The organism is Cryobacterium sp. TMT1-3 (assembly GCF_004402315.1).
Lineage (GTDB): Bacteria > Actinomycetota > Actinomycetes > Actinomycetales > Microbacteriaceae > Cryobacterium > Cryobacterium luteum.
In genome coordinates this window covers 57672-474925 of record NZ_SOFW01000040.1, presented here as the reverse complement: position 1 = coordinate 474925, position 417254 = coordinate 57672, and the positions used below count along the sequence as shown (strand labels likewise).

Annotated in this window: 405 protein-coding genes, 8 tRNA genes, 4 pseudogenes and 3 riboswitches (1 of these 420 only partly in view); of the genes and pseudogenes, 248 read left to right on the top strand and 169 right to left on the bottom strand. The window is 66.2% G+C overall.

Annotated elements, in window-relative coordinates:
* Nucleotides 1-143: 143 nt before the first annotated feature.
* From pknB to E3O25_RS16780, 7 genes are all read right to left on the bottom strand, one after another.
* Nucleotides 144-1838, bottom strand: a complete 1695-nt coding sequence (pknB, locus tag E3O25_RS16810) for a Stk1 family PASTA domain-containing Ser/Thr kinase (RefSeq protein WP_092110646.1) — start codon at nucleotides 1836-1838, stop codon at nucleotides 144-146.
* 78 nt (nucleotides 1839-1916) lie between these two features.
* On the bottom strand, nucleotides 1917-3623 hold the full coding sequence (locus tag E3O25_RS16805; RefSeq protein WP_092110648.1) for a protein kinase: 1707 nt from the start codon (nucleotides 3621-3623) through the stop codon (nucleotides 1917-1919).
* The gene (locus E3O25_RS16800) at nucleotides 3620-5071 is read right to left on the bottom strand and encodes a penicillin-binding protein 2 (protein WP_092110650.1); all 1452 of its coding nucleotides are present in this window, start codon (nucleotides 5069-5071) and stop codon (nucleotides 3620-3622) included. The genes E3O25_RS16805 and E3O25_RS16800 overlap by 4 nt, the downstream gene beginning before the upstream one ends.
* Nucleotides 5071-6465: an FtsW/RodA/SpoVE family cell cycle protein gene (locus E3O25_RS16795; RefSeq protein ID WP_370448778.1), complete on the bottom strand. Its 1395-nt coding sequence runs from the start codon at nucleotides 6463-6465 to the stop codon at nucleotides 5071-5073. Before E3O25_RS16795 ends, E3O25_RS16800 begins: the two co-directional genes overlap by 1 nt.
* Nucleotides 6449-7678, bottom strand: a complete 1230-nt coding sequence (locus E3O25_RS16790; RefSeq protein WP_134361681.1) for a PP2C family serine/threonine-protein phosphatase — start codon at nucleotides 7676-7678, stop codon at nucleotides 6449-6451. Before E3O25_RS16790 ends, E3O25_RS16795 begins: the two co-directional genes overlap by 17 nt.
* Nucleotides 7679-7681: 3 nt before the next feature.
* On the bottom strand, nucleotides 7682-8263 hold the full coding sequence (locus tag E3O25_RS16785; RefSeq protein ID WP_092110654.1) for an FHA domain-containing protein: 582 nt from the start codon (nucleotides 8261-8263) through the stop codon (nucleotides 7682-7684).
* On the bottom strand, nucleotides 8260-9009 hold the full coding sequence (locus E3O25_RS16780; protein ID WP_092110658.1) for a DUF3662 and FHA domain-containing protein: 750 nt from the start codon (nucleotides 9007-9009) through the stop codon (nucleotides 8260-8262). The genes E3O25_RS16785 and E3O25_RS16780 overlap by 4 nt, the downstream gene beginning before the upstream one ends.
* A 372-nt stretch (nucleotides 9010-9381) precedes the next feature.
* Here E3O25_RS16780 and E3O25_RS16775 point away from each other — a divergent pair.
* Both E3O25_RS16775 and E3O25_RS16770 read left to right on the top strand, forming a co-directional pair.
* Nucleotides 9382-9465: transfer RNA gene (locus E3O25_RS16775), tRNA-Leu, on the top strand.
* A gap of 231 nt (nucleotides 9466-9696) precedes the next feature.
* The gene (locus tag E3O25_RS16770) at nucleotides 9697-10659 is read left to right on the top strand and encodes a cytochrome b/b6 domain-containing protein (RefSeq protein ID WP_092110660.1); all 963 of its coding nucleotides are present in this window, start codon (nucleotides 9697-9699) and stop codon (nucleotides 10657-10659) included.
* Here E3O25_RS16770 and E3O25_RS16765 read toward each other — a convergent pair.
* Together E3O25_RS16765 and E3O25_RS16760 are read right to left on the bottom strand one after the other, a co-directional pair.
* Nucleotides 10561-11424 carry an EI24 domain-containing protein gene (locus tag E3O25_RS16765; protein WP_198411010.1) on the bottom strand — a complete coding sequence of 288 codons (864 nt, stop codon included), beginning with the start codon at nucleotides 11422-11424 and terminating at the stop codon, nucleotides 10561-10563. The genes E3O25_RS16770 and E3O25_RS16765 overlap by 99 nt on opposite strands.
* Before the next feature lie 51 nt (nucleotides 11425-11475).
* Nucleotides 11476-12762, bottom strand: coding sequence for a hypothetical protein (locus E3O25_RS16760; protein WP_134361680.1), 1287 nt, complete (start codon nucleotides 12760-12762; stop codon nucleotides 11476-11478).
* A 122-nt stretch (nucleotides 12763-12884) separates the two neighbouring features.
* On the opposite strand from E3O25_RS16760, the gene E3O25_RS16755 reads away from it, so the two are divergent.
* Nucleotides 12885-13520 (top strand): hypothetical protein, encoded by a 636-nt coding sequence (locus tag E3O25_RS16755; RefSeq protein WP_092110664.1) that lies wholly within the window; start codon nucleotides 12885-12887, stop codon nucleotides 13518-13520.
* A gap of 19 nt (nucleotides 13521-13539) precedes the next feature.
* Here the strand turns inward: E3O25_RS16755 and E3O25_RS16750 are convergent, their stop codons facing one another.
* The 6 genes and pseudogenes from E3O25_RS16750 to E3O25_RS16725 all read right to left on the bottom strand — a co-directional run bounded on the left by E3O25_RS16750 (nucleotide 13540) and on the right by E3O25_RS16725 (nucleotide 22008).
* Entirely contained in the window at nucleotides 13540-14991 is a 1452-nt protein-coding gene (locus tag E3O25_RS16750) for an MDR family MFS transporter (RefSeq protein ID WP_092110666.1), read from the bottom strand.
* Between the two features lie 289 nt (nucleotides 14992-15280).
* Nucleotides 15281-17755, bottom strand: a complete 2475-nt coding sequence (locus E3O25_RS16745; RefSeq protein WP_134361679.1) for an excinuclease ABC subunit UvrA — start codon at nucleotides 17753-17755, stop codon at nucleotides 15281-15283.
* Nucleotides 17756-17866: 111 nt separating this feature from the next.
* Nucleotides 17867-18111, bottom strand: a pseudogene (locus tag E3O25_RS16740) (CNNM domain-containing protein); the annotation flags it as partial.
* A gap of 209 nt (nucleotides 18112-18320) precedes the next feature.
* On the bottom strand, nucleotides 18321-19970 hold the full coding sequence (locus tag E3O25_RS16735) for an AMP-binding protein (RefSeq protein ID WP_370448777.1): 1650 nt from the start codon (nucleotides 19968-19970) through the stop codon (nucleotides 18321-18323).
* 41 nt (nucleotides 19971-20011) lie between these two features.
* Complete coding sequence (locus E3O25_RS16730; RefSeq protein ID WP_092110673.1) at nucleotides 20012-21193, bottom strand: acyl-CoA dehydrogenase family protein; 1182 nt, start codon at nucleotides 21191-21193, stop codon at nucleotides 20012-20014.
* 74 nt (nucleotides 21194-21267) lie between these two features.
* Complete coding sequence (locus E3O25_RS16725) at nucleotides 21268-22008, bottom strand: TetR/AcrR family transcriptional regulator (RefSeq protein WP_092110675.1); 741 nt, start codon at nucleotides 22006-22008, stop codon at nucleotides 21268-21270.
* Between the two features lie 343 nt (nucleotides 22009-22351).
* On the opposite strand from E3O25_RS16725, the gene E3O25_RS16720 reads away from it, so the two are divergent.
* From E3O25_RS16720 to E3O25_RS16710, 3 genes are all read left to right on the top strand, one after another.
* Nucleotides 22352-28126 (top strand): peroxidase family protein, encoded by a 5775-nt coding sequence (locus tag E3O25_RS16720; RefSeq protein WP_166806046.1) that lies wholly within the window; start codon nucleotides 22352-22354, stop codon nucleotides 28124-28126.
* Between the two features lie 99 nt (nucleotides 28127-28225).
* Nucleotides 28226-29914 carry a multicopper oxidase family protein gene (locus E3O25_RS16715; RefSeq protein ID WP_092110676.1) on the top strand — a complete coding sequence of 563 codons (1689 nt, stop codon included), beginning with the start codon at nucleotides 28226-28228 and terminating at the stop codon, nucleotides 29912-29914.
* Nucleotides 29914-30894: a hypothetical protein gene (locus E3O25_RS16710; RefSeq protein ID WP_134361677.1), complete on the top strand. Its 981-nt coding sequence runs from the start codon at nucleotides 29914-29916 to the stop codon at nucleotides 30892-30894. Before E3O25_RS16715 ends, E3O25_RS16710 begins: the two co-directional genes overlap by 1 nt.
* Here E3O25_RS16710 and E3O25_RS16705 read toward each other — a convergent pair.
* The 7 genes from E3O25_RS16705 to E3O25_RS16675 form a co-directional block, all read right to left on the bottom strand.
* Nucleotides 30851-32197, bottom strand: a complete 1347-nt coding sequence (locus E3O25_RS16705; protein ID WP_134361676.1) for a sensor histidine kinase — start codon at nucleotides 32195-32197, stop codon at nucleotides 30851-30853. The two genes, E3O25_RS16710 and E3O25_RS16705, sit on opposite strands and share 44 nt — an antisense overlap.
* A complete protein-coding gene (locus E3O25_RS16700; RefSeq protein WP_134361675.1) occupies nucleotides 32190-32915 on the bottom strand; it encodes a response regulator transcription factor in 726 nt (241 codons plus the stop codon). Before E3O25_RS16700 ends, E3O25_RS16705 begins: the two co-directional genes overlap by 8 nt.
* 159 nt (nucleotides 32916-33074) lie before the next feature.
* Nucleotides 33075-34064, bottom strand: coding sequence for a BTAD domain-containing putative transcriptional regulator (locus tag E3O25_RS16695; protein ID WP_134361674.1), 990 nt, complete (start codon nucleotides 34062-34064; stop codon nucleotides 33075-33077).
* A gap of 101 nt (nucleotides 34065-34165) precedes the next feature.
* Nucleotides 34166-34759: a hypothetical protein gene (locus E3O25_RS16690; RefSeq protein ID WP_134361673.1), complete on the bottom strand. Its 594-nt coding sequence runs from the start codon at nucleotides 34757-34759 to the stop codon at nucleotides 34166-34168.
* 78 nt (nucleotides 34760-34837) lie between these two features.
* Entirely contained in the window at nucleotides 34838-35272 is a 435-nt protein-coding gene (locus E3O25_RS16685; protein WP_134361672.1) for a hypothetical protein, read from the bottom strand.
* 32 nt (nucleotides 35273-35304) lie between these two features.
* Nucleotides 35305-36975 (bottom strand): phosphomethylpyrimidine synthase ThiC, encoded by a 1671-nt coding sequence (gene thiC / locus E3O25_RS16680; RefSeq protein WP_092110689.1) that lies wholly within the window; start codon nucleotides 36973-36975, stop codon nucleotides 35305-35307.
* Nucleotides 36970-37077, bottom strand: a riboswitch (TPP riboswitch). It overlaps the preceding gene by 6 nt.
* A gap of 157 nt (nucleotides 37078-37234) precedes the next feature.
* The gene (locus E3O25_RS16675; protein ID WP_092110691.1) at nucleotides 37235-38080 is read right to left on the bottom strand and encodes a LuxR C-terminal-related transcriptional regulator; all 846 of its coding nucleotides are present in this window, start codon (nucleotides 38078-38080) and stop codon (nucleotides 37235-37237) included.
* A gap of 113 nt (nucleotides 38081-38193) precedes the next feature.
* Between E3O25_RS16675 and hxlB the strand changes: the two genes are divergently transcribed.
* The 3 genes from hxlB to E3O25_RS16660 all read left to right on the top strand — a co-directional run bounded on the left by hxlB (nucleotide 38194) and on the right by E3O25_RS16660 (nucleotide 41163).
* The gene (gene hxlB, locus E3O25_RS16670) at nucleotides 38194-38775 is read left to right on the top strand and encodes a 6-phospho-3-hexuloisomerase (RefSeq protein WP_134361671.1); all 582 of its coding nucleotides are present in this window, start codon (nucleotides 38194-38196) and stop codon (nucleotides 38773-38775) included.
* Between the two features lie 60 nt (nucleotides 38776-38835).
* Nucleotides 38836-39459, top strand: a complete 624-nt coding sequence (gene hxlA / locus E3O25_RS16665; protein WP_092110696.1) for a 3-hexulose-6-phosphate synthase — start codon at nucleotides 38836-38838, stop codon at nucleotides 39457-39459.
* Between the two features lie 273 nt (nucleotides 39460-39732).
* Entirely contained in the window at nucleotides 39733-41163 is a 1431-nt protein-coding gene (locus tag E3O25_RS16660; RefSeq protein WP_092110698.1) for an FAD-binding oxidoreductase, read from the top strand.
* A gap of 4 nt (nucleotides 41164-41167) precedes the next feature.
* Here the strand turns inward: E3O25_RS16660 and E3O25_RS16655 are convergent, their stop codons facing one another.
* The gene (locus E3O25_RS16655; RefSeq protein WP_092110700.1) at nucleotides 41168-41836 is read right to left on the bottom strand and encodes an HAD hydrolase-like protein; all 669 of its coding nucleotides are present in this window, start codon (nucleotides 41834-41836) and stop codon (nucleotides 41168-41170) included.
* A gap of 39 nt (nucleotides 41837-41875) precedes the next feature.
* On the opposite strand from E3O25_RS16655, the gene E3O25_RS16650 reads away from it, so the two are divergent.
* The 3 genes from E3O25_RS16650 (at nucleotide 41876) to E3O25_RS16640 (ending at nucleotide 43798) form a co-directional block, all read left to right on the top strand.
* Complete coding sequence (locus E3O25_RS16650) at nucleotides 41876-42415, top strand: extracellular solute-binding protein (protein WP_134361670.1); 540 nt, start codon at nucleotides 41876-41878, stop codon at nucleotides 42413-42415.
* A gap of 171 nt (nucleotides 42416-42586) precedes the next feature.
* On the top strand, nucleotides 42587-42823 hold the full coding sequence (locus E3O25_RS16645) for a glucose transporter permease (RefSeq protein ID WP_134361669.1): 237 nt from the start codon (nucleotides 42587-42589) through the stop codon (nucleotides 42821-42823).
* 36 nt (nucleotides 42824-42859) lie between these two features.
* A complete protein-coding gene (locus E3O25_RS16640) occupies nucleotides 42860-43798 on the top strand; it encodes an aldo/keto reductase family oxidoreductase (protein ID WP_241988633.1) in 939 nt (312 codons plus the stop codon).
* 15 nt (nucleotides 43799-43813) lie between these two features.
* On the opposite strand, the gene E3O25_RS16635 is transcribed toward E3O25_RS16640, so the two are convergent.
* From E3O25_RS16635 to E3O25_RS16620, 4 genes are read right to left on the bottom strand one after another with little or no spacing between them, the layout of a single operon-like run.
* A complete protein-coding gene (locus E3O25_RS16635; RefSeq protein ID WP_134361668.1) occupies nucleotides 43814-45094 on the bottom strand; it encodes a Y-family DNA polymerase in 1281 nt (426 codons plus the stop codon).
* The gene (locus E3O25_RS16630; protein WP_134361667.1) at nucleotides 45087-45521 is read right to left on the bottom strand and encodes a LexA family transcriptional regulator; all 435 of its coding nucleotides are present in this window, start codon (nucleotides 45519-45521) and stop codon (nucleotides 45087-45089) included. Before E3O25_RS16630 ends, E3O25_RS16635 begins: the two co-directional genes overlap by 8 nt.
* A complete protein-coding gene (gene nucS / locus E3O25_RS16625) occupies nucleotides 45522-46217 on the bottom strand; it encodes an endonuclease NucS (RefSeq protein WP_092110711.1) in 696 nt (231 codons plus the stop codon).
* 9 nt (nucleotides 46218-46226) lie between these two features.
* Nucleotides 46227-47459: an MFS transporter gene (locus E3O25_RS16620; RefSeq protein ID WP_166787650.1), complete on the bottom strand. Its 1233-nt coding sequence runs from the start codon at nucleotides 47457-47459 to the stop codon at nucleotides 46227-46229.
* Nucleotides 47460-47875: 416 nt separating this feature from the next.
* Here E3O25_RS16620 and E3O25_RS16615 point away from each other — a divergent pair, with 416 nt between their 5' ends.
* The 7 genes from E3O25_RS16615 (at nucleotide 47876) to E3O25_RS16585 (ending at nucleotide 55659) form a co-directional block, all read left to right on the top strand.
* Nucleotides 47876-48913 (top strand): extracellular solute-binding protein, encoded by a 1038-nt coding sequence (locus E3O25_RS16615; protein ID WP_092110713.1) that lies wholly within the window; start codon nucleotides 47876-47878, stop codon nucleotides 48911-48913.
* A 72-nt stretch (nucleotides 48914-48985) separates the two neighbouring features.
* The gene (locus E3O25_RS17235; protein ID WP_134361666.1) at nucleotides 48986-50566 is read left to right on the top strand and encodes an iron ABC transporter permease; all 1581 of its coding nucleotides are present in this window, start codon (nucleotides 48986-48988) and stop codon (nucleotides 50564-50566) included.
* Nucleotides 50566-51822, top strand: a complete 1257-nt coding sequence (locus E3O25_RS17645) for an ABC transporter ATP-binding protein (protein ID WP_092110716.1) — start codon at nucleotides 50566-50568, stop codon at nucleotides 51820-51822. The genes E3O25_RS17235 and E3O25_RS17645 overlap by 1 nt, the downstream gene beginning before the upstream one ends.
* Before the next feature lie 475 nt (nucleotides 51823-52297).
* A complete protein-coding gene (locus E3O25_RS17640; RefSeq protein ID WP_241988632.1) occupies nucleotides 52298-53332 on the top strand; it encodes an HNH endonuclease signature motif containing protein in 1035 nt (344 codons plus the stop codon).
* A gap of 55 nt (nucleotides 53333-53387) precedes the next feature.
* Nucleotides 53388-54182 carry a DUF4393 domain-containing protein gene (locus tag E3O25_RS16595; protein ID WP_166806043.1) on the top strand — a complete coding sequence of 265 codons (795 nt, stop codon included), beginning with the start codon at nucleotides 53388-53390 and terminating at the stop codon, nucleotides 54180-54182.
* 223 nt (nucleotides 54183-54405) lie between these two features.
* Nucleotides 54406-54834 carry a hypothetical protein gene (locus tag E3O25_RS16590; protein ID WP_134361662.1) on the top strand — a complete coding sequence of 143 codons (429 nt, stop codon included), beginning with the start codon at nucleotides 54406-54408 and terminating at the stop codon, nucleotides 54832-54834.
* Nucleotides 54835-54993: 159 nt separating this feature from the next.
* Nucleotides 54994-55659 (top strand): hypothetical protein, encoded by a 666-nt coding sequence (locus E3O25_RS16585; RefSeq protein WP_241988631.1) that lies wholly within the window; start codon nucleotides 54994-54996, stop codon nucleotides 55657-55659.
* 165 nt (nucleotides 55660-55824) lie between these two features.
* Here E3O25_RS16585 and E3O25_RS16575 read toward each other — a convergent pair whose 3' ends face one another.
* Nucleotides 55825-57228 (bottom strand): recombinase family protein, encoded by a 1404-nt coding sequence (locus tag E3O25_RS16575; RefSeq protein ID WP_134361659.1) that lies wholly within the window; start codon nucleotides 57226-57228, stop codon nucleotides 55825-55827.
* A gap of 16 nt (nucleotides 57229-57244) precedes the next feature.
* On the opposite strand from E3O25_RS16575, the gene E3O25_RS16570 reads away from it, so the two are divergent.
* The 10 genes from E3O25_RS16570 (at nucleotide 57245) to E3O25_RS16525 (ending at nucleotide 67541) form a co-directional block, all read left to right on the top strand.
* On the top strand, nucleotides 57245-57436 hold the full coding sequence (locus E3O25_RS16570; RefSeq protein ID WP_134361658.1) for a hypothetical protein: 192 nt from the start codon (nucleotides 57245-57247) through the stop codon (nucleotides 57434-57436).
* A 261-nt stretch (nucleotides 57437-57697) separates the two neighbouring features.
* On the top strand, nucleotides 57698-58504 hold the full coding sequence (locus E3O25_RS16565) for an IclR family transcriptional regulator (protein WP_092106765.1): 807 nt from the start codon (nucleotides 57698-57700) through the stop codon (nucleotides 58502-58504).
* A gap of 104 nt (nucleotides 58505-58608) precedes the next feature.
* The gene (locus E3O25_RS16560) at nucleotides 58609-59943 is read left to right on the top strand and encodes a cytochrome P450 (RefSeq protein ID WP_241983985.1); all 1335 of its coding nucleotides are present in this window, start codon (nucleotides 58609-58611) and stop codon (nucleotides 59941-59943) included.
* Complete coding sequence (locus E3O25_RS16555) at nucleotides 59940-61031, top strand: PEP/pyruvate-binding domain-containing protein (RefSeq protein ID WP_092106761.1); 1092 nt, start codon at nucleotides 59940-59942, stop codon at nucleotides 61029-61031. The genes E3O25_RS16560 and E3O25_RS16555 overlap by 4 nt, the downstream gene beginning before the upstream one ends.
* A 67-nt stretch (nucleotides 61032-61098) precedes the next feature.
* Complete coding sequence (locus E3O25_RS16550) at nucleotides 61099-63000, top strand: PEP-utilizing enzyme (RefSeq protein ID WP_134361657.1); 1902 nt, start codon at nucleotides 61099-61101, stop codon at nucleotides 62998-63000.
* Nucleotides 62993-63784: an SDR family NAD(P)-dependent oxidoreductase gene (locus E3O25_RS16545; RefSeq protein WP_134361656.1), complete on the top strand. Its 792-nt coding sequence runs from the start codon at nucleotides 62993-62995 to the stop codon at nucleotides 63782-63784. The genes E3O25_RS16550 and E3O25_RS16545 overlap by 8 nt, the downstream gene beginning before the upstream one ends.
* Before the next feature lie 12 nt (nucleotides 63785-63796).
* Complete coding sequence (locus E3O25_RS16540; protein WP_092106851.1) at nucleotides 63797-64108, top strand: 2Fe-2S iron-sulfur cluster-binding protein; 312 nt, start codon at nucleotides 63797-63799, stop codon at nucleotides 64106-64108.
* A 3-nt stretch (nucleotides 64109-64111) separates the two neighbouring features.
* Nucleotides 64112-65380: an NAD(P)/FAD-dependent oxidoreductase gene (locus E3O25_RS16535; RefSeq protein ID WP_134361655.1), complete on the top strand. Its 1269-nt coding sequence runs from the start codon at nucleotides 64112-64114 to the stop codon at nucleotides 65378-65380.
* Between the two features lie 2 nt (nucleotides 65381-65382).
* Entirely contained in the window at nucleotides 65383-66066 is a 684-nt protein-coding gene (locus tag E3O25_RS16530) for an HD domain-containing protein (protein ID WP_134361654.1), read from the top strand.
* Entirely contained in the window at nucleotides 66063-67541 is a 1479-nt protein-coding gene (locus E3O25_RS16525) for an aldehyde dehydrogenase family protein (protein ID WP_092106753.1), read from the top strand. Before E3O25_RS16530 ends, E3O25_RS16525 begins: the two co-directional genes overlap by 4 nt.
* Nucleotides 67542-67564: 23 nt before the next feature.
* Here E3O25_RS16525 and E3O25_RS16520 read toward each other — a convergent pair whose 3' ends face one another.
* Nucleotides 67565-68887, bottom strand: coding sequence for an MATE family efflux transporter (locus E3O25_RS16520; RefSeq protein ID WP_134361653.1), 1323 nt, complete (start codon nucleotides 68885-68887; stop codon nucleotides 67565-67567).
* Between the two features lie 514 nt (nucleotides 68888-69401).
* Between E3O25_RS16520 and E3O25_RS16515 the strand changes: the two genes are divergently transcribed.
* The 8 genes and pseudogenes from E3O25_RS16515 to mmsB (E3O25_RS16480) all read left to right on the top strand — a co-directional run bounded on the left by E3O25_RS16515 (nucleotide 69402) and on the right by mmsB (E3O25_RS16480) (nucleotide 79021).
* Nucleotides 69402-70517 carry an NAD(P) transhydrogenase subunit alpha gene (locus E3O25_RS16515; RefSeq protein WP_092106749.1) on the top strand — a complete coding sequence of 372 codons (1116 nt, stop codon included), beginning with the start codon at nucleotides 69402-69404 and terminating at the stop codon, nucleotides 70515-70517.
* Nucleotides 70518-70520: 3 nt separating this feature from the next.
* Nucleotides 70521-70838 carry an NAD(P) transhydrogenase subunit alpha gene (locus tag E3O25_RS16510; protein ID WP_092106747.1) on the top strand — a complete coding sequence of 106 codons (318 nt, stop codon included), beginning with the start codon at nucleotides 70521-70523 and terminating at the stop codon, nucleotides 70836-70838.
* 2 nt (nucleotides 70839-70840) lie between these two features.
* Entirely contained in the window at nucleotides 70841-72256 is a 1416-nt protein-coding gene (locus E3O25_RS16505; RefSeq protein WP_092106745.1) for an NAD(P)(+) transhydrogenase (Re/Si-specific) subunit beta, read from the top strand.
* Nucleotides 72257-72425: 169 nt separating this feature from the next.
* On the top strand, nucleotides 72426-74168 hold the full coding sequence (locus E3O25_RS16500) for an RNA-binding domain-containing protein (RefSeq protein WP_134361652.1): 1743 nt from the start codon (nucleotides 72426-72428) through the stop codon (nucleotides 74166-74168).
* Nucleotides 74169-74261: 93 nt separating this feature from the next.
* Nucleotides 74262-74872, top strand: a pseudogene (locus tag E3O25_RS16495) (flap endonuclease); the annotation flags it as partial.
* A gap of 49 nt (nucleotides 74873-74921) precedes the next feature.
* Nucleotides 74922-76886 carry a M13 family metallopeptidase gene (locus tag E3O25_RS16490; RefSeq protein WP_134361651.1) on the top strand — a complete coding sequence of 655 codons (1965 nt, stop codon included), beginning with the start codon at nucleotides 74922-74924 and terminating at the stop codon, nucleotides 76884-76886.
* 75 nt (nucleotides 76887-76961) lie between these two features.
* On the top strand, nucleotides 76962-77945 hold the full coding sequence (locus E3O25_RS16485; RefSeq protein ID WP_134361650.1) for a serine hydrolase: 984 nt from the start codon (nucleotides 76962-76964) through the stop codon (nucleotides 77943-77945).
* A 182-nt stretch (nucleotides 77946-78127) separates the two neighbouring features.
* A complete protein-coding gene (gene mmsB, locus E3O25_RS16480) occupies nucleotides 78128-79021 on the top strand; it encodes a 3-hydroxyisobutyrate dehydrogenase (RefSeq protein ID WP_092106737.1) in 894 nt (297 codons plus the stop codon).
* 29 nt (nucleotides 79022-79050) lie between these two features.
* Here the strand turns inward: mmsB (E3O25_RS16480) and E3O25_RS16475 are convergent, their stop codons facing one another.
* Both E3O25_RS16475 and E3O25_RS16470 read right to left on the bottom strand, forming a co-directional pair.
* Nucleotides 79051-79662, bottom strand: coding sequence for a YdeI family protein (locus tag E3O25_RS16475; protein WP_134361649.1), 612 nt, complete (start codon nucleotides 79660-79662; stop codon nucleotides 79051-79053).
* Nucleotides 79663-79703: 41 nt separating this feature from the next.
* Complete coding sequence (locus tag E3O25_RS16470; protein WP_092106733.1) at nucleotides 79704-80468, bottom strand: DeoR/GlpR family DNA-binding transcription regulator; 765 nt, start codon at nucleotides 80466-80468, stop codon at nucleotides 79704-79706.
* 259 nt (nucleotides 80469-80727) lie between these two features.
* Here E3O25_RS16470 and E3O25_RS16465 point away from each other — a divergent pair, with 259 nt between their 5' ends.
* The 7 genes from E3O25_RS16465 to xylB all read left to right on the top strand — a co-directional run bounded on the left by E3O25_RS16465 (nucleotide 80728) and on the right by xylB (nucleotide 88530).
* Nucleotides 80728-82068, top strand: a complete 1341-nt coding sequence (locus E3O25_RS16465) for an ABC transporter substrate-binding protein (protein WP_198411009.1) — start codon at nucleotides 80728-80730, stop codon at nucleotides 82066-82068.
* A gap of 83 nt (nucleotides 82069-82151) precedes the next feature.
* On the top strand, nucleotides 82152-83129 hold the full coding sequence (locus tag E3O25_RS16460; RefSeq protein WP_134361648.1) for a carbohydrate ABC transporter permease: 978 nt from the start codon (nucleotides 82152-82154) through the stop codon (nucleotides 83127-83129).
* Nucleotides 83126-84022: a carbohydrate ABC transporter permease gene (locus tag E3O25_RS16455; RefSeq protein WP_092106727.1), complete on the top strand. Its 897-nt coding sequence runs from the start codon at nucleotides 83126-83128 to the stop codon at nucleotides 84020-84022. Before E3O25_RS16460 ends, E3O25_RS16455 begins: the two co-directional genes overlap by 4 nt.
* Before the next feature lie 26 nt (nucleotides 84023-84048).
* The gene (locus E3O25_RS16450; RefSeq protein WP_134361647.1) at nucleotides 84049-84849 is read left to right on the top strand and encodes a DeoR/GlpR family DNA-binding transcription regulator; all 801 of its coding nucleotides are present in this window, start codon (nucleotides 84049-84051) and stop codon (nucleotides 84847-84849) included.
* Nucleotides 84846-85550 (top strand): HAD-IA family hydrolase, encoded by a 705-nt coding sequence (locus tag E3O25_RS16445; protein WP_166806042.1) that lies wholly within the window; start codon nucleotides 84846-84848, stop codon nucleotides 85548-85550. Before E3O25_RS16450 ends, E3O25_RS16445 begins: the two co-directional genes overlap by 4 nt.
* Nucleotides 85551-85576: 26 nt before the next feature.
* Nucleotides 85577-87082, top strand: a complete 1506-nt coding sequence (locus tag E3O25_RS16440; RefSeq protein WP_092106723.1) for a mannitol dehydrogenase family protein — start codon at nucleotides 85577-85579, stop codon at nucleotides 87080-87082.
* Between the two features lie 38 nt (nucleotides 87083-87120).
* The gene (gene xylB, locus E3O25_RS16435; RefSeq protein WP_241988630.1) at nucleotides 87121-88530 is read left to right on the top strand and encodes a xylulokinase; all 1410 of its coding nucleotides are present in this window, start codon (nucleotides 87121-87123) and stop codon (nucleotides 88528-88530) included.
* 182 nt (nucleotides 88531-88712) lie between these two features.
* On the opposite strand, the gene E3O25_RS16430 is transcribed toward xylB, so the two are convergent.
* Nucleotides 88713-88928 carry a YbdD/YjiX family protein gene (locus tag E3O25_RS16430; protein ID WP_092106719.1) on the bottom strand — a complete coding sequence of 72 codons (216 nt, stop codon included), beginning with the start codon at nucleotides 88926-88928 and terminating at the stop codon, nucleotides 88713-88715.
* Complete coding sequence (locus E3O25_RS16425; RefSeq protein WP_092106717.1) at nucleotides 88928-91213, bottom strand: carbon starvation CstA family protein; 2286 nt, start codon at nucleotides 91211-91213, stop codon at nucleotides 88928-88930. Before E3O25_RS16425 ends, E3O25_RS16430 begins: the two co-directional genes overlap by 1 nt.
* Nucleotides 91214-91376: 163 nt before the next feature.
* On the opposite strand from E3O25_RS16425, the gene E3O25_RS16420 reads away from it, so the two are divergent.
* Complete coding sequence (locus E3O25_RS16420) at nucleotides 91377-92762, top strand: glycine--tRNA ligase (protein WP_092106715.1); 1386 nt, start codon at nucleotides 91377-91379, stop codon at nucleotides 92760-92762.
* A gap of 285 nt (nucleotides 92763-93047) precedes the next feature.
* Here E3O25_RS16420 and E3O25_RS16415 read toward each other — a convergent pair whose 3' ends face one another.
* Entirely contained in the window at nucleotides 93048-94415 is a 1368-nt protein-coding gene (locus tag E3O25_RS16415; protein WP_092106713.1) for a glutamyl-tRNA reductase, read from the bottom strand.
* A gap of 71 nt (nucleotides 94416-94486) precedes the next feature.
* On the opposite strand from E3O25_RS16415, the gene hemE reads away from it, so the two are divergent.
* From hemE to E3O25_RS16355, 12 genes are all read left to right on the top strand, one after another.
* Nucleotides 94487-95608 carry a uroporphyrinogen decarboxylase gene (hemE, locus tag E3O25_RS16410; RefSeq protein WP_092106711.1) on the top strand — a complete coding sequence of 374 codons (1122 nt, stop codon included), beginning with the start codon at nucleotides 94487-94489 and terminating at the stop codon, nucleotides 95606-95608.
* Nucleotides 95609-95618: 10 nt separating this feature from the next.
* Nucleotides 95619-97118, top strand: coding sequence for an NAD(P)/FAD-dependent oxidoreductase (locus E3O25_RS16405; RefSeq protein ID WP_092106709.1), 1500 nt, complete (start codon nucleotides 95619-95621; stop codon nucleotides 97116-97118).
* 125 nt (nucleotides 97119-97243) lie between these two features.
* Nucleotides 97244-97636, top strand: a complete 393-nt coding sequence (locus E3O25_RS16400; protein WP_092106707.1) for a hypothetical protein — start codon at nucleotides 97244-97246, stop codon at nucleotides 97634-97636.
* 61 nt (nucleotides 97637-97697) lie between these two features.
* Nucleotides 97698-98117: a phage holin family protein gene (locus tag E3O25_RS16395; protein WP_134361645.1), complete on the top strand. Its 420-nt coding sequence runs from the start codon at nucleotides 97698-97700 to the stop codon at nucleotides 98115-98117.
* Entirely contained in the window at nucleotides 98104-98385 is a 282-nt protein-coding gene (locus E3O25_RS16390) for a hypothetical protein (RefSeq protein WP_241983982.1), read from the top strand. Before E3O25_RS16395 ends, E3O25_RS16390 begins: the two co-directional genes overlap by 14 nt.
* A 70-nt stretch (nucleotides 98386-98455) precedes the next feature.
* Nucleotides 98456-99208, top strand: a complete 753-nt coding sequence (gene hemQ / locus E3O25_RS16385) for a hydrogen peroxide-dependent heme synthase (protein ID WP_092106703.1) — start codon at nucleotides 98456-98458, stop codon at nucleotides 99206-99208.
* Nucleotides 99208-100332: a ferrochelatase gene (locus E3O25_RS16380; RefSeq protein ID WP_092106701.1), complete on the top strand. Its 1125-nt coding sequence runs from the start codon at nucleotides 99208-99210 to the stop codon at nucleotides 100330-100332. Before hemQ ends, E3O25_RS16380 begins: the two co-directional genes overlap by 1 nt.
* Nucleotides 100329-101282, top strand: coding sequence for a hydroxymethylbilane synthase (gene hemC / locus E3O25_RS16375; RefSeq protein ID WP_092106700.1), 954 nt, complete (start codon nucleotides 100329-100331; stop codon nucleotides 101280-101282). Before E3O25_RS16380 ends, hemC begins: the two co-directional genes overlap by 4 nt.
* 4 nt (nucleotides 101283-101286) lie before the next feature.
* Nucleotides 101287-102075, top strand: a complete 789-nt coding sequence (locus E3O25_RS16370) for a uroporphyrinogen-III synthase (protein WP_092106698.1) — start codon at nucleotides 101287-101289, stop codon at nucleotides 102073-102075.
* A gap of 57 nt (nucleotides 102076-102132) precedes the next feature.
* Complete coding sequence (gene hemB / locus E3O25_RS16365) at nucleotides 102133-103116, top strand: porphobilinogen synthase (protein ID WP_092106696.1); 984 nt, start codon at nucleotides 102133-102135, stop codon at nucleotides 103114-103116.
* Nucleotides 103113-104501, top strand: a complete 1389-nt coding sequence (gene hemL / locus E3O25_RS16360; protein WP_092106694.1) for a glutamate-1-semialdehyde 2,1-aminomutase — start codon at nucleotides 103113-103115, stop codon at nucleotides 104499-104501. The genes hemB and hemL overlap by 4 nt, the downstream gene beginning before the upstream one ends.
* 149 nt (nucleotides 104502-104650) lie before the next feature.
* Nucleotides 104651-105043, top strand: a complete 393-nt coding sequence (locus tag E3O25_RS16355; protein ID WP_134361644.1) for a hypothetical protein — start codon at nucleotides 104651-104653, stop codon at nucleotides 105041-105043.
* On the opposite strand, the gene E3O25_RS16350 is transcribed toward E3O25_RS16355, so the two are convergent.
* The 3 genes from E3O25_RS16350 to E3O25_RS16340 are packed head-to-tail and all read right to left on the bottom strand — an operon-like array spanning nucleotide 105040 to nucleotide 107742.
* Complete coding sequence (locus E3O25_RS16350) at nucleotides 105040-105867, bottom strand: ABC transporter permease (RefSeq protein ID WP_092106690.1); 828 nt, start codon at nucleotides 105865-105867, stop codon at nucleotides 105040-105042. The two genes, E3O25_RS16355 and E3O25_RS16350, sit on opposite strands and share 4 nt — an antisense overlap.
* 2 nt (nucleotides 105868-105869) lie before the next feature.
* Nucleotides 105870-106772 carry an ATP-binding cassette domain-containing protein gene (locus tag E3O25_RS16345; RefSeq protein ID WP_134361643.1) on the bottom strand — a complete coding sequence of 301 codons (903 nt, stop codon included), beginning with the start codon at nucleotides 106770-106772 and terminating at the stop codon, nucleotides 105870-105872.
* Between the two features lie 46 nt (nucleotides 106773-106818).
* Nucleotides 106819-107742: a rhodanese-related sulfurtransferase gene (locus E3O25_RS16340; RefSeq protein ID WP_134361642.1), complete on the bottom strand. Its 924-nt coding sequence runs from the start codon at nucleotides 107740-107742 to the stop codon at nucleotides 106819-106821.
* Nucleotides 107743-107907: 165 nt separating this feature from the next.
* Here E3O25_RS16340 and E3O25_RS16335 point away from each other — a divergent pair, with 165 nt between their 5' ends.
* The 5 genes from E3O25_RS16335 (at nucleotide 107908) to E3O25_RS16315 (ending at nucleotide 112217) form a co-directional block, all read left to right on the top strand.
* The gene (locus tag E3O25_RS16335; RefSeq protein ID WP_198411008.1) at nucleotides 107908-108894 is read left to right on the top strand and encodes an ABC transporter substrate-binding protein; all 987 of its coding nucleotides are present in this window, start codon (nucleotides 107908-107910) and stop codon (nucleotides 108892-108894) included.
* Nucleotides 108895-108998: 104 nt separating this feature from the next.
* On the top strand, nucleotides 108999-109709 hold the full coding sequence (locus E3O25_RS16330; RefSeq protein ID WP_241983981.1) for an ABC transporter permease: 711 nt from the start codon (nucleotides 108999-109001) through the stop codon (nucleotides 109707-109709).
* Nucleotides 109706-110458 (top strand): ABC transporter ATP-binding protein, encoded by a 753-nt coding sequence (locus E3O25_RS16325; protein WP_092106680.1) that lies wholly within the window; start codon nucleotides 109706-109708, stop codon nucleotides 110456-110458. The genes E3O25_RS16330 and E3O25_RS16325 overlap by 4 nt, the downstream gene beginning before the upstream one ends.
* A 97-nt stretch (nucleotides 110459-110555) precedes the next feature.
* Nucleotides 110556-111014: a YbhB/YbcL family Raf kinase inhibitor-like protein gene (locus E3O25_RS16320; RefSeq protein ID WP_174721755.1), complete on the top strand. Its 459-nt coding sequence runs from the start codon at nucleotides 110556-110558 to the stop codon at nucleotides 111012-111014.
* Between the two features lie 93 nt (nucleotides 111015-111107).
* Nucleotides 111108-112217: an alpha/beta hydrolase gene (locus E3O25_RS16315; RefSeq protein ID WP_241988629.1), complete on the top strand. Its 1110-nt coding sequence runs from the start codon at nucleotides 111108-111110 to the stop codon at nucleotides 112215-112217.
* A 24-nt stretch (nucleotides 112218-112241) separates the two neighbouring features.
* Here E3O25_RS16315 and E3O25_RS16310 read toward each other — a convergent pair whose 3' ends face one another.
* A complete protein-coding gene (locus tag E3O25_RS16310; RefSeq protein ID WP_134361640.1) occupies nucleotides 112242-112880 on the bottom strand; it encodes a LysE family translocator in 639 nt (212 codons plus the stop codon).
* Nucleotides 112881-113001: 121 nt separating this feature from the next.
* Between E3O25_RS16310 and E3O25_RS16305 the strand changes: the two genes are divergently transcribed.
* The gene (locus E3O25_RS16305; RefSeq protein WP_092106674.1) at nucleotides 113002-113559 is read left to right on the top strand and encodes a thioesterase family protein; all 558 of its coding nucleotides are present in this window, start codon (nucleotides 113002-113004) and stop codon (nucleotides 113557-113559) included.
* Nucleotides 113560-113600: 41 nt separating this feature from the next.
* Here E3O25_RS16305 and E3O25_RS17225 read toward each other — a convergent pair whose 3' ends face one another.
* Nucleotides 113601-114281, bottom strand: a complete 681-nt coding sequence (locus E3O25_RS17225) for an HNH endonuclease signature motif containing protein (protein WP_198411007.1) — start codon at nucleotides 114279-114281, stop codon at nucleotides 113601-113603.
* A gap of 214 nt (nucleotides 114282-114495) precedes the next feature.
* Here E3O25_RS17225 and E3O25_RS16290 point away from each other — a divergent pair, with 214 nt between their 5' ends.
* Nucleotides 114496-115416, top strand: a complete 921-nt coding sequence (locus tag E3O25_RS16290; RefSeq protein ID WP_166787775.1) for an NAD-dependent epimerase/dehydratase family protein — start codon at nucleotides 114496-114498, stop codon at nucleotides 115414-115416.
* A 4-nt stretch (nucleotides 115417-115420) separates the two neighbouring features.
* Here E3O25_RS16290 and E3O25_RS16285 read toward each other — a convergent pair whose 3' ends face one another.
* The 3 genes from E3O25_RS16285 to E3O25_RS16275 form a co-directional block, all read right to left on the bottom strand.
* Complete coding sequence (locus E3O25_RS16285; RefSeq protein WP_092106668.1) at nucleotides 115421-115927, bottom strand: SRPBCC domain-containing protein; 507 nt, start codon at nucleotides 115925-115927, stop codon at nucleotides 115421-115423.
* 71 nt (nucleotides 115928-115998) lie between these two features.
* On the bottom strand, nucleotides 115999-117573 hold the full coding sequence (locus tag E3O25_RS16280; protein ID WP_134361639.1) for an NAD(P)/FAD-dependent oxidoreductase: 1575 nt from the start codon (nucleotides 117571-117573) through the stop codon (nucleotides 115999-116001).
* 208 nt (nucleotides 117574-117781) lie between these two features.
* Nucleotides 117782-118741: a LysR substrate-binding domain-containing protein gene (locus E3O25_RS16275; protein WP_134361638.1), complete on the bottom strand. Its 960-nt coding sequence runs from the start codon at nucleotides 118739-118741 to the stop codon at nucleotides 117782-117784.
* Between the two features lie 157 nt (nucleotides 118742-118898).
* Between E3O25_RS16275 and E3O25_RS16270 the strand changes: the two genes are divergently transcribed.
* The 4 genes from E3O25_RS16270 (at nucleotide 118899) to E3O25_RS16255 (ending at nucleotide 127723) form a co-directional block, all read left to right on the top strand.
* Entirely contained in the window at nucleotides 118899-122480 is a 3582-nt protein-coding gene (locus E3O25_RS16270; RefSeq protein ID WP_092106662.1) for a bifunctional proline dehydrogenase/L-glutamate gamma-semialdehyde dehydrogenase, read from the top strand.
* Nucleotides 122481-122669: 189 nt separating this feature from the next.
* Nucleotides 122670-123692 (top strand): 3-oxoacyl-ACP synthase III, encoded by a 1023-nt coding sequence (locus E3O25_RS16265; protein WP_092106660.1) that lies wholly within the window; start codon nucleotides 122670-122672, stop codon nucleotides 123690-123692.
* Between the two features lie 217 nt (nucleotides 123693-123909).
* Nucleotides 123910-126729: an alpha/beta fold hydrolase gene (locus E3O25_RS16260; RefSeq protein ID WP_092106843.1), complete on the top strand. Its 2820-nt coding sequence runs from the start codon at nucleotides 123910-123912 to the stop codon at nucleotides 126727-126729.
* Between the two features lie 10 nt (nucleotides 126730-126739).
* Nucleotides 126740-127723 carry an NAD(P)-dependent oxidoreductase gene (locus E3O25_RS16255; protein WP_092106658.1) on the top strand — a complete coding sequence of 328 codons (984 nt, stop codon included), beginning with the start codon at nucleotides 126740-126742 and terminating at the stop codon, nucleotides 127721-127723.
* A 112-nt stretch (nucleotides 127724-127835) separates the two neighbouring features.
* Here E3O25_RS16255 and E3O25_RS16250 read toward each other — a convergent pair whose 3' ends face one another.
* From E3O25_RS16250 to E3O25_RS16240, 3 genes are all read right to left on the bottom strand, one after another.
* Nucleotides 127836-128189: a GntR family transcriptional regulator gene (locus tag E3O25_RS16250; RefSeq protein ID WP_241988628.1), complete on the bottom strand. Its 354-nt coding sequence runs from the start codon at nucleotides 128187-128189 to the stop codon at nucleotides 127836-127838.
* Between the two features lie 5 nt (nucleotides 128190-128194).
* Nucleotides 128195-129202: a hypothetical protein gene (locus E3O25_RS16245; RefSeq protein ID WP_092106654.1), complete on the bottom strand. Its 1008-nt coding sequence runs from the start codon at nucleotides 129200-129202 to the stop codon at nucleotides 128195-128197.
* A gap of 68 nt (nucleotides 129203-129270) precedes the next feature.
* On the bottom strand, nucleotides 129271-129648 hold the full coding sequence (locus E3O25_RS16240; RefSeq protein WP_206750224.1) for a GntR family transcriptional regulator: 378 nt from the start codon (nucleotides 129646-129648) through the stop codon (nucleotides 129271-129273).
* Nucleotides 129649-129819: 171 nt separating this feature from the next.
* Between E3O25_RS16240 and E3O25_RS16235 the strand changes: the two genes are divergently transcribed.
* Nucleotides 129820-130572, top strand: a complete 753-nt coding sequence (locus tag E3O25_RS16235) for an ABC transporter permease (protein ID WP_134361637.1) — start codon at nucleotides 129820-129822, stop codon at nucleotides 130570-130572.
* Nucleotides 130573-130575: 3 nt separating this feature from the next.
* Here the strand turns inward: E3O25_RS16235 and E3O25_RS16230 are convergent, their stop codons facing one another.
* Nucleotides 130576-131013, bottom strand: coding sequence for an Lrp/AsnC family transcriptional regulator (locus E3O25_RS16230; protein WP_092106650.1), 438 nt, complete (start codon nucleotides 131011-131013; stop codon nucleotides 130576-130578).
* A gap of 224 nt (nucleotides 131014-131237) precedes the next feature.
* Here E3O25_RS16230 and ddaH point away from each other — a divergent pair, with 224 nt between their 5' ends.
* From ddaH to E3O25_RS16210, 4 genes are all read left to right on the top strand, one after another.
* Nucleotides 131238-132086 (top strand): dimethylargininase, encoded by an 849-nt coding sequence (ddaH, locus tag E3O25_RS16225; protein ID WP_092106647.1) that lies wholly within the window; start codon nucleotides 131238-131240, stop codon nucleotides 132084-132086.
* Nucleotides 132083-133396 (top strand): ornithine--oxo-acid transaminase, encoded by a 1314-nt coding sequence (rocD, locus tag E3O25_RS16220; protein WP_241988627.1) that lies wholly within the window; start codon nucleotides 132083-132085, stop codon nucleotides 133394-133396. Before ddaH ends, rocD begins: the two co-directional genes overlap by 4 nt.
* A 239-nt stretch (nucleotides 133397-133635) precedes the next feature.
* Complete coding sequence (locus E3O25_RS16215) at nucleotides 133636-133842, top strand: ribbon-helix-helix protein, CopG family (RefSeq protein ID WP_092106645.1); 207 nt, start codon at nucleotides 133636-133638, stop codon at nucleotides 133840-133842.
* Between the two features lie 16 nt (nucleotides 133843-133858).
* Nucleotides 133859-134233, top strand: a complete 375-nt coding sequence (locus E3O25_RS16210; RefSeq protein WP_134361636.1) for a type II toxin-antitoxin system death-on-curing family toxin — start codon at nucleotides 133859-133861, stop codon at nucleotides 134231-134233.
* A 14-nt stretch (nucleotides 134234-134247) separates the two neighbouring features.
* Here the strand turns inward: E3O25_RS16210 and E3O25_RS16205 are convergent, their stop codons facing one another.
* A complete protein-coding gene (locus tag E3O25_RS16205) occupies nucleotides 134248-135624 on the bottom strand; it encodes an alpha-hydroxy acid oxidase (RefSeq protein WP_092106641.1) in 1377 nt (458 codons plus the stop codon).
* Nucleotides 135625-135631: 7 nt separating this feature from the next.
* Entirely contained in the window at nucleotides 135632-136372 is a 741-nt protein-coding gene (locus E3O25_RS16200) for a FadR/GntR family transcriptional regulator (RefSeq protein ID WP_134361635.1), read from the bottom strand.
* Nucleotides 136373-136567: 195 nt separating this feature from the next.
* Here E3O25_RS16200 and E3O25_RS16195 point away from each other — a divergent pair, with 195 nt between their 5' ends.
* Nucleotides 136568-137836: a sugar ABC transporter substrate-binding protein gene (locus E3O25_RS16195; RefSeq protein ID WP_241983979.1), complete on the top strand. Its 1269-nt coding sequence runs from the start codon at nucleotides 136568-136570 to the stop codon at nucleotides 137834-137836.
* A gap of 31 nt (nucleotides 137837-137867) precedes the next feature.
* Here E3O25_RS16195 and E3O25_RS16190 read toward each other — a convergent pair whose 3' ends face one another.
* Nucleotides 137868-138788: a 2-hydroxyacid dehydrogenase gene (locus E3O25_RS16190; protein ID WP_092106638.1), complete on the bottom strand. Its 921-nt coding sequence runs from the start codon at nucleotides 138786-138788 to the stop codon at nucleotides 137868-137870.
* Between the two features lie 454 nt (nucleotides 138789-139242).
* Between E3O25_RS16190 and E3O25_RS16185 the strand changes: the two genes are divergently transcribed.
* Entirely contained in the window at nucleotides 139243-140097 is an 855-nt protein-coding gene (locus E3O25_RS16185) for a hypothetical protein (protein WP_134361634.1), read from the top strand.
* Between the two features lie 391 nt (nucleotides 140098-140488).
* On the opposite strand, the gene E3O25_RS16180 is transcribed toward E3O25_RS16185, so the two are convergent.
* The 3 genes from E3O25_RS16180 to E3O25_RS16170 all read right to left on the bottom strand — a co-directional run bounded on the left by E3O25_RS16180 (nucleotide 140489) and on the right by E3O25_RS16170 (nucleotide 143294).
* Nucleotides 140489-141394, bottom strand: coding sequence for a DMT family transporter (locus tag E3O25_RS16180; protein WP_134361633.1), 906 nt, complete (start codon nucleotides 141392-141394; stop codon nucleotides 140489-140491).
* Nucleotides 141395-141525: 131 nt separating this feature from the next.
* Nucleotides 141526-142956, bottom strand: a complete 1431-nt coding sequence (locus E3O25_RS16175; protein ID WP_092106632.1) for an MFS transporter — start codon at nucleotides 142954-142956, stop codon at nucleotides 141526-141528.
* Nucleotides 142957-142961: 5 nt separating this feature from the next.
* A complete protein-coding gene (locus tag E3O25_RS16170; protein ID WP_241988626.1) occupies nucleotides 142962-143294 on the bottom strand; it encodes a MarR family winged helix-turn-helix transcriptional regulator in 333 nt (110 codons plus the stop codon).
* 249 nt (nucleotides 143295-143543) lie between these two features.
* On the opposite strand from E3O25_RS16170, the gene E3O25_RS16165 reads away from it, so the two are divergent.
* Nucleotides 143544-144392 carry an alpha/beta fold hydrolase gene (locus E3O25_RS16165; RefSeq protein ID WP_092106628.1) on the top strand — a complete coding sequence of 283 codons (849 nt, stop codon included), beginning with the start codon at nucleotides 143544-143546 and terminating at the stop codon, nucleotides 144390-144392.
* A gap of 4 nt (nucleotides 144393-144396) precedes the next feature.
* Entirely contained in the window at nucleotides 144397-145449 is a 1053-nt protein-coding gene (locus tag E3O25_RS16160; RefSeq protein ID WP_134361631.1) for a biotin/lipoate A/B protein ligase family protein, read from the top strand.
* Nucleotides 145450-145496: 47 nt separating this feature from the next.
* Here the strand turns inward: E3O25_RS16160 and E3O25_RS16155 are convergent, their stop codons facing one another.
* Nucleotides 145497-145835, bottom strand: a complete 339-nt coding sequence (locus E3O25_RS16155; protein ID WP_092106624.1) for a GNAT family N-acetyltransferase — start codon at nucleotides 145833-145835, stop codon at nucleotides 145497-145499.
* A 49-nt stretch (nucleotides 145836-145884) separates the two neighbouring features.
* Between E3O25_RS16155 and E3O25_RS16150 the strand changes: the two genes are divergently transcribed.
* Nucleotides 145885-146775, top strand: coding sequence for a site-specific DNA-methyltransferase (locus tag E3O25_RS16150; protein ID WP_134361630.1), 891 nt, complete (start codon nucleotides 145885-145887; stop codon nucleotides 146773-146775).
* A gap of 123 nt (nucleotides 146776-146898) precedes the next feature.
* Here the strand turns inward: E3O25_RS16150 and E3O25_RS16145 are convergent, their stop codons facing one another.
* Nucleotides 146899-148314, bottom strand: coding sequence for a GH1 family beta-glucosidase (locus tag E3O25_RS16145; protein ID WP_092106620.1), 1416 nt, complete (start codon nucleotides 148312-148314; stop codon nucleotides 146899-146901).
* Between the two features lie 194 nt (nucleotides 148315-148508).
* Between E3O25_RS16145 and E3O25_RS17055 the strand changes: the two genes are divergently transcribed.
* Nucleotides 148509-148646, top strand: coding sequence for a hypothetical protein (locus tag E3O25_RS17055; RefSeq protein ID WP_166787774.1), 138 nt, complete (start codon nucleotides 148509-148511; stop codon nucleotides 148644-148646).
* 35 nt (nucleotides 148647-148681) lie between these two features.
* Nucleotides 148682-149401 (top strand): amidase domain-containing protein, encoded by a 720-nt coding sequence (locus tag E3O25_RS16140; protein ID WP_134361629.1) that lies wholly within the window; start codon nucleotides 148682-148684, stop codon nucleotides 149399-149401.
* On the opposite strand, the gene pgm is transcribed toward E3O25_RS16140, so the two are convergent.
* Nucleotides 149398-151014, bottom strand: coding sequence for a phosphoglucomutase (alpha-D-glucose-1,6-bisphosphate-dependent) (gene pgm, locus E3O25_RS16135; RefSeq protein WP_134361628.1), 1617 nt, complete (start codon nucleotides 151012-151014; stop codon nucleotides 149398-149400). The genes E3O25_RS16140 and pgm overlap by 4 nt on opposite strands.
* 35 nt (nucleotides 151015-151049) lie before the next feature.
* Between pgm and pheA the strand changes: the two genes are divergently transcribed.
* Nucleotides 151050-152021, top strand: coding sequence for a prephenate dehydratase (gene pheA, locus E3O25_RS16130; RefSeq protein WP_134361627.1), 972 nt, complete (start codon nucleotides 151050-151052; stop codon nucleotides 152019-152021).
* Between the two features lie 30 nt (nucleotides 152022-152051).
* On the opposite strand, the gene E3O25_RS16125 is transcribed toward pheA, so the two are convergent.
* Nucleotides 152052-153038: a diacylglycerol kinase family protein gene (locus tag E3O25_RS16125; RefSeq protein WP_134361626.1), complete on the bottom strand. Its 987-nt coding sequence runs from the start codon at nucleotides 153036-153038 to the stop codon at nucleotides 152052-152054.
* A 63-nt stretch (nucleotides 153039-153101) separates the two neighbouring features.
* Between E3O25_RS16125 and serS the strand changes: the two genes are divergently transcribed.
* The 5 genes from serS to E3O25_RS16100 all read left to right on the top strand — a co-directional run bounded on the left by serS (nucleotide 153102) and on the right by E3O25_RS16100 (nucleotide 156974).
* Nucleotides 153102-154382: a serine--tRNA ligase gene (gene serS, locus E3O25_RS16120; protein WP_134361625.1), complete on the top strand. Its 1281-nt coding sequence runs from the start codon at nucleotides 153102-153104 to the stop codon at nucleotides 154380-154382.
* Nucleotides 154379-155194 carry an HAD family hydrolase gene (locus E3O25_RS16115; protein WP_198411006.1) on the top strand — a complete coding sequence of 272 codons (816 nt, stop codon included), beginning with the start codon at nucleotides 154379-154381 and terminating at the stop codon, nucleotides 155192-155194. The genes serS and E3O25_RS16115 overlap by 4 nt, the downstream gene beginning before the upstream one ends.
* A gap of 119 nt (nucleotides 155195-155313) precedes the next feature.
* Nucleotides 155314-155398 (top strand) — tRNA-Ser (locus E3O25_RS16110).
* An 83-nt stretch (nucleotides 155399-155481) separates the two neighbouring features.
* Nucleotides 155482-156780: an LCP family protein gene (locus E3O25_RS16105; RefSeq protein ID WP_241988625.1), complete on the top strand. Its 1299-nt coding sequence runs from the start codon at nucleotides 155482-155484 to the stop codon at nucleotides 156778-156780.
* A gap of 103 nt (nucleotides 156781-156883) precedes the next feature.
* Nucleotides 156884-156974: transfer RNA gene (locus E3O25_RS16100), tRNA-Ser, on the top strand.
* 230 nt (nucleotides 156975-157204) lie between these two features.
* Here E3O25_RS16100 and E3O25_RS16095 read toward each other — a convergent pair.
* The 3 genes from E3O25_RS16095 to E3O25_RS16085 all read right to left on the bottom strand — a co-directional run bounded on the left by E3O25_RS16095 (nucleotide 157205) and on the right by E3O25_RS16085 (nucleotide 160859).
* On the bottom strand, nucleotides 157205-157780 hold the full coding sequence (locus tag E3O25_RS16095; RefSeq protein ID WP_134361624.1) for a hypothetical protein: 576 nt from the start codon (nucleotides 157778-157780) through the stop codon (nucleotides 157205-157207).
* A 434-nt stretch (nucleotides 157781-158214) separates the two neighbouring features.
* Nucleotides 158215-159402, bottom strand: a complete 1188-nt coding sequence (locus tag E3O25_RS16090) for an MFS transporter (RefSeq protein WP_092106833.1) — start codon at nucleotides 159400-159402, stop codon at nucleotides 158215-158217.
* Between the two features lie 83 nt (nucleotides 159403-159485).
* Nucleotides 159486-160859, bottom strand: a complete 1374-nt coding sequence (locus E3O25_RS16085) for an MBL fold metallo-hydrolase (protein ID WP_134361623.1) — start codon at nucleotides 160857-160859, stop codon at nucleotides 159486-159488.
* A gap of 108 nt (nucleotides 160860-160967) precedes the next feature.
* Here E3O25_RS16085 and E3O25_RS16080 point away from each other — a divergent pair, with 108 nt between their 5' ends.
* The 5 genes from E3O25_RS16080 (at nucleotide 160968) to E3O25_RS16060 (ending at nucleotide 164605) form a co-directional block, all read left to right on the top strand.
* Nucleotides 160968-161657: a metalloregulator ArsR/SmtB family transcription factor gene (locus E3O25_RS16080; RefSeq protein WP_092106602.1), complete on the top strand. Its 690-nt coding sequence runs from the start codon at nucleotides 160968-160970 to the stop codon at nucleotides 161655-161657.
* The gene (locus tag E3O25_RS17630; protein WP_241988638.1) at nucleotides 161657-161869 is read left to right on the top strand and encodes a hypothetical protein; all 213 of its coding nucleotides are present in this window, start codon (nucleotides 161657-161659) and stop codon (nucleotides 161867-161869) included. The genes E3O25_RS16080 and E3O25_RS17630 overlap by 1 nt, the downstream gene beginning before the upstream one ends.
* A complete protein-coding gene (locus tag E3O25_RS16075) occupies nucleotides 161799-162005 on the top strand; it encodes a DsrE family protein (RefSeq protein ID WP_241983995.1) in 207 nt (68 codons plus the stop codon). The genes E3O25_RS17630 and E3O25_RS16075 overlap by 71 nt, the downstream gene beginning before the upstream one ends.
* 605 nt (nucleotides 162006-162610) lie before the next feature.
* Complete coding sequence (locus E3O25_RS16065; RefSeq protein WP_092106600.1) at nucleotides 162611-164137, top strand: multicopper oxidase family protein; 1527 nt, start codon at nucleotides 162611-162613, stop codon at nucleotides 164135-164137.
* Between the two features lie 45 nt (nucleotides 164138-164182).
* Entirely contained in the window at nucleotides 164183-164605 is a 423-nt protein-coding gene (locus tag E3O25_RS16060) for a DUF302 domain-containing protein (RefSeq protein WP_134361622.1), read from the top strand.
* Nucleotides 164606-165126: 521 nt separating this feature from the next.
* On the opposite strand, the gene E3O25_RS16055 is transcribed toward E3O25_RS16060, so the two are convergent.
* Entirely contained in the window at nucleotides 165127-165483 is a 357-nt protein-coding gene (locus E3O25_RS16055) for a co-chaperone YbbN (RefSeq protein WP_092106594.1), read from the bottom strand.
* 125 nt (nucleotides 165484-165608) lie between these two features.
* Between E3O25_RS16055 and E3O25_RS16050 the strand changes: the two genes are divergently transcribed.
* From E3O25_RS16050 to E3O25_RS16040, 3 genes are all read left to right on the top strand, one after another.
* Nucleotides 165609-166985, top strand: coding sequence for a rhodanese-like domain-containing protein (locus E3O25_RS16050; RefSeq protein WP_092106592.1), 1377 nt, complete (start codon nucleotides 165609-165611; stop codon nucleotides 166983-166985).
* A gap of 138 nt (nucleotides 166986-167123) precedes the next feature.
* The gene (locus tag E3O25_RS16045) at nucleotides 167124-167729 is read left to right on the top strand and encodes a rhodanese-like domain-containing protein (protein WP_370448781.1); all 606 of its coding nucleotides are present in this window, start codon (nucleotides 167124-167126) and stop codon (nucleotides 167727-167729) included.
* Nucleotides 167726-168490, top strand: a complete 765-nt coding sequence (locus tag E3O25_RS16040; protein ID WP_092106588.1) for a sulfite exporter TauE/SafE family protein — start codon at nucleotides 167726-167728, stop codon at nucleotides 168488-168490. Before E3O25_RS16045 ends, E3O25_RS16040 begins: the two co-directional genes overlap by 4 nt.
* Before the next feature lie 15 nt (nucleotides 168491-168505).
* Here E3O25_RS16040 and E3O25_RS16035 read toward each other — a convergent pair whose 3' ends face one another.
* Nucleotides 168506-168796 (bottom strand): metal-sensitive transcriptional regulator, encoded by a 291-nt coding sequence (locus tag E3O25_RS16035; protein WP_092106829.1) that lies wholly within the window; start codon nucleotides 168794-168796, stop codon nucleotides 168506-168508.
* A gap of 131 nt (nucleotides 168797-168927) precedes the next feature.
* On the opposite strand from E3O25_RS16035, the gene E3O25_RS16030 reads away from it, so the two are divergent.
* The 3 genes from E3O25_RS16030 to E3O25_RS16020 are packed head-to-tail and all read left to right on the top strand — an operon-like array spanning nucleotide 168928 to nucleotide 170382.
* Nucleotides 168928-169488 carry a hypothetical protein gene (locus E3O25_RS16030; RefSeq protein WP_241988624.1) on the top strand — a complete coding sequence of 187 codons (561 nt, stop codon included), beginning with the start codon at nucleotides 168928-168930 and terminating at the stop codon, nucleotides 169486-169488.
* Nucleotides 169489-169516: 28 nt separating this feature from the next.
* On the top strand, nucleotides 169517-170011 hold the full coding sequence (locus E3O25_RS16025; RefSeq protein WP_092106586.1) for a hypothetical protein: 495 nt from the start codon (nucleotides 169517-169519) through the stop codon (nucleotides 170009-170011).
* Complete coding sequence (locus tag E3O25_RS16020) at nucleotides 170008-170382, top strand: rhodanese-like domain-containing protein (RefSeq protein ID WP_092106584.1); 375 nt, start codon at nucleotides 170008-170010, stop codon at nucleotides 170380-170382. The genes E3O25_RS16025 and E3O25_RS16020 overlap by 4 nt, the downstream gene beginning before the upstream one ends.
* A 65-nt stretch (nucleotides 170383-170447) precedes the next feature.
* Here the strand turns inward: E3O25_RS16020 and E3O25_RS16015 are convergent, their stop codons facing one another.
* A complete protein-coding gene (locus E3O25_RS16015; RefSeq protein WP_092106582.1) occupies nucleotides 170448-170738 on the bottom strand; it encodes a hypothetical protein in 291 nt (96 codons plus the stop codon).
* Nucleotides 170735-171010, bottom strand: a complete 276-nt coding sequence (locus E3O25_RS16010; RefSeq protein ID WP_092106580.1) for a hypothetical protein — start codon at nucleotides 171008-171010, stop codon at nucleotides 170735-170737. Before E3O25_RS16010 ends, E3O25_RS16015 begins: the two co-directional genes overlap by 4 nt.
* 102 nt (nucleotides 171011-171112) lie before the next feature.
* On the opposite strand from E3O25_RS16010, the gene E3O25_RS16005 reads away from it, so the two are divergent.
* The 4 genes from E3O25_RS16005 (at nucleotide 171113) to E3O25_RS15990 (ending at nucleotide 173504) form a co-directional block, all read left to right on the top strand.
* A complete protein-coding gene (locus E3O25_RS16005) occupies nucleotides 171113-171862 on the top strand; it encodes a DsbA family protein (RefSeq protein WP_241988623.1) in 750 nt (249 codons plus the stop codon).
* A gap of 2 nt (nucleotides 171863-171864) precedes the next feature.
* A complete protein-coding gene (locus E3O25_RS16000; protein ID WP_092106576.1) occupies nucleotides 171865-172704 on the top strand; it encodes a cytochrome c biogenesis CcdA family protein in 840 nt (279 codons plus the stop codon).
* On the top strand, nucleotides 172701-172892 hold the full coding sequence (locus E3O25_RS15995; protein WP_134361620.1) for a hypothetical protein: 192 nt from the start codon (nucleotides 172701-172703) through the stop codon (nucleotides 172890-172892). Before E3O25_RS16000 ends, E3O25_RS15995 begins: the two co-directional genes overlap by 4 nt.
* A 201-nt stretch (nucleotides 172893-173093) precedes the next feature.
* Nucleotides 173094-173504, top strand: a complete 411-nt coding sequence (locus tag E3O25_RS15990) for a hypothetical protein (RefSeq protein ID WP_134361619.1) — start codon at nucleotides 173094-173096, stop codon at nucleotides 173502-173504.
* Between the two features lie 10 nt (nucleotides 173505-173514).
* Here E3O25_RS15990 and E3O25_RS15985 read toward each other — a convergent pair whose 3' ends face one another.
* On the bottom strand, nucleotides 173515-174264 hold the full coding sequence (locus E3O25_RS15985; protein ID WP_092106572.1) for a GntR family transcriptional regulator: 750 nt from the start codon (nucleotides 174262-174264) through the stop codon (nucleotides 173515-173517).
* 665 nt (nucleotides 174265-174929) lie between these two features.
* On the opposite strand from E3O25_RS15985, the gene E3O25_RS15980 reads away from it, so the two are divergent.
* Nucleotides 174930-175394, top strand: coding sequence for a hypothetical protein (locus tag E3O25_RS15980; RefSeq protein ID WP_092106570.1), 465 nt, complete (start codon nucleotides 174930-174932; stop codon nucleotides 175392-175394).
* 19 nt (nucleotides 175395-175413) lie between these two features.
* Here the strand turns inward: E3O25_RS15980 and E3O25_RS17960 are convergent, their stop codons facing one another.
* Together E3O25_RS17960 and E3O25_RS15970 are read right to left on the bottom strand one after the other, a co-directional pair.
* Nucleotides 175414-175773 (bottom strand): type II toxin-antitoxin system RelE/ParE family toxin, encoded by a 360-nt coding sequence (locus tag E3O25_RS17960; protein ID WP_092106568.1) that lies wholly within the window; start codon nucleotides 175771-175773, stop codon nucleotides 175414-175416.
* Complete coding sequence (locus E3O25_RS15970; protein WP_092106825.1) at nucleotides 175773-176060, bottom strand: type II toxin-antitoxin system ParD family antitoxin; 288 nt, start codon at nucleotides 176058-176060, stop codon at nucleotides 175773-175775. Before E3O25_RS15970 ends, E3O25_RS17960 begins: the two co-directional genes overlap by 1 nt.
* 225 nt (nucleotides 176061-176285) lie before the next feature.
* On the opposite strand from E3O25_RS15970, the gene E3O25_RS15965 reads away from it, so the two are divergent.
* The 5 genes from E3O25_RS15965 to E3O25_RS17220 all read left to right on the top strand — a co-directional run bounded on the left by E3O25_RS15965 (nucleotide 176286) and on the right by E3O25_RS17220 (nucleotide 182259).
* Nucleotides 176286-176930 (top strand): TetR/AcrR family transcriptional regulator, encoded by a 645-nt coding sequence (locus E3O25_RS15965; protein WP_134361618.1) that lies wholly within the window; start codon nucleotides 176286-176288, stop codon nucleotides 176928-176930.
* Between the two features lie 103 nt (nucleotides 176931-177033).
* The gene (locus tag E3O25_RS15960; RefSeq protein WP_134361617.1) at nucleotides 177034-179553 is read left to right on the top strand and encodes an MMPL family transporter; all 2520 of its coding nucleotides are present in this window, start codon (nucleotides 177034-177036) and stop codon (nucleotides 179551-179553) included.
* A gap of 256 nt (nucleotides 179554-179809) precedes the next feature.
* The gene (locus tag E3O25_RS15955; RefSeq protein ID WP_092106562.1) at nucleotides 179810-180379 is read left to right on the top strand and encodes a hypothetical protein; all 570 of its coding nucleotides are present in this window, start codon (nucleotides 179810-179812) and stop codon (nucleotides 180377-180379) included.
* A gap of 159 nt (nucleotides 180380-180538) precedes the next feature.
* Nucleotides 180539-181948 carry a glycosyltransferase family 2 protein gene (locus E3O25_RS15950; RefSeq protein ID WP_241983976.1) on the top strand — a complete coding sequence of 470 codons (1410 nt, stop codon included), beginning with the start codon at nucleotides 180539-180541 and terminating at the stop codon, nucleotides 181946-181948.
* Nucleotides 181945-182259 (top strand): hypothetical protein, encoded by a 315-nt coding sequence (locus E3O25_RS17220; protein WP_198411003.1) that lies wholly within the window; start codon nucleotides 181945-181947, stop codon nucleotides 182257-182259. The genes E3O25_RS15950 and E3O25_RS17220 overlap by 4 nt, the downstream gene beginning before the upstream one ends.
* Here the strand turns inward: E3O25_RS17220 and E3O25_RS15940 are convergent.
* The 3 genes from E3O25_RS15940 to E3O25_RS15930 all read right to left on the bottom strand — a co-directional run bounded on the left by E3O25_RS15940 (nucleotide 182203) and on the right by E3O25_RS15930 (nucleotide 184191).
* Nucleotides 182203-182625 carry a DUF1294 domain-containing protein gene (locus E3O25_RS15940; protein WP_134361616.1) on the bottom strand — a complete coding sequence of 141 codons (423 nt, stop codon included), beginning with the start codon at nucleotides 182623-182625 and terminating at the stop codon, nucleotides 182203-182205. The genes E3O25_RS17220 and E3O25_RS15940 overlap by 57 nt on opposite strands.
* Nucleotides 182625-183317 (bottom strand): carboxylesterase family protein, encoded by a 693-nt coding sequence (locus E3O25_RS15935; protein WP_092106556.1) that lies wholly within the window; start codon nucleotides 183315-183317, stop codon nucleotides 182625-182627. Before E3O25_RS15935 ends, E3O25_RS15940 begins: the two co-directional genes overlap by 1 nt.
* A gap of 136 nt (nucleotides 183318-183453) precedes the next feature.
* Complete coding sequence (locus tag E3O25_RS15930; RefSeq protein ID WP_092106554.1) at nucleotides 183454-184191, bottom strand: flavodoxin family protein; 738 nt, start codon at nucleotides 184189-184191, stop codon at nucleotides 183454-183456.
* Between the two features lie 150 nt (nucleotides 184192-184341).
* Between E3O25_RS15930 and E3O25_RS15925 the strand changes: the two genes are divergently transcribed.
* Nucleotides 184342-184414, top strand: a tRNA-Arg gene (locus E3O25_RS15925).
* Nucleotides 184415-184516: 102 nt separating this feature from the next.
* On the top strand, nucleotides 184517-185980 hold the full coding sequence (locus E3O25_RS15920) for a cryptochrome/photolyase family protein (RefSeq protein ID WP_092106507.1): 1464 nt from the start codon (nucleotides 184517-184519) through the stop codon (nucleotides 185978-185980).
* 6 nt (nucleotides 185981-185986) lie between these two features.
* Here E3O25_RS15920 and E3O25_RS15915 read toward each other — a convergent pair whose 3' ends face one another.
* The 4 genes from E3O25_RS15915 to upp form a co-directional block, all read right to left on the bottom strand.
* A complete protein-coding gene (locus E3O25_RS15915) occupies nucleotides 185987-186685 on the bottom strand; it encodes an SDR family oxidoreductase (RefSeq protein WP_092106505.1) in 699 nt (232 codons plus the stop codon).
* Nucleotides 186686-186938: 253 nt separating this feature from the next.
* Nucleotides 186939-187337, bottom strand: coding sequence for a MarR family winged helix-turn-helix transcriptional regulator (locus E3O25_RS15910; protein ID WP_092106823.1), 399 nt, complete (start codon nucleotides 187335-187337; stop codon nucleotides 186939-186941).
* 404 nt (nucleotides 187338-187741) lie between these two features.
* Nucleotides 187742-188446 carry a winged helix-turn-helix domain-containing protein gene (locus tag E3O25_RS15905; protein WP_092106503.1) on the bottom strand — a complete coding sequence of 235 codons (705 nt, stop codon included), beginning with the start codon at nucleotides 188444-188446 and terminating at the stop codon, nucleotides 187742-187744.
* A 524-nt stretch (nucleotides 188447-188970) separates the two neighbouring features.
* Nucleotides 188971-189603 carry a uracil phosphoribosyltransferase gene (gene upp, locus E3O25_RS15900; RefSeq protein ID WP_092106501.1) on the bottom strand — a complete coding sequence of 211 codons (633 nt, stop codon included), beginning with the start codon at nucleotides 189601-189603 and terminating at the stop codon, nucleotides 188971-188973.
* Nucleotides 189604-189647: 44 nt separating this feature from the next.
* Between upp and tadA the strand changes: the two genes are divergently transcribed.
* On the top strand, nucleotides 189648-190115 hold the full coding sequence (gene tadA, locus E3O25_RS15895) for a tRNA adenosine(34) deaminase TadA (protein WP_206750223.1): 468 nt from the start codon (nucleotides 189648-189650) through the stop codon (nucleotides 190113-190115).
* A gap of 3 nt (nucleotides 190116-190118) precedes the next feature.
* Here the strand turns inward: tadA and E3O25_RS15890 are convergent, their stop codons facing one another.
* Nucleotides 190119-191081: a cation diffusion facilitator family transporter gene (locus tag E3O25_RS15890; protein WP_092106497.1), complete on the bottom strand. Its 963-nt coding sequence runs from the start codon at nucleotides 191079-191081 to the stop codon at nucleotides 190119-190121.
* Between the two features lie 92 nt (nucleotides 191082-191173).
* On the opposite strand from E3O25_RS15890, the gene proC reads away from it, so the two are divergent.
* Nucleotides 191174-192022 carry a pyrroline-5-carboxylate reductase gene (proC, locus tag E3O25_RS15885; RefSeq protein WP_092106495.1) on the top strand — a complete coding sequence of 283 codons (849 nt, stop codon included), beginning with the start codon at nucleotides 191174-191176 and terminating at the stop codon, nucleotides 192020-192022.
* A 24-nt stretch (nucleotides 192023-192046) separates the two neighbouring features.
* Here proC and E3O25_RS15880 read toward each other — a convergent pair whose 3' ends face one another.
* From E3O25_RS15880 to E3O25_RS15870, 3 genes are all read right to left on the bottom strand, one after another.
* Nucleotides 192047-193423, bottom strand: coding sequence for a cobalamin biosynthesis protein CobQ (locus tag E3O25_RS15880; protein ID WP_134361615.1), 1377 nt, complete (start codon nucleotides 193421-193423; stop codon nucleotides 192047-192049).
* A 114-nt stretch (nucleotides 193424-193537) separates the two neighbouring features.
* A complete protein-coding gene (locus tag E3O25_RS15875) occupies nucleotides 193538-194209 on the bottom strand; it encodes a TrkA family potassium uptake protein (RefSeq protein WP_092106491.1) in 672 nt (223 codons plus the stop codon).
* Nucleotides 194202-195686 (bottom strand): TrkH family potassium uptake protein, encoded by a 1485-nt coding sequence (locus E3O25_RS15870; protein WP_092106489.1) that lies wholly within the window; start codon nucleotides 195684-195686, stop codon nucleotides 194202-194204. The genes E3O25_RS15875 and E3O25_RS15870 overlap by 8 nt, the downstream gene beginning before the upstream one ends.
* A 50-nt stretch (nucleotides 195687-195736) precedes the next feature.
* On the opposite strand from E3O25_RS15870, the gene E3O25_RS15865 reads away from it, so the two are divergent.
* The 4 genes from E3O25_RS15865 (at nucleotide 195737) to E3O25_RS15850 (ending at nucleotide 197050) form a co-directional block, all read left to right on the top strand.
* Nucleotides 195737-196183, top strand: a complete 447-nt coding sequence (locus tag E3O25_RS15865) for a helix-turn-helix transcriptional regulator (RefSeq protein WP_092106487.1) — start codon at nucleotides 195737-195739, stop codon at nucleotides 196181-196183.
* A 109-nt stretch (nucleotides 196184-196292) separates the two neighbouring features.
* Nucleotides 196293-196391, top strand: coding sequence for a 30S ribosomal protein bS22 (locus E3O25_RS15860; protein ID WP_003792170.1), 99 nt, complete (start codon nucleotides 196293-196295; stop codon nucleotides 196389-196391).
* Between the two features lie 93 nt (nucleotides 196392-196484).
* Nucleotides 196485-196754 (top strand): glutaredoxin family protein, encoded by a 270-nt coding sequence (locus E3O25_RS15855; RefSeq protein WP_092106485.1) that lies wholly within the window; start codon nucleotides 196485-196487, stop codon nucleotides 196752-196754.
* On the top strand, nucleotides 196751-197050 hold the full coding sequence (locus E3O25_RS15850) for a Dabb family protein (protein ID WP_092106483.1): 300 nt from the start codon (nucleotides 196751-196753) through the stop codon (nucleotides 197048-197050). The genes E3O25_RS15855 and E3O25_RS15850 overlap by 4 nt, the downstream gene beginning before the upstream one ends.
* 80 nt (nucleotides 197051-197130) lie before the next feature.
* On the opposite strand, the gene E3O25_RS17050 is transcribed toward E3O25_RS15850, so the two are convergent.
* Nucleotides 197131-197268 (bottom strand): hypothetical protein, encoded by a 138-nt coding sequence (locus E3O25_RS17050; protein ID WP_166787771.1) that lies wholly within the window; start codon nucleotides 197266-197268, stop codon nucleotides 197131-197133.
* A 364-nt stretch (nucleotides 197269-197632) separates the two neighbouring features.
* On the opposite strand from E3O25_RS17050, the gene E3O25_RS15845 reads away from it, so the two are divergent.
* The gene (locus tag E3O25_RS15845; protein WP_092106481.1) at nucleotides 197633-198127 is read left to right on the top strand and encodes a nitroreductase/quinone reductase family protein; all 495 of its coding nucleotides are present in this window, start codon (nucleotides 197633-197635) and stop codon (nucleotides 198125-198127) included.
* Nucleotides 198128-198191: 64 nt separating this feature from the next.
* Here the strand turns inward: E3O25_RS15845 and aspS are convergent, their stop codons facing one another.
* The gene (gene aspS / locus E3O25_RS15840; RefSeq protein ID WP_166787770.1) at nucleotides 198192-199520 is read right to left on the bottom strand and encodes an aspartate--tRNA(Asn) ligase; all 1329 of its coding nucleotides are present in this window, start codon (nucleotides 199518-199520) and stop codon (nucleotides 198192-198194) included.
* A gap of 76 nt (nucleotides 199521-199596) precedes the next feature.
* On the opposite strand from aspS, the gene E3O25_RS15835 reads away from it, so the two are divergent.
* The 5 genes from E3O25_RS15835 to ccsB are packed head-to-tail and all read left to right on the top strand — an operon-like array spanning nucleotide 199597 to nucleotide 204369.
* The gene (locus E3O25_RS15835) at nucleotides 199597-200241 is read left to right on the top strand and encodes a histidine phosphatase family protein (RefSeq protein ID WP_092106477.1); all 645 of its coding nucleotides are present in this window, start codon (nucleotides 199597-199599) and stop codon (nucleotides 200239-200241) included.
* Nucleotides 200238-200852 (top strand): TlpA disulfide reductase family protein, encoded by a 615-nt coding sequence (locus tag E3O25_RS15830; RefSeq protein WP_134361614.1) that lies wholly within the window; start codon nucleotides 200238-200240, stop codon nucleotides 200850-200852. The genes E3O25_RS15835 and E3O25_RS15830 overlap by 4 nt, the downstream gene beginning before the upstream one ends.
* Nucleotides 200849-201610: a cytochrome c biogenesis CcdA family protein gene (locus E3O25_RS15825; RefSeq protein WP_134361613.1), complete on the top strand. Its 762-nt coding sequence runs from the start codon at nucleotides 200849-200851 to the stop codon at nucleotides 201608-201610. The genes E3O25_RS15830 and E3O25_RS15825 overlap by 4 nt, the downstream gene beginning before the upstream one ends.
* The gene (locus tag E3O25_RS15820) at nucleotides 201594-203306 is read left to right on the top strand and encodes a cytochrome c biogenesis protein ResB (RefSeq protein ID WP_092106471.1); all 1713 of its coding nucleotides are present in this window, start codon (nucleotides 201594-201596) and stop codon (nucleotides 203304-203306) included. The genes E3O25_RS15825 and E3O25_RS15820 overlap by 17 nt, the downstream gene beginning before the upstream one ends.
* Nucleotides 203307-203352: 46 nt before the next feature.
* Entirely contained in the window at nucleotides 203353-204369 is a 1017-nt protein-coding gene (ccsB, locus tag E3O25_RS15815) for a c-type cytochrome biogenesis protein CcsB (RefSeq protein ID WP_134361696.1), read from the top strand.
* A gap of 78 nt (nucleotides 204370-204447) precedes the next feature.
* Here the strand turns inward: ccsB and E3O25_RS15810 are convergent, their stop codons facing one another.
* From E3O25_RS15810 to E3O25_RS15795, 4 genes are all read right to left on the bottom strand, one after another.
* Nucleotides 204448-205452: an o-succinylbenzoate synthase gene (locus E3O25_RS15810; RefSeq protein ID WP_241983974.1), complete on the bottom strand. Its 1005-nt coding sequence runs from the start codon at nucleotides 205450-205452 to the stop codon at nucleotides 204448-204450.
* Between the two features lie 61 nt (nucleotides 205453-205513).
* Nucleotides 205514-205768: a hypothetical protein gene (locus E3O25_RS15805; protein WP_092106469.1), complete on the bottom strand. Its 255-nt coding sequence runs from the start codon at nucleotides 205766-205768 to the stop codon at nucleotides 205514-205516.
* Complete coding sequence (locus E3O25_RS15800; protein ID WP_092106467.1) at nucleotides 205765-206100, bottom strand: ATP-dependent DNA ligase; 336 nt, start codon at nucleotides 206098-206100, stop codon at nucleotides 205765-205767. Before E3O25_RS15800 ends, E3O25_RS15805 begins: the two co-directional genes overlap by 4 nt.
* A 39-nt stretch (nucleotides 206101-206139) precedes the next feature.
* Nucleotides 206140-207117 (bottom strand): RNA polymerase sigma factor RpoD/SigA, encoded by a 978-nt coding sequence (locus E3O25_RS15795; RefSeq protein WP_134361612.1) that lies wholly within the window; start codon nucleotides 207115-207117, stop codon nucleotides 206140-206142.
* A 211-nt stretch (nucleotides 207118-207328) separates the two neighbouring features.
* On the opposite strand from E3O25_RS15795, the gene E3O25_RS15790 reads away from it, so the two are divergent.
* Genes E3O25_RS15790 through E3O25_RS15780 form a run of 3 tightly spaced genes read left to right on the top strand, consistent with a single transcriptional unit; the run spans nucleotide 207329 to nucleotide 210471 of the window.
* Complete coding sequence (locus E3O25_RS15790) at nucleotides 207329-208240, top strand: 1,4-dihydroxy-2-naphthoyl-CoA synthase (protein WP_134361611.1); 912 nt, start codon at nucleotides 207329-207331, stop codon at nucleotides 208238-208240.
* Nucleotides 208241-208255: 15 nt separating this feature from the next.
* Complete coding sequence (locus E3O25_RS15785; protein WP_174721750.1) at nucleotides 208256-209482, top strand: AMP-binding protein; 1227 nt, start codon at nucleotides 208256-208258, stop codon at nucleotides 209480-209482.
* Nucleotides 209479-210471 carry a 1,4-dihydroxy-2-naphthoate polyprenyltransferase gene (locus tag E3O25_RS15780; protein ID WP_370448775.1) on the top strand — a complete coding sequence of 331 codons (993 nt, stop codon included), beginning with the start codon at nucleotides 209479-209481 and terminating at the stop codon, nucleotides 210469-210471. Before E3O25_RS15785 ends, E3O25_RS15780 begins: the two co-directional genes overlap by 4 nt.
* On the opposite strand, the gene E3O25_RS15775 is transcribed toward E3O25_RS15780, so the two are convergent.
* Nucleotides 210445-210744 (bottom strand): DUF4229 domain-containing protein, encoded by a 300-nt coding sequence (locus E3O25_RS15775; protein WP_092106461.1) that lies wholly within the window; start codon nucleotides 210742-210744, stop codon nucleotides 210445-210447. The genes E3O25_RS15780 and E3O25_RS15775 overlap by 27 nt on opposite strands.
* A 72-nt stretch (nucleotides 210745-210816) precedes the next feature.
* On the opposite strand from E3O25_RS15775, the gene E3O25_RS15770 reads away from it, so the two are divergent.
* From E3O25_RS15770 to E3O25_RS15760, 3 genes are all read left to right on the top strand, one after another.
* Entirely contained in the window at nucleotides 210817-211299 is a 483-nt protein-coding gene (locus E3O25_RS15770; protein ID WP_092106459.1) for a PLD nuclease N-terminal domain-containing protein, read from the top strand.
* Nucleotides 211292-213007: a 2-succinyl-5-enolpyruvyl-6-hydroxy-3-cyclohexene-1-carboxylic-acid synthase gene (gene menD, locus E3O25_RS15765; RefSeq protein ID WP_174721749.1), complete on the top strand. Its 1716-nt coding sequence runs from the start codon at nucleotides 211292-211294 to the stop codon at nucleotides 213005-213007. Before E3O25_RS15770 ends, menD begins: the two co-directional genes overlap by 8 nt.
* A gap of 100 nt (nucleotides 213008-213107) precedes the next feature.
* Nucleotides 213108-213968, top strand: coding sequence for a DUF4190 domain-containing protein (locus E3O25_RS15760; RefSeq protein ID WP_134361609.1), 861 nt, complete (start codon nucleotides 213108-213110; stop codon nucleotides 213966-213968).
* Nucleotides 213969-213983: 15 nt separating this feature from the next.
* Here the strand turns inward: E3O25_RS15760 and E3O25_RS15755 are convergent, their stop codons facing one another.
* Both E3O25_RS15755 and E3O25_RS15750 read right to left on the bottom strand, forming a co-directional pair.
* Nucleotides 213984-215441 carry an ATP-binding protein gene (locus tag E3O25_RS15755; RefSeq protein ID WP_134361608.1) on the bottom strand — a complete coding sequence of 486 codons (1458 nt, stop codon included), beginning with the start codon at nucleotides 215439-215441 and terminating at the stop codon, nucleotides 213984-213986.
* On the bottom strand, nucleotides 215438-216127 hold the full coding sequence (locus E3O25_RS15750) for a response regulator transcription factor (protein ID WP_092106451.1): 690 nt from the start codon (nucleotides 216125-216127) through the stop codon (nucleotides 215438-215440). Before E3O25_RS15750 ends, E3O25_RS15755 begins: the two co-directional genes overlap by 4 nt.
* Before the next feature lie 121 nt (nucleotides 216128-216248).
* Between E3O25_RS15750 and E3O25_RS15745 the strand changes: the two genes are divergently transcribed.
* The 4 genes from E3O25_RS15745 to E3O25_RS17620 are packed head-to-tail and all read left to right on the top strand — an operon-like array spanning nucleotide 216249 to nucleotide 219609.
* Entirely contained in the window at nucleotides 216249-216716 is a 468-nt protein-coding gene (locus E3O25_RS15745; RefSeq protein ID WP_134361607.1) for a hypothetical protein, read from the top strand.
* Nucleotides 216706-217125, top strand: coding sequence for a hypothetical protein (locus E3O25_RS17795; protein ID WP_194085953.1), 420 nt, complete (start codon nucleotides 216706-216708; stop codon nucleotides 217123-217125). The genes E3O25_RS15745 and E3O25_RS17795 overlap by 11 nt, the downstream gene beginning before the upstream one ends.
* Before the next feature lies 1 nt (nucleotide 217126).
* Nucleotides 217127-218107, top strand: a complete 981-nt coding sequence (locus tag E3O25_RS15735; protein WP_134361606.1) for an FAD:protein FMN transferase — start codon at nucleotides 217127-217129, stop codon at nucleotides 218105-218107.
* Nucleotides 218104-219609: a 2Fe-2S iron-sulfur cluster-binding protein gene (locus tag E3O25_RS17620; protein ID WP_092106445.1), complete on the top strand. Its 1506-nt coding sequence runs from the start codon at nucleotides 218104-218106 to the stop codon at nucleotides 219607-219609. Before E3O25_RS15735 ends, E3O25_RS17620 begins: the two co-directional genes overlap by 4 nt.
* A gap of 487 nt (nucleotides 219610-220096) precedes the next feature.
* On the opposite strand, the gene E3O25_RS15715 is transcribed toward E3O25_RS17620, so the two are convergent.
* The 7 genes from E3O25_RS15715 to E3O25_RS15685 all read right to left on the bottom strand — a co-directional run bounded on the left by E3O25_RS15715 (nucleotide 220097) and on the right by E3O25_RS15685 (nucleotide 225625).
* On the bottom strand, nucleotides 220097-221128 hold the full coding sequence (locus tag E3O25_RS15715; RefSeq protein WP_134361605.1) for a medium chain dehydrogenase/reductase family protein: 1032 nt from the start codon (nucleotides 221126-221128) through the stop codon (nucleotides 220097-220099).
* A gap of 142 nt (nucleotides 221129-221270) precedes the next feature.
* Nucleotides 221271-221495 (bottom strand): hypothetical protein, encoded by a 225-nt coding sequence (locus E3O25_RS15710; protein WP_198411002.1) that lies wholly within the window; start codon nucleotides 221493-221495, stop codon nucleotides 221271-221273.
* A gap of 74 nt (nucleotides 221496-221569) precedes the next feature.
* The gene (locus E3O25_RS15705; RefSeq protein WP_134361604.1) at nucleotides 221570-222121 is read right to left on the bottom strand and encodes a TetR/AcrR family transcriptional regulator; all 552 of its coding nucleotides are present in this window, start codon (nucleotides 222119-222121) and stop codon (nucleotides 221570-221572) included.
* Nucleotides 222122-222569: 448 nt separating this feature from the next.
* A complete protein-coding gene (locus E3O25_RS15700) occupies nucleotides 222570-223721 on the bottom strand; it encodes an SGNH/GDSL hydrolase family protein (protein WP_134361603.1) in 1152 nt (383 codons plus the stop codon).
* Nucleotides 223718-224305: a TetR/AcrR family transcriptional regulator gene (locus E3O25_RS15695; RefSeq protein WP_092106437.1), complete on the bottom strand. Its 588-nt coding sequence runs from the start codon at nucleotides 224303-224305 to the stop codon at nucleotides 223718-223720. Before E3O25_RS15695 ends, E3O25_RS15700 begins: the two co-directional genes overlap by 4 nt.
* A 637-nt stretch (nucleotides 224306-224942) precedes the next feature.
* Nucleotides 224943-225161, bottom strand: coding sequence for a hypothetical protein (locus tag E3O25_RS15690; RefSeq protein WP_134361602.1), 219 nt, complete (start codon nucleotides 225159-225161; stop codon nucleotides 224943-224945).
* Between the two features lie 71 nt (nucleotides 225162-225232).
* Nucleotides 225233-225625: a hypothetical protein gene (locus tag E3O25_RS15685; protein WP_092106433.1), complete on the bottom strand. Its 393-nt coding sequence runs from the start codon at nucleotides 225623-225625 to the stop codon at nucleotides 225233-225235.
* A gap of 364 nt (nucleotides 225626-225989) precedes the next feature.
* Here E3O25_RS15685 and E3O25_RS15680 point away from each other — a divergent pair, with 364 nt between their 5' ends.
* The gene (locus E3O25_RS15680; protein WP_134361601.1) at nucleotides 225990-226517 is read left to right on the top strand and encodes an IS630 family transposase; all 528 of its coding nucleotides are present in this window, start codon (nucleotides 225990-225992) and stop codon (nucleotides 226515-226517) included.
* 4 nt (nucleotides 226518-226521) lie between these two features.
* Here the strand turns inward: E3O25_RS15680 and E3O25_RS15675 are convergent, their stop codons facing one another.
* Nucleotides 226522-227763, bottom strand: coding sequence for an isochorismate synthase MenF (locus E3O25_RS15675; RefSeq protein ID WP_370448780.1), 1242 nt, complete (start codon nucleotides 227761-227763; stop codon nucleotides 226522-226524).
* A 100-nt stretch (nucleotides 227764-227863) separates the two neighbouring features.
* On the opposite strand from E3O25_RS15675, the gene ubiE reads away from it, so the two are divergent.
* The 3 genes from ubiE to E3O25_RS15660 are packed head-to-tail and all read left to right on the top strand — an operon-like array spanning nucleotide 227864 to nucleotide 231101.
* Entirely contained in the window at nucleotides 227864-228565 is a 702-nt protein-coding gene (ubiE, locus tag E3O25_RS15670; RefSeq protein WP_092106427.1) for a bifunctional demethylmenaquinone methyltransferase/2-methoxy-6-polyprenyl-1,4-benzoquinol methylase UbiE, read from the top strand.
* A 22-nt stretch (nucleotides 228566-228587) separates the two neighbouring features.
* Complete coding sequence (locus E3O25_RS15665) at nucleotides 228588-229658, top strand: polyprenyl synthetase family protein (protein WP_241983971.1); 1071 nt, start codon at nucleotides 228588-228590, stop codon at nucleotides 229656-229658.
* 60 nt (nucleotides 229659-229718) lie between these two features.
* Nucleotides 229719-231101: an FAD-dependent oxidoreductase gene (locus E3O25_RS15660; protein WP_092106425.1), complete on the top strand. Its 1383-nt coding sequence runs from the start codon at nucleotides 229719-229721 to the stop codon at nucleotides 231099-231101.
* A 212-nt stretch (nucleotides 231102-231313) separates the two neighbouring features.
* Here E3O25_RS15660 and E3O25_RS15655 read toward each other — a convergent pair whose 3' ends face one another.
* A complete protein-coding gene (locus E3O25_RS15655; protein WP_092106423.1) occupies nucleotides 231314-231802 on the bottom strand; it encodes a YajQ family cyclic di-GMP-binding protein in 489 nt (162 codons plus the stop codon).
* Nucleotides 231803-231928: 126 nt separating this feature from the next.
* Here E3O25_RS15655 and E3O25_RS15650 point away from each other — a divergent pair, with 126 nt between their 5' ends.
* The 8 genes from E3O25_RS15650 (at nucleotide 231929) to E3O25_RS17790 (ending at nucleotide 240393) form a co-directional block, all read left to right on the top strand.
* Nucleotides 231929-233158 (top strand): efflux RND transporter periplasmic adaptor subunit, encoded by a 1230-nt coding sequence (locus E3O25_RS15650; protein WP_134361600.1) that lies wholly within the window; start codon nucleotides 231929-231931, stop codon nucleotides 233156-233158.
* Nucleotides 233151-233870, top strand: a complete 720-nt coding sequence (locus E3O25_RS15645) for an ABC transporter ATP-binding protein (protein ID WP_092106419.1) — start codon at nucleotides 233151-233153, stop codon at nucleotides 233868-233870. The genes E3O25_RS15650 and E3O25_RS15645 overlap by 8 nt, the downstream gene beginning before the upstream one ends.
* Nucleotides 233867-235099: an ABC transporter permease gene (locus E3O25_RS15640; protein WP_092106417.1), complete on the top strand. Its 1233-nt coding sequence runs from the start codon at nucleotides 233867-233869 to the stop codon at nucleotides 235097-235099. The genes E3O25_RS15645 and E3O25_RS15640 overlap by 4 nt, the downstream gene beginning before the upstream one ends.
* Nucleotides 235100-235159: 60 nt before the next feature.
* Entirely contained in the window at nucleotides 235160-236008 is an 849-nt protein-coding gene (locus tag E3O25_RS15635) for a hypothetical protein (protein ID WP_134361599.1), read from the top strand.
* Nucleotides 236001-237920 (top strand): HlyD family efflux transporter periplasmic adaptor subunit, encoded by a 1920-nt coding sequence (locus E3O25_RS15630; RefSeq protein WP_166806041.1) that lies wholly within the window; start codon nucleotides 236001-236003, stop codon nucleotides 237918-237920. The genes E3O25_RS15635 and E3O25_RS15630 overlap by 8 nt, the downstream gene beginning before the upstream one ends.
* A gap of 114 nt (nucleotides 237921-238034) precedes the next feature.
* Nucleotides 238035-238119 (top strand) — tRNA-Tyr (locus E3O25_RS15625).
* Nucleotides 238120-238198: 79 nt separating this feature from the next.
* Entirely contained in the window at nucleotides 238199-239035 is an 837-nt protein-coding gene (locus tag E3O25_RS15620; RefSeq protein WP_134361597.1) for an inositol monophosphatase family protein, read from the top strand.
* Between the two features lie 182 nt (nucleotides 239036-239217).
* Nucleotides 239218-240393, top strand: a complete 1176-nt coding sequence (locus E3O25_RS17790) for a M23 family metallopeptidase (RefSeq protein ID WP_134361596.1) — start codon at nucleotides 239218-239220, stop codon at nucleotides 240391-240393.
* Between the two features lie 227 nt (nucleotides 240394-240620).
* On the opposite strand, the gene E3O25_RS17730 is transcribed toward E3O25_RS17790, so the two are convergent.
* On the bottom strand, nucleotides 240621-241403 hold the full coding sequence (locus E3O25_RS17730; protein WP_166787767.1) for a GTP pyrophosphokinase family protein: 783 nt from the start codon (nucleotides 241401-241403) through the stop codon (nucleotides 240621-240623).
* Complete coding sequence (locus E3O25_RS15605) at nucleotides 241400-243100, bottom strand: glycoside hydrolase family 13 protein (RefSeq protein WP_134361595.1); 1701 nt, start codon at nucleotides 243098-243100, stop codon at nucleotides 241400-241402. The genes E3O25_RS17730 and E3O25_RS15605 overlap by 4 nt, the downstream gene beginning before the upstream one ends.
* Before the next feature lie 128 nt (nucleotides 243101-243228).
* Here E3O25_RS15605 and E3O25_RS15600 point away from each other — a divergent pair.
* The 3 genes from E3O25_RS15600 (at nucleotide 243229) to E3O25_RS15590 (ending at nucleotide 243924) form a co-directional block, all read left to right on the top strand.
* Nucleotides 243229-243300, top strand: a tRNA-Thr gene (locus E3O25_RS15600).
* Nucleotides 243301-243331: 31 nt separating this feature from the next.
* Nucleotides 243332-243405: transfer RNA gene (locus tag E3O25_RS15595), tRNA-Met, on the top strand.
* A gap of 234 nt (nucleotides 243406-243639) precedes the next feature.
* Nucleotides 243640-243924 carry a hypothetical protein gene (locus tag E3O25_RS15590; protein WP_092106405.1) on the top strand — a complete coding sequence of 95 codons (285 nt, stop codon included), beginning with the start codon at nucleotides 243640-243642 and terminating at the stop codon, nucleotides 243922-243924.
* A gap of 23 nt (nucleotides 243925-243947) precedes the next feature.
* On the opposite strand, the gene E3O25_RS17725 is transcribed toward E3O25_RS15590, so the two are convergent.
* Nucleotides 243948-244562, bottom strand: a complete 615-nt coding sequence (locus tag E3O25_RS17725; RefSeq protein WP_166806040.1) for a DUF4232 domain-containing protein — start codon at nucleotides 244560-244562, stop codon at nucleotides 243948-243950.
* Between the two features lie 545 nt (nucleotides 244563-245107).
* On the opposite strand from E3O25_RS17725, the pseudogene E3O25_RS15580 reads away from it, so the two are divergent.
* The 7 genes and pseudogenes from E3O25_RS15580 to thiD form a co-directional block, all read left to right on the top strand.
* Nucleotides 245108-245764: pseudogene (locus E3O25_RS15580) on the top strand (PDDEXK nuclease domain-containing protein).
* A gap of 531 nt (nucleotides 245765-246295) precedes the next feature.
* A complete protein-coding gene (locus E3O25_RS15575) occupies nucleotides 246296-246991 on the top strand; it encodes a hypothetical protein (RefSeq protein ID WP_092106401.1) in 696 nt (231 codons plus the stop codon).
* A 516-nt stretch (nucleotides 246992-247507) separates the two neighbouring features.
* Nucleotides 247508-247993, top strand: coding sequence for a histidine kinase (locus E3O25_RS15570; protein ID WP_134361593.1), 486 nt, complete (start codon nucleotides 247508-247510; stop codon nucleotides 247991-247993).
* Nucleotides 247994-248068: 75 nt separating this feature from the next.
* Nucleotides 248069-248926 carry a DUF4097 family beta strand repeat-containing protein gene (locus E3O25_RS15565; protein WP_092106397.1) on the top strand — a complete coding sequence of 286 codons (858 nt, stop codon included), beginning with the start codon at nucleotides 248069-248071 and terminating at the stop codon, nucleotides 248924-248926.
* 66 nt (nucleotides 248927-248992) lie between these two features.
* Nucleotides 248993-249955, top strand: coding sequence for an ATP-binding cassette domain-containing protein (locus E3O25_RS15560; protein ID WP_134361592.1), 963 nt, complete (start codon nucleotides 248993-248995; stop codon nucleotides 249953-249955).
* A complete protein-coding gene (locus tag E3O25_RS15555; RefSeq protein WP_134361591.1) occupies nucleotides 249952-250788 on the top strand; it encodes an ABC transporter permease in 837 nt (278 codons plus the stop codon). The genes E3O25_RS15560 and E3O25_RS15555 overlap by 4 nt, the downstream gene beginning before the upstream one ends.
* Nucleotides 250789-250851: 63 nt before the next feature.
* A riboswitch (TPP riboswitch) is annotated at nucleotides 250852-250951 on the top strand.
* Nucleotides 250934-251779 (top strand): annotated as a pseudogene (thiD, locus tag E3O25_RS15550) (bifunctional hydroxymethylpyrimidine kinase/phosphomethylpyrimidine kinase); the annotation flags it as partial. It overlaps the preceding riboswitch by 18 nt.
* A 53-nt stretch (nucleotides 251780-251832) precedes the next feature.
* Here the strand turns inward: thiD and thiE are convergent.
* Nucleotides 251833-252477 carry a thiamine phosphate synthase gene (gene thiE, locus E3O25_RS15545; RefSeq protein WP_092106389.1) on the bottom strand — a complete coding sequence of 215 codons (645 nt, stop codon included), beginning with the start codon at nucleotides 252475-252477 and terminating at the stop codon, nucleotides 251833-251835.
* A gap of 74 nt (nucleotides 252478-252551) precedes the next feature.
* Nucleotides 252552-252651: riboswitch (TPP riboswitch) on the top strand.
* A gap of 36 nt (nucleotides 252652-252687) precedes the next feature.
* Between thiE and thiO the strand changes: the two genes are divergently transcribed.
* From thiO to moeB, 4 genes are read left to right on the top strand one after another with little or no spacing between them, the layout of a single operon-like run.
* Nucleotides 252688-253923, top strand: coding sequence for a glycine oxidase ThiO (gene thiO, locus E3O25_RS15540; RefSeq protein WP_092106387.1), 1236 nt, complete (start codon nucleotides 252688-252690; stop codon nucleotides 253921-253923).
* Nucleotides 253920-254162, top strand: coding sequence for a sulfur carrier protein ThiS (gene thiS / locus E3O25_RS15535; RefSeq protein ID WP_166787764.1), 243 nt, complete (start codon nucleotides 253920-253922; stop codon nucleotides 254160-254162). Before thiO ends, thiS begins: the two co-directional genes overlap by 4 nt.
* A 26-nt stretch (nucleotides 254163-254188) precedes the next feature.
* The gene (locus E3O25_RS15530; RefSeq protein ID WP_134361692.1) at nucleotides 254189-254944 is read left to right on the top strand and encodes a thiazole synthase; all 756 of its coding nucleotides are present in this window, start codon (nucleotides 254189-254191) and stop codon (nucleotides 254942-254944) included.
* A gap of 5 nt (nucleotides 254945-254949) precedes the next feature.
* Entirely contained in the window at nucleotides 254950-256110 is a 1161-nt protein-coding gene (gene moeB, locus E3O25_RS15525) for a molybdopterin-synthase adenylyltransferase MoeB (RefSeq protein ID WP_134361691.1), read from the top strand.
* A gap of 83 nt (nucleotides 256111-256193) precedes the next feature.
* Here moeB and E3O25_RS15520 read toward each other — a convergent pair whose 3' ends face one another.
* The 4 genes from E3O25_RS15520 to E3O25_RS15505 all read right to left on the bottom strand — a co-directional run bounded on the left by E3O25_RS15520 (nucleotide 256194) and on the right by E3O25_RS15505 (nucleotide 261494).
* Nucleotides 256194-257630 carry an amidase gene (locus E3O25_RS15520; RefSeq protein WP_134361590.1) on the bottom strand — a complete coding sequence of 479 codons (1437 nt, stop codon included), beginning with the start codon at nucleotides 257628-257630 and terminating at the stop codon, nucleotides 256194-256196.
* A gap of 2 nt (nucleotides 257631-257632) precedes the next feature.
* Nucleotides 257633-258907 (bottom strand): M20 family metallo-hydrolase, encoded by a 1275-nt coding sequence (locus tag E3O25_RS15515; RefSeq protein ID WP_134361589.1) that lies wholly within the window; start codon nucleotides 258905-258907, stop codon nucleotides 257633-257635.
* Between the two features lie 48 nt (nucleotides 258908-258955).
* Nucleotides 258956-260287: an MFS transporter gene (locus tag E3O25_RS15510; protein ID WP_134361588.1), complete on the bottom strand. Its 1332-nt coding sequence runs from the start codon at nucleotides 260285-260287 to the stop codon at nucleotides 258956-258958.
* A gap of 292 nt (nucleotides 260288-260579) precedes the next feature.
* Entirely contained in the window at nucleotides 260580-261494 is a 915-nt protein-coding gene (locus tag E3O25_RS15505; RefSeq protein WP_134361587.1) for a LysR family transcriptional regulator, read from the bottom strand.
* A 212-nt stretch (nucleotides 261495-261706) separates the two neighbouring features.
* Here E3O25_RS15505 and E3O25_RS17045 point away from each other — a divergent pair, with 212 nt between their 5' ends.
* Nucleotides 261707-261871, top strand: coding sequence for a hypothetical protein (locus E3O25_RS17045; protein ID WP_166787763.1), 165 nt, complete (start codon nucleotides 261707-261709; stop codon nucleotides 261869-261871).
* A gap of 107 nt (nucleotides 261872-261978) precedes the next feature.
* On the opposite strand, the gene E3O25_RS15500 is transcribed toward E3O25_RS17045, so the two are convergent.
* The 4 genes from E3O25_RS15500 to E3O25_RS15485 all read right to left on the bottom strand — a co-directional run bounded on the left by E3O25_RS15500 (nucleotide 261979) and on the right by E3O25_RS15485 (nucleotide 265299).
* Nucleotides 261979-262281: a putative quinol monooxygenase gene (locus E3O25_RS15500; RefSeq protein WP_134361586.1), complete on the bottom strand. Its 303-nt coding sequence runs from the start codon at nucleotides 262279-262281 to the stop codon at nucleotides 261979-261981.
* Nucleotides 262278-263078 (bottom strand): ATP-binding cassette domain-containing protein, encoded by an 801-nt coding sequence (locus tag E3O25_RS15495; protein WP_134361585.1) that lies wholly within the window; start codon nucleotides 263076-263078, stop codon nucleotides 262278-262280. Before E3O25_RS15495 ends, E3O25_RS15500 begins: the two co-directional genes overlap by 4 nt.
* On the bottom strand, nucleotides 263075-264121 hold the full coding sequence (locus E3O25_RS15490; RefSeq protein WP_241983969.1) for an ABC transporter permease: 1047 nt from the start codon (nucleotides 264119-264121) through the stop codon (nucleotides 263075-263077). Before E3O25_RS15490 ends, E3O25_RS15495 begins: the two co-directional genes overlap by 4 nt.
* A 77-nt stretch (nucleotides 264122-264198) precedes the next feature.
* Nucleotides 264199-265299 (bottom strand): substrate-binding domain-containing protein, encoded by a 1101-nt coding sequence (locus E3O25_RS15485; RefSeq protein ID WP_134361584.1) that lies wholly within the window; start codon nucleotides 265297-265299, stop codon nucleotides 264199-264201.
* A gap of 168 nt (nucleotides 265300-265467) precedes the next feature.
* Between E3O25_RS15485 and E3O25_RS15480 the strand changes: the two genes are divergently transcribed.
* Both E3O25_RS15480 and E3O25_RS15475 read left to right on the top strand, forming a co-directional pair.
* A complete protein-coding gene (locus E3O25_RS15480; protein ID WP_092106370.1) occupies nucleotides 265468-266466 on the top strand; it encodes a LacI family DNA-binding transcriptional regulator in 999 nt (332 codons plus the stop codon).
* Entirely contained in the window at nucleotides 266459-267355 is an 897-nt protein-coding gene (locus tag E3O25_RS15475) for a carbohydrate kinase family protein (RefSeq protein WP_092106368.1), read from the top strand. Before E3O25_RS15480 ends, E3O25_RS15475 begins: the two co-directional genes overlap by 8 nt.
* 21 nt (nucleotides 267356-267376) lie before the next feature.
* Here the strand turns inward: E3O25_RS15475 and E3O25_RS15470 are convergent, their stop codons facing one another.
* Nucleotides 267377-267949, bottom strand: a complete 573-nt coding sequence (locus E3O25_RS15470; protein ID WP_092106365.1) for a HEAT repeat domain-containing protein — start codon at nucleotides 267947-267949, stop codon at nucleotides 267377-267379.
* Between the two features lie 215 nt (nucleotides 267950-268164).
* Here E3O25_RS15470 and E3O25_RS15465 point away from each other — a divergent pair, with 215 nt between their 5' ends.
* The 3 genes from E3O25_RS15465 to E3O25_RS15455 are packed head-to-tail and all read left to right on the top strand — an operon-like array spanning nucleotide 268165 to nucleotide 270774.
* Nucleotides 268165-269178 carry a methionine ABC transporter ATP-binding protein gene (locus E3O25_RS15465; RefSeq protein ID WP_092106363.1) on the top strand — a complete coding sequence of 338 codons (1014 nt, stop codon included), beginning with the start codon at nucleotides 268165-268167 and terminating at the stop codon, nucleotides 269176-269178.
* A complete protein-coding gene (locus tag E3O25_RS15460; protein ID WP_092106361.1) occupies nucleotides 269175-269918 on the top strand; it encodes a methionine ABC transporter permease in 744 nt (247 codons plus the stop codon). Before E3O25_RS15465 ends, E3O25_RS15460 begins: the two co-directional genes overlap by 4 nt.
* Nucleotides 269919-269943: 25 nt before the next feature.
* Nucleotides 269944-270774 (top strand): MetQ/NlpA family ABC transporter substrate-binding protein, encoded by an 831-nt coding sequence (locus E3O25_RS15455; protein ID WP_134361583.1) that lies wholly within the window; start codon nucleotides 269944-269946, stop codon nucleotides 270772-270774.
* A 48-nt stretch (nucleotides 270775-270822) separates the two neighbouring features.
* Here E3O25_RS15455 and E3O25_RS15450 read toward each other — a convergent pair whose 3' ends face one another.
* Entirely contained in the window at nucleotides 270823-271272 is a 450-nt protein-coding gene (locus E3O25_RS15450) for a GNAT family N-acetyltransferase (protein ID WP_166787762.1), read from the bottom strand.
* A gap of 71 nt (nucleotides 271273-271343) precedes the next feature.
* Here E3O25_RS15450 and E3O25_RS15445 point away from each other — a divergent pair, with 71 nt between their 5' ends.
* Genes E3O25_RS15445 through E3O25_RS15435 form a run of 3 tightly spaced genes read left to right on the top strand, consistent with a single transcriptional unit; the run spans nucleotide 271344 to nucleotide 273412 of the window.
* On the top strand, nucleotides 271344-271790 hold the full coding sequence (locus tag E3O25_RS15445) for a MaoC family dehydratase N-terminal domain-containing protein (protein WP_092106356.1): 447 nt from the start codon (nucleotides 271344-271346) through the stop codon (nucleotides 271788-271790).
* Nucleotides 271787-272224: a MaoC family dehydratase gene (locus E3O25_RS15440; RefSeq protein WP_092106353.1), complete on the top strand. Its 438-nt coding sequence runs from the start codon at nucleotides 271787-271789 to the stop codon at nucleotides 272222-272224. The genes E3O25_RS15445 and E3O25_RS15440 overlap by 4 nt, the downstream gene beginning before the upstream one ends.
* Before the next feature lie 3 nt (nucleotides 272225-272227).
* Nucleotides 272228-273412, top strand: coding sequence for a UDP-N-acetylmuramate dehydrogenase (locus tag E3O25_RS15435; protein WP_134361582.1), 1185 nt, complete (start codon nucleotides 272228-272230; stop codon nucleotides 273410-273412).
* A gap of 92 nt (nucleotides 273413-273504) precedes the next feature.
* Here E3O25_RS15435 and E3O25_RS15430 read toward each other — a convergent pair whose 3' ends face one another.
* On the bottom strand, nucleotides 273505-273930 hold the full coding sequence (locus tag E3O25_RS15430; protein WP_092106349.1) for a hypothetical protein: 426 nt from the start codon (nucleotides 273928-273930) through the stop codon (nucleotides 273505-273507).
* An 8-nt stretch (nucleotides 273931-273938) separates the two neighbouring features.
* The gene (locus E3O25_RS15425; RefSeq protein ID WP_166806039.1) at nucleotides 273939-275573 is read right to left on the bottom strand and encodes a PspC domain-containing protein; all 1635 of its coding nucleotides are present in this window, start codon (nucleotides 275571-275573) and stop codon (nucleotides 273939-273941) included.
* Between the two features lie 113 nt (nucleotides 275574-275686).
* Between E3O25_RS15425 and E3O25_RS15420 the strand changes: the two genes are divergently transcribed.
* Together E3O25_RS15420 and E3O25_RS15415 are read left to right on the top strand one after the other, a co-directional pair.
* Nucleotides 275687-277117: an ATP-binding protein gene (locus tag E3O25_RS15420; protein WP_134361580.1), complete on the top strand. Its 1431-nt coding sequence runs from the start codon at nucleotides 275687-275689 to the stop codon at nucleotides 277115-277117.
* The gene (locus tag E3O25_RS15415) at nucleotides 277114-277845 is read left to right on the top strand and encodes a response regulator transcription factor (protein ID WP_092106343.1); all 732 of its coding nucleotides are present in this window, start codon (nucleotides 277114-277116) and stop codon (nucleotides 277843-277845) included. Before E3O25_RS15420 ends, E3O25_RS15415 begins: the two co-directional genes overlap by 4 nt.
* A gap of 5 nt (nucleotides 277846-277850) precedes the next feature.
* Here E3O25_RS15415 and E3O25_RS15410 read toward each other — a convergent pair whose 3' ends face one another.
* The 5 genes from E3O25_RS15410 to E3O25_RS15390 form a co-directional block, all read right to left on the bottom strand.
* The gene (locus tag E3O25_RS15410; RefSeq protein ID WP_134361579.1) at nucleotides 277851-278471 is read right to left on the bottom strand and encodes a response regulator transcription factor; all 621 of its coding nucleotides are present in this window, start codon (nucleotides 278469-278471) and stop codon (nucleotides 277851-277853) included.
* Nucleotides 278468-279673 carry a sensor histidine kinase gene (locus tag E3O25_RS15405; RefSeq protein WP_134361578.1) on the bottom strand — a complete coding sequence of 402 codons (1206 nt, stop codon included), beginning with the start codon at nucleotides 279671-279673 and terminating at the stop codon, nucleotides 278468-278470. The genes E3O25_RS15410 and E3O25_RS15405 overlap by 4 nt, the downstream gene beginning before the upstream one ends.
* 34 nt (nucleotides 279674-279707) lie before the next feature.
* Nucleotides 279708-280562 carry an ABC transporter permease gene (locus E3O25_RS15400; RefSeq protein ID WP_092106337.1) on the bottom strand — a complete coding sequence of 285 codons (855 nt, stop codon included), beginning with the start codon at nucleotides 280560-280562 and terminating at the stop codon, nucleotides 279708-279710.
* Nucleotides 280559-281488 (bottom strand): ABC transporter ATP-binding protein, encoded by a 930-nt coding sequence (locus tag E3O25_RS15395; RefSeq protein ID WP_092106335.1) that lies wholly within the window; start codon nucleotides 281486-281488, stop codon nucleotides 280559-280561. Before E3O25_RS15395 ends, E3O25_RS15400 begins: the two co-directional genes overlap by 4 nt.
* Before the next feature lie 116 nt (nucleotides 281489-281604).
* Nucleotides 281605-282807, bottom strand: coding sequence for a pyridoxal phosphate-dependent aminotransferase (locus tag E3O25_RS15390; protein ID WP_134361577.1), 1203 nt, complete (start codon nucleotides 282805-282807; stop codon nucleotides 281605-281607).
* 278 nt (nucleotides 282808-283085) lie between these two features.
* On the opposite strand from E3O25_RS15390, the gene E3O25_RS15385 reads away from it, so the two are divergent.
* From E3O25_RS15385 to rplA, 5 genes are all read left to right on the top strand, one after another.
* Nucleotides 283086-283158: transfer RNA gene (locus E3O25_RS15385), tRNA-Trp, on the top strand.
* Nucleotides 283159-283198: 40 nt separating this feature from the next.
* Nucleotides 283199-283471 (top strand): preprotein translocase subunit SecE, encoded by a 273-nt coding sequence (gene secE / locus E3O25_RS15380; RefSeq protein WP_092106331.1) that lies wholly within the window; start codon nucleotides 283199-283201, stop codon nucleotides 283469-283471.
* Between the two features lie 116 nt (nucleotides 283472-283587).
* Nucleotides 283588-284559: a transcription termination/antitermination protein NusG gene (gene nusG, locus E3O25_RS15375; protein WP_092106329.1), complete on the top strand. Its 972-nt coding sequence runs from the start codon at nucleotides 283588-283590 to the stop codon at nucleotides 284557-284559.
* Nucleotides 284560-284691: 132 nt separating this feature from the next.
* Nucleotides 284692-285123 carry a 50S ribosomal protein L11 gene (rplK, locus tag E3O25_RS15370; RefSeq protein WP_092106326.1) on the top strand — a complete coding sequence of 144 codons (432 nt, stop codon included), beginning with the start codon at nucleotides 284692-284694 and terminating at the stop codon, nucleotides 285121-285123.
* A 139-nt stretch (nucleotides 285124-285262) separates the two neighbouring features.
* Entirely contained in the window at nucleotides 285263-285952 is a 690-nt protein-coding gene (gene rplA / locus E3O25_RS15365) for a 50S ribosomal protein L1 (protein WP_092106323.1), read from the top strand.
* A 249-nt stretch (nucleotides 285953-286201) separates the two neighbouring features.
* Here rplA and E3O25_RS15360 read toward each other — a convergent pair whose 3' ends face one another.
* The 3 genes from E3O25_RS15360 to E3O25_RS15350 form a co-directional block, all read right to left on the bottom strand.
* Complete coding sequence (locus tag E3O25_RS15360) at nucleotides 286202-287566, bottom strand: NAD-dependent succinate-semialdehyde dehydrogenase (RefSeq protein ID WP_134361576.1); 1365 nt, start codon at nucleotides 287564-287566, stop codon at nucleotides 286202-286204.
* A gap of 180 nt (nucleotides 287567-287746) precedes the next feature.
* Nucleotides 287747-288631 carry an ATP-binding cassette domain-containing protein gene (locus E3O25_RS15355; protein WP_166806038.1) on the bottom strand — a complete coding sequence of 295 codons (885 nt, stop codon included), beginning with the start codon at nucleotides 288629-288631 and terminating at the stop codon, nucleotides 287747-287749.
* Between the two features lie 287 nt (nucleotides 288632-288918).
* The gene (locus E3O25_RS15350; protein WP_092106315.1) at nucleotides 288919-290400 is read right to left on the bottom strand and encodes a helix-turn-helix transcriptional regulator; all 1482 of its coding nucleotides are present in this window, start codon (nucleotides 290398-290400) and stop codon (nucleotides 288919-288921) included.
* 265 nt (nucleotides 290401-290665) lie between these two features.
* Here E3O25_RS15350 and aceB point away from each other — a divergent pair, with 265 nt between their 5' ends.
* From aceB to E3O25_RS15335, 3 genes are all read left to right on the top strand, one after another.
* Nucleotides 290666-292339 (top strand): malate synthase A, encoded by a 1674-nt coding sequence (aceB, locus tag E3O25_RS15345; RefSeq protein ID WP_092106313.1) that lies wholly within the window; start codon nucleotides 290666-290668, stop codon nucleotides 292337-292339.
* Between the two features lie 294 nt (nucleotides 292340-292633).
* Nucleotides 292634-293317: a hypothetical protein gene (locus E3O25_RS15340; protein ID WP_134361575.1), complete on the top strand. Its 684-nt coding sequence runs from the start codon at nucleotides 292634-292636 to the stop codon at nucleotides 293315-293317.
* Between the two features lie 76 nt (nucleotides 293318-293393).
* Nucleotides 293394-293891 carry a signal peptidase I gene (locus tag E3O25_RS15335; protein ID WP_166787760.1) on the top strand — a complete coding sequence of 166 codons (498 nt, stop codon included), beginning with the start codon at nucleotides 293394-293396 and terminating at the stop codon, nucleotides 293889-293891.
* Here the strand turns inward: E3O25_RS15335 and E3O25_RS15330 are convergent.
* Entirely contained in the window at nucleotides 293888-295309 is a 1422-nt protein-coding gene (locus tag E3O25_RS15330; RefSeq protein WP_134361573.1) for a deoxyribodipyrimidine photo-lyase, read from the bottom strand. The genes E3O25_RS15335 and E3O25_RS15330 overlap by 4 nt on opposite strands.
* Nucleotides 295310-295615: 306 nt before the next feature.
* On the opposite strand from E3O25_RS15330, the gene E3O25_RS15325 reads away from it, so the two are divergent.
* The 5 genes from E3O25_RS15325 (at nucleotide 295616) to E3O25_RS15305 (ending at nucleotide 299627) form a co-directional block, all read left to right on the top strand.
* Entirely contained in the window at nucleotides 295616-296188 is a 573-nt protein-coding gene (locus E3O25_RS15325) for an alternate-type signal peptide domain-containing protein (protein ID WP_092106305.1), read from the top strand.
* A 113-nt stretch (nucleotides 296189-296301) separates the two neighbouring features.
* Nucleotides 296302-296910: a hypothetical protein gene (locus E3O25_RS15320; RefSeq protein ID WP_092106303.1), complete on the top strand. Its 609-nt coding sequence runs from the start codon at nucleotides 296302-296304 to the stop codon at nucleotides 296908-296910.
* 3 nt (nucleotides 296911-296913) lie between these two features.
* A complete protein-coding gene (locus E3O25_RS15315) occupies nucleotides 296914-298218 on the top strand; it encodes an RICIN domain-containing protein (RefSeq protein WP_134361572.1) in 1305 nt (434 codons plus the stop codon).
* Nucleotides 298215-298799, top strand: coding sequence for a signal peptidase I (locus E3O25_RS15310; protein WP_092106299.1), 585 nt, complete (start codon nucleotides 298215-298217; stop codon nucleotides 298797-298799). The genes E3O25_RS15315 and E3O25_RS15310 overlap by 4 nt, the downstream gene beginning before the upstream one ends.
* A gap of 3 nt (nucleotides 298800-298802) precedes the next feature.
* Nucleotides 298803-299627, top strand: coding sequence for a hypothetical protein (locus E3O25_RS15305; RefSeq protein WP_134361571.1), 825 nt, complete (start codon nucleotides 298803-298805; stop codon nucleotides 299625-299627).
* A gap of 78 nt (nucleotides 299628-299705) precedes the next feature.
* Here the strand turns inward: E3O25_RS15305 and E3O25_RS15300 are convergent, their stop codons facing one another.
* Nucleotides 299706-300683, bottom strand: coding sequence for an NADP-dependent oxidoreductase (locus E3O25_RS15300; protein ID WP_241983968.1), 978 nt, complete (start codon nucleotides 300681-300683; stop codon nucleotides 299706-299708).
* Between the two features lie 120 nt (nucleotides 300684-300803).
* Nucleotides 300804-301331, bottom strand: coding sequence for a YqaJ viral recombinase family protein (locus E3O25_RS15295; RefSeq protein ID WP_092106798.1), 528 nt, complete (start codon nucleotides 301329-301331; stop codon nucleotides 300804-300806).
* A gap of 324 nt (nucleotides 301332-301655) precedes the next feature.
* On the opposite strand from E3O25_RS15295, the gene E3O25_RS15290 reads away from it, so the two are divergent.
* The 3 genes from E3O25_RS15290 (at nucleotide 301656) to E3O25_RS15280 (ending at nucleotide 305097) form a co-directional block, all read left to right on the top strand.
* On the top strand, nucleotides 301656-302750 hold the full coding sequence (locus E3O25_RS15290) for a hypothetical protein (RefSeq protein WP_134361570.1): 1095 nt from the start codon (nucleotides 301656-301658) through the stop codon (nucleotides 302748-302750).
* A 68-nt stretch (nucleotides 302751-302818) separates the two neighbouring features.
* Complete coding sequence (locus E3O25_RS15285) at nucleotides 302819-303565, top strand: response regulator transcription factor (protein WP_092106293.1); 747 nt, start codon at nucleotides 302819-302821, stop codon at nucleotides 303563-303565.
* Complete coding sequence (locus E3O25_RS15280; RefSeq protein ID WP_241988620.1) at nucleotides 303565-305097, top strand: HAMP domain-containing sensor histidine kinase; 1533 nt, start codon at nucleotides 303565-303567, stop codon at nucleotides 305095-305097. The genes E3O25_RS15285 and E3O25_RS15280 overlap by 1 nt, the downstream gene beginning before the upstream one ends.
* Here the strand turns inward: E3O25_RS15280 and E3O25_RS15275 are convergent.
* Both E3O25_RS15275 and E3O25_RS15270 read right to left on the bottom strand, forming a co-directional pair.
* Nucleotides 305094-305555 (bottom strand): MarR family winged helix-turn-helix transcriptional regulator, encoded by a 462-nt coding sequence (locus E3O25_RS15275; protein ID WP_092106289.1) that lies wholly within the window; start codon nucleotides 305553-305555, stop codon nucleotides 305094-305096. The genes E3O25_RS15280 and E3O25_RS15275 overlap by 4 nt on opposite strands.
* Nucleotides 305552-307153, bottom strand: coding sequence for an MDR family MFS transporter (locus E3O25_RS15270; RefSeq protein ID WP_134361569.1), 1602 nt, complete (start codon nucleotides 307151-307153; stop codon nucleotides 305552-305554). Before E3O25_RS15270 ends, E3O25_RS15275 begins: the two co-directional genes overlap by 4 nt.
* A 327-nt stretch (nucleotides 307154-307480) precedes the next feature.
* Between E3O25_RS15270 and rplJ the strand changes: the two genes are divergently transcribed.
* From rplJ to E3O25_RS15240, 6 genes are all read left to right on the top strand, one after another.
* Entirely contained in the window at nucleotides 307481-307996 is a 516-nt protein-coding gene (rplJ, locus tag E3O25_RS15265) for a 50S ribosomal protein L10 (RefSeq protein WP_092106287.1), read from the top strand.
* Nucleotides 307997-308048: 52 nt separating this feature from the next.
* Nucleotides 308049-308432: a 50S ribosomal protein L7/L12 gene (rplL, locus tag E3O25_RS15260; protein ID WP_092106285.1), complete on the top strand. Its 384-nt coding sequence runs from the start codon at nucleotides 308049-308051 to the stop codon at nucleotides 308430-308432.
* A 261-nt stretch (nucleotides 308433-308693) separates the two neighbouring features.
* Nucleotides 308694-310001 carry an ABC transporter substrate-binding protein gene (locus E3O25_RS15255; RefSeq protein ID WP_134361568.1) on the top strand — a complete coding sequence of 436 codons (1308 nt, stop codon included), beginning with the start codon at nucleotides 308694-308696 and terminating at the stop codon, nucleotides 309999-310001.
* A 23-nt stretch (nucleotides 310002-310024) separates the two neighbouring features.
* Nucleotides 310025-311386, top strand: a complete 1362-nt coding sequence (locus E3O25_RS15250) for an ABC transporter permease subunit (RefSeq protein ID WP_134361567.1) — start codon at nucleotides 310025-310027, stop codon at nucleotides 311384-311386.
* Nucleotides 311383-312261 (top strand): carbohydrate ABC transporter permease, encoded by an 879-nt coding sequence (locus tag E3O25_RS15245; RefSeq protein ID WP_134361566.1) that lies wholly within the window; start codon nucleotides 311383-311385, stop codon nucleotides 312259-312261. The genes E3O25_RS15250 and E3O25_RS15245 overlap by 4 nt, the downstream gene beginning before the upstream one ends.
* A 78-nt stretch (nucleotides 312262-312339) precedes the next feature.
* Entirely contained in the window at nucleotides 312340-314247 is a 1908-nt protein-coding gene (locus tag E3O25_RS15240) for an ABC transporter ATP-binding protein (protein WP_370448772.1), read from the top strand.
* Between the two features lie 86 nt (nucleotides 314248-314333).
* Here E3O25_RS15240 and E3O25_RS15235 read toward each other — a convergent pair whose 3' ends face one another.
* Together E3O25_RS15235 and E3O25_RS15230 are read right to left on the bottom strand one after the other, a co-directional pair.
* Complete coding sequence (locus E3O25_RS15235) at nucleotides 314334-315038, bottom strand: DUF305 domain-containing protein (protein ID WP_134361565.1); 705 nt, start codon at nucleotides 315036-315038, stop codon at nucleotides 314334-314336.
* Between the two features lie 11 nt (nucleotides 315039-315049).
* Nucleotides 315050-315730: a DUF3105 domain-containing protein gene (locus E3O25_RS15230; protein ID WP_134361564.1), complete on the bottom strand. Its 681-nt coding sequence runs from the start codon at nucleotides 315728-315730 to the stop codon at nucleotides 315050-315052.
* Between the two features lie 275 nt (nucleotides 315731-316005).
* Here E3O25_RS15230 and E3O25_RS15225 point away from each other — a divergent pair, with 275 nt between their 5' ends.
* Entirely contained in the window at nucleotides 316006-317370 is a 1365-nt protein-coding gene (locus E3O25_RS15225) for a cystathionine beta-synthase (protein WP_134361563.1), read from the top strand.
* A 26-nt stretch (nucleotides 317371-317396) separates the two neighbouring features.
* Nucleotides 317397-318548: a cystathionine gamma-synthase gene (locus tag E3O25_RS15220; RefSeq protein ID WP_134361562.1), complete on the top strand. Its 1152-nt coding sequence runs from the start codon at nucleotides 317397-317399 to the stop codon at nucleotides 318546-318548.
* A gap of 168 nt (nucleotides 318549-318716) precedes the next feature.
* Here E3O25_RS15220 and E3O25_RS15215 read toward each other — a convergent pair whose 3' ends face one another.
* Complete coding sequence (locus E3O25_RS15215) at nucleotides 318717-319535, bottom strand: shikimate 5-dehydrogenase (RefSeq protein WP_092106267.1); 819 nt, start codon at nucleotides 319533-319535, stop codon at nucleotides 318717-318719.
* A 161-nt stretch (nucleotides 319536-319696) separates the two neighbouring features.
* On the opposite strand from E3O25_RS15215, the gene E3O25_RS15210 reads away from it, so the two are divergent.
* The 9 genes from E3O25_RS15210 to E3O25_RS15170 all read left to right on the top strand — a co-directional run bounded on the left by E3O25_RS15210 (nucleotide 319697) and on the right by E3O25_RS15170 (nucleotide 329838).
* Nucleotides 319697-320743 carry a LacI family DNA-binding transcriptional regulator gene (locus E3O25_RS15210; RefSeq protein ID WP_134361561.1) on the top strand — a complete coding sequence of 349 codons (1047 nt, stop codon included), beginning with the start codon at nucleotides 319697-319699 and terminating at the stop codon, nucleotides 320741-320743.
* A gap of 84 nt (nucleotides 320744-320827) precedes the next feature.
* Nucleotides 320828-322378, top strand: coding sequence for a multiple monosaccharide ABC transporter ATP-binding protein (gene mmsA, locus E3O25_RS15205; protein ID WP_092106263.1), 1551 nt, complete (start codon nucleotides 320828-320830; stop codon nucleotides 322376-322378).
* Entirely contained in the window at nucleotides 322375-323712 is a 1338-nt protein-coding gene (mmsB, locus tag E3O25_RS15200) for a multiple monosaccharide ABC transporter permease (protein ID WP_092106261.1), read from the top strand. The genes mmsA and mmsB (E3O25_RS15200) overlap by 4 nt, the downstream gene beginning before the upstream one ends.
* Before the next feature lie 80 nt (nucleotides 323713-323792).
* On the top strand, nucleotides 323793-324884 hold the full coding sequence (locus tag E3O25_RS15195) for a sugar-binding protein (protein ID WP_134361560.1): 1092 nt from the start codon (nucleotides 323793-323795) through the stop codon (nucleotides 324882-324884).
* Nucleotides 324885-325378: 494 nt separating this feature from the next.
* Nucleotides 325379-325612, top strand: a complete 234-nt coding sequence (gene nrdH / locus E3O25_RS15190) for a glutaredoxin-like protein NrdH (RefSeq protein WP_035880942.1) — start codon at nucleotides 325379-325381, stop codon at nucleotides 325610-325612.
* 60 nt (nucleotides 325613-325672) lie between these two features.
* On the top strand, nucleotides 325673-326077 hold the full coding sequence (gene nrdI / locus E3O25_RS15185; RefSeq protein WP_092106257.1) for a class Ib ribonucleoside-diphosphate reductase assembly flavoprotein NrdI: 405 nt from the start codon (nucleotides 325673-325675) through the stop codon (nucleotides 326075-326077).
* 29 nt (nucleotides 326078-326106) lie between these two features.
* Nucleotides 326107-328212: a class 1b ribonucleoside-diphosphate reductase subunit alpha gene (gene nrdE / locus E3O25_RS15180; protein ID WP_092106794.1), complete on the top strand. Its 2106-nt coding sequence runs from the start codon at nucleotides 326107-326109 to the stop codon at nucleotides 328210-328212.
* 48 nt (nucleotides 328213-328260) lie between these two features.
* On the top strand, nucleotides 328261-329235 hold the full coding sequence (gene nrdF / locus E3O25_RS15175; RefSeq protein WP_092106255.1) for a class 1b ribonucleoside-diphosphate reductase subunit beta: 975 nt from the start codon (nucleotides 328261-328263) through the stop codon (nucleotides 329233-329235).
* Between the two features lie 87 nt (nucleotides 329236-329322).
* Nucleotides 329323-329838 (top strand): bifunctional nuclease family protein, encoded by a 516-nt coding sequence (locus tag E3O25_RS15170; RefSeq protein ID WP_134361559.1) that lies wholly within the window; start codon nucleotides 329323-329325, stop codon nucleotides 329836-329838.
* Nucleotides 329839-329873: 35 nt separating this feature from the next.
* Here the strand turns inward: E3O25_RS15170 and E3O25_RS15165 are convergent, their stop codons facing one another.
* Nucleotides 329874-330542, bottom strand: coding sequence for a YdeI family protein (locus E3O25_RS15165; RefSeq protein WP_134361558.1), 669 nt, complete (start codon nucleotides 330540-330542; stop codon nucleotides 329874-329876).
* A gap of 106 nt (nucleotides 330543-330648) precedes the next feature.
* Between E3O25_RS15165 and E3O25_RS15160 the strand changes: the two genes are divergently transcribed.
* The 5 genes from E3O25_RS15160 to E3O25_RS17040 all read left to right on the top strand — a co-directional run bounded on the left by E3O25_RS15160 (nucleotide 330649) and on the right by E3O25_RS17040 (nucleotide 334517).
* Complete coding sequence (locus tag E3O25_RS15160) at nucleotides 330649-332028, top strand: FAD-binding oxidoreductase (protein ID WP_092106249.1); 1380 nt, start codon at nucleotides 330649-330651, stop codon at nucleotides 332026-332028.
* Nucleotides 332025-333356: a class I SAM-dependent methyltransferase gene (locus E3O25_RS15155; RefSeq protein ID WP_092106247.1), complete on the top strand. Its 1332-nt coding sequence runs from the start codon at nucleotides 332025-332027 to the stop codon at nucleotides 333354-333356. The genes E3O25_RS15160 and E3O25_RS15155 overlap by 4 nt, the downstream gene beginning before the upstream one ends.
* A gap of 146 nt (nucleotides 333357-333502) precedes the next feature.
* The gene (locus tag E3O25_RS15150) at nucleotides 333503-334189 is read left to right on the top strand and encodes a hypothetical protein (protein ID WP_134361557.1); all 687 of its coding nucleotides are present in this window, start codon (nucleotides 333503-333505) and stop codon (nucleotides 334187-334189) included.
* Nucleotides 334189-334368, top strand: coding sequence for a hypothetical protein (locus tag E3O25_RS15145; protein WP_092106243.1), 180 nt, complete (start codon nucleotides 334189-334191; stop codon nucleotides 334366-334368). Before E3O25_RS15150 ends, E3O25_RS15145 begins: the two co-directional genes overlap by 1 nt.
* Entirely contained in the window at nucleotides 334365-334517 is a 153-nt protein-coding gene (locus E3O25_RS17040; RefSeq protein WP_166806036.1) for a hypothetical protein, read from the top strand. The genes E3O25_RS15145 and E3O25_RS17040 overlap by 4 nt, the downstream gene beginning before the upstream one ends.
* A gap of 6 nt (nucleotides 334518-334523) precedes the next feature.
* On the opposite strand, the gene E3O25_RS15140 is transcribed toward E3O25_RS17040, so the two are convergent.
* On the bottom strand, nucleotides 334524-334910 hold the full coding sequence (locus tag E3O25_RS15140; protein WP_134361556.1) for a hypothetical protein: 387 nt from the start codon (nucleotides 334908-334910) through the stop codon (nucleotides 334524-334526).
* A 291-nt stretch (nucleotides 334911-335201) separates the two neighbouring features.
* Between E3O25_RS15140 and E3O25_RS15135 the strand changes: the two genes are divergently transcribed.
* A complete protein-coding gene (locus tag E3O25_RS15135; RefSeq protein WP_134361555.1) occupies nucleotides 335202-335684 on the top strand; it encodes a hypothetical protein in 483 nt (160 codons plus the stop codon).
* A 279-nt stretch (nucleotides 335685-335963) separates the two neighbouring features.
* Complete coding sequence (locus E3O25_RS15130; RefSeq protein ID WP_241988636.1) at nucleotides 335964-336464, top strand: Imm61 family immunity protein; 501 nt, start codon at nucleotides 335964-335966, stop codon at nucleotides 336462-336464.
* Nucleotides 336465-336709: 245 nt separating this feature from the next.
* On the opposite strand, the gene E3O25_RS15125 is transcribed toward E3O25_RS15130, so the two are convergent.
* The 7 genes from E3O25_RS15125 to E3O25_RS15095 all read right to left on the bottom strand — a co-directional run bounded on the left by E3O25_RS15125 (nucleotide 336710) and on the right by E3O25_RS15095 (nucleotide 343788).
* Entirely contained in the window at nucleotides 336710-338044 is a 1335-nt protein-coding gene (locus tag E3O25_RS15125) for an ABC transporter permease (protein WP_241983966.1), read from the bottom strand.
* The gene (locus tag E3O25_RS15120) at nucleotides 338041-338721 is read right to left on the bottom strand and encodes an ABC transporter ATP-binding protein (RefSeq protein ID WP_134361553.1); all 681 of its coding nucleotides are present in this window, start codon (nucleotides 338719-338721) and stop codon (nucleotides 338041-338043) included. Before E3O25_RS15120 ends, E3O25_RS15125 begins: the two co-directional genes overlap by 4 nt.
* Entirely contained in the window at nucleotides 338718-340295 is a 1578-nt protein-coding gene (locus E3O25_RS15115; RefSeq protein ID WP_241988619.1) for a hypothetical protein, read from the bottom strand. Before E3O25_RS15115 ends, E3O25_RS15120 begins: the two co-directional genes overlap by 4 nt.
* A complete protein-coding gene (locus E3O25_RS15110) occupies nucleotides 340296-341255 on the bottom strand; it encodes a hypothetical protein (protein WP_092106227.1) in 960 nt (319 codons plus the stop codon).
* A 166-nt stretch (nucleotides 341256-341421) separates the two neighbouring features.
* Nucleotides 341422-341850, bottom strand: coding sequence for a DUF1801 domain-containing protein (locus tag E3O25_RS15105; RefSeq protein ID WP_134361552.1), 429 nt, complete (start codon nucleotides 341848-341850; stop codon nucleotides 341422-341424).
* A 53-nt stretch (nucleotides 341851-341903) separates the two neighbouring features.
* Nucleotides 341904-342671 carry an MBL fold metallo-hydrolase gene (locus E3O25_RS15100; RefSeq protein ID WP_092106790.1) on the bottom strand — a complete coding sequence of 256 codons (768 nt, stop codon included), beginning with the start codon at nucleotides 342669-342671 and terminating at the stop codon, nucleotides 341904-341906.
* Nucleotides 342672-342732: 61 nt separating this feature from the next.
* Nucleotides 342733-343788 carry a 2,3-butanediol dehydrogenase gene (locus E3O25_RS15095; RefSeq protein ID WP_092106223.1) on the bottom strand — a complete coding sequence of 352 codons (1056 nt, stop codon included), beginning with the start codon at nucleotides 343786-343788 and terminating at the stop codon, nucleotides 342733-342735.
* A gap of 161 nt (nucleotides 343789-343949) precedes the next feature.
* Here E3O25_RS15095 and E3O25_RS15090 point away from each other — a divergent pair, with 161 nt between their 5' ends.
* On the top strand, nucleotides 343950-344762 hold the full coding sequence (locus tag E3O25_RS15090) for an NUDIX hydrolase (protein WP_134361551.1): 813 nt from the start codon (nucleotides 343950-343952) through the stop codon (nucleotides 344760-344762).
* Here E3O25_RS15090 and E3O25_RS15085 read toward each other — a convergent pair.
* The 5 genes from E3O25_RS15085 to E3O25_RS15065 all read right to left on the bottom strand — a co-directional run bounded on the left by E3O25_RS15085 (nucleotide 344759) and on the right by E3O25_RS15065 (nucleotide 349378).
* On the bottom strand, nucleotides 344759-345718 hold the full coding sequence (locus E3O25_RS15085) for a hypothetical protein (protein ID WP_092106221.1): 960 nt from the start codon (nucleotides 345716-345718) through the stop codon (nucleotides 344759-344761). The genes E3O25_RS15090 and E3O25_RS15085 overlap by 4 nt on opposite strands.
* A 110-nt stretch (nucleotides 345719-345828) precedes the next feature.
* Nucleotides 345829-346377 (bottom strand): hypothetical protein, encoded by a 549-nt coding sequence (locus E3O25_RS15080; RefSeq protein WP_134361550.1) that lies wholly within the window; start codon nucleotides 346375-346377, stop codon nucleotides 345829-345831.
* A gap of 348 nt (nucleotides 346378-346725) precedes the next feature.
* Nucleotides 346726-347589, bottom strand: a complete 864-nt coding sequence (locus E3O25_RS15075; RefSeq protein ID WP_092106217.1) for a universal stress protein — start codon at nucleotides 347587-347589, stop codon at nucleotides 346726-346728.
* 142 nt (nucleotides 347590-347731) lie between these two features.
* A complete protein-coding gene (locus E3O25_RS15070) occupies nucleotides 347732-348298 on the bottom strand; it encodes a flavodoxin domain-containing protein (protein WP_134361549.1) in 567 nt (188 codons plus the stop codon).
* Nucleotides 348299-348322: 24 nt separating this feature from the next.
* The gene (locus tag E3O25_RS15065; protein ID WP_092106212.1) at nucleotides 348323-349378 is read right to left on the bottom strand and encodes a zinc-dependent alcohol dehydrogenase family protein; all 1056 of its coding nucleotides are present in this window, start codon (nucleotides 349376-349378) and stop codon (nucleotides 348323-348325) included.
* Between the two features lie 231 nt (nucleotides 349379-349609).
* Here E3O25_RS15065 and E3O25_RS15060 point away from each other — a divergent pair, with 231 nt between their 5' ends.
* Together E3O25_RS15060 and E3O25_RS15055 are read left to right on the top strand one after the other, a co-directional pair.
* Complete coding sequence (locus tag E3O25_RS15060) at nucleotides 349610-350464, top strand: universal stress protein (RefSeq protein ID WP_092106210.1); 855 nt, start codon at nucleotides 349610-349612, stop codon at nucleotides 350462-350464.
* Nucleotides 350465-350532: 68 nt separating this feature from the next.
* The gene (locus E3O25_RS15055; RefSeq protein WP_134361548.1) at nucleotides 350533-352311 is read left to right on the top strand and encodes a GAF domain-containing sensor histidine kinase; all 1779 of its coding nucleotides are present in this window, start codon (nucleotides 350533-350535) and stop codon (nucleotides 352309-352311) included.
* On the opposite strand, the gene E3O25_RS15050 is transcribed toward E3O25_RS15055, so the two are convergent.
* A complete protein-coding gene (locus tag E3O25_RS15050; RefSeq protein WP_092106207.1) occupies nucleotides 352211-352870 on the bottom strand; it encodes a response regulator transcription factor in 660 nt (219 codons plus the stop codon). The genes E3O25_RS15055 and E3O25_RS15050 overlap by 101 nt on opposite strands.
* Nucleotides 352871-352972: 102 nt before the next feature.
* Nucleotides 352973-353281 (bottom strand): metal-sensitive transcriptional regulator, encoded by a 309-nt coding sequence (locus E3O25_RS15045; protein ID WP_134361547.1) that lies wholly within the window; start codon nucleotides 353279-353281, stop codon nucleotides 352973-352975.
* 118 nt (nucleotides 353282-353399) lie between these two features.
* Here E3O25_RS15045 and E3O25_RS15040 point away from each other — a divergent pair, with 118 nt between their 5' ends.
* The 5 genes from E3O25_RS15040 (at nucleotide 353400) to E3O25_RS15020 (ending at nucleotide 358284) form a co-directional block, all read left to right on the top strand.
* On the top strand, nucleotides 353400-353621 hold the full coding sequence (locus E3O25_RS15040; RefSeq protein ID WP_092106203.1) for a heavy-metal-associated domain-containing protein: 222 nt from the start codon (nucleotides 353400-353402) through the stop codon (nucleotides 353619-353621).
* Nucleotides 353621-355840, top strand: a complete 2220-nt coding sequence (locus E3O25_RS15035; RefSeq protein ID WP_134361546.1) for a cation-translocating P-type ATPase — start codon at nucleotides 353621-353623, stop codon at nucleotides 355838-355840. Before E3O25_RS15040 ends, E3O25_RS15035 begins: the two co-directional genes overlap by 1 nt.
* Nucleotides 355841-356019: 179 nt before the next feature.
* Nucleotides 356020-357684 (top strand): FAD-dependent oxidoreductase, encoded by a 1665-nt coding sequence (locus tag E3O25_RS15030; RefSeq protein WP_134361545.1) that lies wholly within the window; start codon nucleotides 356020-356022, stop codon nucleotides 357682-357684.
* Nucleotides 357681-357983, top strand: a complete 303-nt coding sequence (locus E3O25_RS15025; protein ID WP_092106197.1) for a rhodanese-like domain-containing protein — start codon at nucleotides 357681-357683, stop codon at nucleotides 357981-357983. Before E3O25_RS15030 ends, E3O25_RS15025 begins: the two co-directional genes overlap by 4 nt.
* A 1-nt stretch (nucleotide 357984) precedes the next feature.
* Nucleotides 357985-358284 (top strand): metal-sensitive transcriptional regulator, encoded by a 300-nt coding sequence (locus tag E3O25_RS15020; protein WP_134361544.1) that lies wholly within the window; start codon nucleotides 357985-357987, stop codon nucleotides 358282-358284.
* Between the two features lie 126 nt (nucleotides 358285-358410).
* Here E3O25_RS15020 and E3O25_RS15015 read toward each other — a convergent pair whose 3' ends face one another.
* Genes E3O25_RS15015 through arsB form a run of 3 tightly spaced genes read right to left on the bottom strand, consistent with a single transcriptional unit; the run spans nucleotide 358411 to nucleotide 360602 of the window.
* Nucleotides 358411-359046, bottom strand: a complete 636-nt coding sequence (locus E3O25_RS15015; protein ID WP_092106193.1) for an arsenate reductase ArsC — start codon at nucleotides 359044-359046, stop codon at nucleotides 358411-358413.
* Entirely contained in the window at nucleotides 359046-359444 is a 399-nt protein-coding gene (locus E3O25_RS15010; protein ID WP_134361543.1) for an arsenate reductase ArsC, read from the bottom strand. Before E3O25_RS15010 ends, E3O25_RS15015 begins: the two co-directional genes overlap by 1 nt.
* Before the next feature lie 15 nt (nucleotides 359445-359459).
* Nucleotides 359460-360602, bottom strand: coding sequence for an ACR3 family arsenite efflux transporter (arsB, locus tag E3O25_RS15005; protein ID WP_134361542.1), 1143 nt, complete (start codon nucleotides 360600-360602; stop codon nucleotides 359460-359462).
* 68 nt (nucleotides 360603-360670) lie between these two features.
* Here arsB and E3O25_RS15000 point away from each other — a divergent pair, with 68 nt between their 5' ends.
* From E3O25_RS15000 to crcB, 4 genes are all read left to right on the top strand, one after another.
* Nucleotides 360671-361024, top strand: coding sequence for a helix-turn-helix transcriptional regulator (locus E3O25_RS15000; protein WP_092106187.1), 354 nt, complete (start codon nucleotides 360671-360673; stop codon nucleotides 361022-361024).
* 89 nt (nucleotides 361025-361113) lie between these two features.
* Nucleotides 361114-361614: a universal stress protein gene (locus tag E3O25_RS14995; RefSeq protein ID WP_092106185.1), complete on the top strand. Its 501-nt coding sequence runs from the start codon at nucleotides 361114-361116 to the stop codon at nucleotides 361612-361614.
* Between the two features lie 82 nt (nucleotides 361615-361696).
* Nucleotides 361697-362140, top strand: coding sequence for a CrcB family protein (locus E3O25_RS14990; RefSeq protein ID WP_174721753.1), 444 nt, complete (start codon nucleotides 361697-361699; stop codon nucleotides 362138-362140).
* Nucleotides 362137-362517 (top strand): fluoride efflux transporter CrcB, encoded by a 381-nt coding sequence (gene crcB, locus E3O25_RS14985; RefSeq protein WP_134361540.1) that lies wholly within the window; start codon nucleotides 362137-362139, stop codon nucleotides 362515-362517. Before E3O25_RS14990 ends, crcB begins: the two co-directional genes overlap by 4 nt.
* A gap of 161 nt (nucleotides 362518-362678) precedes the next feature.
* Here crcB and E3O25_RS14980 read toward each other — a convergent pair whose 3' ends face one another.
* The 4 genes from E3O25_RS14980 to E3O25_RS14965 all read right to left on the bottom strand — a co-directional run bounded on the left by E3O25_RS14980 (nucleotide 362679) and on the right by E3O25_RS14965 (nucleotide 367065).
* Complete coding sequence (locus E3O25_RS14980; protein WP_134361539.1) at nucleotides 362679-363557, bottom strand: thioredoxin domain-containing protein; 879 nt, start codon at nucleotides 363555-363557, stop codon at nucleotides 362679-362681.
* Nucleotides 363558-363729: 172 nt separating this feature from the next.
* Entirely contained in the window at nucleotides 363730-364734 is a 1005-nt protein-coding gene (locus E3O25_RS14975; RefSeq protein ID WP_134361538.1) for a sugar phosphate isomerase/epimerase, read from the bottom strand.
* Nucleotides 364735-364760: 26 nt separating this feature from the next.
* On the bottom strand, nucleotides 364761-365951 hold the full coding sequence (locus tag E3O25_RS14970; protein WP_166787758.1) for a Gfo/Idh/MocA family protein: 1191 nt from the start codon (nucleotides 365949-365951) through the stop codon (nucleotides 364761-364763).
* 70 nt (nucleotides 365952-366021) lie between these two features.
* Nucleotides 366022-367065: a substrate-binding domain-containing protein gene (locus tag E3O25_RS14965; protein ID WP_092106175.1), complete on the bottom strand. Its 1044-nt coding sequence runs from the start codon at nucleotides 367063-367065 to the stop codon at nucleotides 366022-366024.
* A 192-nt stretch (nucleotides 367066-367257) separates the two neighbouring features.
* On the opposite strand from E3O25_RS14965, the gene E3O25_RS14960 reads away from it, so the two are divergent.
* The 7 genes from E3O25_RS14960 to E3O25_RS14930 are packed head-to-tail and all read left to right on the top strand — an operon-like array spanning nucleotide 367258 to nucleotide 375573.
* A complete protein-coding gene (locus E3O25_RS14960; protein WP_092106173.1) occupies nucleotides 367258-368778 on the top strand; it encodes a sugar ABC transporter ATP-binding protein in 1521 nt (506 codons plus the stop codon).
* Nucleotides 368775-369809, top strand: coding sequence for an ABC transporter permease (locus tag E3O25_RS14955; RefSeq protein WP_092106171.1), 1035 nt, complete (start codon nucleotides 368775-368777; stop codon nucleotides 369807-369809). Before E3O25_RS14960 ends, E3O25_RS14955 begins: the two co-directional genes overlap by 4 nt.
* The gene (locus tag E3O25_RS14950) at nucleotides 369806-371734 is read left to right on the top strand and encodes an FAD-dependent monooxygenase (protein WP_241988617.1); all 1929 of its coding nucleotides are present in this window, start codon (nucleotides 369806-369808) and stop codon (nucleotides 371732-371734) included. The genes E3O25_RS14955 and E3O25_RS14950 overlap by 4 nt, the downstream gene beginning before the upstream one ends.
* The gene (locus E3O25_RS14945) at nucleotides 371731-372603 is read left to right on the top strand and encodes an SCO3242 family prenyltransferase (protein WP_241983964.1); all 873 of its coding nucleotides are present in this window, start codon (nucleotides 371731-371733) and stop codon (nucleotides 372601-372603) included. Before E3O25_RS14950 ends, E3O25_RS14945 begins: the two co-directional genes overlap by 4 nt.
* Entirely contained in the window at nucleotides 372600-373352 is a 753-nt protein-coding gene (locus E3O25_RS14940; RefSeq protein ID WP_134361537.1) for an EboA domain-containing protein, read from the top strand. The genes E3O25_RS14945 and E3O25_RS14940 overlap by 4 nt, the downstream gene beginning before the upstream one ends.
* Nucleotides 373322-374188 (top strand): TatD family hydrolase, encoded by an 867-nt coding sequence (locus tag E3O25_RS14935; RefSeq protein ID WP_134361536.1) that lies wholly within the window; start codon nucleotides 373322-373324, stop codon nucleotides 374186-374188. Before E3O25_RS14940 ends, E3O25_RS14935 begins: the two co-directional genes overlap by 31 nt.
* Nucleotides 374185-375573 carry an alkaline phosphatase family protein gene (locus tag E3O25_RS14930; protein ID WP_134361535.1) on the top strand — a complete coding sequence of 463 codons (1389 nt, stop codon included), beginning with the start codon at nucleotides 374185-374187 and terminating at the stop codon, nucleotides 375571-375573. Before E3O25_RS14935 ends, E3O25_RS14930 begins: the two co-directional genes overlap by 4 nt.
* Before the next feature lie 148 nt (nucleotides 375574-375721).
* On the opposite strand, the gene E3O25_RS14925 is transcribed toward E3O25_RS14930, so the two are convergent.
* Both E3O25_RS14925 and E3O25_RS14920 read right to left on the bottom strand, forming a co-directional pair.
* Complete coding sequence (locus E3O25_RS14925; RefSeq protein WP_092106161.1) at nucleotides 375722-376693, bottom strand: sugar phosphate isomerase/epimerase; 972 nt, start codon at nucleotides 376691-376693, stop codon at nucleotides 375722-375724.
* Between the two features lie 38 nt (nucleotides 376694-376731).
* The gene (locus E3O25_RS14920) at nucleotides 376732-378894 is read right to left on the bottom strand and encodes a PQQ-dependent sugar dehydrogenase (RefSeq protein ID WP_198411001.1); all 2163 of its coding nucleotides are present in this window, start codon (nucleotides 378892-378894) and stop codon (nucleotides 376732-376734) included.
* 249 nt (nucleotides 378895-379143) lie between these two features.
* Here E3O25_RS14920 and E3O25_RS14915 point away from each other — a divergent pair, with 249 nt between their 5' ends.
* Both E3O25_RS14915 and E3O25_RS14910 read left to right on the top strand, forming a co-directional pair.
* The gene (locus E3O25_RS14915) at nucleotides 379144-380154 is read left to right on the top strand and encodes an IS1595 family transposase (protein WP_134361534.1); all 1011 of its coding nucleotides are present in this window, start codon (nucleotides 379144-379146) and stop codon (nucleotides 380152-380154) included.
* A gap of 87 nt (nucleotides 380155-380241) precedes the next feature.
* Entirely contained in the window at nucleotides 380242-381438 is a 1197-nt protein-coding gene (locus tag E3O25_RS14910) for an ROK family transcriptional regulator (RefSeq protein ID WP_174721748.1), read from the top strand.
* Between the two features lie 72 nt (nucleotides 381439-381510).
* Here the strand turns inward: E3O25_RS14910 and E3O25_RS14905 are convergent, their stop codons facing one another.
* The 3 genes from E3O25_RS14905 to E3O25_RS14895 form a co-directional block, all read right to left on the bottom strand.
* A complete protein-coding gene (locus E3O25_RS14905; RefSeq protein WP_092106157.1) occupies nucleotides 381511-381741 on the bottom strand; it encodes a hypothetical protein in 231 nt (76 codons plus the stop codon).
* Between the two features lie 301 nt (nucleotides 381742-382042).
* On the bottom strand, nucleotides 382043-383248 hold the full coding sequence (xylA, locus tag E3O25_RS14900) for a xylose isomerase (RefSeq protein ID WP_134361533.1): 1206 nt from the start codon (nucleotides 383246-383248) through the stop codon (nucleotides 382043-382045).
* A 91-nt stretch (nucleotides 383249-383339) separates the two neighbouring features.
* A complete protein-coding gene (locus E3O25_RS14895) occupies nucleotides 383340-384185 on the bottom strand; it encodes an NAD(P)-dependent oxidoreductase (protein ID WP_092106153.1) in 846 nt (281 codons plus the stop codon).
* Between the two features lie 107 nt (nucleotides 384186-384292).
* Between E3O25_RS14895 and E3O25_RS14890 the strand changes: the two genes are divergently transcribed.
* From E3O25_RS14890 to E3O25_RS14875, 3 genes are all read left to right on the top strand, one after another.
* Nucleotides 384293-385678 (top strand): ROK family transcriptional regulator, encoded by a 1386-nt coding sequence (locus E3O25_RS14890; RefSeq protein ID WP_194085952.1) that lies wholly within the window; start codon nucleotides 384293-384295, stop codon nucleotides 385676-385678.
* Nucleotides 385675-386952: a multidrug effflux MFS transporter gene (locus tag E3O25_RS14880; RefSeq protein ID WP_174721747.1), complete on the top strand. Its 1278-nt coding sequence runs from the start codon at nucleotides 385675-385677 to the stop codon at nucleotides 386950-386952. The genes E3O25_RS14890 and E3O25_RS14880 overlap by 4 nt, the downstream gene beginning before the upstream one ends.
* 245 nt (nucleotides 386953-387197) lie before the next feature.
* Nucleotides 387198-387902 (top strand): phosphatase PAP2 family protein, encoded by a 705-nt coding sequence (locus E3O25_RS14875; RefSeq protein ID WP_134361532.1) that lies wholly within the window; start codon nucleotides 387198-387200, stop codon nucleotides 387900-387902.
* Between the two features lie 75 nt (nucleotides 387903-387977).
* On the opposite strand, the gene E3O25_RS14870 is transcribed toward E3O25_RS14875, so the two are convergent.
* A complete protein-coding gene (locus E3O25_RS14870; RefSeq protein WP_092106147.1) occupies nucleotides 387978-388538 on the bottom strand; it encodes a hypothetical protein in 561 nt (186 codons plus the stop codon).
* A 153-nt stretch (nucleotides 388539-388691) separates the two neighbouring features.
* Between E3O25_RS14870 and E3O25_RS14865 the strand changes: the two genes are divergently transcribed.
* Genes E3O25_RS14865 through E3O25_RS14855 form a run of 3 tightly spaced genes read left to right on the top strand, consistent with a single transcriptional unit; the run spans nucleotide 388692 to nucleotide 390992 of the window.
* Entirely contained in the window at nucleotides 388692-390077 is a 1386-nt protein-coding gene (locus E3O25_RS14865; RefSeq protein ID WP_092106145.1) for a TrkH family potassium uptake protein, read from the top strand.
* Complete coding sequence (locus E3O25_RS14860) at nucleotides 390070-390768, top strand: TrkA family potassium uptake protein (protein WP_092106143.1); 699 nt, start codon at nucleotides 390070-390072, stop codon at nucleotides 390766-390768. The genes E3O25_RS14865 and E3O25_RS14860 overlap by 8 nt, the downstream gene beginning before the upstream one ends.
* Nucleotides 390765-390992 carry a ferrous iron transport protein A gene (locus E3O25_RS14855; RefSeq protein WP_092106141.1) on the top strand — a complete coding sequence of 76 codons (228 nt, stop codon included), beginning with the start codon at nucleotides 390765-390767 and terminating at the stop codon, nucleotides 390990-390992. Before E3O25_RS14860 ends, E3O25_RS14855 begins: the two co-directional genes overlap by 4 nt.
* Here the strand turns inward: E3O25_RS14855 and E3O25_RS14850 are convergent.
* The 4 genes from E3O25_RS14850 to pdhA are packed head-to-tail and all read right to left on the bottom strand — an operon-like array spanning nucleotide 390989 to nucleotide 395221.
* On the bottom strand, nucleotides 390989-391705 hold the full coding sequence (locus tag E3O25_RS14850; RefSeq protein ID WP_092106139.1) for a metalloregulator ArsR/SmtB family transcription factor: 717 nt from the start codon (nucleotides 391703-391705) through the stop codon (nucleotides 390989-390991). The two genes, E3O25_RS14855 and E3O25_RS14850, sit on opposite strands and share 4 nt — an antisense overlap.
* A gap of 55 nt (nucleotides 391706-391760) precedes the next feature.
* A complete protein-coding gene (locus E3O25_RS14845; RefSeq protein WP_166806035.1) occupies nucleotides 391761-393116 on the bottom strand; it encodes a dihydrolipoamide acetyltransferase family protein in 1356 nt (451 codons plus the stop codon).
* Nucleotides 393117-393125: 9 nt separating this feature from the next.
* Nucleotides 393126-394148, bottom strand: a complete 1023-nt coding sequence (locus tag E3O25_RS14840; protein WP_241988616.1) for an alpha-ketoacid dehydrogenase subunit beta — start codon at nucleotides 394146-394148, stop codon at nucleotides 393126-393128.
* Nucleotides 394145-395221: a pyruvate dehydrogenase (acetyl-transferring) E1 component subunit alpha gene (gene pdhA / locus E3O25_RS14835; RefSeq protein WP_134361531.1), complete on the bottom strand. Its 1077-nt coding sequence runs from the start codon at nucleotides 395219-395221 to the stop codon at nucleotides 394145-394147. Before pdhA ends, E3O25_RS14840 begins: the two co-directional genes overlap by 4 nt.
* Before the next feature lie 142 nt (nucleotides 395222-395363).
* Here pdhA and E3O25_RS14830 point away from each other — a divergent pair, with 142 nt between their 5' ends.
* From E3O25_RS14830 to E3O25_RS14805, 6 genes are all read left to right on the top strand, one after another.
* Nucleotides 395364-396083 (top strand): metalloregulator ArsR/SmtB family transcription factor, encoded by a 720-nt coding sequence (locus tag E3O25_RS14830; RefSeq protein WP_134361530.1) that lies wholly within the window; start codon nucleotides 395364-395366, stop codon nucleotides 396081-396083.
* Between the two features lie 222 nt (nucleotides 396084-396305).
* Entirely contained in the window at nucleotides 396306-400088 is a 3783-nt protein-coding gene (locus tag E3O25_RS14825) for a nitrate reductase subunit alpha (protein WP_241988615.1), read from the top strand.
* Nucleotides 400088-401788 (top strand): nitrate reductase subunit beta, encoded by a 1701-nt coding sequence (narH, locus tag E3O25_RS14820; RefSeq protein WP_092106131.1) that lies wholly within the window; start codon nucleotides 400088-400090, stop codon nucleotides 401786-401788. Before E3O25_RS14825 ends, narH begins: the two co-directional genes overlap by 1 nt.
* Nucleotides 401785-402510, top strand: coding sequence for a nitrate reductase molybdenum cofactor assembly chaperone (narJ, locus tag E3O25_RS14815; RefSeq protein WP_241983961.1), 726 nt, complete (start codon nucleotides 401785-401787; stop codon nucleotides 402508-402510). The genes narH and narJ overlap by 4 nt, the downstream gene beginning before the upstream one ends.
* The gene (narI, locus tag E3O25_RS14810; protein ID WP_092106129.1) at nucleotides 402507-403265 is read left to right on the top strand and encodes a respiratory nitrate reductase subunit gamma; all 759 of its coding nucleotides are present in this window, start codon (nucleotides 402507-402509) and stop codon (nucleotides 403263-403265) included. The genes narJ and narI overlap by 4 nt, the downstream gene beginning before the upstream one ends.
* A 9-nt stretch (nucleotides 403266-403274) precedes the next feature.
* Nucleotides 403275-403625: a DUF488 domain-containing protein gene (locus E3O25_RS14805; RefSeq protein ID WP_134361528.1), complete on the top strand. Its 351-nt coding sequence runs from the start codon at nucleotides 403275-403277 to the stop codon at nucleotides 403623-403625.
* Between the two features lie 95 nt (nucleotides 403626-403720).
* On the opposite strand, the gene E3O25_RS14800 is transcribed toward E3O25_RS14805, so the two are convergent.
* The 3 genes from E3O25_RS14800 to E3O25_RS14795 all read right to left on the bottom strand — a co-directional run bounded on the left by E3O25_RS14800 (nucleotide 403721) and on the right by E3O25_RS14795 (nucleotide 406626).
* Nucleotides 403721-404950 carry an NAD(P)/FAD-dependent oxidoreductase gene (locus E3O25_RS14800; RefSeq protein WP_134361527.1) on the bottom strand — a complete coding sequence of 410 codons (1230 nt, stop codon included), beginning with the start codon at nucleotides 404948-404950 and terminating at the stop codon, nucleotides 403721-403723.
* A 141-nt stretch (nucleotides 404951-405091) separates the two neighbouring features.
* Entirely contained in the window at nucleotides 405092-405217 is a 126-nt protein-coding gene (locus tag E3O25_RS17720; RefSeq protein WP_255576223.1) for a hypothetical protein, read from the bottom strand.
* Between the two features lie 83 nt (nucleotides 405218-405300).
* Nucleotides 405301-406626 carry an MFS transporter gene (locus tag E3O25_RS14795; RefSeq protein ID WP_092106123.1) on the bottom strand — a complete coding sequence of 442 codons (1326 nt, stop codon included), beginning with the start codon at nucleotides 406624-406626 and terminating at the stop codon, nucleotides 405301-405303.
* Nucleotides 406627-406903: 277 nt separating this feature from the next.
* On the opposite strand from E3O25_RS14795, the gene E3O25_RS17600 reads away from it, so the two are divergent.
* Nucleotides 406904-407419, top strand: coding sequence for a molybdenum cofactor biosynthesis protein B (locus E3O25_RS17600; protein WP_241988614.1), 516 nt, complete (start codon nucleotides 406904-406906; stop codon nucleotides 407417-407419).
* The gene (locus tag E3O25_RS14785; RefSeq protein ID WP_134361525.1) at nucleotides 407419-407841 is read left to right on the top strand and encodes a molybdenum cofactor biosynthesis protein MoaE; all 423 of its coding nucleotides are present in this window, start codon (nucleotides 407419-407421) and stop codon (nucleotides 407839-407841) included. The genes E3O25_RS17600 and E3O25_RS14785 overlap by 1 nt, the downstream gene beginning before the upstream one ends.
* A gap of 107 nt (nucleotides 407842-407948) precedes the next feature.
* Here the strand turns inward: E3O25_RS14785 and E3O25_RS14780 are convergent, their stop codons facing one another.
* From E3O25_RS14780 to E3O25_RS14755, 6 genes are all read right to left on the bottom strand, one after another.
* On the bottom strand, nucleotides 407949-408188 hold the full coding sequence (locus E3O25_RS14780) for a MoaD/ThiS family protein (protein ID WP_134361524.1): 240 nt from the start codon (nucleotides 408186-408188) through the stop codon (nucleotides 407949-407951).
* A complete protein-coding gene (locus E3O25_RS14775) occupies nucleotides 408188-408460 on the bottom strand; it encodes a DUF6457 domain-containing protein (protein WP_092106117.1) in 273 nt (90 codons plus the stop codon). Before E3O25_RS14775 ends, E3O25_RS14780 begins: the two co-directional genes overlap by 1 nt.
* Before the next feature lie 6 nt (nucleotides 408461-408466).
* A complete protein-coding gene (locus tag E3O25_RS14770) occupies nucleotides 408467-409189 on the bottom strand; it encodes a molybdenum cofactor guanylyltransferase (protein WP_134361523.1) in 723 nt (240 codons plus the stop codon).
* A gap of 163 nt (nucleotides 409190-409352) precedes the next feature.
* Complete coding sequence (moaC, locus tag E3O25_RS14765) at nucleotides 409353-409862, bottom strand: cyclic pyranopterin monophosphate synthase MoaC (protein ID WP_092106111.1); 510 nt, start codon at nucleotides 409860-409862, stop codon at nucleotides 409353-409355.
* The gene (gene glp, locus E3O25_RS14760) at nucleotides 409859-411493 is read right to left on the bottom strand and encodes a gephyrin-like molybdotransferase Glp (RefSeq protein ID WP_241988613.1); all 1635 of its coding nucleotides are present in this window, start codon (nucleotides 411491-411493) and stop codon (nucleotides 409859-409861) included. Before glp ends, moaC begins: the two co-directional genes overlap by 4 nt.
* Nucleotides 411494-411495: 2 nt before the next feature.
* Nucleotides 411496-412785, bottom strand: a complete 1290-nt coding sequence (locus E3O25_RS14755) for a ThiF family adenylyltransferase (protein WP_092106109.1) — start codon at nucleotides 412783-412785, stop codon at nucleotides 411496-411498.
* 388 nt (nucleotides 412786-413173) lie between these two features.
* On the opposite strand from E3O25_RS14755, the gene E3O25_RS14750 reads away from it, so the two are divergent.
* The 5 genes from E3O25_RS14750 to E3O25_RS14730 all read left to right on the top strand — a co-directional run.
* Nucleotides 413174-413578 carry a molybdopterin-binding protein gene (locus tag E3O25_RS14750; RefSeq protein ID WP_092106107.1) on the top strand — a complete coding sequence of 135 codons (405 nt, stop codon included), beginning with the start codon at nucleotides 413174-413176 and terminating at the stop codon, nucleotides 413576-413578.
* The gene (gene modA, locus E3O25_RS14745) at nucleotides 413575-414351 is read left to right on the top strand and encodes a molybdate ABC transporter substrate-binding protein (protein WP_092106105.1); all 777 of its coding nucleotides are present in this window, start codon (nucleotides 413575-413577) and stop codon (nucleotides 414349-414351) included. Before E3O25_RS14750 ends, modA begins: the two co-directional genes overlap by 4 nt.
* A gap of 68 nt (nucleotides 414352-414419) precedes the next feature.
* The gene (locus E3O25_RS14740; RefSeq protein WP_134361522.1) at nucleotides 414420-415202 is read left to right on the top strand and encodes an ABC transporter permease; all 783 of its coding nucleotides are present in this window, start codon (nucleotides 414420-414422) and stop codon (nucleotides 415200-415202) included.
* Between the two features lie 256 nt (nucleotides 415203-415458).
* Nucleotides 415459-416688, top strand: a complete 1230-nt coding sequence (locus E3O25_RS14735) for a sulfate/molybdate ABC transporter ATP-binding protein (RefSeq protein WP_092106101.1) — start codon at nucleotides 415459-415461, stop codon at nucleotides 416686-416688.
* Nucleotides 416689-416886: 198 nt separating this feature from the next.
* On the top strand, nucleotides 416887-417254 hold the 5' portion of the coding sequence (locus tag E3O25_RS14730) for a DinB family protein (RefSeq protein WP_134361521.1). It continues 145 nt past the right edge of the window; only the first 368 of its 513 coding nucleotides appear in the window; the start codon lies at nucleotides 416887-416889; the stop codon falls past the right edge of the window.

The following is a 417254-nucleotide window of genomic DNA, read 5'->3' as shown; positions in this document are numbered from 1 at the left end:
CGGAAGACGCTCGACTGGGACACCCCCGCCGAGCGCTTCGCTAAACTGCTGACTACTGAATAGACCACCCGGTGTTGCAACGACCCCCAGAAACCGCCTTTATCATGGTCCCATTTTCCGGGCCCGGGCCCGGAAAATGGGAGCTAGATACCGGCGCAGTAGGTCAGGATGATTTCGGAGCGCTGGGGAACGTCGCCGGGTGCCAGTGACTGCGCCTTGATCGGTGAACCCGACTCCTGGGCGCAGGTGAAATCAGCCTTCGAGACCGGCACGAGGCCCTCGTTGCTGACCAGATCGATCGCGGCGACCAGCGATTGCCCGGTCAGGTCCGTCAGCGTGACCAGACCGTTCGACACGACATAGTTGATCGTGTCCCCCGCGAACTGTGAGGCTGCGGCTGCCGGATCTGTGCGCATGACGACGTCGGCCGCCACCGTGGCCGAGTTCTCGCTGGTGACCGACCCGGAAACGAATCCGAGCGCTTCGATCGCGACCTGGGCATCCGCTATGGGCTGGTTGGTGACGTCGGGAACCGTGACCGGTACGGGACCGGTCGAGACGAAGACCTTGATCACGTCGGACGGGTTGACGATGGTGCCGGCCGGCGGGTCGGTGCGAATGACCTGGTCGGCGGGCACGGTCGTGCTCGACTCCTCGGCGCGGGTGGCGGCGAGATCAAGGTCGAGGAGCGCATTCTGGGCGTCGTCGTAGGTTTGGCCGGTGAGAGAGGGCACCTGTCGAGAGCTGTCGGGCAGTTCCACCGACGGCTGCAGGTTCGCGACCCAGATCATGACCGCCACGACGATGACGATCACGCAGACGATTCCTGCCCACACCCAGATCACCGGGGGGCGCCGCTGAGTACGCACCATCGTGTGGTCTTCGGAGAGCTGCTTGAGAGCCAGTGCCGAACCGGTGATGGCCGTCGGTGCAGCACCGAACAAGCCCGCTCCCACTTCGTCGCCCGCGTGGTGGATCGGAATCTGGCCGGAGCCGGCGGTCTCGACGTCATTGCGAAACTCCACGGCGCTCTGGTATCGGGCAAACCGGTCCTTGGCCAGGGCGTGCAGCACGACCGAATCGAGGGCCGGCGATACCCGGGGGTTGAGCGATGACGGTTTGACGGGCATTTCGCTGACGTGCTGGTAGGCGACGGCCACGGGGGTGTCGCCGCGGAACGGCGCGCGCCCGGTGAGCATCTCGAACAGCACCACGCCCGTGGAGTACAGGTCGGTGCGCGCATCAACGGATTCCCCCTTGGCCTGTTCGGGGGAGAAATAGGCGGCGGTGCCGAGAATGGCCGTGGTCTGGGCCACGGTGGTGGCGGAGTCGGAGATGGCGCGGGCGATGCCGAAGTCCATCACCTTGACCTGGCCGGACTTGGTGATCATGATATTGCCGGGCTTGATGTCGCGGTGCACGACGCCGGCCCTGTGCGAGTACTCGAGCGCGGTCAGCACGCCGTCGATGATGCGCACGGCCTCGGCGGCCTCGATCGGACCTTCACGGATGATGTCCTTGAGCAGCCGACCGTCGACGTGTTCCATGACGATGAACGGAATCTGCGAGTCGTGGCCGGCGTCGTCGGTGACGGTCTCCTCGCCGGCATCAAACACCCGCACGATCGTCGGGTGGGCCATGCGTGCGGCGGCCTGAGCCTCCTGGCGAAAGCGGGTGCGGAACGCCGGGTCGGCCGCGAGAGTCGACTTGAGTAGCTTGATCGCCACCGTGCGCCCGAGCCGGGAATCGGTGCCGATGTGCACGTCGGACATGCCGCCACGGCCGAGCAGGGCTCCAACGCGATAACGACCCGCGATCAAACGGCCAGAGTCAGGCACGAACGCACTCCCCCACAATCAGACACTGCGTTCGGGTTGGACACAGTGAGCGCTACTTTACCCCACGGCATTGGGGAGTTACTCTGCGACAGCAGTGTCGCCAGTAACGAGCACTTCGGCATTCGGGGAGAATTCAGAACTGATCTGGCCGCAAAAATAGCGGAACTTCACGGTGAAATTTTCGGTCCCGGCGGTGATCGTAGCCGTGGTGGTCTCAGCGTTGGTCGGATTTGCTGAGGTGATCACGGCGGCACCGCCCTCCGTGGCGATTTCATATCCGGCCAGTGTCTGGCCGGTCGGGCAGGTCTGTGCGCCCCACTTCACCGTTACGGTACCCGCAGCGGCGACCGGTGAGGGCGTCGCGGTCGGGGCCGACGTCGGCGCGCTCGGCGTTGCTACCGCTCCATAAACCGTGAGTGTGATCGTCGAGCCGGCCGGAACGGGGCCCCTGGGGTTGACCTGATACACCCGGTCGACATCCTCCTCGGTTGCCGCCGCATTGCCGGGTTCAACGTCGGCTACGAAGCCCATTTCGACGAGCAGGGCGGCTGCCTCGGCGCTCGGCTTACCGATGAAGTCGTCGGGATTGACCGACGTATTGGTTGGTGTCGGTGTTGGTGTCGGGCTGGGCGTCGGTGTGGGCGTCGGCGTCGGTGTGGCAGACGGGGTCGCCGACGTCACGGCGGGGGCCGGTGTCTCGTTGTTCTGGGTGACCAGGGCGATGAGTGTTCCGGTGAGCACGATCGCGAGCAGTACGACCAGGGCGATGAGCGGCCAGAACCACGGGCTGCGCTTCTTCTTCTCCGCCTCGGCGGCCGCAGCAGCGGATGCCCGCGTGATGGGCGCGCCGGTCGCGGGCAGGATGGTCGTGGCCTGGTCGCTGCCGGCGCCCGGCATGAGCATGGTCGCGCTGGTGGCGGTGAGACCACCCAGAACCGACGGTACGGCCACTGCAGCCGCGGCCACGTCACCACGGCGCAGAGCGGATGCCGCGCGTGCCAGGTGGGCAGCCGACGCGGGTCGGTCGGCCGGGTTCTTGGCCAGGCAGGCGAAGACCAGGTTGCGCACCGGCTCCGACACTGTTACCGGAAGGTCGGGCGCGATCTCGTTGATCTGGGCCATGGCAATGGCGACCTGCGACTCGCCCGTGAATGGGCGTCGGCCGGCGAGGGACTCGTACGCGACGATGCCGATCGAGTAGATGTCGGTGGTTGGTGAAGCCGGGTGGCCGCTGGCCTGTTCCGGCGACAGGTACTGCACGGTGCCCATGACCTGACCGGTCGCGGTGAGCGGAACCTGGTCGGCGATGCGGGCGATGCCGAAGTCGGTGATCTTGACCCGACCCTCCGGCGTGATGAGCAGGTTGCCGGGCTTGATGTCGCGGTGCACGAGACCGGCGGCGTGGGCGGCGTGCAGCGCTGCGGAGGTCTGCGCGACAATGTCGAGCACCTTGTCGGTCGGCAGCACGTGCTCCCGCTCAAGAATGGTCGATAAGGCTTCGCCGGGAACGAGTTCCATGACCAGGAAGGCGCTGCCGTCTTCTTCGCCGTAGTCGAAGACATTCGCGATTCCCTCGTGGTTGACGAGTGCCGCGTGGCGGGCTTCGGCGCGGAAGCGCTCGAGAAAGCCCGGGTCGCCGAGGTACTCGTCCTTCAAAATCTTGATGGCGACACTGCGCCCGATGACGAGGTCGGTGGACTTCCACACCTCGCCCATGCCGCCAATCGCAATGCGCGACTGCAGCTCGTATCGTCCCCCGAAGGTGAGGCCTGCTGTGGGTCTCATTTGTTAAGCACCGCCTCTAGAACTTTCTGTGCGACAGGTGCGGCAAGAAGGTTGCCGAACCCGGTTTGTCCCATTCCCCCGCCGTTCTCAACGAGAACGGTGATGGCGTACTGCGGGTCGTTCGCCGGCGCGAAACCGGTGAACCACAATGTGAACGGATCGGTTGACCCGTTCTGCGCCGTGCCTGTTTTTCCCGCCACGTCAACCCCGTCTATTCTTGCATTGCTTGCCGCGCCATCCTGAACGCCGTTGATCATCATCGCGGTGAGCGTCGCTGCGGTTTCTTCGCTCATCACCCGCCCCAGCTCTACCGGTTTAAAGGTTTCAATGGCGCTCAGATTCGGGGCGAGAATCTCCTGCACCAGGTTGGGTGCCATCGAAACGCCGCCATTGGCGATGGCACCGCTGACCATGGCCATCTGCAGCGGGGTCGCTTGCACGTCGTACTGACCGAATGCCGACTGCGCGGTCTGCGGGTCGTCGAGACCCCGCGGGTACACACTCTCGGAGACGGTCATCGGAATGTTGAAGCTGCTGTTGAATCCGAACTTCTCCGCGGTCTCGCGAATGGCCGTGTCACCGAGTTCGACGCCCAGCTCGGCAAAGGGAATATTGCAGGACAACCGCAGCGCGGTGGCGAGCGTGACCGTCTCGCCGGCGCCGCAGGTGCCGCCGCTCGAGTTCTCGATCCGGCTCGTGGTGCCCGGCGCGGTGTACACGGTCGGGTTCGGGAAAGTGCTCTCTGGCGTGTAGCTGCCCGATTCCAGAGCGGCCGTCGTCACGACGAGTTTGAACACCGACCCTGGCGGGTTGAGTGAGCGGATGGCCCGGTTGATCAGCGGGTCGTTCTCGTCGGCCAGCAGGGCCTCATAGCTCGTGGTGACTTCGGCATTGTTGTGCACCGTCAGTAGGTTCGGATTGAAGCTCGGCTTGGACACCATAGCCAGGACACGACCGGTCGCGGGTTCGGTGACGACCACCGACCCGGTGTAGTCGCCGAGGGCATCCCAGGCAGCCTGCTGGGCCACGGGATCGATGGTGACCTCCACTGCGGCGCCCTTCGGGTCCTGACCGGTGACGAGGGCACTGACCTTGTCGAAGAACTGCGAGTTGGACGTTCCGGTGAGCTCGGCGTTGAGAGCGAATTCGAGGCCGGTCGGTTCGCCGTTGAGCGGGATGAACCCCGTGATCGGGGCATACAGTTCGGGGTTGGTATAGGTGCGCAGAAATTTGAAGTCGTCGTCGGCCGGCATTGACTGGGCGATCGGTTCACCGGCCACGAGGATGGCGCCCCGCTCGACCTGATAGCTGTCGTACAGCGTGCGGGTGTTTCGCGGGTCGGCCGAGAGATTGTCGGCCTGGAAGGCCTGCACGATCGAGGTCGAGCTGAGCAGGGCGGCGAACATCAGCATCACAACGATGCTGACGCGCTTGAGTTCGCGGTTCACTAGACCACCAGCCGGGGTTGATTGCGCACGGTGTCGGAGAGTCGCAGCAACAGGGCCGCGATGATCCAGTTGGCCACGAGCGATGAACCGCCGGCGGCCAGGAACGGAGTGGTCAGACCGGTCAGCGGGATGACCCGGGTGACGCCGCCGATGACGATGAAGCACTGCAGGGCCACGACGAAGGCGAGGCCGACGGCGAGCAGCTTGCCGAAGTCGTCCTGGCCGGCGAAACCGATGCGGAAGCCGCGGGCCACGAACAGAAGGTACAGGGCGAGAATGGCGAAGATTCCGGCGAGCCCGAGCTCTTCGCCGAGGCTCGCGATGATGTAGTCACTCTGCGGCACCGGGGTGATCTCCGGGCGTCCCTGGCCCCAGCCGGTGCCGAGGAGGCCGCCCTTGGCCAGGCCGAACAATCCCTGCACAAGCTGGAAGCTGCCGCCGTCGGCGTCATAGACAGCCGGGTTGAGGGCGTCTAGCCAGTTGGTGAAACGACCGTTGACGTAGTCGAGCGTCTGGCTGGCTATCAGGGCTCCGCCGAGGAACAGGCCCATGCCCAGGATGACCCAGCTCAGTCGACCGGTGGCCAGGTAGAGCATGACCAGGAACAAGCCGAAGTAAAGCAGAGCCGTGCCGAGGTCGCGCTGAAAGATGATGACCGACATCGACAGGGCCCAGACCACGAGAATGGGGCCGAGGTCCCGAAACCGGGGAAAGCGGGCGCCGAGAATCTTCTTGCCGACCATGGAGAGGCTGTCGCGGTTGCGCACGAGGTAGCCGGCGAAGAACACGGCGAGGGCGATCTTGGCGATCTCACCGGGTTGGAAGGTGCCGAAACTGCCGACGCTGATCCAGACCCTGGCGCCGCTGACCTCCTTGCCGAGGCCCGGCACGAGCGGCAGAAAGAGCAGGAGAACACCGATGAGACCGGCGATGTATGTGTAACGGAACAGCACGCGATGGTTCCGGATGACCAGCAGCACAACGATGGCGCAGAAGATGGCCAGGGCGCTCCACACCGTCTGACGTACGGCAGCGCTCTGCCACCCCGACTCCTGATCGGCGATGTCGATGCGGTAGATCATGGCGATGCCGATGCCGTTGAGCACCGAGGCAATCGGCAGAATGAACGGGTCGGCGTCGCGAGCGACGAACCGCAGCACGACGTGCAGGCTGATCACCAGCACCGACAGGCCGGCGCCGAGCAGAACGAGGGTGGGGTCGAGTTCACCGAGGGCGCCCAATTGCACGAGCACGACCGAGCTGGCGTTGATGAAACAGGCGATCAGCAGCAGGAACAGCTCGAGGTTGCGCAGTTTCTGCGGCAGGTGCAGACGCCGCACCGGCTCGGTGGCCGGGCGTGCCCTGAGAGCGGATGCCTTACTCAACGATTGCACCCTTCAGTCGCTCGACAATGGCCACAGCATCGGCGAGTGACCCGGCGTTGATGGTCTGCTCGACCTGCTGGCGGTCGTAAACGCGCAGATCGTCGAGCACGAGGTCGGTGTCTTCGTAGACGCTGGAAAGCTTGATGGGGCCGATGTCCTGCTGCACGCCCTGGTAGATGGCCACGGTGGAACCGTCGACGCCAACGAAATAGCGGGTCTGGGTCCACTGATAGCCGAGAATCGTGGTCGTGACGATGCTGAGCACGAGCAGAATCACACCGACCAGCCAGGTGGCCTTGCGGCGGCGCGCGCGGCGGGCATCCTCTTCGATCAGTTCGGACAGGTAGTCCTGTGAGTCGGGCTCGAAGTGCGTTTCGCGCACCGGATGCAGGCGCAGGGCCGGGATGCGCAGGGCTCGGTTGCGGCCGGGTTCCTCACCGAAGGCGAGCGGGTTCGCGGCCGCGCCGACGATGACCGGGCTGTCGGTGCGGGCGACGCCCTCGTCGATGTCGACGATGACCACGGTCACGTTGTCGGGGGCGCCGCCGTCGAGGCTCTCTTTTACCAGCAGGTCGGCGACATCCTGCGCGTTCGCACCACTGGCGAGGGCGGAGGCGATGGCGGTGTGTGAGACGACGCCGGTGAGGCCATCGGAGCAGAGCAACCAACGGTCACCGGCAAGGGTGGCCAGGATCGAGGTGTCGATTTCGGGGCTCGCCTCGACGTCGCCGAGCACGCGCATGAGCACCGAGCGGCGCGGGTGCACCATGGCCTCGGCCTCGGTGATGCGCCCGCTGTCGACCAGCCGCTGCACGAAGGTGTGGTCGATGGTGATCTGGGAGAGTTCGCGCTCGCGCAGCAGGTAGATGCGCGAGTCGCCGATGTGGGCGATCGCGACCTCGTTCTCGAGCACGATTATGGCGCTGACGGTGGTGCCCATGCCGGTCAGTTCGGCGTGTTCGAACACCGTCTCGGCGAGCTGGGCGTTGGCGCCGATCAGGGCGGCCTGCAGGGCGAACTCGGCGTCCTGGGCGCTCTCATAGGGCTTGTCGGCCTCGATGATGCGCTTGGTGGCGATCGACGAGGCAACGTCGCCGCCGGCATGCCCGCCCATGCCGTCGGCGACCACGAACAGGTTACGTCCGGCGTAACCGGAATCCTGGTTGTTGGAGCGAATCTTGCCGACGTGGGACGCGGCTGCGCTATGACTGACCGTCGCCATGACCTACCGCCGAAGCTCGAAGCTGGTAGCGCCGATCTTCACGGTGGCGTTCAGGGGAATCTTGGTCGGCACGGTGACGCGCGAGCCGGCCAGAAAGGTGCCGTTGGTGGAATCGAGGTCCTGCAGCATCCACTCGTCGTGCCAGAGCATGAGGCGAGCGTGGTGGGTGGAGGTGTAGTCGTCGCGGATGACCAGGCTGGAGTCGCTCGAACGGCCGATGGTGATGGTGTCGGCGCCCAGCGGAAATTCGGTGCCGGCCTTCGGGCCGCTCGTGATGACCAGGCGGGTGGTGTTCTGGCTGGTGGCCGTTCCGGCCTGCGCGGCCGGGGTGTCCTGGCCGGCCGGGCTGGCGCGGGCGACCGGCGCTGTGAACGCCTCGGCGGCGGCTGCGACCGGAACCGCCGCGGGAACAGCGGATGCGGGGAAGGCGGCGGCCGCCACGGGCGCGGCATCCGTTTGCATCTTGCGCACACGCTGGCCGAACAGGTCGCTGCGCAGGGCATAGACGATGCCGAAAATGAACATCCAGAGCAGAAGCAGAAAGCCGATGCGCAGCACGAGCAGGGTCAGTTCGCTGACGTTCATGCGTTTGGCCCCCAGAATCCGCCCATGTCGTGGCGTTCGGTAGCCGGGTCGGTTGGCGCCGCCGCGCGGGGAGCCTCGCTGGAGGCCTGGGCGATCACGCGGAAGACGATGCGGGTGCGGCCGATGGTGACGGTGGAGTCGGGCTCGAGGATGGCCTGGCTGACCGGGGCGCCGTTGAGCTGGGAGCCGTTGGTGGAGCCGAGGTCGCGCACCTGGGCGCGAGCGCCGTCCCAGAGGATTTCGACGTGGCGGCGGGAGGTTCCGGTGTCGTCGACGGTGATGTCGGCGTCGGAGCCGCGGCCGATCACGGTGCGGGCCTTGACCAGCGGGTGCCGGGTGCCGTTGATGTCGAGAACCGGGGTCCAGGCGACGGTGCTTTTGACCGAACTCGAGTCGATCTGCACCATGCCCTCGCTGAGACTGCGGTCGTCCTGCAGGGTGATGACGATGCTGCCGGTGAACTGGTAACGCTGCTCCGTGCCGTGTTTTTGCACGAGGGCGGTGAGTTCGTCGATGAGAGTGACGCCGAGGGCGCTCATGCGGGCGTAGTCGGTGTGGGACATGCGCACCGTGAAGCGATTGGGCGCGAGGATGCGATCCCGCGCGACAACAGCGGCCTTGGTATCGAGCTCACGACGCAGCGCGGAGGTAATTTCCACCGGCTGCAAGCCCGATCGAAAGGTCTTGGCGAACGCTCCGTTGACGGCGCGTTCCAAGCCTTTTTCAAAGTTATCCAGTATGCCCACAGGTCTCCCGATCCGGTCCGTTTGGCTATGAGCATGTTACTTGTCTCGGGTGACAACCCACCTTGAGGGCGCAAACGGCACGAACAGTCATACTACCCGCGGTGAGTCCGGGACCGAACTCCACGCCCATTATGGGCATTAGCTGAGACTTTTTTGGTGGGTACCGGTAAGCGGATGCGACGCGGCCGGGCCGGGCCGGGGCATCCGTTGGTCACCGCGCCCGTTAGCGGTGACCGCGCCCGCCGGAGCTGGCGCGGCGATCGGTAGCTGGCGCGGTCATGCCCGATGCCGCCATCGATGCGGCCCGCCCGGACGCGCGACGCGCCGACGAATGGCGCTGACCCCCCTCGCAGTGTTAGCATTCCTAAGTTCGCGCGAGTGGCGGAATTGGCAGACGCGCTGGCTTCAGGTGCCAGTGTTCGAAAGGACGTAGGGGTTCAAGTCCCCTCTCGCGCACAGTGGATGGGTGCGGACAGCCGCACCATCCAAGCGAACAGTCAGGGCCTTCGAGAAATCGGGGGCCCTGTGTCGTTTGAGAGCCCGGAGTCGGAAATCCGCGCAGCACGGACATTGGTCGGCACCCGCGGTAATGTGACCTACCGCGTCATTGCGTGCCACCCCGAGGCGAGGGGCAAGTAGCCTTAAGAAAGACGCGCCCGCGATTCGCCCGGGCGGGAACGGATCGCGATGACGACGGGTACCTCCCGGCTGAACTTGTTTCGGCCGAGCCGGCCGAGCCGGCCGAGCCGATGGTTTCGGCTGGCCTGGATCGTGCCTGCCCTGGTCGTGGCTTCGACCCTTGTCGTGTTCGCGGCGAACGGATTGAGCGCCCTTCCCGCGGTCGAGTCGTTCATGCGCACCTACCCCGGTGTGTCGACCCAGCCGGCCGCCGTTCCGCTCGGAATACCGACCTGGCTGGCCTGGCAGCACGGGCTCAACGCCTTCTTCATTTTGTTCGTCCTTCGCACCGGCTGGCAGGTGCGCACGACCAAACGCCCGTCCATTTTCTGGACGCGTACCAATACCGGCTGGTTGCGCACCAAGAATCCGCCGATTCGTATCACCCTCGACCTCTGGCAGCACATCGTCTTCGACAGCCTGTGGGCGGTCAACGGCATTGTGTTCTACGTTCTGCTGTTTGCGACCGGGCAGTGGCTGCGCATCGTTCCGACGAACTGGGACGTTTTCCCCAATGCGGTGTCGGCCGGCCTGCAGTACGCCTCACTGAACTGGCCGACCGACGCCGGCTGGGTGCACTACAACGCCCTGCAGCTGCTCAGCTACTTCGCGGTCGTGTTCCTGGCGGCGCCGATCGCGCTCGTGACGGGCCTGCGCATGTCGCCGGGGCTGTCGGCGCGGCTGCGTCGCTTCGACCGGGTCTTTCCCCTGCCGGTTGCGCGCAGACTGCACTTCGCGACGCTCATTTTCTTCGTGGTCTTCATCATCGTGCACGTTTTACTCGTGCTCACGACCGGCGCCCGCGCCAATTTGAACCATATGTATGCGGCCCGAAACGACGACGGCTGGCTGGGCGTCTGGATCTTCGCCGGGTCACTCGTGCTCGCTGCCGCCGTCTGGCTGGGCGCGCGTCCGGCCGTCGTTCGCGCCGTCGCGGCTCGGAGCGGGCGCATCATCCACCGCACGCGGTAGCCCAGGCATAGCCGCGATCAGGTCACGGCTGAGCAGGGCGGCCCCGGCGACCGCCGCTGGCATCACGATGACGGCCGCGCCCGGAATGAGGAACAAGACGTAGGTGAGCACCCCGAAACCGAGGCTGCGGGGGCGGCGGGCGCGCAGCATCCGTCGACGCTGGGTGAGGGTGAAGCCGCGGGCGTCGAAGGCGAAGCCGGTGAGTTCGAGGGCGAGGATCCACCCGCCGAACAGCGCGCCGAGAATGAGCGCGATCAGCTGGCCGAGCCCGGGAATCAGGCCGCAGAGCAGCAGCACGAGCGCGACCAGAACGGCGACGCCGACCAGTCGCAGGGCGTCGGCGACGGAACGCAGAATGCCGCGCTGCGTTTCGACCGGCGCGTCGCCGAGCCTGGCCTCAACCGCCCGCCAGATGCGCTCATAGAAGGGGTCACCGACCAATAGCGTCACCGCCACAAAGGTGTAGGCCAACACGAGGATGCCCGCGATCGCGACCGCGACGCCCGCCACGGCCCGCAGGCCCGTGCGCCACGGCTCGGCCCAGTCGGTCGCGAACGGGGTGAGCCAGGCGGCGAGGGTCTCGAGGTTGATGAGCAAGAGAATAATGCCGGCAAGGTAGACGATGCCGACGATGAACGCGGGGAGGGCGCCGAGCAGCATGAGGCGCGGCGAGGTGCCCCACATCCTGAGTCCGCGGCCGAGAAAGCCGGCCCCGGCGAGAAACTCGCGGGTGGCGGTGGGGCGGTCGGGTGTCGAGGCGTGCACCTCAAAACCCTAACGCGTGGTCGTGGGGCGGCAACTCCCTTCGCGCGGCCGCTACGGCGCGGCGTTCCAAGCGGCGATGAAGGCGGCCTCGGTGAGCGGGTCGGTGGTCTCGTCGTCGAAATAGGGCGGCACGACTATCAAAGGCGTGACGGCCGTGAATTCCAGCTGGAATTCGCGGTCCACGGTTTGCACGGTTATGCCGCTGCCAGCTGCGAAAGCCCGTTTGACGCTCGGCGCGAACTCGACCAGACCGGCGGTATTCGCCACCACCACCCAACCTCCGCTGGGGTTCAGCACGATCGACTCCACGAAGTCGTCGGTCAGGAGCAGGGCCGCGGTCGCCAGCGAGCTCTGACGAACGGCGTAGTCAGTGCCGATGACGACGAATTCGGGGTCGTCACCCTCGAATTGATAACGGAGTGACTCCAGAGTCGCCGCGTCGACGGCATCGCCGATCAGGGCGTCGACCCGCTGGGCGGCCGTGACCGAATCGACGGTGAGAGTGAGCTGGGTGGGAGTGGACTCGACTTCGAGCAGGCCGGTCACGGCACCAATGCGGTCGACGATGCCGTTCACCTGAGTGAAATCTCCTTCGCCGGTCTGGGTCACCAGCCCCGAAGTCACGGTGATGGGGCCGAGACTGGCGGCGTAGGGAAGGGCGGCGATGAAGGCGGTCGCGGCGGCGACATCCGTTTGGCGTTGCAGTTTGAGACCGAAGGCGTGGGGGTTGAGGGCGGCGCCGACGAGGTCGAAGGTGGCGGCGGCAGCGGTGAAGGCATCGATGGCGGCGTCGGGCCGAATGCCCGTTTCGCCGCCGGACACGACGAAGCCGCGTGCCGTGGCGGTCAGTGGGGTGTCTGCCCGGTGCGTGTCGCCGAGCAGAGCCGCGGCCGCGTCGTAGACCCCGACCAGTTCGGCCGCGCTCGACGCGTCGACGAGCGTGCGGTCGTCTATCGTGGCACCGACGACCCCATCGGTGGCCTTGAGCTGGGAGTACAGGCTGAGCATCTCGTCGTTGTGGGCCGGAACGCCGTCGACGGAAAGGGCGAAATCCCCGATTTCAAGCCGGACGGGCGACCAGCTCAGAAAGGTCGAGTCGTGCTTATTGATGTACCCGGCGATGAGATCGGCCAGTTCTCCGACGCGTTTTTCGGAAGCGTCGTCGGTGACGGTGACGCTTCCGCCCACGGATCCGTAGAACGGGAGGTTGTTGGTGCCCGCCGTGCGTACGTCGACGACGTCTGGTTCGTCGGCGAGGAATTTCTCGAATTTTTCGCCGCCCGAGCTGCCCGCGTTGGCGGAGCACGCGCTGAGCCCGGTGATTGTGACGATGAGCACGGCGAAGGCAGCCAGGCGACGGCGGGATGGAGCGAAGATGGCGTTCCGATCTGCCGGTGGGTTCCTCGGTTCTGTGCCCCGCACCGGTATTCTCGAGGGTACAACAGCGAGAAGGGGCAACCGTGGCGCACGCGCATCCGCTGCACGTCGACCTCGAAGTGGCCTGCCTGTGCTGCTTCGCGCCGCAGCCGTTTCACTTCACCTCCCTGAGCGACCAGGTGGTCTGCTCGAAGTGCCTGCACCACATCGGAGCCGAGAAATCCGAGCGCCGCGACCTGGAACACGTGAAGATGTGGGCGGCGCGCTGGGCAGCCAACGAGACCGCCCACGGCGAGTATCTTGCAGAAACGGATGCCTTACTCGTCGCCCGAGATACTGACCTGACCGCGCTGCGTGACCAGGTCGCCGAGCTGACCGCCCTCGTTGCCGGGCAGTTCTCCGCCGGGATCGACGGGGTGCGCAGCCTGCTGCAGAACGACCTGGTCAAGCGGGCCGAACGCAATACCGAACTGGCCCGGCGTCAGATCGACTGGGCCATGGCCGGTATTTGGCGCATTGAGGCCCTGCACCACGACTCGGCGGGATCGAAGTGCTCCTGCGGCCGCACCGCCGGCAGCTGCCCTGAGAGCGCCGCGATCGACCCCCTGCGTCAGGCCCTGCGCGACTGGGAGAAGAAGAACGTGGCGCTGCTGCAGAACGGTCGGCGGCACGGGCTGCCGGGCGAGCATCCTGCGGTGCTGGGCCAGCGCATCCGCTGAACTCGCTTAGCGCAGCCGGCTAGTGACCGACCGCGACCGGCTCGCCGAGCGGCGGGCGCCGCACGAGGAACGCGGCCGGAATCGCGAACAGCGAGATGATCGCGCCGCACAGGAATGCGCCGCGAATACCCGAGGCCGTCGCTGAGATCTCGTTGACGCCCTGCGCCATCAGCGCGGCCGACTGGGAGGTCATGACGGCGATGAACAGTGCCGTTCCGACCGCGCCGGCGAGCTGCTGAATGGTGCCGACGACCGCGCTGCCGTGGGAGTACAGGCTCGGCTTGAGTGAGCCGAGGCCCGAGGTGAACAGCGGTGTGAACAACAGCGAGAGGCCGGCGCTCATGCCGATGTGGGCGATCAGCAGCATCCACGGCGGGGTGGTCTCGCCCATCATGGTCATTGCCCAGAACGCGGCGCTGACGATGATCGATCCGGGAACCAGCAGGATGGTCGGGCCGCGGCGGTCGTAGATGCGGCCGACGAACGGTGCGAGCAGACCCATGGTGAGCCCGCCCGGAAGCAACAGCAGCCCGGTCTCGAGGGCCGTCAGGCCGAGCACGTTCTGCATATACAGCGGCAGCAGGATGATGGTGCCGAACAGGGCGAGCATGCTGATGCTGAGCATCGAGATCGACACGGTGAAGGTGCGCGAGCTGAACACGCGCAGGTCCAGCAGCGCGCGATCGGTGCGCTGCAGCCGCAGCTGGCGCAGCACGAACAGGCCGAGGGCGACCAGGCCGATGCCGAGCGGCACCCAGCCGGCAGCGGATGCCCCGCCCAGGTTGCTCAGGCCGTAGACGAATCCGCCGAAACCGAACGCCGAGAGGACGACGGAGAGCACATCGAGCGGAACCTTGCGCGGTGTCGTCACGTTCTGGATGCGCGAGGCGCCGAGGATGAGCGCGCCGATCGCGATGGGAAGCACGAGGATGAACATCCAGCGCCAGTCGAGCACGCTGAGGATAACGCCGGAGATGGTCGGGCCGATCGCCGGGGCGACCGAGATGACGATGGAGATGTTTCCCATGGTCTTGCCTCGCGAGGCCGGTGCGACGAGCGTCATGACGGTCGTCATGAGCAGCGGCATCATGATGGCCGTTCCGCTGGCCTGCACGATGCGGCCCAGAAGCAGCACCTCGAAGCCGGGCGCGAGCGCGGCGATCAGGGTTCCGGTGCTGAACAGCGTCATCGCGGCGATGAAGACCGGCCGGGTGTGAAAACGCTGGATCAGAAAACCGGTGATCGGAATGACCACGGCCATCGTGAGCATGAAGGCCGTGGTCAGCCACTGCGCGGCGGTCGCGGTAATGCTGAGGTCGTCCATGAGGTGCGGCAGGGCCACACCCATGATGGTCTCGTTCAAAATGACGACGAAGGCGGAGACCAGCAGCAGCCGAATCACCAACTGATTGCGTTTGGCGTCGGGGTGCGCCTCGGCCGCGGTCGTGGGCGCGCTGGTTGTTGCGGTCATAGCTGGTCCTGACGATCATGCGAAAAAGGGATGGCTCAAAAAGCGGCCTGCGAAAGTGAGCGGCCGTGCGAACCCCGGGCCGGTTCGCTCTGTGCGCCAACAGGTGCAGCGCTGTGCAGGGTGTGAAATATTCCTGCGCGTGCAAATTGACCGCAAGAGGCGATCGGTGCCCGGGGCTGATTCAGGAAGATCGGCGGCTCACCGGGCTGCTGCCGCGCGATTCCGGGTCTGGGCTGGCTGCAGGTGCCGGATTTCCTGAATTAGCCACCAAAAACGGGCGGGCAAATGGCTACGGCAGGCGGAGCCTGAGGTAGGGCGCGGTGCGGCTGGTCGGGTGCGCGGCGACCGTGGCGGGAGTGCCGGCGGCGATGATCCGGCCGCCGGCGTCTCCGCCGCCGGGGCCGAGGTCGATCACCCAGTCGGCGGCGGCGACCACATCCATCTCGTGTTCGACCACGACCACGGTGTTGCCGGCATCGACGAGGCGCCCGAGCTGCAGCAGGAGCAGCTCGACGTCGGCCGGGTGCAGCCCGGTCGTAGGTTCGTCGAGCAGGTAGAGCGTGTGGCCGCGGCGGGCGCGCTGCAGTTCGGTCGCGAGCTTGATGCGCTGCGCCTCGCCGCCGGACAGCTCGGTGGCCGGCTGCCCGAGCCGCAGATAGCCCAGGCCCACCTCGCGCAGGGTTTCGAGGCTGCGCGCGGCGGAGGCGACGTCGCTGAGAAAAACGAGCGCGGCATCCACTGTGAGGCCGAGTACCTCGGCCACGTTCTTGCCGTGGTAGGTCACCTCGAGGGTGTCGGGGTTGTAGCGCGACCCGCCGCAGTCCGGGCAGGGCGCATAGCTGCCCGGCAAAAAGAGCAGCCCAACGGCCACGAAACCCTCGCCGAGACAGGTCTCGCAGCGGCCGCCGGCCACGTTGAACGAGAATCGGGAGGCGGTGAAGCCGCGCGCGCTGGCCTCGTCGGTGGCAGCGAAGGTGGCCCGCACGGCGTCGAACAGGCCGGTGTAGGTGGCGAGGTTGGAGCGCGGCGTGCGCCCGATCGGCTTTTGGTCCACCTGCACCAGCCGGTCGACGGCCTCGAGCCCGGTCACTGCGCCTACTTTCGGGCGCTCGGCGAGCTCGATCTCAGCGTCGGGGTCGGCGAGATCGAGCACCGGCACATCGTCGGGGTCTGGGTGCAGGTGCTGCCCCACGGCCTCGGCCAGCACCTGGCTGACCAGGGTGGACTTGCCCGAACCGCTCACTCCGGTCACCGCCGTCAATACTCCGAGCGGAATCTGCGCGTCGAGGCCTCGCAGGTTGTGCCGGGTCACGTCGGTCAACCCCAACCAGCCGAGCGGATGCCGCAGCTCGCCCGCCACCACCGGCTCGCGGTCCTCGGCGAACAGGTACTGCCGGGTCACCGACGACTCGACCTGGGCGAGTCCGGCCGTCGGCCCGCTGTAGAGAACCTCGCCGCCGCCCTCACCGGCACGGGGGCCGACGTCGACGACCCAGTCGGCGCTTCTCACGACGTCCATATTGTGTTCGACTACGAAGACCGAGTTGCCCGACTGCTTGAGCTGCTCGAGCACGAGCAGCAGCGGTTCGGCGTCGGCTGGGTGCAGACCGGCCGAGGGCTCGTCGAGCACATAGATCACACCGAACAGGCCGGAGCGCAGCTGGGTGGCGATGCGCAGCCGCTGCATCTCCCCCGGAGAGAGGGTGGGGGTCGAGCGGCCGAGGGCCAGATAGCCGAGACCCAGTTCGAGCAGCACGTCGATGCGGCGCAGCAGATCGCCGGCCAGGGTGACGGCCACTTCCGTTGAAGCGGAGTCGCCCGACACGATCGGCCGCAGGATCTCGGCCAGCGCTGTCATCGGCAGCGCGTTGAGGGCGGCGATCGACTGGCCGGCTACGGTCACGGCGAGGGCTTCCGGCTTCAGCCCGCTGCCGCCGCAATCGGGGCAGGGGCCGGTGTCGACGTAGCGCAGCACTCGCTGCCGTACGTTCGGGCTCTTGCTGTCGGCCAGGGTATGCAGCACGAAACTCTTCGCGCTCCAGAATCGGCCCTGGTAGGGCTTGGCGATGCGGTCGCGTTGCGGCACAACCTCGACCACCGGTTGCTCCTCAGTGAACAAAATCCAGTCGCGGTCGGCGCGGGAGAGGCTGTGCCAGGGCGCGTCGATGTCGTAGCCGAGCACGGCGACGATGTCGCGCAGGTTCTTGCCCTGCCAGGCGCCCGGCCAGGCCGCGATCGCGCCGTCGCGGATGCTGAGCGTGGGATCGAGCACCATCGATTCCTCGCTGACGGTGTGCGCCAGTCCGAGGCCGTGACAGCGCGGGCAGGCGCCCATCGCGGTGTTCGGCGAGAAGGAGTCGGATTCGAGGCGACCGGCGGCATCCGCTGGGTATATGCCGGCACGGGAATACATCATGCGGAGCGAGTTGGAGAGGGTGGTGACCGTGCCGACGCTCGAGCGCGAGCTCGGTGTACCGCGGCGTTGTTGCAGAGCGACGGCCGGTGGCAGCCCGGTGATCTCATCGACGTGCGGGGTGTGCCCCTGTTGAATGAGGCGGCGCGCGTAGGGCGCGACCGACTCGAAGAAGCGCCGCTGCGCCTCGGCGAAAATGGTGCCGAAGGCGAGCGACGACTTGCCGGAGCCCGAGACACCGGTGAACGCCACAATGGCATCCCTCGGCACGTCGACGTTCACATTGCGCAGGTTGTTTTCGCGGGCGCCGCGCACCCGCACGAAACCCTCTGGCCGATTTTCGCTAAGCATCCGAACAATATAGGTGCTGCGGTTGTGTATGCCGTCAGATCGACGTGGCGTCCTCGACCTGACCGACGAGCTCCTCGATGATGTCCTCCAGAAAGAGCACACCGGTCACGCATTCTTCGGTTCGACCTTGCACAGACGGAGCACGCCGTTGGCGAGCCAGTTGAGGCTGAAGATGATCGGGTTGAAGGCGCGGGCTACGAACACGAGCGGCGGTGCGAGAATGAGCGCGGTCTTTCAGGAATGGAGAACGAGATGTTCTTGGGGATCATCTCGCCGAAGACCACGTGCAAAAAGGTCACCAAAATGAGCGCGAAGGTGAAGGCGATCATTCCTTCGGAGAGCCCGGTGCCGGCGAGTTCTTCGACGAGGTCTTCCAGGGTGACGGTGCCCCGCTCGCTGAGAACGACGCCTACGCCCACCATGATCCACTCATACATGGTGTGGTCCTCTCAGCGAAAGAGGCATGTCGGTGGTGGTGGGCGAGGGTCTATGCGAGGGAGGGTCTTCCATTGTGCTTATAACGCTGCAGACGGATGCTGGCAAACCGCCGGTCTGCGCCCTGCAGTTATGAGACCGCCGGCACGGTGACCTCCTCGGGCAGCTCGCGCAGCACGACCTTCATGATCTTGCCGGTGGCGGTGCGCGGCAGGGCGTCGACGAAGGTCACATAGTCGGGCACCTTGAACGCCGCGATCAGGTAGCGGGTGTGGGTGAGCAGGTCGACCTCGGTCACCATTGCGTCGGGCCGCAGCACGACGTAGGCCTTGGGCCGTTCGCCCCATTTCGGGTGCGGCATGCCGACCACGGCGACGTCGAGCACGGTGGGGTGGGTGAGCATCGCGTTCTCGACCTCGATGGTGGAGATGTTCTCGCCACCCGAGATGATGATGTCCTTGGCCCGGTCCTTGATCTCGATGTACCCGTCTGGGTGCATGACGCCGAGGTCGCCGGTGTGGAACCAGCCGCCGCGGAAGGCATCCGCTGTGGCCTGCCGGTCTTTGAAATAGCCGAGCATGACGTTGTTGCCGCGCAGCACGACCTCGCCGATGGTTGTTGCGTCGGCCGGAACATCGGCCATGACGGAGTCGACGATGCGCGCCGATTCGGCCTGCACCATGCCCACGCCCTGGCGGGAGATCTTGCGGGCACGTTCGTCGGCGGGCAGGTCGTCCCACTCGCGCTGGTATTCACAGATTGTGTACGGGCCGTAGACCTCGGTGAGGCCGTAGACGTGCACGACCGTGATGCCGAGTGCGTCGAGCTGCTCGATCACGCTCGGCGACGGCGGGGCACCGGCCGTGGTGATGGACAGCGGAGTATCGAGCACGTGCTTCATCGGTGCGTTGGCGATGACGCCGCACACCGTGGGAGCGCCGCACAGGTTGGTCACGCCGAGGGTGTCGATGGCCGACCAGACCGCTTCGGCCCGCACCGTGCGGAGGCAAACGTGGGTGGCGCCGGCGGCCGTGACCGCCCACGGCGTGCACCAGCCATTGCAGTGGAACATCGGCAGTGTCCACAGGTAGACCGAGTCGCTCGTGAATTTATTGTGGAAAACCTCGCCGAAGGAGTTGAGGTAGGCGCCCCGGTGGGAGTACATGACGCCCTTGGGCTTGCCGGTCGTGCCCGAGGTGTAGTTGATCGAGATCACCGCGCGTTCGTCGGTGACCTCCCAGGCTAGAGGATCGGTTCCATCATTGTCGGCCTCGGCCAGGAAGGACGTGAGGGTCTGCTGGCCGATCTCGAGGCCGCTTTCGGTGAGCCCGAACTCGCCGTCGGCGATTTCGATGACGCCCTTCAGGGCAGCGGATGCCGCGAACACGTCCCCCACACCGGCAACGAGTTCGGCGTCGATGAACAACAGGGTGGCTTCGGAGTGCTCGAGAACGTAGTGCACCTCCGGTGCGGCGAGCCGCGAATTCAGGGCGACGAGTACTCCGCCGGCCAAAGGAACGGCGTAGTGGGCGATGAGCATCTCGGGTATATTCGGCGCGAGGAATATGACCCGATCGCCCGGGGAGATGCGCGCACGGATGGCGTGCGCGAGCTTTTCGGCCGCCTGAGCGAATTGCCGGTAGGTGTAGCTCCTGGCGCCGTAGATGATCGCATTCTTGCCCGGGAATACTTCGGCGCTGCGCTGCAGAAATCGCATCGGTGTGAGGGGCGAGTCGTTGGGTGTGCCGGTGCTGCTCAGTAATGTCGTCAGGTCAATCACGTGGGACTCCTTTGTCCAAAAAGATCTAGCGCAGTGCGGGCTTAGTGAAAGGCGCTGACCCCGGTCAGGTCGCGTCCGATGAGCAGGGACTGGATGCTTTCGGTCCCCTCGTAGGTATGAATGGATTCGATGTCGGCAAGGTGCCGGATCACGTGATTCTCGAGCAGGATTCCGTTGCCGCCGAGCATGTCGCGGGCGAGCGAGGCGAGGGAGCGGGCTGCGCGGGTGTTGTGGAACTTGGCGAGGCTGGCCTGGATCGGTCGGAGGGTGCCGGCGGCGTCGAGCTCGGCCAGGCGGATGCAGTGCAGCTGCATCGAGGTGAGTTCGGAGAGCATGAGGGTGAGCCGCTCCTGCACGATTTGAAAACCGGCGATCGGTTTGCCGAACTGCACCCGCTGCTGGGCGTAGTTGAGGGCGGCCTCGAAGACGGCGGTGGCGTGTCCGAGCGCCGACCAGGCCACGCCGAGCCGGGTGGCGAACAGAACGACCGCAGTGTCCTTGAAGGTGTGCGTGCCGGGCAGTACGGCGTCGAGCGGGATGCGCACGTCGGTCAGGGTGATGCGGGCCTGGTGCACCGCCCGCAGCGAGCCCTTGCCGAGCATCGTCTCGCCGACATACCCGGGCAGGGACTGGTCCACCAGAAAGCCGCGTACGTTGCCGTCGTCGTCACGGGCCCAGACCACGGTCACGTCGCCGACCGATCCGTTGCCGATCCACTTCTTCTCGCCGTTGATGACCCATTCGTCGCCGTCACGGTGCGCGGTGGTCTCCAGGGCCACCGAGTCCGAGCCGTGGTCAGGTTCGGTCAGGGCGAAGGCACCGAGCTTCTCGGCCCGGGCGAGCGGAACCAGCCAGGTGGCCTTTTGCTCGTCACTGCCGAACATGGCGATGCTGCGCAGGGCGAGTCCGCCCTGCACGGCCACGACGGTGCCCATTGAGCCGTCGCCGCGGGAGATTTCCATGTTCACGAGCCCGGCGGCGAGCGGCGACATCGGGGTGAGTCCCGGTCCTTCGACTCCGTCGGTGAGCAGGTCGAGCTCGCCCAGGCGGCGGGCGAGGTGTAGCGGGTACTCCGCTTTGTCCCAGGCCTCGCTCAGCTCGTCGAGCGTTTCCACCGCGAAGGTGCGTGCCCGGTTCCAGAACGCCCGATCGGCGTCGGGAACATTGGCGAAGACGCCGTAGTAGTCAGTGTCGAGCGGGGCGGAGACATCGTAATCGGGCATCAGTGCCTTTCGCGGTAGCAAGCGTGACTACAGTTCTACCTGACACCGAGTCTCAGGTCAAGTGACACTTGGTGTCAACGTGTCACCGAACGAAGCCTGTTCTCGATCGCCTGAGCAACATCGTGAGGCAGCGCCGAGGCGGGGAACACCGCCACGATCAGCTCGTTGGCGGGCGTTTCAGCGCCGGAGCGTCGGGCGCCCACGGGGGCGAAGCGGTCGCGAATCGTTCGAAGCTCGGCGGCGAGGCCAGCCGAGTCGGGCATCCGTTCTGCGTCGACGGCGCGAATCAGGCGGCGCAGCTCGAAATTGTGCGTCGCGGTCACGGCGGCCGCGAATTGAATGGCGATCACCGGGTCGACGCCCGGCAGCGCGCGCCGCAGAAAGGCCGAGAAGGTCTTCTCATAGCGCGAAACCATCACGGTTTCCCGGTCACGCAGAACGGATGTCTGGCGCACCAGCAGGTCGCGCACCCGCACGATCTCGAGGCGCTCCCGAAACCGGTCGAAGACGAGGGCTGCTGCCGTACAGACGGCCAGCCAGGGGTCCTCGTGTTCGGCGGCGAAATAGTCGCCGATCTGCTCGAGCAGCTCGTCGTGGTCGGCGAAGATCACGTCGTCCTTCGACCGGAACTGGCGAAAGAAGGTGCTGCGGGACACGCCGGCGGCGGCGGCGATCTGCGCGGTGCTGGTGGCCTCGTAGCCCTGAGCCTGGAACAGGCCAACGGCGATGTCGGCGACGGCCACGCGACCGCGGGCATCCGCTTGCCGAGCAGCTGGTGGAAGGGCGGAATCGGCGGGGGCAGACGGATCAGACATGGTCTGGCGAAATTAGCACGGAACGGTGGCCGACCGTCGCGAGCACCCGGCAAAAGCGGACGGGGCCCGGGCCCCCTCCGTGGGCCCAGTTTATAACCTGGGCCCGTGGACGGGGCCCGGGCCCCGTCCAGAGTGGAGGGGGCAGACGGGCCGGCGAACGCACAAGGTTTCCATAAGGCCCACATCGCACTCTTGCAGCATTCGCTCACCCTGAAGAGATAGGTGCGTCATGAGCAGGTTCGAAGGTAAAGGAATCGTTCGCAGCACGAGAAACACCACGGGAATGCGAGGTAGTCCACCTTCCCCGGACAGTGGAAGACCACGAAAGGTCTTCGGAAAGCCCATGCGCATACTTGCGGCCGGCATGGCCGCCGTGCTCTATACCGGGCTGGGCCTGTCGGCCGCGCTCCCGGCGCAGGCCGCGGTCGCGCCGGCCGGCCAGGGGTTCGCGGTCACGGCATCCGACCTCGCCTACATTCTCAAGCAGATCAAGATTGCGGAAACGCACGTAGCCAACACCACTCTGGCGACCGGCCCCTGCGGCGCTCTCGTCGGCACCGGCCCCAACAAGATCGCCAGCCCGCTGCTGTCGCTCGGACTGCGCACGGTCGACGGTTCCTGCAACAACCTGCAGCCCGGCCAGGACCAGTTCGGCGCCGCTGACCAGGTCTTCCCGCGCCTTACGGGGTCGGTTTTCTCTCCAGCAGAAGTCACTCCCTCCGGCTTTGGACCGCCGAACCCGACCTCCTACGCCCAGAAGAAGGGCCTGGTCTTTGACAGCGAACCACGCACGGTCAGCAACCTGATCGTCGACCAGACTTCGACCAACCCGGCCGCGATCGCCGCCGCCGGAAACCCGGTGCGCACCCAGGGCAATGAGGGCGTCGTGGCCTGCACGACCGATCCGAGCCCGGCCGTGCCGTTCGGCATTCCGGGCGGCTGTATCCCGTCCCGTGAGACGCTCTTCATGCCGAACGTGACGACCGACGTGGGCCTCTCGCCGCCGTACAACTCAATGTTCACCCTGTTCGGCCAGTTCTTCGACCACGGTGTCGACCAGACCGTCAAGGGCGGTGGCACGGTCTTCATGCCCCTGAAGGCCGATGACCCGCTCGTCGCTGGTGCCGACCACGTGTTCGGCAACGGTGACGACCTCGACCCCAACCTGCGATTCATGGTGCTCACCCGCGGGCAGAACCAGCCCGGCCCCGACGGTGTCACCGGCGACGACCCCGCCACGGCAGTTGACGAGAGTGCTGACGATGTACAGGATGCGCTCAACACCGACTCGCCCTGGGTCGACCAGAGCCAAACTTACGCCTCGCACGCCTCGCACCAGGTCTTTCTGCGCGAGTACGTGACCGTGGGTGGTCGCCCGGTTGCTACCGGCAAGCTCCTCGGCGGCCCGGCCGGACCGACCGCCGGCGGCATGGCCACCTGGGCCACCACCAAGGCCCAGGCCGCGAACGTGCTCGGGCTGCTTCTGGCCGACAAGGACGCGCTCAACGTTCCGATGCTCGCAGCGGATGCCTACGGCAAGTTCATCCCCGGACCCGCGCGCGGAATGGCACAATATGTCACCGCGACCGGCCTGGTCGAGGGCGACACGGCCAGCCCCGTGCCCGTTCCAAGCAACGTGCTGTATTTCAACACGCCGTTCCTGACCGACATCGCACACAACGCGGAGCCGAAGCCCGGGCTGACCCCGGACGGTGACAACACGGCATCCGCTGACTTTGCCAGCCAGCCGGCCGGAACGTATGACGATGAGATGCTCAATGCTCACTTCATCGCCGGAGACGGTCGCGTCAACGAGAACATCGGCCTGACCGCCATCCACCAGGTGTTCCACTCGGAGCACGACCGCCTGATCGCTGATATCGAGAACACCCTGACCAACGACACTTCAGCTAAGGGCGTTGCTGCCCTGGCCGAGTGGAAGCTGGCCAGCGGAGCTGCCGGCTGGAACGGCGATCGACTGTTCCAGGCTGCCCGCTTCGTCACCGAGATGGAGTACCAGCACCTCGTGTTCGAGGAATTCGCGCGCAAGGTGCAGCCCGGTATCAACCCGTTCGAACCGTTCGCGTTCACCCAGACCGAGATCAACCCGGCGGTCAAAGCAGAATTCGCCCACGCCGTGTACCGCTTCGGCCACTCCATGCTGACCGAGACGATCTCGCGTACCAACGAGGGCAAGCCCGGGGCTGACGGCGTGTTCGGCACGAGTGACGACATTCAGGGCACCCGGAATGACATCTCCCTGCTCGACGGATTCCTCAACCCGCCCGCGTACACCGACGGTGGACCGGACGGGCAGCTGACCTCGGAGGAAGCTGCGGGCAGCGTCATCATGGGCATGAGCGACCAGGTCGGCAACGAACTCGACGAGTTCGTTACCGATACCCTGCGCAACAACCTGCTCGGCCTGCCGCTCGACCTGGCATCGGTCAACATGGCTCGTGCGCGTTCGGAAGGTGTGCCGCGGCTCAACGTGTTCCGTCGCGACCTGTTCAACAAGACAAACGACGGAGCGCTCAGGCCATACACGAACTGGATCGATTTCGGTGAGAACCTCAAGCACCCGGAATCGCTCATCAACTTCGTGGCCGCCTACGGTCAGTTCCCCACCATCACGGGGGCGACCACGCTCGACGGCAAGCGCGATGCAGCACGACTGATCGTGAGCCCCGACACCCTGGCCTTGGAAGTTCCTCCGGACGGTGCCATGGACTTCATGAACAGCACAGGAGCGTGGGCTAACACGGGCACGCACTCGATCACAGGTCTCGACGAGGTCGACCTCTGGGTCGGCGGTCTCGCCGAGATGACCACACCGTTCGGTGGCCTGCTCGGCACGACGTTCAACTACGTGTTCGAGAACCAGATGACCGACCTGCAAAACGGTGACCGGCTGTACTACCTGGCCCGCACGCCCGGCATGAACCTCCGCACCCAGCTGGAGGGCAACTCCTTTGCCGAGCTCATGATGCGCAACACGAACGCGCACACCCTGAAGGCCGACCCCTTCGCCACGGCGGACTGCAAGTTCGAGCTGAAGAACCTGGCTGGAACCGTCGCAGGCTTCGCGGCTTCGGGCAACACCGTTGCCAACGACCCCCAATCCGAGTGCAACGAAACAGCCCTACTGATTCGCATGCCCGATGGCACCATCAAGTACCGTGCCCGCAACACGGTCGACCCCGCCGGTATCAACGGCCAGGCCGTCTACAACGGCACCGGAAACGTGGACCGGATGTACGGCGGAAACGACAATGACACCTACTGGGGTGGCCTCGGCAACGACGTCATCGAAGGCGGTGGCGGCGCCGACGTAGCTCTCGGCGGTGAAGGCGACGACATCATCACCGACCTTGCCGGAGACGACGTTCCCAAGGGTGGCCCTGGCAACGACGCGATCGATGCCGGGCCCGGACTCGACATCCTCATGGGCGGCGAAGGCAAAGACTTCACGAACGGTGGAGCCAACGCCAACGAAACCTTTGGTGGCGCCGACGATGACTTCATCATTATGGGTGAAAGCCTCGACGCAGCTTTTGGTGACGGTGGCGACGACTGGGAAGAGGGCGGCAACCAGCCCGACCTCATGATTGGAGACAGCAGCAACCTGTTCTTCCTGGACGACTCCCAGAAGCCCGGAAGCGACTTCATGATCGGCCAGGGCGGTGACGACGACTACGACATGGAGGGCGGCGACGACGTTGGCGTCGGTGGACCTGGCATTGAAAAGGTCGCCGGCGGTTCCGGCTACGACTGGTCCACTGGCCAGGGTGACCCCCAGGCTCAGGACTCCGATCTGGCTCTGCCGATTGCTCCGCTCGATATCCTGCAGGTCGGTGTACGCGACAAGTACAACGAGGTCGAGGCACTCTCCGGTTGGAAGCTGAATGACATCCTCCGCGGCGACGACGTGGTTCCCAGCGCCGTCGGCGGTGGCGGCTTCATCGGCTGTGACGTGGTGGACCAGGCCGGAGTAGACCGCATCGCGGGCTTCGACGCGCTGATTCCGGAATTCACGACCACGCTCGCATCCGTTGTCGCACAGTCGGCACAGGGTGATTGCCCGATCCTGACCGGTCCGAACGTCTGGGGTGCCGGCAACGTGCTCCTCGGCGGCGGCGGCAGTGACCTGATTGAGGGACGAGGAGCCGACGACATCATCGACGGTGATGCCTACCTCAGCCTTCGTCTGAGTGTTCGGACCAACCCGAGCGACCCGGCGACGGAAATCGGCAGCGCCAGCATCAACGGCGCGAACCAGAGTGCGATGACCAGCCAGTACCTGTCCGACGGCAACGGTGGACTCACCGGACCGACACTGCAGGAAGCTGTCTTCGCCGGCACGGTCAACCCGGGAAGCATTGTGGCGGTTCGCGAGATCCTCAACGGATCTGGCGGAATTGACTCGGCGCAGTTCTCCGGTCTGACCAGCGATTACACGGTCACTACCACCGGTGGTGACGGCACGCTCGGCTCGGCCGGATCGACCACCACGGTGCTCGACAACCGCGGTACCGACGGAACCGACACCCTGCGCAACGTCGAACGCCTGCAGTTCAGCGACACCGTGGCACCGGCAACCCCGACCAACGTCGCTGCAGTTGCCGGCAACGGTCAGGCGACCGTCGACTGGGTAGCTTCGCTGACCGGCATCCCCACCAGCTTCACGGTGAAGGTGCTCGACTCGGCTGGAGCCCAGGTGGGCGCACTGCGCACCGCACCGGGAACCGCATTCAACCTGGTTGTCACCGGGCTGACCAACGGGTCCAGCTACACCTTCCAGGTGTCGGCGACCAACGCGGAAGGAACGAGCGCATTCTCGGCATCGTCCAACGCGGTGACTCCGTCGGCACCGGTGGTGCAGGTGGTCGCTGGCGCTCCAACGATCGGAACCCCGGTCGCCGGTAACGCTCAGGTGACCGTCAACTGGACGGCCCCCGCACCGGTGGCCAACCAGGCGCCGATCACCGGCTACCGCGTTCGCACCTACGAGGGCACCGGCGCTGCCGTGTTCCGCACTTCGAACGTCGCCCCCGGGTCGTCCGTGACCATCACGGTACTGACCAACGGCACCGGGTACTCCTTCGATGTCGCCGCGATCAACTCGGTCGGCACCGGAGTGGCCTCGGCTCGATCGGTAGTGGTCACCCCGACCGCGCCGGTGGTGCAGGTGGTCGCCGGAGCTCCGGTGATCGGTACCCCGGTCGCCGGTAACGCCTCGGCGACCGTCAACTGGGCTGCACCGGCACCGGTGGCCAACCAGGCACCGATCACCGGCTACCGGGTTCGCACCTTTATCGGAGCGGGAGCGACGGCCACGGGTACCACGACGGTGGCCAACGTCACCAGTGCGGTGATCGGGTCGCTCACGAACGGCACCGGGTACACGTTCGATGTCGCCGCGATCAATGCGGTCGGCACCGGAGCGGCATCCGCTCGGTCGGTGGTCATCTCACCGCGCACGGAATTCGTGCTCCCCACGGTGACCGCACGCACGCCCGCCGCCGATGCTCGCTCGATCAGCCAGACCGGCAACCTGACGGCAACGTTCAGCGAACCGGTCACCGGGGTCAGCGGCACGACGTTCGTGCTCCGGCGTGGTGCCACGGTGATTGCCGCGGTGGTCTCGTACAACGCCACGACGCGAGTCGCGACGCTGAACCCGAGCGTGACGCTGCTCACCGACCGCACCTACACGGCCACCCTCTCGGGCATCCGTGACGCGGCCGGCAACACGATGGCGACGAGCACCTGGTCGTTCATCACCGGTCCGGCTCCGACGATCACCACGAGGACTCCCGCCGCGGGAGCCACCGCGGTGCGCCGGAACGCCAATGTGACCGCGACATTCAGTGAAGACATCACCGGAGTGGCCGCGGGCACGGTTCAGATCACCCGGGTTTCCACCGGGGCGGTTGTCGCATCGGCGGCGGCGTTCAACGCCACCAACAATGTGTTGACCATCAACCCCGGGGTGACCCTGACCTCGAACGTGCAGTACCGGGTGACCATCACCGGTGGCAACACGAGTGTTCGAGATCTGATCGGAAACCCACTGGTGACGAGTACGTGGACCTTCACGACCGGCACCGTTCTCTAAGAAACAGCTGATCCGCTTCACCCGGCCGGCGACTGGATTTCAGTCGCCGGCCGGTCCCACCAGCACCACCACACACGCATAAAGCCTTGAGGAGAGGTCATGACATCACGCAGGGAAGTTCTCCAGTTGGGCGCCTTCGGAGCGCTGGGACTGGTCGGCATGGAGGGCAACGACAACGTCATTCCCCCAGTGCCGCTACTCACCCAGAGCCTGCTCGCTCCCGCGAACATGCCGGTGCCGTATGCCGGCGTCTTTCGCCGCCCGCCCGTGCTGGCCCCGTACCAGACCGGTTTCGACGACGGTGACCCTGACCGACCGTTCGCCAAGTACGCGCTAACCCAAAAACTTGGCCAGGCGCAGTTCGTGCCTGGCCTGTCCACCGCCGTTGCCGGGTATAACGGCATTTATCCCGGGCCGACCATTCGGGCCGAGCACGGCACCCGGTTCGAGGTGCGCATTCGCAACGCGCTACCGAGCCAGGGTCTGCTGCACTCCGATGCGTTCAACACGGTCACCCACCTGCACGGCTCGGCGTCACTGCCGCAGTACGACGGCTATGCCAACGATGTCACGGCCCCCGGCAACGTTAAGACTTACCGATACCCGAACTGGCAGAATGCCCGCACTTTGTGGTACCACGACCATAACCACCACCTCACTGCACAAAACGTCTATTCGGGACTTGCCGGATTTTATCCGTTGTCGGACAGCTATGAGCGTGCTCAACTTCCTCAGGGCGAGTTCGACGTGCCGCTGATGATCTCCGATGCCCTGTTTAACGCCGACGGATCGCTCGGCTACAACGACCGACTGCGCAGCAGTTTGTTCGGGGACATCATCATGGTCAACGGGGTGCCGTGGCCGACCATGAAGGTGAAGCCCCGTATCTATCGCTTTCGCGTGCTGGTTGCCTCCATTTCGCGCTCCTATCGCCCGACTTTGTCGACCGGCGACCCGGTCTATATCGTGGCTACCGATTCCGGGATGGTCCCGACCGTGCAGCCGGTCGCTTCCTGGCGGCACAGCACAGCCGAGCGCTATGAGATTCTGATCGACTTTCGCAAATATAGGGTCGGGCAGAAAATTAGCCTGAACAACCTGAGCAACAAGAACAATGTCAACTTCATCAACACCAACAAGATCATGCGGTTCGAGGTTGTTGCCGATTTTGGGTCGAACGCGGGCAGCATCTCGTCGATTCCGACGACGCTGGATGACGGCGGCTCGGTCAACCCGCACCAGGGCGGGATCGCCACGATGAGCCTGACCCCCGCCATGGCGAAGATCAAGCGAAACCTCAAGGTTGAGAAAATAAACGGCGTCTGGAAGATCAACGGTACGACCTGGGCCGATGTCGCGGCCTCCCGCTTCACCAAGCTGTTCGCCAATCCACAGCCCTACGACGTGGAGCAGTGGACCATCACGAACGCGTCCGGTGGCTGGTTCCACCCCGTGCACATTCACCTGATCGACGCTAAAATCATCGGCCGCAATACCAACGGCGGCAAACCATTCGCCTGGGAGAACGGTCCGAAGGATGTCTTCTACGTCGGGGAAAACGAGTCCATCACCGCGCTCATGCAGTTCGACACCGGGCCGGAGTTGGGCGGCCGCTACATGATCCACTGCCACAACCTCGTGCACGAAGACCACGACATGATGACCCAGTTCGCGGTTGGCGATTATCGGGTGAACGATCCGATCAATTCCGACCCCGCCGTGATTGACACCCGGCCGGCGGACTTCTACCCCCCGGTGTACCTGCCGGGCCTGCCAGCCGGTACCTGATGTTCCACGCCACCCGCCCAGCCCCGCCGGTGCGGCTGCTCGCCCTGCTCAGCGCCGGACTGCTGGGCTGTGCTCTTCTGAGCGGCTGCACCGCCGGGGCTTCGGCCCCCACTGCGGCAACTCCCGCGAGCGTGAGCCCGGTCGCATCGGAAGACAGCGCCGGCGATATCGGCAATGGCCGACCGACCGTCAGCTACGACGGACTCCTTGTGCAGCGACGGGTCGTGCTCGCTGTGCAGACAGCAGCGGATGCCGATGCGCCCGCCATGCGCTTCGAGCTGGAGGAACGCGCTCACGACGCCGGGGTGAGTCTGACCGACATCTCTCCCGATGTGCTGCCAGCCGGTGTGCTCGAACAAGCCGTTCCACAGCTGACCCTGCTCCTTCCTGCGAATGTTTCGGAGGGACAGGCGCGCGCCCTCATCGAGGAAATGGTGTCCAACTCGCCCGCGCAATATTACGTTCTGACCGTTTTGGTACACGACCTCATCTTCGAAGTGCCGTCGACCGACTCGCCAACATTGGCCGAGGCGATTGCCCGGGAAGGCATCCTCTCTGATGCCTTGGGCAATTACGACACCACCCTCGGGGCCAACACTTTGGACGTGGCCTACCTGGGAACGTTGTTGGGCGACGAGGTGGTCGACTCGGTGCGCAGCGCCATCGCGCGACCGGCCGGTATTACTCCCAAGCGGGTATCGGTGAGAGCCGGCACACCCGGGGGGCCAGGTGTTGATGTCGCGGCAGAACCGATTCCGAAGCCGGTGGTGCTGGCGGACGGGGTCTCGCACGAGGCGGCGGGCGCTTCGCCGATCGCCACTGACTCGTTACCGTTCAGACCCTGGGTCGCTTACGGGATCGGCCTCGCGACGGTGCTGAGCGTGACCATGGCGTTCGCCGGGTGGAGCCTGTTCCAACGGCGGCGTCGTCTTTCGGCTAGCGCACTCGAGCAGGAGCAACCCGATCGAGAGTGGCCATGACCGAGGTGCCGCCGCCCATCCAGGAGCGCACCTCGAGCGAGCCCCCGGCGACCTGGATCGTATCGCGCATGATGCGCAGCCCGAGATGATTGTCGGGGGCCTCCGCGGACAGATCGAAGCCGCAGCCGTTGTCGTGAATCAGCAGGATGGTGCGGTCGTCGTCCTGCATGAGAGTGAGCTCCAGGACGCCGGCCTTGGCATGCTTCATGGTGTTGGCGAGCACCTCGCGGGCCACCCGGTAGAACATGGCGGCACGATCACGGTCGATGTCGCAGTCAGCCGGAATGTGGAGTTTCACGTCGATGCCCTGTTCGATCAGCGGTGCGGTCAGCCGGGCCAGAGCGGCGGGCAGGCCGAGTTCTTCGAGGTCGGGAGGATACAGCTCGGTGGTCATAGCGCGCAGGGTTTGCACGTTCTTCTGCAGGATGGCCGTGGCTTGGCTGAACAGCGCCCGATTCTCGGGGGCAGAATGCCGTTCTTCGGCCTCGAGGGCATAAGACAGCCCGGCGAGATCCTGGATGACATCGTCGTGCAGGTCGCGGGCGATGCGCTGCCGCTCCAGGTCTGACGCGTCGATGGCGTGCTGCAGCAGTTGGCGCTTGGTTGATTGGTGGCCTTGAATGCGCCGGGCCAATTGCACCGCCGGAAACAGCTGGGCCAGTTGCAGGGCCCCAAGGGACAGCAGGAACGCCGGGATGAGGCCGACCACGAGAGCACTCTGTTCGTCTCGGACGGCGTCGTCATTGAAGTAGGCCTCGAAGATGAGCGGGTCACCGCTCGCCGAGGTGGCACGAACGTATACCTCCACCAGCTCGCCGGCCTCGGTCTCGTTCTCGTCGCCGGGATCGTTCTGCAGCCCCAGGGTCGCCCGCCCCTTACCACCGGCGAGCAGTTCGGGCGTCCAGGTCGGGAGCGTGAAGACCTGGCCGACCAGATCCGGGAGGTCGGAGTACACAATGCGGCCTGAGGGATCCCATACCTTGACGCGCACTATGGATCCGTCGGAGATGCGGGGGGCTAATCGGTCGTCGAGCCGCCGGGTCGAGCCGGGGTCACCCGCGAGGACGGCATCGGAGAGGAGGGGACCGACGGAGTAGTCGGCAAGGCGTTGGGCGTGTTGGATGGCATTGTCCATGGCGTTACGCTCGGAGAGTTCGCGCACCCAGAGGGCGGCCGGTACAGCCACGAAGACCATCGCGACGATGCCCACTGCCAGGAACCGGCCCACCGCCGCGCGCACCTCTGAGCGCTCGGTGGAACGCGTTTTCTCCAGGCTGCTGGGCTTCGCCGCGGGTCTAGACATGAGGGGCCGGCACCAGACCGAGTCGGGTCGCAATCACGACCGCTTCGAGTTGCGAGTGCGCGCCGAGCTTGCCGAGGATTGCCTTGACGTAGCCGCGACAGGTGTTCTCAGAAATGCCGAGAACCTTGGCGTTGGCTCGCACATCGGAGCCCTCGCCCATGAGCCGGAGCACGGCAAGCTCACGCTTCGTCAGGTCGGGAAATGGGATTTCTTCACTACGCTGCCGTCGCCGTGCGCTCAGTAGACTCACCAATGACGGATGCACGATGAAACCGCCGATGCGCGCATGCCGCAGCGTGTCGAGCACCGTTGCGAGGGAGCCGTCCTTCGGGAGGAACGCGCAGACCCCGATGGCAGCGGCCTGCTCCAGGGCTTCCAGTGCCGGGTCGCCGGTAAGAATGACAATGCGGGTGTGCGGCGCTCGGGCGAGAATCGCGGTGGCGGCGACGAGGCCGCTGCCGTCGGGCAGGTGGTAGTCCATGACCACGACATCGGGGACCAGGTTCAAACACGCGGCGATGCCGCTGGCCACGCTGTTGGCCGAGCCGACGCTGCACAGGTCGGGTTCTCGATTGAGGGAACCGGTGAGCAGTTCGGCGAAGGTGGTGTGATCGTCGACGATGAGAATGCGAATCTGCCCGGCCGTGGACCCGGGCAAGGAAGCGGTCGCAGTTGTTCCCTGCACGCTGGGTTCACTCGGGGACATCTGGGTGGTCATTTGCGGTGACCTCTCTGCCCGTTCGCAAGCCTCGAAGTGGACGGACAGCACGGCACTGTTCCGGTTGGCGAGACCAGTATCAGTACAAGATGAGTTTCTGTCGAGTACTGTCTCTTTTGCCCCCCATATGGTAGGGAGGCCAGCGGGCGGGTAGCCCGCTCAGGCGCGAGCGACGGCGCGTCGCAAGAATGACGTGACAACATCAGTAGCCTCCCGGAGGGAATCCGCGACCGGCTCTGGTCGTGGAGTAGTAGGGGCGGGTCGCGAAGTTGGCCCGTTCGTCGGCGACACGCTGAGCTGCTCGTGCAGCATGAGCAGGGCGGAGAGCACGTCGGCCAGGTCGCCATCGCCGTCGGCCGTCGCGCGCAGCAGGCGCAGCTGGGCGGCCCGCAGAATCGGGCCAGGAGCGCAGCCCAATTCATTTTGCATGGCGTGCCGGCACCGGTCGTAGGCTTGCAGGCCCTCGGCGTGGCGTCCACTCATCTCGAGTCCGAGAATAAGGGCCGTCCATGCTCGTTCATTGAGCGGTTCGTCGGCCAGTGCCAGATTCGCGAACTCGAGGGCATCATCGATGCGGTGTAGCGCCGCGGCGGTCTCCGACGCGAGGATGCGGGCGCTGGTGAGGCGGGCGGCGTGCAAGTCACGGGCTTCCGCCGCCCAGCCGGGCACGAGTTCGTCGCCAAGTAGCGGCGCATTGGCGAGGTCCAGAGCGCGCAGCAGCAGGGGGTAGGCGAGGCCGGAAATGGTCTTCTGGGCTCGGAGCAGCAGAACATCGAACTGGTCGAGGTCGACGTCGACCAGGTCGCGGTCGAGAACGTAGCCGCCCGTCGTGGTCTGCAGTGGGCCGAATTTTCCCGCTCCGGGCTGCAGGTGGCGGCGTAGCACACTCACATAGCTTTCGAGGGTGGGCAGTGCTTCGACTGGGGCGCTTGCGCCCCAGAGCAGTTCGATCAGGCGGTCCTTGGAAACCGGCAGCCCGAGATTCACGAGGAGAATCTCGAAGATCTGACGGGGTTTGGGGCCGCCGAGCTGGTGAGCGCGCAACACGACCGGCCCGCGTCGAATGGTCAGGTTGCCAAAGACGTGCACGGTCAGGTGGCCCTTGGCCGCGGTCGTTGGCTGTTCTCGAGTGTCGAATCCGGTTGTCATAACGACCTCCACTGTTGGAATGCGACCATCGTGCCCGGTTGCTCCGAACCGGGGAAGCCGCGTGTGGAGTAGCCAAATACCCCCAATCTCGGGGGGACGGATCAGGGAGCGGTGTGGTGGCTGGTGCCGAGGGACCAGCGTGCTCCCTGCGGGCCGTCGAGAACGAGGGCGATCGCCTGATTTGGGATCTCGAAAATCAGCGTTGCCAGAACGGATGCCCGGACCGGCACCTCCAGCCGGTCTGGTTCAACCCAGAGCGCTGTGGCACGAGAGCCGAGGCCGGACAAAGAGTAGTCGCTGGCGTCGAAAGTGAGGCTGGCGGCATCCGTTCTGGTGAGCTCGAGCAGGACGCGCACACGGTGGGCTCCCGGGGCTACGGTGCTGGCGAGGCTGTCGCCCCCGCTGGGCGGCACCCAGCCATCGGAGTCGAGCGGGATGACCGCGCTGATGCGAGCGAGCCCGCCGGGCACGGCGGCGGTGTCACCGAGCGGCGTGCTCGGCTTCGTGCCGGTGACGAGCAGCACGGCAGCCAGGGCCGCCATCACGAGCCAAACGATGACAAGCACAATCAGGATTCTGCGGCGGCCCTGAAGCGGTGTGCGCGTGGTGCCGGGCCGCGTGTGCCGGGTGGTCTCTGGGTGCTTCTCGCCATCGTCGGGGCGCACCAGGCGCAGCGTGGAGTTTGCGGGGGTCATGGCGGAATCCTGGACTCGGCACCATGGGAAAACCCTGATGCCCGCCGCCTGCCGGGTGGTGCCTGGTCGAGGCGGCGGCTAGAACTCGACGTCGCTGACCCGGCGCGCGGCAGCGACCTTCCGGCGACGCCGAAAGGTGGGCTGCGGCGGGGCGGGGATGCGTCGACGCTCGGCCTCGGTGCGGGCGCGACTCCGGCGGAGTTCTAGCTTGAGGCTCTGCTCCCCGGTGCGCATCGCCCAGCGATGATTCGCCGCGAACAGGGGCTTCAGCAGCGGCACGAACCGGCGCAGCCCGCGCTTGGCGAGGTTCACCCGCCAGTCATAGCGAATCTCGACCTCCGGGCCGTCCTGCGAGAAGGACCAGCGCCCGGTACCGACGAGGTCGCCCTCTGCGCCGATCGAGAACCCGGTCGCGCTGCCGCCCAGTATCGTCCTGCTTGCCCAAGTTCGACAGGGCAGCGCTCGCCGAACCGTGAACCCTGGCCCGTTTTTGCGTTGCGGGCCCGCAGTCACGGTTCGGCGAGCGGATGCGCCGGCTCGCGCAATCAGCGCTCGTCGGCCCTGACCACGCGGAGCGGCAGGTAGACCGAGCTGCCCAGCCGGGTGAACTCGGCCGACTTCTCGGCCATCCCGGCCTCGATCGCCTCGAGGCTGGTGAGGCCGTTCTCTGCGGCGTACACCCGCACATCCGCTGAAATGCGCATGGAACAGAACTTGGGACCGCACATGCTGCAGAAATGGGCGGCCTTGGCCGGACCGGCCGGCAGCGTCTCGTCGTGGAAGCTTTGCGCTGTATCCGGGTCGAGGGAGAGCGCGAACTGGTCGGCCCAGCGAAATTCGAAGCGGGCCCGGCTGAGGGCGTCGTCGCGTTCCTGCGCGCGCGGATGCTGCTTGGCCAGGTCGGCGGCGTGGGCGGCGATCTTGTAGGTGATCACCCCGGTTTTCACGTCGTCGCGATTGGGCAGCCCGAGGTGTTCCTTGGGCGTGACGTAGCAGAGCATGGCGGTTCCGGCCTGGGCGATGATGGCCGCGCCGATCGCGCTCGTGATGTGATCGTAGGCCGGCGCGATGTCGGTCGCGAGCGGGCCGAGGGTGTAGAACGGGGCCTCCTCGCACAGCTCTTCTTCAAGGCGCACGTTCTCAACGATCTTGTGCATCGGCACGTGGCCCGGCCCCTCGATCATCACCTGCACACCATAGGATTTCGCGACCTTTGTCAATTCCCCGAGGGTGCGCAGCTCGGCGAACTGCGCTTCGTCGTTGGCGTCGGCGATCGAGCCGGGGCGCAGGCCGTCGCCGAGGGAGAAGGTCACGTCGTAGCGGCGCAGAATCTCACAGAGCTCCACGAAGTGGGTGTACAGAAAGCTCTCCTCGTGGTGGGCGAGGCACCAGGCAGCCATGATCGAGCCGCCCCGCGAGACGATGCCGGTGACCCGGTTCGCAGTGAGCGGAACGTAGCGCAACAGAACGCCGGCGTGCACGGTCATATAGTCGACACCCTGCTCGCACTGCTCGATCACGGTGTCGCGGTAGATCTCCCAGGTGAGCAGGGCCGGGTCGCCATTGACCTTCTCGACCGCCTGGTAGAGCGGAACGGTGCCCACCGGAATCGGCGAGTTACGCATGATCCACTCCCGCGTGAGGTGGATATCCTGGCCGGTGGAGAGATCCATCAGGGTGTCGGCGCCCCAGCGGGCAGCCCAGACCATTTTCTCGACCTCCTCGGCGACCCCGGAGGTCACGGCGGAATTGCCGATGTTCGCGTTGATTTTCACGGTGAAGGCCTTGCCGATGATCATCGGCTCGCTCTCGGGGTGTTTGTGGTTGGCGGGAATGACAGCCCGGCCGCGCGCCACCTCGTCACGCACGAGTTCGGCCGAGACGCCTTCGCGCGCCGCGATGTAGGCCATCTCGGGGGTGACCCGGCCCGCCCGCGCCCAGACCAGCTGAGTCGCGGCACCGTCGATGGGCAGCGGATGCTCCCACCCGGCCCGCGTCTTCGGCAGCCCCTTCTCGAGGTCGATCGTTGCCGTGTCGTCGGTGTACGGGCCCGACGTGTCGTACAGGTCGAAGTGTTCGCCATTGCTGAGGTTCACCCGGCGCACCGGAATCTCCAGGCCGGGCCAGGCCGGCACCGGTTCGTAGCGTTTGCTGCTGCCCAGGATCGGGCCGGTGGTGACGGTTTCGGACATGATTGTTTCGTCAATTGTGCGCATGGGACTCGAACTTCCTACGCCGGCATTACCCGGACAGGTTCAACGGTCGACGGCCCTGGCCGTCCTCTCAGCTCGCTGGTGCGCGCTCCCGTGGTGTGTGTGTCTTCTGACCCCCTCACCCTAGCGCGCGTCACGCGCTCGGGCACGCTCGGCGGTCACCGCGCCCGTTGTGGGCCGCCGCGCCAGGCATGGGTGGCGTGACCGCCGGGAGCTGGCGCCCGAGCCTGCGCGAGGGCGAGAGCTGGCGGGGGGCATCCGCTCAGCGGGAGAGAGCGGCGAGCTCGGCCCGGGTTGAGGCACCGACCTTGCGCAGCAGGTTGGCTACGTGGAACTTCACCGTGTTCTCGCTGATGGTCAGCGCTTCGGCGATGGCCTTGTTCCGGGCGCCCGAGGCGACGAGCTCGAGTACGCCGCGTTCCCGGGGGCTCAGGCCCCAGGCAGCAGCGGTTGTGACGGATGCTGTGGGCGCGTCGAGCGGCAGCGACACCGCCATCTCGGATCCCCAGCCCGCGGTCGCCTCGACATTGAGCGAGCCGCTGAGCGCGACGACCCGCGCGGCCAGCTGGCGCACGCTCGGCACCTCGGCATCGAGGTCGCCCGGTCCGTCGTCGCGAATGCGAATGAGCAGGTTGCTGCCGTCGCAGTCCCACTGCACGCGCACCCGGCCGACGCCGGCCTGTTCGACCAGGGCGAGCACGGCGCCGCGCACGATGGCCCTGGCTTCGTGAGCGACTTCGCCCGGAAGCGCGCGCCCGTTGACCGGCGGCTCGATGAACTGCACGTCGAGGTCGCCGAAACGCACGAGTGGGCGCAGATCGTTCTTGAGGCGTTCGAAGGCGCGGGCGACCGGTTCCTCGGTGAGGCTGCGATCGAGGTCGCTCACCGCGCGCAGGGCGACCATCGCGCTCGCGGCGAGTTCGATGGCCTTCTGCCGGGCGGCCGTGTCGCTCGTGCTGCTTGAGCGGAGCACGGCCAGCAGGGATTCCAGCGTCGTCGCGTGCGCATCAGTGAGGTCAGCGATGAGCTTGGAGCGTTCGGCGGCCATGCTGCGCGCGGACTGGGCTGTCTGGGTGGACTGCAGGGTGGAGTCGTCAGGGAAGGTCATGCCTCCAGCCTATCCAAACCATCCTCTGGGCCCGCCCAAGACCATTCGTTCGGGTAGTTTAACCGTTCATTTGGCGGGCCGCGCACCCGCTCGAAAGAGTGGAGCATTGACCTATGACCAAAACAATGACCACCCCGAGAACAGCGGATGCCCTCGGCCTCATTTTCGCCGAAAACAGCCGCGTGGTCGACGTGCTGCGGGCATCCGCTTCGTCACTCGACGTTGCGGCGAGTCTGCTCGCTGCGGCGCCGCGAGTGTTCGTGCTCGGCGCCGGCCGCTCCGGACTGGCGCTCAAGATGACCGCGATGCGCCTCATGCACCTCGGGCTGGACGTGCACGTGGTCGGCGAGGTGACCAGCCCGGCCATAGCTGCCGGCGACGTGCTGTTGGTGGCAAGCGGATCAGGCACGACGGGCGCCATCGTGCGTGCCGCCGAGACGGCTGACGGTGTGGGCGCGAGCATTCTCGCGCTGACCACAGCGGCCGCGTCACCGCTCGGGCAGCTTGCCGCGGTGACCGTGCTCATTCCCGCGGCCGCCAAGCAGGACCACGACGGACAGGCGTCGGCCCAGTATTCGGGCGGCTTGTTCGAACAGTCCGTGCTGCTGGTCGGTGACGCTCTCTTTCACACGCTCTGGCAGTTGAGCGGCCGCACGGCCGAAGAGCTCTGGCCGCGTCACGCCAACCTCGAGTAAGACCGACCGGGCCCGGGCCCGGGCACACACACCACTGAAACCAACAGAAAGAAGAACCCCATGAAGCTTCAGGTAGCAATGGACGTACTGACCACCGACGCCGCACTCGCGCTCGCCGCCCAGGTCGCCCCGCACGTCGACATCATCGAGCTCGGCACCCCGCTGATCAAGGCCGAGGGCCTGCGCGCCGTCACCGCGATCAAGGCTGCGCACCCCGACAAGATCGTCTTCGCCGACCTCAAGACGATGGATGCCGGCGAGCTCGAAGCCGACATCGCCTTCGCCGCCGGCGCCGACCTCGTGACCGTGCTCGGCACGGCCGGGGACAGCACCATCATCGGTGCCGTCGCCGCCGCGACCAAGCACGGCAAGGGCATCGTTGTCGACCTCATCGGCGTCGCCGACAAGGTCACCCGCGCCCGCGAAGTCACCGCCCTCGGCGCCAAGTTCGTCGAGATGCACGCCGGTCTCGACGAACAGGCCGAGCCCGGCTTCTCGCTCGAGAAGTTGCTGAACCAGGGCGAGACCGCCAGGGTTCCGTTCTCGCTCGCCGGTGGCGTGAGCCTGGCGACCATCGCCTCGGTGCAGCGCGCCGGGGCATCCGTTGCCGTCGCCGGCGGAGCCATCTATGGCGCCGAGGACCCGGCTGCCGCTGCCGCTGCCCTGCGCGCCGCGATCATCTAAGATCCGGCTTCATCTGGTGCCGTCCCGCTTCGCGCGGGGCGGCACTTTCGCGTTAAGCGGATGCCCGCGCCACAGTCCCGCAGAGACCGCTCGGTCCTGGCCACCGCCAGCAGAAATTCGGTCGGGGCCGGGCCCCGTCCCCGGGCCCAGTTTATAGACTCGGCCCACCTCCCGGGCCCCGTGCAGAAAAGGGAACCTCGTCGGAGGGCCCCGCTAGGCTGGTGGCGCCCGAGACAGTCGGCGGCATCGTCGCCGCGAGAGGATGCGCCCCGCATGAGCAGCACCATTTTCGACCGAGCCAGGCCCGCCCAATCCGTCGTGACCGCCGCGCTGGCCGGCACGCGGCAGAGCTCCTTCTGGCTCGACGATCTCGCGCCGCGCGCGAGCTATCCCCGGCTCACCAGCAACCTCGATTGTGACCTTGCGGTCGTCGGGGGCGGCTACCTCGGCCTGTGGACCGCCGTGCTGGCCAAGCAGCAGAATCCGGCAGCGCGGGTGGTGCTGTTGGAGGCGCGCACGGTGGGCTGGGCGGCATCCGGGCGCAACGGCGGCTTCTGCGAGGCGAGCCTCACCCATGGTGAGGAGAACGGCCGCACGCGTTGGCCGCACGAGATCGACCGCCTGACCGAGCTCGGCTACGAGAATCTCGATGAGATCGAGCGCACGGTGGCCGCACTCGGCCTCGACTGCGATTTCGAGCGCACCGGGGCCATCGACCTCGCGGTCGAAGAGCACCAGGTGGAGTGGCTGCGCGCGGAGTCGACCGACGAGAACACGGTCTTTCTCGATGCGGAGGCCGTGCAGGCCGAGGTGAAATCGCCGACCTATCTGGCCGGGGTCTGGTATCGGCGCAGTAATGCCCTCGTGCATCCCGGCAAGCTCTCTGCCGAACTCGCGCGGGTAGCAACCGATCTCGGCGTCGAGATCTTCGAGCATTCGCTCGTGCAGAACCTCAACACGACCGGGCTCAGCGCCGCCCAGGGCACCCGGGTCGTGACCCGCGGCGGCATCGTGACCGCAAAGAAGACAGCCCTCGCCACCAACGTGTTCCCGTCGCTGCTCAAGCGCAACAGGCTCGCCACCGTGCCGGTTTACGACTACGTGCTCATGACCGAACCGCTCGATGCGAGCCAGCTCGCCGCGATCGGCTGGCAGAACCGGCAGGGCCTCGCCGACCTGGCCAACCAATTTCATTACTATCGGCTGAGTGTCGATAACCGCATTCTGTTCGGCGGCTACGACGCCGTGTACCACTACGGCCGCAGGGTGCGCAGCAGCTACGAGAACCGCCCCGAGAGCTTCGAAAAGCTCGCGAACCACTTCTTCACGACGTTTCCGCAGCTGGCTGGGGTGCGCTTCAGCCACAAGTGGGCCGGCGCCATCGACACCTCCACGCAGTTCTGCGCCTTCTTCGGCCAGGCTCGCCAGGAGCGGATCAGCTACGCGGCCGGGTTCACCGGCCTCGGCGTGGGCGCAACGCATTTCGCAGCCCAGGTCATGCTCGACCAACTGGCCGGCCGCAGCACGGAACGCACCGAACTGGCCATGGTGCGGGGCCGGCCGCTGCCGTTTCCGCCGGAACCCATCGCATCCGCTGGAATTCAGGCAACCCGCTGGGCGCTCAACCGCGCCGACCGAAACGGCGGCAAGCGCAACGCCCTGCTCAAAACCCTCGATGCCCTCGGGCTCGGCTTCGACTCCTGAACGATCAGCCGAGCAGCAGTTTGCTGAGCTGGTCGGTCGAGTGCACGACAGCGGTCGCGGCGGCCGCTTCGGCGGGAGAGCCGTAGCCCCACTCCACCAGGATGGCCGGAATGCCGTTTGCTTCAGCGCCGATGGCATCGTAGCTGCGGTCGCCGACCATGACGGCTCCGCTGGTGTCGACGCCGGTCGCGGCCAGGCGGGCCAGGGCCTCGGCCACGATCTCAGCCTTGTGGCTGCGGGTGTCGTCGGCAGATGCCCCGACCGTTGCCGTGAAGTATTTAGCGAGATCGAAGTGCGTGAGAATGGCGATCGCGCTCAGTTCCGGCTTGCTCGTGGCGAGGGCGAGGGGAATTCCCGCAGCGTGGATGCGCTCGAGCAGGCCGGCTACGCCGGGATAGACGGCCGTATCGAGCGCGGCGGCGCCGTGATAATCGGCCCGGTAAACCGCGGTGGCCGATGCGGCCTCGTCGGGGGTCATGCCCGCGTACTCCTGGAAGGCGTCGAGCATCGGCGGGCCGACGTAGGCGAGCAGGTCGGCAGCGCTGGGAACGGGGCGGCCCATCCGGGTGAAGGTGCGGGCCAACGAGGCGGTGATCGCCGGGGCGGAATCGGTGATGGTTCCGTCGAGGTCGAAGAGGATGGCGCTCCAGGTGCGCGTCAATGTTGCGTTCATTCGGCATAGCCTAAACGGTTCGCCGCCCATCTACCCCATTTGCCCATTTTCCTCAGCTTTTATCCGGCTTCGTCAAAGGCTCAGCGCACCTCGATCGGGGCACCAGCCGCCGACGCAATCTTTCCGTCGTCATTGCCCTGGATCAAGGGCATCGCGGCCGACTTTCCGGACACCAACTACGCCGCCTACGAGTTGCCCGCCGGCCCCGGAGGCCAGTCGACCTTCAGCTTCATCAACTGCTGGGGAATCCCGCAGAACTCCGACACAGCGGATGCCGCCAGCTCCGTGGTCGAGTTCCTCACCAGCGACCAGGCGCAACTCGCCGCGGCCGCTGCCTTCGGAGTGATCCCCTCGACCGAGTCCGCCGCGGCGACCTACGCCGAAACCTTTCCCGAGAACGCGTCGTTCGTCGCGAGTGCCGACTACGCGGTCAGCCCGGTGAATTTCGCCGGATCGGCCTCGGCCATCACGGACTTCAACTCGAAGCTCGAGGGCTTCATCGGCGGCGTGCCGAAGGCAATCCTCGAATCGCTCCAGACCAGGCTGCAGGCCACCCTCGACGAGGCCAACGGCCAATAGCGTCTGCGGGCCCGGCCCTACGGGCCGGGCCCGCACATCATCAGGTATCAAGGGAGACACCATGGCACGCAGACTGACGGCGGGCGCGCGCAAGCCGCGGGCCGGCATCCGCTCGGGCGAAACAAGATTCGGCTGGCTGTTCATCGGCCCGCCGTCGTGACACTGTTCTTTTTGAGTTTGCAAGGCATGTGGAACGAGTACGCGCACTTCGTTGTCTCGCGGCAGGACGCCGACCTGAATACCCTGACGACCGGTGTCGCCTCGCTCGTGTCGGGGCAGCTCGGCTCGGGCAACCAGTATCCGCTGGTGCTGGCTTCGGCGCTGCTGATGACGATCCCGGTCGCCATCATGATCGTCATCTTTCAGAAGCGCATCATGAATACCACCGAGGGCGGCGAAAAGGGTTAGCCTGTTCGTTCGCCTCGACCGGCAAAGGAACCCTGCATGACACCGACTTCGCCCGCCCGACTCGTCTATGGCTGCATGGGACTGGGCGGTGACTGGACGCCAGGGCCGGTCACCCCCGCCGCGATCGACCAGGCGGCCGCGGCGGTCGAGGCCGCGCTATCCATCGGCGTGGGCGTGTTCGACCACGCCGACATCTACCGTTTCGGTAAGGCCGAGACGGTGTTCGGCGAGGTGCTGAAACGCACGCCGGGACTGCGCGAGCGCATCGAGATCCAGACCAAGTGCGGTATCCGCCTGGATGCGGACCACGCTCCCTACGACCTGTCCACGATCGTGGCGCGCGTCGACGACAGCCTCGCGCGGCTCGGCGTGGACTACGTCGACACCCTGCTGCTGCACCGACCCGACCCGCTGCTCGAGCCCGCCGATGTGGCCGTGGCGGTGGCCCAGCTGCACGCGGCCGGCAAGATTCGCGCGCTCGGCGTCTCGAACATGTCGGGGGCGCAGATCGCGTTTCTGCAGCGCGAGAGTCCGCTGCCGATCGTGGTGAACCAGCTGGAGATGAGCCTGGGCCGCCGCGACTGGGTCGACAGTACCGTGCTGGTCAACCACCCGGATGGCGCCAGCAACACCTTTCCGCACGGCACGCTCGAGTACTGCGCGAGCAACGGCGTGCGGCTCCAGGCCTGGGGCGCCCTCGCCCAGGGCCGCTATTCCGGGGCGCCGACGCGCACGGCGGCCGAGGAGGCGGCATCCGCTGTGGTCACGACGCTGGCCGAAGCCAAGAACACGACCCGCGAGGCCATCGTGCTCGGCTGGCTGATGCGGCACCCGGCGCGCATCGACCCGGTGCTCGGATCGAGCGATCCTACGCGCATTCGGGCCTGCGCCGATGCCGCGGTGCAGGCAGCGGCGATGACGCGCGACGAATGGTTCGCGCTGTACATTGCGGCCCGCGGTCGGCCGCTGCCGTAGGTGCGCTCAACGGCCCTAGCGGGCGGCGACGGTGATCAATTCGTCCCAGTGCGTCGTGGCGCGGGGCGAGACCATCTCGCGGCGCATGGTCCAGGCCCGGTTGTTCTTGAGCCCGGCCAAGCCGAGGCCGAGGTTCTCCTGCCCGTACTTGGCCGTGATCGAGTCGAGCACGGCGCCGGCCTTGAACGGTGCAGGCTCGGTGCCGAAGATATCGAGGCTGGCGTGCGAAGCCTGCGGCGAGAAATCGTGCAGGCTGACGCCCACCCGCACGTAGTGCTGGTCGCCCTGCAGCTGCGGGCCGAGGGCGGTGATCGCCGCCCGGTACATCTGCACCGGATCATCGGTCGGGTCGGGAAAAGTGAGGGATACCGCGTGCGTCACGTGGTTGTCTCTGAACGGCGAGGTCGAGGCGTAGCAACGCATGAGGCGTGCCAGCGAGCCTTGCGCACGCAGCCGTGCGGCGGCGCGCTGGGTGTACACGGAGAGCACTTCTTCGAGCTCGGCCACGGTGCTGATGGGCACGGCGAACGAGCGGGAAAACTGGATCTGTTCCCGGTCGGCCCGCAGTTCCTCGAGCGGCAGGCAGTCGTTGCCGCGCAGTTCCTGCACGGTGCGCTCCATCGTCACCCCGAACCGGCGGCGGATGCGCACGGCGTCGCTGTCGCGCAGGTCGCCCGCCGTGTGGATGCCGATGCCGGTCAATTTCGCGGCGCTGCGTGAGCCGACGCCCCACACCTGGCCCGCATCCACCGACCGCAGAATCCTCGTCAGCTGGTCAGGCGAATACGCGGCGAGGTTGCAGACACCCTGCAGGGAAGCGGAGGACTTCGAGCCCCGGTTGGCGAGTTTAGCCAGCGTCTTGCTCGGCGCTATTCCCACGCTGACCGGCAGGCCGATGAGCTTCTGGGTCGCCGCGCGAATCTCCCGGGCGATCGCGGTGACCTGCGCGGGGGTGCCGGTGAGGCGGATGAAGCTCTCGTCGATCGAATACACCTCCTGGCTCGAGGTGAAGCGGCTGAGCAGCTCGACGGCGCGAGCGGAAATGTCGCCGTAAAGCTCGTAATTGCTGGAACGGGCGATGACGCCCTTGGCTACGGCCTCGGCGGCGATGTTCTGCCAGGGCGCGGCCATGTCGATGCCGAGCGTCTTGGCTTCGGCGGAGCGGGCGATCACACAGCCGTCATTGTTGGAGAGTACGACGACGGGCCGGCCCTCGAGGCGGGGGTCGAAGATGCGCTCACACGAAACGTAGAAGTTGTTCGCGTCGACGAGGGCGATCGAGGTGGACTCAGACACGGTGCAGGCACCGGGTGACGACGCCCCAGACCGTCAATTCGCTCAGTTCGCTGAGCACGATGTCGGGGTAGGCCGGGTTTTCGGGAACCAGCCGGATGGACTCACCGTCGATGCGCAGCCGCTTGATGGTCAGTTCGTTGTCCACGACGGCCACGATGACACTGCCGTCGCGGGCGTCGAGGGAACGGTCGACGATGATCTCATCGCCGTCGAAGATGCCCGCGCCGATCATGCTGTCGCCGCTGACCCGCACGATGAACGTCGCTGTGGGGTCGGTGATGAGGTGGCGATTCAGGTCGACGGGTCCGGTGTAATAGCCCTGCGCCGGCGAGGGGAATCCGGCGTGAACGGCCTCGGGCGCCTCGCGGGCGAACTGGCTGGTGTTCGCTGTGTCAGCCTGTACCGGGGTGATCTCAGGTCTGTGCATTCAGAACAACTTCGAGGCCGTGTCGTCCAGCCCGCGCATGGCGTCGTAGTCGAGCAGCAGGCAGCGGATGCCGCGATCCTCGGCCAGCTTGCGGGCCTGCGGTTTGATGGTCTGCGCGGCGAAAACCCCGCTCACCGGTGCGAGGTGCGGGTCGCGGTTCATTAGCTCGAGGTAGCGGGTGAGCTGCTCGACGCCGTCGATGTCGCCGTTGCGCTTGAGTTCGACCGCGACGGAAGCCCCGCTCGCGTCCTGCGCGAGGATGTCGACCGGCCCGATGGCCGTCATGTATTCGCGGCGCACAAAGGTGAAGCCCTCACCGAGCAGGTGGATGTGCTCGGCCAGCAGCTTCTGCAGGTGCGACTCGGCGCCGTCCTTGATCAGGCCGGGGTCGATGCCGAGTTCGTGCGCCGAATCGTGCTGCACCTCGTAAACGCTGACCACGAGCTGGTCGGCGGTCTTAGCGTGGGTGACGGTCCAGAGGGCGGTGATGCCGGCATCCGCTTGATCGCTGTCGGGTTCGGAGATGGCGACCGAGCACGGCGGGCTCATCCAGTTGAGCGGCTTATACGAGCCGCCGTCGGAGTGCACGAGCACACTGCCGTCGGACTTGATCATGAGCAGGCGGGTGGCCATCGGCAGGTGGGCGCTGAGACGCCCGGCATAGTCAACGGAGCATTTCGCAATTACAAGGCGCACTGGTCGAGTTTACGGCTTCGCGCCTGTGAAAGCGGATGCCGCCGGCCGCGCCGCCGGGGCCGCCAGCCCGGCCAGCACCATCAGCACCAGAATCAGGTACAGGGCGTTGAGAATGCCCCAGGCCTCGCCGAGCAGCCCGAGCACCGGCGGCCCGACCAGGAAGGCGAAGTAGCCGATGATGGCCACGGCGCTCACTCGCGCGGCCGCGTTTTTGGTGTCGTCGGCGGCGGCCGACATGCCCACCGGAAACCCGAGCGAGGCGCCGATACCCCAGAGAATGGTGCCGACATAAACGAGCGGGGTGTTCGGCGCGAGGATGAACAGCACGAGCCCCACGATGCCGATGCCGGCGCAGGCGCGCAGCACGAGCACCCGACCGAACCGGTCGAGCACCGGCCCGCCGATCACGCGACCCACGGTCATCGCGGCCACGAACACGCCAAACACGATCGCGCCGTCGGTGTTGCTCAGGCCGTGCCCATCGACCGAGGCGAGGGCGAGCCAGTCGTTCGCTGAGCCCTCGGCAAAGGTCATGCCGAGCACGATGAGGCCGATCAGCAGCAGTTTGCGATCCTGCCAGACGGCGAGACTCTCACGCAGGCGGGCGGGCCAGGTGAGGTGCGGGGCATCCGTTGTGGGGTCGATCTCGATGGCGGCCGGCAAAAATCGAACGGCCACAACGATCGTGCCGAGAACCAGCGTCGCCATCACCAGCAGGTGCCAGAACACCGAGACCTGCAGAGCGGATGCGGCGGCGCCGCCGAGCGCCCCGACCACCGTGCCGAGGCTGAAGCAGGCGTGCATGAGCGGCATCAGCGTGCGGCCGATAGCGCGCTCGGCAGCGGCGCCCTCGACGTTCATCATGACGTCGAGGGATCCCATGCCGATTCCGAACACGGCGAGGGCGGCGAACACGAACGGGGCTGAGGGGACGAGGCTGACGCCCGCCCCCATGAGCACGAGCCCGGTCGCCGACATCGTCGTGCTGAGCAGCATGGCCCGGCGGGCGCCGAGGCGAGCGAGCAGGCCCGCGGCGATCAGCAGCCCGAGGACCGAGCCGGCCGAGAGCCCGAAGATGAGCAGGCCGACCTGGGCCGTGTCGAGCCCGAGGCCGTCGCGCACCGAAGGAATCCGCGCCATCCAGCTGGCCAGGCCCAGCCCCGCCACGAAGAACGCGGCGAACACGGCATTACGCCAGCCCAGCAGGGCCGGGCGCGTGGTGGTCATGGGGGAGTCGGTCATCGGGCTCCTCAAGCAGCGGGCGGGAGGCCTCGGCAACGAACGGGGGTGTCTTTACGCTACAACGCTTTGCGCGCACAAACGAAGGCGCAACTCGCTATATCTGGCCTCTTGCCGCTCGCGAGATGACACATTCGGCCCCATGATCGTGGCCGCCCCTACGCGAGACGACGCAATCGGCCCCTTGAATCGCGCTCAAGGGGCCGAAGATGGCAGCTCGCAGGAATGAAGGGGCCGAGAGTGGCATCGCGCGCGCGATTCTTTCCGGTGCGCGTGGGATGCCTGACTTCCCATTGCGCTGCAGCCTGAGCATCCCGCCCGCCGATCCATGACGCGGGATGACGCCCAGAACCTCGCCGATTCGCACCCCCGACCGGGTTAGCGTAGCCTTACCTTGGTCGTTCTAGCCTTGGAGAAAAATGCGCATTCCCCTTTCTGTTGCCGCGTTCGTTGCCGGCGCCTCCGTTCTCGCCCTCGCCGGGTGCACGCCAGCCGCCGAGCCGGCAGCCACAGCGGAAACCAGCGACGGCGCATTCACCCTCTACTCCGGGCGCGACGAAGCGCTCATCCAGCCGCTCATCGACCAGTTCGAGGAAGAAAGCGGCATCACTGTTGAGGTGCGCTACGGCAACACCGCCGAGCTCGGTGCCCTGCTTCTCGAAGAGGGTGACGCCACTCCCGCCCAGGTATTTCTCGCGCAAGACGCCGGCGCGCTCGGCGCCCTCGCCAACGCCGACCTGTTCGCCACCCTGCCGGCCGCGACGACCGACGCCGTTCCGGCCGGATTCACCTCGACCGACGACACCTGGGTCGGCGTCACCGGCCGGGCCCGCGTGATCGCCTACGACAGTGAGGCGATGAGCGCGGCCGACGTGCCGGCATCCGTCGACGCCTTCACCGACCCGGCCTGGGCCGGAAAGTTCGGCATCGCGCCCACCAACGCGAGCTTTCAGGCCTTCGTCACCGCGTACCGGGTGCTGAACGGCGAGGAAGCCGCTGACGAGTGGGTCAAGGCCGTCGCCGCGAACAGCCCGGTCATCTTCGACAACAACCGCGCCATTCTCGCCGCCGTCAACGACGGGGTCATCGAGGCCGGACTCATCAACCACTACTACTGGTTCGCCCAGGCCGCCGAAACTGGTGAGGCCAACATGCGTGCCCAGCTCTCCTACCCCGAAGCCGGCGACGCCGGTTCCATCGTGAACGTCACCGGGGCCGGCCTGCTGGCCGGTGCCGAAGCGGATGCCGACGCGCTCGAGTTCATCGACTACCTCGTAGGCGCCGAGGCGCAGCAGTACTTCGTCGACGAGACCTTTGAGTACCCGCTGATTGCCGGCATCGACGCCCCGGCCGGCTTGCCCGAACTCGACTCGCTGATCAACCCCGAGCTCGACCTGGCCGACCTCGACACCCTCGCCGACACCCAGGCGCTGCTCGGCAAGCACGGCCTGATCTAACATTGAGGCAGTGAAGGCGCGGGTGCGGGCTCAGGTCGGCAGCCGCGCCCTACCCTGCACCGGGAGCCCCTCATGACCGAGTTGCTCATTCCACCGCTCGAAACGGATGCCCCGCCACCGCCCCGCGCGCCCGGCCGGTACCGCTTCGGCGCGCCAGCCTGGCTTTTGGTGCTCGCCGCGCTGTGTGCGGCGACCGCCGCCATTCCGCTGGTCTACCTCGTGGTGCGCACGACCGAGGCCGGCCTCACCGAACTGCTCGACACGCTCGTGCGCCCGCGGGTGCTGCAGCTCACGGTCAATACGGTTTTGCTCGCCGGGGCCGTGACGCTGTCGTGCCTCGTGCTCGGCACAATCTGCGCCTGGATCCTCACCCGCATCCGCCTGCCGTTCCAGCGCACGCTGTTGCTGGTCTCGGCGCTGCCCCTCGCGGTGCCGAGCTACCTGGCCGCCTACGGCTGGCTGGTCTGGTTTCCGCAGCTCCATGGCTTCTGGGCCAGCTGGTTCGTCATGACCATGGTCTGCGCCCCGTACGTGACGCTGCCGGTGGCGGCGGCGCTGCGTGGGGCATCCGCTGATCTGGAATCGGTGGCCCGCACCCTCGGTCGTGGCCCGCTGCGGGCGTTCGCTGCGGCGACCTGGCCGCAGATTCGCCCGGCCGCTATTGCCGGAGCACTTCTCGTGTGCCTGTACTCCCTGAGCGATTTCGGACTCGTCTCGATGCTGCGTTTTCAGACGCTCACCTGGGGAATCAATGCCGCCTACGGGGCGAGCTTCGACCGCAACCAGGCCGCGCTGCTCGCCCTCGTACTCGTCGTGCTCGCCCTCGTGGTCGTGGCCGGCGAACGGCGCAGCCGCCGACAGGTCGGGAGCGTTCCGGGTCGCAGCACCATGCCGGCCCGCCCGCCCGGACGGTACGGCGCCATCTACATGGCGGTGCTGCTCGCCGCGCCGCTCGCCGGGGTCGTGGTTCCGGTGGTCGGGTTGCTCAGCCGCCTGCTCGAGGCCGAAACACTGCGCGCCATCGACGTTCCGCGTCTGATCGAAGCCATCGGCGCGACCCTCGGGCTCGCCCTGGCTGCAGCCGTGGTCGCCGTGCTCGTGGCCCTGCCGATCGCTGCGCTCGCCGCCCGGTACCGCGGTCGCCTGGTCGCCGTGATCGAGGCCGTCGGGTTTCTGGGCCATGCCCTGCCCGGCATCGTCGTGGGGCTCTCGCTCGTGTTCTTCGCGCTCGCCGCCGTTCCGATGGTCTACCAGACGTCGGTCGTGCTGGTCTTCGCCTATGTCGTGCTGTTCATGCCACGGGCGATCGGCAGCGTGCGCAGCGGCATCGCGGCGGTGCCGCCGAGCCTCGGGGACGTCTCCCGCATGCTCGGCCTCTCGCCGTTCCAGGCCTGGTGGCGGGTCACCGCGCGCCTCGCGCTGCCGGGGATCGCGATCGGCGCACTGCTCGTGGCCATCTCGGCCATGAAAGAATTACCAGCGACGCTGCTGCTGCGGCCGACGGGTGTCTCCACGCTCGCGACCGAGTTGTGGAGTCGCACGGCCCTGTTCGAGTTCGGCGCTGCGGCGCCCTACGCGGCGGCGCTCGTGCTCGTGGCGATGGTGCCCGCGGTGCTGCTGTCCGGCATCCGCGGCACGGCAAGGGAGAACTAGTGGGCTGGGTATCGATCGAGGCGCTGAACGTCGCCTACGGTGAACGTCGGGTGCTCGACGACGTCAGCCTGCGCATTCCGCGCGGCTCCCTCGTTGCCGTTCTCGGCCCGAGCGGATGCGGCAAGACCACCCTCCTGCGCGCGGTCGCCGGTCTGCTGCCGGTCACCTCCGGCACGATCACGGTTGGCGGGCGCCTCGTCACCGGCCCCGGCGTGCAGCGAGCTCCGGAAAAGCGCGGCATGGGCTGGGTTCCGCAAGACGCCTCGCTGTTTCCGCATCTGTCGGTCGGCGAGAACATCGGGTTTGGGCTGCCCCGCACCAGACAGAGCGACGATCTCTACTGCGAGCCCGGCGAGACTGCCGGGGGGCTGTTCGCCGGCGTCACTCGGCGCAGGCGAGCGGCTCGCTCCCGACTTACCGCCCCGCTGCCCGCTAGCCCTCGGGCCGGTGCACGGCGCGACGAGTCTGGCACTACTGGGACTGACCACCTTACGCCGGTACCCATCACGCCCGATCGCAGCCGCCAGACCAGCCGCGCGGCCCGCATCGCGGAGCTCGCCACCCTGGTGGGCCTGGCCGAACTCGTCGATCGCGCCCCCTCTCAGCTCTCCGGCGGCCAGGCCCAGCGCGTGTCGCTGGCGCGGGCGCTCGCCCCACGGCCCGACCTTATGCTGCTCGATGAACCCTTCGCGGCCCTCGACCCGCTGCTGAGGGCAGCACTGCGCACCGAAGTCGCCGCGCTGCTGCGCGGCCAGCACAACACCAGCCTGCTCGTGACCCACGACCAGGAAGAGGCGCTCTCCCTGGCCGACTTCGTGGCCGTTATGCGTGGCGGCGAGATTTTGCAGTTCGGCACCCCCGCCGACGTTTACGAACGCCCGGTCGACCCGTGGGTCGCCGGTTTCGTCGGCGATACCGTCGAGCTCAACGGAGTCTGGCAGGGCGGCCGCGTCGACTGCGGCCTCGGGTCGCTCCCGGCGGACTGGATGGGCGCGGCATCAGCTCCTGCCGACGGAACGCCGGTGCTCGTGCTCCTCCGCCCGGAATGGCTGACCCTCGCCGCCCCGTCAACCGAGCGACAGACGGATGCCGTCACCACCGCCATCGCCTACGCCGGCCACGACGCTCTGGTGAGCTTCACCCTCGCTGGCGGTCTCGTCGTGCGGGCCCGCGTCGCGGCCCCCGACCTGCCCCGTCTCGGCGATCGGCTGACCCTCGGGGTGCGCCAGAACGCCCTCGCCTACCCGGTCGCCTGACCCGCTCGCAAGTATCGCGCCGGTATCTGGTACCTGTAATTTGTGATAGAAAATCATTTATTACTTCGAAACCACGTAGGCAGCAGGCAGGATCGGCGGGGATACCCAATGAGGTTTGGTGCCGCAGCGGGGTCGAGCTGGTCTGCACCCTGGCCAGGCTCTCCCGCGCCGAGGTGCGCCAGCGTGCCGCGCTCGGCGAGAAAGCCGGCCAGCGCATGCTGCTCGGCCGGCCCCTCGCCCCCACCTACCCCGTGCTCGGCGCCGCCCTGCAGGGCGGGGCGCTCGGGCTGGAGCAGGCCCGGGTGATCGTGACGGTGCTCGACGGCCTGCGTTCCTCCGTGCTGGTGGAGGATCTCGATCGGGTCGAGCGTTCCCTCGTCGCCAGCGGATCCGGTGCGATCACCCCCGAAACCGAGGGGCTTCCCGGGGCGGGCATCGCGTTCGCGCCGGCGTTACTGCGGCAGCAGGGCATCCAGTGGCAGGCACGCCTCGCCCCCGACGGATCCGCGCCCGGCGACACCCCACGGAGCGGCGCAGCTGGCTCACCTTCGGCGGCCTCAGCAACGGCGGCTACAGCCTCAACGGCTGGTTCACCACCCTCGACCGTGCCATCATCGGCAACGTCTTCGATGCCTACCTCTCGGCTGCGGCGGTCAATCCCGTGCCCGGCGCGGCCGGCACGACCCAATCCGATATCACCCCACTCCCCGATGCCGCCCCGGTACCCGAGGCCACCCCCAGATTTGCGCCCGACACCACCCCGCGTGCCAGGGTCGCATTCCATGAAACCGAACCGACCGACGCCGATCAAGCTGACGGCAACGACGGCAACGAGAGCAACGACGATGACAATGCCAACGAGGGGCCTGCCACTGGCGAGAACGAGAACAAGGCGGCGGCCGAGGAGGTGACTCAGGCGGAGACCGAGACTGACCTCGGAGTCGGAGTCGGAGCTGATGGTGAAGCCAAAGCGGAAGCCAGACCCGGAGCTGGAGCCGGAGCTGGAGCTGGAGCTGGAGCTGACGAGAGTATCCCACCCGACCCGGGCGGTCCCTGTCCGCAGCACCCCGATGACTCCCGCTCGATCAGCGAGAAACGAGCCGACATCCTCCGCGCCGTGTTCGAAGCCGCCGCACGACACCCCAGCACCCCGACCATGGGCGGCGCCGCCCCCACGGTGCTCGTGCACATCAATATCAACGATCTCCTCGCCGGGCGCGGAGCCGGCTGGATCGACGGTATCGACGGGCCCCTCACCCCGCAGCAGGTCGACGAGTTGATCTGCGCCGGCGGCTACCAACCCATCCTGTTCGGCCACACCGGCACCATCCTCAACCTCGGCACCAGCAACCGGTTCTTCACCACCCAACAACGAAGAGCCCTCGCCGCCCGCGACGGCGGCTGTGTCATCCCCGGCTGCACCGTGCCACCCCAATACACCCAGGCCCACCACGTCATCCCGTGGAACCAAGGCGGCCCCACCGACATCGGAAACGGCACAAGTTGCTAAAACGACCCCCTCTCGACGTGGATGACGATCTGAGCTAATGCGCTACGGTAAAACCATGAGTGACGGAACAACTGAAGCGGCGGCGTTTAATGCCGCTATCACGCTCGTCGGGATGGGGAGCAAGAATACCAACTTGCAGCGCGCAGGTGACAATGTCGCTTATGTTGGAGAAGTTTTGACTGGCCTTGTCAAGACGGCACTGATGCCCCTCGCAGTTGTAAACGCTCGTGCCCAGAAATACTTTGATTCAAAGTTTCCTGAGGATCTAGCTGACAAGATGAAGGAAGTTCCCCCCGAGTTTATTGCCTCACCAAAACCATCAGTAGCTGGTCCGGTATTGCAGGGCCTCGGCTATTCGCACGAGGAAGATAGCCTCCGTGACTTGTACATAGGCTTGCTGGCAACCTCGATGGACAGCCGCGTAGCGGCGAAGGCTCATCCGGGTTTTGCCGAGATAATCGGTGCGCTCTCAGCGAGTGAGGTGGGGTTCTTAGAACCAGTGCTGCAGATCGAAACGATGGCCGCCGCCGAACTTCGGAGCAGCATTGAAGGTGAACAGAGTTGGAACGTTGTATACAGCCACTTGGTCGGATTAAGGAATGCCGTTGAGCCGCTATTAGATGAAATGCTGCCTGCCTATATCGATAACTGGGTGCGCTTGGGACTCGTTCGCGTCAATTATGATACCTATCTGACAGATGAGACCGCTTACGACTGGGTCGATGCTCGCCCAGAATACCAAGAGCGTGTTCGAGGCCTCCAGGACGGCCAAAGCATCACATTCGCGAAGGGAGTAATTCAACGAACCGCGTTCGGATTCGCCTTCGCAAAGGCGGTCGGAATTCTATAGGCCGGGACAATCTCGACCAACGGTCGGATATTGCTTGCGGGCGCAGCCCGGTACCTTTACTTGAATAAGCAACGTAACTCGGGAGCCCGGCAGGGCGACCGAGGGCAAGGTTTTGGTCGTCCGTAGGACGGCCAAAACCGCGGCAGCACCGTCGTGCTTTTTGATTCGTTGGCGTTCGTCGTGTCGCATCCTGTAGTCTCGATTTCTGGGACTAGGAGTGTTCATGACTGACTTTCGATCACAGCGGATGCCGTCGCCGGACGGACTCGGCATTGCCAAGGGACGGTTAGAGAAGGCGTGGGATTCCTACGTCAAGGCCGTGCGCCCGGTCACTGACCCGATAGTGAAGCACCTCGCCCCGGTGCTGATGCCCTTGGCGCGTGGTGCGACATTTGACCTGCTTGGGTTCTGGATCTCTTGGCACCTGCTCGGCGGCTTCGAAGGCCTCCAGTCTCAGCTGGGGATGAGCCGGTCGGCGATCTATCGCCGGGTTGCGCTCTTTCGGAAGGTGTTTGGTGCGCATCCGGACGTGTATCGGTTTCCCGGTATCGACCTCAACGTCGAGGGCTTCATCCGCGGCGGATTTGCTCCCGACACCACGGCCGAGACCACTGCCGAGACTGCTGCCGCTAAAGTTGAACACTCCGAGTAGTCCCAGATTGCGGGACTAGCACCTAAATCTGTACTAGAGTCCCAGGATATGGGACTACAACTTCAACGGGCACTCGCTCCGTTGGGGCGCCCAGACGCGGGCTGGACCTTCACTCTGTACCCGGATGCGGGCGAGGGTGGCGGGTCTTTCCATTCGTCGGTGCGGCGGCTGCCCAGTTATGTCTCACGCGGGTTCGCGAAGGACCCGGAGCGGTCGGCGGCTGAAGCGGGACGTCGTGCGCGGGCCACGCTGCGGCGGTACTGCTCCGCGAACCGGCTGAATCGGCTCGGCACGCTCACCTTCCGCGGTGAGGGATGCCACGACCCAGAAATGCTGCGGCTGCACCTGGGCGAGTTCTTCCGGACGCTGCGCTCCTCCCTCGGCGGGAAGGCATTCCCGTATGCGTGGGTGGCGGAGTGGCACAAGTCCGGCCACGGCCTGCATGCGCACTTCGCGGTCGGCCGGTTCATCAAGCGGTCATTGATCGAGGCGGCGTGGGGCCGCGGCTTCGTGCACATCAAGCTGCTCGGCGACCTCCCGGTCGGATCCACGAACCTGTCGGAAGCGCGCATCGCCGCGGGCTACCTGTCGAAGTATGTTGCGAAGTCCTTCGCGGACCCCACCGTTCGGGTGCTGGGTCTGCATCGGTATGACGTGGCCCAGAACTTCCGGCCTCGGCCGGTTGCTTTGTCGGGAATCTCGCCGGAGGACGTGCTTCAGCAGGCATCCACGGTGCTGCATTCCGCGCCATTGGTGGAGTGGGCGTCGTCCTCGGTCGAGGACTGGCAAGGGCCGCCCTGCATCTGGGCGCAGTGGGGCCGATGAACGCCGATCGGGAAGGCGTCAGGGCCTGGTTGGAGGCGTCATGCCTGGCTCAGGGAGTGCCGCTGCTGGTCACCGACGCGGGAGTTATTGCGCAAGTTGGCGCGCTGATGAGCGGGCGGGATGCTGCGGGAGCGCCGCGGAGCGGCGACCGCAGCGCCCGGGTGCTCACAGCCGCCACGTTGCAATGATCCGGTTCGGGTCCACCGAGACGCGTCCTGCGCTGGTCTTGGGTGTGATGGTGGCGTAATCGAGGACCGCGGCGATGATCGCGGCCTGCCGGGAGAGGTTCAACGAATCCCAGCTCGCGCGCACCGCCTCGCCGTTACCGATGATTCCGGCCAGCGTGGAAGTCCCGGTCAATTGGCCGATCTGCCGGTCGAGGTTGAAAATGCGTGCTTCGATCGGCTCGCGTGCGGCCTTCCACTCTGCCAGCGAGATTCCCTTGTCCGCCCAGAGTTCGGCCAGTTCCTTCATCTGCGCCTGATCGGATTGCAGATCGGCGGCGAGGGCTGCATGACGTTCATCGGCAATAGCGCGCCCGACCAAAGCATCGGCCATTGCAGAGCTGTCCAAACGCATGAGCACGGCCTCCGCGAGCCATTCCTCGACCGGCGCTGCGACGATGGTCAACCTGCCGCATCCGCCGTGGTCCGGTCCGGACATGCACACGTAGCGGCGGGTGTCTTTCCGTGAGGAGCTGAACAGCTTGTTCCCACATCGACCACAGCGCAGCAGCCCAGACAGCAGGTAGCGGCGGGGCGCGCGTCGGCCCGTGACCTTCTTTCGGGCGAACATTGCCACCAACTGCTCATGGGTAGCCTTCGTTATGATCGCTGGCCATATCGCGACGGCGACGACCACTCCGTTGTGAGCGCGTAAGCCCGCAATTCGAGGATTGGTCAGCGTCTGCCTGAGCGTGGTCGTTCGCCACGGCATCCCTGCCACGGACGACACGCCTTCCTCCTGTAACCAATTCGCGAGCGACATCAGCGACTCGCCCGCCAGATAGCGCTCCGCAAGGACGCGCAGCACGATAGCTTCGGACTCCACGACCGTCACCTGGTCACGCTCGTACCCGAACGGGCGAAGATTGCCCCCGTTGGGCTTGCCCGCCTCAGCAATTTCGCGGGCCTTACGCTTCTGCCGTTCCGACTTCCGGCCCGACTCCTTCGCCGCGACAGCCGCCAAAATCCGGGCCATAAACATGCCATCGTCATTGCCAAGATTGATATCCGCGGTCACCGTCGCGAACTCCTCGACCCCGGCCAATTGGCAAATCTGCACAAACTCCTCGAGTTCGATCGGCCGTCGGGTTAACCGGTCAGTGTTGTACACGATCACGGCGTCACGCTGCCCCGCACTGATATCCTCGAGCATCCGCTCATAGGACGGACGCCGCTTGCCTTTGTAGGCGGAAATGTCGTTATCCACGTACTCCTCCGCGACTATCCAGCCACGGTCCGCGGCCAGCTTTCGACAGTCCGCGAGCTGCCGTTCAACACCCAAACCCTCGCCTGTAACGTCACGGGAGATGCGGGCGTAGATCGCTGCGTTCGTGCTCTTGGTCATGAGGTCACATTAGCAATTGACCGACAACGCCGTGCTGGTCTGCAACGCCGCCCACTCCAGCATCGACACCTCCGGCTGGAACATCCAAATGCGAAACGGCCGACCCTGGATCCGCGGCCCTCTCCTCTTCGACCCCACCCAAACCTGGCGCCCGGCCGGCCAGAACCGCGCCGCCACCCCCGCAGAGAAACCCAACTGGAACACATAAGTCCCACGGCGTGCTGGCACAGAATCAACGCACCCGCTTCAAAGCGCCCCGCCTCAACGCAGCCAAGTCAACCCGGAGGCGGGAGATCCCTGCCTTACGCGCACGCAGGGCCGGGGGCGCGAGCAGCAATCCGCAGGGCCGAACCCAGTGGTCTCCTCGCGGCCCCGAACGGGGGACCTTCGGCCCTCACACCGCCGGGCCGCCGCTGGCTAGAGTGATCCTGCCCTCTGACAGGCGGGCGACAACTCGAGACGAGGCAGCATGGCCGGCCACACCAACGCCCCGGGGCAGTCGGTGACCAGCCGGGTGCTGAGCATTCTGGCGGCGTTCGAGCACAGCGCATCCGCTCGGTCGCTGTCGGAGATCAGCCAGGAGAGCGGGCTGCCGCAAAGCACCGCGCATCGGCTGCTCGGCGAGCTCGAGGTCTGGGGCGCCGTGCAGCGGGACGCCCAGGGTCGCTACCAAATTGGGCTGCGCCTCTGGGAACTCGGCCAGCACGCCGGCCGCAAGTTGCGCGACCTGGCGCGACCCTACCTGCAGGACCTGTTCGGGCTCACCCAGGAGACCGTGCACCTGGCCATCCGTGACGGCGCCGAGGTGCTCTACATCGACCGGGTCTACGGCAGTCGGCGGGTTCCGCAGGCCAGCCGGGTTGGCGGTCGCCTGCCGCTGCACGCCACCGCGGTCGGCCGCGCCATTCTCGCCTTTGAAGACGAATGGGTGCAGAATGCGGTGCTCGACGGTGAACTCGTGCGCCGCACTCCGCTGACCAAGACCGACCCGGCCGAGCTGCGCCGGGAGATCGGCAAGATCAAGGAACTCGGGTTCGCCCTCGCCTCCGAAGAGGTGCGACAGGGCTCCTGTTCGCTCGCGGTGCCGGTGTTCCAGGCGTCGGGGCAGATCTTCGGCGCGCTCGGCATCGTGCTGCCGACCTCGCGCGCGCACCAGCTGGGCCGTTACTTGCCCGTGCTGCAGGGGACGGCGCAGCGCATTCAGGCCGGAATCGCGCACCTGCCGCCTGCCACCCTGCGGCTGCCGAACATCGGGGAGAAACCCTCCCAGCCGTGAAGCCACTTCCATCCAGTGGGACAGCGCGGCAGCTTCGACTACCGACGCGCCTTAGATTGACCTCGTCGACCTCAACGTTGAGAACTGCAGACCAAGGAGCCATCGTGACCGCTCAACCCGCCCTCGCCCGCCCGGCCGCCGCAACCGGCCACTGCCCGGTCGCCCACGCTGTCAGCGCCAAAATCGCCGAGACCGCGCCGACCGCACACCACGGCTACGCCCCCTTCGCGATGACCGACCCGTTCCCGTCCTACGCCGCCCTGCGCGAGAACGAACCGATCATGTTCGATGAGGAGATCGGCTACTTCGTCGTCTCCCGCTACGTCGACGTCAAGGCGGCCTTCGACAACTGGCAGGTCTTCAGCAGTGAGAACGCCCAGGCCCCGGTGCGAGCCCGTGGCGCGGCCGCCACGAAGATCATGAACGACGGCGGCTTCACCGCCTACTCTGGTCTTTCCGCCCGCATTCCCCCTGAGCACACCCGCATGCGCGCCATCGTGCAGAAGGAATTCACGCCCCGCCGCTATAAGAAGCTTGAACCCACCATTCGGGAGAACACCGTGCGGCTGCTGCAGCAGATGTTGGCTCATCCGGATGCCCGCGGCGACTTTCTGAAAGATGTCGCGGTGGACATCCCCACGATCACCATCCTCGGCCTGCTCGGCGTCGGCCCCGACATGGTCTCGACCTACAAGAAATGGTCGGATTCCCGCGCCGCGATGACCTGGGGCGACCTAAGCGACGACGAGCAGATTCCGCACGCGCACAACCTCGTCGAGTACTGGACTGAGTGCCTGCGCCTGGTCTCCAACGCCCACGAACAACTCGCTAACGGTGAGAACGGCGACAACCTCGTCTTCGACCTGGTGCAGGCGCAGTCGACCGGCTCCGAGATCTCCGACCACGAGATCGCCTCGGTCTGCTACAGCCTGCTCTTCGCCGGCCACGAGACCACGACCACGCTCATCTCCAACACCATTCGCGAACTGCTCGCCCACCCGACCGAATGGCAGAAACTAATCGAGGATCCGAGCCGCATCCCGGCCGCGATCGATGAGACCCTGCGTTTCTCCCCGAGCATCGTCGGTTGGCGGCGCAAGGCACTCGTCGACACCGAGATCGGCGGAGTGCAGATTCCGGCCGGCTCCAACATTCTGCTGCTGATGGGCTCGGCCAACCGTGACGGCGACACCTTCGAGCAACCCGAAACCTTCGACATCAACCGGGTCAACGCCCGCAACCACCTGTCGTTCGGCTTCGGCATCCACTACTGCCTCGGCAACATGCTCGCCAAGATGCAAGACAGAATCGTCGTCGAAGAGACCCTGAAGGCGGCCCCCGGCCTGCGCCTGATCGACGCGGAGAAGGTCGTATTCGGAGACAACCTGTCATTCAGGGCGCCCACCTCGGTGCCCGTTACCTGGGGAGAAGCGAAATGACCCCCGCACCCTTCATTCAGTTCTTCGACGGTACCGAGCAGCCCCGCCACGATCTGCTCGGCGGCAAGTGCGCCTCGCTCGTCGCTCTCACTCAGGCCGGCATGCCGGTGCCACCCGGATTCGCCATCACCACCGCCTCCTACGACGCCTTCATCGCGGCCGCCGGGATCGAACAGGACATCCACGCCCTGCTGGCCAACCTCGATGCCGACGACGTGGCCGAGGTCGACCGGGTGTCGGCCCAGCTGCGCTTCGAGATCGAGAGCCGCCCGGTGCCCACGGACGTGCGCGCCGACTTCGTGACCGCTTACCACGCGCTGCAGGCCAGGTTCAGCGAGCCGGTCCCGGTCGCCGTGCGCTCCTCGGCGACCGCCGAAGACCTGCCCGACGCGAGCTTCGCCGGCCAGCAGGATACCTACCTCTGGCTCAACGGCATCGACGACGTCACCGAGCACATCCGCCGCTGCTGGGCCTCGCTGTTCACCTCCCGCGCCATCACCTACCGGCTTAAGAACAACATCCCCAACGAGGGCCTCTCCATGGCCGTCGCCGTGCAGAAGATGGTCAATGCCCGAGCCGCCGGCGTCGCCATCACCATGGATCCCACCACCGGCGACCGCTCCAAGATCGTGATGGAGGCCTCCTACGGCCTCGGTGAGCTCGTCGTCTCCGGCCTCGTCACCCCCGACAACGTCACCGTCGACAAGATCATGCTCATGGTGGTCAAGCGGGTGATCGGTGACAAACACGCCGAACTGGTTCCCGACCCGGCCAACGCCGGCCTGGTCGAACTCGAGGTCTCACCACAACGCCGCGCCGTGCTCTCGATCAGCGAGACCGAGATCACCGCCATCGCGACCATCGCCAAGAAGGCCGAGAAGCACTTCAAATGTCCGCAGGACATTGAGTGGGCCCTGGACCGTGACCTGCCAGACGGCCTGAACCTGTTGCTGCTGCAGTCCCGCCCCGAGACCGTGCACTCGTCCGGCACGAAAACGGATGCCGCCGATTCGACCCCGACCGCCGGCTTCGGCATCGAAAGCATCACCCGATCACTTTTGGTGCAGGCCGGCAAGGCAACGACATAAACCCGACCCGCATCATCCGCTGTGACAGTCATTCCACCCGCGCACCATCTTCGAGAACGGTTTTCTTATGACAGAGAAGTCATTTCCCAGCCCCTATGACCAGGCTCCCGCCGCGGGCGCCGAGGGCTGGAAAGATCTGTACGCCTATAACCTCGTCTTTCAACAGAACCGCCGCGAGGTCGAAGAGGGCAAGTTCTGGTTCTGCGACAGTCAGCACTGGCCCACGGTGACCAAGCCATTCGAGACGATCGGTTTCGAGTTTGCAGTCAGTTGCCTCGGTCAGTACAACACCCGGCACCTGCTCATTCCGCCGGCCAATGGCATCGAGTTCCGCATTCACAACGGCTACGTCTTCATGTCGCCGGTGGGCGTGCCCGAAGCGGAGATCGCTCCCCGCGTGCCCGAATTCATGGCGCGCGCCGGACACTACTTTCAGAACTGGGAGACCCTGCTCGAGCAGTGGCAGGGCAAGATTCGCGGCACGATCGACGAACTGGGCGCACTGAATTTCGACGCACTGCCCAACAAGGTCGATATCAACGACGTCACGAGCGGCAAGGGCACCGGCCCGAACAACGATCTGCTCGCCCAGTACGACGCGCTGATCGCGCTCACCTACCGTGCGTGGCAGTACCACTTCGAATTTCTCAACCTCGGCTACGTGGCTTACCTCGACTTCTTCAGCTTCTGCAAGGAGGTCTTTCCGGGAATTCCCGACCAGGCCGTCGCCAAGATGGTGCAGGGCGTCGACATGGAGCTGTTCCGACCCGATGACGAGCTCAAGAAGCTCGCCAAGCTCGCCATCGAACTGGGCCTGACCGGCCTGTTCGGCCAAACCGCGAACCCGGAGCAGACCCTGGCCGGCATTGAGGCCGCCCCCGGCGGCGCCGAGTGGATCGCCGCCTTCAACGACGCCAAGGACCCGTGGTTCAACTTCACCGTCGGCAACGGTTTCTACGCCCACGACAAGTACTGGCTCGACCACCTCGAACTGCCGCTCGGCTACATCAGCGACTACATCGGGCGGCTCCAGGCCGGCCAGACCATCGACCGCCCGGTCGCCGAACTCGTCGTCGAACGCGACCGCATCACCGAGGAGTACTCGGAACTGCTCAGCCCCGAACAGCTCGCCGCCTTCGAGGGTAAGCTCGGCCTGGCCCGCCAGGTCTACCCCTACGTCGAGAACCACAACTTCTACATCGAGCACTGGACCATGGGCGTCTTCTGGCGCAAAGCCCGCCAGCTCTCGGCGATGCTGCAGGAACAGGGCTTCTGGCCCGACGCCGACGGCATGTTTTTTCTGCGCCGCGACGAGGTGCGCGAGGCCCTGTTCGACTACGTCACCGGCTGGGCGGTCGGCGCTCCGGCGATCGGCCCGTCGTACTGGCCGGAGGAGGTCGAGCGCCGTCGCGTCATAGTGGATGCCCTGCAGCAGCAGCGCCCGCAGCCCGCCCTCAACACGCCGCCGGCCGTCATCACGGAACCGTTCACCCTCATGCTCTGGGGCATCACGAGCGACCAGATCAAGAACTGGCTCGGCGACTCCGATGCGCCGGAGGGAGAATTCCGCGGTATGGCGGCGTCGAGTGGCGTGGCCGAAGGACCGGCCCGCGTCATCAGCAGCTCGGACCAGCTGTCCGAGGTGCGGGAGGGTGACATCCTCGTCGCCCCCGTGACGGCGCCATCGTGGGGACCGATCTTCGGCAAGATCCGCGCCACGGTCACCGACATCGGCGGCATGATGAGCCACGCGGCCATCGTCTGCCGGGAGTACGGCATGCCGGCCGTCACCGGAACCGGCACCGCCTCGTCGCAGATCGTGACGGGCCAGTGGCTGCGCGTCGACGGCAACAACGGCACGGTAACCATCGTCGAGGGGCACGCCCACGACCTCAGCCTGGCCGGCGAGGCCGTTGTCCAGCTGGAACAGGCGCTTGACGGCCCGGTTCTCGAAGGCAGCCATGCCTGATCCGCGCACGGACCAGCCCGTCAGCCCTGTCGCTGTTGCGACGGGCAGGACGGTGCTGATCACCGGCGCCGCCGGCGGGCTGGGCCGTGCCTTCGCCCTGGGTTTCGCGGCCCAGGGCGACCGGGTGGTCGTCGCCGACACCAACCTCGAGGGTGCGCAGCAGACCGTGGCGCTCGCCCGGGCGGCCGGCGGCAGCGCCCTCGCCCTCGCGGCCAACGTGACCCAGCTCGATTCGGTCACCCAGCTGGCAGCGGATGCCGCGGCGTTCGCTAACGACGGCAAGATCGACGTGATCATCAACAACGCGGCGATCTACGCCACCATCACCCGGTCGCCATTCGAGGAGATCGATGTCGACGAGTGGGACCGTGTGATGGCCGTCAACCTCAAGGGTCCCTGGCTGGTCACCCGCGCCTGCTCGCCCTATCTCGCGAACAATGCCGCGGTGATCAACCTGTCGAGCGCGACCGTGCTCAGCGGCTCAGCCCAGTGGGCACACTACGTGGCCTCGAAGGGCGGCGTGATCGCCCTCACCCGGGTGCTGGCGAAGGAACTCGGCGACCGCAATATCACCGTGAACGCGATCGCCCCCGGCTTCACCCTCACCGAGGCCAGCTACGGCCTTATCGAGGGTGCCGCCGAGTACGGCGTGGACCGCGGCTCGATCAAACGGGCCAGCGAGCCCGACGACATCGTCGGGGCTGCTCTGTTTCTGGCCGGCCCCGGCTCCCGCTACATCACCGGCCAGACCCTCGTGGTCGACGGTGGCCGACAGTTTCTGTAAGGAGATATGCACATGCCATACGTAACCTACATATCCGCCACCGGCAGTGAAACGGCCGTCGCGGGATTCGCCGGCGATTCCGTCATGGAGACCGCCGTGCGTAACGGCGTTCCCGGTATCGTCGCCGAGTGCGGCGGCAGCCTCTCCTGCGCCACCTGCCATGTCTTCGTCTGCGCCGACAGCGTCTTCGACCCGATGCAAGAGCTCGAGGACGACATGCTCGACGGCACCGCGATCGACCGCGAGGCCAACTCCCGGCTGTCCTGCCAGCTCAAGCTGAGCGACGCCGACATTCGCGTGACCACACCCGAAACGCAGGTGTAGACCATGCGAACCGGAACCGTCATCATCGGCGCCTGCCAGGCCGGCGTGCAGCTCGCCAGCAGCCTGCGCGAACTCGGCGACACCGAGCCGATCGTGCTGGTCGGCGAAGAGCCGCACGCTCCGTACCAGCGGCCGCCGCTGTCGAAGGCGTTCCTCAAGGGCGAGGCCACGGCCGATTCGCTCACCTTTCGCACCCACGAGTTCTATTCCGAGCACAGAATCGAGCTCGTCACCCGGGAGCGCATCGTCTCGATCGAGCGCGATGCCAGCGGCGGCGTGGCGACCGCCGAATCCGGCCGGCGCTTCGAATTCGCCCGGCTCGCCCTCACCACCGGCGCCGTTCCGCGCCAGATTCCGTTCGACGGCAGCGAACTCGAGGGGGTCAGCTACCTGCGCACCGCAACGGATGCCGCCCTCCTGGAACAGAGACTGGCCAGCGCCACCGACGTGGTCGTCGTGGGCGGAGGGTTCATCGGACTGGAAGTGGCCGCCGGAGCCCGCGCCGCGGGCAAGACCGTGACCGTGCTCGAAGCAGCGCCGCGATTGGTCGGTCGAGCCGTCTCCGAAGCTACGAGCGCGTTTTACCTGGCCGCGCACCGCCGTCGCGGAACACGGGTGGTTTTGAACGCCCAGGTCACCCGTTTTCTCGGGCAGCACGACCGCGTCACCGGGGTTCAACTGGCCAGCGGTGATGTGATCCCGGCCGACGTCGTTCTGATCGGCGTCGGTGTGATCGCCCGCACCGAACTGGCCGAGCAGCTCGGCCTCATGGTCGACAACGGCATCGTCGTCGACGCGAGCGCACTGTGCTCCGACGGGCTCACCGTCGCCGCTGGCGACTGCGCCAACCTGCCGAACCCCTCGCTCACACCCGGCGGTATCGACCGGCTGCGCCTGGAAAGCGTGCAGAACGCGGTCGAACAGGCCAAGGTCGCCGCCGCAACCCTGCTCGGCCTGCCCGCCGTATACTCCACGGTTCCATGGTTCTGGAGCGACCAGGCTGACCTCAAACTGCAGATCGCCGGCCTCAGCGGAGGACACGACCAGATCGTGCTGCGCGGCGACCCCGAGACCGAGAAATTCTCGGTGCTCTACTACCGCGCGGGGCAGCTCATCGCCGCCGACTGCGTGAACCGCCCGCTCGACTTCATTGCGGTGCGCGCCATTCTGCACTCGGGACAGCACCTGCCCAGTGACCGCGCCGCCGATCTGACCGTGCCACTGAAGAAGCTCGCCCTGCCCGCCGCTCTTGCCGTCTTGATCGGAAAGTAACCATGACACTGCAGACCGAAGAACTCGTCGACACCTCACCGATCGCGGCCGGCGTCGTCTCGATCGACCTCAACCCGCTCTGGCGGGCCGTGCGACTCGAGATGCGCTCGCGCTCCAACGACATCCACATTCCTATCTCGTTCGCTTTCGCCGAGCGGCTCTGCCAGGCCTATCCGGAGGCCGACGCCCTCGTGGTGCGGGTGGCCATTCTGCTGCACGACACCGGCTGGGCCAGGGTCGACGAGACCAAGATCATCTCGGAAGGTTTCGGCGCCAACTGGCGCCAGGCCGACATCCGCTACGAACACGAGGTGCGGGGGTGCGAAATCGCCCGCGAGGTGCTGCCAGCCCTCGGCTACGCCCACGAATTCGTCAGCCGGGTCACCGACATCATCGACGGGCACGACACCCGCTCCGAGAGTTACTCGATCGAGGACTCCCTCGTGCGCGACGCCGATCGCCTGTGGCGTTTCACGACCACCGGCATCGCGCTCGCCTCCGGCTGGTTCGGCCAGGAGCCCTCGGCCTACTGTCGGCGTCTGCGCACCGACATCGTTCCCGAGCTCATCACCGCGGCCGCCCACGAGATGGCGCTCGCCGAACTCGAACGCGCCGAGGCCCTGCTGCAAACGGATGTCCTTGCCACTGGCATCGACGCGTCCGCCCTCGACGGCAGCGGCGCATGACCAGCCTGCTGTCGATTCCCCTGACCGCGAACCTGCCATACCGCCACATTGACGATGTGTTCATCGACGGGCAGTGGCAGGTCGCGACGGGAACCGGCCGCACCCTGGTGACCAACCCGGCAACGGAGGAGGTCTGGGGGTCGGTGCCGCAGGCATCCGTCGCCGACCTCGACCAGGCGGTCGCGGCCGCCCGACGCGCGTTCGGCGGATGGCGCGACCTGGCTCCCACGGCGCGCGCCGGCTTTCTGCTGCGGCTGGCCGACGAGGTTGAGAAGCGGGCCGAGGCCATCTCACACACCAACACCTGGGAGAACGGGTCGCCGGTCGCGGAGTCCGGCCGGGCCGCGGGCAATGCCGCCTCGATTTTTCGCTACTTCGCCTCGCTCGCCGGCCTGCTCGAGACGGCCGACATTCGGCCATTTCCTGACGGTTCGGGCGAGACGGTGGTGCGGCAGGACCCGATCGGGGTCTGCGCGCTGATTGCGCCGTGGAACTTTCCGATCAACCTCGTCGTTGCCAAGCTCGCGCCGGCCCTGATGGCCGGCTGCACCGTCGTGATCAAGCCGGCCTCGCCGACGCCGCTCTCGGTGCGACTCATCATCGATGCCGCCCGAGCCGCCGGCCTCCCCGCCGGGGTGGTCAACCTCGTCACCGGACCGGGTTCGTTCGGCGACGCCCTGGTCAGGCATCCCGGTATCGACAAGGTGGCCTTCACCGGGTCGACCCCGGTCGGACGATCAATCGCCGGCACCTGCGGTCAGCTGCTGCGACCGGTCACGCTCGAACTCGGCGGCAAGTCGTCGGCGCTCGTGCTGCCTGACGCCGACCTCGACTCCCTGTCGAAGGTTCTCATCCGCACCTGCTTGCGCAACACCGGGCAGACCTGCTACATCTCGACCCGCATTCTCGCGCCGGTCGAGCGCTACGCCGAACTCGTCGACATGGTCACCGCCACCATCGCGGCCGCCAAACAGGGCGATCCGATGCAGCCCGACACCGTGTTCGGGCCTGCCGCTACGCGCGCTCAGGAGCAGACCGTGCGCGAGTACATCAGGAGCGGTGTGGCCGAGGGCGCACGGGCCACGACCGGCGGCGACGTGGCATCCGGCTTTGACCAGGGCTTTTTCGTGAAGCCCACGGTCTTCGCCGACGTGACGCCCGGCATGCGCATCGCCAGGGAGGAGATCTTCGGCCCGGTGCTGTCGATTTTGCGCTACAACTCCCTGGACGAGGGCGTGGCGCTCGCCAACAACACGTCATTTGGGCTCGGCGGCACGATCTTCTCCGAAGACCCCGACCGGGCGTTCGCACTCGCTGGTCGCCTCGACACCGGCTCGGTCGGTCTCGGCTTCTTCGCCTCCAATCACGCTGCGCCGTTCGCCGGTCGGCACGATTCCGGCCTCGGCGCCGAGTTCGGGCCGGAGGGTCTCAAGGCCTATCTTGTGCCGCAGTCGGTGCACCGCCGCATCCGCTGACCGGCGCGCGGGCTTCGGGCGGGTCAGCGGGCGCCGACGACCATCCAGGCCATGCTGCGGGCGCGCAGTGACAGCGTCACGGCGCGGGCGCCGAGGTAGCCGAGCGCGAACGCGGCCATGAGGAGCGCGAGCCCGGGCGCTCCCGTCGGCGCCCAGACCAGTACGGCGACGGCTAGCGGCACGAACACGGCGAGGTTGACCAGCCCGGTCAGGGCGAGGTAGCGGGCGTCGCCGGCTCCGATCAGCACGCCGTCGAGCACGAACACGACCGCGCCGAGGGGAACGGATGCCCCCAACACGACCAGGGTCGGCGGCAGCAACCGGGTCACCGCGCCGGAGCTCGTGAATGCGTGCCCGAGCACCCCGCTCGTGCCGATGACGACGACCGCGAGCACGAGGCCGGCGAGCACGCCCCACTCCAGGCAGCGACGCAGCACGGCACGCACGTGCGTGACGTCCCCGGCGCCGAGGCCGCGTCCGACGAGGGCCTGGGCGGCGATCGCGAGGGCGTCGAGGGCGAAGGCGAGCGTCGCGAACAGGGTCATTGCGATCTGAAATGCGGCGAGTTCGGGCGAGCCGAGCTGGGCAGCCACAAACACCGCGAGCAGCATGGCGGCACGCAGGCTCAGCGTGCGCACGAACAGCCAGCCGCCGCTCCGGGCGCCGAGCAGCAGCCCCGCCCGGTGCGGGCGCCGCGGGGCGTGGTGGCGGCGGGCATGCCGGGCGATGATGACGAGGTAGACGGCGACCATGCCCCACTGGGCCACGACGGTGCCGACAGCCGATCCGGCGATGCCCCAGCCGAGCAGGTAGATGAACACACAGTTGAGTGCGATGTTCGCTGTGAAACCGATCCCGGCCACGTACAGCGGAGTGCGGGTGTCCTGCAGCCCGCGCAGCAGACCGGTTGCGGCGAAGACCAGCAGCATGGCGGGCAGGCCGAACATGGAGATGCCGAGGTAGGTGGCGGCATCCGCTGTCACGGCGGTTTCGGCGCCGAACGCGCCGACGAGCGTCGGGGTGGCAAGCAGGCCGCCGGCCGCGAGCACGACGCCCAGGCCGAGGGCGAGCCAGAGCCCGTCGATGCCGACCGATACCGCCCGTCGGCTGTCGCCGGCGCCGAGCCAGCGGGCCACGGTCGGGGTGGTGCTGTAGGCAAGAAAGACCATGAGGCCGATGATGGTCTGCAGCACGGCGCTCGCCAGACCGAGGCCGGCCAGCGGCGTGGTGCCGAGGTGGCCGACCATGGCCGAATCGGCCAGCAGGAACAGCGGCTCGGCCACGAGGGCGCCGAGCGCGGGCACGGCGAGCCGCAGAATGTCCCGGTCGATGGGCTGGGCCCGCAAAATGTTGATGCTTCGACTCTACGGCGGCGGCGCTGTCGATCACTGCGGCCGCCCCAGGCCTCTGCTTCGCCGCGCCAGCTGTCGGTTGCCGTGCCAGGCGGAGTGGGCGCGTCCACCCGCACCGGGCGCGCCCAAGCCCCGCGGTGGCGTTGCCGCGCCCTGCAGAGGTGCGCGGTACGCCGATTACCGTAGCGGCTGCCCGGAACGGGCGCGGTCATCCGCTCGTAAACGGATACGGCACGCGCAATTTACGAAAGCGGCTTACGTCAGCCCGCCAACCGTCGGAAATGTTAAGAATGCCGAATCTTTCACGAGCGATGCCCGAAAAACGGGCGCATCTCCCGCCCCATCCAGCTATGTTCGACCCAGGAGGTGCTGCTGACCGTGGCTGCTCCGGGCACACTCTGCCGCGCGGGGGACATCATCCCCAGCCTCGAGTGCCCCTCCCACAGGGAGGTTTGCCGCCTCATCGTCGAGCGTGTTGACTTCCTCATTGCTTTGAAAGGCTTTTATCATGCCCGATCCCCAGCTCCCCCCCGAGGCACCCCGCGTCGGCGTCGTGCGTGAGAGCGGGGCGGATGAGCGGCGCGTTGCCCTCGTGCCCCGCGCCGTCGCCTCACTCATCGCGAAGGGCCTCGACGTTGTGGTCGAGTCTGGGGCGGGAGCGGGGGCCCTCATGGGTGACGACCTCTATCTCGCCGCCGGCGCCACCATCGGCGACGCGTGGAGTGCTGACATCGTGCTCAAGGTGGCCCCGCCCACCGACGCCGAGATCGCCCGACTGGCGGCGGGCACGACCCTGATCGGATTCCTCGCGCCGCGAAACGCGGACAACAAGATCGGCGCCCTACAGAATGCCGGCGTTGTCGGCTATGCGGTTGAAGCAATTCCACGCATCTCCCGGGCCCAGGTGATGGACGCGCTCTCGTCGCAGGCAAACGTCGCCGGCTACAAGTCGGTCATCCTCGCCGCATCGCTGTCGACCCGGTTCTTTCCGATGTTGACCACCGCCGCCGGCACCGTGAAGCCGGCCAGTGTGCTCGTGCTCGGCGTGGGCGTGGCGGGGTTGCAGGCTCTGGCCACCGCGAAGCGGCTCGGCGGCCGGGCAACCGGCTACGACGTGCGGCCGGAGGTCGCCGACCAGGTGCGATCGGTGGGAGCCCAGTGGCTCGAGGTGGGCATCGATGCGGCCGGCGACGGCGGCTATGCCCGCGAACTCACCGACCAGGAACGTGCCGCGCAGCAGGCCGCGCTCGAGACGGCGATCTCCACGTTCGATGTCGTCATCACGACCGCTCTCGTGCCGGGGCGCCCGGCGCCGCGGCTGGTGACCGCTGCGGCCGTGCACGGTATGAAGCCGGGCAGTGTCGTCATCGACATGGCGGGTGAGACCGGCGGCAACTGCGAGCTCACCGTGCCCGGTGAGACCGTGGTCATCGGTGGCGTCACCATTGCGTCCCCACTGAACCTGCCCTCGACGATGCCCGAGCATGCGAGCGAGCTCTACTCGAAGAACCTCACCGCCCTGCTGGACCTGCTGGTGCGGGACGGCCGACTCAACCCCGACTATTCCGACGACGTGGTTGCCCTCTCCTGCGTTACGCGCGACTCCGTCTCGAACAGGATCTGACCCATGGACTACACCGGCTTTCTGGCGAACATCGCCATCCTCGTGCTTTCGGGTTTCATCGGCTTCGCTGTGATCTCCAAGGTGCCCAACACCCTGCACACCCCGCTCATGTCGGGCACCAACGCCATCCACGGAATCGTCGTGCTCGGCGCCCTCGTGGTGCTCGGCACGGCTGAGAACCCGGGCCTGCCGCTGCAGATCATCTCGTTCGTGGCGATCGTTTTCGGAACCGTGAACGTCATCGGCGGGTTCGTCGTGACCGACCGCATGCTTGCGATGTTCAAGACCCGCCCGACCGCGTCGACCGACGGGAAAAACTGACCATGGATATTCTCGTCTACGCCCTCTACATCGTGGCCTTCGCGATGTTCATCCTCGGATTGTCCGGCCTCACCGCCCCTCGGTCGGCCGTGCGCGGCAATAAGATCGCTGCGGCCGGCATGGCCGTCGCCTTTGTGGCGACCCTGATCCACATCCGCGAGACTGGCAGTTGGCTGATAATCATTATCGCCCTCATCGTCGGCGTGGTCATCGGCATCCCGCCCGCCCGCAGGGTGAAGATGACGGCGGTGCCGCAGCTGGTCGCCCTGTTCAACGGGGTCGGCGGCGGAACCGTCGCCCTCATCGCCTGGGGCGAATTCATTGACAGTGACGGCTTCACCGGCCTGCACGCCGCCTCCGGCCCGGTGCTGCCGCTCGTGATCGCGTCGCTGTTCGCGGCGATCATCGGTTCGTTGTCGTTCTGGGGCTCGATCGTGGCGTTCCTGAAACTGCAGCAGATTCTGCCCGGGCATCCGTTGTCGGTCGGCCGGTTGCAACAGCCGCTGAACGCGATCCTGTTCCTCGGCTCGGTCGTTGCGGCCGTCATCGTCGGCATTGGCTCGGTCGGTACCGGCGCTGACCCGGTCTGGTTCGGCGCGATCCTCGTTGTGGCGGGCGTCCTCGGGGTCACGACCGTGCTTCCAATCGGCGGCGCTGACATGCCCGTCGTTATCTCGCTGCTCAACGCGCTCACCGGTCTGTCCGCGGCGGCGGCCGGGCTCGCGCTGAACAACATCGCGATGATCGTCGCCGGCATGATCGTCGGGGCGTCGGGAACCATCCTCACCAACCTCATGGCCAAGGCGATGAACCGGTCGATCCTCTCGATCGTCGCCGGCGGATTCGGCGGAGCCAAGGGCGCTGCGGCAGCGAGCAGCGGCGACCAGATCGCAAAATCCACTTCCGCAGCGGATGCCGCCATCAAGCTCGCCTACGCCAACCAGGTCATCATCGTGCCCGGCTACGGGCTCGCCGTCGCCCAGGCCCAGCACGCCGTGAAGGACATGGCCAAGGTGCTCGAAGCGCGCGGCATCGAGGTGAAGTTTGCGATCCACCCGGTGGCCGGGCGCATGCCCGGGCACATGAACGTGCTCCTCGCCGAAGCCGACGTCTCCTACGACGCGATGAAGGAGATGGACGACATCAACGGCGAGTTCTCGCGCACCGACGTCACCATCGTCATCGGCGCCAACGACGTCACCAACCCCGCCGCACGCAGCGACCCGAACTCGCCCATCTTCGGCATGCCCGTGCTCAACGTGACCGAGTCCCGGTCGGTCATCGTGCTCAAACGCTCGATGAGTTCAGGGTTCGCCGGCATCGAGAATCCCCTGTTCTTCGGTGAGAACACCACCATGCTCTTCGGCGATGCCAAGAAATCGGTCGCTCAGGTGACCGAGGAACTCAAGGCGCTGTAGCAGGCCCCGACTGCACGCTCACCTTCGCCCAAACCTCAACCTAAGCGCTATCGAGCGAAGACCGCGAGGCCAGCGTTCACCCGGCATTAATAATGAATGACTGCACAATCCTTCTCGAAGTATAATTAATCTTAAAATTAATTATAAATTTGCGTCGAAAGGTGCTGCGGTGACAATATTTGGGCTTTCTCCCGTGCAGGTGGCTGTTCAGGGCGCGCTTGAGGCGCTCAACAATGGGTATCCGGTGGTTGAGCGTCAGATTCTCGATCTGAAGGAGGAGTCGGGGCGGCGCACATCTGTCGGTCAGATCCTGCCGGCAGAGCCAAAAAACGAGGGTGCCGTCGACAAGCTTGCTCCAGAAGTGGCCTGCATGGCCAATACTCCCGGCGGTGGAGCTCTGCTTCTCGGCGTTGCGGATAACAGTGAGCTAATTGGCACACAGCTCGACCCGGAATGGCTTCGAGCGCGACTCTACGACAAACTCGAGCGTCGTGTCACGGTTGACGTGCGACCGGTCGAGATTCGTGGCACGCGCATACTCGTGATCATTATTCCCGAGGCCATCGAGCCGGTCCGCTACAACAGCAGGCTCAATTGGCGGGTCAGTGACCGATGCGTTGAGATTGACGCGTCGAGTTGGCATGACCGTCGGCACCGATACCTGCAGGTGGACTGGTCTTCGCAAGGGAGCACCTACTCGGTTGACGCTGTGCGTGCGGGCGCTGTCGAAGTGGCTCGCGATTTTCTTCGCGATTCTGCAGACTCGTCTGCGCGAGAACTTGTCGACTTGCCCACCACTGACCTGTTGCGACGACTCAATGCGGTGGACGGTTCGGGAGTGCTCACGAACGCTGCTGCGCTCACGTTCGTTGGGCGGGGGGAACCAGGCCTGGACTACCTGCGCCGGGAATACGCTGGTGGCGACAGCATCGCCCGAGTGCGACGAGAGAACCGGTCGTTGTTGGAGGAGTTGCAGGAAGTCTTCACGACTTCTCGGGCATACAACCCGACCACGCACCTCGATGAGGGGCTGGCCCACGGTCAGGTACGCCAGATCCCGGAACGTGCGCTTCGCGAAGCGATCGTTAACGGCGTTGCCCATCGGGAGTGGACGATAAGCGCTCCGACCGTTGTCGAACATATCGGCGGGCTCCTTCGAGTCACCAGCCCCGGCGGATTCGTGTCGGGGGTGAGCCCAGAGAACATCATCAACCATCCATCGGCATCCCGGAATACGGCGCTTGTTGACCTCCTGGCTTCTCTAAGAGTCGCAGAGCGGGAAGGGATCGGCATCGATCGCATGTTCGGTGACATGCTGCGGCTCGGCTACGGCGCTCCGGACATCTCGCAAATTGACGGACCGAGCGTCGTGACTCTACTAATTGGCAACCATCCGAACGCGGCCTGGATCGAGTGGTTGAACCGGCTCAGCGACCCACGGGTCGGGTCCGATCTTCGATTCCTGATGACACTACATTTCGCGGTCACCCACGGCTGGCTCGATGCCCGCGTATTGGCGCCGTATCTCCAAGTCACGGAACCTGAGGCGAGCGACGCGATCGCCACCGTCGCCGACCTGACCACTGACGGGCATCCCGTCCTGATCGATGTGAGAGGAACGCCTCCCGGAACGCCGCACGCCAAGGCACTCAGCGAGCACGCACGAACTGCGCTGACTGCTCTAGAAGTAAATAGGAGTATCCGACGCTCATGGCCCACACGAGAGGATGTCGCCCAGTCCTACGCCGCAGCACGTGGCCGTATCAGTACGACCGAATTAGGAGACCTCGTCGGAGCCCACGCCACGAACGTCGGCTCGGTATTGTCGGCCCTTGAGGACCAGGGCGTGCTCAAGCCTTCACGAGAGCAGCGCCGTGGAGCCGGCTTCCACTATCTATACGTTCAGAGCTAGACCCCCGTTGATCACGCGCACGGCCTCGGCCCATCAGACCACCCGCCGCACTGTGGCAAACTGCTCGCCGTGACCACACAACCCGAGCGCCGCATGCTCCTCGACACCGCAGCCCTGTACTTTCGGGCGTTCTACGGCGTGCCTGACACCGTTCGCGGCCCGGACGGCCAGCCGGTGAACGCCGTGCGCGGGCTGCTCGACATGATCGCCCGGCTCGCAACGGAGTTTGAGCCGACCGAGATCGTGGCCTGCTGGGATAATGACTGGCGCCCGCAGTGGCGGGTCGACCTCATCCCCACCTACAAGACTCACCGGGTCGCCGCCGCGCCGACACCGACGACAGCGGATGCCGACCCCGCCCTCGAAGTCGTGCCCGACCTGCTCAGCCCCCAGGTTCCGATCATCCGCGAGGTGCTGGGCGCGCTCGGCATCCCCATCGTCGGAGCCGCGCGGCACGAGGCCGACGACGTGATCGGCACCCTGGCCTCGCACGCCACCACCCCCGTCGACATCGTCACCGGTGACCGCGACCTGTTCCAGCTCGTCGACGACTCGCGACACGTGCGAGTGATCTACACCGGCCGCGCGGCATGTCCCGGCTGGAGATGCTCACGGATGCCTCCCTCACGATCAGGACCGGCGTCACCCCTGGGCAATATGCCGACTTCGCCGCGCTGCGCGGCGACGCCTCGGACGCTCAACCGAGTCCCCGCTGCACGGCCACCTGTCACCGGCCCCGGATAGGCTGGGGCCATGACTGAGCTGGCGACTGCATCCGGAATCAACCAGAACGAACTCGACCCGGAGGTGCGCCCGCAGGACGACCTCTTTCGGCACGTGAACGGCAAGTGGATCGCCCGCAGCGAGATCCCCGCCGACAAGGCCCGCTGGGGCTCGTTTATGATGCTCGCCGAAGACGCCGAGAAGGCCGTGCGCGAGATCATCATCGAAGCACAGACCGCCCCGACCGGCAGCCTCGAGCGCAAGTTCGGCGACCTCTACACGAGCTTCCTCGACGAAGAACGCATCGAAGCGCTCGGCGCCACCCCGCTGCAGAAAGACCTCGCAGCGGTCGACGCGGTCACCACCATCTCGGAGTTGCTCGCGGCCCTCGGCCGCCTCGAGCGCGGCGGCGTCGCCGGAGCCTTCCACCTCTACGTCGACAACGACCCGGGCAACCCCGAACGCTACCTCGTCTTCATCGCGCAGGGCGGCATCGGCCTGCCCGACGAGAGCTACTATCGCGAAGAAAAGTTCGCCGAGATTCGCACCAAGTACCAGGTTTTTCTCGAGCGGATGTTCACCCTCACCGGTTTCGCCGACGCCGCCCCCCGCGCAGCGCGCGTCTTCGCCCTCGAAACCGAACTCGCCTCGCACCACTGGGACAAAGTGGCCACCCGCGACAGCGAGAAGACCTACAACCTGCGCACCTGGGGCCAGGTCTCCGCGCTCGCCGCCGGCGCCGACGTGGATCTCTGGCTGGAGGGCCTCGACGCCCCGGCCGGCGCCCTCGACGAGGTCGTCGTGCGCGAACCCAGCTACATCGCCGGGCTCGCTGCGACCCTCACCGATGACCGCCTGGAATCGTGGCAGGACTGGCTGCGGTGGCAGGTCATCCGCTCGAGTGCTGCGTACCTGTCCGGCGAATTCGTCGAGGCTAACTTCGACTTCTATGGTCGCACCCTGAGCGGCACCCCGCAGCTGCGCGACCGCTGGAAGCGCGGCGTCTCGCTCGTGGAGGGCGCCCTCGGCGAGGCCGTCGGCCGCATCTACGTGGAGCGTCACTTCAAGCCGAGCGCCAAGGCGAGCATGGACGTGCTCGTGGCCAACCTGGTCGCCGCCTACGAGAACAGCATCAGCACCCTCGACTGGATGACCGAGGACACCCGCACGAGGGCCCTCGAGAAGCTCAGCAAGTTCACGCCGAAGATCGGCTATCCGGTGAAGTGGCGCGACTATTCGAGCCTTCAGATCACCGCCGACGACCTGATCAGCAACGTCAAGGCCGCCGGTGAGTTCGAGTTTCAGCGCGAGCTCGGCAAGATCGGCAAGCCGCTCGACCGCGACGAATGGTTCATGACCCCGCAGACCATCAATGCGTATTACAACCCCGGGTTCAATGAGATCGTCTTTCCGGCCGCCATTTTGCAGTTTCCGTTCTTCGACGACGACCGCGACTCGGCCGCAAACTATGGCGCGATCGGCGCGGTCATCGGCCACGAGATCGGCCACGGCTTCGACGACCAGGGCTCCAAGTACGACGGCGACGGCCGCCTCATCGATTGGTGGACCGCCGACGACAAGGCCGCGTTCGAAACGCGCACGACCGCGCTGATCGCCCAGTTCGACGGGCTCGAACCGAAAACCATCCCCGGCCACACCGTGAACGGTGCGCTCACGATCGGCGAGAACATCGGCGACCTCGGCGGTCTTTCTATTGCCTGGAAGGCCTACCTGCTCTCGCTGAACGGCCAGGTGAGCCCGGTCATCGACGGGCTCACCGGTGCCGAACGATTCTTCCTCTCCTGGGCCCAGGCCTGGCAGATGAAGCTGCGCGACGCTGAGGCCATCCGCTTGCTGGCCATCGACCCGCACTCGCCGAACGAGTTTCGCTGCAACCAGATCGTCAGCAACATTCCGGCGTTCTACGAGGCCTTCGACGTCACCGAAGCGGATACCCTCTACCTCGCTCCCGAGAAGCGCGTCACCATCTGGTAACACGCCTGGGTTAGTGTGGGCCTTGCTGGAACGAGCAGGGGCGCGTGGCCGCGCCGTGGAAGGAAGGGGCCGACAATGGACTTTCCGACTCGCGGTAACGCCGCTGGCAGCGCTGCGGCAGATGCTGGCGGCCGCCGCGCCGACCTCGGCGCCAGCCCAGCGGATGCCACCAGCCCCGGTCGTTCCCGCCACGCCGCGGCTCCCGAGGGTAAACATCGCACCCGTGACGCTCCGCAGAATTTCGCGCGCGGCTTTGCTTCGCTCGGCGAACTCGCCCTGGGCGGGGTGCAGGTTTCGGCCAGGGCGACCGACCTCTCGACCGGGCGGGTGCTGTTCTCGGTCGACGACCACGTCTCGATGCCCACGGCGAGCGTGGGCAAGGTGCTGCTGCTGATCGAGGTGGCTGCTCGGCTGAAAGATGCCGAGTTCGGCCTGGCCACGATGCTTGAACGCACGGGTATCGATGCGGTCGGCGATTCCGGAATCTGGCAGCACCTGCAGGTGTCCCGGCTGAGCGTGGCCGACCTTGCCGCACTCGTGGGCGCCACGAGCGACAACCTGGCGACCAACGTGCTCATTCGCGCCGTCGGACTGCACGCGGTGCGGGCGCGCACCGAGAGCCTCGGGCTCAGCCGCACAGCCCTGCTCGACCTCGTGCGCACCAAACGCGGTCCGGATGACGCGCCGCAATTGTCGGTGGGCAGCGCCAAAGAGCTCACCTGGCTGTTCACCGCCCTGGCCAGGGGCGAGATCGTCGACGCCGAGACGAGTGGCCGAGTGATCGGCTGGCTCTCGCTCAACTCCGACCTGTCGCTCGTAGCGAGTGCTTTCGGGCTCGATCCGCTCGCGCATCGGGAGAAGGATCACGGGCTGCTCATGGTCAACAAGACCGGAACGGATGTCGGTGTTCGCGCCGAGGTGGGCATCCTGCGCGGTCCGCGTGCCGGCGTGACCTATGCGGTGGCCATGCTGTTCGACGATACCCGGCTGATGACCCGGCTCGCCGCGCTCGACGGAATGCGCGCGGTTGGGGCCGACCTGCTGGAGTACGTGCACTGAGCCGGACGGGGCTCGGGCCCCGTCCCCGTCCCAGTTTAGAAACTGGGCCCGGGGTCACAGAGGAGGCCCGAAGACTGGTCAGCCACCGAATCTCTTGCGTGCGGGACCAGACCATCGACGATGTGTGCCATCGTGGAGGTGTCGGGCATAGCGGCCCGCCAACTACGCGAAGGAGCTATGCCATGGCGGTCATCGGATGGATTGGGCTGGGCCACATGGGCGGCCCCATGACGGCGAACCTGGTGAAGGCCGGGCACAGCGTGCGCGGTTTCGACCTGAGCACCCCGGCTCTCGATGCTGCGGTGGAAGCCGGCGTCACCCGCGCGACAAGCATCAAGGACGCCGTCGCCGGCGCGGACGTGGTCTTCACCATGCTGCCCAAGGGCGACCACGCCCGTGCGGTGTACTTCGGCGACGAGGGCGTGCTGGCTCACGCCGCAACGACGACCCTGCTGGTGGACTCCTCGACGATCGACATCGAGTCGGCCCAGGCGCTGCACGATGCGGCCGCAGCAGCCGGTTTTCGCTTCGTCGACGCTCCGGTCTCGGGCGGAATCACCGGCGCCGAAGCCGGAACGCTCACCTTCATGATCGGCGGAGACACGGATGCCGTCACCGACGCGACCGCGTTCATCGAGCCGATGGCCGCGAATATCATTCCCACCGGCGGCGCCACGACCGGCCAGGCCGCGAAGATCTGCAACAATCTCATGTTGTTCATCAATCTCGCCGCCACCTCCGAAGGAGCGGTTTTGGCCGATCGGCTGGGACTGGACCCGCAGGTGTTCTGGAATATCGCATCCGTTTCGTCGGGCGACAGCTGGGCGTTGCGCACCTGGTACCCCGTCGAGGGGGTCGTGCCGTCGGCGGCCGTGAACCGTGATTTCGCGCCGACCTTCACGGCCGAGCTCGCCAACAAAGACATCGGCCTCGCGGTGGCCGCCGCCGCGGCAACCGACACGCCGCTCGAAATCGGGCAGCACGTGCAGCAGCTGTTCCAGCGCCTGATCGACCAGGGACAGGGCGGCAAGGACTGCTCCATGATCGTGAAACTGGTCGACGGCTCCCTGGCGTGAGGCCTGCGCCGAGCCGTGAGTCCTGACCGTCACAGCTCATCGCTCGGCTCCGGGGGAATTTTCGGCCGCCACGGGTTCGCGCGCTTGCCGCGTGCCGCCAGGGTCGCGGTCTCCAGAATGCGTTTCTGGCGCGTCGGCGCGGTCTTGGCCTGCATGATCCACTCCAGAATGGCCCGCCGGGGAGAGCGCGGGAAGGCGTCCCACTGCTCGCGGGATCCGGCCTGGGCTTCGAACTCCGCAGCCAGGTCTGGCGGCACGATCAGCTTCTCCACGTCGTCGAGCAGTGTCCATGAGCCGTCGCTTTCGGCGCGCGCGATGACCTGCTCACCGGCGGTGTGCATGAGCCCGGCCGCGCGCATCCGCTTGACGCGGGCCTTGTTGGGGCCGCTCCAGGCGCTGCCGGGCTTGCGGCGGGCAAAGTAGAGCATGGTGCGGTCGTTGTCGATTTTTCCGCCCTTGCTGTCGATCCAGCCGAAGGCCAGCGCCTCACACACCTGATCCTCATAGCTCGGACTGGACTTGCCCGAGGCCTTCTTCCACGACACCAGCCAAACGGATGCCTCCCGCTCATGATTCGCCAGCAGCCAGGCCCGCCAGTCGGCGCGGGTGTGCGGGTGAAAACGCGGTGTCTCGTCACTCATGCCGCCGAGGATACCCTTCCGGTTCGCCGGATGTGGGCGCCTCAGACGATCGCGAGTTCCGGCCCCGCGGCACTGAGCTTGCGAGCCTGGCGCGGGTCGATCCCGTCGTCGGTGATGATGAGATCGAACTCGTTGGCGTCGGCGACGTGGCAGAAGGAGTTCTGGCCGATCTTGTTCGAGGTCAGCGCGAGCACCCGTCGCCGCCCGGACAGCATCATGGCGCGCTTCACCTCGGCCTCATCGGGAATGGTCGTGGTGAGCCCGGCCTCCGCGGTCAGGCCGTTTCCGCCGACGAATGTGACGTCCACGTTGAGTTGGCTGATGCGTGCCCGAGTCCACTCGTCGACCGCGCCCTGCGACACGCTGCGCACCCGGCCGGGCAGCGCGAGCACCGTGAGCAGGGGCTTACGGGAGAGCAGCCGAACCGCCGGCAGATTGTTGGTCACGACGATCAGTCGCCGATCCTCCGGAAAAACGGATGCGATCACCAGCGTGAGTGCGCCGGAATCCAGCAGCACGACGCCATCCTCGGGCAGCTCCTCGAGCACCCGCTGAGCGATGCGATGCTTCTGCGGCGCGTTCTCCAGCCGTCGCTGGGCCAGCGCGATCTCGAACGGCGTGCTCTGCACCAGGCGGGCACCGCCGTGCTGGCGCCGGATGATGCCCTGACGTTCGAGCACCACGAGGTCGCGGCGGATGGTCTCAGCGGTGACCTCGAGCGCAACGCTCGCCGCGGCCACGGAGATCTCGCCGGTGCCGCCCTGAGCGAGCGCAATGATGGCGGCCTGTCGTTCCGCTGGGTACATGCCTGCCTCCTCGCAGCCGTCGGCACGTGGCCGTAGTAGCCCCAGACTAGCAATCCGGCGGGTGAACGCCGGCCGGCGGCATCCGTTTTTGTGGTTTCATGGCACGAATAATGCATATTCGGGCAACAAGGCGTTACAAAAACATCACAAAACCACAAATTGAGTTGCTTTTTCCACTCATTCGGGTCACAGTAGCTACATACCAGTCCACAAGGACGTGTCGACGATGAAGAGGTTTGAGATGAAGAAGTCTTATTCCATGAAGAAAAGGCTTGCCCTCAGCGCAATCGCCTTCTCTTCGGTGGGTGTTCTTTTGGCCGGATGCAGCGGAGCCGGAGGCGGCGCCCAGCAGGCCGACGGCCCGGTGACCCTGACCCTCGCTACCGTGAACAACCCGCAGATGAAGGACATGGAGGAGCTCAAGGGCGCCTTCGAAGATTCCCACCCCGACATCACGGTGAACTTCGTCGCGATGGAAGAAAACGACCTGCGTGACGCCGTCACCAAGGACGTCGCCACCCAGGGCGGCCAGTACGACATCGTCACCGTCGGCAGCTACGAGGTGCCGATCTGGGGCCAGAACGACTGGCTCGTCGACCTCGGCCCGCTCGCCGAAGCTGATACCGCGTACAACGTCGACGACCTGCTGCCGCCCGTGCGCGAGGCCCTGACCGTTGACGACAGCCTCTACGCCGTTCCGTTCTACGGCGAGTCGTCCTTTCTCATGTACAACAAGGACATGTTCGCTGCGGCCGGCCTCGAAATGCCGACCAACCCCACCTGGGACGAGGTCGCCGGCTTCGCCCGCACCCTCAAGACCGATGACGTCGCCGGCATCTGCCTGCGCGGCAAGCCCGGCTGGGGCGAGTTGTTCGCCCCGCTGACCACCGTCGTGCAGACCTTCGGCGGCACCTGGTTCGACGAGGACTGGAACGCCCAGGTCAACTCGCCGGAGTTCACCGAAGCCGTGCAGTTCTACACCGACCTCGTGAAGGATGCCGGCGAAGCCGACCCCGTCTCGACTGGCTTCACCGAATGCCTCAACCTGTTCTCGCAGGGCAACGCGGCCATGTGGTACGACGCCACGAGCGCAGCCGGCCCCATCGAGGCTGACGGTTCCGCCGTCGCCGGCAAGATCGGCTACGTGCACGCCCCGGTCAAGGAGACCGAGGAATCCGGCTGGCTCTGGGCCTGGAACCTCGCCATTCCGAACACCAGCACCAACCAGGATGCCGCATGGGAGTTCGTGAGCTGGGCCACCAGCACCGAGTACATCGACCTCGTCGGCACCACCCTCGGCTGGGAGCGCGTCCCCCCGGGATCCCGCACCTCAACCTACGAGAACGCGGACTACCTCGCCGCGGCTTCCGCCTTCGCGCCGATCACCAAGGACATCATGCTCGGGGTCAACCCGACGCAGCCCGGTGTGAACCCGCAGCCGTGGGTCGGCATCCAGTACGTGACGGTTCCGGAATTCCAGGACCTCGGCAACCAGGTGTCGCAGGACATCGCCGACGTGTTCGCCGGTCGCGACACCGTCGGCAACGTTCTCGACAAGGGCCAGGAGCTTGCCCAGCAAGCCGGAGACGCCCAGAAATAACGCACCACCCCGGCGGGCGGCGTCAATCAGGCGCCGCCCGCACCCTCGTCAGTTCAACGCCGAGAACGAGAAAGAAGTCAGAGATGACCGCGCCAGATTTGATCGTGGCTGAGCCCGCGCACGACCCGGCCCCCGCCGCGTCACGCACGCTCCGTCGCCCCCCGAAGCCGGAGTTGAGCGGTGGCCAGATAAAGGCACTCCGCCTGGCTCGCACCCTGGTCTGGCCGGCCATCGTCGTCGCCGTTCTCGTGACGCAGATTCCCTTCCTCGTCACCATCTACTACTCGTTCCAGAACTGGAACCTGATGCGGCCGGGATCCCGCGGGTTCGCCGGGTTCGACAACTACGTGACGGTCTTCACCGGCGGCGCGTTCATGCAGTCACTGTCCGCAACCGTGTTCATCACCGGTTCGTCGATCGTGCTCTCCGTGCTTTTCGGCCTGGGCCTCGCCCTGCTGCTCAACCGCAAATTCTTCGGCCAGGGCCTGGCCCGCACCCTCGTCATCACGCCGTTCCTCATGATGCCGGCCGCGGCAGCCCTCATCTTCAAATGGTCCATGCTCGATGCCAACGTCGGCATGGTCAACTGGGGCCTCTCGGCCCTCGGCGTCGACCCCGTGCAGTGGAACACCGACTTTCCCGCGCTCACCGTGATCATGGTGCTCACCTGGCAGTACACGCCGTTCATGATGCTGATCCTGCTCGCCGGGCTGCAGAGCCAGAGCAAAGAGACGCTGGAAGCGGCATCCGTTGACGGCGCCGGCCCCATTCGCAGCTTCCTGCACATGACGCTGCCGCACCTGCGCCAGTACATTGAGCTGGCCGTGCTGCTCGGCGGCATCATGCTGCTGCAGGTTTTCGACCCGATCGCCATCATGACCCGCGGCACCGGCGGCACCAAGACCCTGTCGTACCTGCTCTACGAACGTGCCTTCGTGGGTCTCGAAATCGGTGAGGCGGCCGCCTACGGCGTCATCACCGTTCTGCTGACCATCATCGTGGCGAGCGTCGCCCTGCGCCTGCTCTTCAAGATCTTTTCCAGCGAAGGAGCCAAGTCGTGAGTACCGTTACCGCCGCCCCGGTCAGCACCGCACCCCGACCGAGCACCCCGACCCCACCGCGCCGCCGTTCCAAGCGGATGCGCCACCGCGCCACCAGCACGGCCCTCACCATCTTCACGTGGATCGTCACTCTCGGATTCTTCTTTCCGGTGGCCTGGATGGTCTTCACCGCCTTCAAGACCGAGGCCGCAGCGGCGACCAGAACGCCGACCATCTTCACGGCGCTCTCCCTCGACCGCTTCGCCGAGGTTCTCGACCGCGGGTTCGGTGTGTACCTGCTCAATTCGCTCACCGCGAGCGTGATGAGCACTGTCATCGTGCTCCTGCTCGCCATTCCGGCGGCGTACGGCCTGTCCATTCGCCCGATCATCAAGTCGACCGATGCCCTGTTCTTCTTCATCTCCACCCGGTTCATGCCGATCGCCGCCGCGATCATCCCGATCTACCTGCTGCTGCAGGGCCTCGGAATGCTCGACAACATCACGGCACTGAGCGTGCTCTATGTGGGGATGAACCTGCCGCTCGCGGTCTGGATGATGCGCTCGTTCTTCAGCGAGGTGCCGCTCGAGATCGTCGAAGCCGCCCAGATTGACGGCGCGAACTTCTTCACCGAACTCGTTCGCGTGGTGCTGCCCATCGTCGCCCCCGGCATCGCCGCGGCCGCACTGATCTGTTTCATCTTCGCCTGGAACGAATACTTCCTGGCCAGCCTGCTCACCTCCACCATGGCGCGCACCACTCCGCCGTTCCTCGGCAGCTTCGTCGACGGGCGCGGGCAGTTTCTCGCGGTACTCTCGGCAGCATCGACCCTTGCGGTTCTGCCCGTCGTCCTGGCGGGCTGGCTGGCGCAGAAGCGCCTCGTCACCGGCCTGGCCATGGGCGCGATCAAGTAGTCGTGGACCACACCAGGGGAGCCCAGATGATACCGGATCCAACGAGTCGCAGCGCCGACGACCGTCGCGCCAGCATTCTGGCCGCGCTGGCCGGCGCCGGCCGGGTCGAAGTCAACGAGCTCGCCGAGTCGCTCGCCGTCGCAGAGGAGACCATCCGTCGCGACCTGCGCACCCTCGAAGACGACGGACTGCTGCGGCGGGCACACGGCGGAGCGATCAGCGTCGCCGACCCGGTCGCCGACCTCGACCGGCTGACCGTTCCCGAACCGGTCGCTCACCCCGTCGCGACGCTGGCGGCGACCCTGCTGCCCGAGCGCGGCATCCTCTTTCTCGATGCCGGGCCGATCGCCGAGGCCCTCGCGGTCTGCGTGCCGAACTCTCCCGCCCTGCAGGTGGTCACGACGTCGATTCCGGTCGCGCTCGTGGCGAGCCGCAACGCCGAGCTCTCGGTGTACAACCTCGGTGGCACCGTCGACCCGGCTGACGACTCGCAATCCGGCCAGTGGACTCGCGAATCACTCGAACGCATTCGCGTCGACCTGGCGTTCATCAGCGTCACCGGGCTCACCCAGGACGGCGAGCTGCTGGCCGCCAGCCCGAAAGCCGCCCGCATCAAGCGTGCCGCAATGGATGCCGCGAGCACCGTCGTGCTCATCGCCGACCACGACCAGCTGGAGGCCAACGGCCTGGTGAAATTCGCCCAGCTCGGCGAGGTCGACCACCTCGTCGTCGACGGCGGCGTGGGCGACGCGGTCCTCGCGCTGGCCGCCGAAGCCGGTGTGCCCGTGCTGCGCTCGAGCCCCGTCAAAACGGGAATCACACCGTGACGGCGACTGGCCGGGCAGCGGAGATCGGCAGTTATCCGGTCGACGGCCTGCTTTTCGACTGTGACGGCGTGCTCGTCGACTCCGACGAAGCCGCGGCCGCGGCCTGGAACGAGTGGGCCGTCGAGTTCGCGCCCGGCTTCGACTTCGATCGCGACATCGTGCACGGCCGGCCGGCCAGGGAGACCATCGCCGAACTCGTGCCGGCCGCCGACGTGCACCGCGCCGACCACGCTCTCATGCTCAAAGAGGTCGAAACGGCGCCCCTCGTGCGCGCCCTGGCCGGGGCCCGCGAGCTGCTGGTGGCTCTGCCTACCGGCCGCTTCACCATCGTGACGAGTGCCGTGGCGGTCGTGGCCCGTGCCAGGCTGCTGGCTGCCGGGCTTCCGTGCCCGGCCGGCCTCGTCACCTTCGACGATGTGGCGCGCGGCAAGCCGGCGCCCGACCCGTACCGCCTGGGCGCCGAACGGCTGGGCGTCGATCCGCGCCGAGCCGTGGTGTTCGAAGACGCCGACGCCGGTGTGGCATCCGCCAAGGCCGCCCATATCGGGCTCACCGTCGGTATCGGGGTGCGCGGACTCGACACCGAGGCGACCCTCGTGTTGGCCGACCTTGTCGGCATCCGCTTTGACGGCACCCTGCTGCACCTGGGCGACTCGGTGCAGCTGCGCGCCGACCCGTCCCGCACGCCGATCCCCGAATGACTGATCACCGACTGAATGAGGAACGCATGACCGACACCACGACTCCCGCACTGGTCAAGCTCAGCAACGCAACACTGTCGTCTCTGCCTGCGACCGTTCAGGTTCCCAACTACGACCGCACCGGTCTCACGGCCGGTATCGTGCACTTCGGCGTTGGCGGTTTTCACCGCGCACACCAGGCCCTCATGATCGACGATCTGCTCGAGCAGGGCCTCGCCCGTGACTATGCCATCTGCGGCGTCGGCGTCATGCCCTCCGACGCGCGCATGCGTGACGCCCTGCTCGAGCAGGACGGGCTGTACACGCTCGTCGTGAAGCACCCTGACGGCACGCTCGACGCCCGCGTAATCGGGTCGATCATCGACTACCTGTTCGCTCCCGACGATGTGGAGGCCGTCATCGAGCGCCTCGCAAGCCCCGAGGTGCGCATCGTCTCCCTCACCGTCACCGAGGGCGGCTACAACATCCACCCGGTCAGTGGCCGGTTCGACCTCGGCAATCCCCAGGTCGCCGCCGACCTGCAAGCGGATGCCGCCCCCGCGACGGTCTTCGGCATTGTCGTCGAGGCCCTCCGACGCCGACGTGAGCGCTCCATAGTGCCGTTCACCGTCATGTCCTGCGACAACCTGCAGGACAACGGTCGCGTCGCCCGACGCTCCTTCGTGGCCTTTGCCACGGCCAAGGACGGCGACCTCGGTGCCTGGATCGATGCCGAGGTGAGCTTTCCGAACTCGATGGTCGACCGCATCACTCCGGTCACGACCGACGACGACCGCGCCCAGATTGCGACCACCTTCGGGCTCGCCGACAGCTGGCCCGTCGTCTGCGAGCCGTTCCTGCAATGGGTGCTCGAGGACGCCTTCACCGACGGTCGACCGCCGTACGAGAAGTCGGCCGCCCAGCTCGTGAGCGACGTCGAACCGTACGAGCTCATGAAGCTGCGCCTGCTCAACGCGAGCCACCAGGGGCTCGCTTACTTCGCGCACCTGTGCGGCTACCGCCTCGTGCACGACGCCGCGGCCGACCCGCTCATCGCCGGGTTCCTGCGCGCCTACATGGACCGCGAGGGGTCGCCCACGCTCAAGCCGGTACCCGGCATCGACCTCGAGGACTACAAGACGCAGCTCATCGAACGCTTCAGCAACCCGGGAGTGCGCGATACCGTCGCCCGCCTGGCCGCCGAATCCAGTGACCGCATTCCCAAGTGGCTGCTGCCGGTGATCCGCGAGCAGTCGGCTCGTGGCGGCGAACTCGCCCTCTCGTCCGCGATCGTGGCGAGCTGGGCGCGCTACGCCGAGGGGACCGACGAGCAGGGCGACCCGATCGACGTCGTCGACCGCATCAAAGACACGGTCATGCAGAACGCCGCCGGCTACGCGGGGGACCCGCACTCCTTCCTGCGCGACCGCGACCTGTTCGGCGACCTGATCGACGACGCCGCGTTCGTGGCGGCCTACGATCACGCGCTGGGCCTGCTGCACACGGTCGGCGCCCGCGCCACCCTCGAGAAGCTCCTAAAGCAGCTCGATTAGGCTTAGCCAGACAAACTGAGGTTTCAAAGGAGATGCCGTTGGCACTTAATCGTCGTGTGGTCGTCGGGGTCGATTCCTCGACCCAGAGTTGCAAAGTCGTGAGCGTCGACGCCGACACGGGTGAGCTGTTGCACCTGCAGAGCGCACCCCACCCCGACGGTACGAGCGTCGATCCCCAGCGCTGGTGGGAGGCCTTCGAGCAGGCCGGAGGAAGCGCATCCGCTGCGGGCGACGGCAGAGTGCTGGCCCTCGGCGTGAGCGCGCAGCAGCACGGCATGGTCGCCCTCGACGCGCACGGCACACCCGTTCACGACGCCCTGCTCTGGAACGATGTGCGCAGCGCCCCGCAGGCGAAAGCGCTGACCGAACGGTACGGCGCGTCGATGTGGGCCGAGGAGGTCGGCGTCGTGCCGGTCGCGTCCTTCACCATCACGAAACTGGCCTGGCTGCACGAGAACCGTCCAGAACTCGCCGCCCGGGTCGAGCAGGTGCTGCTGCCACACGACTGGCTCACCTGGAACATCCTCGGCCGGCCCCCGGAGGCCACCACCGACCGCAGCGACGCCTCGGGAACCGGATACTTCTCGGTGCACAACAATGAGTACCGCCTGGACCTGCTCGAGGCCGCCCTCGGCCACGCGGCCCGGGTGCCGCGGGTCCTCGGCCCGTCGGACCGGGCCGGGGTGACCAACGGCGGCGTGATCGTGTCGGCCGGGGCCGGCGACAACGCCGCGGCCGCGCTCGGCCTCGGCGTCGCTGAGGGCGACGTGGTTGTCTCGATCGGCACGAGCGGCACCGTCTTCGCGAGCACCAGCGCCAGCATCACGGATGCCTCCGGCTCGGTCGCCGGGTTCGCCGACGCCGCCGGCGGCCAGCTTCCCCTGCTCGCCACCATCAACGGCGCCCGCACCCTCGTGGCCACAGCCCGCATGCTCGACGTGGATATCGAACGCTTCGGTGCCCTCGCCCTGGGCGCGCCGATTGACGCCGACGGTCTGCTCATGCTTCCCTACCTCGACGGAGAACGCACCCCGAACCTGCCGGATGCTACCGGGTCGCTCACCGGCATGCGCCGAGCCAACATGCGCCCGGAGAACCTGGCGCAGGCATCCGTTCTGGGGCTGGTCTGCAGCCTTGCCGACGCGCTCGACTCGCTGCGCGGCCAGGGCGTGCCGGTGCGCCAGGTGATCTTGATCGGCGGCGGGTCGCAGTCTCCCGCCGTGCAGAAGATCGCAGCGGATGTCTTCGGCGTTCCTGTCGTGCTGCCAGCCCCGGGAGAATACGTGGCACTCGGCGCTGCCCGGCAGGCCGCCTGGGCCCTCGACGGAGAGTTTGCCGAGTGGAAGCGCGAGATCGCGACCGGAGTCGACCCTGCGGACAACCGCGACTGGGCCGTCGACGTGCGCGCTCGCTACGCCGAACAGCGCGGTCTCATCTACGGGGTCTGAACCCAACCTGCGCCCGGCGCTCAGGGGTACCCGATGAACCAGAGCCGCCAGATCGCGCCCAGACTCGACAAACCCAGGTCATCAGAACGCGGCTCCACGGCGGCAGACGGCCGAGACTGTGGCGGAGCGCGGTGGTGTGCTGCGCTCCGCCCCGTTCGTCATCGCCCCAGACCAGCGGCCTGTTAACAGCAGCGCCCCTGCGGGTTCGCATCCTGGCGATCGGTCTGGTCGCGCCAGAATTCGCGCTCCGTCATAAGCGGATGCTCCGCGCGGGTGCCGCACGCGGCATCCGCTTCGTGGTGCGCCACATACTTCTCGTAGGCGTCCTCACCGAGGACCCCCTTGAAGAACCAGGCCACACTGCGAGCGCCCTTGCGGACGCCCGCCAGAAGGGCCATCAGTGGCCCTTGATTTTGATCTTCTTCTGAACGGGAAGGGCATCCCACTCGGCCTGCAGCACCTTTTCGGGCGGCGTCATGATGAAACCGGCCGGCGCGTAGATTTGCGACTGCACGGCGTCATCCTCGCTCGTGGCGCTGGAGTGGTTGCGATACGCGCGCACGGTGGCCTGGATGGCCGTGAGGATCACGATGATGGCGAGTACCACGAAGACGATCGACAGCACGCCCTGCACCATCGTGTTGCGCACGACGGCCTCCATGGCGAGAACGTTCGGCGCGGTGCCGAAGCTCGTCTCGCCCGCGGCGAGGGCGTCGGAGAACGCGCGGTTCTGCGCAAAGTAGCCGATGCCGGGGGTGGTCGAGAAAATCTTCAGGAACGACGCCGAGATGGTGACCACGGCGGCGAAACCGAGCGGCAGCGCCACGACCCAGAGGTATTTGAACAGGCCGCGCTTGGCGACGATCGCCATGCAGACGGCCAGGGCGATGGCCGCGAGCAATTGGTTGGCGATGCCGAACAGTGGGAACAGCGTGTTGATGCCGCCGAGCGGATCGGTCACCCCCATCAGCAGCACAGCTCCCCAGGCGGCGACCATGATGGCCGTTGCGGCCCAGGCACCGGGGCGCCACGAGGTGTTCTTGAACTTCGGGAAGAAGTTGCCGAGGCTGTCCTGCAGCATGAACCGGGCAACGCGGGTGCCGGCATCCACTGCGGTGAGAATGAACAGGGCCTCGAACATGATGGCGAAGTGGTACCAGAAGCTCATCATCGACGTGCCGCCGACGAGCTGCTGCATGATGTGCGAGAGCCCGACGGCGAGCGTTGGAGCGCCGCCGGTGCGGGAAACGATCGATTCCTCGCCGACGTTCGTCGCCATGTCGGTGAGCATGCTCGGCGTCAGGTTGACCCCGGTCAGGCCGAGGCTGTTCACGAAGGCGACAGCGCCCTGTACGGTGCCGCCGGTGAGGGCGGGCGAGGCGTTCATGGCGAAGTAGATGCCACGGTCGATCGAGAGGGCCGCGACGAGGGCCATGATCGCCACGAGCGATTCCATGAGCATGCCGCCGTAACCGATGAAGCGGGTCTGGCGTTCCTTCTGGATGAGCTTGGGCGTGGTGCCCGAGGCGATGAGCGCGTGGAACCCGGAGAGGGCGCCGCAGGCGATCGTCACGAACAGGAACGGGAACAGGGTTCCGGCCACGACCGGGCCGGTGCCGCTCACGGCGAATTCGCTCACGGCCGGCACGCTGATCTCGGGACGGATGATGACGATCGCCACGGCGAGCATGCCGATCGTGCCGATCTTCATGAAGGTCGACAAATAGTCGCGCGGGGCGAGCAGCAGCCAGACCGGCAAAATGGCGGCGATGAAACCGTAGATGATGATGCCCCAGGCGATGGTGACCTTGTCGAGCAGCAGGTAGGTTTGGCCCCAGTCGGTGCCGGCGACCATACCGCCGCCGACGATGGCGGCGATCAGCAGCACGAAGCCGATGATGGAGATCTCGGTGATCTTGCCCGGGCGGAAGAACCGCAGGTAGCAGCCCATGAACAGTGCGATCGGAATGGTCATGCCGACCGAGAAGACGCCCCATGGGCTTTCGGCGAGGGCGTTGGTGACGACGAGGGCGAGGATGGCCACGATGATGACCATGATCACGAGCGTTGCGATGAGGGCAGCGGTGCCGCCGATCACACCGAGTTCATCACGGGCCATCTGGCCGAGCGAACGGCCACCGCGGCGCATGGAGAAGTGCAGAATCAGGTAGTCCTGCACCGCACCGGCGAGCACAACGCCGACAATGATCCAGATGGTGCCGGGCAGGTAGCCCATTTGCGCGGCGAGCACCGGGCCCACGAGGGGGCCGGCACCGGCGATGGCGGCGAAATGGTGGCCGAACAGAACGCGGCGGTCGGTCGCGGCAAAGTCCTTGCCGTCGGCCTTGTACTCGGCCGGGGTGGCCCGACGGTCGTCGGGACGCACGATGTGCTTCTCGATGAATTTCGAGTAGAAGCGGTAGCCGATGAGATAGGTGCAGATGGCGGCGAACACGAACCAGATGGCATTGACGGTTTCACCGCGCACGACGGCGAGCATCACCCAGCTGAGACCACCGAGCAGCGAAATGGCCGACCAGATTGCGATTTTCACGGGTGTCCACTGGCGATCGTGGGCGTCAAGCTCCTCGGGATTCAGCGCGACCGCAAGGTCGTGCGGCACCCGTTTCAGGGCGGTCGGTTCGTGTGTCGTGCCTTCTGACGTGCTGGACGCGGCGCCCATATCTCCTCCTTGAGCCAACGCAGACGCTGTGAATCTGCCTGTCTACGTTACCTCGACGCGAGAATGGCTCAAACCCAGGGCGCAAATCGGGGAGACATCGAGCGCGTAAAATGGAACCTCGGGCATTCGCCCGCATTCTGCGCCTTCGACCATTGGAGCCACCGTGGCCGCACCCACTCATCTTGATTCCGTCATCGCCCTCGCCCGCCACCGCGGGTTTGTCTTTCAGGCCGGCGAGATCTACGGCGGTTCCCGTTCCGCCTGGGACTACGGACCCCTCGGCGTCGAGCTCAAGGAAAACATCAAGAAGCAGTGGTGGCGCTCGATGGTCACCAGCCGCGACGACGTCGTCGGCCTGGACTCGAGCGTGATCCTGCCTCGCCAGGTCTGGGAGGCATCCGGTCACGTCGAGGTTTTCAGCGACCCGCTGATCGAGTGCACCAGCTGCCACAAGCGTTTTCGCGCCGACCACCTCGAAGAGCAGTATGAGGAGAAGAAGGGCCGCCCGCCCGAAAACGGCCTCGACGACATTCCCTGCCCGAACTGCGGCAACCGTCACATCTGGACCGAGCCGCGCGCCTTCTCGGGTCTGCTGAAGACCTACCTCGGCCCGGTCGATGACGAGGCCGGCATGCACTACCTGCGTCCCGAAACCGCGCAGGGCATCTTCGTGAACTTCGCCAACGTGCTGCAGGCGTCGCGCTCCAAGCCGCCGTTCGGCATCGGCCAGATCGGCAAGAGCTTTCGCAACGAGATCACCCCCGGAAACTTCATCTTTCGCACCCGCGAGTTCGAGCAGATGGAGATGGAATTCTTCGTTGAACCGGGCACCGACGAGACCTGGCACCAGTACTGGATCGACACCCGCATGAAGTGGTACACCGACCTCGGCATCAATCCCGAGAACCTGCGCCTGTTCGAGCACCCGGCCGAGAAGCTCTCGCACTATTCCAAGCGCACCGTCGACATCGAGTACCGCTTCGGTTTCACCGGCACCGAGTTCGGCGAGCTCGAGGGCGTGGCGAACCGCGGCGACTTCGACCTGTCGACGCACGCGAAGGCCTCCGGTAAAGACCTGTCGTACTTCGACCAGACCAAGAACGAGCGCTGGACGCCGTGGGTGATCGAGCCCGCCGCCGGCCTGACCCGTTCACTGATGGCCTTTCTGGTCGACGCCTACGTCGAAGAAGAGGTTCCCAACGCCAAGGGCGGCGTCGACAAACGCACCGTGCTCAAGCTCGACCCGCGCCTGTCGCCGGTGAAGGCCGCCATTCTGCCGCTGTCGCGCAACGAGAAGCTGTCGCCGATGGCGCGCGAACTCGCCGCGACCCTGCGCCAGCTCTGGAACGTCGACTTCGACGACGCCGGAGCCATCGGCCGCCGTTACCGCCGCCAGGACGAGATCGGCACCCCGTTCTGCATCACGGTCGACTTCGACTCGCTCGACGACCAAGCCGTCACCGTGCGCGATCGCGACACCATGGCGCAGGAGCGCGTGCCGCTCGCCGAGCTCGAGGCTTATCTGGCCGTGCGCCTCCGCGGCGCCTAACCGACTCCAAACGGATGCTGCGGCGCCGGCCCCAGGCCGGCCCGCGGCATCCAGACAGTCACGTCGGCCGCACTCGCTGCTTTGACCGTCGCGAGGTGCCATCTTTGGCCCCATGAACGCGCCGATTCCGTCGTGGGGTGCCATCTTTGGCCCCATGAATCGGCGGCAAGGGGCTAAAACTGGCACCTCGAAAAAACACAGGGGCCAAAGGTGGCACCTCGCACTGAGCGACCGCCGCACATGACGAGAGGACGGTCGGCCGATGCACGGGGGACCGATTGCGGGTTAAGAGGCGATCGAGCCGGCGGCATCCGCTGCGCCGGCGGCGGGCAGCGTGACGTCGATGCCGAACAGGGCGTCGAGGCCGGTGAGATAGGCGTCTTGTTCGCCGGCGCGGGCGAGGTCGCGGGCCCGCACCATGGGGGTGTGCAGCAGCACGCCGGCCAGATGACGCAGGGCCGACTCGGTGGCTTCGCTCGAGTCGCCGCGGCTGCGCGCCCGGGCGATCTCGGCGTCGCGCAGCTCGAACACGTAGCTGCGCAGGGCCACGACGGCCGGGGTGAGGCTCTGCTCTTCGGCCACGTCGGAAAATTTACGGGCGGCTTTGCCTACGATCTCGCGGGCCTCGGTCGTGGCGTTGAGCTCTTCAAGCGGGGCGTGGATGCTGATGGTCTCAAGGTCGAGCAGTTCGACACCGGGAACGAGGGTCACGTCGGGCGCCACGTTGCGCGGCAAGCCGAGGTCGATGATGAGCTGCGGCGGGGCTTCGGGGCCGGAGTCGGCCGGGCAGAGACGCGCCGGCGCGTCGATGGTGGCGCCGGTGATGGCGAACGGGTCCGTGCCGATCTCGGCCCGACCGCGCTCGATCAGGGCGGCGTCGATGACGTGGTCGTCGCGCAGGGTGCAGGTGACGACGACGTCGGCGCGGGCGACCTCGGCGGCGAAATCCTCGGTCGGAACGGCGTCGATGCTGTGCGACGCGGCGAATCCGACGGCGCGGCCGGATGGTGAGTAAACGCGCACGTTCTCAGCTCCACGGTCGCGCAGGGCGGCGAGCGAGGCGCCGGCGTAGCGACCGGTGCCGACCAGCAGGACGCGGGCGCTGGACCAGTCGCTGACCCGGCTTTCGGCCAATTCGAGGGCGAGGCGCACGATCGACCGGCCGGCCGAGCCGATGCCGGTGCGGTTCTTGACGCCGCGCGAGGTTTGGGAGGCCCGCTGAAACAGGCGCTCGAGTTCGGGGCTCGTGGTTCCGTCGGCGCGAGCCTGCTCGAGCGCACGGCGCACCTGACCGGCAATTTCAACCTCACCGACAACGACGGATTCGAGCCCGCTGGTCACGGCGAACAGGTGCTCGGCCACGCCGTTGCCGTGCACAAGAGTGAGGTTGTCGCGCAGAACTTCGGCGTCGAGACCGCTCGAGGCACTCACGGCTTCAATGGCGGCGAACACGGCGGGCAGCGGTGACACGCCGTACGGCTCGTCCAGATCGAGGTAAGCCTCGAAGCGGTTGCAGGTCGCGACGACGACGGCGCCGCTGAGCGGCCCGTGCTGCTCCACCATGCGAGTGGCCGATGAGCCCCCACCCACAGACAATTTCTCCAGCACATCGAAGGTGGAGTTTTTGTGGCTGGCGGACAGAAGAATGAGCACTAGTTGATTCTACGACTTCTTGCTGTACGCTTCCGTCGCCGCTGTCAGGGATGTTTGAGACAATGGAGGAGATGATCCTCGACGCGCAGCATCCACTCTCCTCCGGCCTCACCGCCGATTCCCGCCTGATCCAGGCCTATCAGGGCACCCGACCCGCCGTGACGCCGGTGTGGTTCATGCGGCAGGCCGGTCGCTCACTGCCCGAATACCGGGAGTTGCGGGTGGGAACACGCATGCTCGACGTGTGCCTCGACCCCGAATTGGCCAGCGAAATCTCACTGCAGCCGGTGCGTCGCCACAACGTCGACGCCGGAATCTTCTTCAGCGACATCGTCGTTCCGCTCAAACTCGTCGGTGTCGACGTGTCGATTGTGGCCGGCAAGGGCCCCGTTCTGGGTAAGGCGGTGCGCAGCACGGCGGATGTCGACGAGCTCACCTCCCTCGACCCCGCCCTGCTCGATGAGACCCTCGTCCCGATCAGTGCGGCCGTGTCACTGGCGGTCGCCCAGCTCGGATCGACCCCACTGATCGGCTTCGCCGGTGCCCCGTTCACCCTCGCCGCGTACCTGGTCGAGGGCGGTCCGTCGAAGGATCACATTCACGCCCGCACGCTCATGCACGCGCAGCCCGACGCCTGGGCGAAACTCATGGCCTGGACGGCCGACGTCACCGGCCGGTTCCTGCGTGCGCAGGTGCTCGCCGGCGCGAGCGCCGCGCAACTGTTCGACTCTTGGGCCGGAGCGCTCTCGCTGGCCGACTACGCGGCATCCGTCGCCCCGGCCTCAGCCGCGGCGATCGCCCACGTGCGCGACCTGACCTACAGCGTGCCGGGCGCGGCCGAAGAACAAATCGACCGCAACGTGCCGATCGTGCACTTCGGTGTGGGAACGGGCGAACTGCTCAAGGAAATGCACAACGTCGGAGCCGACGTCGTGGGCGTCGACTACCGGGTGCCCCTCGACGAGGCCAACCGCCGGCTCGGTGGCGCCGTTCCGGTGCAGGGCAACGTCGACCCGGCCCTGCTCGCGGCTCCGTGGCCCGTGCTCGAAGCCCACGTGCGCGACGTGCTCGAACGCGGACGCACCGCACCGGCCCACGTCCTCAACCTCGGTCACGGCGTTCCGCCCGACACCGACCCTGATGTGCTGACCCGCCTGGTCAGCCTTGTGCACGACGTGAGCGCGGCCGAGTAGGAGCAGCAACATGACCACACCGATCGATGTTCTCGTCATTGGCGGGGGCGTGGCCGGCATGGTCGCCGCCCGCGAATGCGCCCAGGTAGGGCTGAGCGTCACCATTCTCGAGGCAACGGATGCCGTGGGCGGCCCGGTCGCCGGCCACGTTCTCGACGGGCTCAGCCTCGACAGCGGCGCCGAGAGTTTCGCGGTGCGCGGCGGTACGGTGGCCGCTTTCATCGAGGATCTTGGCCTCAGCGGCCAGGTCGTTGCGCCCAACGTGGCCGGAGCCTGGCTGCACCTGCCGGCCCTCCCGTCCCGTTCACTGCGTTCGGGAGCCGATGCCGCGGTGAGCGTTCCGCTGCCCAGGGCCGGCGTTCTCGGCGTCCCCGGATCGCCGCTCGCCGACGACGTACGCCGGGTCATCGGCTGGAGCGGTTCGCTGCGCGCCTACCTCGACCGCCTCATGCCCGTGCTCACCATCGGCCGCGAGCACAGCCTCGGCGAACTGGTGAGAAAGCGTATGGGCGCGCGCGTGCTCGACCGCCTCGTGGAACCGGTCGCCTCCGGCGTCTACACGACGAGCGCCGTCGACCTCGAAATCGACGTTGTCGCCCCCGGACTCAACCGCGCCCTGACCACGGCCGGCTCGCTCTCCGGCGCCGTCTCTGCCCTGCGCGCCGGCGCGCCGGCCGGTTCCAATGTTGCCGGGCTGCTCGGCGGCATGGCCAGCCTCCCCGCCGCCCTCGTGGCCGCCCTCGACCGTCACAACGTGACCATCCGCACCTCGACCACAGCTGAAACTCTGGCCCGCTCCGGCACCGACGACGCGCCCACCTGGAACGTCACCCTCAGCCGCCCAGGGGATGCCCAGGCCGACACCCTCACAGCCCGCTACGTGATCATCGCGACCCAGGGCGCGCAGGCACTGGGACTGGTCAGTCCGCTCGGCCCCCAGTTCGACGCACTCGCCGAACTCGACTGGCCGGCTCCGACCGCCGTCACCCTCACCTCGCTCGTGCTCGACGCGCCCGCCCTCGACGCGCACCCGCGCGGTACCGGCGTGCTCGTGGCCATCGACGCCCCCGACGTCACCGCCAAGGCGCTCACCCACGTCACCGCGAAGTGGGCGTGGGTCGCCAAGGCCGCCGGCCCCGGCCGCCACGTCGTGCGGCTCTCCTACGGTCGCGCGGGAGCGCCCAATCCCACCGACGACCTCAGCGACGACGAGCTGCAGACGCTCGCGCTGCACGATGCATCCGTTCTGCTCGGAGTGCCGCTGCCGGCCAGCAGCCTGCGCGCGTTCGCCCGCACGGAGTGGCGCGATGCTCTCTCGCCGGCGACGCTCGGTGCGCCCGAACGTGCGCAGCAGGTGCGCGAAGCCGTCGCCCAGACCCCAGCGCTCGAGGTCACCGGCGCCTGGCTGGCCGGAACCGGCCTCGCCTCGGTCATTCCGCACGCCCTCGAAGCCGGCGACCGCATTCGGCACGCCGCCCTCGGCCTCACCATTACCGCGCCCGACCGGTAACCCTCGCTTCGAAACTGTGCACTTCCTGTATCGATACAGGCGCGCCCAGACATGCCGAGGCGACACCCCCGACGCAGACGGCGAACCGGGTTACTCTGGGGGGACCTTACGAGAGTGGAGACTCAATGCGCGGAAAACTTCTGTTCATCACGGGCGGCCTCGTCGGCTATGTGCTCGGTGCGCGTGCCGGCCGCAAGCGTTACGAGCAGATTGCGGCCGCCGCCAATGATCTCTGGAACGCCAAACCGGTGCAACGCCGGGTGACCGAGGTGCGCGACGCCGCCCTCGAACTGGTCGGTGACGTTCCCGCCACCCTGTTCAAGGCCGGCAAGAAGGCGGTCTCCCAGGCTGCAGCGAAGAAGAAGCAGACCACCAGCAAAGCGGATGCCTCCACCCCGGCAGCATCCACCTCCGCCGCCCAGGCCAGCGCCACCACGAGCCACACGGCCGCCGCGAAGCCGAAGGCGAAGCCGGCTGCGAAGTTGGCGGCGGACTCCGGCGACACGACCGCACACTGAACAGAACCCCGAAGATTCAGACACCTGAAACACCGACACCCGAACGTAGGGAAGGCAATCCGTGACTAGCAGTGGATTCAACCCGAAGAGCAAACGCCCGTTGCTCGCCCTGATCGGGGAGCTGCCCGGCCAGATCAGTGCCCTGGTCAAAGCCGAACTTGACGCCTTCAAAGCCGAGTTCGCCGCAAAGGCCAAGAATTTCGGGGTCGGTGCCGCCCTCTTCGTGGTGGCTGGCGCCATCCTCTTTTTCGCCCTCGGCGTGTTCGTCGCCCTCGCTGTCATCGCACTGGCCTTGGTGCTGCCGCTCTGGCTGGCCACCCTCATCGTGGCGGTGGCACTCGTGCTTGTGGCCGTCATCCTCGTGCTGATCGGTGTGAACCGGGTGAAGGCGGCCACCAAGCCCGACCCGGAAGGCGTACACGCGAGCATCCGTGCAGACGCAGATGCATTCAAGGGAGTTGGCGAATATGACCACAAATAGCAGCACGGAGACCCAGAAGCACGGCATCGGCGACCTGCGCGCCGAAGCGCGACACGCGCGCGCCGAACTCGCCTCGACGCTCGATGCGATCGAATACAAGCTCAACCTGCCCAAGCAGCTGCGCATCAAACGACGTCGCCTGACCCATGCCCTGCGTCAGCTCGGCGAAGACAGTCCGGCCGCTCTCGTGGGCATCGCGCTCGGTGCGGCGACCGTGGTGGGCGTGATCGTCTGGTTCGGCGCGTCCGCGGTGGCTAAAAACCGCTAGCTGTCGGTGGCTTCACAGGAACCGCGGCGCTCATTTTGGTGCCGGGACCAATACGGAGCAGACTAGAGCCATGACTCACCCGGCTGCCGGAGAGGCAGTACCCAGCGTTCAGCCCACCACCCTCATCGATCCTGAAGTTCCCGCGGCTTCGCCGCAGGGCTTCACTCTTTTCACCGTTCTGCGAAAAGATCCGCACAACCCCGACGACCTCGACGGCCGCGATGTTCCGCACGCCGTGAACGAGCTCGACGACGTGCTCTCCCTCATCGAAGCCGAGGGCGTCACCGTGCGCGGTTTCTACGATGTTTCCGGCCTCAAGGCCGACGCGGACGTCATGATCTGGACCCACGCCGACAACGCAGAGACCCTGCAATGGGCTAACCGTGAGCTGCGCCGCAGCCGCCTTCTCAAGAGCCTGCTGCCCACCTGGAATGCCATGGGCGTGCACCGCGACGCCGAGTTCAACAAGAGCCACGTGCCCGCATTCCTGCGCGGAGTCGAGCCCAAGGCCTGGCTCACCATCTACCCCTTCGTGCGCAGCTTCGAGTGGTACCTGCTGCCCGACGAAGACCGCAGCCGCATGCTCGCCGACCACGGCCGCAAGGGCGCCGCCTACCGCGGAGCCCTCGCCAACACCGTCTCGGCCTTCGCCCTCGGCGACTACGAGTGGCTCCTGCCGATCGAGAGCGACGAACTCACCGAGCTCGTCGACCTGATGCGCGGCCTGCGCGACACCGAGGCCCGCCGCCACGTGCGCGAAGAGGTTCCGTTCTTCACCGGCCGCCGCATCTCCACCGCCGAGCTCGTCGAGGTTCTGCAGTAATGGCCCAGTACGACGCCGTGCTGCTGGCCGGTTTCGGCGGCCCGGAAGGCCAGGACGACGTGATCCCGTTCCTTCGGAACGTCACCGGCGGCCGCGGCATTCCCGAGGAACGCCTCGAGGTCGTCGCCAAGCACTACCGCCACTACGGCGGCATCAGCCCGATCAACGACCAGAACCGCGTGCTGAAGGCGGCCCTGCAGGTTGAACTGAGCCGTCGCGGCATCGACCTGCCCGTGATCTGGGGCAACCGCAACTGGGCGCCGTACCTGCGCGACACCATTTCCGAAGCCCACGAGGCCGGCCAAAACCGTCTGCTCGCGATCGCGACGAGTGCCTACAGCTCCTACAGCGGATGCCGCCAGTACCGCGAAGACTTCGCCGCGGCACTGTCCGACAAAAACCTGACCGGCACCGTGCACATCGACAAGATCCGCCAGTTCTTCGACCACCCCGGCTTCGTCGACCCGTTCATCACCGGTGTGACGCAGGGTCTGAAAGACGTCGCCCTGGCCGTCCCCGGCATCGATGTGGACACCGAGGTCGAGATTCTGTTCTCGACCCACTCGATCCCCATGACGGACGCCAACAAGAGCGGCCCGGCCGAACGCGGTTTCGGTGAGGGTGGTGCCTACGCGGCGCAGCACCGCGCCGTCGCCCAGGTCATCATGGATTCCCTCGTGGAACCCGGAGATGACGAGGCGAAACTCCGAACACAGTGGCAGCTCGTCTACCAGTCCCGCAGTGGCCCGCCCAGCATGCCGTGGCTCGAACCCGACATCAACGATGCGATCGCCCTGCTGCCGGCCCGCGGCATCCGTGCGGTGATCATCGTGCCGCTCGGCTTCGTCAGCGACCACATGGAAGTTCTCTGGGACCTCGACAACGAGGCGCTGGAGACCAGCGAGAAGTTCGGCATCACCGCCGTGCGGGTTCCGACGCCCGGAGTCTCACCCGACTTCGTGAGCGGCCTCGTCGATCTGATCGAGGAACGCCTGAACGACACCCCCGTCGAGGACCGCCCGGCCAAGACCGCGCTCGGCCCCTGGTACGACGTGTGCCGCCCCGGCTGCTGCGAAAACGTGCGGCTCGGCTTCAAGCCGGCCGTCGCGGGAATGGCACCGTGACCGTTATTCGCGTGGGCACCCGCGCAAGTGCCCTCGCGCTCGCGCAGACCCAGACCATCGTCAACCGCATCGCGGCCTCCGCCGGCGTCGAGGTCGAAATCGTGCGGGTCACCACGCACGGCGACACCTCGACCGAACCGCTCTCGAGCCTCGGCGGCACCGGAGTGTTCGCGAGCGCCCTGCGCGAAGCCCTGCTGAACGACGAGTGTGACGTCATCGTGCACTCCTTCAAGGACCTGCCGACCGAGGCCCACCCCGGCTTACGTATCGGTGCGACCCCCAAGCGAGCGGATGCCCGCGACGTGCTGTGTGCGCGCGCCGGCTACACCCTGGACACCCTGCCGGAGGGGGCCCGGGTCGGTACGGGCTCGCCCCGCCGGGTGGCCCAGCTGCTCGAGCGACGCCCCGACCTGACGATCGTGGACATTCGGGGCAACATCGACACCCGGGTGGGGCGGGTCGCCGAGGGCGACCTCGACGCCGTCGTGCTCGCCGCTGCCGGCCTCGGCCGCCTCGGCCGACTCGATGCCGTCGCCACCGACTTTCTCGACCTGTCGGCCTGGCCGACCGCGCCCGGCCAGGGAGCGCTCGCGATCGAGGTGCGTGACGGCAAGCCCGATCGCCTGCTCGGCGTGGCACTCGCCGCGATGAACCATGCCTCCACCCAGGCCACGACCACCGCCGAACGCACCGTGCTGGCCCGGCTCGAGGCCGGCTGCGCCGCACCGATCGGTGCAACAGCGGTCGTCGACGATGGTCTGCTCTTTCTCACCGCGACCGTGTACAGCCCGGATGGCTCCCGCAAGGTCACCAGTTCGCACGCGGCGACGCCCGATTCCCACTCCGCCCTCCATCTCACCGAAGCCGCGCTCGACGTCGCCGAACGTGTCTCCATAGATCTTCTGGCCGGTGGCGCGGCCGAGTTCGCTCCTCTGAAAGTGACTGAGTGACCACGTGACCAATCAACTGACCAAGCCGCTCGCCGGCTGGCGAGTTCTCGTTCCGCGCGGCGGACCCTGGGGCGACCAGGTGGCAGCCAACCTGCGGGCCAAAGGTGCGCATCCGATCGTCGCTCCCATGATCAATTTCGCCGCGACCGACGACGCCCCGGCCCTCAACGCGGCGCTCACCCGCCTCGCCGCCGGTGACTTCGACTGGATGACGATCACGAGTGCCACGACCGTCGACGTTCTGTCGTCGCACCGTGCGGTCGTCGCGCCCGGAACGCGCATTGCCGCGGTCGGTGAAACCACCGCAGCCGCACTCGTTGCGGCCGGCTACCACGTGGACATCGTTCCCTCGGAAGACAATTCAGCTCGCGGTCTGCTGGAGGAATGGGAGACCGCCACCGCCGGGGTCATCCCGCTGCGCGTGCTGACCCTGCGCAGTGAGATCGCCAAGCCGCTGCTCAGCGAGGGACTGCGCCGCGTCGGCCACGACGTGGAATCCGTCGTCGCCTACCGCACCATCGGTGTTCCGGTCAGCGACCAGGTCGTCGCCGACGTCAAAGCCGGCCTCGTGCACGCCGTGCTGGTCACCAGCGGCAGCGTCGCGCGTCAGGTGCGCGAACAGTTCGGCGACATTCCCGAACGCACCCTCGTGGCCTGCATCGGCCCGCAGACCGCCAAGGACGCCAGGGCACTTGGACTGCGCGTCGATGTTGTCGCCTCTGAACGCAGTGCCGAGTCTCTCATCGAGGCGCTCGTCGACGCCGCCCTCGCGGGAACCGCACCGGCACTGTAGCCGGGCAGGTAACGACGAGATAACGAAACGTCCAGCCGGGCGGCGTAGGGTACAGGGGTGACCAACCCTGTAATCCGCCCGCGACGACTGCGCACCAGCGGTGCTCTTCGTCGCCTGGCCAGCGAAATTCGTGTTCACCCGGCCGAGCTTGTGCTCCCCATATTCGTGCGCGAAGGCGATGAGCAGCGTCCGATCAGCTCGATGCCCGGCGTTGTGCAGCACAGCATCGACAGTGCACGTCGTGCCGTGGTGCAGGCGGCCGAAGCCGGCATCGGCGGCATCATGCTCTTCGGAGTGCCCTCCCGGCGCGACGCGACCGGGACCGGGGCGACCGACCCGAATGGCATACTCAACCTGGCCACCCGCGCCCTTGCCTCCGAGATCGGCGACGCGCTCGTCGTGCAGACCGACCTGTGCCTCGATGAATTCACCGATCACGGCCACTGCGGCGTACTCGCCACCGACGGCCACGTCGACAATGACGCGACCCTTGAGCGCTATCGCGACATGGCGCTGGCCCAGGCCTCGGCCGGTTCAGCACTGCTTGGCCTGTCCGGAATGATGGACGGCCAGGTCGCCGCCGTGCGTGAGACCCTCGACGCCAACGGTTTTGAGGACACCGCTGTACTCGCCTACTCGGCCAAGTACGCCTCGGCCTTCTACGGCCCGTTTCGTGAAGCCGTCGCCTCGACCCTGGTCGGCGACCGCCGCACCTACCAGCTCGACCCGGCCAACCGTCGCGAAGGCGTGCGCGAAGCTCAGCTCGACATCGACGAGGGCGCGGACATCGTCATGGTCAAGCCGGCCGGCAGCTACCTCGACGTGCTCGCCGAGGTAGCCGCCATGAGTAATATTCCGGTTTGGGCATATCAAGTTTCCGGCGAATACGCCATGATCGAGGCGGCTGCCGCACAGGGTTGGATCGACCGGCGTCGCGCGGTCGAAGAGTCGGTGCTGAGCATCCGACGCGCCGGCGCCGACGCCGTACTCACCTACTGGGCCGTTGAACTGGCCACCTGGCTCAAGGAGGAGCAAGCATGACCGACACGATCAGTGCAGAAGCGATGTCGACGCCGGGGGAGCACGCCGCCACCCACAATGGCGAACTGTTCGACCGCGCCCGCCGTGTGATTCCCGGGGGCGTCAACTCGCCGGTGCGAGCCTTCGGCTCGGTCGGTGGCACCCCGCTCTTTCTGGTGAAGGCTGCAGGAGCCTACGTCACTGACTCCGACGGCCGTGAATACGTTGACCTGGTTAACTCGTGGGGACCGGCCATTCTCGGGCACGCCCACCCCGAGGTCATCAAGGCCGTGCAGGACGCCGCCGCCCTCGGCTTGTCGTTCGGCGCGTCGACACCGGCCGAGACCGAACTGGCTGAACTCGTCGCCGAGCGGGTCGGCGCGGTGCAAAAGCTGCGCCTGGTGTCCACCGGCACCGAAGCGACCATGACGGCCATTCGTCTGGCCCGCGGTTTCACCGGTCGTGACCTGCTGATCAAGTTCGCCGGGCATTACCACGGCCACTCTGATGGTCTGCTCGCCCAGGCCGGCTCCGGCCTCGCGACGCTCGCGCTGCCCGGTTCGGCCGGCGTCACCGCCGCGACCGCCGCGCAGACGCTCGTGCTGCCGTACAACGACCTTGATGCCGTGCGGGCCGCCTTCGCAGCGCACCCCGGGCGCATTGCCGCCATCATCACCGAAGCGGCCGCCGCCAACATGGGCGTCGTCGCCCCGGACGCCGGCTTCAATGCGGCGCTGTCGTCGATCGCGCACGCGAACGGGGCGCTGCTCATCCTCGATGAGGTGCTCACCGGTTTTCGGGTGAGCCGCTCCGGCTTCTGGGGCCTCGAGACCAGCAGCCTCGAGTCGGCCGGCGAAGAGTTCTACACGCCCGACTTGCTCGCCTTCGGCAAGATCATCGGCGGTGGCCTGCCCGTCGCCGCTCTCGGCGGTCGAGCCGACGTAATGGACTTTCTCGCCCCGGCAGGCCCGGTCTACCAGGCCGGAACGCTGTCGGGCAACCCGGTCGCCGTCGCGGCCGGCATCGCGACCCTTAGCCTGCTCGACGAGAGCGTGTACGACCGGCTCAACGCGACCGCCACCATCCTCTCGGAGGCGGTCTCCGCCTCGCTCGCGGCCGAGGGCGTTGCCCACCGGGTGCAGCGCGCCGGCAACCTCTTTAGCTTCGTCTTCGGCGAAGAAGCGCAGGGTTCGGCCCCGCGCAACTACGCCGATGTGCAGCGTCAGGAGTCCTTTCGCTACGCACCGTTCTTCCACGCCATGCTCGACCACGGAGTGTCCCTGCCGCCGAGCGTGTTCGAGGCGTGGTTCGTCTCCGACGCGCATGACCAGAGCGCCATCGGGCGCATCTTCGAGGCGCTGCCGGCGGCGGCGAAGGCTGCGGCCGCTGCCACCCCGCCGGCGTGATCACGAGAGAACAGGGCTGACCCAGCGAGCGGATGAGCGTGGCCGACCGCGGTCATCCGCTCGCCTTGTTGAAATCCTGCGCTGGGGCGTCTCTGGTTTTGTTTGCGTAAGACAACGGGTTTTCGTCCCTGACCGGGCAGACTGAGACAATGGCTTCCCTGAGCGTGCATTCTGACCGGCTCGAGATCCACCTGACGCGCGCGGAAAGAACCCTCGCGCTGCGGCGGGAGTCGATCGTGGTGCAGCGGGACAACATTCGTTCGGTGATCATCACGGAAGATCCATGGATCTGGTTGCGTGGAATTCGTGCCCTCGGCTCGATCATTCCGCTCATCGTGGCGGCCGGAACCTGGAAGTTTCACGGCGGCAAGGACTTCGTCTCGATCAAGCGTCACCGTCCGGCCGTGGTGATCGACCTCGTCGACGAGGAATTCGCCCGTGTCATTCTCACGAGCCAGCACGCGACCGATCTGATCGACTCCCTCAAGCTGCCGGTCGAACCGGCTGCGGTCGAACAGACCCCGGCTGAACCGAGCAGCTAGGTGACGTCCTTCTTCCAGCTCACGACGTAGCCGATCACGGTTGCGACCAGGGCGTAGCCGAGCAGCACGAGGCCGCCCTGCCACCAGTCCAGCGGCGGGGTACCGGCAGGGCTCGCCATGGTGAAGACGCTCGCGCCGACCAGGGCATCACTCGCGGCGCCAGGAAGAAAGTTGCCGATCTTCGCGGTGACCTCGAGGAACGAGGCCGCCAGCCGCAGCAGCGGTTCAACGAACTGGGTGAAGGCCAGCACGATCACGATCGAGGCGACCTGGTTCGGCACGAGCACGCCGAGGCCAACGCCGATGGCCGCCCACAGGCCCATGGCGAGCAGGGTGCGAGCGATCAGCAGCCACGTCTGCGAGTCGAGCAGCAAAGCGTCGACTCCGAACGCGCTCAGCACCCCACCACCGATACCAACGGATGCCGCCAGCGCGACGACCCCGAAGCCCGCACCGATCAAAATAAGTGTCGCCGTTTTCGCGCCGAGCACCAGACCGCGGCGGGGTGTGGCCAGGAACGTCGGCGTCAGGGTCTGGTGACGAAATTCACCGGTCGTCGCGAGGGCGCCGAGCAACACCGGAAAAACATAGCCCACCGAGGAAGCGAAGCTGTAGATCAGCGGCGGGAGACTGCCGAAATCAGTGGGGCCGCCGCCGGTGTTCACGGCATCCGGACTGATCACGCCGGTTTGGATTCCGGCGAACAACGCCGCGAGGCCGCCGGCCAGCAGGCCAATGTAGCAAAACAGCACGATGACGAGGATCCACCACAGGCGGGTGGTGAAGATCTTGGCGAATTCGGCCGAAACAGACCGCAGAAACATTGTCATAGCGTGTGGCCTCCGCCGACGAGGGCGAGAAAGGAGTCTTCAAGGCCGGCCTTTTGCCTGTGCAGCACGCTCAGCTCGACTCCGGCGGCAAAGGCGATGTGACCGAGCACGGCCGGGTCGGGTGAGGCAGCGAGCAGGCCGGTGCGGCCGATCGAAAAGCTGATGCCGGCTGACGTGAGGGCTGCGGCGAGGTTCTCGCGGTCGGGAGAATCGACGATCGTCTGGGGCGCGGCATCCGTGTCGAGGCTGGAAAGTGGGCCGAGGTGCACGAGTTCGCCGCGGGCGATGATGACGACGTCGTCGACGCTCTGTGCCACCTCGGAGAGCAGGTGGGAGCTGACCAGCACGGTGCGTCCTTCGGCGGCCATGTCGCGCAGAAACCCGCGGATCCAGCGGATTCCCTCCGGGTCGAGTCCGTTGATCGGCTCGTCGAGCACGAGCACACCCGGGTCGCCGAGCAGGGCGTAGGCCAGGCCGAGGCGTTGGCGCATGCCGAGCGAGTAACCGCCGACCCGCTGGGCGGCGTGGGCGGCGAGGCCCACCTGGGTGAGCACCTCCATCACGCGGGTGCGCGGCAGTCCGGCAGCGATCGCATAGACACCGAGGTGGCTTCGGGCGGTGCGTCCCGGGTGAAAGCTCGCGGCTTCGAGGGCTGCGCCCACCGTGTTCAGCGGATGCGGCAGGTCACGGTACCGCACGCCGCCGAACGTAGCCGCGCCGCTGCTGGCTGCGACCAGTCCGAGCAGGATGCGCAGCGACGTGGTCTTTCCGGCACCGTTCGGACCGAGAAAGCCGGTGACCCGGCCGGGTTCCACCGTGAACGACAGGTCGTTGACGGCGGTGACCCCGCCAAAGCGTTTGCTGATGTTGGTGAATTCGATAACAGCGCCGGTAGGCATCCGACTCCCCTCTGTGTGCTTCCACCCTATGGCCCGGCGGGCCTTTTTAGGCTGCCGACCGGGGTTTATCTGCGTGGGCGTGCGCGGCGCAGGCCGGCGCCGCCAGCGCGACGCACTCGGGGCAGACCACGAGCTGCTCCCGGCACGACACCTGTCGGCAGTTGAGCATGTTCGTCGTCGGCGCCGCGCAGACCTGGCAGACACCGAGCACGGCAGCATCGGGAGCGAAGTCGAGCGACATCCGCTGGTCGAAGACGTAGAGCGAACCCGACCACAGGCCCTCGTTGCCAAAGGCCTCGCCGTAGCGCACGATGCCGCCGTCGAGCTGGTACACCTCACCGAAACCACGAGCCTTCATGAGACCGCTGAGCACCTCACAGCGGATGCCGCCGGTGCAGTAGGTCACCACCGGCCTGTTTTTGAGATGGTCGTATTTGCCGCTGTCGAGTTCCGCCACGAACTCGCGGGTGTTGGCCACGTCGGGCACGACCGCGTTTCGGAAACGGCCGATCTCGGCCTCGAATTTGTTGCGCCCGTCGAAGAAGACGACGTCGTCGCCTTGAGCGGCGACGAGCGCATTGAGCGCGGCCGGTGCCAGTTTGGTGCCGCCGCCGATGACTCCGGTTTCGTCGACGCGCAGCTCACCGGGGGCGCCGAAGCTCACGATCTCCTCGCGCACCTTGACCACGAGCCTCGGAAAATCGAGGCTGTGCCCGCTGGCGTCGAGGCCGGTGCCCTCGCTCCACTTGAAATCGATGTTTTTGAACGCCGGATAGTCGCGGGTTTTGCGCACGTACTTCTTGATGGCGGGCAGGTCGCCGCCGACCGTGCCGTTGAGGCCGTCGGCCGAGATGAGGATGCGCCCGCGCAAGCCGAGCCCCGCGCACAGGTCGCGCTGCCAGAGCCGGATGGCCTCCGGGTCAGCCAACGGCGTGAAGATGTAATAGAGCAGAATCTTCGGAATGGCCATGGGTCCATTTTACGAGGGCACCCGCTGTCCGGGAGCACGCGTTGTCGGGTTTGCGCTGGCCGGGCACGCGTTGGCTGGGGGCGCAGCGGAGGCCCCACACTTCGCTAGGGTCGTAAACAGTGGCATCCGTTCGGAAGTTACACGCAATCCGGAAATGGACTCCCCATGGGACGCACTCGAATGGTGGCCGCGCTCGCCGCCGCCGCCATCACCCTGCTTGCCGGTTGCGCCGGCACACCCGCCGCCACGCCCGCCGCCGATGGAACGCAAATCGTGCGCATGGCGACGATGCCGTGGATCGGCTACGGCCCGTGGTACATCGCCGAGACCGATGGCATCTTCGCCGACGCCGGACTCTCGGTCGAGCAGACCGAGTTCGAGGGGGACGCCGAGGTCAACGCCGCGTTCATCTCCGGCAACGTCGACGTGGCCAACGTCGCCACCCACACGGCCATGCTCATGCAGCAGGCCGGTGTGCCGATCAAGATCGTGCTGATCGAGGACGTCAGCACGACCGCCGACGCGATCATCGCGCCCGCCGGCTTCGAGTCGATCGCCGACCTCGCCGGAAAGAAGGTCGCCTACGAGCAGGGCACGACCTCTGATCTGCTGCTCAACTACGCCCTCGACGACGCGGGCATTACCCTCGATGACATTGTGGCCGTGCCGATGAACGCGGCCGACGCCGGCGTGGCCCTGATCGGCGGCAAAGTTGACGCCGCCGTCACGTACGAGCCGTACATTCAGACAGCCCTCGCCGAAGACGCCGACCTCGGCGTGCTGTTCAGCGCCGATAAACTCCCCGGCCTGATCAGCGACGTGCTCGTGGTCAGCGACGACTTCATCGCCGAACACCCCGACACCATCCAGGCGCTCGTCTCCTCCTGGGGCCTCGCCCTCGATTCGTACAACGCTGACCAGCCCGCCGGCCGGGCGATTATCGCCGATGCGGTGGGAGAAGACGCGGCGGCGCTCTCCTCGGCTTTTGACGGCGTCATTTTCTATGACGGCGCGCAGAACGCCAATGAACTCGGTGGCAGTTTTCTCAATGAAGCCATGCCGCTCGTTCGGAAGGCCGCTCAGTCCGCCGGCATCCTCACCGGTGACGTCGACCTGAGCGCGCTGGTCGACCCGCAGTTCGTGGCGAACTGATCAGCGTTCTCGCGGGGCGGCCGACGCGGCGCCGGCGTCACCTCGGCCAGAGAATCAGCCGGCGGCAGTACCTGCTGATCTCCGTCAGTACCTTTGCCGGGTTCGTGGTGTTGTGGTCGCTCGCGACCCTGACCGGACTGGTGTCGCCGCTGTTCCTGCCCTCGCCGGTCGCGGTCGGGGAGCGGTTCGTCACGCAGCTGCAGAACGGTGAACTGCCCACGGATGCCTCGGCGAGCGTGTACCGCATCGCCGCCGGATTTCTGCTGGCCACCGTCATGGCCGTGCCGATCGGCATCCTGATCGGCACTTCGGCCCGCGTCGAGGCCGCCCTCGAACCGCTCATCGACTTCGTGCGCTACATGCCGGTGGTGGCGTTCGTGCCGCTGACTATTCTGTGGGCCGGCATCGACGACGGCCAGAAATTTCTGATCATCTGGATGGGTACCTTTTTTCAGCAGGTGCTGCTGATAGCGGATGCCGTGCGCCAGACCCCCCGCGGCCTCATCGATCTCGGCGAGACCCTGGGCCTGAATAATCGACAGATTCTGACCCGCATCGTCTTACGTTCCTCGGCCCCGCGCATCTGGGACGCCCTGCGCATCACCCTCGGCTGGGCCTGGACCTGGCTGGTGGTGGCCGAACTGGTTGCCGCTTCGAGCGGACTCGGGTATCGCATCACGCTGGGGCAGCGCTACTTTCAAACCGACACGATCATCACCTATGTGCTCATTCTCGGAGTGCTCGGCCTGGTCACCGACCAGATCATGCGCGCGTGGGGGCGACGCATGTTCCGTTACGAGAGGAGCAGCCGATGACCCCCAAGGTGTCGATTCGAGACCTCAGCAAGAGCTTCGGCGACGTGCACGCCCTCGACCGGGTCTCCCTCGACCTCCACGCGAACGAGTTCGTCTCTGTGGTCGGTACCTCGGGCTGTGGCAAGAGCACCCTGCTCTCGATCATCGCCGGTCTGACCGAGCAGGACTCCGGTTCGGTCACCGTTGACGGCGTGCCGGTTACCGGCCCGGGCCGCGACCGCGGCGTGGTCTTTCAGGGCTTTACCCTGCTGCCCTGGCTGACCGCGCAGCAGAACGTGCAGTTCGCCCTGCAGGACGAACCGTTGAGCCGGGCGGAACGAGCCAGCACGGCGCAGCAGTTTCTGGCCCTGGTCGGCTTGGCCGGGTTCGAGAATGCGTTCCCGCGTGAACTGTCCGGCGGCATGCAGCAACGCGTGGCGATCGCTCGTTCGCTCAGCTACAAGCCGCAGATTCTCTTGATGGATGAACCGTTCGGCGCGCTCGATGCCCTCACCCGGCGCGAGATGCAAACCCTGCTCACCCGGGTCTGGGAACAACACAAGCTCACCGTGCTCATGATCACCCACGACATCGAGGAGGCCATCATCACCTCCGACCGGGTGCTCGTTATGAGCCGTCGCCCCGGCCGAATCCGCGCCGATCTCACGGTGCCGCTGGCCCGGCCTCGCCTGGCCGCGATGAGCTCCGAGCCCGAGTTTCGCCAGCTGTACAGCAGCATCCTCGAGCTCGTGCACGAACCCGCGGCGTAGGCTGTCAGTCCCACTCGCGCAATCAGGAGGCCCCGTGACCATCGACCCGCTCGCCCGCTTCGGCGAAGTGCCCCAGTTCTCACTCACGAGCACGGACATGACCGACGGCGGCCCGCTGCGCCCGGCCCAGTACGGCACCGATGCCGGGGGAGCGGATGTCTCCCCGCAGCTGTCCTGGTCGGGTTTCCCCGCCGAGACCCAAAGTTTCGCCCTCACCGTGTACGACCCCGACGCTCCGACCGGCTCCGGATTCTGGCACTGGGCCGTGGCGAACCTGCCGGTGGGGGTGACCAGCCTGCCGGCCGGCGGTACCCTGCCGGCTGGCGCGCTCGTGCTGCCGAACGAAACGCGCCTCACGTCGTTCGCCGGTGCCGGGCTGCCGCCCGGAACCGGCACGCACCGCTACCAGTTCATCGTGTTCGCCGTCGATGTGCCGTCGCTTGACCTCGACCCGCAATCCACTCCGGGTGTTCTCGGCTTCAACCTGCACTTTCACACGCTCGCGCGTGCGGTGCTGGAGGCGACCGGGGTCGCGGGCGGGGCATCCGCTGCCTGATTGCGTGGTCTGACACCCATCTGAAACTTGGAATTACCCCCAAATGGGGTACTTTCCAGCGGGGATTCGGGGAAACCGACTTAACCTCAGTCAGTGAGTCACGCCAGCACCGCGTTCGGCACCGTTCGTCCCACCCCCACCTCCTCGCACCGTTCCGCGTCAACGGGGAGGGCCGCCACAACGGCCAGGGCCTGGCTGCACGACATCCGGTTGCACGCCGACGGAGTGACCGTTGACCGGTCGGCGCACCGGGAAACGGGTATCCGCCGGCTGCCCGTCTGGGCGTGGCGCGCGCTGATGCTGCGCCGGGAGACCCCGGTGCACAAATTCAACCTGAATCCGATCGATTCGGTCGAGTACGATCTCGATCTCGATTACGTCGGCGATGGCGAGAAAATCCATCGACTCGACGTGTTGTCGCCCAAACGCGAAGGCAGCGCGCAGCCACTCCCCGTCTACGTGTACTTTCATGGCGGCGGCTGGACCTCGGGCGACAAGGACCCGCTCACTAAGTACTGCGCGACTCAGGCCGCTGAGGGCATGATCGTGGTCAACGCGAACTACCGCATGGCCACACGGTTCCAACTGAAGCACATGATGCAGGACGGTAACGCGGTGCTCGACTGGGTCGCCCGCAATATCGCCGCCTACGGGGGAGACCCGACCCGGATCGTGCTCGGCGGTGACTCGGCCGGTGGCCACATTGCGGCGCTGCTCACGGCTGCAGCCTACGCTCCGGAGCTCGCCGAGCACTACGGCATTCGCCCGCCGGTCGCCGCTCGTAACCTGCGCGGCCTAGTGCAGCACTGCAGCATCGCCGACTTCTCGGTATTGTTCGACCGCGGCTTCGTTTTGAGCCTCAACTTCGTGCGGATGCTGCTGCCCGAGCGCGGCCGCGGACAGCACCTGCGCTCGGCGGCGCGGTTCATGTCCCCGATCGAGTGGCTCGACCGGGGATTTCCGCCGGTGTATGTCACGACCTCAGAGCGGGACTACTTCTACCGCGCCAACCTCAACTTCATCGAGGCGCTGCGGGCACGCAAGATTCGGGTTGACACCCTCATTTACGGCCGGCGCAGCGTCAACACCAAGCACACCTGGCAGCAGGACGACACGCATCCGGAATCGCAGGAGGTCTACCGCCACCTGGGCGCCTTCGTGCGTGCCGTCGCGCCGCGGGCGGTAGCTGCCGCCTCGGTGTGAATCGGTCGGTTGTGAATGGGGCGGTCAGGACCGCGCGCCGGTCGCGGCGAGCACCCCGCCGAGGCCGATCATCATGACGCCGCCGGCCGACGACAGGTTCTCGATGCGCTTCGGCGACTGGGCGAACCAGGCCCGGGCGGTGCCGGCCGCGAGGGCCCAGGTGCTGTCGCCGAGCAGGGCGAGCACCACGAACACCAGCCCGAGCACCGCGAGCTGCAGCGGCACATCCCCGGCCCGGTAGTTCACGAACTGCGGCAGCACCGCAATGAAGAACACGAGCGATTTGGGGTTGCTCAGCCCCACGACGAATCCCTCGAGCACGAGCCGCCACTTGGTCTTGCCGGCCACGCGGGCCTCGCTCAGCTGGGCGGCCGTGCGCCGTGAGCGGATCGCCTGTACCCCCAGATAGATGATGTAGGCCGCGCCGACGAACTTCACGATCGTGAACAGCAGCACCGACTGGGTCACGATGGCACCGAGCCCGAGCGAAACCGCGAGGATCACCGGAATCAGCCCGAGGGCATTGCCGAGCACGCTGAGAAACCCGCCTAGCCGGCCGAGGGCGAGCGATCGCCCGATCACGAACAGCACGGTCGGACCGGGAATGACGATGAGCGCGATCGATGCGAGTGCGAACGTCAGCAGGGTGGGCAGGGAAACCATTCTTGAATGGTAGACCTGTGGCACATCGTGCACGTGCGTCCCGCTCAGGCAGCGGATGCTGGCGCTCACCCACAACCGATGCCGCCGCGCGAGTCGACTTCGTTAGCATCGGGGTGTGCATATGATCTTTCGAACCCTCCTCCACGCCCTGCTCTCGAAGTTCGGGCCGCGCCTCGGTCATTTCGACGTGGTGCGCACCAATTTCGTGACGATGCCCACCGACCTGGACATCCTGCGGCACATGAACAACGGCGTCTACCTGTCGATCATGGACGTGGCTCGTTTTGACATGCTGCACCGCACCGGCGTCTGGGCCATCTTCCAGCAGCGCGGCTGGTATCCCGTGGTGGTCTCCGAGACCATCAGCTTTCGCAAGTCGCTCACGCTTGGCCAGAAGTTCACGGTGGAGTCGCGCATCCTCGGTTTCGACGAGAAGGCCGTTTATGTCGAGCAACGCTTCGTGCGACCGGATGCCGAAGGTGTGTTGGAAATCTATTCTCACGGCTACATCCGCGGCCGCTTTCTCAAGCGCACCGGCGGCGTCGTGACAATCGACGAGCTGCTCGAGGCGATCGGTGTCGCCCCCGACGGCGTGAGTGTTCCCGAGTGGCTGCTCGAGTGGAGTCGCAATGCCGCTGCCCCCGCCACGCGAGCTCCCGCGCCCAGCATTTGGCACTAACCTCTGCTGATTGGGAAGCGCTCACCGAGCAACGAGTAGTTCTAGGTGCGCCAGGGTGGTTCGGGGCTGGGGGTGTTGGCGCGGTGGGTGTGGGCTGGCCGCCAGGTTTGGGTGGGGTCCCAGAGCAGTGGGCCGCGTACCTGGGGTCGGCCGTTGATCATGCGGATCTGCCAGCCGTTGGTGTCGATGGTGTGGTGATGAAACCAGCACAAATTTGTTCCGTTGTCGACGTTGGTTGGTCCGCCCTTGCCGGCGGGGATGATGTGGTGCACTTCGGTCCAGCGGGCGGGGATGGTGCAGCCGGGGATGATGCAGCCGCCGTCGCGGGCGGCGATGGCGGCTCGTTGTTTGGGGGCGAAGCGGCGCACCGTCTCGCCGAGGTAGAGCATGGCGCCGTTCTCGCCGAAGATGACGTGTTGGGAGCCGCCGGTGCAGATGGTTTCCTTGACCCGTCGCATCGAGATGGGCGCGTCGATGCCGTCGATCCAGCCGACGCCGCGGCCTGCCTGGAGGTCGGTGGTGGAACGTAGTCTGGCCCCATCGAGCTTACGACCGAGACCCTCGAGTGCCGCCAGCACCGCGATGGCCTCAGCATCGTCGAAGTACCCAAAGGTCACACCGTCAAACGCCGCCGCCAGAAGGGCACCGGCCTGAGCGACCGCCTCAACCCGGGAACCCTCCGGCACGGGACCGGCTGCGGCGGGCGGGGCGGTGAGGGTCATGGCGACGGTGCCTCCTTCACCCACAATTCTACCGCACACCACCCCTAAACGCGAGAGAATCTCAGCAATAAACTGACAGAAATTCGGAATTAACTATGACTTCGCACTCGGGCGATTCCTGATGGATCATGTGGCAAAAGACGGTACGGAGCACCGCTTGTCTGTCAGACTCGCCGAGAACAGACCACTGTGACAGGCGAAGCGAATGGACCCCATGAACACACACCTCGTTGTCGGAGCCGGCCTGATCGGCCGACCGCTCGCTGAACGCCTCGTTGCGCGCGGCGACACTGTGACCATTGCGACCCGGTCCGGCTCCGCCGTCGCCGGAGCCACGACTCGGGTGTTGGACGCGAGTGATCCGGTTGACTTTCCCCGCGCAGCAGCGCATGCCTCCACCATCTTTCTCTGCACGAATCCGCCCTACACCGATTGGGCGGCGCAGTGGCCGCCCATCTACGACGCGGCGATCGCGGCGGCATCCGCTTCGGGCGCACGCATCGTAGTCATGGGCAATCTCTATCCGTACGGGTCCCCGACCGGGGCCATGACCGAACACTCCCCGGAAACCACGACGGAGACCAAGGGACTCGTTCGCCGGGCCGGGTGGGCGAAGCTGCGCGCCGCCCACGATGCCGGCCACATTCAGGCCGTCGAGGTGCGGGCGAGCGACTACTTCGGGCCGGGAGCCACCGGCACCGCGCACCTCGGTGAGACCTTCTTCACCGCGGTGCGGCGCTCGAAAACAGCTCATGTCGTGGGCAAACCACAGCTCGCGCACAGTTGGAGCTACCTGCCCGACATCGTGACCACCCTCATCGCCGCTGCGGATTACACCGGTGACTGGGGCCGAATCTGGCACGTTCCCAGTGCAAGCGTCAGCCGCTCAGACATCGCCGGGCAGCTCAATCACCAGTACGGCTCGCGGGCGAAGGTCTCCGGGTATCCGCAGTGGCTGCTGCGCTCGCTCGGCGTGGTCAACCCGCTCATGCACGAGGTGTGGGCCTCGAGTTACCAGTTCGTCGTGCCGTTCGTCATCGATTCCACCGAGACGCAGCGTGAACTCGGAGTGACCGCTACGCCATGGCACGAGGCGCTTATCACCACTGCCGAGAGTTATCGCAGCACGAAGTGACCGGTCAGGCGGTACGCACCGGAACGATGAGGTCCTTGTAGAACTGGGCGTGCGCGGGGTAGTAGTGCTCCCACTCCGGCAGTAACAGACCGGCCCGCGAGGCGACCAGGCGATCGAGGTAGTAGTCCCAGCCCGGCCCGACCGTGGCGGCCTCAGACGCAGAGCGTAAGCGTTGCCCGAACGTGAGGTTCGTCATGCCGTCGCCCTCGACCAGGTGGAACAGCGCGCGCCAGGAGTCCTCGCCCTCGCCGAAATCGCCGTTGAACCGATGCGGAGCCTGGCATTCGCGAATACTCACGTACTCCCATTTGGCGTCCGGCTCCGCCGTCATCTTGAATTTGACCGCTCCGGTCGCCGGCGAGCCGGTATAGGTGCCGATCCACTTCTCGAGCTCGGCCGGCCGGGTCAGGCTGGCCCAGACCTGTTCGATCGGCGCATTGAACAACCGATTCAGCATGAGATACAGGCCGTCTTCGCGGTGAACGAGGCGCCCGGTGGGCTTGGCTGACATGGTGACCTCCACTGTGAGTGAAACGCGAGTCTTAACTCAGGCTAGGCCCTATTGGGCCCCTCGGCTATACGTCAGGACCCCTCCAAAACGGCCATGGCGGCGTTGTGGCCGCCAAGCCCGCTGACCCCGCCGCCGCGCCGTGCTCCGGCCCCGCAGATCAGAATGCGAGCATGCTCGGTGGCGACTCCCCAGCGCTCGGCGGGCGTGTCGCGCGGCGCATCGTCTTCGAGGAACGGCCACGAGAGGGGCCCGTGAAAGATGTTGCCGCCGGGCAGGTTGAGGGCATGCTCGAGATCGAGGGTGGTCTTGGTTTCGATGCAGGGGTGACCGTCGGCATCCGTCATCAGCAGTGCTTCGATCGGTTCGGCGAGCACCGAGTTGAGCGAGGTCAGCACGGCGGCCTGCAGCTGGGCCCGCATCGACGTGTTATTGCCCTCGGAAAGCGCCCGATTCGGGGTGTGCAGCGCGAACACGGTGAGGGTGTGCGCCCCGGTCGCGGCGAGCTCGGGCGGCAGAATGCTCGGATCCGTCAGCGAATGGCAGTAGATTTCGCACGGCAGCACGCTCGGAATCTCGCCGGCCAGAGCCTGCGCGAACGCGGTCTGCAGCTGCTCGTAGGACTCATTGATATGAAAGGTGCCGCCGAAGGCCGCTTCGGGAGACACGCTCGCGTCCTTCAAGCGCGGCAGCCGGGTGAGCATCAGGTTGACCTTTACCTGCGCGCCTTCCGGCTTCGGTTGGGCCGGCGAAGAAGCGGATGCCCCGCCCGCGGCCAGCAAACCCTGCAGCACCCACGGCGCCACGTTCGCCAGCACCACGCCTCCGGTCACAGTTTGCAGCCGCCCGTGCTGCCGGTAGGTCACCACGCCGTCGGCAGTGAGGGACTCGACGTCGGCGCCGACGTTGAGACGAGCGCCGGCGCTGTGCGCCGCCCGTTCGAGCGCCCCGGTCACGGCGCCCATCCCCCCGATCGGTACGTCCCAGTCTCCGGTGCCGTTGCCGATCACGTGGTACAGAAAGCAACGGTTGGCGTCGAGGCTCGGATTGGTGAGGCTTGTGAACGTGCCGATCAGGCCGTCGGAGGCGACGACGCCGCGCACCAGATCGTTGTCGAACCGGTCGGAGATTACCTCGCCGAGCGGCCGCTCGATCAAAGAATTCCAGAGTGCATCGTCGCCGACCAGCCGCCGGGCCTCCGAGCGGGTGAGCAGCGGTTCACACACCGTCGGAAACACCGCCCGGGCCAGGCGGGCGGTGTCGTCGTAGAAGGCGGTCCAGGCCTTGAAATCGGCTGCGGCACCCATGCGCGCGAACGAGGCTCGGGTCGCGTCGGCGTCTTCTTGGTCCACGAGCAGTCCGGCAGCCGAACGCCCCGGCGTATACGACGAGTATCGACGCCGCGTCAGCTCGATGTCGAGCCCCAGCTCGCGAATGATTCTCGTGGGCAGCAGGCTGACGAGGTAGGAGTAGCGCGAGAGGCGCGCACCCGTGCCGGGGAAGGCATCCGCTGAAATGGCGGCGCCGCCGACCTGCGCCTCGCGCTCGAGTACCACCACGCTGCGCCCGGCCTGGGCCAGGTAGGCGGCGGCGACGAGGCCGTTGTGGCCGCCCCCGAGAATCACGACGTCGTGTGTAGGTTCGCTCATGGCCAGAGCCTAGCGAGCGTCTCCTCATCGCCCCGTGGCTAATTCAGGAAATCCTGCCGACCGCGCACCGGGCTGCCGCACTGGTTCAGGAGTTTGGGGCTCGTCGGCTGGTGATTTTCCTGAATTAGCCACCGGGGGAGCGGGGCAACCGGGTGCCAGGGCCCGAAAAGTCGGCAAAATGTGCCAACTCGGCCCCAAACTGACCCGGCTAGACCGGCGCGAGGGGCTCGAATGGGCGCGGCGGCTCGAGCGGGTCGGACTCGGTGGGCTTGGCGACCTTGCTCACCGCGCGGTCGAGGGCGCCGCGCACCGCGACCACCCCCGGACGCTCTGCACTCGACCGCCGCGCGGCCGAGAACAGCGTGCGGTGCGGGGTGCCCGGAAGGTCGTGCAGCTGCACGGCCGGCATGCGCCCGGCCCAGACCAGGTCGGGCAGGATTCCCACGGCGTTGCCCGATTCGATCAAGCGGATGTGCGCGATCAGGTCGGCGGTCTCGAACCGCACGTCGGGTTCGAACCCGGCCGAGCGGCAGAGCTGCGTGGCCCACTGCCGGGACGCGGTGCCGACCGGTTCCATCACCCACGGCAGCCCGGCGGTCTGTTCGAGGGTCGCCGCGGTGACCCGCTCGGTGCCCGCCGGCGGCACCGCGAGCCGCAGCGCATCCGTCGCGAGGTTGATCCGGTCAAGGTCGGGCCAGTGCGCGCGGGTGTGGCCGGGGTACTGCTCGGCGAGCACCAGGTCGAAGTCGCGCGCGGCGACCTCGAACAGACCGCGCTCGGGCTCCCGCTCGGTCACCTCCACCCGCAGCGCCGGAAAGTCCTCGGCCAGCAGCGTGAGCGCCCGTGGAATCACCGCGAGGGCCGCCGATTGAAACACGGCCACCCGCACGGTGCCCGACACGGTCGTCGTGCTCGCGCGCAGGTCGGCTTCGGCGAGCTCGAGCCGCTCCAGCAGGTGGGTGGTGTGCTCGACCAGAATCTCGGCCTGCTGGGTGAGCTGCACCCGGCGGCCCACCTTCTTGAGCAGCACGACGCCGGCCTCTTTTTCCAGCAGGGCAAGCTGCTGCGACACCGCCGAGGGGCTGTAGGCGAGCGCCGTAGCGACCCCGGCGAGGGTGCCGCGAATCTTCAGTTCGCGCAGCAGCCGCAGGCGCCTGACATCCAGCATGCGTCGCCCCTTACACCGTTCGCCGTCCCGGAAACCAAATCATTAGAAAGTCTAACGAATATTATGCATAAACAATTGCTTTTGCTAAATATAGGCTGGCCCCAGACTTGAACCACCAGAGCAACCCATCCGCGAACGAAAGACTAGTCTCGTGACCATGACCAACGCCTCCACCCGTCCCGCCAACGAGGATTTCAGTTCGGAGGTCGTCACGCTCGTCAAGAAATGGCTCGACGAAAGCGCCACCATCCCAGCGGATGCCGCGGCCGAGCGGCTCGCCGGCGTGCTGAAGGACCCGAACGGCCTGGACTTCACGGTGGGCTTCGTTGACGGCGTCATGCGCCCCGAAGACAAGATGGTCGCCGGCTACAGCCTGGCCAAGGTGGCCAAGAAGGCACCCGGCTTTCTGCCGCCGCCCATGCGGGCGGCCATCGGGCTCGGCGGGATTCTCGGACCGGTGCTGCCCTGGGTCGTCATTCCCGCCGCCCGCACCGTGCTGCGCCAGATGGTCGGTCACCTCGTCGTTGACGCGACCCCCGACAAGCTCGGCCCGGCGCTCGCGCACCTGAAAGAGGGCGGCAACCGCCTCAATATCAACCTGCTCGGCGAGTCCGTGCTCGGCGAGAAAGAAGCGCTCGAACGCCTCGAGGGCACCAGGCGCATCCTCGAACGCCCCGACGTGGACTACGTCTCGATCAAGGTGTCGTCCATCGCCAGCCAGCTGTCGATGTGGGCCTTCGACGAGACCGTTGCCCGCGTGATCGAACGCCTGACGCCGCTGTTCGAGTTCGCAGCGGCATCCGCTACCCCGAAGTTCATCAACCTCGACATGGAGGAATACCGCGACCTCGACCTCACCATCGCGGTGTTCGAGGGGCTGCTCGACCAGCCCCAGCTTGCCCAGCTCGAGGCCGGTATCGTGCTGCAGGCCTACCTGCCCGACGCCCTCAGCGCCATCCAGGGCCTCACCCACTGGGCCCAGAACCGCCGCGCCGCGGGCGGTGCGCCGATCAAGGTGCGCCTGGTGAAGGGTGCCAACCTCGCCATGGAGCACGTCGACGCCGCCGTGCACGACTGGCCGCTCGCGACCTTCTCGAGTAAACAGGAGAGCGACACCAACTACAAGCGGGTGCTCAACTGGGCGCTCACCCCGCAGAATACCGACGCGGTGAAGCTCGGCATTGCCGGGCACAACCTGTTCGATGTGGCTTGGGCGCACCTGCTCAGCGTCGCCCGCGGCGTCGACGATCGGGTCGAGTTCGAGATGTTGCTGGGCATGGCTACCGGCCAGGCCCAGGCCGTGCGCAAGGACGTCGGCCAGCTGCTGCTCTACACGCCCGTCGTCGACCCCGCCCAGTTCGACGTGGCCATCAGTTACCTCATTCGCCGGCTTGAAGAGAACGCCAGCCAGGAGAACTTCATGTCGGCCGTGTTCGAGCTGACCAGCAACCCCGAGCTGTTCAACCGCGAGAAGGCCCGCTTCCAAGCCTCCCTCGACGCCCTTGACGACGTAGTTCCAACCCCCAACCGCGTGCAGGATCGCTCGAGCAGCTACGACCTGGATCGGCTTGCCGCCGCCCACACGGATGCCCGCAGTCAGGGCGTCGAGACCGCTTCCGACGTCGACCCGCAACTGACCAGTGCACTTCTCGGTATCACCCGCGGCTCGGTCCCCCTGCAGTCGAGCTTCCACAACGAACCCGACACCGACCCTTCGCTGCCCGCCAACCGGGCCTGGGGGCGCCGCATCCTGGCTCGCGCCGACGCATCCGTTCTCGGTACCGCGACCATCGAAGCCGCCGCCGTTCCCGACGAGGCAGCGCTGGGCACCATCATCGACGGCGTCCTTGAAGCCGGCGCAGCCTGGGGCCAGAAGACCGGCGCCGAACGCGCCGCCGTGCTGCACCGCGCCGGCCTGGCGCTCGCCGCCAACCGCGACCGCCTGATCGAGGTCATGGCGAGCGAGTGCGGCAAGACCATCGCCGAGGGTGACGCCGAGGTGAGCGAGGCCGTCGACTTCGCCCACTATTACGCCGAACGAGCCAAGGACCTCGACCGCGTGCAGGGCGCCATCTTCGTGCCGTCCAAGCTCATCGTGGTCACCCCGCCGTGGAACTTCCCGACCGCCATCCCGGCCGGCGGTATGCTCGCCGCCCTCGCCTCCGGTGCGGGCGTTGTCGTCAAGCCCGCCACGGTTGCCCAGCGCACTGGCGCGGTCGTCGTCGAAGCCCTCTGGGAAGCCGGAATTCCGCGCGAGCTGCTCGCGCTGGTCAACCTGCCCCACCGCGACCTCGGCGCCAAGCTCATCGCGCACCCCGCGGTGAATCGGGTCATCCTCACCGGCGGCTATGAGACGGCCGAGCTGTTCCGTTCGTTCCGCCAGGACCTGCCCCTGCTCGCCGAGACCAGCGGCAAGAATGCCATCATCGTCACCCCTTCGGCCGACTTTGACCTCGCCGCCGCCGACGTCGTGAAGAGCGCCTTCGGGCACGCCGGCCAGAAGTGCTCGGCCGCGAGCCTGGTGATTCTGGTCGGATCGGTCGCGAAGTCCGAACGGTTCCTCGGACAGCTGGTGGACGCTGCGACCTCGATCAGGGTCGGCCCGGCGAGTGACCCGGTCACCCAGATGGGCCCGATCATGATGCCGGCCGCCGATAAGCTGCTGCACGCCCTGACCACCCTCGGCGCGGAAGAGAAGTGGCTGGTCGAGCCCAAACAGCTCGATGAGACCGGCAAGCTGTGGTCGCCGGGCATTCGCACGGGCGTCGCCCCCGGATCGTACTTTCACCTCACCGAGTTCTTCGGACCGGTGCTCGGGGTGATGCACGCGCGCAACCTGGAAGAGGCCATCCGCTTGCAGAATGCCGTCGACTTCGGGCTTACCACCGGCCTGCACTCGCTCGACGCCGACGAGCTGGCTCTCTGGGTCGACACAGTGGAAGCTGGCAACCTCTACGTGAACCGCGGCATCACCGGCGCCATCGTGCAGCGCCAGCCGTTCGGTGGCTGGAAGCGCTCCGCCGTGGGCGCTGGCACCAAGGCCGGCGGCCCGAACTACCTGCTGGGTCTCGGCAGCTGGGTCAACGAGCCCGGCCGCAATAGCTCGACGCTGCACCTGCGCGGTCTCGAGCAGCGCGTCACCGACATCATCGAGGCCAGCCAGCCCTTTCTCGACTACGCGGACTTCGACGTGCTGCGTCGCTCAGCCGTGAGCGACGCCCTGGCCTGGCGTGAAGAGTTCAACGTCGTGCGTGATGCGACCGACCTCGGCGTGGAGCGCAACCTGTTCCGCTACCGCGCGCTGCCGGTCACCGTGCGTCTGACCGAAACCGGCACTCTCGCACAGCTGTTGCGCGTGATCGCCGCCGCGACCCTGTCGACGTCGCGCTTCGACGTGTCGAGCACCGTGCCGGTGCCGCCCGCCGTGCGCAACATCCTCGCCGAGCGGGAGATTCCGGTGGTCGTCGAAAGCGATGAGGAATGGCTGACCAGAGCACGCTCCGGCGGTATCACGACCAGCCGCGTGCGCCTCATCGGCGGCGACCCGGTGCTGGGAGCGCGCCAGGCGGCATCCGCTCTCGCCGAGGCCCTCAGCGGCAGCCCCGACATTGCCGTGTTTTCGAACGCGGTCACCCAAGCCGGTCGCATCGAGGTGCTGCCGTTCCTGCGCGAACAGGCCATCTCGATCACCGCCCACCGGTTCGGCAACCCGAGCACCCTCTCCGAGGGCGTGATCTAGGCCCGATCCGGTTCGTAACTGCGGTGATTCTCACTTGATTTGGGGCGGCTGAAGGCGAAATCTCCGCAGGTCTGCGCGGGCAGGCGCGACCGGGCACACAGGCTACGCGCGGTTTACATACAGTTTCGTGGGGCAAACTCCTAGGGGACGTATGATTACCGCTGTCCACAATTCGACAGGGGTTCACGCTTGAACGGAAATGCGACGACGACGCATCGAAACGTCGCTTTGTTGTCGGTCGCCAGCCTGATGGCGCCCCTCATCACGACGTCGGAAGAGATCGATCTTCGGCTGAAGCCGGTTCTGGCGCGCCTCAAACTGCCGACCGGGCTGCTGCAGCGTGTGGCCGGCGTGTACGAGCGCCGCAACTGGGGACCGAACGAGACTTTCGACGACGCCGCGGTCAAGGCCGGCAAGATCGCCTTGAAAGAGGCCGGCATCAAGCCGAGCGACGTGGGCCTGCTCATCAACACCTCGGTCACTCGCAAGCACCTCGAACCCTCGGTGGCCGTGCGCATTCACCACGGACTCGGCTTGCCGTCGTCGGCGATCAACTTCGACATCGCCAACGCCTGCCTCGGCTTCGTCAACGGCATGACCCTCGCCGCACAGCTCATCGACAGCGGGCAGATCAAATACGCCGTGATCATCGACGGCGAAGACGCCGACGAGATCCAGACCAACACCATCGACCGCCTCGGCCGCCCGGGAATCAAGCGCAAAGACTTCATGAGCGAGTTCGCGAGCCTCACCCTCGGCTCGGGCGCTGCCGCTGCCGTGCTCGGCCCAGCGGATGCCCACCCCGGCGGCCACCGCATCCTCGGCGGCGTCACCCGCGCGGCCACCCAGTTCAACGGGCTGTGCGTCGGCAGTGTCGACGGCATGTTCACCGACGCGAAGGCGCTGCTCAAGGGCGGGATGGAACTGGTCGTCTCGGCCTGGACCGAAGCCAAACGCGACTGGAGCTGGTCGAACATGGACCGCTACATCGTGCACCAGGTCTCGGACGTGCACACCAATGCCATCGTCAAGGCCACCGGCATGGACAAGACCAAGGTGCCGCTGACCTATCCAACGCTCGGCAATGTGGGCCCGGCATCGATTCCGATCACGCTTTCCCAGGAGGCGTCGAAGCTGCAGCCGGGCAACCGGGTGCTGCTGATGGGGGTCGGCTCTGGCCTCAACACCGCCATGATGGAACTCGTCTGGTGATCGGCGGTGCCCGGGCCCCGTCTCGCCGTCTGCGTGATGCCAACTTCGGCTCCATGAACCGCGCAACCGCCCACGAGATGCCAATTTCGGCTCCATGGAACGGCGAAAAGGGGCCGAGAATGGCATCTCACAAAAACCAAGGGGCCGAAAGTGGCTTCTCGGGCCTAAGAGGAGTGTGACCGAGATCCGCGCAACCGCAGCTTCCCGACTTCCGCGCATGGTGTCGGCCGTGGCGACCCTGCCACCGACCGGGCTGGCCGGGCTGCGGCCGGAGTGGTCGCGGCTGGTCGAGGTCGCCGAGAGCGGCGCGCCCGGCGTCACCCACGGCTGGCATGTGCTCGACAACGGCGCAGAGCTCGATGCGCTTGGCGTGATTCCGGTCGGAACCATTCTGTGTGTGCACGGCAACCCCACCTGGTCCTATCTCTGGCGCAGCCTGCTCTCGGCCGCAACGGATGCAGCACAGTCCGGCGCGCCCGCTTGGCGCGTGATCGCCGTCGACCAGCTCGACATGGGTTTCTCGGCTCGCACCGGGGGTTTTCGTCCCCTCGCCCGCCGGGTGCGTGACCTCGGCGATCTCACCGACGCGCTCGACCTGACCGGCCCGGTGATCACCCTCGGCCACGACTGGGGCGGCGTGGTCTCGCTCGGCTGGGCCGTCGACCACTCCGACTTACTGTCCGGTGTCATGCTGCTCAACACCGCGGTGCACCAGCCGGCCGGCGACCAGGTCCCGGCGCCGCTGCGGCTCGCCCTCGCGCGCGGCATTCTCGGCCCGGCGACCGTCGCGACGCCGGCGTTCCTCGCCACGACGCTGAACCTCGCGCATCCGCCACTGTCGACCGAGGTCAAGCGCGGCTACCGCGCGCCGTACCGCACGAGCGATCGTCGAGGCGGAATCGGCGGCTTCGTCGCCGATATCCCCGTCGCGCTCACCCACGAGAGTCGGCCCGAACTCGACCGCATCGCCGAGGGCGCGCGCGCTCTCACGGTGCCGACACTGCTGCTCTGGGGTCCGCGCGACCCGATTTTCAGCGACCGCTACCTCGACGACCTGGTCGAACGGATGCCACACGCCCGCGTGCACCGGTTTGAGGGGGCCGGGCATCTGCTCGCCGAAGACGCGGACTACGCCGCTGCCGCGCTGCTCTGGCTCGGCGACGCGGCCGCGCCAGCTCCGTTGGCCGAGCCTGTCGAGACCGCCGTGGGCGCACCGGCGGCCGCGTGGGAAGCCGCGGGGACGCATCCGCTCTGGCATTACCTCAACGAACTGCAGAACTCCGACGACACCGCCCTCGTCGACATGCTGCCAGCCCCGCGCAGGGTCAGCTGGCGGCTGCTGTCGCGCCGAGTGCGGCAGATCGGCGCCGGTCTCGTTCACATCGGCGTCAAGCCCGGCGACCGCGTCTCACTGCTCGTGCCTCCAAGCGCCGACCTCACCGCGGTGCTCTACGCCTGTGTGCGCATCGGCGCGATCGTCGTCGTAGCGGATGCCGGCCTCGGCCTGGCCGGCCTCACCCGCGCCGTGCGCGGCGCCCGCCCCGACTTCGTCATCGGGGCCGCTCCCGGCCTGATGGCCGCCCGCGCTCTCGGCTGGCCGGGACGCAAAATCTCGGTCGCCCGCTTTCCGGCCCCGATGGCCCGCCTGCTCGGCGTGGAGCACACCCTGGCCGAGCTGATCGACCTGGGACAGGCCAGGCTCAGCGCCGGCGACGATCTTCCGCCGGAGCCCGCGCCGAGCGACCCGGCGGCCGTGCTGTTCACCTCCGGGTCGACCGGCCCGGCCAAGGGCGTCGTCTACACGCACGGGCAGCTCTCCGCGGTGAGCCGCGCCCTCTTCCTGCAGTACGGCGTGGGCGTCGGCACCGGCCTTGTGGCCGGCTTCGCCCCGTTCGCGCTGCTCGGCCCGGCCCTCGGTGCTCGTTCGGTCACCCCCGACATGGACGTCACTGCGCCCAAGACCCTCACCGCCACCGCGGTCGCGGCCGCCGTCGCCGCGGCTGCTGGTGAAACTCGAGGCGCGACGGTCGTCTTTCTCTCGCCCGCCGCCCTCGTGAACGTCGTCGCGACCGCCGCCGCGCTCGAGCCAGCCGACCATGCAGCCCTCGCCGGCGTGCAACGTTTTCTCTCGGCCGGCGCGCCCATCTCCGAGAGCCTGCTCGCCCAGGCCGCCGCCCTCATGCCGCACGCAACCGCGCACACCCCGTACGGCATGACCGAAGGCCTGCTCATGGCCGATATCACCCTCGACGGCATTCGCGAGGCAGCCGCGAGCATCGCCAACGTTCCCACAGCGGATGCCGCAGCCCACGACGGCGAGTCCGCCACCCTGCTCCAGACGGCGGTCTCGACCAGCAGCGCTGCTGCGGCCGCGAGCGCTCCGGCTGCACGCGAGTCGGTCTCGGCCCTGAACCCGGCCGGGGGCGTCTGCGTCGGGGGGTCGACCGCGACCACGCGCATCCGCATCAGCGCGCTCGACGCGAGCGGGGCATCCGTTGGGGAACTGTCGGTCGAGCCCGACGTGACCGGCGAGATCGTGGTGTCGGCGCCGCACGTCAAGGACCATTACGACCGGCTGTGGCTGACCGAGCGGGCCTCGCGGCGCGGTGCCGTCGAAGGCGAACGCTGGCACCGCACCGGCGACGTCGGCCACCTCGACAGCGCGGGCCGGCTCTGGGTCGAGGGCCGAATGCCGCACGTCATCGTGACGGCCGACGGTGTGGTCACCCCGGTCGGTCCGGAGCAGCGCATCGAATCGCTTGCCGAGGTATCACGTGCCGCCTTCGTCGGTGTCGGTCCGGTCGGCACGCAGCAGCAGGTTGCCGTGGTCGAAACCGTGCCGCCGGCCCGCCGGGTGCACCGGGCGCCCGAGCCGCTCGCCGCCGCCGTGCGCGCACGGGTTGGCACGCCGGTCGCCGCCGTTCTGGTCGTGCCGGGCCTGCCTACCGATATTCGGCACAACTCCAAGATCGACCGCAGCCGTCTGTCGCGCTGGGCCACCGGCATCCTCTCTGGCGGGCGCTGGACTCAGCCATGAGGGGCGCGCCGTGAGAGTACTCGTGACGGGAGCCAGCGGCTTTCTCGGCCGCGCCGTCGCCGCCGATATCAGTGCGGCGGGCCACGAAGTGCGCACTTTTCAGCGGCGGCCGTCGGGCCTGACCGGCGTCGAAGACGTGCACGGCTCGATCATGACCGCCGCCGACACCCCCTATGCCGGCCTCGCCTATGCCGTGAGCGGCATGGACGCGGTCGTGCACCTCGCCGCCAAGGTCTCGCTCACCGGCGACCCGGCCGAGTTCGAGGCGGTCAATGTCGGCGGCACCCGAACCGTGGTGCAGGCCTCTCACACTGCCGGCGTCTCTCGATTCGTCTACGTCTCCTCGCCGTCGGTGGCCCACGCCGGAGCCTCGATCATGGGCTCCGATGCTCTGCCGGCTTCGCCGGAGCACGCCCGCGGCGACTATGCCCGCACCAAGGCCAGGGCCGAACTGCTCGCGCTCGCCGCTGACGCGCCCGGATTCAGCGTGGTGGCCGTGCGGCCGCACCTGGTCTGGGGCCCCGGCGACACCCAGCTGATCGACCGCGTCGTCGATCGCGCCCGCCGTGGCCGGTTGCCGCTGCTCGGGCACGGTGCGGCGCTCATCGACACCACCTACGTCGAGAACGCCGCCTCTGCGATCCACGCGGCGCTCGATGCGTGCGACCGGGTGCACGGGCAGTCCTACGTGATCACCAACGGTGAACCGCGACCGGTCGCGGAACTGCTCGCCGGTATCTGTGGTGCGGCCGGCGTGACCGCTCCGAACTGGCGGGTGCCGGCATCCGCTGCCCGCGCCGCCGGTTCGGTCATCGAGGCCATCTGGCGCCGTCGCCCCGGCACGGACGAACCGCCGATGACCCGGTTTCTGGCCGAGCAGCTCTCCACCGCGCACTGGTTCGACCAGCGGCGCACCCGCGCCGACCTTCGCTGGACCCCGTCAGTCTCCCTCGACGAGGGCTTCCGCCGCCTGGCCGCCCACTATCGCCCCTAGCGCCACCCGCCCCCACTGCTATTGCGGACGGGGCCCGGGCCCCGTCCCCGGGCCCAGTCTATAAACTGGGCCCACGGTCCGGGCCCGGGCCCCGTCCGGGTGGCGCCGAGTGCTACGAACGGATGCCGAGGGCCGCGCGCGCGAACGCGAGCGCCTCCCCGGGTGCGACGCCAAGCTGGCGCGCCTTGCCGGCGAACGCCACGGCGGCGACCTGAACCTGCTGCTGGGCGGCCGTACCACTCGCGGCGATGAAGGACCCGTTGCGGCCCCGCGTCTCGATGACCTCGTCACGCTCGAGCTCGCGATAGGCACGCGCAACGGTGTTGGCGGCGAGCCCCAGATCTTCGGCGAGCTTGCGCACGGTCGGCAGCTTGTCGCCGGGAGCCAGCTCGCCCGAACGCACCGCGGCGAGCACCTGCACCCGCAACTGCTCGTAGGGTGGGGTCGCCGAGCGCGGATCGATCATCAGGATCATGCCGGGGTCTTCGTTCGGCTGCCCTGATCCGGCCGCTCGCCGGGCTGATCATCACCAGCGGCCCCGCGCGCTCGACGTCGGTCGAGTTCGACGGCCGTCTCGGGCCACAGCCGGCGCAGAAAGTGTGTCGTACTCCGATTTCGCAGGCTCGTCAGGCTCCAGCTCGTGAGCACGACGACGAGCACCGGGCCCATGATCGTGAATGAGCCGATCAAAATCTCGCCGATCGAGCCGGGCGTCGGCCGGTCGATCGCCTCGCTCAACGAGAGGAACAGCACGCAGGAGCTCACGGCCGCGATGATCCCGGGAATCCCCACCAGGCTGCGCAACGTGGTGCTCCGAAAGGCATCGCTCCAGGCCAGTTGAGTGTAGGTTTCGGCGGGTTGGCCGCGGCCGAGCAGAGCGTTGGCCGCCGCCCAGGTGACCAGGCTCGCGGCGGTCGCGATCGCCAGCAGCAGCCCGGCCGGCCAGAGAATGGTGCGCACCGAGACGTCGTCGAACACCCGATCTGGGTTGATCGCGATGACGCCGAGCACCGCAATATAGCCCAGGGTGGCGAGGCCCAGCAGGCCCAGCGAGAACGCGCGGTCGAGCGGGGTGACGTAGTCGGCCAGTCCGGGGGAGACGCTGCGCGCCAGCCGCGGCGCATCGGCCACCGGCGCGAACGCCGAGCGGGAATCGTTGCCGCTCAACGCCACCGTTGATCCGACCGTCATCGCGACCACGACCAGGAGCCCGTTCCACGGGCTCTGACTCCCATCCGTCACCAGCAGCGCCGCCACTCCCAACAGGAGCCCCACCATCGACCCGACGATCCCCGCGCGCTCGCGGCGATAGATCCGGCTGGACAGCTCGGAAACGATCTCGGGGACCAGCGCGAGCCCGACCTGCCGGGAGTAGGCCTGCAGCATCCGCTTGCGTGGTTCGGCACGTGCGTCATAGATCAAGCGGATGCCGAGAACCGCCAGTACCAGCGCCGCCATGATCAGTACGACCGTATCCACGAGACCCTCCCTTTGTGTCTATTTTGTACCAGAGTAGCAATACAAAATGAGCGGCGCAAGGCCGCTGGTCAGGCCTCGGAACGGCGACTGAGGGCGTCCGTGACCAGGGCGAGGGCGGCCTCCGGGCTCACGCCGAGTTGCTCGATGCGCGTAGCGAAAGCGTCGGCCGCGGCCTGCGCATTGCGATCGGCCGCATCGCCGTTGGGGGCGATGAACGATCCGAACCGGCCACGCGTTTCGATCACGCTGTCCCGTTCCAGCTCGCGATAGGCGCGCGCGACAGTGTTCGTGGCCAGGCCCAGCTCGGCGGCGAGGGCCCGCACGGTCGGCAGGCGGGTGTCGTGGGCCAACTCGCCGGAGCGCACGGCCGCAACCACCTGGCTGCGCAACTGCTCGAACGGCGGCGTACTCGACCGGGGATCAATGGCAATAAAGGAAGCGGGCACGGGACCCTCCGTTCAACGTTATGGGCAATTTTGCCTCGCTACAACACAAGCTGCAACAGCATACTCACGGTACGTTCTTTCGGTACTCTCCGCGATGCCGGTCGATGCCGGCGAAGCGGCCGATAGCCCGCTCGCGCGTAAAGGCCGACGCGGGCTGGGTAGGCTCGAACAATGACCCTTCCCGCAGAGCTCGCCGGCCTGCTGCCAACCCTGGTCGGCGTTGTATTGCTGCTCGCGGTGGTCGTGACGGTGCTGCGCGGCTATCGCACGCAGCATCCGTTCGCGCCGGCGTTCGCGCTGCTGCGCGGAACCCTGCAACTGGCCGCGATCAGCCTGATTCTCAGCGGAATTATCAACGACCCGCTCTGGGTCGGTGTCGGCCTGCTCGTCATGTTCGCGGCGGCCGTCGGCACTGTCACCCGTCGCATCGGTTTCAGCCGAGCACACCTGGTGCGCGTGGCCTCGGCCATGGCGCTCGGCGTGATCGTGACGCTCAGCATTGTTTTTGCCACCGGCGCGATCGAGTTCTCGCCGCGCTACGTGCTCGCGATCGGCGGCATCATCATCGGCAATGCCATGTCGATCGCCACTCTCAGCGGGCGCCGCTTTTCCGAGGCGGTCGGCGACCACTGGGACGAAGTCGAGGGCTGGCTCGCGCTCGGGGCCACGCCGCGGCAGTCCTCTCGCGATCTGGCCAGGCGGGCCGTCTACTTCGCCATGATTCCGTCCACCGACCAGACCAAGACCACCGGGCTGGTGACGCTGCCGGGGGCGTTCGTCGGAGCGATCTTCGGGGGAGCCTCGCCGCTCGAGGCCGGCCGGTTTCAGATCGTCGTGCTCGCCGGCATCCTCTGTGCGGGGTCGATCGCCGCGGTCACCCTGCTGCACCTGATTTCCCCGGTGACCCAGAAGCCGGTTCCCTAGCCACTATTCGATCGAGCGGTGGATCAGCCGGGACAAAACGATCGCGCTGCGAGTGTGATCCACGTTGGGGGCCAGACGCACCTTTTCCAGCGCCGCCTCCAGCCCGGGGATGTCCCGCGCACGAATGTGCACCATGGCATCCGCGCTGCCGGTGACGGTACCCGCATCGACGACTTCCGGCACGCCGGAGAGAATACGCAGTAATTCGTCGGGGGCAACGGTGCCCCGGCAGAACAGCTCGACGTAGGCCTCCGTGCTCATGCCGTCGACGGCCGGGTCAACCTGAATGGTGAAGCTGCGAATGACCTTGTCGGCCACGAGCCGGTCGACGCGGCGTTTCACAGCGGATGCCGACAGGCCCACCACCGAGCCGATGTCACCATAGCCGGCGCGCGCGTTCTGGCGCAGCAGGTCGAGAATGCTGTGATCGAGGTTGTCCATGGGGTGAGTCTAGGGGGGAGTGCTACGTAAAATTGCGTTCGCACCGGAGATCTCGAAGATTTCTTGCGCAGATCAGCGTGAAACGTTGAATCATGCTGTGTGAGACTGAGGATGGCGTCCCGGAACGATCAGTGTTGGTCGTGCCGGGCTCTCGTGAGCGACCTGGTCCGCCATCCACCCCGAGTTGCGTCGGCCGCAGGCCCTCGCCTCCCCGAAGGAGCCTCATGTCGATCGACGCCCCCGTTCTCTCCGAAGCAACCGCCGTGCCCGTGCGTACCGCCACCAAGCGCACCGTGCTTATGTGTAAGCCGCAGTTTTTCACCGTGGTGTACCGCATCAACCCGTGGATGGACCCGGCCCTGCCCACCGACACCTCGCTCGCCGTCAAGCAGTGGCAGACCCTCTACGACACCTACGTCGGCCTCGGCTTCGACGTGCAGCTGATCGATCCGATCGACGGTCTGCCCGACATGGTCTACGCGGCTAACGGCGGCTTCGTCATCGACAACCAGGCCTACGGCGCCAAATTCACCCACGTGCAGCGCCAGCCGGAGGGCCCCGCCTACATGGAGTGGTTCGGCGCCAACGGCTTCGACGTGCGTGTTCCGGTAGAGACCAACGAGGGCGAGGGTGACTTTCTGCTGGTCGGCGACGTCATTCTGGCCGGCACCGGCTTTCGCAGCGACTCCAACAGCCACGCCGAACTCTCGATCATCGCCGGCCGTCCGGTGATCACCCTGCGCCTGGTCAACCCGAGTTTTTACCACCTCGACACCGCCGTCGCCGTGCTCGATGACACGACCATCGCGTACCTGCCCAGCGCCTTCGACGCACCGAGCCTCGCCATTCTGCAGGAACGCTACCCCGACGCCGTCATCGTCACCGAAGAGGATGCCGCCATCCTCGGCCTCAACTCCTACTCGGACGGCTACAACGTCGTCATCGCGGCCCGCGCCAAGGACTTCGAACGCCAGCTGCGCGAGCGAGGCTACAACCCGATCGGCGTCGACCTGTCCGAGCTGCTGCTCGGCGGCGGCGGCGTGAAATGCTGCACGCTCGAGCTGCGCCGATGACTACCGAGACCGCGAACCCGACCCTGAAGGAGCACGACATGACCACGAACCTGACCGCCGAAGCCGCGCCCACAGCATCCGTTTCGCCCGCATCCGTTTCTCCAGCCGCCCTCATCGCCCAGGAGAGCGCGCACGCCGCACACAATTACCACCCGCTCGAGGTTGTCGTCGCAACCGGCGACGGTGCCTGGGTAACGGATGTCGCGGGTCGCCGCTACCTGGACTGCCTCGCCGCTTACTCCGCCGTCAACTTCGGGCACTCCAACCCGGTGCTGCTGGACGCCGCCCGGGCGCAGCTGGGTCGCATCACGCTGACCAGCCGGGCCTTCTACAACGACCAGCTCGGCCCGTTCGTGACTGCCCTGGCCGAACTGGCCGGCAAAGACATGGTGCTGCCGATGAACACCGGCGCGGAAGCGGTCGAATCCGGCATCAAGGTGGCCCGCGCCTGGGGTTACCGGGTCAAGGGCGTGGCGCCCGACCAGGCCAACATCATCGTCGCCGCTGGCAACTTCCACGGCCGCACCACCACCATTATCAGCTTCTCCGACGACGAGTCGGCCCGCGCCGACTTCGGCCCGTTCACCCCCGGTTTTCGCACCGTGCCCTACGGCGATGCCGCAGCGCTCGAAGCCGCGATCGACGAGAACACCGTGGCCGTGTTGCTCGAACCGATCCAGGGCGAGGCCGGCATCGTCGTGCCGCCGGCAGCGTATCTGCCCGCCGTGCGCGAGATCACCACACGCCACCGGGTACTGTTCATCGCCGATGAGATTCAGTCGGGGCTCGGCCGCACCGGCTCGACCTTCGCCTGCGACCTCGTGGGCGTCGTGCCCGACCTGTACCTGCTCGGCAAGGCGCTCGGCGGCGGCATCGTGCCCGTGTCGGCCGTGGTCGGCAACGCGGACATTCTCGGGGTGCTGCACCCGGGCGAGCACGGCTCGACCTTCGGCGGCAACCCGCTCGCCGCGGCCGTCGGCCTCGCCGTCGTGAAGATGCTGGCCAGCGGCGAATACCAGCAGCGGGCGACCGAGCTCGGTGCCCGCCTGCACGCCGGGCTCTCGGCGCTGGTCGGACACGGCGTAGTCGAGGTGCGCGGTGTTGGGCTCTGGGCCGGCATCGACATCGACCCCGCGCTCGCGCCCGGCCGGGTGGTCTGTGAGGCGCTCCTGGCCCGCGGGGTGCTTGCCAAGGACACCCACGGCTCGACGATCCGCCTCGCGCCGCCGATCGTGGTCTCGGCCGACGACGTGGACTGGGCCGTGGAGCAGTTGCGTCTCGTGCTCGAAGACCTCGCCGGCGCGAAGTAGGCCCCCCTACCGGCTGGCACCCGGGGCGAACGCATGGCCGCGCCCGTAGCTGGCGCGGTCATCCGCTGATTATTTCTGTACCACCTTCGACACCCGGCGCGGTGGCGCCTCGGAGAACGACACCCTCGTCCTGCGGGCTTTTCGTGAGCACTTGGGCTCGACCGCGCGTTCGAGCGGATGATTCGCGCCGGTTCGAAAGAACACCTTGCATGGTGGTATTAAAGTGATACCATTCCCGCATGGCTATGACAGTGCGACTGCCCCAAGAACTCGATTCGGCACTCGAAGCGATTGCGCGCCAGCGGCACATCTCCAAACACGCCGCGCTCGTCGAGGCTGCGGACCGGTTCGTGCGCCAGGAATCAAAGACTGAACGCGTGCTGGCGAGCGTCGACGAGACCACTCGCGACTACGCCGAGCTGCTGCAGAAACTCGAAGACACATAAGCCAGACCGACTCGACATGACCGAATACATCGAACCCGAACAGGCCGTTGCAACAGTCGCCTACCTCGGGCTGCATATTCGCGACACAGGGCTGCTGTTCTCGGCGCTCGCCCGGCCCTCCGCCAGCATGTTCGGTGAAGACGCCTACGCCACTCTCGAGCATAAAGCGGCAGCACTCTTCTCTTTGCTGGCCCAGAACCATCCTTTGTTCGACGGTAACAAGCGCCTGTCCTGGATTCTTACCCTGGCCTTCCTCCGTCTCAACGGCTTTCGCGTCGTCATGCCCACCGACAAGGCCTTCTCGCTCGTGCTGGCCGTGGCACAGAGCGAGAAAGACCTCGACGAGATCGCCGCGATCCTCCACCAGCATCTCGTACCGGCGGAGGACTGATCATGCGGCGCGGGCTACTGCGTCGAAGTTGTCTTTCGCGGCGCACGCTTCGCGGGCGTGCCAGTGACAATTGATGCGCTGACCGTCTGCTTCGGCGCAGCGGGTTTGCGTACAGGAGCCTTCCGCGCCGGAACCGCCTCGGCCGCGGCGACCAGCGGCGCGGCGACCGGCTGCAGCCGGGCCAGCTGGGTCACGTGACCGGGGTTCAACTCCTCGAGCGCGTTCACGCCGAGCAGGCGCATGGTGCGAGCCACCTGCTCCGACAGGATCGCAATCGTGCGATCGACCCCGGCCTCGCCGCCGGCCATCAGGCCATACAGGTAGGCGCGACCGATCATCGTGAAACGGGCGCCGAGGGCGACCGCGGCCACCACGTCGGCACCGCTCATGATGCCCGTGTCGAGGTGCACCTCGGTATGGGCGCCGACCTCGCGCGCCACCTGCGGCAGCAGGTGGAACGGAATCGGTGCGCGGTCGAGCTGGCGACCGCCGTGATTCGACAGGGTGATGCCGTCCACGCCGAGGTCAACGAGACGCTTGGCATCGTCGAGGTTCTGCACACCCTTGACCACGACCTTGCCCGGCCATTGCGCCTTGATCCAGGCGAGGTCCTCGAAGTCGACCGTCGGGTCGAACATGGTGTCGAGCAGGTCCGCGACGGTTCCGCTCCAGCGGTCGAGGCTCGCGAACGAGAGCGGCTCCGTGGTCAGAAAGTTGATCCACCATTCCGGGCGCGGCAGCGCATTGACGACGGTGCCGAGGGTGAGCGCCGGCGGAATCGAGAATCCGTTGCGCTTGTCGCGCAGCCGGGCACCGGCCACGGGAACGTCCACGGTCACCAGCAGGGTGTCGTACCCGGCCTTAGCGGCCCGGTCGACGAGGGCCATCGAACGGTCGCGATCCTTCCACATGTACAGCTGGAACCAATTGCGGCCGTTCGGGTTGGCGGCCTTGACGTCTTCGATCGAGGTCGTGCCCATGGTTGACAGCGCGAAGGGAATGCCGGCGCGGGCGGCAGCGTGCGCCCCGGCGATCTCGCCCTCGGTCTGCATCATGCGGGTGAAGCCGGTGGGCGCGATGCCGAACGGCTGCGCCACCGGCGCACCGAGAACGTCCCAGCCGGTCGACACGGTCGATACGTCACGCAGAATCGACGGGTGGAACTCGATGTCCTCGAAGGCCTGGCGGGCCCGGCCCAGCGAGATCTCCGCCTCGGCGGCGCCCTCGGTGTAGTCGAACGCGGCCTTCGGCGTGCGCTTCTTGGCGATCGCGCGCAGGTCGGCGATCGTCAGGGCGCCGTCGAGGCGGCGCTTCCTGGCATTGAGCTCCGGCGTCTTGAACTTCATCAGCGGGGCGAGATCTCTGAACCTGGGGATGCGTCGTTGAACCATGGTCGTCCTATCGGGTCGTGGAACTGGCAGTGGCGGATGAAACGGAAGCGAGGTGGGTCTCGGCGTAATACCCCGAGATGTGGGCGTGCACGGCGAGGCGGGCGGCATCCGCTTGACCGCACAGAATGGCGATGAGAATGCCGCGATGCTCGAGCATGAGACGAGCGGATGTCGCCGGCCAGCTCGCCAGACCCGCCGCGCCCGCCCGCGCGTACCCCTCGATGGCACTGTGGAGACCGGCCATGGTGGCGGTGATGACCTGGTTGCCGCTCGCCTCGGCGAGCGAGAGATGGAACTGGGTGTCGAGGGCGAGGAATTCGGCTTCGGTGAGGGGCTGGCGTTCCATGGCTGTGAGGATCTGTTCGGCCGCGGACAGGTCGATGACGCCGGCGCGCGAAGCCAGTTCGGCGGCGATCGCCCCTTCGAGCACGAGGCGGGTCTTGACGACGTCGGCCACGGCGAAGCCCTGCGCTGCAACCTGCAGCCGCATGAGCGCCGACATGCCGCCGCCGGGGCGGGCGACGATGATCGCGCCGGCTGATGGCCCGGAACCGACGGCGGTGCGGATGAGCCCCAAGACCTCGAGCACCCGCAGCGCTTCGCGCACGCTCGATCGACCGACACCGAGGTCGGCGGCGAGGGTGCGTTCGGGCGGCAGATGATCGCCCGGGCTGAGACGCCCGTCGAGCAGGTCGCGTTCGACGGCGTCGAGCACGACCTGCCAGGCGCGCGCGGCGATCGCGGTCATGGGTCCTCCTGTGGTCTGACCACAGGCTACACGATTTTGTCGGTATTGCGGGATGTTAGTTACGTCCGGGTGTAGAAGCGGCGATCACCCAACCCGGCGACTGGTAACCTCCAACAGGAACAAGGGGACACCATCACCAAACGCTCAACCGTCATTGCCATCGTCACCGTCGCATCCGTTGTCGCGATCGGCGGTGTGGCTGCCGCGCTCGCTCTGACCCCGCAGGCGGGCTCGGACACGACGCTCACCATGCGCGTCTGGGACGAGCAGGTCGCGCAGTCCTACGAGACATCGTTCGCGGCGTTCGAACAGGCCAACCCTGGTATCCAGGTCACGGTCAACGTCGTGCCGTGGGCTGACTACTTCACCAAACTGCGGGTCGACGTTGCCGGTGAGACCGCCGACGACGTGTTCTGGGTGAATGCGGGCAACTTCGCCGACTATGCGGTCAACGGCAACCTCGTGAATATCACGGATGCGCTCGGTGCTACCGCGCAGACCGACTGGCAACCCAGCGTCGTCAGCCAGTACACCGTCGACGGTGCGCTCTGGGGAGTGCCCCAGCTCGCCGACCCCGGAATCGGGCTGTATTTCAACGAAGAACTTCTCGCGGCCGCAGGCGTTGACCCGGCCACCGTCGGCGATCTGCAATGGAACCCGGTCACCGGCGAAGACACCCTGCTTCCCGTGCTGCAGAAACTCACCCTCGACGTCAACGGCAATACCGCCGACAGCGCCGCCTTCGACCCGTCGCAGATCGTGCAGTACGGCTACAACGCAGCCAACGATCTCAACGCGATCTACCTCAACTTTCTCGGCTCGAACGGCGCAGCCCTGCAAGACGGCGACGAGTTCGTCTTCGACACGGCTGAGGGCGTCGCGGCCTTTTCTTACGTGATCGACCTGATGAACAAGTACCACGTTGCCCCGTCGGCCGCCGACACCAACCTCAACGGCGATTTTGCGCTCGACCAGTTTCTGCAGGGCAAGATGGCCCTGTTCCAGAGCGGGGTCTACAACCTCAGCAATGTGAACGAGGGAGCCGGCTTCGACTGGGGCGTGGCCGCGATCCCGTCCGGCCCGGCCGGCGCGATCAGCGTCACCAACGGCGTCGTCGCCGCCGGCAACGCCGACTCTACGCACCCGGAACAGACTCGCAAACTGCTGGAATGGCTTGGGTCTGCGGAGGGCAGCGCGGCCATCGGCGCCGACGGGTCGGCGTCACCGGCCGTGATCGGTGCTCAGGCCAGCTATGTCGCGTCCTGGCAGAAGCAGGGCATCGACGTGGACGCCTTCATCGACGTGCTCGCCAACGGCAGCGTGCAGGCGCCGCAGGGCGCGAAGTGGGCCGAGGCCTCCGACGCCTTCGAGCCGACCTTCGCCGAGATGTTCCTCGGCCGCATCCCGGTCGATGAGGCGCTGCGCACCGCGCAGGACGCAGCGAACGCGGCCATGGCCGGCTGAGCGGTCGCGCCTAGGAGTGGCGGAAGGCCGGCTAACTCGTCAACACGACGTTGAGTGGGGTCTCGCCGCGCAGCATCCGCTCGACTTGTTCGCGCACCAGCCGAGCCATGCGCGGCAGCATGGCGCTCGAAGCACCGCCGACGTGCGGTGAGATGAGCACGTTCGGCAGCGCAAACAGGGGATGCCCCGCCGGCAGCGGTTCCGGATCGGTCACATCGAGCGCGAGCCTGATCCGGCCGCTGGTCGCGTGCGCGAGCAGGGCGTGCGTGTCGGCGACCGGGCCGCGGGCGATGTTCACGAGCAGGCTTCCGTCCTGCATACGGGCGAGGAACGTGTCGTCCACCAGGTGAGTGGTCTCGGCCGTGAGCGGAACCCCGACGACCACGATGTCGGCCAGGGGCAGCAGCTCGTGCAGCGCGTCGAAGCCGTAGACCACGCCGCGCTCATCGCTGCGCGCCGTGCTGGCCACGCGGATCACCGTGGTCTCGAAGGCGAGCAGCCGGCTCTCGACGGCCCGGCCGACACCGCCGTAACCGAGCAGCAGCACGGTGCGGTCGGCGAGGCTCGGGTGGTGGGCCGGTGCCCACGCGCCGGCGTCGGCGGCGCGCACGAAGTCGGGAATGCCGCGCTGGGAGGCGAGGATGAGTGCGAGGGTGAGCTCGGCGGTGGAAGTCTCGTGCACGCTCGCCGCGTTGGCGAACACGTGCCCGGCGGGTAGTACCTGGTCGACGCCGTCGAAGCCGATGGACTGGCTCTGTACCAGCCCGGTCTCAACACCGGCGAGGTGCGCGAGGCGATCGGTCTTGCCCATGTAGGGAGTCACGACGAGGTCGAATCGAGGCCGGGGAGCCGGCCCGTCGAGCGCCCACTCGACCACCTCGACACCGGCGGGCAGGTCGCCGACCGCCTCGCGCAGTACGGAGTCGGGCAGGCTGACCAGCAAAGAGCTCATCTTGCGAGCCTACTTGCCCGGTAGCCGGGCCCGGGCGCGGGGCCGGGGGCTAGGCCGTGTCTCCTATATGCCTGTACCGAAATGATTATTGCCCGCCCTGTGAGCACCCTCGAGAAGTGGGAGCAAGATCAGTCATGCTCCCGCTTCTCGAGGGTTCTCCCAGGATGGAGCTGGCCCGAAATGCCACGGCATCGCCGCGCCACGACCGACCGTCCGGGCGCCCAGCGGTCTCGGGGAAGACTCTTATCCGACGGATAGAAACTTCTGATTCAGCATTTATTTTGCTGATCAGAGCGATATCGCCGAACCGAACCAAGCACCGGGAACACTTGATTCCCTCACCGGTCAGCCTCCACTAAGTTTCGCGGCACGGCCGAAACCTAGGCTCGGGCCGTGCCCAAGTGTGGCTGGTCCGGCATTCGTCGGACTGCCGCAAGTAATCGAAAGGATCCACATGACTTCGAACAACACCTCCACGGCCTTCGGCTCTCCAGCCCGAAAGCGCATCGCCGTCGGCGCGGTCACGGTGATGACCGTCGGCTCACTTCTCGGTCTCGGCGTCGCGGGAGCGAACGCCACCCCCCTGACCGCGGACAACACGTCGAGCACGAGCTCCCACGCGGGCCACGACGTGCTCGCCTCGCTGACCAAGGAGCTGCGCGCCGACCTCCAGGGTGCCAGCAATGCAGAGACCACGAAGCAGGTCTCTGACACGCTCGCGAGCCACCCGGACCTCTTCGAGACCCTCCCGGCGAACCTACAGGCCGACCTGACCGCGCTCAACGCCGCGACCGCCGACCAGAGCGCCGCGACCGCCGCGCAGACGGCCGCTGCCGACAAGATCGAGATCACCGCGCTCGAGGGCGGCTACGGCGTGGACATCCAGAAGCTGGCCGAGGAGATCCAGAAGGACCCGGCACATCCGCTCGCCGCAGCCTTGCGTGGCCTGTTGGCCGTTGACGCCGAGCAGGGAACGGATGCCGCGAGTGCGGCCGAGAAGATTGCCACCACGATCTCCGAGAACCCGGCCCTACTCGCCCAGCTTCCCGAAGCGCTCACGGCCGACCTCGCCGAGCAGCAGGCACTCCCCGCAGCCGAGCAGGCCGCTGCGGCCGAGGCCCTCCTGGTCTCCGCGCTCGAGGGCGGTTACGGACCGGAGGTCCAGAAGGTCACCGAGCAGATCCAATCAAGCCTCGACGCGAAGGCTTCCGCTGAGGGAACGGCTGACGCCACTGCCTCAGCCGAGGGCGCCGACACCGACACCGACACCGACCTGAAGGTCGACGGCGAAGTCAAGGCCGACAACTAAAACCGCCTCACCGAAACCGGCCAGGGGTCGGGAGCTTTCGCTCCCGGTCCCTGGCTTTTTTGAGTCCCAAGCAGAAAGTGAGACGACGGAATCTAACACCGTTAGGGATACGCCCTGATGGGCCGGTCATGAGCTTCCCTCGCGCCGAAGCACTTCTGGCCGATCCGGCAGTCTCCGCGCGCCTGCTGTGACCAGCCGGCTGATCCGCACAGGCGAACCTGCGCCCGCTGGCTCTTCTCCTGGTCCCGGGTCAGGGCGGCGACTCGCCCATGTTCCCCGAGGTGCTCGGGAGCCCGCGGGTACCACGCCTCGGCGGCGGGCGGCTGACGGACCGCGGCGGAGTCGTCCTCCGGGCAATAATCATCTGGGCAAAGGCATTGGGAGGCACGCCCTAGCGTACTCGCGCCCCGTCGCGCCGCGCCGGCTGGGGAGCGAGTGCGCGCGCCGGGCGCAGCGTGCTCAGCGCAACACCGGCGAACACGATCACGCCGCCCACGAGCTGCGGCGTGGTCAGCTGGGCGCCGAGCACGACGGCGATGATCACCGTGAACACCGTGATCAGGTTCAGGAACAGGCCGGCCCGTCCGGGTGGAATGCTTTTCAGCGCCGCGTTCCACAGCACATATGAGCCGATCGAGGGGAAGATCGCAATGAAGATCACGGCCCAGCCGATGGCGGCATCTGTTGGCCAGGTCACCCCGCTGGCGAGCGCGACCGGCGCGAGCAGCACGGCCACGAACGTGCCTTGCAGGGCCGTGGCGGTGATCGGCGGCACCGGCAGCCCGCGACCGACGATCGTGTACAGACTCCAGACCACGATCGCGCCCACCATGAGCACGTCACCAGCGTTCGGTGTGCGCGTCAAAATGGATGCGAGCGCACCGTCCGTGATGATCAGCACCACTCCCACAAGCCCCAGTGCGAGCCCGGTGAGGCCCCGCCAGCCGATGCGTTCGCGCAGCAGCACAGCCGCGAGCACCACCATTACGGCCGGATTTGCGGCGTTGATGAGCGACGCGGACTGCGGCGTCGTGTACTGCAGAGCGGTATAGAGCAATAGGTTGTATCCGCCGACACCGAGCGCGGCGAGCAGCAACAGGCGCGGCCAGTGACGCAACACCCGAGCCCAGTTCGGACGTTCGACCACCTGGGCGAGAATCAGCAACGGAACGCAGGCGAGCAGCCAGCGCAGCCAGGTGAGTTCAACGGGGGAGAGGGTCTGCACGGCGATGCCGCCGACGATGTAGTTGCCGGCCCAGAGCAGGGTCGCCACGACGAGCGCGACGGTGGCCTTCATGTGCGCGGGGGTATCGATGTGGCGTGAAACGCGGTGGTGAAAGTGGTCATAACCTGCCTGTTGTTCGGATAAGGGTCTCTGGTTCGACCCTAGACCGCGCGCCGCGCGCCGGATTGTGCGAGCCCGCGGTATCAGCGCGGGGCGGTGGCCTCGACGATAGCGATTTCGCGCGTGGCGGTCTCGCGGTGGCGTTCGGCGGCGCGCTCGCGGTCGAGGTCCGGCTCCGCGTCGGGCTCGTCCTCGAAACGCGCCCGCTCGCGCACGACGGTGCGGGCGCGGCGACTCGGCCGAGCAAGCGGGACCTCGTGCCCATCGCCGGCGTGCCGTACGCGCACCCGCGGGGCGCTGAACGGATGCACGTGCACCCGTAGCCGGCGATACCGCACCATCCAGAACAGCACGACCAGTGCAGCCAACAGGCCGGAGATTGCGGCGAGGCCGAGCGCCCAACGGGGGCCGAAGACATCCGCTACCCAGCCGACGAGCGGGGCACCGAGGGGAGTACCGCCCACGAAGATGGCCATGTACAGTGCCATGACGCGTCCGCGCATCTCGGGCCGGGTCGTGGTCTGCACGTAGGCGTTTGCGGTCGTCATGAGGGTGAGCGACGACAGACCGACCAGCGTGAGAGATATGGCGAAACTGGCATACGTCGGCATGATCGCGGACAGCGCGCAGGCCAGGCCGAACAGGCCGGCACCGAGCACCACGAGCCGCAGCCGGGCACGACTGCGTCGAGCGGCGAGGAGTGCACCGGCCACGGCGCCGATCGCCATGATCGAACTGAGCAGGCCGAACTCTGCGGCCCCCTTGCCGAACTCGATCGTGGCCATAGTCGAGGTGAAGATGGCGAAGTTCAATCCGAACGTGCCGATCAGAAAGACCGCGATCATGACGACGACGATGTCGCTGCGCCCGCGCACGTAGCGAAAACCGGCCAGGAGCTGCCCGCGCTCACGCGAGGCCTTGGGCTGGCGGCGCAGCTGGTGGGTGCGCAGCAGGGTCATCGCGAAGACCGTCGCAGCGAAGGTGATCGCGTTAATCATGAAGACCCAGCCGGCGCCCACGGCGACCGTGAGCAGCCCGGCCGCCGCCGGTCCGATCAGACGGGCGCCGTGGAACGAGGCCGAGTTGAGCGCGACCGCATTGGACAGCTGGTCTTCGGCGACGAGCTCGGAGACGAAGGTCTGGCGGGCCGGGGCGTCGATCGCCGCGACCACGCCGAGGCCAAGCGCGAACAGGTAGACGTGCCAGAGCTGGGCAACTTCGAGCACGGTCAGAATGCCCAGGCCGAGCGCCAGCAGGCCCATCAGGGTCTGGGTCAGAATAAGCAGTTTGCGCCGGTTGAATCGGTCAGCGATGAGACCAGACCACGGCATCAGAACGAGCTGCGGGCCGAGCTGCAGCGCCATGGTGATGCCGACCGCCGTGGCGTCGTAGTCGGTGAGCTGGGTCAGTACGATCCAGTCCTGCGCGGTGCGCTGCATCCAGGTGCCGATGTTCGACACCAGGGCCCCGGCGAACCAGATGCGGTAATTGACGACGCTCAAGGAGCGAAACATGGCACTCAACTGTCGGCAAGCTCCTTCATGATGAGGGTTGCGTCGGCGAGAGTGCGGCGTTGTTCGGGGCTCAGCTGGGCGACGCGCTGCACCAGCCAGGCATCCCGACGCTTGCGGGTTTCGGTCATCATCGCGCGCGCGGCATCCGTCGTGCTGAGCACGATCTTGCGGCCGTCGAGCGCGGAATCGGTGCGGGTGACCAGCCCGGCATCAACGAGGCACTTCACGGTGCGGGTCATGGACGGCGGGGTGACCCGCTCGAACTCGCTCAGCTCGGTGAGGGTGAGCGGACCGTGCACGTGCAGCACGCCGAGCGCCGAGAACTGTCCGCTGCCCAACTCGTTCTCCGCTTTCTCCTGGCGCAGGCGACGGGCCAGGCGGCCATTGGCGAGTCGAAATTCGTGGCTGAGTTCAGCCGTATTGGTCGCTGCGGCGGGCTGGCCGTCAACCGGAGGCTGCGCCTTGATGACTCCGAGCCCTGACGTTTTGGGGGGTGTTCGCGATTCCTAAGATACTTAGCATAGCAAATTAGCCTTGCTAAGTACATTGCTTCGGGCCACTCAGCCCAAACACGGCAGACTGGCCTCGTGCCCACATATACGGATGCCTCTGGCCTGGTCGTCACCTACTACGTCTGGCCGGTCGCCGCCCCGCGTGCCGTGATCCAACTTGCGCACGGCGTCGGCGAACACGCCCGGCGCTATGCGGTGCTCGCCGCCGACCTCAACCGGGCCGGCTACACGGTCTACGCCGATGACCACCTGGGTCACGGCCAAACCGGGCTCGCCCAGCACGGCGGCGATCACACGAAACTCGGCCGGCTCGGTGCGGGCGGGCTGCGGGCGGCCGTGGCCGGCGTGCACCAGCTGAGCGGCATCATCCGCTTAGAAAACCCGACCCAGCCGCTCGTGCTGCTCGGGCACAGCTGGGGATCCTTCATGGTTCAGATGATCGTGAACAAGCATGCCGGGGAGTACGACGCCGTCGTGCTCTCGGGCACCGCGTATCGCTGGCCCGGCTCCCTCGACGGCGGCGACCTGAACCGCAGGCATCAGACGCTCGGCACGACGGGGGTCGAGTGGCTCAGCCGTGATCCGGCCGTAGCCGCGGCCTTCGTGGCCGACCCGTTGACCACCGCAACGTCGCTCGCGAAGCTGTTCGGCGTGCGTGAGGCCGCCCGCCTGTTCGGCCGGCCGGCGAAGAACCTGCCAACGGACCTGCCGCTGCTCGTGCTGATCGGGGGCGACGACACCGTCGGCGGCGAACGCAGCGCGCTCAAATTGGTGAACGCCTATGTCCGGCGGTCCGGGCTGCGTGATGTGCGTCTGATCGTGTATCCGGGGGCGCGGCACGAGGTTTTCAACGAGACCAACCGCTCCGAGGTGATCGGCGACCTGGTGGCCTGGCTCGACGAACGATTTACCGCCGTAGGCTGATTACATGCATGGTGAATATAAGGTTCCGGGCGGCAAGCTTGTCGTCGTCGATCTCGATGTCGTCGACGATGTCATCACCGACTTTCGGCTTGCCGGGGACTTCTTTCTGGAACCCGATGACGCGCTCGAAGACATCAACGCGGCGGTGACCGGTCTGCCCGCCGGCAGTACGGCCGCCACGATCGCCGCCGCCGTGCGCGATGCGCTGCCCCAAGGCGCCATTCTGCTCGGTTTCTCCCCGGAGGCGGTAGCCGTGGCGATTCGCCGGTCTCTCGCGCAGGCGAGCACCTGGCGGGACTACGACTGGCGGATCATCCACTCGCAGACGCCCGTCGCGCCCGTGCTGCAGATGGCCCTCGACGAGGTGCTCGCCACCGAGGTCGGCGAGGGGCGCCGGCAGCCCACCCTGCGCATCTGGGAGTGGAACGAGCCGGCCGTCGTCATCGGCAGCTTTCAGTCCCTGAAGAACGAGGTCGACCCGGAGAACGCCGCGAAGTACGGATTCACCGTGGTGCGGCGCATCAGCGGCGGCGGCGCCATGTTCATGGAGGCCGGCTCGGTCATCACTTATTCCATCTACGCTCCGACCGACCTCGTGCAGGGCATGAGCTTCGCCGACTCCTACGCCTTTCTCGACGAGTGGGTCATCACCGCGCTCAAGTCTCTCGGCATCGACGCGCACTACCAGCCGCTCAACGACATCACGAGCCCGACCGGCAAGATCGGCGGGGCCGCGCAGAAACGCCTCGGCAGCGGCGCTGTGCTGCACCACGTCACCATGAGCTATGACATGGACGGCGAGAAGATGGTGCAGGTGCTACGCATCGGCCGGGAGAAGCTCAGCGACAAGGGCATCACGAGCGCCGCCAAACGGGTTGACCCGCTGCGCAGCCAGACCGGCCTGAGCCGCGCCGCCATCATCGACCGCATGAAAGACACCTTCACCGGTCTCTACGGTGCCAAAGCGGGTGACGTCACGGCCGAGGAATACGCCAAGGCCACCGAACTGGTCGCGAACAAGTTCAGCACCGAGGCCTGGCTGACCCGGGTTCCGTAAAGACGATAAGCGGATGTGGCTGACTGGGCCACCGGCATCATCTCGGCCTACCGGCCCCGCGTCAGCAGGTCCTGATACTCGGCGTGCCGGTCGATCCACCGGGCCACGTAGGAGCAGTCCGGCACCACGGCTCTCGTGGTGCGCACCCGAACGTCATCGAGTGCCTGCTCGACCAGAATGCTCGCCAGACCGTGGGCGCGCTGGGCCGGGTCGACCTCGGTGTGCGTGAAATGCACGGCGGTCGTGGTCGTGATGTAATCGGCCAGGCCGACCGGTTCCTGGCCCAGCAGCACCGTGTAGCGGCTCTGCTCGGGGTCGTGGCGCACCTCGAGAAGACCGGCATCGGCCAGATCCTGCGAGTGGATGATCGTCGATTCAGCAGTCATCTCGACAGACTAAGCGCAGAGGCGCCGTGCAGGCTGAAAGAATGGACAAATGCCTAACGCGTGGAGACCGACCAGCCCGAGCCGTGTCATCCACGCCGACAACCTTGAGGTGCTGCCCGGCCTGCCCGACGGCGTCTTCACGCTGATCTACCTCGACCCGCCGTTCAACACCGGCCGGTCGCAAAAACGGCAGAGCACCACCTCGGTGCGGTCGGTCGCCGTCGACGGCTCGCACGCGGCCGGCACGATCACCGGGTTCAAGGGTCAGCGGTATGAGCGCATCAAGGGTGACCTGCTCGGCTACGACGACCAGTTCGAAGATTACTGGGCCTTTCTCGAGCCGCGCCTGATCGAGGCCTGGCGTCTGCTCGCCGACGACGGCACCCTCTACCTGCACCTCGACTACCGCGAAGCGCACTACGCCAAGGTGCTGCTCGACGCCCTGTTCGGCCGGGAATGCTTTCTCAACGAACTCATCTGGGCCTACGATTACGGTGCCAAGTCCAAGAACAAGTGGCCGACCAAGCACGACACGATCCTGGTCTACGTCAAGAATCCCGCCCGGTACTACTTCGACTCGACCACCGTCGACCGCGAGCCGTATATGGCTCCCGGCCTGGTCACGCCCGAAAAGGTGGCCAAGGGCAAACTGCCGACAGATGTCTGGTGGCACACCATCGTCTCGCCCACCGGCAAGGAGAAAACGGGCTACCCCACCCAGAAGCCGATCGGCATTCTGCGCCGCATCATTCAGGCGTCGAGCCGCGAAGGCGACTGGGTGCTCGACTTCTTCGCCGGCAGCGGAACCACCGGCGCGGTTGCCGCCGCGCTCGGCCGCCGGTTCGTGCTCATCGACCAGAACCCTGAGGCGCTCGCCGTCATGCGCGCCCGGTTCGAGCCGGTTGCCGATGTCGAATTTCTTGAATCGACCGAGAAGTAATGCGGTGGGCTCGCGGCCCTCGATAAAGATGGCGGCACCGCTACGTAGGAGTACCGCCATCGCTCAGGAGTGCCGCGAGAAGCGGATGCTGCCAAGCGGTGGCATCCGCTTGGCCCGGGCGGCTCAGGCCGCGTGCGCGGCCCGAATGTGCGCCGCGTACATCCTTCCGCTGTCCTTGACCGTGCGTTCGAGCGTCTTGTAGTCGACCCGCACGATGCCGAAGCGTTTCTCGTAGCCGTACGACCACTCGAAGTTGTCGAGCAGGGACCAGGCGAAGTACCCGCGCACGTCGGCGCCGGCCGCGATGGCCTCGCCGATCTTGTCGATGTGCGAGGCGATGTAGTCGGTGCGCAGGGCGTCGTGCACGTCGCCGTCGGCGCTCACCCGGTCGTCGTAGGCCGCGCCGTTCTCGGTGACGTAGAGCGGCGGGAGGCGGTCGTACTCCTCGCCGAGCCGCACGAGGAGCCGGCGCAGCCCGTCGGGGTTGACCTCCCAGTCCATCGCCGTGCGCGGCAGGCCGCGGCTGGGAAAGGTGATGTACTCAGACCCGATCCACGGGGATCCGACAGAACGCGCAGCGCCGCCGACATGGGAGTCGCTCGCCGAGGCATCCGCATGGCCGCTCACGAGGTCGTCGTGATAGTGGTTGACGCCGAGAAAATCGAGTGGGGCGCTGATGATCGACAGGTCGTCTGCGTGGATGACCTCGGCCAGGCCGAACGGCTCCAGGTCGCGCAGGGTGTCCTCCGGGTAGGCGCCGCGCAGCAGCGGGTCGAGGAAAATACGGTTGGCGAGCGAGTCGAGCCGTCGGGCCGCCTCAATATCGACCGGGTCGGCGGCGTCGCGCGGCACAGCATTGGTGAGGTTGAGCGTGATCCCCAGATTGGGGGCTCCATTCGAACGCAGCGCGGTCACCGCGAGCCCGTGCGCGAGGTGCTGGTGATGCACGGCGGCCACCGCCGCCCGGCCGTCCTGCCGACCCGGCGCGTGCACGCCCGATCCGTAGCCCAGCAGCGAGGAGCAGAAGGGCTCGTTGAAGGTGGTCCAGTGGCTGACCCGATCGCCGAGCGCGGCGTAGACGTCGCTCGCGTAGTCGACGAAACGGTACGCGGTGTCGCGATTGGCCCAGCCGCCCTTCTCTTCGAGCGCCTGCGGCAGATCCCAGTGGTACAGGGTGAGCCAGGGCAGAATACCGGCGGCGAGCAGTTCGTCGACCAGCCGGGAGTAAAAGTCGAGCCCCTCCGGGTTCACGGCGCGGTCGCCCGGGCGCACCCGCGCCCAACTGGTGGAAAAGCGGTAGGCGTCGAGGCCGAGGGAGGCCATGAGCTGCACATCGGCGGGCATCCGGTGGTAATGATCCACGGCCGTTTCGAGGTCGTCACCTCCCGCGATCGCGCCCGGCACTCGCGCGAACGCGTCCCAGATCGAGTCTTCCTTGCCGCCGGCATGGCCGGCGCCCTCGATCTGCGCGGCGGCCGTCGCCGACCCCCAGAGAAAATTGTGCGGCCAGGGGAACGATGCGGGTTCGGTCTGCGACATGACACGACGGTACCCCGCGGCGCCGGCTTCGACCAGTGCGGGAAAAGTTTCGTCCGGAGTCAGCGTGCGGAACCGCAGAGATCAAGCCGAAACCGGCCCGAAATCGGGTGAATCCTGCCGATTCGACCGAGATCTCCGCAGTTGTGAACGTGGCATCCAGTACTTCTGATATTCGTCGCGGCTAAGCTCGAATCATGCTGCAGAACAACGAACCCACGGAGGCCGACCAGCGGCGCCTCCGCCGCCGGTTTCTGATCGGCGTCCTCATTGTGGGAGGGCTCGTTGCCCTCGCGGCGGTCGCGCTCTACCTCAGCGCCGCAATGAGCGCCTAGGCAGTCCCTCCAAACGAAGTGAGTACATTGTGCAGTTGACCCGGTGGCAGCGACTCGGCCTGACCACGGCCGTCGGAGCCGTGCTCGCGGTTGGCGCGACCGCGCTCGTCGTACAGGCCCTCGAAGGCCCCGCTGAATCCACGAACACCGGGCAGCCGAAGACCGCCCTGGCAACGGATGCCGCCACACCGGCCAAAACGGATGACCCGGCTCGCGTCACCCCCACCGACCCGGCCGCTGCCGCCCCGGTCGAGGCGGCACCCGTGGTCAGCGCAGCCGTCACCGCCCAGATGGACTACCTCCTCGCGCACTGGCAGCTGGAAAACTACAACTCTGCCGAGTGGGGTGTGCTCGGCGAGAACGACTGTGTCAACTTCGCGAGCCAGGCGATGATTGCCCGCGGCTGGACCATGGACGGCGTGTGGTCGAGCCCGAAGAACGGCAACGCCTACGATGCCTCGGCGGCCTGGCGCAGCTCGACGGCCTTCATGAACTACATCGCATCAACCGGAAAGGCCACCGCCCTGACCGATCAGCAGCGCGACCAGGTGAAGGTCGGCGACATTGCGCAGTTCGACTGGGACAACACCGGCGACCGCGACCACACCGGCATCGTCACCAAGGTGGAGAAGGTCGGCGACACCATCGCCATCTCCTTCGCCGGGCACACTCTGGACTCCGACTACCGCTCGGTCGACACGGCGATCACGGTGGATCACCCGGGCGCGACGGCGTACTACTGGAGTGTTCCCTAGGCTATCGCGGCGTCGACGATGGCCTTGGCTTCGCGCTGCACCTGGGCCAGGTGCTCGAGGCCGAGGAAAGACTCGGCGTAGATCTTGTAGACGTCTTCGGTGCCGCTCGGCCGGGCCGCGAACCAGGCGTTCTCGGTCGTTACCTTGACGCCGCCGATGGCCGCTCCGTTGCCGGGGGCCACACTGAAGGCGCCGGTGATCTTCTCGCCGGCGAGTTCGGTGGCGGTGATCATCGAGCCGTCGAGTTTGGCCAGCGCGGCCTTCTGGGCTGGCGTGGCCGCGGCATCCACTCGGGCGTAGGCAGGGGCGCCGAAGTGCTCGGCCAGCTCGGCGTAGCGCTGCGAAGGGGTTTTGCCGGTGACGGCGAGAATCTCGGAGGCGAGCAGGGCGAGCAGAATGCCGTCCTTGTCGGTGGTCCAGACGGTGCCGTCGAAGCGCACGAAGCTCGCGCCGGCGCTCTCCTCGCCGCCGAACGCGACTGAGCCGTCGATCAGGCCGGGCACGAACCATTTGAAGCCGACCGGAACTTCCCAGAGGTCGCGGCCGAGAAACCCGGTGACCCGGTCGATCATCGTCGACGACACGAGCGTCTTGCCGACCGCGGCATCGGGCTTCCAGCCTTCGCGGTGACTGTAGAGGTAGTCGATGGCGACGGCCAGAAAGTGGTTGGGGTTCATCAGGCCGCCGTCGGGCGTGACGATGCCGTGCCGGTCGGCATCCGCATCGTTGCCGGTGAGGATGTCGTACTCGTCTTTGTGGGCGACAACGGATGCCATCACCGACGCACTCGACGGATCCATCCGGATCTTCTCGTCCCAGTCCAGGGTCATGAATCGCCAGGTCGGGTCGACCTTGGGGTTGACCACGACGAGGTCGATTTCGTAGCGGTCGCGGATGGCACCCCAGTAGCCGACGCTCGCGCCGCCGAGTGGGTCGGCCCCGATCCGGATTCCGCTGGTGCGGATGGCCTGCATGTCGATGATGTTCTCGAGGTCGTTCACGTAGTTACCGCGAAAGTCGTAGGTTTCCACGGCGCTCGGCTCGCTCATAAGCACGCCGACCAGGCCACCGGCGATGAGCTCGTTGGCGCGATTCGCGATCCACGAGGTCGCGTCGCTGTCGGCCGGGCCGCCGTGGGGCGGGTTGTACTTGAAGCCGCCGTCCATCGGCGGGTTGTGGCTCGGCGTGACGACGATGCCGTCGGCCAGGTCGCCGTGCTCGGCGCGGTTGTAGGCCAGGATCGCGTGCGACAGCGAGGGGGTGGGCACGTAGTCATCGAATTCGTCCACGAGCACGCGCACACCGTTGGCGACGAGCACCTCGAGGGCGGTCGTGTAGGCCGGGCCGCTCAGGGCGTGCGGATCCGTGCCGATGAAGAGCGGGCCGGTGATGCCCTGGCCGGCTCGGTATTCCACGATCGCCTGCGTCGTCGCACTGATGTGATCCTCGTTGAACGCGGTGTTCAGCGAACTGCCTCGATGCCCGGAGGTGCCGAAGACGACCCGCTGGGCCGGCACCGCGACATCCGGTTTCAAGTCGTAATAGGCCTTGACCAGCCCATCAACGTCGATCAGGTCAGATTCCAGGGCTCGGGTGCCCGCACGTTCACTCATGAGCACAGTCTGGCACCACCAGTAGGCTGTGAGCCATGCCCGACTCGCAGAATCCGCTGTCCCTGACAAAAACGCAGACCCAGACCTACAGCTATCTCGGCCCGGCCGGCACGTTTACCGAAGCGGCGCTTGCGCAGGTGCCCGAGGCACGCGACCAGGCCTGGCGTCCGGTCAACAACGTGGGCGAGGCTTTCGCCGACGTGATCTCCGGCCGCAGCATCGCGGCGATGATCGCCATTGAGAACTCGGTCGACGGAGGCGTCACCGCCACGCAGGATGCCCTCGCGAGCGTTCCGAACCTGCGCATCATCGGCGAATACCTCGTGCCGGTGAATTTTGTGCTCGTCGCCCGCCCCGGCACCACGCTGGCCGACGTGCGGGTCGTCAACGCGCATCCGGTCGCCTACGGACAGTGCCGCAATTGGCTTGAGAAGACCCTGCCGAGCCACGGCCACCTTCCCTCGTCGAGCAACGTCGCCGCGGCATCCGCTCTGCTCGACACCACGCAAGCGGATGCTGCGATCGCCCCGCCCGGCATCGAGAAGCACCACGACCTCGTCGTTCTCGCGTCGAATATCGGCGACAACCCGAACGCGGTCACCCGGTTCGTGCTCGTCGGCCGCGGCAACGAGCTCACCGCTCCGACCGGCGCCGACAAGACGAGCCTCATCATCGAACTGCCGAGTGACCGCTCGGGTGCCCTGCTCGAGATGCTCGAGCAGTTCGCTACTCGGGGGGTGAACCTCAGTCTCATTCAGTCCCGTCCGATCGGCGATTCCCTCGGCCGGTACCGCTTCGTCGTCGACGCCGACGGGCACATTCTTGACGAGCGGGTCGCCGATGCGCTGCTCGGACTTCGCCGGTTCAGCCCCAAGGTGATCTTTCTCGGGTCGTATCCGCGGGCCGACAAGCGCCCGATCGAATTCACCTCACGCTACGACGACGGCATCTTCATCGAGGCTCGCGATTGGTTGCGTGGCCTGGTCGGCGGGGAACCGGCCGAGTAGGTACAGCGGCGGGGAACCGGCCGAATAGGCCTATTCGTTCGGTACGCGCACGATGAGCGCACCAGCGTCGGCGTGCAACTTCACCTTGCGGACCAGCCCGAATTCGTCGCCGTCGAGCTCGAAATCCTGAGCGTGCTCGAGCACAATGCGAATATCCGCGCCGCGCAGGGTCGTCATCACCCGTTCATTCGACGATTCCGTCGCCTGGATCATGCGCCGGCCCACCGCTGAGCGACGCAACACGCCGTTCTCCCAGGTCACCCGCCGCCAGATGGTCAGCCAGCCGAGCACGCCCTTGGGCTGCAGTACGGCGATGTCGAGAATGCCGTCGTCGAGGCGAGCGTCGGGCAGAAACTGCAGGTTGCCCGGAAGCAGCCCGCAGTTGGCGATCAGAATGGCGCTCACCTGCGCTGGCCGGTCGACGCGCCCCTCAACGCTGTAGCGGATGCGAAATGGCCGGGCTTTCGGCAGCGCCCGCGCCACCCCGTCGACGTAGGCGAGCCAGCCCACCTGCTTCTTCAGGTCATCGCGGGTGTGGGCGATCATCTGCGCGTCGAGGCCGAGACCGGCCATGACCAGGAAGACGTGTTCCTCGACCGCGCCGGCCTCGGTGGTGACGCTCGCCACACCGAGATCGATGGGCTTGTCGACCCCGCTGAACGCGATCGCGGTCGCCGCATCGATGCTGCCGAGCGGCAGTTCGAGGTTGCGCGCCAGCAGGTTGCCGGTGCCCGACGGCACGATCGCCATGCGCACGCCGGAGTCACGCAGGGCTTCAGCGACGGCGCGAACCGTGCCATCGCCACCGGCCGACAGCACCATCGAGGCGCCGGCATCAAGCGCCTGCCTGGTGGCGGCCTGGCCGACGTCGTCGACGCTCGTTTCGAACCAGTGCGTTTCGGCCCAGCCGGCGGATTGTGCGGCCGCAGTCACGCTCGCCCGCAGCTTAGCGAGATCGACCTTCACCGGGTTGTAGACGACGGCGGCGTGCTGGTTACGGCTTTCGGAGGCGGTCACGAGGCCTAGGCTACTGGGTTGCCCTCGCGATTGCCCCACGGCAGGCGCTTGTAGACTGGCCGGGTGATTGATCCGGTGCTGTTACGCGAAAACCCTGACCTCTTCAAGCGTTCGCAGGAGGCCCGTGGCGACTCCGTTGAAGCGGTGGATGCCGCGCTCGCCGCCGATGCGACACGACGCGCTTCTATCACGGCGTTCGAAGACCTGCGCGCCACGCAGAACCTGTTCGGCAAGACCGTGGCCCAGGCCCCAGCCGAGCAGAAGAAGGCCCTCGTTGCCGAAGCGCGCGGCCTCGCCGCCGAGGTGAAGGCCGCCGGCGCCGTGGCCGCCGAGGCGGAGGAACGCTTCGTCAAAATCGTCAAGACCATCGCCAACCCGATCATCGACGGTGTTCCCGCCGGCGACGAGGCCAACTTCGCCACACTACGCACCCACGGCGAGGCGCCGGTGTTCGACTTCGAGCCGCGCGATCACCTCGAACTCGGCGAACTGCTCGGCGCCATCGACATGGCCCGCGGCGCCAAGGTCTCGGGTACCCGCTTCTACTTTTTGAAGGGCATCGGTGCCCGCCTCGAGATCGCCCTCATGAACATGGCCCTCGACCGAGCGCTCGATGCCGGTTTCGTGCCGCTGATCACCCCCACCCTGGTGCGTCCGGAGATCATGGACGGCACCGGTTTTCTCGGCGAACACAACGACGAGGTCTACTACCTGCCCGCCGACGACCTTTACCTCACCGGCACGAGCGAGGTTGCGCTCGCCGGGTACCACAAAGACGAGATCCTCGACCTGTCCGAGGAGCCCCTGCGCTATGCCGGCTGGAGCACCTGTTACCGCCGCGAGGCCGGCTCGGGCGGAAAAGACACCCGCGGCATCATTCGCGTGCACCAGTTCAACAAGCTCGAGATGTTCACCTACGTGCTGCCCGAGAACGCCGAGGCCGAGCATGACCGACTCGTCGCCCTGCAGGAGGGCATGCTGCAGTCCCTCGGACTCAGCTACCGCGTGATCGACGTCGCCGCCGGAGACCTCGGCTCCAGCGCCGCCCGCAAGTTCGACATCGAGGCCTGGGTGCCCACCCAGAACGCCTTCCGCGAGCTCACCAGCACGAGCAACTGCACTACCTACCAGGCGCGCCGGCTGGACATCCGCTATCGCACCGAATCGGGCAAGACCGCGCCGGTCGCCACCCTCAACGGCACGCTCGCGACCACGCGCTGGCTCGTCGCCATGCTCGAAACACACCAGCAAGCGGATGGCTCGGTGCGCGTCCCCGAGGCCCTCCGGCCTTATCTCGGCGGCCTCGAGGTGTTGACGCCGCTCCCGGTGAAGGGAACGAAGTGAAGACTGTCGTCACAACGGAGCCGTGGCTTGTTGCCCTCGATATCGACGGCACGACTATGCACGAAGACGGCTCGATCAGCCAGGCCGTGATCGATGAGGTCGCCCGCCTCGCCGCCGCCGGCCACGAGGTCATGCTCGCCACCGGCCGCTCGGCCGCAGCGGCCCTGCCGGTTCTCGACCGACTCGGTATCGCACCGCGCTACGTGGTCTGCTCCAACGGGGCCATCACCATGCACCGCGACGCCTCAGCGCCGATGGGCTACCGCCGGGAATGGGTCGAGACCTTCGACCCGAGCGACGTGCTCACGTCGATTCGCGCGCACCTCGGCTCTGCTCGGTTCGCCGTCGAAGACGAGCACGGCTTCTACCGCTACACCGAACCGATCCCCGACGCCACGATCGGCATGGACAGCGAGCGGGTCGACTTCGATGAACTGCTCAAGCACAAGGCCACCCGGGTGGTCGTCATCTCGCCCGACCACGATATGGAAGATTTCCTTCAGGTCGTCGAGCGCATGGGCCTGAACCGGGTGAGCTACGCCATCGGGTGGACCGCCTGGCTCGACATCGCCCCCGAGGGCGTCAACAAGTCAACCGCGATGGAGCGGGTGCGCGTGGCGATGGGTGTGCCGCGCGAGCGGGTGATGGCCGTCGGTGACGGGCGCAACGACATCGACATGCTGCAATGGGCCGCCGAATTCGGTCGCGGTGTGGCCATGGGAGAGTCGCCCGACGACGTTCTCGCCGCCGGATCGGAGCTCACCGGCACCGTGGAAGTCGACGGCCTCGCCACGGTTCTGCGCACGCTCTGACCGGCATCCAGCCGTTTATCAGGCCCCTCTGTCAGCCTGTGGGGTCTGCCATCGGCTAGAATCGGGCCAGTTCGCCCAATTCTTCCCGCGCCGTATGTCCGCGCGGGAACGGGCAACCGGGAGGGCTGTCCGAGCGGCCGATGGAGCCAGTCTTGAAAACTGGTGGGCAGAAATGTCTCGTGGGTTCGAATCCCACGCCCTCCGCAGCACCAGTGCAATGCAAACCCCGGCGCACAATGATTGTCGCCTCAGGCCGAGCAGGCCACCAATCCGATGAGAGGACATGAGTGAGCGACCAACTTCGCCCCCGCTCGAACGGTTCCAAGAACCTCAAAACCGTTGCCCGTCACGGCCGACTGAAGAAGTCGAACGCTGCCGTCGCCGTGGCGAAGTTTCTGGCCGGCAGCATGGCCGTCGTTCTGGTCAGCGGTTTCTCCGTCGCCGCCATCGCCACCTACGACGTGGCTGCGAGTGTGCAGCCCAGCGTGCACCTCGCCAATGAATCCAACGGCCCGGTCCCCTCGATTGGTGCCATCGACGGCGGCGTGAACATGCTCGTCGTCGGCAGCGACAGCCGAGTCGGCCAGGACGCCGCCTTCGGTCCGGAGGATTCCACCGGCGACCTCAATGACGTGACGATGCTGCTGCACATCTCGGAAGACCACAGCAACGCCTCGGTCATCAGCTTTCCCCGCGACATGTACGTCCCCATCCCCTCCTGCCCCGACCCCGACGGTGGCTCGTTCCCCGCCATGAGCAGCCAGAAGATCAACACCACGCTCACCTACGGCGGGCTCGCCTGCACCGTGCTCACGGTTGAGAAGCTCACCGGTCTCTCCATTCCGTTCGCGGCCGAGGTGCAGTTCAGCGGCGTCATGGCGATGTCCTCCGCCGTCGGCGGTGTGCCGGTCTGTGTCGCCGAGCGCATCGAAGACGAATACACCGGTGTCAACCTCGACCCGGGGGAGCACATGCTTTCCGGGTATGACGCACTGCAGTTCCTCCGCACTCGCCACGGTGTCGGAGACGGCAGTGACTTGACCCGCATCAACAACCAGCAGCTGTTCATGTCCTCGCTCGTGCGCACGATCAAGAGCGCCGACACCCTCTCGGACCCGACCAAGGTGTACGCCCTGGCCAAGGCGGTCACGGCCAACATGCGCCTCTCCGACAGCCTCAACAGCGTGACCACCCTCGCGTCGATCGCCATTGCTCTGAAAGACATCGACCTCAATCAGGTCGTGTTCGCGCAGGTGCCCACCGGCACCACGGCCGGCGGCGTGAAGGCCATTCAACCCGCCTTCGACAACCTGTTCGAGGCCGTTGCTGCCGATCAACCCCTGTCCCTGAGCGGAACAACCGGTCGCGGCACGGTCGCCGACCCCAATGCTCCCGTTGAAGCCGCGCCCGCGCCCGCCGCGACCACGGATCCTGCCGCGACCACGGATCCTGCCGCGACCGATGTTCCGGCCGTGACCGAGGCGCCGGCCACGGAAGCCCCCGGAGTCGTCCTGTCGGAGTCGGTGACCGGCCAGACCGCCGACGATTACACCTGCACGGCCGGCCGAACCCTGGAGGACCAGTAGCCGGGCGCGGGCATCCGCTTTTCTAACCGTGGTTTTCATGGTCAGAGCGGATGTCCACAGTACGGCTAAGATGGACCAGTGTGTTTGCGCAAGCAAACGCCAAGGAGACGTCGCATAGTTCGGCTTAGTGCACCACCCTGCTAAGGTGGAGTACCCTTTACGGGGTACCGTGGGTTCAAATCCCACCGTCTCCGCAGTGAGGAGTTTACGTAATTCCGGCGTTTAGTTTACGAAATTCCTGCGGCAACAAAAAACCGGCGATCGCATCGCCGGTTTTCTGCGTTAAGGCGCCGATTTCGAGAGTGCTAGCACCAAGAAACGCTGTGATCGGCGCGCGGTCGGCGGTTAAACACCGCTTCGCCCTGTTTTTGGCAGGGCGAAGCGACTTTTAATGCTGGTATTGGAATTGTTGACGACCGGGCGGCTAGCTGGGTGGTGGTGACGGCGCCGTGTCGGTGGGTGGCGTCGCCGCCGTGATTTCAGCGCTGGAATAGTACGTGCTCGCGAAGGACTTGTTCTTCGTGGTGAGGGGCACTCGGGCGAGCTCGCTCTGAATGAACGTCAAAATCTTTCGGATATTGGCCGAGACGAGTGCGAGTGTCACGGCCAGCGACGCAAAGGTATTGCCACGTGCGCGCCGTTTCATTGGGGAGGCGATGTCTTCGGTCGCGGAGTCCTTGATGAATGCGTTCTGCGATTCGACGATGTTGCGCAGTGCGTAGAAACCCTTCCACACTGGACTTTTGTGGGGGTAGGTCTGCCCGTACTTCAGGGCTTTGTCCTTGGCGGGGTCTTTCCCGGCGGGTATCACGACGGTCTTCTTGCGGATGGGCTCGATGAGTTCACCGGTCTTGTGGTCGAACGCCAAACCGTCGTAGTTCTTAGGGTCAGGGTAGAGGTATTGGCGTGAGCCGTCGGGCCATCGCTTGCCCTTGGGCTTGGCGCGGTACTTTTCACGTTCGGCGATTCGCTGGTCTCGGAGTTCTTTGGCTTGACGCACGGGGTTTCGAGTCGCTGAAGAGGATGTCGTCCGTCTTCGCGCGTCTCCTCGTCGACGGGCACGCCGGTGTCGGCTGCCTTGCGGTCCTTTCGGTACAGGTCGACGGCGTGGATAAGGTCTTGCGGCATGTATTTCATATACCACTGTGGCGAGTAGCGCTTGTAGGTAGCGCTCGTCCGGACTACCGGTGCTAAGAAGGGCTACTCGCCATCGTGCGTATGACGCCCGGTCATCGGGCTTAATCTCGGGACAGACAAACGGGCACCGTCGCAATTCAGCACGGTCAGACCCGCCAGATTCCGGGGGAGTGCCCGCAAGAGGTCCGCTCTTTGCGCCACCTTGGGCCGGGCCAGTTGGTGGTGAGCGGAATCCGATTTCGGCCACGTGATACACGCTGAACGTGAGCGTCACGCTCGTGCGCAGGCGATGCCTATTCAGGGGTGGTCGTCTCCGCGCATCCGCACGGCCACGAGGAGTCCGGATGCGGCAGTCAGGGCCGCGACCACGGCGACGGCGGCCGGAATGCCGAAGGCGTCCGCGATCAGTCCGGACAGCAGCGCGCCGACCGCGAAGCCGCCGTCACGCCACAGGCGGTAGGTGCCCACCGAGCGGGCCCGCCATTCGGGGTGGGCGACGTCGCCGATCGCTGCGAGCAGCGTCGGGTAGACCATGGCGGTGCCTGCCCCGAGTAGCACGGCGGCTGCCAGCCAGAGGCCGAAGCTGTCCCCGACGGCGACCATGCCTAGGGCGACCGCCTGCACGATCATTCCGCCGACGATCAGCCATTTGCGGCCGATCCGGTCGGAGAGCCCCCCGGTGATCAGTTGACCGGCTCCCCAGACGGCCGGGTAGACGGCGGCCAGGATGCCGATGCGTTCGATGCTGAGTCCGGCGGCGGCGAACAGGATGGGGAACAGCCCCCAGGCCAGACCGTCGTTGAGGTTGTTGACCATCCCGGCCTGGCTGATCGACGACAGGGAGCGATCCCGGAAGCTCGTGAGGGTGAAGACCTGCCGGTCACTGAGGGAGCCGGCATGGGCGTGCTCGGACACATGGTTGGCCGCTTCGGCCTTCGCGTAGTGATGTGTTTCGCGCACGAAGAGCGCGGAGAGTCCGAGCCCCAGGGCGATGAAGGCTGCCCCGAGCAGGAACGGGCCGGGGCGCAGCCCGTACTCGGCGGCGATGTATCCGGTGGCCAGGGCCGTGGCTGCGACACCGAGATAGCCGGCCGCCTCGTTGAAGCCCATGGCCAGGCCGCGCTGCTTCGGGCCGACGAGGTCCATTTTCATCATCACGGTGGTTGACCAGGTCAGTCCCTGGCTGATGCCGAGGATCACATTGGCCGCGACAATCCAGCCCCAGGTCGGGCCGAGGATCAGAATAAGCGGCACAGGAATGGCGATCAGCCAGCCGGCGATTAGCACGGGCTTTCGGCCGTAGCGGTCGGAGAGGGTGCCGGCGAAGTAGTTGGTGCCGGCCTTAGCCAGGCCGAAGGCCAGGATGTACGTCAGCGCGCCCGTGTACCGATCGACGTGGAAGACCTCGTCCGCCAGCAGGGGCAGCACGGTGCGCTCCTGGCCGAGGGTGCCGCCGACCAGGGCGTTGACGGCGACGAGCAGCATGAACTGGGGGAAGTTCTGCCGCAGACCCAGCGTGATCACGCGGCCGACGCCCTTCCGTTGGTCCACACGGCCTGGCGTCCGGCTCATCGTCCGGTCTCCAGCGAGCGACCAGCTTCACGGGCCCAGTCCGCGGCGCCGCCGTTGAGCACGGCGACGGCGGTTCGACCGCCGCGCTCGAGGATGCTCGCCGCGCTCATGGCGCGTTCGCTGTGGCCGCACATGACGACGAGGGGTCCGGTGGGGACCTCGCCGAGGCGCCCGGCGAGGTCGCCCAGTTCGATGTTCCAGGCGGCGGCGACGTGACCTGCCGCGTACTCCGAGGCCTGGCGGACGTCGAGCACGGTGGCTGAGGCTTCAGCGCCGGAGACCATGCTCCGGGCTTCGATCAGCGATCCCGTGGCCGCTGCTGCGGAGTTCTTCCACGCAGGGAATCCGCCGTCGAGTTCGCCGGCGAGGGTGTCGAAGCCGACCTGCGCGGCCGCCCAGACGATGTCCGCGGGATCCTGATCCGGATTCCGCACGATAATGACCAGCCGGTCTGGCTCGGCCAGCCAGCCGAGCCAGGTCGCGAACACCGGGCGCAGCGCGATGGACAGGGAACCGGGGATGTGCCCGGCCGCGAAGTGCGCAGGCTGCCGAGCATCCACGATCTGGGCGCCCTGCTCGCGCAACGACATCACGCGGTCGACGGACAGCGCCGGCAGCGGCGGAGTGGTTCCGAGAACGACTGGGCCCCGCCGGTTGACCTCGCCCAGGCGCAGGAAGTAGTCAGGGAAAGTGCCGAGGGAACCGAGCAGCGCATCAACGAAGGCGTCCTCACCGGCGACCTGGAGCAACGGGTTGGTGGCCCGTTCGCGGCCGATCGTGGTCATCCGTTCGCCACCGGCCGCGGCCGAGCAGAACGACCCGGCGCCGTGGGTGGGCCTGACCGGGGTGTCGTTGGGCAGTTCCATCAGCCGGTGCAGCGAGTGGTACTGGGCTCGGGCCAGCGGAACGGTCATTTCCGGGCTGACCAGGTCTGTGCGCCCGGCGGTTCCGACCATCAGTGACCCGCCGGTGAAAACGCCGGCGATGCGCCCGTGGTCGAGCAGCAGGTAGGAGAGGTGTTCGGGTGAGTGGCCGGGTGTCGCCAGCGCCTGCAGGGTGATATTACCCAGGTCCAGGTTATCGCCGTCGTTGAGCACGGTGTGGGCGAATCCGCGCGGACCCACGTCTGGTGCAAGTACCGTGGCGCGTTCGGTTTCTTCCAGTTCGCGCACGCCGGAGATGAAGTCCGCGTGCAGGTGTGTTTCCGCGGCGTACGCGATGGATAGTCCCAGGCGCAGAGCCTCCGCACGTACCTGGCGCAGGTCCCGTTCCGGGTCCACCACCAGAGCCCTACCCCGGCCAATGTCCAGGAGGTAAGTGGAGTTACCCAGCCCCTCGTCGATAACGGGCACAAGATGCAGCATTTCCATGTGGCGCTCCTCAGGTCGCACGACCCGCCAGAAACGGGAAAGATCAATATTCCATAAAACCATGGATTACTAGAAGATACTAGTATGAAAGGAACCGGGAGGAAGCGCATGGGTGATCGTGAGAAGAAGTCCGCGCTGTTCGAGCAGTTCGCGCGCGTTGGCAAGGCACTCGGCAGCGGCAAGCGCCTCGAACTGATCGACCTGCTGGCTCAGGGCGAACGCACAGTGGAATCGCTGGCGAACGCGGCCGGTCTAGGCCTGACCACCGCATCCGCTCACCTGCAAACCCTCAAGCGCGCCGGTTTGGTCACCACCCGCCGGGAGGGCACCCGGATTCATTACCAGCTTGCCGGGGATGACGTCGCCCGGCTCTACGATCTAGTTCGCGCGGTCGCCCAGACCTACTTGTCAGATGTTGAAGCGAAGCGCATCGCCTACCTCGGACTCGATGAACCTGGGTCAGGCGACGACGCGCAGGAGGAGATCACGCGGGAGGAACTTCTCGCCCGCGTCACGGCGGGGACCGTCACAGTGCTGGATGTCCGGCCGCGGCAGGAATACCAGGCCGCGCATATCCCCGGAGCCCTCTCCATCCCGCTCGAGGAGCTCAGCGGCAGGCTCAGTGAGTTGCCGCTCGGCCGCGAGATTGTCGCCTACTGCCGTGGCGCGTATTGCGTGCTTGCCTACGAGGCCGTCGGCGTGCTGCGCCAGGGCGGCCACCGGGCAACCCGGTTGCACGAGGGGATGCTGGAATGGCGACTGGCGAGCCTGCCGGTGTCCGCCGAGGCGGCCGCCTGATGAACATCCTCATCATCAACGGCGCCGCCTACGGCCAGGACGCCACGTACAACGCGGTTCGACTTGCGAAGTCGTTGTCCAGACGGGACGAGGCCATCACACAGGCCTTCCTGGTGGGCGACGGCGTCACGGCGGCGATGGCTGGGCAGAAAAACACCGGAAGGTTACTACAAGCTGGACCGGAGGCTCCTGTCCATCACCCGGCGAGGTAGTGAGGTTCGCTCTTGCAGCACGTGCATGGATGCCCGCGGAATCACCGATGCCATGCCCATCGAGGGTGCCGCGCGATTCACCATGGATGCCCTGGCCGACTGGACCATCGCCGCGGACAAGGTGCTGGTTTTCTAGCGCTCGCTGATCGCCGTTCCCGCTGAGGGTTCGGCGGTGACCTATCGCCAGAGCGCGTCATCGCTTGGCAGGCGGGCGTCCCCCGATCGGGGTCAAGATGGTGACGAGCTTGGCGCCAGCAATGGCCTTCCGATTCCACCCGTTGGTCATGCCTTCACGCTATATCCCGCGACCCCTGGGCCTAGTTCGAAGCCATCAAAGCCTCGCGTTTTGGCCTTCTTATTGCGTGAGTTTCAGCGGGTCGCGTGTGAGCTACGTGCCGTTTCACGTGCGTGGACGATCTACTCAGCCACGACTTATACCTCTAGGGGTATGGTGGAGATGCGGATCAGTAAACGAAAGGAAGTAACTCAGATGATGTGGGGTAACGGAAGTATGGGATGGTCCTGGGGGTTCGGCCTGCTAGCTATTGCCGGTGTCGCCGTGCTTATTTATGTCATTGTTCGTTTTTTGTCGAACAAATCCGCAAGCGATGACACGCGATCCGCTCCGAGGCAAGCTGATTCCGCCAGTGCCAGGCGGATTCTTGAGGAGCGTTTCGCTCGGGGGGAGCTCACTGCGGAGCAGTTGCGTGATCAGCTGCGGGTGCTCGAGGAGGGCCGGTAGTGCCCGACCTTAGTCGCCGTAGCGCCCTGATCCTCGGCGGGGTGGGGATTGCAGGCACAGCTGTGGGTGGAACGGGTTTCTTCGTCAACCAACGGATCTCCTCGACGACGTCACGGGCTATACCGTCCGGGAGCGACCTCGTGGAACCCCCGGAGCTACGAAGCGTCAGCGGCACTCTCACCGTTGATCTCGAGTCTTCCCCCCAACAGGTGACCATTGCTGGTCGTGATGTGCGTGCGCTGAGTTACAACGGTGGTGTGCCCGGCCCCACACTGCGCGTTCGAGCGGGAGACACCCTCAGCGTCAGCCTTCGTAATGGTCTGGCCGATCCGAGCAACCTGCACGTGCACGGCCTTCACGTTTCGCCGGAGAACAACGGCGACAACATGTTCGTCACCGTCGAAGCCGGCGACTCCTTTGATTACCAGTACGAATTGCCCGCCAATCACCCGCCGGGCGTGTACTGGTATCACCCGCACCACCATGGTTTCGTGGCCGATCAGGTATTCGGTGGGCTCTATGGCGCCATCATTGTCGAAGACCCCGACCCTATCCCGGCCAGCCGGGAACGAGTGCTCGTCATTTCCGACATGACCCTTGATTCCGCGGGAACAATTTCAGCGGCCACAGCGATGGAGAAAATGTCCGGACGCGAGGGAGACCTCGTTCTGGTCAACGGGCAACTCACCCCTAGCATGACTTCCCGCCCTGGTGAGCGGGAACGATGGCGCATCGTCAATGCCTGCGTGTCCCGCTATCTGCGGCTGCGCCTCGACGGGCAGCAGTTGTCCCTTCTCGGAATCGACTCCGGACGGTTCGAAGCCGCGCACGAGGTCGACGAGGTCGTGCTGGCCCCGGGGAACCGGGCCGACCTTCTCGTCACTGGCACAGCCGGCACCTCCGTGCTGCGTGCCCACACCTATGACCGAGGTATGTCCGGCGGAATGATGATGGGAGGCGGAGGCTCCACTGCCGCCGCCGACGTCGCACTGGCCTCCTTTATCGTGACCGGTGACGATGTCGCGACAGTCGCCGCCATACCTGGTCAGCCCGTTCCGCGTGACCTTCGCACGGCTACCGTAACCGCTCGACGCGAGTTGATCTTCGCGATGGGAATGGGCGGGGATATGGGCGGCGGCATGGGCGGGGACACGGGCAGTGGCATGGATGGCGGCATGGGCGGAGGAGTGGGTCGGGGCATGATGTCAGCCACGATCAACGGCCAGGTATTCGATGCCACCCGGGTCGACACGACCGTGCAATTCGACAGTGTGGAGGACTGGTTGCTGACGAATACCAGCCCGCTCGATCACCCCGTGCACCTGCACGTGTGGCCGATGCAGATCATTGAACAGTCAGGCCGGCCCGTCGAAACCATCATGTGGCAGGACGTCGTGAACATCCCGGCACGCAGTACCGTGCTAGTACGTATCGCGTTTGACGACTTTAGCGGACGTACCGTGTACCACTGCCACATTCTTGACCACGAAGACAGCGGAATGATGGGAGTTGTCACCGCAAACTGACAGTAGCCGCAACCATCAATTCGAAAAATGAATCAGGAGAAATCAATGGACTACGCGCACACCATCACCGTCTCGCTGCCCTACGAAGAAGCCGTCTCCAGGGTGCGGGAAGAACTTGCCAACCAAGGATTCGGCGTTCTTACCGAAATCGACGTCCACGCGACCTTCGAAACGAAACTCGGCGTCGAAAGCGCGCAGGCACTGGGCGACTACCTGATCCTGGGCGCCTGCAACCCCGCCCTCGCCGAACAGGCACTCACTGCAGAGCCCGACATGGGCTTGCTGCTTCCGTGCAACGTCGTGATCCGACGAAGCCCGTCAGCGACTTCCACCACGGTTCAAGCCATCAATCCACAAACCATGGTCCAGCTCAGCAATTCCCCGGGGATACAGAACGTTGCTAATCAAGCCAATGAACGTCTTCTCGCCGCGCTAGCCGCTCTCCAAGGAGAAAACAGCAGCAACTAATACGCGCTCTGGCCCGCGAGAGCACGGTGCGGGCTGTGTCGCTGATTCTGTGCAGAGCAGCGCGCGGCGGCGCTCTTTCTGACATGAGGGCTGCGCATATACCCGACCGCGGTGCGAGGATGTCCTCGCCCCCGGCCGTGTCAGCCGTTAGCCGCGCCGGTGGTCCGGTTGGCGGTCTGGCCAGCGCTGTCGAGCCTCGACAGCAGGAGCGGGTACCGCCGTTAGCGTCCGAGTAGCCGGGACCAGAAGGAGCTAGTCGGTTTTTCTTTCACGTGCCCGGCGCATTGCTGGTTGCGTGGCACACCGCGCATGACCTGATCAACGTGCTGACCGCAGCCCGCCCACGTTGTTTTTTGACACACTTTGCAGGTGACGGAACGACACATACTAGATCTCCATTCAATAAGGTGAACTACTAAAAGAATTATACCCCAGGGAGTATTCTACTGACGCGGGGGCAGTGACGTGCTCATGTGACCCTGCTGTGAAGCGGTCATGCGGTTTCTCACAGAGCGCGAGGTTTATCGGGCGGCGATGCTGGCGCGCACGTCGTCCATGTTGAGGTTCTCGACACCGGTAATGAGCTCTTCCAGGCTGGACGCGTTGAGGGCACCTGGCTGGGAAAAGACGAGCACGGAGTCCCGAAATGCCATCAGCGTGGGGATGGAGCGGATGCCGGCGGCTGCGGCCAATCCTTGTTCGGCTTCGGTGTCGACTTTTCCGAAAGTGATTGCGGGGTGTTTTTCAGACGCCGCGCTGAATGTCGGGGCGAAACTGCGACACGGGCCGCACCACTCGGCCCAAAAATCAACCAGCACGATGGGACTCTGGGCAATGGTCGCGTCGAAGGTGGTCTCGGTGAGATCGGTAGTAGCCATACACATAGACTATACCCTTAGGGGTATCTTGCATACCATACGGGGTATGTGTGAGACTGGGGCGCATACCCACTACACGGCCCAACTCGTGTCGGCGTGGTGGGCCCCGATCTTTGGAGGCCACGATGATTTTGACCCAGTACTACCTCAACTGCCTGTCCCATGGTTCGTACCTCGTCGGCGATCCGACGAGCGGTCAAGCCGTTGTCGTGGACCCCCGCCGCGACATCGACGACTATCTCGCCGACGCCCAAGCGAACAACCTGACCATCGTCGGCGTGATCAACACGCATTTCCACGCTGACTTCGTCGCCGGTCACCTCGAGCTGGCCGCAGCCACTGGCGCCTGGATCGGCTACGGCGCCCGCGCCGAGGCAGAGTACGAGATCCGTCACCTGGCCAATGGCGAGAAGATCTCGCTCGGTGAAGTGGAACTGGAAATTCTCGACACCCCCGGGCACACCTGGGAGTCCGTCAGCATCGTCGTCCGTGAACACGCCGGCGACGCCGTTCCCCATGCTGTTCTCACCGGCGATACCCTCTTCATCGGTGACGTGGGGCGTCCCGACCTGGCCGCATCCGTCGGCGCCGATCCCGACCAACTGGCCCGCGCCCTGTACGCGTCGATCCACACGACCCTTCTCGCCTTGCCCGATGCGGTGCGTGTTCTCCCCGCCCACGGCGCCGGTTCCGCCTGTGGCAAGAACCTCTCCGACGAGCTCGAATCCACCATCGGCACCCAGCGCCTCACGAACGCGTCCGTGCAGCCGATGAGTGAAGACGATTTCGTGACAATGATCCGCAGCGGCCAGCCCGCAATCCCCGGCTATTTCGCCGTCGACGCGATGATCAACCGCAGCGCGCACGAAATCATCGGTTCCACCCGTGAACTGGCACCGCTCACCTTGACGGATGTTCGCAGATCCGTTGAAAACGGAGCCCGCGTTCTCGACACCCGCAGCCCCGAGAACTTCGCCCTCGGGCACCTGGCCGGGTCCATTAACGTGGGATTGGACGGACGCTTCTCCGAGACGGCCGGAATGGTCATCCAGCACGACGACAGCATCGTGATCATCGCCAACTCCGGCCGCGAAGCCGAGGCCGGAATGCGGCTGGCCCGCATCGGCTTCGACCGGGTCGCCGGATATCTGACAAACCCGGTGCAGGCGTTCACCGACCTCGGCCCGCTGGTGCAGGTCGGTGCGCGGGTCGAGCTCGAGGAGTTCGAGGCTCTGCGCCGGGACACCGCCGCAACGATCCTCGACGTACGCAACCCCGGCGAGGTCGAGCAGGGCGCGATCCCGGGCTCGCTGCGCATTCCTCTGGCCGAGCTGGGCCAGCGCCACGCCGAAGTGCCCGCCGGACCCGTGATCATCCACTGTGCCAGCGGCTGGCGTTCGAGCGTCGCCGCGAGTGCACTGCGGGGCCTTGGCCATTCGGACGTCACCGACCTCATCGGCGGCTACAACGCATGGGCTGCCCAACATTCAGTGAAAGCCTGATGGAGATGACGCCGCCGCTGAACACCTAACCAACGTTGGCTTCACGGCAGACACGATCGTCTGAGGCCTGCCTCAGTGGCAGGCCTCAGGGCTGCCCGGCATTGCTACGCTCCCGTACCAAACTGAAACGGATCCACTATCTCTGACACCACGCACACCGTCAACCGCACTCCGCCTTGGATTGGGGCGGACGAATTCCATCAGTGGGTTCTCCATCATGACGACCTGATGATCATCGATGTGAGGGACGGCTCGGAGTTTGAAACCCGGCATATCCCGGGTTCGTATCACGTGCCGCTTCACCTGCTCAAAGAACACACTGAAGAGTTTGCGGCGCAGATGGCCCTCCGGGTTGTGCTGGTGTGCCAGTCGGGTCGACGCGCGGAAGAAGCGCGAAAGAATCTTGACGCAGCTGGCCTGAGCGGTGCTCGCGTGTTGACCGGTGGTGTGGCGAGCTATGCCGCCGCCGCCGGCGGCGATATCACCAGCGGTCGCTCCACGTGGGCCATGGATCGACAGGTACGCATGACGGCCGGATCCCTGGTGTTGGCGAGCGTGCTGGCGGGAAGGTTCATCCATCCGCAGTTCCGTCTTCTCGCCGGCATCATCGGTGCCGGTCTCACGGTGTCGGCCGCCACCAATAGTTGCACGCTGGGGCGAATTCTGTCGTGGATGCCCTGGAATCGCCCGGTTTCCGAACCCACGAAGAGTGACATCCTCGCGCAGCTGGCGCCGCACGCATGATCCTGGCCGCGCTGCTTCTGGGAGTGTTCGTGGGTGCGCTGCTCGGCCTAGTCGGCGGAGGCGGGTCAATTCTGGCCGTTCCGGCCTTGGTCTACGGTGTCGGGTTACCCCTCGAGGAGGCGATACCAACCTCGCTGATCGTCGTGGGAGCGGCGTCGGCGGTTGCTGTGCTTCCGCGGCTGCGCACCGGCGTGAACTGGCGTCTGGCCGGCATCATCGGCGCCGCCGGCATTCCCACCGCCTACCTCGGCACCCTCGTAAACCGACTGGTTGACCCTCAGCTTCTGCTCGGCGCTTTTAGCGTGATCATGGTCATCGCTGGCGTGCGAATGTTCTTTGCCACCCCCGCCGCAACCGGCCCCTGCGCGCTGCCCGGCGGCGGAACCCGGTGGCGCAGTTGTCTGCCCCGTGTGCTGGCAACGGGCACCGTGGTCGGGTTCCTGACCGGACTGCTCGGCGTCGGCGGCGGGTTCCTCATCGTTCCGGCACTGGCCCTCGTGCTCGGACTCCCCATGGGCGTCACGATCGGCACGTCCCTCGTGATCATCGTCATCAATTCGGTCGCCGGCTTCAGCGCCCACCTGAGCGACGTGCAGATCGACTGGGCCGTCACCAGCGCCTTCGCGGGCACCGCTATGCTGGCATCCCTAATCACGGGCAGACTCAGCCGAAGACTCCCCGACCGCGTTCTCAAAACAAGCTTCGCGATCCTTGTGCTCTGCATCGCCGTGTACGTCGCGATTCGCGCCGTCGCCGGCTAGCTCTCGCGAGCGGGGTCAGGCGAGGGAGAGGAAAAGCTTTTCAAGCTCATTGACACTGAGCTGCTGGGTTTCCCCATCCGCGCCGCTATCAATGAGGCACTCCTTCATCGCCGACGAGATGATCGTGAACCCCGCCCGGTCAATGGCACTCGAGACAGCAGCCAGCTGGGTGACCACGGCACGACAATCAGCGCCAGACTCAACGGCTGTGATGACGGCGCCGAGTTGCCCCTGCGCGCGCTTGAGTCGATTGAGGGTCTTGCGCAGGTCGCCGCTGGCGTGGGTCGCGGGTTCGGTAATCCCCATGAGGGTGTGCTCCTGTTCGTAGGCGGATGCGAGGCTGGTTTTGCCTGAGACCACGATACCCCTTAGGGTATCAGTATATTCAAATATGGCAGCAAGCGTTTTACGATGAAAAGTAAATGAGGGCTATTCGAATGCGTGACCAGCGCACCAGCAGGGACGAATCATCACGGCGTGCCCCTTGGCGCGGCAAGCTGGCCAGGCTCGGCGGGGACCTGCATCGCTGGCCCTCCCGTCGCTGGTGGGTTGCCCTGGCAACAGCACTATTTACGGTGGTCTTCATTGCCATTCCGACGGACTTGATTGACACGCCATTCTTTTCGCGACAGATCCCGCCGACCGCCTGGTCGTGGCCGGTGCTTATTCTCAGTGCGGTTTTAGCGGGTCTGGTCACCGCCACCTATGTGGCGCACCCGGAAGGTGCCCCGCCCAGTAGGGCGGCCGGACGATTGGGCATGGCCGGTTGGCTGGTGACGTTCTTCGCAGTGGGATGCCCCGTCTGCAACAAATTGGTTCTCCTCGCTCTCGGGACAACCGGAGCGATGCAATTCTTCGAGCCGGTCCAGCCGTATCTGGCCGCCGCGTCCATCGTCTTGCTCGGCGGGGCTCTCTATGCGCGCATGACTCGAGAAAATTCTTGCGGTCTTCCCGCTCGCACCGCTGCCGCGACAGAGGCCCTTGATCGTGTTCTCTGACCTACAAACTTGGTCGACTCGACGCTGGATGATCACGGCCGCCGCAGCCGCAGCCGCGTTCATTGCTTTTGTAACCGGCTACGCGCCCCGGGCGGACGACGCAGACGGCGCCCTGTGGTGGACGGTCGCGGCCACCGCGCTCGGAGCGAGCTTGATCGGCTTGATCGTTGCCAGTTATGTCGGAACCCCCATCGGCGCCGACGCAACTCTCTGCGACATACGGTGGCCAGCTCTGGGTCTGATCGCGCTGTATCTGACGACCGAAGTCCGCTCCCTCGACCCGATAGTGAGCGGTGCTGCGCGCCCGGCCCTGGCCGCCGCCGCCCTCGCCCTATTGATCTGGGCACTGCGCGAACGACTGGTCAGCGAACGCCGAGCCACCACCCGCCGCGAATCGTCAGAGTCCGCTGAGGGTGAGGTCTGCACTACCTGCACGCCTTTGTTCCCTCGCTCCCGGAAAGTCGCCCCAGAGCCGATCACATTGCCACCCCCGTCACGCACCCGTCAGGACACCCCGCCATGAAGAAAGCACTCACTGCAATCACAATCGCCGTGGCGGCACTGCTCAGCATGGCCGCCTGCGCGAGCCCCCCGCCGGCGCCCTCCATCGCTGTCACCTCCAGTACGGTCATCATCGATGTGCGCACCGCACCAGAGTATGTCGGTGGACACCTTCAGGACGCCATCAATATTGACGTGCAATCCGCGGACTTCGACACGCTGATCAAGGCGCTGCCAATCGACGGGGACTACATCGTCTACTGCGCCACCGGAAACCGGCCGGCTGCAGCAGTCACCCGTATGGCCGACCTCGGGTTCACCGCACTGACCGATGCTGGTGGCATCACGGACGCGTCTGCCGCCACCGGACTGGCCATCGTCGTCGACAAATAAGTTTCCTCTGTTCGCACTTAACTTAATACCCCATGGGGTATACTGAAGGACTTCAGCTCGACCAACTAAGCCTTTAGGCTAAGACCCACGGACCGAAGGCTGTTTTCACATGCCACCACCGACACGCCCGGCAAAGCAAGTGCCGTGTTGATTTCGTCACCGAGGCCGGAATTGGCCGCGAGAAACTGGACGGCTCGGCCTTGAATCACGAGGGCAATTGTGCTCACGGTGGCGAATCCGTGATGGGCGTTGCGCACAACCTGCAGGCCCGCGGTAACGGAGGCTTCATCCGGACCAAGCACATGAAGAAGAAGTTGCGGAACGCTCTGGAGAGCCGACGCGTGAACGGCGTTCATGAATTGACCGAAAGTAGTGGCGGGATCACCAGTGCTGCCGCCACGCCGAGGTAGGCCACCGCGACGACGCGTACGCGACGGTAGTGACATCGCTGCGTAGACTGTGGAGCCTTGCCCCACGCCTCGGAGCGGAGTTGTAACCGAGGCGCTTCGTTCATGACGCGGCGGTAGGCCCGGGCATCATCGAGGTGGAGATGCGGCTCGCCGGCGAGGGCAACGATGCGGTCAGCCTTGAGGGCCATTAGTGGCGGGGCGATGGTTGCTTGGAGCATGACTGGACTCTTTTCAATCAGAAAACCGGGAATGTTCCCAGACTCGGACGGGGAGGCGGCTATAACTGTCTTTTTTACCCTAATGTGCGTACATTTAAGATGGTGCCGACACAACAGAACTTCACAAAAAATAGGCCGATCCGACGAGTCAAGGTGCGGCGACGCACGCTCCTGATGCTTTTAGGAGCGGCGGCAGTTCTCGCAGTCGTCATCGTCGGAGTGGTTGCACAACAACCCGTCCAAGAATCCACTTCGGCCCCCGCTGAACAATCCGGGGGAAAAAGCGGCGAGCAGACGCTCGATCTCGCCCGACGTGTCGATGGCGAGGTGACGGCACTCGGAGAGGTCGACGCGCCGGTTGTTTTGGTCGAATACGCCGATTTCCGGTGTCCGTTTTGTGGGGTTTTCGCGCGCGATACCCTCCCTGTCCTTGTCGAGGAGTATGTGGACAGCGGTCAAGTGCGCATCGAATGGCGGGATCTGCCGGTGTTCGGCGAGGAATCCACGGCTGCGGCTGTGGCTGCCCGCGCGGCGGGCGAGCAAGGTTTCTTCTGGGAGTTTGCTGAAGTCGTCTTCGCGGGTGCCCCGGAACGCGGACATGTGGCACTGCCCCCGGAACGTCTTTTGGAAATCGCGACAGAAATTGGTGTTCCCAACCTTGAGCAGTTCGTCTCCGACCTGGACAATGCTGAACTCTTGGAGAAAGTCAACATTGACGCGGCAGAGGCACGGTACCTCGGAATTACCAGCACGCCCATGTTCGTGGTGAACGAAACGCCGATTTCCGGCGCGATGCCGGTGCAGGTGTTTCGCGACACGATCGACAGCGAACTGGCGAAGGCCGGACGCTAGACATGGATATTGGCTACGCCGGCGCCCTGATTGGTGGGATGCTGACACTTTTGAGTCCCTGCTCGGTCATGCTCCTTCCTGCGTTCTTCGCCTACGCGTTCGCGAAGCCGTCCGAGCTGCTTGCCCGTACCGGATTGTTTTACCTGGGACTAATTACCACGTTGGTGCCGCTGGGAGTGCTGGCTGGTACGGTCGGGGTGTTCGTCACGCAAAATCGCACGGCCTTCGTCGGGATCGCCTCATTGCTCGTGGTGTTGATGGGTATCATCCAAATTTCTGGACTACGTTTTCCCGCCTTTACCCGCGGCAGCGCAGCCGAAGGGACCTCGGCAATATCGGTCTACCTCCTCGGCGCTGTCTACGGAGTAGCCGGAGTGTGTGCAGGCCCCATCCTCGGCTCGGTGCTTACCGTGGCAGCCCTCGGCAGTAACGCCGTCTACGGGGGAGTGCTCTTAGCGATCTACGCGCTCGGCATGGCAGCGCCCCTGATCGTGCTCGCCTTGTTGTGGGACCGACTTTCACTGGGAAAGAGTCGGTGGCTGCGCCCGCGGATGCTCACTATCGGAAGATGGGAGAACTCGTGGTTGCTGATCGTATCCGGGATCCTGTCAATCCTGATCGGAATCTTCCTGTTCCTCACCGACGGTACCGCGAGCCTCGGCGGAGTTTTGACCATCGGAGATCAGTTCGCCACCGAGGCCTGGGTACTCGATATGTCCTCACTGGTGACCAATCTCGGATTCGGGATCGCCGCGATCGTCGTGCTAGGCCTCATCGCGCTGGCCTACGCGGCTTGGAACCGTCGCACGCGCCGGCAGCGAATACCTCAAAAGCAAGAATGAGACGCGCTGCCGGAGCCGCAGCCGCCACGCTCGTTAGCGTTGTGTTGCTGGCCGCGTGTTCCGGACCTTCGTCGCAGCTCGGCGCTCATCGTGTCTCCGACGACGTCTCGCCCGCGGTCATGCTCCGCGCGCACGACGGTACTGTCAGTGTTGCCGAAGACGCGACGGGAGCGTCAGCGATCGAGTAGGGAAGCAATGGCACCGGCCTCATCGAGACGGCAGGCTTACTCACGGCTGTCGACACCACCACCGGAGAAATACGCTGGGACGCGAACACACTCTCACGCCCCACGGACGTCGAATCTTCCTCAGCGGTCTCGGTTGCCGTCAACGCATCTCAGGGCGATATCGTCTTTCTGGACTGGGTCAACCCCGCGGGCGACACATTCGTGAGCGCCCACAATCCGAGAACTGGCGCTATTCTCGCGGAATTTTCGGGACATCTGGCCGGACCGTCAATCAGTAACGAGTCATCAGAAAACCTCGCCGTGTCCTCCTTCCGTCCACCGGACGGGGCGACGATGCTCACCGCAATTGATCCGGACTCCGGAATGCTGTGGGAGCAGGTTCTGGAGGGCGACACGACCCCGGCATCGGCCTCTGACAAAGCGATCTACCTTCGTGTCGGGATGGGAAACGTTACGATCACCTGGTCCGACGGACACCAGCAGCAACGCGGTCAGGAAAGAATTCCGATGCCTGTTCTCCCTAACGGAACCGGGCTTTTTCCCACCGGGGACCCCTACGAGTACGTCCTGGCAAGCCCTCAGCTCGACGGCCTTAAGGCGGAGAACCGATAAAGACTAAAGCTCACCGGGGTGAGAATGATGTGGTGACCGCGAAACGGTCGCCACGGACGACAGTCTCCCGCCATTCCACCGGACGTCCCGCCGCACGACCACACCGTTCAATGAAGAAAGCGGCAGTGCCGACCGGGCAGTCAAGAACTCGCGCCTGTTCGGCGGTAACGGCAATCGCTGTCAGGGTTTCCTGTCCGCCGTCCAGCGTGATCCCACACCGGAGCGTCAGCTCCTGATAGAGAGCAGTGTTGCTGAAATCGACGTCGAGAAGGCCGGCAGCGCGATCGGCAGGCAGCCAGGCGCTGTCAACGGCAAAGACATAGTCGTCAGCGAAACGACGGCGCTCAATATTGATCAGCGGAGCGTCGCCGGGCAGGTCGAGCCGGTCAGCAATCCGCGCGTCGACACGGATCTCGCACCGGATCAACTCGCTGTGCTGCCTCATCCCAGAGGCCTCAACTGCCGCAAACAAGCTGTAAACCGGCCCAAAGCGATGTTCATCGCCGTGGTTAACGTGCACCACCGGGCGTTTACCCCGACTTGATGAAACCAGCCCCACTCGACGCAGAGGGTTCAGCGCAAGTCGAACGGTACTGCGGCTCACCTGATATTCCGCGGTTAGTTGAATTTCACCGGGGAACGTGTCCGCGAATTCGCCCGAGGTTATCCGGTTGAGAATGTCGTCATGGACGCGCAACCAGAGTGGCTGACCAGGCAATCTGGCCAGTCGTGCCCGGTCTGCTTCAGCCGCAGTTGACATGTGAGTTCCGCTTCTCCTCGGGCAATAGGTGCGCCAAAATGCAATTATCCCTTGCGTGCACTACGAGTGTGGGTCGGTAACACCTATTCGACGTTGCTGCCACGAAATGCCGGTCAATATCGTGGGAATGGGTGGGGCGCTGGATGGGTGGGCGTCACGGGCTTCGAGCTCTGCGTCGATCTCGTGCGGATCGAAAACAGGGCCAGTGCTGTGCCGGGCCGCTGCCGCGGGTTGCCTGCCTTAGGGTCCGGTTTTGCCGCCCGCTGGTCGTCGGACTTTCCACAACCGGCATCGGGCGCTTCGGATGGCCGCGCCCGTGGAATTAATTCCGCGATGTGATGGAAAAGTGATCTGGCACGACCTCCGAGTCCCGCGCCAACAATGCGAATTAGGAATTACGTGAAAATACCCGCACAAGAAATCACTGATCAGCGGCACAATTTGCGCTGGTAATTTGGCGTCTGCCCACATCCTGCCCATATTTTCTCACGTCTCACGTCTCACGTCGCTCGAGCACGTTCCGGCCCACGTCGTCCGGGCTCTCCGCATGTTCGTGGATACGCGCAGCAAAGCTACAGGCGGCGCGGAATTATCGCCTACCCACGTCTGGTCGGTAACGCGACGGGATGGATCGCCCTGTCGGTGGTACGCGGGACTATTGGCGCATGCAAATTCAACGATCCACAATTGACCCCATCCTGCGACAATTCTTCGACCACGAGTTGGCCGGCAAGGCCGGCCTGTCCCGTTCTCGCATCGAGGTAGTCGAGCGTCGCCTGCGGGAGTGCCTCGAGGCAGAGGCTGAGCGAATTCTCGTGACCGGGGATTTGGAAATTCTGGCAGCCGAACGGCAATTCATGCAGGATGGCGCAGTGGCCCGCACGATGCACGCCGACGATCTGGTCTTCATGCTCTCGTTGTTCGTGTGCGACCCCTGGCTCCCCGACGATCCTGTGCAACGCGCAACCCAATTGCGGTTGGCTGAATATCTCACTGGTCATCTCTTGGAGGCGCGCCTCGTCGACCGGGAGCAAGTCGTCTGCCCGCTCATTGATATCCGTGTGGCAATCGACACGGAGAAGGTCCTCCGCCGGGCGCGTGCGGCCGTTCCGAAACGCAAGCCGCAGTAAGTGAATGACGTGACGATGGCTAATCCCAAGTCTGTGGGTAATCGACGTGGAGGCGTGGTTCCATGGCGTCGTGAAGGACTCGGCTAATGACCAGTACCTCCCCGTCCCAACGACAGACGAGGAAGTGTCGCGGTCGTCGAACAGCCACGCCAGGGGAGCGGGTACGACTCTGCGCCAGATGCCAGGAAAAAACGCCGTCCCCCAGTTCTGGTCGGTCGATATGCCCAACATTGTCGGCACGCGAAGCCGCGTCCCGGATGGCCGTGGCGATCAGCGCCTGATAGCGATTGCGCGCATCCGTACCGAACTCCTCTTCAGACCACGCAAGAATCCGCACGATATCGGCCTGCGCCGAATGAGTTAGACGGTAGTCCGCCATCAGTCGGTCGAGCTGGCCCGCGCTGCGCGACCACCGAGCTCTCGAATGAAATCATCGAGGTTCTCGTCGGCGATGTCGTCATAACGCCCGGTGGCGATGTCCAACCAGCCCTTCTGTGCGGCATCTCGCAGGGCAGCAACCTTGGCTGCATTCTCCAACTCCTGGCGCTCCAGGAGTCGGAGTCCGTCGCGCAGTACTTCGCTGGCGTTTTGGTAACGCCCGGCCTTTACCAGCGACTCAACGAGCTCGTGCTGGTGCTGACTCAGAACAACATTCCTCGTGGCCACGGCAGTTACCTCCATTGGCAGTTTATGCCATCTGGTCCACATTTGACAGGGCACCGAAGTTGGAATGATGCAGCTATCCGCCTCCTTGACCTGTCAAGAGCCCTCCCCCGTAGTCATTGGGCTGCGGGGGTTTTCGTTTCCCGGGACAGGGGGTCGTCTTCAGCCATGTCTGAGAGAGTGGTGAAGTTCTTGCACTTTGTGCGTCGTTGCACTTAGTGTAGGCACGTGACATTCCCCAATATCGCTCCCGATCGGCGGGCCGAACTCAAGGCTCGGTACCGTCAAGCCATTCTGGATGCCGCTGCCGCGCTCATCCGCGAACGGGGCAAGCCGCAGTTCAGCGTCGACGAACTCGCTGAGCGTGCCGACGTCTCCCGGCGCACGGTCTTCAATCATTTCTCCTCGCTCGACGACGTGATCATGACCACCTGCACTCAGTTGCTCAGCGCCACCGTTGACGAATTCCGTGCGGCGACGGCAACCACGCCGGCTGGAGACGGCAGTCGTGACGGACTGTTCGATGAGCTCACGGCGGTGCTGCGCAACATCGACCTACCGCCCGTGGTGGCCTACCTCGCCGGCGTGCTCACCGTCGAGGGCGAGAATGGTCGCTCTCAGCACAGTATCGGCGACGTCTTCACCCGCACGACCGAACAGCTTTCGAAGGAAATCGCCCAACGCACGAGCGCGATCGACGAATTCGAGGTCGCTGTCATCGTGAGTTCGGTGATGAACGGCATCGCCGTGGTGTCTGGCCATTGGCTGGCCCGCACCGGCGGAGCGCTCGACGCGTCCTCGCGCACAGTCTGGAACGAGCTCCTCGACCGCCTCATCGCCACCATCCGCACCGGCTACGCGCCGCCCAGCTGAGCTGGCTCCCTTCGATACACCACCCTCGGTTCCCGATGACGCAACGCGAGGTGCCACCCCGGTCACCCGACCACACCCGACACGCAGAAAGTATCTGAGAACTATGGCTTCCCTTCTCTACCGTCTCGGGCGGTTCTCCGCCCGCCGAGCCTGGCCGGTCATTGTGGCCTGGATGGTCATTCTCGGTCTCGCGGTCGGTGCCTTCGCTGTCTTCGGAGGCACTCTCACCTCGTCCGTCAGTATTCCCGGCACCGCCACCCAGAAAGTCAGTGACGAGCTCGCGGAGAAGTTCCCTTCGGCCAGTGGTGGGCGTGGCACCGTCATCTTCACCACAGCGGATGACTCCACCTTCACCGCCGCACAAAAAACCGCAATCGGTGACCTCCTCACCCGCACCGTCGACCTTGACAGTGTGAAATCGGCGACGAACCCATTCGACACCCAGGCCCAGATTGACGATCAGTCCCAGCAGGTTGTGGACGGCCGCCAGAAAATAGCTGACGCCACGGCCCAGCTCGAGGCGGGGCAGGCTCAGATCGACGCGGCCACGGCCCAGGCCGCGGCCGGGCAGGCGCAGCTCGATGCCAGTCGCACGCAGGCCGAGGCTGCGGGGCAACTCGCAGCCGCGCAGCCGACCCTCGATGCGCAGCAGGCCCAGCTCGACGCGGGGCTGACCGAGATCGCCGCGCAGCAGGCCACCCTCGATGCCAACCGCAGCGAACTCGAAACGCAGAGCACCACGCTCGAGCAGGGAGCCGACCTGCTCGACCTGGCCGCAGGCATCCGTCAGGTGTCAACCGACGGGACCACGGCTGTCGCGAGCGTGCAATTCGACACATCGCTCAACCTGGTTCCCGCGGAAGCCAAGGAAGCCGTTGTCGCGGAGATGAACGACGCCGGGATCGACGGTGTCACGGCTGAAGTCTCCAACGACATTGCCTCCAGCATTCCCGAGATCCTCGGCCCGGGCGAGATCGGCGGTGTGATCGTTGCGGCGATCGTGCTGTGGGTCATGCTGGGTACCCTGATCGGTGCGGGATTGCCCTTGCTGAACGCGCTGATCGGCGTGGGCGTCGGTGTGCTCGCTTCCCTCGCGCTGTCCGGATCCGTCGAAATGCTTTCCGTCACCCCGGTCCTCGGAGTGATGCTCGGACTCGCGGTCGGCATCGACTACTCACTGTTCATTCTCAACCGACACCGCACCCAACTCAGCCGTGGTCTGCCCCTGCAGGAGTCGATCGGACTGGCGAACGGAACCTCCGGAAACGCGGTCGTGTTCGCCGGCGCCACCGTGCTCATCGCCCTGCTCGCCCTCAACCTCACCGGCATCCCCTTTCTCGGGCTCATGGGTACGGTCGGTGCCGTCTGCGTCTTCGTCGCGATTCTCATTGCGATCACGCTGACGCCGGCCGTGCTGGGACTGGTCGGCATGAAGATTCTCACGACGAAGGCCCGCGCCCGGGTCGGCCACGCCAGCAACACGGCCAAGGTGCCGGTCAAGCCGATGAACACCGTGCGCGCCGTCGTCACGGTGGTCGTGGGCATCGTCGTGCTGCTCATCGTGGCCATTCCCGCCCTCTCGATGCGTCTCGGACTCCCCGCAGGCTCCTCCGAACCGCTGGGCTCGAGCGCGTACAACGCCTACAAACTCGCCGACGACAAATTCGGGGCCGGCGTGAACGGACCGCTGCTCGTCGTGGCCGATCTCGAGACAGCCATCACCCAGAACGAACTGCTTGCTGAACAGGTGCGCATCGGCATGGCCTTGCGAGCGGAGAACGATGTCGTCGCCGTCGCGCCGATCGGAGCATCCGACGATGACCTGCTGCTGGCCTTTCAGGTCATTCCGGCGGAGGGGCCGAACAGCCAATCGACCGAACAGCTCGTCCGTGACCTCCGTGGCCTCGACCTGGACGGTGTCACCTCTCTCGGCGTCGCCGGGAACGCCTCCGGAAACATCGACGTGAGCGAAAAACTCGCCGCCGCGCTCCCGCTGTACCTTCTCGTTGTCGTGGGGCTCTCCTTGATCATTCTGATCTTCGTGTTCCGCTCGATCCTGGTGCCGATCACCGCGACGCTGGGCTTTGTCTTGTCGCTGTTCGCATCTTTTGGAGCCATCACGGCAGTCTTCCAGTGGGGCTGGCTCGGGGCAGTGTTCGGCATTCACGACCCGGGGCCGATCCTCAGCTTCCTGCCCATTCTGGTCGTGGGCGTGCTGTTCGGACTGGCGATGGATTACCAGCTGTTCCTGGTGAGCGGCATGCGCGAATCGTACGTGCACGGCGCCTCGGCGCGCCTCGCGGTGCAGCGGGGGGTGCACGCCGGGCGCACGGTGGTCATCGCCGCCGCGCTCATCATGGCCTCGGTCTTCTCCGGCTTTATCTTCTCGAACTCGGTGATGATCCAGTCGATTGGGTTCGGGCTGGCCGGTGGCGTACTGCTCGACGCCTTCGTGGTGCGGCTGCTGATCATCCCGGCCGTGATGCACCTCCTCGGTGACGCGGCCTGGTGGCTGCCGAAGTGGCTCGACCGCATCCTGCCCAACGTGGACGTGGAGGGGGCCTCGCTCGAACGGACCCACCCGGTGGCCGTACCCGAGGGCGTCCCAACGCCGATCGCCTGAGCTTCTCGGTGGGGCGGCAAAACTGTCGCCCCACCGCAAAACTCCTCGAGCTCGACCTTCCGTTGTCGCCTCCGACGTAGGAGAAGGGCGCGCGCGGGCTGTTCGTCGTCACCGACTGACAGACCTGAAAACGGTCGGGAGTAAATTCTCGGACAGCATAAAATAGGAGTCACCTGCACGAGGAAGTGGTGGCGCAATCATTTGGAACCGGTCCCGGCGTCGTGCTGACGCTCACGCACACGTCAGTGAGCCCGACGTGAACGCCGAGCTGCCCGACCTCGAGCGTACGGTCGATGAAGGCCTGCTCATCGCGTTGTCGGCCGTGCGGATGGCCGTGAAGAACGACATAATCGTCGGCGCACTGCGAGAACACTTCGACTACGATCTTGCGCGGTACGCCGACAACGCCCGCAGCGAGCTGCATCGGCTGGCTCGGCAGAACGAAGAGTATGCCCGACGGGTCAGTCGCTTGGGCAAAGACCTCGCAGCGATGAAGTGGCGGCTGAGCTTTACCGACGACCAAAGACACGACCTCAAGCAGTTCGCGCTCAGATTCCGGGTGCACGAACGGTTGACGCTCGCCCTCGACGCCGTGGCCGAGGACGACGACCAGGTGGCGCGGATCGTGGCGAGTGCCCAACGGTCAGCGAGCGAGGAGGTCAGCTCGGCGGTCTCGTCGAAGCTCATCGAACTGGCCGTTGATCAGCGCGAACCTGATTACGCCGAACACCGCGACGAACGTCTCGAAGCGTTCGTCCTCATCAACCTCGCCATTCTAAAAGCCAAGCATGACGCTGAGACCTCTCCCGAATTCAACGAATACTAAATTCGCTGATTGTCTGTGGCTGTCCATCGGCCCGCAGCCCGATCGGTACTCGGCGTGTCACCAGACTGACCACTTGCCGAGAAGAAATCACTCCACAGCAAGAAGACAGATCTAATCGTTACAGTGCCCATTATGGGGGTAAAAATATATAGCCGGTCGGTGGGTCTTCTAGTTGCCGCGACTGCCGCTGGTGCCGCGATCCTGCTCTGGGTCGCCGTCGCGTCCGACGAACCCGCGGCGGGCCGCACGGTTGACGAAGGATTGCTCCTCGGCATGTGGACCTACCTCTACGCCCTGGACATACCAGCCCCCCGAGTGCTGCTGGCAGCCGTTGCCCTGGCGATCTTCTTCGCTGCCGGAGTTGCCCTGATCGAACGCCGGGTGACCAACAAATCGCGGCGGTCGTCGGACTACCGCACGGCCCCGCTCGCTCCGAAGATCGTGATGGCAGCCACGCGAGGCGTCTTTGCCGGTCCGGTCGCGATCACCGTCTTGATTCCCGCCCACAACGAGGAAGCCTCCCTACCGGCCACCCTCTGTTCGCTCCTGTCGCAGTCCCACCGACCCGGACGGATCATTCTCGTTGCCGACAACTGCACCGATGGCACCGTGGCCGTGGCGCTGGAGCATGGAGTCGAAGTGCATGAGTCGGCAGGCAACACCAAAAAGAAGGCGGGCGCCCTGAATCAGGTTCTGGCGCGCATTCTGCCCGACCAGGGCGACAATGACATCATCATGATCGTCGATGCCGACACGACTCTGGATGCTGGCTTTCTCGAGACCGGCGTCGCCCGTTTCACCAGTGATCGTGCACTGATGGCGGTTGGAGGACTCTTTTACGGCGAACCGGGCTCCGGAATACTCGGTCAGATGCAGCGCAACGAGTACGTGCGCTACTCCGCTCAGATCAAGCGCCGTCGCGGAATGGTCTTCGTGCTGACGGGAACGGCATCCATGTTCAGGTCCCGTGCGCTGCGGGCGGTCGCGAGCAATCGAGGCTCGGCGCTCCCCGGCCACAACGGTGATGTGTACGATACTCAGGCGCTCACCGAAGACAACGAGCTGACGATTGCGTTGAAATCGCTCGGGGCGCTCATTATCTCGCCGTCGGAGTGCACGGTGGTGACCGAGGTCATGCCCACACTGCGCAGCCTGTGGGTGCAGCGCCTGCGCTGGCAGCGCGGTGCTTTGGAGAACATCGGCGCTTACGGCATCACGCCGTCCACCCTGCGGTATTGGGCCCAGCAGCTCGGCATCGGGTACAGCGTGATCGCCCTCTCGGCCTTTCTGCTTCTCATCGTTCTGACGCTGCTGTCGGTGGATGGCTGGGTGTGGTTTCCCTTCTGGCTGGGCATCGGAACCGTCTTCACTGTTGAACGTGTCGTGTCCGTCTGGAAGGGCGGGTGGGCCGCCCGCGTGCTTGCCGTCACCGTGATTCCGGAACTGCTCTTCGACATGTACCTCAACGCCGTCTACATTAAGGGAATCATCGATATCACGCTGGGACGGCAAGGCAGCTGGGGGCACGTGATGCAGCCGATCACCGAGCGACCGGTCGTAATCACATGACCAGTCTGATGTTGCCACCCCTGGGTATTCTGCTGCCGGGATCGGTGCTGCAATCCGACTTCTTCGCCATCCTTGCGACGTTCGTCGCCATCAACACGGTGATGTACGCGGCGCTCGCGATTGCGAAGATTCTGCCGCGGGTCTATCTCAGTGACGTCATGCCGGGACAGAAACGGCGCCTCGAAACCCGAAGTATCTACCCCGCGACTGATTCGGATACGGTGACGGCGCGACAACAGGGCGAAAAACCGATTTTAGAGCGTGAACAACGCCTGCACCGCGCGAGTCGTCACTCGATCGACCGCGGGTGAGCTCAGGGCGACGAAAAGCCCCACGTTGAGCACGACCGTGATCCAGAACGCCGTGCGAAAGCTCGTCTTCTGCGTCTTGTGGCGCAACACCTGCTGGGCCACGATCGCACCAGGCCAGCCGCCGAGGAAGCCCCAGAACAGCAGGGTACGTTCCGGCACCCGCCAGCTGCCGTTCCTCGCCCGCCGCTTGTCCGTGGCATACAGCCCGAAACAGATCAGGCTGGCGACCAGGTACAGTCCGAGGGCCCAGAGCGCCCAGGGCGGCTGAGGCCAATACGCGGCGACGGCCAGGTAGACCCCGGCGAAGACGGCGATGGCGAGATAGCTGCCCCGGCCAGCAGCGCGGCGGGAACGGGCGATGACCATCACCCCATGCTAGAGGTCACAGTCGCGACAGAAACCGTTGCGCCCTCTCGATCGTAGGTGCCGATGATCAGCGGTTCGCGGTGTGCTCGACCGCCGCGAAAGGCCTCGAGCGGATGCTCCGGAAGCATGATTCCGTCAATGACCGGCGCCAGGCAGAACGTGCCCGGATTCGCGTCGGGGGTGCGCACCTGCAGGGCAAGCGCCGCCCGGGTCAGGGCGCTGACCTCGGCGGTCGCCAGCAGTTCGATGGGGTCGCCATCACCGCCCGGCACGCTGAGAAAATGTTCAGCCCATTCGTCGGTGAGCGCACTCGTGTAGGCGGCGTTGCTTGGCGGGCTCTGCGCGATCGCCCGGGCGAACAATCCCTGTGTGGCGGGTGTTGCCATGAGGGTGATGATCGCGTTGCCGCCGGCCGATTCGCCGAACACGGTCACGTTGTGCGGGTTGCCGCCAAAAGAGCGGATGTTTGCCCGCACCCACTGGAGAGCGGCCACCTGATCACGCAGCCCCAAATTGTTCTCGATCGGGCGGGTGGGCGTGGAATACCGGCTGAAGTCGAGGTAGCCGAGGGCGCCCAGCCGATAGGTGAAGCTCACGTAGACCACCCGGCCGCTGCTCACGAACCCTTCGCCCTGTCCCGGAAAATCCTGGGCTGACCCGGTGCTGTAGCCGCCACCGTGCACGAACACCATGACCGCGTGGCCAGGCGCCGGTGACGCGCACGTCGAGTGCGCCCGGCGCGGGCAAGGGCGGCGCGAAGGAAGACTCGGACGAAAGTGTTTGGAGTACCACTGGGTTCCCCGATCTGTCGAATCGAGCTCCGGATTGCTACCGATATTCCGGGTTCGGCTCAAACCCGAAGTGTTCGCCGCGGTCCCAGTCCTGGCGCAGGTTGCCAAAGGCCGGAATGCCCCCGTTCTTCTTCAGGATCGAGGCGAGGTGCATGAGATTCCAGCTCATGAAGGTCGTATTGCGATTGGTGAAGTCGTTCTGTGGGCCGCCCGACCCCTCGTCGAGGTAACTCGGGCCCGGTCCGATTTCGCCGATCCAGCCGGAATCGGCGGCGGGTGGAATCGAATAGCCGATGTGTTGCAGGCTGTAGAGCAGGTTTGATGTGCAGTGCTTCACGCCGTCTTCGTTGCCGGTGATGATGGCCCCGCCGACCTTACCGTAGAAGATGTATTGGCCCTTGTCGTTGAATTCACCCGAGTGGGCGTAGAGGCGTTCCACGATGCGTTTGGTCACCGAGCCGTTGTCGCCGAGCCAGATCGGTCCGGCCAACACGAGGATATCGGCGGCCTGCACCGTCGTGAACAGCGACGGCCAGGCATCCGTTGACCAGCCGTGTTCGGTCATGTCGGGGTAGACCCCGGTGGCGATGTCGTGGTCGATGGCGCGAATGAGCTCGACTTGCACTCCCTGTTCCCGCATGATCCGGGCGCTGAGATCAACGATTCCCTGGGTGTTGCTGATCTCAGGACTGCGTTTGAGGGTGCAGTTGATGAAGACGGCGCGCAGGCCGGAGTAGTCGTAGGATTCTCGTTCGGCACCACTCGTCGCATTCATCTGGTTAGTAAATCACCCGACTGCAAGCGATAACAGGGGTTGATTTTGACGGCGTCGGCGCGATCGAGCAGGGCTGGGGCGCGAAGGGCCTCCGATAGCTGGTATAGTTTTCAAGTTGTCTCCGGGCGTTACAGTTCGCGGGATTGACATGCGCTCGTAGCTCAACGGATAGAGCATCTGACTACGGATCAGAAGGTTGGGGGTTCGAATCCCTTCGGGCGCACAGGTTTAGCCCCGTTCGACCTAGCGTCGAGCGGGGCTTTTTTATGCCCACCCTCTTGCCGGCCTCCGGACGGGCACAGGCCGCGTCCATAGACTCGGTGGCATGCCTCCTTCACGCTTTCTCTTCGCCGATCAGCTCGGCCCGCACTACGACGACGGCGGGCCGATCGTGCTGGTCGAGGCGACGGCCGTGCTGGGGCGACGCACTTATCATCGGGCCAAAGCCCACCTCATTCTGAGCGCCCTCCGCCATCGCGCGCGGGAGCTGGGTGATCGCGTCGAGTTGCTGCACGCCGAGCACTACCGGGATGTGCTCAAGGGTCGAGATCTCGAGGTGGTCAATCCCACCTCGTGGGGTGCGCGGGCGCTGGTAGCCGAACTCGGGGCATCCGTTCTGCCGAGTCGGGGCTTCGTCACCAGCGAGCAGGATTTCGCCCACTGGGCCGACGGCCGGCCAGCATCACGTCTCGTGATGGAGCAGTTCTACCGACACGTGCGCACGAGCACGGGAATCCTCATGCGCGGCCCGGAGCCGGAGGGCGGGCGCTTCAACTTCGATCACGACAACCGGCAGCCGCCCCCGAAAAATGCCGTCGGTCTCGGCCTGCCCGATCCGTGGGCTCCCGTCGAAGACGACATCGACGAGCAGGTGCGCCGAGACCTCGACCGTCTCGTCGCCGAGGGGCGAGTGCACTTGATCGGAGCGGATGGCCCGCGCCGGTTCGCCGCCACCCGAGCGGAAGCACTCGCGGCGCTTCACGATTTCATCGAGACGCGGCTGTCGGACTTCGGGCCGTTCGAGGACGCCTCGCTGATCGGGGACAGCACGATGGCCCACTCGCGGCTGAGCGTTCCGCTCAACCTGGGCCTGCTGCATCCGCAGGAAGTCATCGACGCGGTCGTGGAGGCTTACCACTCCGGCCAGGCGCCGCTGGCCAGCACCGAAGCCGTGGTGCGCCAGGTCATGGGCTGGCGGGATTGGGTCTGGCACCTGTATTGGCACCTCGGCGAGAACTACGTTGCGGAGAGCAACTTTCTCGCCGCCCACGAACCGCTTCCGCCGGCCTTCCTGGAGTTGAACGGTGATGCCGTCGAAGCGCGGTGCCTGAGCCACGTGCTCGATGAGGTCTCTCGCACCGGGTGGGCGCATCACATTCAGCGGCTGATGATTCTGGGCAATTGGTCGTTGCAGCGCGGGTACGAGCCGTCGGCACTGTCGGATTGGTTCATCAATGCCTTCGTCGACGGAACGCCGTGGGTCATGCCGGCCAACGTCGTTGGCATGTCGCAGCACGCCGACGGCGGAATCGTCGCGACCAAGCCGTATGCGTCCGGTGGTGCTTACATCTCGAAGATGACCGATTTCTGCGGGAGCTGCCGGTTCAATCCCAAGATCCGGCTGGGGCCGGAGGCCTGCCCGTTCACCGCCGGGTACTGGGCATTCCTCGATCGGGTGGAGCCGCGCATCCGCGGCAATCACCGCATGGCCCAACCGCTCGCCGGCCTGCGGCGTCTCGTGGACCGCGACGCGGTCGTCGCTCAGGAGCGCGAGCGCACCAACTGGTAGCGCGTGCTACGACGTGAAGGCGGTGCTCGGCAGGTCGCGCTCGCCGGCGACGATCGCGTCGACAACGCGACGGGCCACATCCGCTGGGCTGAAGCCGGCCGGCAGTCGCGGGGTGGAACCCTGGATCGGTCGTGTGGCGAGTCCGGTTTCGGTGTGGCCGGGACGGGCATCGAGAAAGCGGATGCCGTCCCGACGCAGTTCACGTCCCGCCGCTTTCGCAAATGCGGCGAGTGCGGCCTTCGAGGCCGAATAGGCCGCCATGTTCGCCGTCGGACTCTCACTGACGACTCCGCTGAGCGTCAGGAAGAACGGGTCACGGTGACTGCCGGAGGACTCAGCCAGGGCGGGATAGGCGGCGCGGAGTAAACGCATCGGCGCAGTGGCGTTCACGGTCATCAGCGTGTCGATTGTGTCGTCTGAAACCTCCGCCATCGGTCCGAAGGCCACGACTCCAGCCGCGTTGACAACGCCGTCGAGGCGCCCGTGCGCGTTGAGGGACGCGGCCACGAGCTGGGCGGCCGTCTCCGGCTCAAGCAGATCTCCGGTGACCCGCGCTGCTGCGATACCCAGACTTGCCAAGCGCTCGGGGGTGCGTCCGTGCAGGGTGAGCAGGGCGCCCTCCGCGCTGAGAATCTGTGCGATTTCGCGGCCCAGACCCCCGGTGGCGCCGACGACGAGGATGGAGGAACCGGCGAGAGAAGTCATACCTTCAGCGTAGGCGGGATGCTGTGTGGTTGCGCAAGATTAGGCTTTCCACCCCCAAGCTGGGCTAACATCGGCAGATGTGAGTAAAATTCACTAGTTTGCATTCGTTCTGATTTGCACAATCCGATACGTGCTTGTGCCTGAGTTTCTCACCGGGCAATGTTCGGGCGCCCGGTGAGGAAGGCATTCCTGCGAGGGACTGCCTCGGTGGGGCGAGGGGTAGGGCCCTCGTTCCATCGCCCCATCCCCGGGGTCACTCGGGGGGCGCTGAACCGTCGCCTGGGCAATCAACGCGCAGCTTGTCACAGAGTGCTGTCAGCTGTTCCAGCTCGGTCTCGCTGAGGGTTTCGCCGATGCGCGCGGCGATTGAACCCATGTGGTCGACGGCCACCCGCCGAAACAAGGCCAGCCCGGCATCCGTGAGCTCGACGATGGCACCGCGCCCGTCGGTCGGGTCGGTGTGTTTGTGCAGGTATCCGCGCGAGACGAGCCGGTCCACGAGGCGGCTCACGCTCGGTTGGGTCAGCAGCACGTGTTGGTTGAGTTCACGCAAGCGGATGCGCCGGTCCGGCTGCCGAGACAGGTTGAACATCACGTCGTATTCGTTGAGTGAGATTTCCTTGGAGGGAAAATTCGCTGCCAGACTGCGCATGATGGCCACCTGGGCCCGAAACAGGGATTCCCACGCGCCCACCGCGATCGTTCGATCCACCACCTGCGGCTCCTCGCCTCGTTCACCACGTCGTTCTCCAAGGATAGAGACTTGGGGAGGCCGGCGGGCACCGGACGTGCTGTGGGTGCTGCATCCGCTTGAGTGGGAAACGGTCAGGTGCTTGGCATGAAACTCGCAGGTGATTTTCTGGACGAAAGGTGGCGCCCGTTACCTATTCGTTATATGTTTTAGGTGCGTCAACCGTTTGCTGTGGCGGACGACGTGAAATGTGATTGCAGGACACTCTTGGTGCAAGGGAAGAGGGTCAGTCGTAGCCTCTGCGACTGGCCCTCAATCACGTTAAGCGGCCCTGCACCTACCGGCGTCACACCGGCACGAATGGTTTAGAACAGGTCGGGGCTCGGCGTGGTCGACTGGCGAATCGCGACGTCGGCGTGACGGTCGAAGCGGTAGCCGACGCCGCGCACGGTACGCACGATGTCTTCGTATCGGCCGAGCTTGGAGCGCAGACGACGAACGTGTACGTCGATGGTGCGTTCGTTCGGGGTGTCTTCATCGTCGGCGGAGTTCCACAGGGAGGCAATGATCTCGGCACGGTCGATCGTGCGGCCCTCACGCAGCACCAGGTACTGCAGCAGCTCGAACTCCTTGTAGGTCAGCGCGGCCGTCTCGTTGTCGAGAATGACGCGCTTGCGGGAGATGTCCACGACGACGCCGCTGCGGGCGCGGTCCGGTTCCTCCGGCTCAGTGCGGTGCGCAGCCAGAGCGGCCGGGTCCTGCAGGGCCAGTCGCACGACGTCCACGTCACGGCCGCCGGCGCCCTCGGGGGCCAGGGCGACGGCGGCGTACGTTTCGGCCGAGGGGGCGAGGTCGGCGGCGAGGGCCTTGAGCGCCTCCACGATGCGATTCAGGCTTGTACCGGCTGCGGCCGCCTTGGCCTCGTCGATGCCGACGTAGAGCACGAAGCCGCGGGCCTCGGTGCCGGTCGGTACGGCGCGAATTCGGGGAGCGGCAACCGGCGGAGCCAGGGTGAGATCCGGGCGGTTGAACGGGGTAGGGCGGGTGGCGTGGATGTGTGCGAGAGACATGGGGGTCCTTGACTGTTTGATCGAAGGGAGCCCGACGGGAGCGCGAAAGCGCGATGTTCGTCGTAGAAGCTCCGGATGGCCCGCAGGGCCGGAGGTCGAGTGCTTCAAACAAGCACTCGGGGCGTCGGCCTGACCGTTCAGAGGTAAGTCAGGCAGGGACGCGGAGAAAAGTCTCGGTTAGCGGCACATTCGGCAACAGCGGATGGCGGGAGTGCCGGCCATCAGCATGGCGGCAGTCCCGGGGGCCTCGAGGGAGGTCAGGGGGCGTGCGCTGGTTGTCATAACTGCGAGTAAAGCGGAATGTGACGCTGTGTGTCAATTCGATGTCGCGGTATGTCTCCGGATGACGCGCATCACGTTCGCGCGGCCACGCCCATTTAGGCGATTCCAAGCACAATCACGTTTTTGTGAAATATTCCGTACTGAATTCGGCTGTTGTCAAAGATTATTGATCTGAACCCGGCCTGGCGTGTCGTCGGTCGCAGAACCTGCGTGCGCCCGGCCGGGCTGGGTGGGTCCGGCCGTCAGACCAACCCGTACAGGCGGTCTCCGGCGTCGCCGAGGCCGGGCACGATGTAGCCCTGCTCGTTGAGTTTCTCGTCGACGGCGCCCAGCACAATGGTCACTTCTCGGCCGGCCAGGGCTTTCTCGACGGCGGCGAGGCCTTCCGGCGCGGCCAGGATGCAGATGGCCGTCACGTCGACCGCGCCGCGGTCGAACAGAAAGTTGATGGCGGCGATGAGCGAACCGCCGGTGGCAAGCATCGGGTCGAGCACGAAGCACTGCCGATCTGAGAGATCATCGGGCAGTCGTTCGGCGTAGGTCGTGGGCTGCAGCGTCTCTTCGTTGCGCGCCATGCCCAGAAATCCGACCTCGGCGGTCGGCAGCAGCTTGACCATGCCCTCGAGCATGCCGAGGCCGGCGCGCAGAATCGGTACGACGAGCGGCTTCGGGTCGCTGATGCGCACACCCTGCGCGGCCGACACCGGCGTCTGTACGGTGACCGCCTCGACGCGCACGCCGCGCGTGCCCTCGTAGGCGAGCAACGTCATGAGCTCTTCGACGAGCGATCTGAACAGCGGCGACGGCGTGTCCTTATCGCGAAGCACGGTGAGCTTGTGCGTGATGAGCGGGTGGTCGGCAACATGGACTCGCATAGGCTCAATTCTACTAGAGGCACTCCTACGGTTTGAGGTGACAGATGCGCGCTCGAGATCAGCACACCGAGTGGATGCTGCTCGCCCTGGCCGAGGCGCGCGCGGCCTTGATCTCCGACGACGTTCCCGTCGGCGCCGTCATCGTCGATGCTGCGGGCACGGTGATCGGCCGAGGCCGGAACGAGCGGGAACTGCATCAGGACCCCACCCTGCACGCCGAGGTCGTCGCCATTCGGCAGGCCGCTGCACACACCGGCGACTGGCACCTGACCGGCGCCACCCTGATCGTGACGCTCGAGCCCTGCGTCATGTGCGCCGGTGCCATTCTCGCCGCACGGCTGCCCACCGTCGTGTTCGGCGCCTGGGATGAGAAAGCCGGAGCGGCCGGAAGCGTTTACGACGTGCTGCGAGACCGCCGACTCAACCACCGCGTCGAGGTGTTCGCCGGGGTCAACGAGACCGAGTGCGGGGCGATCCTGCGCGCGTTCTTCGAGGATCCCGCGCGGCGCTGACTCCTATTCGAGTCCTTTGATCACGAAGGTGTCGGTTGGCGGATTGGCCAGGTTCGGGTCGAAGAAGATATCGGGCTCGAGATAGATCGTGCGCGCGAGCGGCACCGCGGTGCGAATGCGGCTTTCGACGGCATCGATGTCGGCGGCGATGTCGGCAAAGCGGTGCTCGCCGTCGAAGGCGAGCTTGGCGCCGACCAGAATTTCATCCGGGCCCAGGTAGAGCGTCTTGAGATGAATGATGCGTTTGGTCTCCGGGCCGTCGAGAATAGCCGCTTTGATCGCGTCGAGGTCCTTCTTGCTGGCACCCTCGCCCACCAGCAGACTCTTGGTCTCGATGCCGAGAATGATCGCGACGAGCACGAGCAGTGCGCCAATGAAGAGCGTTCCGATGGCGTCCCAGATCGGCTCACCGGTGATGACGGTCAGGCCGACACCCACGAAAGCGAAGGCGAGGCCGGTGAGGGCCGCGACGTCTTCGAGCAGCACGACCGGCAACTCGGGCGCCTTGGCGTGGCGGATGAACTGCACCCAGGACTCGTTACCGCGCACATGATTCGATTCCTTGATCGCGGTGCGCAGAGAGAAGCTTTCGAGCACCATGGCGATAGCGAGCACCAGAATCGGCAGCCAGGCATTCTCTAACGGATGCGGGTGCTGCAGCTTATCGAAGCCCTCATAGAGCGAGAAGACACCGCCGATCGAGAACAAGATGATCGACACCACGAAGGCGTAGACGTAACGTTCCCGCCCATAGCCGAACGGATGCTCCAGGTCGGCCCGCTTCTTTGACTTGCGACCGCCCAGCAGCAGGAGCAGCTGATTGCCGGCATCCGCTACCGAGTGCACCCCCTCGGCGAGCATGGAGGAGGAACCGGAAAAGGCCCAGGCTACGAACTTGGTGACGGCGATGCCCAGATTGGCCGTGAATGCCGCGACGATTGCCTTGTTCCCACCCGATGCGCTCATAAAATCATCTTAGAACTGCACGCAGGATCACCGACGCACGCCTCCGGCGCACCGTTTCGGGCACCCGCGGCGCAGAAAAGTAGACTGGTCTAATGACTTCTCCCCAGAATGTGACTCTGCCCACGATCGCCTTCCTCGGCGCCGGCTCCATGGCCCGCGCCATTCTGGCCGGTCTGCAGAAGCCCGGCGTGACCGTGAACGGCGGCATTCGTGTCACCAATCGCACCGCGGCGAAGGCCGCTGAGCTGGCCGGCACCGAGGGCGTCACCGCCTACGCCACCGAGGTCGACGCCTTCGCCAACGTCAAAGCCGTCGATGGCGCCCAGATCGTCATCATCGCGGTCAAGCCCTACATGGTCGCTGATCTGCTCGCCGAAATCGGCGCCTCCCTCGCGCCCGGTACGCTCGTGTTGAGCGTCGCGGCCGGAGTTACGATCGATACCTTCGAGTCCCTGCTGCCCGACTCGGTGCACGTCATTCGCACCATGCCCAACACTCCGGCCATCGTGGGCATGGCCGTCACCGGCATCAGCGCCGGCACCCGGTCGAGCGAGGCGGACCTCACGCTCGCTAGCGCCCTGTTCGCCACCGTCGGCGACGTACTGGTCGTTCCGGAGAGCAAGCTCGACGCCCTCAGTACCATCTCCGGCTCCGGCCCGGCCTACGTGTTCTACCTCATCGAACAGCTCACCGAAACGGCTATCAGTAAGGGCTTCACCCCCGAAGAGGCCGCGGTCATGGTCAACGGCACCTTCCTCGGCGCGAGCGCGCTCCTGGCTGTGTCCGACAAGTCGCCGAGCGAACTGCGCCGTCAGGTCACCAGCCCGGCCGGCACGACAGAGCGGGCCGTGGGGGAACTGGAAAAGGGCGGTCTGAAGGAGCTGTTCGACACCGCAACGGATGCCGCCCTCGCGCGCGCCAGGGAACTCGCCGCCTCCTAGAACGGGCCCAGAACGCTGCGCGCGCTACAGCCCTTCGGCGATAGCGGCCGTCGCCTGCAGCCACGCGGCGCGGGTGCGCGGCGCCAGGGCGTCGATATTGAGCGGGCCGCCACCGACCAGTGAAGCGTCGTAGGGAACGTCGACGACCGTGCGGGTGAGCTGGCGAAAGTGGTCGTGCAGACGCTTGGAGAGCTGTTCGTCGGCGGTTTTCGACGGCGACGCGAGCACGGTCACCGCTTGGGCGACCTTGTCGGCGTGACCCTTTTGCCGCAGACCGTCGATCAGTGATGCCGCACCGTAGCCGGTGTCTTCGCGGATGGTCGACACGATCACCAGCTGGTCGGCGGTATCGACGGCCGCTTCCCAATTGCTGGCCCGCATGTTGTTGCCGGTGTCGATGACGAGCACCCGGTAGAAGCGGCTCAGCGTCGTGTGGAGTTTGCGAAAAGCGTCGTCGTCGATGCTCGCGGCACCCGCCGGATCGAGGTCGGAGGCGAGCGCGTCGAACTGGGCATCGCCCTGCGAACGCACATAGTTGTCGAGGTCGCCCACCCGGGAACGGGCATCGCCGAATCGGTCGAGGTCGCGCAGCAGGTCCACGGCCGTATTGGTGTGCCGGGCGGCCTGGGCGCGCACACCCAGGGTGCCCATGGTCTCGTTGTTGTCCCAGGCGAGGGTGTATCCGCCGCGGTAGATGCCGAACGTGGCCGCGATGAGCAGAGTCGCCGTCGTCTTGTGCGCTCCACCCTTGGGATTGAGCACCACGATCGTGCGTGGGCCGTTCAGGCTGCGCTGCACGGCCGCGATGGCGGTGCGCTGTGCGCGTTCAGCGGAACTCGGCGTTGGTGAGACCAGCCCGCCGCTGAGGCGTCGGAGCACGCCCTGCCAGCCCTGCTCGGCGGGTCCGGCGGGTGCCGGTGGCCGCGAGCTGAGAAAGTCGGCCAGGTTGGGCGCGACAGGAGCGGCGAACGTGGGCGCAGCATCCGCTGGGGGAGTGAGCAACGATTCGAACAGGGCACTTGTCGGCGCAGCGACGGGAGGCTGCACCAACGTGGCCGCCGGTGTCGGTGCGTGGGTCGGCGGCACAACCGGGGGTGGAAGGACGCCCGCCGTCGGCCGGCTCGGGAGCACGACCGGACCGGCCGACTCGACTCGTCCGTTGGGGTGCACGGTCAGCGGCCATTCGCCCTGCTCGTCACTGACCTGCAACAGAACGGATTGCCCGCGATTGCGAGCGGTTTCGACCACGAGGCCGATGATCTCCTCGCGAACGCCGGCTTCATCGGTGCCGGTGACGCGGTGCCTGGAGCCGTCAATGGTCACCTCGCCCGTCGTGTCGGTCTGAACTGCGGCGACGATGTCGGCCGTCGTATTGGTGAGAGCGGGCACGTCGGGTGACATGGGAGAGCCTTTCCGTCCACGCACACCTCGTCAGCGCGCAGCCACGGGTGAACTGCCTGAGAAATGTCCGTAGTAGGAGAATAGCCGGTCGAATCCCCCGAATAGGGGGGAGCGTTACGAACCGAGAGCTGCGAACCGTTCGATATCGGCCTCGGCGCCCGACACGATGATGAGGTCGTGGTTGGAAACGACGGTCTCCGCGGTCGCGTAGGTGAACGGCTGTCCGGGGCTCTTGACGCCGACGACGGTGACGTTGTACTTGCGGCGCACCGCAGAATCGACGAGGTTGAGTCCGCGAATCGCCTTGGGTGGGTACATCTTCACTAGGGCGAAGTCATCGTCGAACTCGATAAAGTCGAGCATGCGGCCTGACACCAGGTGGGCGACGCGCTCGCCGGCTTCCGCCTCGGGGTAGATGACGTGGTTGGCGCCGATACGTTCGAGAATCTTGCCATGAGACTTGGAGATCGCCTTGGCCCAGATCTGCTGAATCTTCAGGTCCACCAGATTGGCGACGATCAGCACGCTGGCTTCGACCGAGGAACCGGTCGCGCAGACGGCGATGGAGAAGTCCTGAGCGCCGATCTGTTGCAGAGCCTCGAGCGAGCGGGCATCCGCCTGAACGGCGTGGGTCACCCGCTCCGACCACTTCGAGACGAGCGCCTCGCTGGTGTCGACGACGAGTACCTCGCGGCCCAGCCGGTCGAGCTGACCGGCGGTGGCCGCGCCGAAGCGTCCAAGTCCGATGACGAGCACGGGGGCGTCGTGTTTGATGCGGTCAACCAACGATGGGTCTCTCTTCCGGGCGTTTGAACAATTGCCTGCTATGACTCGCGGCCAGTGCTGCCGCGAGAGTCACTGTACCAACGCGGCCCATGAACATGGTCGCCGCCATGACATAGACACCTTCCGGCGGTAGATCGCCGGTAAGCCCGGTCGACAACCCACAGGTCGCGAACGCGCTGATCACGTCGAACAGCACCAGGTCGAACGGTTGTTTCGAGATGTGCAGAATGAGGATGCTCGCAACGGCCACGGTGGTGGCCCCCCACAGTACGACGCTGACCGACAGGCGCAGAATATCGCTGGGAATGCGGCGACCGAAGGCCTCCATCTCCTGCTTGCCGCGGGCTTCAGCGAAGGCGGCGAGAAAGAGGATGGCCAGGGTTGTGACCTTGATACCGCCCGCGGTCGACGCTGACCCTCCTCCGATGAACATGAGCATGTCGCTGAGCAGCAAACTCGATCCGTTCAGATCGCTGATCTCGATCGTGGCGAAGCCGCCCGACCGGGTCATCACCGACATGAATAACGATTGAAAGATGGTATCGCCGGCATTGAGCGACCCGAACGTGTTCGGATTATCGAACTCGAGGACGATGTACAAGACCATGCCGAAGACCATCAGGGCCACCGTCGTCACGAGGGTGAGTTTCACGTGCACCGACCACCGACGCGGGCGGCGCCAGCCACGCGCGAAGGCGTAGATCACCGGAAAGCCGAGGCTGCCGAGAAACACGCCGATCATGAGAGCGCCGAGAAACCAGTAGTCGTCCGCGAACGGTGCGAGGCCACCGATGTTCGGGTTGAACCCGGTATTGGTGAAGGCCATTGCGGCGTAGTAGAAGCTGTGCCAGAAGGCTTCACCGAGAGGCACGCCGGCCTGCAGCATACGAGGAAAGAGCAGCCCTGCGACCGCGATCTCGATGACGATGGCGCTGATCGCGACGGTGAGCAACAGGCTGCCGACCTCGCCAAGCCGAACGGTCTGGCCCTCATTGACCGGCCCGGCGTGAATGCGCGAGGGATTGGAGTCGCTCGCCGCCATAAGTTTGGCGCGCAACCCGAGTCGGCGTGAGATGACGAGTCCCATCAGCGACGCGAGGGTGAGCACGCCGATGCCGCCGATATTGACGCCGACGAATACCAGAATGTTGCCGAACGGCGACCAGTGGGTGGCCATGTCAACCGTGGCCAGGCCGGTGACACAGATGACCGAGACGGCGGTGAACACGGCATCGTGCAGCGGCGTGATCGCACGATCCGCCGAGGCGATTGGCAGGGAGAACAACACGGTGAATACCATGATGAGCGCGGAGAACACCAGGATCGCGAACCGCGATGGCGACTTGTGGGCGAGCGAATCCACGCCATCCCGAACCCGCACCAAAAGGGAGACCGGGCGCGGAAAAAAATACTCGGTTCCACTTCGAGACAACACCTGGAACCCCCGATTGACCTGCGACCATTGCCAGTTTGACATGGTACTACCCGGCGGTGGTGATTAACCAGCAGTAATGACTACCCTGAGGTATGGCAGACATCTTCACCGTGGTGGCGGACTCGGCGCGACGGGACATCTTGCGCATCCTTTTAGAGCGTTACATACCCTCCGGTGAAACCCGCGGCGAACTGAGCGTGTCCGACATTGTCGGCCATCTCGGACTGAGCCAGCCCACCGTCTCGAAGCACCTCAAGGTGCTGCGCGAAGCCGGCCTGGTCACCGTGCGCGAAGACGGCCAGCACCGCTTCTACCGACTCGAATATGCTCCGCTCGAAGAGATTGAGGATTGGTTGATTCCCTTCCTCAGCGTCGACTTCGATCAGGCCGTCAAGGGCGCCGAGCCGGAGACCGACGCCGGTTTGAAAGACGAGCAGCGTGCGTTCGCCTCCGCCATCGGCAAGGCCTTCGCCGACGCCTCACAAATGTCGCATGTCGTCAAAGATGCCACCGCCAAAAAGTGGCGCAGAAACGGCTAGATCAGCCCCGATCCGGCGGCTGAGTAGTTGGAGCCGGTTTTGTCCGGTAGAATGGTGTTTTCGTGTCAGTCGCGGGCCCCGCGACTAAACCAATACTTGTGAGGTCCGTGTGGGTTCTGTAATTAAGAAGCGACGCAAGCGTATGGCGAAGAAGAAGCACCGCAAGCTGCTTCGCAAGACTCGCCACCAGCGTCGCAATAAGAAGTAGATCGTTCTATAAGCAAAGCGCTAGCCCTTCGGGACTGGCGCTTTTTGCTTTCCGGCGACCGGGCACCGGCACCGAACGTCGTAGGCTGGAACAATGGCCACCGCACACCTGACCCTGATCGGCAAGCCCGGTTGTCACCTCTGCGACGACGCACGTGACCTCGTCGGCAGTGTCGTCGCCAAGCTCGAAGGCGTCGCGGCAGCACCCACGATCACTTTCGAGGAACGTTCCATCCTCGATGACGCCGAACTGCACGAACGCTATCTTGAGGACATTCCGGTGCTCCTCATCAACGGCAAGGTGCATAATTACTGGCGCATCGACCCCGTGCGCCTGCGCAGTGCTCTACTGGAGGTCTCATGACCATTCGCCACATCGTCTGCTGGAAACTGAACGCTCTCACCCCGCGCAGAAAGGCTGACGACGCTGCGGGCATCGTGGCCGGCCTCGAGGCTCTTGTGGGCGTCGTTCCCGAAATTCGTGCGTTGACCGTGGGACCGGATGTTGCCGGTGATGACAACTGGGACGTCGCGCTGATCGCCGATTTCGACGACCTCGACGCGCTCGATCGCTACCAGAAGCACCCAGAGCACAAGAAGGTCGGCGCGTTCATTCGCACCGTTGTCGCCGACCGTCTCGCCGTCGACCTCAAGGTCTGACAGCGCCACCGAGCCGTGAGTTTCAGCTCAATTCTCGCGAAAAACGGGTCGAGACTCACGGGTCGGCGAGCTTCGGCGAACTAACGGAGGCGGGGGAGACGGCGCACGAGCAGCAGGAGCGCGCCAAAGCCCAGCACGATCAGGGCAGCGGATGCCGTACCTCCGGTCGTGACGCCGCCGCCGGCGATGGCCAGGAGTGTGTTGTCGCTGTCGATCACCCGGGGCGGCGCCTATGGACTCCAGCTGCGAGCCGCGAAGCCGGAGTCATCCTTCGTTTTCAGCGCCCCTACCTACTGCCATTCGCGGGATCTGCCCGTGGTTGGCGCGCCGTGTTCGCACATAGTCGCAAAAACGGCTTTAGCCACTGTCCCGAGGCGCGATTCGCCGGTAGGGTCGCAATCGGCGGGACGGATCCTGCCGAGCGACGCCGTACAGGTGATTCCGGCTGAGGGAGACAATGACCATGGGCGCTCGACCCGACACTCGACGTCTTCGCCGATGCCGCTCGCCTCAAACGGTCGCGATGGTGCCAGCGCCCGACTGTGAAGCCGTCGGTGCGGTATCCGCTCAGGAAGAGTCATCATGACCGCAGAGCGCAAGGCGCCGCTGCCTCCGCGATGGTTCATCAAGCTGGCGTGGAAGGTTCACCGTGGCCTGTACCGAGCAACAGGGGGACGCCGCGGCCTCTGGCCCGCCCGAGTCGACAAGTGGGGCACACTGCGCCTCACCACGATCGGGCGCCGCAGCGGTCAGGAGCGACCGGTAATCGTCGGCTACCTCGACGATGGGCCGAACCTGGTGACCATGGCGATGAACGGGTGGGGTGAGGGGGAACCAGCCTGGTGGCTCAACCTGCAGGCTCACCCGGAGGCCGACGTTCAACTCGCTCACGGTCCCCGTCGGGTGGTCGCGCACGCTGCGACCGGCGCCGAGCGCGATCGGCTGTGGGACCGTTGGCGCACCCTCGACAAAGAACTCGATAACTTTGCGCGTCGCCGGTCAATGGAGACGGCCGTGGTGGTGCTCGTCCCCGCAACGAAAAGTGCAGCTGCCGAGCCAGATCGCCGCAAGCCGTGAGTTTGCCGGCGAAAAACAAGCCAAAACTCACGGCTCGGTGAGCCCTGAAGTTTGCCCTAAAGGCTTAAGGCTCGAGGCGCGTGGGGCCGCGGAAGAGGTAGGTGACCTCCCGAATCGAGGCCTGGTGCAGCATGAGCATCAGCACGCGGGCGAGGCCCATGCCGAAACCGCCGTGGCTGGGTACGCCGTAGCGGAAGAAGTCGAGGTAGCCCCCGATCTCCTTCGGGTCGAGACCCTTTTCGATCGCCTGGGCTTCGAGCACCTCGATGCGGTGCTCGCGCTGGGCGCCGGTGGAGATCTCGGTGCCGTTGAAGATGAGGTCGTAGCTCTTGGTGATCGACGCGTCGCCCTCGTGACGCATGTGGTAAAACGGGCGGATGCTCGAGGCGTAGTCGGTGAGGAACACGAATTCGTGCCCATACTTCTCGGCCACGTAGGCGGCGATCTGACGCTCGCCCTCCGGGTCCATGTCGTCGTCGTCGCGGGGAACCTCGTAGCCGCGGCTCTTCACGATCTCCTTGGCTTCGGCGAGCGGGATGCGCGGGAACGGCGTGCTCGGAACGGTCACCTCAACGTCGAACAGGGCCTTGACCTCGTCGCCGTGCTTCGCTTTGACCGCGGTGAAGCCGGCGACCATGAGATCTTCGTGCAGCGCCATGACGTCGTCATGGCTGTCGATCCAGCTGATCTCCGAGTCAATACTGGTGAACTCGGTGGCGTGGCGGCTCGTGAACGAGGGGTCGGCGCGGAACGCCGGGCCCACCTCGAAGATCTTGCCGAAACCGGCCGACTGGGCCATCTGCTTGAAGAACTGTGGGCTCTGCGCGAGGTACGCCTTGGTGTCGAAATAGCCCACCTCGAACAGTTCGGCGCGCGACTCGCTCGCACTGGCCATGAGCTTGGGGGTGTGCAGCTCGATGAAGTCGTGCTCGATCCAGTACGTGCGCAGCGCGTGCTCGAACGTGGTCTGGATGCGGAAGATGAGGTTCTGCTTCGGGTTGCGCAGGTCGAGGAAGCGCCAGTCCATCCGCTTGTCGAGGCTCGAGTCGGCCGCGATCGGCGTCTCGGGAATGGCAGCGGACACCACCTCGAGGGTGGCGAGCTTAATTTCGATGCCGCCGAGCTTCACTCGCTCGTCGTGTTTGAGCTGCCCGGTGACGGTCACGAAGGTGCCCTGGGCGAGGCCCGAGATGCTCGTGGCCGGCTCGTCGGCGACAACCTGGCCGTCGGCATCCGTGCTGCGGGGATTGACCAGCTGCACGGCACCGGATTCGTCGCGAAGCACGACGAATTGCACCTTTTTCTGGTCGCGCACCGTGTCGACCCAACCCGACACCGAAACGGTGCCGTCATCGAGAGCGGACAGGTTCTTGATCAATACGCGCGAAGTCACTATTCGAGTTTAGCCGGAGCTGTCGCGGGCCGCTCTCACGGCGGATTCTAGGCTGGCCCCTCCGTAGACTGGTCGGGTGGTAGCCAGTCAAGTGCATCTCGTGCGTCACGGTGAGGTTTTGAACCCCGATCGCGTGCTCTACGGACGGCTGCCGAACTATCGGCTCTCTGAGCGGGGCGTGCTCATGGCGGCCACCGCCGCCGAGGAACTGGTCGAACGCGGCCGCGCCGTCGTGCGCGTCATCGCGTCGCCGCTGCAACGCGCGCAGGAATCGGCCGCGCCGATCGCCGCGGCCTTCGCACTGTCGATCGACACCGACGAACGGCTCATCGAACCGACGAACGCGTTTGAAGGCAAGCGGATGCGCGGCCCTGACGGCGCGCTGCGCGACCCTCGCAACTGGCCGGCCCTGATCAACCCGCTCCGGCCGAGCTGGGGCGAACCGTTCCGCTCCGTCTCCACCCGCATGCTCGCGGCTATCGACGATGCCTGGAACTCGGTCGATGAGGGTGACGTTGTGCTGGTCAGCCACCAATTACCGATCTGGATGGTGCACCGCGCGCTGGTCCACGAACGCCTCGCCCACGATCCGCGGAAACGCCGCTGTGACCTGTCGAGCATCACCACGGTCTCCTGGCACGGCGACCACTTCGCTGAAACCGCCTATGCCAGTCCGGCACTGGCTCTTCTCGACCCGAGCAATGATGTGGGTGCTGTATGAAACGCCGTCTCTCTCCACTGATTGCCCTGGCTGCCGCTGCCTTTCTGCTCACCGGTTGCTCCTCCGACCCCCTCGCTGACCAGTACCGGGAAGGCTCGAGCAAGGGGTTCATCGCCGGCGACGGCAGTGTGACCGAGATCGCCCTCGCCGATCGTGGCGAGCCCATCGACTTCTCGGGCGTGACAGAGACGGGTGAGACCGTGTCGAGCACAGACAAGCTCGGTGAGGTTCTCGTCGTCAACTTCTGGTACGCGAGCTGCGCGCCGTGCCGTGCCGAGGCATCCGATCTGCAGAGCATCAACGCGCAGTTCGAGAACGAGGGCGCGAGCTTTCTCGGAGTGAACGTGCGTGACCAGGCCCCGAACGCCCTCGCCTTCAACGAGACCTACAGCGTTACCTACCCCTCGGTGCTCGACGTGGACACCGGCGCCATGCAGCTCGCCTTCAGCGGCAGCATTCCGCCCAACGCTGTGCCGACCACCCTCGTGCTCGACGCCGAAGGCCGGGTCGCGGCGCGCATCCTCGGCCAGCTCACCTCGCCGTCCATTTTGGAAACCCTGATTCGCGACACGATCGCGGAGAGCCCCACCGAGACCAGCAGCACCGAGTGAACAATCCCTTCGGAGAGATCGTCTTCAGCGGTCAGCTGCTCTTCGCTATCCCCATCGCCCTGCTCGCCGGCCTGGTGTCCTTCGCCTCCCCGTGCATCCTGCCGCTCGTACCCGGCTACCTCGCTTATATCGGCGGCTTCACCGACGGACGCACCGGCGCCTCGAAGCGGGATCGGCACGGTCGCACCCGGCTCCTCGCCGGGGTCGGCCTGTTCGTGCTCGGCTTCACCGTGGTGTTCGTACTCACCGGCGTGGTGTTCGGTGCCGCCGGATTCTGGCTCAACTCCTATCGCGACCTGATCACGCGGCTCGCCGGCATCGTTGTCATTCTGCTGGGCCTGGTCTTCGTCGGCCAGTTCGGCGCGATGCAGCGCACGATCAAAACCAACTGGCGTCCGAAAATGGGCCTGGCCGGCGCTCCCGTGCTCGGCGCGGTGTTCGCGGTGGGCTGGACCCCCTGCACCGGCCCGACCCTCACCGCCATTAACTCGCTCAGCCTCGGCACCGGTTCGCCCTGGCAGGGCGGACTGCTCGCGCTGTTCTACTCCCTCGGCCTCGGAATCCCGTTTCTGCTGATCGCGCTCGGCCTCAACTGGGCCACTGGGTCCATCGCATTCCTGAAACGGCATATACGTGCCATCAACCTGTTCGGCGGGGTTTTGCTCGTCGTCATCGGAGTACTCATGGTGAGCGGCATCTGGAACACCTGGCTCCTCGACCTGCAAGGGGTGATTGGCAGCTTTGTCCCGGCCATCTGACCACATCGATTCCCGCCCGCAAACGCCGCAGGCCGGCGTCGTGCAGCCCAAGCTCGGCATCACGGGCTGGTTGCGCTGGTTCTGGCGTCAGCTCACGAGCATGCGCACCGCCCTGTTCCTGCTGCTGATGCTCGCCATCGCCGCCATACCCGGATCGCTCGTGCCGCAACGCACGTCGGACCCGAACGGCGTCACCCAGTATTTTATCGACCACCCCGACCTGGCACCGGTGCTCGACACGGTGCAGGCCTTCGACGTGTACAGCTCGGCCTGGTTCTCGGCGATCTACCTGCTGCTGTTCATCTCACTCATCGGCTGCGTCATTCCGCGCACCAAGCACCACTTCCAGGCCCTGCGCGCCAAACCGCCGACCACCCCGGCACGCCTCGCCCGCCTGTCGGGTTTCACCACTCGCGACGCACCGGCCCACACGGATGCCGCCACCGCCATCACGCACGCCCGCACCCTGCTGAAATCCAGCGGCTACCGCGTCGCCCGCTTTGACGCAGCGAGCGAGTCATCCGTTTCAGCGGAGCGCGGCTACCTGCGCGAGACCGGCAACCTGCTCTTTCACGCCGCTCTCGTGGGCGTTCTGATCACCGTCGGCTTCGGCGGCGGTTACGGCTTCAGCGGCCAACGCGTGTTGGTCGAGGGCCAGACCTTTGTCAACACCCTGCTCGCCTACGACTCCTTCAATCCCGGGCGGTTCTTCGACGACGCCACCCTCGACCCGTACACCCTGAACCTGGACGACTTCGCTGTCTCCTACGAACAGCAAAACCTACAGGCCTACGGGCAGCCGATCGACTTCACCGCCGACGTGACCGTCACCCCCAAGGGTGGCGCCGCCGACCCCGGCGTCGTCAAGGTGAACGCACCGCTGCGCACGAACGGCACCAACATCTACCTGCTCGGCAACGGGTACGCGCCGACCATCACGGTCACCGCCCCCGACGGCACCGTCGTGTTCTCCGACTCGGTGCCGTTCTTGCCGCAGGACGCCAACTTGACCTCACTGGGCATCGTGAAAGTTCCCGACGGCCTGGCCGAGCAGCTCGGCATGATCGGCTTCTTCTACCCGACCCAGGACAAAATGGCCTCCGGCGCCAATTTCTCCAGCTATCCCGATCTGGAATACCCGTTGCTCACCCTCAACGTCTACACCGGTGATCTCGGACTCGATGACGGTGTACCGACCTCCGTGTATGCCCTCACCACCGACACCCTGACGCAGCAGACCGGCGGCGCCACCGGCGTCGACTCGATCGAGCTCAAGCCGGGCGCATCGGCCGAGCTGCCGAACGGGCTCGGCACCGTCAGCTTCGTCGACAACGACCCGGCCGCCTCCGCCGCCGGCGATTTCTCCCAGTCAGTTTCGCGCTTCGCGAGCTTCGACATTCACCACGACCCCACCCAGGTCTGGCTGATCTCGTTCTCCGCGCTCGTTCTGTTCGGCCTGTTCACCGGACTACTCGTGCCGCGTCGCCGGGTCTGGGTGAAAGCCAGCACCCGCCCCGACGGCAGCGTGCACCTCGAATACGCCGGCCTCGCCCGTGGTGACGACCCGGCCCTCGAAGCCGCCGTCACCGCCATGGCCGACCGTCACCTCAAACTGTTGAAGACCCACCAACCCGTCGTCGCCACCCCCGAATCGCCCCGAAGAGATGACCTAGGCTTACATCGTGAATCTGACTGATCCCGCACTGCTCAACTCGTACTCGCTCTACGCGCTGTACTCGGCGATGGCCGTCTACGCCCTCGCGTTCATCGCTTTCGCCGTTGACCTCGCCCGTCGCTCGAGCGCCGTCGACGCCATCGAGGCGGCCGACCTGGTCGAAGTGGATGCCGCACCCGCGTCCGGCGCCGCCGCATCCGCTGGCAGCACCCGTACCCTCGCGCGACCGGCCCTGAAACAGCCCGTGCTGCGCCGCATCAGCGCCCGCATGGACAACGATGCTGCCCTGCCTTATGGGCGGTCATCGAGCTTGCGCGTGGGAGTCGCCCTGACCGTGCTGGCCTGGGCGCTGCACCTCGCGGCCACCATCATGCGCGGCTTCGCAGCCGACCGGGTGCCGTGGGCGAACATGTACGAGTTCGCCATGACGGGCACCCTGCTCATCATGACGGTGTTCCTGATCGTGCTGATCCGGTCAGACCTGCGCTTTCTCGGCACCTTCGTCACCGGCCTCGTGCTCGTGCTGCTCGGGGTGGCCGCCCTGCAGTTCTACGTGGAAGTGGCCCCGTTGCCGCCGGCGCTGCAGTCGGCCTGGCTGGTCATCCACGTCTTCGTAGCGTCCCTGGCCACCGGAATGTTCGCGCTCGGCTTCGCGCTGTCGACCGTGCAGCTGCTGCAGTTCAGGCGGGAGAACCACGTACTCGAGGGAACGGCCGCGCCGCGCGGAGCCGTCTCATCCGCTCTTCGCTTGCGCTTCCTGGCCACGCTGCCGTCTTCAGCGACGCTGGAGAACCTGGCCTACCGCATCAACATCATCGGCTTCATTTTGTGGACCTTCACCCTCATGGCCGGCTCAATCTGGGCCGAACAGGCCTGGGGTCGTTACTGGGGCTGGGACACCAAAGAGGTGTGGACCTTCATCATCTGGGTCATCTACGCCGGCTACATTCACGCCCGCGCGACCCGCGGCTGGCGCGGATCACGCTCAGCCTGGCTCGCAATCATCGGATTCTCCGCCGTCATGTTCAACTTCGGCATCGTCAACGTGTTCTTCAAGGGACTGCACGCCTACTCCGGACTGTAACCCGCGCGAGAGCGGGAATAGCGTTGTTTCGACCGGGTTGAAGCAACAATTTTCCCGCTTTCGCGGTATGAACTTGCGCTAGGCACCGGCGACGAGCGCGTGGGTTCGAGCTAGGCGCGCGAGCCACCAGTCGCGGCGTTCCGGGCTGGCGGCGTGCTGCGTCAGCAGTGCCGCATCGGGAACGACCCGGCGCACAGGGACAGCCCCGTTGACCGGAAGCAGCGGTTCACGGGTCACGTCGTCGGCGAGCAGCGAGGCAGTGCCGAGGCCGCAGTCGAAATACAGTCCGGGAACGGATGCCGCGAGGTGGGCGCCCATGGACAGCCCGACCGAGGTGTCGAGGGCGCTGGAAACCACGACCGGCAGCCCGGTCTGGCCGATGATGGACAATGCGGCGCGGATGCCGCCGAGCGGCTGAGCCTTGATCACCAGGATGTCGGCAGCACCGGCTCTGGCGACGGCGAGCGGGTCGCCGCTCTTGCGCACGCTCTCGTCGGCGGCGATCGGCACGCTCAGGTAGGCGGTGCGGTGGCGAATCTCGGCGAGTTCGGGCACGGTCATGCAGGGCTGCTCGACATACTCGAGGTCGAAGGCGCTCAACGCGTGAATGGCGTGTTCGGCTTCGTCGACGTTCCACAGGCCGTTCGCATCGATGCGGATGCGTCCCTCAGGGCCGAGTACGCGGCGCACCTCGGCCACGCGGGCCACGTCGTCGGCGAGGGTCTGATCGGGGCTGGCCACCTTCACCTTGGCGGTTCGGCAGCCGGGAAAACGAGCGAGCACCTCAGCGACCTTGTGCGCGGGAACGGCCGGCACGGTGGCGTTGACCGCAATGCTTGTGCGCAGTGCGTGCGGAGTGGGTTGCCAACCGAAGTCGATGGCGGCCCGGAGCCAGTTCGCGGCCTCGGCATCGTCGTATTCACCGAACGGCGAGAACTCGGTCCACCCTTCGGGCCCCTCCAACAGCAGCGCTTCACGATTGTCCAACCCGCGAAACCGGTCGAACAGTTTCAGGGAGACAACGTGCGCGGAACCGAGAAGCTCTTCCAGGGGCGGGACCGTGGCATCCAGTGAGGTCATCATGGTTCCAGTGTGTCAGCCTCCGGCTGGGTAGACGGCCAGCGCCGCACTAATCCTCTTCGCCCTAGTCCTGCTCATACAATTCGTCGCCGTCATGGTCGTGGTCGACGCCGTTCGGTTTCACGTTGACCATGGCCACGGGAATGCCGGGGGCGATCAGTAGGTAGGCGTCTTCGAAACGACCCTCGCCGCTATTCACCCGCAACCAGAAGGGCAGGCCGACGGCGAGGGCCCCATCGATCTCGACCTGAATGGATTCGATGGAACGACCGCCGAGCGAATAGGGTTTGCCGCCGTAGACGATGTCGATTCGGTTCATAGTTCGTCCTTCGCGGAGCTGGATGGTGACGCCGGCGAGCGGGGTTCCGGAACGATCTGTAATCCGACGGAGGAATTGGCCGTGGCCATGAGTGCTTCGATCCAGTCCCGGTTGAGCGTGGGCGAACGACTGCCGAAGTATTTATAGGCGATGGAAATGCCGGGGTGCAACCAGATCGTGCTGCGCCCGTCCCCGGCCTGCGGGTCGTCGCGCCAGCTGAAATAGAACGATTCGCCGCGGCGCAGTTTGGCACCGATGACGACCTGGATATGAGCCAGGATGCGATCGTCGAAGTCCGCGGTGAGGGTCGAGTCGTAGGTCAGTTTTCCCATGTCTCGCTCCTGCTCGCGTGCAATCGATGTGGCTGGCGTTCAGTCCCGCAGGTAATGCTCCAACCTCGGTACGTGCAGCAGCGCCAGCGCACGCTTTTCAATCTGTCGCACCCGCTCCCTGGTGACTCCCTCAATGTGGGCGATCTGGTCGAGGGTGCGCGGCTCATTACCGTCGAGGCCGAACCGTGCCCGCAGGATGGAACGTTCCCGCGGTGGCAGGGTATCGAGAAAATAGCGGATGTCGGCGGCCCGCAGGGTCAGCGTGGCATGTTCGTCGGGCTGGGGAAGGTCATCGTCGATGATGAGCTCGGCCATGTCGCCGGCGCCGTCACCGACCGGGGTGTGCAGGGAAATCGGCTCGTTGTCGTATTGCAGCAGCCGAAGCACGTCTCGCACGGGAAGCTGGGCGGCTTCACCGATCTCGCGTGCCGTGGGATCACGGTCGAGCACGCTCGTGAGGTCGCGCCGGATGCGCTTGATCTTGTTGAGCTTCTCGGCGGTATGCACCGGGATGCGGATCATGCGCGACTTGTCGGCCATGCCGCGGTGGATGGCCTGTCGAATCCACCAGGTGGCGTAGGTCGAAAACTTGTAGCCGGTCATGAAGTCGTATTTCTCGACGGCACGGACGAGTCCCATATTGCCGTCCTGCACGAGGTCCATGATGGGCACGCCACGACCGGAATAGTGCTTGGCGATGCTCACAACCAAACGCAGGTTGGCTTCGATGAACTGGTTCTTGGCGCGGCGCCCGTCGTGCACCAGCCAGGCCAGCTCGCGCGCGTCGGCCGAATCCCGCGTGGCCGCGCCTTCGACCTTCAGTAGTCGAGCCTCGGCGAACAGCCCCACCTCGATGCGGCGAGCCAGGTCGACTTCCTGCTCGGCATTGAGCAGGCTCCCCTTGCCGATGCGCCGCAGGTAGTCTCCGAACGCATCCGTTGACGCGGCGTTGTAATTGCCCGGCACGGCGGCTCGGCGGGGCGATGCGGTGCGGGATTCCTGAACGGTGGTCGTCATGAGTGTGCGCCCCCGCAGTTGATCGTGCTGCCGTGTGTGGTTTTCATGGCGACCTCCCCGTACTTTCCAAGTCATTAGTACACCCCCGAACGGGGTGGATGGCAAGGGGTTGACTTCTTGCTTGGTCCACAGTACCTGAGGTTTTTTCGTCTTCTCAATCGTCTTTCTTATGAGTTGGAGACAGCGCCCCGGCCCCGCGTAGGCTGACAGCATGAGCGAACAGGTATCCGAAATCTTCGACGCAAGCCAATGGAAGGCCGTTGCGGGCTTCGAGAATCTCACCGATCTCACCTACCACCACGATCGCAGCGGTCGGATCGCCCGCATCGCGTTCGATCGGCCCGAAGTGCGCAATGCCTTCCGGCCCCGCACCGTCGATGAGTTGTTCGCGGCTCTGGACGACGCGCGCACCAACTCGAAGATCGGCGTCGTACTGCTCACCGGCAACGGGCCGAGCGCCAAAGACGGTGGCTGGGCCTTCTGTTCCGGCGGAGACCAGCGCATTCGGGGCCGCGACGGCTATAAGTACGCCGAGGGGGACACCGCGTCGGGTATCGACTCGGGGCGGGCGGGACGCCTGCATATTCTGGAAGTGCAGCGGCTCATCCGTTTCATGCCCAAGGTGGTCATCGCCGTCATACCCGGCTGGGCAGCAGGCGGGGGACACTCGCTGCACGTGGTCTGCGACCTGAGCATCGCGAGCGCCGAACACGGCAAATTCAAGCAAACGGATGCCGACGTCGGTTCCTTCGACGCCGGATACGGCAGCGCCTATTTTGCCCGCCAGGTCGGCCAGAAGGCCGCCCGCGAGGTGTTCTTTCTGGCACGGGAGTATTCGGCCCAGCGCGCCCTGGAGATGGGCGCGATCAACGCGGTCGTTCCGCATGCCGAGCTCGAGACGGTCGCGCTGGACTGGGCCCGCGAGATTTTGACCAAGTCGCCCACCGCCATTCGGATGCTCAAATTTGCTTTCAACGCTGTGGACGACGGCCTGGTCGGCCAGCAGGTGTTTGCCGGCGAGGCGACCCGGCTGGCCTACGGCACCGACGAGGCCGTCGAGGGGCGGGACTCGTTCCTGGAGAAGCGCGAACCCGACTGGTCGCCGTATCCCTGGCAGTACTGACGTGGGCGGGCGCTCGTGAGGCCGCTTCGGGTGCTCGCGCCGGAGCATCCGCTCGACTTTCTGGCCGTGCTACGGGATGCGCTGGCCGGAAGCGGGCCGGCCGTGCTTCCGGTGCCAGTCGGTGCCGGCGCGGCGGAACCCGACGCGAGAACGCACCTCGGGGCCGTGCCGAAACGCGTCGCCGTGGTGATCGAGACCTCGGGGTCGACCGGCACGCCCAAGCGGGTCATGCTCTCCACCAACGCGCTGCTCGCCGGCGCTGCAGCCTCGGCCGTGGCCCTCGGCGGAGCCGGACAATGGCTCTTGGCGCTGCCCGTGCACTATATCGCCGGGGTGCAGGTGCTCGTGCGGTCCATCGCCGCCGAGACCACCCCTCTCGTGCTGGCGCCTGGCCACTTCGACCCGCAGGATTTTCGGCGGCTGGCCGAGACCATGACCGAACCGCTGCGCTACACCGCGCTGGTTCCGGTGCAGCTGGCCCGCCTGCTCGACGCAGCGGATGACCCGGCCCTGTTGGCCGTGCTGCGTCGCTTCACCGCGATTCTGGTCGGCGGGCAAATGATCCAACCTGAACTCATATCGAGGGCGGCCGAACTCGACGTGCGCGTCGTACGCACCTACGGGTCGTCGGAAACCGCCGGCGGTTGCGTCTACAACGGTGTTGCGATCGGGGACACCCTCATTCGTGTCGTCGACGGGCAGCTCGAACTGTCGGGTTCGGTGCTCGCCGAGGGCTACCTCGACGATGCGGCGCGCACTGCTGACCGCTTTCTGCTGGAGCACGGCGTGCGCTGGTATCGCACCGGCGACCTCGGCGAGGTCGATCCGCAGAGTGGCGGCGTCACGGTGCTCGGCCGCGCCGATAACGTGATCATTTCGGGCGGCGAGAAGGTGTCGCTCGATGCCGTCGAACGGATTGTGCGCGTGTATCCGGGGTTCGAGCAGGCCGTCGTGGTCGGCGTCGACGACGAGAGGTGGGGGCAGGTGCCGGTCATCGTGGTGGCCGGGGGAGCCATCGAGGGGGGGCTCGCGGCATCCGTTGTGGCGCTGCTGGGACGTGCGGCACGGCCTGCACGCATCGTGCGAGTGCCGGAGATCGTGCTGCTGGCTTCGGGCAAACCCGATCGCCGCGCGCTGGCTGGTGCTGCGGCCAGTCTTGCGCAGGCCGATCCGGCGCTGGACAGTACGATGGGGGCGTGGCACAAGGAGCTCGGCCGGTCAGGCCCAAACAACAACGATTGAACCCCGCGGCGAAGCTGTCCGGTGCTGATGCCGGCACCAGGACCAGCGGCAAGTCAGGACATCCGGCCTTCAAGAATGGCCCGCCGCGCAAGGGACCGGCCGCGGTCAAGCCGGCCACCGCCGCCGACTGGATCTCGGGCGCACGATTGCGCACCCTGCCGCTCGCCGTCGCTCCGGTCCTGGTCGGCACCGGTGCTGCTATCGTCGCGAGCGGCCCCGGCATTTATCACCCGGTACGCGCGCTCCTCGCGCTCGCCATTGCACTGCTGCTGCAAATCGGCGTCAACTACGCCAACGACTACTCCGACGGCATTCGCGGCACCGATGCCTTTCGCGTCGGACCGGCCAGACTCACCGGCGGCGGCGTTGCGAACCCGCGTACCGTGCTGCGCGTTGCCCTCGTCTTTTTCGGCCTTGCTGCCGTCGGGGGAGTGACCCTCGTCGTGCTGACGCAATACTGGTGGCTCCTGGCCGTTGGCGTGGTCGCTCTCGCCGCTGCGTGGTTCTACACCGGCGGCAAGAAGCCCTACGGCTACCTGGGACTGGGCGAACTGTTCGTGTTCGTGTTCTTCGGTCTGGTCGCCACCGCCGGCACGACTTATGTGCAGGTCGGTGAATTCACGACCGAAAGCGTGCTCGGTGGTGTGGCCATTGGGCTGATCGCGTGCGCGGTGCTCATGGTCAACAACCTGCGCGACATCGTTCCCGACAAGGCCGCCGGCAAGCGCACCCTCGCAGTGCGGATCGGCAGCACGGCCTCCCGGGTCGTGTTCTGCGTCTTTCTGCTGCTGCCGTTCGTGATCGCCGGGTTCTTCAGCGTGTTTTATCCGCTCGGAATTTTCACGTTCTTCGTGCTGCTGCTGGCGCTGCCGGCCTGCCTCATCACGATCACCGCGACGTCGGCGAAGGAGCTCATCCTCGCACTGAAGCTGACGAGCCTCGCGGCGCTCGCCTACGGCCTGCTACTGGGACTTGCTTTCGCGTTCTGAGCCGGTCTGTTCCTGCGTATTCAGAGCCAGATCCTCGACCTCGGAATCCGGGTTCACCGGCTCCCTGTCGGGGTGCCGGGCCCGGTACAGGTCACGGGCAACGCTCTCGCGGGACTTGCCCAGAAAAAGGTAGGACAGGCACAGTCCGAGCAGGGCGGCGATCACGGCCGCAGCCCACGGCCAGAATCCCAGGGACAGCAGAATCGCCAGCGGAACGGCAAACATCAAGACGCGCAGCACGGAGTAGTACAGCCACGGGGGCACGGATTTCATGGATCCAGCTTAGAATGCCGCGGCTGGGCATCCGCACATGTCTCTCACGGCCAAGCGGCTTACAATCGGGATATGCCCAAGCTCTTGATCGGACTAGGACTGGCCCTGGTCATTCTCACGGTCTACACCCTCGTGGACTGCGCCGTTTTTGACCGCAAACGCATTCGCGGATTGCCCCGCTGGGTCTGGATTTTCGTCATCGTGCTGGTTCCGCTGATCGGCCCGCTGCTCTGGTTGCTCGTCGGCCATGGTCGGGCCACGCCGACTACCCGATCCTTCCGATCGGTCGCTCCTGATGACGATCTGGATTTTCTGCGCGGGTTGAACAGCGGCGGCAGCGTTACCACCGCTACCGGAGAAAACCGCCCATTCAACGAGAAGGACCAGCAGGAACGCATCCGTCGCATGGAGCAGGACCTCGCTGATCTCGACAAGAACGACCCGACACCGAAAAAGGGTGGTGCCGCTGGCGCTGCCGACACGGCTGGCGTCGACCCGAAAAAGAAGAAGAGCGAACCGGGCGATGGCGAGCAGCCTGGCCGTCGGGATGCCTGAGAATACCGTTGTAAACCCAACCCGTACTAGCCCGGCGACCGATTTCAGCATCGCCCTCCTGAACGAATTCGTTCGACTCGGAGTGCGTGATCTGGTGCTCTGCCCCGGCGCACGATCGCAGGCCCTCGCCTTGGCGGCGGCTGAACTGGAACGAACCGGCAGCATCCGCTTGCATGTGCGTACCGACGAGCGCAGCGCCGGTTTTCTCAGCGTCGGCCTCGCGCTCGAAACCGGTCTGCCCGCCCTCGTCGTGGTGACCTCGGGAACCGCTGTCGCCAACCTCCACCCGGCCGTGCTCGAAGCACACCACGCCGGGGTGCCGATGATCCTGCTCACGGCGGACCGCCCGTCCGAGCTGCGCGGCATCCGCTCGAATCAGACCACCGTGCAGGCGGGCCTGTTCGGGGTTGCCACGCGGCTGTGCCTGGATGTTCCCGCTCCGGTCGGTGAACCCGATGAGGCCGAAATCGCCACGGCGCTCGCGCGGCAGGCAATGGATGCCGCCACCGGCGCCGCGACCACGGCTCCCGGCCCCGCGCAACTGAACCTGGCCTTTCGCGAGCCGCTGTCGTCGGCACTGCCGATGGGGCTGACCGTGCTGACGCCGGTTGCCCGCGCTGCTTCCGGGCCGACCGACGAGCCGACGATGCTGCTTGCGCCGGGACCGCGCACGGTCGTCGTGGCCGGTGACGGTGCCGGTCCAGCGGCCGAAGAGCTCGCCTATGCCGGCGGCTGGCCGTTGCTCGCCGAGGTGTCGAGCGGCGCCCGATTCGGACCGAACCTGATCGTGCACTACCGGGAACTGCTCGCTGCCATCGATCTCGGCGGTCAGGTTGAACGCGTCATCGTGTTCGGCCACCCCACCCTCAGCCGTGAGATACCGGCCCTCATCGCACGCGACGGTGTCGAGACCATCGTTGTCGCCCCGACCGGATTCGAATGGTACAACCCCGGCCACGTCGTACGAGCCTTCACCCGCTCGATCGGAGCGGATGCGGCGTGCGCTGCGGCCTCGCGCACGCCGGCCGGCCGCGAGTGGCTGGGCCGCTGGGTCATGACCAGCCGGGCGCTATCGGAGGCAGAGGCGAGCGCGGAACGGGTACCGATCGACAAACGCGGCATAACCCGCCCTGAACTGGCCGTGCTGCGCGCCCCGCTGACTCGGGCGCTGCTCGTCGACGCGGTGTGGCGGGCGTCGTGGCCGCACGACCGGCTCGTGCTCGGCGCCTCCCGGCTCATTCGCGAGGCTGACAAGCGCGTGCTCGGTAAGAAGATCACCGTGCTGGCCAACCGTGGACTGGCCGGTATCGACGGCACCATCGCGACGGCACTCGGTGTGGCGCTCGCGAGCCAGGCCGAACCGGAGCCGCGCTCGGTCGGGGTGACTCGGGTGTTGCTGGGCGATCTCACTTTTTTGCACGACGTCGGGTCTCTGCTGCTCGCCCCGGGAGAGCCCAGGCCAAGGGTTCAGGTGATCGTGGGCGTCGACGGCGGCGGCAGCATCTTCGACGGCCTTGAGGTTGCCGCAACCGCCCCGCCCGCGGCGATGGAGCGCGTGCTGTACACCCCGCGCAGCGTCGACCTCAAGGCGCTCGCCACAGCCTACGGCTGGGACTACGAGCTGGCCGCCACCCGCAGCGACCTCGAGCGCGCCCTCACCGGTGTCCATACCCGACCTGCAATCCTTGAGGTTCCGCTCGTTCGGTAGTTTTGGCTCGGCCATCGAGTAATCCACAGATTCGCCGGGGCAAGTAACCGCATTCGTGCGAATGGGTACCGTTAACGTAAACGGATGCCGGGAGGCCCAGATGACCATCGACTCACCCCAGGGACAACCTCAGACCGCCGGCCTGGCCGAGCAGTTCCCCGGTCAGTTTCCCGTGCCGAGCCCACCGCGACGTCGCGGCGGCATCGTGCTCGCGGCCCTCATCGTCGGTATCAGCGCCTTCGTCACCGGCTGGATCCCGATTCTCGGGTTGCTCCTGGGGATCGCCGGCATCATCCTCGGCATCGTGGCTCTGCGCCGACCCGGCGGCAAATCGTTCGGTCTCGCGGGCCTGATCGGGTCGTCCCTGGCCGTGGTGGCCAACGTGCTGGTGACCGCTGTGATCGTGGTTGCGCTGGTGAAATCGGGAATCGGCACGGCCGTACTCACCGATGCCCAACCCGTCATCACTCCCTGCTACTCCTTCAACGGGCCGGGCGATTACCTCAACAACCAATCCGCTGAGAAGACGGAGGGCTGCATCACCTCCCTGGAACTGTGGGGTGAACGCGACGCCGACGGTGTCATCCATAAGACCGGGGTGGGCAGCATCCTGGGCAGCGTGCTGGTGGAACCGGTGTCGGTGGCCAGCACCGACGAATGGGCTCCGAGCGGCAGCCTCGACGACATGGTCGAGTTTCTGAACCAGAGTTACTTTCCCGAGGCCGGCGAGGTCACGAGCCTGAAGGAGGCTGTTACCCTCGACGGCGTCGACGCCAACCTCACCCGCCTGATCAGCACCGCAGAGAACACCCGGACCAAGGCGTTCCTCACCGTCTTCGCACCGGACACCTACCAGTCTGCCGACGAGCCAGTGAAATTCTTCGTGGTCTCCTTCGTTATTCCCGAGGACAACGGCGAGGAGATCATCGCCGCGGCCGTCGATTCCTGGCGCTGGAGGTAGCCGCGGAGTTCCCATTCACGCGCCCTCGCGGGCTGGACCGGCGGCCGTGAACGTGGCGGAGGCGGCGAGCCCGCCCGTGCCACGGGGGGCCAGGGCCACCGTGGCACGGCTGGCTTTGGCCAGCTGCGCGACGATGGCGAGGCCGAGGCCGCTCCCCGCGCTGTCGGAACGTGCACGCCAGAACCGGTCGAATGCACGGGAGCAGTCCTCGACGCTCAGGCCTGGGCCTTCATCGAGTACCTCGAGTTGCACCGTCTCGAGTGGCGCCGGGCCCAGCTGCCGTACCGCACGGTCAACCCGCGCAACGGGCACAGCGGAGGTGACGCGCACGATGATCGTGCTTGTGCCCGGGCTGACTGAGAGCGCATTGTCGACGTAGTTGTCGAGTATCTGTTCGACGGCTGTGGAGACCGCCGAGACCGACGCTGTGAGCGGACCGTCATAACGAATCGTGACGGCCGACTCCTGGGCGAGCGCCTGCCACTGCTCCACCCGTTCACGAGCAATCTCCGCCAGGTCGACGGTCATCAGTGGCGCCGACCGGCCCTCGGTGCGGCTGAGCAGCAGCAGTCCCTCGACGATCGTACCGAGGCGGTCGGCTTCAGCTTCGGCGGCTGCCAGCCGAACGGCAGCGCCCGCCGGGTCGGTGGATACCAGGCTTCCGGCGCGTTCCAGCTTGAGGCGCAGGGCGGTGAGGGGCGTGCGCAGCTGATGGGAGGCATCCGCTGCGAAGCGTCGTTGTTCCTGCAGCAGGGTGTCGAGGCGTTCGGCCATGATATTGAACGAGCGGGACAGGGAGCGCAGTTCCGGGGCGCCGCCGGACTCATCCGCCCGGGCGCTCAGATCGCCGTTGGACAGTCGCTCGGTGGCATCCTTCAAGAGCTTGAGCCGACGCGTGACCGAGGTCGAGAAGATGTAACCGACGATGCCCGCGAGCAGCACCGTGGTCAAGGCGACGATTCCGAGCATGCGGATCTGGTCGTTGACGGCGTCGTCGACGACCTGTTCCGGATAGGTCAGGCGCACCGCACCGTAGACTTCGTCGCCGCTGAACACGGGGACGGTCACGTAGAGCAGCTCCACCTGAAGGGTGTCGGAATACCGACTTCCCGACATGATCTGGCCACCGAGGGCGCCGGTGATCTCAGGGCGGGAAGCGTAGTCGCTGCCGATGCTGGACTGGTCGTCGTCACTCGTGGCGATCGCCGTTCCGGCCGTGTTCACGATGACGACCCGCGCGCCCCCAGCGTCGCGGTAGGTGCGAGCGAGAGCGGCCAGGCCCGCGTCATCATCGGTGATCGCCGATTCCAGCGCCTCCTCACTGCGGCCAGCGAGCACGAACGCGTCGCGTTCAAGGGACGTGATGATGCGGTCGCGTTCGACCGTGCGCAGGTACGTGCTCAGCGGCACGTCCTGCACGAGCAACATGAGCAGGGTGACCGCGATGAACGCCGCCATCAGCCGCCACTTCATGAGCGCGGCTCGGCCGGCTGCTCGAAGCGAAAACCGACGCCACGCACCGACTGAATCCAGCCGGGGTCACCGAGTTTCTTGCGGATCGCCGCGATATGGGCGTCGAGGGTCTTGGTCGTGCCGTACCAGTTGGTGTCCCACACATCGTGCAGGATTTCGGCTCGGCGCAGCGCGGCACCTGGGTCATCCGAGAGGTACACGAGCAGGTCAAATTCCTTCGCGGTGAGGTGGACAGGGCTGCCGCCAAGCAGCACGCGCTGGGCTCTGGTGTCGATGAGGAGCGGGCCGAAGCGGCGCTCGGTGGCGGGTGGGGCATCCGTTTCGGTGGTGCCGGTGCGGCGCGACACCGCGCGGATGCGGGCGACCAGCTCGCGCATGCCAAACGGTTTCACGACGTAGTCGTCGGCACCGATTTCGAGGGCGATCACCCGATCCATTTCGTCGTCCCGCGCGCTCACGACGATGATCGGGGTCTGTTCCTTTAAGCGGATGGCCCGGCAGACGTCGGTACCGTCCAGATCGGGCAGGCCCAGGTCGAGCAGAATGATGTCGGGGCGAAAGGAATCCACTGCGGCCAGCCCAGCCGTTCCGGTGGCGACACGGAGGGTCTCGAAGTTGGCGTAGCTGAGCCCGTCGATGAGGCCGTCCGCGACGGCCGCGTCATCCTCGATCACTAGAACTCGCATGACCCTAGTCTGGCGGCCCGGCGAGTGGCAGATAGCCGCGACCAGACCCGCGCTGATTTCTTGGACAAATCTTGGATCTACTCCGGGCCGATGTTTACCGACGATTTCGTAGTCTCGAATCATGAAATCAAAAACGATGATGGTGCTCTCGGTTGTTGGGGTACTCGGAACGGCCGGCGCGGCGATGGCCGTCAACTCGGACACACTGACCAACGCTCCCGTCGGACTGGTCGGCCAGGCCACCACCGTGCTCGAACCGATATCCACGCCGACCGCTACGCCGCCGGCCGTGCCCGCGCCGCCGCCCACCGCTGATGTCGGCGCGACCTGGACGCCGCTGGCGCCTCGACCGGCCGGCGCGAGCACCGCTGTGCCGGCGGCCGGTACCGCCGCAGAATTCGCCGGGGACGACTCGAGCCCGGCACCCGCTGCGGCACCCGCACCGGCTGCAACCGCGCCCGTTGCCGGCACGTCGGGGGGATCTGGCGCCTCGGGAGCGTACGACGACGATGACGATTCCTCGCAGGACGATGACTTCGCGCAGGATGATTCCGCGCACGAGGATGAGAGCGACGACGATGATGACTAAGCGCCGTCGGCCAGCCCATCACGCACGCAACATCACCGGGGCGGCGAGCGCGCTCGCGCTCGTGGGAATGGTCGCCGGATTTCAGATCGGCGCGGCAGCCGATGAGGTGACGCTGGCCAGCACGGGGACCACACCGGCCGGAGTCGCCGCCCCCGCGGTCGTTCCCGTGGCTGTCGCCCCGGCGACCAGTGCACCGGCCGTGCCCGCTCCGGAGGTAGTGCCCGCGCCGGTTGTCGCCGCACCCGCGCCGGCCGCAGCGCCGGCGGTGTCGGTACCCGCAGCAGCTGTGCCGGTTGCCGTTGCTCCGGCTCCCGCTGCGGCACCTGCTCCCGCTCCCGCGCCTGCTCCTCCGGCACCGGCACCCGCTCCGGCGCCTGTCGCGGCCTCGTCCGGAGGGTCCGGCGGCTAGCATGGCCTCGCGTACCTTCACTCCTCAGGCCATCGCCCGCGACGCCGTTCGGGCCGGCTATGCCGGAACGGGGGCCCGGCCGGAAACGCTCTCCCGCCGCGAGCCGCTGATGGGCGGCAGCTGTGGAATCACGTTGGTGGGGGCATCCGCTGCCCTGCTCGATGCGACGTTCGCGCTCGCTGACTGCCTGGAGCAGCTCTGGAGCCGATTCGTGAACGATAGTGACATCACGCGATTGAACTGGGCCGAAGGACGTGCGGTCGACGTCGACCCGCTGACCGTGCGCCTCATTCGAGCCATGCAGTCCGGTTGCGAGCTGACCCGCGGCGACTATGATCCCACGCTGCTGCCCGACCTGCTCGCGGCCGGGTATTCATCGTCGGCCATTGACCCGCGCCGGGTGACCCGCTTACCGGAGAGCGCGCGCTCGCCGGGCGACCTGGCCGGAATCCACATTGACGGAACAACGGTACGGCTCCCGCGCGGCACGACACTGGACGCGGGCGGCATCGGCAAGGGCCTGACCGCTGACCTCGTCTGCGAACTGGCCATGAACGAGGGTGCCTGGGGTGCACTCGCCGAGATCGGCGGCGACATCGCCGTTTGCGGACAGGGAGCAGACGGGCAGGCCTGGCGGCTGGGAGTCGAGGACCCGTTGAACCCGGCGAGCCACTGTGCCATCGTCCGTCTCGGTACGGGGGCACTGGCCACGTCGAGCCAGCGCAAGCGCCGCTTCACGACGACGGCCGGAGAGCATCACCACCTTCTCGACCCGCGCACCCACGACAGTGCGGCCACCCGGGTGCAAACCGTGTCGGTCATCGCGTCCACCGGCGCTCGCGCCGAAACCCTCACCAAACCGGGATTTCTCCGGCCCACCGCCGACTATCTCGCCTGGCTGCCGACGGTCGGCGCCGCCGGCCTGGTCGTCGATCACACGGGCGCCCTCGCGGCCTCCGAGAACTGGAACCTGTACCGATGAATGATCCGCACCTCTGGTGGTACGTCTCCCGCGCGAGTGCCATGATCGCCTGGGCACTCCTGACCACCTCGGTGCTCTGGGGAATCCTGCTCTCGACCCGGGTGATGCGCCGGGTCGACAACCCGGCCTGGCTGCAGGACCTGCACGGCTACCTGGGCGGCACGTCCCTCGTCATGGTCGGCTTGCACATGGTGTCGCTCATGATCGATTCCTGGCTGTCCTTCACCGTGGCCGAAGTACTCGTGCCGTTCGCCACAGCATTCAAACCGCTGCCGGTCGCCCTGGGTATACTCGCGTTCTACCTGCTCGTCGCCGTTCAGGGCTCCTCGCTCATGCTCAAGCGGCTGCCGCGAAAATTCTGGAAAGGCCTGCACTACGCGAGCTACGCCACCCTGCTGCTGGTGTCGTTCCACGCCGGATTCACCGGCACCGATGTAGGGTCGCTCTGGTACAGAATCGTCTCGATCGCGCTCATCTTGTTAGCTGCGCTGGCCGTCATTTTGCGCATCATCGCCGGTAAACGCAGCGGTTCAGCCCGGCAAGCGGATGCCGCACCCGGCGGGGCCCCCGTGCAGCCGGTTCCGCGCACCATGGTCGTTGCCAGCGCGACCGGGCTTGCGCACGGGATCGTCGGCATCCGCTTGAAACTGCCGGACGGCGGGATGCTGCCGGTCTGGCAGCCGGGCTCACACGTGACCCTGCACCTGCCGAACGGCCTGCAGAAGCAGTATTCGCTCTGTGGTGACCCGGCCAACCGCAACCAGTACGACGTGGCGGTGTTGCGCACCAGTCAGTCGTCGGGTGGCAGCTCGTGGATTCACGAGAATCTCGTGCCGGGAATGAGCCTGCCCGTCTCGGGGCCGATGAACCATTTCGAACTGGAACCGGCCGCCGACTATCTCTTCATCGCGGGCGGGATCGGCATCACGCCGATCACGGCCATGATCCAATCGCTCCCGGCGGGGCGGGCCTGGCGGCTCGTCTACGCCGGGCGCAGCCGACAGACCATGGCCTTCGTGGCCGAACTCGAAGCAGAGTACCCCCAGCGGATGATCGTGCACGCGAGCGACGAGAACGTCGGCGGGCTCGACCTGGACGTCATTCTCGGCACGGTCACGGCACAGGTCTACTGCTGCGGACCGGAGTCCCTCATGAACGCGGTGGCGGCACGAGTGCCGGCCGGGCGACTGCACCTCGAGCGGTTCGTTCCCCTCGAGCGCTCAGCCAGGCCAGCCGCACCGATCCAGGTCGCCTGCCGCAAGAGCCGCCTGGACTTCACCGTCCCTGCCGAGGAGAGCCTGCTCGACGCCCTGGAATCCCACGGCGTGCCCATTCTCGGCTCCTGCCGCAAGGGAATCTGCGGTACCTGTGAGGTACGGGTGGTCGAGGGCACGCCGGAACATCTGGACTCGGTACTCGATGATGCCGAGAAGGATGCTCTCGGTGTGATGTACCCCTGCGTCTCCCGCTCGCTGTCGGCGTCGCTCGTCTTGAACATCTAGTGTCTTGCGTCGTAATTTAGTTGCTTAAATGCAATATTGAGTTATGTCACGAACTGGATGCCCCAAGAGTGAGCTGATTCTTACCGATGAGGAACGGGAGCAGCTTCTGCGCTGGTCACGGCGACCGACGTCGGCGCAGGCGTTGGCGTTGCGGTCCCGGATCATCCTTGGCTGCGCTGAAGGGCTAGATAACAAGTCGGTTGCCGCGCGATCGTCGACCAACCCACCTTCGGAGGCAACATCTTCGAAACCGGCATCGACTCCTGCCGCCTCGCCAACACCCGAGCACAGAACACCGCCAACTCTCCCACCGGACGTCAGCATTCACAGACGCACCAGACCCTGCAACGAGCCCATTGACGTCGCCAGGATTCACGCCCGAAGTCAGAGAGGGTCTGCGGGCGTGCCCGCGGGCCGAACTGTGCACATCGCCAACTCCCTCACGGGAGAGCGCCTGGCCCGCCGGTACGAGTTCGCGCGGCAGGCCTCAGGGCACCAGCACCACCTTGCCGGCCACCGTGTGGGACTCCGCGAGTTCCAGCGCGCGTCCGGCCTCGACGAGCGGGAGTCGCGCGGCGACCTGCGGCGCGAGGGTGCCGGCGGCAAGCCGCTCGAGCACCTGCGTCAGGTCGTCACGCAGGCGGCGGTAGAAGCGCGTGGGGCGGCGGTGACCGGCCCATAAGTTGTAGAAGTGTGCCCGTCGACCGTTGGGCAGGAGGTTCCATACCAGGAGACGTCCGACGAGGACGAGGACGGGCAGCTGCGACTTGCCCAGGTCGTCCTTGGTCGCCGCGCTGCCGTACGAGACGAGCGTCCCTCCCCGGCGCAGCAGCCGCCAGGAATCCTGGATCCCCGGCCCGCCGACGTGGTCGAACACCGCGTCGACACCGTCGGGCGCGAGGCTGCGCAGGCGCGCCGGAAGGTCGGGAGCGCGGTAATCGACGGGTGTGGCACCCAGGCTCCGGACATGGTCGTGGTGGCGGGTCGCGGCGGTGCCGATGACCGTGATGCCAGCGTCAGCGGCAAGCTGCACGAGCGTCGACCCGACGCCGCCGTTCGCGCCGAGCACCACTATCCTCTGGCCACATTGCACCTTCGCGATCGTGTGGAGCATCTGCCAGGCCGTGATCCCGTTAACGATGAGCGTCTCGGCGTCCGCTGGGTCGATGCCTCCGGGTACGGGCACCAGGTGAGTAGCGTCGGTCAGCACGTGCGTGGCCCAAGCGCCGATCTTGACCACGGCGGCCACGCGAGCGCCGACCATCGCCGGGTCGACGCCCTCGCCGGTCGCCTCGACAGTGCCGACGAAGTCGTAGCCCGGGACGAACGGGAACGGTGGCTGGTCGTAGTACTTCCCACGACGCATCTGCTGCTCGGCGAAGGACACTCCGGTCGCCTCGACCCGGACTAGCACCTGACCCGTCGCAGGAGCGGGCAGATCACGATCCTGGATCAGCAGGCCGTCGGGCTCGATCAGGCCGGGCATCACGACTTCGGTCACACGCGTTCGGGTGGTCATGGTTTCTCCTTCGGGGTTGTAGGGGTCAGCGCTTGCGGGTGTGGAGCTTCACGAGCAGCGCGGCTGCGACCGCCACCAAAAGGACGATGAACACCGGGTGCATGTCTTTGGACAGGCTCTCGGCACCGTCGGGGCGCAAGATCTAGATGACGAGCGGGGTCGCGTAGATGGCGGCGAGGGCAGCGCTGTACGGGCGCAGCGGTCGCAGTCCCGGGTGGCGCAGGGTGCCGACGAGGACGAGGACGACCGGCACGATGGCGAGCATCGAGAACTGGCCAAGCACGAGGACCGGTACGGCCCAGGCGGAGACGAAAACGGAGCGCGGGGTGCGGCGCGACGCTGGAGCGAGGATGGATTGAGTGGACATAAGATCCTTCATTTGGAAATAGAGTGTGTGTTCACTCACTAACGATGTTGTGCGGTGGTTGTGGAGGACTGTGATCAGCGAGGGTGTCGGATGCCGGCGGAGAGGATCGACGCCCACTCGTCGGGAACGTCGTCGATGCCGGTTGTGACGATCAGGTGGCACAACTGCCCGTAGGCGACGAAACGCTGGACGGCGTCGTCGCTTGCTCCGGACCGGGACTTGGCCAGCCGGACGACCGAGGCCATGCCAATGCGGAGCGCCTGCCCGATCTCCGGGATGTTCGCGACCGACTGCGCGTGGACCTGAAGCATGAGGAGCGAACGGTCGCTGATGAGCTCCGCATAAGCGCCGCCCATCGCGTCCAGGATGCCGTCCGAGCTCGTGTCTTCGGCCTCGTCGGCCCCCATGCTGAGTGTCTCGACGATCTGTCGGAAGCAGTCCGCGAGTGCGGCGACGAACAGGCGCTCCTTGCTGGGGAACAGCTTGAACACGTAGGCGGGCGAGATGCGGGCGTCGCGGGCCACGTCCGCGATCGTCGTGCCGCGGTACCCACCGCTCGCGAACTCCCGCACCGCGCTGGCGGTGACGACCGGGACACGCTCTTCTGCGGTGCTGAGGGAGGACATGTGAGTGACTATACAGTCACTCACGGGTGAGCGCGACCACCGTCGCACTCCAAGCATGTCGCTGATCAGCCTCAGGCCGCCGCGGCCCGGCCCAGGAAAGCATGGTGCGGCGGTGCTCGTGGGCAGCTGTGGTCTCTATCTCGCCACGGGCACCGGGCCCGTCGGTCATCGGATCGACCCGTGCGTTGGTGACAATCATGGCTGGCCGCTCTCCGCACATTGACCAGCCCCACGGCCCGAGCGCACTGACTCTGTGCGCCCGCGTCCACGGCAAACAGGATGTTCGCGCGCTGTCTGATGCCCGCTATACCTGATCGCGTCGCATGGTGAATCGGGAGCCGATGGGCCGAGCGTGCTGGCGGATAGAAGCGCCTGGTTTCGTCTGGTCTGCGAGCTCAGGTCTCCTCTGCCCGACGAGCACCCACAGGGGCCGACCGCCCCACATGTTTCAGTGTGGGGCGAACGGTCCGGTTCGTGTGAAGGCGTACTCGGCAAATCGCTCGCCGATGAGCCGGTGGGTGGCGGTATCGGGGTGCAACGCGTCGGACAGCGGATGCTCAGCGGTGTCCTGCTCGCCGTACAGAGTGGTCCCGTCCAAGTAGTGCAGGTTCGGATCGTCGGTCCAGCGTTGGACAAGTGACGTCAGGGCGTCGCGGATGACGCGCAGGGTGAGGCGCCCTTGCTGCTGGCTTTCGCTGTGGCCGGTGGCGATGAAGCGGACCTGGTCGGTGCCGAGGGTGTCCAGGTCGACGGCGCCCGGGCCGGGGGTGTCCTCGTGGATGGCGCAGAAGATCGGCGAGATGAGCACGAGCGGGGTGGTGGGGTGCCCGTCGCGGATCGTGTCGAGGAATCCGTGCACGGCGGGCACGAACGCACGGAGCCGCATCGAGTCGAGGTTCACGACGTTAATCCCGAGCTTGACGCTGATGAGATCGGCCGGAGCGTCGCGGATCACGCGGGCGAGGAACGGGTCGACGAGTGCACCGCCTCCGAATCCGAGGTTCCGCAGCTCGACGCCGCCGAGCCGCGCGGAGACCGCCGGCCAGATCTGGGTTGGAGTGCTCGCGTTCGAGCCGTGGCTGATCGAGCTGCCGTGGTGGATCCAGACGGGACGTGTCGACTTGACCGGGCTCACCGGATCGTCGGTCCGCAGCTCAATCAGCTCGATGGACTCGTTGTGTGGTAACCAGATCTCGACGAGCTTGTCGCCCTCGGGCAACTTGCTGAAGATCGTGGTGTGAGTCGTGCCCGGTCGAGAACTCGTGGCTCCGGTCTGGAGGTCAGCCTCAATGACGTCGCCGTCGTCGAGCAGGTCGCTCGCGACGAGGTCGCCGTTGACCACCAGGTCGATGCTGCCTCGGGGACGGTCCGCGCCCAGGTAAGTGAGCCTCGAGGGGTGAAAGACGAGGTGGATGGTCCGCGCCGCGGTGGACATCGCCAGGCGCACTCCGGAGGGCTGGCCTTCCATCATCAGCAACTGCGGGTCGGGGAACTGCGTGCGCACCCACGCTGGCAGACGATGCGGGCGGACACCACGGGCGGTCGTCTCCACCTCGGCTGCGCCATGGAGGAACTGTGCGGTGAGGGAGGTGGTGATCATCGATGGATCTTTTCCGTGTCGGTAGGCCATGCCCGCAGGAGGGCGTCAAGAGCGTCGAGGGTCGTGCGCCAGGACACCTCGGGTGGGGGTTCGCTGTGATCGAAGCTGCCGATGCGCTCGAGGGCGAGGAAGCCGTTAATGGTGCTGCCGATCAGTCGGGTGGCGTGCACTCGCTCCCCCGGCGGCAAGTCATAGCCCAGGAGCAGGGCGTCGGTCAGCGCGACGAAGCACCGCGCGGCGCTGGACTCCACAGCGGCAGTGCCGGCGCGCCGCTGAAGGGACTGCCAGCGACCCGGCGACTCCAGCGAGTACACCCGGTGCGCCTCAGCGAAGCCGCGGAGCGCAAGCCGACCGGCTCGACCGGCAATCGCCACCGCCACACGGTCAGCGAGCTCCGACAGTGCGAGCGCGGTGATCCCGTCCAGCAGCGCCGCACGGTCGCGGACATGCGAATAGAGGCTGGGCGTCTGCACGCTAAGCCTCAGCGCGATCGCCGACAGGGTGACGTCGTCGAAGCCGGTCTCGTCGGCCAGGTCTGCGGCCTCGGCGATGATCACCGTCGCGGTGAGAGGGATGCGCTTCATCACGCCAGTCTACACACATTAGGTAAAGCCCTAATGTGCATAGGTAAAGATAGGCGCTTGGGACGTAGGGCCTTGAGGCTGTCCTTGTCGACGTAGAGGGGGTCAGCTCACGAAACGGAATAAATAACACGCTAAGAGTTTCCGGGTCGGCGCAGGGGATGCTCGCGAACGTGAACCTCTTCCAGATCCGGATCGAATGCGGGCAAGGTTCACTCCATTGTCAGGGGGCGCGGTTGGGTGCACTCTCCACTTAGGTCAGCCCCGTCGCGAGCGCCAGCCCTGTGCGGCGGCATACCCCATCGCGCCCGAGTGACTTACGTGATGAACGCCCACAGGGCCTCATTCGCCTTGACGAATTCCGCCGTCGCCATTCTGTTCTTGAATGAGTCCTGTGATGTCGATCGGTTGAGTGAGCGGAAGGTCGATGTCGGACGGGGAAGTTTGAGTTTTTTCGTGTCCCACGGGGTTCTCCTCTTCTTACCTGTCGGGGCGAGCGAATACTCGTCGCCGTTGCTGTGTCGTTGCCTGCCAAACGTTGGCCTGTGCGCTCACCCGATGGTTCGGTCAAGGGTCACGTCCGGGAAAGCTGTTTCACCCCGAACAGTGAAGGCCCGTCAGGAGTGTAAATTTCGGGTCCCTATGCGATCAAGGTGTGCAGATCGACCCCGAAGAAGGCCACAAAAGGCCAGAGCACAATCGCCGCCATGCCTTCCAGAATGTTGCCGGGAACGTTCCATGCCACGAGATAACTCTGGTTGGCAGCGACCACTACCCCGATAACCAGATACACGATCCCGATCAGACTTATTCCGCGCCTGCCCATTTTGCGCCAGCCATTTCTCTTATCACTGTTCATCTGCCACTGCGGGTGTGATTTACCTGGAAGTATCCGAGGTAGACGGCGAGGACTCGTTGGAGTTCTCGCTGCTAACGGTTCGCTGAGGCCCCTGCGTCAGCCCTGGCTGTGCACGAGACCGAGTTCACGGGTGTCCACTGTGGCAGCACGCGTTCGAGGCGCTTGTCCAGGCGTCGTGGGTCTCGTGCCAGCTTGCCTTGCGTGACATCACCGGCTGGCGGGGTGAATATCGATTCGGCCTCTGCCATAGAGCCGACAACGAACGTGCGCATGGGATCACCGAACTCCAGCACCTCGTACTGGTCTGCGTTCAGACTGATGAAACCGATGAGTGAGAAAGGACTGTCCCAGGGCACCCGTCCGTCACTGACTCTCCATTCGCCGTCGGAAATCTGGGTGAGCTGCAGATCGTCTGGTATTCGCACTTCGCCTGGCGTTCTCACTGCGCGTTCATCGGTTCTCATTGCAGTTTCTTTTCTCTTGTCTGGCTGCGGACCGAAGCTAATTGCAGTGCCCGGAAGCGATCGTGTTCAAAGCCTGAGATGGCCATGAAGCGGTAAGTTCAGCCTCGTGGAATCAGCCTGATGCACGGACTTCTCAGCTCACAGGGCCAAAGGTCCCGAGGTTGCGACTAGTGGTGCTTTTCGTTATAGCTGGGAATTACGACGGAGAGGATCGTCATCGAACCTGCTTCTCCAGGGTGACCAACTTCGGAAGACGCCTCAGACCGATCCCCGAGCCGGGAACTCAGGCGCCCGCCGAGCTGGGTTGCGTCCCACTGTCGGGTGGTCGCATCCGGAGCATTTCAGCACGTAGCGAGATTGAGTTATGTCACGAACTGGATGCCCAAAGAGTGAGCTGATTCTTACCGATGAGGAACGGGAGCAGCTGTGTCATGGCACGACCAGCCCCTTCGCCGCCTTTAACACCGCTGACGGCACCGTTGTCTCCAGCATTCATCGCCGGCGCCGCTCGCTCGAGTTCCAGAAGTTCCTGAACAAGATCAACGCCGACGTCCCTGACGAGTTGGCCGTGCATCTGGTCTGCGACAACTACAGCACTCACAAAAGCCCCACGATCAAGCACTGGCTCGAAGCCCACCCCCGTTTCACCATGCACTTCACCCCGACGTATTCGTCCTGGATCAACCAGGTAGAACGCTTCTTCGCTTACGTCACCGCTGATCTCCTCCAGCGTTGCGACCACCGGAGCGTTCAAGCGCTCGAAGCCGACGTCCGCAACTGGGCGAAAGCATGGAACGAAACCCCAAAGCCATTCATCTGGACCAAATCCGCAGAACAAATCCTCGAATCCCTCAAACGACTTCTACAACGAACTCCCGACGCAGGACACTAGGTCGTCAGCCGAAGGCCTCGACGATCGGGCGAAACTTCATCTTCGTCTCGGCCAGCTCGCGTTCCGGGTCGGATTCGAGAACGATGCCACAGCCGGCGTACGCCGTGATGCCGCCGGTCGGAGCCACCTGGGCGCAGCGCAGGGCGATCGCCCATTCTCCGTCGCCGTCGGCGCCGACCCACCCGACCGGGCCGGCATAGCGGCCACGGTCGAAGGGTTCGAGCTCGCGAATGAGGCTCAACGCCGTGTCGGTGGGGGTGCCGGCGACCGCAGCAGTGGGATGCAGCGCGGCGATCAGGTCGAGAGAGGTCGACCCGTCACTCAGGGTGCCCTCCAGATCGGTCGCCAGGTGCCAGAGGTTCGGCAGTTTCACGGTGAAGGGAATCTCGCTCGTCGCCAGCACCGAGGTGTGCGGTCGCAACGACTTCAGCACGCTCTGCACGGCGAATTCGTGCTCGTCGCCGTCCTTCGACGAGGTCGCGAGGGTGAGGGCGGCCTCGCGGTCGTCCTCAGCATCCGCTCCCCGCGAGATCGTGCCGGCGAGAACGCGGGCGTTGACCGAACCGTGGTCAGCCCTAATGAGGGTTTCCGGGCTCGATCCGATCAGTCCGTCGACGGCGTAGGTCCAGCAGTCCGGATAGCCGAGCGCGAGCTTCGTGATGGCGCGGCGCAGGTCGGACTCGGCCGGCACCCGCCCGACCAGGTCGCGGGCGAGCACGACCTTGTTGACCTGCTGGGCCCGAATACGCTCGATGCCCGAACTGACCGCTGTGCGAAAGTCGTCTGGAGGCAGTGCGCCCGGCAGCAGCGCGATGCGATACTCGTCGCCGAGCGGATGCAGCACGAGCGGGTCCTTTGCCATCGATTGCTCCGGGGCGTTCTCGCCCGTCGCCCAGATGCGCGTCACCCAGCACTGTCCGTCTTCTCGGCCCACGATGATCTCGGGCACGATCAGCACGCTGGCCTCGGCGGAGGACTCGTCGAAAGCGAACGCACCGAAAGCGAGCAGCCCGGTGCCGGTGCGGGTCAGCGGGTCGGTCACGGTGGCCAGCGCGACGACCTGTTTCCACGCGGCCGCGGCGTCCGTCATACGGGTGGGGCCGGAGAATTCCAGTCGCAGCGCGCAGCCGATGCCGGCCAGGCCCTGGTTACGACGCATCCAGAGCAGGGGCGCGCGGCCGTCGAGCAGCAGAATCAGTTGGCGGATATCGGCTATCGGGGAGGTTTCGACCGTCAAGGCCTGCACATTCACCTGTACAGCCTACGCCCGCGCCACTGCGGCCACGCGAATGCGGGCCCCGGCAACTGTGCAGGTTCGGCGGGCCCACGCAACCTAGAATGATGGGGTGAATAGAGCAGACCTGAACAAACGGCCCGCGCAGGTGGCTGCCATGTTCGACGAGGTCGCCGCCCACTATGACCGCACGAACGCGTTGCTGTCGGTTGGCAACGCGTCGCTCTGGCGCCTCGCAACGACCAAGGCGGTCAATCCGCAGGCGGGCGAACGCATCCTCGACATCGCCGCCGGCACCGGAACCTCCAGCGCCGCCCTCGCGCGCAGCGGTGCCCACGTCATCGCCGCCGACTTCTCGGCCGGCATGATCGAGGTCGGCCAGGCCCGGCACGCGCACAACGCGAACATCGAGTTCGTGCAAGCCGACGCCACCGCGTTGCCATTCAAGGACAACGAGTTCGACGCCGTCACCATTTCGTTCGGGCTGCGCAACGTGGTCGAACCGAAGAAAGCTCTCGCCGAGTTCTACCGGGTGACCAAGCCCGGCGGCCGCGTCGTCATCTGCGAGTTTTCGACACCGCCGCTGACGCTCGTGCGCCAGAGCTACTTCGCCTACCTCAACCACGTCATGCCGCGGGTTGTTCGGCTGGCCTCATCGAACGCCGAAGCCTACGACTACCTCGGCGAATCCATCGCGGCCTGGCCGACCCAGCCGGTACTGAGCGGATGGCTGCGCTCGGCCGGATATTCTGCCGTCGCCTACCGCAATCTCACGCTCGGCATCGTGGCCCTGCACCGCGGTACCAAGCCCTGACCGACTCGATAGGCTTACTTACGTGAAATCCAGAGCCCCCGTGACGCGACGCAGCGCGTCGGTGACCAGCCAAGCGGGCCTCGGCGAACGTATTTTCTCCACTTCCGCCGACCGCGGCCTGGCGGCGAACATCGACGCCGGCATCGAACAGGTCGAAGCGGCACTCCTCAATGAGCTCGTCTACGCCAACGAAATCGCCACTGTCACCAGCCGGTACCTGCTCAACGCCGGCGGCAAACGAGTGCGTCCCATGCTCGCGCTGCTCACCGCGCACCTCGGCGACGGTGTGGTGCCCGATGTCGTGACCGCGGCGTCGGCCATCGAACTGACCCACCTCGCCTCGCTCTATCACGACGACGTCATGGACGACGCCGACAAACGCCGCGGGGTGCCCAGCGCACAAACGGTGTGGGGCAACTCCGTCGCCATCCTCACCGGCGATCTGCTGTTCGCCCGCGCCAGCCAGCTGATGGCCCGCCTGGGCGAACGTGCCATCAAACTGCAGGCAACCACCTTCGAGCGCCTCGTGCTCGGCCAGTTCCAGGAGACGGTCGGCCCCCGGGCCGGCGCGGACCCGGTCGAACACTACATACAGGTGCTCGCCGGCAAGACCGGTTCGCTGATCGCCGCCGCCGCCCAGGGCGGCGTGGTGTTCTCGAACGCCCCGGCTGAGTACGAGCAGCCCGTCGTGGACTTCGGCGAGAAGATCGGTGTGGCCTTTCAACTCATCGACGATGTGCTCGACCTCTCCCCGCAGCCGCAGGAGACCGGTAAGGTGCCGGGAACGGACCTCCGCGCCGGAGTCGTCACGCTGCCACTGCTGCGGCTGCGGGAACGCGCCGTCAGCGACGGGGCATCCGCTGATCTGCTGGAACGGCTGGAACGCGACGTTATGACGGACGGTGCTGAGCAGGGCGAGGCCGCTGATGCGGCGATCACCGCGCTGCGCGAGCACGCCGTCACCGCCGAAACCCTTGCCGAGGCACACGGCTGGGCCCGCGACGCGGTCGCGGCCCTCGGTCCGCTGCCGAACGGCTCGGTCAAGAAAGCCCTCACCCGATTTGCCGAGTCCATCGTCGAGCGTTCCAGCTAGACGCCATTCGAGAGCTGGCCAGGGCCTGGACCCGATGGTTCGCCCAGTAAGGAATCTTTCGTGACCAAATTGAGACTGGCCATCGTCGGCGCAGGTCCGGCCGGCATCTACGCCGCCGACATTCTGCTCAAGTCCGAGCGCAACTTCGAGGTTTCGATCGACCTGTTCGACCACCTGCCGGCGCCGTACGGACTGGTGCGCTACGGCGTCGCCCCCGATCACCCCCGCATCAAGGGCATCATCACCGCGCTGCGCGGTGTGCTCGACAGCGGCGACATTCGCGTGTTCGGCAACGTGCGGTTCGGCGTGGACCTCACGCTTGACGACCTCAAGAAGCACTACAACGCGGTCATTTTCGCGACCGGTGCCGTGCAGGACGCAGACCTCAACATTCCGGGTGCGTCCCTTGACGGTTCCTACGGCGCCGCCGACTTCGTCAGCTGGTTTGACGGGCACCCCGACGTGCCGCGCACCTGGCCCCTTTCGGCCCGTGAGGTCGCCGTGATCGGCAACGGCAACGTTGCCCTCGACGTATCCCGCATGCTCATCAAGCACGCCGACGACCTGCTTCCGACCGAGATTCCCGCGAACGTCTATGACGGGCTGAAGGCGTCACCGGTGACCGACGTGCACGTTTTCGGACGCCGCGGACCGACATCCGTCAAGTTCACGCCGCTGGAACTGCGCGAGCTCGGCGAGCTGAATGACGTGGACATGATCGTCTACGACGAGGACTTCGACTACGACGAGGCCGCCCAGGCTGCCGTGGCCAGCAATAAGCAGGTTTTCGTGATTGACAAGACGCTGAATCAGTGGCGCGCCCGCGAGACCGGCACGGCCAGCCGCCGGCTGCACCTGCATTTCTTCGCCAAGCCCGTCGAAATCGTCGATGACGGCACTGGCCGGGTCGGTGCTTTTCGGTGGGAACGCACCAGAACGGACGCCGCCGGCGGCGTTGTCGGTACCGGTGAGATTCGCGAGATCCCGGTGCAGGCGGTGTATCGGGCGGTCGGCTACTTCGGGTCGGAACTACCCGACGTGCCGTTCGACAAGAAGCGTGGCGTGATTCCCAACCGCGAGGGCCAGGTACTGCGCCGCGACCCTTCGGCCGGCACCGGCGGGCTGTTCAACCAGCAGATGTACGGCGTCTACGCGACCGGGTGGATCAAGCGCGGCCCGGTGGGCCTGATCGGCCACACCAAGAGCGACGCGATGGAGACGATCAAGCACCTGATCAACGACCTCGGCAACTGGTGGCGCCCCGAATCGCCGTCGGAGGAGAGCATCGTGGCGCTGCTCGATGCTCGCGGCGTTCGCTACACCGGCCTCGACGGCTGGCACAACCTCGACCAGCACGAGCTCGCGCTCGGCGAGGCGGCTGGCCGCACCCGCATCAAGGTCGTCGACCGCGACGAAATGGTCACCGTCTCCCGCGCCGAGTAGCCCCCGCTCCGGCAGCAGATATGGCCGCGCTGAGCATCCGTTTGGCGGGTCCCCGCGTGGCTAATTCAGGAAATACGCCAAGACCGGAAGCGGCTACCCGCGAAACAGTGCGGCCGGCTTGGGTGCGGCGACCGGATCTCCTGAATTAGCCACCAGCGCGCGGTGCGTTGCTGCTGAAAGCGGATGCCGCAGGCTGGCCACGGCGCCAGCGGTTAGCGGAAGTTCGTGAACTGCAGGGCCACGTCGAGGTCCTTGCCCTTGAGTAGTGCCATCACGGCCTGCAGGTCGTCACGGCTCTTCGAACTGACCCGCAGTTCGTCGCCCTGGATCTGGCTCTTGACGCCCTTGGGGCCCTCATCGCGAATGATCTTGCTGATCTTCTTCGCGTTCTCCTGGTCGATACCGGCCTTCATCGACGTCTCGATGCGGTACTCCTTGCCGGAGGCGAACGGCTCGCCAGCATCGAGGCTGCGCAGCGAGATGCCGCGCTTGATCAGCTTGGCCTCGAACACCTCAAGGATCGCCTTGACGCGCTCCTCGGTGTTCGCCTTCATGAGCACCTTCTCGCCGCTCATCGCGATCGAGGCTCCCACGTTTTTGAAGTCGTAACGCTGGGCGACTTCTTTGTGCGCCTGGTTGAGGGCGTTGTCGACCTCCATCGGGTCGACCTTGCTGACGATGTCGAATGTTGAATCTGCCATTCCCCCATGGTATCTGACAGTCGCTCATAGCCGATTGATAGGCCACGGATGCCTTGGGCATAGACCGCCTGCTTAGGTTCGCCTGAGTGGCACAGGCAAGAGTGTGTTGAATACACGAGGAGAACAATGAAACTCAGGCAGTTTCGCATCCGCATCAGGAGAATGAGAGCCCGCTGGTGGGTGCTGAGCGCCGTCGTCGTGCTTGCCCTGGCCGGCGGCGGCGCGTGGTGGATCATTGCCGCCCAGACCGAGAGCGCCGTGGCCACCCCCGTCGCCCAAACCGTGGCGGCGAGCCTGGAGACCATGGAACAGAGCGTTTCGGCTTCCGGCACCCTCACCCCGACCGTGCAGGAGGAAGTCTCCTTTGCCGCCTCCGGAACCGTCACCGGGGTCAACGTGCTGGCGGGAACGGTCGTCGCGGCCGGTGACGTGCTCGCCACCGTGGACACCCTCACCGTCGACGCCGAAGTGCTCGCGGCCCGGGCGACCCTCGCGAGCGCCGCGGCCAAGCTGACGGACAGCCAGGATGCCAGTGACGGCAGCACGGCCGCCCTGGCCCAGATCGCCGCCAACACCGCGAGCGTCACCACCGCCCAGAACGCTGTCGACGAGGCCGTGGCCGCTCAGAACGCCGTGACCCTCACGGCACCGGTCGCCGGAGTCGTCACCGTCGTGAACGTGGCCGTCGGCGATGTCATCTCGGCGGGCACCAGCAGCAGCGGGGCCGGTACCGCAGCAGCGGGCGCAACCGCTGCCGCCGGAACCGGCGGCACGACCACCGCCAGCACGGCCGCCTTCACCATCGTCGGCACCGATTCCTGGACCGTCGACCTCACGGTGGGTGAAGCGGATGCCGCCCTCATCGCCGCTGACAACCAGGTCGAACTCTCCCTCGACGATGGAACCGCCTTCTTCGGAACCGTCTCCGAGATCGGCCTGCTGCCGTCCACCACCACGGGTGTCGCCGCCTATCCGGTCGTCGTCACCGTCACCGGATCCGCCCCTGGCCTCTTCGATGGCGTCGCCGTGACCGCAGCCATCGTCTACGAACGCCGTACCGACGTGCTCACCGTGGCCAGCGCCGCCGTGACCAGCGTGGATGGGGCATCCGTTGTGACGGTGAAGAACGCCAACGGCACGGAGATCTCCACACCGGTCACCGTCGGTGCCACGGTCGGCAACCTCACCGAGATCACCGCGGGGCTCGCCGCGGGCGATGAGGTGGTCGTGGCCGCGTTCACCCCCGGCAGCGGCAATGCCGGCACGACCGGCACCGACCGCACTTTTCCCGGCGGGGAGATGCCCACCGGCGACTTCCCGGCCGGTCAGATGCCCGGAGGCACGAACAATGGTTGACCCGACTCCAACGGATGCCCCCGTCATCGAATTGCGCGGCGCCGGCAAAACCTACCGCTCCGGAAGCATCGAATTCGAAGCCCTCAAGGGCATTGACCTGGCCATTCACGAGGGCGAATACGTCGCCATCATGGGGCCGTCGGGGTCGGGCAAATCCACGATCATGAACGTTCTCGGCTGCCTCGACACCCTCACCCGCGGCGAATACCGCCTCGGTGGCACCGACGTGAACGACCTCGACGAGGTCGATCTCGCCGCGATTCGCAACCGTCAGATCGGGTTCGTCTTTCAGGGATTCAACCTGCTCTCGTCGCTGCCGGCCTGGCGCAACGTTGAACTACCGCTCATCTACGGGGGGGTACCTCGGAACGAGCGCAAGGAACGTGCCGAGCAAGCACTCGTGAGGGTCGGGCTGGGCGACCGGTTCGAGAATCGGCCAGGTGAACTCTCGGGTGGGCAGCAGCAGCGCGTGGCCGTGGCCCGCGCCCTGGTCGGCGAACCGACCATGATTTTGGCCGACGAACCAACGGGAAACCTCGACTCGGTCTCGACGCAGGACGTGCTCGCCCTGTTCGACGAACTGCACGCCCGCGGCCGCACCATCGTGCTCATCACGCACGAACTCGAAGTCGCCCGCCGGGCTGCCCGCATCGTCTGGGTACGCGACGGCGAGATTCTGCGCGACGAGTTGAACGAGGACGTTGCCGCATGAACTGGCTCGAATCATTCCGCACGAGCTGGAGCGCCGTCTATTCCCACGCCCTGCGCTCGACCCTCACTGTGCTCGGCATTTTGATCGGTATCGCCGCCGTCATTCTCACCGTCGGCCTCGGCCTCGGCACCCAGAAAGACGTCAGCGCGCAGATCAGCTCGCTCGGCAGCAACCTGCTGATAGTCGCCCCCGGCAGCAGCACCGACACATCGGGTGTGCGCGGTGGTTTCGGCTCGAGCTCGACGCTGACCAGAGCGGATGCCGACGCGCTCGCGTCGAGCGTGAACGCCCCCGACATTTCCGGGGTCGCCGCCGAGAAAACCACCTCGCTGTCGCTCGAAGCGAACGACACCAACTGGACGACCTCCGTCACCGGAACGACCGCCTCGTGGCTTGATGTGCGCGCCCGCACCCTGAGCACGGGTGAGTTCATCAGCGCCGAAGACGACGAGACCTCCGCCGCCGTGATCGTGCTCGGCTCGGAGACCGCCGACGAGCTGTTCGGCACCCAGCGGGTCGTCGGCCAGTCGGTGGTGATCAGCGACAAGCCCTTTCAGGTGATCGGTGTGCTCGACACCGCCGGGTCGGACTCGTCAGACAACCTCGACGATCTGGCGATCGTGCCGTTCTCCACCGCGGCGAGTGTGCTCGTCGGCGGCACCGAGAGCGCCGCCGTGTCGACCATCTACCTGCAGGCCGCCAGCGACGGGCAGCTCTCCGCCGCCTACCAGGAGGCCGAAACCCTGCTGCTGAACCTGCACTCGATCACCGACAGCACCGCCGCTGACTTCTCGATCAGCAGCCAGGACGCCCTGGTCAGCACCGCAACGGCCGTCTACGAAACCCTCACCATTCTGCTCACCGGCGTGGCCGGGCTATCCCTGCTGGTCGGCGGCATCGGGGTCATGAACATCATGCTCGTCTCGGTCTCGGAGCGTACCCGAGAGATTGGCCTGCGCAAGGCCCTCGGGGCGCCGCCGGGTGCCATCCGCCGCCAGTTTTTGATCGAGGCGGCCATCCTCGGCCTCAGCGGCGGACTGCTCGGCGCCATACTCGGCGTTACTGCGGCCCTGCTGTTGCCGGGGGTGATCGGCAGTTCGATCGTCGTCTCGCCGGCCGCCGTCGCGCTGTCCATCGGCGTCGCCATCGTGATCGGTGTGAGCTTCGGCGTCTACCCGGCCACTCGGGCCGCCCGCCTCGCGCCCATCGATGCGCTGCGCAGTGAATAAGACCTGCGCCAGGACTCGGCGCTCCATCATTTTTCCCTCCAACGAAATGAGATCACGGTCATGTTGAAATCCACCCTCAAGCGTCGCGCGGTCTTCGCCGGCGGCGCGCTCGCCCTCGGCGGCATTCTGCTGCTCTCGGGCTGCTCGGCCACCGCCACGACGGCAGCTCCTGCTGCCACGACCGACACGTCGACCACCCAGCAGGCGCGAGTCGCGCCCGGCGTGACCGGGGAGGTCGCCGCCCTGGCCGATCTCGGTTTTCAGCTGCAGGACAGCGAATCCCAGACCGCGGTGACCTACACGACGGCCACGACCTTCACCTCGACGCTCGCCGCGGCACTGGGCGACGTCACCGTTGGCCAGTGCGTCAACGTTTTCAGCGCGGCAGCGGCCGACGGAACGGATGCCGCAAGCGTTGCGACCACCGTCGTCGTCACGGCTGCGGTTGACGGGACCTGCACCGCGGGTCTGGGCGGAATGGGCGGAGGAATGCCCGGTGGCGGAACGCCGCCCACCGACCTGCCCGCCAGCGCCGACGGTACCGCCCCGAGCGGCATGCCGACCGGTATGCCCACCGATATGCCAACGGATGCCGGCGGCTTCGGTTCTCGAACCAGCGGCCTGGTCACCGCGGTCACCGCGACCAGCATCACGGTCGACTCGACCGACGCTGAGGGCGCCGTGACGACTGAAACGGTCACGGTCGACGACACGACCAGCTACACCGCGACATCCGCTTCTGATGCGACGGCCGTTGCCGTTGGACTGTGCGCGACGGCCCAGGGCGAGGCCGACGACAGCGGATCCTTCGCGGCTACCACGGTGGCCCTGTCCGTGGGCGGTGCTGACGGCTGCGTGAGCGCCATGGCCGGCCCCGGCGGCCGAATGAATGGTGCGGCGGATGAGTAAGCGCGCGGCGCCGGCAACCACTGTGAACCGGGAGCCTTTCGCCACGGCGCTTCGCGCCACCCGGCAGAGGCGCCGGCGGTTGCTCGCCGCCGGAACGGTCACCGCGGTAATCGTCGCCTCGGGCGGGGGAGTGGCCTACGCCGTAACCCGCACACCGGAAGGGGACTACCGCACGGTCGCGGCCGCGCTCGGCTCGGTCAGCGAATCGCTCGACCTGGTCGGAACTCTGGCCTCGGCCAGTCGCAGCGATGCGTCGTTCTCGGTCGCCGGCACGGTGAGCGGCGTCGCGGTCAGCGTGCGCGACACGGTGACCGCCGGGCAGACGCTCGCCACCCTCGACGTGGCGAGCCTGACTGACGCGATCGACGAGGCCCAGGCCAACGTTTCCACCGCCCAGGTCACTCTGGAGAACGACCTCGAGTCGCAGACGGCCGCCACCACAACGGCCAGCACGGCATCAACCACGGATGCCGCCGCCACAGCTGCCACGCCCGCCTCGTCGGGTGCCGCGTCGACATCGGCGAGTTCGTTGGGCACGGGCACGGCTTCGACCGGAGCTTCGATCGCCGCCACATCGACCGCCGTTACGGAGGCCATCAGGGCGGTCGGTGCCGCCCAGGCTGCCTTGCTCACCCACTACGACACGGCCGTGACCGCGCTCGCCGCGACTCAGCAGACCATCGCCGCGACGACCGACGTGTGTCTGCCCCTTCTTGAGTCCGCACTCGAGGACGCCGCCGCGGATGAGGCTGCCACCGACGCCGACGAGCCTGCCGCCACGGTCACCGACGGAGCGACCGGAGCGACCGACGAAACGACCGAGCAGACCGTGCCCCTGACCGCCGCGGAGAAACTCGCGGCGGCGAAACTTGCCCTCGCCGACTGCCAGAGCGCCATCACCGCCGTGCTAGCCGGCCAGACGGCGACCAACGAGGCCCAGGCGGGCGTGCTCACGCTCGTCGACGACCTGAACCGATCGGTCAGCGCCCTGCAGAAGGCGGTCGCCGCTGCGAGCGCTCCGTCGTCATCTACTGCCGCTCCCAGCACCGTTGCGTCGGGTTCGACGAACGCGACCGCCGAATCAACGGCCACGTCGGCAGCGAGCGGGGCCGGGGCATCCGCTGCAATTTCGGGTACCGGCGCAGCCACGGGCGGCGCGACCACCACGGTCGCCTCGGCCGAAACGATTGTGGCCGACCAGGCCGAGATCGATTCGGCCGTCGCCGAACTGGCGATCGCCGAGCACAACCTCACTCTGGCCACGCTGACCAGCCCGATCGCCGGCACCGTCGCGGCCGTCGATCTGGCGGTCGGTGACTCCGTCTCGGCGTCGTCGTCGACCGCGGTGATCACGGTGATCGGCGAAAATGGCTTTGTCGTAGGCACGAGCGTTTCGCTCACCGACATCGCCGGGGTGGCCGTCGGCCAAAGCGCCCACGTCGCCGTGGCGAGCGTCGGCGACGAGTTGTCCGGAACGGTCAGCTCGATCGGCATGCTGAACGTGTCGACGTCGTCCACACCGTCATACACGGTGCACATCGCCCTCGACAACACCGACCCCAACCTGCTGAACGGTGCCTCGGCCGCAGTCACCGTGGCGGTGGCCAGCCTCGACGAGGTGATCACCGTGCCGACCTCGGCGGTGCACCTGGCCGCCTCGATCTCCACGGTCGATCTGCTCGAGAACGGCGTCTCCACGAGCGTCGAGGTGACGGTCGGCGCGGTCGGCTTTGAATTGACCGAGATCACGTCGGGAATCGACTCCGGTGACCGGGTGATCCTGGCCGATCTGAATTCCGCCATCGCCAGCACCGCTACCCAAACCGAGAGCGGGCTCAGTGGCCTCGGCGGCGAGACGTCGACCGAGACGCGCACCCCGCCGGCCGGCATGGGCGGCCCACCCGCCGGGTAGCGGATGCGCCTCATCAAGAAGCACGGCCACGGCTGATTTCTCGGTGGGGCGTTTCGTCTTGTATTGTTAACCCCGCGTCTCCGGTCAAGTGATTACACCTGGTCGGGAGCGCCTGGCGAGTTACCCAAGCGGCCAAAGGGATCTGACTGTAAATCAGACGGCGTAGCCTTCGTGAGTTCGAACCTCGCACTCGCCACCAGCAGTAAAGCAGTTCAGAAGGACAGGCAGGCCCCCGGGCCTGCCTGTCCTTGTTAAGCCCCGCCCTGTAGCGTGAGGGCATGACGCATCCTGCCCCGACCGAGCTGCTCGACCTCGCGCGCACCATCGCCCTCACCGCCGGGGCGCTCGCCCACCGCCGCCGCTCGGAGGGGGTCGAGATCGCCGCTTCGAAGTCCTCACCCGAAGACATCGTTACCGCGGCCGACCGCGAAGTCGAGCTGCTCATTCGCGGCCTGCTGGCCGATGCCCGGCCGAACGACGGCTTCTACGGTGAAGAATCCGACGCGACCAGCGGCACGAGCGGGCTCACCTGGGTGGTCGACCCCATTGACGGCACCGTCAACTATCTCTACGGCATCCCGTTCTACGCCGTCAGCGTCGCCGTCGTGCAGGGTGATCCCGACCCGGCGACCTGGAACGCCCTTGCCGGCGCGGTCGTCAATCCAGCCCTCGGCGAGGTTTTCACCGCGTCCGACGGCTCCGGTGCCTGGCTGGGCGACAAACGCCTGCACGTCAATCACGACGTCTCGCTTTCGCTCGCCCTGGCGGGCACCGGCTTCGGCTATGAGGCGACCCGGCGGGTGTGGCAGGCAAATGTCGTTGGCGGTCTCATCGGCCAGGTGCGGGACATCCGTCGGATCGGTTCGGCCGCTCTCGACCTCTGCTCGGTCGCCTGCGGACGACTCGACCTCTATTTTGAACGTGGCTTGAACCCCTGGGATCACGCCGCCGGCGCCCTGATCGCTCGCGAGGCAGGCGCTCGAGTGGGCGCTCTGCAAGCGGATGCCGAGGGTCGCGACCTGCTCATCGCCGCCGCTCCCGACCTCTACGCGCAGTTCGAGCCGGTGCTCGCCGGGCTGTTCACACGCTTCCCAGTCGACCCGCAAGCCCGGTGAGGTAACGCCCATTTACCCCCATTCGGGTGTGATCGGTCACTTTCCTCTGGTATTCTCAGGGTTGAGCGCTATCCTTAATCGATTCGTTATATTGGCTTGCCGTCTTTTGGCGTTTTCCAGTACGAGTACCCGATCCCGTCCGCTACGCCGAAAGCTGCATTTTGTCACGTCACACTCCATCTTTGGACACCTCCGTGTCCGGCGAGAGTGACGGTACCGTATTTCCCCCAGCTGAACCGGCAGCTCTCACCCGTCGCGAGCTGCGCGAGCGCGAGCGTGTTGCCTTCTCCCAATTGGCTCCGGTCGACGAAGATGTCGTCGATGTTGTTCGACTCAGCCCTGCCGCCGACCTGATCGTCGCTGCCGATCTGACCGAACCCGACCTCGAGCCGGCCGTCGTCACCGAGACCGACCGTGTCGTCGCCGCCCTGCCGATCGCCGACGCTGAGCCCACCGACTACGAGAAGCTCCTGGCTCCCGGCATCGCCCCGTCGATCCCGACGGTGATTCCTGCTGCCGGAGACCGCCCGCACCGCCGCCAGCGCATCGAGCACAAGCCCGGCGAGACCTTTGCCCCCGCGCGCAAATTCGTTCCGGCCGCGGCACTGCCCCGCCGTACGCCCCGCGCACGGCCAGCGGGCAGCACCATGCGCAAGCGCGCAGCCAAAGGCGCCTCGATCCTCGCCATGTCGTTCGTAGCTTTGATGGCCGTGGCTACCTCGCTTCCGGCGGAGGCGCTGCTGTCCTCGCAGGACGTGCAGGCATCCGTTTTGGAAGCCCAGCGCGTTCTGCCGGCCGACGAGGTACAGAGCATGAATCTGGCCGGCGGCGATACCGTCACGGTCGAGCGTGACGGTTATGAGTCGAGCACCGTCGCTGAGGTTGCCGCAGCCAGCGGTATCCGAATGGAAGACACCTTCACCAACAACCCGAACGGCACGATTCAGTGGCCGTTCGCCGTCGGCGTGCACATCGGTGACCAGATCGGCTACCGCAACTGTGCCGGCTGCTCCGTGAACCACGGCGGCCAGGACTTCAATCCGGGCGTCGGTGCGCCGATCCAGGCCATCGCCGACGGCGTGGTCAGCTACGCCGAAGACGGCGAGGCCAGCCTCGGCGTGCACATGATGATCGACCATATGATCAACGGCGAGCTCGTCACGAGCGTGTACGCCCACATGATCCACGGATCGATGCTCTTCAAGGAGGGCGACGTGGTCAAGGTCGGCCAGGTCATCGGCAAAACCGGCAGCACCGGAATGTCGACCGGACCGCACCTGCACTTCGAGATTCGCCAGGGCGGAATCACCGGCACCAAGATCGACCCGCTCGCCTGGCTCTACGCCAACACCAACTAGCCGCGGCCGGTGGGCCAATGTCATGGTGGCTGATTCAGGAAATCGGACCAGCGAGCGCTGGGGTGCCCCGTGTTTCCCAGGTTTCAACTGGTCGCTCGCCTCAAATTTCCTGAATTAGCAACCGAGGGCGGCCTCGTTGGTGGCGAGAGCAGGCATAACGAGCACGAAAATGAGTGAGTTATGCGGGGTGGGTGTTGGCGACCCGCTCGAGCGAACCTGTCCAGGGGCTATTCCGGCTCGGTGCGGCCGCGCATAAAGGAATCGAGCAGGCCCTTCGGCAGCGGAAACGGCGGGAGTCCGTCGAAACTGAACAGGTCGGCGTCGTTGGGATCGACGCTTTCGAGCGCCACGACCTGGTCGTGCAGCAGTTCCATCTTCACGTCGAGGCGACTGGCGGCATCCGCTGCCTGCCGCAGGTCTTCGACGAGCGTGTCCGGCACGGCACCGTTGTATTTGTAGAAGATCTTATGCTCGAGGCTCGCCCAGAAGTCCATGGCGATGGTGCGAATCTGAATCTCCACGGTGACCGGCTGTACGCGGTCGGACATGAACACGGGAATCGCGACGATGAGGTGCAGGCTCTGATAGCCGTTCGCCTTCGGCTCCCGAATGTAGTCCTTCTCGTGCAGCACCGTCACGTCCCGCTGCCCGGCGAGGAGGTCCCGAATGCGATACGTGTCGCTGATGAAGCTGCAGGTGATGCGAATGCCCGCGATGTCCTGAATATTGTCGCGGATGCCGTCGAGTTCGAGCGGATATCCCTTGCGGATGGCTTTCTGTAGAATGCCTTCCGGCGACTTGAGCCGCGAGCTGACATGCTCGATCGGACTGTAGTCGTGGATCGAGCTGAACTCCTCCTTGAGAATGTTGATCTTGGTGAGCATCTCGTCGCTCGCGAATTTATACGACATCATGAACCGGGTCAGCTCGAGCTTCAGCTCGCGCATCGCGGCGATGCTCGCCAGCGCGCTGTTGCCGGTCTCATCCGGTCGGCCTGCGGCGTCGGTCATGCCCGTGCTGAGCGCAACCAGACCGTCGCGTCTCCCGGTAAGATGCGTCCGACCAAGTCTTCACTGGCCAGCAGCACGTCACCGTCCGGCAGCTGAACGGATGCCGTCCCCGTGTTGGCCAGCACGGTCACGTCGCCGTTGCGGTACGCCACAACCTCGGGACCGAACCCGTCGAGCCAGACGACGGTACCGGAGGCCAGGGCGTGCTCGCGCCGCAACCGCAGCGCGAACTTGTACAGTTCGAGCGTCGATCCGGCCACGCCGTCCTGCTGGTCGCGAGCCAGCCCTGCCCACTCCTTCGGTTGCGGCAGCCAGCTCTTCGGCCCGGTGCTGAAGCCGAACGATTCACCGGCGGCTTCCCACGGAATCGGCACGCGGCATCCGTCTCGCCCGTAACGCTCGCCGTTCGTACGAAACCAGGTGGGGTCTTCGCGGGCGTCGTCGGGCAGGTCGACGGCCTCGGGCAGGCCGAGCTCTTCACCCTGGTACAGATAGCTCGAGCCGGGCAGCGACAGCATCAAAGCGGATGCCGCCCGCGCTCGTCGGAGACCCAGCGCCGGGTCAGGCAGCCCGACCGTTTTCGGACCGATACCGTGACCCTGCAGGTTGTCGCCGGTGAGGGCAAGCCGGGAGGCGTGGCGCACCACATCGTGATTGGAGAGCACCCAGGTGCTCGGTGCGCCCACGTTGCCGAAGGCTTCGAGCGACTCGTCGATGACGCTCTTGAGCTTCGCGGCGTTCCACGGGGTCTCGAGGTAGGCGAAGTTGAAGGCCTGGTGCATCTCGTCGGGGCGCACCCATTTGGCCATCTGGCTGAGCGGATCGACCCAGGCCTCGGCGGCGAGAACGCGGTCGCCAGGGTAGGCCGCGAGCACCCGGTGCCAGTCGCGATAGATCTCGTGCACGCCATCCTGCGCCCAGTACGGGGCGGTCAGCGGCGTCTCGGCGGTGATGCCCGGTTCCAAAGCGGATGCCGGTGCCCCGCCCATGCTGCCGCCCTCGGCGGGAGGCGTGTAATCGGGGAGGCCGGGAGCCTTGATCATGCCGTGCGCAACATCCACTCGAAAGCCGTCGACGCCGCGATCGAGCCAGAAGCGCAGCACCGCACGGAACTGTTCGCGTACCCACTCGCTGTCCCAGTCGAAGTCGGGCTGGCTGCTGTCGAACAGGTGCAGGTACCACTGGCCGGGGGTGCCGTCCGGATCGGTCGTGCGGGTCCAGGCGAGGCCGCCGAAGACGGACTCCCAGTTGTTCGGAGGCAGCTCGCCGTTCTCGCCCTTGCCGTCGCGGAAGGTGTAGCGTGCGCGTTCTTCACTGCCAGGGCCGGCGGCGAGCGCCGCCTGGAACCAGCCGTGGTCGCTCGAGGAATGGTTGGGCACGATGTCGACGATGACGCGAATGCCCAGGGAATGGGCGGTGCGTTGCAGCACCTCGAAGTCGTCGAGGGTGCCAAACAGTGGGTCGACGTTGCAGTAGTCAGACACGTCGTAGCCGGCGTCGCGTTGCGGTGATGTATAGAAGGGAGAGAGCCAGATGGCGTCGACGCCCAGTTCTTTGAGCTGGGGCAGTCGCGCGCTGATGCCGGCGAGGTCCCCCATGCCGTCACCGTTGGCGTCGGCGAAAGATCGCGGGTAGATCTGATAGATAACGGCGGTGCGCCACCATTCGGTTCCGGAAGTCAGATTGGTGACAGTCATCCTAAAATGTTACGGCATTGCTGCTGGATGCCCCTAGCGAGGGAAAGTGGTCCGGACCTCGCTGTCGGGGTGATAAAGTTTCTAGGTTGCCAAAAACGCGGCATTGCTACTGTTTTTTTGGTTGCTCTGCCCCCTTAGCTCATTGGTAGAGCACTTCCTTGGTAAGGAAGAGGTAGTGGGTCCGATTCCCACAGGGGGCTCAGGCTTGGAAGCGAACAGCCGACAAGTCGCGGCGGGGTAGCTCAGTTGGTTAGAGCACACGGCTCATAATCGTGGTGTCGCGGGTTCAATTCCCGCTCCCGCTACACGGTATTCACTAAAATCGCCCCGGACTTCTGCGGAAGTCCGGGGTATTTTTTCGCCGATTTGCGGTTTTGCCACCATCAACCCCGCAGATTGAAGTAGCGGGTTCCCCTGGTTTGATCGCTTCAACGGCCAATTTCCGACTGATTTTTCGTCCATCCATGCACCGGCGGAGACGAGAAAATTGGCGCGCGTCGAGGTGTCTTCTGCTCACTTCGTCAACCCCGCAGATTCAAATGGACGGCAGCAAGGAATTCATCGTTTCGGCCGTAGTGAGCTACTGGGCTACCGCTGGTATTACGATCGCCATTCAAATCGGACTGCTCGTGCGGGCACTCGTGCGGCGCCGTGGCGGCCTTGTGCTGATCGCGAGCGTGGCTGTGATCTTGACGGTGGGTGTGTCGTTGTTAGTGTCGGTTCCAACGATCGATTGGCGTCCTGATCCTCCAGCGACGACCGTCAACCCGGGCTATCGCCCCTGCTCCAGCGGCAGCGGCAGTGGCGATTGCATCGGCGGCTGAGTGTCGCTGCCTATGCGTTTGGATCAGAAGAGACTGGTCGCGCTGATCCACGACACGTTGTAGGTTGCGGGTGTGTTGCATACGGTGACGGGACTTTCCAGCGTGATGGTCCGCGATGAATCCCAATTGGGCGGACTCACGTAGGCCACATCGGCGACGGCGGTTTCACAGTCGTATGCTCCGGCATTGGTGAAGTGGATGGTGCTGTAGGCAGACGCCCCAGGAGCAAGTTGCACTTCCTCTGGCAGCCCGCTGTCTGCCGCGCGCTTCCCGACGACCGCCCCCGTAGCGCTGTCTGCGAGGTTGAAGATGGAAAGCGGTCCCTCGACCAGACAGGTGTCGCTGCTGGTATTAGTAAACGTGATCTCGGAGTAGAACGAACCTGCTCCGCTGGCCATCGGGTGTGCGGCGATCGAGATATCCAGGTTGTTCCCATCACATTCAGCGGCTCCGGCGGGCTCGGACTCCGCCGGAGCAGGCGTTACGGGCGAAGGGGAAGCAGACGGGGAGGCCGAACGATGACCCGTACTAGAGGGCGAAGGGACCGAAGTCCCTGCCGCACCGCTCACCTGGCCAGAGCAGCCAGTCAAGAAAAAGATGACGGTTAGTCCTGCGCAGAGCGCAGAAGTTTTCTTCATGATTTCCCCCGGTTGTCGTGGTGTCCATTGATGCATGTACCTGCGCTCTGCGACTAGGGACGGCGAGGTCCCGAAGTACGAGCAAAATCGCAACCCTGCGACCGCATATTTGCCGCACGCAGTCGCAGACGTTATCCACGACAACCGTAACGTGTCTCGGAACCTCAGTGCCTCATATAACCGATGGTTGGAAGACGGCCAGAGCCTCGAATTCGTGTCCCGTATGACGCAGGTGAGCGAGATTTCCTACAGGCAGGGTAAACGAGACAAGTTTGCTCAGGCGGGCGGCGGCGCCCAGCCTCAGCGGGGCTATTCCCGTTGGAGGTCCCCGTTGCTGACATGCCAATCAGTTGCATCCGGTTCGATCCTTAGGATGTTGAACAGGACCTGTGTTCCTTCAGTTTCAGAGCGCTGATTCTCGGAGGTTTTGTGGTTGGGATCGGTGTTGGGGGACCGGGATCATCTCCTCACACGGCGCGATGTTCGATTCTGCGGGCGGTTTGAACGAACCCGCATGCACTGGCCTGTGTTGCTAATAGGTCAGCATGCTGGGGGAATCCATCGGAACCCATCCCCGAGACGGAGATAGTCGAACTATGTACGCTCCCGCAAATATTCCAATTACCGTACGTCTCGAGCGGACCGGGTCGGCTCCGTCGAACTTCACCGAGCGGCTGGCGGCACCAGATTCCGAGTTGGCACGGCAGATCGCGAAGGATCCCTACGTCTTTGATTTTCTGGAATTTACCCGTGAAGCTGCGGAGTGCCATTTCGGACTTGCATTGACCAAGCGCATCGCTCAGACCCTCGCGGAGCTTGGTGCGGGTTTCGCATTTGTCGGCCGCCAAGTGCAGTTCGAGGTCGATGGGTAGGACTTCTATATCGAGTTGCTGTTCTTCCACGTACGCCAGCTCCGCTACGTCATCGTCGACCTGAAGGAGGGTGCGTTTGAGCCGTCCTTCACCGGGCAACTCGATTTCTACATCGCTCTGGTGGATGATCACCTGCGCTCGGACATGCACCGGCCGACGGTGGGCATCTTAATTCGCGGAGACAAGAGTGACCGTATTGTTCGATACGCGCTGAGCCAAGCAGGTTCGCCGATGGCCGTGGCCACATACACCTACGAGGCACTGCCGGCCGAAGAGCAGCAATCATTGCCGGACGCAAAAAAGCTGCTGGATGCCATCGCGGACGAATAGCTGGTAACCCTCAATTGTCCCACGGTGCGTGGGACAATTGGCGCTTCAGTTGGCCGGGTGGCGTGATGCTGATGGCTCATGACTATGTGCCTCGCGCTTGGTCTTCATTGCCGCGCATTCCCGTGCACGCCGGCGCCAGCGGACCTTCGAAAGTGGGTCAATATAGGTAACCAAAATGGCTGCGACCGGAGACGCTGCGTCGTCCGTTCCATCGATCTCGGCAATGGAAGATGACCAAGTGAGCTGATGTCGAATCTTTAGGTACTGTTTTCCACCAGGTGTCGCACGACGACGGTCTCATCAATCGTTCCATCAGGCCACCAGGACGGTGAAAGGGCATTCTCAAGCTGCGGAGAAAGTCAGCAGCGACCACTGTCGGGAATCTCGATTCGTGGATACCCTTCGCCGCAGGCGTGCGTGCGTGCGTGCGTGCGAATGAGGCCAATCCAATTGGCCTAGGGCTACGAACTGAAGTTGTCTCATTTAACCCTCGGGATCGTCCCGATGGGCGAGGTCACAAAGGAGTGAAACGTGAAGAAGAACATTAAACTGTTGCTCGGCGCGAGTGCAGCTGCGCTAATTGCTGTCTCGATGGGCGCTGCGCCGGCGTCAGCGCATGTCCCGAAATCGGTGCGCGGCAACGTGGTGCTGACCGCCCACCTGACGGAGCTCAACGACTCGGGTGCGTCGGGGAAGGCGTTCGCCGTCATTCGCGGCGAGACAATCCGGGCGATCGGGATCCGCGCCAAGGGTTTGACGCCCGATGCTCCCCACGCCCAGCACATCCACTACGGCGAACAGGCCATGAATGAGTGCCCCACACTGGCGTTGGACAGTAACGGGGACGGAAGGCTCAACACGGTCGAGGGCGTTCCGGCCTACGGACCCGTCGTGGTGTCCCTGAACACTCGAGGAGACACCACGCCGGCCAGCTTTCTCGACGTTTCCCGGTTCCCCGTCTCGAAAAACGGCTCCTATAACTATCTCCGGACCAACGTGAGCTTCACTGACGTGGCGGGAACCGGATATCCGGGAGCCGAGGGGCTCGGCACCGCCGCGCAGATCTCCGAGGCCATCCGTGATGGTGAAGGTGTTGTCGTGATCCACGGAAACGACTACGACGGCAATGGAACCTACAACCTCAGCGATCCCGAGGGCGTAAGCGAGCTCGACCCCGCCCTCCCCGCCGAGGCAACCGACCCGGTCGCCTGCGGAGTCCTGCACTAGCTGAGAACGTCCGGTCAAGGCTGAGGTCCAGGCGCAGTGCGGGCACGCACAGTGACGCACGACCTGGACCTCATCCTTCGACACAATGTCAAAATCGCCAGGTCTGCTCCGGCGCACTCAAGCGGGTAGTAGTGCTGGTCGCTCGGGTCTCACGGCTTTCGCCTTCACGTTTCCGCTGTTCCTCGCCATGCGCGAACGCGCTCTGGCTGCGACGCGCACAGTGCCCGCGGGCACGGCGGCGTCACGATCACCCTCAAGCTGAAAGAGATGAAAGCCGGATCCAGCCAGTCCGCCGCCTATTGTTGCTCAGCGACCCGGCACTGGTTGAATCCATGCACCAACCCGACAGAGGCTCCGCGCGCTGCTCCGGGCCCCCGGCGCTACGGAATTCGCCACGATCGCGACCACGCTACAGCTGAGCGAGGGGGCACTCGGCGTTCGACGCGGTAAAGACTGCTACCAAACATGACACCATTGTGACTTGACGTGACACCACGGTGGTGTCACTATGGTGACATGGAACTCGGACAGTATGTCAACGACCTGCAGCGCCACCTCGCGGATGCCGCCGACAATGGCACCGCAGGCACGCGCGTCGCGGAGCGCCTCGCCGCCGGACTCGACGCGGCGACCCGGCTCGTGCTGCTCGATGCGCTGTCCGCTGCGGCCGCCGAGATCACCCGAGACCTCGCCCCCGGATCGGTTGACGTGCGGCTGCGCGGACGCGAGATCGAGTTTGTGGTGACCCAGCCGAGTGCGGAGGCCGACAGTGACGAGCGAGGCCCGGCATCCGTTGACCTTGACGAAACGAGTACCTCGCGCACGACCCTGCGTCTGCCGGACGCCCTCAAAGCGCGGGTCGACGACGCGGCCGCCGCGGACGGCCTGTCGGTGAACAGCTGGCTGGTGCGTGCAATCGCTGCAGCCCTGCAACCCAGGCAACGACGATCCGCGCAGCGCACCCTGCGCACCGGTGACAACTTCACAGGCTGGGCGCGCTAGAGCGCCAGGCCGCCGCAAAACCAACCCGCGCACCCGCGTAGGTTGCACAACCACGCCCGGAAAGGCAGCGTCAGCATGCCCACATTCACCACCCCCACGCCCATCGACCTCGCCGTCAATCTGCAGGTCGGTGCCATCGAAATCGTTGCCGGTGACCGCGGCGAAACGGTGGTGACCGTGTGGCCGACCAACCCGACGAAGGCGGTCGACCTGCGCGGCGCGGAGGAGACCCGGGTGGACTTCGACGGTGCACGCCTGGTGATTGTGGGGCCGAAACCCCGCATCAGCTGGTTCGGCCCCACCGAATCGGTCGACGTGAAGATCGAGCTGCCGGCCGGATCGCGACTCACCGCCGAGCTCGCTGTCGGCGACCTGCGTTCGGTCGGCACCCTCGGCGCCACCCGGATCAAGTGTTCGATGGGGCCGGTAGATATCGATAGCACCGGCGACCTGTGGCTGCGCGCCTCCCACGGCAACGCAACCATCAAAACGATTCGGGGCGCAGCCGAGATCACCGCCGATCACGGCCAGATCCGGGTTGGAACGGTCACCGGCGACGCGCTTCTCAAAGCATCGCACGGCAGCATCACGGTCGGCGAGTGCGGAGGCGATCTCGACGCGAAGCTCTCTTATGGCGACCTTGAGATCTCCAAAGCGCTCGCATCCGTCTCGGCCAGGACCGCCTACGGCAGCATTCAGCTGCGCGACGTGTCGACCGGTTCCGTGCAGGTTGAAAGCGGCTTCGGTCAGGTCACAATCGGCGTGAAGCCCGGCGTTCCCGCCTGGCTTGACCTGTCGTCGAAAGAGGGCCATGTGCGCAACGAACTCGCCGGCGACAGCGCGCCCGCCGCCTCCGAACAGACCATCGCCGTGCGTGCCCGCACGCAGTACGGCAACATCACCATCCAGCGAGCCCGCGCGGTCGAGCGCTGAGAACCAGCGATTCGGCGAAGCTGCGTCGAGGAAGCTATCGAGGATAAAACAGAAGGGAACGACACCATGCATACCCCAGCGATCGACGTGCACGGACTGCGCAAATGCTACGGCGACCAGATCGTGCTCGACAACGTCGATCTCACCGTGCACGCGGGCACCGTGACCGCGCTGCTCGGCCCGAACGGAGCAGGCAAGACCACGACCGTGCACATTCTCTCGACCCTGCTGCGGCCCGATGGCGGGACGGCGTTCGTGAACGGATGCGACGTCATGCGCGACCAGGCCGGCGTGCGCGCCCAGATCGGTCTCACCGGGCAATTCTCCGCGGTCGACAGCCTGCTCACCGGCGAGGAGAACCTCAGGCTGATGGCGCGTCTGCGCCACCTCGGATCGAAACGCTCGAAGGCACGGGTGGTCGAACTGCTCGATCAGTTCGACCTCGTCGACGCCGCCCGCAAACCGCTGGCCACCTACTCCGGCGGCATGCAGCGCCGCCTCGACCTTGCCATGACCCTGGTGCAGGCACCGAGCGTGATCTTTCTCGATGAACCCACCGCCGGCCTCGACCCGCGCAGCCGCCGCACGCTGTGGGACATCGTGCGGGGCCTCGTGGCGGAGGGCGCGACCGTGCTGTTGACCACCCAGTACCTCGACGAGGCCGACCAACTCGCTGACCGCATCGCGGTACTCGACGGGGGCCGCATCGTCGCCGAGGGCACGCCGAACGAACTCAAACGCCTCGTGCCGGGCGGTCACCTTCGGCTGCGCTTCGCGGACGCTGCCGCGTTGGATACCGCCGCCCGCCTGCTTGACGAGTGCACCCGCGACGCCGTCGATCTCGCCCTCACCGTACCGAGTGACGGTGGAATCGGGGCGCTGCGCTCCGTGCTGGACCGCCTCGATGCAGCTCACATCGAGGTCGCCGACCTCAGCACCCACACCCCGGACCTCGATGACGTCTTCCTCGCCCTCACCGGCACGAAGACTCCGGCCGGCCCGGTCGACGCGAAGGGAATGACGTCATGACCACCGTTTCTGCGCGGGTGAAGCCGGCCGCGGGCATCCGGCGGCCGTCGCACGTCATCGCCGACTCGCTCACCATGCTGCACCGCAACCTGCTGCACATGGTGCGCTACCCGGGACTGTCGGTGTTCACCATCGTGGGGCCGGTGGTGATTCTGCTGCTGTTCGTATTCGTGTTCGGCGGCACGCTCGGGGCCGGGCTGCCCGGCGTGAACGCGACCGGCGGGCGCGCAGCCTATCTCGCCTACGTGGTGCCGGGCATCCTGTTGATCACGATCGCCGGTACGGCCGGCGGCACCGCGACCACAGTCTCGATGGACATGACGACGGGGGTGACCGCACGGTTTCGCACCATGGCCATCTCGCGCGCCGCGGTGCTCGCCGGGCACGTGCTCGGCAACGCCATCCAGGCCTTGATCGCGGTCGCGCTCGTACTCGGCGTTGGCCTGCTGATCGGGTTTCGTCCCACGGCTTCACCGCTCGAGTGGATGGCCGCAGCCGGCCTGCTCGCACTCGTCGCCTATGCGATCAGCTGGCTCGGGGTGGCCATGGGCATGCAGGCCAAGTCGGTCGAAACGGCGAGCAACCTGCCGCTGATCCTGACACTGTTGCCGCTGCTCGGCAGCGGCTTCGTGCCGACGGAGTCGATGCCGGCCGGGTTGGCCTGGTTCGCGCTGTACCAGCCGTTCACTCCGTTCATCGAGACGATCCGCGGGCTGCTGCTCGGCACCCCGCTCGGCACCAACCCCGTGTTCGCACTGGGCTGGTGCGTCGCGACCGCGTTCCTCGGGTACGCCTGGTCGCGGGCGATCTACGAACGTAAGTCGGTGCGCTGAGTTCACGCCGTTCGGGAAACGGTCGGGCGCTCGGCCGCCTGTGCTGCTGCCGCGTATAGGCTGGCCCGTGACACGGGGTGCTCCACACAGTGTGCGAGCTGAGATCAAAACCCGTTGAACCTGTCTAGTTAGTACTAGCGAAGGAATGTCACGAATGATCGATCGACGCCACCCTCTCACGCTGCGGCAGACGCCCAGGATTCTCAGTATTGCCGGCACCGATCCCACCGGCGGCGCCGGAATTCAGGCCGACCTGAAAAGCATCGCGGCCAACGGCGGCTACGGAATGGCGGTCGTGACTGCCCTGGTCGCGCAGAATACGCGCGGGGTGCGCGCGGTGCACACCCCGCCGGTCCATTTTCTCCGGCAGCAATTGACCGCGGTGAGCGACGACGTGACCATCGACGCCGTCAAGATCGGCATGCTCGCGAATTTCGCGGTGATCACCGAGGTGGGTTCCTGGCTGGAGGAGTGTCGGCCGCCGCTGGTCGTGCTCGACCCGGTGATGGTGGCGACCAGCGGTGACCGGCTGCTCGACGCCTCAGCGGAGCAGGCACTGCGCGACCTGATTCCGCACGCAGACCTCGTCACGCCCAACGTTCCCGAGCTGGCCGTCCTGCTCAATGAGCCAGCGGCGATCGACTGGACCGAGGCTCTCGAACAGGGCGAACGGCTGTCGGCCCGCACCGGAACCACCGTGCTGGTCAAGGGCGGGCACTTCACCGGAACAGCCTGCCCCGATGCTCTGGTAAACACCCACGGGCTGCTCACGCACAAGGTGCTCGAGTTCACGGCGCCGCGCATCGAGACCAGGAATAGTCACGGCACCGGGTGTTCCCTGTCGGCGGCGATGGCGACCGTGCAGGCTCGAAGGGGGAACTGGGCGCAGTCCCTCGCCGAGGTCAAGGACTGGCTCCAGGATGCCCTGGCCCACGCTGACGAGCTCGAGGTCGGCCGGGGAAACGGTCCGATCCACCACTTTCATCGGCTGTTCGCGCGCGCAGGCGCCTCCTCCAGTCCGGGTGCACGGGCCTGACCGTTCGATTAGTCGAGCGGGGGCAGGCTGGCCAGAAGCCGCTGCGCGGCATCCGTCGGGTCGTCGGCGTCGGTGATCGCCCGCACCACGACCACCCGAGTGGCGCCGGCCTCGACCACCTGGTCGATGGTGCCGAGGTCGATACCGCCGATGGCAAACCACGGGCGCGGGCTGGCAGCGGATGCGCTCTGCTCGGCCGCGTAGCCCAGCAACTCGGTTCCGACCGCGGCGCGACCGGGCTTGGTCGGCGTGGCCCAGACCGGGCCGACGCAGAAGTAATCGAGATTGTCGGCGGCGAGCGCGGCATCCACTTGCTCGGGGGTGTGCGTGGACAGGCCGATCCGCGGGGCCGGGCCGAGCAAAGTGCGGGCCGAGGCGAGCGGCAGGTCGGTCTGCCCGACGTGGAACACCGGAGCGCCGGCGAGACCGGCGATATCCGCCCGGTCGTTGACGGCCCAGAGCCGGGCCCGTTGCTCGGCGACCGTGCGCAGAATTTCGAGATAGTCGAGCTCTTCGGCGGCATCGATGGTCTTGTCGCGCAGTTGGATGATGTCGACCCCGCCGGCGAACGCGGCGTGCACGAAGTCAGCGAAATCACCCCGATCCTTACGCGCATCGGTGCAGAGATACAGCCGGGCGGTCATCTGGTCCATTTGTCCAACATTAGGTGGCTGCTGCCCGGCCTCGGGCGCCGCAGCGGGCTCGAGGCGTGAGCGCGTATAGGCTGGGCCCTGACACGGGGTGCTCCATATTGTGTGCGAGCTGAGATCGATACCCGCTGAACCTGTCTAGTTAGCACTAGCGAAGGAATGTCCGCATGATCGATAGCACTCGCCACCCGTCCCCACTCTGCGAAGCGCGCCATGAGTGAGCGGCGGGCCCATCGCAGCGTCGACGTTGCCGTCATCGGTGGCGGCATCATCGGTCTCGGCATCGCCTGGGCCGTGGCGCAGACCGGCCGCACGGCGGTCGTCATCGACCCGGATCCGGCCGGAGGTGCCACCTTCGCGGCCGCCGGAATGCTCGCGGCAGTGAGCGAACTGCATTACCAGGAGGAGGCGCTCCTCGAGCTCATGCTCGCCTCCTCGGCGCTGTATCCCGCCTTCATCGAATCGCTCGGAACCGCGTCGGACCTCACCGGGTACCAGAGAACCAGAACCATCAACGTCGGTGCCGAAGCGGCCGATCGGCAAGCGCTCGCCGACCTTCGCGGCGTACAACTGGTCAACGGGCTGGGCGTTGAGCCCCTGACCGTTCGCGAAGCACGTGAGCTCGAGCCGCTGCTGAGTCCGCGCATTTCCGGTGCCTTCCTGGTGGGCCAGGATCATCAGGTTGACCCGCGCCAGCTCACCGCGCGCATCCAGCTCGCGTTGGTCGGGCTCGTCAGAGACGGCCAGCCAGCCGTGCTTCGCGTGCGTGCCCGTGGGCTCCTGCACGACGTTGCAGCGGATGCCTCCTCGCGCGTCACCGGCGTGGCCCTGGTTGATGGCTCAACGGTCAGCGCGACCGAAGTGGTCGTGGCCAACGGGCTCGGGGCGGCCGACCTGAGCGGGCTGCCCGAGCACCTGCGCCTGCCGCTGCGCCCGGTCTATGGTGAGGTCCTTCGGCTGCGTGTTCCCGAGCACCTTCGGCCGTTGCTCACCTGCACGGTGCGCGGCCTGGTGCACGGCGTGCCGGTCTATCTGGTCCCCCGCACCGACGGAACGCTCGTGATCGGAGCCACCCAGCGTGAAGACGGCTCGAGCGCGGTGTCGGCCGGTGGCGTTCACCAACTGCTGCGGGACGCCCAGGAGCTGGTGCCGGCGGTCAGCGAACTCGAACTTCTCGAGGTGACCGCTCGGGCGCGGCCGGGAACGCCCGACAATGCGCCGCTGCTCGGTCGGGTCAGCCGTTCCGGAGCCGACAGTGGCGATATTCCCGGCCTCATCATCGCCACCGGATTCTTTCGCCACGGGGTGCTGCTCACCCCGATGGCTGCCCAGCACTGTGTTGACCTCATCGAGGGGAACGCCACGGATCGGTGGCGGAGCTTTCGGCCGGATCGTTTCTCGGCGAGCCGGGTTCTCGCATCCGCTTCGCTCAACGGAGGCCACTCGTGACCGTCACCATCACCGTCAACGGCCAGAGCCGAACCGTGCGGGCCGGTGGCAGCGTGACCGACCTCGTAGCCCAGATCACCGATCGCCCCATTGACGCAGAGGGCCGGGCCGACGACGGGGGCCGTCTCGGCGTGGCCGTCGCGCGGAATGCCGCGGTCGTTCCCCGCAGCCAGTGGTCGTGCACCCGGTTTGCCGCCGGCGATGAAGTTGAAATCGTTTCTGCGGTTCAGGGAGGTTGATCGTGCCCACACACACTGACAGTCTGATGATTGACGGCGTCGAGTTCACCTCGCGCCTGATCATGGGTACCGGGGGCGCGCCGAGCGTGCACGGCCTCGGCGAGGCGCTGCGTGCCTCCGGAACCGAACTCACGACCGTCGCGATGCGGCGCCACAGTGTGGCGAGCTCCGAGTCGCTCTTCGAGCTGCTGCTGCAGCATTCCATTCGCGTGCTGCCGAACACCGCCGGCTGTTTCACGGCGCGCGAGGCCGTGCTGACCGCCGAGCTGGCCAGGGAGCCCCTCGAGACCCACTGGATCAAGCTCGAAGTCATCGCCGATGAGCTGACCCTGCTGCCCGACGCGGTCGAACTGGTGGAGGCCACCGAACAGCTCGTCGCGCGGGGCTTCAAGGTCTTCGCCTACACAAATGACGACCCCGTGCTCGCCCTGCGGCTCGAACATCTTGGCGCCGTGGCCGTGATGCCGCTGGGGGCGCCGATCGGCACCGGGCTCGGCATTCTCAACCGGCACAATATCGAGCTGATCGTGGCCCGCGCCGGCATCCCCGTGGTGCTCGACGCCGGCATCGGCACCGCCTCCGACGCCGCCCTCGCCATGGAATTGGGCTGTGACGCCGTGCTGCTGGCCACCGCGGTCACCCGCGCGCAAAACCCGGCGCTCATGGCCGACGCCTTCAAACACGCCGTGATCGCGGGCCGGCGCGCGTCGCTGGCCGGCCGCATCCCGCGGCGCGACCTCGCCCTGGCGTCGTCACCCGTGATCGGACGGCCCGACCTGTGAAGCGGATGCCGGCGCTCGCGCCGCTCGTCGAACCGGGCGAGCCGCTCACCACGGCCGAACGGGAGCGGTACTCCCGCCACATTCTCCTACCCGAAATCGGCCTGCTCGGCCAGCGCCGGCTGAAGAATGCGCGCGTACTCGTGATCGGAGCTGGCGGTCTCGGTTCGCCGGTGCTGCTCTACCTCGCCGCCGCCGGTGTGGGCACCATCGGCATCGTCGACCATGACACGGTGGACCTGAGCAACCTGCAACGCCAGGTCATCCACGGCGTCGCCGATTTGGGCCGGTCGAAACTGCAATCCGCCGCCGCGGCGGTCGCCGAGCTCAACCCACTCGTCACCGTGCACCAGCACGACGTCTGGCTGTCAGCGGCCAACGCGCTCGAACTGTTCGCCCGGTACGACCTCATCCTCGACGGCGCCGACACCTTCGCCACCCGCTATCTGGTCAGCGATGCCGCAGCGCTGCTCGGCAAGCCCTGCGTCTGGGGCTCCATCCTGCGCTTCGACGGGCAGGTCAGTGTCTTCTGGAATCGGCACGGTCCCACCTACCGCGACCTGTATCCGGAAGCGCCGACGGCCGGGACGGTACCCGGGTGCGGCGAGGGCGGAGTGTTCGGAATGCTGTGCGGAACGATCGGTTCCACGATGGTCGCCGAAGCCGTCAAACTCATCACCGGGGTGGGACGTACCCTGCTCGGCCGGGTCGTGCTGTTCAACGCGCTCGACGCCTCGTGGCGCGAAATCACGATTGCGCCCGACCCCGCTACCGAGCCGGTCACCGAACTGATCGACTACGACCTGTTCTGCGGCACGCCCCCGGCGTCGCCTCAGGGGGACCAGTCCATCTCCGTGCACCAGCTCGCCGCCATGCTCGATGCGCGCTCACGCGGCGAGCTCGACTTCGATCTCGTCGACGTTCGTGAACCAGAGGAATATGCGATCGTGCACATTGCCGGATCGCTGCTGGTACCCAAGGGCGGCATCCTCTCGGGGCAGGCCCGCCTCGCCCGCGACCGCGACATTATCGTGCACTGCAAGGCCGGCCCCCGCGCCGCAGCCGTACTGGCCGAGCTGCAGCGCCGGGGGTACGCGCAGGTGCGCCAGGTTGAGGGCGGAATCGTGGCCTGGACCAGGGAAATCGAGCCCGCGCTGCCAACCTATTGAGTGAGCCGCAGCTCGCGGCACGTGTTTGAGAACGTGGCACTGGTTTGAACGCAGGCCGTCATCTCAAACAGGGGCCACGAGGGTCAGTCGCCGATCAGGGCGTAGCGGTGGGCCCAGGGGCGCAGCATCTCGACGGCGGCACCGACCCGAAAGACCGTGTCGTCATCAAAGGGATGCCCGACAATCTGCACTCCGGTCGGGATACCGCAGTCGGCCATGCCGCTCGGAACCGCCAGCACCGGGCAGCGGTTCGCGATGTTGAAGGGCACGGTCATGTGCGCCTGCCAATAGTGGTCGAGGTGCTCGCCGCCGGTCCTGATGCCGTTCAGATAGTGATCGTCGGCGGTCAGCGACGCCACCGCCGAGGTCGGGCAGATCAGGGCGTCGAACCCGCTCATCACAGCGGCGAGTTGGCCCTGCAGACGGGTTTCGGCGCTGAGCCCGTCGAGAAAACGGGTGCCGGCGGTCGCAGCGCGGGCATCGGCCATGAACTGCACCGTATACGCGGCGAGCCCGCTCTCGGCGCCGCGGGTCTCGTCCTCCATGGCGGGCCCGAGAGTATGACCGAAGTGGGTGAACGACACCCGGTGCATCTCGGCCGTGGTCCACGGCAGTTCGACCTCCTCGACGATCGCCCCGGCGCTCTGCAGCGCCGCAGCGACCGCGCGGGTGTTCGCCTCCACGTCGGCATCGACGAGGTAGTCGCCGAGTCGAATGCACAGGGCGATGCGGAGGCCGCGCGCCGAGGCCCACGCCCCGGACAGCGGTGCGGTGTCGGCGAGCGAGGTATGGTCGCCGGGGTGCCGGCCGGCCATCACGTTGGCGAGCAGGGCGGCATCCGCTACCGTGCGGGCCATCGGGCCGTCGCCGCGATAGTGGTCGGCGGCGAGCGGCGCTACACCCGGGATGCGGCCGTACGGTGCCTTGAACCCGACGGTTCCGGTGAAGGCCGCCGGCAGACGGGTCGATCCGGCAATGTCCGAGCCGGTGGCGAGCGGCGTAAAACCCGCCGCGAGGGCAGCGCCGGAACCGCCCGAGGAGCCGCCGGGGGAGAGTGCCAGGTTGAACGGATTGCGGGTGACGCCCCAGAGCGGCGAGTGGGTCACCGTGGCACAGCAGAATTCGGGCGTCGTGGTGCGGGCGTGCACGATGCCGCCGGCCGAGCGGATGCGGCTGATCACCGGATGATCGGCGTTCGCCACCACCGCGCGCTGGGCCACGAGCCCGTTGCTGAGCACGTGCCCGGCGAGGGAATGCTTCTCCTTCGCCGCGACCGGCAGACCGAGCAGTGGGGCGAGAGCGCCGCCGGCCCGGTACTGTTGCTCGGCGTTGCGGGCCGACTCTCGTGCCGCATCGACCAACTGCTCGGTGAGCGCGTTGACCCGCGGGTTGACCGCGTCGATGCGCTGAAGGACCGACTCGAGCAGCTCGATTGGCGACAGGTCGCGCGACCGAAACAGGTTGAGCGCCTCGGTTGCGCCGAGGTAGTGCAGGTCGGTCGCCGTGGTCGTGCCCGACACCGTTACGCCCGGACCGTCGACGCCAGTGCGGGGGCCGTGGCCGAGTCGACCAGGGCGCCGTTGACCAGATCGGTAGTGACCTCGGTGAGCAGCGCGAGCCCGGCAACCATGTCGGCATCCGTGGTGAATTCGCGTTCGCAGTGCGAGACGCCGTCGACGCTCGGAATGAACAACATGATCGAGGGCACGATGGTGTTCATCGCTACCGAGTCGTGGCCGGCCATCGTCTGGATGCGGCGGGTGGAGAGCCCGGCCCGCACGGCGGCTGCCTCGGCCAGCTGCAGGCCGTTCTCCGGAAAATACCGGATCGGACGAACATCGAAATCGGTCACAGTGATCTGGATGTCGTGTTCGACGGCGAGAGCAGCGATTTTCTCGAGCAGGGTCGCGCGGGCCGTCTGCACGATCTGTGGGTCGCCGCTGCGCAGATCGGCGACCAGGCGCACCCGGCGGGCGACGACGATAGGGGAGTTGGGTTCGAGGGTCAGCTGCCCGACCGAGGACACGATGGCCTCGTCGGCGAAGTCGGTAGTGACTTCGCGCACCATGAGGATGATCTTCGCGGCAGCGACGAGGGCGTCGTGGCGATCGGCCATGGCGGTCGCCCCGGTGTGCGACTGCTCGCCGAGCACCTCGATGTCGAGCTTCTGGGTGTACCAGCTGCGGTCGACGACGCCGATCGCGATCTCTTCGCGCTCCAAAATGCGACCCTGTTCAATGTGGATCTCGGCGTAGCTCACGGTGACCGGGCGCGGGTCGGTGCCGAGGTAGCCGATCTCGGCGAGGGCGGCGCGAGCGGTCACCCCGGCCAGGTCCGTCACGTCGAGCATCTTCTCCTGATCGAACAGGCCGGCGAACACGCTGCTGCCCATGACGCTCGGTGCGAACCGGCCGCCCTCTTCGTTGAACCAGTTCACGACGGCGAGGTTGAACGACGGCGCCGTGCCGCTCGCTCGCATCAGCTCGTCGACGTTGCGGGCCGCGTGCAGGGCCGCGAGCACGCCGTAGGCACCGTCGAATCGTCCGCCGAGCGGCTGGCTGTCGAGGTGCGAACCAACGAGCACGTAGGGTGCGCCGGGGGTCCACTCGATCAGCCCGAACATGTTGCCGATGCCGTCAACGTGCAGGGTGTAGCCGGCGTCGGTGATCCACTTTGAGAACCACGCGCGGCTTTGCGCGTCTTCGGCGGTGGCGGCCTGGCGGTCGACGCCCTGTCGGGGTGTGGCACCGATGGTGGCGACGTGGTGGAAGTCCGTGAGAAAATCAGCGGATGACATGTGTGCTCCTTTAATACAGCGAGTGATGCGCGAACGGATGCTGAGGTGTCAGCCCAGGCGCCCCCGCGTTTCCGGCACCTTGGTGAGGGTCACGAGCAGGAACACGATCACGGCTGCTCCGGCCATGTAGAAGCCGGGGGCGAAGGCGACCCCCGAGCTGGCGACGAGGGCCGTGCCGACGAGCGGTGCCGTACCGCCGAAGATGGCGTAACCGAGGTTGTAGCTCACGGCGGCGCTCGTGAAACGGGTTCTGGTCGTGAAGATCTCGACGAAGAAGGTGTAGCAGCCGCCGCCGTAAATGCACAGCGGAATCACGAACAGCATCTGGCCGAGCAAGGCGAGGGGCAGGCTGCCGCTCGTGACGAGCATGAAGCTCGGGATGGCGACAATTGCGATCGCGGCCGACCCGGCGATGAGCATGGGCTTGCGCCCAACCCGGTCGCCGATGCGCCCGCCGATCGGCAGCAGCACGGCGTACAGGGCGAGGGCTGCCGCATTGGCCAGCAGGGACTGTTCGCGGCTGAGGTTACCGGTGGTCTGTACGTAGGCCACGAAGTAGGCCGAGAGAAAGTAGAAGCCCATCGCGGTGAGGCCCATGACGAAGATGACCTGCACCATGCGCAGTTTGTTCTCTCGGAAGGATTCCCTGACCGGGCTGAACTCCTTCGTCCTGGTGGCCTGGGCGTCGGTGAACGATTTACTCTCGCTGGTCTTGCTGCGAATCCACACCCCGAACAGGGCCAGGGGCAGGGCGAGAAGGAACGGCAGTCGCCAGCCCCAGGCGGTGAACGACTCGTCGGACATGCTCTGGCTGAGGATGAGAATCATCGTGCCGGCGAACACCGACGGCAGGGCGGTGGCCGCGATGGTGATGTTCAGCCAGAGTCCGCGGCGGTTGATCGGTGCGTGTTCGAACACGAACGAGGGTGCGCCGACCGATTCGCCGCCGGCCGAAAAGCCCTGCACGAGCCGTAACAGCAGCAACAGCAGGGGAGCCCAGACACCGATCTGGTCGAAGGTCGGCAGCAACCCCATGCACGCGGTCGCGGTACCGATGGCGAGCAGGGTGATGGCCAGCACCTTGCGACGCCCGATCTTGTCGCCGAGCGCGCCGAAGAACAGGCCGCCAAGCGGACGAATGACGAAGGCGACGCCGAAAGTCGCGAAGGTGGCCAACAGGGCCAGGATCGGGTCCGAGCTGGGAAAAAATAGCTGGGAGAAGATCACGGCCGTGAGGCCGTACAGGGTGAAATCGTAGAACTCGATGAACTGGCCGATGCTGCCGCCGAGCAGCACGCGCTTCTGCAGGCCGGTGATTTTCTGCGGCGGAGCGGTCTCGGCTGGCGGACTGATCGGGGCGGTGGCTTCGGTCGTGGTCATGAGATCCACCGTACGATCGCGATGATTCCGGCGGTCGCCGCTGCGTTTCTGGCCGGTGAACTCTGCGGGGGCCGTATGTCGGTCATATTGCGGGGCATCCGCTGGTGTGTAACCGGGGCGACACATTAATTGTCTGCTCGAACACTGATCCTCCTTGATCACAGCGGTCCCGATCCCGGTCGCAGACGAGCCGCGCCGGGAGTGTGCGACCGATTGTGGTCAAGCTTGCGCGCGTCGAAAGACCCTTGTCCAATTGATTCTCATGGCCGACCGCATCGGTTTTGGTGATGGGTTATGGCCGGGTCGCGCCATACAGCCGGCGGCAGATCTCGTCGAAGGCCAGGGCGCGTCGGGTGGGCAGGGTGCTCTCGAGCCGCACGAGCATCACCTCGCTCGGCGGAAATTCGTCGGTCAACCGCAGCGGCACCACCCGGCCACCGGAGTAGGGCACATCGTTGTAGACCCGCTGGTTGAGCAGCGCATAACCGTGGCCCTGGGCCACGAAGGAGCGCACTGTTTCATAGCCGGCGAACCGGTGACGCACGTTGGGCGCCACCCCGGCGAGCGCGAACAGGCTCTCGTAATATTCCCGGCTGTGCGGCAGATCGAGCAGAATGAGCGGTTCGCCGGCCAGGTCTTTCAGGGCGATCTCCTGGCCGGGCGTGTTCGCGGCTCGGTGTCCTTCGGGAACGATGACGTGCGGCGGAACCCGCTCGAGCACCTGGCTCGAGAATCCACTGCCGAGGCCGTGGCCATACATGAGGGCGAGGTCACAGCGTCCCTTGCGCAGCGCGGTCTGCAGGGAGGCGAGGTCGGCTTCGAGAAAGGTCACGTCGACTCCGGGATGGGTGGCCTCGAATGCCTTGAGAATGGCCGGCAGTCGAAAAGAGGCCAGCGGGGAGAACACGCCGACGGTCAGCTCGCCGGTCAGGGTCTCGGCGGCACCGTAGGCCGACTCGAACAGGGAATCAGCGTGGTCGAGAAAGCCCTTCAGGTCGAGCGCGAACCGGCGACCGGTCGGCGTGAGTTTGAGCCCGGTCGAGGGGTTACGTAGAAACAGCTGGGCGCCGAGGGTGCGCTCCAACTCCGCCATCGCGGTGGAGACGGCGGACTGGCTCACCAACAGCCGAGCCGCCGCCTGCGTCATGCTCTCCAGTTCGGCCACGACGGCGAAATACCGCAACTGGGTGAGGGTGAAGTGTCGCATCGGGCTCCAGGTCGGGTAGCAGGCGGGAACGCGAGCACTCCGCCCGAGCGAATGGATCGCTCAATCGTAACGCCCGGCATCCGTACGGAGGCGAATGAGCAGCCACCGCGACACGCAAGCGGATGCCCTGCGGCATCCGCTTGCGACCCTCGATTGGGGGGTACTATCGCTGCAATCGGGATCTTCCCGCGCATGACATGAAAGGTCGGACTATGAATCCGTTACTCATCATTGTGGCCGTTGTTGCGGTGGTGCTGCTCATTACCGGAGGGCTGGTGCAGTCGCTTCAATTTCTGCTCTGGGTCGGTATCGTGCTCGCGATCATCGCGGTGATCATGTTCCTGATGCGATCGATGTCCGGACGCAAGAGCGTCTAACGCTGCAGGGCCGCAGAGCAGCCGGCACAAGGAGAATGGACTCCTCGTGCCGGCTGTTTCTGTAGCCGTGAACTGCTGTACCGGACCCCGCCTGGTCGGGGCCTGGCTCAGACCAGGGGGGCCAGAAAAGTGAGCGTCGAACCGTCGCCCTCGACGAGTGGTGCGAGTGCCAGGTTGAACGCTGCACCGTAGGCGGCGGCGCGGTGGGCGTCGAACGCGGCAGGGTCGCGGTACTCCTCATAGACAAAGAAGGCCGCCGGGTCGCTGCCGAGCCGGTGCGGGTCGAAGCGAATGCAGCCTGCCTCCTGGCGCACGTGAATCGTGAGGCCCTGCAGCAGGCGGGAAACTTCCTTCTCGTGCCCGGGAAGCGCCGTGAACTCGGCGTACAGGGCGATCACCGGCCCGGTCATGCTTTGCGTGCCCCGGTCATGATCGCGACCGCGTCGGTCATGCTGTGCGACTGCGGGGTGATCGTGGTCGCACACTTGCCCAGCCGTTGAATATGGATGCGGTCGGCGACCTCGAACACGTGCGGCATGTTGTGGCTGATCAGGATGACCGGGATGCCGCGGTCGCGCAGATTTTTCACGAGCTGCAGCACCTGGTTCGACTCGCGCACACCGAGAGCTGCGGTGGGTTCGTCGAGCACGACGACCTTCGACCCGAATGCGGCCGCGCGGGCCACAGCCACGGCCTGGCGCTGCCCGCCGGAGAGGTTCTCCACCGGCACCGTGACGTCCTGCAGGGTGGTGATGCCAAGATCGGCGAGTTGTTGGCGTGCCTTCTTGCGCATGCCCTTCTTGTCGACCATGCGAAAGACCGAGCCGAGAATGCCCTTTCGGCGTTCCTCGCGGCCGAGAAACAGGTTGCTGGCCACGTCCAGGGCCGGCGACACCGCGAGGGTCTGGTACACGGTTTCGATACCCGCCAGGTGGGCGTCCTGCGGCCTCTTGAAGTGCACCGGCCTACCGTCGAGCAGAATCTCGCCCTCGTCGGCGAGCTCCGCTCCGGTCAGGCATTTGATGAGCGTGGATTTGCCGGCGCCGTTGTCCCCGATGATGGCCAGGACTTCTCCCGGGTAGAGGCTGAGGCTCACCCCGTCGAGGCCCACGACTCGCCCGTACGTTTTCACGAGGTTTTTCGCCTGCAGGATGGGCTGGCGAGTTTCTGCGGCCGGCGTGGCGGCGGCATCCGCTGTGAGGGTCATTTGCGTACCTTTCGAATCCACTGGTCGACCGAGACGGCCACGATGATGAGCACGCCGACTGCGAAGGTTTGCCACAGCACGTCGAGGCCGGCCAGGGAAAGACCGTTGCGGAAGACGCCGACGATGAGGGCGCCGAGCAGGGTTCCCCAGACCGTGCCGCGGCCACCGAACAGGCTGGTTCCGCCGATGACGACGGCGGTGATCGAGTCGAGGTTGAGTTCACCGCTGGCGTTGGGGGAGGCAGCATTGCTGCGGCCGATCTGAATCCAGGCGCCGATGGCAAGAATCGCGCCTGCAGCGAGGTAAACGCTCATGAGCACCCGGTTGACCCGGATTCCGGCGAGGCGGGCGGCCTCCTTATCGTCGCCGACCGCGTAAACGTGGCGACCCCAGGAGGTGTTGTTCAGAATGAAGGCGATCGCGAAGTAGAGCACGAGCATCATGAGCACACCGGTGGTGAAATTGACACCGCCGATGTTGAAGGTCGTGCCGGACCAGGTCAGCAAATCGGGCATCTCGCCGCCGCGCACCGTGGCGCCGGCGGTGTAGAGCAGGGTGAGGGCCAGAAAGATGTTGAGGGTACCCAGGGTGACGATGAACGGGGGGAGCCGCAGCTTGGTCACCAGGAATCCGTTGAAGGCTCCAGCGGCGAGGCCGACCAGGAGACCGAGCAGCAGACCGAGAATGGCGGGCATGCCGGTCTCGATGGTGATCTGGGCGGTGACCATCATGGCGAGCACCATCACCGCGCCAACCGAGAGGTCGATGCCGGCCGTGAGGATGATGAGGGTCTGGGCTATGGCCAGGGTGCCGACCACGGCCACCTGCTGGGTGATCAGCGACAGGTTGGCCGGGTTGAGAAACCGCTCGTTGAGCAGGCCGAAAACGATGATGGCCAGGATCAGCACGATGGCCGGACTGAGCGCCGGGTAACGATGCATGACGTTGCGCAGGCGGCTGAGCGGTGTAGTGCGGTCGAGGAATTCCTCGGCCAGATCATGCGGCCCGGTGGTTGCCGGTACCTGTTGGGTGGACTGACTCACGAGCGACCTCCATTGGTCGAGGGTAGGAGCAGGAATGCGCGGGATGCCCGTGAGCCGGGCATCCCGCGCGTGGGGTTTTAGCCCCAGCAGATCTCTGCGGCGGCTGTGGTGTCGATCGACTCGACCCCGGGCTGCGAATCGTCGGTGACGAGGGCGACACCGGTGTCGAAGAAGTCGAGGCCCGCGGTCACCTCGGGCGTCGTGCCCGAGTCAACGAGGTCGAAGATCGCCTGCACACCGAGTTCCGCCATCTTGACCGGGTACTGCTGGGCGGTCGCCCCGATGAAGCCGTCCTTCACCTGGCTGACGCCTTCGCAGCCGCCGTCGACGGAGACGATGATCATGTCGGTCTTGCCGGCGGCCTTGAAGGCCTGGTATGCACCGTAGGCGGCCGGTTCGTTGATCGTGTAGACCACGTTGATGTCGGGGTTCTGGCTGAGCAGGTTCTCGGCACCGGTGCGGCCGCCGTCTTCAGCGCCCGTGGTGGCTTCGCTGCCGACGATCTCATAGTCGCCGCCGCTGTAGCTGCCGGTTTTCTCTTCGTCGCCGTTCTTCTCCACGTCGACGGTGTCGATACCCATGCCGTCAAGAAAGCCCTGGTCGCGGTTGTAGTCGACCGAGACGATCTTGTCATCGAACAGGTCGAGCAGCGCGATCGTGGCCTTGTCGCCATCGAGCTTGGCTGCGGCCCACTTGCCGATCTCCTGGCCGGCCGCAAAATTGTCGGTGGCGAAGGTGATGTCAACGGCGTCGGGGTTGGTGGGCGGGGTGTCCAGGGCAATGACGAAGAGTCCGGCGTCGCGCGCCTTGACCAGGGCGTCTTCAACGCCCGGGCCGTTGACGGTGATCAGGATGCCCTTGTCGCCCTTGGAGATGGAGTTCTCGATGGCCTGGATTTGGGTGTCTTCGTCGCCGTCTTCCTTGCCGGCGGCGAGGGTGAGCGTGATACCGAGGTCGTCGGCGGCGGTCTGGGCGCCTTCCTGCATGGCGATGAAGAAGGGGTTGCTGGTGGTTTTGACGATCAGCGAAACGCCGATCTCGTTGCTGCTGCCGCCGTCGCTGGCGCCATCGGAGGCCCCGCCGCTGGAACAGCCGGCGAAGCCGAGCGTAGCCAGGGTGGCGACGGAAGCCGCGGCGATGAAACGCCGTGAGCCCATGCTGTGTGTGGTGCGATTCATCGGTGAATCTCCTCTGATTAGACGGGAGACAAACTCCCTGACAACGATGTCAGTGATATTTTTAGACCACATTTGCTATAGAGTCAAGGCACTTAATCAAGTTGGAGATTAATCGTGACAACGATGTCGGCTGGTAGCCCCGGGGGTGCGCCGCGCGCTCGCCCAACCATGCGCCAGGTCGCCGCCTTGGCCGGCGTCGGCACTAAGACGGTGTCTCGAGTCATCAACGGTGAGCCCAACGTGTCGTCGGCCATGATCGCCAAGGTGAAGCAGGCTGCGGACAGTCTCGACTATCAACCCGACCTGCACGCCGGCAACCTGCGCCGTGCCGATGGGCGCACCAAGACGCTCGGCCTGCTCGTCGGCAGCGTCGCCAACCCGTTCTACGGAACGCTGCACCGTGCCGTCGAAGAGGCCGCAAGTGCACGCGGCATCGCGGTGTTCGCCTCGAGCCTCGACGACGATCCCGACCGCGAACAGGGCCTGGTCTCAGCGTTCCTGCAGCGGCGCGTCGACGGTCTGATCCTGACCACGGTCACGAAAAGTCAGGCCTATCTGGCCCCGGAGCTGCGCCGCGGAACCCCGCTGGTCTTCATCGACCGCGAGCCGGCCGGCATCGAAGCGGATGCCGTCGTCAGCGACAACGCAGCCGGTTCCGCCCTCGCCACCCGCCACCTGCTCGAACACGGCCACCGCCGGATTGCCTATCTGGGTGACCTCGATTCCATCCAGACGGCCCGCGAACGTCGTCGTGGGTTTCTCGAGGAACTGGGACGAGCGGGCGTTGCCACCCGCGACATCCCAGTCGTCGTCGATCTGCACGACGAAGTCGCAGCGAATCGGGCCGTGCTGGCCCTGCTCGACTCGACCGACCCGCCGACGGCGTTGTTCACCAGCCAGAACCTCGTCACCATCGGCGCTATCACCGCGCTGCGTGCCCGCGCCCTGCAGAACCGAGTGGCTCTGGTCGGGTTCGACGATATTTCCCTCGCCGACCTGCTCACCCCCGGTATCACCGTCATCGCCCAGAACCCGCAGCGAATCGGCGAGCTCGCGGCCGAGCGGCTGCTGGCGCGCCTCGACGGTGATCGCACCCCGACGCATTCCTATGTCGTGCCGACCGAGCTCATCGCTCGCGGCTCCGGAGAGATTGGACCCCATGCCTGAACTCACTGTTCCCGCCCGCATCGTCGTGGTCGGTGATGCCCTGATCGACGTGCTGCGTGACTCGGCCGAGAGCCGGGAATTCCCCGGTGGCGCCGCCTTGAACGTGGCCGTCGGCCTGGCTGTGCTCGGAGTGCCGACGGCCCTGATCGCGATGGTCGGTGATGACGCCGACGGCGCGGTGCTGCGCGCTTTCCTCGACCAGTACGGCGTCGAGCTCATCGCGACCGTCGGCCCGCTCGGGTCGTCGCGGGCGGTGTCCGACCGCACTGAGGGCGAGCCGCGCTACTTCTTCAACGACGCTGCAAAGGCGCGCCGCATCGAGTTCGGCACGAATGAGCGCGCTGCGCTGGGCACCGCCGAGCTCGTCGTCGTGAGCTGCTTTCCGTTCGACGACACCGCGCAAACCGAAGCCTTCGCCGCCTGCGTCACCGACCCGGAGCGTCGACTGGTTATCGACCCCAACCCGCGAGCCGGCATGCTGCACGACGGGCCGCGGTTCGTGCGTAATTTTGAAGCGCTCGCCGCGCGCAGCCTGCTCGTCAAGGTCGGCGATGAAGACGCCGACCTGCTCTACGACAGCACGCTTGATGAGCTGAGGGAACGGCTCGTCGACGCCGGCGCCCACACCGTGCTGGCGACCGCCGGACGTTTGGGAGCCTCGGTCGCGTTCGCGAACACGGGGCTGATCAGCGTGCCGATCGCGCAGCTCGACGGTCCGGTCATCGACACGATGGGTGCCGGGGACGCGACGCTGGCGGCATCCGTTCGCACGATCGTGAAGGACGGGGTGCCGCAGGATTCCGCCGCCTGGCAGGCCCTGTTGGCCGACGCCATGCTCGCCGCCGCCGCCACCTGCCGGCACGAGGGCGCGCTGCTCCGGCGGCCGTAGCGAGCGGATGCCCGCGGCAGGTTACGCCTCGGGCTCGGCCGCCGCGTCGATCAGCTTCAGGCGTGAACGGATGGAGTCGCGAGCCTGCTGGGCGGCGCGGCGCACCTCCTTGTCGGAGTCGCGCAGGCGCACCTCGATCGTGGCGATATTGGCTTCGGTGCCTTGATCGGCGAGGGCATGCAGCGCGGCGCTTCGTACGCGGGGGTGCTCGTCGGTGGTGAGGCGCACGAGCTTGGGCACAACCTGCAGGCCGCGCAGCAGCACGACCTTGGCGCACATCTCGCGCACCCGCCAGGCCTGATTGTTCAGGCCGACGACGATGTACGGCGCGGCCTGTTCGCCCCAGACGTGCAGCAGCGCGCGGGCGCCCCACAGCTCGGGCCAGTACAGCGCGGGAGCACCCTCGAGAATGCCGAGCGCGTGGCGTCCGCCGGCATAGAGCAGAAAGTCTTTACCGGCGTTCTTGGCACGCAGCAACGCCACGGAATTGTCGATGACGACGTTCTCGCCGTAGTGCGCGACGGCGGCGCGAATGCGTTCCTCGGTCGGCAGGTCAATCGGAAGGTCGGGGTGCGGAATCAATTTGTTTTGCATAGCCCTCTAACGCTACCTCCCCGCACCCCTCTCCCGCCCGCGAGAGCGCAGAAAATGCCCGATTGAGCGGGCCAAACGGGCACTTTCTGCGCTCTGGCGACCCGGGGTAATACGACGCAACAGAGGCGTGCGGGATTTGGCGGGCCGTCCGTCGGTCGACAAACTGGAGCCGTTGCGGTAAATGGGTACCGTGCCTCAACCAGGCCGGGTGCCCAGTGATCTCCGTCAAACACGTCTTCAAAACCTTCGGGTCGGGCGCCGCCGCCACGACCGCCCTCGACGATGTCAGCCTCGAGGTGGCCCGCGGCGAGATCTTCGGTGTGATCGGCCAGAGCGGAGCCGGCAAGAGCACCCTCATCCGTGCGATCAACCTGCTGGAACGCCCCAACAGCGGCACGGTCACGGTCGACGGCGAGGAGCTCACCCGGCTCTCGCCCGACCAGTTGCGCCTGGCCCGCCGCAAGATCGGTATGGTGTTTCAACACTTCAACCTGCTCGCCGGGCGCACGGCCCAGGGCAACGTTGAGCTGGGCCTGGAAATTGCCGGGGTCGGCGGCGCCGAACGCCGCAGGCGCTCACTCGAGATTCTCGACCTGGTCGGACTCGCCGACAAGGCCGGCGCGTATCCAGCCGAACTCTCCGGCGGGCAGAAGCAGCGCGTCGGCATAGCTCGGGCGCTCGCCGGCAACCCGCGTATTCTGCTCTCCGACGAGGCCACCAGCGCCCTCGACCCCGAGACCACGCGCTCCATCCTTGACCTCGTGAAAACGATCAACGTGCAGCTTGGCCTCACCGTGCTGCTCATCACGCACGAAATGGATGTCGTCAAACGGGTCTGCGACTCGGCCGCCATGCTCGAGAATGGTCGCATCCTCGAGCAGGGTTCGATCGTGTCACTCATCTCGACGCCGGGCTCCCGACTGGCCCACGAGCTGTTCCCGCTCGGCGAGATCGCCCCGCACCCCGGCAACACCGTGATCGAGATCACCTTCAGCGGCGGCTCGGCCGACCGACCGGTGATCGCCCAGCTGGCCCGCAGCTACGGCCTCGACGTGAGCATCCTCGGCGCCGCCGTCGAGACCATTGGCGGCAACCAGGCCGGGCGCACCCGCCTCGAGTTGCCGGGCACACCGCTCTTCAACGCCGCCCCGATCAATGACCTGCGCGGACAGGGACTGCTCGTGGAGATCGTCGGCGACGGCGCCGTCGTGCAAGGAGCTCACGCATGATCGACCCCACCGCTCCCGGCTTTTGGCCTGGACTGTTCCAGGTGCTCCTCGTTGGCACCGGCGAGACCCTGTATATGGTCGGTGTCGCCGTGCTGGTCACCGTTCTGGTGGGACTGCCGCTCGGCATCCTGCTGGTCGGCACCGAACGCGGGGGACTGTTCGAGGCCCCATTCGGGTCGCGGCCGCTCGGCCGGGTCGTCAACCGGGTGCTTGAATTCGTCGTCAACCTCGGCCGTTCGGTGCCGTTCATCATTCTGATGGTCGCCTTGATTCCCTTCACCAGGCTGGTAATCGGAACCTTCATCGGGTCGACCGCCGCCATCGTGCCGCTCGCCGTCGTGGCCATCCCGTTTTTCGCCCGCATGGTTGAGATCGCCATCAAGGAGGTCGATTCCGGCCTCGTGGAAGCGGCCGAGTCGCTCGGGGCGACCCGCTGGCAGATCGTCGCCAAGGTGCTCGTACCGGAGTCGCTGTCGCCCCTGATCCTGGGTCTGTCCACCACGGTGACCTCGATCATCAACTTCTCCGCCATGGTCGGAACGGTCGCCGGCGGCGGTCTGGGCCAGGTCGCCATCCAGTACGGCTACCAGCGCTACAGCACCATCCACATGGTCGCCGTCATCATTCTCATCTTCATCATCGTCATGATGCTGCAGGGGCTCGCAACGTGGCTGGCTCGTCGTTTCTCCCACCGCGCCCGGCCGGCCCGAAGCCGCGCCGCCGTTCCCACTGCCATCTAATTCGTCCAACACGAAAAGAGACACCTTGAAGCTCACCACCCGTGCCGGCCGCCTCGCCGGCGTCTACCTCGCCGCATCCGCGCTGCTGACCCTGTCGGCCTGCGCCGCCGCCGAGCCCACCGCCACCGAGGGCGACGCCGCGACCCTCGGCACGATCAACGTCGGTGCGCTCGCGACGCCGGCCGGGGACATCATCAAGTTCGTGCAAGACAACCTTGCCGCCGACGCCGGTCTCGAGATCGTCTACAAGGACTTCACCGACTACACCACGCCGAACGTGGCCCTCACCGACGGTTCGATCGATGCGAACCTGTTTCAGCACGCCACGTTCCTCGACACCTTCAACAGCTCCACCGGCGGCGACCTGGTCAGCCTCGGCGCGATCTACCTGCCGAGCGCCGCGTTCTACAGCGACACGGTGACCAGCGTCGACGACCTCGAAGACGGCGCTCGCATCGCGATCCCGAACGACCCGTCGAACGAAGGACGCGCTCTCGAGAAGCTCGCCGCCGAAGGGCTCATCGAGGTGGCCGATTCGCCGACCACGCTCGCCGACGTGACCGCCAACCCGCGCGACTTCGAGTTCGTTGAGATCGAGAATGCCACCCTGCCGCAGGCCGTCGCCGATGTCGACGCCGCCTTCGTCACGATCTCCTTCGCGCTGCCAGCCGGATTGAGTGCCGACGACGCGATCCTGATCGAAGGCACCGACAGCCCCTACTCGAACGTGCTCGCCACGACGCCGGAGCTTCAGAACGACCCTCGCGTGGTCAAGCTGCTCGAACTGCTGCTCTCGGCCGAAACCCAACAGTACATGACCGACACCTGGGGCGGACTGGTCATCCCGACCGCGTAACACTGTTCAAGCGGATGCTCGCCACGGCAGTGGGCGGGCGTCCGCTGGTTAACGCGTGAGGTCCAGCTCAAAGCCGGAGGCGTGCTCGTAGATGCCGTAGTTGCCGATCTCGGTGAAGCCGAGACTGCGATACAGGGCGAGTGCTTCGGGCTGGGCGTAGCCGGTTTCCAGGCGCAACCGCTCGTAGCCGAGGCTGCGGGCGAGGTGCTCGAGTTCGCGCAGAATTGTTTTCGCGTGGCCCTGGCGGCGGTAATCCGGGTTGGTCCACATGCGTTTGACCTCGGCGGTCGTGGCACTGAATTGGTGCAGGCCGCCGCCGGCGACCGTCGTGTCGCCGTCGACGAGTACGAGAAAGCCGCCGAATGGTGGATCGAACTCGGCACCGTCAACGTCGTGCACGGAATCGCCATCGCCGTAGCGGGTCTCGTATTCGTGGTGCAGGTCGAGCAGAAGAGGGGCGACCTCGGGGTCACCGAGGCGCACGGATACACATTTCACGGTTACCAGTGTGCGCCCTGTCGCGGTCTGTTCCTGACAGTGTCGGGAACCACTCTTAGTAGACTCGACGGGTGTCAGTGAACCCAGAGTTGCAGGGGCGGGTCTTTCCGCCGGTCGCACCGTATCTTGTCGGCCGTGAAAAGGTGCGCGAATTCTCCCGCGCCGTGTTCGCGACCAACCCGATCAACCACGATCCCGAAGCGGCCCGCGCAGCCGGCCACAACGACGTCGTCGCCCCGCCCACCTTCGCCGTGGTCGTGCAGGAGGCTACGCTGGCCCAGCTGCTCGCCGAACCGGGCGCCGGCATCGACTTCACCCGCGTCGTGCACGGCGACCAGCGCTTCAGCTACTCCCGCCCCATCGTGGCCGGCGACGTACTCACCGCGACGCTCGCGGTGACGAGTATCAAGACCCTCGGTGGCCACGCGATGGTGACCGCGGAGTCCACGATCGTCGACGCCGCCGGCGCCCACGTCGTGACCGCCATCTCCACCCTCGTCGTCAGGGGAGACGAATGACCCCCGCCTCACCCATCAGATCAGTGACCGAGCTCACGGTGGGCAGCGTTGTCGCCGAGGCGAGTTTCTCCCTGACCCGCGATTCCCTCGTGCGCTACGCCGGGGCATCCGGTGATTTCAACCCCATTCACTACCGCGACGATGTCGCTCAGTCGGTGGGACTGCCGGGTGTGCTCGCCCACGGCATGCTCACCATGGGCCTGGCCGTGCAGCCCGTCGTTGACTGGGCCGGCGACCCGGCGCGGGTGGTCGACTACCAGGTGCGTTTCACCCGCCCCGTCTTCGTCGATGCCGCGGATGGCGCCACGGTGTCTGTGGTCGCCAAGGTGGGCGCACTCGACCTGGAAGCTGGCATAGCTCGCATCGACCTGACGGTCATGTTCAACGGCGCTACCGTTCTCGGCAAGGCGCAGGCGCGCGTCAACCTGGCCTGACCCATGATCGAACCGGTTGATCTCAGCACCCTCACCACCTTTCGCGTCGGCGGGCCGCCCGCCGCCCGGGTAGCGCCGGTCACCGAACAGGACCTCATCAACGAGACTCTCGTGGTCTGGGGCCTGGAAGAGAACTGGTTGCTGCTGGGCGGCGGCTCCAACACCGTCGTCGCCGACGAGGGTTTCGACGGCATCGTCATTCAGGTGGTGACCCGGGGTCTCGAGGTGCTCACTGTCGGCCGCGACACCGGCAGCGAAGCGGATGCCGCCCCCACCGCCGGCATTGAACCGGGAGCCCGGGTTCGCCTGCGCGTGCAGGCCGGCGAACCGTGGGACGAACTCGTCGCGTACACCGTCGATCACGGCTGGGCCGGCATCGAAGCGCTGTCGGGTATTCCGGGATCGTGCGGCGCGGCGCCGGTGCAGAACATCGGTGCCTACGGCCAGGAACTCTCCGACAGTCTCGTCGCGGTCGATTTTCTCTCCTACGAGAGCGGCGAAGTGGAACGGCTTGAACGCGCCGACCTCGACCTCGGCTACCGCACTTCGGCGCTCAAGCAGGGCCTGCGCGGGGTCGTGCTCGCCATCGAACTGGAGCTGCATGACACCGCGGCGGAGGCATCCGTCTTGGGGAGCCCCCTTGGCCAGCCGCTCAAGTACGCCCAGCTCGCCGGTGCGCTCGGCGTGCAGCTCGGCGACCGCGTGCCGCTGCCGGTCGTGCGCGCGACCGTGCTCGGCCTGCGGGCCGGCAAGGGGATGGTGCTCGACCCGAACGATCCCGACACGTTCAGCGCCGGTTCGTTCTTCACCAACCCGATCGTCACCGAGACCTTTGCTCGCTCGCTGCCAGCGGACGCCCCGCGCTGGCCGCTTGAGAACGAGCCGGCTGACCGGGTGATTCCCCTGGAGGAATATATGGGGGTCGGGCCCGTTCCCGGTGAGGAGCCGGTGCGCCTGGTCAAGCTCAGCGCGGCGTGGCTGATCGAGCAGGCCGGGGTCCGTCGCGGATTTCGGCTGCCCGGGTCGAGGGCGGCCGTGTCGAGCAAGCACACCCTCGCCCTGACCAACAGGGGCGGGGCGACCGCGGCCGAGGTGGCCGAGCTGGCGCGGTACGTGCTCGGCCGGGTGCAGGCCGAGTTCGGGGTGAACCTGCAGCCGGAGCCCGTGCTGGTGGGGCTGACGCTCTAGCCCACGAGTGCCGGTGCCGCCGAGGTGTGAGTTTGAGCCCATTTCTCGCGAAAATGGCGCTTTCGTTCACACCTCGGCACCGTGGAGGCGCTTCAGTCGGCGCGTCGGGCTGCGGCAGCAATGCCGGCCACGACAAGCCCGAGCCCGACCGCGATCACCCCACCGAGCAGCCAGAGCGTGGGATCCGGTGGTACCGGCAGCAGGGTGAACACCACCATGTAGGTGGCGAAGGCGAGCAACAGGATCCCCCAGAGAATCGTGCCGAAGCGGGGGCGCAGCCGCGGTGGGGCGGCGGCAGTGATTTCGGCGGTGGTCGGCTTGTCGGTGTTCGGGGCGAAGAAGTTCTTCGTGACGTCGTGCTCTTCGGCCAGAAAAGCCGATTCCGGATACGGCAGGGTCGGATTCGCCGATGCGGGCGCCGACACATTCTTCGTGGGAGTTGCGTCGCTGCCCCGGCGGCTCGCGGAGAAGTCCTCGGTGGGGGCGTCGGAGCCGGTGGTGTTCTGTGGTGTGGTCATGAGGGGTCCTAGTTGTTGGAGGAATCGAGCGTAACGACGCCGGTGAGGGTCCAGATGCGCACGAGCGGACCGTCGCTGCGGCTGTTCGCGTTGAAGGCGCGCTGGTCGAAAGAGAACACGCCGGTCTGCTCGCCGTTTTCGGCCGCCACAGCGCGTCCCGAGTACTCGACACCGCCGACCAGCGCGCGCGATTCGACGCGTACCGGAGCATTGGCCGGCAGCTGGATGTCGGTGGCGCCGACGAGGAGCCAAACGTCGATGACGCGGTCTTCGTTCAGCCCGGGGTTGTCGAAATCGCTCAGGTCGAGAGTTGTATTCCCCACGATCATGGCGTAGCTGGAGGCAGGGTCAGCCGCGGCCGAATTCGCGCTCGGTGACCAGACGGTATTGCCGACAACCGAGAATTGCGTGCCTTGGGGGAACACACCGAGCACGACGAGAGTGGCCGCGGCCAGAAAGGCGAAGCCGCCCATGGCGCCGTCGGTGCGTCCGCGAATACCGGCGACGACGATGCCGAGTGCGAGCACTCCGAGGGCGAACGCTACACCGAGAATGATGGCATCCTGCGACCAGACGCCGTTCGAATTCACTCCGGCTGCCACGGCGCCGGTGGCCAGGGCCAGGCCGAGCACGATCGCGCTGAAGCCGGCCCCGGGGCGGCGAGCCCGAATCCGGGCACGGTGGGCTGCCTGGCGGGCCCGGTTCTGTTCCTGCCAGGCCCTGTTCTGCTCAGAGCGGATGTCCCTGGCCGAGTTCTGCGCGTACGCCGCGTAGGGGTTGGTGGGCGGATAGGTTGTGGGGTCGGCCTGGGGGGTGGCCTGAGTGGCGGTCTGTGGGGTGGTCGTGGTCGTACGAGCGGCGGCGAACGCCAGGGTTGGGGCGGTCTCGCTCGTACTGTCGGTGCTGCTTCCGGTGGTGCTTCCGGTCGTCGTCGCTGGGTCGACTGCTGGGTCTTCTGCTGAGTCGGCCGGTGGGGCGCTCGACGCGGAGGTCTCGAGTGGCGTGGTGGGGGCATCCGTCTGCGGGGGGCCGGCAAATGGTCGCGGGTCGTAGACACTGCCGGGACCGAACGGGCCGACCGGGGGAGCGAAGGGGCCGAATCCTCCGCTTGCGCCTGCTCCGGCGCCAGCACCGGGTGCCGAGCGAGGTTTCTTCGCGCGGCGCACCAAATAGACGACCAGCCAGACGCTGCCGGCCGCCAAAGCCAGGCCCCAACCGACCGAAAGCATGGTGGAGAGCCAGTCGGGGAGGGCCCAGAACCCGGTCGGGCCGTTCCACCAGAGTCCACGGAACATCGGCACGACGGTGAACAGGAGAAGCGCGCCGATCGCGATCATGGCTGGCTCGAAGCGACCGCGAATGGCCTCTTCGGCGTAGATGCGGCCGCCGCCGCGCGGCAGGAGCGCCCAGCCCACGGCGTACGCGAAGACGACGGGACCGCCGAGGATGGCGATCACGACGACGATGCCGCGCACGATGAGCGGGTCGAGCCCGGTGCGGGCTGCGATGCCGCCGCAGACGCCGGCGATCCAGCGGTCGCCGTCACGGTTCACGCCGCTGCCGCGGATCCAGTCGAAGAAGCGCGCGATTTGGTCTGGTCGCGGCGGTTGATGAGGTGCTTGAGCCCTCGGTGTGTCGGTCATGATCAGAGTCTGGCAGCGCGTTGAGAGCGCTGCCATGGGGGATGACCCTGATTGAACCCTGATTGATGACCGGGGACACCTCGGCTGCAGGCTGGGCGTGCTTGGATGAACTCGTGAGAACAGCACGGATGACCCGGCCCCGGCTTCGCCTCGTCGGCGGGGTGTGTGCTGGGTTCGCCGAGCACACCGGTGTCTCGCTGCCCACGGTGCGCCTGGTCACCGTGCTGTTGAGCTTCTGCGGCGGCTTCGGCGCGCTGCTGTATGCCTGGCTGTGGGTGACGATTCCGTCGGGCGGGGCAACGAGCGACCCGCTGCCCAAGTCGAGCCTGGGCCGGTCGAAGGAATCGTTCGCCGGCCCCTCCCAAGCGCCCCTCGCGCCCGCTGCCCGGTCGGCCGATCCCGACCTGATCGGCCAGCCTGCAGCACCGTCGCTCCGAGCGGATGCCGACTCGGCGCGAGCTGCGCCCGTCACCGAGATTTTGCTCGGGCTCGCCCTGCTGGCGGCCGGTGGCGCCCTCGTGGCGAGCCGCCTCGGTGCCGATATTCCGCTCGCCGTTGTAGTGCCCGCCATTGTCGTGCTGGCCGGAACCGCGCTCGCCTGGCGCCAGTTCGCCGATATTCGCAGCGGTGCGGCGCAGCAATCCTCGGCGTTGCTCGTTCGAATCCTGGGCGCGCTCGTGCTGGTGGCCATCGGCATTCTGCTGTTTTTCGTGACCGGCACCAGCCCGAACGCGTGGACGGTCATTCTGGCGGCGGCATCCGTTCTGCTCGGTGTCGCCGTGGTGACCGCGCCGTGGCTGCTGCGGCTGTGGAGCGACCTCGCCGACGAACGGGCAGCCCGCGCCCGGGAGGCCGAACGGGCCGACATCGCCGCGCACCTGCACGATTCGGTGCTGCAGACCCTCGCGCTCATCCAGCAGAAGGCCGGGCCGCACAGCGAGGCCGCCCGGCTCGCTCGTGCTCAGGAGCGCGAGCTGCGCGAATGGCTGTTCACCGGAACCCGGGGCGGCAGCACCGAACCGGCCACCGACCTGGCCGCCGCGCTGCGCCGCATCGCCGGTGAGATCGAAGAAGACTTTGCGGTGCACTTCGAGGTCGTCACGGTCGGCGCGGGTGTTGGCGTGGGCTCGACGGCCAGCCCGGACTCGACCCCGGGCAAAGCGGATGCCCCAGAATCGCTCGTCGCTGCCGCCCGCGAGGCCATGCTCAACGCCGCACGGCATGCCGGCGGTGCGGTCTCGGTCTACCTCGAAACCGGCGCCCGCGGCATTGAACTGAGCGTGACCGATCGAGGCCCGGGCTTTCGGCTCGACCAGATTCCCGCAGACCGCCTCGGCGTGCGCGAGTCCATCCTCGGGCGCATGCACCGGGCCGGCGGTTCGGCCTACGTTCGACCCGGTCCGGGCGGGGCCGGCACCGAAATTCTGCTGACCCTCCCAGCCGCAGCAAACGTCGATCTGGGTCCTGCAGCGCCCCCCGCAGCCCCGGTACCCACGACCCGCGCAGCGACCATTGCGCAGCACACCGAAACGAGCATGCGATGACCATCCCCGAACCGGGCGGCCGGGGCGACAGTACCCGTGCCGCCGCGGTGCCTGCCGCCGTGCCGTCCGCGGCATCCGCTGGCCTGCGTGTGCTGATCGTCGACGATCACTCCATCTTTCGCTCCGGGCTGCGCGCTGAACTCGACGCCGATCTCACCGTGCTCGGTGAGGCTGCCACGGTCGACGCCGCCATCCTTTCGGTAATCGACCTGCAGCCGCGCGTCGTGCTGCTCGACGTGCACCTGCCCGGAGGGCGGGGCGGGGGCGGCGCGGAGGTCATTCGTGAGGCAGCGTCGCGTGCTCCGCACACCTTGTTCCTGGCGCTCAGTGTCTCCGACGCCGCCGACGACGTGGTGAGCGTCATTCGGGCCGGCGCCCGCGGCTATATCACCAAGAGCTCTTCCGGCGCCGAGGTGTCAGAGGCCGCCCGCCGGGTAGCCGACGGCGACGCCGTGTTCTCACCGCGTCTGGCGGGGTTCGTGCTCGACGCCTTCGGCGCCGTCGCCGGCGAAACCGCCGAGACGACCGAGGAACTCGACCGGCTCTCCGCCCGCGAAACCGAGGTGATGCGCCTCATCGCTCGCGGCTACAGCTACAAGGAGGTCGCGAGCACCCTGTTCATCGCGGCCAAGACCGTCGAAACCCACGTGTCGGCCGTGCTGCGCAAGCTGCAGCTGTCTTCGCGGCACGAACTGACCGCCTGGGCGCTCGAGCGCAAGCTGCTCTAGCCGGTCTACAGAAGGCCGAGTTCCATGGCCAGGGTGACCGCCCGGGTTCGGTCTCTCACCGCGAGTTTCGCGAACACGTGCAGCAGGTGGGTTTTCACGGTCGCTTCACCGATGAACAGTGCCTGCCCGATCTCGGGGTTGCTCTTCCCCGCGCTGACGAGTCGCAGCACGTCGAGTTCGCGAGGAGACAGCCTCGGCGGCACGATTTGACCGCGAACCCGCTGCACGAGAGTTGCCGCGATCGACGGCGCGAGCACCGTCTGGCCGCACGCGACCGCACGCACGCCCGCGAGAATCTCTTCCTGCGGCGCGGCCTTGAGCAGATAACCGCTTGCTCCGGCTTCGATGGCGCCAAGAATCTGGTCATCGCTTTCATACGTCGTTAGGATCAATACCTGAATACCGGCCCCGGCGGCGACGATCTGCGCGGTCGCCGCTGCGCCGTCGAGCACGGGCATGCGCAGATCCATGAGCACCAGGTCAGGTTGCAACTCCCGCGCCAGGCGCACCGCTTCCGCGCCGTTCGCGGCCTCACCGACAATCGAGATATCGTCGGCTTGGGCCAGCAGGCTCACAATGCCGCCGCGCACGATGGGATGGTCGTCGGCGACCAGCACCCGTATCATGCGTTCACGGTTGTGAGTGCGTTTGCGCTGGGCACCGGAACCGTCACCCGCAGCACTGTTCCGCCGGCCGAACGGGCGCCCAGCTGCACGTCACCGTGCACGAGCAGCACCCGGTCACGCATCCCGGCCAGACCGAAACCGGTGTTGGGATCGACGCGCGGCGCTCCGAGGCCGCGCCCGTCGTCGCTGACGGTGAGTTCCACTTTCAGCCCGATCTGTTCGATCAGAACGGATGCCGCTCCCGCCCCCGAATGCTGCCGCACGTTCGCGAGCCCCTCCTGCACACACCGCAGCAGTACCACTTCCACCTCGCGGCCCAGGCTGCCGACCTGCACCGTGGCATCCGTCTGGATGCCAGTCTCCTTCGTGAAGCGATCGGCCAGTCGCAGAATCGTGCCGACCAGGCCCATTCCGGGTTTGCGCACGGGGGACAGGGCAGCCACCAGGGCTCGAGTTTCGGTGAGCGCCTCGCGGGCGTTGGTCTCGATCAGGTCGATACTCGTCAGCGCGGCCGGCACATGGACTGGTTCGGCCGTGAGCTCACCGCGGGCGCGCTGAGCAAGCATGACCAGCCCGGTCAGCGTCTGGGCGATGGTGTCATGGATCTCCCGGGCCAGTCGTTCCCGCTCGGCCGAACTCCCCGCCGCGCGGTGAAGTGCGGCGAGCTCGTCCTGCGTACGGGTGAGCTCATCGAGCAGACGGCGGTGTCGTTCACCGGCGGCGACGATGCGCGTCATCCAGGTGCCGAGAGCGACAGCGAAGATAAGCGAAATCGCCTCGATCGCGATCGCCTCGACCGCTGCCGCCGGTGTTCCTCCGAGGCTGAACGTCAGGCCTAGACCGACCGACACGGCGAGGGCTGCGCTCATCCCGACGGCGCCCGCGTAGGAGCCGACCAGAACCCAGATCACGGGAAACCCGATGGCTTGAAGCGTCGCGAGGTTCGGAGTGAAAGCAGCACCGACGCCACACCCGAGGACCACCGTAGCCAGAAAAGCCAGACCCGAGGCCGACATCTTCGGCATCACCTCACCAGCCAGACGGATACCCCGACGCCCGAACCCGAGATAGGCCAGGCCGAGCGCGGCGAGGGTGACCAACGCTCCGCCCAGACTCCCGTCGGAGGGATAGAGGGCGGCGACGGCTGCCATCACGGCAAGGGATCCGCCGAAGGCCACGTCCCACCACCGCACACTCGTCATGGTTCTAGCATCTCATCGGAGCCAGTGCAGGAGCTCACGCGTCGCGGCGAATCCAGCGAAAAGTCACCCGGCTGAGTACGAGGCCGACCACGAGCCAGGCGCCGAGGGCGCCGGCTACCCACACCAGGTCCCACGATCCGGTCTGTTCGGCGACCGCGAAGCTATCGGGCAGAAAGACCGAACGCATGCCCTGCGCCATCCACTTGAGCGGAAAGACGCCGGCCAGGTTCTGCATCCATTCGGGCAGCGCCGTGAATTGCAGGTAGACCCCCGAGATGAACTGCAGCACGAGCACCACCGGAATGACAACGGCTGTGGCACTCTTGCCCGACCGCGGCACGGATGCGAGCGCGATACCGAGGAACGCACTCGTGATCACACCGAACACGAACACCCACGCGAACGTAGCCCATTTCTCGGGCTCGGTCGGAAGCGAAATGTCGAGCACGAACCGCGCCACGAGCAACAGCAGGCTGGCTTGCAGAATCGCGGTGACGAACACCTGCCCGATTTTGCCGAGAAAATAGCTCAGCGGTGACAGCGGGGTACCGCCGAGACGTTTGAGGGTGCCGTCGCTCTTTTCTCCGGCGATGTCCACGGCAAGGTTTTGCACGCCGGAGAGCAACATGCCAGCGGCCAGCATTCCCGGCAGATAGTACGCGCCCACGCTGACTCCACCGGTGCCGTCGGCGCCACCGCCGATATTGCCCGAGGCGCTGAACGCGGCGGTGAAGATGCCGAGCATGATGAACGGAAAGAAGAACGTGAAGAACAGCGTGTCGGGCGAGCGAAAGTACAGCCTGGTTTCGTAGCCGATGCGCGATAGGCCAAGAACGAGCGTACTCGGGGCCTTCCTCCGGGGGCGAGTGCCCGAAATCGTGGAACTCATGCTCGCACGTCCGTGCCGGTGAGTACGTTTGTTGCCGCGGATGTCGCCCCTTCGTTCCGTACAGCCTCAGCTTGATTGCCGCGCACGAGCGCTAGGTAGACGTCTTCAAGGCTTGGCCGGATCACCTCGAGTTCCTCCGGTTCGGCACCGTTCAGGCTCCGGGTGAGGTCTGCGACGATCCGCGCGGGGTGGCTCGTGCGTTCTTCCCGCACCAATCCGTTGCCGTCACGCCAGCGCACCAGCGGTACGCGGGCATCCGCTCCACCGATTTCGTCGATCGAGCCAATGTCGATGAGCCGCCCCCCGGCGATGATGCCGGCCCGGTCGCCGAGGTGGGCGGCCTCGTCGAGGTAATGCGTGGTCAGCAGAATGGTCGTGCCTTCCTTCTTGAGAGAGCGGATGAGATCCCAGAACTGATGCCGGGCCTCGGGGTCGAACCCGGTTGTCGGTTCGTCCAGAAACAACAATTCGGGGCGTCCGATGATGCCGAGCGCGACATCCACTCGTCGACGCTGCCCGCCGGAGAGCTTGCTGATGCGCGATTTGGCCTTGTCGCGCAGGCCGGCTGCGTCGATAACCTCGTCGACGTCGCGGGGGTTGGGATAGAACCCGGCGAAATGGCGCAGCTGCTCGGTCACCGTGATGTTGCCGCTCTCACCGCTGGTCTGCAGCACTATGCCGAGGCGGGCCTTCCACGCGAGGTCACCGTGGTGTGGATCCACGCCGAGCACGCTCACCTCCCCGCCGGTACGGTCGCGGTACCCCTCGAGAATCTCGATGGTCGTGCTCTTGCCCGCGCCGTTCGGGCCAAGCAGGGCAAAGGTCTCGCCGGCGGCAATGGAGAAACTCACGCCGCGCACCGCCTCGACGCTGCCGTACGATTTCTGCAGATCGCGCACCTGCACGGCCGGGGGAGTAGATGTCATAGAACCAGAGTCCCACCGTCCTGGTGGCTGCACCAGCGCCATTAGACCTATATCCCCATCCACCGATCGACGGATGTCGGCACCCGCGTCGACCCGTGCGTAGCCGACAGCGGCGGCTAGGTGAACAGGCGCTGGAGGCGCTGCACTCCCTCGAGCAGGGCGTCATCGCCGAGGGCATACGAGAGGCGCAGGAACCCGCTCGGACCGAAGGCCTCGCCGGGCACGGCGGCGACTTCAGCCCGATCGAGGATGAAGTCCGCCAGTTCGAGCGAGGTCGTCGGGGTGACTCCGCCCCAGGAACGACCGAGCAGGCCGGTCACGTCGGGGTACACGTAGAAGGCTCCCTGCGGGGTGGGGGTCACGACGCCGGGGATCTTGTTCAGCTCGGCGACGATGAGCTTGCGTCGGCGGTCGAAGGCCACCCGCATGGCCTCGGCGGCATCCTGCGGGCCGTTCAGCGCGGCGATTCCGGCGCGCTGCGAGATGTTCGACACGTTCGAGGAGAGGTGCGACTGCAGGTTAGCTGCCGCCTTGATGGCGTCGGCGGGACCGACCATCCAGCCGAGGCGCCAGCCGGTCATGGCATAGGTTTTGGCCACGCCGTTGACCAGGATGGTGCGGTCGGCCAGCGCGGGCACGGCTTCGACGATCGAGACCGCCTTGACGCCGTCGTAGGTCAGGTTCTGGTAGATCTCGTCCGAGATAACCCACAACCCGTTGTCTTCGGCCCACTGGCCGATGGCCCGCGTCTGCTCGGGCGAGTAGACGGCGCCGGTGGGGTTGGACGGTGAGACGAACAGCAGAACCTTGCTGCGGGGTGTGCGTGCGGCTTCGAGCTGCTCGACAGAGACGAGATAGCCCTGGTCGCTGCCGGCGAAGACATCCACCTGCACGCCGCCGGCGAGGCGGATGGCCTCGGGGTAGGTGGTCCAGTACGGGGTCGGCACGATGACCTCGTCGCCGGGATCGAGCAGGGTCGCGAAGGCCTGGTAGACGGCCTGCTTGCCACCGTTGGTGACCACGACCTGGCTTGGCGACACCGCAAGCCCGCTGTCACGCAGCGTCTTGGCGACGATGGCCTCGCGCAGCTCTGGAAGACCGGCCGCGGGGGTGTAGCGGTAGTTTTTGGGGTCGCGCACCGCGGCCAACGCCGCCTCCACGATGTGTTCGGGCGTCTGAAAATCGGGTTCCCCCGCCGCGAAGCTGATCACCGGCCGCCCGGCGGCCTGCAGCGCCTTGGCCTTGCCGTCAACCTTGAGGGTCGCCGACTCAGCAATTGAGCCGATCCGAGTTGAAATTCGCTTGAGTTCGTGAGCCACAGGTTGAGCTTAGCTACCCGACCCGCGCGCGGGCTAGGAGGCGAGCGGCAGACGGATCGCTGAGACAGCATCCGGTGCCAGGGTGACCGCGATCTTGTGCCAAGCTGACTAGTGAGGCACTGGCCCGCTCGCCGGGCCAGATCGTCTCAGCTTTACAGTGGCCGGTCCGTGACCTAGACTAGTTGACGGTAGTTGAATTCTGCCATGCTTTTCTGCGCCTTTTTCCCAGTGTTTCCACTGGGACGAGAGTCTGATCGGCGTGGCGGGTTTGCTTCCATAGGGTGGTGGCTCAATTGGTAGAGCAGCGGTCTCCAAAACCGCAGGTTGCAGGTTCGAGTCCTGTCCGCCCTGCACATCGGTAGATGTCTGCCGACCATGAGAGGTGTAACAGGTGGCCCGAAAAGTTGTCGACGAACCTAGTGAGGAAGTCGTCGCGAACGCACGAATTGCCCGCGAATCCAATCGCGGTCCTTTCGCTCGGTTGAACCTGTTCATCAAGCAGGTTTTCGCGGAACTGCGCAAGGTCGTCACACCGACTCGCAAGGAGCTGCTGAGTTACACCGGCGTCGTGCTCGTGTTCGTGATCATCATGATGGGCATCGTATCGGCGTTCGACTGGGTCTTCGGCCTCGCCGTTCTCTATGTGTTCGGAACGCCGGGCTAGAGGGCACCACCGGCATCCGCTTGGCGGAACGCCCGCACCACCGGCACGCGCACTATCCGGCACAGAACGTGCCCAGACAACTTGCACAGGTAGAAAAATAAGGGATTGAGATTTTAGTGACTGAGACGAAGCACGACGATGTCGACTGGGCCACTGCCGCCGAGCAGTCCTCCGAGGAAGACGAGGCGCAGGAAGGCAACAGCCTTGCCGCCGACGAAGACTCTGTAGAGGCCGCCGAGCAGGTGGCGCTCCACGTCATCGACGACGACGACGACATCGAGGTCAATCTCGACGCCGCGCTCGATGCTCTCGCCGAGTCCTCCGATCCCGAAGCTGACGCCATCGTCGACGACGCCCTCGACATCGATTCGGCCGAAGAGGCTGACGCATCCGTCGAAGCCGTCGAAGACGAAGACGAGCTCGTCAACACCGAGACCAACGCTGAAGCGAACGTCGACCCGGCCGACGAAGAGATCGACCCCTACGAAGCGTTCCGTAAGGAACTGCGCTTTCTGCCGGGCAAGTGGTACGTCATTCACTCCTACGCCGGTTTCGAGCGTCGCGTGAAGTCGAACATTGAGAACCGCAAGCAGTCCATGGCGATGGAAGACTTCATCTACCAGTGCGAAGTGCCCATGGAAGACGTCGTGGAGATCAAGAATGGCCAGCGCAAGATGGTCACCCGCGTGCGCATCCCCGGCTACGTGCTCGTGCGCATGGACCTTGACGAAGACAGCTGGTCGGTTGTTCGCCACACTCCCGGCGTGACCGGCTTCGTCGGCAACGCCCACAACCCCACTCCGCTGCGCTTCGAAGAAGCCTTCGGCATGCTCAAGGGACTCGTCGAGATCGTCGAAGCCCCGACCAAGCCCGGCGGCGCCCCCGGAAAGTCGGCGCAGCGCGTCATCGCTGCCGAGGTCGACTACGAAATCGGCGAGACCATCACGATCAAGGAAGGTTCGTTCGCGGGCCTGCCCGGTTCGATCAGCGAGATCAAGCCGGAGAGCGGCAAGCTCATCGTGCTCGTCTCCCTGTTCGAGCGCGAGACTCCGGTCGAGCTCAGCTTCGACCAGGTCACCAAGCTCTAACCAGCACGGCTTTCATCAGCGGATGCCCGACTACGGGTCATCCACGCTGGTTCCCCAGACCACCGGGGCCCATCCGGGCCGCCGGGAGAGCGGCCCCCGGGCTGCTCGCACATCAATACGAAGGACAACATCATGGCACCGAAGAAGAAGGTTACAGGTCTGATCAAACTTCAGATCAAGGCCGGCGCAGCCAACCCCGCACCGCCCATCGGGCCGGCACTGGGCCAGCACGGCGTCAACATCATGGAATTCTGCAAGGCCTACAACGCAGCGACCGAAGCCCAGCGTGGCAACGTCATCCCCGTTGAGATCACCGTCTACGACGACCGTTCGTTCACCTTCATCCTGAAGACCCCGCCCGCAGCGGAGCTCATCAAGAAGGCCGCCGGAGTCGCCAAGGGCAGCGGAACCCCGCACACCGTCAAGGTTGCCAACCTCACCCAGGCCCAGGTACGCGAAATTGCCGAAGCGAAGATGGTTGACCTCAACGCCAACGATATCGACGCCGCCGCGAAGATCATCGCCGGAACCGCCCGCTCCATGGGCATCACGGTCAGCGCCTAGCACCAACAACTGCGCGAACAATAAACTGCGCGAGCACACCCCCGCATCGGCGCCACGGGCGCCGGAAGCACCCTTAGCAATTAGTGGAAGAGCCTGCCAGGCTCGCACCACACTCTGAAGTACATACAGGAGATTCAACATGGCAACCAAGTCAAAGGCGTACCGCGCCTCCGCCGCCAAGATCGGCGAAGACAACGTCTTCACCCCGGCCGAGGCCGTCGCCCTCGCCAAGGAGACCGGCTCCGCGAAGTTCAACTCCACGGTTGAGGTCGCCCTCCGCCTCGGAGTCGACCCCCGCAAGGCCGACCAGATGGTTCGTGGAACCGTCATCCTCCCGCACGGCACCGGCCGCACCGCCCGGGTCATCGTCTTCGCAACCGGCCCCGCCGCTGAAGCTGCTATCGCAGCCGGCGCCGACGAGGTCGGTGGCGATGAGCTCATCGAGAAGGTAGCCGCTGGCTACACCTCGTTCGACTCCGCCGTCTCGACCCCCGAGCTCATGGGTAAGGTCGGTCGTCTCGGAAAGGTGCTCGGCCCGCGTGGCCTCATGCCGAACCCGAAGACCGGAACCGTGACGCCCGACGTCGCCAAGGCCGTGTCCGACATCAAGGGCGGAAAGATCGAATTCCGCGTTGACAAGCACTCCAACGTGCACTTCGTCGTTGGCAAGGCGTCCTTCTCCGCCGACCAGCTGAACGAGAACATCTCGGCAGCGCTCGAGGAGATCAACCGCCTCAAGCCGAGCTCGTCCAAGGGCCGTTACATCACGAAGGGTGTCGTCTCGACAACCTTCGGTCCTGGCATCCAGCTCGACGTCAACAGCATCTAAGGTTCGCAGCATCTAGGCATCCGCTAGAGCAGAAAAGCAGGGCCCGTCTTTGGACGGGCCCTGCTTGTTGTTTAGCGGATGGCCGTGGCCGGGTTGGTCTGTCCGGTTGGTGTTCGGCGGATCCCGCCGCCACCGCGTGTTTCAGTTCGGCACGAGCGCGCCCGATATGGGTGCGCGCTACGGTAACGAGCGTTGCGCGCACCCATATCGGGCGCGCTCATCCGCTGTCAGGCTATAGCAGCGGCTGAATTAGCCGATGCGGATCATCTTCTTGTTGACGAATTCGTCGGCGCCGAAACGACCAAGCTCACGCCCCGAGCCGGACCTCTTGACGCCACCGAAGGGCAGCTCGGCACCGTCGGCACCGACCAAATTGATGAAGACCATGCCGGCCTCGATGCCGTCGGCAACGCGCAGTGCCTGCTCGGGATCGGTGGTGAAGACGTAGGAGCCCAGGCCGAACGGGGTGTTGTTGGCCAATGCGACTGCGGCGGCCTCGTCGGGGACGCTGAAGATCTGTGCGACCGGACCGAAGAATTCTTCGTGGAAGGCATCGGAGCCCGGCGCCACACCGGTGAGCACGGTTGCGGTGAAGTAGTTGCCCTCAGAGGTTCCGCCCGTGACGAGGGTGGCGCCCTGAGCCACAGCGCGCGAAACCTGCTCGGTGAGCGTTTCGGTGGCCTTTGCCGAGGAAAGCGGCCCGAGCCCGGTACCGTCCTTGGTCGGGTCGCCCAGCTCGACGGCGGTGATTGCCGCGGTGAACTTGTCAAGGAAAGGCTGGTACAGCTCCTCGATGACGATGAAACGCTTGGCAGCGTTGCAGGCCTGCCCGTTATTGTCGATCCGCGCGGCCACGGCGGCGCCGACGGTCTCATCCAGGTCATCGGTGGACAGGAGGATGAACGGGTCTGAGCCGCCGAGCTCGAGCACGACCTTCTTCAAGTTGCGCCCGGCGATCTCAGCAATCGCCGCTCCGGCGCGTTCCGAACCGGTGAGCGAGACACCCTGCACGCGCTTGTCGGCGATGACCGTGGCGATCTGGTCATGGGAAGCGTAGAGGTTGGTGTACGCCCCGGCGGGGAAACCGGCGTCGAGCATGATCTGCGCGATCGCGGCGGCCGATTCGGGGCACTGCTCGGCGTGCTTGAGCAGGATGGTGTTGCCGATGATCAGGTTCGGTCCGGCGAAACGGGCAACTTGATAGTACGGGAAGTTCCACGGCATGATGCCCAGTAGCACGCCGAGCGAGCTGCGCCGGATGAGCGCCGAACCCTCGCCGGCGAGCAGGTTGATAGCTTCGTCCCTCAGTAGGTCCGTCGCGTTGTCGGCGTAATAAGCGTAGATGTCGGCGCTGAAGTCAACCTCGCCGAGGGCCTGTTCCATGGGCTTGCCCATTTCGCGCACGATGATATCGGCAAGCTCCTGGCGGCGCTCGAGGTGCAGTTCGGCCACGCGGCGCACGAGCGCTGCACGGTCTTCGACGCTGATGGAGCGCGACCAGGTGTGTGCGTCGTCTGCGGCGGTGAGCGCGGCGGTGAGCTCGGCATCCGAGATGGTGTCGTAGGTCTTTACAGTCTCCCCGGTGGCCGGGTTGATGACGGCGTAGCTGGTCATAGGCTTGATCCTTCACTGGTCGGGCACCCAAGAAATCGGCACCGATGCAAACTCTGGTTTGTCAAAGATATAGCAACGAATGATTAAAGACGAGGCCGCCGGTCCCGGCTCAGCAGAACGCGTAACAGCAGACCGGGGCAGGCCGGAAAGCGTGGTCAGCATGGCCTCCACGGACCGAATCTACGCGGCGGGGCTGCCCGGCCACTCGTTCGCGGCCGCGTACAGCAACTCGCGGGTGTACGGATGCTTCGGGGAGTCGAATAAGTCGGCGACGGAGGCGTATTCCACGATCCCACCGGTGCGCACCACGGCAACGCGGTGGCAGGTGCGCGCGGCCACTCGCACCGAGCGGGTCACGATGATCATGGTCAGCGTGCGGTCGCGCTGCAACTGGCCCAGCAGCTCAAGAATCTCGGAGCTGTCCGATGCGGTGAGGGTGTCCGACGGGTCGTCGGCCACAACAAGATTCGGATTGCCGGCGAGGGCACCGGCAATCTGCACGCGCAGCGCCATCGTCGCCGATACCTCGTGCGGAAACGCGGTGAACGCGTGCTCGGGACGTTCGACGCCGGCCTGGTGCAGCAGCTCAATGGAGCGTTCGTAGGCGGCCGGTTTCGACAGGCCGAGCGTCGCACGCAGCGGTGCCGCCAGATGGCTTCCGACGGTCGCCGCCGGGTCCAGGCCGGCGAGCGGATCGCGCGACAGGTAAGCGATTTTCGGGCCGTGCAGCGGGTGCCGGGATCGTGCGGGTAGCCCGACCAGCTCGGCACCGTTGAACAGGATCGACCCTGAGCGGATGGTGGCCGGTGTCGGCAACACGCCGGCGATGCACTGGGCGACCTCGAGAGCCCCGGAGAAGTCGTCACCGACCAGCCCGACTACCTCACCGCAGGTGATGGAGAGCGAGATGCCGTTGACGACCCGGGGTGCGTTCGCGTGAGCCGTTACCCCAACCTGGAGACCCCGTACATCGAGCAGCGTCGCCGAGCGAAACCAGTTCGACGGCATGGGCGCTGTCGTTTCGGCCGGCGTTGCAGATGTAATCCGCTCCTGCGGATCGATCATGGATTGTGCCAGTGAGGGGATGCCGGCGCGCACGACGCGACAGAGGCACCGGAACATACCGCGAGCGTCACACATGGTCGGCTCGCATTTCAGTAGGTCGAGACGACCGGCGATGCATGGATAAGCCCGACCGACAATCTCTGGTGCGTGGTACGCAAGAATGTCCCGGTTTCGAGCATTGTCACGTCATATCAATGCTACCGAAAGTATTGCCGACAACGTACCGGTTTGTTTTTTTTTGAGCGAGTGCGCGCGCATCCGTCCCGCGGACCCGGCAGCCCGCGCTGTCAGTGCGGCGAGTGGGCTTCGAGGAATTCGTACACCTCGGTCTGGTCGACTCCTGGAAAGGTGCCGGTGGGCAGCGCGGCGAGCAGGCTCGTCGGGGTGCGCGCGGCCGGCCAGGACTGCCCGGCCCAGCGGCCGGCGAGGTTGTCGGGCGCGCGGCGGCAGCAGGACTCATCGGGGCACAGCGACACGGCACGGTTCTGGGTCTCCCGGCCTCTGAACCACTTCACGTGCGCGAACGGTACGCCCACGCTCACGGAGTACTCGCCTTCCTTGGCTTTCTCGATGCGGGACGTGCACCAGAAGCTTCCGGACGGCATGTCCGTGTACTGATACCAGGCGCTGAAACGGTCTTCGACGTCGAACACGGTGCGGGCCGTCCAGCTGCGGCAGACCGTGGTTCCCTCGACAGCGCCGAGAGCGTCGCTGGGAAAACGCACGTTGTCGTTCTCATAGGCCTTGATGATCGTGCCGGATTCGTGCACCTTCATGAAGTGCACCGGAATGTCCAGCCGGGCCGTGGCGAGGTTGGTGAACCGGTGCGCGGCCGTCTCATATGAAACCGCGAAGGCATCCCGCAGGTCTTCCATCGAGATGCGCCGCAGGGTTTTGGCCTCGGTCAGCATGCGCACCGCGTCTTGTTCCGGAACGAGGATCGCCGCGGTGAGGTAGTTGGTCTCGACCCGCTGGCGCAGAAATTCAGCGTAATTTTTCGGCTCTTCGTGGGCGCAAAGGTGGCTCGCGAAGGCTTGTACGATCGGCGAGCGTGAGTCCCGCGATGCGGAACGCTCGGTCGGCAGGTAGATGCGTCCGTTGAGTTTGTCGGTGACCGACCGGGTGGAGTGTGGCAGGTCGTTGACGTAGTGCAACGAAAAGCCCAGGTGGGTGGCCATGTCGGCGACAAGCTGCTGGGACACCGGACCGCCGGAATGCCCGACCGCGGTGAGCAGCTCGAGGGCCTGCGCCTCCAGCTCGGGAAAATAGTTGTCTTGCTGGCGCATGATCTGGCGCAGGGCCGAGTTGGCCCGACGTGCCTCTTCCGGTGTCGCGGCGCGTTCCCGGTTGAGACGGTCGATTTCGTTGTGCAAGCTCAGGATGGTCTGCAGGGTTTCGTCGCTCTGCCCCTTGCTCACCCGAATGCGGGGGAGTCCGAGCGCTTGGAATACCGGACCGCGTTGGGCCCGCTCAACCGAGATTTCCAGGGCGGCGCGCTCGGAGGGGGCATCCGTTCGCATGAGCTCCTCGACGGTGGTGCCAAGGGCCAGGGCGATCGTGCGCAGCATCGAGAGGCGGGGTTCGCGTTTGCCGTTTTCCATCATCGATACCTGCGAGGGCGCGCGGTCGATCGCGGCGGCGAGGGCATCGAGCGTCATGCGCCGGCTCGTGCGCAGTTCCCGGATGCGACGGCCCAGGGTGAGGGCGTCGAGCTCGGGTTCATCGATGCTGAGGGACGACAGTGCGGAGAGGGCTTCGGCGGGGACCATAGGCTCAGTGTCACACAATTGAAAAGTTTCCACAATCAGAAGAACATGATTTCTTCTGTTGACGAATGGTGGTTTCGTGCGGTGCGGACGGGGCAGAGTAGAAGCACAGGCAAGCACCGACTTTTGGATCACGACCGCACTACCCTCGCGTTCGTCGATTCGACCGAAGCAGAACAGCACATCCCCCTCCGCCTGAGATCGGGCGAACCGCGCAGTTGCGGCTCGCCCCCTGTCGGTATCACCTACTTTCGCAAGGAGCCAGACCATGAACACCCCGAACCCGACCCTCGATCAGGCGGTCAACTCCGAAACCGTGAAGACGAACACCGGCAGCTTCGCCACCATTCGCCCGCACCTCGAGGTCACCGGCCCGCTGGGCGACCGGTACGACGAGATCCTCACCCCTGACGCCCTCGAATTCCTCGCCGAACTGCACGAACGTTTCGCCGGCACCCGTCACGACCTGCTCGCTGCCCGCCTGCAGACGCGAGTGGACGCCGCAAACGGTCGCGACCCCAAGTTTCTGAGCGAAACCGAGAGCATCCGTCTCGATCCCACCTGGAGAGTTGCAGGAGCCGGACCCGGCCTGGAAGATCGCCGTGTCGAGATCACCGGCCCAACCGACCGCAAGATGGCCATCAACGCGCTGAACTCGAGCGCCAAGGTGTGGCTCGCCGACCAGGAAGACGCCACGAGCCCGACCTGGACCAATGTCATCGAGGGCCAGCTGACCCTGTTCGACCAGGTGCGCGGCCAGCTCAGCTTCACGAGCCCCGAGGGCAAGAAGTACGAAATCACGAACGAGTCGACGCCGACCATCGTGATGCGTCCTCGCGGCTGGCACCTCGTTGAAAAGCACATCACGTTCATCGACCGCGCCAACCGCCGCATGAAGTCCTCCGGCAGCCTGATCGACTTCGGCCTGTACTTCTTCCACAACGCCAAGAAGCTCATCGAGAACGGTACCGGCCCGTACTTCTACCTGGCCAAGCTGGAGAGCCACAAGGAAGCACGCCTCTGGAACGACATCTTCACCTTTGCCGAAGAGCGTTTGGGCATCGAGTACGGCACGGTGCGCGCCACCGTGCTGATCGAGACGATCCAGGCCGGCTTCGAGATGGAAGAAATTCTCTACGAACTGCGCGACCACTGCGCTGGCCTGAACGCCGGACGCTGGGACTACATCTTCAGCATCATCAAGACGTTCCGTGCCCGCGGCAGCCGTTTCGTCTTCCCTGACCGCAAGCAGATCACCATGACGGTGCCGTTCATGCGGGCCTATACCGAGCTGCTCGTCTCCACCTGCCACCGTCGCGGCGCCTTCGCCATCGGCGGCATGAGCGCCTTCATCCCGAACCGCCGCGACCCGGCGGTCACCGAGCAGGCGCTCGCCCAGGTTGCCGCCGACAAGAAGCGTGAAGCCAGCGATGGCTTCGACGGTTCCTGGGTGGCGCACCCCGACCTGATCCCGACCGCGCAGGCCGAGTTCGACCAGGTGCTCGGCGACCGGCCGAACCAGCTCGAGCGCCTGCGCCCCGAGGTCACCGTGACAGCCGCCGAGCTGCTCGACGTGGCTTCGGTCGGCGGTCAGATCACCGAGGCCGGTGTGCGCGGCAACGTGCTCATCTCGCTGCGGTACATCGAGTCCTGGCTGCGCGGCGTTGGCGCAGCGGCCATCGACAACCTGATGGAAGACGCTGCGACCGCGGAGATCTCCCGCTCGCAGCTGTGGCAGTGGATCCACGAGAACTCGGTCACCGCCGAGGGCCGCCGGATCGACTCCGACTGGGTCGAAGAAGTGCTCGACGATATCGTGGATGGCCTTGAGCGCACGCCCACCGACCGTTTCGACGACGCCCTCACCGTGTTGCGCACCTCCGCTCTCGAGCCTGAGTTCCCGACGTTTCTCACGGTCGGAGCGTATGCTCGTTTCTTCTAAATAGTTCTTCGCAGGTAAGACTGCGGTTTCGCGAAAGCGGGCAAATGGCTGTCTCACCCCGGCATCATCACAGGGGTGCAGACAGCTGTTTGCCCGTTTTTTCGTTCCCAAGCGACGATTCGTTCCATCCCCCCAATTGGGGGCGGTCGCTACCCAATGGGGGGCATACATGAGCTTGCTTCATCTCTATGGTTTTGAATATAGATAGTGAATGAAATTCACTATCTCAATTCGGAATCGACAATTTGAGATGAGACTGACGTGAAACTTATGTTAAACCGCAAGAAAGCTATCGTGGGCGCCGGTGGCGTGGCCGTGGCGTTGACCATGGCGCTCGCTGCACTCGGGCCGACCGGTGCGTACTTCAGCGACACCGCGCAGGGTGAAATTACGGGATCCCTTGGGTCGATCAAGATTTCGGGCTCAGGAGGATCGGGCAGTGAGGGCCTCAACCTCAAGTTCTCGAACCTGTTGCCCGGTGAGGCGCTCCAGACCCAGACCGTGGGTTATGAGAACACAGGACGCAGCAATCAGGACGTCTGGGTTGTCTTTAATGATGCAGACGCGCTGCATGCGTTGAATGATCTTGGAAACTTTGGCGCGTTCAACGTGACAGCGAACGACACGACGGTATTCAATTCGACTAATCTTGCGGACGGTAAAGCTCCTCTGTCCAAATGCGGCACTTTGGCTGCACCCGGTGTCGACGATGGTGGAATCCTTTGTCACCCGCTGCCGAAGATGGTGCAGGTCGCCTCGAACGTGGCACCAAATACTTGGAGTGGCCCTGATGGCCACATAAGTTTCGGCTTTGCCTACCCCGAATTCGAACGCAACGGGGTCAGTAAGTCGCTGGACAATGCCTCGAATGTTAAAGGTGGCGGGGCGTGGAACAGCTACCCGGTTGCTGCGCCGACCATGAACGGTCTTCCGTACCAGATCGTCGCAACCCAGGTCGGGCAGAAGCCCGGCTTGTAGGGACCGATGAATCGGCTTGGGCGTCGCTGGCGGGAGCGACGTCCAGGCCAATCCCCTCTGGATCGGGAGAATCTCCGTGAAAAGACTCAAAGGCACCCTGGTTCTGCTCCTCGTGCTGGCAGCCGTGCTCACTCCGGTGGCCCTCGTGGCGACGGGCGCCCTGCCCTATCGGGCCTACGTCGTGCGCACCGGGTCGATGTCGCCCAGCATTCCGCCGGCGAGCATCGTAATCGTTGAGGCAGATCACTACGAGGTCGGGCAGGTCATCACCTTTCGGCGTGCCGGTGATCGCACCACCCATCGACTCATGGCCGTCAACGACGATGCCACCCTCACGACCAAAGGCGATGCGAACGACACGGTCGATCCGTTCACCGTACCGCCGGCCGCTGTCATCGGCGGTGTGGCCGCCTTCGTGCCCAACCTGGGTTACCTCGTGGTGTACCTGCAGAATCCGCTCGCCGTCGGCTCCCTCATCATGTGCGTGCTGAGTATCTGGTACATCGGTTCGTCCGAAACCAAGTCCGAACCCAGGCCTACGGGCAAGCCCAGAGTCTCGGTTCGGGTTGCCTAGCTTGCCGACTGCCCCTTGACCCGCTCGTAGGCCGCGAGGGCAGCGCGACGCGTTTCGCCGAGGTCCACGAGCGGGGCGGGGTAGGCATCCGTGCCATATTCGGGCACGTTCTCGCGAATGTATTGCTGATGGGGGTCGAACTTGGCCGCCTGCAGGTCGGGATTGAAAATACGAAAATACGGCGCGGCATCCGCTCCGGAACCGGCCACCCACTGCCAGCCGAACGGGTTGCTGGCGGCGTCGGCGTCGACCAGGGTGTCCCAGAACCAGCGCTCGCCTTCGCGCCAATCGACCAACATATTCTTGATCAGGAATGATGCGGTCACCATGCGTACCCGATTGTGCATACTTCCGGTTCGCCAGAGTTCGCGCATGCCGGCGTCGACGAGGGCGAAGCCGGTGCGCCCCTGCTGCCAGGCGGCCAGGGCATCCTGATCGAGCGGCGGCCAGGGGAAAGCGTCGAAGGCGGGGCGCAGGTTCTCGGTCGCGAGATCCGGGGCGTGAAAGAGCACGTGGTACGCGAATTCCCGCCAGCCGACCTCGGTCAGAAACCGGGTCGCGCTGGCCAACTCACTACCGCGGAGGCCGCGCTGGGCCGTCTGGGTGGCCGCCCACACCTGGTACGGACTGATCTCGCCCCATCGCAGATGCGGAGACAGGCGTGAGGTCGCGTTCTGGGCCGGTTCGTCGCGTTCGGTGGCGTAGCGGGGGAGCGACTCGGCCAGGAAGGTGTGGAGCAGGGCTTGAGCGGATGCTTCGCCCGGCGTCCACGAGGCGCGCAGGCCGCCCGCCCAATCGGGGCTCGACGGTTGGAGTCCCCAGTCGTCGAGGTCGTCGGAGACGAGGGCGGCTGTGGTGGGGTCGCCCGCCCAACCGGGAATAGCGGCCGGAGTCGGGTAAGGCGCGCGCGGCGGCGCACCAGCAGTGCAGGCCCGCCAGAACGGGGTGAACACTGAATAGGAACCGCCTTGGCCGGTCTGAATCGTCCACGGTTCGAACAGGAGCGAACCGGCGAAGCTGTGGGCGTCGACCCCGGCGTCACGCAGGTCGCTTTTGATCTCGGTGTCGATCGTGCGTTCGGCCAGGCCGTAGCGGCGGTTCCAGAAGACGGCGGAGGCATCCGTTTCTCGCGCGATCGTCGCGATGATCGGTCCGGCCGCGCCGCGGCGCAGGGTCAGCCGTGCACCGAGAGCCTCCAAAGATGCGGCGAGGGAACGCAGGCTCTGGTGCAGCCACCAGCGCGCCGCGCCGCCGAGAGGGCGCACGTCGGGGGACTGTTCGTCGAGCACGTAAACGGCCACGATCGGCTGCCCGAGCTCGAGGGCCGCGTGCAGGGCAGGGTGGTCAGCGATCCGCAGATCGTCGCGAAACCAGACGATGACGGGCCCGGCGTGGTCGGTTCGATGCTCTGACGTCATGTGGTCTCCTCGTGAAACTCCAGTCTGGACCATGCCACGGGCCAGACCAATTCGGAGGTAGAACGGTCTGTCCCTTCCGGTCGGCCTTGAACTTGTCCCCCCGCCTGCATGTCGCTTTTTCGTTGCATTCCTACCAATTAGCCGCGAAATGCTCTGGCTCGCCTGTTGATTTCAACTAATTCAGTACCAATTGAACTTTTACTCTAAACCCCATTCTGGGGGTGAACGACGGACAGACAAATCTGTCTGTCCCACATAGTGTGTGTACCACTCGCCCCTGAGTCGATCTCCCGAAAGGTCTCCACTATGAACAAGCTTCTCGTTAGCGCTATCGCCGGTGCCGCCGGACTGACCCTGCTGCTCGGCGGCGCGGGAACGTTCGCGCTCTGGAATTCCAGCACATCGATTGCCGGCGGAACCATCACCGCCGGCGCCCTGACGGTAGTCGACAACGCCGCCGCCGGTGTGTGGAAGAGCGGTGCCACCGAAATCGTCCTGAGCACGTACAAGATCGTGCCCGGTGACGTCCTCACCTACACGAAGAAGGTAGATATAACGGCAACCGGCGACAACATGGTCGCGACTCTGGCCGTTGCTCCAGCGAGCATCACCGCCACGAGCGCAACCACCACACCCGACGGGAAGCTCGCAGGCTACATCACGAAGAGCGCCCAGGTATCAATCAGTGGCGCAGGCATCACCGGTTCCGGCCCGACCTACACGATCACACCGACGGGGACCGGCGTTATCTCGCGCGCTGCCGTGGTCACCGTCACCCTGACGTTCCCCAAGAGCAGCACCGCAGGGTTCGAGAACGATGCCATGCTCGGCTCGGTCAACCTGGGCGCCCTCGCCGTGACCCTGACGCAGACCACCTAGTTCTTCACCACCTCCTGCACCGTCCCTGGTGTGCCCATCACCCGACGATGAGCACCCGGGCGGTGCGCTCGCCCCTCCAGCTCCTCCGTTCAACCAGAAAGCGCGGTGATGACATGAAGACAGCCCGTGGACGCCACAGCGCTTCGCGTGCTGAACGTCGCCCCCACCGTGCCGGGCCGACCCTGCGGCTACGTGCGCGGGCCCTGGTACTGGCCGCAGCATCCACTCTTCTGGCAGTCGTGCTGGCCACGACCGCTGCCGGCGGCACCTACGCGCTGCTGAACTCGAGCGCCGCCACACCGTCAGCCACGGTATCGTCGGGAACGGCCACAATGATGGTCTCGGCCCTCACGCTTCCCGCCGCCCCGCTGTACCCGGGACTGGTGATTGCTGCCGCGGTCACCGTCACGAACACCGGTGACGTGCCACTGACCGTGACCCGCTCGTCGCTGATCGCGCCGACGGCTGCCTCGACCCTCTCCAACTCGCTCACCATCGGACTTGCCGTCGTCGCCAACACGGCCGGATGCACGAGCGCGGTTGCCCCCAGCTCGAAGGGAACATTTGCCAATGCGCCGTCGACGGCCGTGGGCCTGACCCTCGCCAAAGCGCAGTCCGGAACGGTGTGCGTGCTGGTCGCGCTGCCCGTGGACGCCCCCAGCCTGAGCCAGTCGTCGTCAGCGGCCAACTTTGCCGTCGTTCTTACCGGAGTGCAGGCCTAAACCATGACCCGTTCACGCCACCAGGCTGCCGCTCGCCCTCGCCGGCAGCGCCGCACCGCCGCCCTGCTCGGCACAGTACTCTTTCTCGTGCTCGCGGCCTCCGGTGCCGCCCACGCCGCCTGGACCACTGCGGCATCGACCGCCACGGGATCCGTGACCTCGGGCAAGGTCAGCATCGCGCAATCCGATTACGACCAGCTGAAATTCGACTACACGACGGGCAGCTCCACCACAACCAAGCCCATCACGATCACGAACGGCTCCGTGCCGGCAGCGTATGCGCTGACGTTCAGCGCCGTGGCGTCGCCCGCGGCGCTCGCCGGAGCTGTCACCGTCACGACCTGGCCGGTCACCGCCGCGGCCAATTGCACCGCGAGCACGACGCTTCCCGGAAACCAGACCGTCGTTACCTGGGCGAGCGCAACGCCGCTGACCGGGTCACTCGCCGCGAATGGGTTCGTCGTGCTCTGCGTGCGCACCGCGATGTCGTCCACGTCGATGTCGACCTACGCCGGAGGCCAGGTCGCGGTTCGATTGGATCTGAGCGCGGCCGTCGGTACCAATTGGAAGGCCCAGGCAGAGTCGGTCACTGTGACACAGACTGTGCCTGATGTCTCCCGGCCGACTTCGCCGACCAATCTGACCGCCACATCGACAACGGATGCCGCCGCCACACTCACCTGGACGGCCGCCAGCGACAACGTCGGTGTCGCCATCTACCGCCTCTATCGCGACGGGGAGCGGGTCGGTGGGGACCTCGCCGGCAGAACCTATACCGATACCGGACTCAATGTCGGCACGACCTACGTTTACACCGTCGACGCTGTCGACGCGGCCGGCGACTTCTCAGACCAGTCGACGCCGGCGTCCGTCACGACGAGCCCGACACCGTCCGCAACTACCTGGTACCGCGTGAAGAGCGGAACGCTGTGCGTCACCGGATCGACACGAACAAACGGGGCAGTCACGGTGGAGGCCTGCGACGAGACCAAAGCGACCCAGCTCTGGAAGTACGAGGGCACGAACAGCGCCTTCATTAGCTCGAAAGACGCACCCGGACTGGTCTGGCAGCGCCCGACCCCGGGGTTCAAGACGATCGTGGTGGCAGTAGGCGACGCGACGGAACCTGGCCAACAGTGGAGCGGCGACCTGGTGGGCGATGGTGTCTATCGGTTCACCATCGGGCCCAACAAAAACAAACCGGACTGCGCGTACGTGCCGGCCAACACAGCAGGAACGGCGCTCAAGGTGCAGCCGTGCGCTGCGGCGGCCTCCCAGCAATTCACCCTGACGGCGGCGAACGGATGATCCCCGCATCGATACCCCTGACCAACGCTCCGAAGGGCATCGTTCACGCGCTCAGCGTTGCTATCAGCGGGGCGCTTCTGCTGCTCGTGGTCATGCTGTTCGCCGTGCTGGTTGTCGTGCCCAAGCTCACGGGCGCAACGCCGTTGACGGTGCTGACGAGCTCAATGGAGCCACACCTGCCGCCCGGCACCCTGATCGTGGTCGACCCGGTCAACACCGACGACCTCGTGATCGGGGATGTCGCGACCTATCAAATGCACTCGGGCGAGCCGGCGGTGATCACCCACCGCATCATCGCGATCAGTTCCTCCACGGACGGTACCCGGAGTTTTCAGTTTCAGGGAGACAACAACAGTCTTCCCGATCCCGACCTCGTGCTCGCAGCCCAGATTCAGGGGCGACTCTGGTATTCCGTTCCGCTGATCGGCTATGCCAACAACTTCGTCAACGGGGCGAGCCGCGCGGTGATCATTCCGGCAGTGGCCGTGGCGCTGCTCGGTTACTCGACCGTGAGGCTCGTCGCTGGGCTCCGCGCCGCCCGTCCTCGCCCTCGCGGTGCCCATCGCCGCGTGGCGGTCTGATCGATGTCTACCCCCGAAAGTCGGTGCTCCTCGACCATGCAGCCGCGTTATGCCCAGCCTTTTGTCGGCGGTTTCCGTGTGCGTGGCCTCCGCTTCGTTCGCCTGCTGGGCGCCGCGACCTCGGTGCTGTTGCTGGTATTCCTCGCGTTGTTGGCCGGGGCGCCCGGGCCGGCATCGGCGAACTCGGTGTCGCCCAGGCCAGTGGCGGCCGCGCCGCGTGACCGTCTGGCCACCAGCCTCAGGGTCGGCGACGTGCAGGTCAGCTCGGACGGGGTGCACTTCGCGAGCAGTCTGCCGACCGATTTGTTCGACGTGTACGGGACGCTGATTCCGAATGGGTCGATGCGGGCGTCCCTGTGGATCCACAACCCGAGCGACCAGTCTGCGGTAGTGCGGGTGAGTCTGCGCAGTGCAGAGGGGGCATCCGCTGGGCTGAATCAGTACCTCACCCTGGGCGTCACGATCCCTGCCGACCTGACCGCGCCCACCGCGACGTTCGCGGGCGACGCCGATTGTGCGGTGCTCGCGCCGGTTCAGCCGCTCGCCGCTGGCGCGACGCCGCGAGCCGAGGTCAGCATCGACATGATGAACGTGACCGGGCTGACCGGGCCGAACGAGACGGCGAATCTGGGCCTCGTGGTGGCCCTGCGGGACGCGGTCGCTGGGCCGTTTTCGTCGTCGGCCTGCGCCGACACGGGAGTGTTCGTCGCCGTTCTGGGGGCTTCGTCAGCGGCGCCGCGGCCAGCCGCCCTGTCCGGGACCGGGGTTGACCTACCCGTTCCCGCCATCGTCGGGGCGTTCTGCTGCTGGGTCTGGGCCTGCTTTTGACGTTCCGCCGTCGCCGAGAACGGAACGAAATCTAGATCCCGGCGGTCCCGGCTGGCGGGCAGCGGATGCCGATGCCCGCTACGAGACGCGCAGCACGATCTTACCGCGAGTGTGACCCTCCTCGATCAGTCGGTGGGCTGCGGCGCCGTCGGCGAGTTCGAACACTGCGTCGACGTGTACGCGCACGACGCCCGCGTCGAGGAGCTTCGAGATCTCGTCGAGGGCGCGCGCGTCGGGGGACACCTTGAAACCGGTCGCGCGGCGGCCGGCGGCTGCGGCATCCGCTGCCATGGTCGGCCAGCTGCCGGTTGGTGCGTTCACGAGCAACCCCCCGGGCCGCAGCACGGTGAGGGAGCGGGTGCCGGTGTTGTCGTGCACGTTGCCGATGAGGTCGATGACCGAATCGAGGTCGTGCACGACGTCGTCGAAGCGGGTGGTGGTGTAGTCGATGACCTCGTCGGCGCCGAGCTTGCGCAGAAAGTCGAGGTTGCGGGTCGATCCGGTGGCGGTCACGTGGGCGCCCAGAGCGCGGGCGAACTGCACCGCGAAGTGGCCGACGCCGCCCGCTGCGGCGTGCACGAGCATGCGCTGCCCGGGGGCAGCCCCGGCCAGCTTGACCATGCCCCAGGCCGTGAGGGCGGCGATGGGAACGGCGGCGGCTTCGGCATGGCTGAGCCTGGCCGGTTTGCGGGTGACACTCATGCTCGACACCGAGACGTACTCGGCGAAACTGCCGCCGGTGCGCGGCACCCGGCACAGGCCGTAGACGGCGTCACCGGGCTGAAGCGGTGAGGCCTCGAAGGCCGAGCGCACGACGACGCCGCTGAAATCGTTGCCGAGAATGGCCGGATAGCTCTCGATCGCGGCCGCGACGCCCTTGCCGGAGCGGGTCTTGGCGTCGATCGGGTTGAGGCCGGCGGCGACGACCTTGACGAGCACCTCGTCGGAAATCTGCCGGGGCAGCGGCCGCTCGGCCAGGTGCAGCCGCGAGGGGGCGCCGGTCTCGTCGATGACGAGGGCGCGCATGGTCGGCGGAAGTTCGAAGTCAGGGGCCATGCCCACCATTCTGCTGCATCCCGCCCCGTCAGTGCTTTCCGGGCCCGGGCCCGGAAAGCGGGCCCGTGATAGATCATGGTCCCAGCGACCGGGCCCGGGCCCGGTAACAGGAGAGGAGGGCTAGCGTCGAGCCTGCTGGTCGAGGTTGTCGATCAGGGCGTTGGCCAGGCCGACCAGGATAGCGATCTGGTCTTCATCGCGCTCGATCCAGCGAAACTGCGGCACGGCCGCGACCGGCACGAAGTCGAGGTGTTCTTCCCAGACCAGCAGGGTGCGGTCGGCGCCGAGCACATATTGCTGCCACCACACCTGTCGCAGATAGCTGCGGGGAATGCTGCGCCACGGCTTGCTCGTGGTCTTGATCTCACACAGGTGCAGGTCGCCGCCGGCCACGACGCCGACTCCGTCGGGTGTCGCCAGATGCCGCGGGTGCCCGAGCGACCGAAAAAGGTTGGTACTCGGCTCAATGCCGTAATTCTCCAACACCCACGCGGCGATCACCGGCTCGCGCGCCCGGCCGTGGTCGGTGTAGCTATTGCCGGCGAAACTCGTGCCGTGCATTTTGTCCCGCGCCGCATTGACGATGGATTTCGGGGTGGACAGCTTCGCGACATCCGTTGCCGTGATGCCCTGATTGCGCGCCCGCATCCACGCCACCCGGTCGGTGGAGTCGGCGACGATGCGCAGCGTGTGCGGCGCGGGCAGAGAAGCGGATGTCGAGGGCTGGTCCAGGTCGAAGAGGGACAGCGTGGAATTCGGCACTCCTCTATTGTGTGCCCGCGCGCCCGCCCGGCCTGCCACCGCCACGGGGTGCCGCCCGATTGCTCGACGCCGAGTGAGCCCGGCTGCCTGAGCGGCGCATCCGCTCAGGTGAGAATCGTTATCGCGAAGAGACCGGAGTTCGCTAGCGTGGGGGCACGGCTACCAATCGGGGGATCAACGATGTCACAGATTGCACACTCAGCTCGCACAATGCGATCAGCCGCGCTCGCCGGGTTGGTCACACTGGCCGTGCTGTTGAGCGGATGCACCGGCCTGCCCGGCTACCCCGCCGCCAGCGACACCCCGGTCGCGCAGCTCGGCGCCGCTGTCGACTGCCAGGCGCCCAACCTCAATAACAACGGAATGGTCTTTCCGGCCGAGGTCCCGGCCCAGACCGATCTGACCGCCACGCGTCCCGACGCCCCTGCGCCAGGCATGGTTCCGGCCGGCTTCGAACCGGTCGCGGCCTATCGCTGCACCTTTTACGGCAGCGTCGACGACGCGGAGGGCCGCTGGTCGGCCGTAACCGTCGAGACCCGCACGGGCAACTTCGACGCACTGCTCGCGGCGCTCGCCGAACCCAACGACCAGCCCGGCCTCAACCAGGTCTGCACCGCCGACATGGAGATCGTTCCGGAACTCTGGCTCGAAAACGCGGCGGGTGAAGCGCTGCGCTTGGCCTGGCCGCGCACTTCCTGCGGCAAGACCAAGCCGGCGACTTTGAAAGCGCTCGAAATGCTCGAGCTGACCGAAACGACGGTGCTGCCGCTCGTGCTGCAGATCGGTCGCGATGCCCTCGACGCCGGCTGCGCCATGAGCATGAGCACGCCCGAGCTGTCGCTGCTGTTCGGCGTCACGAGCCTACAGACCGATTTCGGCGCGGTCGGCGAGGACCTGCAGCCGATACCCGTTCCCCCGGCGGAGACCCCGTCGTATGCCGGCGTCGACGGGGCGAGTGTCTGCTTCTACACGGTCGTTCCGGCCGCCGATTCCGAACTCGACTCCATCGAAGGCATTGACGACGAAGCGCTCACCGGCATGATGCGCCTGCGGTTCGGCACCTTTGACGGCGCGACCACCCTGGCAGCGGATGCTGCAACGCTGCTTCCCGCCGCAGCATCCGCTCTGCAGGCACCCGAGTGCAGTACCGACCCCACCCGGTTTGCGGTGATCTGGCCAGAGCGCGCCGGCACCCGGCTGGACACCGCGATCCAGGTGGAACTCGACGGCTGCCAGCGGCTGGTCGTGCCTGGCCGCCACGCGCTCGTGCCGGCGCCGGCGCTTCTGGCCGCACTGACCGCCTAGCTGGGGCCTCAGGCTTCCGAGGGCGCACTCATAGCTACTTCATAGATAACTGCCGGATACTCGTCAGAATGAGCAGACGTGAGAGCACCCACACCGGCCACGGCCCGCGGCTGACCAAAGCTGATGGCAGCGCCATCCGGGTGCTGGTCGTCGACGACGAACCGACCCTCACCGACCTGCTCTCGATGGCCCTGCGCTACGAAGGCTGGGAGGTGCGCACCGCCGGTGAGGGCCGCCAGGCGCTCACCATCGCCCGCGACTTCCGCCCGGACGCCATCGTGCTCGACATCATGCTGCCCGACATCGACGGCCTGCAGGTGCTGCAGCGGGTGCGCGCCGACGGTTACGAAACCCCCGTGCTCTTTCTGACCGCCAAGGATTCGCTCGACGATCGCATCGCGGGGCTCACCGCGGGCGGCGACGACTATGTCACCAAACCGTTCAGCCTCGAAGAGGTCGTCGCCCGGCTGCGCGGCCTCATTCGCCGCTCCACCCTAGCTGTGGCCGACTCGACCGACCCGCGCATCACCGTCGGCGATCTCACCCTCGACGAAGACAGCTACGAGGTTTTTCGTGACGGTTCGGCCATTGAACTGACCGCGACCGAGTTTGAACTGCTGCGTTTTCTCATGCGCAACCCGCGCCGGGTGCTCAGCAAAGCGCAGATTCTCGACCGGGTCTGGAGCTACGACTTCGGCGGCAAGTCGAGCGTCGTCGAAATCTACATTTCCTACCTGCGCAAGAAGATCGATGCCGGTCGCGATCCGATGATTCACACGGTGCGCGGTGCCGGCTACATGCTCAAGACCGCCTGATGCCAGGGCTTCGACCAAAGCGGATGCCGCGCCGCCGGCCCCGAGCGCCCTGGACCCTGCAGCGGCGCCTCGTGCTCACCGTCGTCGCGCTGCTCGCACTCGTGAGCGTCACGATCGGGGTGGTGAGCGTTGTCATTCTCCGCGCCTCACTGATCGACCGCCTGGACGTGCAACTCGCCTCAGCTGTCGAGCGCTCCGGCGTGGTGCTCGGCGGCGGCGACAATGATGGCGACCGGTTCGGCGATACCCCCGAATCTCCCTACTTCGGTATGCCGGCGGCCGACAGTATCCTCGGTGGCCCTGCCCAGCCCCCCGGCCTGCTCGCCCTCGTCTATGACGGAACGACCATCACGACCGGCTACACCGACGACCAGAGCGGTGCCATCGAAGAACTTTCCGGCGATCAGGTGCAACTGCTCGCCGACCAGGTGAACCAGTCGGCCCCGGTCACGGTCGATCTCGGCGGTGAACTCGGCGAGTACCGCCTGCAGGCGCACACCTCACGCACCGGCATCCTCTATCTGGTCGGGTTGCCGCTGTCCGGCGTCGCGGCCACAGCAGCTCAGCTGGCCCTGATCATCACGTTCGTCTCGCTCGCCGGACTCATCATCGTGGCCATCATCGCCGCCTGGGTGGTGCGGCTGGCCTTGCGTCCGCTTCAACGCGTGACCGCGACCGCCACCCGGGTGGCGCAACTGCCCCTGGACCGCGGCGAGGTTGCGCTCGATGATCGGGTTCCGGCCGGCGACACCGATCCGCGCACCGAAGTGGGCCGGGTCGGCGCCGCCCTTAACCGCATGCTCGACCACGTCGACCTCGCCCTGGAGGCGCGGCAGACCAGCGAACGCAAGGTGCGGCAGTTCGTCGCCGACGCGAGTCACGAATTGCGCACCCCGCTCGCCTCCATCCGTGGCTACTCCGAACTCACCCGTCGCAGCGGCCAACATCTGCCGCCCGACACGATCCACGCGCTCGGCCGGATTGAATCCGAGTCGGTGCGCATGACCGGCCTGGTCGAAGACCTGCTGCTGCTGGCCCGGCTCGACGAGGGCCGCGAACTCGAACAGCAACCGGTCGACCTCACCGTGCTGCTGGTCGACGCTGTGAACGACGCGCACGCGGCCGGCCGCGATCATGTCTGGAACCTCGAGCTGCCCGATGAACCGATCGAGGCGATCGGCGACGAACCGCGCCTGCGTCAGGTCGTCGCGAACCTGCTCGCCAACGCGCGAGTGCATACGGATGCCGGCAGCGAAGTCATCGTCGCGCTGCAAGCCGTCGGCGACCGAGCTGTGATCACGGTGACCGACAACGGTCCGGGCATTCCCGAGTCCCTCACCGACACCCTGTTCGAACGATTCGCCCGCGGCGACACCTCACGTTTTCGCGGAACGGGCAGCACCGGCCTCGGCCTGGCAATCGTGGCAGCGGTCGTCGCCGCGCACCACGGCGCGGTCACCGTCGACAGCCAGCCCGGCCGTACCCAGTTTCGGGTCGAGCTGCCGCTCGCCGGTGCTGCCGAAGCACACTAGTCGGGTTCGTTCAGTCGTTCCAGCAGGGTGGCGAACTGGTCCAGCTCAGCGGGCGTCCACCGGCTGAGGCGCCGGTGCACGAGGGCCGTGCGATTGCGGCGCACCTCGGCGAGTTTCTCCTCGGCGTGGGCCGTCAGGGCCAGAAAGCGGGCGCGTCCGTCGAGCGGGTCGACTCGGGTCGCGACCAGCCCGAGCGCACAGAGCAGCTTCGCCTGGCGGCTGATCATGCTGCGATCCACCGCGAGCACATCGGCGACGACGCCGGCATGCGTTTCACCGCGTCGGGCGAGCACGCGCAGCAGGGCCAGTCCGAAAGGCTCAAGCGTCGGGTCGATCACGGCCGCGGTCGAACGCGTGTTGACCCGAATGTGCGATGCCAGCATGGCCATCTGCGCCTCGACGCGGGTCAGCTCAGGGCTGTCGCCCTCCACCAGGAGCGGTTCCACCACGTCACTCACGGCATGGCCTCCGGCGCCGAAACCAACGCCGTATCGTGGGCCCGATCGATGCCGGTCTCCGTTCCGAGAGCATGATTCGGCAGGAGCGACACCGTGAGCAGGGTGACGAGGGCCAGCGGTGCGCTGATCAAAAAGATCGTGCCGACGCCGGAGCCGTAGGCCGTTTCCACGATGATGCGCAGCACATCGGGCAGCAGATTCACCTGTGGAATGACGCCGTCGCCGAGCAGCCGGCCGGCATCCGCTTGATTGCTTGGGCTGAGGTTGCCGACGCTGCTCGTGATCTGGGTAGCGACGACGCTGCCGAGGATGGAGCCCATCACCGAGACGCCGACCGCCCCGCCGAGGCTACGAAAGAAGGTCACCGAGCTCGTGGCCACGCCGAGGTGCCGCACCTCGATGGTGTTCTGCACGACCAAAACGAGGTTTTGCATGACCATGCCAACGCCGGCGCCGAGGATGAACATATAGACGCCGACGAAGACGAGACTCGTGTTCACATCGAGGGTGCCGAGCAGGGTGGTGCCGGCGAGCATGAGCACTGAGCCGGAGACCATGATCGACTTCCAGGTTCCGCGCCGGCTGATCACCGTGCCGAACAGGGTCGACGAGATGAGCAGGCCTCCCATCATCGGAATCGTGAGGAGACCCGACTGGGTGGGCGTGGCGCCGCGGGCGAGCTGCATGTATTGGCTGAGGTAGACCGAGGTGCCGAACAGCGAGACACCCACCGCGAGGCTCGCAACGGTTGAGAGGCTGAAGGTGTGGTTGCGAAACAAGCTGAGCGGAATGATCGGTTCCGGCGCACGAAACTCCACGATGATCGCCACGACGAGCAGAACGGCGGCGCCGATCACCATGGCCCACGAAGTCAGTGAGAGCCACTCGAACTGCGAACCGGCCAGCGTCACCCAGATCAGGAGGAGCGAAACACCACTCGTGATGAGCGCGGCGCCGAGGTAATCGATGCGCACGACCCGCTTCACGCGAGGCGGCAGGTGCAGGGTGCGCTGCAAGAGCACGATAGCGACGATCGCCACCGGGAGGGCGATGAAGAAATTCCAGCGCCACCCGAAGGCATCCGTCACGACGCCGCCGAGCAGCGGGCCGCCGATGGTGCCGAGGGCCATGACCGCGCCGAACAGGCCGGCGTAGCGGCCGCGCTCGCGGGGGCTGATGATGTCGGCCATGATGATCTGGCTGAGGGCTACCAGACCGCCGGCGCCGAGGCCCTGCAATACGCGGAAGGCGATGAGCGTGCCGGCATCCTGCGAGAAACCGGCGAGCGCGCTGCCAATCACGAACACGCCGAGGGCCAGCTGAATGAGCAGCTTGCGGTTGAACAGGTCGGCGAATTTGCCCCAGATCGGCGTGCTGACCGTCGTGGCCAGCAGGGTGGCCGTGACCACCCAGGTGTAGGCGGACTGCGAACCCTTGAGATCGCTGAGAATGAGCGGCAACGAGGTGCTCACGACGGTGTTGGCCAGAATCGACACGAACATGCCCAGCAGCAGGCCCGAGAGTGCTTCGAGCACCTGACGATGGGTCATCGAGCCCTCGTTGATGGGTTCCCGCTGGGTACGGTTGGCGCGGCTCATGCGACTCCTCAAATGATTGACAACTATCAACGATAGATAAGTAGTTGATGGATGTCAATCATCTTTCCAACGGATGCCGCCGCCCCTGATTTGCACGCGCCCGACCCGTGCCGTACAGTGGTCCTCAGCCACAGACCGCCGGTTGCTGCGCTATGTCGAGAGACAGAAGTGCAGACGAAGGTTCATTCACGTGAACGGCCCGCGCAGGTGTTCGAAGTTCAGTTACAGTCTTTTGGATTGTTCCCCAAGCTCCGGCGCCTTGCGCTGGAGCTTTTTTCATGTCTGCGCCCCGGGCTACCCGGCACATGATTATTAATGAGGAGCACCATGGCGAACAAGGAAGCAACGGTCGCCGAGCTTACGGAGAAATTCGAAAGCTCGACCGCCGTTCTGCTCACCGAGTACCGCGGTCTCACTGTTGCGCAGCTCAAGAGCCTGCGCACGTCCATCAGTGAGGACGCCACGTACGCCGTGGTAAAGAACACGCTCACCAAGATTGCGGCCAACAAGGCCGGCATCACCTCGTTCGACGAGGAACTTGTCGGTCCGTCCGCTATCGCCTTCGTACACGGAGACCCCGTCGCCGTCGCGAAGACCCTGCGTGCCTTTACCAAGGCAAACCCTCTCCTGGTGGTAAAGGGCGGTTACTTTGACGGTAACCCGCTCACCGCAGCGGAGGTTGGCAAGCTTGCCGACCTCGAGTCCCGCGAGGTGCTGCTGGCCAAGCTGGCCGGCGCCTTCAAGGCATCGCTGTTCGGAGCCGCTTATCTCTTCCAGGCACCGCTGTCGAAGGCTGTTCGCACCATCGACGCGCTGCGTGAGAAGCAGGAGTCCGCGAACTAGGCACCTGCCCGTTCACGGTTCACGAATTTTTTAGAAACTATAGGAGTACATCATGGCAAAGCTTTCCACTGAAGACCTGCTTGAGCAGTTCAAGGGCCTGACCCTCATCGAGCTCTCCGAGTTCGTCAAGGCGTTCGAGGAGACCTTCGAGGTCACCGCAGCCGCTCCCGTCGCCGCTGCCGGAGCCGCTGGCCCCGCCGCTGCTGCTGAAGAGGTCGAAGAGCAGACCGCGTTCGACGTCATCCTTGACGCCGTCGGCGACAAGAAGATCCAGGTCATCAAGGTTGTGCGCGAGCTCACCAGCCTGGGCCTCGGCGAGGCCAAGGCCGTTGTCGATGGCGCGCCGAAGACCGTCCTCGAGGGCGTTGCCAAGGACGCTGCCGAGAAGGCTAAGGCTTCCCTCGAAGAGGCCGGCGCAACCGTTACCCTCAAGTAGTCACTCCCCGCAAGGGGATCTGATTGAGGCGTAGCCGTTGATTTGGCTCGTTTGAACATGAAGGCGTCATTTCCAAATGGAAATGGCGCCTTCAGTTCGTTTCGGGCGCAGTCCGGTCGGGTGTGACCCAGAGACATCGCCGAGTAACGATTTGGCATCCACCCGCGCAGCCCGCGTGTGTGACCTTGCCCGTCCGTGCGGTCCCTCATAGGTTGGAGGTGCAAAACCCTTTCGTGACAGCCTTTCAATGAGGAGAAGACCATGCGTCATCAACGACTTATTGTCCCCGTCGCCATCGCGGCTGTAGCAGGTTTAACACTCGCGGGCTGCACCTCAGGGGGATCAACTCCAAATGACCCCGGCGGCAGCGGCGAATTCGCCGGAACAACGCTCGAAGTCTCAGCCGCCTGGTCGGGCGCGGAGCAGACCAACTTCGAAGCCGTCCTGGCCGCCTTCACCGCAGAGTCTGGTGCGGCCGTGAACTACTCCAGCTTTGGCGACAACGCGGCCACGACCCTCGGCACCCAGATTGAAGGCGGGAGCCCGCCCAACGTTGCCATGCTCGCCCAGCCGGCCCTGATGAATCAGCTCGCGGCCGACGGAAACCTCCAGCCGCTTTCCGAAGAGGCCATCGCGGCCGTCGCCGAGAACTACTCGCAGAGCTGGGTCGACCTCGGAAGCTCCGACGGCACCCAGTACGGGGTCTGGTTCAAGGCGTCGAACAAATCGACCATGTGGTACAACGCCGATCTCTACGATCAGGCCGGGGCGGCTGTTCCGGAAGGCTGGGACGACTTCCTGGCCCAGCTGCAGATTGTCGCCGACTCCGGTTACGCCGGAATCTCCATCGGCGCCGACGTGGGCTGGCCGCTCACCGATTGGTTCGAAAACGTCTACTTGCGCACGGCCGGCGGTGATCTGTACGACCAGCTGACCAACCACGAGATTCCGTGGACGGACCCATCGGTCACCGAGGCACTCGATGTGCTTGCCACCTTATGGGGTGACGACGCCCTGGTCGAGGCGGGCGCAGCGCAGCGCACCTTCCCCGAGTCGGTCACCGAGGTGTTTGGGGCCGACCCTAAGGCTGCGACCGTCTACGAGGGTGACTTCGTGGCCGGCAACATCTCCGATGACGGCACGTCGACGGTCGGCGAGAACGCCCTGTTCTACGACTTCCCCGCCGTCAACGACTCGGCCCCCGCCGTGGTCGGTGGTGGCGACGTTGCCGTGTCCTTCACCGACGATGCCGCGACGGACGCGCTCATGCAGTTCCTCGCTTCGCCTGCTGCGGCCGAGGTTTGGGTACCGGAGGGCGGACTAACGTCGCCGAACAACAACGTCGACACCTCGCTGTACCCGGACGACACCAGCCGTCAGATTGCCGAGGCGCTCACCGGTGCCGAGACATTCCGCTTCGACATGTCCGACCTCACACCGAGCGCGTTCGGTGGCACGGCGGGCCAGGGCTTCTGGCAGATTATGATCGAGTTCCTGCAGGACCCGTCTGATGTTGCGGGCACGCAACAGAAGCTCGAGGATGCCGCAGCCGCGGCGTACGCCAGCTAAGCCCTCACGAGCGGAGTAGAGCAATGACTCAGTTGGTTGCTCCGGTAGCGAATTCTCCGGCGGGAGGCGACACGCGTCGCCCCCCGCACGGGTCATCGCGCCGCCGGATGTTCATGATCGCGCTGGGCTTTCTCGCCCCGGCCCTGGTGCTCCTGGGAGCGCTCGTTCTCTACCCGATCGTCTACACGGTCGTGCGGTCGTTCTTTAGTGCGGGTGGTGGTGAATTCGTTGGCTGGGACAACTATGTGACGATGTTCACGAACGATTCGACGTTCACGGCCATCCGCAACAACGTTCTGTGGGTTCTCGTTGCCCCGGCGGCGTGTACCATTCTCGGGCTGATCTTTGCGGTTCTGCTGGAGAAAATTAAGTGGGCGACGGCCTTCAAACTGATCATCTTCATGCCGATGGCAATTTCGATGTTGGCCGCCGGGGTAATTTTTCGGGGCATGTTTCAGGAGAACCCGAACCTCGGCGTGGTCAACGCGGCCCTGGTGGCGGTCAACAGCGCCTTCGGCCAGGACGCCGCCTACCCCGGTGCCGCCGGCCGGGATGGTCTGGGCCTCGTACAGGATCGGGGCGTCATCGCGAGCGAAAACTCGCTCGAATCCGGGTCCGAGCAGAACTTTCCGCTGGTAGGCATTCGTGCCGACAGCGTGCCCGCGACGGCCGCGCAGGCCGAACCGGCTGCTAATGCCGGGGCCGGCCAGCTGGTGGGCACCGTCTGGCTGGACGTCGTGCGGGGCGGCGGCGGAACGAACGGCCAGATCGACGACGGAAAAACCGGGCTGCCCGGAGTGCTGGTCGATGCCGTCGCCGCGGACGGCGCGATAGCAGCATCCGCTACCACCGATGCGGCCGGGCGTTACGTCATCGACGGGCTGGCGGAGGGTTCCTATCGCGTGGCTCTGCCGGCCTCGAACTTCGATGCGGGCTATCAAGGCGTGTCCTGGCTCAGCTCAACCTTCATTACCGGGGTCATCATCCTGTCGTATATCTGGATCTGGGCCGGATTCTCCATGGTCATGATCTCCTCGGGTCTGTCGGCCATCGACCGTTCCCTGCAGGAAGCGGCACGCATGGACGGGGCCAACGAGTGGAACGTCTTCACCCGAATCACGGCACCGCTGCTCTCTCCGGTACTGATCGTGGTGTTCGTGACCCTCATCATCAACGTGCTCAAAATCTTCGACCTGGTCTACGTCATACCACCAGGCTCGGCGAAACCGGCGGCCAACGTGATCGCGGTGGAAATGTGGACGGTGTCCTTCGGCGGTGGCAACAATCAGGGGCTCGGCAGCGCGCTGGCCATTCTGCTGCTGATCCTGGTTCTGCCCTCGATGATCATCAATATCCGACGGTTCCGGGAGGAGCGGCAGCGATGAGCGACCTCACCATTGTGCGCGGTAAACAAACCATCGCTCAAAAAATTCTCGGCTTCTTTGGCAAGGGCTTCGTCAATTTTCTGTTGATCCTCGTGGCCATCTTCTGGTTGGTTCCGTCGGTTGGACTGTTCATCTCGTCCCTGCGTACGGTCGGTGACAGCGCGTCGTCCGGGTGGTGGACGGTTTTCACCACGCCGGCGCAGTTGACCGTCGACAACTACGTCAATCTGCTATCCAACACCGCGATCACCGGGTCATTCTGGAACACGATCATGATCGCGGTACCGACCACGGTGTTGGTGGTGGTCATCGGGGCTTTGGCTGGTTATGCCTTTGCCTGGCTGCAATTTCCCGGCCGGGACTGGCTGCTGATCGTCGTGATCGTGCTTTTGGCCGTGCCCATTCAGGTTGCGCTCATTCCGCTCGCGCGCATGTTCGGCGCCGTCGGAATATTCGGATCCGTACTCAGCGTCATACTTTTTCACATCGCGTTTGGGTTGCCTTTTGCAATCTTTCTGCTGCGCAACTTCTTCATGCAGGTTCCGGCTGAACTCCTCGAAGCCGCCCGCATTGACGGGGCCAGCGACTGGCGAATCTTCGTTCAGGTCATCCTGCCGCTCGGCGGCCCGGCCATCGCCTCGTTGGCTATCTTTCAATTTCTGTGGACCTGGAACGACATGCTGGTGGCGTTGATCTTCACGAACTCGAGTTCGCAACCGTTGACGGTGGCCATTCAAAGCCAGTTGCGTCAGTTCGGGTCAAACATCGACGTTCTCTCCTCCGGCGCGTTCCTGTCGATGATCGTGCCACTGATCGTGTTCTTCGCCTTTCAGCGTTATTTTGTGCAGGCGCTTTTGGCTGGTTCGCAAAAATAGATCTCACGTCCGAGAAGTGGCCGGCCCGGCCACGGGCATCCGTTCTGGTGGGTCGGCGGTGACGTTTAGAGTAAATGCATGAGTGGAATGCACGGCGCCCCTGGGCATGGCCCGCGGCAGCAGGCTGGGGTCGAGCGTCCCCGCAAGCGGGTTAGTGGAGCGGATGCTGCAGCGCAGCGCGCCGAGAACGCGCTCGCCCCGCGCATCCCGCATCTGCTGGCTCGGATCGGCGCACTGTTCGCTCCGCACCGCAGCACGCTCAGCATCACCGTCGTGCTCGTTCTGATCAGCGCAGCCCTCTCAGTGGTGCCGCCGCTGCTCACCCAGCGGGCCTTTGACGACGGTCTTTTCCCGCCAGGAGGCACCCCCAACCTTTCGGTGCTGGGGGTACTGGTAGCGATGATGCTCGGTGTCTTTCTGGTGAATGCCCTGCTCGGTGTCTGGCAGACCTGGCTCACGGCCACCGTCGGAAACAAGGTGATGGGTGCCCTGCGGGTGCGACTGTTCACCCACCTGCAGGCGATGGAGCTGAGTTTTTTCACCAAGACCAAGACCGGCGTGATTCAGTCGCGACTGCAGAACGACGTCGGCGGCGTCGCGACCGTGCTGACCAACACCATCTCGAGCATTCTGGGCAACACGGTCACGGTGATCGCGGCGTTCGTGGCGATGCTGCTGCTGAGCTGGCAACTGACCATCGTCGCGGTGGTGCTGATGCCGATCCTGGTGTTTGCGCAACGCCGGGTGGGGCAGGTTCGGGCACGCATCGCCGGTAAAACCCAGGAATCGCTGTCGGACATGACGGCGATCACCCAGGAGACCCTGAGCGTGTCCGGCATCCTGCTCTCGAAGAGCTTCACCCGGCAGCAGAACGAGATCGATCGGTACGCGCAGGAAAACCGCAACCAGGTGCGGCTGCAGGTCAGCCAGCAGATGAGCGGCCAGTGGTTCTTTGCCACGGTCAGCGTGTTCCTGTCCGCGATCCCGGCGATCGTGTACCTCGTGGCCGGGGCGCTCATGTTCAACGGCACGACGGATGTCACGCCCGGCACGATCGTGGCGTTCACGACCGTGCAGGCGCGGCTGATCTTTCCGCTGCTCGGCCTCATGCGCGTTGCGCTCGACCTGCAGACCTCCTCAGCGTTGTTTGCGCGCATCTTCGAGTACCTCGACCTGAAGCCGGCGATCAGCGACAAGCCCGACGCGGCCCAGGTGCCGTCGGCCGGTGGTGATCGCGGTCGGGTCGAGTTCGACCACGTGCGTTTCAGTTATCCGGATGCCGGCGGTGACGCCCGCCCCACCCTCGCCGACGTGTCGCTCACTATCGAACCGGGTCAATTTGCCGCGTTCGTCGGCCCGTCGGGCGCCGGCAAGACCACCGTGTCGTACCTGATCCCGCGCTTTTACGAGGCCTCGGCCGGTCGGGTGTTGTTCTCCGGCGTCGACGTGCGTGACCTGCAGCAGGAATCGCTCGTGTCGCATATCGGCATCGTGAGCCAGGAGACCTACCTGTTCCACGCGACGATCGCCGAGAACCTGCGCTACGCCAAGCCAGAGGCGACGGATGCAGAACTGGTCACGGCCGCGCGCGCCGCCAACATTCACGACACTATCGACTCGTTCCCCGACAAGTACGACACGATGGTAGGGGAGCGCGGTTACCGGCTGTCCGGCGGTGAGAAGCAGCGCATCGCCATCGCCCGGGTGCTGCTGAAAGACCCGCCGGTGCTCATTCTCGACGAGGCAACGAGCGCGCTCGACTCCATCTCGGAGAGTGTGGTGCAGGCCGCGCTTGATACGGCGAGCCACGGTCGCACCACCATCGCCATCGCCCACCGCCTGTCGACCATCGTCGACGCCGATGTGATCTTCGTCGTCGACGCCGGCCGTATCGTCGAGCGCGGCACTCACGCTGAACTGCTCTCCCGTGGCGCCGTCTACGCGAGCCTCTACGCCCGCCAGATCACGTCCAGTCCTGTGCTCTAACTTGCCGGGCCCGGGCCCGGAAACTGGGCCGAGGGTAGATCATGGTCCCGGTTCCCGAAGCTGGGCCCGCGACGTCTGGTGGCGGGCTACGAGCGTGCAGCGAGCATGTCAGTCATCAAGTCAATCTCGGATTTCTGGCTCAGCACCACCGACGTCGCAAAGCTTTGCACGGTCGCGTTCGTGCTGCGGTCCAGCACGGCCTCGGCCATTTCGATCGCGCCTCGGTGGTGGGCGATCATGATGACGAGAAACTGCCGTTCAGCTTCCACACCGGATGCCGCGGTGAGCGCCGCGATCTGCGCCGTGGTCGCGAGTCCGGGCATTGGTTCCCCGGCGATGTGGGCTGCGCCGGAGTCGGTCGTGTGCGACGCATTGTGCTCCGCGCCGGCAAGTGTCGGCCGGGTCATCCAGGTCATGGACGGTTCCGGAGCGAACTGCGGCAGGCCCCAGACGGCGAGCCACCCCGACATCTGCCCGCTCTGCTTGGCCTGTGTCGTCGCAATGTCGTAGGCGAGCAGCCGAACGGGCCCGTCCTGGGTGAGATCGCGCACGATCAGGGCCAGTTCGACACCCTGGTTGTGGTGCTCCTGCATGTCCCGGGTGAAGCCTGCCTCAGCACTGCTCGTGTCGGGGGTGGCGTCGACGATGGTACTGAGCCGTCCCGCCGAAAAAGCCACGGCACCGACGAAAAGCGCCGTGACGATCACCGAGACGACGATGGTGCGCAGAACCGGGCGGCGGGCATGCGGCCGGTGGGCATCCACTGTGGGTTGCGCGTTGTCAGAAGTCACTGGTGTGCGTTCTAGGAGACCTTGCCGGGCGCGTCGATCGCGCCCGAGCAGGAGGCGCCGTCTTCGGGCACGTTGGTGCTCTTCCAGAACTCAGTGAAGAATTCGGCGATGCGCGGGTCGTTGGCGTTATCGACCTGCAGCTGGGCGTTCCAGCCGCTCAGCACGATCGGTGCGGGAATACCCTCGAACGGCGAGAGGATGACGTAGCTCGACGGAAGCTGGGCCTTGAGAGTCTCCAACTCGGCATCGGCGATCGAGGGATCGTAGGTGACCCAGACGGCCCCGTGCTCGAGCGAGTGCACGGCGTTCTCATTGGGAACGGCCTGCATATAGACACCGCAGTTGAGCCAGGCCGGGTTGTGCTCGCCGCCGGCGGGCGGCGTCTGCTCATATGTCACGGCCGTCTCAACGTGGCCGGCCGCGTTGGAGAAGGTCTCGGTGCCGTCGACCGTTGATGCGTCACCGGCACCACCGCCGGCATAATTCGCAGCCTTCGGGGTCAGCACGAACGCTGCCACCACGAGGGCGATGATCGCTATAATGGCCACCGCACCACCGATGATGCCGATCAGCCGGTTTCGCTTACCGCGCTTCTGTTGGCGGTGATATTCCTCCAGCTTTTTCGCGCGCTTCGCGGCGCGTTCTTCTTTGATTGACGCTTTATTCACGGGGGAGCCGGGCTGGGGGGTCACGTGGGCCTCTCTGTTGGATCTACACCTATTCGAACGTATCAGTCGAGCCTGTAGCTTCCCTCGATGGCGCCCTCACAGTTATTTCTCAGGCTGGTCGCCGACTCTCCCCGCCCGATAGAGTGGAATGGTGCCCGTTCATTTGTCGTGTTGCTGCTGTCGCTAGCCGACCCTTCACGTTCGTAACCGGCCGCCGACAAGCCAGAGTGTAGCTTGCCCGGTGTGTCATCCGAGGCCGTGTCCGCCTGATGGCGTGCGGCTCGATAGAAGGAATTTCCATGAAGATCGCAAACACCATCCTTGACCTCATCGGGGACACCCCGCTGGTCAAACTCCATAAGGTCACCGCAGGAGTTCGCGCCACCGTGCTCGTGAAGCTCGAATACCTTAATCCGGGCGGCTCGGCGAAGGACCGCATCGCGGTGCGCATCATCGACGCTGCTGAGCGCGACGGGCAGTTGTTGCCGGGCGGCACGATCGTCGAGCCCACCTCGGGCAACACCGGGGTCGGCCTGGCCCTGGTGGCCCAACAGCGCGGATACAAGTGCGTGTTCGTGCTGCCCGACAAGGTGGGCGAAGACAAGAGGAACGTGCTCACGGCCTACGGTGCCGAAATCGTCGTGACGCCGACCTCGGTCGCCCCGGAGGACCCCGAGTCGTATTACAGCGTCTCGGACCGGCTGGCCCGTGACATTCCCGGCGCCTTCAAGCCCAACCAGTACTTCAACCCGAACGGGCCGCTCAGCCACTATGAGACGACCGGCCCCGAAATCTGGCGCGACACCGACGGCACCGTCACCCATTTCGTCGCGGGCGTCGGCACCGGCGGCACCATCACCGGCACCGGTCGATATCTGCGTGAGGTTTCCAACGACACCGTGCAAATTATTGGCGCCGACCCGGAAGGTTCGGTCTACTCCGGGGGAACCGGCCGCCCCTACCTCGTGGAGGGCGTGGGCGAGGATTTCTGGCCGGGCGCCTACGACCCCACGGTCGTGCACGAGGTCATCGCCGTCTCTGACGCCGACTCCTTCGCGATGACCCGCCGCCTCGCACTCGAGGAGGGTATCCTCGTGGGCGGCTCGAGCGGAATGGCCGTCGTCGCCGCCCTGCGCGCGGCCGAAAAGCTCGGCCCCGATGACACAATCGTGGTGCTTTTGCCCGACGGCGGTCGCGGCTATCTCGGCAAAATCTTCAACGACGGGTGGATGCGCAGCTACGGTTTCAGCAACGCCCCGGCCGGCCACACGGTCGCCAACCTGCTGGAATCGAAGACCGGCACCCTGCCAGCCCTGGTCTACGTGCACCCGAGCGACACGGTGCACGATGCAATCGAGACCATGACCAGCAAGGGCGTGTCACAGCTGCTGGTGTTGAGCGCCAAACCGCCCGTCGTAATGGGCGAGGTACTCGGCGCCGTGGATGAGCGCGCCCTGATGGGCCTGGTCTTCTCCGGCGACGCCAAGCTCACCGACCGGGTCGGCTCCATCGTCGGCGACGCGCTGCCGCTGATCGGCGTCAACGAACCCGTGGCTGCCGCGCGCGCCGCCTTCGCCGAACACGACGCCCTGCTCGTGACCGACGGCGGGAAGCCGCTCGGCGTGATCACCCGGCACGACCTGCTCAGCTACCTGAGCGTTTAATCATCATTTTCAACGAGGGAGCACCCATGGCCAACAGCCAGAAGTTCGACACGATCGCCATCCACGCCGGCCAGGCCTTCGACCCGACCACCGGCGCCGTCATCCCGCCGATCTACCAGACCTCCACCTACGTGCAGGACGGCATCGGCAACCTGCGCGGCGGCTATGAGTACAGTCGTGGCGGCAATCCCACCCGCACCGTGCTCGAGACCCTGCTCGCCGCGCTCGAGGGCGGCAAGCACGGCCTGGCGTTCGCGAGCGGACTCGCCGCGGAAGACACCATCCTGCGCGCCATCCTCAAGCCGGGAGACCATGTTGTGCTCGGTAACGATGTCTACGGCGGAACCCACCGCCTCATCAATACCGTGCACGCCGCCTGGGGCGTGCTCAACACCACGGTCGAGATGAGCGACCTCGCGGCGGTCGAAGCAGCGATCCGCCCGGAAACGAAGATCCTCTGGGTCGAGACGCCGAGCAACCCGCTCATGAAGATCAGCGACATCGCGGCGCTCGCCCAAATTGCGCACCGGCACGGCGTGGTCGCGATCGTCGACAACACCTTTGCGTCACCGGCGCTGCAGCATCCGCTTGAATTCGGCGCCGACGTTGTCGTGCACTCGACCACCAAGTACCTCGGCGGCCACTCCGACGTGCTCGGCGGGGCGCTCATCATCAACGACGACGAGCTGCACGAGAAAGCCCAGTTTCTGCAGTTCGCGGCCGGGCCGGTGTCGGCGCCACTCGACTCCTGGCTCACCGTGCGCGGCATCAAGACGCTCTCGGTGCGCATGGACCGTCACTGCAGCAACGCCCAGGTGATCGCCGAGTTCCTCGACGATCACCCCGCCATCGAGCAGGTCTACTACCCGGGTCTGCCCGCACACCCCGGCCACGAACTGGCGAAGAAGCAGATGTCCGGCTTCGGTGGCATGATCTCCATCGCGTTCGCTGGTGGCGCGGCCGCTGCGCGCCTGTTCGCCGAGTCGATGCAGCTGTTCCAGCTGGCGGAGTCGCTCGGCGGGGTCGAGTCGCTCGTGAACTACCCCTCCGAGATGACGCACGCCTCGGTGCGCGGCACAGAGCTTGAGGTTCCCGACAACATCGTGCGCCTGTCGGTCGGTATCGAAGACGTCGCCGACCTCATCGCCGACCTGGAGAGCGCGCTGCCCCGCGCCTGACCCGGCCTGCTCGTGGGACGGGGCCCGGGCCCCGTCCAACTTGCGGATCGGATGGGGAGTTGGACCATATTTCGGGGTACTGCGGTGCCGGGCCCACCTTCGGGAACTGGGCCCACGATTGATCATGGGCCCGGTTTCCGGGCCCGGGCCCGGAAAATGGAACACGGGTCAGGGGAGCCGGGAGAAGGCGGAGGCGCGGCGCACCTGGTCGGGGGTGGGACGGATGCCCGTGTACAGAAAGAACTGCTCCTCAGCCTGCAGGGCCACCACCTCAGCCCCCGTGATGACCGGTTTGGCGAGCGACCGCGCCGCCATAATGAGCGGTGTCTCGGCGGGCGAGGCGACGACGTCGAAGACCACGCACGCCGCCTCGATCGCCGCAGCCGGGAACGACGCATGGTCGGCCTCAGCGCCGCCAGCCATGCCGACCGGAGTGACATTGACGATCAGCTCGGCGGTGAGGTCTGCCACCTCGGATGCCCAGTCGTAGCCGTAGAGCGCGGCCAGGGCCCGGCCGGTGGCCTCATTGCGTGCCACGATCGTGCCGCGGGCGAACCCGGCGTCGTGCAGAGCTGCGGCAACGGCCTTCGCCATGCCGCCGCTGCCGCGTACGATGACCGAGTACCCGCGCGGTACCTCGTGTTCGGTCAGCAGGCGCTGCACGGCAGAATAGTCAGTGTTGTAGGCGGTCAGGTGGCCGTTGTCGTTCACGATCGTGTTGACCGAGTCAATGGCCGACGCCGATGCATCCAGGTCATCGACAAGCGCGATGACGTCTTCCTTGTAAGGCATCGACACCGCACACCCACGGATGCCCAACCCGCGCACGCCCGCAATGGCATCGGCCAGATTGGTCGGGGCGAACGCTTTGTAGATGTAGTTCAGGTCCAACTCCTCATAGAGATAATTGTGAAACCGGGTGCCCAGATTGCTCGGTCGGGCCGACAGCGAAATGCACAGGGTCATATCTTTGTTCAGAATGGGCATGCGTACAGTGTGACCTGTTCCGTCGGTTTCGTCGCGCCCCGCCGGTGCCGCGCGCCGGACCGATCGGTGTGCGAAAAACTAGGTCCGCGGGAAAACGGGCCGGGGAGCATAATGGACCTGCGCTCACAATTGTGACCGTGCACATGCGAGCAAGGTTGTCCATGTCGGCAGATCTTCCTAAAGATCGCGCGCCCAGCATCCGTGATGTTGCGCGCCTCGCCGGGGTATCGCACCAGACAGTGTCGCGCGTGCTCAACGACCACCCCAACATTCGTGAGACCACGAAGGCCCGCATCCTGCAGGCGATGGAGGAGCTGCAATACCGCCCGAACCAGGCAGCCAGGGCGCTGTCGAAGGGGCGCTCCCGCACGATCGGTGTTCTCACCGCGTCGAGCGCCCAGTATGGCCCGGCCCGCAGCGTCGCGGCCATCGAGGACGCCGCCCGGCGGCAGGGATACTTCGTTGATACCGCCAACCTGGGCGTGGCCGACCCGGCGGCGATCGAGGATGCCCTGGAGCATCTTCTCGACCAGGCGGTCGAGGGTCTCGTCATCATAGCGCCGCAGGAACGGGTGTTTGATGTGCTCGAGCGTCTGGACATCGCTGTTCCTTACGTCAGCCTGCAATCCACGGGAAAACATGACCTGCGGGCGCTCGCGGCAGACCAGATTCTGGGTGCCAGGATGGCCACCCGCCACCTCATCGAACTGGGTCACCGGGAGATTGTTCACCTGGCTGGCCCGCAGGACTGGAACGAGGCGGAAGCGCGCATGCGTGGCTTCCTGCTCGAGATTGACGACGCCGACCTGATAACCAATCCGCCGATTCTGGGGGACTGGACCGCCGACTTCGGCTATTTCGCGGGTCAGGAGCTGCTTCGATCTCGGGATTTCTCGGCGGTGTTCGCGGCCAACGACGAGATGGCGTTGGGCCTGCTGCACGCTTTGCACGACGCCAGGCTCAAGGTTCCGGGCGACGTGAGCGTAGTGGGATTCGATGATGTGCCGGTGGCCAGCCACAGCTGGCCGCCACTCACCACGGTGCATCAGGATTTTGACGGGATCGGCCGTCTCGCTTTTGCGACGCTGCTGCGCGAGATGGGAACGGGCACGGAACTGCCGACGGCCCCCATCGCTCCGCGGTTGGTCGTGCGCGGATCGACCGGACCGGTGCCGGTTTCCCGGCTGCCGTTACTTAAGCGTTATTAACGGCCCTTGACACGGCTGGGCGCAAAGGCCAGCATTGACTTCGATGTGAACGGTCACAATGACCGCTGACGGAGGAGTAAACCAATGGCGGTTGAGCACGTGATCCTGGAGATGCGTTCCATCACCAAGGAGTTTCCCGGCGTGAAAGCGCTCTCCAATGTGTCGCTCACCGTTATGGCCGGAGAGATCCACGCGATCTGCGGCGAGAACGGCGCTGGCAAGTCCACGCTCATGAAGGTGCTCTCCGGGGTCTACCCATACGGTTCGTATTCGGGTGACATCATCTTTCAGGGCACTGAGATGCGGTTCAAGGACATTCGGTCGAGCGAAGCCGCTGGAATTGCCATCATCCATCAGGAACTGGCCCTCATTCCCGAACTCTCAATCACCGAGAACATTTTTCTTGGCAATGAACCCACCAAGTGGGGCGCTATCGACTGGGTCGGTGCCAAGCGAACCGCTTACGAGCTCCTCGCTCGGGTCGGCCTTCGCGACGATCCAGACACCCTGATCAAGAACATCGGCGTCGGCAAGCAGCAGCTCGTTGAAATCGCCAAAGCCCTCAACAAATCGGTGAAGGTGCTTATTCTCGACGAGCCGACCGCCGCGCTCAACGAGGCCGACTCCCAGCACTTGCTCGACTTGATTCGGGGGCTCAAGGGCAAGGGCATCAGCTCGATCATGATCTCGCACAAGCTCAACGAGATCGAGCAGATCGCGGACTCCATCACCATTATTCGCGACGGCCGGGCGATCGAGACTCTCGATATCGCCGCCGACGGCGTCAATGAAGACCGCATCATTCGCGGCATGGTCGGCCGCAGCCTGGAGAGCCGGTTTCCCGACCGCACACCGAAAATCGGGGAGGTGTTCTTCGAGGTTCGGGACTGGACCGTGCAACACCCTCAGGTGTCCGAGCGGATGGTCGTCAAAGGGTCCAACCTGACCGTGCGCACCGGCGAGATCGTCGGAATCGCCGGTCTGATGGGTGCGGGCCGCACCGAGCTCGCCATGAGCATCTTCGGCCGATCGTACGGCAACTTCATCTCCGGCCACATCTTCAAGGACGGCAAAGAGATCGAACTGCGCAACGTAGGGGAGGCCATCGAGCATGGTCTCGCCTACGTGAGTGAAGACCGCAAAGCGCTGGGGCTCAATCTGCTCGACGACATCAAGCGCTCCATCGTCTCGGCCAAGCTCTCAAAAATCTCCGCCGGCCCCGTCGTGAACGACGCCAAGGAATACTCCATCGCCGAGGAATACCGCAAAAACCTGCGCATCAAGACGCCCAACGTCGACATGGGCGTGAGCAAACTGTCCGGCGGCAACCAGCAAAAGGTCGTGCTGGCCAAGTGGATGTTCACTGATCCCGACATCCTCATTTTGGATGAACCCACCCGGGGCATCGATGTCGGGGCAAAATACGAGATCTACGGCATCATCCAGGCCCTCGCCGCCCAGGGCAAGGGTGTGATCCTGATCTCGTCGGAGCTGCCCGAGCTGCTCGGCTTGGCCGACCGCATCTACACGATCTTCGAGGGCACCATCACCGACTGCATTGACGGTGCCGATGCCGACCCGGAATCCCTGATGAAAAGCATGACCTCTGCCAAGAAGAAGGTGCGCAGCATATGAGCAGCAACACAGCCCCGATCGACACGAAAAAAGACGAAGGTCGCAAGCCGATCTTCGGCCGCGGCAAGGGTAACCTGCGTCAATTCGGAATCCTCTTCAGCCTGATCGCCATCATCCTGCTGTTCCAGTTTCTGACCGACGGCCTCACCCTCTCGTCAGGCAACCTGATCAACCTCGTCAGTCAGTACTCCTACATCCTCATTCTCGCCATCGGCATGGTCATGGTTATCATCGCCGGCCACATCGACCTGTCGGTCGGTTCGGTCGCGGCTTTCTCCGGCATCGTGGTGGCAATCTCCATGTCGGACTGGAACTTTCCGTGGCCCCTCGCCATACTTTTCGGCCTCTTCGTTGGAGCGCTGATCGGAGCCTGGCAGGGATTCTGGGTGGCCTACATCGGTGTTCCCGCCTTCATCGTGACGCTCGCCGGCATGCTGATCTTTCGTGGCGGTAACCAGTTGATCGGTAACGCCGATACCGTTCCGGTTCCGGACGGCTTCACTCTGATCGGTGCGGGCTACCTTCCCGAAGTGGGCCCGATCACCGGCTTCAACAACCTCACGCTCGTGCTCGGTTTTCTGATCGCCATCGCGATTGCCGTGCGCGAGTGGCGGGCTCGCAAAGTGCAGAAGACGATGCACTCCGAGATATCCCCACTGTGGGGCAGCGTGCTCAAGGTGGGACTACTCGTTGCCGTCGTCATTTATGCAACCTTCCTCTTCGCCGGTGGCCGCGTCGGCACGAGTTTTCCAGTGTCGGGAATCATCCTCGGCGTGCTGGTGCTGTTCTACAGTTTCGTCACCCGCAACACCATCGTCGGCCGTCATGTCTACGCTGTGGGTGGCAACAAGCTCGCCGCGGAACTCTCCGGCGTCAACTCCCGCAGGGTCAACTTTCTCGTCATGATGAACATGTCGATCCTGTCGAGCCTGGCGGGCATGATCTTCGTGGCTCGCGCCGGGGCATCCGGCCCGCAGGACGGTCTCAGCTGGGAACTCGACGCCATCGCGGCGGTCTTCATCGGCGGCGCGGCGGTCTCGGGCGGCATCGGCACCGTGATCGGCTCCATTGTCGGTGGCCTGGTCATGGCCGTTCTGAACAACGGGCTGCAACTGCTCGGCGTGGGTTCCGACCTGGTGCAGATCATCAAGGGCCTCGTGCTTCTCGTGGCCGTCGGCGTAGACGTCTGGAACAAGAGTCAGGGACGACCGTCGATCATCGGCTTGCTCACCCGCAACCGCAAGTTGTCGGACCCGCCGCAACCTCCGCCTGCGGTGCTTCCGGATGCCGGCACGCCGGCCTCAGCGCGGCCAGCGGACAACGCTTCGAATTGAACGCCAGCGTTCCTCGAAAGTCACCGGTCCGACGTTTTTCCCACTCCAGTTCCTTTAACCCAAAACAGAAAGTGATTGACATGCGAAAAATTCTCACCGTCACAGCGGTCGCCGCGGTAGCGCTCATGGCGCTCTCCGGCTGCTCAAGCCGAGCACCCGAAACGGCCGGTGGTGGCAGTGCCGCAGCCGGGTTTGCCGAAGATGCCGTCATCGGTGTTGCGCTTCCCTCAAAGACGAGCGAGAACTGGGTGCTGGCCGGCGGACTCTTCGAGGACGGCCTCGCCGAGGCTGGCTTCGAGGGTGACGTGCAGTACGCCGGGGCATCGACCACGGTCAAGGACCAGCAGGACCAGATCTCCGCGATGGTCACCAACGGGGCCAAGGTCATCATCGTGGGCGCCCAGGACGGCGGACAGCTTGGCACGCAGGTCAAGGATGCCCATGACGCTGGTGCCATCGTTATCGCCTACGACCGCCTCATCCTCAACACCGACGACGTCGACTACTACGTAGCGTTCGACAACTTCAAGGTGGGCGAACTGCAGGGGCAGGCACTCCTCGACGGACTTGCCGCGGTGAAGCCCGAGGGGCCGTACAACATTGAGCTGTTCTCGGGTAACTCCGCCGACGCCAATGCGCCGGTGTTCTTCAACGGTGCGATGAGCGTTCTGCAGCCGAAGATCGACGACGGAACCCTCGTCGTCGCCTCCGGTCAGACCGACATCAAGCAGACCGCGACGGCCGACTGGAAGGCCGAGAATGCCCAGAGCCGCATGGACTCGCTGCTCACGAGCACCTACGGCGACCAGGAACTCGACGGCGTGCTCTCGCCCAACGACACCCTGGCCCGCGCCATCATCACCTCGGTGAAGGCAGCCGGCAAGCCCATTCCGGTCGTCACGGGTCAGGACTCCGAAGTGGAGTCGGTCAAGTCGATCATGGCGGGGGAGCAGTACTCCACCATTAACAAGGACACCCGTCTTCTCGTTGCGCAGGCCATTGACATGGTCAAGGCGCTGCAGACCGGCGGTACTCCCGAGACCAACGACGACACCTACGACAACGGCAACAAGATCGTGCCGGCGTACCTGATCCCCCCGGTCATCGTGACCAAGGAGAATGCGGCTGAGGCCTACGCCAACGACCCGAACCTGGAGCCGCTGACTAAGTAGAGCGTCGGCATCCGCTTCGCGCGCACGCCCTGACGGGCCGGTCATCACTTCGGTGGGGCCGGCCCGTTTTCGCGCGTCTGGCCGGCTTCGCCGTCAACCAGCGGATGCCCGCAAGCGATCGGCTGCGACACGCCGACCGCGATTCCACAGGCAAAATAATGTCGAGAACCATGCCTGTGGATAACCGGCTGAAGTTCCGCGGAATCAGGGCGCTTCCGCGGCCGGGAACTGTGAGCAACATGTGGAATGTCGGTGGATAACTACATAATTGTAATTACTGCATGTAGTGGCTATTGAGCCGGAAGATCACTAGATGTAGTATTGAAACTCTAGTCAGGCACTACGGCCAGACAGTAAACTTGCTCACTTTGCACGATGGTATGCACCGTGATCACCAGCGATTTCTTGCCGGTGATCACCGAGTTTCATCGAACATACTTGCGAAGTATGTCGAACAGATTTAGACTGAACAGCCAAGCAGAAAGGCCATAACCATGGCAATCACCGTTTACACGAAGCCCTCCTGCGTGCAGTGCACGGCCACCTACCGCGCCCTCGACAACAAGGGCATCGAGTACGAGGTACTCGACCTTTCGGTCGACGAGAATGCCCTGGAGGCCGTGAAGGCCCTTGGTTACCTGCAGGCGCCCGTCGTGATCACCGACGAAGAGCACTGGTCGGGCTTTCGCCCCGACAAGATCAACGCCCTCGCCGCTCGCCTCGCGTAGTCACCATCAACGCGCAACACCCCGCACCACTCTGCCGCCCGACCAGAATCGCCACCCTAGATGACTGACATTGTGTACTTCTCGAGCACCTCGGGCAATACGCGTCGGTTCGTCGAGAAGCTCGGTCGGCCGGCAGCGCGCATTCCTCTGCACGCACGCGAAGAGCCGCTCGTCGCCCAGGAACCCTTCGTGCTCTGCGTACCCACCTACGGTGGCGGCAGCGTGGGCGGGGCGGTGCCCAAGCAGGTCATCAAATTTTTGAACAACGAGACCAATCGTTCGTTGATTCGCGGCGTTATCGGCGCCGGCAACATGAACTTCGGTACGGCCTACTGCCTGGCCGGCGACATCATTGCCGCCAAGTGCAAGGTGCCCCACCTCTATCGCTTTGAAGTATTTGGAACACCGGATGATGTACGCATCGTTCACGACGGATTGGAAGAATTTTGGAAACAACAGCCGTGAAGATCACACCCATCGACGCGCCCTCTGGCATGGATTACCACTCGCTCAACGCGATGCTCAACCTGTACGGCCCGAACGGGGAGATCCAGTTCGACAAGGACCGCGAGGCGGCCCGCGAGTTCTTTTTGCAGCATGTCAACCAGAACACGGTGTTCTTTCACTCGCTGCGCGAGCGCCTCGACTACCTGGTCGAGAAGGAATACTACGAGCAGGCCGTGCTCGACCAGTACTCGTTCGAGTTCATCACGCGCCTGAACGACCTGGCCTACTCCAAGAAGTTCCGCTTTCAGAGTTTTCTCGGTGCGTTCAAGTACTACACCTCGTACACGCTCAAGACCTTCGATGGTAAGCGCTACCTCGAGCGTTTCGAAGACCGCGTCGTGATGACCGCGCTCGGTCTCGCCTCCGGCGATGAGAAGCTCGCCGTCGCCCTGGTCGAGGAGATCATTGCCGGCCGTTTTCAGCCCGCAACCCCCACCTTTTTGAACTCCGGCAAGGCCCAGCGCGGCGAGCTCGTCTCGTGCTTTTTGCTGCGCATCGAAGACAACATGGAGTCGATCTCCCGCGGCATCAACTCCTCGCTGCAGCTCTCCAAGCGCGGCGGCGGCGTGGCCCTGCTGCTCAGCAACATTCGTGAGGCCGGCGCGCCGATCAAGCAGATCGAGAACCAGTCGAGCGGCATCATCCCCGTCATGAAGCTGCTCGAAGACTCCTTCAGCTACGCCAACCAGCTCGGTGCCCGCCAGGGCGCAGGCGCGGTGTACCTGCACGCGCACCACCCCGACATCATGCGGTTTCTCGACACCAAGCGTGAGAACGCCGACGAGAAGATTCGCATCAAGACCCTCTCTCTGGGTGTCGTCATTCCCGACATCACCTTTGAGCTGGCCAAGAACGACGAGTGGATGTACCTCTTCTCGCCCTACGACGTGGAGCGCGTCTACGGCGTGCCCTTCGCCGACATCTCGGTGACCGAGAAGTACCACGAGATGGTCGACAACCCCCGCATCAAGAAGTCGAAGATGAAGGCGCGTGAGTTCTTCCAGACGCTCGCCGAGATTCAGTTCGAGTCGGGCTACCCGTACATCATGTTTGAAGACACGGTGAACAAGGCCAACCCCATCGAGGGCCGCATCAACATGTCGAACCTGTGCTCCGAGATTTTGCAGGTGAACACCCCGACCACGTACAACGAAGACCTTTCGTACAACGAGATCGGCAAGGACATCTCCTGCAACCTGGGGTCGATGAACATTGCGCTCGCGATGGATTCCGGCGACCTCGGCCGCACCGTGGACGCCGCCATTCGCGGTCTCAACGCGGTGTCGGAACAGAGCCACATCAGCTCGGTTCGTTCCATCGAAGACGGCAATGACCGCTCGCACGCCATCGGCCTCGGCCAGATGAACCTGCACGGCTACCTCGCCCGCGAGCGCGTCTACTACGGCAGCGAAGAGAGCATCGACTTCACCAACATCTACTTCTACACGGTGTTATTCCACGCCCTGCGCGCCTCGAACGCCATCGCCATTGAACGCGGCCGCACCTTCGAGGGCTTCGAAAACTCCACCTACGCCTCGGGCGCATTCTTCGACAAGTACACCGACCAGGTCTGGGAGCCCACGACCGCCCGCGGTGCCGAACTCTTCACGCAGGCCGGGGTGTCGATTCCGACGCAGGCCGACTGGGCCGAGCTGAAGGCATCCGTTGTGAAGCACGGCATCTACAACCAGAACCTGCAGGCCGTGCCGCCGACCGGGTCGATCTCGTACATCAACAACTCGACCGCGTCGATTCACCCGATCGCTGCGAAGATCGAGATTCGCAAGGAAGGCAAGTTGGGCCGCGTGTACTACCCGGCGCCGTTCATGACGAACGACAACCTGGACTACTACCAGGATGCCTACGAGATCGGTTCCGAGAAGGTCATCGACGTGTACGCCGCGGCGACGCAGCACGTGGACCAGGGGCTGTCGCTCACCCTGTTCTTCAAGGACACCGCGACGACCCGCGACATCAACCGCGCCCAGATCTACGCCTGGAAAAAGGGCATCAAGACCATTTACTACATTCGCCTGCGTCAGATGGCCCTCGCTGGCACGGAGGTGGACAACTGCGTCTCGTGCATGTTGTGAGTTTGCTGATTGTTTTCTGCATAAATCTTGAACGAAGGAACACCTCCAATGATTGACAAGCTCAAGCTGGTGTCGCACGTTGACGCGATCAACTGGAACCGGATCGAAGACGAGAAAGACGTCGAGGTCTGGAACCGACTGACCAACAACTTCTGGCTGCCGGAGAAGATTCCGCTCAGCAACGACATCCAGTCGTGGAACCAGCTCACACCGGTCGAGCAGCAGCTCACCCTGCGCGTGTTCACCGGGTTGACTCTGCTCGACACGATTCAGGGCACGGTCGGTGCCGTGTCGCTGATTCCCGATGCCATCACCCCGCACGAAGAGGCCGTCTACACGAACATCGCGTTCATGGAATCGGTGCACGCCAAGAGCTACTCGTCGATCTTCTCGACCCTGAGCAACACCAAGGACATCGACGAAGCTTTTCGCTGGTCGACCGAGAACGTGAACCTGCAGAAAAAAGCCTCCATCGTCATGGATTACTACCAGGGTGACGACCCGCTCAAGCGCAAGGTCGCCTCGGTTCTGCTGGAGTCGTTTTTGTTCTACTCGGGTTTCTACCTGCCCATGTATTTCTCCAGCCGGGCGCGCCTGACCAACACGGCCGACCTCATCCGTTTGATCATTCGTGATGAAGCCGTGCACGGCTACTACATCGGTTACAAGTTTCAGAAGGGTCTCGAGAAGTCCACGCAGGAGCGTCGCGACGAGATCAAGGACTACGCCTTCAACCTCGTCTTCGAGCTGTACGAGAACGAGGTGCAGTACACCCAAGACCTGTACGACGAGGTCGGCCTGACCGAAGACGTCAAGATGTTTCTGCACTACAACGCCAACAAGGCGCTGATGAACCTCGGCTATGAGGCCATCTTCCCGAAGGATGTCTGCGACGTGAACCCGGCGATTCTTTCCGCGCTCTCACCGAACGGCGACGAGAATCACGACTTTTTCAGCGGCTCGGGCTCGTCGTACGTGATCGGCAAGGCTGTAGTCACCGAGGACGACGACTGGGACTTCTAAGTATCTAAGTTTGTCGCTGCCAAGGCCCCTGACCGGTGAGCGGACGTACGATGGCGGTGTTCTGCACAATGATTCGAGAGGGTCGCCATGGTAGAGGTACGCGTTCTCGGGGTTGCAATCGACAGTGAGATCCATCACATCATCCTGCTGAAACCGATCGGGGAGCCGCAGGCCGTTGGAACCGTTCTGGCGATTGTGGTCGGGGAACAGGAAGCGACTTCCACGCTGATCGCCCTCAGCGGTGAGGCGCCGCCACGACCGTTATCGCACGATCTGATGAAGACGCTGATCGACACCGTTGATGCCCACCTCGAGCGAGTCGACGTCACCCGCATCGACGAAGGAATCTTCTACGCCGAAATCACTCTCGGCACTGCGGCCGGCCCATTCGTGCTCGATGCCCGGCCCTCGGATTCCGTCGCACTCGCTCTGCGCGCCGGAGCGCCGATCTTCGTCGCCGACGACGTGTTGCAGGCCGAGGGTATTCCCGCCGCGCTGGTTGAATCTGGCGGCAACGTGGAGGAGACCCCTGACCGGGAGCAATCGCTCGACGAATTCAAAGATTTTCTGGAGCACGTCGACCCGGAAGATTTTCAAAGCTGATGCTGACCGCGAGCGCCCGGGCCCGACGTTCGGATCTATTGGCCGGATGCCGCCGCTCGCGCCGCGTCGGCGGCGCGCTGCGCCCACTTGGGCACTTCGCCATAGCGCTGGAAGGGAACCAGCCGACCGGCTGCGCTGTCATCGATGAGCTGAGCCAGCCGTCGTTCGCGGGTGGCGTCCTGCTTGGCAGTGAGCGCCCAGTGGGTGACCTGTCGGCGGTAGGTCACTGTTGCTGCCTCCCAGAACGCGGATGCAGCGGGGTTCGCCGCCAGTCGTTCCGCTGCCGCAGGAGGCAGCTCCCGGTCGGGATTCTCGTGGGAATACACCCCCGATCTGTCTGCACGCCGCCGCTCGAACGCGGCAATGCCGGCCTCGCGCATGCGCCCCTCAGCGGTGAGCTTCTCCACCAACGCAATGTTGACGCCTGACCAGATGCTCGCGGGCTTACGCGGAGTCCACCGTTGGCGCCGTGCCGTGTCATCGATGCGCTGGGCCACGGAATCGATCCAGCCGAAGCACAAGGCTTCGGGCACGGCCTGCTCCCAACTGAGCCCGCGGTCGGGCACGTGCTTCTTGTAGAGGCCCATCCAGAGTTCCGTTGCGGTGGCATGATTCGCCTCGAGCCAGTTGCGGAACTCTTCGGGCGTGGCGAAGAAGACCGCCGGGCGCTCTGGTGTGCCGCCGGGCGTACCTATCGTGGACATGCCCCGAGTCTGCCAGACGGCACCGGATTGAGGCCCCCGTAATCGGCACGATTGAGGTGGTACCGAGCACTGGTGCGATTGCCCAGACCGGGACTAACGTGAGGGCGTGCCCGCTGCTGTGCTCAACGCCCGGAGCGCTCACGCCGCCGGCGTGCAGCGCCTTCTGGCAAGCTATCGCGCCGTGCCGGTGACGGCCCCGATTCGGCTGGCCAAGCGCACCTCGAATCTGTTCCGAACCCGAACGAACACCCGCGTTCCAGGCCTCGACACGTCGGGGCTGACCAACGTCATCTCTATTGACGCGGCGGCCCGGACGGCCGACGTGGCCGGCATGTGCACCTACGAGAATCTCGTCGCCGAGACGCTGCGCTACGGATTGGCGCCGCTGGTGGTGCCGCAACTGAAGACCATCACCCTCGGCGGCGCGGTCACCGGCCTTGGCCTTGAGTCGACGTCGTTCCGCAACGGTCTGCCGCACGAGTCGGTACTGGAGATGGACATTCTCACCGGCGCCGGAGACGTGCTCACCGCGTCGCCGACCGGGAATTCCGAGCTGTTTCGCGCCTTCCCCAACTGCTACGGCACGCTCGGCTACACGGTGCGTCTGAGAATCGAACTCGAACCCGTCGAGCGGTTCGTGGCGCTCACCCACGTGCGATTCCACTCGCTCGACGACCTGGTCGCGGCGATGGACGGCATCCTGATGACCGGCAGCCTCGACGGGGTTGCCGTCGACTATCTTGACGGCGTCGTGTTCGGCGCCGACGAAAGCTACCTCTGCCTGGGCCGGAAGACCAGCGATCCCGGCCCGGTCAGCGACTACTCGGGCCAGCAGATCTACTACCGTTCCCTGAGGCACGAGCGGGGCGTGACAACCGATCGCCTCACCATCCACGACTACCTGTGGCGCTGGGACACCGACTGGTTCTGGTGCTCTCAAGCGTTCGGCGCGCAGCATCCGCTTGTTCGCCGGATCTGGCCTCGAACGCTTCGGCGCAGCAGCACGTACGGCAAGCTGATGCGCATCGAACAGCGGTTTCATCTCGGCGATCGCATTGAACAACTCCACCGCAGGCCGCCCCGCGAGCGAGTCGTCCAAGACGTTGAGATACCGATCGAACGGTGCGCGGAGTTTCTCGGCTGGTTTCTGAACAACGTGCCGATCGAGCCGATCTGGCTGTGCCCGCTGCGTTTGCGGGGCGAGGAACGCTGGCCGCTCTACCCGATCCGGCCCAAGCAAGGCTACGTCAACGTCGGGTTCTGGTCGACAGTGCCGGTCGGGAGCATCGAGGGGGAGACCAACCGACTGATCGAACACAAAGTCGGCGAACTCGACGGGCGCAAATCGCTCTATTCCGACTCCTACTACTCCCGCGAGGAGTTCGACGAACTCTACGGCGGCGATAGCTACCGGGCCGCGAAGAAACGCTACGACCCCGATTCCCGGCTCCTCGACCTCTATTCCAAGGCGGTGCAACGACGATGACGACGTTCAAGGATCGTGCCACGAAGGCGACAACAGCGACGGATGCCCCGGCCGGTAAATTCACCCTCGCCCAGGTGTTGGAGATTCTTGCCGGCGGTCGCCTCCCGGTGCGATTCACCGCCTACGACGGAAGCACGGCCGGACCGCCTGGTGCACCGTTCGGGCTGGACCTGCTGACCCCGCGCGGCACGACCTACCTTGCCACGAGCCGCGGCGACCTCGGACTGGCCCGCGCCTATATTTCCGGCGACCTCGACCTGCACGGGGTTCACCCCGGTGATCCCTACGAACTGCTCAAGGCGCTCGCCGACAGCCTGGAGTTCACCCGCCCGCCGGCGCGAACGATGCTGGACATTGTGCGCTCCATCGGTGTGCGGCAGCTGCGCCCGATCGCGCCGCCGCCGGAGGAAGCAGGGCCGCGCTGGCACCGCGTCGCCGGAGGGCTGCGACACAGCAAGACCCGTGACGCCGAAGCGATCCATCACCATTACGACGTCTCGAACCGGTTTTACGAGTGGGTGCTCGGGCCGTCGATGACGTACACCTGCGCCTGCTACCCACGCGGCGACGTCTCCCTCGACGATGCCCAGGAAAACAAATACCGCCTCGTCTTCGAGAAGCTGCACCTGGCGGCGGGCGACCGGCTGCTCGACGTCGGGTGCGGTTGGGGCGGCATGGTGCGCTACGCCGCTCGCCGCGGCGTGCGGGCCACCGGCGTGACGCTGTCGAGCGAGCAGGCCGCCTGGGCCCAGCGCTCGATCGCTGCGGAGGGCCTGAACGATCTGGCGGAGGTGCGCTTCGGCGACTACCGCGACATCACCGAAACCGGGTTTGACGCGGTGTCGTCCATTGGGCTGCTCGAGCACATCGGCGTTCGCAACTATGCGGCGTACTTTCGTTTTCTGCAATCCCGATTGCGGCCCGGCGGCTTATTGCTCAATCACTGCATCACCCGGCCGGAGAATCGAACTGAACCGTCTACCCGCGGGTTCATCGATCGCTACGTCTTTCCCGACGGCGAGCTCACCGGTTCGGGCCGGATCATCAGCGAAGCGCAGGATGCCGGCTGGGAAGTGCTGCACGAAGAGAACCTGCGTCACCACTACGCGCTGACGCTGCGCGACTGGGGCGCCAACCTCGTCGAGCATTGGGACGAGGCGGTCGCCGAGGTCGGGCTTGCCACCGCGAAGGTGTGGGGGTTGTACATGGCGGGCTCGCGGCTCGGGTTCGAGAGCAACGGGATCCAGCTGCACCAGGTGCTGCTGGCCAGGCCAGACGAGCGGAGCGGTGGGGGCGGGCATCCGCTGCGGCCGTGGTGGACGCCCTAGCCCTCGTTCGGCGAAGACGGGCCAGAGAAGCGGATGCGCACGGGCAGGCCTGTACGATGGAGACTCGTTGACTAGTCCGCGAATGGGGGTCAGGGCGGCTCGTTGGATTCTTCGCTGCCAACGACCGGTCTGAGGAGCGCACCAGCATGGAACCGACACCTCCGTTTCTGCAGAACGCCTACGTCGCCCGGTATGCTCCGGGGCTCGCCGCAAGGTACCGGCGAGCTAACACCGTCGCCGGCGTGGTATTCACGCTCTTTCTGCTGGGCGGCCTGGTCGCCAGCGCCCTCACGGCCCGTTCGTGGTTCGCGTGCGTCTTCGTCATTCTCGTCTTCGGGATTGGCGCAGCGACCAGCCTGTTCACCGCGCGTCAGGCCGAGAACAAGTGGAATGCCGACAATCGTCTTGCGCTCTCCGTCTCCGATGTCGGTCTCGGCCTGCCGCGACTGGCAACGATCACGTGGGCTGAGGTTCGGTACGTGCGAATCTACGACCACTCGCTGACGCCGCGGGGGATGTCGCCGTACACCTCAACCGTGACGCACCTGTTCGGCACGGACTCGACGATGTTCGTCGACGTCTTCGTCACAGACTCCGACGCGGTGCTGGCGCGGGTCGGCAACCCGCCGAAGGTGTTGCGCGCTCTCGACGCCGACAAAAAGGTGACCGGATTCAAAGGCGTCTGGGGTCAGGGAATGGTCGGCCCCGTTTTTCAAGACGCGGTTCAGGCTCTTGTGACCGCTGCGGAGCGTCACGGTGTTGCCGTGACCTACGACGTGACGAACACCTCGGCCTGGTACATGCCCAGAAGCAACCAGCCGAAGGCGAACTGATGACCGACGTGCTGCAGGACCGGTGCACCCCTCTGGCCGAACCCGTCGTCGCGCTCATGCAGCGTGTGATCGAGAGTCAGGGCAATGCGAAAGTGCTGCCCCCGGTCGTTTCGCTGATCGGTCCGGTGCCCCTGGCGCGGCCGAGGGATCGACCGGCATCGACAACACTGACTACGTGACGTGGGCCCAGGGCGCCCCGCGTACGCTCGACGCGATGGAACAGACCGCCCGATCGGGCGACACCGCAGGGGTATGGCGCGCCTTCACCGACCAGGAATCCGGCCTGAACCGCCTCGGCTTCGCCTGCGCCGGCATCGCCGGCTGGTAGCGCGTTCTAGCAGGCCTGCACGACCGGGGCCGGCGTTGAAACCTCGACGGCTGTGCCCCACGCCGAAAAGCGCACGTCGGCGACCCCGAGCGCGTCGCCCACAGTGAGACGGCTGGGCAGCGGATGCCCTTCCGCCGCGATCACGAGACTGCTCGCCGACCCCTCGCCCGAGTCGATCACAACACTGATGCGCGCCGGTTCGCCGGTGACCGGTCCGCTCGACAAGCCGGCACCGCCGGCGAGCGACTCGAGGAGCAGCGCCGGGTCGAGCACGGTGCGCCACTCGTCGAGAACCGCGTCGCCCAGGGCGTGGCAGGTGTAGCCGCCGGGGGTGAGGCCGAGCGCGGCCGAGGTGGCGGCATCCGCTTGCAGAAAGGCCTGGCCGTCGAGCACGACGGAACGAGGGGGGTGCGGATTACGATGGTGGCCACCTGTTTGGGAACAGTTACGGTGGTGGTGGCGAGTACGCCAACATGGCCGCAATGCTTACCTCGCTTCACCGGGGCGGCGGCGAGAGATTCTTCAATTAGGCGAACAGCTGGCGCACGATGCCGACCGCGGACCCAGATACCAGGATGATGGTCGATGTTCGACCGCACGACCCAGACGGAGGCAAAGTGCCCGAAGCGTTCACAGTCAACTACGCAATGGACGGTGGAGACACCTTCAAGGAAGTTTTCGAAAATGTCTGAACCGTCTGGGTTGTTCGCGGAGCAGGAAGCCTTCAATACGGTGGGCAGCATCTTGTTTGGGTTGCTGGTCGATGGTGACGAACGTATCGAGTATCGCTCGAGTATGACTGTGGCTGGTGTAGCAAGCAAGGTGATGGCGTTCAACCCGGCCGGGAGACTCGAAGCGCCAGCGGGACGGTACAACACGCCCGATACCCCTTACGAACTGGACCGCGCTTTCAAGGTTTTACGACAGGCGTGCTACCGCCCCGGTGCAGGTACGTGGTTCAGCGTTTTGGTCGTCGTTCAGGCGTCAGGTGCGGCAAGCGTGGAGTACAACTACGACCGGGAGGTCGACTTCAGTCTTGGCGGCATAGATCCGATCAGTTACGTGACCGACCAGGAGAAGTTTCCTCGCAATGTGGACAAGCAGCCTGAATGGTTGAAGTTGCGGTTGGCTGAGGGGCGTGCCCGGCTCGCTGCTCGGGACAAGTAGAGAATGAAGAGTTGGGAAGAGCAGGGCTGCGCCCTGTGCCGCCGTCAGTGGGAGACGGCCGAACGGCCGGACTTCGTCGCTGAAAACGTTCCTATGCACGTGGAGCTCTACCGATGTAGTGTGTGCAGGACTTGGTGGACTATGGATGAGCGGCTCGCCTTCGAGGCAACCGATCAAGAAGTCGTTACGTATTTTGGAGGCGATGTTCTCAATGACAAGTGAGTCTGGACCGCCGACCGCGACAATGTCGCCGGTGGCCGTGATGCAGTGAAGCCGGATATGTTTTCGGAGCCGTTCAGTGCGTGGGTTATCCGGGCGCGGTACGCCATCGAGGTCAGCGACGAGGGCCCAGTCGCTCTTATCGCCGACGTTGGCGGTGAGATTCGCTATTACGTTCATTTCGGGGGTCTGGCTGGGTTTTCGCTCACGCGAGCTGAGCGAAGCGAACCGGAGGGCTTCATAATGAGTTCGTCCGACCTGATCGACATCGAACGGTACCTTGCGGTCAAACTTGCTGATGATGTGCGTGAGCGGGAGGGTCTGACCCGACTGCAGATCCCCGGACGCATAGGCGAGTATGCCGCGCGGGCGAGTGCGCACGAAGACGATGGCAGGGTGACGATCGTGGTGGGAGAACGGCCTCCCGTCAGGTTCGTCCATAACGACCCGTACCGATTGCAGCCGGACGTGCAATTCTCACATTTTGCCGAGGCGAGTGTCGCTGAGATCATCGAGTCGGCGCTGAGTGTTTCGGGCGGTCCGCTGTTCTCGACGAACTAGTGCTGTGACTGACTGGCCTGTCAGAGGCTGATGTACCAGTGCGCGCAAGCAGGCGAGCCACCCGGGCTCAGTACCAGTTGTGGTCCTCGGACTGCGCCCAAGCGCCGCACGGGGTGCTGACGGTAGCCAGGTAGAAGAGCATGCCCGGTTGTTTCATGGAACTGACCCCTCACCCCGGTAGAACGGTGACTCTGGCCGCTGCACCCGGCGAACCCGGGTGCAGCTGAAACCCGCGAGCGAGCGGATCAGGTGCCACCGCGGAGGGCGGTGATCGGCTCGATGTTGGAGGCGCGCACGGCGGGATAGGCGCCGGCGGCGAGGCCCACGACGGTTCCGAGCAGGGCGGCACCGATGGCGACGAACGGATCGAGAATGGGCGTCCAGCCCTGCAGCAGCGACACGACGACGACCGCGAACACCCCGAGCGCCGAGCCGATCAGGCCGCCGAGCAGGCCGATCACGGCCGACTCCACGATGAACTGCCGGGCGATGTCGCGCTTGGTGGCGCCGAGGGCCCGCCGCAGGCCGATTTCGCCGACCCGTTCCATCACCGAGAGCAGGGTGACGTTGGCGATTCCCAGGCCACCGGCGAGCAGCGCGAGAATGCCGAGCGTGAGGAAGACGATGTTGATGTCGGCCTGGATGTTGTCTTGCAGCGACGAGGCAGCGGCGGGAGCCTGCACAGTGAAGTTTTCGGGCGAACTCGGATCGAGCGCGATCGGCGCCTGCCGGGACACGAGCGTGCCGGCACCAACCTGAATCTGCAGGTGAAGTTCGGCCGGGGCGGTCAGGCCGAACTCCGCCCGCGCGGTGTTCAGCGGCACGATGACGGCGTCGAGCAGGTTGGCGCGGCGTTCCACGCCGTCGATGATGCCGATGACCGTGTACGACACCTCGCCGATGAAGATGGACGGCTGACTGTCGACCCGGTTGATGCCGAGGGTTTCGGCGGCCCTTGAGCCGAGCACCGCGACCCGGTCGCCGCGCTCGTCGTGACCGGCATCGAAGAAGCGCCCGGTGACGATGTTGCCGCGCACTGCGGCAAGCAGGCCCGGCGAAGTTGCGATGACGGCGGGGCTCAGGGTTTGCGCCGCCGACGGATCGTTGACGGGAACGGAAGTCACGGGCTGGCCGGCGACGTCGACATCGGCCACGAGACCCGCGCGTTCCACCCCGGCGAGACGGTCGACCCGTTCCGGGGCATCCCAGGGCAGCCGGCCGGTGGCCTGCTCCGCGCCGCTCGAGTTGCGGGTCGAGGCGGGTTCGATCATGACCTGGGTCGCCGACACGGCGTCGAACTGGTTGGAGATCTGCCCGGCGGCGGTCTGCGCGAACCCGATGGTGACCACGAGCGAGGCGATGCCGAGCACGGTGCCGAGGGTCGTCATGACGAGTCGGCTGGGCCGGGCGCCGACGCCGTAGCTGGCCTCGACCAAAAGGTCTTGCACCGAGAACCGGTCGGCCCGGCGAATGACCGGCACGATGCTCGCCGTCAGTTCAGCGGATGCCGCAGGCTCGGTACCGGGGACGGCGGCGGCGCGCGGACGGCGGCGCAGCATCCGCTTGAGGGAGAAGCTCATGACAGCTCGCTCAGGCGGCCGTTGGTGATGCGCACGCGGCGGTCGGCCCGGTCGCTGACCGCCTGGTCGTGGGTGATGACGATGAGGGTGAGGCCGTCGGCGTGCAGTTCTTCGAAGAGGTCCATGACCTCGCCGCCGGTGGTCTCGTCGAGGTTTCCGGTGGGTTCGTCGGCGAGTAGCAGCTCGGGCGAGGCGACGACGGCGCGGGCCACAGCCACGCGCTGGCGTTCACCGCCGGAGAGGGTGCCGGGCAGAAAGTCCAGCCGGTGGTTGAGTTTCACGCGGTCGAGGGCGGCGCGGGCGCGGTCCTCACGTTCGGCGCGCGGCACGCCGCTGTACAGGGTGGCGAGCAGCACGTTGTCCAGCACGGTGCGGTGCGGCAGCAGGTGGAAGGCCTGAAAGACGAAGCCGATGCTGCCGCCGCGCACGATGGCGCGCTGCTTCTCATCGAGCAGGCTCGTGTCCCGGCCGTCGAGGTGGTACTCGCCGACGCTCGGCCGGTCGAGCAGGCCGAGCAGGTTGAGCATGGTCGACTTGCCCGATCCGCTGGGGCCGACGATCGACAGGTAGTCGCCGCGTTCCACCCGCAGGTTGACCGATTTGAGCGCCTGCACCTCGGGCGGACCGGGAAACGACCGCGTCACGTTGACCAGTTCGACGACCGGGGCCGCGGTCACCGGCCCACCACGACGAGGTCGCCGACGCCGAGCGAACCGTCGACCGCGGTGATTTCGACGAAGCCTTCGGCGGCGAGGCCGGTGGTCACCTCGACCAGCACGGTCTCGGCTCCGTCTCCGGGGTCGAATTCGACTCGGGATTCACCGCCGGCCCCGGCGGTGAGCGCGGCGAGCGGAACGGCGAGCACCTCTCCCTCGGTGGAGCTGACGGGGATGCGCACGCGCACGTTGCTGCCCTGCACGGCCTGGATCTGTTCGTCGGTGAGGGCGTCGGGCGCGAACAAAACGGTGAAGCGGCCGCTGGCTGTCTCGCCGCTGGCCGGTTCGGCCGGAACAATCGAGCTGATCGTGGCGGGCTGGTCTCCGTCGGGCATGGCGAGCACGGCGGGGGCGCCGACTTCGAGCAGGGCGGCATCGCTCGCGGTCGCCGAGCCGGAGATCACCAGGGTGGCGCCGGAGACCCGCATGACCGGTCCGGAGATGCTGGATCCGCGCTTCACGCTGATTTCGTCGACCCGGCGGGGCAGGCCGGGCAGGTAGAGCACCTCACCGGCGGGGAGGTAGGCGAGCGCGCCGTCGCGGGCGTCGCGGAGGGTCTCGCTGGCGCGCGTCAGCTCGGCCTTGGCGGCGGTGACGGCCGCCTTTTCGGCGCTCGAGTCGCGGGGGGCCAGGGCCTGGGCCTGGCGGGCCACGGCCAGGGTGACGGCGTCCTCGGCATCCGCTATCGCGGTGGGGGTTCCTTCGGTTCGCGCCAGGGCGAGCGCGCGCTCGGCGCTGCGCACCAGGTTGCCCTGCTCGACGACGTCAACGTTCGACGCGGCGCCCTGCACGACGGTGAGTGCGCCGTTGGCGCTGTCAACGGATGCCTGCGCGCCCGTGACCCCGGCTTCGGCGCCGCTCACGGCATCGGCGACGTCGCCGCCGCCGGTGGGAGCGGGGTAGCCGACCTTGGCGTAGAGGGCGGTGACCGCGCTCGCCGTTTGCGCGTCGAATACGTCGGAGTCGAGCGAACCGGCGTCGATGCCCGCAGCGTTTAGGCCCTGCTTGAACTGCAACACGTCGGGGCCGGAAACGCCGACCCGCAGGGTGCGGTAGACCGGCAGGTCGCCGGGCAGTACGATCACCGGGCGGCCGGTGACCTCGAGTGCGATCGAGGCGGTGTCGAAGATGGCGGCGACTTCGGGCACCTGCCCGGTGACGATGGGTGCGCCGGCGAGTTCGCCGGTTTCGATCGACACCTCAACCGAGTCGGCGTAGCTGGCGTCGCCGCGCATGGTGACGTCGTTGGCGAGGGTGCGGTTTTCTATGGGAACGGTGATGAGGCCGGCGGCGGGAGCGTCGGCATCCGCTGCGGCCTGCCCGGGCGAGACGATCAACTGACCGAGCCCGAGGCCGGCCACGAGCGCCACGATGGCGACCGTGGCCATCACCCAGATCACCCGGTTGCCCGCGAACAGGCGGCGCCAGCCCTGGCTGCGCGAGTGGGCAACCGGAATGATGGTCTCGTCAGCGCCGACGAGGTCGAGCACCTCCGTGGCGTCAGGCTCGCGCTGTCGTCGCCCGAATCGCGACACCTACTTGCCTTGCTCGGAGTCTGCGATGAGCGCGTCGAGTTCGGCCTTGTGATCGATGATGAACTGCTCTTCGAGCTCGAACTGCACCTTCGTGGAGGCCTCGGTGTAGTCGAGATCTTCGGAGCAGGTGAAGTCAGCCATGGCCACGGCGAGTTCCTTCTCGCGCAGGTCGGCGAGGGCCTGCTCGTCGGGACCGGTCTCTGCCGAGTTCTCATAGATTGCGTTTTGGTCGTTGGAGATCGACTCCTGAGCATCGGCCTTCTTGAGGAAGGTTGCGTACCCGGCGTCGGCCATGCAGGTTGCCCACTCGGCGTCGAGGGCGACGATGGCGGGGGAAGACTGGGCTGCTTCGTACATGGCGCTCATTGCGTCGTACAGCGCCGCGTGCTCGTCCTGTGACGGCTGGTCGCCGTTGATCTCATGACTGGCGAAACCCTGGCAGCCCGAGGTCTCCCAGTTGTATTCGTACGAGCCGTCTTCGCTCATTTCCTCTTCGGTAGGCTGAACGCCGGAGAGCACTTCGTAATACGCGGCCTGCTCGGTTTCGGACAGGCTCATCACGTAGTCCTGGTTCGGGTCGACGTACGATTCGCTTTGCTCCTGCTGCTCGGCGATCTGCTCGGGAGACTGGCTCATGCCGTAGCCATTCTCGGCCACCCACTTCTCGGTGCCGTATTCTTCGCCGTCATCACTCATCATTCCGCTGTACTGGGAGTTGTCGACCGGAACATAATCGAAGCCCTCGTCGGCCATGCAGGTGGCGATGAGCTCTTCCTGCTCGTTTTGCTGCGCGATCATGGAGTCTTCGTCGTAGTCGCCGTACATCGATGACATGTACTTCGACAGCGGGCTCTCGGCCGGGTCGAGCTTGGCGGCCGCCGTGTCGCCACCGCACCCTGCGAGCGTCAGCGACAGAAGGGCCGCGGTGGCGACGGCGGTGACACGTGAGCGATAGCGCATGAAGTTTCCCCTTTGAACTTTGTGTGGGTGCGCCAGTGACTGATCGCCGCCCCCGATCTCCCCATAAGGTAGCGCATTGCGCGGACGAATGGGGGGGTGAACGCCACGTTGCAGCGCTACAAAGACCATACTGGTCGGTCTGTTTGCGGTGCAAGTTCCCCCGGAACTAAAGGACTGCTGCCGGGTCGTCGCCCCGTGCCGCGGCGATCGCGATGAGTCGGCGCAGCACGTCGAGGTCGATGTCGTCGAGCTTTCTCACGTAGACGCACCCCATGCCCTCGGTGTATTTGCCGAGCTGCGGTAGCAGAGCGGCGCCCTCAGCTGTGTCCTTGAGGCCGTAGATCGACAGTTGGGCCTTGCGCGGCGAGAACCCGGTCTTCATCCAGTCGCCGTTGGAGAGTGGATTCACCGGTGAGACGTACCGGTATGTTCCGTAGCCCACGATTGACGGTCCCCACAAGACGGGATCGGCACCCGTCACCTCGCGAAAGATCGCGTCGAGGGCCTTGCCGTCGTCACGGCGGCGGGCGGGTGTCGCAGCGTTCAGAAAATCTTCGACGGAGGCATCGGTGGGTTGGGTCTTGTTCTCGGCCATAGCTCAGTATCGCGCGCGCATGCCGGTGCAGGCCAGACCTCACGGCGCAAAGTTCAGGCGTGCGTGCGCAGGTAGGCGAGCTGCGCTATAACGGATGCTTCGGCGGCGAACCGCACCGCGGCATCCGTTTGCGCGTAGACGAGATCGGTGACCCGAGCCACGGTCGCTGCGGAACCGAGCGTGGCGAGGGCAACGCGCACCTGGTCGAGCCGTTCGTGGCGGTGAGCAAGGTAGGCGGTGCAGCTGGCCGCGAGGTCGGGCAGTACCGGGCCGTGCGCGGGCAGCACCGTGGCCGGTCCGAGCGCGCGCAGGGCTTCAAGGGAGGCGAGATAGTCGGTGAGGGAACCGTCGATGATCGTCGTTCCCCGGCCGAGAATGGTGTCGCCGGTGAGCACCGATCCGGCCTCTCCGTCGCCCGGCAGGTGCAGGCAGGCCGAGTCGTCGGTGTGTCCGGGGGTGGCGATCACCCGGATGCTGGTGCCGGCAACCGTAAGCAGCTCACCGTCGACGAGTGGGTCACCGTTGACGCAGAAGGCCGGGTCGAAGGCCCGCACCGGGGCGCCGGTGAGCTCAGCGAATCGCACGCTGCCCGCCGTGTGGTCGGCGTGCCGGTGGGTGATCAGTACGAGCTCCACCCGGCCGACGGCGGCGAGGGCGGCGAGGTGACCCTTGTGCAGCGGCCCTGGGTCGACGACGACCAACGCTGGTGCGTCCGAGGCGCCGATGAGATAGCTGTTGGTGCCGTCGAGTGTCATCGGCCCGGCGTTCGGCGCGAGCAGGCTGCGGGTGAGCGCACTCGTGCGCGTGATGTCGGCGGGCATGGTTGGCAGCTTACCGCCGCGATCGGTGGCGCTTCCGGCTGGAAGCGCCACCTGGCGCGTGCTACGGGTGCACGATGATCTTGACCGCGGTCTCGTTGTGGTTGATCAGCGTGTCAAAGCCCTGAGTGATCAGGTCATCGAGCGCGATGCGTCCGGTGATGAACGGGGCCAGCTTGACCCGGCCCTCCTGCACGAGCTTGATCGTGGCCGGGTGATCGCGCACGTAGGCGATCGTTCCGCGCAGGTCGATCTCCTTGAGCACGAGCTTCTGCATGTCGATGCTGGCCGGCTTGCCCCAGATCGACACGTTGACGATGACGCCGGCGGGCCGCACAGCGTCGAACAGCTGGTTCAGCACGACGTTCACGCTGGTGCACTCGAAGCACACGTCGGCGCCGTTGCCGTCGGTGAGTTCGTGCACCCGGGCGACGACGTCTTCCTTGCTGGGATCGAGCACGTAATCAGCGACCCCGGTGACCCGCGCCTTCTCCTTGCGGGCCTCGCTGAGTTCGGACATGATCACGGTCAGGCCTTCGGCCTTGAGCACGGCGGCGACGAGCAGGCCGATCGGGCCGGCCCCGCCGATGAGGGCGACATCGCCCGCTTTCGCTCCGCTGCGCACGAAGGCGTGGTGGGCGACGGAGAGCGGTTCGATCAGCGCGGCTTCGTCGAGGGGGATGTCGCCGATGGCGTGCACCCAGCGGCGGTCGACGACGACCTTCTCGCTGAGTCCGCCGCCTCCGCCGGCCAGGCCGATGAAGCCCATCTTGATGCAGAGGTGATAGTTGCCGGCCAGGCAGGGCGCGCACTCGTTGCAGACGAAATAGGGTTCGACCACGACATTGTCGCCGACCGCGAGGTCGGTCACGCCCTCGCCGAGTGCGCTGATGGTGCCCGAGAATTCGTGGCCGAGCGTGACCGGTTCTTCTTCGTGGGAGAGCGGGTGCGGGTGGCCCTCGGCCGGAATGAAGATCGGTCCTTCGAGGTATTCATGCAAATCTGTTCCGCAGATGCCACACCAGGCGACGTCGATGGCGACGGCTCCCGGTCGAAGCTCGGGGGCGGGAATGTCCTCGATGCGAATGTCCGCCGGGCCGTGAAAACGAGCTGCCTTCATGATGCGTCACTACTCCTTGCACCGAAGCAGCGTCGGTACCCTCGTGGCACCTGCGGTACGCCCCGGGGTGCTTTCAGCCTACGCCGGGATGCGGTCGTTGTGGGTTCAGAGCCCGGCGATAGGGTGGGAATCCCCGCACTACCGAACCTTGAGGACCAGCGATGACGCTAGACACCGAGACCGTGCCAGCACCGATCGGAGTCGCGGCGACCGTGGTTTTGCTGCGGGACAGCCCGGAGGGCCCCGAGGTGCTGCTGCTTGAGCGGCCGCGCCACCGTGGGTCTTTCGCCGGCGCGTGGGTCTTTCCCGGCGGCGGCGTCGATGCCGACGATCGGTTGCCAACGGATTCCTCAGCGCCCGCCGGCCGCGCCCGTCCGCTCGCGGAGCTGCCCGGCAGCGCAGCAGACCGGGGCGTTGGTGCTGCCGGCGGGGCAGCTGCGGCACTGCGGGTCGAGGCCATCGAAGAGCTCGCCGCGCGCCGCGCCGCAGTGCGCGAAGTGCGCGAGGAGACTGCGCTGGAGGTCGCACCCGAGACCCTCGTGGCCGCAGCGCTGTGGGTTCCTCCGCTGAACGTGCCGAAGCGGCTGCGCACCTGGTTCTACGTCACGGCGGCGCCGCCGGGCACCATCGTGCTCGCCGAAGATGAGGTCATCGACTGTGTCTGGCTCCGCCCGCAGGAGGCGCTGGCGCGGCATGCATCCGCTTCAATGACCCTGGTGGCACCGACCTGGGTGACACTCCACGGGCTGCAGGGGCACGAATCGGTGGCCCAAATCGTGGCTGGCGCACAGCAGCGCGGACTCGCGCACTACGAGACCCGGCTCGGAGCGAGCGAACAGGGGCCGGCGCTGTTCTGGGCGGGAGATGTCGCCTACGCCGATGACGCGCTCGCCGAGCAGGCCGGGGGGCGGCACCGCCTCGAGATCGGCGGGCTGCCATGGGTCTATTCCGCTGACGGGCCGCCAGCGCGCTAGCCGGCCGCGGCGATGCTCGGCAGCAGTGACCGGGGCGTGCAGCCCTGGCCGTCGATGAAGTTGAGGCAGTCGTCGAAGATCACCGAGAACGGTTCGAGAGTCGAGTCTCCGAACCAGTTGTTGTAGAACAGCCAGAAATTGAGGTTGCCGTAGGTGGAGCAGGCGTCGCCCTCGTCGCCGGCGTTCTCGATGGCAACCGGGTTGGGCTGGTACGGCGTGTAGTTGTACAGGTTGGCGGTGGCCTGATTCTTGATGATCACGGCGGAGGCCCCGCACTGGGCGTTGGGGTTGAAACCCACGTCGACGCTGCCCATCTGGAACGCCCGGTCGGGCTCCTGGGTGTACTGCCGAAACTGCCAGGCCGCGTTGTAGACCTGGTTGAAGAAGCCGAAGTACTCGGCGTCGCAGTCCGCGGTGTCGGGGCAGCCGTAACCGGTGGCGCGCAGATAACCGGATGCCGTGGGCCGGGTCAGCAGCGACTGCTCCTTCTGCAGCAGCACCAGCAGCACTTCGGGGCTGATCGTGCAGGCCGCCGCGATCTTGGCGATGATGCGGGCGGCCGTTTCGTTCTCGGCACCGACGTAGGGCCGGCAGTGGCCGGCGCCCTGGGCCGGTTGGCTGGTCGTCGTCTCGCGGTACTCCCAGAGGCACGGCACGCCGCCGCTCGGGCGGCAGGAGCGCTGCTCGAGAAAATCCTGGATCTGCACCGTGGTGAGGGCATCCGGGTTGAAGAAGTTGTAGTCGCTGATGATGAGGCCGGGGTTGAACGTCTCCGGGTCTGCTGGTGCCGGGTCGGTGCGGGCTGGGTCGGTGGTTGTCTGGTCAGCCACGGCCCGCAGCTGTACCGCGGTGGCCGACGTCGTCGGCAGCGCAATGAGCGACGCCGCGAGCCCGGCGAGGGCCATCCCGGTCGCCAGCATGCGCAGTCGATGACGGGTCTGCGCGAAGGAGCTCATACCAAAACCCTAACCGGCTCGGTCGGGTCGCGGCACCCGTCAGGGAAGCGGGCAGGTGTTCCTTTCGGTGCCAGCCACCGTTACGAGTGCCGTGAGCCGGCTGGTTGGGTTTATTGGCGGGCGGTGCCGAACGGCTGACGCCGCGCCGTGCCGGGGAGTTCCGCGACGTCCATGCCGTCAGGCCCCGCCGGGGGCGAGTCGGTTCGGGCTGCAGGCCGGGATCCGATCCCGGCGGGCACGGTGCGTGCCCGGGGAGCCGAAACCAGTCTGGGTACCACGCCCAAAAGCGCGAGCACGGCGATGAGTTCAACAGCGCCCAGCCCGAAGTAGAGGGTCTGCAGCCACGAGTATTCGGTGAGCACGGCCAGCTCGGCGAAGACCCAGATCACCATGCCGAATCCGGCGATGGTCGACAGGATCAACGCCACCCGCCAGTGTGCGAGCAGTGCGACGGCGCTGGCCAGCTGGGTGCCGCCAACGACGATGCCGAGGATGAGTCCGGGCACGACATAGGAGGAGAACGGGGTGCCGGCGAGATAGCTCAGCGGAACTCCGGCCCCATTGGCGGCGATTCCGAGCACCGCCCCGGCACACGCCGAAACCGCACCGAACACCAGCAGGCCGACCAGCACCCGGAACACAAGTTTCAGCGAAAGCACGTGATTGCATCCGTTCTGGTAGTCGGTTGGCCGGTATTCGATTTGCACGGTGTTCGGTCGGCCGGTGTTCGGTCGCTTCTGCCCCGCTCAGGTTACGACCGCCCAGGACGTGCCAACCAGAGTCTTTCGGCCCCACCACAGGGAATTTGCTCGTCCCGTCGCGCTGGACATCGGGCCAGGCCGCAGGTCCCGCGCAGCGCGTTTACCCGGCGGATGCCCGCTGCCGCAGGTCCCGCGCACTGGCGCAACACCTGCGCAGGGCGACGTCACCCTGCGGATGTGCCCGACAGTATGTCCCGCGCAGTGCCTCAGCTCCCGCGCACTGGCGCAACACCCGCGGAGCGCGACTCAGGCGGGCGGTGCCGGGATGACCACCATGGGCGACTGGATGTTCAGCACGATCGAGTGGCTCACCGAACCGAGCAGCAGCTTGGAGATGCCCCTGAGCCCGTGATCGCCGACCACGAGCAGCGCGGCGCCGCGGGCGGCGTCGAGCAGCGCCGATTGCGGGGCGCCACGCACAAGCGAAGCGCGAATGCCGAGGGCCGGATAGCGTCGGGAGACGGCGAGCAGCGACTCGTCGAGGATTCGCCGATGCGAGGATTCCAGCGTCTGCAGAAACCGGGCGTCGGGTTCGGTCGTGTCACGCCAGACCAGCGGTTCCTGCCAGGCGTGGATCGCGTGCAGCTCCTGGCCGGTGCGGTCGGCTTCGGCTGCGGCGAATTCCACGGCGGCGTTCGCGGCCGTGGACCCGTCGACGCCGACCACGACGCCCGAGTGCTGCTTGTTGTCACGCTCCGGGATGATCGCGATCGGTCCGTTGGCCGAACCGGCCAGCCGGGCCCCCATCGACCATTCGTAGCGCAGGGTCGAGCCGCGACGACGGTGGGTGCCGACGACGACAAGGGTGTCGGTGCCGCTCAGTGCGCGCAGCTCGGTGAGTGGGTCGCCGGAGCGCAGGTCGGCGTGCACGGTGAGGGCCGGATACTGCGCGCTCACCCGGTCGGCGTCGTCCTTGAGTACCTCGCGGGCCCGTTCCGTCGAGGACTCCAAGCTGAAGTAGTCGGCCGACGACACCGTGCGGTCGAGGATGCGCACGAGGGTGAGGTCGCCGTCGTTCGAGCGGGCGAGCGACCAATCGAGGGCTGCCCTGGCGGGTTCCGAACCGTCCCAGGCCACCACCGTCTGGCTGCGGGTGAGTGTGTGCGTCATGAGAAATCCCTTCTCCGGCGGCGGGCCACGAGCGGGAGGTCGTGTGAACGCCACCAATGATTGTTTTTCACGTTAGCCATCGCCGCCGCCCCCGAGTAGGGCCTTAAGTCACCTCCCGCGGTGAGTTAGACCCGACCCGGCCTCAGGCGGTGGTGATCGACCCGGTGATAGTGAACGGATGCTGCGGCCCGGCCGTTGCCCGCTCCCGCAGCAATGCGCCCCACGCTTCGGCTCGGCGAATCTCGCCGGGCACCAGGGCGATGCTCTTGGTCACCAGAAAACTCTCCGACTCGGCCACGACATCGGCTCCGGCCGCGAGCAGGTGCTTGCCGATGCTTTTGGAGGCGTGCCCGGTCAGCAGGATCGGCCCCTCCTGCCGGGTGTCGAACGCTGCCGCGCGGCAGGCCAGCCCACTCAGGGGCGCGAGCCATTCGCGCACGCCGGTGCCAGCGGCATCCGCTTCGAGGTGCAGGGTGTGCTGGGGGGTGACGGCCGCGTCGATCGCGCCCTGACGGGTGCTCGGACGGCTCATGCCGTGCACGTGGGTGGGGCCGCCGACCACGAGCAGGTCGACCTGGGACAGGTCGATGCCCGCAGCCTGGCTGGTGGGCACGAGGATCACCTCGGCCGGGGCCAGGCCGCGCCCGATCGCCTCGGCAACGAGACGGGTACTGCCGTACATCGATTCAAAGACGATCAGGGCGCGCATGAAACCTCCAGAGGGTAGAGCGAACTAACGGGAAATGACGACCTTGAGCGCCTTGGTTTCAGCCGCTCGAGCGAAGGTGTCGTAGGCCTCGACGAACTGGTCGAAGCTGAAGTGGTGCGTGGCGAGCTTCTCGGCCGCCAGCTTTTTACTCGCAACGAGCTTGAGCAGCATCTTCGTGGTGTTGGCGTTGACCAAACCCATGCTGATGTTGATGTTTTGAATCCACAGGTTCTCGAGGTGCAGGTCGACCGGTTTGCCGTGCACTCCCACGTTGGCGACGTTGCCGCCGGGGCGCACGATCTCGGTGGCCATGGTGAAGGTCTGCGGAATGCCGACCGCCTCGATGGCCACGTCGACGCCGGCGCCGTCGGTGAGGGCGAGCACCTGCTCTTTCCAATCGGCGGCACCGGAGACGACCGTGTCGGTGGCGCCGAAGGAGCGGGCCTGCTCGAGGCGGTTCTCATCGAGGTCGATCGCGATGATGCTTGCCGCGCCGTAGAGACCGGCGGTGGCGATGGCGGCCAGTCCCACCGGGCCGGCGCCGATCACGGCGACGACATCGCCGGGCTTGACCCGGCCGTACTGCACGCCGATCTCAAAACCGGTCGGCAGAATGTCGCTGAGCATGACGCCCTGGTCGTCACTGACGCCCTCGGGCAGCTTGTGCAAAGAATTGTCGGCGTAGGGTACGCGCACGAACTCGGCCTGGGTGCCGTCGATGAGGTGGCCGAAGACCCAGCCGATGCCGGAGGCACCCTCGTCGCCGAGGCAGTGCGAGTACAGGCCGGTGCTGCAGTTGCTGCAGTGCCCGCAGCTCTTGATGCAGGAGATGATGACCCGGTCGCCGACGGTGAGGTTGCTCACCGCTGAGCCGACCTCGGTGATCGTGCCGACGCCCTCATGGCCGAGGATGCGCCCGACCGTAACGGCGGGAACGTCGCCCTTGAGAATGTGCAGGTCGGTGCCGCAGATCGTGGTGGTGTCCACGCGCACGATCGCATCGGTCGGGCTCTGCAGCGTCGGGTCGGGAACATCGGTCCAGCTCTTCAGACCTGGACCGCCATAAACAAGTGCCTTCACGAGTATCTCCTTTGAAGTGATTGGGGGCGGGCAGTCGACCCGTCAGAGCTACGCTACGACCCGAATCCGGGTGTGGCTAGGGCCGAAAGTCCCGTGGCGCCGGTGCGGGAAAGGGCAGCTAATCGGGACTTCCGGCCCTATCCGCGAGGCCTGCCGACTGACAGGATGGACATGAGGCGATGGGGCACCAGCTCTGGGCCCGCCCTTTCGAATGCAGAATGAGGTAGAGCAATGAACCGGATGATTGTGGTCGGCGTCGACGAATCGGCTGCCGGCGAGACCGCCCTCGCGTGGGCCATGGCCCGGGCCGAGCACGTCAAGAGCCCGGTGACGCTCATGCACACCGTGTACGAAACCTGGCTGGCCGACGGCTACGGCTACTACGACTCCATTCTCGACGCCGAGAAGAAGCTGCTCGCCGACGCTGGCGCCCGCGCTTCGGCCCTCGCGCCCACGGTCGTCACCCACACCGAGCTGCGCACCGGCAGTGCACCGCGCGTTCTCAGCGAACTGTCGAAGGACGCCGACCTCGTTGTCGTCGGCACCGATCGCAAGGGCCGGGTCGAGGGCGAACTGTTCGGCAGCGTCAGCCTGCAGATCGCCGCGCTGGCGACCTCCCCGGTCGCCGTCATTCCGTCGCTGCCCGAGACCGAGCGATCCGGCGTCTACGTGGGCGTCGACGGCTCGGCCGACTCGGTGACCGCCGTGGCCTTCGCTGCGGCCGAAGCCGACCGCACCGGCCAGGAACTGTTCGCCCTCTATGCGGTGCACCTGCCGAATCGTCGTGTGCTGCGCAGCATTCCGGCCGAGGCCGTGACCGAGCGCATGGAAGAAGAACGCGTCGTGCTCGCCGAATCGGTGGCGGGACTCAGCGCCCGCTACCCCGACCTCGTGGTACACCAGATTCTCGAGACCGACGAGTCGCCGGCCCGGGCGCTCGTGGCCGCCGCCCGGCACGCGCAACTGCTCGTGGTGGGCAGCCGCGGTCGCGGATCTCTGCAACGTCTGTTGATGGGGTCGGTCAGCCACGAGGTGCTGCTGCACATCACCTGCCCGACAATTGTCACCAGAACAACCCACAAGTAGGGTTTACACCCGTCAAAGCGTGCGAAGGTTAGACCCTAAGTCGTACTTGATGGGTGGGGACGAGAACAATGACGGATCAGACTGCCGCCGAGCTTGCCCTCACCCAGGAACGAATGCGCGGCCTGCTCGATGCCGTCGTGTCGGTGGCCGAAGACCTCAGCCTCGAAGCGGTCCTGGAACGTGTCGTCACCGCGGCCTGCCAGCTCGTGCAGGCCCGGTTCGGTGCCCTCGGCGTGATCGGTGCCGGCCAGGCACTCAGCCACTTCGTCACCGTGGGCTTCGACGATGAGACGGTGAGCAAGATCGGCGCGCTGCCGGTCGGTCACGGTGTGCTCGGCCTGCTCATTCGAGAACCGCGCCCCATTCGCCTGCACGACCTGCACGATCACCCCGACTCCTTCGGTTTTCCCGCCCACCACCCGCCGATGAAGTCGTTCCTCGGGGTGCCGGTGCGGGTACGCGACACGGTGTTCGGCAACCTCTATCTCACCGAGAAAGAGGGCGGCGGCGACTTCACCGACGAAGATCAGGAACTCGCCGTCGCGCTCGCCGCTGCCGCCGGCGTCACGATCGAAAACGCTCGGCTCTACGACGAAGCCCGCGGCCGTTCCCGCTGGCTCGAAGCGGTCGCCGAAATGGGCCGCGACCTGCTGCGACCGGTCGACGGCGATGAAGACAACGGCCTCGACCTCGTGGCCGAACGGGTGCTCGCGGCGTCCGGCGCCGACCTGGCCGTGATCGGGTTTCCCACCGGCGACAGCCTGTTCTGTGCGGCTGCGGCCGGCGCGCCTGCATCCGAAGCGTCGGCATCCGCTTTGATCGGTACGACCGTACTGCTCCACGCCGACGTTCTGCACGACGTGCGCGCGACCGGCCGGTCCGTCATGCTCGCCGGTCCGCCGCTGCACCCGGCACCGACGCTGGCAGCGGATGCCGCGCCCGGCCCCGCCGCGCACTGGTCGCTCCTGGGTTCCACCCTCGTGGCCGCGCTCGGGCCGGCCGGGGACGGGCAGGGCGTGATTTTGCTGTCTCGGGCGCCGGCATCCGCTGGTTACAGCCTGACCGATTTGGAGATGAGCGCGGTTTTCGGCACCCAGGTGTCGCTCGCGCTCGAACTGGCGTCCGTGCATCGCATGCGCGAGGAGCAGGCCGTGCTCGGCGACCGCGACCGCATTGCCCGCGACCTGCACGACCTGGTCATTCAGCGTCTGTTCGCTGCCGGGCTGAGCATGCAGAGCCTGCGCCGGTTCACCAGTGATCCGATCGCCCTCGACCGGATCAACGCCGTGACCAACGAGCTCGACGACACCATTCGGGAACTGCGCGACACGATCTATTCGCTGCGCGGAATGGCGCAGGACGCCGGCACGCTCAGCAGTCGCATCCTGGCCGTCATTAAAGAGGGAGCGGCGAGTCTCACCTATGCGCCCCGCATCCGCTTATCGGGGCCGATCGACGCGCCGCTCGCCGATGAGCTGGGCAGCAGCCTGCTCGCGGTCATCTCGGAGGGGCTCAGCAATGCTGCGCGGCATTCCCGGGCAAGTTCGATCGAGATCGCGGTCGACGCCGACGCCGACCGCATCAAGGTCGTCATCGCCGACAATGGTTGCGGCTTCGGTAAGCCCACCCGGCGCAGCGGCCTCGACAACCTCAAGGAGCGCGCGGCGCTGCTCGGCGGCAAGTTCTCGGTGCGCAGCGTCGTGGGCGAGGGAACTCGGCTGCGCTGGTCGGTACCGGTGCCGGAGGTTACCGTGGGTGTTCGTCTCCACGTTTCGCAACGTACACGGCGGCCTGGGTTCGGCGCTGAAAGTCCAGCTTCGCCAGCATCGACGACACGTAGTTCTTGACCGTCTTCTCGGCCAGGAACATGCTCTGACCGATTTCACGGTTGGTCAGGCCCTCGCCGATCAGGTCGAGCACCTTGCGCTCCTGCGCGGTGAGTGACGCGAGGCGGGCGTCTTGCGGGTCGGCCAGCCCGGCAATGATGTCTGCCTTGAGCATCGGGTCGAACAGCGAATCGCCGGCCGCCGCACGCCGAATCTTGCCGAGCAGGTCGGTGCTGCGAATCTCCTTCAGCACGTACCCGGCCGCCCCGGCGAGGACCGCTCCGCGCAGGGCCTGTTCGTCGTCGTAACTCGTGAGGATCAGGCAATGCACCGAGGGATCGGCCGAACGCACGTCGCGGCAGACCTCGATGCCGGTGCCGTCGGGCAGGCGGGCGTCAAGAATGGCCACATCGGGGCGCAACTGCAGAATCAGCGGTGTCGCCTCGGCCGCCAGGCCGCTGTCGGCGACCACGTCGAAACCCTCACCCTCGAGCAGCTCGCGCAGGCCGCGGCGCACCAGTTCGTGGTCGTCGAGGATGAAGACTCGAATGCGGTCGGGCGTGCGCGCTGGGGTGATCATGGGGGTCCTTCCCGGCCGGGTGCGGTGCAGGCGGGCGGTTTTCGGTGGTAAGTCTGTCCAGTCTGACGCGCGTGCTCACCCGGCGACTAGGGCCAAAGGTCCTTAAGAGCGCACCAGTCGGGCGATGGCAGCGGATGCCTCCTGCAGCTTGGCCTCGGCTTCGGCGCCGCCGGCCACGGCCGCGTGCAGCACGCAGTGATTCAGGTGGTCGTCGAGCAGGCCGAGCGCGACCGATTCAAGCGCACTCGTCATGGCCGAGATCTGGGTGAGGATGTCGATGCAGTACTTGTCGTCGGTGACCATGCCCTGCAGGCCGCGAGCCTGACCCTCGATGCGGCGCAGGCGCTTGAGGTAGGCGTCCTTGTTCGAGATGTAGCCGTGCGGGCCGTCGTGGGTCTCTGACTCGGTCATGACATCACTGTACCCCCTCGGGGTATAATTGCGGAAATGGTACCCCCAAGGGGTATGCTGAAAGGACAGCCCCTTCGGGGGGAGAAGACCTTTGCGGGTAGAAGAGTAAGGCACGACCATGAGCACCACGACCGCCTACGGCGTTGACGGAATGACCTGCAGCCACTGCATAGCGAGTGTGACCGAAGAGATATCAGCCCTTGCGGGCGCCGAATCCGTCACCGTCAACCTGGTCACGGGCGGCACCTCCCAGGTCAGCGTCACGAGCGCGTCAAAGCTCGACCCCGCCCTGGTCGCAGCGGCCGTCGAAGAGGCGGGCTACCGGCTGGTAGCCCTCTGATGTCGGCCGGTCAACAGGTTGACCTGCTCGTCGGGGGCATGACCTGCACCTCGTGCGCCGCGCGGATCGAGAAGAAGCTCAACCGCATGCCGGGGGTCGCCGCCACCGTCAACTACGCCACCGAGAAGGCGAGCGTTTTCGTGCCGGCCGGTACAAGCGTCGACGACGCCATCAAGACCATTGAAGCCACCGGCTACACGGCGGCGTTGCCGGCTCCGGTGGTCGTGGAAGACGCCGGCTCGCTCGAGGTCGCTGCCCTGCGCCAGCGCCTTCTGATCTCGGCCGCGCTGGCCCTGCCGGTTGCTGTTTTGTCGATGATTCCCGTGTTGCAGTTCGCGAACTGGCAGTGGCTGGCCCTGACCCTCGCGGCGCCGGTCGCCATCTGGGGCGCCTGGCCGTTCCACCGCGCCGCCTGGGTGAATGCCCGGCACGGTGCTGCGACGATGGACACCCTGGTCAGCGTCGGTGTGCTCGCCGCCCTCGGCTGGTCGCTCTACGCGCTGTTCTTCGGCATGGCCGGCCTGGCGGGCATGACCATGAGTTTCACGATGATCGGTGGTGGCGGCGCCGACGAGATCTACCTGGAGGTGGCATCCGCTGTCACCGTGTTCATTCTGGCCGGTCGTTACGCCGAGGCGCGGGCCAAGCGCAACTCCGGCGCGGCCCTGCAGGCGCTGCTCCAGCTCGGTGCCAAGGAGACCACGCTGCTGCGGGACGGTGTCGAGAGTCGCATCAGCACCGCGCTGCTCGTGGTCGGCGACCAGTTCGTCGTGCGACCGGGGGAGAAGGTCGCGACCGACGGAGTCATCGTTGACGGTTCGAGCGCGATCGATGCGAGCCTGCTCACCGGCGAGTCCGTGCCGATCGAGGTGGGGCCAGGCGACAACGTTGTGGGCGCCACGCTAAACTCCGGCGGGCGGCTCGTGGTGCAGGCGGTGCGCGTTGGCGCTGATACCGAGCTGGCCCAGATCGGCCGGCTGGTGGAGCAGGCGCAGACCGGCAAGGCCGAGGTGCAGCGGCTGGCCGACCGGGTTTCGGGCATCTTCGTGCCGATCGTGATTCTTCTCGCCCTGGCCACGCTGGCCGGCTGGCTGCTGGTCGGCGCCGGGGCTTCCGTCGCGTTCACGGCGGCCGTCGCGACGCTGATCATCGCCTGCCCGTGCGCGCTCGGGCTGGCCACGCCGACCGCGCTGCTCGTGGGGACCGGGCGCGGCGCGCAGTTGGGCATCCTGATCAAGGGGCCGCAGGTTCTGGAATCCACGAGGCGCGTCGACACGATCGTTCTTGACAAGACCGGAACGATCACCACCGGGCGCATGACGCTCTCCACCGTTGTGCCGTACGAGTGCGGTTCTGCTGATGAGCTGCTGGGGCTGGCTGGGGCGGCGGAGAGCGGGTCGGAGCATCCGATTGCGCGGGCCATCACCGCTGGCGCGGTGGCGAAGCTGGGCGCGGTGGCCGCCTCGTCCTCGTTTGCGTCGGAGCAGGGGCTCGGCGTGCAGGCCGTGGTCGAGGGCCGGCAGGTTCTGGTCGGGCGGCCCGCGTGGTTGATTGATCGGTGGCAGATTGTCGTGCCGGTCGAGATGCAGGCGGTGATGGGCACCGCAGAGGGACTGGGCAAGACGGCCGTCATGGTGGCCTGGGAGGGCCAGGTGCGGGGTGTGCTCACCGTCGCCGACACGCTCAAACCCACGAGCGCTGCGGCGGTGGCCCGGTTTCGAGCGCTGGGACTCACTCCGATGCTCGTGACCGGTGACAATGCGGCCGCCGCGCAGACTGTCGCCGATGCCTGCGGCATCACCGATGTGACCGCCGGGGTGCTGCCCGCCGACAAGGCGCGGGTGATTGCTGACCTGCAGGCGCAGGGGCACGTGGTGGCGATGGTCGGTGACGGGGTGAACGACGCCGTGGCCTTGGCGACCGCTGACCTCGGTATTGCCATGGGGTCGGGCACTGATGTGGCCATCGAGGCGAGCGATCTCACGCTCATGCGCAGCGATCTGCTGGCCGCAGCGGACGCCATCCGCTTGGCCCGCCGCACCCTCACGACGATCAAGGCCAACCTGTTCTGGGCTTTCGCCTACAACGTCGCGGCGATTCCGCTCGCGATGGCCGGGCTGCTGAACCCGCTCATCGCCGGGGCGGCGATGGCCCTGTCGTCGGTGTTCGTGGTGACCAACAGTCTGCGTCTGCGCGGTTTTCGGGCCCTGCCAGCCTGACCATTTCTTTCCGGGCCCGGTATGTGCGTGTTCTCCTTCTGGACGGGGCCCGGGCCCCGTCCACGGGCCCAGTTTATAGACTGGGCCCCGGTCTCTAAGGTGGGCCCGGGTGAGCGGATGCCGCCCCGCAGGCCTTGTGCGCGTATACCCCTTGGGGTATCCTGAAGTCGGAGGCAAACGTGAAAATCATTATCGTAGGCGGAGTTGCGGGCGGAATGTCGGCGGCAACGAGGTTGCGCCGGCTCGACGAGACGGCCGAGATCATCGTATTCGAGCGCGGCCATTACGTGTCGTTCGCGAACTGCGGGCTGCCCTATTTCGTCGGCGGAATCATCCGCAATCGCGGAGACCTGCTGCTGCAGACCCCCCAATCGCTCAACGCACGTTTCGCCCTCGACGTGCGCGTCGACACCGAGGTCGTGCAGATCGACCGCGCAGCCCAGACCGTCACCGTGCGCAGTATGCTCACCGGCGACGAGAGCGTCGAACACTATGACCGCCTCGTGCTCGCAGCCGGAGCGTCGGCCAGGGCCGGCGCTGCGGGCGGCGCTGCGATTCCCACGCACACGCTGCGCACGGTCGATGACGTGGACCACATCACGGCGGTACTCGCGGAGACGAGCGCGGCATCCGCTGTGGTGATCGGTGGCGGATTCATCGGCCTCGAAGCCGTGGAAAACCTCGTGCACCGCGGTGTGCGCGTGACCCTCGTGCAGCGCGGGTCGCAGATCTTTACCCCGCTCGACCCCGAAATGGCCGCGCCCGTGCTCGACCGCGTGCGCGAGCGCGGCGTCGACGTGCGGCTGAACACGACCGTGACCGGGCAGTGGGGGCAGACCGTGTCGCTCAGCGACGGCACAACCGTGCCGGCCGACCTTGTGATCGACGCGAGCGGCGTGCGCCCCGACGTGAACCTCGCCGAGCAGGCCGGCCTGCGCATCGGCGAGAGCGGCGGCGTCTGGGTCGATGGCACCCAGGCCACGAGCGATCCGCTCATCTTCGCCGTCGGCGACGGGGTCGAGAAAACGGATGCCGTCGACGGCTCCGGCACGCTCGTCACCATGGCCGGCCTCGCGAACCGCCACGGCCGCTCCGTGGCCGACAGCATTGCCGGCACGCCCGAGCAGGCCGCCCCGGCGCTCGGCACCGGAATCCTCGGGATCTTCGGCCTCACCGTGGCCCTGGTCGGCTGGAACGAGAAACGCCTCGTCGCCGCCGGGCGCGCGCACCGCATCGCGCACACCCACCCCGCCAACCACGCCGGCTACTTTCCCGGCGCGGAGGGCATGTCGATCAAACTGCTCATCGACGCCGAGTCCGATGCCATTCTGGGCGCGCAGATCGTGGGCGGCTCCGGAGTGGACAAGCGCATCGACGTGCTGGCGGTCGCGATGGCTGCCGGGCTGGGGGCATCCGCTTTGACGCGTCTGGAACTCGCCTACGCGCCGCAGTACGCCTCGGCGAAAGACCCGATCAACCAGCTTGGCTATGTGGCTTCGAACCTCGCGCAGGGCACGAGTGTGAACCTGCAATGGCATGAACTCGACGCGGCACGTACGGCGGGCGCTGTGCTCATCGACGTGCGCTCGTCCGGAGAATTCGCGGCGGGCAGCATTCCCGGTGCGCTCAACGTGTCGCTCGACGAGCTGCGCGATCGGCTCGGCGACCTGCCCCGGGTGCCGCTGATCGTGCACTGCCAGGTGGGCCAGCGCGGCCACACCGCCGCACGCATTCTGGCCCAGAACGGCTTCGATGTGCAAAACCTTGACGGCGGCTACCGCACCTGGCTCGCCGGAACGTCTAGCCTTGTTGTTTCCCCCATTGCTGAAAGGGTCCTCGTATGAAAGAGATCACCGTCACCGAGCTTTCCGCGCTCGCCGAACCCGTCGTCATCGACGTGCGCGAACCGTGGGAGTACGAAGCCGCCCACGTGCCCGGAGTCGTGCACATCCCCATGGGCGAGGTCGTCGCGAGAATCGGCGAGATTCCAGCGGATGTGCCGGTGCACGTCATCTGCGCCGCCGGCGGTCGCAGCGCGCAGGTGACCGAGTATCTCGCCGCACACGGCCATGACGCCGTGAACATCGCCGGCGGCACCGGGGCCTGGCAGCAGGCCGGGCTTCCGACCGAGCAAGGGGCCTGAGATGGCAACCGAAGTGTCGCCGACAACGGACGTCGCCACGGACACCCGGGCCGCCGAGCAGAAGAAAATCCTGAACCGGCTGCGCCGGGCGCAGGGGCAGCTGACCGCCGTGATCGCCGCGGTTGAGGGCGGCGGCAACTGCCGCGATGTCGTCACCCAGCTGGCCGCGGTGTCGAGCGCGCTCGACAAGGCCGGCTTCGTCATCGTGTCCACCGCCATGCGCGACTGCATCGCGAATCCCGACAGCGAGCACTCGCTCACGGTGCCCGAGCTTGAGAAGTTGTTCCTGACGCTCGCGTAGCGCGGCCGGGCCGGCAGGGGCCGCCGGGGCGGGGCATCCGCTTGCCGGGCCCACCTTATGGCCCGGGGCCCAGTTTATAAACTGGGCCTGTGGACGGGGCCCGGGCCCCGTCCACAGCAGTGGGGGTCAGGCGGAGGGCGCTCCGAGGCCGGCGAGCAGCTCGATGACGTTCGCCCGGATCTGGTCGCGGATGCGCCGCACCTCGTCGATCGGCTGACCGGCCGGGTCCACGAGTTCCCAGTCCACGTAGCGTTTGCCGGGATAGATCGGGCAGGCATCGCCACAGCCCATGGTGATCACGACATCCGCGGCCTGCACGACGTCATCGGTCAGTGGCTTCGGGAATGACTCGTCGAGCGACAGTCCGAGCTCGGTCATGACCGCGACCATCGTGGGGTCAAGCGCCGACGACGGCATAGACCCGGCCGAGCGCACGTGCACGGCTCCACCCGACAGAGCGTTGGTGAAGACCGCGGCCATCTGCGAACGACCGGCATTCTGCTCACAAACGAACAGTACCTCGGGCACCGCCTGCGTGATGGCGCCCTTGGCCTGGGCGAGCGCGGTGAGGCGTTCGAGCGCAAACCGCGCGGTGCGGGTCGTGAGGTGCGCCTTGACGCTCGACGTGCGCAGCAGCCCAATATAGGACTCGAGCACGTAGCGTTCCACGGTTTCGGCGGCGAAGATGCCGTGAAAGCGTTCCGCGAGGTCCCCGGCGAGGCGTCGCAGTGACTCTTCGGGGTAGCTCAGGCCGGGAAGCATCAGGCCGGCAGAATCTCGGCGAGGAGCGCTTCGATGCGCGACTTGATCTCGTCGCGAATGGGGCGCACGCTTTCGATGCCCTGACCGGCCGGGTCGTCGAGCTTCCAGTCCTCGTAGCGCTTGCCCGGAAAGATGGGGCAGGCGTCGCCGCAGCCCATGGTGATCACGACGTCGGACTGTTTGACCGCCTCGGTCGTGAGGATCTTCGGCACGTTGCCGGCGATGTCGATGCCCTCTTCAGCCATCGCAGCGATCGCGACCGGGTTGATCTGGTCTTTCGGTTCGGAGCCGGCCGAGAGTACCTCGACCCGACCCTGCGACAGGGCGGTCAGAAAGCCGGCGGCCATCTGCGAGCGTCCGGCGTTGTGCACGCAGACGAACAGTACGGAGGGTTTCATGTCGAGCTTCTTTCTTTAGACGAGAGCGGATGCGGCGGCGGGCGTCGGCGCGTCGGCCGGCGGCATCCGCTCGGGGAACAGGCGGGGCTTCAGCCAGAGCGCGACGTAGACGAGCGCGATCAGGGCGGGAACCTCGATGAGCGGCCCGACGATGCCGGCCAGAGCCTGGCCGCTGAGCGCGCCGAAGGTGCCGATCGCGACGGCGATGGCGAGCTCGAAGTTGTTGCCGGCTGCGGTGAAGGCGAGCGTCGTGGTGCGCTCGTAGGTCATGCGCAGCAGGCGCCCGGTGACAAAGCCGACCAGGAACATGACCGCGAAGTAGACCAGCATCGGCAGCGCGATGCGGGCGACGTCACCGGGGTGGTCAATGACCTGCTGCCCCTGCAGGGCGAAGAGCATCACGATCGTGAACAGCAGACCCCAGAGCGCGAACGGGCCGACTCGGGGCAGAAAACGCGCCTCGTACCACTCCCGGCCGCGCTGAGCCTCGCCGATGCGCCGCGACAGGTAGCCGGCCAGCAGCGGAATACCCAGGAACACCAGAACGCTCGCGGTGATCGCCCAGATCGAGAACTCGGCGCTCGTGGTGGGCAGGCCGAGCCAGGCCGGCAGCACCTGCAGGTAGAACCAGCCGAGGGCGCCGAACGCCACGACCTGGAACACCGAGTTCACGGCCACGAGAAAGGCGGCGGCTTCGCGGTCGCCGCAGGCCAGGTCGTTCCAGATCAGCACCATGGCAATGCACCGGGCGAGGCCGACGATGATGAGGCCGGTGCGGTATTCCGGCAGGTCGGGCAGAAAGATCCAGGCCAGGGTGAACATAAGTGCCGGTCCCACCAGCCAGTTCAGCAGCAGGGAGGAGACCAGCAGGCGCTTGTCGGAGGCGACGGCGCGGGCATCCGTGTAGCGAACCTTGGCGAGCACCGGATACATCATGACGAGCAGCCCGATGGCGATCGGTACGCTGATCGACCCGATCGTCCACAAGTGCAGCAGGTCGCCGACGGCCGGCACGAACACGGCGAGCAGCAGGCCGAGGCCCATGGCGGCGAGGATCCAGACCGGCAACAGTCGATCCAGCGCGCCGAGACGGGTGGGGGCGGGTGCCGTAATGCTCACGAATCTCCAAAGTTTTGTAACAGCGAGTCGCGGTAACATTGATCGGTGTCGATGCCTACGGTAGATCATTGCATCGACCAATGTCAATCTAAGGAGAGTGTGTTCACGTGACGTTTACCCAGCTGCCGCTGACCGACATTACAGCGGATGCTTGCTCCTCACCGCTGGCCCGAGCGGCCATTGCCCCGGAGAGCGCCGACACCCTCGCCCGCTCACTCAAAGCCCTCGCCGACCCGGCCCGGTTGCGCATCATCTCGATCGTCTCCGCCCACGCCGATCAGGAAGCCTGCGTCTGCGACCTGACCGATCAGCTCACCCTGAGTCAGCCGACCATCTCACACCACCTCAAGGTGCTCGTCGACTCCGGGTTTCTGACCCGCGCCAAACGCGGCACCTGGTCGTATTACAGCCTCGTGCCCGGCTCCCTGAGCTCCGTCGCCGGGGTGCTCGCGGGAGTGTGACCCGGGCGACACTCGCGCGGCGGCACTAGCCGTGGGCCAGGAAAGCGGCCAAGCTAATACCGCAGCCGTGAGGCGGAAAGGAGCTCCTCGTGAGCACCTACGTGATCGTCGGAGTGAAGCTGGGCCAGCCCGACGCGGTCGTCGTGGAGGCGGCCGCCTTCGCGGATCGGTTTCACGCCGAATTGGTCTGCGCCACGGTGGAGCCGGGCCGCTACGTCGTCGACGAGTTCGCTGACGGCAGCATCCTGTCGCTGCCGGTCGATCCCGACCTGCTCGACCTCGATGATGAGGGCTTTCCGGTTTCCCTGCGCGCTCACCTGACGACCCTGCTCGTGGGGCGCACCCTGGCCTGGTCCACCCGCGCCGTGGCCGGAGATCCGGCTCGGGCCCTTGCCCACCTCGCCGACACGCTCGATGCTGCCATGATCGTGGTCGGCACCCGCGAGCGGGGTGTGAGGGCCACCGTGCAGCAATTCCTTGGCGGTTCCGTTGCGGTGCACCTCGCGCACCGGCAGCATCGGCCGGTCGTGGTCATTCCGCTGGCCCCGGTGGCCTTCCGTGATGAACTGCCCTGGGAGTCGACGGAATAGGGCGGTGTATTCTGGCCACGGCGATGGATCCCGCCGGAGCATCCGCTTCGTCCCTACTGGTGATTCCGCGGGTAGGTGAACAATCGACACGATCACACCGCGGCCTGCGCACTTCACCTGGCGTTATCTCGGCCTTGTCTTTGTCGGCGGAACCGCCGGAACCGCCCTGCGCGAAGGCCTCGGCCTGCTGTTGCCGGCCGGCACCGGCCTGCCGCTGATCACCCTCGGCATCAACCTGGTCGGCGCCCTGCTGCTCGGGCTGCTGCTCGAGGCCCTCGTGCGTCGCGGACCCGACGCCGCCGGTCGCCGCCGCCTGCGCCTGCTGCTCGGCACCGGACTGCTCGGCGGATTCACGACCTACAGTGCCCTCGCCTCCGACAGCGCCCTGCTGCTGCAGGGCGGGGAGATTCAGCGTGCCGTGGCCTACGCTTTGGGCACGGTTCTGCTGGGCGGCCTCGCCACCTGGCTGGGTGTCGTGCTGGCGGCGGCGCTGCACCGGGCATCCGCTCGGGGGCAGAACGGATGACTCCGCTCCTGTTCCTGGGTGTCGCTGCCGCTGGCGGCGTGGGCGCGGCTGCCCGCTTTGCTCTAGACGGTTTCGTGCGGGCACGCCTCGGCGGGGCGTTCCCCTACGGCACCACGATCATCAACGTGAGCGGCTCGCTGCTGCTCGGACTCATCACCGGTCTGGCCCTGAACCACCTGGTTGCACCGGAGTGGAGCCTCGTGCTCGGCGTCGGCCTGCTCGGCGGGTATACGACGTTCAGCACGGCCAGTTTTGAAACCGTGCGGCTGGCGCAGGCACACCGCTACCTGGCCGCGCTGGCCAACGGTGTCGGCATGCTGGTCGCATCCGTTGCTGCGGCGGCGTTCGGTCTGTGGATCGGGCTCGCGCTGGGGTAGTCGCGCTGGGCCCAGGTTGCGCCGGGCTCAGGTCGCGCCGGGCTCAGCTTGCGCTGGGCTCAGGTCGCGCTGGGCCCAGGTTGCGCAACTGGGACCATGATTGATCATGGTCCCAGTTTTCGGGCCCGGGCCCGGTCAATAAAATGGGGCGTGGAAGGCGACTACTCGCCGGCGGTGGTCATCTGCGCGGTGACGAATGCTTCGAACGCGGCGGCATCGGTGAAGGAGCCGGTGTAGCTCGCGCCATTGACCAAAATGGTCGGGGTTCCCTTGACCTGCTCAATGTCGGAGTTGGGGATGGGCCCGTCGAGCGCGCGTTGCGTCGACGCGTCAACCCAGCCCGAGTAGGTCTGGTCGGTGATGCAGCTCGCAACCTCGGTCTCGGTCACCCCGGCCGCCTCGACCAGGCTGGCCAGTTCGGCATCGCTCAGTCCGCTCGAATTCTCGGCGGGCTGCTGGGCGAACATCGCGGTGTTGAAGTCGAGAAATTTGTTCGGTTCGTAGTTGGCGACGCAGGCGGCGGCGTTGGCAGCTCGGGTGGCGTACTTGGTGCCCGACGACAGTCGGTCGAGAATCGAGATTGGGTGTACCTCGACCGTTGCGTTGCCGGCGGTGACCCAGCTCGTGATCTGCTCGCCGTTGGTGTTTTCGAAATCGCCGCAGATGGGGCAGAGGTAGTCGACGTACATCACAATGTTGGCCGTATCGGCGAGTGCCGTCTGGTCCGTGGCGGTCGGGTCGGCATCCGCTTCGAGGGCGGGCGTCGAGGCGGCGGAGACCGTCGTGCCGTCGCTGCCGAGCAGAATGCCGTCGCTGGCCATGTTCGCCGGTCCCGGCGCGGTCGGTGCGTTCACGGTGTTGACGATGACGAGGGTGACGATGGCGACCAGGGCGAGCAGCCCGATGCCGATGCCGCCGCGCAGAAAGAGACGACGGCGGGACTCCCGTTTGACCTGCTCGGCCCGCATCAACCGGGCGTGCTCGCGGGCTTCCTCGCGGCGGTCTTTTTTGGGTGGGCGGGCCGGTCCGGAAGTGCTCATGCGGGAGTTCACCGTTCGTTCGTTGCTGCGCCGCCGAAGCAGCCGTTGCCTACGACGTTAGCGGCCCTGCCTAACGGTCCGGTTCAGACTGGCTGGGAGCTGGCTGGGAGCACGGCTCGGCCCGCCCGAATGGGGGGCAGCGAACAACGGATGCCGCGGCGCACGCGAATCGTCAGCGACGGGTGCTGAACGCCGCATCGAACGCCGTGGTCGGTGCGTCAAAGGCGAGCGACCGCACGAAGGCGAGTGCTTCGGGAGCTCCGACCAGGCGGTCCATTCCGGCGTCCTCCCATTCCACCGAGAGCGGGCCGTCATAGCCGATGGTGTTGAGCATGCGAAAACTGTCCTCCCAGGGTACGTCCCCGTGGCCGGTGGAGATGAAGTCCCAGCCGCGGCGCGGGTCGGCCCAGGCCAGCAGTGAGCCGAGTCGGCCGTTGCGGCCGTTGTTCAGGCGCTTCTTGGTGTCTTTGCAATCCACGTGATAGATGCGATCGCGAAAATCCCAGAGAAAGCTGACCGGGTCGAGGTCCTGCCAGATGAAATGGCTCGGGTCCCAGTTCAGGCCGAACGCGGGGCGATGCCCGATGGCTTCGAGGGCGCGCTCCGTCGTCCAATAGTCGAAGGCGATCTCACTCGGGTGCACCTCGTGGGCGAAGCGCACGCCGACCTCATCGAACACGTCGAGGATCGGGTTCCACCGGTCGGCGAAGTCCTGATAGCCGGCATCGATGAGCTCCTGCGAAACGGGCGGGAACATGGCCACGTACTTCCAGATCGACGATCCGGTGAACCCGATGACCGTCTTCACGCCGAGTTTCGCGGCGAGCCGGGCGGTGTTCTTCATCTCCTCGGCGGCGCGTTGGCGCACGCCCTCCGGGTCGCCGTCGCCCCAGATCGAGTCGGGCAGAATGTCGCGGTGCCGCGAGTCGATCGGGTCGTCACAGACGGCTTGACCTTTGAGGTGGTTGGAGATGGCCCACACCTTCAGGTTGTACTTCTCGAGTACGGCGAGCTTGCCGGCGACGTAGTCGGTGTCGTTCCAGCGATTGGGGTCGAGATGGTCGCCCCAGCAGGCGATCTCCAGCCCGTCGTAGCCCCACCCGGCGGCGAGCCGCGCAACTTCTTCGAAGGGCAGGTCGGCCCACTGGCCGGTGAACAGGGTGATTGGGCGGGCCATGAGTTCTCCTAGTTGTGTGCGGCGAGCTATTTCTGTGCGGCGAGCACAGGGGTGAGGGTGGGCGTCCAGGCGCTTCCATTGTTGGAGCTGGCCTCCACGGCGGCGAGCACCTGCTGCACCTGCAGGCCGTCGGCGAACGACGGGGTCGGCTGCCGGCCAGCCGAGATGGCCTCGACAAAGTCCCTGGCCTGGTGGGTGAAACCGTGCTCATAGCCGAGCGTATGCCCGGGCGGCCACCAGGCGGCCAGATACGGATGCTGCGGCTCGGTCACCAGAATCTTGGTGAACCCTTGCTGCCCGCTCGCGGCGTTCCCGTCGAAGAAGCTCAGATCGTTGAGGTCTTCCAGGTCGAACGAGATCGCGCCCGTCGAGCCGGAAACCTCGATGCGGAAGGAATTCTTGCGGCCGGTGCAAAAGCGTGTGGCCTCGAAGCTGCCGAGCGCGCCGCCCTCGAACCGGCCGGTGAACAGGGCCAGATCGTCCACGGTCACGAGGCCGCGCTCGGCGGTGCCGGTGCCGGAGAGTCCCTGCCGGGCACCCAGCAGCGGGCGTTCCTTCACGATCGTCTCGATGATGCCCGAAACGCTCTCGAGCCGTTGCCCGGTGATGAACTGGGCGAGGTCGATGGCGTGGGCGCCGATATCGCCCAGTGCCCCGGAGCCGGCGAGCTCCTTCTGCAGACGCCAGGTGAGCGGAGATTGCGGGTCGACCAGCCAGTCCTGCAGGTAGTTCACCCGCACCTGACGAATGTCGCCGATCTTGCCGGCGGCGACAAAATCGCGGGCGAGTGTGGCGGCAGGAATTCGCCGATAGGTGAACCCGACCATGGCGTACACGCCTCGGTCGAAGGCGCGAGCGGCGGCATCCGCCATCGCCTCGGCCTCGGCGACCGTGTTGGCGAGCGGCTTTTCGCACAAAACGTGTTTGCCCGCGTCGAGCGCGGCGATCGCGATCTCGGCGTGTGACGTGCCGGGGGTGACGATGTCGATCACGTCGATATCCGGCCGGTCGATCACCGCCCGCCAGTCGGAGGACGACTCGGCCCAGCCCCAGCGGGTGGCGGCCTCCGCCGCTTGCCCGGCGTCGCGCCCCACGAGAACGCTCATCTCGGGCTGCGCGGCCAGGTCGAAGAAGCGAGGGGCGACGCGCCAGCCCTGGGAGTGCGCGGCACCCATGAATCCGTGGCCGACCAGTGCGACGCGAAGCGGTGCGCTCATGTGAAAACTCTTCCTGTTGATGGTCACGGGGAGCAAGACCGGCTTGCTCCCCGTGCGACGCGCCGGTGGTTTAGGACTCGAAGGCGGTCGGCAGATACTTATCCACGTTCTCGCTGGTCACCACGGGGGCGTTGAGCACGATCCGGTTGGGGATCTCCACCTCGACAAGGTCGCTCATGGCCTTGTTTTGCACGAGCAGGCGGGCCAGACGGATGCCGTCGGCCGCCTGGGTGGACGGATACACCACGGTGGCCTTCATCACGCTGTCACCGGCCTGGATCAGGCGCATGGCGTTGGCGGATCCGGCACCGCCGACCATGATGAACTCGTCGCGCCCGGCGGCGTCGATGGCCGCGAGTACGCCGATTCCCTGGTCATCATCGTGGTTCCAGAGGGCGTCGATCTGCGGGGCGGCGGCGAGCAGCTGCGAGGTGGTGGCCTCGCCGCCCGCCACGGTGAAGTCGGCGGAGACGCGGTTGGTGACCGACAGACCGCAGTCGCCGAGTGCCTGCTCGAAGCCGGCGCTGCGCTCCTGGGTCAGGGGGAGCGAGTCGATGCCGGCGATCTCGGCGACCACGGCGTCGGGGTTGTCGCTGAGTTCCTCGCAGATGTAGGTGCCGGCGCTGACGCCCATGCCGTAATTGTCACCGAGGATGGTGGCGCGGGCGGCGAAGGTGCTGGAGAACTCGCGGTCCACGTTGATCACCGGGATGCCGGCCTCCATAGCGCGGATGGCTACCTGGGTCAGCGCGGCGCCGTCGGTGGGCAGCAGCACGATGGCATCGACGCCATCGTTGATGAAGCCTTCAACCTGGCTGATCTGCAGGTTGGCGTCGTTGGTGCCCTCCGCCACCCGCAGGTCGATGTCGTCGTACTTGTCGGCCTCGGCGATCGCCGCATTGTTGATGGCACCGAGCCAGCCGTGGTCGGCGGCGGGCCCTGAATAGCCGATGACGATGGTGTCGCCCTGCGCTTCGTTGCCCTCGACGCTGGCGTTGGTGGGCTGCGTGTTCGTGGCGGTACCGGCCGTGCAGCCGGTGATGAGGCCGACGACGGCCAGCGAGGTGCCGGCGGCGAAAAGAAGTCTGCGACGGACAGTGCGGGGTGCAAGCATGTGATTCCCTCTGGCTCGGTGAATGGCTGCAGGTGCAGGAGTGTGGTGCTGCCGGCGATCGTGCGAGGCAATTGTCGAACAATTGGGAAGGCGTCGACGCTGACGAGTTGAACGATAGCAGATGGTGACAGTTTGCGCGCAACTTATTGATGTTCATCGACGTAAGTACCGACCCTGTGTTAGGTTTTTTGCATGATCACTGTCGACCATTCCGCAGCATTACTCGAAGTTCGCGGGCTAAGAAAGAGTTTCGCCGGGGTGAAGGCGCTTCAGGGCGTCGATCTGGTGGTGCGGCCCGGCGAGGTGCACTGCGTGCTCGGCCAGAACGGTGCCGGAAAATCCACCCTCATCAAGACCCTCTCCGGCGCTTATCAGCCCGACTCCGGCGAGATCTTCTGGCAGGGCGAGCCGGTCACCATCGGTGGCCCGGTGGCCGCCCTCGAACTCGGCATCGCCACGATGTACCAGGAACTCGACGTGGTCGACGGCCTCACCATCGCGGAGAACGTCTTTCTCGGCCACGAGCAGGCCACCGGCGGCGTGCTGCACGTCGCCTCCGCCAACGCCCGAACGCAACAGATCCTCGCGCGGCTCGGCCACAGCGAGATCTCACCGCGCACCGAAGTGGGCCAGCTTTCGGCCGCGAACAAGCAGATCGTGAGCATGGCTCGGGCGCTGAGCCGCGACACCAAGCTGATCATCATGGACGAACCCAGCGCGGTGCTCGACTCCCAGGAAGTGGAGAACCTGTTCCGCGTCGTCGCCGAGCTCACCGAGCAGGGCATCGCCGTGGTCTACATCTCCCATCGGCTCGCGGAGATCCGCCGCATCGGCGACCGCATCACCGTGATCAAAGACGGCAAGACCACGGCCTCGGGCCTGAGCGTGGCCGATACTCCCACGCCACACCTGATCCGCTTGATGACCGGTCGTGAGGTCGCCAACGTCTTTCCGCAGTCCACTCCGCTGCCGACGGATGCGCCCATCGTGCTGCGCTGCGACGCGCTCGGCGTGCGCGGCGTCTTCCGCAACGTGTCCCTCGAGGTGCGCGCGGGCGAGATCGTCGGTCTCGCCGGTCTGGTCGGCTCCGGCCGCTCCGAAATTCTCGAGGCCATCTACGGTGCCCGCCGCAGCACGAGCGGCACGGTCACCGTGAACGGAACGGTGCTGCGCCCCGGCTCGGTCGACGCGGCGGTCAGCGCCGGCATCGGCCTCTCGCCCGAGGAACGCAAGAGCCAGGGCCTCATCCTCGACGAACCCATCTTCAAGAACGTCACCCTGTCATCCTTCGCCCGGTTCGCTCGCGGCGGTTTTCTGCGGGAGGGCGCTGAACGCGACGCCGCCCGACAACAAATCGAGGCCCTGGAGCTGCGGCCGCCCGATCCCAACCTGACGACCCGCAGCCTGTCCGGGGGAAACCAGCAGAAGATTTTGCTCGCACGGTGGCTCGTGCACGGCACCACGGTGCTCTTGCTCGACGAACCGACTCGCGGGGTGGATGTCGGTGCCCGCGCCGAGATCTACGCCCTCATTCGCCGCCTCGCCGAGGCCGGTACCGCCATCATCGTGGTCTCCAGCGAGATCGACGAGGTGCTCGGCCTGGCTGATCGCGTGCTGGTCATCAGCGACGGCGACGTTCTTACCACAACGAATTCCACCGACATCGACGAACCCGGTGTTCTCGACCTGGTCATGAGAGGAAGTGCCGCATGAGCGAGCAGATCACCCAGCCGGCCCCGCCGACCCCCGTTACGCCCGACACCCGACCCGGCATCGTCAAGCGGATGCTCGCCGGCTCGGCCGGCCGCAACCTCGGGCTGGTCATCGCCTTCGCGCTGTTGATCGTGGTGGGAATCCTCACCGCGGGCGACCGGTTCGCCAGTTTCGACAACTTCGTCACCATCATCCGCTTCGCCTCGATCGTCGGCGTGGTCTGCGTCGGAATGACCTTCGTCATCACGGCCGGAGGCATCGACCTGTCGGTAGGTTCCGTGGTGGGCCTGTCGAGCGTGGTGGCGAGCCTCACCGCGGTGCAGCTCGCCTCCGCGCAGTCGTCCTGGCTGCTGATCGTCGTGGTCGCGCTTCTCGTCGGCACCCTGGCCGGCTTCGTGAACGGCGTGGTGATCGCCTACGGAGGCGTCGTGGCGTTCATGGCGACGCTCGCCATGCTCGTGGGCGCGCGCGGCCTCGCCGAACTCATCTCGAACCGGTCGACCCAGATCGTGAACAACCAGGAATTTATGGGCTTCTTTCGCGCCGACCTGCTCGGCGTGCCCATTCTGATCTGGATCTTCATAATCGTGGCGGTGGCCGGCTGGATTCTGCTCAACCGCACCACCTTTGGCCGCCGCACCGTGGCCGTCGGCGGCAATGCCGAGGCGAGCCGCCTCGCCGGCATCAAGGTGAAGCGCCACATGGTGTACGTCTACATGCTCTCGGGCCTCACCGCCGGCATCGCCGGGGTCATGTTCCTCGGTCGCACCACGGTCGGTACCTCGACGCACGGCACGCTCCTTGAGCTCGACGTGATTGCGGCCGTCGTGGTGGGCGGCACCCTGCTCATCGGCGGCCGCGGCACCATCGTGGGATCCGTGCTCGGAATACTCATCTTCAGCACGCTCACCAACGTCTTCACCCAGAACAATCTCTCCACCTCGGTGCAGAACGTGGCGAAGGGCGTCATCATCGTGGCCGCCGTGCTGCTGCAACAGCGTTTCGCCTCCCGCGGCAGCCGCAGCAAGTGACCGTGCCGGGCAGCGGGGTGCCGGTGATCTTCGACGACGGGATCTGCGAGACCGCCCTGCCGCACGGTACCGAGGTGCAGACGGAGGTACTGATCGTCGGATCCGGCCCGGCCGGATCCGCCGCAGCCCTGTTTTTGTCCACCCTCGGCGTCGCCAACCTGATGATCACCAAATACCGGTGGACCGCCAACACGCCGCGCGCCCACATCACCAATCAGCGCACGATGGAGATTTTTCGCGACGTCGGCATTGAAACGGCGGTGCGGGCCGAGTCGACGCCGAACGAGATGATGGGTGACACGGTGTTCTGCACCTCGATCGCCGGCGAGGAACTTGGGCGCATTCTCACCTTCGGCACGCATCCGGGCCGGCACGCCGACTACGAACTGGCCTCGGCCGCCAGCATGTGCGACATTCCACAGACCTACCTCGAGCCCATCCTGGTGAAGAACGCCACCACACGGGGAACGCTGACCAGGTTCTCGACGGAGTACCTCTCCCACGTGCAAGACGCGGAGGGGGTGAGCGTGCGCGTACTGGACCGGCTTACGGGTCTCGAGTTCAGCATCCGTGCGAAGTATTTGATCGGCGCCGACGGAGCACGCTCCCAGGTCGCCGCCGACCTCGACCTGCCGATGGAAGGGGAGATGGATATCGCCGGCTCGATGAACATCACCTTCACCGCAGATATCACGCCCTTCGTGGGGCATCGCCCCTCGGTGCTGTACTGGGTGGTGCAGCCCGGGTCGAACATCGGCGGTATCGGAACGGGCCTGGTGCGCATGATCCGGCCGTGGAACCAGTGGCTCGTCGTCTGGGGCTACGACATCACGCAACCGGCGCCGGTGATCGATACGGCCGCGGCGACGCAGATCGTGCGCAATCTGCTCGGCCTGCCCGAGCTCGAGGTGGCGATCACCGGGACGTCGCTCTGGGGAAACAACGCCCAGTACGCCACCCGGCTGCAGCGCGGGCGGGTGTTCTGCGTGGGCGACGCGGTGCACAAGCATCCGCCGAGCAACGGGCTGGGATCGAACACGTCCATCCAGGACTCCTACAACCTCGCCTGGAAGCTCGCCGCCGTGCTGACCGGCACAGCCGGCCCCGAGCTGCTGGACACCTACTCCGAGGAGCGGGCACCGGTAGCGCGGCAGATCGTGTTGCGGGCCAACAAATCGGCTGGCGAGTTCGGCCAGCTGTTCGACGCCCTCGGCGTCACCGACGCCCGCACCGAATCGGAGATGATCCAGATGATGGAGGAACGAAAGGCGAACACCCCCGCTGGCGCAGCCAAACGCCAGGCTATCCAGAACGCGATGGAGGTGAAGAACTACGAGTTCAACGCGCACGGCGTCGAGATCGGACAGTTCTACGAATCGACCGCCATCATCGCCGACGGTTCGGCTCGCCCCGTGCCACGACGCGACCCGGAACTGTATTACCAGGCTTCGACCGTGCCGGGCTCCCGCCTGCCGCACGCCTGGGTGGGCGACAGCGCGCACAAGATCTCGACCCACGACCTCGCACCGTTCACGCAGTTCACAGTGATCACCGGAATCACCGGCTCAGCCTGGGCGGATGCCGCGGCCCGAGTGGGCGCGCGGCTCGGCGTGCGGCTCGAGACCGTGATCATCGGACCCGGGCAGCCGGTGACCGACCTGTACTTCGACTGGGCCCGACTGCGCGAAGTCGCCGAGGATGGCGCCCTGCTCGTACGGCCCGACAAGCACATCGGCTGGCGGTCGCACCGGCTCGCCGACGACCCCGAAGCCGTCCTGTTCGACGCGATGACCGCGCTGCTCGGTCGGGCGGACAGCCGGGCGGACAGTCGCGCGGACAGCCGGCCGGACCGCCGGCCCGACAATGTGCTGAACAACCTGGCTGCTGCGCCGGTCGGCGTGGCAGCCAGTGGGCGCCGCTCATGATGACCCCCGCCGCTTTCGCCCGTCTCGTGCGACTCCCGGCCGCGCTCACCGCGCCCGGCGACACCCTCGCCGGAGCCGCAGCCTCCGGGCGTTCCCTCGGACCGCACACCGTGCTGCTTCCACTCTGCTCCACCCTCATCTACTGGGCGGGCATGGCCCTGAACGACTACGCCGACCGGGCACTCGACGCGGTGGAGCGCCCGGAACGGCCGATTCCGGCCGGCGACGTGACACCAGCCGAGGCCCTCACGGTGGCCATCGTGCTCACCGCGTGCGGCGTCGGCATCGCAGCGCTGGCCGGCGGGCGGCAGGCCCTCGCCGTCGCACTCCCGCTCGCCGCGAGCGTCTGGGCCTATGACCTCGTATTCAAATCCACCTCGCTCGGCCCGGTCGCAATGGCCGGCACGCGACTGCTCGACGTGCTGCTCGGCGCCGCCTCGGTGCCGGCCGCCCTGCCCGCCGCGCTCACCGTGTTTACCCACACCCTCGGCACTACCACCCTCAGCCGCGACGAAGTTCACGGCTCGACGAGCCCCGTGGTGGGCACCCTGGCCGTCGCGGCCACGGCCTGCGCGGCCGTGGCCGCTGCCGCCGGCCCGGCACGGCGGCCCGCAAACGGATGGCTGCCCCGGGTCGTCGGGGCCTACTTCGCCATCGCCTACCTCGGCGCGGTGGCCCCCGCCCAGCTGCGGGCCCGCAACACCCGCGCGGCCGCGGACGTGCGCCGGGCGGTCGGAGCTTCGGTGATCGGAACGATCGGCCTGCAGGCGGCGCTCATCGCACGCTCCGGTTCCGTTAAAACCGGCCTCGCCGTCGCCACCCTGCTCCCGCTCGGCCGGCGCCTCACCCGACGGGTATCAGCCACATGACCGGCGCGGGCTCCGGCGCGGCGATCACGCTCGCGCACCACCTCACCGGCGACGCAGCGACCTGGCTGGCGGCCGCCTGCATCGATGTGCAGCAGCATCCGTCAGCCATCACCCGGTACTTTCCCGCCGTGTCCCGGCGCTGCGGGCGGGTGCCGCTCTGGGCTGACGATGTGCGGGGACTGCGCCACGGCACGATCGACGACGCGGCTCGCGGCGTGCTGCTGGGCGCTCTCACCCCCATCGGCCCGGCGCTCGTCGAGCTGCTCGACGATCTGTACCAGCACGGCGATGCCGGCGAGAAGCGTGGCGTGCTGCGCGGGCTGCACCGGCTCGACACCGCAGAGCAACCGATCGGCCCGGCCCTGCTCCCGCTCGTCGACGACGCCCTGCGCACCAATGACGTGCGCCTGGTGGCAGCGGCCCTGCAACCGTATGGCGCACACTACCTCGGCCCCGACGCGTACCGCCAGGCCGTGGTCAAGTGCGTCTTCACCGGCGTGCCACTGAATGTCATAGCGAATCTCGCCGAGCGGCAGACCATCGAACTCGCCCGCATGCTCGTCGATCTCGCCCACGAACGCAGCGCCGCCGGCCGGGATATTCCCGACGATATTGCCGCCGTGGTCGCCGCCTTCCCCGAGTGCCTGCACCGCCCGGACCTTCCGGGGGCCCTGCTCGCTGAACTGCAGCCTCACATATATATAAGGAGTAACGACACATGCGCATCCTGGACCCGCACATTCACATGAGTTCCCGCACGACCGCCGACTATGAGGCCATGTACGGCGCCGGGGTGCGCGCGGTCGTGGAGCCGGCCTTCTGGCTCGGTCAGCCGCGCACGAGCGTCGACTCGTTCATCGACTACTTCGACGCCCTCGTCGGCTGGGAGCCGTTTCGGGCCAGCCAGTTCGGCATCCGCCACTTCTGCACGATCGGCCTCAACCCTAAGGAGGCCGGCGACCCGCGCCTGACCGGGGTGCTCGACATCATGCCGCGCTACCTGGAAAAGGACGGCGTCGTGGCGGTCGGCGAACTCGGCTACGACTCGATGACCCCGCAGGAAGACCACGCTTTCGCCGCGCAGCTCGCACTCGCCGTGGCGCACGAGCTGCCCGCACTCGTGCACACCCCGCACCGGGATAAGCTCGCCGGCACCCGCCGCACCCTCGACGTGGTGCGGGAGAGCGGCATCGCCCCCGGCATGGTCGTCGTGGACCACCTCAACGAGGTCACCGTGCCCGAGGTCGTCGATTCCGGCTGCTGGATGGGCTTCAGCATCTACCCCGACACCAAAATGGACCCCACCCGCATGGTCGCGGTGCTTCGCGACATCGGGCTCGACCGGGTGCTCGTCAACTCGGCCGCCGACTGGGGCCGCAGCGACCCCCTCACCACGCGCCGCACCGGCGAGGCCATGCTCGCCGCCGGCTTCGACGACGACGCGGTCGACCGCATCCTCTGGCGCAACCCGATGGAATTCTACGGCCAGAGCGGCCGCCTCGACCTCGACCCGACCGGGCAAGCGGATGCCGCCGCGCCCGCCGAATTCGCCGGCAATTCCATCATGCGCGGTGCCCGCGCATGACCGGCCCCACGCCGCTGCTCGTAATCGATGTCGCCGGGCTGACCCCGCGGCTGCTCGCCGTGATGCCGCACCTGCAGGGCGTCGCGGCCCGCGGCTTTTCGGCCGAGCTCGGCACCGTGCTGCCCGCCGTGACCTGCTCGGCGCAGTCCACCTTTCTCACCGGACTCACGCCGGCCGAACACGGAATCGTCGGCAACGGCTGGTACCTGCGCGATATCGGCGAGGTCAACCTCTGGCGCCAGCACAACCGGCTGGTCGGCGGAGCGAAGGTCTGGGAGACCGCTCGCCGCAGCAATCCCGGCTACCGGGTGGCGAACGTGTGCTGGTGGTACGCCATGGGGGCCACGACTGACGTCACGATCACCCCTCGCCCGGTCTATCACGCCGACGGACGCAAATCACCGGATGCCTACATCCACCCGCCAGAGCTGCACGACGAACTTGTGGCGAAACTCGGCGCCTTCCCGCTGTTCACCTACTGGGGTCCGACCGCGGGCTTGGCCTCCTCGAAGTGGATCGTGGGCGCGGCCCGGCACGTGTTGCCCGGCCACGACCTGACCCTGGTCTATGTGCCGCACCTCGACTACGACCTGCAGCGGTTCGGCCCCGACGACTCACGCTCCTTCGACGCCGCGCGTGAGCTCGACCGGGTTCTCGCCCCGCTGCTCGATGATGCGGCCGGGCTGGGCGTGACCGTCGTGGTGCTCAGCGAATACGGCATCACAAACGTCGACCAGCCCGTCGACGTGAACCGGATGCTGCGCCGCGAGGGGCTGCTCGAGGTTCAGACGAATGCGAGCGGGGAGCTGCTCGACCCCTGGACGTCGCGCGCTTTCGCCGTCGCCGACCACCAGATCGCGCACGTCTACGTGCAGAATCCCGCCGATCTTTCCCACGTGCGCGCACTGCTCGAAGCGCTGCCCGGCGTGGCCGAGGTGCTCGATGCTGAGGGTCAGGCCCGGTACGGCCTCGACCATGAGCGGAGTGGTGAGTTCGTGGTGGTGGCCGAGAAGCGGGCATGGTTCACCTACTACTACTGGCTTGACGACGCCCAAGCGCCGGACTTCGCGCGCGGCGTGGAGATTCACAAGAAACCCGGCTACGACCCGGCCGAGCTGTTCTTCGACCCCGACGACCGCTTCGTCAAGCTGCGAGCGGCCCGCAACCTGGCCAAAAAGAAGCTGGGGCTGCGCTACGCCATGCGCGTAGTGCCGCTCGATCCCTCCTGCGTGCGTGGTTCCCACGGGCGCCTGCCGGAGAGCGCCGCCGACGGCCCCGTGCTGCTCTGCTCCGACCCGGCTGCCGCCCGGGAGGTCATCGCCGCCACCGAGGTGCGCGACCTGCTCCTGCAGCTCGCCGGCCTCGCGGCGCCCGTTCCCGTCTAACCTGCTCCACCCGACCCGCTCGCGGCACTCGTTTGAGAACGTGGCACTCGTTCCAACGAGTGCCACGCAGGCGAACACGTGCCGCGAGGGTTCGGGTGGCACAGCAACGGCGCCCCTCACGGGGGCGCCGTTGTCGTGCCAGCGAGCGCTAGAAGCGCAGTTCGCGCAGGTAGTTGTAGCCCACCTCCGCGGTCTGCAACGCGGTCACGTCGGGCTGGTCGTTCTCGACCGCGTACAGCTTCACCGGGTGGGCGTCGAAGATGCGCGCGAAGTCGATCGTGCCGGTGCCGAGGTCGGCGAATCCGCCGGCCGCGTCGCGGTCCTTCACGTGGTACTCGAGCACTTTCTGCGGCGCATCCGTGATCACGTCGATCGCGAACTGCACCGGGTCGGCCGCGCCGACCCCCACACCGCCGGTCACAGCCCAGTACAGGTCCACCTCGAGGTGCACGAGCTTGGGGTCGAGCCGGGACGTGAAGACCTCCCACGGGGTGAGCCCGCCACCGAGGTCGGTCGTGAACTCGTGTGCGTGGTTGTGGTAGCCGTACTTGATCCCGGCTTTCTGCGCAACGGCTGCCTCGGCGTTCATCTGGTCAGCCCACCGGCGCCAGTCGTCGGCCACACTCGAAGCCAGATAGGGCACGTTCATGTACGTCTGGCCGAGGGTCACCGCGCCGGCGATCTTCGCCTGCAACGCAGCGGGCGAATTGCTGATGCCGTCGTGGCTCGAGCTCGGTGTGATGCCGAGCTCGTCGAGGTACGCCCGCATGGCCTCGGGGGTACGGCCGTAGAGCCCGGCCAGTTCCACCTTGGTATAGCCGTAGTCGGCGAGGGCCTCGAACGTGGCGTCGACGCCGTCGCCGCTCATGATCGAGCGCAGCGTGTACAGCTGGATGCTGATCAGTCCCGGCGGCACCTTGCGGCCCTTGCCGGGCTTGCCTCCCAAACCGTGGCCCGGGTGGCCGCCCGGCGCCGCCATGGCCGAGCTTGCGCCGGCCACGGCGAGGCCGGCACCGGCACCGGCCGCGAGTGCGCCGCGCAGAAAATTGCGGCGGTTGAGGTTCTTCTTGCCTTCGAGCGACTTGTTCAGTTCACTCGCTCCGTCAAATCCGAAACACATGGGAATACCTTTCCTGGGTGGTTAGTGCGAGGCAGAGATCAGTTGGAGCGCAGAACAACTTCGGCACTGCCGGTGAGCGGTCCCGAGGAGTCGCCGCCGGCATCCGTGTAGGAGGCGTTGAAGACGCCCGACAGATCGTCGGTCTCCGGGTTGTGGCCGGAAGGAACCGTGGTGGTGATGGTTCCGGTGCAGCCGCCGGAGGTGGTGATCGGGTGGCCGTGCGAGTCGTGACCCAGAATGTAGGTCACGGACACGAGCGAGCAGTCGACCGCCTGGTCGTCGGTCACGAGAATCTCGTAGGCCACCGTGTCGCCGAACTCGAAGTCCTGGCCGACGACCGGGGTGATGAAGGTCACGACCGGTGCCTGGTTGCCGACCTCGATCTCGACCTCGGCCGAGGCGAACCGACCGCGGTCCTTGCCGCCGGCATCCGTCACCTGCAGCGACGCGGTGAAGGCGCCGTCGGTCTCATAGGTGTGGGTGGGATTCTGTTCGCGCGAGTCGACTATTCCGTCGGACTCGAAGTCCCAGGCGTAGCTGAGCTTGTCGCCCTCCGGGTCGGCGGTTCCCTCGCTGGAGAACTCCACGGTGAGCGGTGACGCGCCCGCGGTGGGCGTGCCGGCGGCCATCGGGAGGGGCGAACGGTTGCCCTGGTCGCCCACGAAGTCGATGCGCGAGAGCTGCGCGTCGGGGTTCTGCGCGAAGTAGCCGTCGCCGTACTCGAGTACGTAGAGTGCGCCGTTCGGGCCGAACTCCATATCGATGGGGTTGTCGACGACGATCGAATCGACCACGGCCTCGATCTTGGCCAGCTCGCCGTCGGTGAGCGTCATGCCCTTGATATAGTCACGGGTCCACTCGTACATCATGGACACGCCGTCGTAATACTCGGGCCAGGCAACGGATGCCTTTCCCTTCGACTCCTTCTTGTCGAAGACATACGCGGGGCCGGCCATCGGGCCGATGCCCCCGGTTTCCAGCTGCGGGAACTCGGCGGACTCGCCGTAGCCGTACCAGACGTCGGGCTGCACCACGGGGGGCAGCTCGCGCAGGCCGGTGTTGCGGGGCGAGTCGTTCACGGGAGCGGCGCAGTCGAAGGGCGCTCCCGAGATGCCGGTGGCGAAGTCGAAGTCCACATAGGGCAGCTCCGCGGTGGCGCAGTACGGCCAGCCGTAGTTCGACGCCGCGGTGATGCTCGTCCACTTGCCGGTTCCGGCCGGTCCCCGCAGGGGGTCGGCGGTGCGGGCGTCGGGCGAGTAATCGGCCACGTAGAGCTCACCGGTTTTCTGGTTGAGCTCGATGCGGAACGGATTGCGCATGCCCATCACGTAGATTTCCGGCCGAGTGAGCTCAGTTCCCGGGGCGAACAGATTGCCCTCCGGAATGGTATAGCCGCCATCGACGCCGGGAGTGATACGCAAAATCTTGCCGCGCAGGTCATTGGTGTTGCCCGAACTGCGCTGCGCGTCGAAGGCCGGGTTGCTCTCGAGCCGCTCGTCGATGGGCGTGAAACCGTCGGACGAGAACGGGTTCGAATCGTCGCCGGTAGAGAGGTACAGGTTGCCGGCCGCATCGAAGACGATGTCACCGCCGACGTGGCAGCAGATGCCGCGATCCACGTCGACCTCCATGATGTTCTGCTCGCTCGCGAGGTCGAACACGGCGCCGTCGAACTGGAATCGGGACAGCGTGATCGAACCCTCGAACGGGGCGAAGTCCGCCGCCGTTCCGGTGGTCGGCGCGTCGCCTTCGTTCACGCCTACGGTGGCGGGGTCGTCGAGCGGCGTGTTCTGCGGAGCGGAGTAATACAGGTAGATCCAGTTGTTGCCCGGTGTGCCGAACTTCGGGTCGAGGGCGATGCTCTGCAGGCCCTCCTCGTCGTGCTGGTACACGTCGATCGTCGCGGCGAGCGTGTTGAGCCCCGTCGTTGCGTCGTTGAGCCAGATGTCACCGGCCCGGGTGGTGTGCAACACGTCGTTGTTGGGCAGCACGGCCAGGTCGAGCGGCTCGCCCGGGGTGGCGTCGAGGGTGACTTTCTGAAAGCTCGAGTCGGTGGGGGCCGTCGGGCTGGGTTTGCCGGGCTTGCCCGGGGGTGCTGTGTCACCGGGGGCGGCTGCGGCCGGTGTCGCGGTGAGGGCGGCGACCATCAGGGTGGCCATCACTACCCCCACGGGCAGTCGAAGTCCGTGCTTCGTGCGCATATCTGCTTCTCCTCGTTGAGATCACGGCCCAACTCGCAGGTGAGCGGGCCGCTGTCGCCACGGTAAGTGCACACTTCGGTGTCTGAATAACCGGAAGGACCTCGACGTATTTGCCGTTCGGTGCCCCGACCGGGCACCGGTCCCGCCTCGGAACGCGCCGCCGGGGCATCCGCTTGAGGGCAGCGAAGTGGAAACCCCCTTATTTTTGGTCTCCCGGGGTTTCGTGTTTGATGCCCTAGTCTGGGGGGTATGCCAGTGCCGGCACGACCCGCCTACCCGAACTCGTATGCCGACCTGCGCCTGTGGTTCGACGAAGAGTGGAAGTGCCTGGATTACCTCGACTGGCTGCGCTGGCCAAATGGTTTTCGGTGCCCGGCGTGTGCGCACGCCCACGGCTGGCGGGCGCCGGATGCGCGTTGGCGCTGCGCCGGGTGCGGCAAACGGGTCTCCGCCCTCGCCGGCACCATCTTTCACGGCACCCGCACCTCGCTCTTCGTCTGGTTCAGCGCCGCCTGGCTGCTCGTGAACAGCAAAACCGGGCTGTCGGCCAGCCAGCTGCACCGGGAGACCGAGCTTGGCTCGCTGCAGACTGCCTGGGCGATGCTGCACCGCTACCGCTCCGTCATGGTGCAACCGGGCCGGGACCGCCTGCGCGGCAATGTGGAGGTGGACGTGTCGTATCTCGGCGGCTCGGTTCCCGGGCGGGGTGCGCTGAGCCGGGTTCTGTTTGCGGTGGCGGTCGAAGTGGATGCCGACGGTCTCGGCCGCGCGCGCGTCGCGGTGATCCCCGCCGCCGGCACCGCGCAGCTGGCCGCGTTCCTGCTGGATTCGGTCGAGCCGGGCAGCCGGGTCGTGACCCACGACTGGTCGGCGTACCCCGCCGGCATCCGGGACCGGTACGCCCACGTGGCCCGACCGACCCTGACGCCCGGTGCCCCCACCCGCCAGGTGCTTCCGGCCGTGCGTCGCGTGGTGTTCCAGGCGAACCGCTGGCTGATGGGACCGCGCCAGGGCGCGGTCAGCGCTGAGCACCTGCCCGCCTATGTTGACGAATGGGTGTTTCGGTTCAACCGGCGGCATTCGGTCAGTCGCGGTCAGCTGTTCTACGCGCTGCTGGGCTACGCCGTGGCCGGGCAGCCCGTCACCTACCAATCGCTATTGAAAACGGGGCGCACCCGGCCCGGCGCCGTGGCGGCTGGGGTGGTCCCGCCGGCCGAGGCGGCGACCCAGGCGGGGTCGCCGTTGCTGCCGTGGCGCTGACCGACGCGGGCGATGTGGGCGGCCGGTGCCGCGGCATCCGCTTGGAAAGTACCGGAGTTCGAATGATTCGTGTGGTTGAATTGCCTGATGGTCGACATAAGTCACGTCAACGCCCTTGGTTCGGCCGGAGCGAGTGACCTTTTTCAGGTGTTGCGCGACGGACAACCGCGTACCCGCACGGAACTCGCCGACCTGTCGGGCCTGGCCCGATCCACCGTTGCTCTGCGCGTCGACGCCCTTACCCGCCTCGGCCTGGTCGGCCCGGCCGGAAACGCCACGTCGACCGGGGGACGACCGTCGTCGCAATTCGCCCTGCAGTCCGGCAACAAGTTCGTGCTGGCGGTAGATATCGGTGCAAGCCACATTCGGATCGCGCTGAGTGACCTCGGCGGAAGCACCCTCGTGCAGGACTCCACCTCTCTCGAAATCTCGGAGGGCCCTGAGGTCGTGCTGAACTGGGTGATCGACGCCGGCGCGCGGTTGTTCAGCGACAGCAAACGATCCACGGCTGACCTGCTCGCGATCGGCGTGGGCCTGCCCGGCCCGGTCGAGCACCGAAGCGGGCGCCCGATCAACCCGCCGATCATGCCGGGCTGGGACCGCTTCGACGTGCCCGGCTGGCTTCAACAGCGCTTTCGGGTTCCCGTGCTTGTCGACAACGACGTGAACCTCATGGCGCTCGGCGAACGGGAATTCGCCTGGTCGGGCACCGACCACCTCATCTTCATGAAGGTTGCCACCGGCATCGGCGCCGGCGTCATCTCCGGTGGCTACCTGCAACGCGGGGCGCAGGGTATCGCCGGTGACCTCGGGCACGTGCAGATCGCCCGTGGTGCCGGCGTGCCCTGCCGATGCGGCAACGATGGCTGCCTCGAAGCCGTCGCCTCCGGGGCGGCGCTGACCCGCCTGCTCGCCGCCGAGGGCCTGCCGGTGACCACGAGCCAGCACGTGGTCGACCTCGTGAAACAGGGCAACCTCGAGGCGATCCGGGCCGTGCGTCAGGCCGGGCGGGACATGGGGGAGGTGCTCACCATGTGCGTCAACCTGATCAATCCCTCGGTCATCGTGCTCGGCGGGTCGATGGCCCAGGCCGGGGAGCATCTGATCGCGGGGGTGCGGGAAATCGTCTATTCACGCTCCAACCCGCTCGCCACCCAGCATCTGCAGATCACCCAGTCCAGCGCCGGGCCCAATGCGGCCATTCTGGGCGCGAGCATGCTCGCCATCCACCACGCGCTGTCCCCGGACCGCATCGAGGCCATGGTGGCGTCGCTCGCCGGCTGACCCGTTCCATGGCCGCCGGCTGACCCGTTCTGTTCGCCGGCTGATCCGTTCTGTTCGCCGGAAGGCCCGGGATCAGGCGAGCGCGTGCGCCGCGTACCGGGCGCGGATGATCGGGCGAAAGTCGGGCGTCGGCTCGGCCGCGCTGGTCGCCGCCCAGGCCGGTCGGGTGCCGCTGAGGGCCCAGGCCGCCTGCACGGCGGCGCCGTCAGCGACATCTTCGCCGGGTGCCCGTACCACGACCGGGGCGGCGAACACCTGCGCCGCACTGGCGCGCACGGCCGGGTCGGCCTCCCGAATGACCACCGTACAACTCCGTGTCGACGAATCGACCCCGGCAACCAGCGACGTGACTTTCTCCGTTCTGAGCTTCAGGGCGCATGACTCCTGCAATCTGCGCGGCCGCCCGGCGACTTCGGCGTAAACACGCGGGTGCCAAAGTCGCCGGCCGGAATTTGCAGGAGTCATGCGCGAGGTGGGGCTAATTCAGGAAATCGGGGGCGGGAGCTCTTGCTCGGCCCCGATGTTACGGGGCGCGCGGGGGCGAACGCGGGCGGATTTCCTGAATTAGCCCCCGAGGCATCCGGTGCGGGCCGACGGCAGGGAGCTACCGCGCGCCGAGCAGGTGCTCGAGGGCCAGCTGCTGCAGGTGTACGAAGCCGAAGCCCCGGCCGCCGAAGTATGCCTCGGTCTCGAAGTCTTCATACGCGCTGCGGTCGGCGAGCAGGTCGTCGTAGCTTTCCCCGGCGCCGAGGGTGGTGTTGGCCAGCTCCGGCACCCGCGACGCGGCGAGGGCTGCCTGCACCTCGGGGTCGGCGCGGAACGACGCGGCACGCTGCTTGACCAGTAGATAGGTGCGCATGTTGGCGGCGGCCGAGGTCCAGACCCCGGCGACGTCTTCGGTGCGGCTGGGCTTGTAGTCGAAGTGACGCGGCCCGGTGTAGGTCTGGCCTCCGTCTGGGCCGCCGTTTTCGAGCAGGTCCACGAGCGCGAACGCGTTCTGCAGGTCGCCGTGGCCGAACACGAGGTCCTGGTCGTACTTGATGCCGCGCTGGCCGTTCAGGTCGATGTGGAACAGCTTGCCCTGGTACAGCGCCTGGGCGATGCCGGCGGCAAAGTTGAGTCCGGCCATCTGCTCGTGCCCGACCTCGGGGTTCACGCCGACCATGTCGGGGCGCTCAAGGGTCTCGATGAAGGCCATCGCATGGCCGACGGTCGGCAGCAGAATATCGCCGCGTGGTTCGTTGGGTTTGGGCTCAATGGCGAAACGGATGTCGTAACCCTTATCGGTGACATAGTCTCCGAGCAGGTTGACGGCCTCGCGATACCGTTCGAGCGCCGAACGGATGTCCTTGGCCGCGTCATACTCGGCGCCCTCCCGGCCGCCCCACATGACGAACGTCTTCGCGCCGAGCTCGGCGGCCAGGTCGATATTGCGCAGCACCTTGCGCAGTGCGAAGCGGCGCACGGCCCGGTCGTTGGAGGTGAAGCCGCCGTCCTTGAAGACCGGCGCGCTGAACAGGTTGGTGGTGACCATCGGAATGACGAGGCCGGTGTCGGCGAGCGCCTGCTTGAGGCGCTCGATCTGCGACTGGCGCGCGGCATCCGTTGAACCGAAATCGAACAGGTCGTCGTCATGAAAGGTGAGTCCGTAGGCGCCGAGCTCGGCCAGATTGGTCACCGCGTCGACGACGTCGAGTTTCGGCCGGGTGGGTCCACCGAACGGGTCGCTGCCGTCGTAGCCGACGGTCCACAGCCCGAAGGAGAATTTGTCGTCACGGGTGGGGGTCAGGCTCAGGTTGCTCAAGGTCATATCGGTACGTCCAATCAGCTGCAGTGATGATTTGTTGGTTTGTACAACATATCGCATTATTGGGTGCGGCGACGATTTTTTTGAGCGGATGCTACGCGTGGTCGCGCCAGCTGTGCTCCGGAGAATAACCGAGCAGGCGGCGAGCCTTGTCGATGCCGAGCAGGGTCTCGTGTTCGGTCACCGGGCGGGTGAACCCGACCCGCGGAAAGACCTGGGCGGCCAGGTCGGAGCTTGATCGGTTTGACACCGTATCGGCCGCGGCAATGATGAAGGTCTCGAACCCCGCACCGGCGGTGGCCAGCGCGCGCGAAACGGCCTGGGCGCCGTCCCGCCCGTCAATGTAGCCCCACAGGTTCCATTTGCGGGTGCGGGGGTCCTCGTCGTAGCCGGCGAAGGCGGCGTAGTCCTCCGGGTCCATCACGTTGGAGAAGCGCAGGGCGGTCACGCTCAGCGTTGGGTCCCAGCGCACCAGCTGGATGGCCAATTGTTCCTCGAGGTGTTTGACCAGGGAATAGGTGCTTTCCGGCCGGGCCGCATACTCCTCGTCGACCGGCAGGTAGGGCGGGTCGAGGTTGAACGGCAGGCCGAGCACCGTCTCGCTCGAGGCGTACACGATGCGCGGAATGCCGGTGCGGCGAGCCGCCTGGAACACGTTGTAGCTCGTGAGCATATTGTTGTGGAACGTCGCCACATCAGAGCGGATGCCCGGGGCCGGTACGGCCGCCAGATGAACGAGAGCGTCGAAACCGGTCGCGGTGTCGTCAACACCGTGGAACGCATCGAGAACCTCGCCGTAGTTGGTGAGGTCGATGCTGAGAAAACCAGGCCCGCGAGTACCGGCCTGATCCAGGTTGAGTACTTCGTGGCCCTCCCCGGCAAGTCGTGCGACGACGCTGCGGCCGAGTTTTCCGCTTCCTCCGGTGACGATGATTCTCATGCGATACTCCTGGGGGCTCGACGGGTTTGTAGGCTGGGGCGACGTATCACGATGGTCTGCGGTCCGTTTGAACGGCCCGTGAGACCCGACACGAACAGAGGAATCCTGTGCAGGGCACCAACCACGACGATCTCCGTCGCCACAATCTGTCGATCATCCTGCGCCTGGTGCACCGCAACGGTGCTGCGTCGCGCGCCGAACTGACCCGGGTGACCGGCCTCAACCGGTCGACCGTCGGTGACCTCGTTTCTGAACTGGCATCCCGCGACCTGGTCGAGGAGCGTGCTCCCGATCCAACCCGGCTGGCCGGCCGGCCCAGTCCGATCGTCGCCGCGAGCGATCGCGTGGTGGCCATTGCGGTGAATCCGGAGGTTGACGCGATCACCGTGGGAGTCGTCGCCCTGAGCGGCGTCGTGCACCGGCGCATCCGCTGGGCCACGTCGTCGTCGCCGAGTGTTGCCGAGGCCGTGCGCATCACCGCGAACATCGTCGCCGAGCTGCGCGCGAGCCCCGCCGAATATTCCATAATCGGAATAGGAGTGGCGGTGCCCGGCCTCGTGCGGGCGAGCGACGGCCTCGTGCGCCATGCCCCGCACCTCGGCTGGGTCGACGAGCCTCTCGGCGACCTGCTGGCCCGGGCGACGGGCCTGCCGGTCGTGGCGGCCAACGATGCGAGCCTCGGCGTCACGGCCGAGCACTACTTCGGTGCCGGCCGGGGCCTGACCGACCTGATCTATCTCAACGGCGGGTCGAGCGGCATCGGCGGCGGACTCGTCGTCGGGGGAGTCGCCGCCACGGGACGGGCCGGCTACGCGGGGGAGTTCGGCCACACCCGGGTGAGCGCGGGGACCGACACCGATTCGGCCGGCCTCGCCGGCACCCTCGAAGCCGAAGTCACCCGCGGAGCCCTGCTCGCGGCGCTCGGCTTGTCGGCTTCAGAAACGGATGCTGACGCCCTCGAACGCGCGCTGCTCGCCTCCGACCGGCCCGCCGTGCGCGCCCTGGTCAACCGGCAGCTCGATTGTCTGGCCGTGGCCCTGGCCGGCGCGGTCAACGTGCTCAACCCGCAGCTGATCGTGCTCGGCGGCTTTCTCGCGGCGTTGCAGGCGGTCGACCCTGACCGGCTGAACGTCGCCGTCGCCGCGTTGACCCTGCCGGCGGCATTCGCTGACCTGACCATCAGGCCGACCGTGCTCGGCTCGAACCTGCTCATGATCGGGGCGGCTGAACTCGCTTTTGAGGCGTTGTTGCTGAACCCGAAGCGAGAGCGCGGGAATACTGCGGGTCTGCGTGCGCTTGGTCCTAGGGTGGCCGACACCGTTACCGACACCGTCGCCCCCGCTCCTGCCGGGCCCGACCCGGCTCCCCGATCCAGCCCGCAGACCAGCCCGCAGACCAGCCCGCAGACCAGCCCGCAGACCAGCCCGCAGACCAGCCCGCAGACCAGCCCGCAGACCAGCCCGCAGACCAGCCAAGGACATCCGCTTTCGTGATTACTGCCAGTATCCCCGTGGTTAGCGCCGCGCAACTCACCTCCACCGCCGCGCACCCCGGGGACAAACTGACTCGCCGCCAGCGCATCGTCTACATTCTCATTCTCGGCGCGCTCACCGCGCTCGGCCCGTTCACCATCGACCTGTACCTGCCGGCGTTCCCCACCCTGGAAAGCGAATTCGGTGTGCTGCCCTCGGTCATTCAGCTCACCCTGACCGGAACCATGATCGGTTTCGGCTTCGGGCAGCTGGTCGTGGGGCCGTGGAGCGACAAGGTCGGTCGCCGGCTGCCGCTCATGCTGGCGACCGGCGTGCACATTCTCGCCTGTGTCGGCGCTGCTCTCTCGAACGAGATCGTCATGCTCGCGGTGTTCCGGGTGCTGCAGGGGTTTGGAGCCGCGGCCGGCGCTGTCGTGGCGATGGCGATGGTGCGCGACCTGTTCGGTGGCAAGCCACTCGTGCGCATGCTCTCCCGCCTCGCGCTGGTCAGTGGACTCGCGCCGGTGCTGGCTCCGGTGATCGGGTCGCAGCTGCTGCTCGTCATGAACTGGCGCGGCATCTTCTGGGTGCTCGCCGCCTACGGCGTCATCGTGATTCTGGCGGTCGCCTTCTGGATTGTGGAGACCCTGCCCGAGAGCGAACGGCATGCCAAGGGGCACAACACCCTGGGCCAGCGCTACAAGGCGGTGCTGAGCGACCGCACCTTCGTCGGTGTGGCCATTATCGGCGCGATGACCTTCACCGGACTGTTCTCGTACCTGTCGGCGTCACCGTTTCTGTTTCAGGATGTGTACGCGTTCAGCCCGCAGGAGTACGGTCTGCTGTTCGCCGTCAACTCCCTCGGCGTGGTCACCGGGGTGCAGCTGAGCTCGCGGCTGATGCACCGGTTCAATATTGGGCCGCAGTGGATCCTCTCGGTCTCCACGGTCGTACTGGCCATCACCGCCGGGGCGATCATGCTGCTCGATGTGGCCGGAATGGGCCTGTGGGGCACCCTCGTGCCGCTCTGGTTCTTCATCGCGGCCTGCGGCTTCACGCTGCCCAGCGTGCAGGTCATCGCCCTCAACGCCCATGGTCATGAGGCCGGCACGGCGGCGTCGCTGCTCGGCGCGGCCAACTTCGGGGTGGCTGGTCTGATCTCGCCGATCGTGGGCGTACTCGGGGTGGGAACGTCGATACCGATGGCATCCGTTATGGGCGTCACCGCGGTGATCTCGATTCTCTCACTCTGGCTCATTGTGCGCCCGAGCCGCGTTCCGGCACTCGCCCGCTGAGTCGGCCCGCCCCGTCGTTCGCCGCCCGGGCCCATGTTGCGGCCCTGGGCCCAGTTTATAAACTGGGCCCTGGGACGGGGCCCGGGCCCCGTCCCAGGCTGTGGCCGGGCCCATGTTGTGCAACCGGGCCCATGTTCTATCGTGGTCCCGCTTTCCGGGCCCGGGCCCGGAAAATAAGAGGGGGAGCGGATGGTGGCACGGCCGGTTGCGGGCCCGATTGTGGCCGGCTCCTCTACTATGGCGGGATGAGTAAACCGGAACGCGCCGCAGACCCCGCTGCCCGCCGCATCTCCCGTCGCTGGCCCCTCATCAGCGGGTTTTCCGCCGTGGCACTCGCTGCCCTGCTCGGCCTCGTCGTGGTCGTGCGCGCCAACGGAATCGCCCTCGAGGTGGACACCGAGTGGATGGACGAGATCATCGAGCACCGCTCGCCGATCTGGGAGATTCCCTCGCTGTTCATGAACGCCCTGGGCGGTGGTCTGTTCGGTGTGCTCGTCGTACCGCTCGCCGTCACCCTCATCGTCGTGCTCATCAAACGGCCCTGGGCGGCCGGGTACTACGTCATGGCAACAGTGCTGAGTGCGGGCGGTGTGCAGCTGCTCAAGCAGGTGTTCGGGCGCGCGCGCCCCGAGGATATGCTGGTCACCTCTGATTTCGGGTCGTTTCCCTCCGGTCATGTCGCGAACGCGGCGACCATGGCGGTCTGCCTCTTAATCATCTTTCCGCGGCTGTGGGTGGCACTCACCGGCGCCGCCTACACGATCGTGATGCTGCTCAGCCGCACCTATTTGGGCGCGCACTGGCTCACCGACACCATCGGCGGGTTGCTGCTCGGCGCCGGGGTTGCCATCGTGTTGTGGGCTCCGGTCGCCGCCAAGCTCGACGGTGAACGTGAACTTGCCGCTCGGCGCCGGCTCGAGCGACTACGTCACAAAGAGACCACAGCCTGACGGATGCGCCGAGCGCCGCCCGCAGACGTGTCGAGAATCAGCGCCGGGCGACCGCGTGACGAGGTCGGGCCGCGGTCACGAGACGCCCTGGCGGGCTGCCCGTCGCGCGCGCCGGCGCACCAGCTGGGGTCGGAGGCGGCCGAGATCGGCCATGGTGAGCGGGTCTGGGGGGCGCAGGACCGCGACCCCGAGCGTGTCGACGAGCTCTTCCAGGCCTGATCGAGGCCAGACCTGGCCGCGCAGGCGCAACAGCACCTCGCCGGCGGAGTCGAGCAGATACAGGTGGGTAAGCGTGTCGAGCGTTCCGCTCTGGTACAGGTTGACGAGTACGACACTGGCGATCGCGCTGGTATCGAACGCGGTCACCCGACCCAGCAGGTTGCGGCTCTCCACCCGCGCGGCGGTGACGGTGACGGTCATCCTGCGCACCCCGCACACGGCCACGACGGCCAGAATGGTCAGCCCGAGCTGAACGGTGGCCACGAACATCCAGGTGTTTCGGGGGATGGTGAGCCAGTACAGCACGAGCAGCAGGGGGAGCAGCAAGGACAACGCGGCAATCAGCGCCCGGGCTACCAGCTGCTTTCTGGGTCGCAGAACGTGCAGATCTGCCGGTTCAAGCCCCTCGCGCACCATGTATTTCGTATTCCCCCAGGGTTTGAGTATCGCGCACTTGGGGCGGTATTTCTGTACTCCGCCGCGGGGGTAGACGAATCCGTCTAGATCGAGTAGTAGCCGACGCCCGGAAATCACGAGAACCGATGGTCGGCCCGGCGTAGAGTTAGCTCCGTGCATTCCCGGGCCGTCCGCGTACGCGGCAACACAGCAAAGCGGTACCGCCTCCATCCGGCGCAGGTCGTCGTCACCGGCTTTGCCCTCACCATTCTGGTCGGCACCGCGCTGCTCATGCTGCCGACCGCCCGGGTAGGACCCGGCGGAGCCTCGTTCCTGGAGGCGCTGTTCACCGCGACCAGCGCCGTGTGCGTCACCGGGCTGACGGTCGTCGACACGGCGGTTTTTTGGACGTCGTTCGGTCAGGTGGTGATCCTGCTGCTCATTCAGATCGGCGGCTTCGGCATCATGTCCTTCGCCTCCGTCGTGGGCCTCGCGATCGCCCGCAAGCTGTCCCTTCGCTCCCGCATCACGGCCGCAGCCGAAACCAAAAGCGTCGGACTCGAAGACGTGAAGGGGCTCGTGTTCGGTGTCGTGCGCATCTCGCTCGCCATCGAGGCCACAGTGGCGGTGCTGCTCGCACTACGCTTCATGCTCGGCTACGGCGAACCGGTCGGCCGCGCCATCTGGCTGGGAATCTTCCATTCCGTATCCAGTTTCAACAACGCGGGCTTCGCCCTGTTCAGCGACAACCTCATGGGCTACGCGACGGATGCCTGGATCTGCCTGCCCATCTGCGCCGCGATCATTTTGGGTGGGCTGGGCTTCCCCGTGATCGTGCAGCTACGGCGGCACCTGCGCGCGCGCCCGTTCAGCTGGTCGATTCGCACCTGGACCATGAACACCCGCATCGTCATCACCGGCACCCTCGTGCTGCTCATTCTTGGAACGGCATATATCACCGCCGTGGAATGGTCGAATCCGAATACGCTCGGCGCCCTGGACTGGCCCGGCAAGCTGCTGGTCGGATTCTTCCAGTCCGTGCAGACGCGCACCGCCGGTTTCAACAGCGTCGATATCGCCGACCTCGACTCGGCCACCCTGCTCGGTATGGACGTTCTGATGCTGATCGGTGGTGGCCCGGCCGGTACCGCCGGCGGGATCAAGATCACGACCTTCGCCGTGCTGTTCTTCATTCTCTACACCGAGGTGCGCGGCCAGGTCGCTGTCAACGTCTTCGGCAAGCGGCTCTCCCGGGCGGTGCACCGGGAAGCCATCACGATCGCCCTGCTCGCCGTCGGGGTGATCATCGCCGCGACGGCGGCCCTCATGCTCATGACGGACATCTCGCTCGATGCCCTGCTGTTCGAAGCGATCAGTGCCTTCGCCACTGTGGGGCTATCGACCGGAATCACAGCGGGATTACCGTGGGAAGGGCAGGTCATCCTGATCCTGCTCATGTTCATCGGCCGGCTCGGACCCATCACGTTCGCCTCGGCCATTGCCCTGCGCGAACGGCACACCACCTACGAACTCCCCAAGGAAAGGCCGATCATTGGCTAAATATTCGCTGTTCGGGCATCGCGACCCCGCTCGCCTCGCCGAAGCGGAATCGGTTGTCGTGATTGGCCTGGGACGGTTCGGCAGTGCTCTCGCCCTCGAGCTCATGAAGAGCGGTACCGAGGTGCTCGGTATCGATGGCGACGAGGAGGTCGTGCAGCTGCACAACCGGCTGCTCACCCACGTGGTGCGCGCCGACTCCACCAAGGAGGCGACCCTGCGGGAGCTCTCGGTGCCTGACTTCTCCAGCGTGGTCGTGGCCATCGGCGGTGATATTCAGGCGAATATCCTCACCGCGTCGCTGCTGCTCAAGCTCGGCATCCCCAATATCTGGGCCAAGGCGGTCAGCGATCCGCACGGTGAAATTCTCACCCAGCTGGGAGTGCACCACGTCATCTCGCCGGAGAAGGACATGGGGCAGCGGGTTGCCCACCTGGTGCGCGGTGCCATGCAGGACTACATCGAGATCGGCGAGAACTTCGCCCTGGTCAAGACGGCTCCGCCGCGCTCCCTGATCGGTATGCCGCTCGGCGAGGCCAAGGTGCGTGCCCGCTACGGTGTCACCGTGACCGCGTTCCACCGGCCGGGCCGAGGCTGGAGCTACACCTCACTCGACACCGTGATCGAGGACGGCGACATCATTCTCATCGCCGGGGAGTCCGCGCGGGTCGAAGAGTACAGCCTGATGCGGTGAGCGATCCCTTCACTTTTCTAGCGGATGCCCCGCTCGGCACCCGCGTCGTCGTGCGCACCCGCATCCCGGGTGGCTACACCGACGCGCTCGGATTTCTGCGGGAGCGGAGCGCGGCATCCGTTTCGGTGGAGACCAAACGCGGCCTGGTCACGCTCGCGATGCAGGACGTGGTGGCTGCCAAGCTCGTGCCGCCCGCGCCGCCGCCGCGGCTACGACGGGGTTAAGCTTCCGGGGCGTTGTTGGTGCTGACCTCGTCGTCGAGGGCCGCGGGGCTGGGCTGCGCGGTCCAGTCGCTGCCGAGGTTGACGACGCAGAGGTGCGGGCCCACGAAGGGGCGCAGCGTAACCGCCGTGTCGTCCTGGCCGAGCGTGCGGGCCGCCCGTTGAATGAGCCCGAGGTGCACGGAGCAGACCACGGTGGGGTTCTCACGGGCCGCCTCGCGAAACGGGCAGGTCGTGAGTGCGATCGATTGCTGTTCCTCATTGAGTTGCGGAGCGAATTCGAGCCGCTCGAGCAGGTCGACCAGCGGTGCGGCGCCCGTGCCGCTTGAGGTGGCAAGGCCGCCGGCGAAGGCCTCCGACCATTTCTCGCCCGCCCGAATGGCCCGGGCCCGGCCGCCGTCGTCATCCTCGGCGAGCACGCTGGCGAGGGCATGGCTGAGCTGGTTTTGCGGGTTGCCCTGGGCGGCGACCACGGCGGTGAAGCGGATGCGCGGCCGCCCGCGCTGGCCGGACCGGTCGGGCTCGCGTTCAATCAGCCGGGCGGCCAGCAGCTGGTCGAGGTGGAACCGGGCGGTGGTGACGTGCAGGTTCATTTGGGCGGCGACATCCGCTGCGCTCTGCGGCACGCCGGAGGCAACCAGAAAGTCGAGCACGCTGCGCCGGATCGGCGACGCGAGCGCGGCATGCCAGGCGGGAGTGCGTTCTTCGGAGTCCACGCTTCAACAGTAGCCCTGATTTGCGAGTAGTAGTGTGCTCTTAATCAGGCTGGACTCACAGAACGATGCGCAGCGGCTCCTCGAGCAGGGCGACGAGGTCGCGCAGGAACGCGGCCGCGACGGCCCCGTCGAGCACCCGATGATCGACGGTGAGGGTGATCTTGACCGTGGGAACGGTCACCAGAATGCCGTCCCGCACGGCGGGCACGTCGGTTGCCGCGCCGATCGCCAGGATTCCGGCTTCCGGCGGGTTCAACACGGCCGTGAAGGAGTCGATGCCGAACATGCCGAGGTTGCTGATGGTGAAGGTTCCGCCGGTCATCTGCCCCAGGGACAGGCCGCCGCTGCGTGCCAGGCCGGCCAGTGCGCGGGTCTCCACGGCGATGGCGCCGAGCGGCTTCTGGTCGGCATCGGCGACGACGGGAACGAGCAGCCCGTCGTCGGTCGCGACGGCCACGCCCACGTTGACGTGCTGGTGGCGCCGGATGACACCGTCGCCCCAGGACGCGTTGACTTCGGGGTGCGCGCGCAGTGCGACCGCGCTGGCCCGCACGAACAGGTCGTTCAGGCTCACCTTGGTGCCGAGCGCGGCGAGCGACTCGTTGACGTCGGCGCGGAAGGCGACGAGGCGTTCCACGTTGACGACGCTGGTGAGGAAGAAGTGCGGCACGGCCTGGCTCTCGGTGAGTCGGCGGGCCGTGACGGCACGAATGCGGCTGACCGGCACGTCGACGGACTCGTTCGCACCGGATGCCGCGGCGGATGTGGCGACGACGGGTGCCGGAGCGGCGGCCTTCGCCGGAGCCGTCTGCTGCTTCGCGATGGCCGAATCCACGTCGGTGCGCGTGATCCGGCCCTGCGGGCCGGTGCCGGTCAGGGTGTGCAGGTCGATGCCGTGCTCGCGGCCGATCTTGCGGGCCAGCGGCGAGGTACGCAGCTCGCCGGTGGGTGCGGGCGAGGTACGCAGCTCGCCCGTGGGTGCGGGCGAGGTACGCAGCTCGCCGGTGGGTGCGGGCGAGGCACGCAGCTCGCCGGTGGGGGTTGGCGTGGCGGGGGCTGCGGCAGCCGCGGCTGCAGCCACGACGGGAGCGGGGGCATCCGCTGGGGGAGCCACGACGACAGCCGGCGCTGCGACAGCCGGCGCTGCGGGCGCCGCGTCACCCGTGACGATATTGCTGCCGTCGCCGATGCGGGCCACCGGCTCACCGATGGGCACGAGGGCGCCGGCGGCCACGAGGTGTTGCTCGAGGATGCCGTTGTCGAAGGCTTCGAGATCCATCGTGGCCTTGTCGGTCTCGATCTCGGCGAGCACATCGCCCTTGTGGATCTCGTCGCCGACCTGCTTCATCCAACGGCTGAGTTCGCCCTCCTCCATGGTGTCGGAGAGGCGGGGCATGATGACGTCGGGCATGGCCGGCTCCTACTTGTCGTTCGGGGTGGAGGAAATATTGAGCACGTCGCGCACCACGCGGGCGAGGTCGGCGGCGCTGGGCAGCGCGGCACGCTCGAGCGATTTGGCGTAGGGCAGCGGCACCTCGGCGGCGGCGACGCGGCGCACCGGGGCGTCGAGAAAGTCGAAGACGCCCTCGCCGATGGTCGCCGAGATCTCGGCGCCGATGCCGTAGCTGAGCCAGTCGTCTTCGAAGACGACGGCGTGGCCGGTCTTGCGAACCGAGCCGCAGATGGTGTCGCGGTCGAGCGGACGGAGGCTGCGCAGGTCGACGACCTCGATCGAGAGGCCCTCGGCTTCGAGCTGGTGGGCCACCTCGAGGGCGGTCGTTGTACCGCGTGAATAGCTCACAATGGTGAGGTCGGTGCCGGTCTTGACGACGGCGGCCTTGCCGATCTCGGCGACCTGCTCGCCATCGGGCACTTCGCCCTTGGTGCTGTAGAGCGAGAGGTTCTCCAGAAAGATCACCGGGTCGTCATCACGAATGGCCGCGGTGAGCAGCGCCTTGGCGTCGGCCGGGGTCGACGGGGCCACGACCTTGAGCCCGGGAATGTGCGCGTACCAGACCTCGAGGTTTTGCGAGTGGGTGGCGGCGAGCTGCTGGCCGCCGCCGCCGGGCATACGAATGACCAGCGGAATGGAGACCTGCCCGGCGAACATCGATCGCATCTTGGCGGCGTGGTTCACGATCTGATCGATCGCGATGAGGCTGAAGTTGATGGTCATGATCTCGACCACGGGCCGCATGCCGAGCATGGCGGCGCCGAGGGCGGCGCCCACGAAACCTTCTTCGGCGATCGGCGCGTCGAGCACCCGCTCGGGTCCGAAGTCTTCGAGCAGGCCGGCGGTGATCTTGTAGGACCCCTCAAACACGCCGATCTCTTCGCCGATGAGAAAGACCTTGTCGTCGTGTTCGAGCTCGGCGCGCAGGGTTTCGTTGAGCGCCTGGCGGTAGGTGATCGTGCGGGTGGCGGGTGCTACTTTGTCAGTCACAGTGCGTCCATAACGGGTTCTCCGGGCAGAGCGGATGGCGCGTTCGCCACCGCGGTCGCGTACACGTACGCGAACAGGTCCTTGGGGTCGGGCTCCGGGCTTTCCTCGGCGAAGGTGACCGCCTCGGTGACCCGCGCATCGGCGGCCTCGTCGATGGCGGCGGCATCCGCTTCGCTGAGCACGCCGGCCGTGATCAGCTCGGTGCGAAAGCTCGGCACCGGGTCGGACTGCTGGGCGATCGTGGTGTCTTCGCTCGAGCGGTACCGGGCCGGGTCGACCACGGAGTGGCCGCGCAGCCGGTAACACATGACCTCGAGCAGCACCGGTTGGCGCGTCTCGCGGGCTTGCTTCAGGGCGTCGCGGGCGGCATCGCGCACGGCGAGCACATCGTCGCCGTCGACCCGCACGCCGGGCATGCGGTACGAGGCGGCCCGCTTGTACAATTCCGGTTCAGCGGATGCCTTCTCCACCGTTGTTCCCATGCCGAGCCCATTGTTGACGATCACGTAGACGATTGGCAGCTTCCACAGCCCGGCGAGGTTGAGCGATTCGTGGAACGCACCGATATTGGTGGTGCCGTCGCCGAGCAGGCACATCACGGCGGCAGCGTCGGGGCCGGCCGACTCCTGGTACTTCAGGGCGAGTGCGGCGCCGGTGGCCGGGGGAATCTGCCCGCCGACGATGCCGTAGCCGCCGAACAGGCGCGTTTCCTGGTCGAAGAGGTGCATGGAGCCGCCGCGTCCGCCGGAGACGCCGGTGACCTTGCCGAACAGTTCAGCCATCACCCGCTCGGGCGACAGGCCGCGCAGCAAGGCGTAGCCGTGGTCACGGTAGCCGGTGAACAGGTAGTCCCGGGCCTCGATGGCCGCCATCAGGCCGACCACGGTGGCTTCTTCGCCGAGGTTCAAATGGCAGTAGCCGCCGATCTTGGCCCGGGCGTACATCTCGCTGGAGCGCAGCTCGAACGCGCGCACGAGCGACATCTGTTCGTAGAAGCCACGCAGGCTGTCGGCGGGTTCACCACCGACAGTCTTGACTTCTGCTGTCGATCGCGTGCGCGCTTTGGCCGCCATTCGGTCCCACTTTCCTGCTGATTACGTTCTTCAACCCTAAGGCTTTGTTTCTAAAGTTTTCCTGTAAAACCGGTGCTGGGTAAATGGGTACAAAATATCTCGAACTCGGGTGCCACCTATTTTGGGGAGACATAATGGGACCATGGCCGCCCAACCCCCGAGTTACAAGACGCTCGCCAGTCTGAGCCGCATGAATTTGCTCTACCAGCTGCAGAGCCGCGGAACGATGACCGTGAACGACCTCGCCGAAGCGGCCGGCCTGCACCACAACACCGCCCGCGAACACCTCGACCGTCTGATCAACGAGGGTTTCGTCACCTGTGCGCCCCAGCCGCGTGACAGCAAGGGCCGGCCCAAGATGCTCTACAGCGCTGCGGGCGGGGTCAGCACCGAGCTGGGCTCGATTCGCAGCCGCAAGATCGAGGCCGCGCAGGAGCGTGCCGATCAGCTGCGACGCATGCTGCCCGCCGGCCAGGCCGCCGTGGCCGGTTGCGCCGGTCCGGCCGCGCAACGCCAGCTCGACGCGCTCGACGACCACCTCGACCAGGCCGGCTTTGACGCGAGTATCGCCGCGAACCGCGAACAGCTCCACCTGCGCGACTGCCCGTACTCGGAAATGGTCAAAGACCACCCCGAGGTCTGCGGAGTGCACTACCGCCTGATTCAGGGTGTGCTGGAGCAGGCTGACGGCCCACTACGTGCGGTGGGCCTGAACCTCGTCGATGCGCCCCACCTCTGCGTGATCGATGTCGTCGCCATTCCGGTGGCCCGCGACGACGAGCCCGCCCCAAGCACTCCTGCTGCACCGCGAGCGGTGGCTAATTCAGGAAATCTACCCGGCGCCTCGCGCCCTGGGCACTGAATCAGGGGCGCATCGCACGCCGAAGCCCGGCTTTCCTGATTTAGCCACCAAAACCGGGTCCACCACCCCCGACCACCGCTTTCCCCGCCCTTTCGTGTTTGTTATGCGCCGGGTCAAAACATTATTCACGGTGGTTTGCCGTTGTTGCGAATTTAAGGTGCGGCGAAGCTTGTTTGAGGGTTGATGCCGCTTCGGCATTGCCCGCATAAGCAAGGGACAGCCGTGAACAAGCGCATCAGTACCTCCGCCGGCACGACCAAGCCCGGCACGACCAAGCCCGGCACCGACGGCCCCGTCGCCGACTCGCTGATCAAGCTCGGTCGCTTTCTGCGCCGGGGCGAGACCAGCGAAGACCTGCGCACGGTGTTCAAGAACGGCGGCCGCAGCGCCGACACGTTCTACCGTGACCGCTGGACCCACGACAAAGAGGTGCGCAGCACCCACGGCGTGAACTGCACCGGCAGCTGCTCCTGGAAGGTGTACGTCAAGGACGGCATCATCACCTGGGAAACCCAGCAGACCGACTACCCCAGTGTCGGCCCGGACAGCCCCGAGTACGAGCCGCGGGGCTGCCCCCGCGGCGCCGCCTTCAGCTGGTATACCTACTCGCCCACCCGGGTGCGTTACCCCTACGTGCGCGGCGTGCTGCTCAACCTCTACCGCGAAGCCAAGGCCCGCCTCGGCGACCCCGTGCTGGCCTGGGCCGAGATCACCGGCAACCCCGAGACCGCCCGCCAGTACAAGAGCGCCCGCGGCCAGGGCGGCCTGGTGCGTGCCAGCTGGGATGAAGCCGCCGAGATCGTCGCCGCCGCCCACGTGCACACCATCAAGAAGTTCGGCCCAGACCGGGTCGTCGGCTTCAGCCCGATTCCGGCCATGTCGATCGTGTCGCAGGGCGTCGGCAACCGTTTCATCTCGCTGCTCGGCGGCACCATGCTCTCGTTCTACGACTGGTACGCCGACCTGCCCGTGGCGAGCCCGCAGGTGTTCGGCGACCAGACCGACGTGCCCGAATCGGCCGACTGGTGGAACTCCAGCTACCTCATCATGTGGGGCTCCAACGTGCCCGTCACCCGCACCCCCGACGCCCACTTTATGGTCGAGGCCCGCTATCGCGGCCAGAAGGTCATCACCGTCTCGCCCGACTACGCCGACAACTCCAAGTTCGCCGACGAGTGGCTCGCCGTGCACCCCGGCACCGACGGCGCCCTCGCCCTCGCCATGGGCCACGTCATTCTGAAAGAATTCCTGGTTGACCGCCGCACGCCGCGCTTCGTCGAGTACATGAAGAAGTTCAGCGACTCGGCCTACCTGATCGCGCTCACCCCGCGCCAGGACGCCTGGGTTCCCGGCAAATTCCTGACGGCCGACGCGCTGCCCGGCACCGACGCATCCGTTTCGAGTGCCGCCTTCAAAACCGTCATGCTCGACGAGAACGGTGAGGCCTTCGTGCCGAACGGTTCGATCGGCCACCGGTTCAGCGAGGCCGACAAGGGCAAGTGGAACCTCGACCTCGAGGGCCGCGACCCGCTCCTCTCTATAGCGGATGCCCCCGACTACGACGGTGCCACCGTCGCGATCGACCTGCCCCGCTTCGACGAAACGCCGGGCGCTGACAGCGTCGGCGAACAGCACGCCGGCGCCGCCGGCATCGTGCGCCGCGGCGTGCCCGTGCGGGAGGTCGCCGGTATGCTCGTGACGACCGTGTTCGACCTGCTGCTCGCCCAGTACGGCGTCGGCCGGCCCGGCCTGCCGGGCGAATGGCCCACCGGCTACGACGACGCCTCCACCCCGGGCACCCCCGCCTGGCAGGAGGAGATCACCTCCGTGCCGTGGCAGGCCGCCGCCCGCATCGGCCGGGAGTTCGCCCAGAACGCCGAGGACTCCGAGGGGCGCTCGATGATTCTGATGGGAGCCGGCACCAACCACTGGTTCCACTCCGACACCATCTACCGCGCCTTTCTCGCCCTGACCACCATGACCGGCTGCCAGGGCGTCAACGGCGGCGGCTGGGCCCACTATGTCGGCCAGGAAAAGGTGCGACCGCTCACCGGCTACGGCCAGTACGCCTTCGGCCTGGACTGGGTGCGGCCGCCGCGCCAGATGATCGGCACCGGCTTCTTCTACCTCGCCACCGACCAGTGGCGCTACGACGGCCTCTCCGCCGACACCCTCTCCAGCCCGCTCGGCGCCGGCATCTTCAAGGGCCGCACCACCGCGGACACCATGGTCGAATCGGCCAAGCGCGGCTGGATGCCGAGCTACCCCACCTTCAACCGCAACTCGCTCGACCTCGTCGACGACGCGGTTGCCGCGGGGCAGGAACCGGCCGAATACGTCGTCGATTCGCTGAAAGACGGCTCGCTCGAGTTCTCCTGCGAAGACCCCGACGCGCCCGAGAACTTTCCGCGGGTGCTCGTGGTGTGGCGCGCCAACGTGCTCGGCTCCTCGGGTAAGGGCAACGAGTATTTTCTCAAGCACCTGCTCGGAGCGCCTTCCGCCGTGCGCGCCGTCGAATCCATGCCGGCTCGCCGCCCGCAGACCATGAAATGGCACGAAAGCGCCCCGGAAGGCAAGCTCGACCTGCTCGTCACGAGCGATTTCCGCATGACGTCGACGACCATCTACAGCGACGTCGTGCTGCCGCCGGCCACCTGGTACGAGAAGAACGACCTGTCGACGACGGACATGCATCCGTTCATTCACTCGTTCAACCCGGCGATCGCCCCGCCGTGGCAGGCCAAGACCGACTTCGACATCTTTCACGTGCTCGCCGCGAAGATCTCCGAGATGTCGGTGACGCACCTCGGGGTGCGCAAGGACCTGGTCGCGGCGCCCCTGCAGCATGACACCCCCGACGGCATGGCCACCCCGCACGGCACCGTGCTGAACGACCAGCCGCTCATTCCCGGGGTCACCATGCCCAAACTCGTCGTCGTGGAACGCGACTACCCGGCCTTCGCCGCAAAGCTCGGCGCGCTCGGCCCGCTCACCGAGAAGCTCGGCATGGTCACCAAGGGCGTGAAGTTCAACCCCGACGTGGAGGTGGCCTACCTCGGCAAGAAGAACGGACTGGTGCCCAGCGGGCCCGCCGCCGGACGGCCCCGACTCTCGACTGCGATCCACGCCTGCGAAATGGTGCTCGCCCTCTCGGGCACCACCAACGGCCGCCTCGGCACGCAGGGTTTTCGGCAGCTCGAGGAACGCACCGGCGTGAAGCTCGCCCAGCTGGCCAGCGACAACGAGGGCCGACGCTTCTCCTACCCGGATGTTCAGGGTGCGCCGGTTCCGGTGCTCACCTCCCCGGAATGGTCGGGCTCCGAGCACGGCGGTCGCCGCTACAGCGCCTTCACCATCAACGTTGAACACCTGAAGCCCTGGCACACCCTCACCGGCCGCCAGCACTTCTACCTCGACCACGACTGGATGATCGAACTCGGCGAGCAACTGCCCATCTTTCGGCCGCCGCTTGACATGCACCGCCTGTTCGACGACTCCATCGTCGGCGCAACCACCTCGACCGGGGCGCCCGGCGCCAAAGGTCACGCCGAGGTCGCCGTGCGTTATCTCACCCCGCACTCGAAGTGGTCGATCCACTCCGAGTACCAGGACAACCTGCTCATGCTCTCGCTGTCGCGGGGCGGGCCCACCATCTGGATGAGCCCGCAGGACGCCGACAAGATCGGCGTGCGCGACAACGAGTGGATCGAGTCCTATAACCGCAACGGCGTCGTCGTCGCGCGGGCGGTCGTGTCGCACCGCATGCCGGAGGGCACGGTGTACATGTACCACGCGAAGGACCGCACCATCAACGTGCCGGTCGCTGAAACCAGCGGCATGCGCGGCGGTACCAACAACTCGCTCACCCGCATCCTCTTGAAACCTTCTCACCTGATCGGCGGCTACGCCCAGCTGTCCTTCGCCTTCAACTACCTCGGCCCGACCGGGAACCAACGCGACGAGGTCACCGTGATTCGTCGTCGCAGCCAGAAAGTGGATTACTAATGCGTGTCATGGCCCAGATGTCGATGATCATGAACCTCGACAAGTGCATCGGGTGTCACACCTGCTCGGTCACCTGCAAGCAGGTGTGGACCAACCGCACCGGCGTGGAATACGCCTGGTTCAACAACGTGGAAACCCGGCCAGGCCTCGGCTACCCGCGCGAATACGAAGACCAGGAGAAGTGGAAGGGCGGCTGGGTGCGCAATAAGCGCGGCCGCCTGCAGCTCAAGGCCGGCGGGCGGCTGAAGAAGCTCTCCCAGATCTTCAACAACCCCAACCTGCCGCAGATCGACGACTACTACGAGCCGTGGACCTACGACTACGACATGCTCACCACCGCCCCGGCGGGCACGCAGAGCCCGGTCGCGCGCCCCAAGTCGCTGCTGACCGGCCAGGACATCGACATCAAGTGGTCGGGCAACTGGGACGACGACCTCGGCGGCTCGCAGGAGACGGCTGCGCAAGACCCGATCCTCGCGACCATGAGCGAGAAGGTGAAGATGGAGTTCGAAGAGACCTTCATGTTCTACCTGCCGCGCATCTGCGAGCACTGCCTGAACCCCGCCTGCGTTGCGGCCTGCCCGTCCGGCGCCATGTACAAGCGTGAAGAAGACGGCATCGTGCTCGTCGACGAAGACGCCTGCCGTGGCTGGCGCATGTGCGTCTCCGCCTGCCCATACAAGAAGGTCTACTTCAACCACAAAACGGGCAAGGCCGAGAAGTGCACGCTCTGCTACCCGTTGATCGAGCAGGGCAAGCCCACCATCTGCTCCGAAACCTGTGTCGGACGTCTGCGTTACCTTGGCCTCATGCTGTACGACGCCGATGCCGTGCTCGCCGCAGCCTCGATCGAGAACGATCAGGACCTGCTCAATGCCCAGCGCGCCTGTTTTCTCGACCCCTTCGACCCCGAGGTCATCGCCGCCGCCAAGGCGGAGGGCATGGCTGACGATTGGATCGAAGCCGCCCAGAACAGCCCTATTTACAAGCTCATCTCCGAGTTCGAGGTGGCCCTGCCGCTGCACCCGGAATACCGCACCATGCCCATGGTCTGGTACATCCCCCCGCTCTCGCCCGTCGTCGACGTCGTGAGCAACTCCGGCAGCGACGGCGAAGACGCACGCACCCTGTTCGCCGCCATCGACAAGCTGCGCATTCCGGTGGAATACCTCGCCGGGCTGTTCTCGGCCGGCGACGTCGTGCCGGTGGAACTGTCGCTCCGCAAGCTCGCCGCGATGCGCGCCTACATGCGCGGCATCTTCCTCGGCAACGAGCCCGATGAGCGCATTCCCAACGCGGTCGGCATGACCGGTGAGACCATCACCGCCATGTACCGGCTGCTCGCGATCGCCAAGTACGAGGATCGCTACGTCATTCCCAAGGCACACGTAGAGACCGCGCGGGAGCTCGACGAGCTCGGCTGCTCGCTCGACAACGACGGCGGTCCCGGCATGGGCGGCCCCACGTCGCACGCCGGCCCCCACAACGCCGGCGACCCCGGTCCCTCGGGCCCCTATGGCAACACCCCCGGCATGCCGCTGAACGCGACGGTCGACAACTACAACCAGATGGTCGGGGACTCCCCGATCATCAAGACCCGCCCGGCGACCCCCGGCCGCATCAACCTGCTCAATTGGAACGGTGGCGGCGTGCCCAAGGGCATGTTCCCGCCGGTAGCGGATGCCGGGAGCCCGGCATGAACACCGCCACGCTCGCGCGCCGCATGAACTTCGGTTTTCGCGCGCCCAAGGTCGCCCCCAGGTCGTTCGCGGCCGTTCCGCTGACGCCTGAGCAGGGGGTCCTCGCGCACATGGCGGCGTCCATCCTGTTGGACTACCCCACGCCGGCAAGGCGGGCGCAGTTCGCGCTGGTGGAGGCATCCGTTGCAGATCTGCCGGGTGAGCTGCACCGCAGCTTCGCGGCGTTTTTCACCGCGGTCAACCCGCTCAGCCAGCAGCAGCTCGAGACCCACTTCACCGCAACCTTCGACCTGAAACGCAAGTGCTGCCCGTACCTCACCTACTATGCGGCCGGCGACACCCGTCGTCGCGGCATGGCGTTGGTACGGTTCGTCGAGGCCTACCGGGCGGCCGGCTGGCAGGTAGACGCCGACGAATTGCCCGACTACCTGCCGATGGTGCTCGAATTTTCGGCGCTGTCGGACTCCCCGATCGCGCAGGAGCTGCTCTCCGCGCACCGCGACGGCATCGAGGTGCTGCGTGCGGCGCTCGAGAAGTTCGAGAGCCCCTACGCGCACCTCGTCGAGGCGGTGTGCCTCTCGCTGCCGGTGATCGACGACGAGACCCGCGAACGTTACCTCAACCTGGTCAATGAGGGACCGCCGACCGAGACGGTCGGTATGACCTACCTCGGCAATTTGAAGCCGTTTTCCGCGCACACGAACGAAGATGTGAGAGTATGACCGCCTGGGATTACCTGCTCTGGGTCGCCTTTCCCTACGCCGCCTCCGGGGTGTTCGTGGTCGGCCACCTGCTGCGCTACCGCTACGACCAGTTCGGCTGGACGTCGCGCTCGAGCCAGACCTACGAGAACCGGCTGCTGCGCTGGGGATCGCCCATGTTCCATTACGGCATTCTGATGGTGATCGGCGGGCATGTCGTTGGCCTGTTCATTCCCAAGCCGTGGCTGGAATTCTTCGGCGTGACCGAGCACATGTACCACCTCGGGGCCACCTGGCTCGGCAGTTTCGCGGCCGTGCTCACCGTGGCCGGGCTCGCCATTTTGATCTACCGGCGCCGCCTGACCAAACGGGTGCTGCTCGTCACGACGGTGATGGACAAGGTCATGTATGTGTTCCTGGCCGGCACCATCGCCTTCGGCACGACCGCGACTGTGCTGTACCAGATCTTCGGCGGCGGCTACGACTACCGCGGGTCGATCTCGCCGTGGATCCGCTCGCTGTACAGCCTGCAGCCCGACCCCTCGCTCATGAGCGATGTGCCGTTCTTCTTTCAGCTGCACGTGCTCACCGCCACGACGCTGTTCCTGCTCTGGCCGTTCACCCGTCTGGTGCACGTGTTCTCGGCGCCGCTCGGCTACCTCGTGCGCCCCTACGTGGTCTACCGCTCACGGGACAACCCCCGCGGCGCCGGATCGCGCGCCCCGCGCCGCGGTTGGGAGAAGAGCGAACGCCCGCTGGAACGTTCACGCAAGTAGTCTTTTTTTATGGTGCGCATCAAGAGGGCTTATGAGGAGGCATCCACTGCCGATGGATGTCGGGTGCTGGTCGATCGACTCTGGCCGCGCGGTGTCTCCAAGGAGCGCGCCGATCTCACCGAGTGGTTGAAGGAGGTTGCCCCCTCGCCCGCATTGCGCACCTGGTGGAACCACGACCCCGAGCGCCTGGACGAGTTCGCGCTACGCTACCGCGCCGAGCTCGATTCTCAGCCCGAGACGAAAGCGGCCGTCGTGCAGCTGCGCGCGCTCGCCGCCCAGGGGGTCACCACCCTGATCTACGGGGCCAAGGACCCGCACGTCAACCATGCCCGGGTGCTCGCGGAGTACCTCGAGGAGTAGCCGCGCAGCTCGCCCCCTCAGTCCGGATGTGCGGCATCCGCTCGCGGCACGACCGGTGCGGCGGCATCCGCTTGCACCGGTCGTGTGTCGGGGCGCTAGACCCGCTCGAGGGAGATGGACTCGTCGGCCAGGCGGGCAGGATCGACCGGGACATCGCGGCGAATGAGGGCCTGCACGGCGTCGTTGACGTTCCAGACGTTCACGTTCATGCCGGCGACCACCCGGCCGGCGTTCAGCCAGAACACCACGAACTCCCGGCTGGCTCGGTCGCCGCGGTAGACCAGCTCGGCGCCGCGCGTGAGCGGTCCAAAGCCGGAATACTCCATGCCGAGGTCGAACTGGTCGGTGTAGAAGTACGGGATGGCGTCGAAAGAGACATCCTGGCCGAGCATCGCCCTGGCTGCGACCGGGCCGCCGTTCAGGGCGTTCGCCCAGTGTTCACTGCGCAGGCGCAGATTCACGAGCGGATGCTGCGCGTTGGCCACATCGCCCGCCGCGAACACGTGCGGGTCGCTCGTCTCCAGGTTGGCGTCGACCAGGATTCCATTGTCGACGGCCAGCCCGGCCTTCTGGGCGAGTTCCACGTTCGGGACAACGCCGATGCCCACCAGTACGAGGTCGGCGGGTACGATTTCGCCGCCGGCCAGCAGCACCCCGGTCACCTGGCCGCCGACACCGACCAGGCCCTCGACCACCACGGATCGGCGCACGGTCACCCCGTGCTCCTCGTGCAGGGTTGCGAACAGGGCGCCGAGTTCACTGCCGAGCGCCGCAGCGAGCGGTACGGCGCCGCGTTCGAGAACGGTGATGTCGTTGCCGAGGGTTCGGGCCGTCGCGGCTACTTCCAGGCCGATCCAGCCCGAACCCACGACGACGAGCCGTTTGCCGCCGTCGGCGAGCAGCGAGTGCAACAGGTCGGAGTCGTCGAGGGTGCGCAGGTAATGCACGCCGGCCAGGGTGGCCCCCGGCACGGTCAGGCGGCGAGGCCGGGAACCCGTGGTCAACAGCAGACGGTCGTACCGGCGTGATCCGCCATCATCCGTGCCGACCCGGCGATCCTCGAGGTCGAGGCTGACCGCGCGCGTGCCGGGGTGAAACTGCACGTCGCAGTCGGAGTACCAGGACTTGCTTTCCACGAAGACCGATGCCCGGTCGGCGCTGCCGGCGAGATAGTCCTTCGACAGCGGCGGGCGAATATAGGGAAGGTGTTCTTCGGCGCCGATGAGGTGGACCTCCCCGCGAAAGCCCTCATCGCGCAGGGTGCGGGCCGCGCTCGCCCCCGCGAGCGACGCCCCCACAATCACGAAAGTCTGTTGGTCGGCCATTGCGTGGTCCTCCCTCGAAAGCGTGCTCTGACTGTATGAGGGTTTGCCCGTTTGGGCGAGGGGGCGGTTTGCGGGCGGCGAGGCGGCATCCGCTGGGCGCGGGCGGGTGACGGATGCCGCGCGCGGCCCCCGCGGGCAGGCTCAGCTCGGCGAGACCACCGTATTGCAGCGCCAGCAGGGGGCGGGCAGCTCGCCGGAGACGTAGGCGCCGCACTCCGGGCAGACCTGTTCGAGCCAGCAGACCGGGTCGCCGCCGATGGGTTCCATCGTTCTAGTATGGCCCCCCGGGCAGAAAAAGACCCGAGGACCCCCGCTGGAGGAGAGGGGGCCTCGGGTGGGAGGAGGGAGCGTCAGCTCGGGTTGGGCGCGCCGGGCCGGGCGTAGTAGAACCAGGCGAGGCCGGTGCAGATCACGCAGAACACCGAGCAGCCGATGAAGAACGCCGTCGGGCTCATGGCGGTGAGGGCCATACCCACGATGAACGGTCCGAAGGCGGCGATCGCGGCGGTCCAGCCGATCGCGCCGCCGGCCTGCCGCTTGGGGAAGATCATCGGCATCTGCTTGAACGTTCCGGCGTTGGCCAGGCCGGAGAAGAAGAAGATGATGATCATGCCGGTGAGAAAGCCGGAGAACTCGTTGACGCTCGTCGGGGTGAGGAAGAACACCGTGACCAGGGTGCCGACAGCCATGCCCGCGCCGCCGATGAAGGTGAAGATGGCGCCGCCGAACCGGTCGCAGAGCGGGCCGGAGGCCGCGCGCACCAGGGCGCCGACGACGGGGCCGATGAAAGCGAAGGCGAGCGGGTTGGGAGCGTCGGGAAAGTCGCCGTAGACGTTGAGAATGATCAGGCCCATCTGCGCGGCCAGGCCGCTGAAGGCGCCGAAACTCATCAGGTAGATGGCGGTCATGATCCAGGTGTGCTTGACCTTGAAGATGTCGAGCTGCTGCCGAAAGTTGGCCTTGATCGGCACTCGCTTGAGAAAGAGCAGAGCGAGGATGACAGCGAGGATGACCCAGGGGATGAGCACGAGTCCGCCGTTGTGCAGCCAGACCAGTTCACCGTTCGAGTCGCTCTCCGGGGTGAGGGCGGCCGTGCCGAGCAGGCCGAAACCGACGACCCAGGGGGTGAGCAGCTGGATGAGGCCGATGCCGAAGTTGCCGAGGCCCGCCTGCAGGCCGAGTGCGGTTCCGGCGAGGCGCTTGGGAAAGAAGTAGCTGGTCGAGGCCATGAAACCAGAGAAGCTGCCGCCGCCGATGCCGGCCGCGAACGAGAGCGCGAGCAGCACCCAGTATGGGGTGGACACGTCGCGAGCGACGAGGGTCCAGCCGATCATCGGCAGCAGCAGCAGGGCGCTGGAGAGGGCGACGAGAATGCGGGTGCCGAGAATCGGCGGCAGGAACATGAACACGAGGCGCAGCAGTCCGGCGGCCAGGCCGGGCAGCGCGACGAGCCAATACAGCTGGCTGGTGCTGAGGTCGAAGCCAATGTCATTGAGCCTGGGCGCGATCGCGCTGACCAGGTACCAGGCGGCGAAACCGAGGGTCATGCTGAAGGTCGTGATCCACAGCGTGCGCCAGGCGAGGCGTGAATCCCAGGTTTCGTCGTGTTCCGGATCCCAGTTGGAGAGGTCCGGCTTCAGCGTGGACGTGACACGTGGGGGTGAGACGGTTGACATGGGCTTCCTCGGTTGTTCGGTCGGGCATGCGGCCCGTTGTACTAGCAAGCTTGTTCGCTTGCCGATCGGGGTGCATCGGGCAAACACCGTGACAAATGAATCCCGCCAAAGCGGATGCCGGTGGCCGGCCCGCTGCCTCCTCCGGTCGCTCGTGGCACGCGTACGCCCGGTTGGCACGTGTTCCAACCCGTGCCGGGAGCTCGACCGCGTGCCGCGAGCACGGGCGGGCATCCGCTTGGGTCGGAGCGCTCTGCCTGCGTCGGGGTACTGTGGAACGGTGAAAACTCAGCTCAAGCTTGGGGCCGAACTCGGGGCCGTCGTGATCACCGTGTCTGATCGCTGTTCGCGCGGCGAACGCGAGGATCGGTCGGGGCCGGCCGCGGTCGATGCGCTCTTGGAGGTCGGCATTCCGGCTGGTGCGCCGCGCGTGGTGCCTGACGGAATCGAGAGTGTGGCCGGGGCCATTTCGGCGGCGCTCGGCGACGGCGCCCGCCTCGTCGTGACGACCGGCGGCACCGGGGTCTCGGTCCGCGACCTCACGCCCGAGGGCACGGCCACGCTGCTGAACACGATTCTGCCGGGCATCTCCGAGCGGATGCGCGCCGTCAGCGTCGCGACGATCCCCACCGCGGTGCTCTCCCGCGGTATCGCCGGCATCGCCGATTCGGTCGGCAACAACGGTGCTCTGGTGGTGAACCTGCCCGGCTCGGTCGGCGCGGTGCGCGACGGTGTGGCCATCCTCGCGCCGCTCGTACGGCACGTCATCGATCAGCTCGACGGCGGCGACCACTGATGGCTGCCGGCTTCGCCCGGGTCACACAGTCGCCGCTCGACGTCGGCGAGCACATTTCGGCCGTGTCCGATGCGACGCACGGCGCCGTGGTGACGTTCATCGGGCAGGTGCGCGACCACGATCCCGATGCCACGGGCCGCGTCACGGGTCTCGACTACAGTGCGCATCCCGACGCGGGGCGCCTTATTGGTGAGATCGCCGACCGGGTGCGGGGGCAGCATCCGCTCGTGGTGTTGGCGGTCAGTCACCGCATCGGACATCTCGACGTGGGCGACCTTGCCCTCGTCGCGGCGGTCGCGAGCGCGCACCGCGGTGATGCATTCGCGGCCTGCGAATCGCTCGTGGAAACCGTGAAGGCCGAGGTTCCGATCTGGAAGAAGCAATACGAGGTCGACGGAACGAATTCCTGGGTCGGTTTGTGACGTACTACCGGGGTGGCCGTTCAGAACTGCGGAGATCGGCGCGAAAACGCCTGTTTCGCCGCCGGGCCGGGGCGTTCAGCTAAAAATCTCCGCAGATATGAACGGGGTCAGCCGCCGGCGAAGGGTGGAAGTACGTCGACCGTGTCGGTGGGCGCGAGCGTGACCGCGTCATCGCTCGCGCGGGCGCCGTTCACGAGGAGTGAGCAGAGGCCGAGCACGCGCACGAACTCGCTGCCGTAGTGCTCGCCGAGCTGGGTGCGCAGTTCGCCGATCGTGCCGGCGTCGAGCGTGGCCGTCTCGGTCTGCGCGGCTTCGGCGGCGCCGGCGAAAAATCGCAGGGTTGCCATCAGAGTTTCTCGGGCGCCCAGTCGCGGGCGAGTTCGCTCGCGGCCGTGCAGGCGGCTTCGATGTCGGCGCCGGTTCCGCCGTTCTTCGCGGCGGCCAGGCCGATCAGAAAGGTGCTGAGCGGCGCGGCCGGTCGGGCCACGTTATGGGCGACGTCGCGGGCCACATCGAGCAGGTCACCCACCGGCACGTCGGCCGGATCGAGCTGGAGCCGATCGGCGAGGGCCGTGAGCCACTCGTCGAGCGCCTCGGGAGGCAGCGGTGCAGAGCTCATTCGGGGTCACTCCTCGGTCGGGTTTGCGTGGGTCAAACGGTTGGAACTGCTCTCAACATCCTGCCACGTGTCGACGTCGGTGCCGGTTTCGGATTCGTCTGGCAGCCCGTCGAGGTTCAGCCCCGCGAGCAGCTCGCGCATGCTGGCACCGTTGACGCGATCGCCCAGGCGACTGACGGCGGCTCGCAGGGCGGGGGCCCGGTAGATTGCGGCGAGCCACTGCGCATGGCCGCTGGCGTCGACCAGGTGCACCCCGTCGACGCTCGGAACGGTATCGTGTTCCGGCCGGTCGAGAGCAGGCGCCGGCGGCGCCGGGTCGAGCGGTGCCGTGAGGCTCGCCGTATCAAGAGCGGATGCTGCCGCGACCAGCAGGCGCGCGGCATCCGCTCCCCAGGGCAGATCGCAGGCGAGCACGAGCAACCAGTCGGCGGGCTCATCGGCGTTCGCCGCGAGGGTCGTCAGGCCGGCCGCGATGCCGGCCACCGGGCCGCCAAACGGTGGATCTTCGAGGGCCCAGTTCAAGGCAGCACCCGCATGGTCGCCGGCAGCGGGCCGAGCAGCGGGCGAACCGACCACGACCGCGTGCCGGGCGACCGGGCGGGCGTCGAGCACGCGGGAGAGCAGGGTGCGCCCCGCCACTTCGACAGCGGGCTTGAGTGCGCCGCCGAGACGGCTGCCGCGTCCACCGGCGAGCACGATGAGGTCGATGGTGGTGGGATGTGGGCTCATGAGGGGTTCCCGGGCCGTGACCGCGCCCGGTTTGGGTAGCCGCTACGGTAATCGGCGTAGCGGCTACCCGTTTCGGGCGCGCTCATGGTTGGCGGGGTGCGGCGGGTGCGCGCCGGGTGGGGGCATCCGTTTGAGCGAACAGTGTGCGCGGCAGACGGCCAGGTCACGCGCGCAGCCAGTCGCCGCTCTTGCCGCCGCTCTTGGCGAGCAGGCGCACGTTCTCGATCGTGACGGACTTGTCGAGGCCCTTGACCATGTCCACGACGGCGAGGGCGGCGACCGAGACGGCGGTGAATGCCTCCATTTCGACGCCGGTGCGGTCGGCGGTGCGCACGGTGGCGGTGATGCTGACGCGGTCATCTTCAACGATCAGGTCGACGACGGCGCCGTGTACCCCGATCACGTGGGCCAAGGGCAGCAGATCGGCGGTCTTCTTGGCACCCTGGATTCCGGCGATGCGGGCCACGGCGAGCACGTCGCCCTTGGGTGCGGTGCCGTCGCGGAGGGCCGCGATCACTCTCGGGCCGCAGCGCACGAAGCCGGCGGCGGTGGCGCTGCGCACGGTGGGAACCTTGTTGGTCACGTCGACCATGCGGGCCTGTCCGGTCGAGTCGAGGTGGGTGAACGGCTGAGCGGGCACGGGCGCGCCGGTCGTGTCGGTGGTGTGCGTCATGATGTCAGCATGACAGTGATGCGGTCGCCGCCGCGAATGTGAATCGTGTCTTCGGGCACGATGGCGAGTCCGTTGGCCTGGGCCAGTCCGGCGACCAGGTGCGAACCCGACCCTCCGCGGGAGGCCGGGCGCACTTCCAAGCGGATGCTGCCGGCGCTGGCACTCGTGCTGCCCTCGGCCGTCATGAGGGCGGGATCGTGCTCGATCACGGTGTGGTCGGTCACGATCACAGGCATGTATTGGGCGCGTCCGGGCGGAGAGTTCCAGCCGTCGGTCACGGTGGCAGTGACGGTGCGTCGGTGCAGGGACGGGTGGTCCGGTGTGTGCTGGTCTGTTGCGGCGTGGCTGGTGCTGGTGCTGGTGCTGGTTCTGGTTCTTGTGCTGGCGGCACCCGTGTCGCTGTCCGTCAACGCGGGCTCGTCGATCGCCGCGCCGGTCGGCTCCAGCGTCGGGTCGGGGGGCTGGGCGGTGCCGTGCCCGAGCAGCCGCCGCAGCGCGGGACGCACGAACACCTCGAACGACACGTAGGCGCTAACCGGGTTGCCGGGCAGGGCGAAGATGAGTGGTCCGGGCACGTTGCCGTCGGCGGGCCAGCGTCCGAATCCCTGCGGCTTGCCGGGTTGCATCTTGACCGGTCCGAAGTCGACAGTGCCGAGCGGTTTCAGCACGGCTTTGACCACGTCGTACGCTCCGACGCTCACACCGCCGGAGAGCACGATCACGTCGACCGTGCCGGCCAGTTCGGCCAACAAGGCACGCAGCACATCGTCGTCGTCGGGCACGGCGCCGATCCGCACGGGAATGCCGCCGGCCTCGGCGACGGCCGCCGAGAGCAGAAAGGAGTTCGAGTCGGGAATCTGGCCGCGACGGGTCGGGCTGCCCGGTGTGACGAGTTCGCTTCCGGTCGAGATGACGGCCACCCGCGGTGCGGGGTGCACGAGCACCGTGCTCGTTCCGGCGCTCGCTGCAGCGGCGACTCGGGCGGGCCACAGCACACTGCCCGCGGCGAGCACCCGATCGCCGGCGTGGGCGTCCTCGCCGGCCCGGCGCACATGAGCCGCGACCGCTGGCGCTGCAACGATCGTGACCAACTCGGTGCCCTGGTCGGTGTCCTCGATCGGCACGACGGCATCTGCTCCGTCGGGAATCGGCGCGCCGGTCATGATGCGCGCAACCTGCCCGGGCACCAGACGCGGGTTCTCGGCGGTGCCGGCGGCGAGGTCGGCGACGACGGTCAGGGTGATCGGGTTCCGAACGGATGCCCCGAGCAGGTCCGCGCGGATGACGGCGTAACCGTCCATCGCGGAGTTGTGGAAGGGCGGCGTGTCGGTCACGGTGAGCACGTCTTCGGCCAGCACGAGCCCGCGGGCTGCGTCGAGCTCGACGCGCACGGGCGGCAGGGGAGCGACACTGCCGAGCACGAACGCGAGTTGCTCGGAAACGGTGCGGGCGGACGCGGCGGGGGCGCAGGCATCCGCTTTGTCGGTGTGCGTGTGGCGGTGCCCGTCGTGGGAGTTGCCCACGCGGTCGCTCGTCGCTGCGGCGCGGGCAGCGCTCTCAGGAAGCCCCGACTCGGCAAAAAGCCCGGCGGCAGCGCCTGCGGGCAGGTCGGGTCGGTGCGTGTCGGTCACGGTCAGACCAGGCTGTCGGGCCGGCCGGTGCTGCCGGCCTCATCACGCGCTGACGCGTGCCGCCCGGTCGCGGTGGTCTCGAGTGAAGCCCAGCGGCTGCCGAATCCGGGCGCCCGGCCGGCCGTGACGAGGTCATCCCAGGCGAGGATCCCGCCGGTCAGCACCGACACGTCGGTGAAACCGGCCTCGCGCAGCGCGTTCGCGGCCCGGGCGGCGCGGCCGCCGGCGTGACAGTGCACGATCAGCGGGGTGTCGTCGGGCAGGGCGGCGCGGCCGCTCGGTGAGAGCACGCCATCGGTCAACAGCTCGCCGAGGGGCAGCAGCCGAGCCGTCGGAATCGAGCTCTCGGCGTACTCGCTCGGCTCGCGCACATCCACGACGAGAAAATTGTCGGTGGCAGCGCTCTGGGCGGCGAGGCGAGTGACGAGTTCAACACTCGAAATTTCAGGGATACTCGCCGTGGAAGCCTGCGCGAGCTCGGCGGCAATCTCGGCGGCGGTCGGCTCGGCGGCAATGCCGGTTCCGAGCAGGGGGATCTCGCTAAACCGACCCGACAGCGCGTCAATCACGAGCACTCGGCCGATCAGCGGCGAGCCGATGCCGGTGATGAGCTTGATGGTCTCGGTCGCCATGAGCGACCCGACCTGACCACAGAGCGCGCCGAGCACACCGGCGTCGGCGCAGTTGGGCACCTCTCCCTCGGCCGGCGGCGTCGGGAACAGGTCGCGCAGGTGCACGCCCGTCACGCCCGAGCCCTTGGGCGGGGTGGCCCAGAATACCGAAAGTTGCGCGTCGAAGCGCAAAACGGATGCCCACACCAGCGGCAGTCCCAGGCGCGCGCAGGTGTCGTTCACGAGGAATCGGGTCGGAAAATTGTCGGTGCCGTCGATGACCACGTCGTAGCCGCCGATGATCTCGGCCGCGTTGGCCAAGACTAGGCGTTCGGTGTGCCGCACCACGGTGGATTCGGGGGCGATCTCGGCGATACGTTCCGCAGCGCTGTCTACCTTCGGGCGGCCGACATCCGCTTGGCCGTGGATGATCTGGCGCTGCAGATTGCTCGGTTCCACGTCGTCGCCGTCGACGATGCCGATGGTGCCCACTCCGGCCGCTGCGAGGTAGAGCAGGGCGGGGGAGCCGAGTCCGCCGGCGCCGAGCACGAGCACCCGGGCGTTGGCGAGGCGGCGCTGGCCGAGTTCATTGAGCTGGGGGAGGCGACGCTGGCGAGCGGTGCGCACGGATTCGGATGTGCTGAGCCGGTCGACGGGCTCAACAAGGGGAGGAATAGCCATGACTTAACGCTAGGCGCTGCGCGGCGCCGCGGCCACCCATTTCAGGCCAGCGTCCCGCGCGCTCGCCTCCGGACCATTCGCCCCGTGCGATGCCATGACCCCTCGTCTGCCCCGGGTAGCCGCGCATAACTCCTGCAATCTGCCGCCGCCCGAGGCGTGATGGCCCTGTTTCCGTGGGCTGTGCTGGCTGTCGCGACCAATGTGCAGGAGTTATGCGCGTGCGTCGGCCGGTGCGGGGGCTAATTCAGGAAATCACCCGGCAATCGCCCCGAAACGACGGTATTTCGGCCATCCGAACGCCGACTTCCTGAATTAGCCACGGGTTGTCGCGAAGAACCAGGGTCAACCAGCGGCCTGAAACCGCAAATGCGGTGCTATCGTGCAATTTATGACGCAATATCGGATCAGCGAGGCCGCCGAGCTGCTCGGCGTCAGTGACGACACTGTGCGACGCTGGGTCGACGGTGGCCGTCTCGCAGCGGATGCCGACGCATCCGGTCGCCGTGCGGTAGACGGCGCAGCGCTCGCCGCGTTCGCCGTCGACCAGGCGAGCGCCCCGGCAGACCCCTCGAGTGTGGGCCGCAGCGCCCGCAACCGGTTCGTCGGCATTGTCACGGCTATCACGATGGACACGGTCATGGCCCAGGTCGAACTGCAATGTGGCCCGCACCGCATCGTCTCGCTCATGTCGAGCGAGGCCGTGCGCGAACTTGGCCTCGAGATTGGCTCGCTCAGCGTTGCCGTGATCAAGGCCACCAACGTGATCGTCGAAACCCCGGGACGGATGTCATGACCCGCCTAGCCCTGGCAACCCTGGCCGTGCTCGCCCTGACCCTGACCGGCTGTGCGCCATCGACCGCCACGGACGCCGGCTCGCCGGCCACCGAGCTCGAGCCGCAGACCCTCAGCGTCTACGCCGCTGCGTCCCTCACCGGGGCTTTCGACGCGCTCGCTGTGCTTCTCGAAGACGAGAATCCGGGCATCGACGTGCAGGTCACCTACGACGGATCCGCCACCCTCGCCACCCAGATCAGAGCCGGTGCCCCCGCCGACGTGTTCGCGAGCGCCGACCAGATCAACCTGCAGCCGCTCGCCTCCGCCGGGTACACCGGCCCGGCCACCCTGTTCGCCGGGAACACCCTGCGTATCGCGGTCGCCCCGGGCAACCCGCTGAAGATCGAAAATCTCGAAGATCTCGCCCGCCCCGGCGTGATCACCGTGTTGTGTGCGGCCCAGGTTCCGTGCGGGGCGGCATCCGCTACCCTGCTCGCCAACGCGGGCGTCACCCTCACGCCGGCGAGTGAGGAGCAGAATGTGACGGCCGTCGTCACCAAGATCGCCGGCGGCGAAGCGGATGCCGGCCTCGTCTACACGACGGACGTCGCCGCCAACCCGGGCCGCGTCGAGGGCGTCACTCCGGCCGGAGCGGACGCGGTCGTCGGGCACTATCCGATCGCGGTCGTGCAGGGCAGCGCGCACGCTGCGGCCGCCCAGGCTTTCGTCGATCTCGTGCTGTCGCCCGCCGGTCAGGCCGTGCTCGCCGCCCACGGATTTCTCGCCCCGTGACCTGGACTGTCTTCCCGGGCCCGGGAAGAAAAGGTGCGAGGACAGCGCCCGAACCCGGACGGCCGCGCATGATCCCGCGCCTGCTCTACCTGCCCGCGAGCATCGGCCTGGCCCTGCTGGTGTTGCCGCTCGCCGGACTCCTGCTCAAGGTTGACTGGCCCGCCCTGCCCGCCCTGCTCCTCTCGGCGGAAGCACTGCAGCCGCTGGGACTGTCGCTCGCGACGGCATCCGTTTCAACCGTGCTCTGCCTGCTGCTCGGCGTGCCGCTGGCCGTCGTCATCGCCCGGTCGACGCCGCGCGTGGCCGGCCTGCTGCGCACCCTCGTGACCGTGCCGCTCGTATTGCCGCCCCTCGTCGGCGGCATCGCGCTGCTCTCCCTGCTCGGACGCGGCGGTGTGCTCGGCAGCACCCTCGAACTGGCCGGGCTGCGCATTCCCTTCACGACCGCCGCCGTCGTCATCGCGCAGACCTTCGTGGCCCTGCCGTTCCTCGTGATCGCGGTCGAGGGCGCCCTGCGCACCGCGGGCGTGCGCTACGAACGGGTCGCCGCGACCCTCGGCGCCGGTCGCGGCACCGTTTTCGCCCGCATCACCCTGCCGCTCGTCGGCCCGGGGCTGCTCGCCGGAACGGTGCTGAGCTTCGCTCGCGCCCTGGGCGAATTTGGCGCAACAGCCCTGTTCGCCGGCAACCAGGCCGGAGTCACCCGCACCATGCCCCTCGCCATCTACACCGCCTTCAACGGCTCGGGTGTGACGACCGACCAGGCCGTCGCCCTGTCGCTGCTGCTGATCGCGGTCGCCGTGATCATCCTCGTGCTGGTCGGAACCCGCCGAGCGAGCGTGCTCTCGTGACGCCGGTCACCGTGGATGCCGCCGGTCCCGCCGACCTTCGACCTGCGTTCTGCCAGCGCACACGAATGGCAGTGGATGCCGCCGGTCCCGCCGACCTTCGACCTGCGTTCTGCCAGCGCGCCCGGGCGGCCACGGATGCCGCCGGCCGCGCCCGGTCCGCGAGTCCGCATCAGGCCAGAACCGCACCGACGCGAGCCGCAACCCCGCGACCGACCCTAATTCCTGCTCGCCCCGCTGGCCGGAATCGGAGCGATTCATGACCCCCGCCCTCTGGAAATCCGCCGCCAACGCACTGCTCACGGCCAATCTGCAGCTCACCCGCGGCTCGTTCTCCCTCGATCTGCGGCTCACGCTCGCTCCCGGCGAAGTGCTCGCACTCCTCGGCCCGAACGGCTCCGGCAAATCGACCGTGCTCGAGCTGCTCGCCGGCCTGGCCACCCCGTCCAGCGGAAGCGTCGCCCTCGACGGCACCGTTCTCACCGCGCCGGGGCGTGTCGTGGCGCCCGAAAACAGGGCCATCGGTCTGCTTGGGCAGGAGCCCCTGCTTTTTCCGCACCTCAGCGCCCGCGCCAACGTGGCCTTCGCGCTGCGCGTCGGCGAAGCCCGCCTGAACGCTGCCCAGGCCCGACAGCAGGCCGACCGCTGGCTTGACCGCGTCGGCCTGACCGGCCTCGGCGACAGCGTGCCCGGGGCGCTCTCCGGCGGACAACAGCAGCGCGTAGCCCTCGCCCGTGCCCTCGCCGCCGGCCCGCGCGTGCTGCTGCTCGACGAACCGATGGCCGGCCTCGACGCCGAAACGGCGCCGCTCATGCGCCAACTCATTCGCGAACAGCTCGCCGAAACCGGAACGAGCGCCATCATCGTCACCCACGACATCGTCGACGCGGTCGTACTCGCGGATCGCGTCGCCGTGCTGCACGACGGCACCCTCATCGACGAGGGCACGACCGCTGCCGTGCTCGCCGCCCCCCGCAACCCGTTCGTCGCGGCCCTCGCCGGGGTCAACCTCGTGGTCGGAACCGTGCAAAACGGAGCCATCGTGGCCCCCGACGGCCGCACCTTCGCGGTGCGTCCAGCGGATGCCGCAGCCCTCGCGTCCGCCGGACCCGCCGCTGAAGCCATAGCCTCCGATGACCCCGAAGCCGCCGGAATCGCCGAAGCCCTCGAAGCCCTCGATGACCCCGCCGAGAGCCCGCGAATCCCGCTCGCGCCCGGGTCGGGGAACGCGTCGGCCGCAGCTGTCTTTCGCCCGGCATCCGTTGTGGTGCAGACGGAACAGCCGCGTCACGCGAGCCCGCGCAACGTCTGGTCGGCCCGGGTGACCGGCATCGAGCCGGGCAGCAGCGGGGTGCGCCTGCGCACGAGCGGCGACCCCGAGATCATCGCGGAGCTCACCCCCGCCGCGGTCGCCGATCTCGGCCTGCAGCTGGGCTCAACGGTCTGGCTCTCGGTCAAGGCCACCGAGGTGAGCGCGTACCACCGCTGATGTCGTCATACTGGCCGGTCTCGTTCACGACCGCGGAGATTTGCGAAACTTCGGGCCCCCGCACGGTGCCCCCTCGGAGCTTTTCAGGGACGGGGCCCGGGCCCCGTTCCTGGGCCAAGTTTTTAGACTGGGCCGGTGGACGGGGCCCGGGCCCCGTCCGCAAGCGGGAGTACGGTGAAGGAACAACCAAGGAGACCCATGACCCCGTCCGAACTGCTCATCGAAGAGTTCTCCCGCATTCAGGGCACCCTGCATCGCACCTTGAAGGATGCCACCGCGGCCACCCTCACCTTTCGAGCGGATGCCGACGCCAACACCATCGCCTGGCTCACCTGGCACCTGTCCCGCGTGCAGGACGACCACCTCGCCGACCTTGCCGGCACCGCCCAGGTGTATGCCGACCAGGGCTGGGCTGACCGTTTCGCCCTGCCGTTCGGGCCGACGGCCACCGGTTACGGACACACCTCCGCCGATGTCGCCGCAGTGCAAGCCGACGCCGAGCTGCTCGGCGGCTACTACGACGCCGTGCACACCGCAACCGTCGCCTACCTGGGCAGCCTGGCCGC

Excerpts from the sequence above, each read along its gene's own strand:
- E3O25_RS15060 (WP_092106210.1), top strand. The coding sequence starts at position 349,610 with ATGAACCGGATGATTGTGGTCGGCGTCGACGAATCGGCTGCCGGCGAG.
- E3O25_RS14735 (WP_092106101.1), top strand. The coding sequence starts at position 415,459 with ATGACCCCCGCCCTCTGGAAATCCGCCGCCAACGCACTGCTCACGGCC.
- E3O25_RS15750 (WP_092106451.1), bottom strand. The coding sequence starts at position 216,127 with ATGCGAGTTCTAGTGATCGAGGATGACGCGGCCGTCGCGGACGGCCTC.
- hemL (WP_092106694.1), top strand. The coding sequence starts at position 103,113 with ATGACCGACACGATCAGTGCAGAAGCGATGTCGACGCCGGGGGAGCAC.
- E3O25_RS17235 (WP_134361666.1), top strand. The coding sequence starts at position 48,986 with ATGACCGAGTTGCTCATTCCACCGCTCGAAACGGATGCCCCGCCACCG.
- E3O25_RS15805 (WP_092106469.1), bottom strand. The coding sequence starts at position 205,768 with ATGAACCGAATCGACATCGTCTACGGCGGCAAACCCTATTCGCTCGGC.
- E3O25_RS15035 (WP_134361546.1), top strand. The coding sequence starts at position 353,621 with ATGTCGGCCGGTCAACAGGTTGACCTGCTCGTCGGGGGCATGACCTGC.
- E3O25_RS16440 (WP_092106723.1), top strand. The coding sequence starts at position 85,577 with ATGACCGACACCACGACTCCCGCACTGGTCAAGCTCAGCAACGCAACA.
- E3O25_RS14755 (WP_092106109.1), bottom strand. The coding sequence starts at position 412,785 with ATGGCTATTCCTCCCCTTGTTGAGCCCGTCGACCGGCTCAGCACATCC.
- E3O25_RS16215 (WP_092106645.1), top strand. The coding sequence starts at position 133,636 with ATGGCTATGACAGTGCGACTGCCCCAAGAACTCGATTCGGCACTCGAA.
- E3O25_RS16010 (WP_092106580.1), bottom strand. The coding sequence starts at position 171,010 with ATGCTCCAAGCAACCATCGCCCCGCCACTAATGGCCCTCAAGGCTGAC.
- mmsB (WP_092106261.1), top strand. The coding sequence starts at position 322,375 with ATGAGCAGCAACACAGCCCCGATCGACACGAAAAAAGACGAAGGTCGC.
- E3O25_RS16675 (WP_092110691.1), bottom strand. The coding sequence starts at position 38,080 with ATGACCTTCCCTGACGACTCCACCCTGCAGTCCACCCAGACAGCCCAG.
- E3O25_RS17720 (WP_255576223.1), bottom strand. The coding sequence starts at position 405,217 with ATGGAACCCATCGGCGGCGACCCGGTCTGCTGGCTCGAACAGGTCTGC.
- narI (WP_092106129.1), top strand. The coding sequence starts at position 402,507 with ATGACCGCCTGGGATTACCTGCTCTGGGTCGCCTTTCCCTACGCCGCC.
- E3O25_RS15980 (WP_092106570.1), top strand. The coding sequence starts at position 174,930 with ATGCAAATTCAACGATCCACAATTGACCCCATCCTGCGACAATTCTTC.
- E3O25_RS16275 (WP_134361638.1), bottom strand. The coding sequence starts at position 118,741 with ATGCTGGATGTCAGGCGCCTGCGGCTGCTGCGCGAACTGAAGATTCGC.
- E3O25_RS15915 (WP_092106505.1), bottom strand. The coding sequence starts at position 186,685 with ATGACTTCTCTCGCCGGTTCCTCCATCCTCGTCGTCGGCGCCACCGGG.
- rplK (WP_092106326.1), top strand. The coding sequence starts at position 284,692 with ATGGCACCGAAGAAGAAGGTTACAGGTCTGATCAAACTTCAGATCAAG.
- E3O25_RS14800 (WP_134361527.1), bottom strand. The coding sequence starts at position 404,950 with ATGGCCGACCAACAGACTTTCGTGATTGTGGGGGCGTCGCTCGCGGGG.
- hxlB (WP_134361671.1), top strand. The coding sequence starts at position 38,194 with ATGACCAAAACAATGACCACCCCGAGAACAGCGGATGCCCTCGGCCTC.
- E3O25_RS15010 (WP_134361543.1), bottom strand. The coding sequence starts at position 359,444 with ATGAAACCCTCCGTACTGTTCGTCTGCGTGCACAACGCCGGACGCTCG.
- E3O25_RS15995 (WP_134361620.1), top strand. The coding sequence starts at position 172,701 with ATGAGACGCGCTGCCGGAGCCGCAGCCGCCACGCTCGTTAGCGTTGTG.
- E3O25_RS14830 (WP_134361530.1), top strand. The coding sequence starts at position 395,364 with ATGGCCGCCCAACCCCCGAGTTACAAGACGCTCGCCAGTCTGAGCCGC.
- E3O25_RS15470 (WP_092106365.1), bottom strand. The coding sequence starts at position 267,949 with ATGCAAAACAAATTGATTCCGCACCCCGACCTTCCGATTGACCTGCCG.
- E3O25_RS15405 (WP_134361578.1), bottom strand. The coding sequence starts at position 279,673 with ATGACGAGTGTGCGGTGGTGGGACGTGGCCTTCGGCGGATCCCTTGCC.
- E3O25_RS14775 (WP_092106117.1), bottom strand. The coding sequence starts at position 408,460 with ATGAGCTCTGCACCGCTGCCTCCCGAGGCGCTCGACGAGTGGCTCACG.
- E3O25_RS16090 (WP_092106833.1), bottom strand. The coding sequence starts at position 159,402 with ATGCTGCTCGTCGCCGTCAACGCCCTGGTCGGCGGCACCCTCGGCCAG.
- E3O25_RS15170 (WP_134361559.1), top strand. The coding sequence starts at position 329,323 with ATGGTAGAGGTACGCGTTCTCGGGGTTGCAATCGACAGTGAGATCCAT.
- E3O25_RS15305 (WP_134361571.1), top strand. The coding sequence starts at position 298,803 with ATGTCTACCCCCGAAAGTCGGTGCTCCTCGACCATGCAGCCGCGTTAT.
- E3O25_RS16405 (WP_092106709.1), top strand. The coding sequence starts at position 95,619 with ATGACCACACCGATCGATGTTCTCGTCATTGGCGGGGGCGTGGCCGGC.
- E3O25_RS15485 (WP_134361584.1), bottom strand. The coding sequence starts at position 265,299 with ATGAATCGCACCACACACAGCATGGGCTCACGGCGTTTCATCGCCGCG.
- E3O25_RS15110 (WP_092106227.1), bottom strand. The coding sequence starts at position 341,255 with ATGCGCTATCGCTCACGTGTCACCGCCGTCGCCACCGCGGCCCTTCTG.
- rplA (WP_092106323.1), top strand. The coding sequence starts at position 285,263 with ATGGCAACCAAGTCAAAGGCGTACCGCGCCTCCGCCGCCAAGATCGGC.
- thiO (WP_092106387.1), top strand. The coding sequence starts at position 252,688 with ATGAGTGAGCGGCGGGCCCATCGCAGCGTCGACGTTGCCGTCATCGGT.
- E3O25_RS16260 (WP_092106843.1), top strand. The coding sequence starts at position 123,910 with ATGGTGTCGGCCGTGGCGACCCTGCCACCGACCGGGCTGGCCGGGCTG.
- E3O25_RS15690 (WP_134361602.1), bottom strand. The coding sequence starts at position 225,161 with ATGAACAGTGATAAGAGAAATGGCTGGCGCAAAATGGGCAGGCGCGGA.
- E3O25_RS16430 (WP_092106719.1), bottom strand. The coding sequence starts at position 88,928 with ATGGCCCTTCTGGCGGGCGTCCGCAAGGGCGCTCGCAGTGTGGCCTGG.
- E3O25_RS15620 (WP_134361597.1), top strand. The coding sequence starts at position 238,199 with ATGACGCATCCTGCCCCGACCGAGCTGCTCGACCTCGCGCGCACCATC.
- pgm (WP_134361628.1), bottom strand. The coding sequence starts at position 151,014 with ATGAGTGAACGTGCGGGCACCCGAGCCCTGGAATCTGACCTGATCGAC.
- E3O25_RS15130 (WP_241988636.1), top strand. The coding sequence starts at position 335,964 with ATGTTTTCGGAGCCGTTCAGTGCGTGGGTTATCCGGGCGCGGTACGCC.
- E3O25_RS16000 (WP_092106576.1), top strand. The coding sequence starts at position 171,865 with ATGGATATTGGCTACGCCGGCGCCCTGATTGGTGGGATGCTGACACTT.
- E3O25_RS16620 (WP_166787650.1), bottom strand. The coding sequence starts at position 47,459 with ATGACCGACTCCCCCATGACCACCACGCGCCCGGCCCTGCTGGGCTGG.
- E3O25_RS15695 (WP_092106437.1), bottom strand. The coding sequence starts at position 224,305 with ATGAAGCGCATCCCTCTCACCGCGACGGTGATCATCGCCGAGGCCGCA.
- E3O25_RS17725 (WP_166806040.1), bottom strand. The coding sequence starts at position 244,562 with ATGAAGAAAACTTCTGCGCTCTGCGCAGGACTAACCGTCATCTTTTTC.
- E3O25_RS16535 (WP_134361655.1), top strand. The coding sequence starts at position 64,112 with ATGCGAACCGGAACCGTCATCATCGGCGCCTGCCAGGCCGGCGTGCAG.
- E3O25_RS15530 (WP_134361692.1), top strand. The coding sequence starts at position 254,189 with ATGATTGACGGCGTCGAGTTCACCTCGCGCCTGATCATGGGTACCGGG.
- E3O25_RS15920 (WP_092106507.1), top strand. The coding sequence starts at position 184,517 with ATGCCTCCTTCACGCTTTCTCTTCGCCGATCAGCTCGGCCCGCACTAC.
- E3O25_RS14740 (WP_134361522.1), top strand. The coding sequence starts at position 414,420 with ATGATCCCGCGCCTGCTCTACCTGCCCGCGAGCATCGGCCTGGCCCTG.
- moeB (WP_134361691.1), top strand. The coding sequence starts at position 254,950 with ATGCCGGCGCTCGCGCCGCTCGTCGAACCGGGCGAGCCGCTCACCACG.
- E3O25_RS14930 (WP_134361535.1), top strand. The coding sequence starts at position 374,185 with ATGACCGGCCCCACGCCGCTGCTCGTAATCGATGTCGCCGGGCTGACC.
- E3O25_RS16400 (WP_092106707.1), top strand. The coding sequence starts at position 97,244 with ATGCGCGGAAAACTTCTGTTCATCACGGGCGGCCTCGTCGGCTATGTG.
- mmsA (WP_092106263.1), top strand. The coding sequence starts at position 320,828 with ATGGCGGTTGAGCACGTGATCCTGGAGATGCGTTCCATCACCAAGGAG.
- E3O25_RS16655 (WP_092110700.1), bottom strand. The coding sequence starts at position 41,836 with ATGAACGCAACATTGACGCGCACCTGGAGCGCCATCCTCTTCGACCTC.
- E3O25_RS15050 (WP_092106207.1), bottom strand. The coding sequence starts at position 352,870 with ATGATCACCCCAGCGCGCACGCCCGACCGCATTCGAGTCTTCATCCTC.
- E3O25_RS16020 (WP_092106584.1), top strand. The coding sequence starts at position 170,008 with ATGAAGAAAGCACTCACTGCAATCACAATCGCCGTGGCGGCACTGCTC.
- E3O25_RS15930 (WP_092106554.1), bottom strand. The coding sequence starts at position 184,191 with ATGAATGCGACGAGTGGTGCCGAACGAGAATCCTACGACTACTCCGGC.
- E3O25_RS14940 (WP_134361537.1), top strand. The coding sequence starts at position 372,600 with ATGACCGGCGCGGGCTCCGGCGCGGCGATCACGCTCGCGCACCACCTC.
- E3O25_RS16285 (WP_092106668.1), bottom strand. The coding sequence starts at position 115,927 with ATGTCAGCCAAGCCCACCGGGCGCCTCGTTCACCGCGAAGACGGCCTG.
- narH (WP_092106131.1), top strand. The coding sequence starts at position 400,088 with ATGCGTGTCATGGCCCAGATGTCGATGATCATGAACCTCGACAAGTGC.
- E3O25_RS17960 (WP_092106568.1), bottom strand. The coding sequence starts at position 175,773 with ATGGCGGACTACCGTCTAACTCATTCGGCGCAGGCCGATATCGTGCGG.
- E3O25_RS15020 (WP_134361544.1), top strand. The coding sequence starts at position 357,985 with ATGGCAACCGAAGTGTCGCCGACAACGGACGTCGCCACGGACACCCGG.
- E3O25_RS15935 (WP_092106556.1), bottom strand. The coding sequence starts at position 183,317 with ATGGTGTTCGTGCACGGTGGCGGCTACAGCACCGGGTCAGCCCAGGAT.
- E3O25_RS15245 (WP_134361566.1), top strand. The coding sequence starts at position 311,383 with ATGAGCGACCTCACCATTGTGCGCGGTAAACAAACCATCGCTCAAAAA.
- E3O25_RS15500 (WP_134361586.1), bottom strand. The coding sequence starts at position 262,281 with ATGACCGGGCCGGTGATCGCCCTGTACGCCGAGTTCACGGCGCTTCCC.
- tadA (WP_206750223.1), top strand. The coding sequence starts at position 189,648 with ATGCGCGCTCGAGATCAGCACACCGAGTGGATGCTGCTCGCCCTGGCC.
- E3O25_RS15070 (WP_134361549.1), bottom strand. The coding sequence starts at position 348,298 with ATGCGCGCCCTGATCGTCTTTGAATCGATGTACGGCAGTACCCGTCTC.
- E3O25_RS15250 (WP_134361567.1), top strand. The coding sequence starts at position 310,025 with ATGACTCAGTTGGTTGCTCCGGTAGCGAATTCTCCGGCGGGAGGCGAC.
- E3O25_RS16565 (WP_092106765.1), top strand. The coding sequence starts at position 57,698 with ATGGCCGGCCACACCAACGCCCCGGGGCAGTCGGTGACCAGCCGGGTG.
- E3O25_RS16715 (WP_092110676.1), top strand. The coding sequence starts at position 28,226 with ATGACATCACGCAGGGAAGTTCTCCAGTTGGGCGCCTTCGGAGCGCTG.
- E3O25_RS16235 (WP_134361637.1), top strand. The coding sequence starts at position 129,820 with ATGACCCTTCCCGCAGAGCTCGCCGGCCTGCTGCCAACCCTGGTCGGC.
- E3O25_RS15150 (WP_134361557.1), top strand. The coding sequence starts at position 333,503 with ATGGAACCGACACCTCCGTTTCTGCAGAACGCCTACGTCGCCCGGTAT.
- E3O25_RS15985 (WP_092106572.1), bottom strand. The coding sequence starts at position 174,264 with ATGTCAACTGCGGCTGAAGCAGACCGGGCACGACTGGCCAGATTGCCT.
- E3O25_RS15220 (WP_134361562.1), top strand. The coding sequence starts at position 317,397 with ATGGCCAACAGCCAGAAGTTCGACACGATCGCCATCCACGCCGGCCAG.
- E3O25_RS15315 (WP_134361572.1), top strand. The coding sequence starts at position 296,914 with ATGACCCGTTCACGCCACCAGGCTGCCGCTCGCCCTCGCCGGCAGCGC.
- E3O25_RS16145 (WP_092106620.1), bottom strand. The coding sequence starts at position 148,314 with ATGTCGCAGACCGAACCCGCATCGTTCCCCTGGCCGCACAATTTTCTC.
- E3O25_RS15435 (WP_134361582.1), top strand. The coding sequence starts at position 272,228 with ATGATCGAACCGGTTGATCTCAGCACCCTCACCACCTTTCGCGTCGGC.
- thiE (WP_092106389.1), bottom strand. The coding sequence starts at position 252,477 with ATGGACCAGATGACCGCCCGGCTGTATCTCTGCACCGATGCGCGTAAG.
- E3O25_RS16450 (WP_134361647.1), top strand. The coding sequence starts at position 84,049 with ATGATACCGGATCCAACGAGTCGCAGCGCCGACGACCGTCGCGCCAGC.
- E3O25_RS14975 (WP_134361538.1), bottom strand. The coding sequence starts at position 364,734 with ATGGCCCGCCCAATCACCCTGTTCACCGGCCAGTGGGCCGACCTGCCC.
- E3O25_RS16510 (WP_092106747.1), top strand. The coding sequence starts at position 70,521 with ATGGACTACACCGGCTTTCTGGCGAACATCGCCATCCTCGTGCTTTCG.
- E3O25_RS15810 (WP_241983974.1), bottom strand. The coding sequence starts at position 205,452 with ATGATGACCTCACTGGATGCCACGGTCCCGCCCCTGGAAGAGCTTCTC.
- E3O25_RS14965 (WP_092106175.1), bottom strand. The coding sequence starts at position 367,065 with ATGCTTGCACCCCGCACTGTCCGTCGCAGACTTCTTTTCGCCGCCGGC.
- E3O25_RS16485 (WP_134361650.1), top strand. The coding sequence starts at position 76,962 with ATGGACTTTCCGACTCGCGGTAACGCCGCTGGCAGCGCTGCGGCAGAT.
- E3O25_RS15320 (WP_092106303.1), top strand. The coding sequence starts at position 296,302 with ATGAAGACAGCCCGTGGACGCCACAGCGCTTCGCGTGCTGAACGTCGC.
- E3O25_RS17620 (WP_092106445.1), top strand. The coding sequence starts at position 218,104 with ATGAATGATCCGCACCTCTGGTGGTACGTCTCCCGCGCGAGTGCCATG.
- nrdE (WP_092106794.1), top strand. The coding sequence starts at position 326,107 with ATGGATTACCACTCGCTCAACGCGATGCTCAACCTGTACGGCCCGAAC.
- E3O25_RS15135 (WP_134361555.1), top strand. The coding sequence starts at position 335,202 with ATGTCTGAACCGTCTGGGTTGTTCGCGGAGCAGGAAGCCTTCAATACG.
- E3O25_RS16695 (WP_134361674.1), bottom strand. The coding sequence starts at position 34,064 with ATGACAACCGGATTCGACACTCGAGAACAGCCAACGACCGCGGCCAAG.
- E3O25_RS16210 (WP_134361636.1), top strand. The coding sequence starts at position 133,859 with ATGACCGAATACATCGAACCCGAACAGGCCGTTGCAACAGTCGCCTAC.
- pdhA (WP_134361531.1), bottom strand. The coding sequence starts at position 395,221 with ATGGCGGCCAAAGCGCGCACGCGATCGACAGCAGAAGTCAAGACTGTC.
- hemE (WP_092106711.1), top strand. The coding sequence starts at position 94,487 with ATGATCCTCGACGCGCAGCATCCACTCTCCTCCGGCCTCACCGCCGAT.
- E3O25_RS16530 (WP_134361654.1), top strand. The coding sequence starts at position 65,383 with ATGACACTGCAGACCGAAGAACTCGTCGACACCTCACCGATCGCGGCC.
- E3O25_RS16490 (WP_134361651.1), top strand. The coding sequence starts at position 74,922 with ATGACTGAGCTGGCGACTGCATCCGGAATCAACCAGAACGAACTCGAC.
- E3O25_RS15075 (WP_092106217.1), bottom strand. The coding sequence starts at position 347,589 with ATGACGCACACACTCACCCGCAGCCAGACGGTGGTGGCCTGGGACGGT.
- E3O25_RS14910 (WP_174721748.1), top strand. The coding sequence starts at position 380,242 with ATGGTCGACATAAGTCACGTCAACGCCCTTGGTTCGGCCGGAGCGAGT.
- E3O25_RS15645 (WP_092106419.1), top strand. The coding sequence starts at position 233,151 with ATGGTTGACCCGACTCCAACGGATGCCCCCGTCATCGAATTGCGCGGC.
- E3O25_RS16540 (WP_092106851.1), top strand. The coding sequence starts at position 63,797 with ATGCCATACGTAACCTACATATCCGCCACCGGCAGTGAAACGGCCGTC.
- E3O25_RS15795 (WP_134361612.1), bottom strand. The coding sequence starts at position 207,117 with ATGACGACCACCGTTCAGGAATCCCGCACCGCATCGCCCCGCCGAGCC.
- E3O25_RS14780 (WP_134361524.1), bottom strand. The coding sequence starts at position 408,188 with ATGGCAACCCTGCGATTTTTCGCCGGCGCCGCCGAAGCCGCGCAGACC.
- E3O25_RS15280 (WP_241988620.1), top strand. The coding sequence starts at position 303,565 with ATGCCAGGGCTTCGACCAAAGCGGATGCCGCGCCGCCGGCCCCGAGCG.
- E3O25_RS16230 (WP_092106650.1), bottom strand. The coding sequence starts at position 131,013 with ATGGACAACCTCGATCACAGCATTCTCGACCTGCTGCGCCAGAACGCG.
- E3O25_RS16025 (WP_092106586.1), top strand. The coding sequence starts at position 169,517 with ATGATCACGGCCGCCGCAGCCGCAGCCGCGTTCATTGCTTTTGTAACC.
- E3O25_RS16180 (WP_134361633.1), bottom strand. The coding sequence starts at position 141,394 with ATGAAGGCCACCGTCGCGCTCGTCGTGGCGACCCTGCTCTGGGCCGGC.
- E3O25_RS15330 (WP_134361573.1), bottom strand. The coding sequence starts at position 295,309 with ATGACGTCAGAGCATCGAACCGACCACGCCGGGCCCGTCATCGTCTGG.
- proC (WP_092106495.1), top strand. The coding sequence starts at position 191,174 with ATGACTTCTCCCCAGAATGTGACTCTGCCCACGATCGCCTTCCTCGGC.
- E3O25_RS15495 (WP_134361585.1), bottom strand. The coding sequence starts at position 263,078 with ATGACCCTCACAGCGGATGCCGCCGCCACGCCGGCCGCAGAAACTCGC.
- E3O25_RS14795 (WP_092106123.1), bottom strand. The coding sequence starts at position 406,626 with ATGTCAACCGTCTCACCCCCACGTGTCACGTCCACGCTGAAGCCGGAC.
- mmsB (WP_092106737.1), top strand. The coding sequence starts at position 78,128 with ATGGCGGTCATCGGATGGATTGGGCTGGGCCACATGGGCGGCCCCATG.
- E3O25_RS16175 (WP_092106632.1), bottom strand. The coding sequence starts at position 142,956 with ATGTTTCGCTCCTTGAGCGTCGTCAATTACCGCATCTGGTTCGCCGGG.
- E3O25_RS16465 (WP_198411009.1), top strand. The coding sequence starts at position 80,728 with ATGAAGAAAAGGCTTGCCCTCAGCGCAATCGCCTTCTCTTCGGTGGGT.
- E3O25_RS16705 (WP_134361676.1), bottom strand. The coding sequence starts at position 32,197 with ATGTCTAGACCCGCGGCGAAGCCCAGCAGCCTGGAGAAAACGCGTTCC.
- hemQ (WP_092106703.1), top strand. The coding sequence starts at position 98,456 with ATGACTCACCCGGCTGCCGGAGAGGCAGTACCCAGCGTTCAGCCCACC.
- E3O25_RS15240 (WP_370448772.1), top strand. The coding sequence starts at position 312,340 with ATGAGTGGAATGCACGGCGCCCCTGGGCATGGCCCGCGGCAGCAGGCT.
- E3O25_RS16205 (WP_092106641.1), bottom strand. The coding sequence starts at position 135,624 with ATGGTTCAACGACGCATCCCCAGGTTCAGAGATCTCGCCCCGCTGATG.
- E3O25_RS15515 (WP_134361589.1), bottom strand. The coding sequence starts at position 258,907 with ATGTCATCCGCTGATTTTCTCACGGACTTCCACCACGTCGCCACCATC.
- E3O25_RS15165 (WP_134361558.1), bottom strand. The coding sequence starts at position 330,542 with ATGTCCACGATAGGTACGCCCGGCGGCACACCAGAGCGCCCGGCGGTC.
- E3O25_RS17225 (WP_198411007.1), bottom strand. The coding sequence starts at position 114,281 with ATGACCCTCACCGCCCCGCCCGCCGCAGCCGGTCCCGTGCCGGAGGGT.
- E3O25_RS15460 (WP_092106361.1), top strand. The coding sequence starts at position 269,175 with ATGATCGACCCCACCGCTCCCGGCTTTTGGCCTGGACTGTTCCAGGTG.
- E3O25_RS15400 (WP_092106337.1), bottom strand. The coding sequence starts at position 280,562 with ATGAGTTCCACGATTTCGGGCACTCGCCCCCGGAGGAAGGCCCCGAGT.
- E3O25_RS16390 (WP_241983982.1), top strand. The coding sequence starts at position 98,104 with ATGACCACAAATAGCAGCACGGAGACCCAGAAGCACGGCATCGGCGAC.
- E3O25_RS15555 (WP_134361591.1), top strand. The coding sequence starts at position 249,952 with ATGACCACCGTTTCTGCGCGGGTGAAGCCGGCCGCGGGCATCCGGCGG.
- E3O25_RS15290 (WP_134361570.1), top strand. The coding sequence starts at position 301,656 with ATGCGATCAGCCGCGCTCGCCGGGTTGGTCACACTGGCCGTGCTGTTG.
- E3O25_RS16270 (WP_092106662.1), top strand. The coding sequence starts at position 118,899 with ATGACCAACGCCTCCACCCGTCCCGCCAACGAGGATTTCAGTTCGGAG.
- E3O25_RS14945 (WP_241983964.1), top strand. The coding sequence starts at position 371,731 with ATGATGACCCCCGCCGCTTTCGCCCGTCTCGTGCGACTCCCGGCCGCG.
- E3O25_RS16015 (WP_092106582.1), bottom strand. The coding sequence starts at position 170,738 with ATGAACGCCGTTCACGCGTCGGCTCTCCAGAGCGTTCCGCAACTTCTT.
- E3O25_RS17045 (WP_166787763.1), top strand. The coding sequence starts at position 261,707 with ATGAATCCGTTACTCATCATTGTGGCCGTTGTTGCGGTGGTGCTGCTC.
- E3O25_RS15655 (WP_092106423.1), bottom strand. The coding sequence starts at position 231,802 with ATGGCAGATTCAACATTCGACATCGTCAGCAAGGTCGACCCGATGGAG.
- E3O25_RS16745 (WP_134361679.1), bottom strand. The coding sequence starts at position 17,755 with ATGCTTAGCGAAAATCGGCCAGAGGGTTTCGTGCGGGTGCGCGGCGCC.
- ccsB (WP_134361696.1), top strand. The coding sequence starts at position 203,353 with ATGGCCGTCTACGCCCTCGCGTTCATCGCTTTCGCCGTTGACCTCGCC.
- E3O25_RS16550 (WP_134361657.1), top strand. The coding sequence starts at position 61,099 with ATGACAGAGAAGTCATTTCCCAGCCCCTATGACCAGGCTCCCGCCGCG.
- E3O25_RS14915 (WP_134361534.1), top strand. The coding sequence starts at position 379,144 with ATGCCAGTGCCGGCACGACCCGCCTACCCGAACTCGTATGCCGACCTG.
- E3O25_RS14845 (WP_166806035.1), bottom strand. The coding sequence starts at position 393,116 with ATGCCCGACGTCATCATGCCCCGCCTCTCCGACACCATGGAGGAGGGC.
- E3O25_RS15430 (WP_092106349.1), bottom strand. The coding sequence starts at position 273,930 with ATGACCACACCACAGAACACCACCGGCTCCGACGCCCCCACCGAGGAC.
- thiC (WP_092110689.1), bottom strand. The coding sequence starts at position 36,975 with ATGCGCACAATTGACGAAACAATCATGTCCGAAACCGTCACCACCGGC.
- E3O25_RS14920 (WP_198411001.1), bottom strand. The coding sequence starts at position 378,894 with ATGCGCACGAAGCACGGACTTCGACTGCCCGTGGGGGTAGTGATGGCC.
- E3O25_RS15830 (WP_134361614.1), top strand. The coding sequence starts at position 200,238 with ATGAAACGCCGTCTCTCTCCACTGATTGCCCTGGCTGCCGCTGCCTTT.
- E3O25_RS16805 (WP_092110648.1), bottom strand. The coding sequence starts at position 3,623 with ATGAGACCCACAGCAGGCCTCACCTTCGGGGGACGATACGAGCTGCAG.
- moaC (WP_092106111.1), bottom strand. The coding sequence starts at position 409,862 with ATGACGCACACCACCGACACGACCGGCGCGCCCGTGCCCGCTCAGCCG.
- E3O25_RS15745 (WP_134361607.1), top strand. The coding sequence starts at position 216,249 with ATGAAATCAAAAACGATGATGGTGCTCTCGGTTGTTGGGGTACTCGGA.
- E3O25_RS17630 (WP_241988638.1), top strand. The coding sequence starts at position 161,657 with ATGAACATCCTCATCATCAACGGCGCCGCCTACGGCCAGGACGCCACG.
- E3O25_RS14955 (WP_092106171.1), top strand. The coding sequence starts at position 368,775 with ATGAGCGAGCAGATCACCCAGCCGGCCCCGCCGACCCCCGTTACGCCC.
- E3O25_RS15215 (WP_092106267.1), bottom strand. The coding sequence starts at position 319,535 with ATGCCCATTCTGAACAAAGATATGACCCTGTGCATTTCGCTGTCGGCC.
- E3O25_RS15045 (WP_134361547.1), bottom strand. The coding sequence starts at position 353,281 with ATGACCGAGTCAGAGACCCACGACGGCCCGCACGGCTACATCTCGAAC.
- E3O25_RS16700 (WP_134361675.1), bottom strand. The coding sequence starts at position 32,915 with ATGACCACCCAGATGTCCCCGAGTGAACCCAGCGTGCAGGGAACAACT.
- rocD (WP_241988627.1), top strand. The coding sequence starts at position 132,083 with ATGACTACCGAGACCGCGAACCCGACCCTGAAGGAGCACGACATGACC.
- narJ (WP_241983961.1), top strand. The coding sequence starts at position 401,785 with ATGAACACCGCCACGCTCGCGCGCCGCATGAACTTCGGTTTTCGCGCG.
- E3O25_RS16050 (WP_092106592.1), top strand. The coding sequence starts at position 165,609 with ATGATTTTGACCCAGTACTACCTCAACTGCCTGTCCCATGGTTCGTAC.
- menD (WP_174721749.1), top strand. The coding sequence starts at position 211,292 with ATGCCTGAGAATACCGTTGTAAACCCAACCCGTACTAGCCCGGCGACC.
- E3O25_RS16470 (WP_092106733.1), bottom strand. The coding sequence starts at position 80,468 with ATGTACCCAGCGGAACGACAGGCCGCCATCATTGCGCTCGCTCAGGGC.
- E3O25_RS15410 (WP_134361579.1), bottom strand. The coding sequence starts at position 278,471 with ATGATACGGGTGCTGGTCGCCGACGACCATCCCATCGTGCGCGGCGGC.
- E3O25_RS14875 (WP_134361532.1), top strand. The coding sequence starts at position 387,198 with ATGAGTAAACCGGAACGCGCCGCAGACCCCGCTGCCCGCCGCATCTCC.
- E3O25_RS15090 (WP_134361551.1), top strand. The coding sequence starts at position 343,950 with ATGACGCTAGACACCGAGACCGTGCCAGCACCGATCGGAGTCGCGGCG.
- E3O25_RS17795 (WP_194085953.1), top strand. The coding sequence starts at position 216,706 with ATGATGACTAAGCGCCGTCGGCCAGCCCATCACGCACGCAACATCACC.
- E3O25_RS14960 (WP_092106173.1), top strand. The coding sequence starts at position 367,258 with ATGATCACTGTCGACCATTCCGCAGCATTACTCGAAGTTCGCGGGCTA.
- E3O25_RS16790 (WP_134361681.1), bottom strand. The coding sequence starts at position 7,678 with ATGGCGACGGTCAGTCATAGCGCAGCCGCGTCCCACGTCGGCAAGATT.
- E3O25_RS16085 (WP_134361623.1), bottom strand. The coding sequence starts at position 160,859 with ATGGAAATGCTGCATCTTGTGCCCGTTATCGACGAGGGGCTGGGTAAC.
- E3O25_RS16200 (WP_134361635.1), bottom strand. The coding sequence starts at position 136,372 with ATGACCGCGATCGCCGCGCGCGCCTGGCAGGTCGTGCTCGACGCCGTC.
- rplL (WP_092106285.1), top strand. The coding sequence starts at position 308,049 with ATGGCAAAGCTTTCCACTGAAGACCTGCTTGAGCAGTTCAAGGGCCTG.
- E3O25_RS15715 (WP_134361605.1), bottom strand. The coding sequence starts at position 221,128 with ATGACCACCCGAACGCGTGTGACCGAAGTCGTGATGCCCGGCCTGATC.
- xylA (WP_134361533.1), bottom strand. The coding sequence starts at position 383,248 with ATGACCTTGAGCAACCTGAGCCTGACCCCCACCCGTGACGACAAATTC.
- E3O25_RS16640 (WP_241988633.1), top strand. The coding sequence starts at position 42,860 with ATGACACCGACTTCGCCCGCCCGACTCGTCTATGGCTGCATGGGACTG.
- E3O25_RS16690 (WP_134361673.1), bottom strand. The coding sequence starts at position 34,759 with ATGACCCCCGCAAACTCCACGCTGCGCCTGGTGCGCCCCGACGATGGC.
- E3O25_RS14980 (WP_134361539.1), bottom strand. The coding sequence starts at position 363,557 with ATGAGCACTTCCGGACCGGCCCGCCCACCCAAAAAAGACCGCCGCGAG.
- E3O25_RS15195 (WP_134361560.1), top strand. The coding sequence starts at position 323,793 with ATGCGAAAAATTCTCACCGTCACAGCGGTCGCCGCGGTAGCGCTCATG.
- E3O25_RS14935 (WP_134361536.1), top strand. The coding sequence starts at position 373,322 with ATGCGCATCCTGGACCCGCACATTCACATGAGTTCCCGCACGACCGCC.
- E3O25_RS16425 (WP_092106717.1), bottom strand. The coding sequence starts at position 91,213 with ATGGGCGCCGCGTCCAGCACGTCAGAAGGCACGACACACGAACCGACC.
- E3O25_RS16310 (WP_134361640.1), bottom strand. The coding sequence starts at position 112,880 with ATGGTTTCCCTGCCCACCCTGCTGACGTTCGCACTCGCATCGATCGCG.
- E3O25_RS16750 (WP_092110666.1), bottom strand. The coding sequence starts at position 14,991 with ATGACCGCAACAACCAGCGCGCCCACGACCGCGGCCGAGGCGCACCCC.
- E3O25_RS15395 (WP_092106335.1), bottom strand. The coding sequence starts at position 281,488 with ATGACATCTACTCCCCCGGCCGTGCAGGTGCGCGATCTGCAGAAATCG.
- E3O25_RS16335 (WP_198411008.1), top strand. The coding sequence starts at position 107,908 with ATGGGACGCACTCGAATGGTGGCCGCGCTCGCCGCCGCCGCCATCACC.
- crcB (WP_134361540.1), top strand. The coding sequence starts at position 362,137 with ATGACTCCGCTCCTGTTCCTGGGTGTCGCTGCCGCTGGCGGCGTGGGC.
- E3O25_RS15355 (WP_166806038.1), bottom strand. The coding sequence starts at position 288,631 with ATGATCGATCCGCAGGAGCGGATTACATCTGCAACGCCGGCCGAAACG.
- E3O25_RS15510 (WP_134361588.1), bottom strand. The coding sequence starts at position 260,287 with ATGACCACGACCGAAGCCACCGCCCCGATCAGTCCGCCAGCCGAGACC.
- E3O25_RS16055 (WP_092106594.1), bottom strand. The coding sequence starts at position 165,483 with ATGGCTACTACCGATCTCACCGAGACCACCTTCGACGCGACCATTGCC.
- E3O25_RS16325 (WP_092106680.1), top strand. The coding sequence starts at position 109,706 with ATGACCCCCAAGGTGTCGATTCGAGACCTCAGCAAGAGCTTCGGCGAC.
- E3O25_RS16345 (WP_134361643.1), bottom strand. The coding sequence starts at position 106,772 with ATGCCTACCGGCGCTGTTATCGAATTCACCAACATCAGCAAACGCTTT.
- E3O25_RS15870 (WP_092106489.1), bottom strand. The coding sequence starts at position 195,686 with ATGTCAAACTGGCAATGGTCGCAGGTCAATCGGGGGTTCCAGGTGTTG.
- E3O25_RS15350 (WP_092106315.1), bottom strand. The coding sequence starts at position 290,400 with ATGGTCCCCGCCGAAGCCCTCTCCGCACTGTCGTCCCTCAGCATCGAT.
- E3O25_RS15505 (WP_134361587.1), bottom strand. The coding sequence starts at position 261,494 with ATGCGACACTTCACCCTCACCCAGTTGCGGTATTTCGCCGTCGTGGCC.
- E3O25_RS15040 (WP_092106203.1), top strand. The coding sequence starts at position 353,400 with ATGAGCACCACGACCGCCTACGGCGTTGACGGAATGACCTGCAGCCAC.
- E3O25_RS16785 (WP_092110654.1), bottom strand. The coding sequence starts at position 8,263 with ATGAACGTCAGCGAACTGACCCTGCTCGTGCTGCGCATCGGCTTTCTG.
- E3O25_RS16590 (WP_134361662.1), top strand. The coding sequence starts at position 54,406 with ATGACTGACTTTCGATCACAGCGGATGCCGTCGCCGGACGGACTCGGC.
- E3O25_RS16575 (WP_134361659.1), bottom strand. The coding sequence starts at position 57,228 with ATGACCAAGAGCACGAACGCAGCGATCTACGCCCGCATCTCCCGTGAC.
- E3O25_RS15085 (WP_092106221.1), bottom strand. The coding sequence starts at position 345,718 with ATGAGCTCCTTCGCGCAGACCCGTCATCGACTGCGCATGCTGGCGACC.
- E3O25_RS15145 (WP_092106243.1), top strand. The coding sequence starts at position 334,189 with ATGACCGACGTGCTGCAGGACCGGTGCACCCCTCTGGCCGAACCCGTC.
- E3O25_RS16475 (WP_134361649.1), bottom strand. The coding sequence starts at position 79,662 with ATGAGTGACGAGACACCGCGTTTTCACCCGCACACCCGCGCCGACTGG.
- E3O25_RS15015 (WP_092106193.1), bottom strand. The coding sequence starts at position 359,046 with ATGCTTCCCGGCCTGAGCTACCCCGAAGAGTCACTGCGACGCCTCGCC.
- E3O25_RS16150 (WP_134361630.1), top strand. The coding sequence starts at position 145,885 with ATGCCTAACGCGTGGAGACCGACCAGCCCGAGCCGTGTCATCCACGCC.
- E3O25_RS16710 (WP_134361677.1), top strand. The coding sequence starts at position 29,914 with ATGTTCCACGCCACCCGCCCAGCCCCGCCGGTGCGGCTGCTCGCCCTG.
- E3O25_RS16280 (WP_134361639.1), bottom strand. The coding sequence starts at position 117,573 with ATGAGCGAACCTACACACGACGTCGTGATTCTCGGGGGCGGCCACAAC.
- E3O25_RS16340 (WP_134361642.1), bottom strand. The coding sequence starts at position 107,742 with ATGGCCATTCCGAAGATTCTGCTCTATTACATCTTCACGCCGTTGGCT.
- E3O25_RS15910 (WP_092106823.1), bottom strand. The coding sequence starts at position 187,337 with ATGCGCAGTCTGGCAGCGAATTTTCCCTCCAAGGAAATCTCACTCAAC.
- E3O25_RS16525 (WP_092106753.1), top strand. The coding sequence starts at position 66,063 with ATGACCAGCCTGCTGTCGATTCCCCTGACCGCGAACCTGCCATACCGC.
- ddaH (WP_092106647.1), top strand. The coding sequence starts at position 131,238 with ATGTCGATCGACGCCCCCGTTCTCTCCGAAGCAACCGCCGTGCCCGTG.
- E3O25_RS15705 (WP_134361604.1), bottom strand. The coding sequence starts at position 222,121 with ATGTCCTCCCTCAGCACCGCAGAAGAGCGTGTCCCGGTCGTCACCGCC.
- E3O25_RS16030 (WP_241988624.1), top strand. The coding sequence starts at position 168,928 with ATGCGTGACCAGCGCACCAGCAGGGACGAATCATCACGGCGTGCCCCT.
- E3O25_RS16545 (WP_134361656.1), top strand. The coding sequence starts at position 62,993 with ATGCCTGATCCGCGCACGGACCAGCCCGTCAGCCCTGTCGCTGTTGCG.
- nrdH (WP_035880942.1), top strand. The coding sequence starts at position 325,379 with ATGGCAATCACCGTTTACACGAAGCCCTCCTGCGTGCAGTGCACGGCC.
- E3O25_RS15640 (WP_092106417.1), top strand. The coding sequence starts at position 233,867 with ATGAACTGGCTCGAATCATTCCGCACGAGCTGGAGCGCCGTCTATTCC.
- E3O25_RS16615 (WP_092110713.1), top strand. The coding sequence starts at position 47,876 with ATGCGCATTCCCCTTTCTGTTGCCGCGTTCGTTGCCGGCGCCTCCGTT.
- E3O25_RS15415 (WP_092106343.1), top strand. The coding sequence starts at position 277,114 with ATGACCATCCCCGAACCGGGCGGCCGGGGCGACAGTACCCGTGCCGCC.
- E3O25_RS15125 (WP_241983966.1), bottom strand. The coding sequence starts at position 338,044 with ATGAGCTTCTCCCTCAAGCGGATGCTGCGCCGCCGTCCGCGCGCCGCC.
- upp (WP_092106501.1), bottom strand. The coding sequence starts at position 189,603 with ATGCGAGTCCATGTTGCCGACCACCCGCTCATCACGCACAAGCTCACC.
- E3O25_RS14970 (WP_166787758.1), bottom strand. The coding sequence starts at position 365,951 with ATGAGCGCACCGCTTCGCGTCGCACTGGTCGGCCACGGATTCATGGGT.
- E3O25_RS15630 (WP_166806041.1), top strand. The coding sequence starts at position 236,001 with ATGAGTAAGCGCGCGGCGCCGGCAACCACTGTGAACCGGGAGCCTTTC.
- E3O25_RS16160 (WP_134361631.1), top strand. The coding sequence starts at position 144,397 with ATGCATGGTGAATATAAGGTTCCGGGCGGCAAGCTTGTCGTCGTCGAT.
- E3O25_RS15285 (WP_092106293.1), top strand. The coding sequence starts at position 302,819 with ATGAGCAGACGTGAGAGCACCCACACCGGCCACGGCCCGCGGCTGACC.
- E3O25_RS15105 (WP_134361552.1), bottom strand. The coding sequence starts at position 341,850 with ATGGCCGAGAACAAGACCCAACCCACCGATGCCTCCGTCGAAGATTTT.
- E3O25_RS15300 (WP_241983968.1), bottom strand. The coding sequence starts at position 300,683 with ATGGCCCCTGACTTCGAACTTCCGCCGACCATGCGCGCCCTCGTCATC.
- E3O25_RS15680 (WP_134361601.1), top strand. The coding sequence starts at position 225,990 with ATGTCACGAACTGGATGCCCAAAGAGTGAGCTGATTCTTACCGATGAG.
- E3O25_RS16250 (WP_241988628.1), bottom strand. The coding sequence starts at position 128,189 with ATGATCGATCCGCGCTCGGCGACCCCACCCTACGAGCAGTTGCGGGTG.
- E3O25_RS15790 (WP_134361611.1), top strand. The coding sequence starts at position 207,329 with ATGAGCGAACAGGTATCCGAAATCTTCGACGCAAGCCAATGGAAGGCC.
- E3O25_RS15440 (WP_092106353.1), top strand. The coding sequence starts at position 271,787 with ATGACCCCCGCCTCACCCATCAGATCAGTGACCGAGCTCACGGTGGGC.
- E3O25_RS15865 (WP_092106487.1), top strand. The coding sequence starts at position 195,737 with ATGGCAGACATCTTCACCGTGGTGGCGGACTCGGCGCGACGGGACATC.
- E3O25_RS16040 (WP_092106588.1), top strand. The coding sequence starts at position 167,726 with ATGATCCTGGCCGCGCTGCTTCTGGGAGTGTTCGTGGGTGCGCTGCTC.
- E3O25_RS15605 (WP_134361595.1), bottom strand. The coding sequence starts at position 243,100 with ATGACTGTCACCAATCTGACTTCCGGAACCGAATGGTGGCGCACCGCC.
- E3O25_RS15270 (WP_134361569.1), bottom strand. The coding sequence starts at position 307,153 with ATGAGCCGCGCCAACCGTACCCAGCGGGAACCCATCAACGAGGGCTCG.
- E3O25_RS15940 (WP_134361616.1), bottom strand. The coding sequence starts at position 182,625 with ATGGTCATCGCCCGTTCCCGCCGCGCTGCTGGCCGGGGCAGCTATCTC.
- E3O25_RS16555 (WP_092106761.1), top strand. The coding sequence starts at position 59,940 with ATGACCCCCGCACCCTTCATTCAGTTCTTCGACGGTACCGAGCAGCCC.
- E3O25_RS15425 (WP_166806039.1), bottom strand. The coding sequence starts at position 275,573 with ATGACCGACACACCGAGGGCTCAAGCACCTCATCAACCGCCGCGACCA.
- E3O25_RS15770 (WP_092106459.1), top strand. The coding sequence starts at position 210,817 with ATGCCCAAGCTCTTGATCGGACTAGGACTGGCCCTGGTCATTCTCACG.
- E3O25_RS16355 (WP_134361644.1), top strand. The coding sequence starts at position 104,651 with ATGGCTTCCCTGAGCGTGCATTCTGACCGGCTCGAGATCCACCTGACG.
- E3O25_RS15480 (WP_092106370.1), top strand. The coding sequence starts at position 265,468 with ATGCGCCAGGTCGCCGCCTTGGCCGGCGTCGGCACTAAGACGGTGTCT.
- E3O25_RS17730 (WP_166787767.1), bottom strand. The coding sequence starts at position 241,403 with ATGACCGACGCCGCAGGCCGACCGGATGAGACCGGCAACAGCGCGCTG.
- E3O25_RS15210 (WP_134361561.1), top strand. The coding sequence starts at position 319,697 with ATGTCGGCAGATCTTCCTAAAGATCGCGCGCCCAGCATCCGTGATGTT.
- E3O25_RS15055 (WP_134361548.1), top strand. The coding sequence starts at position 350,533 with ATGACGGATCAGACTGCCGCCGAGCTTGCCCTCACCCAGGAACGAATG.
- E3O25_RS15880 (WP_134361615.1), bottom strand. The coding sequence starts at position 193,423 with ATGTCACCCGACGTGCCCGCTCTCACCAATACGACGGCCGACATCGTC.
- E3O25_RS15700 (WP_134361603.1), bottom strand. The coding sequence starts at position 223,721 with ATGATCACCACCTCCCTCACCGCACAGTTCCTCCATGGCGCAGCCGAG.
- E3O25_RS16725 (WP_092110675.1), bottom strand. The coding sequence starts at position 22,008 with ATGTCTGATCCGTCTGCCCCCGCCGATTCCGCCCTTCCACCAGCTGCT.
- E3O25_RS16185 (WP_134361634.1), top strand. The coding sequence starts at position 139,243 with ATGACTTCGAACAACACCTCCACGGCCTTCGGCTCTCCAGCCCGAAAG.
- E3O25_RS14925 (WP_092106161.1), bottom strand. The coding sequence starts at position 376,693 with ATGTGTTTCGGATTTGACGGAGCGAGTGAACTGAACAAGTCGCTCGAA.
- E3O25_RS14770 (WP_134361523.1), bottom strand. The coding sequence starts at position 409,189 with ATGAGCCCACATCCCACCACCATCGACCTCATCGTGCTCGCCGGTGGA.
- E3O25_RS16515 (WP_092106749.1), top strand. The coding sequence starts at position 69,402 with ATGCCCGATCCCCAGCTCCCCCCCGAGGCACCCCGCGTCGGCGTCGTG.
- aceB (WP_092106313.1), top strand. The coding sequence starts at position 290,666 with ATGAACACCCCGAACCCGACCCTCGATCAGGCGGTCAACTCCGAAACC.
- hxlA (WP_092110696.1), top strand. The coding sequence starts at position 38,836 with ATGAAGCTTCAGGTAGCAATGGACGTACTGACCACCGACGCCGCACTC.
- E3O25_RS15685 (WP_092106433.1), bottom strand. The coding sequence starts at position 225,625 with ATGAGAACCGATGAACGCGCAGTGAGAACGCCAGGCGAAGTGCGAATA.
- E3O25_RS15650 (WP_134361600.1), top strand. The coding sequence starts at position 231,929 with ATGAAACTCAGGCAGTTTCGCATCCGCATCAGGAGAATGAGAGCCCGC.
- E3O25_RS15100 (WP_092106790.1), bottom strand. The coding sequence starts at position 342,671 with ATGCCCGCCGACATCACGCGCACGAGTGCGCTCACCCGCAGCCTGCTC.
- E3O25_RS16505 (WP_092106745.1), top strand. The coding sequence starts at position 70,841 with ATGGATATTCTCGTCTACGCCCTCTACATCGTGGCCTTCGCGATGTTC.
- E3O25_RS16060 (WP_134361622.1), top strand. The coding sequence starts at position 164,183 with ATGGACTACGCGCACACCATCACCGTCTCGCTGCCCTACGAAGAAGCC.
- E3O25_RS15360 (WP_134361576.1), bottom strand. The coding sequence starts at position 287,566 with ATGACCAGCTACGCCGTCATCAACCCGGCCACCGGGGAGACTGTAAAG.
- E3O25_RS16155 (WP_092106624.1), bottom strand. The coding sequence starts at position 145,835 with ATGACTGCTGAATCGACGATCATCCACTCGCAGGATCTGGCCGATGCC.
- E3O25_RS16320 (WP_174721755.1), top strand. The coding sequence starts at position 110,556 with ATGACCGACGGCGGCCCGCTGCGCCCGGCCCAGTACGGCACCGATGCC.
- E3O25_RS15635 (WP_134361599.1), top strand. The coding sequence starts at position 235,160 with ATGTTGAAATCCACCCTCAAGCGTCGCGCGGTCTTCGCCGGCGGCGCG.
- E3O25_RS14750 (WP_092106107.1), top strand. The coding sequence starts at position 413,174 with ATGACGCAATATCGGATCAGCGAGGCCGCCGAGCTGCTCGGCGTCAGT.
- E3O25_RS15890 (WP_092106497.1), bottom strand. The coding sequence starts at position 191,081 with ATGAGCGCATCGGGTGGGAACAAGGCAATCGTCGCGGCATTCACGGCC.
- E3O25_RS15710 (WP_198411002.1), bottom strand. The coding sequence starts at position 221,495 with ATGTCCACTCAATCCATCCTCGCTCCAGCGTCGCGCCGCACCCCGCGC.
- E3O25_RS16595 (WP_166806043.1), top strand. The coding sequence starts at position 53,388 with ATGAGTGACGGAACAACTGAAGCGGCGGCGTTTAATGCCGCTATCACG.
- rplJ (WP_092106287.1), top strand. The coding sequence starts at position 307,481 with ATGGCGAACAAGGAAGCAACGGTCGCCGAGCTTACGGAGAAATTCGAA.
- E3O25_RS15850 (WP_092106483.1), top strand. The coding sequence starts at position 196,751 with ATGACCATTCGCCACATCGTCTGCTGGAAACTGAACGCTCTCACCCCG.
- E3O25_RS16190 (WP_092106638.1), bottom strand. The coding sequence starts at position 138,788 with ATGAGCTCTTTGCTGGTCAGCCTGCCCGACTCCGTACTGCGCGAGGCG.
- E3O25_RS15760 (WP_134361609.1), top strand. The coding sequence starts at position 213,108 with ATGACCATCGACTCACCCCAGGGACAACCTCAGACCGCCGGCCTGGCC.
- E3O25_RS15800 (WP_092106467.1), bottom strand. The coding sequence starts at position 206,100 with ATGGGAAAACTGACCTACGACTCGACCCTCACCGCGGACTTCGACGAT.
- E3O25_RS15310 (WP_092106299.1), top strand. The coding sequence starts at position 298,215 with ATGATCCCCGCATCGATACCCCTGACCAACGCTCCGAAGGGCATCGTT.
- E3O25_RS15295 (WP_092106798.1), bottom strand. The coding sequence starts at position 301,331 with ATGCGGGCGCGCAATCAGGGCATCACGGCAACGGATGTCGCGAAGCTG.
- E3O25_RS15475 (WP_092106368.1), top strand. The coding sequence starts at position 266,459 with ATGCCTGAACTCACTGTTCCCGCCCGCATCGTCGTGGTCGGTGATGCC.
- E3O25_RS17220 (WP_198411003.1), top strand. The coding sequence starts at position 181,945 with ATGACCAGTCTGATGTTGCCACCCCTGGGTATTCTGCTGCCGGGATCG.
- E3O25_RS15590 (WP_092106405.1), top strand. The coding sequence starts at position 243,640 with ATGGACGGCAGCAAGGAATTCATCGTTTCGGCCGTAGTGAGCTACTGG.
- nrdI (WP_092106257.1), top strand. The coding sequence starts at position 325,673 with ATGACTGACATTGTGTACTTCTCGAGCACCTCGGGCAATACGCGTCGG.
- E3O25_RS15155 (WP_092106247.1), top strand. The coding sequence starts at position 332,025 with ATGACGACGTTCAAGGATCGTGCCACGAAGGCGACAACAGCGACGGAT.
- E3O25_RS15095 (WP_092106223.1), bottom strand. The coding sequence starts at position 343,788 with ATGAAGGCAGCTCGTTTTCACGGCCCGGCGGACATTCGCATCGAGGAC.
- E3O25_RS15855 (WP_092106485.1), top strand. The coding sequence starts at position 196,485 with ATGGCCACCGCACACCTGACCCTGATCGGCAAGCCCGGTTGTCACCTC.
- E3O25_RS15560 (WP_134361592.1), top strand. The coding sequence starts at position 248,993 with ATGCATACCCCAGCGATCGACGTGCACGGACTGCGCAAATGCTACGGC.
- pheA (WP_134361627.1), top strand. The coding sequence starts at position 151,050 with ATGCCCGACTCGCAGAATCCGCTGTCCCTGACAAAAACGCAGACCCAG.
- E3O25_RS17055 (WP_166787774.1), top strand. The coding sequence starts at position 148,509 with ATGCTGCAGAACAACGAACCCACGGAGGCCGACCAGCGGCGCCTCCGC.
- E3O25_RS15755 (WP_134361608.1), bottom strand. The coding sequence starts at position 215,441 with ATGAAGTGGCGGCTGATGGCGGCGTTCATCGCGGTCACCCTGCTCATG.
- E3O25_RS14785 (WP_134361525.1), top strand. The coding sequence starts at position 407,419 with ATGGCTGCCGGCTTCGCCCGGGTCACACAGTCGCCGCTCGACGTCGGC.
- E3O25_RS16350 (WP_092106690.1), bottom strand. The coding sequence starts at position 105,867 with ATGTTTCTGCGGTCTGTTTCGGCCGAATTCGCCAAGATCTTCACCACC.
- E3O25_RS16730 (WP_092110673.1), bottom strand. The coding sequence starts at position 21,193 with ATGCCCGATTACGATGTCTCCGCCCCGCTCGACACTGACTACTACGGC.
- E3O25_RS15845 (WP_092106481.1), top strand. The coding sequence starts at position 197,633 with ATGACCGCAGAGCGCAAGGCGCCGCTGCCTCCGCGATGGTTCATCAAG.
- nrdF (WP_092106255.1), top strand. The coding sequence starts at position 328,261 with ATGATTGACAAGCTCAAGCTGGTGTCGCACGTTGACGCGATCAACTGG.
- E3O25_RS15775 (WP_092106461.1), bottom strand. The coding sequence starts at position 210,744 with ATGAAATCCGTGCCCCCGTGGCTGTACTACTCCGTGCTGCGCGTCTTG.
- E3O25_RS15325 (WP_092106305.1), top strand. The coding sequence starts at position 295,616 with ATGAACAAGCTTCTCGTTAGCGCTATCGCCGGTGCCGCCGGACTGACC.
- E3O25_RS15735 (WP_134361606.1), top strand. The coding sequence starts at position 217,127 with ATGGCCTCGCGTACCTTCACTCCTCAGGCCATCGCCCGCGACGCCGTT.
- E3O25_RS16660 (WP_092110698.1), top strand. The coding sequence starts at position 39,733 with ATGAGCAGCACCATTTTCGACCGAGCCAGGCCCGCCCAATCCGTCGTG.
- E3O25_RS16290 (WP_166787775.1), top strand. The coding sequence starts at position 114,496 with ATGAACACACACCTCGTTGTCGGAGCCGGCCTGATCGGCCGACCGCTC.
- E3O25_RS15570 (WP_134361593.1), top strand. The coding sequence starts at position 247,508 with ATGGAACTCGGACAGTATGTCAACGACCTGCAGCGCCACCTCGCGGAT.
- E3O25_RS15565 (WP_092106397.1), top strand. The coding sequence starts at position 248,069 with ATGCCCACATTCACCACCCCCACGCCCATCGACCTCGCCGTCAATCTG.
- E3O25_RS14805 (WP_134361528.1), top strand. The coding sequence starts at position 403,275 with ATGGTGCGCATCAAGAGGGCTTATGAGGAGGCATCCACTGCCGATGGA.
- E3O25_RS16630 (WP_134361667.1), bottom strand. The coding sequence starts at position 45,521 with ATGCACAGACCTGAGATCACCCCGGTACAGGCTGACACAGCGAACACC.
- E3O25_RS16720 (WP_166806046.1), top strand. The coding sequence starts at position 22,352 with ATGCGCATACTTGCGGCCGGCATGGCCGCCGTGCTCTATACCGGGCTG.
- arsB (WP_134361542.1), bottom strand. The coding sequence starts at position 360,602 with ATGTTACCGCGACTCGCTGTTACAAAACTTTGGAGATTCGTGAGCATT.
- E3O25_RS16770 (WP_092110660.1), top strand. The coding sequence starts at position 9,697 with ATGACGACGGGTACCTCCCGGCTGAACTTGTTTCGGCCGAGCCGGCCG.
- E3O25_RS15960 (WP_134361617.1), top strand. The coding sequence starts at position 177,034 with ATGGCTTCCCTTCTCTACCGTCTCGGGCGGTTCTCCGCCCGCCGAGCC.
- E3O25_RS16460 (WP_134361648.1), top strand. The coding sequence starts at position 82,152 with ATGACCGCGCCAGATTTGATCGTGGCTGAGCCCGCGCACGACCCGGCC.
- E3O25_RS16380 (WP_092106701.1), top strand. The coding sequence starts at position 99,208 with ATGGCCCAGTACGACGCCGTGCTGCTGGCCGGTTTCGGCGGCCCGGAA.
- E3O25_RS14870 (WP_092106147.1), bottom strand. The coding sequence starts at position 388,538 with ATGGTGCGCGAGGGGCTTGAACCGGCAGATCTGCACGTTCTGCGACCC.
- E3O25_RS16035 (WP_092106829.1), bottom strand. The coding sequence starts at position 168,796 with ATGGGGATTACCGAACCCGCGACCCACGCCAGCGGCGACCTGCGCAAG.
- E3O25_RS16080 (WP_092106602.1), top strand. The coding sequence starts at position 160,968 with ATGGGTGATCGTGAGAAGAAGTCCGCGCTGTTCGAGCAGTTCGCGCGC.
- E3O25_RS15025 (WP_092106197.1), top strand. The coding sequence starts at position 357,681 with ATGAAAGAGATCACCGTCACCGAGCTTTCCGCGCTCGCCGAACCCGTC.
- modA (WP_092106105.1), top strand. The coding sequence starts at position 413,575 with ATGACCCGCCTAGCCCTGGCAACCCTGGCCGTGCTCGCCCTGACCCTG.
- E3O25_RS15905 (WP_092106503.1), bottom strand. The coding sequence starts at position 188,446 with ATGTCTCTCGCACACATCCACGCCACCCGCCCTACCCCGTTCAACCGC.
- E3O25_RS15255 (WP_134361568.1), top strand. The coding sequence starts at position 308,694 with ATGCGTCATCAACGACTTATTGTCCCCGTCGCCATCGCGGCTGTAGCA.
- E3O25_RS16305 (WP_092106674.1), top strand. The coding sequence starts at position 113,002 with ATGATCTTTCGAACCCTCCTCCACGCCCTGCTCTCGAAGTTCGGGCCG.
- E3O25_RS14895 (WP_092106153.1), bottom strand. The coding sequence starts at position 384,185 with ATGAGAATCATCGTCACCGGAGGAAGCGGAAAACTCGGCCGCAGCGTC.
- E3O25_RS15225 (WP_134361563.1), top strand. The coding sequence starts at position 316,006 with ATGAAGATCGCAAACACCATCCTTGACCTCATCGGGGACACCCCGCTG.